The organism is Paenibacillus rhizovicinus (genome assembly GCF_010365285.1).
Classification (GTDB): domain Bacteria; phylum Bacillota; class Bacilli; order Paenibacillales; family Paenibacillaceae; genus Paenibacillus_Z; species Paenibacillus_Z rhizovicinus.
In genome coordinates this window covers 115,343-576,715 of record NZ_CP048286.1, presented here as the reverse complement: position 1 = coordinate 576,715, position 461,373 = coordinate 115,343, and the positions used below count along the sequence as shown (strand labels likewise).

Genomic DNA, 461,373 nt, shown 5'->3' with positions numbered 1-461,373 from the left:
CCTAACGTTCATCTCATCGGGTATGGCATGGGCGGAGGAGTGGCACTTTATTGCGCCTTGAATCATCCCGAGCGAATTGCATCGTTGACTTCGATCGGTCAATGCGGTTTTGTCGCCTCCGCGGGCTCGGAAGAGTTTGAACCGGAACGGCTGCTGCAAACGAACAATGCCGCCTTTATTCAATCCATGGAAGAGCGGCATAGGGATGCGCATCGAGGCGATTGGCAGACGTTCTTAAGAACCAAGCTCAAGGATTGGCGCTCCTACCCTCAGCTTACGGACGATCAGTTAAGAGCCATTCGCTGTCCTTCGCTGTTCATCGCCGGCGAACTGGATGAGCTCGCCCCTGAGGCGGATATGAAACGAGTGACGGCGCTCATTCCCGACTCGCGGTATGTCGTCGTGCCCGGGGGCAGCCATCGCCCTCATATGAATCGCGAACAGCCGGTCTTCGTGAACGATACCATTCTTCAATTTATCGCGGATCACAGTTAAGAAGGGAGAGATTCGATTGCCTCATGTACAAGTAAAGGACCTGGATATGTTTTACGAACAACTCGGGGCAGGCGAGACGGTCATCTTCCTGCACAGCGGCTATTCCCGCGGGATATTGGCCTTCGCGAGTCAAATGCTGGATTTTCAAAAGAAGTATAACTGCTACTTTCCGGACTTCCGCGGGCATGGCCGAACGCGATGCGAGAGCTTGGCATGGTCGACGCCTCAAATTGCGGACGATATTCTGGCCTTCATGGACGAGCAGGATATTCCGACGGCGCACTTGATCGGTTACAGCTTGGGAGCGAACGTCGGGTTATACCTCGCCGTCCTGCATCCGGAACGCGTCACGTCGCTAACGACCATCGGTACGAGCGGCTTCTGCGATCCGGCCGGCGTCGAACAATTCGAACCGGAATGGCTCATTGCCAACGATCAGCAGGATATGATCGATCAAATGACGGAGCGCCATGCGGAAGCGCACCGGGGCGATTGGCAGGCGCATATGCGGGAATCGGCGCAGGATTGGCGGCTGTATCCGCAGCTGACGCCTGACCAGCTCGGCGGCATTTCGTGTCCGGCGTTGTTTATAACCGGGGAGCATGATCCGTTCGCCGGCGAAGAGAGGGTCAAGCATCTGGCTTCGCTCGTCGCAGGGTCCGCGTATCTCGTCGTTCCGAGCGGAAGTCATCGGCCTCATATGGTCAGGGAAAATCCAACGCTGGTGAACGATACGATTCTTCAATTTCTCGCTTCGGCAGTTTCTGGAGTGGATTAACATACGGTTAAGGAGGAACGACGCTATGAGCAACAGCGCTTCGCTTGCCATCCCTATGCTGGCGGTCGATGATGCAAGCAGGGCAATCGAGTTTTACAAAAATACCTTTCATGCCGTGGAGGTAAGCCGCATGACGACGGACGAAGGGAAAATCGAGCATGCTGAAATCAGGGTAGGCGAGGCCCGCATCATGATCGCGGATGAATGGCAAGGCCACAATCGCTCGGCAAAATCGCTCGGCGGGACACCTGTCATTATTTATCTATACGTGAGCAATGTGGACGATGCCGTGAAGCGGGCCGTGAATGAAGGAGCTGTCCTCTTGAGACCCATTCAGGATTTGCCGCACGGAGAGCGCGTAGGTAAAATCGAAGATCCGTTTGGACATGTGTGGATGCTTGCAACTCCGTACAACGTTAACGAATGATGGACATCCGGCTTGAGACGACTGCATCCCGATATCATCGGGAGCGGTCGTTTTTTCTGTTTTTGGGAAATAATACGATCGACAAGCATCCAGAAACGGCAGGTGGGCTGAACGATGAACGGCGTTAAACCGTACGCGATATTCGCTTTGCTTCTTCCTTGCATTCTCGCTTTGGATCTCGTGATGGATTTCCTGCAGCGGCTTCCCGCGGATCAAATCATGCGAAACTTTCTATTCCCTTTCAAAATGCTGGATTCCGTTGAAAAAACGATTTTTGCGATTCTCCTCTTCTTCTTCGTGCGAAAACCGCTCGTTGCCATGCTCCGGCGATTATGGCCGAATACGGGTTCGAGCGAACCGTCAGGAGGAAGCGGCGGAACGCCGTCCGCGCCGCAGCAAACCGATAATCAGCAGCAATAACGGAATCGCGAATTGAAGGGGCAGATGGAGGTAATAGGGCACGATCTTCAGCCCTTCCTGCAAATGCTCCGTCAAGCTTCCCGAAACCGTAAGCGTCGTGATCAAGATGACTAAGCCGACCGGCATAATCAGCGTTGTATGATTGGTTACGCGGAACAAGTCCCGGGCTGCCAATATCGCCGCGAACATGAACGTGCCGATTTTGAAGAAACTGCAGATGATCAGCATGAACAGCACGAGGGCGTCCATGCGCTGCACGATCTCCGCGAGCCGCAGCCGGCTGAGCGAAGTGAAGAGCGGGAACGTCGCCCGGGAAGCGATCTCGATTCCCAGCACGGAGATGTTCACGAACGTCACGACGCACAGTATCAGTGCGCTCAGCGCCATTGCGCCGCTGCCGATCTTCACCGCTTTGAAGGTTTTGCTCAAATACGGCAGGAACATCGTCATCACGATCATTTCGCCGAACGGGAAGGTGAGGTTGGTCGGGAACAGGGCTTTCAAGACCGGGTTCCAGCCATCGCCGAGCACGGGCAGCATCCTGCGGCTGTCCGACATGTCCGAGAATACGACCAGCACGATAATGAACATGAATATCCCGCAGCTGAGCAGAAAGAACAAGAAAGCCGTTCTCCCGAATACCTCGACCCCCAAGTAAATGGTATAGCTGACGGCAATCAGCATGAATACGGCAAGTGCGAACATAGGCGTGGCATCGTAGGCCGCCGCGGACAGCAGATCGATGAAATCGCGGGTATCGCGGCCGGCAATGTAGATGAAATACAGCAGATAAACGAAACCGAGCAGCCACCCCGGCACCGGTCCGATGATTTTACGCGCGTATTCGGTCATGCTGCTGTCCGGATACAGCTTGTACAAGGTCCCGTATACGCCGGCAAACATGGCGATTCCGATTAAACAGCCGATCAATATCACCAGCCACGCATCCTGCTTCGCATCCATGCCGACGGAAATTACGACGGCCGTGCCCAGCTCGAACAAGGTGATCCATGCGAATAAATGCAGCGGGCCAATGACCTCGAGCGGTTTATTCATGCTGCCATGCCTCCTTTTAGTCAAGATTCTTCCAATAACGATTTGCCCCGCATGCCGGACCGCAAGATCTGTCCCCGGAAGGAAATATGGACCTCTGCCTCCGCGAACGTTTCCGCCCAGTTATCCTGGACTTTCCGCCATGCTTTCGGATGGGTGCGCTGCAAGATTTCGCCGAAGCCGAACACGTCCGACTGCTGCGCTTGCGCGCTGCGGATGGCCGCCATCATATTCGCCTTCGTCTTGGTGCTCCAATCCTGCTCCACCTTGTACAGCGCGGAGAGATCCGTCAGCGGAATGCCGCATTTCACTTCCGCGATGTTGCCTTCCGCCGAAACGTCGATGTTCACCATGGCCTTGCCTTCTTTCATGGTGACCGCGGTTTTCGTTTTGCTTTTGACCACCTCGAGCGCGAGACCGTTCTTCATGTCTTCGCAGCCCAAATTCATGATCGTGCTCCTCATTTGATTGATGACGAACATATAGCCTTTCGCTTTGTCATGATCCAGCCATCCGGCAAGCTTGCCTTCGCGGAACATGGCGACGCCGCTGATTTCGAGATGGTAGGGCGGATGCGTCTGCTCCAGGCTCTGCTTCTTGTCGACCGACTCCTCGTCGCCTACGATCCGGAGACCGCTGATCGAGGGCTCCGCGCCCGGATTGACGAGCTTGCGGATCGCTTCATCGATGCCGATAACGGGCGAGCCGGACCAAATCCGTCCCGAGCTTAAGCCGGTCCCGATCAAGGCTTCCGCCTGCAACGGTTCGAGCGGCATGAGGGCGCTGAGCAATTGGCCGGGAGAATTGCCCCTTGCGAGCAGCAGCATCGAGGTCAGCCTCACTTCGTGCGAGCGTTCGAAGAAATCGAAAATGTCTTTGATTCCCGACTTAGCCAGCCTTTCACCGAGAATGACGACTTGGATATGCGAGAAGAACAATTGTCTCGGAACCTGCTTGGATGCCTTGCGAATGCCTTCGAACAGCGTGGAAGCTTGGACGCTATATACGGTGAACGGCGCATAGCCTTTGCTGCTCTTCCCTGAACTGGACAATTCCCCCGGCATGACGACCTGGAAAGCGAGCTCGTATTTATCGGAGTTTGCCGCTTTGTCGATCGAGATTGCCGTTACGATCGCCAATTTATTCAGTTCTCTGCTGTTCCAACAGCCGGACACCAAGAAGGTCGAAGCGAGAACGAACGCAACGAGGATCAGCCTCGATAAGCGATTATGATTCTTCATCCGATAAGAGCCCCTTTACATGTTCGCCAGGACTAGGTCTTCGGTTTCTGCCCCGGAGACATCCGAACGGTTGCTTCCGCCGTATCGTCCGGTCGCTGCAGAATGCTCCAGTGCGGGAGACGCACGAAGACGTCTTTCATTTGCTTATACTTAAGCGGCACGAGCGGAGACAGGAACGATACGCCGAACGACCGCAATGAATTCATGTGCGCGACCATCATGATCAAGCCGAGCATGATGCCGTAGAACCCGAGAAATCCGGCTGCGATCATGAATAGAAAGCGGAGCAGCCTCGCCGTAATTGCCAGATTGTACGCCGGAATCGAGAAATTGGCGATCGCGGTAATGGCCACGACGATGACCATGATCGGAGAGACGATGCCGGCTTGGACGGCCGCTTCGCCCAGAACGAGCGCTCCTACGATCGATACGGCTTGGCCGACCGCCCGCGGCATCCGAATGCCGGCTTCCCTTAGGATTTCAAAGCTCATTTCCATGATGAAGGCCTCGAGAAGCGCCGGAAAGGGCACGCCTTCCCGGGCGCCCGACAAGTTGATCAGGAGCGTCGTCGGAATCATCTCTTGGTGAAACGTCGTCAAGGCGATGTAGAAGGCAGGACCGAACAAAGAGATGATGAAAGCCATATACCGCAGCAAACGGAGAAAGGTCCCGATGTCGTACCGTTGGTAATAGTCCTCGGCTGCGGCAAAAAACTGCGACAGCACGGTGGGGACGACCAAGGCGAAGGGCGTTCCGTCGACCAAGATCGCGATGCGCCCTTCAAGCAAATTCGCGGCGATCACGTCCGGCCGCTCCGTGTTGAACACGGTAGGGAAAGGCGAGCTCCAATTGTCTTCGATGAATTCCTCGATGTACCCGGATTCCAAGATCGCATCCGTATTGATTTTCTCCAGGCGGGCCCGAACCTCTTGCTTGATTTCCTCCTTGGCGATGCCGTCGATATACAGCATGGCGACGGTTGTCTGCGTGACGGAACCGATCTTGATCGAGTCGAAGCCGAACTTCGGGCTCTTTATTCGGCGTCGTACGAGCGTAATGTTCGTTGCTATGGATTCGGAGAAGCTGTCCTTCGGTCCGCGAATGACGACTTGGGTGCTCGCTTCCGATACTTCCCGTTTATCGCCGCCGATGGTGTTGCCGCATATGCATTGGTCCCAACCGTCTACGAGCAGAATGATTTTGCCCGTCAACAGCTCCAGCAGCAGGGAAGTCCAATTATCGATGATTTCGATCTGGGCGACAGCCAGCGCGTTATCGCAGATATAGCGGAACGCGTCCTCGGGCGTCGCTGCTCCTTCCGGTATTTCGGGCAGGAACGGCGACATTAACGAGCGCATGACGATGTCGTTCACCATTGCCTTGTCCGCTAAGGACTCTAGATAGATCGCTGCCACGTGAAGCGCTTGCCCGGTCCGCAGCGTGAACTTGCGCACGATCAGATCGGGACTTGCTACGAGTTCGGATTTTAATCGCGCTAAGTTGACGTCCAAATCCGGATCGAGCTTCCCTGTCGGGAGTTCGAGCTCGTCGCTTCCTTTGCTGGATCCGGCCTTGCCGAATGCTGCCGATCGCGTCTTCATGGCGTTCGCACCTCCGCGTGCATCAAAGTTCAAGACAAGCCGCATTTGGGGTAGTATGCCTTATTTCTCCTTTTTTTACCTACGCGGGCGGCAATTATTCCGAACATTTTCGAACGATTGGATGAATGGAGGTTTACAGGACGAATTCTAATTGTTACACTATTTGCAATATTCAAAACGCGATGAAGAGAAGAGTAGGGGAACAAGTTCTTGCACAGAGAGCTCCGGCAGGTGGGAAGGAGCGAAGGACGTTTCCCGAAACAAGCCTCTGAGCAGCTTGCCGGAACCCGAAGGGGATGGCATGACGGGAGCTCCCGTTACAGAGCTAGAGTATAACCATGGATGACCATGCCGTACTTGAAGAGGTTAATATGGCGACATATTAATGAAGCTGGGGTGGCACCGCGAATTCTTCGTCCCCAAGACAACTGGTCTTGGAGGTGAAGTTTTTTTTGTTTTCGCAGGTACGTCGATCACGTTCATTAGGAGGCGCCGACTATGAGTAACCTTACCAGCAGCGAGCGGCACGCAGATCAGTTCTTATTCAAAACGATAACTGAGGAACTGGAACGGCATCCGTTCGCCAGAGCCATGCGCACGCGATTCCCGCCCGAACCGAATGGCTATCTGCATATTGGCAGCGCCTATGCGATTCAAACGAATCATGCGATGGCGCAGGCTTTTAACGGGCAGTTTCATTTGCGCTTCGACGACACGAATCCGCTGAAGGAAGATATCGCGTACGTGGAAGCGATCATCGAGGATATCCGATGGCTCGGCTTCGATCCGGGCCGGCACATCTACTACGGTTCGGACTACTCGAACGAGATCTATAACGCCGCCGTAACCTTGATCGAACGAGGGAAGGCTTATGTCTGCGATCTCGCGCCGGACGACATGACGGCATACCGGGGAACGCTGACGGAACCGGGCCGAGACAGCCCATATCGCAATCGATCGGTTGAAGAGAATTTGGCGTTGTTCGCGCAAATGAAGAACGGCGATTTCCCCGCTTCCTCGAAAGTCGTTCGCGCCAAAATCGATATGAGCTCGCCGAACATGAATCTACGCGATCCGGTGCTCTATCGCATCCTGCACGCCGAGCACTATCGGACGGGGAAGGACTGGTGCATCTATCCGATGTATGATTTCGCCCATCCGATTCAAGACGCGATCGAAGGGATCACGTACTCCTTATGCTCCATCGAATTCAAGGATCACCGGCCGCTGTACGAATGGGTCTTGACGGAGCTTGAAATCCCGGAGCCGCCGCGGCAACGGGAATTCGGGCGGTTGAGCTTGACGGGCGTCGTAACGAGCAAACGGTTCTTGCGTCAGTTGGTCGAAGGCGGGTATGTCGACGGCTGGGACGATCCCAGGCTCCCGACGCTTCGCGGCTTGAGGCGAAGGGGCTTCACGCCGGAGAGCATACGCCGATTTATTGACGAAATCGGAAGCATCCGAACCTCGAGCACCGTCGACATCTCGCTCTTGGATCATTGCCTCAGGCAAGAATTGAAAGCTGCGGCGCCAAGCGTGATGGCCGTGCTGCATCCGCTGAAAGTGGTCATTGCCAACTATCCGGATGATGGCGCTGAGCTGCTCGGCATCGAGAACAACAGCGAGAACGAAGCACTCGGCATAAGAGAAGTTCCTTTCGCCAAGACGCTCTATATCGAACGGGATGACTTCATGGAGCAGCCTGCCAAGGGATTTCACCGGCTGGTCCCGGGCGGCGAGGTCAGGCTGAAAGGGGCGTATTTCATCAAGTGCGAGGACATCGTCAAGGACCCGGAAACCGGCGAGGTAACGGAGCTGCGCTGCACCTACGACCCGCTAACGAGAAGCGGCACCGGGTTTGCCGGGCGCAAAGTAAAAGGGACGATCCATTGGGTATCGGCTGATCATGCCGTTAGAGCTGATGTCCATCTATACGAGCCGCTGCTGCTTGACCAGGAAATTCCGAAGGACGACGGCGATTGGACGGCTTCGCTGAATCCGAATTCGCTGGTGACGTTGAAGGACGTACTGGTGGAGCCGTCCGTCCGGCATGCGGATCCGGAACAGAAGTACCAATTCCTGCGGCATGGTTACTTCTCCGTGGATCGGATGGCATGCGCCGATGGCCCGCTAGTGTTTCACCGTATCGTACCGTTGAAGGATTCATGGCGGGCGAAGAACGGTTAACTTTGCCTTGGCCTCCGCTTACGACGCTTCATTAAAGCTGTTCCAAGTCCGATTCTAGACTTTACAAGATCCGCTGCTGCGTGTACGCTAGTAGAAACAAACCGCATATCGTTTTTCCGGAGGAGCCTGTCATCGACGGGCTCTTTTTGTCTTTTTTCGGGAAACCTATGCGAGTAGAAGGAAGGGGAGGGCAATAATGGAACAACAAGCGATCTGGGCGATTCTTATTTTTCTGGTTTCGTACGCGCTCCTGATTTCGGAGAAAATCCATCGGACGATCGTCGCCATGCTCGGAGGACTGCTCGTCGTCGTATTCGGCATCGTCGATCAGGATACGGTGCTCCATCACATCGATTTCAATACGTTGGGCCTATTGATCGGCATGATGATCATCGTCTCGATTACGGCCGATACGGGGCTCTTCAAATTCATTGCGATTTGGGCGGCCAAGAAGGCGAAAGGAGAGCCTGTCCGAATCATGATTCTGCTGTCGCTGATCACGGCCGTGGGCTCGGCCTTCTTGGATAACGTTACGACGGTACTGTTGATGGTTCCGGTCACCTTCAGCATCACCAGGCAGCTCCGGGTCACGCCGATTCCATTCCTGATGACCCAGATCCTTGCCTCCAACGTCGGCGGAACGGCGACTCTGATCGGCGACCCGCCGAATATCATGATCGGGAGCGCGGTGAAGGAATTGACGTTCATGGCGTTTATCAGTAATTTGGCGCCGATAGTTATCATCATCATGGCTTCCTACATCCCACTGTTTTTCCTGCTGTTTCGGAAGCAAATTCAAACGACGCCGGATCGGAAGAAGGACATCATGGCGCTCGAACAAAGCGGAATCATCACCGATTCCAGACTGTTGATCCAATGCTTGTCGGTGCTGGGACTGACGATCGCCGCCTTCTTCCTGCACCAGCAGCTTCATGTGGAATCCGCTGCCGTCGCCTTATGCGGCGCTTTCATCCTGCTGCTGTTAACGGGCGAGCACCGGATGGAAGAGGCGTTCAGCAAAGTGGAGTGGATGACCATCTTCTTCTTCATCGGTCTCTTCTCGCTTGTATCCGGCTTGGTCGAAACCGGCGTCATTGCGGATTTGGCTGCCAAAGCAATCGAGCTTACGGGAGGCAATGTCGCCGCAACCTCCATGCTGATTCTGTGGCTGAGCGCGATCGCATCCGCGTTTCTGGATAACATTCCGTTCGTCGCCACGATGATTCCGATGATTCAAGAAATGGGGAACATGGGCGTCAGCAATCTGGAGCCGCTGTGGTGGAGCTTGGCGCTCGGCGCCTGTCTCGGAGGCAACGGTACGTTGATCGGAGCCAGCGCCAATCTCATTGCCGCGGGTCTCTCCGCCAAGGAAGGCTATCCGATTCGTTTCATGGCCTATTTGAAAATCGCATTTCCGCTGATGCTGTTGTCGATTCTATTATCGAGTGCATATATCTATCTTCGTTATTTGATGTAAGCAGAATAGGGAGGCGAGGACAATGCTGGTTTATCGTTATGACAGCAGTCGGATCGAGATTCAAGAAACGAACAACGGGGACGACATCGAGTTTCATATTCAAGTGAAGGATACAGAAACCTTTTTGCCGCGAGTGAAGTCCGTTCGCGCATTCTTTGACGAGGACGACGTCTATACGGATGTTTTGTTCTATGCCTATCCGGATCAACGGTACAGCGTCATCGTTAAGCCGCAGTACTATACCGATTTCATCCTGCAGCTCATGAAGCAGCATGTGCTGCTGCAAGTCGAATGGACTGCTGATTAATGCATGATGCTGCTTTGTCGCAAATTCTTAGTTTGGTGACATCAAGTTGAAGTAAACATTGTCCCTTCGATGTGCTATTGTCGTTCTGTATCCTATAAGAGTCATTATTCATTCAAACACATTCATATGGAAGAAGGATCGAACCATGAGCAAAAAGCTTCGGATCGGAATCATCGGAACCGGGGGCATCGCGAGAGCGCATGTTTCCGCATACAAAAAACTGCCTTACGTCGAAATCGTAGGCGTGGCTGACGTTATTCCGGATAAGGCGTCCGCGTTTGCGGTAGCGGAAGGTTTGACGGAAGCGGCCTCGTTCGACACCCATACGGAGCTGCTCGGCATGGAGCTGGACGGCGTCAGCATTTGCACGCCGAACGTTTCGCATCACGTGACAACCGTCGATGCGCTGCGCGCGGGCAAGAACGTCCTGCTGGAGAAGCCGATGTCCGTCACGCTTCAAGAAGGCATTGAAATGACGCAGGCGGCCAAGGAGAGCGGCAAAATGCTGACGCTGGGCTTCCAGCCGCGTTATGATCCGAACATGAAACTGCTGCAAACGATCGTGCAATCCGGACGTCTCGGCAACGTGTTCTACGTCGAGACAGGCGGCGGACGCCGCCGCGGCATGCCGGGAGGCACGTTCATCAGCAAGAAGCTCGCAGGAGCCGGGGCGATGGCCGATATCGGCTGTTACTCGCTGGATATGGCGCTGAACACGCTTGGCTATCCGCGTCCGCTCACTGTATCTGCATTCACGTCCAACCATTTCGGTACGAATAAGCTGTATCACCCGGAAGCGAGCAAGTTCGAAGTCGAAGATTTCGGCGTGGCGATGGTGCGCTTCGAGAACGATCTCGTCCTGCAGTTCAAAATCTCCTGGGCGATGCACATGGATACGCTTGGCGCGACGATGTTCCTCGGCACGGATGCGGGCTTGAAAGTAACGCCTGCGGGTTCGGGCAACTGGTCGGGCGTATGGGACGGCGCAGTCGGCTCCATCACGATGTTCCACGATGAATTCGGCGGTCAAACGGCAACGCCAATTCCGCTCGTGCAGCATCAATTGAATCTGTTCGATCAGAAAGTGCATGATTTCGCCGAAGCGGTTCGGGACAACAAACCGGCTCCGATTCCGGGCGAGCAAATCCTGATTCAACAAGCCATCATCGACGGCGTGCTTCGTTCCGCGGAAGCCCGCAGAGAAGTGTCGATCGAACTGCCTCGTTAATAGCGAGCGGGCAACAGCTGCTAGCGATGATATGATTTGATAGGACAAGGAATCCGCGAATGCCGCGGATTCTTTTTTTTGAGGCTGGCGCCAGTTTCACATTCGTTTCAGGTTCGTTTGATAGACAAAGACACTATCCTTCTATTTGATGAATAATAATTGAATAACGTAAGTCCAGGTGCACGCCGGAGCAAGACTGGCGCTGCTTAATAGGGAAGTCCGGTGTAAATCCGGCGCGGTCCCGCCACTGTAAATGAAGAGCCGATCTATGATTTACCACTGGCCAGCGAAGCCGGGAAGGTATAGAGGAGCGATGACGCATAGCCAGGAGACCTGCCTTGACTTGTATTCACGGACTCTGCGGATGATGGGGGCAGTGCTTTTTTTTTGCTGTCTCAATCGTAGATTGGCAGCGCCGGCCCTTGATTCGATATGAATCAAGGGCTTTATTTTTTTCCCGAAGCGATTTCGGCCAGAGGAGGCTTCTATGAACAAGTACGGAAAGGTATTCACTTTAACGTTCTCCTATCCGACTTCCGGCAAGATAGCCTTGTTGTTCGCAAGTGATTGGACGGGCAGATCCGAGCGGCGATTGATAACGCAGCCTGGCGAGGTGGCGCGTCGGTGGCGTTTTGTACGAAATATCGTACAACGCAGCGCCCACGGAAGCGCGACGCCGACGTTTTGTACGAAAACTCGTACAAAACAGCGTGCGAGAAAGCCCGACGGCGGCATTTTGTACGAAAACTCGTACAAAGCAGCGTGAGAGTAAGCGCGACGCCGGCATTTTGTACGAAAACTCGTACAAAGCAGCGTGCGAGAAAGCGCGACGCCGGCATTTTGTACGAAAACTCGTACAAAGGAGTGCCTGAGAAAGCCCAACGTCGGCGTTTTGTACGAAAACTCGTACAAAGCAGCGTGCGAGAAAGCCCAACGCCAGGCTTTTGAACGAAAACTCGTACAAAGCAGCGTGCGAGAAAGCCAGACTCTGGAATTTTGTACGAAAACTCGTACAAAGCAGCGTGCGAGGAAGCCCGACGCTGGTATTTTGTACGAAAAATCGTACAAAGCAGCGCCCGAGTAAGTCCAACGCTGGCGTTTTGTACGAAATCTCTTACAACTTAGGTTGCGAGGAGGTGCCAACGCAATGCGGCGCCGCAAACGCCCAAAAAGCTCGTTCGGCTACGACTCGTCCTACCTTTTCGAACAGGAATTCGTGCCCGCTTTATTGACGGAGGAGCATATCGTCCCGTAAAGAATCATAGGTCAGCTATCGCTGCCCGCATATTTAACGAAGAACGTCCTCGGAAGGAAACGTAGTTTTGTTATTATGGCGTCATTTTTCATTTCCGAAAGCGCTTTCGGCTGGTACAATATAGGTGAACGCTTATCCTATGCGAGCCGAAAGGAGTTTGTTGTCAATGCCTGCCGAAGCGGAGAAGTCCGATTGGATATTCGCTGGAACATTGCAAGAAATTCAACAAGAGCGAGCAACTGTCATTAAAGGCGGCATCGCCGTCTTCCATCATGAAGACCAGGTTTACGCCGTGGATAACCGATGTCCACATCTGGGGTTTCCGCTGCATGTCGGAAGCTTATGCGACGGCATTCTGACTTGCCATTGGCATCATGCGCGATTCGATGTATGCAGCGGCGGAACATTTGACCCCTGGGCAGATGATGTCCCCTCGCATGAAGTGCGAATCGAGGAGGACGACGTATGGGTTCACTCGCGTTCCCGGACCGTCCGTGATTCGGACAAGCAGCTGGACCGGTTGAAGAGCGGACTGGAACAGAACATCGGCATCGTCATCGCGAAAGCGATCGTCGGCTTGCTGGAATCCGGCGTCCCGGCCGTCGAGATCGCCCGGATCGGCATTGAGCATGGAACGCGCTTAAGCGGCGGCTGGAATTCGGGACTTACGATTCTGACGGCGATGACGCGCGTCCTGCCGAAGCTCGATAAGATGGGCAAGCTGCTCGCCTTGTACCAAGGGCTGCACCATGCGGCGCGCAGCAGCAGCGGCCGGGCCGAGCGCCCGCTGCTCGGCCAGCTTCCGAGCGGGGAAGTATCCCAGGAGAGGCTGACGGCCTGGTACCGGAATTGCATCGAAGTGAGGGATACGCAGGGAGCAGAGCGAATCTTGCTCACCGCCATCTCGAAGGGCGCTTCCGACGAGGAGCTCGCGGATATGATGTTCACGGCGGTCACGGATCACTTCTATCTGGATGGCGGCCATACGCTGGATTTCCATAATAAAGCGTTCGAGTCGCTGCGCTTTGTTCGTCCGGAGAAGAAAGCGCAGGTGCTCGCTTCGCTGGTTCCCTTGCTCGGCAATCCGACCAGAAGCGAAGAGCTGCATCAATGGCAAGCCCCGATCAATTTGGTCGAGCCGCTTCGCGATGCGTTCCGTCAGCTTCCCGCTCATCTCGAAGAACAACCTGCCTATCCTTCGGTAACCGCGGAAGAAGAAGAGAAGATGGTTGCCGTGCTGCTCGGCGATCAGCCTCTGACGACGATCGACGCGCTGCTGGAATGGATGAAGGACGGGAAAGATCCGGTTCAGCTGGCGCGCCTGGTCGTACTGGCTGCCGGGGAGCGAATCGTACGGTTTCACACGCAAAATGATTTTGGCGATTGGATCGCGGTTCTACATACGTTCACGTATGCCCAAGCCGTTCATGAAACCGCTTCCCGGGGGCGGCGGCCGCAGCCTCGGGCGATATTCTATGGCGCCATCAGCGTCTATCTGGATCGCTTCCTCAACATGCCTCCGGCGGCACGGCCGAAGCCTGCTCCGGCTGACCAGCCTCCGGCGCTGGATGAATTGCTGCAGCTGATGGATCAGAGACAGCAGGTGAACGAGGCGGCGGCTTGGGTCGCTCGTTATTTGCATGCGGGCGGAGACCGCCAGGCGCTGATGAATACGCTTGGTCACGCGCTGCTGAGAGAGGACGCGGAATTCCATACGTTCCAGCTCTATGAAGCGGCCATGACCGCCTACGATAGCTGGAGCGACCGGAATGATCCTTATGCCGAGCAAGCCAAGGAAACGCTGCTGCTCGCCGCGACGCGCTACTTGGCGGCCCATGCGCCGACAGCCCGCGAAACGCCTCACACCGCGAGAATTGCCTGGAGACTTTACCGAGGCGAGAAACTGTTTGAGGAATAAGCAACGAAGCAAGACAGCGGCGTGTTTCGAACAGGAGGATGAGGACGAGAATGGAGCAACCCACACGGAATCGAACGGCGCTTGTCACGGGCGCAAGCATGGGGATCGGAGCGGGCGTTGCGCTGAAGCTGGCATCGCTCGGGTATGATATCGCTTTCGGCCATTTTGCCGAACCGGACAAAGCCGGGGAAGTAGCCGAGCGAATTACGCAAGAATTCGGCCGAGCCTGCCACGTTTTTCAAGGAGATCTGGCCGAACCTCACCTGCCGGGCGAGCTGGCTGCGTTCGCGATCGAAGCGCTCGGGGAAATCGATGTGCTGGTCAACAATGCGGGCTTCACGAGGTTCAAAACGATTACGCAGCTCGACGCCGAGGAAATGGATCGCCTGTACAGCGTCAATTTCCGCGCTCCGATGCTAATCATGAAAGCGATTTCCAACCATATGGTGGAACGGCAGCTGCAGGGCTCGATCATTAACATCACTTCGTCACGCGCCGAGCGGGCTTATCCGGGAGATGCCATTTACGGCGGGTTGAAAGCGGCCTACACGCGCGCTTCGCAATCGATCGCGCTTGATCTGTCCGCGCACGGTATCCGCGTGAACTGCGTCGCCCCGGGAGCCACGCAAGTCCGGGATATTCCGGAATGGAATGCAGGCTACCAGGCGCTAGGGAAGAAAATCCCGCTGGGACGCATGGGTACGCCGGCGGATGTCGCCAACGCCGTCGCATGGCTGGCCTCCGAGGAATCCAGCTACGTGACCGGCATGACGATTCGCGTCGACGGCGGATTGATTTTGCCTGGCATGCCGGAACGAAGCAGCAGTACGGGATGGAACAATTAAGCCGAAATCATACGATTAATTATCTAACTATCCATCTAATTTTCTATCTATTATCTATCTATCTATCTATCTACTCCCAATCATCCAATAATCCAATACTAGGAGCGTGTTTGTGCATGTCTGAGTTAACGATTCGCGATGTGAAAGTAATCTTGACGGCGCCGGAAGGCATCAATCTTGTCGTGGTCAAAATCGAAACTTCCGAGCCCGGCCTGTACGGACTTGGCTGCGCGACCTTCACGCAGCGCTACCTTGCGGTCGCTACGGCGATCGAGCAATACTTGAAACCGTTCCTGATCGGCAAAGATCCGCACCGCATCGAAGATATCTGGCAATCCGCGATGGTCAGCTCCTATTGGCGCAACGGGCCCGTACTGAACAATGCATTGTCCGGGATCGACATGGCGCTATGGGATATTAAAGGGAAAACCGCAGGACTGCCCGTTTACCAGCTGCTGGGCGGCAAATGCCGGGAAGCTGCGGCGGTCTACCGGCATGCCGACGGCCGGGACGAGCGGGAAGTCGAAGACAACGTGCGCAAGTTCATGGAACAGGGACTTCGCTACATTCGCGTTCAGATGGGCGGCTATGGCGGCCGGGGTCATCAGCTTCACCAGCCGGACAATGCGCTGCCAGGCGCGTATTTCGATCCGGGCGCCTATCTTCGCAGCGTACCGCGCATGTTCGAGCACATCCGCAGCGCGGTAGGCCCGGAGATCGAGCTGCTGCATGATATTCACGAACGGCTCGTTCCGATCGAGGCCGTCCGGCTGGCCAGACAGCTCGAGGAGTACCGGCTGTTCTTCCTGGAGGATCCGCTGGCGCCCGAACAGCTGGACTGGTTCGAGACGCTGCGCAGCCAGACATCGACCCCGATCGCCATGGGCGAGCTGTTCACGCATCCGCGGGAATGGACGCCGCTTATCCAGAACAGGCTGATCGACTTCATTCGCTGCCATATCAGCGCGATCGGCGGGCTGACGCCGGCGAAGAAGCTCGCCACCTTATGCGAAGCGTTCAGCGTTCGCACCGCTTGGCATGGCCCTGGCGACGTATCGCCGGTCGGACACGCGGCCAATCTGCATCTCGATGTCAGCTCGATCAACTTCGGCATTCAAGAGTGGTACGGCTTCTCGGAGAAAATCCAAGACGTATTCCCGGGCTGCCCGGAACTCCGGAACGGCTATGCGTACCCGAACGATAAGCCTGGTTTCGGCATCGATATCGATGAGAAGAAGGCAGCCGACTACCCGTGCCACAACCGTCTGCCAGAATGGACGCTGGCCCGTACGCCGGATGGAACTTCCGTTAGACCATAACTTGTTCATGGGAAGGAGCGGCATAACATGCGCGTAAGCACGCAGGACGAAGTTGTTTTACCTCGAAGCCAGCCGGAAACGCAAGGCATCCCCTCGTCGGCCATTTCGGATTTCCTGGAAACGATACGCACGCAAAATCTCGAGCTGCACAGCTTCATGCTGGTCAGGAACGGATTCGTCGTCTCCGAAGGCTGGTGGCGGCCGTATGCGGCCGAACTGCCGCATCTGCTGTTCTCGCTAAGCAAGAGCTTCACGTCCACGGCGATCGGATTCGCCGTATCGGAAGGACTTCTGTCGCTGGACGATCGAGTGGTGTCGTACTACCCGGACGAAACGCCGGGCGATGCGTCGCCGAACTTGCTGCACATGAACATTCGCCATTTATTGATGATGGGCACGGGGCACGCGCAAGATACGACCGATGCGCTCTTCAAGCAAACCAACGGTAATTGGGCGGAAGCATTCCTGGCGAGACCGGTCGAGCATGAGCCGGGAACGCATTTCGTGTATAACAGCGGAGCCACGTATATGCTATCCTCCATCTTGCACAAAGTGACCGGCCAATCTCTTCTCGAGTATTTGCAGCCTCGCCTATTGGATCCGCTCGGGATCTACGGCGCGACATGGGAAACATGCCCGCGAGGCATTGCCTCGGGCGGATGGGGACTCAGTCTGACCACGGAGAGCATCGCCAAGTTCGGACAGCTGTATCTGCAGAAAGGGCTGTGGAACGGAGCACGTATCATTTCCGAGGAGTGGATCGCGGAAGCGACTTCCAAGCAAATCGAGAATGGAGATGGCGGCGAGAGCGATTGGGCGCAAGGGTACGGCTATCAATTCTGGCAATGCCGGCATGAATCGTATCGCGGGGACGGAGCGTTCGGACAATTCTGCATCGTCATGCCGCAGCAACAAGCCGTCTTGGCCATCACTTCCGGAACCAACGACATGCAAGGCGTCATGAACGCCGCATGGACGCATCTGCTGCCAGCCATGGATGCGGCGCCGTTGGCGGAAGATGGGGAAGCGGCAGCCCGGCTAGCCGAGCAGATCCGGCAGCTGGCTATTCCAGCTCCCATACATGCGGCTTCTTCTCCGCGAGAAAGCGATATCGCCGGAAGTTACCGGTTGGACGAAAATATGTTCAAATGGGAGACGTTCGACATTCGCTTCGAAGAGAACGAAGCCGTGATCGAGATGCGCGAACCGGACGGGGATCACCAGTTTCGTTGCGGCCGGGAACTTTGGATCGAACAAGTGTCCCGGATGAACCAAGGCGTAGAACAGCGAATCGCAGCCAGTTTCTCGTGGATCGACGCGGATTCCCTGGAATTAACGATCCGTTATCTGGAGACGCCGTTCTGCCACGCGCTGAATTGCCGATTGGACGGCAGCGACATCGTCTTCGAGGTCAAACCGAATGTTACCTTCGGTCCGTCGAACGGAATGGCGCCTTTCAAAGGCAGCCGAATCTAGCGCAAACGTATCGGACAGGACTCTCCCAACGGGAGGGTCCTGATAATAGAGATAGACATCTCTCTCAAAAGCCGTTATGATTATCAGGAAAATTGAATACTTTCGATCCGTAAAGGTGCAGGTTGTCAGCTGACAAGCCTGCTTAAAAGGGAAGTCCGGTTAAAATCCGGCGCGGTCCCGCCACTGTAATTGAGGAGCGACTCCACACGGTGCCACTGGTTCTTGAAGAACCGGGAAGGCTGGAGAAGCGATGATTCATAAGCCAGGAGACCTGCCTATACGCGAATGTTTCTTAATTCTCCGGGGGGTGGGAATTGGAAATGATCTTGGAAACGCATGCGCCGGAATGGAAGCGGTAGAGCTTTCATTGCCAATGTGGTTCTCTTTGTATTGCATTTATTTGAACCGCCCTATTCAGGGCGGTTTTTTTGTTTGTCGGCGAAGGTTTGCAAACCGTGTGCAAGACTAGCTATATCGAGTAGAGAAGAGGATGGGAATGGGAACTCATGCAACAAATGACCATGCAAGAAAAATAAACGGGCGATGGTTGACCATTATGCTGGCGGCTGTATTATTCATGACTGCCATTGGTCCCGCGTACAAGGTGTATGCCGATGATCCGGAACCCGCGAATGACTCGCTGCTTCAGCAAGTAGAAGCCGCCATCGCTAGCGTCTCGCAAGCGGTGCTGGGTACCGCCAATCTGGATGACTGGCAGGCTGCCGGATTATCTGCCGCCGGCAAGGCGATCCCGAGCAAATACAGCTCTGCGCTCTATAAGAAACTGGCAGCCAATCACGGCACTTTCACGTCGGCCACCGACTACGAGCGTACGGTGATCGGCATGACCGCGGCGCATCAGGATGCGACCAAATTCGCCGGCTACAATTTGGTCGAACAAATTTATTCCTATCCCGCGATCAGCACGTTGAACGGATTGGATTTCGCACTCCTTGCATTAGACAGCGGCCATTACGCGGTACCCGACAATGCGGTATGGACGAGGGAGAAGCTCGTTGAAGCCGTATTGTCCAAAGTAAACCCCGACGGCGGCTTCAACTGGACGCCTAGCGCGAGCGACCCGGACATGACCGGCATGACGTTGACGGCCTTAGCTCCTTATGCCGGGCAAAGTGCCGTTCAACCCGCCAGCCACATTGTCCGCGCCGCTTAAAGATACGGACCTCATATCCGCTTGGGCCAAATCCGACGTGCAGACGATCGCGGCACTGCAATTGATGCGGGGATCGGATAACCTCTTTGCCCCTCGCGAATCCGTTACCCGCGAAATGGCAGTCGTCGTCGCCATGCGGGCGCATGCGTACAAGCAAGACGGCCAGAACAGCGCCAAATAAAGAAGTCTAACGCAAGGTCCGCGTTATTCGCGGGCCTTGCGTCATTGATAGAGAGGCGGAAAAGCTGCTTCGTCCTATCGCTTCCTCGCATCCAATTTCATCCAACCGTCGAGAATGACCTGAAATCTCGAAAATGCTGCGAATGTTATATAACGGGTTAATAGAGAGCGGGCAACGGTTACGGATAGGACGTAAGGGAGGGGGAGCGGCTATGGACCGGCCTATCATTACGGAACAAGAGATGATCAAAGAATCGGAGCTATTTTATCAGATCTTCTCTGTCTTCATTCAGGAGATGGAGCAGATTGAGCGCACGCGCGGCAAGCTGAACGACTTTCAGCTGATGCAGGCCGTATACCACGCGAAAGATACGATGGGGATGATGGGCTGGGAGCGCAGGCAAACCGTCAGTTCCATATTTGAGAAATATATCGAAATCTATCGCGCGCTCGGACGGGCAGAAGCCGATGAATGGGTGACCATTACGTTCGGCTACAACATGAAGCTGCGCAATGAACGGGAACTTGATTCGGCTGCTGCCTTCCCGGATGGAACCGATCATGCGAATGACGATGGGACGAACGGCGGCCGCAACGCTGCAGCGTATCGATTGGAGGAGCTTTCCCGGCTTATTGGGGAGAAAGAGTCCGAGCTGCTGCAGCTCTACCGCGAGTTTTACTTGCTGCAACAATAAGGAAGAGATACCCCTGAGGCGTTCATGCTGCATGACGTTTCAGGGTTTTTTTGTTTTTTTAATGAAAAACGCCAACAGTTGGCCGATGTAAACGTTATTCTAGTTGTAAGCCACTAACGGATGGAGGAATTAGAAATGGAATCGATCACGCAAGGCCAAGGCGTAACCATTGAAAATTTAGGCATGCTCGATCTAACGGGGAAGAAAACGGATGAATTGTCGGGCATCGCGCTCATTCAGAACGTCGGACTTATACTCGTACCGCAGTCGTTGTCGGATGCGCTGATGAAGGTTCCTCAACGAAATGTCGGCCTGACCGTATCGCTGCCCGAACCGACGAACCCCGATGCCAAAATGAAATTGTATACCGGTCAGCTCACGTTAAGCGGCGAGGTCTTCTCCAATGCGGGCGGCTCTCCCGACGATATTCTCGTCATTGCGGGTCAAGTCGTTATTTCGTCTCCGATCGTAAACGTGGGGTACGGAGATATCATTATAGCCGGGCAAATCTTGGCGCCGAAAGGATCCGAAGCGCTGCTTAGCGCCAAACTCACGCGGTTAACCGGCCAAATTATTTATTATAAGTCGGATGCGCCCCGTATCTTCATCGGCAACGACAGCTTCTCCAGATCCTTCTTCGAGCTGATCGACAGTCCGATGTCGATGGCGCTTGTGGGCAATTACGAAATCGAGCAGGACGTTGACATCGCGCTGATGAAACAGAAAGTCAGCGAACTGATCTTGATCGGCAACCTGACGGCGCCGAAACCGCTCGTTCCGCTGCTTCAATTGCTCGCTGAAGTCAAACTCGGCGATATTACCGGGAAAGATGACGCGGACGCGCCAGGTGCCTGATGAACAAGGACTTGTTTCGGGAATTGTATGCCGCGCATTCGAAGGCGATTTACTCCTATCTGTTCGGCCGAACGAACCATAAGGAGCTCGCCGCGGATTTGCTTCAAGACAGCTTCCTCAAAATATGGAACCGCATCGAAATCGTTGCGAAAATCCCTCCGGAGGAGCGGCTCTATTGGATATTCTCGATTGCTTCCAATGGACTCAAGGATCATTATCGGCGCAGCGCGCACCGAAACAAGGTGGGTTTGCAGCTGAAGGCAGCATCCGCCGGAGACGGCGCAAGCGCCGAAGATCTCTCCGGCGTGCTTGCGGGGCGGGAGCGCTTGAGGGATATAGAGACGCATATCAACGGGCTGCCGGAAGAATTGCGCTGCATTCTGCTGATGAAAGTGCTGGGCGAATTAAGCAGCGCGCAAATCGGCATCGTGCTGAACCAGCCGCCCGGAACGATACGGTACAAAATCGCGCAAGCGCGCAGGCTTCTTGCCGAGAAACTGAAGCTGCTTGAATCGGCACCAATCGGCGTAAGGAGGACTTCGAATGAGTGAATGTACGGGTAAGGACGCCTTGGCTTCCGATGCGGACGACATTTTAGACCAACTGTTAGAGGATTGGTCCGAGCAGGTGTGGAATACGTTCAAGACCCAAGAATCCGTCGTGTTGCAGGATGTCATCATCCTAGCGGAGGATCTAGGATACGCCTGGTGGAGCCGGTTCATCGACCATATTCCTTTCCATTCATCCAAGGCGGTATAGAGCGTAAGCGGGCAGGAAACAGCGGCCGTTATTGACTCGTTCATCAGTCAATAACCGCCGCTGTTTCTTGATGTCTCTAAACTTAAGGAGGACGAGCATGGACAATAGCAATGGCATCGTTCAGCTTAGAATTGACATCTATGAGGATTGGCAGCTCGAGGCGGTCGAGAAAGCGGCAAGAAGATTCGAAGAAGCGCATGACGGGGTCCGCGTTGAGGTGCGGCTTCTGCCGGATCGCGAAATTCGCGAAGGGCTGCAAGACGGTACCTCCGGCTCCGATCTGGTGCAATTAGCGAACGGAGATTTTGTTGACTGCAGCCGCAATGGGCGTTTGCTGGATTTAACGGCATGGGCGCATACGCATCAGCTGGAGCTGCTATTTCATCCGGCCCTATGGCGCCTATTGCAAGTGGACGGACGACTAGCCGGATTGCCGATCAGTGCGACGGTGAAGAGTATTTTCTATAACAAGGAATGGTTCCGCAGTGCCGGCATTCCAGATCCGGCGGACGGATGGACGTGGCAGGACTTTATCGCAACCGCCCAGTGGCTGCAAACGGCGAATGCCTGCGAGGGGCAGGACCGTTTCGCCGCGCGGCTTTCGTTCGATTGGGAGTATATCGGACTATTGCTCTTATCCTCAGGGACAAGCTGGCTGTCGCCGGAAGGCAGCAAGGCGTCGGGTTACGCCAACAGCGAAGCTGCCGTGAAGACTGTGAAGATGGCGGCAGCGCTGGTACGCGAGCATAAGCTGAGCCCGGCAACGCAGGATTGGTTCACGCACGGCGACCTGACCGAGGGTAAGACGGGGATGATTCTTGATTATATGATCATGCTGCATGAAATCGAGCCGATACTCGGCCGGCGTCTCGGCATTGCCTCGCTTCCGCGCGATCCGGCAACGGAAAGGACCAACGAGCCGTGGATAAGCGGCTTCGGAATCGCATCCGGAAGCGCCGAGCCGGCATTAGCCTTCCAGCTGCTGACGGAGCTGACCTGCTCGAGCAACGAGCTGACACGGCTCGTGACGGACGGTTTCATCGCTCCGCTTAAATCCGTTTACGAAGAAGCGGGCCATCATCGGCATCCCCTTCGCGAGCGCGTGCTTGCCGAGCTGGCCTTTGCCGGGCCGCTCCCGCATTCCGCATCGAGCGAGGCGGTACGTCTGCTCCGGGAACATGCGAACCCGGCTTTGGCTCGCATACTGCATGACGGAGCCGACGTTAGCGCCGCATTGGACGAGCTTGCCGAGAAGCTGGATCGTGGCTTGGCTTTCTCCATCGACCGGTCGAAACGAACGAGCGTTCCGAAGTAAACAAGAAAGGCAACCCCATTGACGATTCAATGGCAGGCTGCCTTTTCTTGTTTTGCTATTCGCTTAGGTTATTTTAGGTTGCGCTGCGCATGTCCTCAGTCTTCAACTTACAAAATCAACGCGCCGACAATTCCGCTCATTAGGCCCAGAACGACGACCGAAACGAACACGACGGCTACAACGCGACCCGGGAACGAACGGCGAATCATGAGCATCGAAGGGAGACTGATTGCCGGAAGGACAACAAGCAGCGCAGCTGCGGGTCCTGCCGCGAATCCGAGCGATAGAAACGTCTGAATGATCGGAATTTCGGCAGCGGTCGGAATAACGAACAAGGCGCCCGCGATGCAGAAAATGACGAGCATAAGAAATCCGTCCCACGTTCCGCTTCCGAGCGAAGGGAACAACCACGCTCTGACTGCCCCCAGTACCAATACGGAAATGAAGTACGCCGGCACGAGGTGGACGATCATCATCCACATGCTTTGGATCCAGCGTTTCCACATGGGACTTGCTTCTTCATGCTGGGCCGTCTTCTCCAACACTTCTTCCGGTACTTCGACCTTCCCCGCCAGACGACCTGCAAAATAGCTGACGCCGAAAGTGATGATCAGCCCGAAAACGATCCGAATCAGCGTGAATTTCCAGGAGAGCACAACGGTCATGAAGATGAGCGTCGCCGGATTAATGAGCGGATTCCCGAGCCAGAAGGCCAGGCTGGCACCGGCAGAAACATTCTTCTTGCGCAGGCCGACGGCAATCGGTGCTGCGCAGCAGGAACACATCATGCCAGGCACGGCGGCTAATCCGCCGATGACGGTGCTTTTGAACGAGCTTCTGCCAAGCAAGCGGAGAAGCCACCCCGACGGAATGAGCACTTGGACAAGCGAGCCAAGCACAATGCCCAGTACGGCGGCTTTCCAGACTGCCTTGTAGTAGCTGACCGCATAGTCCCAGGCGGCGGACCACGAAGGCGTAGGCGGATTCAGCTCGCCGTTCGTCAGGATGGACGATCCTATGGTATGCGTGTTGATCGCGTTGATTGCTTTATGGTAATAAGGCCACCATTTGACGTAACTTAAGCCGGCAATCGTGATCAAGAGAAATAAAACGACCAGCAAAATCAGCAATCGATTGCTTCTATGCGGGGTAATTGCCGCCCCGTTCTGTCTTGTCATAGCTAACCTCCACGGATGATGATAAACCGTCCACATTATAACATAAGCCTGCCTTTGCTTTCAGGCGATAACGAATTGGAATATACGCAAAACAACTAAAATATATTGTAAAACGATATATTTATGCTATATTCAAAGAATGATTTTCGAAGAAAAGCGAGGTGCATCGTGTGCGTACAGCATGGAAACCCCTTAGTCAGCTTCTGCATTTCGCCTATCAGCAGGGCATGAGCTGCTTATTCCCCGTTGCAATCTTCGGAACGTTAGCGCTGACCAGCATCGTCGCGCCGCCATTCATGTACCGTTACGATTTCGTGCTTCTCGTCCTGCTTCTCGTCCAATATCTGATGTACCGCAGCGGACTGGAGACGATCGACGAGATGAAAGTCATTGGCGTATTCCATATCATTGGTTTGCTTCTCGAAATCTATAAGGTAAGGATGGGATCGTGGTCGTACCCTGAGCCCGGGCTGACGAAATTGTTCGGCGTACCGCTGTACAGCGGGTTTATGTATGCAAGCGTAGCCAGCTACATGTGTCAGGTATGGCGCAGGCTGCGGATGGACATGACCGGATGGCCGGGGATCGTATCGGCGGGATTGCTGGGAGGCGCGATCTATTTGAACTTCTTCACCCATCATTTCATACCGGATTTCCGATGGTGGCTGACGGCGCTGGTGCTTCTCGTCTTCCGGCGGACATGGATCATCTATCGGGTGCGGAGCAGCACGTATCGGATGCCTCTGTCATTGGCTTTCCTGATCGTAGGCTTCTTTATATGGCTGGCCGAGAATATCGCGACGTTCTTCAACGGATGGAGATATCCGGACCAGGATCAGGCCTGGCAGCTGGTTCACGTCAGCAAAATCAGCTCGTGGTTCCTTCTCGTCATTATCAGCGTCATCATCGTTGCCCAGCTCAAGCACGTGAAGGCCGGCCGGGACAAGAGCATTTGAAGTTCGAATGCCAGGCGCAGCACCAGAACCGCAGGCCGCGGCGGCGACGCGTACGGTATCGACACAACCAATCGAGGACGGGCAACGATATTGGCGGGGGAATCCCGCTATTTTGCCGTAATAAACTGATCGGCGGAATTGGTGTCAGCGGCGGAACTAGCGCGCAGGACGTGGAAGTGGCCGACGCTGCCGTGAAGGTTTTGGCTGAATTAGCAGGGCCTGTCGGGTGAGGGTTTCTGTTGGCCAGAAGAAACGTTTCGAATTTGGCTGCTAGGATGCTGGTAGAGCAATGGCTTCGTTTGCTACAATATTCTCGGTGGGAAATCAGGACTCGAATAGGGAGGATCCATTGATGAATAAACGTCCGCTCGGCAGAACGGGTATGGATGTCAGCGAAGTCAGCTTCGGAACTTGGGCGATCGGAGGCTCTTGGGGGCAGACGAATGACGACGAATCGCTTCGTGCGTTGGACAAGGCGATGGAGGAGGGCGTCAACTTCTTCGATACGGCCGATGTCTATGGTGACGGAAGGAGCGAGCGGCTGCTTGCCCGCGCCACGAAAGGCAAGGAAGACAAGATCCGCATCGCGACGAAATTTTGCCGTCAGGGAGATATCCGCGATCCGCAAACCTATTCGGAACAGCAGGTGAGACAGTGGTGCGAGGACAGCTTGCGCCGACTGGAACGCGAGACGATCGACCTGTACCAGATTCACTGCGCGCCGTTTGAAATATTGAAGCAGGGCGCGGTATTCGAAGTGCTGGACAAGCTGCAGCGGGAAGGCAAAATCCGCTCCTATGGCGTAAGCGTGGAAACGGTGGAAGAAGGATTGTTCTGTCTGGAGAAATCCGGCGTGCAGGCGTTGCAGATTATTTTCAATATCTTCCGGCAGAAGCCGATAGCGGAGCTTCTTCCCCGGGCTCGCGAGCGCGGCGTCGGTCTGCTCGTCCGGCTGCCGCTCGCCAGCGGCCTCTTGACCGGCAAATTCGCGGCGAATACGTCCTTCGAAGCGGAAGACCATCGGAATTTCAACCGTGACGGCGCGGCGTTCAATGTCGGCGAAACGTTCGCGGGTCTGCCGTTTGCCAAAGGCGTCGAGCTTGCGTCCCAGCTGGACTGGATCGCGGAAGGCCGGGGCAACATGACGCGCGCAGCGCTTCGCTGGCTGCTGGATTATGAGGAAATCACCTGCGTCATACCGGGATTTAAGAATGTTCGCCAAGTCGAGGATAACCTGGGTGTGAGGTCCGCGAATCCGTTCAGTGCGGAAGAGCACGAGCGGCTGCGCAGATTTTACGCGGAACAGGTTCACGACCACATTCGCGGTGCTTATTAAGCGAGCTAAGGCAGCGAGCAAATGCAATGAAGGGAGCCCCGGAATTACGGGGCTCCCTTCATCATTGGTGAAGCAGCATGATTCAACGGTATACGAATGATTCGCAGTGTCGAGCATCATACTACATATCGTGCAGAGCTATGCGAAACTGCAAAGCACCAGCTGCTACTCGTTATCCTGTTTGATTATCAGAACCGGAGTTCGTTCCTTGTGCATCCCCATTATCTTGCTGATCCGTTGTCGCGGAATCGTCCGGCGTATCGGCCGACTGGTCTTGTTCCGCAATAACGCGGCGCGCGGTTACAAACGAACGGTCCCAAGCGCTGCCGTCGAATTCGGAAATCGTTACGCCGATGCCTACGCGGTAAGTGTGCAGTAATTTGCCGTCGCCGATATAGATGCTGACATGGTTAATAACGCCGTCGTGATTCGTATCCGAGAAGACCAGATCGCCCGGCTGCAGCTGATCCTTGGTTACCGCCTTACCGGTCTTCGCTTGCTCTCTCGACGAACGCGGAAGATCGATCCCGTTCTGTTTGAACACGTACTGGGTGAACGAAGAGCAATCGAACATGTTCGTTCGGCCGGATACCGCGCCGAAATGATACGGAATACCAATGAATTGTTTACCCGTTTCAATGATTTGATCAGCCTTGCTTGTGTTTGTGGTTTCGCTTGTAGTTGCAGTATCGCTTGTAGTTGCAGTATCGCTTGTAGTTGTAGTTTTGCTTGCAGTCGAGGTTGTTTTGGAGCTAGCCGTCGCTGCATGCGTAGTTTGAGGCGTTATGATTAAGCTTCCCGTGAAAGCAATCGTTACGGATAGCGCGATACCTGCGAATGTTTGGCCGACACGACCATTAAGTTTGATGTTGTTCATGTTGTCCTCCCGTAAGCTGGTTTGTGTTCGGCGCTGATCGCCTGAAAACACTATACCACGGATAAAATGCCCAGCATTTACTAGCGATTCGGCTTCATGGCGGAAAGACTCGGTTTAGAACGTTTTATTAGAAAAACATTAGAATCACGGCCCATTTTATACTTGCCAAGCGCAAAAAAGCGATTACATAGGCGGTTGTATTCGAAAACCGTGCAGACATCCCCGTTTCTCGCCGGATCCTGCACGGTTTTTCACGTTACTGTCACTGACTCTTGACTTGGAGTTAACTCCAAGTGCGATAATGGCTTCAGAGGGGGGCGAGACCGCATGAGGATGGCTGAAGTGAGCGCGAATTTCGAGCTGACTCAGGATACGCTTCGCTATTACGAGCGAATCGGACTCATTCCGCCCGTTAACCGCAGCAGCAACGGCATACGGGACTATACCGAAGACAACCTTAAATGGGTGGAATTCATTAAATGCATGCGCGGCGCGTGACTTCCCGTCGAGGCTTTGACCGAATATGTCCGGCTATTCCAGCAGGGCGATGAAACCGTCGAGAATCGAAAAGAGATACTGATCGAGCAGCGGAATGAACTCCTCCTCCGAATGGAAGAGATGAAGACAACGGTGGACCGGCTGAACGATAAGATCGCCAGGTATGAGCAGACCATAGGCAAGAAGGAAAGAAGTTTTACGAGAACCGAGACGACAGTTGAATAGAAACGGAGGACTTGAAATGGAATATACGAAACTCGGAAATACGGGCTTGGACGTTTCTCGACTGTGTCTGGGCTGCATGAGCTTTGGCGAAGCCGAGAGATGGACGCATCCCTGGGTTCTTAATGAGGAGAACAGTCGCCCGATCATTAAGAAGGCGCTCGATCTCGGCATTAATTTCTTCGATACGGCCAATATTTATTCGGTCGGAGCCAGCGAGGAAGTCGTGGGACGAGCATTGAAGGAGTATGCCAATCGCGATGAAATCGTCCTGGCAACGAAAGTGCATTTCCGGATGCAGCCGGGGCCGAATGGCGCCGGTTTATCGCGGAAAGCCATTATGAGCGAAATCGATAAGAGCCTGAAGCGATTAGGCACGGACTATGTAGACCTATACCAGATTCATCGTTGGGATTACAATACGCCGATCGAAGAAACGATGGAAGCCTTGCATGATGTGGTAAAGGCAGGGAAAGCACGATATATCGGTGCCTCCGCGATGTATGCATGGCAGTTTCTGAAGGCGCTGCACGCAGCCGAACGGAATGGATGGACCCGGTTCGTTGCGATGCAGAATCACCTCAACCTCATCTATCGCGAAGAGGAGCGGGAGATGATGCCGCTATGCAAAGCGGAAGAAGTCGGCGTGATTCCCTACAGCCCGCTGGCTTCAGGCAGGCTGGCGCGCGCATGGTCCAGCACGACGCCGCGTTCCGAAACCGATCAAGCGCAGAAGATGAAATACGATGCAACAGCGGATGCCGACCGCCTGATCGCAGACCGGGTAACCGCGATCGCAGCAAGCCGCGGCGTTCCCCGCGTTCAAATCGCGCTGGCCTGGCTGCTGCAGCAAGAACCCGTCGCCGCTCCGATCATCGGCGCTACGTCCATTGCCCAGCTCGAAGAGGCGGCAGGCTCGTTCGCGATTTCCTTAACGGCGGATGAAGTGACGTCGTTGGAAGAGCTGTATGTACCGCATCGGGTAGTCGGCGCGGTGTAAGCCGTGTGCCGGCCATGAAGACATTGAAAAAGCCGATTCACACCTGCCCCTAAGCATGGTATGAATTGGCTCTTTTTGAGTTTCCGTTCAACTGTTTATTCGCTACATTACTCGAAAAAGAGAAAATGAGTCGGTACCGGACGAAGCTGGCCGTCCGACGGATGATTCACGACCCGGCCGTCGAAGACGAGCGTGGACGAGCCTCCGCCGTCCAAATTATAGGCATCGATCGCGCCGTACCGCTGCAGCAGAATCTGCATTTCTTGCAGCGTCGCGCCCGAGCTTCCGTTCTCGCTGCGGCCGTCGATGACGAGAATGAGCAGCTGGTCGTCCTTGTAATTCGCGATCGCCGTACGCGGAGCGCGCGTTGGACTCGTCTGCCACTTAAGCGGTATCGGCTGAAAGGCGCCGTCTTGCAGCAGTACCGGCACGAAGGAGGCGCCGAACCTCGGATTTTCCTGGTTTAGCTGATCCTTGCTCGTATATTTGCCTCCGATCAGCTCAAGCTTGTCGTTCAGCCCGACGAAGAACAAATCCTTATACGACGATTCGAAGCCGTTCAAATAATTGCCGTTCATGACCGTGGTGCTGAGCGGATAGCGTTTGCCTCCGTCGTCCGCGAATCCGCCGGCGTTCACCCCGGCGATCGCATGGTAGCGTTTGGCGGCCGCGAGCGTCGTCTCGGCTCCGCCGTTCTTATCCTGCCCGAGCACCATCTTCATCGCGTCGGGCGACTTCAGCTTCACCTTCAGCGCGTAGCCGTTGAAGTGCTCCGCCTTGATCGCAAACAGCTGCGCGCGGACGATGTCGGACTCGATCTGCTGCGCAGGCGTTCCGATTTTCCGCGTAATGCGGCGGTCATAGATATGATAAGGCCTGTCGGCTTGCGCGATGGCGAGCGAGACGATGGCGTTCATGCTTTTGCCTGTTGCCAAATAGAGCTCGATCGATTTCTTGAGCGACTTGGCGGTTCCAAGCGCCGTCGATTTGGCTTGATCCAAGCCGGCGGTCAGCTTCGTCGTATCCGATGAAACGCTCACCTGCGTCACAGCCAGTTCCGGAAATGCGCTGTCCGGCAGCGTGATCGACAGATCCGCGGCCATCAGCCAGATGACCAGCCCGATGAACGGCGCGCAGGCGATCAGACAGAACCGGTTGATTCGCTTCACGGCGGTCAGCGTCATTTCAACACGTCCAAACTCTTTTGCAGCGCGGCCAGTTCCTTCTTGACCTCGTTGAGCTGCGAGAACAGCTTATTGCTGTTGTCGGTTTTGGAATTGGCGTTATCCTTCGTGAATTGCAGCAGCTCGTTGAGCGCGTCGACCTTGCCCTGCACCGTGGTCAGCTCGCCCGTGAACCGCGTCTGCATTTCTTTGAGCTGCTTATCGTAATTTTGCTGCATCGCCGTAATTTGCTGCGCCGTCTGCACGCTGATGTCTTGAGTCAATTTGGCTTTTACCTGCCCGGTATACCATACGGTGCCGATAACGCCGCCGCCGATCAACAGTACCCAGGCTGCCAGAAACAGCGGAACGGATGACCTAGACCTGCGGGCCGATCTTTCGACAGTACGTGTTGCCGTCGTCTGGATGTTCGTTTCCATGATTTGAATCTCTCCTTACCTTTGTTCGGGGACAATCTGTCTACCTATAACTATAGTCTACCAATTAGAACTTATAGTTTACCACAAATCATAGGGAGGGAAACAGGATCGGAGAGAAATCAAGTGCGAATCGAACCGTTTCCTGCATAGTTGACAAGTGAAATTGAAAACAATATGATAAATCGGACAAGATGTATCGTGTACGATGTATCTTATACGATCTAATCGAAGCGAACATCTTCGCACCACTTTGGACCTAGTATGTTACAAAGGAGGATACCCTAATAGATAGAGCCGACTTTCTGCGCGAATCCATTGATTATTTGCATCGGTTCATGATGAAGAATCTTCAGAAGCATGCCGAGCAGCATGGCGTCACCGTTCCGCAGACGCGAGTCATCGCCGAAGTGCTGTTCCATCAATCCATAAGCATCAAGCAGCTTACGCAAAATCTTAGAATGACGCAGAGCACCGTATCGGATATCGTGGAACGATTAACCGCAAGAGGCTTGCTTATGAAGACGCCTGATCCGAACGACAAGCGTTCCGTTCAAATTTCCCTAACGGATAAAACAATCAAGGATATTCGCGAATTATCGCCGGAGCCGCTGAATCAGTACGTGAGGGATGTCTTGAGCTCGTTGCAGCCTGCCGAGCAGGAGATCGTGGAGCAGGGCATGCTGCTGTTCGTAACGGCCGTGAAGGAGAAATTGAAAGCCGAAGGCGCAGGCAGCGACGACTATTTCGATATTGTGTTTTGGCCGAAAGAAAGCACGACAGATACAGAGACAGAGAAATAACGGTTTTGCATGGAGCAGGAGGAGATTGTCATCGCTAAATATTTATACAGGCTGGGGCTCTGGGCAGCCAAGAGCCGCAAGAAAGTACTGCTCGGCACGTTGGTCGTTCTGATCGCGCTCGGAATCGCCGCTTTAAGTTTAGGGCCTTCCTTCAGCAGCGAACTAACCATCCCGAATACGCCCGCGGATAAGGCGGGCAAAGTGATCGGCGAAGCGTTTGGCGCGGCAGCGAATCCAAGCGCCAAGATCCAAGTCGTATTCAAAGCGCCAGAAGGCAAAACCTTGGAGTCCGCGGAACTGCAGACGGTCATTACCGATACGCTTGACGCCATCGGACAAGATTCCGGCGTCGCCGGCGTGACCAATCCGATGCAGTTGAAGAACTTGAGCGCGGATAAACGGATCGGCTATGGAGAGGTTTCTTTCAAGACCGCCGCCGGCGAAGTTACGGAAGCAACGAAGGAAACGATTAAGCATCAAGTGGACATCGCCAGGAATGCCGGACTCCAAACGGAAACGAGAGGAGACGTCGAGCTTTCGAAAGGGGGCGAGTTTCCGGTTGAAGTCATCGGGATCATTGCCGCTTTCATTATTCTCGCCATCACGTTCGCTTCGTTCCTTGCGGCGGGTTTGCCGATCCTCTCGGCTTTGATCGGACTCGGCGGCGGGATGCTCGGCATCGTGCTTTGCTCGACGTTTATCGAGATTCAGAGCGTTTGCCTCTCCTTGGCGGCCATGCTCGGTTTGGCCGTGGGCATCGATTACGCGCTCTTCATGATCACCCGGTTCAAGCAGCAGCTTGCCAAAGGCTTCTCGGTGCAAGAATCCGTCGCCATCGCGAATGGGACGGCCGGAAGCGCCGTTCTGTTCGCGGGCGTTACCGTTGTCATTGGTCTGCTGGGACTATCGGTTGCCCGGATTCCATTCTTAACGATGATGGGGATTTCCTCTGCGTTCTGCGTCATTACGACCGTTCTGTTGACGATCGTCGTCCTGCCTGCGATTCTGGGCTGGATGGGACATAAGCTGACGCCCGAGCGGGAAAATAAACTGTTCAAGAAGTCGAAAGCCAACAAGCAGAAGGCCTCTTCGAGCAAATGGGGGCTGTTCGTCACCAAACGTCCGCTGTTCGCTTCATTCGCATCCATTATTCTGCTCGCAGTCATCGCCATTCCTTTCTTCCATATCAATTTGGGACTGCCTTCCGACGGAACGACCAAGGCCAAGGATACGACGGAGCGCAAAGCGTACGATTTGCTGACAGAAGGTTACGGCGTAGGCTTTAACGCTTCCTTGATCATCGGTGCGCAAGTAGACAAGCCGGCGGAGGATTCTTCGCAAGCGATTGCCAAGATCCAGGCGGAGATCGGCAAGCTTCCCGGCGTGCAGAGCGTAACGCCGGCTATTCCGGCTCCTTCGGGCAAGCTGTATCTGATGACGGTCATGCCTCAGACTGGACCCGACGATACGAAGACGAAGGATCTGGTCAAGGAGATCCGGAATTTCTCTAACGAGACGGAACAATCCGATCATATTCAGCTGCTCGTCACCGGCACGACGGCGATGAACATCGATATCGCCCAGAAGCTGAACGATGCGCTGCCGGTGTTCGCCGCGCTCATCGTGGTGCTCGCTTATATCATTCTCGTGCTCGTATTCCGTTCGTTATTCATTCCGTTGAAAGCCGTATTGGGCTTCTTGCTTTCATTGGGAGCGACGCTCGGTTTCGTCGTATTCGTTGTCCAAGACGGCCATTTGCTGAACGTATTCGGTTTCCCGGCATCGGGTCCGATCCTGGCGTTCTTGCCCGTCATCTTAATCGGGATTTTGTTCGGACTTGCGATGGACTACGAAATCTTCCTCGTCAGCAAAATGAGGGAAGTGTACGCCCATACCGGCGATCCTCGCAAAGCGATCCTGGACGGCGTGCGGGACAGCGGCAAAGTCGTGACGTCCGCAGGGTTGATCATGATTTCCGTCTTCTTCGGCTTCATGCTCGCTCCCGATGCGATGATCAAGTCCATCGGCCTCGCGCTCGCGTTCGGAGTCTTGTTCGATGCCTTCGTCGTGCGGATGACGCTTGTGCCGGCGGTGATGTCGCTGATGGGTAAATCCGCATGGTATTTGCCGAAATGGCTGGACCGCATCCTGCCTAACATCGATGTCGAGGGCGAGAGCATCATGGAGGAAATCGGGAAGAAGAAGAACAAGAAAATCGCTTAAGAACCTGTTGCAAACGGAAGCCGCAATCCTGCGTGGGATTGCGGTTTTTTGGTGTGTGTGGAGGAGAGGGACATGATCGGATGAAGGGGCTGCGTGCATGAAGTAACGAGTCGAGTCGATAAAATCGGCTCATTCAAGTTGAATTATCGGATTATTAGTAGTAGAGTCGTCTACGAGGATGATAGTTTACGAGACATTGGATGGTGTTGAGAGATGATGCAAGACGATCAGAAGATTTTCTCGAACGAAGTCATGGCTGTTTTGAAAGCGGTTGCCGACCGCTTGGTACCGGAGGACGCTTGGCCGTCGGCAAGCCAAGCGGGCGTATTGACGTACTTAGAACGTTATGCCCAAGAGGATCCTGCTGCTTGGACGACAATCTTAGCTCCCGGACTGCATGCATTGGATGCGGAAGCGACAGCTCGCCACGGGCGATCGTTTGCCGAATTGACGGCGGACGAGCAGGATCTTCTGCTTCGGGATGTCCAGCATGAAATCGTTCGGGACTGGCCCGTTTCGCCGAAGCCGTTCTTCGATCATTTGTTAAGCGCTGTCATCGACGGCTACTATGGAACGCCCGAAGCAGGCGGCAATCGCGGGGCCAAGTCGTGGGAGATGATCGGCTTCCGTCCGGGACCGTTTCCGGATAACCAAGCGCCGATCGAAGAAACCGAATTGCCGCAGCGGTCATTGGACCAGCTGAAGGACCGTTACGATGCGATCGTCATAGGAGCGGGAGCCGGCGGTTCGGTCGCTGCGGCGACGCTCGCCGAATCCGGACTCAGCGTGCTCGTCATCGAACGCGGCAGCTGGCTTCGCTATAACGAGGTTGGCCGCGATCACCTGCGCAATCATCGTTTGAGCAAATACGGTCATAACACCGGGCCATCGCTAACCGGCAACGCCCGGACGATTCTATTGCCAGGCGGGGAAGAGCGAATTACCGCGCCCCATGACGGCGACTATCATAATAACGCCATGACGGTCGGCGGCGGGACTCGCGTGTACGGGGCGCAGGCTTGGCGGTTCCACCCGGAAGACTTCCGCATGGCGACTCGATACGGCATTCCGGACGGGAGCTCGCTTAGCGACTGGCCGATAAGCTATCAGGATCTTGCGCCGTATTACGAGCGGGCCGAATGGGAAGTCGGCGTCTCCGGCGATGGGCATGCTCACCCCGGACGGGGGAAGCGGGATCGTCCTTATCCGATGCCGCCGCTGCTCGGAACGAAGGAATCGGAACGATTGGCTCAAGGTGCGGCGAAGCTGGGATGGGAAGCAGGGCCAGTGCCGCTGCTCATTAATTCCGTCGAGCGCGACGGCCGGCCGGCTTGCGCGCGATGCGGTCAGTGCGTCGGCTTCGCATGTCCGACCAACAGCAAGAATGGCGGCCAGAACACGATGCTCGTAAGAGCGCTTGCTTCCGGCAACTGCGATTTGATCTGCGATGCCATCGTGGAGCGTATCGATACAGAAGGGGGCCGGCATGCCACCGGCGTTCATCTTGTGCAGGAAAGAGACGGAGCGATCCAACGCCGTCAGGTGCGGGCAGGTCATGTGGTGGTTGCCGCCGGAGCGATCGAAAGTGCGCGCTTGCTGCTTAACTCGGCATCCGATGCGGAGCCGAACGGTATCGGTAACCGGTTCGGCCAGGTTGGACGGAATCTGCAGGGCCATGTCTACGCCGGCGCCTACGGCGTCTTCGATGAGCCGATTCATGACAGCAGCGGCCCGGGGGTAAGCATCGCCACATTGCGCTTCGACCATAACAGCGAATCCGGGATTATCGGGGGAGGCTTGCTGGCCAACGATTTCACCAGGCTGCCGCTCGTTCATTGGTATCGCGCGCTTGCGCCGGATGCGGCAAGGTGGGGGAGCGCAGGCAAGGAAACGATGCGCGATTCCTATCTGCGGACAAGCCAAATTCAAGGACCGATCCAAGAGATTCCGAACGCCGATTCCCGGGTACGGCTATCGGCGACGGTCAAGGACCGCTTCGGCATTCCGGTTGCCGCGCTCTCGGGGAACGTGCATCCGGAGTCGCTGCGGTCTTCGGCCCTGTTGGCGGAACAGGCAGAGAAGTGGCTGTGGGCATCGGGAGCGCGCCATGTATGGCGCACTCGCGCAGGCAACGGGCTAAGCGGCGGGCAGCATCAATCGGGTACGCTGCGCATGGGCAACGACCCTGAGACGTCGGTCACCGATCCGACGGGCCGTATTCACGGCTACGACAACCTCTGGGTAAGCGACGGCTCCGTGCATGTAACGAACGGCGGCGTTAACCCGGTGCTGACCATCCTTGCCCTAGCCTTCCGTACAGCGGATAACTTGGTGAAACAAGGGTAAGCCGCACGGCTTCTAACCCCATAAGGATCGAGTTCCTGTCGCAAGCCACGGACAAGAACTTGATCCTGTTTTTCTATTGCAGCGGGAGCTGCTTTAACTGTTCCAGACTTGCAGCTTGATCCGAACGTACAGCTTGTTCCGGATTGGCCCGTTGGATTCCGGGCCTCATGAATGGATACCGCCTTCGCCCAGCTGCGGCAGCAGGTACGCATGAACGATTTCGCCGACCAGCACCATCTTGATCCCGTCGCTTCTCCGCAGCGTGACCGTCCATTGGGTAATCTCCTCAACCATGCCCGTCAGCCAATCCCCGTCATCGGTTTGAATCGTGACGAGCTGGCAGGAGAGCTTCGCTTGCAATAAATAGGATTGCATCGTCATCGGACCTCCACTTGTCACCGCGCATTTGGACCGCGATCAACGGCAACGGCAACAGGTATACCATTCGGACGGAACGCCGCTTAAGGGACGGGCGAGCTATAATTTTACCGCTAGCGGCTATACCAGTTCACGGGCGAATATAATGTTGACAAGACACCGAATAGTGTCATATGATAATCGCGTCACCGAATGGTGTCTGATTAGCAAGTCAACGGAGTAGCGTAGGAGAGAGTGCTGTGACAGAGAACAACCAGCTTAGGGATGTGTTCGACGCGATCGCAGATCCAACCAGGCGCCAATTGATTCGTCTGTTAGCCGAGGCAGAGGAGATACCGCTTCATGAATTGACGGTACAGTTTCCGATGGGCCGTACGGCCGTTTCTAAGCATTTGACCATTCTTAAAGAAGCCGGACTGGTCATGGACCGGAAAGTCGGCAGGGAGACGCGATTCAGGCTGAACGCTTCACCGCTCAGAGAAGTGCAGGATTGGGCGGCCTCTTACAGTAAGTTCTGGCAGTCGAATAGGCTTCGTATAAACCAGTAGCTGGCGGCGGAAGAAGAATGAGCTGATCTGTATCGATGGATCAGCCTGACCAGGCGCTGGCATGACAGAATAGAAATTATGAGGATCGGAAGGATGCTGTGCATGAGCGAATCGAATCAGGAGTATATCGTTATCTCGGGTGCCAGGGAGAACAATCTCAAGAACGTGTCTTTACGCATTCCCAAGCGGAAGATCACGATCTTCACCGGGGTATCCGGATCCGGCAAGTCATCGATCGTCTTCGATACGATCGCTGCCGAATCCCAGCGTTTGCTGAACGAGAATTTCAGCATGTTCGTCCGCACGTTTCTTCCGCGCGTTCCGCAGCCGGAGGCTGATGCGCTCGAGAATTTGAGCATGGCCGTCATCGTGGATCAGAAGCGGCTCGGCGGCGGCTCGCATTCCACGCTGGGCACGATTACCGATATTTCGCCGATTCTCCGACTGCTCTTCTCCCGCGTGGGACAGCCCTATGTCGGAACGGCCAATATGTTCTCGTTCAACGATCCGCTCGGCATGTGTCCGGATTGCAGCGGGATCGGCCGCAGTCTGGGCATCGATATGAGCAAAGCGGTCGATATGTCCAAGTCCTTGAACGAAGGAGCAATCATGCTGCCGGATTACAAGGTGGACAGCATGGACTGGACGATCATCATGCAGGCGGACTCCTTCGATGCCGACAAGAAGCTTTCCGATTATTCGCAAGCGGAATTGGACCAGCTGCTGTATGGCAAAGCGCGGAAGGTCGAGATGCCGTTCGGCGGCAAAGTGATCCATATTACCGTAGAAGGCGTCATCGAGAAGTTCACCAATAAATATATCAAGCGGGACTTGAAGACGATGTCCGAGCGTACGCAGCGCACGGTTGCGCCATATATCTCGGAGGGACCTTGCTTCAGCTGCCATGGCGCGAGGCTCAGTCAGGCCGCGCTCGGCTGCAGAATCAACGGACACAACATTGCGGAGCTGTCCGCCATGGAAGTCGGCCGGCTCATCCGCGTCGTACGTGAAATCGACCATGCCGTCGCGGCACCCGTCATCAAGTCGCTGACCGAACGACTGCAGCATCTGGTCGACATCGGACTGGACTACTTGACGCTGGATCGCGAGACGGATACATTGTCCGGCGGGGAATCGCAGCGCGTGAAGATGGTGAAGCACTTAAGCGGCAGTTTGGTCGATGTCACGTACATCTTCGACGAACCAAGCGTTGGCTTGCATCCCCGTGACGTGCATCGGCTGAACGAACTGCTCCAGAAGCTTCGGGATAAAGGCAATACCGTCATCGTCGTCGAGCATGATTCCGATGTCATCAAAGTGGCGGATCATATCGTCGACGTCGGGCCTCATGCCGGAAGCCGCGGCGGTACCATCGTGTATGAAGGAAGCTTCGAAGGCCTGCTGGAGTCCGGCACGCTGACCGGCAATTATATGAAACGTCCGCTGCAGCTGAAGCAGGCGTGCAGGCAGCCTTCGGGCAAGCTGTCCGTCAAGAACGCCACCTTGCACAACCTGCAGAACGTGAGCGCGGATATTCCGACCGGCGTGCTGACCGTCGTTACGGGCGTTGCCGGCTCGGGCAAGAGCACGCTGATCAACGATATCTTCCTCGGCCAGCATTCGGATGCGATCGTCATCGACCAATCGGCTGTAGGCGTATCCACGCGTTCGAATCCCGCCACCTATACGGGCATTATGGACGATGTCCGCAAGGCGTTTGCTGCCGCGAATAAGGTCAATCAAGGCTTGTTCAGCTTCAACTCCAAGGGAGCCTGCGAGAACTGCCAAGGGTTGGGCGTCGTCTATACGGACCTCGCATTCCTCGACAGCGTGAAGCTGCCATGCGAAGCGTGCGGAGGCAAACGGTTCAAGGAAGAGGTGCTCGCGTACAAGCTGGACGGCAAGACGATCGCGGACGTGCTGGAGATGACGGTCGAGCGGGCATTGGAATTTTTCCAAATCAAAGAAGTGGTCCGCAAGCTTCAGGCGATGAGCGACGTGGGACTGAATTATATTACGCTCGGCCAGCCGCTCAGCACGCTCTCGGGCGGGGAATGCCAGCGCATCAAACTCGCGAGCGAACTGCATAAGAAGGGCAGCATCTATGTCATGGACGAGCCGACGACCGGTCTGCATATGTCGGATATCGGCCACCTGCTCGAGATCATGAACCGCCTCGTGGATGCCGGCAACACGGTCATCGTCATCGAGCATAATCTCGACGTGATCAGCCAGGCGGATTGGATCATCGATATGGGGCCGGACGGAGGCAGCAGAGGCGGCCAAGTCGTGTTCGAAGGCCCGCCATCTCAGATCATCAACGCCGATCGGTCGATCACGGGAAAGTACTTGTCTTAAATCATTACATTGGCGAGAGGAGGAATCTTGGTGACAACGAGCAACAGCAGAACGAATCCGAAGGTTGACGGATTTATGCGGAAAGCCAAGAAGTGGAAGGCGGAATTCGAGCAGCTGAGAGCGATCGTTCTCGATTGCGATCTGACGGAAGAAATCAAGTGGATGCATCCCTGTTACACGTTGGATGACAAGAACATCGTATTGATCCACGGATTCAAAGAATACTGCGCCCTGCTGTTTCACAAAGGCGTCTTGCTGCGCGATCCGCACGGCATTCTGATCCAGCAAACGGAGAACGTGCAAGCGGCGCGCCAGATCCGGTTCACCAGCTTGCAGCAAATCATCGATATGGAAAGCACCTTGAAAGCCTATATCTATGAAGCCATCGAGATCGAGAAGTCCGGCAAGGAAGTTCCTATGAAGAAGCATGAAGAATATCCGATACCGGAAGAATTTCAACAAGTCTGCGCAGAGAACGATGCCTTGAAAGCGGCTTTCGAAGCATTGACGCCGGGCCGCCAGCGCGGCTATCTGCTCTATTTCTCAACGCCCAAACAATCGAAAACCCGAGTGGCGCGCGTAGAGAAATATATACAGCACATTCTCGACGGCAAAGGATTAGACGACTAAGGCGTGCATGCGGCTTTAGTAGCGCAGGTAAATGGTTTCGCGATCAACCTCAAACCATCGTCCGAACTGGACGATGGTTTTTTTGGACGCTTCCAAGGCCGCGGAGCCCGGGAGGTTTGAAAATGCCGAATAGTGAAAAGTAATTTGTTGACAAAACAGGCAGAGACACTTAACATGATCTATGCCGTTTCGCTCCCCCTATAAATTGGGAACGTTACCAAAACTTTATTTTCGAAAGAGCTGATCACGATGCTTTCAGAAGAATTAAAGCATGTATTACGGCAGCGTCACGTATCCGAAGACGAGGTTGTATACAGCATGCTGTGCGACCGTACGACCGACGGCGAGTTGTTGGATACCTATCTGATCTTGACCGGTCAACAGCTCGTCATTGCAACAAGCTTAGAAGAACCTGCGCAAGAGAAAACGTATAAAGGATACGGGGGGCAAGCGGGCTCGACCTCCGCTCGGCCGAAGTCCAGAACCGCGGACAGCTGGTCGGTAGAGGCGATTGATTTGGACAAAATTGAATCCGTTTTCATCGTGAATCTGGTTGCGTCCGGGATGGTCGTCATTAAAGAACGAGAGGAACGCGTCATTGCCGCTTTCACCAACGGGGAGATGGGGAGGGCATCCAAGTTAGCCTCGGCCTTCACGAAGATGAAGAAACAGGAATCGCTAGAAGAGCTGAACTTGAACGAGGATCGCGAGCAGGCGACATGTCCGAAGTGCGGGATGATCTATCCCGAAGAGGGCAGGCAGATCTGCCCGAAGTGCATGAAGAAGCATGCGATCTTCACCCGGCTGCTTTCGTTTGCCGGACAGTACAAGAAGTCGATCATCCTCATTATCGTCTTCATGCTCCTTAATTCGGGAACAGGACTTGTCATCCCTTATTTGCAAGGATCCGTCCTTATTGATCAAGGGCTTGGCGGCAAAGGGACGTTCGCCCATCAAATCGGCTGGATCGTGACGCTCATCATCGGATTCCGGACACTGTCGCTCTTGTTCGGCGTGCTCTATGGCGTCATCAACGCGAAGATGTCGGCGAATATCGCGTTCGATCTGAAGACGAGCGTATTCTCCGCCATGCAGCGGCTGTCCCTCAGCTTCTTCCAGCGCAAGCAGACCGGCCAGCTGATGACCCGGGTAAACAACGACGCGACGGAGCTGCAATATTTCTTCGTGGACGGGATGTCCTACTTCGTCGTCAATGCGATGAACATTATCGGCATCACGGCGATCCTCCTCGTATTGGACTGGAAGCTGACCCTGCTCTGCTTTATTCCGCTGCCGATCGTCGTCGTCCTGGTTCGCAAAGCATTTCCTAGACTGTGGCGGCTGTCATGGCGAAGGCACCGGACGATCAGCCGGATGAACGCGATTATCAGCGACACCATCCGGGGTACCAGGGTCGTCAAGGCGTTCGGCAAAGAACAGAAGGAAATCGACCGTTTCCATACGTCCAACATGGCCTATTCCAATGCGGATCAGTCGTTTAACAAGTTCGGCGGCACGATGTTTCCGGTACTGAATATTTTGACGCAAACCGGCGGCATTCTGATCTGGGCATGCGGCGGATGGATGGTCATGGGCGGGAGTATCTCGTTCGGCAAGGTGCTGACCTTCGTCAGCTATATGCACATGCTCTACGGGCCGATCCAGTTCATGAACAATATCGTGGGCTGGTGGTCGTATTGCATGGCGGCCGCGCAGCGCATCTTCGAAATTCAGGATACGGTGCCGGACGTGACGGAGAAGGCGGATGCCATTCACCTGGACCACATCAAGGGAGACATCGAAGTATCCAACATCGTGTTCGGGTACGAGCCGAATAAAGCCATCCTCAAACAGGTGTCGATGCGCGCGAAGCCCGGCCAAATGATCGGCGTCGTCGGACACTCCGGCGCGGGCAAATCGACGCTGGTCAATATCATCTCGCGCTTGTACGACGTTTCCGAAGGCGAGGTTCGGATCGACGGCATCAATATCAAGGATCTTACTTCGGCATCCTTGCGCAATAACATCGGGATCGTCTCGCAGGATGTCTATGTATTCTCCGGCAGCATCGCCGAGAACATCGCCTATGCGAATCCGGAGTGCAGCGTCGATGACATCATCTATGCCGCGAATATCGCCCATGCGCATGATTTCATCGAGAAGCTTCCGGATGGCTACGACACGATCGTCGGCACCGGCGGGCATAGTCTCTCCGGAGGCGAGAAGCAGCGGCTCTCTATCGCGCGGGCAGTTCTGCACAATCCGCGTATCCTTATCCTGGATGAAGCGACGGCTTCGCTGGATACCGAGACGGAGCTGCAAATTCAAGCGGCGCTCGATTCCCTGATCCGAGGCCGGACGACCATCGCCATCGCGCATCGGCTATCGACGCTCCGCAACGCGGATTATCTCATCGTGATGGACAACGGCAAAGTGGTGGAGAACGGCACGCACGAAGAGCTTATGAACCAAGAAGGCGCGTATTTCAGCCTCGTGAAGAAGCATGACGAGGCGCTCAAAATGAATGAGGTGATCTCAGCGTGACAATCCAGCATGCAGCTTCCTCCGATGCAATGGAGAAACTGACAGATACCGCGAAGCCGACCTCCGATCTGTCGGATGCGGCGAATATCAATTACTTAACGCGTTCCAACGCCGTCTTCGCGAAGACGGCAGGTCAAATGCTCGCCGTCACCGTGGATGGCGCGGAGCATCCGGCCGTATACGTCCATTGCTCATTCCCGCATACGAACAAGCGCATCTATCTGTCGGTGCGAAACATCGAGAACAAGGAAATCGGCATGATCCGCTCGTTGGACGATTTTCCCGAGGAAACGGCGAAGCTCTTGGAGGAACAGGTGCGCATCCGTTATTTTGCTCCCGAGATTACCAAGGTGCTCCGGGTCAAAGAAGAGTTCGGCTATGCGTATTGGGAGACGGAGACGACGGCAGGCTTATGCCGGTTTACGGTTCGCGGAGGCGGCGGCAATACGAAGCTGATCACAGCGACCCGCCTGCTGGTCACGGACGTGGACGGCAATAGATTCGTGATCCCGGACCTCAGCAGCTTAAGCGACAAGGAATACCGGATGGTCGAAATGTGCATGTAAGCAAGGCAGCGCTTGCTAAAAGGGGAGAAGGCTGAAATGAATCTCAATTTCAAGCTTGCCGAGCAGGATCTCATAGCTGCAAAGCAGGCCATCGGGCAAACCGTTCTTTATTGCGTGCCTGCCGATTTGTCGCTGACCGGGCGGAGGATGTCGGGATACCTGGTCATCGGGGAAGAGAAATGGGCCTATATCGAGAACGGCAGCGTCAAGGAACAGCATGACATCGGGGAAGCGACCAACTATAAAATCCTTCCGCTCATCGGCAATGCGGTGCTGGAAGCCGAAGTGAACCAGACCAAACGGATCATCGTCCGCGTTACGATGCAGCATGCGGCGAGGTACGGCTTCATCGCGCAGATTCTGAACGACATGTCGGCCAAGCGGCCGATTCGCATCTTCAATACCGAAGAAGAACGAATCTGCGCCAAGTGCGGCGGCCCGCTCATTCGCGGCACCCGGGTGTGTCCGGTCTGCATGAACAAATCCGCGGCGATCAAGCGGCTCTTCGCGGTATCGCGCGCGCACTGGAAGACGCTCGCGCTCGGTCTCCTCGTATTGTTCGCTACTTCGGGGATTACGCTCGCTGGACCGTACTTCCAGAAGCTGCTGGTCAACTCCGCCCTGCAGCCGATCGACGGGCAGAGCGCGGACAAAGCCATGTTCTTCCTTGGCATTGCAGGCATGCTGGCCGTACTGGTGTTCGGAGAGGTGCTGAACATTTCGAAGAACCGCATCATGGCCGGCGTGAGCTCGGGCATCGCGGCGGATTTGCGGAAGATGGTGTTCGACAAGACGCAGCAGCTGTCGCTCGGATTTCTGACTTCGCAGCGGGCCGGAGATATCATGAACCGGGTGACCTCCGATACCGACCGGATCCGGCAGCTCATTCAAGAGCTGTGCACGACCGCGATATTCCAGCTCATCATGCTGCTGAGCGCCAGTTACTTGCTCTTCCACGCGGATTGGCGTTTAGCGATCGTCGTTCTCATTCCAGCACCTATCGTGGCCTATCTCCATCGCTATATTTGGAAATCGGTGCTGTGGAAACTGTTCCACAAGCAATGGCGCGTATTCGATAAAGCGAATTCGTTCCTGCATGACGTGCTGAGCGGCATTCGAGTCGTGAAGGCGTTCGGGAAAGAAGAACGGGAAATCAAGAAATTCCGGGCGTACAACAGCGAATTTGCCGCAGCCACGGTGAACAGCGAGAAGCTGTTCAGCATTCTGTCGCCGATCACGAATTATCTGATCGAGCTTGGGCAATATTTCGTGTTGTTGATCGCGTGCAACTTAATTCTCGACAAGCAAATGAATATCGGCGAACTCATCCAATTCAGCTCTTATGCAGCTATGATCTTCGGACCGATCGCATGGTTAATGTTCATGCCGAGATGGGTAGCCAACGCCGTCATTTCCATCGATCGCGTCTTCTCGGTCATTGACGAGCAGCCGGAGGTGCTGGATAAGGAGAACAGCGGGAAGCTTACGATCGAGGGTCAGATCTCGTTCCGCAACGTTATCTTCGGTTATAAGACGTATGAACCCGTGCTCAAGGAAGTGAGCTTCGATGTCAAGCAAGGCGAGATGATCGGGCTTGTCGGTCATTCGGGCTCCGGGAAATCAACGCTCATCAATCTGATCTCCCGGTTCTACGACGTGACGGACGGCGAAATCCTGATCGACGACGTCGATATTCGGACGATTAAGCAAGCGGATCTCCGATCGCAAATCGGCGTCGTGCTGCAGGAGACATTCCTGTTCACGGGAACGATCATGGAGAACATCCGTTACGCCAAACCGGACGCGACCTATGAAGAGATCATCCAAGCCGCGCGGGTCGCCAATGCGCATCAGTTCATCATTAATTTCCCGGACGGATACGACACGATGCTCGACGAGAACGGCAACAACTTGTCCGGCGGCGAACGGCAGCGGCTGGCGATCGCGAGGGCGGTCCTGAACAACCCGCGCATTCTCATTCTGGATGAGGCGACGGCTTCGCTCGATATCGATACGGAGACGGCGATCCAAGAAGCGCTGCAGCGGGTAACGAAGAATCGCACGACCATTGCGATCGCCCACCGGCTGTCCACGCTTCGCCACGCCGATCGCCTGATCGTGCTGGAGAAAGGCGAAGTCGCCGAAGTCGGTACGCATATGGAGCTGCTCGAGAAGCAAGGCATTTATTATAACTTGATTCACGCGCAGCGCAATATGGCGAAGAAACAAGATCAGCAGGCTGCAGGGAAGAAGCAGCCTGATTCCGTGGGAATCACGGCATAAGGAACGATCACAAAGGGGACAGCCGACGTCGGCTGTCTCCTTTGTCGATTGAAGAGTCTTAAGGACTAAAGCGGACTGCTATTTCCCGATTAGCCTTTTCTCCTGCCAGCCGGCGGAATGCTTTGCGGATTATGAAACACATTACCCGGATCGTATTTCGCCTTCACTCGCCGCAATCGAGGATAGTTGGCGCCATAGTAGACCGGTCCGGAGTTTTGGATTCCTTGGTCAGGAACGTTAATATAGGAGCCCACAATATAAGGCTGCAGCTTTCGGCGCGTTTCGCGAGCGACGGCGATATTTTTGGCGGCATCGGATTTCTTGACCCAAGAGCTGTTCCACTCGACGTAAAATTTCGCTTTACGCCAGTAGAACGCCGTCGCTTTAGGGGCTACGCGGCTTACGGCTCCGCCCCAGTTGAGGAAGAAGAATCCCGCGAATTGGCCTTCAACCTGTTCTAGAAACTTGCGCATGGACTTAATGGCTTTATCGGGGAACGGATGCCGGCCGAAGCCGCTGGAGAATTGGTTGCTTTCCCTTTGCGTAAGGACAGGATCGGGAGGCAGCAGAAAATCCACGACTTTCGGGTAAGGCAGTAACCGAATGAGCTTGCTTGTCGTCGTTCCGATGCTCGTCATGGGCTTCAACAGGCGGAGGGCCTCCGTCTTCGATCCGAGGAAGAGTCCGTTCATGGTGACATTGCCGCCCTTCTTAGGGCCGATGGATAACTCGCTGCCGAGTCTGTCGTCAACGCAGGGCGCCCATCTCTGCCAAGCTTTCAGCACTTCCGGGAATTGCTCCCACGGCCAGGTGATCCGGTATACCGTTGCCTTCTCCGGAGCGGCATGGACCTTGAATTTGTACCTGGTGTATACGCCGAAGTTGCCGCCGCCGCCTCCTTTGGAAGCCCATAGGAGATCCGAGTTGCGTTTCTTGTTGGCGCGAATGACTCTGCCCTTCGCATCGACCATTTCGAGCGCGATCAGATTATCGCTGACGAGACCGACCGTCCTTTGAAGAGGTCCGATGCCTCCGCCGAGCGTGATGCCGCCGATCCCAACGGACGGGCTGTCGCCAAACGGAGCAATATAACCAAGCGGCGCAAGCGTTTTGGCGATTCTTCCCACCGTATTGCCTGATCCGACAATCGCGGTGCTTCTTTTTTTATTCAGCGTTATTTTCTTCATTTTGCTTACGTCAATGACAATGCCGCCATTGACCTGCGATAGATTGACCTCTAGGGAGTGCCTTCCGCTTCTCGGACGAACAGGGACGTTATTTTCGTTGGCCCAGCGGATGGCATTTGCCACGTCCTGCGTGCATTTCGCAAAAACAAACACTTTGGGGAATCTGTCAGTATGCGGGTCCCAATTCTTACGAGCAACATCGTATCCGGGATCACCTTTGAAAATAACCAGCCCGGTAAGTTTCGTCTTGGATTTCAACAAATCCCAACTCCCTTTGAGCGAGTAATGAAGCCTTCATCCTGCATGTGGAACGTTATATCGTATGAAGGGCTTCAGACTATGGAGTGGGCCATTCATAAAGCTGCAGCAAAAGAATTCGGGATTTTAAGATAATATTCGGCGTAAATGGAAACTTTTCTCAAATTCCTGCGTTAATACAATTGAAATGTCCTATTCAAACAAGGAGGCGGAACGTTGCTAAACGTCATTATCGTTGTCTTGACATTCCTAGTGTCAATGATGGTATCGATCATGATCATGCGGAATAGAGGTAGCAGATGGTCAGGTATGTTAGCGGCTATCGCGATCAACGTACTGGTCTTGGTGATCGCATACGTACAGCTCTACAATCACGATGAGAAATCGAGAAGGTTCGGCATTGACTATGAGAAGCGCTATACATTATTGCTGTCCATCCCGATATTGACGTATATGAATTTTAGTTGGCTTTCTATATCATCCAGAAGGAAAATGATAAACCAAAAGAACCGAGAAGCTTGAACGAGCAAGCTTTCTCGGTTGCTTTGATTGTTAAGCCAATGGCGATAATTGGTCAATGAAAGTAAACTCAGACGGTACGTAACGCTGGTTCGTAACGAGATTCCCGAACTCGTTAATTCCGAATACGGTTATGACCACATTATTGCTTTGTGACACGATGACTTCATATTGAACTTCATATGAAACGTTGCCGGCGATGAAAAAAACCAATGCTTGGTTGCTGTTCGGAGCCAAAATAACGGATTGCGCATAAATTGGGGCAAAACTAGAGCCATCCGGCGAACCAAGTATTTCTAGAATGATCGTTGCTCCATTCGCCTGATCGGCGTTCTTAAGATTGACCACGATGTTCGTTGCGGCGGTGCCGAAATCGCGCGTGTTGGTAATCCATCCTGTAGTAAAGGGCATTCAGATTCACTCCTCCCTATCGTTTCTATTAATCTATGAAATCGGAATGAGGTTGTCCTATGCGTTTACCCGGAGAGTCATTACCTTATTTTGGATTTTTTATGAGGGGTTCGAAGCTTGGCGCAAGAACCGTGCGAGTTCAGTCATGCTGCCATGATGCTTTTGCTGCACAAGAAGGACTTCGTTTTGAATTTTCTTGGCATGTCTGTTGGATCCCATGTCCGCATGAATCCGATAATGAACTAAATCTTCATGGATGTAGTAAAACTCGTAATGCGGCAGTATTCGCAGCCACATATCATAATCGTGCGTATAGCGCAGCGATTCGTCGAACAAGCCTAAGCGTTGGAAGACTTCCATCCCGATCATGACAGAGGAACCGTTGATGATGCAGCCTAACTTTAATGTGTCTACAAGGTGGATTTTCTCCGGGAAATCAAAGCCTTTCAGCGTGTCCGTGATTTGGTTATGATGATCCATGTGGGCATACGACGTATGACAAAAATTACCTTTGTTTTCGAGCAGGAGACCGATTTGCTTCGTGATTTTATCCGGTTGGAAGACATCGTCCGCGCTTAGCCAGACGAAGTAGTCGCCATATGCGTGCGCGATGCCGGTATTCAGCGCGGACGCCGTGCCGCCGTTCCTCTGTCGGATGTATCTGACAGTCCCTTTATAGGGCTCCACGGTTTCTAGGAACCGCGTAGATCCATCGTCGACAAGGATGATTTCAAGATGGGGGTAGGTTTGGTTCAATGCACTTTCGATCGCCTGATCTACATATGCGCAATTATAGAACGGGATAACAACGGATACTAAAGGCTGCATGCACGTTCACGCTCCGTATTCATGATTTTATATTTATATGATTCTCGTTTTGTTTTGTTAGCCTTTTTGATTGATTGGCATCTATATGATTGAGGCCTGGAAAGGAGAGGAGCAAGCAATCGAACGACTTCGCAGCATGGCGAGCATGCTGCAATCCTAATTCATTCGAAGAGGTGGTCCTTATGACGGAGCAGCAAAGCGAGAAATTGGTTGAGCGCATTGATGCGGTATTTTTGCCTGTGCGGGATTTGGGCAAGGCGGTAGATTGGTATTCGGACATATTCGGGCTGGAAACAGCTTGGCGGAATAAGAGATTCGCGGGGCTAATCGTAGGCAGCAACGTAGGTTTCCATCTCGTCGAAGTGAAGGATTACGTGGCGAATCAGAATTATTGCCCGTTTAATTTTGCCGCGGCGGATTTGGATTCCGTACGGGCCAAGCTGGAGGGACGCGGTGTCGTCATGACCGGTTATCGCGAAGGCGAACCGCGGCGATTCGATTTCTTCGATCTCGATGGCAATATACTTACGATTATTCAGATCGAGTAGGCGCGGAAGCGCTTTTTTTTTATAAGCTTCCGGAAGTGTAGATCTCGTTTTATACTCCTGTTTTCCCTATTATTACGGTGGGAGATACCGGTAAGATGGAACATGATTAGCGGCATTTAATGGAGACGAGGGGGCATTCCGCATGCGTGATTGGTTTGAAGGTTCGACAATCGTTGATTTAACGGACGGTTATTCGTTGTCGCAAGCGGATTCAACGGACTGGGGCGTTTATTATTCCGTTTACTATAACATGGCCTATAACGGATTTTTTAAGGATCAAGGTTTGAAGATGAATCATTGGAGGAGAAAGTTTTGGATTCATCAAGGACCTGCGAAAATCGGCGGGGTCGTGATGGCGCCAAACGTGATTTTTGGCTTGTTTTTCATTCCGCCGTTCAATGATGAAATGAAGGTCGTTCAGCTGTTGAAGAAAGCGCTGCTGAACGGATCGGATCGGACGAAAGCTATCCTTGCCTACGAAATTTTGCCGAATCAAATCGACCTTTTCTCGAGAGCCGGCTTCTGGCCGGGTGAATTTAGATGCCGCTGGATGCAGCGGCCTACCGAGACATTCTCAATCGATTGGGATGACGATCTGAGGATTGCCGTACCCGAATTCTGCACGATGGATGACGAGGTTAACCTTAACAACGCTGAAGAAATAAGCGAGCTCTCTTACAGCAGTTACTCCGGCACGTTATCTGGAGTTCGTAGACAGTGGACCTCGCGGGAATTCTTCTCCGCATGGACGAAGCAATTTGCTCAGGAATCCAATGAGAATCTGCGAATCGCATCGAGTCTGATCTATGACAACACTAGCGGTCAATTAGTCGGCGCCTGTCTGGTTTCCTTGCAGGATGGAATGCCAGCCCTATTTAATATTGCGGTTGTGCCTTCCCATAGGGGCAAAGGCATTGCAACCAAGATGATCCAAAGGGCACTGAGCGTGTTAAGGGAGCAAGATTACCCTATTCTTCGCCTCTATGTCATGCAAGGGAATGATGCAGAAGCGGTGTATTACAATCTTGGATTCGCGGCAGGCCCGCTAGAAGTTCAGCATTGTTATATTCCCGCAGTTCAACAGGCATAAGCCCATAACTGTGTAACTTAGAGCTGTTTCAGCCAGCCCGCGTTCAATGAAATTTCAAAGCTCATAGCCCTAAAGAGTCATCTCAGCCTGGATTTCCTTTGTTACACTAGACCAAGTTCATATGGAAACAAAGGAGATTGAGCGATTGAAAATCTACACAGGGATATTCTTCATTCTCGTCGCGCTGCTCATGCTGCCGAACATGGTGTCGGCGCATACCGGCTTGAAGAGCTCGACGCCGGCTAATGGAGACACAGTTACGAAGGCTTTAACAGAGATTGACTTGACGTTCGCGACAACAATCGAGCCGTTGAGCGTCTTGAAGGTTACGGGCGAGGATGGGAAGGAAATCGCGGTAACGAGCATTAACGGGGATAACGATATCAAAGGTGCGTTCAAAGCGCCTTTAACGAATGGCAAGTATAAGGTCGCATGGCGTATCATTGGCGAGGACGGCCACAATATTAGCGGCGAATACTCGTTTACGGTTGCCGTACCTCCTAATCAAGCACAACCTTCAACAGGCAATGATACTGCAGCCCCGACTCCGGCACCGGATCAGCCTGTCAATGATCAGCAGGGTTCAACAGCATCGTCCGCGAACGATGGAGCGGCAAATGCGAATGCCAATGTCGTTGCCGATGCGGGAGCTGCAGAAGGTGCAATCGATGCTGCCGATACTGCCGATGCCGATAGCAGAGGTACTGCCGATACTACTAATGCTGCCGACGCCGCGACGAATAGTCAGGGGATTGCAACGGCTGCGGACCCAGCTGCGGCGGCGTATCCGGCCGTATCAACGGCCAAGAGCAACTTAAGCACCGGATGGATCATCGCGATCGGACTTGGTTGTTTGGCAGTAATGGGGGTCGGCATTCGTATGTTTAGCAAATAAGCACGACCTGAAAAAGCCAGCAGATGATTCTTCTTCTGGCTTTTTGTCATTTCTGTACTCGTCGCATCATCTATACCGTCTATCTTAAGCCGCACCTTGTTCAACGCCAAACAAACTTTCTTGCCTCTGTTGTATCCGGAAGAGGAATGGGAAATGCTACCTTAGTGGAAAAATGACTTCAAGGAGGAAATGACGATGTTGAAGATAGCGATTATTCTTGGAAGCACGCGTCCTGGCCGCAATGGAGAAGCTGTCGCACGCTGGGTAACGGAGATCGCAAACAAACGCAGCGATGCTTCCTTCGAGCTCGTCGATCTGGCGGATTTCAATTTGCCTTTGCTGGACGAGCCGGTTCCGGCATCGATGGGACAATACAGCAAGCCGCATACGATTGCATGGTCCGAGAAGATCGATTCCTTTGACGGCTATGTATTCGTAACGCCAGAGTACAATCACGCCACTTCAGGCGCCCTCAAGAATGCGATTGATTTTCTCTACAAGGAGTGGAAAGACAAAGCGGCCGGCTTCGTTGGCTATGGGGGCAGCGGCGGCTCGCGCGCCATCGAGAATCTCAGGCTCATTGCCGGCGAGCTGCATATCGCAGACGTTCGCGCCCAAGTCGGACTTTCTCTGATGACGGATTTCGAGAACTATAGCGTGTTCAAGCCCGGCGCGCATCAAGAGCAGGCGGTCAACACGATGCTTGACCAGGTTATCGCCTGGAGCGGCGCGTTGAAAACCTTGCGTTAACCCGGTTCAAGTCGATTGACCGATCGTGCGTGTACGTGGAAGTAATCAAGCGGAATCCAACCGGATTCCGCTTTTTTCTCGTTTCGAAGGGGAGGTGCGGCCAAGCAGTTGAAAACACCTCTTGACATGCCAATTTCTTCTATATAACATATGTAATATAACGAGTGTTATTAACACTTATGGAGATGATACATCATGCCCCCGAAGGCAGAAATATCGAAGGAGATCATACTGAACGCCGCTTTTGAAATGGTGCGGGAACAAGGGCTGGACGTATTGTCCGCCAGGAGCATCGCGCAAAGATTGAAATGCTCCACGCAGCCCATTTACAGCGTGTACGGAAATATGGAAGAGGTCAAGGAGGATGTGTTTCGCCGGGCAACCGATTTTGCGCTCGAGAGCATGAAGCAATACCATGATGACAACAATGCGCCCGCCATGAACTGGGCGATCGGATGTCTGCTGTTCGCGCGCAATGAGAAGCAGCTCTTCAGAACCTTATATCTCTCCGATTATAAGGTGGAATTCTTGCGGAGAAACAACGACATCCTCCATGAGGAATTGTACGCCGCGTTCTTGCAGGTGGATAGCCGCCTTCAGGCGATCGAAGCGGGCAAGGCCGAGAAAATGTTTCGAAAAATAATCACCTATTGGCTTGGCATTGGCACGATGATCAACACCAATTCGCTAGAGCTCGACATTGACGACGCGACAGACATGTTAGGAGAGATGTACCAGCTGCTGGCGATGAAAGAAGGAATCGAATAACGAGCCGCGGCGAGCGGTGTGCGGCGCATGGATTCGGACAGACAAATTGCTGGAGGGATAACATGAGTGCATTCGTGTACGACGTGCAGCAGGTCAGTCAATCGTATAAGAAGGGGAAGACCCGGATTCTAGCCAACGAGCACATCACGATGAATATTCGCGAAGGCGAAATCGTCGGCGTACTCGGACCGAACGGCGCGGGGAAGTCGACCTTAATCAAGCAGTTAGTCGGGCATTTGAAACCGACGGAAGGCAGGGTGCTCTTCTGCGGACAGGACGTTCATAAGCAAACGCACACGGTAGCTGGATTAGTGGCATATTTCGCGCAAGAACCGCATGTCCTCTCGTCGTTGCGAGTCATCGATGCGCTCGTGTATACGGGGCAGCTGCGCGGCATGTCTGCATGGGAAGCGAAACGACAGGCGCTCGAGCTGCTTGAACGGTTCGAGATGTCCGATCTTGGCGACAAGCTGATGAAGCGGCTGTCCGGCGGGCAGAAACGGATGATCGGCATCGGGACGACGTTGATCGGAAGATCGCCCGTGTTGATCTTCGACGAACCGACGAACGAGCTGGATCCGAAGAAACGAAGGCTCGTCTGGTCGCTGATCCAAGAACGTAACCGCGAAGGAGCGACGGTCATCCTCGTCACGCACAATGTGCTGGAGGCCGAACAGGTGGTCGACCGCGTGGCGGTAATCAATCATGGAAGGCTGCTGGCGCTGGATCATGTCTCACGGCTCAAGCAGCGCGTCGACCAACGGTTGAAATTCGAATTGACCGCAGCGTACGGCAAGCGAGAAGAAGCGGAGTCCGTGCTGCAGTTGTGGGGCGAAGTTCAGGCGATGAGCGAAAATCGGCTGCGGCTTCTCGTCGAGAAGGAGCAGGCGCATCGGCTGTTCGACTTCATCATGGAGAATCCCGCCTTGCCGATCGAGGATTATACGATTACGCCGCCAAGCCTGGAAGACGTGTATTTTCATATTGATGCCGTGGCTGCGTCTTCCGCAGTCCAAGGCCAGGAGGCGATCGAATGATGAACCGTTTATCGGAAGCGTCGCCTCTTGCGATGACCGTCCAAGATGCTGAACGAATGACTCGATTAAGGGGGTTGCCGCGGATCAGAACGGAGCTGAATATTCTCTTCAAGATTCAGTTCGCGATGATTCGGGACAGCTGGGTGTTCGTCGTTCTGATGGCGACGATGTTCCCGCTGACGAACGTGTTGTTCATGAGCATTTTCGTACCCGACCCTTCGGAGAAAATGATGGTGCAGATTATCGCAGGGAATATGATATTCGGCGTTATCTTCATGGGTCTGAACGGTTTGGCGCAGGACATCTCCTGGCAGAAACACCAAGAGCATTTCACTTTCTATGCGTCGCTGCCGATTTCGAAGCTGAATTTCGTGGCAGCGAATCTGATGCGGGGGTTAATGAATACGCTGCCGTCGTTAGTCATTTTAGGCGTGATCGGCAAGTATTTGTTCCATATCGACCTGCAGCTGACGTGGGGATTGCCGATTGTCATTCTCCTCTCGCTGGCCAGCATCGTCGGCATCGGAACGCTGCTCGGATTCTGGTCTCCGAATCACAATCTAACGAACATTCTCGGGCAAACGGCGATGATGCTGGTCACGTTCTTGACGCCGGTCATGGTGGAGGCCGATCGCTTCCCGCCCGTCATGCAATGGATATCCTATTTGCTTCCGACGACGTATGCAGCCGATGCGATGCGGATCGTGCTGTTCAAAGGATGGACGGGAGCGGTGCTGCTGGATTGCATCGTATTGCTGGGATTTACGCTGGTTACGCTGGTCCTGGTAAACCGCATGGTAAGCTGGCGCGTGAAATAAAACGGCGGTCATTCGCCTTCCCATGGAGGTTCATAGATGATGGTGGAACATATTACGCATTACTTTAGCGCTGTGCCATTCCGAAGCCTGTCTGCGTTAACCAAAGCCGAGGCTTTGAACACGATGTCCGCATTATGTGACGACACGCCATTCTTCGAACGTTTCAAAGAACCGCTCCAATACTGGGAGAGCCGCCTGGAGACGGAGAACTGGCTGAGAGAGGCGTTCATTAAGAAAGGCGGAACGCCGCAGGCGAACTATCCCATCTATTCCGTGCTCGGCACATCCGATTGGATTGAGCAATATTCATTAGCAATGGGAATCGGCATGGAAAAGATTCAAATTCCCTTATCCATCTTTCAAAAAGGAGATGTAAGCTTCACGCTCCCGGACAGCATGGTTTCCTTCTGGATTGCACGAGACAAACCTGAGGCGTATTATGACCCTCGGTATCATGGCCATGTTTTTACGCTTGCAGAAGCTAGGGCTTCAATAACGATCGAATTACTGAACAAGCTGGCGTCCATGCATCCGACAGGCACCATTCCCTATGTGGAAGCGCAAATCTGGAATCATGAAATCGCAATGAAATACTATGAAACGAGTCGCATTTGAAATCGACAATGGCCAATCATAGAAAACCTTGTAACCAATGACTACGTCTAACGTATAGCAACCTAAAGGATTTCGAATTCATTGGAGGGAAAGCAGGCTTTGTCTAATTTATTGGCCATGATGAAAAAAGGAAATACCTCTTCGTTAGCAGCCGCACTCGGAAACGCGGGCGTTGCGATTTTGAAGGGAATAGCAGCGGGAGTGAGCGGAAGCGGCGCGATGTTCGCATCCGCGATGCACTCCGTTGCGGATTCAGTGAACCAGGCTTTTGTCTTTACCGGCAGTATTCTTGCCGAGCGCGAGCCTACGAAACGGTTTCCGACCGGATTCGGGCGCGTCATTAATCTATTTTGCATGGTCGCGGTTATCGTCGTTACCATCATGGCGTATGAAACGATCATAGAAGGATTTCATCTCATCCGGCACCCTGCGCATGCTACGAATTTCTGGTTGAATTTCATCGTTTTGCTCATTTCGATCTCGGTTGACGGCGTCGTCCTCATCAAAGCGATGAAAGAAATCGTCCATGAGACGCGCGACGAAGCGAAAGGCTTCGCTGTCGTTGGCGCCGCCATCCGGAACGTCGGACGCGCGGCCCCGCCTACGCGCCTCGTGTTCTACGAAGATATCGTAGCGACCAGCGGCGCGGCGCTCGCGCTTATCGCGGTTATCATATCCCGATTTACTTCCTTTACGGTCTTCGACGGGATCGCGACGATAATCATTGGTTTATTAATGGTCGGAGTGGCCTTCAAGGTCGGGTACGACAACATGGTCGGTCTGATCGGCGTCGCCGCACCTCGTGTCGTCGAAGATAAAATCGCGCAAATCATTCTTGCCGATGCCTACGTGACCGACATTAACAAGATGCGGGTCATCCAAGAAGGACGTTTCTACCACGTAGAAGGAGCAATCGAACTGCGCAAAGGGATGACGCTTGCGGATGCCGATGATATTAAGTTTCGGATCCGGGACAAGCTCCTCGCCATGCCGGAAATATCCGATGTCACTTTAGGAATCATTGAAGATAATGGCGTCCGCGATTGGAGAAAAGAAGAGCCGCTTGAGCCCGTCCATACCTAGTGCAGTCAAGGACATCGCTCGCAATAGAGAAGTAACGACCGATTACAGCCGCCTCACGAGCGGCTTTTTTTATTTTGCTTCCCAGTATTTGCAACTTGGTTTGGCTTGGTTTCGTTATTAGCTAGAAGATGGGCTGCATTATTTTATTGGTGCGAGAGATAATTTGCAGAGCTTGGTTAGCAATCTAGTACCGACTACAAATTGATAACGGAGGCGATAGACATGTTCTTCGTACAAATGTCCGGATTTCCCGGGTCGGGCAAATCGACGCTTGCCAGGGAAATCGCGAAATTCACGAAAGCCGTCATCATAGATCATGATATCGTGAAAACAGGCTTGGTTGAGGGAATGGAAGTAGCGAAACTAGAAGTGGATCCCAAGCGTGCCGGAGGGATCGCGTATCATATTGAGTGGTCTTTAGTCGATTTCCATCTCTCCCAGGGCTATAACGTTATACTGGATAGTCCTTGTTTGTACGATGAGCTGGTCGAGAAAGGTACGGCTGTGGCTGAGAAGCATCATGCGAAATATAAATATGTAGAGTGCGTATTGAACGATATTGCTGAACTTAATCGCCGGTTGACCAATCGCGTGCGGATGATCACCCAAATCGGGCCAGTCGATATTCCCGAAGAAAGATGGCAGGAGGTAATCAACCGAGCGAAAAAACCATCGCACTTGGAATGTCTGAAAGTAGACACTTCGCAACCCTTGGACGATTACATAGAGAAAGTGCTGTTCTATATTCATAACTAACTTCGCCCCGCAACAGATCCTTGCTAGCTTTATTTCCGGAAGATGAGACAATAGCATCAAGGAGAAGATGAACATGACCATTGGCGAGAAACTTAAATTGAGAAGATTGAAGGCCGGGTTCACGCAGGAACAAATTGCCGCTAAAATGAACATCGCGAGGCAAACGCTGTCCAATTGGGAAGTCGGAAAAAACATGCCTGACATCGACTCGATCATCGTGCTTGCCCGAATCTATAATCTCTCCTTGGACGAATTGCTGTTGAGTAAAATCTTTTTCAAGGGAGTGCTCACGATGTTTCCTAAGCGAACGAAGGATGAAATCCATGCCATGATTCGGAGTCAATTTCCGGAAGCGGCCGATCTGAAAGAGCTAACGGGCGGCCTTGCTTCGCAAACCTTTTCTTTCGATGTGAAAGGGCAACGCTGTGTATTTAAGACGGGGACGCGCATGGAAGTACACGAGAAAGAACAATGGGTCTATAACAAGTATCATCAACTCCTGCCGCTCCGCCGCATGATTGGGAATTCCGAGACATCGCAGCAGCAGCCGTACGCCGTATTCGAATATATCGAAGGCGTGAAGGTATTCGATTTAAGCAGCAAGGAGCTTTTTGATGTCATGGCTTCCATACTCGAACTACTCGCAACCCTCCAGTCCGTCGATGTATCCGATGTTGACGGGTACGGCCGGTTTGACGAGACTGGCAAGGCATCTTATCTGACTTGGAATGACTTCATTGAAGCGATTGATAACGAATCTATTTATGACTGGTCCAGGCTGGATTTGAAGAAGATCGATGCTGAAGTTATTGATGCGGCGATTCACAAATTAAAGCAAGGCGCTCCTCATATCAAGATAAGCAAAAAGCAATTGATTCATGGCGACTTAGGCTCATTCAACTTAATCGCCGACCGGGGAAGAATAACCGGCTTGATCGATTGGAGTTTGTCCATGTACGGGGATCATTTATATGACATCGCGAATTTCATGTTCTGGAACGAAGATAAGCTTCAACCATTGATCGCGCACTTAAGCGTGCAATATATGAATACGGCCGAAGATCGGAGAACGATTAGTTGCTATATGCTTCGAATCGGTCTGGAAGAACTGTACAACACCTTGATCATGAACGAGGCAGGTTATGACGTAGAGTGGGTAGCTAATCGTTTGCAGACCATTACCGACGGTTCGGAGATATAGAACATGAGCAATCAAGCAGTTGAAATCCAAAGCGACGTCCACCTCGTGTTCAGCCTCTCGGATGCGGGGTCCTTGAAAGTAACGTTCAGCGAAATCGGGAAACGTCGAGAGAATTTGGTTCTCGCGTTTAACGATCTGTTCTCGATCGGTCCGATTAAGAATTTGGACAGCAGAGAAGGCCGGCAGATGAGGCAGCGCTGGTTCATGGAGCGATTTGCTGATTATAGCCTCAACCACGTTCTTAACGAGGAACATCAGCTCGAGCATATGCTTGAAACGCTCGCGGGAATTCCCGAAACCAAGCCCATCACGATTTGGTGCGGCGATAACGCCCATGACCAGACAGGCTTGCGATTCGTTTTGCACGTGTTGAAGCAACGAGAGCAGCCGATTAGAATCGCAAACGTGTCTGAGCTATTCAGTGAACTCCGACCGGAAGCGGAAGTTCTGGTGCCGCCGTATGCGCAAGGCTTAATCGAGAAGAACGTGTATCGCGAAATGGTCGAACGATGCAGTCGGCTGAAGCTTCTGGATGCAAGCACAAGGCGGCAATATGAATCAGAATGGTTAGCGTTGTCGGGGCGAGATCATACGCTGCGCTTATGGCTGGAAGGCGAGGTCATTGGCTGCGAGGAAGACAGACTGGACGCTAGCATCTTAAAGGCGGTCACCGAATGTGAAGAAATGTCCGACGAGGACGGCTTCGTCAAAGCGGGGCGCGTCGTAACGAACGTATTCGAGCATATCAACCAACTTGTCGGGGATGCGTTCATCAATTATAGAATCTGGACATTAATTAGCGATGGCTATCTGGGATTCAGAGGTCTCCCGGTTGCATTGCATCAATATGCCATAAAAGTTCTCCCTCGAAATGAAGACTTTGAACGAGGAGTTCAGTCACCAAAACATATCATTTCTGTTTCCGCTTTAGTAAAGAATGCAAAGGGAGAAGTTCTGTTATTGAGGACGCACTGGCGTTCAGATACATGGGAAATGCCAGGCGGAAACGTTGAGCTTGGAGAACCGTTAGATGAGGCGATTCGCAGGGAATTCCTAGAGGAGACCGGCATTGTAATCCGTCCTATCGGCATAACAGGCGTGTATTGCAATGCATCGAAACAGGTTATATCCGTGGTGTTTCATGCAGAGTACGTCAGCGGTGAGATACAAATTCAACCCGAAGAAATTATAGAAGCAAGATATATCCGGTTGGATGAACACAACATTGGCCAATGGATCACCCGTCCACAGCAAAAATCCCGCACGCTTGATGCGATGAAAGCTGAGGAAATGGTTCCGTATGAAACATGGGAAGTCAACCCGACTTATAACTTGTTAGGTAGATTGCATCATCATTCATGAGCGGTTTGAATGACCTTGAAGTTTCACGTCAGTCAGTGACGACGGCGAAAATCGCCGTCGTTTTTTTGTGTGTACACCGAGGTTACCGCGTATCCTGTGTTCGAAAGAAAGGTCTCGCGAACTGAGATTTCATCGTTTAGGACATATGTCCTTTTCGGAATCAGCTGCTCGTCGTTTAATGGGGAGAGCAGAAATGAACGAGGAGGAAGTCAAGGAATGAAAGGGATTATTTTGGCTGTATTGGGCGGCGTATTTCTAACGATGCAAAGTACGGCCAATGCGGCAATCGGCGAACATCTTGGGACTTGGCAGGCTGCAGCGTTAACGCAAGGCACGGGGTTCGTGGCGGCTTTTCTTATTGTATGGATCACAGGGGATCGATCTTGGCGAAAACTGAGGCAGGTGAAGCTGCACTATCGTTTCGGCGGCGCGCTTGCGGCCTTCATCATCTTCAGCAACATCACGGCCTTTCACCACAATGGTGCTGCCGTCACCGTATCGGCGGTCCTGATTGCCCAGATCCTGGCGACATTAGCGATGGAGAAAGCCGGATGGTTCGGCAATCGCACGCTGCGGCTGCGCACGCCGCAATGGATCGGCATTGCGCTTATGATCACGGGAATCTTATGTTTATCCTTCTAAGCGGCTACACTATCCAATAGGAAGGGGATGCTGGAATGAAGGAAATCGCAGCTGCCGATCGGTTAGAAGGCTATCTTGTACAGTATGCGTTAGAAGAAATCTTCCCATCCGCATTGCGACAGCATTTGGTGCTGTACCGATTCGAGCCTGATGAAGCGCTGTGCACGCAGGGCGAAGAACCGCAGCATATTTTCTACCTCGTGCAAGGTAAAGTCAAAATCTATACGACATCGGCAGAAGGGAATACGCTGCTGCTGAATTTCACTTCGCCGCTTGGCGTTCTTGGCGAAATCGAGTGCCTGAGCGAATTGAACAATCTGAATACGGTAACGGCGGTAACGGCCGTGGAAGCGATTGGCGTTCATAAACGCTGGCTGCGGCTCTATCGCGAAGAAGTACCGTTCCTGCAGTTCATGCTGCAAATGATCTCGGAGAAATTTTACTCGAAATCGGTAGCGCTGAGTTTCAATCTGCTGTATCCGGTTGAAATCCGGCTTGCCAGTTATCTGCTCTCCGTGACGAGTCCGGGAGAAGCAAAGGTCAGTACGGCCAATTTGAAAGACATGGCGAACTTGATCGGCACCAGTTATCGGCACTTGAACCGGGTTATTCTCAACTTCTGTCGGATGCAGCTGGTAGAACGAAGTCGCGGCACGCTCATGATCAAAGACCGAGCAGGCCTCGAAGCCGTCGCTGGGCGAAACATATACGAGAATGGTGAACGGAGGGACTTGCGTTGATTACCGGCATTTTATTAGCGCTTCTGGCAGGGATGCTTGTCAGTGTGCAGACCTTATTCAATAACAAAGCGAGCGCTGCGTTACATTCGCATACGACGACTGCCCTCGTGCTGGGTATGGGATTCATCGCGTCGTTCGGCATGGGCATGTTGATGGAGGGCGCGGATTTTCTGAAATGGCAGGCGATGCCGGGTTGGTTCTGGTTCAGCGGACTATTAGGAATCGGCGTCGTCACCAGCGTGGTTAAGGGCGTCCGTCTTCTTGGCCCGAGCGCGGCGACAGCGATCGTCATGGCCTCCCAGCTGTTATGCGCGTTATGGTGGGATTCCGCAGGATGGTTCGGATTGGAGCAGGTTCCGTTCAGTTGGCAGAAAGCTATCGGCATCACGGCGCTTATTGCCGGTCTGGTGTTATTCAAATTCCAGCCGAAGCGTAAAACTGAGCTGTCGGAGAACGCAAACGCCATGCCGACGATGATGAGTAGAACTTAAGTAGGGAATTGGGATTGGTATTGGGAGCGATTGTCATCCGGCATTGGTTAAGGTACGATATCTAGGGGAACTCCTTGGGAATCGGCAGGGACTCAATAGGGACTCGATAGGGAACCTGCAATTCGAATCATAACGATGCAATACCCACATTAGACGGTGAAGGGAAGAAGTACGGATGGGAGATATGTTGGTTAAACTATATCAATTGCCGGAATCCGAATCGCCCAAACAATTTACAGCTCGTACAGGAATTACGGTTCGCAGAGCAATCGGACCTGAGCTGATAACGGTTGCCGAATGGGTCGAGAAACGGTTTAGCAAAGGCTGGCGCAGCGAGTGCGAGGTTGCATTCAGCAGGCAGCCCGTCGCTTGTCTCGTCGCGGTGAAGGATGGCGAGCTGCTCGGATTTGCCTGTTACGACGCGACGTGCAGAGGTTTCTTCGGACCGACGGGGGTAGACGAGCAGACCCGCGGACTAGGAATCGGCAAGCAGCTGCTGTTCGAAGCGCTTCTCGCGATGCGGGATTTCGGTTACGCGTATGCCATTATAGGCGCCGCTGGCCCTGTCGACTTCTACAAACACACCGTCGGCGCACTGGAGATCGAGCAGCCGGAACCGGGCATCTATACAGGTATGCTTAAGTTGGTATAGCCTTCATAGACTATAATGCGGCATCAATGCGAAAGCCTGAGGGAATCAGGCTTTTTATTTATATGGTGGACCTTTTATGCGGGGACAATAGCATGAGGATATGGAGGCGATTCATCCATGACCGATTATACCGCGAGCAACCGAGCGCATTGGAACGCACGTACTGCTGTCAATGCCGCGAGTACAGCCAGATATGATATCGAAGGGTTCAAGGCAGGCAAAACGACCTTGACCCCGATTGACCTTGAGGAATTGAGCGATGTGGCGGGCAAGTCGCTGCTGCATCTCCAATGTCACTTCGGGTTGGATACGCTGTCCTGGGCTCGCCTCGGTGCGGATGTTACCGGTGTAGACTTCTCCGAGGATGCGATCGCGCTCGCCGAACGTTTGCGTGACGAAACCGGGCTGGACGCGCGTTTTCTCTGCACGGATATTTACGAGCTGCCGCAGGTGCTTGATGACAAGTTCGATATCGTCTATACGTCAGGCGGTGTCTTGTTTTGGCTCTCCGATCTCGACCGCTGGGCGAAAATCATTGCGCATTTCCTTAAGCCTGGCGGCATCTTGTACCTGCAGGAGGAGCATCCGTTTCTCAATGTTTTCGATGATGGCGGCGAAGTGACGGATTTGCACACGCGATATCCGTATTTTCACACGGAACAGCCTCTTCAGATCGAGGGTCTGCTGCCGCATTCAGATCCGGCGGCCGATCAACGGGGTGTCGAGTATGTCTGGAGCTACAGTTTCAGCGATATACTGAATGCCTTAATCGGTGCTGGCCTGCGCTTGGATTACCTGCATGAGTTCACCCACGGCAGCAATCAACGTTTTCCGTTCATGGAGCAAGGCGAGGACGGACGATGGCGGTGGAAAGACGCATCCAACGATATCCCGCTGACGTTCTCGCTGCAGGCGACGAAGGTATGAGGAACGTGGCTGGCGGCCCATAGAACATAAAGAACAGCAGGCCATTCGAAATTCGGGATGGTCTGCTTTTTTCATATAGACCGACCGAAGACATGAATGATGCAAAACTTCCATAGGATCTAAACAGGGGCTTTGCATGCAGTACGTAAGCTTGTGAAGGTATTAATATTGTGTGACAGGTGCATAGGAGATGAATGCAAGCTCCCAAGATGCTGACTCGTTTGTAGAGGATGTCCACCAACGCCTTGCCTCCGTCGAGAGGTTTTTTGTGTTGTCTTACTTCGCGTTCCAGAGGAAAGGTACGGTGAAGCCGTTGAAGCGAAAGAGAGCGATACGTCTTTGCGGTGCCTGCCAAATGGCGCTCGATAAATGCTGCTGCAAACCTAACCCAAAGAAGCATTCCCGCAAACATCACCGGAAACATCATCAAAAGCACAAACCCGTGCCTCCGATCAAACCGTCCGGCGTGACAGGTCCGACGGGGCCGACCGGACCGGTCGGACCTGCTGGAATGACAGGGAGCAGGGGGACGCAAGGACCTCAAGGTATGCGCGGCATACCGGGGGTGCAGGGTCCTTTTGGCAATGTGGGGGCGACTGGCGCGACGGGACCGCAAGGCGACCCTGGCATAATGGGCAATACCGGGGCGACGGGACCTTCTGGGGGAGCTGCGGGACCGACCGGTGCTGCTGGAGCAACTGGGGTTAATGGAGAAACCGGAGTGACTGGTGCTACTGGACAGACCGGGGTGACTGGTGCTGCTGGTGTTACTGGGGTGACAGGAGCGACTGGAGTTGCAGGAGATACGGGTGCGACTGGCAATACTGGTGCGACTGGAGTAACAGGAACTGGTGCGACTGGGGTTACAGGAGATACAGGTGCAACTGGAGTGACAGGAGCAACTGGACAGACTGGGGTGACTGGTGCTACAGGTGTTACTGGGGTAACAGGAGCGACTGGAGCCGGTGCAACGGGGGTTACTGGAGCCACTGGCGAAACCGGTGCAGGTGCTACAGGGGTAACCGGAGTTACAGGAGCGACTGGAGCTGGTGCAACGGGGATTACTGGAGCCACTGGCGAAACCGGTGCAGGTGCTACAGGGGTAACCGGAGTTACAGGACCGACTGGTGCAACAGGAGTTGCGGGTTCTACTGGCGAATCCGGAGTTACTGGATACACAGGAGCTACCGGGGTTACTGGAAGCACGGGCGTAACTGGGGCCACAGGAGCCACAGGAGCCACAGGAGCCACAGGAGCCACAGGAGCCACAGGAGCCACAGGTAACACTGGTGCAACTGGAGTTGTCGGAGTCACTGGACCGACTGGTGAGACCGGAGCAATAGGCGCAACAGGAGTAACTGGAGCAACAGGAGTAACTGGAGTCACTGGAGCTTCCGGAGTTGCTGGTGAGACCGGGGCAACTGGTGCCACTGGGGCTACCGGAACGAGTGGAGCTACCGGAGCATCTGGATCCACAGGATTTACAGGCGAGACCGGAACCACCGGAGTAACAGGACCGACTGGGCTTACTGGTCCAACCGGCATTACTGGAAGCACGGGAGCAACTGGGACCACTGGCGTAACTGGTGCAACCGGTGAGATTGGGGCGACTGGAGTTACAGGATTAACTGGCGTATCCGGTGCAACAGGAGCAACTGGCGGGACCGGAACGACTGGAGTGACTGGAATCACTGGAGCGACTGGTGATACAGGAGCAACAGGAGTAACTGGAACCATTGGTATTACTGGCGAGACTGGAACTACCGGAGTAACAGGATCTACTGGGAGTACGGGTGCAACCGGCGTTACTGGAGAGATCGGAGTTACTGGAAGCACGGGCGCAACTGGAGCCACTGGTGCTATTGGAGACACCGGAGTCACTGGCGAAACCGGGGCAATTGGAGCAACAGGAGCAACCGGAACTACCGGAGCGACTGGTGAGATTGGGGTAACTGGAGTCACTGGGGCAACAGGCGAGACTGGTGCGACTGGAGTTACCGGAGCAACAGGAGCGACTGGAGACAACGGAGCAACTGGTGAGACCGGAGCCACAGGCGAAACAGGAGCAACCGGTAATACTGGAGTTACCGGAGCCACAGGTCCGACAGGACCAACAGGGTCAACTGGAGTAACAGGAGCGACCGGAGACATCGGAGCAACAGGAGAAACTGGCGAGACAGGAATTACAGGAGCAACTGGAGTCACTGGAGCTACCGGAGCCACTGGAGAGAGTGGTGCAACTGGAGTCACAGGCATTACTGGTGAGACCGGAGTCACTGGACCAATTGGCATTACCGGAGTAACAGGTGTTACCGGTGTGACTGGAGCTACTGGAGCAATCGGTAACACTGGCGTTACCGGAGTAACAGGTGAGACCGGAGCCACTGGAGATACCGGAGCCACAGGCGGGATCGGGGCGACTGGAGTCACGGGAGTCACTGGAGCTACCGGAATTACCGGAGCAGCTGGTGAGACTGGAGCAACAGGTCCTACAGGTCCGACAGGACCAACAGGGACAACTGGAGTTGCTGGAGCGACCGGAGCCACAGGAGCGACCGGAGCGACTGGAGACACCGGATCAACCGGAGCCACAGGCGAGACTGGAATTACAGGAGTTAATGGGGTGACCGGATCAACAGGATCAACCGGAGCAGCTGGTGAGACCGGGGCAACTGGAGTCACAGGAGCCAATGGCATTACCGGAGCGACTGGAACAACAGGTATTACTGGCGAGATCGGACCGACCGGTCCAACTGGAGAAACTGGAGTTACCGGATTAACTGGTGCAACCGGAGCGACTGGTGTTACCGGAGCGACGGGAGCCACTGGTGTAACCGGAGCGACGGGTCTTTCTGGAGCAACCGGAGCAACCGGCTCCACAGGCCTTACAGGCCCCACCGGTGCAACCGGTGAGACCGGAGCCACTGGCCCCAGCGTACTTGCCGATGGATTTTCTGCTACAAGAACGCCTACTACTTCAACAACGGGTACGCAGCTAACCAACTGGACGGTGACATCTCCGTATTACACGGGTACGGGATTTAACGCCGCGACTGGCACGTATACGGTTCCGATTACCGGCCGCTACGCGATTAAGGCGACACTTACCTACACGACTACAGCTTCACTTTCAGTTCAAATCGGAAGCGGAGTCAATCCGAGCTTCGTCATCCGGCGAACAAGTGCCCCCGTGACCGACTTGATTACCGGGCTATTTCCGATTCTTGACGTAAATATTCTGCTTCTATTGACCCTGCGCGTCATTCTTGGCAGCGCGACCGTAACCCTGACCGGGGATGTCTCGCTTGATGCGGGCGACACCATCGGAATCTTCTACGTCAACAATGGCCTTACCGTCAACATCAATCTGGGCGGAGCAACGGCCTCTGCAAACGTATGGTCCATGCATCGATTAACCTAAGGCGGCGAAGTACTTCATGATGCCCGGAGCTTTGAACAGCATTTTCCCAGCGATGGCTCACGTGACTTCGCCGCACTTCAATCAACAGGCAGTCGTAACAATTCAGAAAGAAATAAGGCTAAAAACAACAAAAAACGGACTCAAATAAACAATATACACATAAATGCTCCGGTGTTATAATTTGCCTGAAAAGATTGGTGTGCAAAATGACGATAATGTAACGTTCGTGAGCGTGCGTGTTTTATCTCCAAAGCAACAACAATCTTTTTTTGAACAGGGTGTGAAAGCGCTTTATTTCGTAATGCAAAATTCATTTATGGGAGGCGTTACAATGGGAAAAGTTCGTTTTCTAATGATTGGTGTTGGCGGAATGGGAAGGGAGCACATCCGCAGACTGTTGAATGTGCCTGAGGCTGAAATCGTCGCGTTGTCCGATCCGTCTGAAGCAGCAATCACCCTCGTGAAGCAAAATTTTCCACAGCTTGCCAACATAGCTGTCTATACAGATTACCAGGAAGCGATTGCCCAATCGGGGGCTGACGCAGCCGTTATTGTTTCGCCGCACAGCATGCATTTCGAACAGGGAATGGCATGCCTTGACGGCGGCCTTCACGTACTCATGGAGAAGCCGTTCGTAAGCGGTTCCGATAATGCAGCGCAAATCATTGCACATGCCGAGAAAGTGAACAAGCATCTGGCTGTCGCGTACCAGCGTCACCTGATGGGCCCGTACATGTATATCCGCGACTTGATCGAGAACGGAGAATTAGGCAACATCAACTACATTTGCGCGTACCAAGCGCAAAGCTGGCTGAAAGGCGCAACCGGCACCTGGAGGCAAAATCTGGCTTTATCCTGCGGCGGACAATTGAACGATTCTGGCAGCCATCTGCTGGATATCGTGCTGTGGGTAACGGGACTCGAGCCGGAGAGCGTATCTGCTATGATCGAGAACCACGGCAGAGAGGTCGACATCGATTCCGCCGTAACGGTCCGATTCCATGGAGGCGCCATCGGGACCTTCAACGTGGTCGGCAGCGCGAGCATCGGCTGGCATGAGGACGTGTCCATCCACGGGGATAAAGGTTCGGTTCTCTACCGCAACAACAAGATTTTGGTCGCCAGGGAAGGGGAAAAGTCCCTTACGGAAGTATCTGAAGCGGATCTTCCTTCTTCGAGCGATCCGGACATCGATTTCGTTAACCTCGTACTTGGCAGGGTGAGCGAGGCAGCCGCACCGTCCAGCACCGGGTTAAGAATCGCACGTTTAACGGAAGCGGCATGGGAGAGCGCTGCTAACGGCAGCAAACTTATATCGTTAGCCTAATAAACGACGGGCTCTTACCGAATGTCACCAATTCTTAGCGTCACTAGTCGTATCATTCCAATGATCGGAGCGTGGATGTTCTACCATGACGAAACGTATTGGTATTGGAGTCGTCGGAGCAGGGGCGATCGGCCTTCGAGGTGCACTAACCCATCTTAGCCAGCCGGATGCACAGGAAAGAGTGAAATTGGCCGCGATCTGCGATCCGGTTCCGGGGCGCGCCAAAGCCGCGGCGGAGAAGTTCGGTGTCGACAAGGCGTACGAGTCTTACGAAGAATTGCTTGCCGATCCTGCGGTCGAGATCGTTACGATCTGCACGCCGATCGGTCTTCATTACGAGCAAGGACTGCAGGCGCTCGAAGCCGGCAAGCATATCCATTTCAACAAAACGATGACGACGAAAGTGTCCGAGGCGACGGATTTGATCGAAAAGGCCGCGGCGCGCAATCTCCAAATCGTCGCTTCGCCCGGCATGATGCTTCACCCGGTCAACCGCCGCATGCGCCGGCTCCTGCTGGACGGTTCGCTCGGCCAGCTTGCCTGGGCCATTACGGGAACCTCGGCAGGCAGCGGAACCTATCACCTGAACGAGGAGTACCGTACTGGCAACGACATTCTGACGACGGTCAATCCGGAGTGGTACTACAAGAAGCCCGGCGGGGGCCCGATGTACGACGTATCCGTGTATGCCCTTCACAATCTCACCGGCATTCTCGGACCGGCTAAGAGGATCACGGCAATGTCCGGTATCGGCATTCCGGAGCATAAGTTCAGGGATCAGACGATCATCAACGAGATGGATGATTCTACGACGATGCTGCTGGATTTCGGCAATAGTTTCCACGTTATCGTATATACGACGATCGCGGGCACGATTACGGACTGGCTGCCTAACGTCTACGGCACAAGCGGCGCGATTATCGGCGCCAAATTCGGAGATGTCGCACTCCGCAATCCAGCGGACCGGCAGCCCCACGTGAATGACCTGCACATCAACTTGGATGAATCCCATGTCTATGAGGACATCATGCAGCTCGTTGATTTGGTCGCGGATGGCAAGCCGACGATCGTAACCGCCGAGCATGCGAGACATGTCATCGACATTATCGAATCCGGCTACCGTGCAGCCGCAACCGGTCAAACGCAGGAGCTTACGACGACTTTCCAACCGTTGACCATCGATGAGCTCGACGTCGCGGTTCAAATCTAAACCGTCCTCGCCCGAGGGCATAAGGAGGAAACGACTGTGCAAAATCTATCGATCGAAGGCTTTTCGTTTCACGGCATGCTGAAGGAAGGGACGATGGATATTTTCCATCAGCTCGAGAGCATACGTTACCGCTACGGTCTTAACGCAGTAGGCATCTGGAATGGATTCCTTACTTCCACGGAAGATACTTATCTCGCCAAAATCAGACAGGCGTTGGACGAGAAGCAGATGACGCTGCCGAGCCTTGCGTGCGACTGGTGCGCTGTCTGGGCGGACGATGAAGCCGAACGGGAGAAACAGTACCGGAATGCGCTGGAAAACTTCAAGGCGGCGAAAATCCTTGGCGCGAAGAGCTTGCGAATCGACTGGGGAATCAGCCGGGAGACCGTGACCGACGAAGAATTCGAGTTCTTGGTCAACCGGTATACCGAATACTGCCGCCTGGCAGAGGAGATCGGGATCGTCGTCGGGCCGGAGAACCATTTTGGCGCGTCGTTGAATCCGGACTTGATGCTTCGATTGATTGAAGCCATCAACCACCCGTCCTTCAAAATTCTGCTTCACGTGCAGCGCTGGTCCACAGGAAAAGATACGGCGGACGAGCGTCTTGCTCCTCACGCCGCTCATGTCCATGTGAATGCAGAGACGCTGACGAGCGCGAAGCTGAAGTCCATGACGGACGCAGGTTACGTTGGAGGCTGGGGCATCGAGCATGGCAAAGGCAGCGAAGAATACCGAGAGACGCAGGAGCAGGTGGATTTAATCAAACAGGTGCTGAGCGTGCCCCCGGCGCTGCAGGTGTAAGCATCCTTGAAGGAGGAGATTACTTGAAGCCTACCCGAATAGGAATTATCGGCGTCGGTCAGATCGGGAAAAGCCATCTAGAGGCTTATGCTAAAATACCTGAAATCGAGGTCGTGGCCGCAGCCGATCTAAATGAAGCGGAATTGAACAGGGTAAGCGACCTGTACGATATTCCGAACCGCTACGCCGATTTCAGAGAACTGCTGAAACGCGACGATATAGAAGCGGTCGATGTCTGCCTGCATAACAATTACCATGCGCCCGTCACGATCGAAGCGCTGCAGGCCGGCAAGCACGTCTATTGCGAGAAGCCGATCGCCGGTTCTTACGCAGACGGGAAAGCGATGCTGGAAGCCGCCGCCGCGAACAAACGCATGCTGCACGTTCAGCTTGCGCAGCTGTACACGGCCGAGACGAAAGCCGCGAAGCTGCTGATCGAAGGAGGCAAGCTGGGCCGCGTCTATCATGCTCGTTCCGCCGGTCACCGCCGCAGAGGCAGACCTTATGTGGATGGGTATGGCAGCCCTACCTTTGTCAAGAAGGAAGAAGCTGCCGGCGGAGCTTTGTTCGACATGGGCGTCTATCATATCTCTCAGCTGCTGTACTTAATGGGCAATCCCAGGGTGGCTCGGGTGAGCGGCAAGACCTATCAGGAGATCGGCATGGACGAAGCGCGCAAGGAGCTAAGCGGCTACAACGTAGAGGAGCTTGGTCTTGGCTTTGTTCGCTTCGAAGACGGACTCACGTTGGATATCATCGAGGCATGGGCGGTTCAACTGGGCTCGTTGGAGGGAAGCAGCATCGTCGGCTCGGAAGGCGGGGTGCGGCTGAATCCGTTCAGTTATCACGCCACGCTTTGCGATCTCGACATGAATGCGACCTTCGATCTCGGGGCGATGAGCTTCCGGCACCATCAGCTGCGCGAGAACGAACATGCGTATGATTCTTCCCAACATCACTGGGCGGCTGTCCTCCAAGGCAGAGTGCCGCTGCTCCCAACGGCAGAGATTGCGCTGCAAACGATGTTGATCAGCGAAGGCATCTATATTTCAGACAGACTCGGACGCGAGGTTACGGCCGAGGAAGTGCTGGCGTTCTCCGAATCGAAAGCGATCCTGCTGTAGACGGTCGCTACGAATAACGACGAGTACGGCTCGCAATCAGGTACGAAAGAGGGCTATCCGCATCGGATAGCCCTCTTTCGTAATCTTAAACGCCATATTTCTCGGCCATCCATTGAATTTGTTTCCTCAACGACTCAATGAACTCAACCGGCTCGGTCACCGTAACTTGGCTGCCATAGCTTAGAACCGTCTGCATGGCGCGTTCTACGGAGGAATAGTGGGCATGGACGGATAATGTACCATCCTCGTGGTTATGAATCTGATCGAAACCGAATTCATCCAGCACCCTCGTTCTTGCAGAGCTGTCAAAATGAAGCTTCACCTTCACCTTGGAGAAATCCGCGCGGTCCATGAACTGCTTCTCCACATCCTGAAGGGTGTAATTCCGCCGAGCGAATGTCTCCGGCAGCATCTGAAGTCGGAGAATGCGGGATAACCGGAAATTGCGCATCTCGGAACGTAATAGGCAGTAGCCATAGAGATACCAAACATAGCCTTTCAGGAAGAGCCCCATCGGTTCAACGGCACGTTCGGATTCTTGGCCTTTATTGTCTAAATAGGCGAACTGGACCACATGCATTTGCTTAATTGCATCATGCAGCGGGGCGAATTTCTGCTTGTCATTCGGCGTAGGCTTAAAGTCGAGATCGATGCGCGAAATATCGGAAGAGGCCGTTCCTGATATACCCGGAATCATCGCGCCGATTTTGTCGAGCAGTTCATGGTCCTCAGACTGGTCCGTCGCGGTTGTGATGCCGCGAAGAGCTGAATAGATCGTCGAGAAATCATCGAGCGTCAATATTTGCTTGTCGATGCGGTAACTGGACATGATTTCATACCCCCCGTCCGCACCGGGGTAGGACACGATGGGGATGCCTGATTGATTGATGGCGTCCATATCCCGGTATATCGTGCGCAGAGAGACTTCAAAACGTTCAGCCAAGGCAGTCGCGCTGACGCGAGATTGATTGAGCAAGGTCATGGTAATCGCCAGCAATCGGTCTAGCTTCAATCGGCATCCTCCTCCGTATTGGGATTCGAATCATGATTCCGGTTATTGACTACTTACCATGATTCTACGAACCGGGTGCGAATGCCTTTATGAAATGGATTTTAAATCTCTGCGACTATGGAAATCTGATAATCTTCCCTGATTTATCAGCGGAAGCGGCGGAAGAAGCTTCTAAGTTCAGCAGCTAGCAGCTTAGGCTCATCATAGGCTGCAAAATGCGTACCGCGTTCAAATTCCGACCAGTGCACGATATTCGTATTATCCCGTCTTGCGAAGAGCTCGATCGACTTGAAATCATTGCCGAATACGGCAACTCCAGTCGGTGAGGTGTTTACTTCCCGAGCGGTTGGATTAGGAAGATGGGCATTCTCGTAGTACAGGCGTGCAGACGACTCAGCTGTATTGGTTAACCAGTAAATCATCGTATTCGTAAGCAGGGACTCCCGCTGAATGAAGTCGACATGATCGCCAAAGCCATTGAACAGCTCGGCGATCCAAGCAAGCTGACCGACCGGAGAATCTGCGAGACCGTAAGACAGCGTCTGCGGACGAGTCGACTGAATGGCGTTGAAACCGGCACGTTCTTGGAAATTAGCCAGGAATTGCAGCCTTTTGCCATCCTCCTCGGTCAACATGGCCATCTCTGCCGGGTCGCCGGAAGGGAAAGAGAAGAGCTGAAGCACATGAATGGCAAGCAGTTTATCCGGCTTCATCATGCCCAGTTCCCTGGAGACGAGCGCGCCGAGGTCGCTGCCGTGGGAACAATAGCAGCCATAACCTAGGCGGTTCATGAGCTCATCCCAGGCTTGCGCGATGCGTGCGATATTCCAGCCTGCTTCAAGGTTAGCACCTGAGAAACCGAAGCCCGGCACGGACGGTATGACGAGATGGAAGGCATCTGCCTGGTTTCCGCCGTGAGCGCGCGGATTGGTCAGCGGATCGATGAGATCGAGGAACTCGGCGATCGAGCTAGGGAATCCATGCGTAAGGATCAGCGGGACGGCATCCGGCTCGGGGGAGAGAATATGCATGAAATGTATGTTCGCTCCGTCAATAGTCGTAACGTATTGCGGGTATTCGTTCAGACGTGCTTCGTGAGTTCGCCAGTCGTAACCTTCCTGCCAATAGCTGAGGACATCCTTCAGATAATCCTTGGAAACGCCGTATTTCCATTCCGAGTCCGAAGTGCCATGGAACCAACGCGTTTGAGCTAATCGCCGCTTCAAATCGTCCAAGTCTGCTTGAGGAATGTGGATGCGGAACGGATGAATGTCGGCATTCATGGAGCTTTCTTGTTTTGCTTGATTTGTCTTTGCGTTACTCATTGTCATTCTAATGGCCTCCTCGAATTTGGGGTTCGTTATCATTCACTTGCTTACATGTCTAAGTTTAGCTCATAGACCCTGACAGCCTTGTGTCAGGGTTATTTCGCGTGAAATAAAAAAATCCAACATGGTTAATGAACGAATGAAGATGTGACGGAAAGTATTGAAAAGTTGAAAATAAGAAAACCAAAGTGAATTTGAATGTGAATACATATTGTAATTCCTTAAAGGGAAAACCAACAACGATTCAACAATATACACGAGGGGTTGACTTCATTGAGGAAATTGAAATATGTATTGGCATGTTCGCTGTTAAGCTGCTTTGCAATACTGTTGGGGACCGGAATATCGAGCGCTGCAGGATCAAATCATGTAAACAACATAACGTCGCCTAACACCATGAATAACTCATCTTATGACAATCGTTCAATGAATAATTATAATGCAACCTCAACCGCGACCGGCGGCAATTATCGGACGAACGCCGTCAACGATGACAATGATTTCGATTGGGGATGGTTGGGGCTGTTAGGTTTAATCGGGCTAGCTGGAATGAGAAGCCGTAATCATGATCGGAATCCTGAACGTACCTGATCAAGAGGGATTTCGATTAAACGAAGAGACCGTGGCAGTCAGTCACGGTCTTTTATATTTTGAATTGCGAATACCGAATTGTGTACGGAACGAATTATAACGCCTTTCCGTTCGGCGATTTGTTCGCACGCAACATTACCGTGAAATTGGGACAAGCACCGGTCATCCATTATATGCCGGAGCTTATCGTCAACTCAAAGAAGGCGTGTTCGATCCGACCGATATCATCAGTCACCGGATCGGTTGGGACGAGACGGAGCACGGGTACAAGATCTTTAGCAAGAAAGAGGACAATGCGATGACAATCATTTTGAAGCCGTAGATCCATTCCATACAGATTCAGACAATCAAGGAGCAGCACAGAAAAAGCAGCGCAGAAAAAGCAGCATAGCATGCCGCTTTTTCGTAATGCTTTTTCTTGCTGCTTTTTTGCTATTCGGACTTTTTCGGCTTGATCGTAAACAGAGCAAGAATGAAGCAAAGCAGCGCACTGCCCGCGAATAAATAGAATAACCATTCTTCGCTTTTCAACATGACGGAGGCAATTAACGGGCCTAAGGCAACGCCAATGAACCGGGCGCTGCTGTACAAGGAAGTGATCGTTCCGCGCTGCTTCTTCTCGATACCTTCCGTAATCAACGCATCGAGACTCGGGAGCACGAGACCGATTCCCGCACCGCTGATGAACATGAGTGAAATCAGGAACCATAAGCTCTTCGTGTTGACAATCCCGCAAGTCAGCATAGCGGCAGTCAGAGCAATCAGCCCGATAACGCCGAACACCTTCATGCGGAGCTTATTCTCGCCAACGATTTTCCCTGTTATAAACGACAATATACAGATCCCGCTTAACGGAATCGCTAATAGTAAGCCTTTCTTAATGCCCTCGATATGATAATGCTGTTCTAATACGGAAGATAAGTAATAGAGAAATCCGAACATAATGAACATGACAAGGCAGCCGATGGCGAAGATCGCATACAGCCAGTGTCCTTTCTGGGACAGCAATACGGCGGTATGATGGACGAATGTACGAAAACGTTTATTCGTGTTTGGATCTAGCGTAGGAGCGCTCTTGCTCGTATCAGGGGACTTCACGAAGAAGATGACAGCCAGGATGGATAAGACCGCGATCAACGGAATAACGGCAAGGGGCAGAAACCACAAAACCAGCGCCAAGGCCGAGCCCAATACCGGACTGAGCACTTTGCCGAACGTATTGGAGGTTTCGATCATGCCCAGAGCGCTGCTTACTTCTTCTTTATCGTCAAACATATCGCCGACCAAGGGGAGCACGATCGGAAAAGCTCCTGCAGCCCCGATCCCTTGGACAAACCGCCCCAGCAAAATGACATCGTATCCGCCATGTGCGTCCATTAGCCATGCCGCCAGTCCAGAGATTAATCCGCCTAACGCCACGACCGCTAAGCCGATGACGATAATCCGCTTCCGGCCAAACCGGTCAGATAAATACCCGGCCAAAGGAATGCACACGATCGATACAGCGGCATACACGGTAATAATCAAGCTTGTTTGCAAATCCGAGATCTTTAGCTCCCGCTGCATTATGGGAAGAATTGGAATGAGCATGGAATTGGCAAGCGTCATAATTAACGGAATGGTCGAGAGTGCGGCCAAATCCAGTTTCTTTTTCTGTTTATGTTTCACGATTGGCGCTCCTTCTTGCATCGGTTCTTCCGCACTTACGACTGACACTAGAGATACTTAAGAGAAAACGGATATAATGTCTCTCGCTTTACTCGGGATTATCCATGCGCGTTCTGGAACAAACTGTCTCCTTTCCTTCGAATAGGTTAATCTTCCGCTGGAAAATGTAAAGACAGGGCCCGGGCATGACAGATTTGCGCGCTGAATAAATGAAACGGAGTGATCGAGATGGATTCCACGAGCGAGTTTGTGCAGAAGTTTAACGATACGCAAGAGAAGCAGCGCAAGAATGCCCAGAAGGGGAAAGGCAAGCCGTCAGCGAAGCTGTCTAATGTACAGCATACGAACAACCCCTAATGCATGCCCTATGATTGCAGTCTTGTGCTCAGACGAAAGTCAGCCGCGTAAATCGCGGCTTTTTTCGCGTTTGAAATCATGAAGTCAACGCTTTTAGCGCAGCGATAGTAAGGCCTTCATCATAATGCCCCTGGAAGAAGAATACATATAAGGAAAGCATGTCTCATTCGTTTCGAAAAGGGGCTGAACCACGATGAAATCCTACGAGGCAACGATCGCGATGCTCGGCATCGGCACGGCTGTACCGGACCATGTGCTCGACCAGGCAGAAACGACGCAGCGATTGTCACATGCCCTAAGCAATACGCCTGACGCCGCCCGTTGGGCGAAACGGATCTTCAAGCAATGCGGCGTGCAAACCCGCTATACATGCGAGCCTGGTTTGCTCGAGCCGGCTGAGAACAACCGTTACTTCGCCCAAAAATCCGGATTGCCGGTACCGACTACGGCAGAACGAATGGCAACTTATAAACAAGCTGCACCGCCGCTGGCGCTTCAGGCGGCTAAGAAGGCTCTCGCGGATGCCGGCGTCGGACCGGAAGCCATTACCCACCTGTTAACGGTTAGTTGTACCGGGCAGTTTCTGCCTGGCCTTGATGCAGTGCTCGTCTGGCAGCTTGGGTTATCCCGTTCGGTCAACCGCATTCCGCTCACGTTTCTCGGCTGCGCGGCAGGGTTGAAAGCAATTGGCATTGCGAGGGATCTCGTCGCTGCGCATCCGGCCGCCGTTACGCTGATTGTCAGCGTCGAATTGTGCACGATTCATATGCAATCGTCACCAGAGCGAGAAGCCTTATTCGGGGCTTCGTTCTTCGGTGACGGTGCTTCAGCATGCGTCATTGGGAGCGCGGAGCAGTCAGACGGCCCCGTCTTCGCGCTGGGAAAGGCACACAGCGGCCTGATGCCGGACTCGGCCGGCGAGATGATATGGGAGGTCGGTAATTACGGTTACGACCTGTTCTTATCCCCTCGCATCTCCCAGTTAATCGGAGACACGATTCCTGGTCATCTTACGCCGCTCTTGCGAGATGGCGGTCCTGATCCGGGAATCTGGGCCATTCATCCCGGAGGGAAAGGCATTATCGACGCGCTCGAAGATACGCTTGGATTGTCCGAGGAGCATACCGGCTTCAGCCGCAATGTGCTCCGCGTCTACGGAAACATGTCTTCCGCGACGATTCTGTTCGTTCTAGCCGACATTCGCGAGTCTCTGAAGCGGGACGGCGCCGAGAGAACGGAGGGCTTCTGCCTGGCTTTCGGACCCGGACTATCCTGCGAAATCGTACCGATCGCCTATCTGCCTAATAAGGAAAGCAAGCAGCAAGTTGGCACCGGTGCAGGGATGATTCCTCATGCGTAGGCTGCTCCGCGAACGTTCTTCTTTGCCCGAGCTCATGGATGACTTGACGCAAGGCGGAGAAGAGTTAAGGGAGGCGCTGCGGCATCTTCGCAGGTTGAACCGTCTATTCGCAGCGGCGGCCCCGACCTTGTACGGCGTTAACCGATTATGGGTACGAGCCGGCAAGCCTCGCCGATTGAGCATGCTCGATATTGGAGCGGGTTCCGGCGACGTCAATGCAGCCTTGCTGCGATGGGCCGATGCGCAGGGAATCGAGCTGACCGTGACGCTGGTCGACCGAACGCAAGAGGCTTGTGCGGAAGCGGCTGCTCTCTTCGCGAACGAACCACGGATCTCGGTCATCTGCCGTGACTTGTCGGAACTGGATGAGCAAGGAGCCGATATCGTGACCGGATCGCAATTCTTGCATCATTTCGAATCCGCCGAACTGCCGGACGCTGCTTCCGCAATGTTGAGGGCTTCCAGGATGGGCATCGTCATTCAGGATATTCACAGGCATTGGCTGGCGTGGGCGGCCGTATGGCTCGCTGCTCGGCTCGTATCGGGCAACCGATACATTCGAAACGATGGTCCGCTATCTGTTGCGAAAGGCTTTCGAAAAGAGGATTGGATGCGATTGAACGAAGCGCTCGGCATACCGGGGATGACCTGCAATTGGCGGCCTTTGTTTCGCTATGTCGTTACCATTCCCGTCAAAACCGGAGTGAGCGCTCATGAGTGATTGCGTAATGATAGACACGGCGATTCTCGGCGGCGGCATAGCTGGCAGCTGTATGGCCATTCTGCTCGCAAGGCGGGGATGGAAGGTCGCGCTCATCGATCGCCGGACGTTTCCGCGTCATAAAGTCTGCGGCGAATTTCTTTCGCCGGAAGCGGTTGATGCGCTGGTCGCCCTCGGTTTAGGAGATCGTCTTCAAGCGCTTCGGCCTGCCGTCGTTCAACGAGCGCGGCTGGTCTTCGAAAGCGGGGCTTCAATACCCGTGCAATTGCCTGGCGCAGCCTGGGGAATAAGCCGATTCAGCCTCGATGAGGCGCTGCACGAAGAAGCTCGGCTAGCAGGCGCCGAGGTGGTGACGGGAACGGCCGTTGCCGCAATTCACACACGGGGCGACAAATATGCCACGGAATATGAGTTGGAGACGAAAAGAGGAGATAAGCAAGCGTGGATACGGTCTCGGGCCGTAATCGGAGCATGGGGAGGAAATGGACATGTTCTGAATTTCCCCGGCGTGCAGCGCAGCCGTCCGGCCCCTTGTCCGTATATTGGCGTCAAGTCGCATCTATCCTGCATCGAGGCAGACGGAGAGCTGGAGCTCTATTTCTTTAAAGGCGGTTATTTGGGGTTGTCTTCTATAGGGGAGGGCATCGTCAACGCCGCGGCACTGCTAGACCAAAGTTCTTTCCGGCCTATACCGGCAGCGGTTAACGATTGGCTGGAAGCGGCCGGGGCTCGTCATCCGCAGTTAGCGCGAAGGATATCCAAAGCCAGGCCTGTAACGGGAACTCAGACCGCCGTCGCGCCCGTGCGGCTCTTCGACGATCCGCTCACTTGGAACGGCATCCCATTGATCGGCGATGCCTGCGTGACGATACCGCCTTTGTGCGGGGACGGCATGTCGATGGCGATCCGTTCCGCCCAACTTTGTGCGGTTTCGGCTGATCGCTATTTGAGGGGCGATACGTCGCTGCAACAATGGAAGTTCGACTATACGAAAGCCATCACTCGGCATTTTCGCGGTCCGCTTCGCTGGGGGAGAGTACTTCAGCGTGCATTGGGCAATCAGCAGATAACAACGCTGGGAACAGTGGCTGCAAGTCGGCTGCCTGGCATCGTCAATCGGTTGATGAAAGCAACCCGGTTACGTAATACAGACATTCTCCCATGGTAATAGACCTCCGCGAAACTCGCATGCCGCCGATCATGGAGCCGCTTGTTCGACTGTCTGTTCGGCATCCGTCCGCTATCGTCTTCCTCTGGCTCGTGTTCATTGCCTTCTTCGGCGGTTTTGCTTCCAAACTGCCGACTGTCGCGCAAGGGCACGGATTAACGCCGAAAGGCGATGCCGAATTCGTTCAACGGCACATAGCCACTGAATATGGCATCCCTCCCAATCCCGTGATCCTCGTGTTCGAATCCGATGACGGGGGCACCATGCCTGCTTTTCGCGCGTTTATTGAGATCGCCTTGGAAAGCGCCCATGCAGTGCCCGGCATCTCCGTCGTCGCTTCGCCGCTGGAACATGCCGACATGATGAAGGAACGCGTCGCATATGCCATGCTCGCCTTGAATGGGAATGCGTCCGCGATTGCTTCCGATATGACGGACAGGCTGAACAGCCGAATGCCCAGAGCGGAGCTTTACCGCATCACGATGACGGGTAAGCCCGTCGTACAAGGGCTCGTGAACGAAGCCAGCCGCGAAGACCTTGCGAAAGCGGAACGTTTCGGCATCCCCGCTGCTTGTCTGCTCCTGTGGCTTGCGTTTGGCGGCTTGCTGCCGGCGCTTATTCCGGTCGTGGCGGGCATCGTTGCGGTAACCGGAACGATGGGCATGCTTTACTTCGCGGGCAAGCTAGAGCCGCTGTCCGTATTCATCCTGGACGTAGTGCCTATGGCGGGCCTTGCGCTATGCCTGGATTTTGCGCTCCTGATCGTCAGCCGATTCAGGGAAGAAGTTGCCGTTCATCCTCCGGACCGGGCGGTATTCAGAACGATGGCGACATCGGGCAGAGCGGTCCTTTACTCCGGCGCCTGCGTCGCAGTTGGTCTTGCGGGCACCTTGTTCATCCCGCTGCCGATGTTCACGAGCCTTGCTCTGGGTGCAATCGCGGTGACGCTCGTCTCGCTGATGATCAATGCGACGCTGCTTCCGGCCATTCTGGTCATAGTCGGACCGCGTCTGCGCCGAAAGCCGAAAAGGCAAGGCAGCCAATTCCCGCATCTTAGCTGGGAGAGGCTGCCGCGCCTCGCAATCAAGCGGCCAATCGGGACAAGCTTGTTCTGCGGCGGCTTGCTGTTGGCGTGTTTACTGCCGCTGGGCGGCATGCGCGTCGCTGTGCCCGACGCGGACTCGCTCCCGCGCGGAGAGGCGGCGAGAGAGGCCTTTCATACCTATCGCGAGCGCTTTTCTTCTGACACGGGAGCGGAAGTCGACCTTTTGGCACGAGCGGCGGACGGACGATGGGACAGAAGAGAGCAGCAAGAACTAAGCGATTTTCTCGCCAACATGAAGAGAGATCCCATGGTTCGTTTCGCGTCCATTGCACAGCTGCCGCTTCCCAATAAGCGGCAAGCGGGGGCGGAACTACAGCAGCATCGAACCTTTAGCACAGCGAGCGGGAGAGGAGACGACGAACGGTTGATTCGTGTGATCCTGGATGGAGATTCTGCTTCCGCGGAAACGAGAAATTGGGTCAGAGATTGGCAGGGCGGCCTGACGCAGGGATCGCTGATCTTGTATGCCGGAGGAGAAGCAACATACGAACAGGAAGTTTACGATGCGGTAGTGCTGCATCTCCCGCTAGCGCTGGGGTTTGTGCTTGTCATCAATTACATACTGTTATTCGCTTCGTTCCGTTCTGTCCTTATTCCTCTTAAGAGCTTACTTATGAATATGATCAGTATTTGCGCTGCATTTGGAGTATTGGCATTGGCTGCACGGCTGGGGTTGTTCGGTATGGAAGGCGGCCGCATAGCTATCATGATTCCAGTCTTTATCTTCGGACTTGTCTTCGGTATCAGCATGGATTATGGGGTATTCCTGATCTCCCGGATTTCCGAGGTTTACAACAGGACGGGGGACAATGCGCTTGCGATCGTGGAGGGAACCAGCCAAAGCGGTAAAATCATTTCCGCTGCCGCCGCAATCATGATCGCGGTCACCTTGCCTTTCGCAGGGGGACGAATCGAAGGCGTTAAACAGCTCGGCATCGGCATTTCCACGGCAATCTTGATCGACGCGACCGTCGTTCGGATGCTTCTCGTACCTTCGCTAATGACCATGATGGGGAGCTGGAATTGGTGGGGACCGGGGAGAAAACGGAGGATTAATGAATAATATCCCATGCCATGCACAACGCTAATCAGGTCGTTTGAGCTTAATGAGCATCGTGACAGTCAGTCTTAATAATAAGGAGAATTCCCTTGACACAGATGCAATTGCCGCAATATCCGGCATCTTATTGGAAATCGTCCCAGCCGGAACGGGCCAGTCACCCGAAGCTTGAACAAGATATCGAAACCGAAGTCGTCGTAGTAGGAGCAGGCATCGCAGGCATTACGACCGCTTATTTATTAATCCAGCAAGGACTTCGCGTCGTGCTCGTGGAAGCAGGTGAAATTCTAAACGGAACGACTGCCCACACCACGGCCAAAATAACCGCTCAGCATGATTTAATCTACGATGAGCTGATTAAGTCTGCAGGATTTGAGAAAGCATTGTTATACTATCAAGCTTCAGCCGCCGCCATCTCGTTCATCAAGCAGACCGTAGAAGAGCATGGAATTTCATGCGGATTTGCTGAACAAGAAGCTTACGTCTACACGAATGACGATACGTATGTACCGAAATTGGAAAATGAAGCAAAAGCCTATGAGAAACTAGGCATTTCCGGAGCCTATGTGGATACGATCCCGTTGTCGCTTCCCATGCTGGCTGCCGTGCAGATGAGCAATCAGGCGCAGTTCCATCCCCTACAATATTTAAGTAAGCTCGTGGACCTGTTCGTGGAAAAAGGCGGGGAAGTCTATGCGCATACGACGGCGGTGGATGTGAGTCCAGGGGACAGACCCGTCGTCATTACAAGCGATGGTCGTAAGTTGATCTGTAAGCACGTTGTTTCCTGCACCCATTTTCCGTTCTATGACGGGCATGGGTTTTACTTCTCCAGAATGCATGCGGATCGTTCGTATGTGCTCGGACTCGAAGCCGAAGAAGCTTATCCCGGCGGCATGTACCTTAGTGCGGAGGACCCGAAACGTTCCATTCGATCTGCCGAAATGTCTAATGGCACCAACCTAATCATTGTCGGCGGCCAAAGCCATAAGACAGGCCAAGGTATCTGCACAATTCATCATTACGAGGAATTGCAAAAGTTTGCCGAGAACCATTTTCGGATGAAGAAGATTTCCTACAGATGGTCCGCTCAGGACCTGGTGACCGGCGATAAAATACCGTTTATCGGCCGCATAACGGCATCCTCGCCAAACGTTTATATCGCGACGGGATTCCGAAAATGGGGAATGACGAATGCAACGGCCGCTGCTTTATTGATAAAAGATCTGATTACGGAAAATCCAAGTTCATACGAAGAGCTGTATGCCCCCTCACGCGCGGTATCGCTCAAAACGATCGGAAGCTTCATCTCCGATAACGTGGACGTCGCCAAACATTTAATCAGCGGTAAATTGGAGCATGTGACCCGGCGTCCCGAACAATTAGAGAACGATGAAGGGGCAGTCGTTCACGTTAATGGAAAACGGGCGGGCGGTTACCGGGATCGGGATGGCCGGCTTTACCTTGTGGATACGACCTGCACGCATATGGGCTGTGAAGTGGAATGGAACAACGGGGACAGGACTTGGGACTGCCCTTGCCATGGATCGCGATTTTCCATTTCGGGGGACGTCATTGAAGGGCCTGCGGAGAAGCCTCTCGTGCAAATTCAGGTTTAACTATTAGGCTGTCGAGATTTTCTCGACAGCCTGAGCCGCGTTCTGCGCGGCCTTTTTGCGTTTATGGAGCAAGGTTGATTCGCGATTCGAGGACGAAACGCATAACGATCCACGCGATCACATCTTAGGAGGAAGCGGCCCATCTGCCGTTAGTCGATACAGACCGATTACGACAGGAATTGTTTGCGCCAATTTGAGGCCTATTAATTCTTTGAGCAATTGATTCATCGATGATAGATCTCCCCATCCTTCGGGAAGCGATTCGGATACTTGAATTGGCGACTGCCATTCCGTAGTTAGCGCTCGCAGCACGGTTTGTTGATCTGAGGTCAAATTCATGCTTTCTTCCTCCTAACCCGACCAAATCGGCAGTCTGATTGATGATCTGGAAGACGAGTTCATTGCGTGGACAAAGGATATTAGGCCCAGATGGTCCTTGATGAATAACCATACGGTGACCATCCATACATTCGCTTCGGCTGAAGCGTTTCTATTCTATTATGCCGATAACAAAGCGATAGACATTCTGCTGCTCGATATCGAAATGGGTGCGATGAACGGCATCGAACTGGCGCATCGTATTCGCCAAGACAATGAGGCGATCCAGATGATCTTCGTTACGGGCTATTCGGACTTCATCGCGCACGGATACGAGGTGTCGGCGCTCCATTATTTGATGAAGCCGCTCGGCGATACGAAATTGTTCGACGTGCTCGACAAGGCGACGCGGTTCGCGAACAAGACAGAGAAGACGATTCTGCTGACGATCGGAGGAGAGAGCATGCGTCTTCCTGCTAAAGACATTCTCTATGTCGAAGCATTTGCGCATACCGTCGTCATCGTGACGCAGTCCGGCCGCATCGACCACGCTCCCGATCGAGAAGCGGGCGATATGCGAGGATGGCGACAACGAATACGAGATTGAGTTTCGACATGTTTCGTTCAAGTATCCGGCCGCCGACGATTATACGCTTCGAAATTTATCGTTGACGTTCCGGGTCGGCGAGCGTCTTGCCGTCGTCGGGATGAACGGAAGCGGGAAGACGACGTTCATCAAGCTGTTATGCCGCCTATACGATCCGACAGAAGGCGAGATTTTACTTAATGGCATTAATATTAAGAAATACGACTATGCCGAGTACATGTCCATCTTCTCGGTCGTCTTCCAGGACTTTAAGTTGTTCTCGTTCAGCTTGGGTCAGAACGTCGCGGCGACCGTCGATTACGATAGGGACAAAGTCGAAGCCGCGGTTGCGGAAGCTGGAATGGAAGAACGATATCGCGAGCTGCCGGACGGAACCGAGACGTATCTTTATAAGGATTTTGAAGAAGGGGGCGTCGAAATTTCGGGAGGCGAAGGGCAGAAACTTGCGCTTGCCCGCGCGCTATACAAGGATGCGCCGTTTATCATCCTCGACGAACCGACGGCAGCGCTCGACCCGATCGCCGAATTCGAAATCTATTCCAAGTTCAACGAAATCGTCGGCAGCAAAACAGCGATCTTCATCTCCCATCGTCTATCGAGCTGCCGGTTCTGCGACAATATCGCCGTCTTTCACGAAGGCACGCTCGTTCAACGCGGAAGCCATGACGAGCTTGTATCGAATCGCGGCGGGATGTACTACGAATTGTGGAATGCGCAGGCGCAGTATTATGTACAATGATTCAGCATGCCCGAACGAGCAGCGAAAAAAGGATTGACTACTTCAAGATCCGGGTTATACTGGAAATAAATAGGCGAATGGTGGGAATGTGCAGTGATGATGATGACGGTGTTTCTGACGGAAGCTCGAGGTTAATTTACCCTCATAGCACATGAGCGTGACCGGGGCACTCTACTGATCTAGGTAGGGATAGCTTGCTGCGTCGTCGTTCATGTACACGTCATGAACCTAATCATCATCACGGCTTCCGTATGGAGAGCTTAAGACAAGGCATGCGCTTGTTTAAGCATTCGTCGGATAAGAGCCGTGGGTGAACGATTGTTCATCCGCGGCTTTTTCCGTTCCATTCCCTATTTTTTTTGCGATTATCGTTCGGCGTTTAATATCATTAACTAAAAATAAAGTTCTAAGGAGAATGATCTATGAAGCCAGTAAACAGTTATACGATTTGGTTCTCGCAGCGGACAGGAAGCACGCTGTTATATAAAGCTCTCGAATCGACGAGGGTAGCAGGCATTCCAAGAGAGTGGCTGACGGAGCCGGATCCTGCAACATTCAGCTTTCAGGATATACAGCAAATGTGGCGCAATGGCACGACGCCAAATGGTATGTTCGGACTCAAGATCTCTCCTTATAAATTGAATGATTGGCTGCAAGCGTTTCAAAGAGAGCTCCAGCTTCCGGCAGGGCTGTCAGGTCCGCAGATTTGGGAAGCGGCTTTTCCGGGCAGCAAACATATCTTCATGACCCGCCGCAATAAAGTACGGCTCGCGGTATCGTGGTGGAGAGCGATCGTTTCCGGAGAATGGCATCGGGAGCATGGTTCGGCACCGCATCGGGAAGAGATCGCGGACAAGTATTCTTTCGATGCAATCAATCATTTGCTTGTGGAGTGCATGTTGCGCGAGGCTGCCATGGAAGCGTTCTTCGCAGAGGAGCGGATCGTGCCCATGACGATCGTCTACGAGGACTTTATCCTCAAGTACGAAGATACGGTCATGGACGTATTGAAGTTTCTGAACCTGCCGACGGAATCTGTTCAAGTAGCGGCTCCGTTCTTCGATCCGATCGCCGACGATGTCGCTGAAAGCTGGGTGCAGCGTTTCCGGTTAGAACGACAAGAGGGCTGGCAGAATATCGCATGGTGAGCAGGGGCTAGCGCGGGCGCGAGAGGACATCTTCCATAACCAAAAAAAGAACCTGATATCCGTATCAGGTTCTTTCGCATTGCATCCATATAGGCACGATGCTATAATCAATTCACGACTAGTGAAATAATGTTTGCATAAGTATTTCATCTTATATGTATATCGTACCATGCCGCTGAAACGTTGTCAAATGTTTTCTCAATTTATAGGTTAGGAGCGATATGGAATGGATGCATGGGTCATCGGTTTTCATGAAATGGAATCAACGCCGCTATCACTCGTTGGCGGCAAAGGATTGAAATTAGGGGAATTATCCAAGCTGGAAGGCATACGCGTACCCGAAGGATTTTGCGTCACAACGGTCGGATATCGCCGGGCCATCGAAGGGAATGAATCGTATCTCGCATTAGTCGATCGCCTATCAAAGCTGCAATCAGAAGATCGCGATCAAATTAGCGGCATCTGCGGCGAGATCCGGCAACTCATTACGGAAGCAGCCATTCCTGCCGACGTCGTGAAGTCGGTTACCCGCTATCTCTCCGAGCTTGGCGTCGAGCATGCTTATGCCGTGCGTTCGAGCGCGACGGCCGAAGATTTGCCCCATGCTTCATTCGCCGGCCAACAAGATACCTATTTGAATATCATCGGCACGGAAGCCATTCTGAAGCATATAAGCAAATGCTGGGCTTCCTTATATACGGATCGCGCGGTTATTTACCGGATGCAAAATGGATATGACCATAGCCTGGTTCATGTCTCCGTTGTCGTGCAAAGGATGGTTTTCCCGCATGCTTCCGGGATTATGTTTACTGCCGACCCGGTAACGTCCAACCGCAAGCTGCTGTCGATCGACGCGAGTTATGGACTCGGGGAAGCACTGGTCTCCGGCTTGGTATCTGCCGATTGCTATCAAGTGCAGGAAGGGGAGATCGTCAATAAGCGGATCGCTGCCAAGAAGATAGCCATCTACGGGCGTAAGGAAGGCGGAACCGAGACCAAGCAGCTCGACCCCGATCAGCAAACGGCGCAGACGCTGACGGAACAGCAAATTTTGCGATTAGCACGCCTCGGAAGACAGATCGAAGCTTATTTCGGCACCCCGCAGGATATCGAATGGTGTCTGGCCGAGGATACCTTTTACATGGTCCAGAGTCGTCCCATCACGACGTTATTTCCTATCCCGGAAGCGAATGACCCGGACAATCACGTCTATATCTCGGTCGGACATCAGCAAATGATGACTGATGCCATGAAGCCGCTGGGCTTGTCCTTCTATCTGTTAACGACGGCTGCGCCTATGCGCACGGCTGGCGGACGGTTGTTCGTGGATATCACGCCGATGCTGGCGTCGCCTGCCGGCAGAGACAGGCTCTTGGCCTTGGGGAAATCCGATCCGCTGATCAAAGGCGCGCTCACGACGATCATCGAGCGGGCGGATTTTATCAAACCGCTGCCTGCCGACGGCGAAGCGCCGAGTCCCCGCAGAAGCCCTGCCGCTGAGCAGCCAGCGCAAGCCGATAACGATCCGGCGATCGTGGCTGCGTTGATGCAACGCAGCCAAACATCGATAGCAGCGACCAAACAAGCCATCGCATCGAAATCGGGATTGGCATTGATGGATTTCATTCAGGAAGATTTTCAAGAATTAAAGAAGATTCTATTCGACCCGAAAAGCACGAGCGTGTTTATGGCAGCCATGAACGCTTCAACTTGGATCAATGAGAAAATGAACGAGTGGTTAGGCGAGATCAACGCAGCGGATACGCTTACGCAATCGGTGTCCAATAATATAACATCGGAAATGGGTTTGGCGCTGTTGGAAGTCGCCGATGTGATTCGACCGTATCACGAAGTCGTCGCTTATTTGCAGCATGTCAAAGACGACCGCTTCTTGGACGAGCTTGTCAAGCTGGAAGGCGGGCAGGAAACGGCGGATGCCATCCATGCTTATCTCCAGCAATACGGAATGCGATGCGCCGGGGAAATCGACGTGACGCGACCGCGCTGGAGCGAGAAACCGCTCACCCTCGTGCCTCTGATCCTGGGGAACGTCAAGAACTTCGAGCCGAATGCCGGCAAACGGAAATTCGAGCAAGGTCTTAAGGAAGCTGTGGACAAAGAACAGGACCTATTAGCTCGTCTGCGACGAATACCGGACGGCGAAAGCAAAGCCGAGGAGACCGAACGGATGATCGGCCTCGTTCGGAATTTCATCGGTTATCGTGAATATCCCAAGTACGGCATGATTAGCCGCTACTTCGTGTATAAGCAAGCCTTGCTGCAAGAAGCCGAACGACTCGTGCTAGCAGGCGTTATTCGCGAACAAGACGATATCTACTATCTCGCGTTCGAAGAACTTCGCGAAGTCGTGCGCACGAATACGCTGGATTACGAAATAATCAACGAACGAAGAGACGCGTACAAGGTATATGACAAATTAACTCCCCCGCGCGTCATGACGTCCGACGGCGAGATAATTGCGGGTACTTACGAACGGGGCAATCTTCCCGCCGATGCTATTCTGGGCCTGCCTGTTTCGGCGGGCGTAATCGAGGGACGCGCACGCGTTATCTTAAACATGGAAGACGCGAATCTTGAAGAGGGGGATATATTAGTTACTTCGTTCACGGATCCCGGCTGGACGCCACTGTTCGTATCGATTAAAGGGCTCGTGACCGAGGTTGGCGGGTTGATGACGCATGGAGCCGTGATCGCGCGCGAGTATGGCTTGCCGGCGGTCGTTGGCGTAGAGCATGCAACCAAGCTGATCCAAGACGGACAGCGTATTCGCGTGCATGGGACGGAAGGATATATCGAAATCTTGTAATGCTCCGGCCTGTCTCCTAGTAGGAGGCAGGTTTCTTCTTATCTTAAATTGTTTAAAGAATGGCAAGCATGTGAACGGAGAGCCGACATTTCTAAAAGATCGAACACCTTGGGCAGAAGAAATAAATCTTTTCCAACCAAAACAACAAGGATTTCTATATTAAATATAGTATTCATTAATACAGATGATTTAAATGCAGCCGGTCAGTCGAAAGGTATAGCAAGCTTACGAGGTGTAGGTGATCATTCTTGCTTCTTATTGATTACATCGAGAATCTCGCAATTTTTTCGCTCTTGGTCAGTATGCCATTAGTCATCCGTTCCTTTGTCAATCTCAGGCCGCTCAAGTATCCGCCGCTGTGGAGCGGTCTCTATGCGGGCGCCGTTTCGATCGTCCTCGTGTTATTAGCCGTGAAGCAGCAAGGCTATGTCTACGATATTCGATATGCGCCCGTCATTTTAACATTTGCTTATCTCGGCCCTGTTTCGGGCATCATCACCGGCATATTTGCCTTATCCATCCGATTGCTTTCAAGCGGAAATTGGTTTCCCGCCATAAGCGGCTGGACGATGATCATGCTGGTCTTTCTCATCCTGCATACGTATTTCTCCCGTCGGAAGCTGCCCCCGTTCAAGAGATGCCTGGCGTTGTCCAGCGCTTATACCGTGATTTACCTGTGCACCGTCGTTACATTCCGAATTCTGCTGAATAATCCGCTCTTTCATCTGCAGTATGTATGTTTCGTTCTATTAGGAGTCTTAATTGGCGGTTTGCTCATCGAATCCCATGAACGTCTGCGCCGAACCATTGTTCAACGAAACGAAATGGAATTGTCATTGAACGCAAGCGAGTATCAGTACAGGCTCATTGCCGAAAATACGTCAGACCTCATCATGGTGCTGGCTCCGGATCATTCGATTCGGTATTCTTCGCCCTCTCACGCCATCGTGCTGGGATACCCCAGTTTGGCGCAGGACTACGCGGAATTGGACCAAATCATAAGCCCCGATGACGCGAAGATGTTCGACCAGACCGTAAGAAGGATCGTGGAGCAGAAGACGTCGCACTCGATGGAAATTCGGTTCCGGCATCGCTTGGGCCATCTGATCCCGTTCGATTCCCTCTGTAAGCCGGTAGAGGGAAAAGGAGGCCGGGTCGAGCATATCGTCATCATCAGCCGCGACATCTCCGAGCGCAAGCAAGCCGAAGAGTTCCTGTTACAGTCCGAGAAGCTCACGATCGTCGGGGAATTGGCGGCGGGCGTCGCCCATGAAATCCGTAATCCGCTGACGACCATCAAAGGATTTCTCCATTTATACAAGTCCGAGAATCCTGCAATAAAATACGGCGATTTGATCCAGGACGAGCTGGAACGGATCGAAATCATTACGAACGAACTGCTTTCGATGGCCAAACCGCAGGCCGTCGCGTATTGCCTCGTGAACGTCAAAGATGTCATCGAACAAACGCTGGAATTTCTCTTGCCTCAAGCGTTGTTACGAAACATCGAATTTGTCCGGAAATTCAAGGGAGACTATTTTCCGGTTACTTGCGCGCAAAATCAATTAAAGCAAGTCTTCCTCAATATTATCAAGAACGCGATCGAAGCCATGCCATGCGGCGGAGAGATTCATATCGGACTGGAGCTGACCGCGGACGGGGAATGCCTCATTGCCATTCAAGATCACGGCGTCGGCATACCGGAGGAGCATCTTCACCGCCTGGGACAGCCCTTCTACAGTCTGAAGGACAAGGGGACTGGACTCGGTCTCATGATCAGTCATAAAATCATTAAACAGTATCATGGCAGCATCGCCTATCAAAGCAAGGTCGACGAAGGCACCCGGATTGAGATCAGGCTGCCCGTTCATGGATAAACCGCGAATTTCGCGGTTTATTTTTATTTGACGCGAAGGAGCGAACAGCATAGTTTATTGAAAAGCGGGCATAATACCTCCTAAAAATTGGGACTGCCAATTCGAAGGAGAAGAGAGCATGCAATGCAAAAGGTTAGTCTTCTTACGCCTGTTCGGCGCTGCCTTGTTCCTAATGGCTTGCGATCCGTCGCCGGCCTTGGCGAAGGAATCGGAACAGCCTTCCGTCGAGCTAATCGTCAAAGCCTCGCCAACCGCAGCTTTAGATTCCGCCATAACGCTCGATTCGAAAGCGTGGATCGATGCGATAGCAGCAGGGGTCGCCCGTCATGATGACTACGCTCCAATTACGGATACGTATTTATCCGTCCTACATAAAACCTATTTGATCGATTCGTCCTACCAGCTGTACGATACGGAGAATGCCATGGCGATTCAGCTTAGCGGAGAGATGAGACAGAAGCTGATCGCCCAAGTTTCCATGCTGAAAGCCAAGCATTACGGCAAGTTGTTATCCTGGCCGGAAGCTAAGGAAATCATTTCCATGAAATCCGTCATGACCGTTGTCGATCTGGAAACCGGCCGGCAATTCGAGGTGCAGCGAAGAGCGGGCAGCACGCATGCCGACGTCCAGCCGTTAACGAAGCGCGACACGGAAATCATGAAGGGGATCTATCAAGGGAAGTGGAGCTGGAAGAGAAGGGCGATCGTCGTCAGGCGGGACGGCCAGTCGATTGCCGCTTCCATGCACGGCATGCCGCACGGGGGAGACGGCATACCGGACAACGATTTCGATGGGCATTTCTGCATCCATTTTCTCGGGAGCAGCACGCATAAGACCGGAAACGTCGATCCGGATCACCAGGCGATGGTGCATAAGGCGGCAGGACGGCTTTCGCAATATGTGCAGCAGGCTTCGCCGAACAGCGTCGTGGAGCTGTATTTTATCGCGATCAATCAGCGGGATCCCGAGATTATGACCGCGATTTTCCCGTATCGCAACCATTCGCAATTAGAGCGGCTGAAGCAGGAGAACGCCGGGATCATTGCCATCCGCAGAGAATCGGCGATCGTGGAGAACGACACTTCCGATCTGCTTGCCGTCGATGTGCCGGCCAGGGCGGTTATTTACCGTGACGGTTCGCGGAAGGCGGAGAAGACGCTCGTCTTTCAATTGCGCAGAAGTTCCGTCTCGCAGGCTTGGAAAATCGATTACGTGGAGCATGCATCATGAAGTGGTTCTGGATGACGGGTATCTTATGGCTGATTCAGCAGGGCGGCAGCAGCGGGCATATCGTCGATTCCATATTCAAGCAAGGAGAAGAGCAACCGAAAGCGCAAGTAGAAGAACAACCGAAAGCGCAAGCGGAAGAGCGGTTATCCGTGACGCTTCGGGGACAGAACGTCGTCGTGATCAACCGTACCGAGTATGCGTCGCCCGGGTTCACGATGGTGGATTTGGACAAATTCGACAAGCTCGTCACGAGCTTGGAGAAGCAGAGCTATGAAGCCCCTCGCAACGCGATCTTAAACGATCAAGGGGGAATCGTCCCCGACGTGGTCGGGCACCGGCTCGATCAGAAGGCGTTCACCGAACAGTTTTTCCAGTACTTCTACGGTACCGGCTCGTCCGTTATCGATGCGCCGCTGATGAACGTCTACCCGCGGGTGGACCGCGAGCTGCTGGCGGACATCAAGGAAAAGCCGATCGGCCAGTATGTCACCTACTACAACGGCCGCAACAAGAACCGCTCGCATAACATCCGGCTGGCGGCCCAAGCGATTAATAATACGGTTATTTTTCCCGGGGAGTCGTTCTCGTTCAATAAGGTCGTCGGCCAGCGCACGAAGGAGAAAGGCTATATGCAAGCGCCGATCATCGTCAGAGGGGAATTGTCGGAGGGAATCGGCGGGGGGATTTGCCAGGTTTCTTCAACGCTGTTCAATGCGAGCGACCGTGCGGGGCTGTATATCGTGAAGCGTTACTCGCACAGCAGGAACGTACCGTACGTGAGGCCGGGGCGCGATGCGACGGTCAGCTGGAACGGTCCCGATTTTGTCTTTCAGAACCGCTACAACCAGCCGATTCTCATCCGTGCGCAAGCAGTCCCCGGCAAAATGTACGTAGCCATCTACTCCTCCGACGTCATCGAATACAAACCGCGGAATGTACCGGGCATGACATTCGGACATCTGCCGGATGAAGTCTCCGTCACGAGCGAAGGCAATGAGCCGATCCATTATTAGGGAGGAAATAAAACATGCAAAAAGCAACGTTTGCAGGCGGATGTTTCTGGTGCATGGTCACGCCGTTCGAAGAATTGCCGGGAATCGAGCGTATCGTATCCGGCTATACCGGAGGCACGAAGGTAAATCCGACGTATGAAGATGTCAAAACAGGAGCGACGGGCCATATCGAAGCGGTTGAAATCACGTTTGACCCTGAGCTTTTCCCATATGAAAGGCTGCTGGAGCTATATTGGCAGCAGATTGACCCGACGGACGAATTCGGGCAATTCCATGATCGCGGAACACAGTATGCGACCGCCATATTCTACCATAATGAACGGCAATTCGAATTGGCGCTTCAATCCAAACAGGCGTTGGAAGCCAGCGGCCGGTTCGACAAACCGATCGTAACGAAAATATTGCCGGCCGCGGCGTTCTATGAAGCGGAAGAGTACCACCAGGACTACCACAAGAAGAATCCTAAGCATTATAAGGAAGACCGCGAGAAGTCCGGCCGTGATCAGTTCGTGAGAGACAACTGGACAAATGACAAATGACAATGACGGGATGCGACGCATGGAAAATTTGATAAACACCATCCAGCTGTTAGCAAAGCCTTACCATAGCCCGGAACACGCTGCAGAAGTAATCAAAGCGGCAAGCTCCGCCAAATTCGTGCTGCTTGGGGAAGCGTCGCACGGCACGTCGGAGTACTATAGAGATCGTGCGGCATTATCCAAACGACTCGTCACGGAGCACGGGTTTCGACTCATAGCGGTAGAGGGAGATTGGCCTTCTTGTTATACGTTGAACCGTTATGTCAAAGGCTATGACGATGCAGGAACCAACGTTCGTGAGGCATTGCGGGATTTTGGAAGATGGCCTTCCTGGATGTGGGCGAACCGCGAAATTATCGAATTTGCGGAATGGCTTCGCCAGTACAACGCTTCGAAACCGGAGGAAGAGAAGGTTGGATTCTATGGCATTGATCTGTACAGCTTGTGGGAATCCATGGATGAAATCATCACGTATCTCGAAGCGAAACCCGGAGCAGAGTCGGACTTAATTGCGGCGAAGCAGGCATTTGAATGTTTCGAGCCGCATGACCGAGATGGACAACGGTACGGCGTCTCCGCTTCTTTGTACGGTGAAGGCTGCACGGACGAGATCGTTGAACTTCTTCGTAAATTGCAACACAAATGGAAGACGCAAGGGCCGCATGTCGATCGGGAGGATGCGCTTAGCCTTGAGATGAACGCCCTTGCCGTAATAGGAGCCGAAGCCTATTACCGCACCATGATCCAGCACGATGCCGAATCTTGGAACGTACGGGACCGGCATATGGTCGAAGCGCTCGAGAAGCTAATGGATTATTATGGCGATGGCTCGCGTGCGGTCGTTTGGGAGCATAACACCCATATCGGAGATGCCCGCTACACGGACATGGCGGAGGACGGGATGGTCAACGTCGGACAATTGCTGCGCGAGAAGTATGGGGTCGACGACGTCTATGCGATCGGGTACGGCACCTATGAAGGCACCGTTATTGCCGGCAGATCATGGGGCAGTCGAGAGCAAGTGATGAAGGTTCCTCCAGCAATTCCGAACAGCTGGGAAGAGCTGCTGCATCGAGCTGGTCCAGAGGATAAATTAATCCTCTTCGACGCAAGTACGGCTATATTGGACGAGATCACGCTCGGTCACCGGGCAATCGGCGTCGTCTACCATCCGGAGCGCGAACGGGGCAACTACGTGCCAAGCGTGATGTCGAAGCGATATGATGCCTTTATTTATTTCGATCGAACGCATGGGCTTTCGCCAATCTCGAACGAGATTGTTTATTCGTAAGACGCAGAGCATGCCGTGAAAACAATCGTAAGCCGCGAAATTGCGGCTTTTTTGCGTTTCCGAAAACGACAAGCAGCTGATTGTTTCTCAAAAGGAAAATGTTTACATGCGAACATATGATCGGTATAATGAAGTCATAATCTTATGTTTTGCGAAGGGGAATAAAGCCTATGCGTAATGAAAAAACGAATGATGCGGACGTGATCGGTTATTGTTGCATGCGCTTTCCAGTTACGGATTTGAAAGTGTCGGTAGCTTTTTATTGCGATGTGCTGGGCTATAAGTTGCTATCCGCGGATTATCAGTTCGGAGAGGCCCATATTGCGTTGAAAAACGGAAACGGTCCGGGAATTTTCTTAATGGAAACCCAACCGGAACAAGTCACGCCTATGCAGTTTGTCTTTCCTCGTTCATTCTTTGTCACTAACAGCACGGGGCATGTAACGATGATCGAGCTGCTGACGAATGATTTGCTCGCCTTGCATGAACGGATCCAACAAGCTGGTGTTCCAATGGATCGAGAGCCTGTATTTACGAGCGATTACGGGTATTTCACCTTTTATGATCCAGACGGGCACTATATCCGGGCGGTTGAAGAAAGGGACTTGTAAGGGAGGATATGTGCGGATGTCATTTATGGTACGCGAGTATCTTGAACCGGATTTAGAAGCAATTCTGAGGATTAGTGAGTCCGTCTATGGTACGAGAATGGGTTCGTACTCATTGGTTTCTAACTTACAAGAGAGCAGCATGCTTAAGAAGTACGTCGTAACGAATGAACAAGATCATGTCATTGGATACGGATTAGTGAAGGAACAACATAATTCACCGCACTTGATCCTCAAAGTGGAAATCATATTTCAACCTGAACAAGAGGCCGTGGAGATGTTATTCAGTAAAATCATCGCTGATATTGAAATTATCGGACCTTATGCGATTCAAGCAAGAACAATTCATGATCAAATTCAATCCCTACAGCTATATGAAAAATACGGATTTCACGAAGACCATAGGATGATGCATGCTTATTTGCCTCTAATTAATAAGGACCTTGCTCCGTTTACTAATACGAAAGACAAGCTGAGCTCAAAAGAAATCGTTCTTTCAACGTTAGCGGAGGAGATGGTTTCCGATGCGAATTATTTCGAGAAATTGCAAGCGCTGCACCACTTAACTTGGGACGATTATCCGCGAGAATCGCTGTTGCCTCCAACGACTCCTAATGATTACATGCTGACGCACGAAGATAATATTCCAGAAGCCTACTTTATTGCGACGATGGGACATTTATATATTGGACATAGTCACTTGATGAGAATACCATCCGATCCCCTGAATTTAATACAAGGGCTAACTGCAACAAGGAAAGAATTTCGAGGGGAAGGGATAGCCACAGCCTTAAAAGTCAAAGGGATCGAATATGCACAAAAGATGGGATATGCAGGTATTTACACTTCCAATCGCAATACGAATGGACCAATGGATACAGTGAATCGAAAATTAGGGTGGCGGCCGACTTATAGCGAAGTGAGACTAGAAAGATCATTGCTGAAGCGAATCGACGAAGATGGATATTAGGTTGGTGAATGAATGCAAACTATATTCCTTGATTAGAATATTCCTTGACAGGAATATTATCTGTTGTGTATATTTGAGTCGTCGGATGAAAGTTATCCTGATTGAAGGAGATGATTAAATAAGGGATCCATCATTGAGGTGAGCAGCATGTCATGAATAATTCCGACATGAACCTGACGACGCTGAGTGCTTTGGCAGAACCCAATCGTATGAAGATCGTTCAACTTCTGCGTGACGGCCCTCTAGCCGTCGGCGAAATCGCCGAGCATCTGGGGCTTCGCCAGCCGCAAGCGTCGAAGCATATGAAGGTGCTTAGCGACAGCGGAATCGTGGAAGTGCGAGTCGATGCGAATCGCCGGATTTACAGTCTTCGGCCTGAACCTTTTCAGGCGATGGATAACTGGTTACAGTCCTTCCGGAACGTGATGGAAGATCGCTTGGATAACTTGGACAATTACTTACATGAATTACAACATAAGCAAGAACCATAATGTAAGAGTGAGAGGGGAAAATAGGAATGTCTAATAATGCAATGGTTTCTAGTGTAGAGAACGATCGGGTGCTGGTATTGGAGCGAGTGTTCAATGCGCCGCGAGATCTCGTATTCCAGATGTTTAAGGAAGCCGAGCATCTCAAGCGTTGGTGGGGACCGAAAGGTTGGGAGATCCCGGTTTGTATCATCGATTTCCGTCCGGGCGGCGTGTGGCATTACTGCATGAAGTGCGTGGATGAGAATCAAGGTCATTTTTTCGGCATGGAATCCTGGGGGAAAGGGATCTACGAGGAAATCGTCGAGCCGGAAACGATTATCTATACCGACTACTTCTCGGATGCCGATGGCACGATCAACGAAGCGATGCCATCGACCTTAATCAAGATCGAGTTCCACGAGCAAGACGGCAAGACCAAGCTGGTTAACCGTTCCGAATATGCGTCGGCAGAAGCGCTGCAAACCGTTATGGACATGGGCATGCTGCAAGGAATCACCGAAACTTGGGATCGCTTGAGCGAGCTGTTGGAATCGATCAAGTAATCGTTCGGCTGCGTAGAATACGTCTTACTTGATACCTAACTAACAACTTAAGAGGAGTGTTTGATGGATGATTAACAAAGTCGGCCAAGTGATGTTGTATGTGAATGACCAAGACGCATCCAAAGATTTTTGGACGGAGAAGCTAGGTTTCGAGGTCATCGCGGAAGTAACCAATGGTCCGATGAGATGGATCGAAGTCGCTCCTAAAGGCGCAGCAACCAGCATTATTCTTCATAATAAAGAGTTCGTTGCCAAAATGAACCCGGGCATGAATCTGGGAACGCCTTCGATTATGTTCCAATCGGATCAGTTCGATGCGCTGAACAGCGACCTCAAGAACAAAGGCGTCAAGGTTGGAGAGATCATGGAGATTCCTACCGGCAGAGTCTTTAACTTCGCTGACCATGAAGATAATTACTTCGCAGTCTCCGAAGTGAAATAACGATCGCTGCTTTGATTTCGACCGCTCCGGCCAGCGCTTGAATTGATGCTGTCCAGTGTTGTATAGTTAGGACACTTCGATATGAATTTGTATAACCTCAATAATATGGTTTGAGGGTCTCTACCAGGAGCCGTAAAATCCTGATTACAAAAATGTGTATTTCTTCTACATGTTTTTGTGATCCGGATTTTTTTTATTTACCTACAGAAATAGGAGTGTGGAAGATGGAACAGAACCATGCCAAGCTGCGTACGCGAATCCGTGTCGCGGCCAAACAGGAGCCCGCGGACCTGGTCATTCGCAATGGCCGCATTGTTAACGTGTTTACAGGCGAAATGTTGACAGGCGATATTGCAATTTCAGGGGGAGTCATCGCCGGAATCGGTTCGTACGAGGGAAAAGAAACCGTCGATGCCCAAGGACGTTATATCGTTCCCGGATTCATCGATGGTCATGTTCACATTGAAAGCTCGCTGCTCACGCCGCCTCAATTCGCGCGCGTGCTTCTTCTGCACGGGGTCACCACGGTCATTACGGATCCGCATGAAATCGCGAACGTCGCAGGCACGACGGGGATTCAATATATGCTCGATGCTGCCGAAGGCCTGCCCATCGACAGCTATGTCATGCTGCCATCGTGCGTACCGGCCACTCCGTTCGAGAGCAATGGCGCGACGCTTGTCGCCGAACAGTTGGCGCCTTTCTATAACCACTCCCGCGTGCTGGGATTAGCCGAGGTCATGGATTATCCATCCGTTGCGAATACGGAGAAGCATATGCTTGATAAGCTTGCGGCGACTCATAAGGCAGATGCCCTCATAGACGGACATGCTGCCGGAATCAGCCGAGACGGGCTGAATGTGTACATGGCTGCAGGCATCCGAACCGATCACGAGAGCGTCAACTTGCAAGAAGCGCAGGACCGGCTCGACATGGGCATGTATTTGATGATCCGCGAAGGGACGGTTGCTAAGGATCTTGATGCGCTGCTGCCTGTCGTCACGGCGCGAAACGCAAGGCGCTGCCTGTTCGTAACGGACGATAAACTGATCGACGAGCTGGTGAACGAAGGCAGCATCGACCATATTCTAAGGCTCGCGATGGCTAAAGGACTCGACCCGATCACGGCAATCCAGATGGCGACGCTCAATGCGGCGGAGTGCTTCCGGCTCCATCGGCATGGCGCAATCGCAGCCGGGTATCAAGCCGACTTGGTACTGCTCGACGACCTGGAGAACGTAAAGATCCATCAAGTGTATAAACGCGGCCGCTGCGTCGTGGATGCCGGCCGCATAGTGGAAGAATCTTTTCCGCCGCCGAATCCTACGATAGACAGCTTAAGAGATCATCTTCCTGGAATACGAGTTCACGATATTCGCTCAGCGGATCTTGCCATTCCGCTGCAAGCGGATCGTTGCCATATCATCGAGGTCATACCGAATTCGCTCGTGACCCATCACCGTATCGAGCAGGTCGAAGTGAACGACGGTATGTTCATGCCATCCGTGCACGACGACTTGCTTAAGCTGGCCGTCGTCGAACGTCATCATGCGACCGGAAACGTCGGCGTGGGCATCGTCAAAGGCTTTGGACTCCAACGAGGAGCGATCGCGACGACCGTCGCGCATGATTCCCACAATATCGTCGTAGTCGGCACTTCCGACGAGGAGATGCTGGCTGCCATCGAGGAAGTCATACGCACGGGCGGCGGTGCCGCGGTCGCAGCCGGCCGCGAAATCCTCGCTTCTCTGCCGCTGCCGATTGCCGGATTAATGTCCGACCGGCCATATGGCGAGGTATGCGAAGGGCTCGAGAAACTGGTGAACGCGATGGCGGAAATCGGTGCCTCGCGGGCGTATAATCCGTTGCTGACCTTGTCCTTTCTGACGCTGCCCGTCATTCCCCACTTGAAGCTGACGGACAAAGGACTGTTCGATTTTGCGTCATATTCGCATATTTCGGTTGAGGCGCGAAACGAGTAGAAGAGGAAGCCGTAACCGGCGGAGCACACGGTGCTTCGCCTTTTTCCGATTTCCGAGCTTTTTCCGATTCACGACTTATTTCCGATTCCCGACCTTGTGCCGATAAACCTCCTTGTTCGATTACCTGCCTTGTTCCATGAACTGGATAAAGTTTTGTGCCGTTTTGGATAAATGGTGATTCTTCAGCCAGATTAATCCGACCGGGGACGTCAATTCAGATGGACCGGAGATTTTGCGCGCTTGAATCGCATAGCCCTTGTGCCTTCTAAGCATCGTTTCCGGAACGATCGACGCACAGAAGTCGGACGACACGAGGTCCATTAACAGCACGACATCGGAACATTCGCCAATCATGTCGGGCTGCAGATGGAAGCGGGAGAATGCCTCCAATATCAAATAGTGCACGCCTAAACCCTGTGTGCTTGGCAATAGCAGGGGAAGGCTCTGAACGTCCTCGAGCGAGACTTCGTTCTCGGGCAGCTGCTGTTTATTGGATGTAATCAAGTAGAACGGTTCGGCATAGAGATGCAGCACCGCAAAATCATCCAGCTCGAGCGGCATTCGAATGAAGGCCAGTTCGATTTCCCGGTCTCGGACTAAACGGCATAGATGCGCAGATTCGTTTTGCTGAATTTTATACGTTACCTTCGGGTACTGCCGTTGAAAGCGAAGAAGGATTTCGGGCAGCTCCGCAACGGAGAACGTATTCACGCCGACCGTCAGTCTGCCGTTCACCCCGTTTCCAACGTCCTTCACTTCCATTTTGGCTTCTTCCATTAACTGATCCAGCTGCAAAGCATATTTATACAACGCTTTTCCCGCTTCCGTCACTTCGAGCCGTTTCCCATGTCGTTCCACTAATTTTGCCCCGAGCTCGTCTTCGATGGCTTTCAACAGCTGGCTGACGGGCGGTTGGGAGAGGTGGAGCTTTCTCGCAGCGGCTGATATGCTTCCTTCCTCCACAATCGCGATAAAATAACGAAGTTGTCGAATGTCCATGCGCGCATGACTCCTTTACCTATATGAAAAACCTTAGTAAAACGAATTTAATATATATTTTTCGTTTCGTTTCATTCATGTTAGCATATTTGTATCACATGTTGCAGATCGCATAATGAACACGTACAGGAAGGTGATGGACGATGCAGGAAACGTATTGGTTGAAGAATGTCCGATTGGAAAACGGGCATATGACCGACAATGGCGCCGTGACGGGGACGACTACGGGGTTATGCGATTTGTTGATCGAGAACGGCAAGATTGCGCAAATCACACCGGTAACGCTGCATCTTGATGGAGCAACGGCAGGTGAAAGAAAGTCGGATGCGCGGCCCGCTCTTGATGCGCGCGGCCTGCTTGCGCTGCCGTCATTCGTGGAGAAGCACTGCCATCTGGACAAGACGCTGCTCGGCGACCGTTGGCGGCCGGTTCGTCCGGCGCCTTCAATCTTCGAACGCTTCGAGATCGAGAAGAACACGCTGCCCAAGCTGGCAACGACGATGAAGGAGCGGGCAGAAACGCTGCTCGGCATCTTGCTGCAGGCTGGTTCGACGCATGTTCGCACGCATGTCGACATTTACCCTGAAGTCGGGCTTCGTCACTTGGAGGCGATCCAGGAAGCCATTGCTGCCTTCGAGGGCAAAATGTCTGTCGAAATCGTCGCTTTTCCGCAGCACGGTCTCATCCGCACGCCATCCGCCGGGTTCATCAGAGAGGCGCTGGCTCGGGGCTGCGCATTAATCGGCGGCGTAGATCCGGCAACCGTGGACGGCGATATGGAAAGATCGCTGCAGCTGATGATGGAGCTAGCCGTGGAAGCGAATGCGGACGTCGATTTGCATCTTCATGACGGCGGGCGTATCGGACTCCGGACGATCAAGCGTTTGGCGGAGCTGACCGAGGAAGCCGGCTGGCAAGGCCGTGTCTCGATCAGCCATGCATTCGCGCTTGGCGATATGGAAGGCACAGAAGCGGATGAAATGGCGCAGCTGTTGGCTGGGCTTGGCATTACGATCATTACGAGCGTGCCGATGGGACGAACGATCCCGCCGGTTCCGTTCCTTCACGCGAAAGGCGTGCCGGTAGCGGTCGGCTGCGATAATATTTTCGATTCGTGGTCCCCTTTCGGCAACGGAGACATTCTTGAGCGCGCAGGCCGCTTGGCGGAACGGTTTGGCTTCAGCACGGAGCAGGCGCTATCCGATTCGCTTCGCTATATAACGGGCGGCCGGACGCCGCTGAGCCAGGACGGGAATCAAGCATGGCCGAAGCCGGGGGCCGAAGCGAGCATCACCTTCGTGGAAGCAAGCTGCTCGGCGGAAGCGGTCGCCAGAAGAGCGAATCGTCCGGCGGTCATGTATCAAGGAACGATCGTTTCCGGATCGCTTGAGAGAGGGCGATACCATGAATAATTCGGCATATTGGCTGGTCAACGTTCGTCTGGAAAGCGGCTACGGCTATGAAGAAGACACGATAATCGGAACCGAAACAGAGCTCTGTCATCTTCGGATAGAGGATGGGAAAATCGCGGCGATCGCGTCTGCCGGCAATTGGCCGAACGATGGCCTTCCCCGTCAGGATGCAGCTGGACTTCTCATGCTGCCCGCGTTCAAGGAAATGCACATTCATATCGACAAAACCTTTTACAGCGGGCCTTGGAGAGCCGTGCGGCCGGTATCCAGCATATTCGAACGCTTCGAAGAAGAACGCGAATTGCTGCCGAAGCTGCTGCCAACGGCTCAGCAGCGGGCGGAGAATATGCTCGGCATGCTGCTGGGGCACGGCTCCACGCATGTCCGGACGCACTGCAACATCGACCCGGTCGTCGGCTTGAAAAATTTGGAGGCCACTATGCAGGCATTCCAGACCTTTGCTGGAAAAATGTCCTATGAGGTCGTTGCCTTTCCCCAGCACGGATTGCTTCGCTCCAACTCGATCGAGCTTGTCCGGAAAGCGATGAGCCATGGGGCTACCCATGTCGGCGGAGTTGACCCGGCATCCGTGGATGCGGATGTCGAGAAGTCGCTGCAGACGATCATGGACATCGCCGTCCAAGCGAATGCAGGCGTCGACATCCATATTCACGACCGAGGAGACTCCGGGTTGACGACGATGCACCGGCTAGCCGACCTTACGGCGCAAGCAGGCTGGCAAGGACGGGTGACGGTCAGCCACGCGTTCGGCTTCGCGGGCGCGATGGAAGCCGCTGCGGAATTGGCGGAGCGTTTTGCCGAATTAGGCATATCCGTCACTTCGACCGTACCGATCGGCAACATGATCATGCCGATCCCAATGCTGAAAGCGAAAGGGGTCAATGTCGAACTAGGCAACGACAGCATAACCGATCATTGGTCGCCGTTCGGTACCGGGGATTGCTTGGAGAAAGCAGGGCGTCTCGCCGAGCTGTACCGAAACGTCGACGAACGTTCGCTAGCCGAGTCGCTCGGTTTCATTACTGGAGGCGTACTACCGCTTGATGCCAAAGGCCAACGGACGTGGCCGGCGGTTGGCGATGCAGCCGACGCAGTCTTCGTACAAGCCAGCTGCTCCTCGGAAGCAGTGGCTCGAAGGGCGAAGCGCGAGGCGGTTTTATTCCAAGGCGCGATCGTATCCGGATCGTTGAACACTGTGCAAGCCTGAGCAATCAGGCTTTTTTTTATTGTATCGATTTCATAGCTGGACAACCAAGCTGCCGGGCAACTGCCCTTCGGCATGGCTGGATTTCCTCACGGCAGGACTGTTGGATAGGACTTTCTCACTGTAATTTGCTGCGTATTATTGCGTTTTTTCGTGGTTTACCTCGCTTTTCCTCGCTTTATTGCAAGAACTTATAGATGTTATAAAATCATCTGTCTTGTTTGACTTGGCATTGCATGATACGTTTAATGTAGTTATATTTAGCAACCGTTTTCATATATACGGCAAAGCACTTAGGCTAAGCGAACGAGGGGTGTAGGATGAATGCTGCAAGTTACGAATAGTCCGTTCCAACAAGAGCAAGTGGAATTACTGAATCTATTGCTGCCCTCGCTGACGGAGGGGCAGAAAATCTGGCTGAGCGGTTATCTGGCCGCGCTCCCGGCCGCGGGAATCGCGGCGGCAGCCGCACCGCAAGGCGCAGGACAACCGGCGCCGATCGCCATAGCTCCGGCGGCTCCCCAAGAAGTAACGGTGCTCTTCGGTTCGCAGACCGGGAACAGCCAGAAGCTCGCGAAGAAGCTGTCCGGCAAACTGCAGGAACAGGGCGTGCAGGTTACGACGTCCGCGATGATCGATTTCAAACCGAACACGTTGAAGAAGATTCAACATTTATTGATCATCGTCAGCACGCACGGCGAAGGGGATCCGCCGGACAATGCGATTTCGTTCTATGAATTCCTCCACAGCAAGCGGGCGCCTCAGCTTGAAGGCATGCCGTTCTCGGTGCTGGCCTTAGGCGACACCTCCTATGAACTGTTCTGCAAGACCGGCCAGGACTTCGATCAGCGCCTGGAAGAGCTCGGCGGCAAGCGGCTTGCTCCGCGCGTCGATTGCGACGTGGATTTCGAAGAGCCGGCCGTTGCTTGGTTTAAAGACGTGCTTGCTTATTTCGGGCAAGCTCAGGCAGCTGCGCAGACGTCCAAAACGCTCGATGTCTCGGCGGCGGCACTGGAGGAGCAAACGTCGGTCTATTCCAGATCGAATCCGTTTCAAGCGGACGTGCTCGAGAACTTGAATTTGAACGGACGCGGATCGGAGCAAGAGACCCGGCACCTCGAGCTTGCGCTCGAGAATAGCGGTTTGAATTACGAGCCCGGCGACAGCCTCGGCATCTACCCGCAGAATCATCCGCGGCTTGTCGACGAATTGATCGAAGCGATGGGCTGGCAGCCGGACGAACTCGTATTTCTCCCTAAGAGCACGGAGGAGCGTCCCTTGAAGGAGGCGCTGACAAGTCATTGCGAGATTACGGTGCTGACGAAACCATTGCTCGAGAAGCTGGCCTTGCTTGAACCCGGCAACGGATTGCATGATTTCCTCCTGTCAAGCGACGAGCAGGAGATTCGAGCCTATATGAAAGGGCGGGACCTGCTCGACCTGGCGCAGGCGTATGATTGGAAAGGCGTCTCGGCGGATACGTTCATACCGCTTCTTCGGAAGATGCCGCCGCGGCTGTATTCGATCGCGAGCAGCATGAAGGCCTTCCCGGAGGAAGTGCATCTCACGATCCGGAACGTGAAATACGAATCGTACGGAAGGGTCCGCTACGGCGTATGCTCGACATTCGTTTCCGAACGGCTAGAATCGGGTCAGACCGTGCCGGTGTTCGTGCAGGAGAATCCGAATTTCAAGCTTCCGTCCAATCCCGATACGCCGATCATCATGATCGGACCGGGTACCGGAGTCGCGCCGTTCCGCGCTTTCCTCGGCGAACGCGAAGAGCTTGGGGCGACCGGTAAGACGTGGCTTTTCTATGGCGATCGGCATTTCTCGTCCGATTTTCTCTATCAAATCGAATGGCAGCGGTGGTTGAAAGAAGGCGTGCTGACGCGCATGGACGTTGCCTTCTCGCGGGATACGGACCGTAAGGTATACGTGCAGCACCGGATGCTGGAGAAGAGCAAAGAATTGTTCGGCTGGCTGGAAGCAGGGGCTGCCGTCTACGTCTGCGGAGACGAGAAGAAGATGGCGCATGATGTCCACGCCGCGTTACTTTCGATCGTGAAGGCTGAAGGCGGCTTCGGCGATGAAGAAGCAGCGGCGTACCTGGCGAGGATGCAGCAGGAGAAGCGTTATCAACGGGATGTTTATTGAGTCGCTGAGGTATAGAAGGACAAGGGGAGGCAAACGTCATGTCTGACAATCATTTGTTATCGCAGAACAGCGCGCCGCACAGCGATGTCGAAGATATTAAGCGCAGAAGCGATTATTTGCGGGGAACGCTCGAGGAAACGCTGAAGGATCAGATTACCGGCTCGATCTCGGAAGACGATAACCGGCTGATGAAATTCCACGGCAGCTATATGCAGGACGATCGCGATGTTCGCAATGAACGAAGCAAGCAGAAGCTCGAGCCGGCTTTTCAGTTCATGGTGCGCGTACGCGCCGCCGGTGGTCTCGTATCGCCGGAACAATGGCTTATGATGGACCGGATCGCGCAGAAGTATGCCAATGACACGATCCGTCTGACGACGCGGCAATCTTTCCAGCTGCACGGGGTCATTAAATGGAATATGAAGCAGCTGATCCAGGAAGTCAACGAAGAGCTGCTCAGCACGCTTGCCGCATGCGGCGACGTGAATCGTAACGTCATGTGCAACCCGAATCCCTATCAGTCGGCCGTGCACGAACAGGTCTATGAATGGGCGCAGAAGGTCAGCCATCATCTCGATCCGCATACCCGGGCTTATCACGAGCTCTGGCTGAACGAAGAGAAGGTCATCGACAGCAGGGACGGAGTGGAGCAAGAGCCGATTTACGGTCCCGTGTACCTGCCGCGCAAATTCAAAATCGGCATCGCCGTTCCTCCGGCCAATGAAGTCGATGTCTTCTCGCAAGATCTCGGATTCATAGCGATTCACGAGAACGGGCGTCTGCTCGGATTTAACGTGGCGGTTGGCGGCGGAATGGGCATGTCGCATGGCGATAACAAAACCTATCCGCAAGTAGCGCGGACGATCGGATTCATCACGCCGGAGCAAATGGTCGACTTGGCGGAGAAAACGGTCATGATCCAACGGGATTACGGTGATCGGGCGGTACGCAAGCACGCGCGATTCAAATACACGATTGACGATCGCGGTATCGAATGGTTCATTAACGAGCTTCAGCAGCGCTTGGGCTGGGAACTGCAAGAAGCCCGTTCCTATCACTTCGACCATAACGGCGACCGCTATGGCTGGGTGAAAGGAAGCAACAACCATTGGCACTATACGTTATTTATCCAGAACGGCCGCGTGAAGGATGACAACGACTGCCAGCTCCTGACAGGACTTCGGGAAATCGCCAAGATCCACACCGGGGATTTCAGGCTTACGCCTAACCAGAATCTGATCATCGGGAACGTCAGCAGCCAGAAGAAGAAGAAGATCGATCAGCTCATTCAGACGTACGGACTTACGGACGGGGCTGCCTTCTCTGCGCTGCGGAGAAATTCCATGGCCTGCGTGGCCTTGCCGACCTGCGGCCTGGCGATGGCGGAGTCCGAGCGTTATATGCCGACGTTGATCGATAAACTGGATTTGATCTTGGATGAGGCGGGTCTGCGGGACAACGAGATCGTCATCCGGATGACCGGCTGTCCGAACGGCTGTGCCCGCCCGGCACTCGCTGAAATCTCCTTCATCGGTAAAGCCCCGGGCAAGTATAACTTATACTTGGGCGGCGGATTTACCGGCAACCGGCTGAACAAGCTGTATCGCGAGAATATCGGCGAAACGGAAATCTTGAACGAGCTGCGGCCGATTCTGAACCGCTATGCGAAGGAACGGCTGGAGAATGAGCATTTCGGAGATTTCTGCATCCGTGCGGAATACGTGAAGGAAGTTCATTCAGGCCTTGATTTCCATGACTGAATAGGATAACGAATAAGCAACCCGTGTCCGGTGCGAAACCGAGCGCGGGTTGCTTATTTTATGTTTCGTTTTATTTATTTTGCGTTTCGTTTTATTTAAGCGTGTTGCGCTATTATTTATCCATATAAGCGTCGATCGTGTTCAAGACCTCGATCAGTTGGCCTTGGCAAATCACGAACGCGTGCTCGCCGACATCCGTATCGTTATGAATCGCATAGTATTTGTTTGTTTGCTGGAAAACCTTAAATCCTCTGTAATCTCCGTAGATCGTTCTCATGCTTCCAACTCCCCTAGTCGTTATGATTTCGCCTTTATGCAAGCTTGCTTAAGGGATTAACAACTTTAATCATCGGAGAATCCCATTTCAATTCCTGCTGCAAGACCGTCAGAAAGTAATGATTCATGCCTTCCGAAAGCACGATAACGGGCTTATCGTACAAAGAAGACTGTGGCAGCCGGTAGACACCGTGCTCAGGTTCGCCATGTTCGAAGGCAGCCTGCCGCGGACTAATGGTTAAGATCATTCGCCCGTGCACCTTGAATTGATGATAGGCATCCGTGAATTCCGCATCCTGCCATTCCAGCAGCTCCACCTGACATACTCGGAATTCGTTCGATTCGCCTTGCTCGTTATACAAGGTTAACCAATCGAGCGGGAGGTTGGACTTATTCAGCTCGTACGCTGCTTTTTCAATCGCTTGCTTCTTCGTTCCTGTGATCACCATACGCGAAATGCGTGCCTCGAAAATCGCCTGCGAATTGGATTCTTTTTTTTTCATCTGAAAGTTTGAATTCTCCTTTTGCGCTTATCGTAATGCATGAATTATTTGGGAATAACTGCATTTTATAAGATTATGGCTAAAAAGTACGTCGAACCACAGGAGGCGGGGCGTCAATTCTTTTGTCGAATTCGTTGTTAATGATGTAAAGGAGATTGCGAATTCAAGGCGAGTGCGCGCTTAATATGGAAAAATACGGCGCCGACGGCAGGGTTGGTGGGGGGTTGTGACGAATTGACAGTTGAATAGCAGCGAATTCATGGCCATCTTCTTATTGGAGGTATCGATGCGATGAACATTGCAGAGGTCTTGGGGACACTGAAGCAGGCAGTCGAGAAGCAGAGCCGAGTCGTTCTCACACTGATGAACGGCAGTCATGTGACCGGGGCCGTTGAAGCTTTGACGGGGGACAATCGCGTGAAAATGCGGCATGAGCAAGGCGTGGACTACGTTCCGATCAAGAACGTGGTGAACGTATCGGTATTGCTGTCACTGACCGATCGCTGGGCAATGGATGAATAAGGGGGAAGCAGGGAAGAAGCGGATAAGTTAAGAGGTTTGTCGGAGATTCCGGCAAACCTCTTCTTGGATTGTGGGAAATATGGGCTACAGCACGCGATGAATCAAGTTGAATATCTATGCGGACCCGCCGTAATATACGGCTTTGTTCCTCGGACGTTCGCCGACCTGCAGCTGTACGTTACGTATCGCGGTCAGAGGAATGATATGCTCGTACATTTGCGTTTTGTATTTGACGAATTTCTCGTCAATTTCGGTAATCGTTCCTTTTGATACATTTTGGCCGCCAATAAAGAAGATAGTGACCTGTTTATTGATGAACTCATTAAGCATCGTACTCGCTCACCTCCTTTAGACAAATGGCAGCCAGTTTTCCAATAAAGCATTAATTTGGCCATCGAGCCATCCATTTATTCTTCGTATTCGCTCTTCCTCTTGCTTCTTGCCATTCCAAATCAACTGATTTCACTCATGTTCTCGTTGATAGATGGTTAGACGTTTGGCTAAATCGGGTACGCTCGAGGCAATTTGTAGATTTACAACGATAGATTTTAGTAACGATCCAAGCTTGTTGCCAGGAATCGGTGAATAGATGTACCAATGAAATCAATGACTCAATTCAAAGTCCGATTCTCCAAATTGCGAGCATTCCCAATCTATTATGCCGGCTAAGCGACCTTCATTGATAATAATGTTTTTAGGGTGTAAATCATTATGCAATCGTTTAGCTCCCGTTTGATAATCCAAAGAGTCAATATGAGTATGGATGTAATCAAATGCCGCCGTAACTGCGTTTTTACTTTCTAACTCCATATTTATTTCAGCCAGGCCGATTCTCAAAAACTCGATGTACTCAAGATGCCCCTCCTTCCATGAACCAGCATGTATTTGTTATCTAATAAGTAATCCGTGATGCGGTCGTTCTTTTGATAAAACGCTACGACATCCGGGAAAATATTCCGGGCTTTTAAGATTTCAAATATTTCGTTGATTTGCAAAGCGGTATCATCTTGGCTCATATACAGCCATCCTTATAAATGTCGGAAATAAAATATCGTTGAAGGCACACTATTAGTAATCTAGTTAAAAGCATGATACGACTGTACAGGATCACTTAAAACCGTTTCAAGGTACAAAACGGTTAAAATAAAAGGTCCCGAATGCGAGTTTCTAGACAAACATGGCAATGGGGTCCATCATTTGGGGTTTCAGGTCGGTGATAGGCGCGACGCGATAATCGGGGAGCTGGAAGAGACGGGCTACGCGTTGAGCACAGTCGGGCATTATCCCGGCAGCAGCTGGACGATCGTCGACAGCGAGGAAGATTTAGGCGTGAACTTGTTTGAATGGCATAAACAGAAATCGCCTCTCTTGTATATCAACATAATCACTTATAATGGAGCTATCCGCCAAACAAAGGAGACGTCACTCATTCATAAGCGAATATTAATCGTCGACGATGATCCATCGATTATTAAAATAACAAAGCTGTATTTGACCAAAAACGGCTACGTAGTAGAAGATGCCAATGATGGTTCAGCTGCATTAGACAAAATCAAATCCAGGCAGTTTGATTTGGCGGTGCTCGACCTGATGCTTCCCAAGCTGGATGGGTGGTCGGTCTGCAGACAACTGAGGGAAGAGAACCTGCTCATTCCCATCATCATGTTGACTGCTCGCAGCGAGACCCATGAACGCATCGAAGGTCTTCGCCTAGGAGCGGACGACTATGTGGTCAAACCTTTTGATCCGAATGAATTGCTTGCTCGCATTGATGCCGTGCTGCGGAGATCGGAATGGAAGCGGGCGGATGTACCTGCGACCCGGATGACCCCGTTAAACATTGGAAACCTTTCGATCCGATTGGATTCCCTTACCGTCGCCATAGACGCGCAACCGATCAACATGACCCGGCGCGAGTTTGAATTGCTTGCCTTCTTGATTCAACGTGCTGGAAAAGTATATTCGCGCGAAGAGCTGATCTCGCAAATCTGGGGATGGGATTACGAGGGCGAGGACCGCGTCGTGGATTTATACATACAGCGTGTACGCCGCAAATTAGGAACGGGGACTGGGTGGAACCTGGCTACCGTATGGGGTGTAGGATATAAATTCGAGGTCATTCCATCATGTTGAATTCCATTTTCCGAAAATGGCTGTTGGCTTCGATTGCCATTACGATTGCCATTCTTCTTGTTCTAAGCATCTCTCTGAATTGGTTCGTGCAACGGGACTTTTATCGTCAGAGCTTCAATCAATTAGATAAACAAGCGAGTTCCGTAGAAGTGCTATACGAACAGCTCTCGCAAGGGAACTTAACGCAACCGGAGTTTCGCAAAGAATTGAAAACGATCGAAAAAGAGCATGAAGTCTCCATAAGCATCCTTGGGAAAAAAACGAACTATTTTAAACAGGATCTCTATGCGGTTGGCGTTCGGCCCGATATCAAGAGCTGGGTGATCTCCGTTAACAATGGCGCGCGCATCGAAAAGATCGCGAAGTTTCGGAAGCAAGATGACGCGAAAATGCTTATTGTCGGCTTCCCGTTGTACAGGAACAATCAGAACGTGGCTTCGGTCTTCGTTTATTCTTCCGTAACGAACGTGAAGGAACTGGCAGCGCCCATCCGAAGAAGCATATGGCTGGTTGCGCTTGCAGCCGTCGGACCGTTAATCGTGCTGCTCTGGCTTGCCACGCGACGGTTCGTAGAACCGATACGTAAGCTGGATAAGGCAGCCCAATCCGTTGCCCAAGGAGATTTCACCGTTCGCGTCCAGACGCAAGGGGAAGATGAAGTGTCGAGGCTAGGCTCGTCATTTAATATGATGGCCGAGCGCATCGAACGCATCGAGGAACAACGAAGACGGTTAATCATGGAAATCGCGCACGAATTGCGAACCCCGCTAACGAGCATCCGGGCTACACTTCAAGCGTTATCGGATGGCCTGCTCTCGGAAGCGGAACAGAAGGAGTTCGGTGATGCAGCTTTGGCGGAATCGCTGCGGCTTGGAACGTTGATCGACAATATCCATGAATTGTCCGCTTTCGAAGAGCATCAGATCAAGTTTGAGTTCACGACGGTCAATCTGACGGAACTTGTTGAACAGACTGTCATGCAATTCAAACCTAATGCAGCATTAACGGACATGGAATTGCTGGTCGATGCCAACCAAGCAAATCCCCTCCTGGTACAGGCGGATCCGCTGCGCATCCGGCAAGTCTTAATCAACTTAATCGGGAATGCAATCAATCATAATGATAAAGGGACTCGCGTCATCATCCGTTTACGAAGCAACAAGGACAAGGTTCGCATGATCGTCCACGACAACGGCAATGGAATCGCGCCCGAGCATCTCCCGCATCTGTTTGAACGGTTATACAAAGCGGAATCCAGCCGTTCCTCCAAAGGATACGGACTGGGACTGACGATTTCCCGATATATCGTTCACGCGCACAGAGGATCAATCGTCGTCCTGTCGGAAGTAGGACAAGGAACGGAGATCCAGGTGAGACTTCCCTTGAAAGCGGAATGACAAACTTTTGATACATTTTCCCGGTAGAGTAGAAGATGTAAGACTATTTTACGAACTGGAGGAAATGAAACATGAACAACAAGAAATGGATCGTAGCCGTATTGGGACTAGCACTTACGGCATCTGCGGCGCAATCTGCTTTTGCAGCCAGCACGGATACGAACAGTCAGGCTGCATCGGCCAAGCAAGCCCAACACGCGGAATGGAAACAACAAACCGCGGTACTGAAGACGCAATTGAATACGCTGAGAGCCGAACAGCAAGCATTGACTGCTCAGATCAAAGCGCTCCATGATGCCAGCAAGGCTGGACGAAACAAGCTGACAAAAGAACAAAAAGCAGCGTTGAAGGCATCCCTAATGAGCGTGGAGAGCCAAATCAAAGCGCAGCATCAATCGATCGTAACGCTTCGCGCGCAGAAGCAAGCGTTATGGTCCCAAGTGAAGGCTGCCAAGAAAGCCGGCAATGCCGACATAGCCGATTTGCAGCAGATTATTGCCCTCAAAGATCAAATCATTCAACTGAAAGAACAAATTCTCGCGCTGCAGCAAAGCCTGCAACCCTCATTAACCGCAATGAACGTATAGTGATGTTAGTCCGGCTTAGCGGCCGGGCTTTTTTTATATTCACCTAATGAGATAGGTAGCGATTCTTCCTTGTGAATGCAGCCAATCGCCAAGATTAATCGACAATATATGTAAACCGATTAAGCCTTTCTTCACATTGCCGTATGCTGCAAATACTGCTAGCTTTTAAGGGAATGGACATCGGGCACTCAGCCATGAAGTACAAATACGGATGTAAGGTCTACATCATAAAGTCTGATATAATCGTAAAGCGAGGGATTCAGCATGGGACAAATCAACAACGGCTTCTCCGAAACAGGTCTGCGCAGACTGCGCGATGTGCTGCTACGGCATGTCGAATCCGGGAAGATTCCCGGGCTGGCCGCACTGGTCAGCCGGAACGGCGAGACGCATGTCGAAGCGCTTGGCACGATGCGCCATGACGGCGGTACGCCGATGCGCCGGGACACCATCTTTCGGATGGCCTCGACGTCCAAGCCGGTTTCGATCGCGGCGGCAATGGTGCTGCTCGACGAGTGCCGGCTGCGGCTGGATGATTTGGTAGAGATATGGCTTCCGGAACTCGCCAACCGGCAGGTGCTGAAGCAAATCGACAGCCCGCTGGACGACACCGTGCCGGCGCGACGACCAATTACCGTAAGGGATCTGTTGACCTCTACCTTCGGGCTTGGCATGGATATGACGTCGCTCGGCACGCCGATCATGGGCGCTATCTTCGAGCAGGGGCTCACGCCTGATCTGCCGGTGCCGATGCCCGAACCGGATGAGTGGATGCGCCGCCTTGGCACGCTGCCGCTGATGTACCAGCCAGGAGAGCGTTGGCAGTACCATATCAGCAACGACCTGCTCGGCGTACTCGTCGCCAGAGTCACGGGCCAATCGTTCGAGTCGTTCTTGCACGATCGTATCTTCCAACCGCTGGGTATGAAGGACACCGGATTCCATTTGTCCGCTGACAAGATCGACCGGCTGCCGCCTCTCTACGCGCCAGACCCGCAGACTGGAGCGTTCCATGTATGGGATCCAGCCGAAGGGGGACGCCACAGCCAGCCTCCGGCATTCCAAGGCGGAGGCGGCGGGCTGGTTTCCACGGTCGATGATTACAACGCCTATTTCCAGATGCTGCTGAATCACGGAATGCATGGAAGCGATCGAATCTTGTCCCGGCCCGCCGTCGAACTGATGACCACCAATCGCCTCACGCCTGAGCAGCAAGCCGTGAGGCACGCCATGGCCACCAACAACGTCCATATTTCATTCGGCCAAGGGCAGCACGGCGGCTGGGGCATGGGGATGGCGGTGCGTACCTACCGCGGTGATTATGCACCAATCGGACAGTTCGGCTGGGATGGAGGAAGCGGCACCTCGACCTACGCCGACCCGCGGAACCAGCTCACTGGAATCCTGCTCACGCAGGTCGGGATGACGACCCCGGATTCGGCGCGGGTGATCCACGACTTTTGGACCACGGTCTACCAGGCAATCGAAGACTAGTACAGCGCTTGCGGCTTGCAGCTTGCGGCGCTTCCATTTCCATGAGGCTCAAGAAGAAGATAACCATGTGAATCCTTCGTTTCCTGTGCACTAACAGACCGAATCTATACTGGATTCGGTCTGTTTTCCATTCTATTGGTTTTATGAAGCAATTGGGTTCAATGATGCGATTTACATAATACCGAGATTCTTCAAGGCATCCAGCGTGATCGTCTTGGCAGTCGTGCCGCTGCTGTCTACGTTAGCGGCGAACACCCAGTCGCGCTTCCCGCGCTCTACGTAGCCTACATACCAGCCGAGGCCCATGTCGGAAAGCCGCGTGCCTGTTTTGCCATGTACAATGTAGTCGTCCTGGTCGTTATCGATCATGATCCGCTTAACGGTCTTCATGGTTTGCTCCTGAAACGGCAATGTCTCGTCAACCAAATCTTCCATGAATCCGATCTGCTCAGCCGCCGATATCTTCAGTGTGCTGTTCAGCCAAAAGGTATCGATGCCGCCGCTAATATCCATATTGCCGTAATGGATGCGTTCCACGTAGTTCTTCATCCGCTCGGACCCGATGTCCCGAGCCATCGCCTGGTAATACCAGATTGCGGATGCCCGCATGGCCGAAGCCAGCGAATGATCCCGGTTCCACACCTCGAACGGCCGGATGACGCCGTCCCAACGCTTCACGTCATATTCGTCCCGCACGGCACCGACCTCGAGACCAATAAGCGCGTTCGCTACCTTGAACGACGACTCCGGGGTGAACCGCTGCCGGCTTCGTTCGGGATTGCAGACGAGAACGCGATTCGTCTTCAGGTCTTTGATGATCAAGGTGCCTTGCACATCATGGAACAGATTCCCGCAAGCGAGCTTCGTCTCTTTCGATGCGGCGTTCACGGGAAGTGAGGCCGTACACGTTGTACCAGCGGCCAGAACGGCGGAGAGTGCGAGGATGATTCGGCTTTTCTTATTCCAGGTAATCAAATGGTATTCCTCCTCGTGTTTCTTCTTAATGGCGTAACAATAAGGCTCGTGTCGACAACACAGAGTATAGAGGAATGTACGGTATGGTTGCATCGCCGTTTGCGGTCATTGTACCCGTACAGTTAATTGAGAGGAGCACGGAGGAAGATGCTGTACGAGGCGATTGTGGAAGAGCTTCTGCAAGAGATGAAGGACGGGAAGCGCCGTCCGGGAGACAAGCTGCCTTCCATTCGAGAAGCGGCAAAAGCGTTCGACTGCAGCCGAAATACGGTGATTCGGGCATATGCGGAGCTCGAACGCAGACATCGAATCTATGCCGTGCCCCAAAGCGGTTACTATGTTGCGCACCGCAGCCCTCGAGGGGAGAATTCTAGAGGGGGAGCGTCGGTTCGGGAAATCATTGATTTCGAGTGGGCTGGTCCGGACCGAAGCGCCATGCCTTACCGGGATTTCCAGCATTGCTTGAACGAGGCCATTGAGCGTTACCGGGAGGATATGTTCACCTATTCGGAAGGTCAGGGTCTAGCTTCACTGCGGCTTCAGCTGGCACGGCATCTGAGGGAATTACAGGTTTTCACGCCTCCTGAACGCATCTATGTGGTGACTGGTTCTCAGCAGGCACTGTGCTTGCTGATAGATTTGGCTTTTCCGAACGGGAGAAGAAACATCGTCGTGGAACAACCGGTACATGCCGGCATGATTGAATTGCTGCGGGGATATGGCGGAGAAGTGTTCGGCATCCCGTACGAGGAAGGCGGCATGGATCTAACGCGGCTGGAAGCGCTGTTCCGAGACAAGGACGTCAAATTCTTCTATACCGTCTCGCGGTTCCATAACCCGACCGGTTATAGCCATACGAACGAAGCGCGCAGGAAGATGGTGGAACTGGCGCAGCGGTATAACGTGTATGTCATCGAGGATGATTACATGGGCGACCTTGACGGCGATCCGAAGAATGATCCTATGTTTGCCTGTGATCCGTCCGGGAGAGTCATCTATGTAAAAAGCTTCTCCAAAGTCATGCTTCCCGGTCTGCGCCTCGGGTTGGCCGTGCTGCCGGAAGAACTGCGGGAAGGGTTTCTGCGAGCGAAGGCTGCAGCCGACGTGCATTCGCCTCTGCTGACGCAAGGGGCGCTCGAAGTATATCTCGAAAGCGGCATGTTCGCTGTCCATATTGGCCGGATGCGGAAGATATACCGCCGTAAGTCGGTGCTGCTGCAGGAAGCATACCGTAAGCATCTGCCGCCAGGCACCTCTTTCACCGGATCGTATTCCGGTTTCTACACTACGATCGTCCTGCCGGCCTCTCTTCAGGCGCAAGCCGCGGCCGACCACCTGCTGCATCGCGGTGTGCGCGTCGGTATTGCCCGGCATTTGTATCTGCCAGAATTTCGGAAGGAAGGCGTGCTCAGGCTGAGCGTCTCGCAGGTTGAGGATAGACTCATAGAGCCCGGCATACGGGCCATCGGCGAGGGGATCCGCGAGATGCTTAGGCAGCGCACGGAAGTGAGGTTTGTAGAGCGGAGCTAGGGGAACAGTTTCAAGACAAGGACCTCTAGAATTAATCCCAGGGACATGGACGTGTAAAAGCCCGCAATCGACTGCAGCAGACAGCGATTGCGGGCTTTTTGCGTAATAACCAATCATGCAAGCAAACGTAATCACAGAGAAATTTGCAGCTCCCCGGCAATACCGGAAATGTACGCCGCTGCCTGACGATACTCTTCGTTGGTCGATAAATGCTCGATGATCAGCGTCGTATCGGGATGCAATTTGTTCAGCTCCGTAAGGAAGGTCCGATAATCCAGATTGCCTTTACCGGGCTGTACCTCGTCCAAATGCACGGTCAAGCTGCCTCTCAGCAGCGTATCCTTGGCATGGCAGTTGCGAATATGCGGGCCGAGCTTGGCGAAGAAGTCGCGTATCATCTCGCCGTTGCGGTAATACTCTCTCGGGCTGCTGATGATGTTCACCGGATCGAAATGAACGCCGAAGCCTTTGCGATCGATGGCTTTGACCAAGGACAGGTAAGATTCCGCGGAATCCGGAAACACCCATGGCATCATCTCCAAGGCGAAGGCGGTACGCTCCGGTTTGACGGCGTCGATAATCTCGCGTGTCGTTTCCACGATGAGCTCGAAGGTGTCGTCACTGAAATTGTCCGGGTCGGGGCCGTCCCATTGTTCGCCGCGGGATCCGGCGATATTGACGCAGCACTGCGCGCCAATCCGTTCAGCCAGCTCCAACCGTTGGATGCAGTAGTTAATGGCTGCCCTTCGCGTCGCCTCGTCCCGGCTGATCGGATTGCTCCAAGCGCCTACTTCCGAGATGAGAATATCATGCTGCCGGGCCGCGGCCAGATAATCGTCAAGCTCGGCGATATCCTTGTCGTCGCCGTTAATGGGGCAGGTCGTTGCTCGAAAACCTGCCTCTACGAGGGCACGGGCCCAATTTTCGGGATTTTTCTGTTCTAGAAATACTTGTCCGCCAAGACGCATGGAATCCCATCCTTTGTATTCAAGGTTAGTTATGCTTATCAAGTCTAGCTACGATTAGCATATCATAAACGCGTGTTCATTCAAGTGGATATTGTTCGAATAAGTTGACAATGCCCGTGAGGCATAGGTATCATTTACTACATAAACACGCGTTTATGACAAAGGGATGGTCACATGAAGAAATCGGACATCAACAGCACGGAGATCGCTCGGCTGGCCGGGGTATCCAGAAGCACGGTAAGCAGGGTCATCAACAATTATTCCAACGTACCCGCCGAGACGCGCGACAAAGTGTTGAAAGTCATTGCAGAGCATAACTATTTTCCGAATGCCTCCGCACAGGTTCTAGCAGGGAAGCGTGCCCGCACGATCGGGCTCTTTCTTATCGAGCAAGGCAGAGTTTCCGGCGATATCCTGACGAATATGCTCATCGTCAGCGTCATTGAACACGCATCCGAACACGGATATTACGTCTTGACGCATATTATTCGCGACGCGAAAGACACCGAGATGATCCAAAATGTCAGGGAAATCTTCTTTCAGCGCAGAATCGACGGCGGCATCTTTATCGGCGCGGATAACCGGGAGCCATTCATTGAACAGTTGGTCGATGAAGGCTTCGTCATCGGCGTCGTCGACCAGGAGCTGCCGGAGCATCCCGAGCCCAATCGAATCGTATCCAATTTCAATAACGATTCCGGCATGAAGCAGACTGTAGCGTATCTATCCGGGCTCGGCCATACGCAGATCGGTGCGATCAACGGGGATATGAACCGGCTCTCGGGTCGGACCAAACACGAGGGGTTCAAGCAGGCGATGGGGATGTGCGGCTTGACGATCAATCCGGACTGGGTGCTGGACGGCGATTTCAACGAAACTAGCGGCTACGAATCCATCCAGGCGCTGCTTGCCCGCAAGATCGGGCTGCCGACGGCAATCGTGGCCGCGAACGACAGCGTGGCCTTCGGCGCCATCCGCGCACTCAAAGAACACGGAATACGCGTCCCCGACGATATCTCCATCATCGGGTTTGACGATCATGCGCTGAGCGAGAAGCATCATCCGGCTTTGACGACGATTCGCGTCGATATGAGCGAGATGCTGAAGCGGATGACGTCATTCCTCATTGCGCTGATCGAGCAGAAGCCGCTGGCGATGAAAGAGATCACGATGGAGTGCAGTCTGGTCGTCAGAGATTCGTGCAGGAGAATCTGAGAACCGGGCGAAATCGATTCCCCTGCAAACGCCATACCGTTCCATTAGACTCGCGGCGATAATTAGCCGCGGGTCTCTTCTTGCTGCTTGAAATCGGATCATGGCAAGGGATAGAACGTTAGTTTAACGCGCGTTTACATAAACGGAATTACGACGTCCTTAGCTAGTAATGCCATATTAGCATATAAACAAACGATTGACAGCGCTTTTACGAGTTGTGTATGATGAGGCCGTGGACACGTGTTCACGAATCTTGAAGCGATTGTACATAGGCGAAATGAGGTGCTTTAGCGATGGAGAACAATGTTGAATTAGACGGATTTATACAGATCGCCATTGTAGTCAAAGACATTCAGAAGGCCGCCGAGACTTGGGCGAAATTTTTCAACGTGCCCGTACCCGAGATCCACAATCATCCACCGTCCCACAATCCCGATTTGACTTATCGCGGCAAGCCCGCTTATTACGGCCTTAAACTCGCCAATATACAGGTTGGCAAATTCATCATCGAGCTGCACGAACCGGACGAGCATGAAAGCACGTTCCGCGAGTTCCTCGACAAGCATGGAAACGGCGTTCATCATCTGGGCTTCCAGGTCGGCGAGAAGCGCGACGCCGTTATCGGCGAGCTGGAGGAAATGGGCTATGTCATGCGAACGATCGGTTACTATCCCGGCAGCAGCTGGACGATCGTGGACAGCGAAGAAGATTTGGGCGTTAATTTGAATATCAAGCCAAGAGCTTAAGTGAAGGAGATACAGCGATGAAGCGATTAATTGAGCCGCGCAAGGCCGAAAGCAGAAACGTAACCAGCGTCCTGGAAACCGTTGACGTCATTAGCGGCGAACGCAGTACGCTGGCCGTATTCGATTATTTGATAGAGGCGCCCAATTGGACGAGCGACGGTAAACGGCTCATCTATAACAGCCAGGGCCGGCTGTACGGCTTCGACCTTGAAACGGGAGACAGCATCGTCATCGAATCGGGCTACGCCAATCAATGCAACAACGATCACGTGCTTTCGCCGGACAATTCGCGCGTGGCGGTCAGTCATCATACTTACGAGGACGGCGAGTCCCGCATCTATACGTTCCCTTTGCAGGGCGGCGAACCTACCCTCGTCACCCCGATGGCGCCAAGCTACTTGCACGGCTGGTCGCCGGACGGAAGTACGCTTGCGTATTGCGCGGAGCGTAACGGCGAATACGATATTTACACCATTCCGGTGAACGGCGGACTGGAAACCCAGCTGACGGACGCAGCCGGGCTTAACGACGGACCCGAATATTCTCCTGACGGCAAGCATATTTGGTTCAACTCGGTTCGGACAGGCCTGATGCAGGTGTGGCGGATGAATGCCGATGGCGGCGATCAGGTCCAAATGACAATCGACGAAAGCAATAATTGGTTCCCTCACGTATCCCCTGATGGCGAATCGGTAGCTTACATTGCTTATCGTAAGGATGATGTCGCTCCGGGAGATCATCCCCCGAATAAGCATGTCGAGATTCGGATCCTGTCCGCATCGGGCGGCAACAGCCGTACGCTTGTAGAACTGTTCGGCGGGCAGGGCACTTTAAACGTCAATTCCTGGTCACCGGACAATAAGCAGCTTGCTTTCGTAAGCTACAGGCTGAAGGATTAATCGAGGCCGGCTATCGGCTGCATACTTTCGTGAAGATGAGAGGAGAAACAACGTGGACAATACGATTCTAGGAACAACCTTCGTTTGCCAGATCGCAATGATCGTTCGTGACGTGGAGAAGGCTACCAACCGATTTGCCGAGCTGCTTGGCGTTCCTGCTCCAACGATCATTATGGCGAATGATGACGGCAGCGACACGGTGACCTATTTGGGGCAGCCTACGCAAGGAAGAGTAAGGCTCTCTTTCTTCCATATGGAGAATACAGTCATTGAGTTCATCGAACCGACGGAGGATCCGTCGACGTGGAAGGAATTCCTGGATACGAAAGGTCCCGGAGTCCATCATATTGCCTTCAAAGCGAAGAACCGCATGATGGAAACGGCGGCCAAGCTTGAAGCCTTCGGTTTCCCGCTCATTCAGAACGGCGATAAATACGCCTATGTGGAAAGTACGGATGATTTGGGCGTTATCCTCGAACTGCTCGATATCGACTAGGAACGATGCGATGGAGCGAATAGGTGCCGACTTACCCGCAGATGCTGATTGTCTGCGGGTTTTTGCGCGGTGTTGAATCCCATACAATATAATTCTACTAACGCAGCATCGTCCTGCAGCAATCGTGGCTGATGTTACCGAGATCAGGGGGATACTACTGTAAAGCCGCTCGGAAGCTTATTGATAACAGATAGGAGCTGGATGAGATGATCACGGGTGTCGGAGGCATATTTTGGCGAACGAAGAATCTGGACGAAATCAAGAAATGGTACGGCGAAGTATTGAAAGTCTAGACGAGACGATGAAGCCTCTTGAACGTCTTGGCGTGCCGCTGGCGAAACAACCGGAGAGCAGTGAATTTGGCGCGTTTATCTGGATAGAAGATCCGGATGGCCGCTTGATCGAGCTCTGGGAGAAATAACGGTACGGGAATGAAGTAACAAGGAACGATCGTGAAAACCAAGGCGATTCGGACGCGTAAAAATGAGCAAAATGCACGAACGGACAAGCTATAGAAAGAGAATAGGTGATGTAAGCGCGGAAAAGCGTAGAAATAGGTGAAACTCGGCATGTGTTACCCATATGTAGTGTAGTATACTTATAAGACACACAATATATAGTTTCCCGAACACATACAATAACAGGTGTGCACGCGATATAAGGGGACATGGGAGGCAGGACCAATCGGATGGCAATGACGCGGAAATTGGAAGGTCTCAGCGAGAAAATATTTTTGGACCGTTACGCTTGGAAGAATGCGGATACGAGCCAAACGGCGATCGGAGACATCGTTCTCGTCCTGACGAAGGACGATCCGAAATTCCCGGCCAAAGAAGTCGGCGAAGTCGTCGGCCGCAACGGTTCGGAAGTAACCGTAAGACTCAGAAGCGGGGATACGGTAACCACAAGCGTGGAGAAACTAACGCTTACGATCGAGAAGACGCCGGAAGAAATGTGGGACCGCCTGGCCGGTGCGATGGCGGGCGCCGAGAAAGGCGAAGACAAGCAGCAGACGTGGACCGAGCGTTTCCGTTACATTCTGGATGACTGGAAACTGGTCCCCGGCGGCCGGATTGCTGCCGGTGCCGGTGCAAGCGAAGAATTAACGTTGTTCAACTGCTACGTTATTCCTTCGCCTAAGGACAGCCGCGGCGGCATTATGACGACTTTAACGGAAATGACGGAGATCATGGCCCGCGGCGGCGGCGTTGGGATTAACTTGTCTTCGCTGCGTCCTCGCCGCGCGATCGTGGCTGGCGTTAACGGCTCTTCGAGCGGCGCGGTGTCCTGGGGCGGCCTGTTCAGCTACACGACCGGCTTGATCGAACAGGGCGGAAGCCGCAGAGGCGCGCTGATGCTCATGATCAACGACTGGCATCCGGATGTGGTCGATTTCATTACGGTGAAGCAGACCATGGGCCAAGTAACCAATGCGAACCTGTCGGTCTGCGTCAGCAACGGTTTCATGAAAGCTGTGAAGGAAGATCTGGACTGGGAGCTGGTGTTCCCGGATACGAAGGATCCGGAATACGATGAACTGTGGACGGGCGATCTTGACGCCTGGAAGAAGCTCGGTAAACGCGTCGTGCCTTACAAAACCGTTCGCGCGCGCGACGTATGGCATACGATTATTGAATCCGCATGGAAATCGGCCGAGCCTGGCGTCGTCTTCATGGAATACTACAATCAAATGTCGAACAGCTGGTATTTCAACCCGATCATCTGTACGAACCCATGCGGTGAGCAGGGGCTGCCGGGCTGGGGCGTCTGCAACCTGTCGGCTATTAATTTGTCCAAGTTCTATGATGAAGGTAAGCATGATGTGGATTGGGAAGAATTGGCGAAAGTAACGCGGTGGTCCGTACGTTTCCTCGACAACGTCATCGATACGACACCTTATCACTTTGAAGAGAACGAGAGGAACCAGAAGCTTGAGCGCCGCGTAGGTCTTGGAACGATGGGTCTCGCCGAACTGATGATCAAACTGCATATTCGTTACGGCAGCCCGGAATCGCTTCTGTTCCTCGATAAAATATATGGTTTCATGGCACGCGAAGCGTATCTTGCATCCTCGGAGATCGCCGAAGAGAAAGGCTCGTTCGAAGCCTTCGATGCGGAGAAATTCCTGCAAAGCGGCTTTATGAAGAACATGATCTCGGAGTTCCCGGAAGTCGGCGAAGCGGCGCTGGCCAAAGGCATTCGCAACGTGACCGTTATTACGCAGGCGCCTACGGGCAGCACGGGTACGATGGTGGGCACTTCGACGGGCATCGAGCCTTACTTTGCTTTCGAATATTTCAGACAAAGCCGGCTTGGCTTCGACAAGCAGCTTGTTCCTATTGCTCAATCCTGGAAGGATGCGCATCCGGGCGAAGAATTGCCCGATTACTTCGTAACGGCGATGGACTTGTCGGCGAAGGATCATATCCGCGCGCAAGCGGCGATCCAACGCTGGGTAGACAGCTCGATCTCGAAGACCGCGAACTGTCCAAGCGACTTTACGGTCGAAGAAACGAAAGAGCTGTATGAACTCGCATTCGACCTGGGCTGCAAAGGCGTAACGATTTACCGCGACGGCAGCCGCGATGTCCAGGTATTGTCGACGAAGAAGGATGACAAGCCGGATTCGGCTGTTGGAGAGGCATCTGTTGGAGAAGCCGCTGCCGGGGAAGCAGCCGCAACGGCTGAAGCGGTCAAAGAGGAAGGCAAGCTCAGCACGCTCAATGCGGCATTGAACACGAAAGTTTCGCCGCAGGCGGAGCAGGACTTCGACAAGCAGTACAGACGCCGTCCGCAAGTACTCCGCGGAGCAACGTATAAGGTGAATACGCCGTTTGGTATGGCATATATTACCATCAATGATATGAACGGCATTCCGGGGGAGATCTTCTTAAATGTAGGCAAAGCGGGCTCCGACGTCTTCGCGATGGCGGAAGCGCTGGGCCGCGTATGCTCCTTGTTCCTTCGTTACGGGGATCATGGCAACAAGGTGAAGCTCCTGATCAAGCATTTGAAAGGCATTGGCGGTACAGGCGCCATCGGCTTTGGCTCGAACCGCGTGGAATCGATCGCCGATGCGGTAGCGAAATCGCTGGAGATTCATATCGAGAGCACCAACGAGCAGGCAGCCGCCTACGAGCCGGTGAAAGCCGCTCCGGCCATTCAAGCTGCATCGCCTTACGCGGCGGATGATTCGCTTCATCACGGCGAAGTCACCTCGCGCGACTTGTGCCCATCCTGCGGATCTGCCTCGCTTCTTAATGTAGAAGGATGTAAACAGTGCAGCAATTGCGGGTTCAGCAAGTGTAATTAATGTTTTTCGGGTCTAGTCCAGCATCGTGAACATGTGAATTTCTATTTAGCATGCGCGCGCGTCAGAAACAAGCGATCTTCGAGCAGGTTAGCCGACCTGTGATCTCGAATGATCGCTTGTTTTTGTTGTCGACTCCCATCTCTATGGGGTCGACGGGTTTTGCTGGCCGTTCGCTCCCGAAGCTTCGGTCTTCGGGTCGCCAGGACCGTCCTGCGCCGGCGCAGCCTGCTTCATCCAGGGCGGATCGCCGATTGCATGCAGCCGTTTATTGACTGTATAGACGAGAAGCGGGAGCGTCGCCGACAAGATCGTGCAAATCAGAATCGAACCCGCAGGAAGAACGCCTGCAATGGATTCCCACACGCTGCTCACCCTCTTTCCGATTCGTCAATGTCGCCGATCCGTCGTATTTTCACATGCGCGCTCACTTCGATCTCCGCTTCGGCGAACAGCTGCCGTCCTTGTTCCCAATCGGGCTCGACCTTCTTCCAGGTACGGTAATGATTCTCGAATAGGTACATTCCCAGTCCCATCGCGTCTTTCTTGTACGTTTGTTGAAGGGTCTTCAAGGTAATGTTCGCGACGCGGACGATTTCGGTTTCGAAGCGTTTCTCCATCGTATTGAACACGGCGGGATCGTTTAAATCCACGTCTTTCGCCGACTTGACGAACGTGCCTTCGGTATTGATCGTAACGGCGAATTTCAATTTGCCGTTATCGTTATTCACCAGCTTGATCTTCCGGGAGGCACGAATGATCTCGAAAGCGATGGATTTGTCTTTGTACGCCGTCTCGACGATTCCGCCTTTGACCTGATCGGTCAGAAAGTTAAGCCCCTGCGTGTTCTCGCCGTTCAGCTCGCCGAGCATGCGATGTTCGTTACCGTCGAACAGCGCCGCTCCCGTCAGCATGATGGCTCCTTGGGTCATGCGGACGTTCTGGATCGTAAAGCTGTTCTTGCGCAGGAGACACTCATGGATGTCGCCGAGCCGGGACGCGTGGAGCATATAATTGGTATTTCCCACGTTGGTAATCGTGGACTCGATGTACGAGATGGGGTAATTCTCGTTCAGCGGTTTGACGTTCAGGACATCGCTTGCCTCGTTCTCGGCAATCAGGACGTGCATGTCGCGTCTCATTTCTTTGCCCCTGAGGAAGAAATCCAGCACGTCCGAGAACTTGGAATCGTCGCGGGCAATATCTTTCGAAATAATGATCAGCTTCAAATGCTCGTAGTAGGGCGAACGGCTCGTTCGGGCGGCCAGCATGGCCGTCAACGCAGCCATGCTGCTTTCCACGACGCCGAGATTGAAATACCCCCGGCCGGCAGCGGCTCCTTGTCCCGTCCCGCCGGAAGACGTTTTAAGCCCGGCCGGCACCACGAATTGGAACGTTCCCCTCATGTTGGTCCCGGGAATCGTGTCCTTCTCTTGGCTTTCTTGCTGCCTGGTTTGGTCAAGAGCCACGCCGACCACGAACCCGCGCTTGTTGATTTCAACGCGGTCCCAGCAGCCGGTCAGCCCGAACGAAAGGAGGGAAGCGATCGCGACGATACGAATGCCCTTGTTTCTCACGACGATTCTCGCTCCCCTCGAATCAACGCATAGGCATACAGAAGGATCGGAATGAGGATGCCGACCGTTATCCCTGTATAACTGATGATCTCGCTAAACTTGCTGAATTGCAAAGCATTCTGCGGCTGCATGCAGATCAAGTAGATGACGGGGCAGATGATGAACAGCCATTTCATGCGGCCGACTTTGGGCAGGACGGAATCAAGCGCATGGATGGACACGTCGAACGCCATGCAGGTCGTATTGAATATGGTCATCACCCAGATGGTGAAGAAGACCGACTCGAACCGTTCGAAGAATTCGCCGGGAATTTGCGCTTCCTTCGCCAATTCTACCGCTGGATACATGATTTCCTTCAACGCGGGCTGCGTGAAAACGCCGATGCAGATGATATAGATCGTTAGATAGAACAGAACCGGAATAACGAGGCCGATGGCGACCGCTTTGGGCAGGGCCTTCGGCTTCTTCATCATGGTGCTGTAGAACAGAATGGCTTCGAATCCGATCATCGAGAAGATGCATTGTTTGGTCCCGGCGGCAAGCCCCTTCCAGTCGGTTACCATAAACGGCTTCAAGTCATGGACGTTGATAATTCCGATGCTGAATATGAGCACGGCCAGCGCAATGACGATGACGAGCGGCAGGAAGAGCAGGTTGAGCCTGATGATGCCTTCGCGCGAGCCGGCGACCCCGTATGCGACCACGAGCAGGAAGGCCAGCGCGATATATTCTACGGGCGTGCGTTCGAATAAGTATTGTTTGGATATATTGGCAATCGCCCTGACCTCGTACGCGGCGTAAAGCATGAAATAGATCGAAATCGCGATCGTCACGAGAGCGGCTGCGGGCGCTGTAATGAGCTTCGCGTTAAAGGCATAGAAACCTTTGACGTGCAGCAAACCGCAGTATTTCGCCAGTACCCAGCCCAGGCCGATCAAAATGAAGCCCGCTACGGCGATGGAAATCCATCCATCGGACGATTGCGTCGTCTCGGCGATCAACCGGGGAAGCGTCAGAATGCCCACGCCGACGATGATCGATGTGATGCTTGCGGCCATCTCCAACGTATCGATTCGGTCATTTCCGTACTCAAAATAGTTCATTGTCGTCTCCATTATTGTTATCGGCTTGTCGAGTTTTGTCTACGGGATCAATGATCGTCGGGCGTTCTTTAAGCATGGTGGCCGGTGCCCGAACGATGACATCGCTCCAATCCTTCGAGTAGAAAGGCGCGAACGGAGCCGAATAAGGAACCCCGAAGCTCTTCAAATTGACGAAATGAATGTTAATGATAATGTAAGCGAGAATAATCCCGTACAGCCCGAATAGGGAAGCTGCCAGCATGATCGCGAAACGGACGAGCCGCAGCGCGATCGCGAACGAATAGGAAGGGAAGGAGAAGGAGGAAATCGCCGTGACCGCCACGACGATAACCATGACCGGGCTGACGATTCCGGCCGATACTGCCGCTTCTCCGATGACTAGGCCCCCGACGATGCCGATCGTCTGGCCAATCGGTTTCGGCAGGCGAATGCCGGCTTCGCGCAGCAGCTCGAGCGTCCCTTCCATCATGAAGGCTTCGATGACGGCGGGAAACGGAACCCCTTCGCGCGAACCGGCAATCGAGAAGGCGAGCGAGGATGGAATCATGCCGTGGTGATATTCGAGCAGCGCGATGTAGATGGCCGGCAAGAAGGTCGCGATGAAAGCGGCCATCATGCGCAGGATGCGCGTGGCCATCGCGATAAACCATTGCTGATAGAAATCCTCCGGCGATTGGATATTCGACGAGAACGTAATCGGGAAGATGATGGCGAACGGATCGCCGTCCACCAAGACCGCGAGCCTCCCTTGGAGCAAGCCTCCCGTTACCTTGTCCGGCCGTTCGCTGGTGATGACGAGCGGGAACGGGGATAGAAAATTGTCGGAGATAAATTGTTCCACCGTCCCGGATCCAGAAATATCGTCAGTGTCGATGCTCTTCAATCTTCTGACCGCTTCTTGGTGAAGCTGCGGATTCACGATTCCGTCCATGGACAGAAGCACGACTTCGCGTTTGGACCGGCGGCCGATCTTAAGCGAATCGAAACGCAGCCGGTTGTCCCGCAACATGCGCCTGACGATCGCGGTATTCGTCCGGAGATTTTCGTTGAAGCCTTCCCTGGAACCGCGAATGATCGATTCGGTCTGCGGCTCCTCGATGGCGCGGGTTTGCCAGCCTTTGCAGTCGATCAGAACCACCTGTGCGCTGCCGTCTACGAACAGGGCGGCATTGCCCGATAAGATCCCGTTGTCGACTTCATCCATGGCGTTCGCGAGCTCTACTTCGGTTACAGATAAAATTTCTTGAATGATCAGGTTCGGCAGTTCTGCCGGTTCCGGCGTTATTTCATCGGCGAAACGCTGGATCAACGGCTTGAGCACTTGCTCGTTGATTAATTGCTTGTCGATCAGTCCGTCAATGCATAGGAGCACGCATGGAAGCTTGCCGGATCCGATCGTGAACGACCGGACGGACAAGTCGGACGGAGAACCGAGCAGTTGCCGAATGACGCTCACATTATTCTCCGCGCTGGCAGATAACGGAGGGAGCGGTTCACTGTCGATAAAGGTCTGTGGTCTTCTGTTCGCAGGGAATGCTTTCATGCAAGTGTTCCTCTTCCATGGGTTAATTTCCCTTATCATTGCCCTGCGCGGCGTTCCTCATTCTGTCCGATCCTCTCCGACGAAAGCAACGCTCAGCGCCTGATGCGAAATCAAGATATCTTCTACCACGCCTTTGTTCGTTTCATTGCAATTGACGACGAGTATCACATCGCTGATATTCGTCTTGAGCTTCTTCCTTCTCGAACGCGTCTTCACGACTTTATCGATGATAAAGCCGATTGCCGTTCCTGCAATCAGTCCGATCAACCCCCATATGATCGGTCCCCAATACAGCGAGTAGCCGTAAATGACGCCCAGCAGCATGATGATCGTCGCCGTGGCCGAGACGAGAAACAGGTTAAGGCCGTCCAAATTGTAAGGATCGAAATAGGTTTTTTCGGACGCCTGCTTCTTCATCGGAACGGCCAAGATTTCCTTGCGCTGAATCCGATGCTGCTCAAGCTCGGAAATAGCCAGTTCAAGTTTCAAGGAATGCTCGAATATCGAGAAAACGTACATACGCTTGTCCTCCTTAGACCGGCATTTTGAAAGCCTTATCCATGTAATGCCCCTCGAGGAAACGCGTTTGCTCGAGCTTGAACAGTTGATTCGCTTCTATAATGCGAAAGTAGACATCGCAGACGGCAAACCCGTATATGGAAGGGAAGAACAAAGCCCACTCCATGTCCAATACCCGCGTCGCTTCCCCAAAGTGTCCGATCGATGTGAAGTAGATGGATTCGAGCAATCGCGATTCGTAGACGACGACGATGAAGCAAATCAGGAAGTAAAGGCCTTGGAACAAGTTGCGCGCGATTAAATGTCCCAGTCCAGGAGCGAATAGCGACCAAACGACGCCTAGCCACGGATTGGTCTTGATTAGATAATTGATTTCAATCGAACTAAGCTTCACGGCCGATAATGGCGCATGCTCCCGGTAGGATAAGACGGCCAATTGATTCACTTCCAAGGTGAGCCGATACGAATCCCAGCACGCGAAGATGAAGACGGTCACATACATGAAGAACCAGCGCAGATCCAAGCAATCCTTCGCCTCTTGGAATCGCCCGAGCATGGAATAACAGATGGATTCATTCAGATGCGACTGAGTATTGATTACGAACTCCCATAGAAACAAGGAGAAACCTTTGATGATTTTGCCGACCATGATATGACCTGCTCCGGGCATGGCGGCAGACCACCACATCGGCATATACGGATTCTGAACCGTTAAGTTGTTGGTGTTCATGGCCGACATCGCAAGTCTCGGCCGTCTTGCTTGCCTAAGTCGGATTTTCGCCCGCTCCTCCCGTTCCCTCGTCATGTCGCTTTACCTCCTGCGCGCTTTCCTGCCTGGGCCATAATCGTCTCTACGAGCCATTTGACGAACAAGGCTTTGGCGATATAGATCGGGAAGGAATAATAATATTCCCAATGATCCAGCTCATAGATATCCATCCAAACGAAGAGAGGTTCTCCGATGAATGCGAATACGGCTCCCATGATCGCATTCCCGATCAAGAAGGGCTTCCAACGCTTGAAGTATTGGAAAATCAGCATATGCACGACGGGCAGGAACGAGAAATCGACCGGGTATAAACGAGGAAGGATGCGGATCAATTGCGTCGGATAGGACCACAAATTGAATACGGTCCCTATTTCATCCATCAGCGAGACTAGGAAGCTCATGAACATGCCGTAGAACAGAATGACCGCAATGCGGTCTTTGTCGACCAGCCTCCACCAGATCAGCCAAGGAAGGATATAAGTAACGAGCAGGATCCACCAGGGCAGCGAAAATAAGTCATGATGAAGCCAATAGTTAACTTTGAGCTTCGTAAGCGCTTGTTCGAGCTGCTTGATTTCGTTAAGGGACGGCTCGTCCGTCAGTAGCGGATCCATAGAATAGATGATGTTCCTTTCATTAATGGATTCGCTTCTCATTATGCGCAGGTTTCGCTATAAAGATGCCGTCGTCCGAACTCGATACGTCATTGATCAGGGTCCGGATATCTTGAATTTCCCCGCAAAGCTCTTAGACCCGCGATACAAATGAAAGATATAAGCAATAAAGCAGCTGCATACGCCGTCGAATACAGCCAAGGCGAAACATAGAGAGAGAGATGCCCCGTACGATAAAGCGCGTATTGTCCGATAAGAATGCACGTAAATCCCATCATGAGATAGCTGCGCTTATTGGTCCAGTATATGGCGTTGACAAGAATGAAAGCGACACAAAAGGCCACGATGACGGTCAGCATGACGTCATCCCGCAGCGGATTCCGATAGAGTCCAAGCTGGAAACGCCGCCAACCGGATAAGAGGAACAGGAAGAATACCGAATCCGCGACGCAAAAGGAATACATCAAGAACGTGATGTACGGAATGAGCGTTTTGCCATGGCGGACGCTGCGGATCCATGTCCGGCACATCCAAAAAAACGCAAGCAGGGTAATCACCGTATAGCTCGATGACCACCAATGATGCGTGTAGATCTGGAGATGGACGAACAGAAGATCGACTCCTCCGAGGGTGAAAGCTCCCGCAAATATCCATTTCCAGCGCAGTTGATAATAAGCGATCAGTAGGGCGAGGGCGGGGACCGTCATGAAATTCGACACCGTCGAACCGATCATGCTGTCCAAATACTTGTCTCGCACGATGCCCGGGCTGTATTCGTAAGCCTGAAACACGACAAGATTAAAGACTTCGAAGATATAGATCATTCCGGCAAAGGACAAGTGAATGACAAGCACATAGAACCTGCGTTCCCGGATCAGGATGCCGGTCAGAATGAAGAGCGAAGCCGCGGCAAGCAGCAAATAAGGCATATAGTTCGGCATGACTCACCTCGATAGTTATTCTTCCTCTAGCTATTCTCAATCCGAGCACAAACCAAACGCGAAGAAGCCGCGATTCTCGCGGCTTCTTGCGGCGAATGGCTTTGTTTGTACAGAGTCCCGATGTTGCGGCAGGCTTCATTAGGGTACATCCAGGGTATATTTTATTAAAATCCGGATGAATGCGAGCGTGATTGTAATGGATTATACATGGATTTCGGTAAAGCTCATCACGGGTTTCTTCGGCTTATGGCTGATGACGAAGCTGCTCGGGAAGAAGGAGATTTCCCATTTGACCCCGTTCGACTTCGTCTCTTCGCTCATGCTAAGCGAGTTGGTCGGCAATACGATTTACGATCGCGATGCGCATTTCTCGCTGCTCATCTACGCGCTCGTGCTTTGGATGGCGCTGTCGATCGCCTTGGAGAAGGCGGTTCAGCTTATGCCGTGGTTATCGGTTCCGCTGAGCGGCAGGCCAGATATCATCATCCGTTACGGCGAGATCGACGTTAGGGCGATGAAGCGGAATCGGCTGGACATGCATCAGATCGGCATGCTGTTGAGGGAGCAGGGCGTCTTCACCGTGCGTGAGGTCGCGTTCGCGATATTCGAACCGAACGGCAACCTGAGCGTGATGAAGAAGCGGGACGAAGAGCCTCGGGCGCAAACGGGACCGCGAGCGAAGGAACCGGAGACCGGACTTCCGCGCATTCTTATCGAGCAGGGCATGCTCCAGCGCGGCGAGCTCCGGGAGATCGGCCGCAGCGAGGAATGGCTGCTTTCGCTGCTCGCGGAGCAAGGCGTCAAGCGCATCCAGGACGTGTATTATGCCGAATGGTCGGAGGACAACGGCCTGCATATGCAGCTGAGAGAGGCTTCGGCCAAAGGCAGCCGTTGGCGTTAAACAAGGCATTCTAGAAAGTTTATTATCATGGATAATTAAGGAAGGAATTGGACTGCGAGGTGCGAATATATGACTTGAATTATAAATCTCGAATGACAAGGAGAATTAGGATTCATGAAACTCACCGAGCAGCAAATCCAATTTTTCAACGTGTTTGGGTTTCTTAAACTTCCAGGTCTGTTGCAAGACGAAATCGAGCCTCATCACGCAAGAATTCGAAAAAGTGCTTCAAGCCTACGAACGCATTTTCGGCGTGCATGACGGCAGCAAAAGAACGATGGTTCCATGCATGGATTCCAGCTACTATCCGTCCAGCCTCCTAGACGATCCTAAGATTAGCGAGGTCGCTGCTTCGCTGCTGGGGGATGATTTCAATTATTGGGGCAGCGACGGAAATTATTACACCGGCGATACGGGGTGGTGCATCTAGTAATGTCATGGGCGAACTGAATACATCGTTGCGCTTCTATGAGGCGGAGGAACGGATACCTGCAGCTTACCTGCCAAGTTACTCCCGGATGCGCTGTAGAAGTGTACGTTCTTGAAATGTGTAAGCGCTTACCGGTGTGTAAACAAGCAGTTTCGGCTTTACCTCTTCAATGCGAGAAGGAGGTGGTGCAGAGAACCCGTATTCGGCTTCGATTTACCGCAACGAGACGTTTGCGAAGCAGAGAACCCATGTAGAGGAGATGCATCGATGTTCAATAGAAAGGTGAAGAAGGTCGTTTATTCCGTCATGGCGTTAACGCTCATGGCCGGCGGTTTGCTTGCAACCGAGAGGAAAACAGACGCGGCACCGATTCCCGAAACGGTAACGTACAGCGCGTTATCCTCCTTCGGAGCATCGCAAGGCATTGGCAACTGGTTCAATATGAAGAAAACGGGGACGGTGTACTCGTATCTCGGTACATATGACGCGACGACTCCCGCCAAATGGAAGGAAGCTTCCGGTTATCCCTACGTGAGGGATTCCTTCTTCCATCCGGAGACGACCAATGACGCCGTGAAGAAGTGGGTTGCTCCGCAGGCAGGGAATGTGACGATTACGGGCAATGTGCTCAAGGTGAACGCCAGCAGCAACGGGGTCATCGCGAAGATTTTCAAGAACACGACGCAGCTTTGGAGCGCGACGGTTACGTCGGCAGCCGACGCGACGCCGAGCGGCGTATCGAATATTCATGTCGAAGCGGGGGACGCGCTTTATTTTGTCATTAACGCCAATGGCGATATGAACTTCGACGAGACCAATTGGTCTCCCGTCGTAACGATGACGACCGCGATCAAGATCGAAGCGGAAAGCTACGATTCGATGTCCGGGGTAAGCGCTGCAGCAACTACGGATACGGGCGGCGGGCAGCAGGTGGGCAGCTTCGATACGAACGATTACCTGGTCTACAACAATGTCAACTTGAGCGGCGGCTACAAGACGCTGGAAGCGCGCGTTGCGGATACCGCGACCGGCGGGAAATTCGAGGTGCGGCTGGATAGCTTGACCGGACCGGTCATCAGCACCTTCACGGTTGCGAACACGGACGGCTGGAACAATTTCGAAACGCAGTCATGGCCGATCACGGGCTCCGCCACGGGTACGCATAATCTGTATGTCAAAGGCGTTGTCGGCGCGGGGATTGCCAATATCAATTGGTTCCGGTTGACGAACAACAACACGCGGGGCGCGACCGTGCCATTCACGACGTATGAAGCGGAGAGCGGCACGCTCGGCGGCGGAGCGACGACGAACAACGATGCGACCGTCAAGAAAGAAGCGTCCTCCGGCAAAAGCTACGTGCACCTCGATGCAACGAACGAGTCCGTGCAGTGGACGAACGTCCGCGACGCGAATCGCATGATTGTTCGCTACAGCATCCCGCAGAATTCGAGCGGCACGCTGGCGCTCTACGTGAACGGCGTGAAGCGCCAGGATCTCTCTCTGACCTCCACGTTCAACTATGATACCGCGCCGGGCAATTCGTATGTCCGCAGCTTCGACGATAAGGACTTTGCGATCGACATCAACGCCGGCGATACGATCATGCTGAAGAAGGACTCCGGAAACAGTCTGGCCTGGTACGGCATCGACCTCATCGATCTGGAAACGGCAGCAGCGCCGATCGCGTTGCCCGCGAACGCCATTTCGGTCAAATCGTCGCCGTACAACGCGGTCGGCAACGGCGTCGCGGACGATACGGCAGCGATTCAAAGCGCGGTTAATGCTGCGGCATCCCTAGGGAAGAACGTCTATTTCCCGCCGGGAACGTATAATCAAAGCGACAAAATCACCGTTCCGTCAGGCGTAAGCGTATATGGAGCAGGAATTTGGTACTCGCATCTGCACAGCACCGTGACCAATAACGTTTGGGGCGGCGAAGTCGGCTTTACATTGAACAACAATACGACGATCTCCGATCTGCGCATCAGCAGCGTGGATACCCAGAGGGATTCGCATTACGGCATCGCGATCCTTTCGAACGCCGGAACAGGCTCGAACAATGTTCTGCAGAATCTATGGGCAGAGCATATGGGATGCTTGGAAGGGTGGACCGATTGGAAGAACTCGACCATTCAGAACGTAAGGCTGTACAACACGTATTTCGACGGCATCCATTGGGGCGACGACGGAAATTCCGGCAACGTAGCCCAAAACAACTTCATGCGGGGGCTTGGCGACGATGGCGTCGCGCAGGTCAATCTCATGAACTTCGCGAACGTCGCTCAGAATAACGTGGCGCAGTTCAACACGATCATCGCCAGCTATTGGGGGCGGGGCATGTCCGATGTGGGCGGCAACTCGTTGACGTACCGGGATAACTACATCGACAGCACCTATCTTGCGGGCATGATTATTACGACGGAGCCGGTCGAGCCGACGAAGCCCTCTTATACGATCAGCGGCCTCAAGTTCCAGCGCAACACGATCAATAAAGCGGGTCACACGGGCCATAACCATGCTTCCATTCAGTTCTGGCTTGACGTCAATCCGATGCAGAACGTTCGCGTCGAGCTCAATACGATTACGAACGGCGAGACGGAAGGCATTCACATCGACAATACCTCTTACGGGGACAGCGGCGGACGAACGCAGTTTAATTTCAACGTGGCTTCCGGCAATGCGCTGTCGAATTATACGAATGCGAACAGCTTGGTGGTGCCGGTCTTGAATGGCAATACAGGGTTTTAAGCTTATCATGGATCGGTAATCCAATCTTCGCGCCAAGCAGAGGGAGCTTCATTGCCCTCTGCTTTTTTATTCTTGTGGCAGGCGCCGCCTATAAGCTTCTTCCCAATAAAGTGCCTACTTGCTTAGCCATATCCTTGGCCGGATAAGGCATGCCATTCTTGATCCACCACTCGATCACGCCTACATAGGCGGTGCCCGAGTATTGCAGCATGACATCGTCGTTTAAATCCGAATTTCTTCCGGAATCCCTGTCGATCTCGCCTTTGAAGCCTTCCATGAACGAAGCGAGAAGCCGGACTCTGAACGATGACGGCGCTTCTTTGCTCGTTAACATGGTGGAATAAAACAAATAATTGCGCTCGAAGAATTCGAAGTAAGGAACGAGCGCATCCTTCCAATCCAGCTCGCAAGCCCATTCGTTCATCGCTCCCAGCTCGTGCAAATGGGCTTCGATGAGTTTATCCAATAAATCGAATTTGTCCTGGTAATGGAGATATATGGTTCCGCGATTTACGTTTGCGCGGTCGGCCAGATCCTGAATGGTGATATCGTCGAAATTTTTCTCCGTCATCAGTTCGAGCATCGCTTTTTTCAACGCTTCCTGCGTTTTAAGAATTCTCCGGTCCACTTTAGCCATCGTTTACCCACCAAACTTTCTAAGATACGCGACATATTTCGCTTATGTGTTGAGTAATGAACAGATCCCGCTGCATTAACCATTGCGGTTACGCGGCTCCTAATATAATAATAGACATGTGTTCATTAATCAATTCGATTTGATTACGCGAACCGAATGCGATAAGGACAAGGAGAGTGGCTTCATGTGTACCACACGCGTATTAAGCGTTTCCGCTGCCAAAGCGGCATTCGAGAAAACGACCATCGAAAGGCGCCGATTACGGCCGGACGATGTTGCGATCGATATTAAGTTCAGCGGCATTTGCCATTCCGATATTCATAGCGCGCACGGAGACTGGGCCGGAGGGATCTTCCCCATGGTGCCCGGTCATGAAATCACCGGGATTGTCACCGCGGTCGGGGATCAGGTTACGAAATTCGCCGTCGGCGATCGGGTCGGCGTAGGCTGTTACGTGGATTCATGAGGAGCGTGCGAATACTGCCTTCGCGGTGAAGAGCAGCATTGTGCGAAAGGTTTCGTCGCTACCTATAACTCGCTGGATTATGAAGGTCAACCCACCTATGGCGGTTATAGCCAAGCCATCGTCGTCACGGAAAGGTTCGTCGTGCACATTCCGGATGGCATGGCGCTGGAGGCGGCCAGTCCGCTATTGTGCGCTGGCATCACCACTTACTCGCCGTTGAAGCGCTGGCATGCATGTCCGGGGAAAAGAGTGGCGATACTCGGGATGGGCGGTCTTGGCCATGTGGCGATCCAGTTCGCGCATGCCATGGGAGCGGAAGTGACCGTCCTAAGCCGGGCGAGCGATAAAGAAACCGAAGCCTTGCGCTTCGGGGCCGATCACTACTATTCCACCCTGGATCCTGAAACGTTTCGCACGCTTGCCGGCCGTTTCGATCTGATTCTGAATACGGTGTCCGCCGCGATCGACGTGGATCAATATTTATCGCTGCTGCGCGTTGACGGCACGCTTGTGAACGTAGGTGCGCCGGCGGAACCAAGCCACTATCAAGTTTTCTCCCTGATCATGAGCCGCCGCAGCATTGCAGGTTCCTTGGTGGGCGGGCTGCCCGAGACGCAGGAGATGCTTGATTTTGCAGCCGAGCACGGCATTGCGCCGCAAATCGAAATCATCCGTGCCGATCAAGTAGACGAAGCGTATGGACGAATCTTGCGCAGTGAGGTACGCTACCGCTGCGTGATCGACATTTCCACGTTGTAGGGCGAAAGACCGTTCATTTTCACGAATTTATTATGTTCATGGAGGTAGTTGAATAATGGAAATCAGAAGAATTGGATCACAGCCATCAGGCAAAGGACCTTTTGATTACTTTACCGGTACGGTTCGCATCGATCCTTTGATTGAAGCAGCTGATCCGGCGCGCGTCGCTGCAGCGGCTGTTACGTTCGAGCCCGGGGCGCGAACAGCATGGCATACGCACCCGCTGGGACAAACGCTGATCGTAACCGCGGGACACGGACGGGTCCAACGGGAAGGCGGCCGAATCGAGGAAATCAATCCCGGCGACGTCGTTTGGTTCCCGCCAGGCGAGAAACATTGGCACGGGGCATCGCCGACCACGGCTATGACCCATATCGCCATTCAAGAACGCTTGGATGGCAAGGCCGTTGAATGGCTGGAGAAAGTGAGCGACGATCAATACTTGTCACGGGATTGATTAGAAATTTACGAAATAGACAACGAAAAGATGAAATAGACGAAAGTCAAGCTGCCGGTTTATACGGCAGCTTAAGAGTGTCGAGAAAGTCCAGCGGACTTTTCGGCACTTCTGTATTTATTCGGCGACTCTGGTACAGTACATGCCCCGGATTTGCCGGTTTTCCGGTAATGTAGTGTACCGGGTACAGTACATGCTCCGGTTTCACTGCTTTTCTGGTATTGTAGTGTATTGGGTGCAGCCGCAGGCTGCCCAGGCCTTAAAGGAGGGCTTCGACGGGTGAATCGCTCTCCGAAGCCCTAATGTTAAACCAGAATTAAATAAGAGAAACCCGCCGTTTTGAAAAAACGTGGGTTTCTCTGCAATCTGAAGCTGCCGGTTAATACGGGCGGCTTTTTTGATTTGCCGGGCTTCTACGGGATGTCTCAGGATGGAAGCCGGACAAGCGCTTGGAAAATAATGATGAATTTCATGTCGGATTCGTTAGGATTGCGTAGGTTCCCGTTATAGTTGTCTACAACATATGGGAACCAACATGACCCGTCCATCCGAGAGACGCAAAGTAACGGGGAAAGGGGATTGCGATGATCGAATTTCAGCAAGTCGAAAAGCATTTTGGCGATTTTCATGTACTGAAAGGCATCGAGCTGCGGATCGCGCAGGGCGAAGTCGTCGTCGTGGTCGGCCCGTCCGGATCGGGGAAGAGCACGCTCCTCCGCTGCATAAACCGGCTAGAGACGATCACGAGCGGCGGACTGTCCGTAAACGGAGTCGACGTCACCGATAAGCAAGCCGATATCAACAAGCTGCGGCGGGAAATCGGCATGGTGTTCCAGCACTTCAATCTCTATCCCCATATGAAAGTGATCGATAATATTACGCTGGCACCGATGAAGGCACTCGGCGTCCCGAAGCCGCAAGCGGCGGAGACGGCCAGAATGTACCTGGAGAAAGTCGGCATCGGGGACAAAGCGGAAGCGTTCCCCTCGCAGCTGTCGGGCGGTCAGCAGCAGCGGGTGGCTATCGCCAGAGCGCTGGCCATGAAGCCGAAGATCATGCTCTTCGACGAACCGACCTCCGCGCTCGACCCGGAAATGGTCGGCGAGGTGCTGGACGTCATGAAGACCTTGGCGCATGAAGGGATGACGATGGTCGTCGTCACGCACGAGATGGGATTCGCGCGGGAAGTGGCGGACCGCGTCGTTTTCATGGATAAAGGACAGATTGTCGAAGTCGCTCCGCCGGAGGAATTCTTCGAGCAGCCGCGGGAAGAAAGGGCACGACTGTTTCTCAATCGCGTGCTGCGCCATTAACGGCTTGCACGCGTGCGCAATTCCAATATGGAGAGGAGTTTGAAATCATGAAGAGAAGAAGCTGGATGACGGTCGGCATCATCATGGCGCTGCTTGCCACGGCCGCACTGGCCGGATGCGGGAGCACGGAGGAAACGAAGTCGGCGCTTGGCGACATACAGAGCCGGGGGAAGCTCGTCGTCGGCGTCAAGTACGATACCAAGCTGTTCGGCCTGAAGGATCCGGCGAGCGGCAGCGTCGAAGGCTTCGACGTCGACATCGCCAAAGCGCTCGCCAAGGACATTCTCGGCGACGAGACCAAGCTCGAGCTTAAGGAGGTCACGTCCAAGACGCGCATTCCGATGCTCAATAATAACGACATCGATATGATCGTCGCCACGATGACGATTACGGACGAGCGCAAGAAGGAAGTCGATTTCTCCGACGTGTACTTCAAGGCGGGGCAGTCTCTCCTCGTGAAGAAAGGGAGCGCGATCAAGAGCATCGACGACATCAAGAAAGGCACGAAAGTGCTGGCCGTCAAAGGCTCGACCTCTGTCGACAATATCAAAGCGAAAGTGCCGGATGCGTCCATCCTGGAGTTCGACAACTATCAGGACGCGTTTAGCGCGCTTAAAGCCGGCCAGGGCGACACGCTGACGACCGACAACGCGATTCTGTACGGCATGGCCGTTCAGGATCCGGGCTACGAGGTTGTCGGCGAACCGTTCACCGACGAGCCATACGGCATCGCGATCAAGAAAGGCGAAACCGATCTGCTGAACAGCGTCAACGAAGGATTGAAGAAGCTGCACGACAATGGCGAGTACGACAAGATTTACGAGAAATGGATCGGCCAATCTCCATCCGGGGATTAGACGCCGGCGTTGCGACAAGTAGGATGGGCGGCCAAGTGCCGCCCATCTTCTGCATATCGGGAACAGCGGGAGGGGATAGCATGCCGGATCTATCGATTTTTACGGATCATTTCGGAATCTACATGAAAGGGTTTGGCAACACGATCTGGGCAAGCGTCATTGCCTTGCTCGGCAGCTTCGCGCTCGGGACGATCATCGCCGTATTCCGCATTTCGTCCGTCAGGCCGCTGCGGTGGCTCGGGACGGCTTACGTCGAGTTCATTCGGAACATACCGCTGCTGCTGGTCGTTTTCGTGTTTTACTTGGGCTTGCCTTCGCTTGGAGTGACGTTAAGCGGATTCGTATGCGGCACGGTCGGGCTAATGGTATATACCGCATCCTTCGTCGCCGAGGCCATTCGGGCGGGCATCATGAGCGTCCCGTCCGGTCAAACCGAGGCGGCCAGGGCGTCGGGATTGTCGTACATGCAGACGATGCGGCATGTCGTGCTGCCGCAAGCGATCCGCATCGTCATTCCGCCGCTCAGCAACCAATTCATCAACCTCGTGAAGAATTCGTCGATTCTCGGCGTGTTTGCCGGATTCGACCTGATGTATTCCGGCGATCAGGTGGCCGGCAAGACGTACGCGACCTTCGACACGTATATCTTCGTCGCGGCGCTGTACCTCGTTCTGACCTTGCCGTTAAGCTTCGCGGCGCTGCGGCTGGAACGAAAATTGGCCAAGAACGGCTACTAACGTATAGGAGGATCGGAGGATGGACATTGCAGGCGCTTTCTCATACCATAATCTCATCTTCATCCTGAAAGGCTTCGGCATCACGCTTTGGGTTGCCTTCGTCGCAATCGTGCTGAGCTTCGCGCTGGGCAGCATCACGGGTACGCTGCGCTATATGAGAATTCCGGTCTTATCCCGCATCCTCGGGGGGCTCGTCGAGCTGATCCGCAATTTGCCGCTGCTGCTGATCTTGTTCTTCACTTATTTCGCGATGCCGGACGTCGGCGTCAAGCTGGGGGTCATGAGCTCGGCCATTATCGGTCTGGCGGTCTTCGAAGCCGCGATGATTTCGGAAATCGTGCGCAGCGGACTGACTTCCATCCCGAGAGGCCAGATCGAAGCTGCCCGTTCGTCCGGATTGACCGCCGCGCAGACCGTGTGGCATATCGTGCTTCCGCAGGGACTGAGGCGCATGGTGCCGCCGATCGTGAGCCAGTTCATCTCCCTGCTCAAGGACACGTCGCTTGCCATCGTCATCTCGCTTCCGGAGCTGATGCACAATGCGAAGATCGTCATCGCGCAAAATTTCAACTATACCCTCCCGATTCTCGCGCTCGTGGCCGTCTTGTATTTCGCGGTCAACTACGCGCTGTCGCTTGCGGCCAAACGCCTCGAAAATAAATGGGTCTAAGCAACGGCGGACATTAGAATACCGACGGGAGTCCTTCCTATAGCCATTCAAAAGTGGTCGAAATCCGAAAGCATGCAAATGACCGTCGTTGCCATCGTCGTCGCCGTTGCCGGGGAGTTCAAGATCAACCCGTTCATCGGCGAGGTCTTTCGCATCGGACTTGGCAGCAGCGCCTTTCTGTTCCTGCTGCTGTTGATGAGCCATTTGCCCTATTGGCGGACGGGAATCGCCGCCGGAGCGACGGTGCTGCTGTTCCGGATATCGTTCGACGGAGCCGCATCGGCGGGGACGTTCGAACTTCTAGGCAGCGTGAAGACGCATTTCTCCGCCATGCTTTATTACGTCGTCTTCGGGGCGGGGATGGCCCTCATTCAACGCAGACTGCATCAATTGAATCCGCTTATTCTCGGCGCTTGCGTGTCGTTGATCGACGTCGTGTCCAACGAAGCCGAGCTGCTGATGCGCAGCGCCGCTTTCGGACTGCCGTATTTTCAGGCCGGTCAATGGCTGCTGATTTCGGTCATCGCCGTGGTGCGCAGCTATTTTACGACCGGCATATACAGCAGCATCGCGGTGCACCAGATGCGAAGCGTTCACGCCGAACAGCAGAAACGGATGGAACAAATGATCAATGTCGGCAGCGGGCTCTACGGCGAGGTCTTCTATTTGCGCAAGTCGATGGATATGATCGAACAGATCACCGCGAAGAGTCACGACCTGTACGGCCGGCTGAACGAAGAAGGGTTGAGCGACTACGGCCGCACCGTCCTCGGGATCACGCAGCAGATTCACGAGGTGAAGAAGGATTCGCAGCGCATCCTGGCAGGACTGATGAAGCTGGTCGATCTGGAGCGCGCTCCGGAAATGACGTTGACGGAGATCGTCGAGCTCGTGAGGAAGTCCAACGGCGAATACAGCCGGATGCTGCGGAAAGAGGTTCGAATCGAGACGGACGTCGGCGTCGATTATCTGACCGTGAATTATATTCCGCTGATCACCGTGCTCAATAACTTGGCGGCCAACTCGGTCGAAGCGATCGAACGGCAGGGAACGATTCGTATCCGCGTACGAGAACGAGAGGGAGAAACCTTGTTTATCGTCAGCGATACGGGTCCGGGGATTGCCGAGCAGGACATAGACATGGTGTTCGAGCCCGGATTTACGACCAAATTCAATCAGGAAGGCGTCGCGGCGACCGGCATCGGCCTCTCGCATGTTCGCGATATCGTCGGCTCGTTCGCCGGAAGATTGCTCTTGGCGGAACCGGGGAGGAATGCCGAGACGACGTTCGCCGCGGCCTTTCCGACCGCGAAGCTGATGAAGGGAGTGTAGGCGCTATGCTGTCGTTTTGTATTGTCGACGATGACGCGGTAAGCAGGCGGATGCTGCAGACGATTATCGAGCAAGGCGGCGTCGGCGAGGTTGTCGGGACGGCGGCGGGAGGCGTTGAAGGGAAAAAGCTCGTACTGGACGAGAACCCCGATGTCGTGCTCATCGATTTGTTGATGCCGGATCAGGACGGAATCGAGACGATCGCTCGTTTGAAGCAAGAAGGGTACGAGGGCAAGTATGTCATGATCTCCCAAATCGAGAACAAAGCGATGATCAGCAAAGCGTATCAAGCGGGCATCGAGTTTTATATCCAGAAGCCGATTAACCGCGTGGAAGTCCAAGCCGTGCTTGGCAAAGTAAGCGAACAGTGGAGAATGGTCCGTTATCTGAAGGAGATCAAACAGTCGATCGCGAAGCTGGACGACCTGAATCCGGAGCCTGCTGGCGCGCTGAAGAAGCCTGGCGCCAAGGCGATCATGCGGGTGATCTTGATGGACATGGGCATTATCGGGGAGAGCGGAAGCCACGATATCATCGAAATGATCGATCAGCTGATCGGGCGCCGGGAGAGAGGGAGCTTCCCGTCGCTGAAGGCGATGTACGAAGCCGGTGCCCGGGCGAGCAAGCCGGACGGCTGCGATATCGAGAAGGAAGGAAAGGCGGTCGAGCAGCGCGTTCGCCGGACCGTCATCGCCGCTTTATCCAACTTGGCGAGCATCGGACTTACGGACTACGGCCATCCGAAGTTCGAACATTACGCGCCGCTGTATTTCGACTTCGAGGACGTGCGTCTTAAGATGCGGGAAATCGACGAGAAATGCCCCCAGGAGAAACGCAAAGTCAATATCAAGAAGTTTCTGCAGGTGCTTTACCTGGAGACGCTGGATAAAATGAAAAATCAGTAACCGTTCGCTCCCTAGAAGGATAGCGGGATTTCACTGTGGAATGTATGACACAGGGTTATCCGGATGGAGGAGAGTCGATGAAGAAGCTGCGCTGGGGTATTATGGGATGCGCTCAAATTGCCACGAAGGCATTTATCCCTGCCGTCCGTGCTTCGGACATGCATGAGATTGTCGCCGTTGCAAGCCGCGAAGAAACAAGAGCCCGGGCGTTCGCGGATGCATACGGCATCCAAGTTGCCTATGGCAGCTATATGGAGCTGCTTGCCGATTCGACCGTCGACGCGGTCTACATTCCACTGCCTAATCATTTGCACCTGGAATGGACGATTCATGCCGCTCGCGCAGGCAAGCATGTGCTTGTCGAGAAGCCGATGTCGATGTCGGAACAGGATGCGGCGCAGATGGCCGAGGCATGCGAGCGCTTCGGCGTTCACTTTCAAGAGAACATGATGTACCGCTGCCATCCTCGTTACGACCGGATCAAGGAGATTATCGCTTCCGGCGAGATTGGCAAGGTTCGAGCCGTTCACGGCGTGTTCACGTCGGACCGCTCCGCCATGGAGCACGATATCCGATTCCGCCAAGAGATGGGCGGCGGCGGCATGTACGATATCGGCTGCTACTTGCTCAGCGCGGCCCGCTATGTGCTGGATTCGGAACCCGTGGCCGCAACGATGCAAGCGTTGTTCTCGCAAGAGCATGGCGGCGTCGATATGATGGCTTCGGGTCTCGTTGAATTTCCGAATGATGCAGCGTTGACGTTTCAATGCGGATTATGGGCGGACTTCGCCAATACGCTGGAAATCCGGGGCACGCAGGGCACGATCCGGCTTCCGTCGGCATTCTCGCTTCGCGCCGATCTGAGCCCCGACATCCAGGTCGCCGTGCGCGGCGAGATGCGGACGGAGCCGTTCGAACGCGGCAATCAGCAGTTATCGTTGATCAACAGGTTCGGGGAGGCGGTGCTTCACGGTAAGCCGGAGCCGATCAGCCCTTGGGACGGCGTGCGCACGATGCGCGTCATCGAGGCATGCCTTGCTTCCGCGCGCGAGAAGAGACGCGTCGCAATCGAGCCTCTTGCAGGACGAGATCATCGTTAAGCTATCGGGGAATGAGAGTTCGGCAATCGGCGGAGAAGCGCGGTTGTAACGCAACGTTTATGTCTTGTAAATTGTCGCTGCCAAGCGTACTATTTAGCTAGAATCCAACAGAACGGGCAGGGAAACGCAATGGCGATACATGATAATATTCTGATCAAGATCCGGGACATGAAAGACAGTCTGACGCCTGTCGAGATATTGGTGGCCGATTACATTCTGGCAAACACCGAGGAAATTCCCCACCTTTCCATTAAAAACTTGGCCTTGCTAAGCAAGACGAGCGACGCTTCGGTGCTCCGCTTCTGCAAAACCATGGGGTACAGCGGCTACCGCGGCTTCATCGTCAGCATTTCGGCATCGCTGGGCAAAATGGAAGAGGACCAGAAGGACCAGTATACCGATATTCAACCGGGTGATGATCTTCCCGTCATTATCGCCAATATTTCCCGCAATAACATCAAATCGATCGAAGATACGATTAGCGTCATCAACTGGAACGAGATCGCCCGAGCGGTAAAAGTGCTCCGGGAAAGCACCCGAATTGTTTTTTTCGGAATCGGCGCCTCCGGACTGGTATGCATGGATGCAGAACAGAAATTCTCGCGCATCAACAAAATGTGCCATGCTTACACGGACGGGCATAGCCAACTGACGGCCTCCACGCTGCTCGATAAGGGCGACGTGGCGTTCTTCGTGTCGAACTCCGGCGATACAGCGGAAATCCTGGACGCGCTCGAAATCGCCCGCAGAAACGGAGCCACGACGATCGCCTTGACGAAATATAACAAAAGCGAACTGGCGGATAAATCGCAAATCGTGCTCAACATCTCTACTCCAGAGATTACGATGCGAAGCGGGGCTATGGGCTCGCGGATCGCCATGCTCACCATCATCGATGTCTTGTTCGCCGGCGTGGCCAGCGCCGAATATCAGAAGGTCCAAAAGTATTTGTCAAAAACGCATAGCATCTTGGCAGGGAAGCGCCGGAAATAGGTGCTTTTCCGGATGAGACGCCGCCATTGAGCGGCGTTTTTTTTATTGGAATAAAAAACACAATATTATATTTTATTTTGAAATATTATTTCAAAATATATTGACGAAGTCGTTCGCGAGACCTTAAGCTTATTTCATATAATTACGGCTAGGTTGGTCAGGAAGATCATCATACGGAAGAAATGATCGACACCAACAAAACAGGGCGGAGAATGCATATGAACGAGTACCTTGCGGGATTGACGACGGAGCAGACAAACCGGGATACCGTGACGATCGACGAAAGTTCTACGGAGCAGATTCTGCGTTTGCTCAGCCAAGAAGATGCCAAGGTTCCGACTGCGGTCGCGGAGGAGATCCCGCAAATCACGGAAGCGGTTGAACTTCTGCATCAAGCGCTCAAAAACGGAGGACGAATGTTCTACGTCGGCGCGGGAACGTCGGGAAGGCTTGGCGTGCTGGACGCCTCGGAATGCCCTCCGACATTCGGGGTCGATCCCGAATTGGTTCAAGGGTACATCGCGGGCGGGGACAATGCGCTTCGGACTGCCGTCGAAGGATTCGAAGACAATGCGGAGGCGGGGGCGGAACTGATCGAACGTTGCGGCGTGACACATCGCGACGTCGTCATCGGCATCTCGGCCAGCGGCGGCGCGGAGTTCGTCATCGCGGCACTGAAGAAAGCAGGAGAGATTGGCGCGGCGACGATTGGCGTAGTGAATAACAAGCGTACCAAGCTGGAAGCTTTCTGTGACATCTGCATCGCCCCCGTCGTCGGTCCTGAGGCGGTCATGGGGTCTACGCGGCTCAAGGCGGGCACCGCCCAGAAGCTGGTCTTGAATATGTTGACGACCGCTACGATGGTGAAACTCGGCAAGGTTTATAATAACTTGATGGTAGACTTGAAGCCCAGCAACCAGAAGCTGGAGGCTCGGTCGATCCGGATTGTGCAAATTGCCACCGGAATCAATGCTGAGGGTGCTGCTGCGGCTTTAGAGAAGGCCTCCATGAATTGCAAGCTCGCGATTATGATGATCGAAACCGGACTTTCAGTTCCGGAAGCGCAAGCGGCGCTTGATCTGAGCGAGGGCAACATCAAAGCCGCGATCCGGGTGCGACGTTCATAGGCTCATTCCGACGAAATACGTAGGTGAGGGGAGATGGATATCATGATGCTTTCGACATGGGAAGACCGGTTTACGCAAGCCGTCCTTTCATTGTGGAATGCGGAAGCGGTCCGGGAAGGTTACAAGGAGTTGACTGACCGGAGCTTCCGGCAGATTTTCCGGGCCAGCCCCTACTTCGATCCGGAAAATACGTTCGTGCTGCTCGATGGCAGCGAAGTGAAAGGGTTCGCAAGCGGCTGTTCGGGGGATGATCTGCCGATCGGGGACGTTGCGGGGTACATCACCTGCATCGTGCTGGCAGCGGAAAGCTCCACGGAAGAGAACTTCGCGGTTATGCTGGAAGCATTGGAGCAGCGTTTTCGGACGCTCGGCAAGAAGCAAGCGGAGGTGCTGTTCTTCAACCCGATGAGGCTGCCCTGGTATATCCCGGATACGCCGAAGCATGAGCACAACAATGCGCCGGGCGTGCCGGTCGACGGCGCGTTGTTTCCGATTCTGCTGGGCCGCGGCTATCATGAACGTGCCCGGCAAGTAGCCATGTATTTACCGCTTGCGGACTTCGTTGTGCCGGAGGAGTGCCAAGCGAAGGAAGTAAAGGCGCTTTCCGAAGGATACGTCGTGGGGCTGCTCGATCCGGACTCCGTTCGCGATGTGTCGGGTATGTTGGATCGATTGAATAATTCCCTGTGGTCTGAAGAAATCCCGCGATGCCTCCGGGACGAGGTGCCAGTCGTGCTTGCGGCTTGCCGGGGGCAAGCCGTTGGATTTGCCGGGCCGGTCATCCGTCAAGAGAACGGTCGAGGGTATTTTACCGGCATGGGCGTTCATCCTGAGCACGAGGGACACGGACTGGGCTCCCTGCTGTTTTACAAGCTCTGTGAAGCGTTCCAGGACATTGGGACGGAATATATGTCATTGTATACTGGTGAAACAAACCCGGCCAAGCTTATTTACGAGAAGGCCGGGTTCCGGAGCGTCAGGAAGTTTGGCGTCATGAGAAGAGTACTTGAACGATGAGCGCCGAAGCCTTCCTGATTCCGGAGGAATCGCCTGGTTCGTTGATCTGAGCTGAAAGCCATCTGCCACAAGGCTGTCCTGAAGCGTGTTCACACTGCTGCCGACAGCCTTTTATCGTGCGGGGGACAAGAGGATGTCCCCGTCATTATTCTGCGAGGAGGTCACGCGCATGGTCATGGTCCGCAACGGAATTGATAATATAGAATCCTCCGCCCATTTGCTGCGGGGCAAACGTCTGGGCTTAATCACGTCTCCGTCGGGATTGACGCAAGATTTCATTTCCTCGATCGAGATATTGCGCAATCGGTTCCATCTCGCCGCCCTATTCTCGCCGGAGCACGGGGTACGGGGCGATCGGGACGCCGGAGAACTGGTAGACACCTACGTAGATTCGGTCACCGGCGTTACGGTTTACAGTCTATACCGCAAAGATTCCAATCGCCTGACGTCCGAGATGCTCGACCAAGTGGACATGGTCTTGTACGATATCCAGGACGTGGGCTCGCGATATTATACCTTTATTTATACGATGCTGTATGCGCTGGAAGATTGCGCGAAAGCCGGCAAGCCTTTCGTTGTGTTCGATCGAGTCAACCCGCTGGATGGCGTGAAGGTGGAGGGCAACGTACAGAAGCCGGGATACCTGTCCTTCGTCGGCAACTATCCGCTTGCGGTGCGTTACGGTCTGACGGCAGGAGAAGTCGCTACGATGGCGAATGAGGAAATGGGCTGGAATGCCGATCTGCACGTCGTGCGCTGCGACGGTTGGGAGCGCGGCATGTTGTTTCCGGACACCGGACGTAAGTGGGTGCATCCATCCATGGGGATTCCGAGGTTCGAGACGGCGCTGCTGTATCCCGGCACCTGTCTGTTCGAGGGAACAAACCTGTCGGAGGGGCGTGGCACGACGTTCCCGTTCGAAATGATCGGGGCTCCCTACGTCGATCCGGAACGATTGGCGGATGCAATGAACCACCATGCGCTGTCAGGCGTTCGCTTCCGGCCGGTTTATTTTAAACCGACGGCCTCGAAGCATCAAGGCGAGCGCTGCGGAGGCGTACAGTTGTACGTGAATGACGTCCGCGCCGTGATGCCCGTCGAGACGGGCGTCACGCTGCTGGACACGATCAGGCAGATGTTCGAAGAGTTCGCGTTCTTGCCTCCGATGAAGGAAGGCGCGCGGCCGTTCATCGACCTGCTGTGCGGCGACCGGCTATATCGGGATGAGTCGCTTGAACTTCCTGCGCTGTTGGAACAATTCCGGGAAGAAAGCCAGGCGTTCGCAGAACGCAAGGGACGCTATCACCTCTATTAATTCCCGTATTCAAGTCGACTCCGACTGGACCAATTACCCTGGCTCCGCTGGGACAAGGATGTGAAGTCCATATGAAATACGCGGCAGGCTTAGACGGAGGCGGCACGAAAACCGCCGTCGTCATCATGGACAAGGAAGGTCGGACGGTTCGCCGGTTCGATTTCGGAGCTATCAATTACAACGGTCAAGACGAGGCTAGCATTCGCGGGACGTTCCGTGAAATTATTGCGGAGCTGGCGAAGGCGTGTGGCGGGCTGGAACACTGCGCGCACGTCGGCATCGGAGCTGCGGGCATCAGCAATCCGTCGGTGCCGGCCCGGATGACCGCCGCGATTCGGGACTGTGGATTTACAGGCGGCCTCACGATCGTAGGGGATCAGGAGACTGCGTTGTATGGAGCGCTGGAGCAGGATAACGGATTGATCGTCATCGCGGGTACCGGATCTATTTGCTATGGAAAAAACGAGTCGGGACTATCCCATCGAACTGGCGGTTTCGGGCATCTGATCGATGACGAAGGCAGCGGCTACAACATCGGTCGGGACCTGCTCGCTGCCGTCGTTCGGGCCTATGACGGCCGGGATCAGGCAACGGTCATTACCCGGATGGTGTTCGATCGGCTCGGCTTGGAGTCGATTGGGGAACTTGTCGGCTTCGTCTATGATCGGAATCGGAACAAGCAAGAAATTGCCGCATTGGCGCCGATCTTATCCGAGGCTTGCGAGCAAGGAGACCCGGCCGCCATGCATATCGCCGTTCGGAGCGCGCAATCGCTGGTCGGGCTTGTTGTCCCGGTCGCGGAGAAGTTGTCCTTGAGAAAAGGGACGCTGGCCATGGCCGGCAGCGTGCTTCTTCATAACCCCCGCGTTCAGGAAACGTTCCGGAGTCATCTTGCCCGGCGTTATCCGGATATGTCTTGCATGCATCCGAAACGGGACGCAGCGGCGGGCGCCGCCATGATGGCGTTAAGCATCATGAATGAAGCCATTCCGCCATTTGTATAGCTTGTCAATTAGCCGAAAGGAAATAAGGAGTTAAAATTTCAAAAAAAATAAAAGGTATTGAAATAAAATTTCATATCGAATATGATTTTAATGTAACCGCTTACGTAATGATTATCATCCATTAGTGCATTGCGTCGACACTTATATCCGGGAGTATATTCTGCCAAGTTTAAGGGGGACGGAGGGAGGATGGCGAGCGCAGACAAGTTTCAGCAGATGGGAATTGATGAAGAGCGCCTTGAAGCAGCCTGGAGATTACTGGACAGTGAAGTCGAACAAGGCAGGATTCCCGGCGGGACCGTGCTTGTACTAAGGCGAGGCATGACGGCTGCTCACGCGGCTGGATACTCGCTGATCGACGGAGAGACGCGAATTTCCGCCACTGCGGATACGGTATACGACTGTGCGTCGCTTACGAAAGTTGTCGTTACGCTGCCGCTCGTTTTGCAGCTGATCGAGCAGGGAATGCTCGCGCTTGGAGACAGGGTATCCGCTTATTTTCCGGCATTCTCCGCCAATGGAAAGGGCGAAGTGACAGTGCGTCAGCTGCTTACTCATACTTCCGGAATGGCGGCGTATCGCGATTTCTATTCACACGGACTTGCGCCTGACGAAATAATGGCTGCGATCTGTGCCGATCCGCTCGTTTGCGAACCGGGTACGAAGGTCGTGTATAGTTGTTTGGGGTATATCGTGCTCGGGCGTCTCGTTTCGCAATTGCTTGGAATGTCGCTGGATCGGGCGGCGGAAAACCTCATATTTCGGCCGCTTGGCATGACTAGCAGCTGTTTCAACCCGCCGGAGTCGTGGAAGCCGCACATTGCCGCGACGGAGTACGATCCGGCGCTCGGAACGTTCAGATGGGGGCGGGTGCATGACGAGAATGCCTATGCGCTTGGAGGTGTCAGCGGCAATGCCGGCCTGTTCTCCACCGCTGCCGATCTGGCACGCTGCGCTGCCGTTTGGCTGGATCGCGGAGGGTTCTTGATTTCCCGTGCTGCGGTAGAGGCGGCCTTGCGCAACGATACGATTCATCTGGCGGGAGCAGCCCGGGGGCTCGGCTGGGTGCTGCATGGCGACCCGAGGGATGCATCGGGCGATTTGTTATCCGCGCGCAGCTATGGGCATACCGGATTTACCGGCACGAGCCTGTGCATAGACCCGGCGCGCGACTTAGCGGTTATCCTGCTCACCAATAAGGTGCATTTCGGCCGAGGCAGGTCGATTGCCGGCTTTGCCGCACGCGTGCATAACGCGATTGCGGCATCGCTGACGGATTAGCCTGTAAGAGAAGTAACGTCATCCGGTTAGATGCGATGCTTGTCATGAAATCAATTCCTCTAAACGAAAGGGGCCGATAATGGTGACGGAACACAAAACGCATATATTGGCAATCGGCGGACATGCGGGGGATATGGACTTGACGGCGGGGGCTGTCATCGCCAAGTATACCCAAGAAGGGCATCGGGCGACTTTCCTGCATTTGACGCCGGGAGAGAAAGGGCACCCGCGGCTGACTCCGGTCGAATACGGGAAGCAGAAGATCGAGGAAGCGCGGCGGTTCGCCGAAATCGTCGGTGCGGACGTTCGTTTCATGTCTTACAAAGACGCCGAACTGCCCGTGCATGACGAAGTGAAATACCAGGTGGCGGACATCATCCGCGAGATAAAACCGGATATGATTATCACGCATTGGAAAGGCAGCATTCACAAGGACCATTCGAATACGTACGACATCGTGAATGATGCTCGCTTCTATGCCGGGCTGAAAACGATCGAGCGCGATCTCCCGGCCCACTGGGTAGGCAAATTATATTACGCGGACAACTGGGAAGATCCGTACGACTTTCATCCGGAAGTGTTCATCGATATTCCCGACGATGCTTACGAAACCTGGGTCAAAGCAATGAAAGTGTACGCTTATGCGCGCGGAGAGACTTACGGGTTCCCGTTCATCGATTATTATAAGGCATTGACGATCGTTCGAGGCGCGCCCGTCAACCTGAAGCGGGCACAGGCGTTCGCTGTACCGCGGGGCGAATTAAATCGGGTCGGGCAGTATTTGTGAATAGGTTGTAGAAATGCAGCGACTATGCGTTTTGAAAACTCGGCTCGCGCTGTTGCAATAAATGGAAAATAGCTTGATTATCGATTGTTGTTCGTATATATTCATTCTTATAACACGATACGTAATGTAACTTAACATGAATGTATCGTGACCTACAAGCGTTTATCTCCCGCACGATCCATCATCATTCTCCTAACGGTTCTCTCTCCCTCCAAGGCTTCATTCAACCAGCAATTTCTGCGCCGACAAATTCCATAACTACGGTTCATCGCTTTGTTTACGGGATCGCATCTCATTCGACTGCGAGGAGGCTGACTTATTTGCGGAAAAAGCGACGGTTTAGCAAAGATGATTCCGAATTAGCACTGCTGGCTTTGCCTACTGCATTATGGTTTCTTGCCTTCTGCTACATACCGATGTTCGGGGTCATTATTGCCTTTAAACAGTACAGGCCCATGGCGGGTCACGGATTTATCGGAAGTTTGCTGAAGAGCAAATTCGTAGGCATCGACAATTTCAAATTTCTCTTTATGACCCCGGATGCCTGGATCATGTTCCGAAATACGATTTTATACAATGTTGTTTTTATTCTATTGGGCACCGTTATCACGGTCGCGTTAGCTATCATGATGACCCAACTGCATTCCAAAAGGATGCGGAAATGGTCACAGACCGCTATGTTTCTTCCGCACTTCCTTTCCTTTGTAGTGGTAAGTTATTTTGTATTTGCTTTCCTAAGCTCCGAAAACGGCCTGGTCAGCAACATAATGGAACACTATGGTAAAGAAGAAATTCAATGGTACATGGAGCCGAAATACTGGCCTTATTTTCTGGTATTCGTCTATCTTTGGAAATCGATAGGGTATGGCATGGTCGTCTATTTAGCCAGCATATCCGGAATCGATGAATCCTTGTACGAAGCCGCTATCATCGATGGCGCCTCGAAAAGGCAACAGGTTAGATTCATCACGTTGCCGATGTTGCAGCCGATCATCATCATCTTGTTTATTCTAGCGATTGGACGTATTTTTTCCAGCGATTTCGGTTTATTCTATCAGGTTCCGCGTAACTCGGGTCCGCTGGTCGATGTCACGCAAACCATTGATGTGTACGTGTACAAAGCGCTTACGGGTCTCAACAATATCGGATTTGCTTCCGCAGCCGGCGTGTTACAGTCGGTGTGCGGCCTGATCGTTATTCTGGCAGCCAACTGGGTCGTGAAGAAAATAAACGCCGAAAATTCGCTATTTTAAGCCGAAAGAAGGGATATGAATGCAAATTAGTCGGAGAGATTTGAGCGCAATGGAGAGATTCAACCGTGTATCCATTCCGACGAACATCATCTTCACTTTAGTGTTTATCGTCCTTGCGTTGATGTGCGTCATTCCACTTCTATTTGTCGCTATTATTTCTCTCTCGTCCAGCGAGTCTATACAGAAAATAGGCTATAGCTTCTTTCCGAAGCAGTGGTCGTTTGATTCATACACCTATTTGTGGCATGAGCGCAGATCCATCGGCAGTGCAATTTTTGTCTCGATCTTTGTTACGGTGGCCGGAACAATTATAGGTCTGTTTCTCAATGCAGCCATGGGTTATGTGTTATCCCGTCCAACCTTTAAATTGAAAAAGTTTTTTACGATTTATATCTTCATTCCTATGTTATTTGGCGGCGGCCTGGTTCCGTCCTATCTGGTCAATACCCAGATGCTGCACCTTACGAACACCTATTGGGCTTTGATTTTGCCTCTTGCCGTATCTTCTTTTTACATCATCATTATCCGGACTTTCTTTCAAACGACGGTCCCTGACTCCGTTATTGAATCTGCCAAGATTGACGGTGCGAGTCAATTGAGAATTTTCTTTAACATTGTCCTGCCCATCTCTCTGCCCGTGCTGGCAACCATAGGATTATTTCTTTCTTTTGGTTATTGGAATGATTGGTTCACCGCGTTGCTGTACATACAGTCCAGCCATCAGGATTTATATCCGTTGCAATATGTACTGATCAGCATAGAGAAAAACATGGAGTTTCTGAGCCGCAGCGCCCAGTACCTGTCAGCGGGCAGCTCGACCGCCGAACTTCCAACCGAATCCATGCGTATGGCGATCGTCATGCTCGTAGTGGTTCCGATTGCCCTTTCCTATCCGTTCTTTCAGAGATATTTTATCTCTGGCTTAACGATTGGAGCAGTGAAGGGATAGGCTTCAGAAGAAGATATACCCGGAATATTCCGGCAAATATAATGAGGAGGGTATCTATGAAAAAGAAAGCATTAGCTCTGTCATTGGCATGCGGTTTGATCGCAGTAGCGGGGTGCGGCAGCAATAATAACGCTGATAATTCTGCTAATTCAGATGGCGGTTCGAAGAATGGGAAAGATCCTGTAGAGTTGATCTGGATTATGGGCGACCCAGGCAAAGTTCCTGTCGATGAGGCCAAAGTCGAAGAAGCGCTCAACAAGATCTCCGTCCCGGCTATCAATGTCAAGGTGAAGACCGTTTACTATGATGATGCCAAGACGAAACTTGCCCTATCGTCCGGCGAGAAGTGGGATATGGTGTTTACTTGCGAATGGTTCAATAACTATGCCGTTCAAGCGCTGGCAGGCTATTTTGCGGACATCACCGACAAAGTGAAGAACTTGACCCCGGCACTTTATGAGACCATGCCTCAAGTGGTATGGGATGGCGCTAAAGTAAACGACAAGATTTATGCCATTCCGGTCAAGAAGGACTATGCCGCGGAAATTTACTGGCGCTTCGATAAGGCTCTGTTCGTAGATGACTTGAAGATGACAGTCAATGATAAAATGGATTTCTTTGATATCGAACCTTTCCTCAAGGCTGCAAAGGATGCGAATACAGCCGGCGATGCAGCTGCAAAAGATGCGGAATATCCGTTGAAGCTGACTAAGGCCGGGTTTGCGGGAATAGCTAGCAGCTTTGACATGATTAATAACGATGCCATGATCGGAATTCCATATTCCGCGATCGGAACAGCCGACGAAAACAAAATCGTGGTCACGTATGAGCATCCTGATCTTACCAACCGTCTTACAGCGCTGCACAAATGGTACGAGGCCGGATACATCAACAAGGATGCAGCTACCGTTGACGATGTAGGCAAATATTCTGCCATCAAGAATGGCCAAGGCTTCTATGGAGCGGATGCGATCTGGTCCGGCGGCGACGGGTACACGCAGTTAATTTCCAAATACAGCGGCCCGTACCTCTCTACCGCTTCCATCCGCGGTTCGATGAATGCGATTAATGCGAACTCCAAGCATATCGACGAAGCGCTCAAGCTTCAAGAATTGATCAACACCAATCAAGAATATCGGGACATTCTCCGTTATGGTATACCGGGCGTACATTGGAATAAGAATGATGAAGGTCTTGCCGTTCGGACGCAAGCTGGCCGTGATAACTATGCGCCATGGGCATTCTCCCAAGGTTCTTACTCTCTGAGCACGGTAGAGGCCGCTGACGGAGTCAAAGTAGACCCCAAAATGTGGAATGTCATTTTCGATAGTTATAAGGATCTGAAAGCTACGAATTCGATCGGCTTTGCTTTCGATATTTCCAAAGTATCTGCACAGGTCGCTGCCGTCAAAGTTGTTGCAGATAAGTACACAGTCGGACTTAATACCGGAACGCTTGATCCCGCGACTACATTGCCGAAGATGATGAAGGAACTGGAAGCGGCGGGCATCAGAGCTGTTCAGAAAGAAGCCCAGACACAGTATGATGCTTACGTTGCGGGTAAAAAGTAAACAGGTCCTCATACGAATACGATAGAACCATGCATTTTGGAGCAGATTGCCGCGGCAATTTGCTCCATTTTTCGTTATGCACACGGGTTGCAGGATAGTTGAATCTCTTGAAGAATATTGTAAATCGGTATAAGCTCGTACATGAGCGGCTGATATCCCCATGTCCGCGGCCGCCGGACGATGTTTCAAATGATGCACGAGGATGAGCCGGTGCTGCTGAAGAGAAGAAGATTGGGTCTATATGGCCAGCGCAATTTATTAACGATAGGAAGGAGTGGGCATGAAATGTCCGTATGTATAATCCGGAATGTCCGTTTGTTGAGTGAAACCGAGCCGGTATGGAGCGATGTCCTCATCCGGGATGGTCAAATAACCGAAATTTGCCATGATCGCGAAGATCGTTTTGCTGCCTGCGAATCGGGAATGGAAGTCGACGGCAAAGGCCAATTGCTCATTCCGGGCATGATCGATGTCCATATTCACGGCGCAGACGGATTCGATATGATGGACGGTACGCTTCAAAGCCTGGAAGCGGTATCCCATGCCTGCGCCAGAACAGGATGCACGTCATTCTTGGCGACTTCCGTATCCTCCTCGATGGATGACCTGATGGGCATGCTGTCCAGCGTTTCCCGGTTCATCGGGAAGGAACAAGGAGCTCGAATCGCAGGCGTACACATCGAAGGCCCTTATCTGAATGCGAAGCGCAAAGGCATGCAGAACGAACGTTACTTGCGACATCCGAATGTGGATGAAATGAAGGCGATTCTTGAGAATGCGGGGCAGTTAATCCGCATGGTGACCTTGGCGCCCGAACTTCCCGGAGGCATGGAGATGGTCTCGTTCTTGAAGGAACAAGGCATCGTCGTCTCCGTGGCCCATTCCGACGCAACGTATGAGGAGGCTCGGCAAGCGTTTCAATGCGGGGCAAGCCATGTGACCCATTGCTTCAACGGCATGCGTCCGATCCATCACCGAGAGCCGGGAGTCGTTGTTGCCGCTTTTGAAGAAGACCATGTGAGCGTTCAAGCCATCGTTGACGGCGTTCATCTTCATCCCGCGATCGTACGCATGCTTTACCGCGAGAAGGGGGCCGATAAGATGGTGCTTATTACCGATGCGCTTCAAGCCATGGGGTTAGGGGATGGCAGCTATCTTTTCGGTGGTCATCGGGTTACGGTTTCGCAAGGCGTCGCTAAGCTTGAAGATGGCACGCTTGCTTCCAGTACGGTAACAATGAATGAAGCTTTGGCCAAAACCGTTCAAGCCGGGATCCCTTTGAAGGACGCTGTCCGAATGGCAACGGAGACACCGGCAACCGTGCTAGGCATGACCCGCAAAGGCAGAATCGCACCAGGAATGGATGCGGATCTTGTACTGATGGATGATTGTTTCAACGTTTTATGGACCATGGTGGATGGGGAAATCGTCTATCGCTGCGTAAGATGACATTTCACGTTGCAGCGGACAAAATAATGACTAAGACCTCTCCTTCAGCGGCAGAAGGAAAGGTCTTTATTTGCATATTCGGGCATGAGCCGGCGTAATTACCGATAACTGCAAACCCGCTGAAACGGAATAAACCGAAACGTTTCGCGTCTATATAAATATTTTACCGTACTTTTACCGTTGGTTTGGTATACTAACCTATTATTTCGCATGTAGGGGCGGTGGGCGTTAAGGTGAATATTTTGCTGGCGGAAGATGATAAGAAGCTCGGCAAGCTTGTCAAATATATGCTGGAGAAGAAAGGCGGCTATCACGTCGATTGGGTGGAGAACGGCGAGGACGCGCTCGATTATGCCCGCGGCTCGGCCTATGACGTGCTCATCCTGGACTGGATGATGCCGCTCATGGACGGCGTAGACATCTGCAAGCGGCTGCGGAGCGACAATTACGGACATGCCATCATCCTCTTGACGGCCAAGGACTCGCTGCAAGATAAAATCTTCGGTCTCGATGCAGGAGCGGACGACTATCTGACGAAGCCTTTCGAGATGGACGAGCTGCTCGCCCGGCTTCGCGTGCTGGCACGGCGGAATTTCGCCCCGAGGCAGTCGGATATCGTGACGTTCCGGCGGTTCAAGCTTAATCGAACCTCGCACCAGCTATCGCGGGACGGCGCGGAGGTTCCGCTTAGCCCAAGGGAATATCAGCTGCTCGATTTCTTCCTGCAGAATACCGGCAACGTGCTGACGAGAGAGGCGATTCTCGATCGCATCTGGGGGATCGGCAGCGATGTCTCCTATAAGAACGTGGATGTTACCGTGAAGATGCTTCGGGACAAGCTGGACGATTCCGGGGAAGAGCCCGTCATTCAGAGCATCAGGGGGGTAGGCTACCGGTTTGAAATGGACGCTTAGAAAAGGGAAGAAACGCGACCTGTTCCAATACACGCAGAGGAAGCTCACGGTTACCTATACGTGGCTCATCATTCTGTTTCTAGCGTTATTCTCGGTCATCGTATCGATTTTCTTCATCTTCATGGGGTACCGGGAGCAGAGCAATTCGCTTCGCGCGACCATGTATGCGACGCAGGACGGCCGTGTCGTCATTCCGGATTTGGAGAACAGCACCAGCGATGATTTGTACTTCTTCTACGTGCTGGATAAGAGCGGTCAAGTGCTGGCTCAAAGCAAGGCAATCCCTGAGCTTGGCGACCGCAATTTGGCGCAGATCGAGAAGTGGCGCCCGGACGGCGATTCATTCCGTTTGCGCTGGCAGCCCGAACAGGAGCAGCGCTATGGGGAGCTTATGATCCGGACCGGCGACCGTCTGCTCTTCATAGGCGCGCATCGGATCATGACGACGAACGGGGCTGCTACGATCTATGCCGCGAAGGATGTCACCTTTTACTGGGATATTCTCCGCAATCTGCTCATCGTGTTCATGATGATCCTGATTGTTTTCATCATCGCAGCCGTGAAGCTCAGCTCCTCGATGTCCAAGAAAGCGATGGTTCCGATACAGCAGTCCTTCAAGCAGCAGCAGCAATTTCTGGCGGATGCTTCCCATGAACTGAGGACGCCGCTCAGCATCATGAACACGTCCCTCGATGTGATCGAGCTGGAGAACGGGGATACCATAACGCCGTATTCGAAGGAAGTCGTAGCGGATATGAAGGAAGAGATTGGCCGGATGACCCGCATGGTACAGCATCTGCTGCTGCTTGCCCGGTCGGACGCAGGCTCGGTCGAGTTCGAGATGGGCGCGTTCGACATTGTGCCGAAGCTCCGCCAATGGGTGCTTGCCTTCGAAGGGGTTGCGCAGAAGAAGGCGATCACGCTGCGGAAGATGCTGCCGGATACGCTGACCGTGAAGGGCGATCCGGAGAAGCTGAAGCAGCTGGTTTATATCCTGCTGGATAACGCGATCAAGTATACGCCCGAAGGAGGCAAGGTTGACGTCGGCCTTGACCCTAACCCGAGGCAATGGCGAATCATTGTCCGGGACAGCGGCATCGGCATTGCCGAAGCGGATCAGCCGCGCATCTTCGACCGTTTCTACCGGGTCGAGAAGCATCGTTCGCGCGAGGAAGGCAGCGCGGGGCTCGGACTCGCGATCGCGAAGCAAATCGTGATCGCCCATCGGGGCTCGGTTGTGCTCGAGAGCATGCCGGGGAAGGGAAGTACCTTCTCGGTCGAGTTTCCGGCGTAGCGGTAGAAGCAGGCGAACGGCCCTTTCTCTCGGGAAGCCGAAGAGGAAGGGATTTTTTGTGCCCGGCGATAAGAACGGATAAGTTTCGCTTTCTTTACCGTACTTTTACCATTCAACATTATAGTTGGTACCGTAGAGACAAGAACACTGATCTGAAAGGATGATTCAAGCGTGAGACGCATTAGACCTTGGGTGAAAAAAACGCTGCTCGTAACCGTCATCGCCGTGGCTGTCGGTGCAGGCTTAAGTCTGGCGGCGGAGAGGCACGACCGTGCGGATTTCAAAGTGGTGAAGGTTAGCCAGGAGTTTCATGGCAGGCCTGCCGGCGACATGAAGGTCGAGATGAGGGGCGGCGAAGGCAAGACCGTGCCGGCTCCAGGCATAGATGCGGCCGTACCGGTTCCGCCGGTGCCGGAACAAGCGCCGTTGCTTAAAGCAGGCGGCATGCACATCGAGCGGGAGCATGAGCATGGCATTGGTCCCGGCGTAGCGGTAGGCGGAGCGATTCTGATCGCCTTGTTATTGGCGATCTGGATGAGCAAGCGAAGCAGACGGCCGAGAGCCGCGGACGGGGCCAACGCGCTTGCCGGCATCCCAAGCGCATCGGACTTCCTGGATCAATGGGAAATGCAGCAAAATCATACGAAGGAGTCGAAGTAAGATGGGTATCTTCAAACGTGTCAAAGATGTGTTTCTGGCCGAAACGAACGGGCTGATCGATAAGTGCGAGAAGCCGCTCAACATGGTCAATCAATATATGCGGGAATTCACCGTCGAGCTGGAGAAGGGGCAGCAGGCGCTGGCGCGCCAACTGTTCATTGAGAAGCGGCAAGCCGCGCTGATCGCGAATGCCGAGTCGGCGGTCGAGAAGCGGGAACGCCAAGCGAAGCTTGCGGTTGCCCAAGGCGAGGACCAGATCGCGAAGCTGGCGCTGCAGGAGAAGCTGCTGCAGGAGAAGAAGCTGGCCGTCTACCGCGAGCAGTACGCCGCGATCCAAGAACAATCGAAGGTGCTCGAGGAGCGCATCGCCCAGCTGCTGGTGCAATCGGAGGAGTACAATCACCGCCGGCTGCTGCTCGAATCCCGGGTTAACGTGGCCAGCTCCCTGAAGGAGCTGAACCAGAGCGTCGTATCGTTTCAGACGGACGGCATCGTCAGAGGGTTTGCCCGCGCGGAGGAGAAGGTGATGATGATCGAGGCGGAGCTTGAGGCCATGAATCATTTCAATGCGCCGGCCAAACGGTCCGCGCCGCAGTATCTCGATCCGACGTTAACGGCGGAAATCGAAGCGTCGCTGGCAGAATTGAAACAGCAGCCGTCAGCAGAATAATAGCGGATCGGGCAGCTTGGCGCATACGCCATAAGTCTAAGCAAGCGTTATCGATGCGCGGTAACAGAAGCGATAGAATTACAAACAAAACCGGCAGCCGTGCTGCCGGTTTTGTTATGTCTGCTTGCCGCGAGGATAAATGATTCATGGCACTTGTCCAATCCAATCGCGTGCAGTTCCATATCATATAGAAACATAGCGATAGGATTGGAGTGAGACGCGAGCATGCCGATTTATAGGCCAAGCAATATGCAAGGCGGCGCGGGATCATCGGGTATTGTTTTATTTAACGGCAATCCGCCGACCATCATCATGGAATGGGGACATTACATTACGGATAGCGTCAGTTTGCTATCTATTCAAGGCGGCGCCCTGGTCGGCAACAGCGCTGTGGAAACGATCGTTGTAACGTTCCGGATCCTGGTCGATCAATCCGTCGTCCAAGAATATTCCGTTCGATTAGCGGCGGGAACGTATACGAGCGCGTTCTTCGGGGCCGAAGTGCTGAATGCCGACGCAGGGCATCGTGTTTGTCGGATCACGGCGCAGCTCACGACGGGAGTATCGGGAGATACGGCATTCATATCCTCGAGGCAAGTTACGTCGATCTCCGGAACGGGCGTTTAATCGTCCGCTAAGGGCTTGATATACCAAGCGTCGCAAGCAAAATGCTCCGAGCCGGCAAGCGGAGCCTCGAGCGGCACGAAGCCGTGTTTGACGTAAAACCGATTCGCCGCGATCATGTTGCTCAATGTCTCGAGGTAGCACTGCTGGTAATGAAGACGCGCAAATGACAATGCGGTGTCTAACAACGTTGCCGCAATTCCCGTTCCTCTGCTGCTTGTCAGCAAGTACATCTTTTGCAGCTCGCATACTTCGGCGGAATCCGCAAAGGGAGAGATGCCGCATCCCCCGACGACCTCTCCGTCCTGTTCAACGACCCAGTACGCTTGTCCTTCGGCGGTATAGAAATCGGCAAGACGGCTTAAACTGTCGTCCTCCCAAGCCAGACCCTCCCTGTTTCCTCCAAATTCAATCAGGCATTCCCGAATAATGCGTTCGATGATCGCGTTGTCCTTGGCTTCTATGGGTCGAATGAGCAATGAAATAACCTCCTCTTCTCTAAGCTTCATCATAAACCAGATGGATGATAAATCTCAAAGCAAAGCGTGCGGCGGATGATCGAAATTCGCAAGACGAACGGGCAGGAGAACGTCATCGCATTGTCAAAGAATACTAGTATTGAAACTAATAGGAGGGTTAGTTTGAACTTCTATGTCGTACGACATTGCAAAGCACTCGGACAATCGCCCGCAGCGAAGCTTACGGACGAAGGGTACAAGCAAGCGGTGAGGCTCGCTGAATGGCTATCGGATAAGAAGATCGAACGTATTATTTCCAGCCCTTATGATCGGGCGATCCAGTCCATGATTCCTCTAGCGAGCCAATTAGCCATAACGGTAGATACGGATTTGCGCTTGGCTGAAAGAGTATTATGCGCGGAAGATCATCCCCGTTGGCGCGAAATGCTACGCAGCTCGTTTCTGGACCTTGACCTGCGTTACGAAGGCGGGGAATCGAGCAGGGCGGCTATGATGCGCGCGGCTGCGGTTGTCGATGAATTAAGAAGCAGCGGACATGCCAACGTCGTCCTCGCTACGCACGGCAACCTAATGACCTTGCTGCTAAAGGTTTACGATCGCGATCGATTCGGTTTTGAACAATGGGCCGCCTTAACGAATCCGGATGTGTTCCATCTTGAATTTCAAGAAGATTTACCGGTGATACGGCGGGAATGGCTGGATTAATTCCATCTACATAGCAGCAACAAAATATTAATCAATTCGAATAGGAGTGAGCGAACATGTTTTTCGTCAATGCCCGTGCGATCGTAGAGCGTATCCGCGAAGGGAAAACCGAGATCATCATTCAGACGCGCAACAAGCCGGGTGAACCGAAGCAACTGGAGCTGCCGGGGGGCCAAATCGAGATGTTCGAGTCGTTAACGGACGCACTGCGCCGCGAAGTGAAGGAAGAAACGGGTCTCGATGTCACTTGGATCGAAGGGGAAGATACGCGTATCGATACGCAAGGGATCAATCCGGAAGTCGTTGTCGAATGCGTGCGGCCCTTTGCCGCATACCAGACGATCAGAGGCGGAATCGATTCGGTCGGTTACTACTTCGTTTGCAGGGCGGAAGGCGAATTGCTCAAAGAAGGCGACTGTGCGCAAAATCCCCGCTGGATCGCAATTGATGAGCTGGCTGAACAACTACATCGAGATCCGCTGCAGTTTCTTAACATCGACTGCGCTGCCATCAAGTTCTACTTGAAACATCGCGCAAATGTCGTACCGGTTGTCGAACTATAATTGCAGCCTGCGGTAATGCAATGGCTTCCGCCGAGCGGCGATGGTCAATCATACAAATCATCATCAGCGTTCATACGGACCTCGCTTACAGTCGCCCCCGCGACCGTAAGCGAGGTCTATTTGCTTGCGCATAAGCAGGTCGACGTCCCGGGAAATCAACGCAAGCCTAGCAATAAACCCGTCACAATTGAGACCTTTGGCTTTTGCCGCAATTTTCAAATATCTCTATGATAGTGGAGACCATGGTTTTCATGCATTCATCAAGTTACTCATGGCCGGACCGTCGTATAAGGAGACGTCCTGCTCGCACGCGGTCGGCCTTCTGAGGAGGCGGCTGAAGTGAATACGATCTGGGCCATTCGAACAGGAATTCGGGATTTCGTCGCGCGCATCGTTGGCACTTACCAAGCGTTGATCATGAAATACCCGATCATTAAAAAGGCGTATATGATTTATTCCTGGTTGTCGCTCATCATGCTAATTGTAAGCTTGTTGTTCGTTGAAGAATCGCGTACCATGCTGGTTCAATATTTATGGTCGTTTTACGTGCTGCTGCAATTTTGGTTTCTGTGCCGAAGCAAGACGATCCCGTGGAAGCAGAGCGTTGTGTTCGTCTTGGCAGGCGTGTTTATTGTCGTTCCGTTGACGACGCTTACGGTTCATGCCTTCCACGCGCTCTTCGGAGGAAGAACATCGGATACGTGGTCCATGGCCTTCATCACGCCTATATTCGAAGAAACGTGGAAGCTTCTTCCGCTCGGGTTATTCCTGTTGTTCTCTCGCCGCGCTTCCGCTTTGAGCTTAAGCGATTATACGCTCATCGGCGCAGCGACCGGCGTCGGCTTTCAATTGATGGAGGAGCTCTCCCGAAGGTGGCTGAATTCCGGCGTTCTTGCGGACAAATATGGCTATAGCTTTACGATGTTAGGCGGAGAAACGATCCATTGGGATTTATTCTCCTTATTTCCAGGTCGTTTCGAACCAAGTCTGTTACCGACGCAAATGTCCGTCAGCCATCCCGTGCATACCGCCATGATAGCGCTTGCCTGCGGCATTGCCTTTCGTCTGCGGCCAAAACTGACGAATTGGGTTTTTCTGTTCCCGGGAGCGCTGCTGCTATGGTCGATCCTAGAGCACGCGGCGTACAACGGTCAATATAAGCTGCCCGAATGGGTGTTGCGGCTTAGTGATTGGACAGGCGATGGATATCGAACGCGGCCGATTTTTCTGACGATGCTGGCCTTATCGCTCGCAGCCGATTACTGGTCGCTGAATAAAGTGCGCCAACGCCTTCCGAAGCTGCCGAACGAGCTGTTTTTCAATCCGATATCCGAGCTATGGAACATGACGGCGGCCCTATTCCTGGACCGCGGGAAATTCGCTTATTGGCTTGGCTTCTACAGGGAACGGCGGGAGCTTGGGTTCAACTTGCTCTACGGAAACGAGGAAGCCGCCGGCATACAGGATCATGTCCGGGAACGGATGAAGCTCCTGTACCAGGTGCTTACCGGGCTTGCCGCGGTTTTGCTGGTTGTGTCCGTGTTCGCAGGCATGGATGCCTACTTCTCGGACGTCCACGCCTCGGGCGGCGATGGCCAAGCTTGTTTTGCCTGCATGTTCGATTCCTTGCAAAATTGGTGGGATCGGCTGTCATGGTACGAGCAAGGCGCGATCATCGTAGGCGCTCTTGCGTTAGCGCTGCTGTTCGTCGAGTTCTGGCCGGCGCTTGGCTTTGCGTTGACCGTGTCGGGGACCGCCGGCAGCGGACATGAGATTGCCGGTTATATCCGCGATCCCAAGAAGCTGTTGACGCCCGAAAATGCGTTCTCCGTAGCCTTAGGAGTTCTGTTAAGTCGAATTCCCTTCGGCAGAGCGCTCAAATGGCTGGGGAAGAAAGGGCGCCGCTACGCCCGGAAGCTCCTCGACAAACTGGGTTCCCGGAAGCCGGATATTGACGTGCCGGTCAAACCTCCCAAGCACGAAGGAAGCGGGCCCGGCAATCACGGGGAAGATCCCAAGAAACCGGATGACGATCCGCCGAACAAGGAGCATGCCGATGAAGAGACGAATCATGCAGCTCCAAGAACGCAGGCTGAATTAGATGAACTGGCAACGGATCCCGCAATCGGCAATCGTATAACGCCGAAGACGATCGCTGAACGCGAAGTCGGGCTTGGCCTTGAATCGAGAGGCGAAGTACAAGGGCTTGTCAGAGACCCGAGCGGAAGAGCCGAGTTTATCGATGCTTCGGGGCAAAAATGGGATGTTAAAGCGTTTCATTCCAAATACGCGCCAAAAGGTTATAATCTATCCGACGCCATGACGAATATAAGAAAGAGTATTTCTAATAACGAAAACGTCATGCTGGATACGCGAAATTTATCGCCTGAACATTTGTCGGAGTTAAAGGATGAATTAGTTCGGACGGGATTAATAAATCAGGTGAAATTATGGCCGTGATTGGAGTTGGTGACTGCGATGCTCATCGATAATAAGATTACGAATCATGCGAAATGGATACATTCGTTAGGCCGACAAGGCGAACAATTATACGTGTCGGCAATGGATTTATCGAAACAGGATTTTTCCGCCATGGATTTAAGCGAAGCCGTCCTGCTGGATTCCAATTTAGACATGGCCAACTTGATGCAAGCCAACTTGAGCAGCTCCAATCTGGGCTATTCAAGTTTGAAGTCGTCGAATTTAACCGGGACTCTTCTCGTTAAAGCAGAAGCGAATCATGCGAACTTCGGCAAAGCGACAATGGTGAATTGCGATGCATTCAGGGCGACATTCATTGCATCCGACTTCGAAGAAGCGGATTTGACGGGTGCTAATCTTGCGAGCGCTTTACTGTCGGAAGCTAATTTGGAGAACGCCATCTTAAGTCAAGGCGATTTATCGTATAGTACCATGAACGGCTGCAGAGTGCGCGGAATCCAGTTAGCCGGCGTGAAAGGAATCGAAACCTTGGCGGTGGATTGGATTGATATCGGTCCGAAGGGACGCGTTGACAAGTTAGTCGGCAAGGATGCAGTCGAGTGGCTGACCCGAAGAGCAAACGGCCAGTAATAAGATGACGTTAACCTCGATGGGCCTCGTGCCTATCGAGGTTTTTTCGTCGCTTTGGCATCCCGTGCAGATTTCGCAGGCTCATTCGCCGAGGGAGTCATATTTCCATGACAGCGCGGCATAAACAGTAGTGTACCTGGGAAAAGAGACTTGCTTATACGGGAGGATGCAAGATGGAAGAAAACAATGGATTGCCCCGCAATCCCGAAGCGTCGAGACACGCAGCTTCATATCATTCGCAGACCGTCGGCGAACGAGGTCCCGTATTGGAACAAGACAGCATGCTGCACGAGACGCTGGAGACGTTCGTACATAGCACGATCCTCGAAAGGCCGGTGCACGTCAAAGGCAACGGCGCTTTCGGCTACTTCGAAACCGTGCATTCCATGGCGGAGCATACGAAGATCTGCTTCCTGCAGCAGCCAGGGCAGCAAGTTCCCGTCACGGTGCGGTTTTCTCTGGCCGTCAGCAACAAGGGCACTCCGGATACGTCCCGCAACGTTCGCGGTTTCGCCACCAAATTTTATACGGATGAAGGCGTGTTCGACTTGATCTTCAATCACATTCCCGTCTTTCTCATCCGTGACGCGATTCGCTTCCCGGAGTCGATTCAAGCCTTCCTGCCTTCGCCGGTCAACAATCTCATGGATCCCGAACGGTTCTGGGGCTTCATCGCCAGAGCTCCCGAAGCGACGCATTTTCTGGTCTGGCTGTATTCGGACGCAGGTACCGTGAAGAGTTACCGCCACATGCCGGGTCACAGCGTGAACACGTACGTCTGGCGGAACGCGCAGGGCGTAAGAAAGTACGTCAAGTACCACTGGGTTCCCGCTGCCGGGCTGCAGTATATCGACAGCCGCGAATCGGCCAAGTTGAGCGGGGAGAATCCGGATTATGCCGGCCAAGACTTATACGATACGCTCGCCGCGGGCAAGACCGTCGACTACGGGCTTTACGTGCAGCTCATGAACCCCGAAGACGCGGCCGTCCTTCCCTATGATCCGCTCGACGATACCAAGGTTTGGGATGAACGGCAGTATCCGCTGGTGCCGGTCGGCCAGCTGGTCTTGAATGGCAATCCGGATAATTACATGGAGCAGGTGGAGAAGCTCGCCTTCTCGCCGTCCAATCTCTTGGAAGGCGCTGAACTGTCGGACGACAAAATGCTGCAAGGACGCGCGAATATCTATACGGATTCGCAGCGCCGTCGGATCGGCCCGGATTTCCGTAAAGTCCCCATCAACCAGCAAGCGGATTGGACGCCTGCTTCCCAGGTCACGAGCGGCGAAGGCCGATTCGTGGAGGGGCAGCTCGTGCGCTCCGACCTGCCGAAGCCCGATAATTTCACGCAAGCCGGCCAGTATTACCGAGCCCTCGATGCCGTGAACCAGGAACATCTGGTGCATAATCTTGCCGCCGATCTGGCGGTTGTATCTCCCGAAACGCAGAATATCGTGTTAAGCTATTTGACCCAAGCGTCGAGCGAGCTGGGAGAACGCGTCGAGCGGCAGATACAGGCGCAAGCCGGCGGTTAAGCAGGTTATACGCATACGCCGAAACCATCGGGCAGGACACCATTGACAGGAAGCAAGTCCGCCAGCGACAATGATAGAGATAGGAACAAATACCCAAATGGAAACGAGTGGGTCGCGATGAGGCATTGGCGAAAGCCGAATACGGGACAATCGCATAGCCCTTGTACGATAAGGGACCGCGTGGAAGCGAATCACTTCCGCGCGGTCCCTTTCTTATGGTAAAGCAAGAAAGGAAATTTCTCATAACAAGCTTTCTCATAACAAGCTTTCTCATAACAAGCTTTCTCATAACCAGCTTTCTCATAGCTAACGGTGTCTATATCAAGAGAGGGGGGTTAACATGACGCCGATCATCCTGGATGGACGGCAGCTCACGCCGGAAGCAGTCATGGAAGCAGCCTTTGAACATCGCGAGGTCATGCTGAGCGGCGAAGCCGGTACGCGCGTAGAACGGTGCCGCGAGCTGGTGGAGGATCTGGTGGCCGCCGGCAAAGTCGTGTACGGGGTAAACACCGGATTCGGGAAATTCAGCGACGTCCATATCTCGCCGCAAGATACCGCGAAGCTCCAAATCAATTTGATCCGCAGCCATGCCTGCGCCGTAGGCCGCGCCCTGCCGGCGGAGACCGTGCGGGCGCTTATGCTGCTTCGCGCGAACGCGCTTGCCAAAGGGTATTCCGGCATTCGTCCGGCAACGCTTCGGCTGCTGATCGACTGTCTGAATCATAACGTGCACCCGGTCGTGCCGGAGCAAGGCTCGCTCGGCGCGAGCGGCGACCTGGCGCCGTTGTCCCATCTTGCGCTCGTGCTAATGGGCGAAGGCGAGGCCTATTATTCGGGCGAACGGCTTCCGGGCGCGGAAGCGCTGTCGCGGGCGGGACTGCGGCCGATCGCCCTGCAGGCCAAGGAGGGGCTCGCGCTCATCAACGGCACCCAAATCATGACGGCGATCGGGACGTTGACCTTCATGAAAGCGCAGCGGCTCGCGCGAATCGCCGATGCGATCGCATCGCTCACCTTGGAAAGCCTGCGCGGGATTCCGGAGGCGTTCGCGGAGGAAGTACAGTTCGCGCGGCCGTATCCCGAGCAGATCGGCGTGGCGAGCAATCTTCGCGCGCTGCTGCAGGGAAGCCGCTTGACTACCCGGCAAGGGGAGATACGGGTTCAAGATGCCTATTCGCTCCGCTGCCTGCCCCAAGTGCACGGCGCTACCCGTCAGGTGCTGGCTTACGTGCGGGATAAGCTCGCGATCGAGATCAATTCCGCGACGGACAATCCGCTCTTGTTCCTCGATGCGGGGCGGGTCGTCTCGGGCGGGAATTTCCACGGGCAGCCGATCGCGTTCGCGATGGACTTCTTGAAGATCGGCATGAGCGAGCTCGCGAATATTGCCGAACGCCGCACCGAGCGTCTGGTGAATCCGGCGTTGTCCGGCGGGCTGCCGCCCTTCCTCAGTCATGCGCCTGGCCTTGCGTCCGGCTTGATGATCACGCAGTATGTCAGCGCCTCGCTCGTCTCCGAGAACAAGGTGCTGGCGCATCCCGCGAGCGTGGATTCGATTCCGTCGTCGGCCAATCAGGAGGACCATGTATCCATGGGAACGACAGCCGCAAGGCATGCGGCGCAGGTCGTCGAGAACGCGGCCAAAGTGCTGGCCATCGAGCTGATCTGCGCGGCGGAAGCAGCCGATTTCGTCGGGACGGACGGCTTGGCGCCGGCGACTCGCGCGCTCTACGATCGACTGCGCGCGCTCGTTCGGCCAGTCGTCGACGACCGTGCCTTGTCCGAAGAGATCGAGCTTACGGCAGCCGCTTTGTTGTCCGGCGAATGGCTGGACGCGGTAGAAGCCGTTGCCGGCTCGTTGTATTAATCAGTCGCAAGCCATGGGAGGTTCAAGCTATGACGACGAATCAGCCGAACGATCCAAGACGCAGCATCCGCGCTCCTCGCGGTACGGCGTTATCTTGCAAGGGATGGGGGCAAGAAGCGGCTCTCCGCATGCTGATGAATAACCTTGATCCTGACGTCGCGGAGCGCCCCGAAGAGCTGGTCGTCTACGGCGGCATCGGCAAAGCGGCGCGCAGCTGGCCCGCTTATGACGCCATCGTGCGCGAGCTGAGGCGGCTTGAGAACGACGAGACGCTGCTCGTGCAGTCCGGTAAGCCCGTCGGCGTCTTCCGGACGCATGAACGTGCGCCCCGGGTGCTGCTGTCGAATTCCGTGCTCGTGCCGAAATGGGCGACATGGGAGCATTTCCGCGAGCTGGAACGCAAAGGGCTGATGATGTACGGCCAAATGACGGCAGGCAGCTGGATCTACATCGGGACGCAGGGCATCCTGCAGGGGACGTATGAAACTTTCGCCGAAGCGGCTCGCCAGCATGCGGGCGGAACGCTGGCAGGCACGCTGACCTTGACGGCGGGCCTTGGCGGCATGGGCGGCGCGCAGCCGCTGGCGGTTACGATGAACGGGGGCGTCGTCATCGCCGTCGAAGCCGATCGCAGCCGAATCGAACGGCGCATCCGGACACGGTACTGCGACGTGCTGGCCGAAACGCTGGAGGAAGCGCTGGCCTTGGCCGATCGAGCGCTTGCCGAACGGCGGGCGCTCGCGATCGGACTCGCCGGGAACGCGGCGGACGTATATCCGGCGTTCGTCCGGCGCGGGATCAAGCCGGACTTCGTGACGGACCAGACCTCCGCGCACGACCCGCTCGTCGGTTATATCCCGGCAAGCTTCTCCCTCGACGAAGCGGCAGCCTTGCGGGCGGCCGATCCCGCTCGCTATGTCCGGCTGGCCAAGGCAAGCATGGCGATCCACGTTCAAGCGATGCTCGACCTGCGGCGAGCGGGTTCCGTCGTGTTCGATTACGGGAACAACATTCGTCAAGCGGCATTCGACGAAGGAATAACGGACGCCTTCGATATCCCCGGCTTCGTGCCGGCCTATATCCGACCGTTGTTCTGCGAAGGCAAAGGTCCGTTCCGATGGGCCGCGCTCTCCGGGGATCCGGAAGACATCCGCAAGACGGATGAACTCGTGCTCCGCCTGTTCCCGGATAACGAGCGTCTGTGCCGCTGGATCGAGATGGCTCGCGACCGCGTGGCGTTCCAGGGACTTCCGGCGCGCATCTGCTGGCTCGGCTTCGGCGAACGGAAGAAGTTCGGCCTTGCGCTGAACGACATGGTTCGCGCGGGCGAGCTGAAAGCGCCGATCGTCATCGGCCGCGACCACCTGGACTGCGGCTCGGTGGCATCGCCGAACCGGGAGACGGAGGCGATGAAGGACGGCTCGGACGCGGTTGGCGATTGGGCGATTCTGAACGCGCTCATCAACGCGTCGGCCGGCGCTTCCTGGGTGTCCCTGCATCACGGAGGCGGCGTCGGCATGGGGTACTCCTTGCACGCCGGCATGGTCGTCGTGGCGGACGGCACCGACGAAGCGGCGGAACGGCTGCGCTGCGTGCTGACGACCGACCCGGGCATGGGCGTGATCCGTCATGTGGACGCGGGTTACGACGAAGCGGTCGAGACGGCGGAGAAACACGGCATTCGCATTCCGATGCGCGAATAAGCTTGTTAGGCCGATTCTCCATTTCGCAATAGCGGCATGAGGGTCGAGTGTCGCAATTAACGTAAGAAGGTGATGATCATCGATCGAATCGATCTGCTGCTGACGGGTATTGGCTGCTTGGTTACCCCTGTCGGGAACGCGCCGCATCGCGGGCAAGCGATGAGCGAGCTGCGGGAGATTCCGCAGGCTGCAATCGCCATGCGGGACGGTCTGATTGCGCTTGCCGGTCCGGAGTCCGACGTGCTGAACGGCTTGGGCGGCGCCGCAGTCGCCGAAACGCTCGACGCGGGCGGCTGTCTGGCCGCACCCGGGCTCGTCGATCCGCATACGCATCTGGTGCACGCCGGTTCGCGCGAGCACGAGCTTGCGCTCAAGCGCGCGGGCATGCCGTATCTGGACATTCTGGCGCAGGGCGGCGGCATCCTGAGCACCGTTCGGGCTACCCGCGGGGCGAGTGCGAGGGAGCTGTACGAGAAGGCGTACCGCAGCCTCGATATCATGCTGCTGCAAGGGGTCACGACCGTGGAAGCCAAGAGCGGCTACGGGCTCTCCTTGGAAACCGAGCGGAAACAATTGCGCGCGGCGAAGCTGTTGAACGACGCGCATCCGCTCGACATTGCATCGACGTTCATGGGCGCGCATGCGGTACCTGCCGAGTACAAAGGACGGACGGACGAGTACGCGGACCTCGTGTGCGAAATGCTCCCGCGGATCGCGGAAGAAGGGCTGGCGGAATTTTGCGATGTCTTCTGCGAGCACGGCGTCTTCACGGTGGAGCAATCCCGCCGGATCTTGCTTGCAGGGCGGCGCTGCGGCCTGCATTCCAAGATTCATGCCGACGAGATCGAATCGCTCGGCGGCGCCGAATTAGCGGGGGAGCTGGGCGCGGTATCCGCCGATCACCTGCTGGCCGCTTCCGACGAAGGCTTGCGCATGCTGGCGGCCAATGGCGTAATTCCGGTGCTGCTGCCCGGCACGTCGTTCAATCTGGGACTGAACAGACACGCCCGGGCGCGCGATATGATCGACAAGTTCAACCTGCCGGTTTCCTTGGCAACGGATTATAATCCCGGTTCTTGTCCGACCGAATCCATACAGCTCGTGATCATGTTGGCATCGCTGAACTTGAAGATGACGCCGGAAGAAATCCTGACGGCCTGCACGATCAATGCGGCCTGCGCGATCGGGCGCGGCCATCGGATCGGAACGATCGAGGCCGGGAAACAAGCGGATATCGTGTTGTTCGATGCTCCGAATTTGGCTTATCTGCCGTACCATTTCGGCGTCAACCACGCGTACGGCGTAATCAAGAACGGGCAGGCCGCCGTATGGAACCGGCAAATCGTCAAGCCCCGTTCAAACTCGGGGGAAGGGACGCCATGAGCCGGGAGATTCCTTATTTGAAAGCTCCGGACGAAGCGGGATTTCGAGACCGTTTCGAGACGAAGGTCGCGCATTGGATTCGCCGCTGGGACGGCGCGGAGCAGCTGCTTGCGGGGATCGTCGGCGTGCCGTTGTCGAAGTCCTCGATATCGGTATCCGGCGCTTCGACCGCGCCTGCGGCGATTCGCGCCGCGTTCAACTCATTTACTACGTATTCCATGGAGTACGGGGTCGACTTGCAGGCGTTCGCCGTCCGCGATCTGGGCGACATCCGAATGCATGCAACGGACATCGCCGAATGCCATCGGCGGATCGAAGCAAGCATGCACGCGTTGTACGAAGCGCTGCCGACACTCGTTCCGATCGTCATCGGCGGCGATCATTCGATCAGCTTCCCGTCGGTCAAAGCGTTCGCAGGGCGTTACCCCGGCCGGAAAATCGGAATCGTTCACTTTGACGCGCATCATGACGTGCGCAATTACGAAGACGGCGGGGCGACCAACGGGACGCCGTTTCGCGGTATCTTGGAATCAGGTCTAGTAGAGGGGCGCCATATCGTGCAAATCGGAATACGAGGATTCATGAATGCGAAGCCGTATCATGATTATGTCGTGGGCAAGGGGGTTCGCGTCTTCTCCTCGCGAGACGTTCGGCGCATGGGAATCGATCCGATTCTCGATCAGGCGCTCGCGCTGGCGGGCGAGGGGACGGAGGCCATCTATGTCAGCTTCGATGTCGACGTGATCGATCAAAGCTTCGCTCCCGGCTGTCCGGCCATCGGAACAGGGGGGATGAATCCGTGGGATGCGCTCGATGCGCTCTACCGGCTTGGCGCGCTGCCGCAGGTGAAGGGGATCGATTTCGTGTGCATCGACCCGTCGGCGGACGTGCGCAACATCACCTCGCGGCTTGCGGTGCAATTCATGCTCGGTTTCTTGGCGGGCATGGCAAGCCGGCCGGGTTAAGTCCGGCATGTACCATAGTGGATTGGCTTCCGTATTCGCATTCGCATTCGCATCCGTATTCGTTTTCGCATGAGTATCCGTACACGTATCCGCATTCGTTCAAATACACTCATGCGCCTCAACAAAGGCACGTGAGTGTATTTGCATTGCGTTAGTCGGGCAACATCTTCAATAGAACCGTTGCATTTAACTTTCGCTACATACGACTGCTGCCGGCAAAAAAATCACGCGTCTCTTGGCGCTGCTTCGGCGCCAGCACGCGATCAAGCTCTTCGTTCAGCCACAGCAAAGTCTTGCCGCGCAGCGTATTTCGCATGCTTTCTTCGGCCTCGAGCATCGTTAAGTTAATGAGGCAGGGAGCGGCTCGCGTGCATGCAGCAACTTCTTCGTCGCGGCAGAGGTAGCTGTTATTTTTAATGTTTTTGCATTGAAAGATCCGGCTGGTGCCTTCAACGGCCTGAACGACATCCCAGAACGAAATTTCTGCGGCAGGCTTGGCTAATTTATAACCGCCTTTGACCCCGGGAACGGAGCTGACGATGCCCTCCTTCGCCAATTTGCCGAAAATCTTCGATAAGTAGGTTTCCGAAATCCCTTGGAAGGCGGACAGCTCCTTGATGCCGATAGTCGCGTCAGCCTGAATATCGATCAGATAAACTAAGCAGTGCAGTGCATATTCAACGCCTATACTATATTGCATGCAGACACCTGCTTTCTATGCGCACAAGTTGATAATCAACATATTAGGTCGATTGTTTGCCTTTTGTCAAATGGCGGATTGCTGGGGATATTGCAGACAAAATGCCGTTTAATGGTTGGTTGACAACCTGCAGCGGAAGGGTTATATTGTAGACGTAGTTAATCGTCGACAACATTAATCGACGATACATTTTATCGACGTCGTATTCATTCACGGATGATTCCTGAATGATGTACCGTGCAGCAGGTGATACTCAGTTCGTATGTTTGAAGTTGTGTATCGGCCTAATTTATAATTTGAAGGAGTGTATCGACGAATGGAAATGAGATTGGATTATATGAAAGTGCGCCCGGAATCTCTGCAAGCGTTGTTGAAAATGGAAGGCTTCGTGAAGAAGAGCGGCCTTGATTCGACGCTGCTGGAATTGGTTAAAACTCGCGCTTCGCAGATCAATGGCTGTGCCTTCTGCCTCGATATGCATACGAAAGATGCACGTGCAATGGGGGAGACGGAACAACGCCTTTACCTGTTGAACGCATGGCGCGAAGCGCCGTTCTATACGGATGCGGAGCGGGCTGCGCTGGCGTTGACCGAAGCAGTGACCAAAATTTCCGAAGGCGGCGTATCAGCGGCGCTCTATGAAGAAGTGCGCAAACATTTTGACGAAGGGCAGTACGTTGATCTGCTGATGGCGATCAATACCATCAACGCTTGGAATCGCATGGCGATCTCGACTAATATGGTACCAGGCGCTTATCAGCCGGCTGTTCAAAAATAATCATCGCCTGAAAAATAAAACCGTTCGAAAATAAACCGTTCGTTGACGACAAACTCCCCGTGCCGTGTGCGCGGGGATTCTTCGTACATCCAAGATTGGAGGCAGCATGACCTACAGCATCCTTCTATTCGATCTCGACGATACGCTGCTGGATTTCGGCAAAAAAGAGACGGAATCGTTAACTGACTTGTTCCAACATTACGGCTATACGTATTCGGATGATGTTCTTCAACACTATAAGTCCGTCAACAAACAATTATGGACCGACTACGAGAATGGCAGCATTCCGCTCGATGTTGTGCTGAACACGAGGTTTTCGGCTACGCTGTCGAGGCTCGGGCAGGACGTGGACGGGCTTGAATGGGAGAATCGGTACCGTGATTTATTGGGCGGCGGAACCCATATCTTGATCGATGGCGCCATGGAAGTCTGTCAACGGCTGTCCGTCACCCATCGGCTGTTCGTGATCACGAATGGCATCACCCGCACGCAGATCAATCGATTGCAGCTGACGGGCCTGCATGATTATTTCGAAGCGATTTTCGATTCGCAGCGTATTGGCCATCAGAAGCCGTCGACGGCTTTCTTCGATTATGTGAGGCATCACATTCCGGGATTCGAACGTGAGAAAGCGCTGGTCATCGGCGATTCGTTGCATACGGATATCAAGGGCGGCCTGCAGTCGGGCATCGATACCTGTTGGTTCAACCGGACGTCGCAGCTGAATCCGCCTTCCATTCCGAGCACGTACACCATCTCGAATTTAAGCGAGCTTATCGGAATTTGCGGGTCAGGTTCGGGTTCAGGCGACTATTGAAGATCCCGGATATTTCCAATGCGGCAGCAACACAAGATATCTAAACGAAAATTGAAGGGGAGGTGCCGCCAAGGCGGATCTCCCTTTTTTCTGTTATAATAATTCGACATCTTGTATGAGAGGAGATAACATATTTGATATGAACCATTCACAGTTATCGTTATTCGTGAAAATCGCCGAGTCCGGCAGCTTTACGAAAGCCGGACAGGAATTACATATGACGCAGCCGGCCGTGAGCCGGGCCATCTCGACGCTCGAAGCCGAACTGGACGTTAATCTCCTGATTCGGGACCGCAAGAACGGCGTCCTGCTGACGGATATCGGGAAACGTCTGCTCGTGGTGTTCCGTGATATTCTGAACGGCTACGAGAAGGTGGATCAGGAAATCAAGGCGGAGAAGGGCTTTGAAGTAGGGACGATTCGCATCGGGGCTTTTCCGGCGGTATCCGCGAGGTTTCTGCCAAGCATTCTGCGGGTGCTCGGGGGCAAATATCCGGGCTTGAAGTTCATTCTGCACGAAGGCACGATCGACGAAATCCGGGGCTGGCTCGCTTCCAGGTACATCGACGTCGGATGGATTATTCCCCCGAGCGAAGAGCTGGAAACCGTTCCCTTTCTGCGCGATCAATTGTCGCTGCTGCTGAGGGACGATGATCCGCTCCAGGAGAAAGACGTCATTTCCATTCAAGATTTGGAGCAGGCCCCTCTGATTCTCTGCCGCGGCGGATTCGATACGCCGATTATTGAGTGGTTTCATAACAACGATGTCGCGCTGAGAATGGAATTCGCGGTTCAAAACGTCAGTACGGCGCTCAGCATGGTTCAAGAGGGACTTGGCCTAGCGATCCTCTCCGATACGGCGATGACCTTCTCCGTCCTGCCGCCCAATGTGCGGATACGCAAAATCGAGCCGCAGCCTTTCCGGGACATTTGCCTGGCCGTGCCTTCCATGAAGGAAGCTTCCTTGGCAGTCAGGCTGTTTATCCAAACCGCGCTTGAGCTGAACCGGACCGACGGCGAGCTATAGCGGTGCGCACCGTAGTCGCGTTCGCCATTCAAGCGGAAATTCATCGGCGCTCCGTTCAATAAATTGCCAAAGTCTGCAAGCGCGCGGTGTTGCTGGCATGGATACAATAGGACTGTAAAGCATTTCCTGCATTCAAACCTGAAGAGGCGGTGAGTGACATGGGATTATGGTTCAGAAAGAATCATGCACGACGACAAGATTCGGAGACTGTGCCGGCAACATCTGCAACGCCCGAGACAAGCGAGACAGCTGACGATACGAATGCGGAAGAGAAGAATACGGCCGAAACCGCGGTATCCTCCAGGCAGTATTGGAACTCCGATCTGTCTGCGCAGGATTGGATGAGCGAGATGTATCGGGAACAGGAACGGCGAGGGGCTTTCGAGCATTTGGCAGGCAAAGGGAAGCAGCTCAACGTCCCGTCAGGAGATGTTACGAACAGTATCCTCAAGGAAGCGAACTTCTTGCCGGCCTGGCTAATCTTGCAGCATGAGATTCGGGATCAGCTGCAGGGGCTGCTCGAAACGGGCTCTTCGGTTAGTCTGGAGTCCGCGCTCGAAGATCTGAACAAGAAGATTGCCAAGTACAACCAGATGGTGCCGAATCCGATGCTGCAGAAGTGGAAACTGAACGGGGAGAACATGCGGCAGCAATTCGAGCGTTGGAAGTAGAACCGCTTGCTGGTAATGGCGGGGTTCGTTGAATAGAGCGATGTTTGGAACGCTTGCAGACAGAAGACACGGAGGATTGTCCCCTTGTGTGCCGCTAAATTAAAGCGCTATCATTAATTGTGGCCAGTCAGGTACAAGCTGGTTGTTTCTAGTAATTGCTTTCAACGCATCGACTAGGAGGGGATACATGATACCGCAAACGAAAATGCAAGTGCCGTTATTCGCCGGTGATGGACGTATCGATTGGACGACCAGAGAGGTGCCGAAGCCGGGGGCGGGGCAGCTGCTTATGCTCATCGAGGCGAACGCGCTTTGCGGTTCGGATCGCGGGCAGTTTTACCGCGGATCGGAGGTTACGCCGGGCCACGAGGCGGTCGGCGTCGTGGTCGAAGCCGGTCCGGATACGTCGGCTGCCGCGGGAACCCGCGGCGTTATTTATGCCAAGGATTATTGCGGCGCGTGCAGGTTCTGCCGGATGAACATGACGAACCAATGCGCGGCAAGCCGCGGCGTGATCGGGTTCAGCGAACATGGCGGATACGATCCGTACGTGCTGATCCACGAACGGATGCTGTTTCCGATCGGCAGCGACATCCCGGCTGGGGAAGCGACCTTGCTGCTCGATATCATGGGCACCGGCAGCCGCGCCATCAACCGCGCCCGGGCGCTTCATTCCGATATCCGGTCGGTGCTCGTATGCGGGGCAGGGCCGATTGGTCTTGGCCTTCTGGCCATGGCCAAGCTGCTGCTCGGCGATGACGTGCCGGTCGCCGTATCGGACTTCGTGCCGTACCGGCTGGAGCTGGTCAAGCAATTGAAAGGCATTCCGATCGCGCTGCAGGAGACGACGCTTGGAGAAGGGATCGCGGCGGCCGGCATGAACGGGGTCGACGTCGTCCTGGACGCCAGCGGCAAGGAAAGCGCGCGCCGTGCCGGGCTCGCCTTGCTCCGTCCAGGCGGGGTGCTCGTCTGCGTCGGCCACGGGGAAGGCCTGTCGTTCCGCGCGGCGGAGGAGTTGATCAACGTCGAGAAGGCCGTGATCGGCAGCGATTATTTCAGCTACGGCGATTTGGAGCGGAATTTGGCGCTATACCGCGCGCACCGCGATTATCTGGCGCGGATCATCACGCACCGCTTCCCGGCCGACCGCCTGCAAGAGGCGTACAAGCTGTTCTTCGAATCCGGGCAGACGGGGAAAGTCGTCGTCGAGCATGCATACGAAATTCGCGGGCAGGCCTAATCGAGACTCGCATGGAGCAGCTGCTTCGGATCGGCAGCGTATTCCGATTCGCGAACGCTAATTCTCCTTGTCATTTCCAATATCATGCGCTATAGTGAAACTAATTTAATAGACTACGGGTGCTGGATGAAATCCGGCTGAGATAGGGAATGTTCTTTCCCTGACCGTTAATCTGAACCAGGTAATGCTGGCGTAGAGAACGTATCGAATTCAAACCATTCGTTTATTCTCGAATGGTTTTTTTCTATTGTTCATGCCCGCAGCCTTAAGCGAAGGAGTATAGACGATGGAGACTTTGATTGCACGCTTGCAGCAGCAAGCGGAGGAGAGACAGGATGAGTTATTCGCTCTCCTGGCCCAGCTGGTCGCTTATCCGACGGTCAGCCCGCCAGCGCGGAATACGTTGGAGGCGCAGCGGTTTCTGGAGCGGCAGCTCCGAGAGAGCGGCTTCGAGACGGAGCTGTGGGAGGTGTATCCCGGCGATCCGAACGTGACCGCCGTGAAACGCGGCACGCAGGGAGATAAGTATCGAAGCCTGCTGCTGAACGGCCATATGGACGTCGCCGAAGTCGGGGACGCGCGGGAGTGGCGGTACGATCCGTTCGCTTTGACGTTGAAGGACGGCCGGGCTTACGGCAGAGGCACGGCGGATATGAAAGGCGGGCTGGCCGCGCTGCTGTTCGCGGCGAAATTGCTGGAGGAGTCGGGTATCCGGCTCAAGGGGGATCTGCTGTTGCATTCGGTCATCGGCGAAGAAGCCGGCGAAGCGGGCACCAGGGCTTGCATGGAGCGGGGGTATCAAGCGGATCTTGCCGTGGTGGCGGATACGAGCGGGCTGGCCATTCAAGGACAAGGCGGCGTCATCACCGGCTGGGTAACCGTTCAAAGTCCGGTGACTTACCATGACGGGATGCGATCGCGCATGATTCATGCGGGCGGCGGCGTTCAAGGCGCCAGCGCGATCGAGAAGATGGCCAAGCTGATCGCCGGCCTTCAGGAATTGGAGCGGCATTGGGCCGTGACCAAGTCCTATCCGGGCTTCCCGGCGGGATCGAACACGATCAACCCCGCCGTTATCGAGGGAGGCCGTCATGCGGCGTTCATCGCGGACCGGTGCGCCCTCTGGATTACGGTGCACTTCTATCCGAACGAGGATTACGAGTCGGTGGCCGCCGAGATCGAGCAGCATCTGCTCGGCGTCGCCCAAGGCGATCCATGGCTGAGGAATCATCCGCCTGAATTCCGCTGGGGAGGCCGGTCGATGATCGAGGAGCGGGGCGAAGTCTTCCCGTCCCTGGAGCTGGATCCGGATGGCGATGGGCTCGTGAGCTTAGCCGGCATTCACCGGCAAGTGCGGGGCTCGGCGCCGAGCGTCGGCATGAGCCCGTCCGTTACGGATGCGGGCTGGATCGGGCGAGCGGGGATACCGACGCTGATCTATGGTCCGGGCGAGCTGGCCAATGCGCATGCCGTAGACGAAAGCGCCGATATGAGAGAACTGGTCGACTACGCGAAGATCATGATCGCCTTCATTGCCGACTGGTGCAACCGGATGAAACCGGAGTTCGAAGAAGAAGAGATCGCAACCATGAAGGGGAGGGAAACCCATTGAATCCATTCAGTGACAGGTTATATCGTTCCGCGCAGGAACTATGGGCGAAGAGCCATGAGCATCCTTTCTTGACGGAATTACGAGACGGGACGCTGGATCCCGAACGATTCATCTATTATCTCAAGCAGGACTATGTTTATCTGATCGATTACGCCAAGGTATTCGCCATGGGCAGCTTGAAGGCCAGAGACTTGGAAACCATGGCCAAGTTCGCCGAGCTGCTTCATTCCACGCTGAACGTGGAAATGGAGCTTCACCGGCAATATGCGGCGCGTTTCGGCATCTCGCGCGATGAGCTGGAGCAAACGCTCGCTTCGCCGACCACGGTCGCGTACACCAAGTATTTGCTGGATACCGCTGCGCAAGGATCGCTGCCCGAGGTGGCGGCCGTCCTGCTTCCGTGCATGTGGAGCTATCGGGAGATCGGGACAGCTTGCATGAAGGTTCCGGGCGCCTTGGACCATCCGCTCTACCGGGAGTGGATCTTGATGTACGGCTCCGAGGAGTTCGGCGCGCTTACCGACTGGTGCATCGCGCTGATGGATCGACTCGCGGAAGGGCTGCCCGAACGGGAGCTCGCGCAGCTTGAGGAACGCTTCATGGTCGCTTCCAAACTGGAATACATGTTCTGGGATATGGCTTATCGCTTGGAGGCTTGGCCGGTATGAACATAGCGATTCAACGATGGAAGAAAGGCGCATGGCTGGCTGCGGTTCTGGCCTTGGCCATCCTCGCAGCCGTCGGCTGCGGCTCCGAGTCAGGCAAGCAGGCGGAGGGCGGCGAAACCGAACTGACCGTGCTGCTGGACTGGTATCCGAATGCGGTGCATACCTTCTTGTATGCCGCCGAGGAGCAGGGGTATTTCAAGGCTGCGGGCTTGAAGGTCAAGCTGCAGACGCCCGCGGACACGAACGACGCGCTGAAGCTGGTCGCCGCCGGCAAGGCCGATCTGGCGCTCAGCTATCAAATGCAGGTCGCGATTTCGCGCGCCGAAGACATTCCGATCGTATCGGTCGGCGCCATCGTTCGCCATCCGCTCAATCAATTATTGGTGCTGGAGTCGCCGGACATTCATAGTCCGAAGGATTTGGCCGGGAAGAAAATCGGTTACCCGTCTATTCCGCTCGACCAGGCGATCGTCGATACGATGGTGAAATCGGACGGCGGAGATCCTTCGAAGCTCTCCCACGTGGACGTCGGCTGGGACTTGATCCCGGCGATGAGCACCAAGAAGGTGGACGCGATCATCGGGGGCTACGTGAACCACGAGAAACTGCTGCTCGAGAAGGAAGGCAAGAAGCTCGCCGCGTTCGATCCTTCCGATTATGGCGTGCCGGATTATTACGAGCTTGTTCTGACGGCCAGCGAGGACGGCTTGAAGAACAACGGAGCCGCGATCAAGAAGTTCATGGAGGCAGCCGCCAAAGGACAAGCGTATACCGCGAGCCATCCGGACGAAGCGCTGCAGCTGCTGCTGGATCGGCAAGACGAGGAATCTCCGCTCGACGCCGATGTCGAGAAGCAGAGCTTGGCGATTCTGCTTCCGTTGATGGACGCGGGGACGGAGCCCTTCGGCAGCCAAACCGAGCAGTCCTGGCGTTCGATCATCGACTGGCTGAAGGAACACGGGCAATTGAGCAAGGACGTCAATCCGTCGGACGCCTTCCGTAATCTCTAAGCGAAGCGTCGCGATTATTATTGATCCTGCACGCTAACTCAAGAATATACCGTAGACGGAACTCCCTGACGGGAAGGAAAACGCAACTTTCCAAGTCGCGGAAGCGTAAAGGGGATGAGAACAAAATAGAATTTCGGTTCGTTGAGGAGAGCGCATATGAACGGATACCCGGGCGACCCAGGATTTTTTGGAGCTTTAAAGGAACTGCCTCTTCTCTTCAAACTGTTCGGAGGGTTTGTATTCATCGTCGTCGTTGGCGGGTTCTTGTACGTCATCCTTCGCGGTACATGGCGATGGACGGCGAACAACGCCTCCGAAGTTATTACGAGTCCCGTGACCGTAGTGGATAAACGAACCGAGGTATGGGGCGGTTCAGGGAACTCGAGCGCAAGTACCGATTATTACGTGACTTTTGAATTCGATAACGGTTCGCGCATCGAATTGCAGGTCAGAGGCGATAAATACGGTTTGATTGTCGTAGGCGATCATGGACCGCTCACGTATCAAGGCACGCGTTTTAAAGAATTTCACAGATAAGACATGACGCGAAAGAACAAAGCAGCACGACGAACTGTGGAGCAAATTGCCAATGGCATTTGCTCCATTTGTGCGTGAGAATGGCATTTGTTATAGCGAAGATCGTGACTAATGGTCCTATCCATCAAGGAATTGGAAAAACGTATATATGTATAAATAACTAATACTGTTATAATGCCTTATTAAGGCTATTCAAATTTTATTTGCATTAAAATGGAGGATTCGATGTTATCTCATATCAATGACGATAGTCTTTTTTTGCACGCATTCGAGAAATCTCCAATCGGAATGGCTTTATTATCTTGTAATGGAAGTTTTTTGAAGGTGAATTCGTCGTATTGCAACATGTTAGGATACAGCGAAGGCGAACTCGTCACGATCGGTTTCTCGATTGTCACCCATCCTGAAGATTTGGAAGCTGACCTGAAATTATGGGGCAAATTGGTGCAGGGTGAAATGGACGGTTATCAAATAGAAAAAAGATATGTGCATAAATCAGGGTCCGTACTATGGGGGCTTCTCAATGTGACAGTAGGAAGGAACCTGCAGGGGATACAAGGAAAAGACATCTTCATCGCGCAAATCGTGGATATCACGGAGCAAAAAGCGAAGGAAGAAGAGCTGAAGCGGATCGAAGAACTGCACAAGCTGATTTCCGAACATTCGCAGGACGTGATTTTGCGGTTAACGCCCGAAGGCATTATCTCCTATGTCTCGCCGGCTATCCGTAACCAACTCGGATACGAGCCGGAAGAACTCATCGGGAAATATGCGTATGAGTACTGGCATCCGGAGGATATGAACGGCGGCTGGTTAAGGCGGGGCAACGCGGATCAAGAGGATAGCAGGATTTATGTGTATCGGCTTAGGCATAAGAAGGGCCATTATATCTGGCAAGAAGCGCATTCCAAAAAAATCAGGAATGCTGCGGGAGAAATTCTGCATGCGATCAGCATGGGGCGGGATATCACCGAACGAATCCATTCCGAAGACATCATCCGCAGATCCGAGAAACTAACCTTGGTCGGCGAGCTGGCAGCAGGAATTGCGCACGAAATCAGAAATCCGTTGACCAGCCTGCGGGGATTTATGCAGATGTATATGAAAGAAGATATCGAGGGTACCAGGAAGCTGCGCAACGATGTCATGATTTCGGAAATCGATCGCATCAATGAAATCGTAAGCGAGCTGTTAGTATTGGCTAAACCTACGAACGAGGTTTTCGAATTAAGGGACATGGCGCATATTTTCAATCATGTGACGAGACTGTTAGAAGGACAAGCCAACCTGTATAACGTTCAAATCAAGGGCGCCTTAGATGCCCGTTTACCGCTCGTTCAATGTCAAAGCAGTATCAAGCAAGTCTTTATCAACATATTGAAGAATGCCATCGAATCCATGCCGAACGGCGGAGAAGTGGTCATTCAAGCCAAACAAATGAACGAGAACGTCTATATCCGCATCCATGACGAAGGGCACGGAATCCCCCAGGAAGAGATCGCCAAGATCGGCAATCCTTTTTTCACGACGAAAGAAACAGGCACGGGGTTGGGATTAATGGTTTCCATGCGTATCATACAAAACCATAGAGGGACGATGCGCATCGAAAGCGAAGTCGGGAAAGGGACGATGGTGGAAGTTATTTTGCCCATTCACGAATCGCGAACGGCCTCCGAAAGGTAAGACCCAGTCATCCTCTCATGCAGTTGAATAGATTACTAGAGTAGTACAAGTGCAGTCGAGAGGGAGGAATAACGCATGGCTGTCAGCAAGCAACAGATATCCAAATATTACGGCAAGAAAATCTATGCGGTAAAGAAGGACGGATCCATCGTTACAGGGACATTGACGCAAATTCAAGGTAATCGTGTCGTTCTTACGCAGTTTAAACAGGAAAAAGGGAAAGCCGTAAAAACGAAATTTCTGCTTCCGTTGCTGCTCTTCGATTTACTCGCTATTGGCCTCTTTGCCGGATTTGGCGGATTTGGAGGATTCGGCGGGTTTGATGGAGATTTCTTCTTCTGACCCGGGTGACATAAGCTCGTTTTCCGTGCTCGCCGCGGATAAACGGGCTTTTTTTCGTGCTTTTTCCGTACTATTTTCCGCATTCAGACCATTCGCCAATAGTAGTGTTTTTTCGCCAAAGGAGATGACAGGATACTTGTGGAAGAGAGTAACTATGTTGTAAACAATTTGTAAGTTTGGTGAAGGAAGAAGGTGAAGTCCCCGAATAAGAATGCCGATTCAGCATTAGATTCAGCAGTAGATTCAGCATTAAAGGAAGCGCTTTCGATCTGCATGCGAACACCGAAGTGTAATCAGAAAACCCCAGCGCCAGGAACGCAGAGGCGGATGATCAATCACCGGCGAACGTACACATGCCGGACATTTAACAGGAGGTTCAATCCATGAAGCGTATTTATGCCATTCTGCTTACCGTTGCACTGGTTCTCTCGATGAGTGCCGTGCCGGCTTTCGCGGCTCAAGTCGCGGAAACGCTTACAGTAACGCTCTCGACAGATAACGGGAATATGAACGACGGTCAGGTCGTCGTCACTGCAGTGAGCGGCGAAACAGGGGAGTTGTATTATACGATTTCCGAAGGACAGCCCGCGACGCCGCCGAACGACACGACTGACACGGTAGAGTCGCTTGGCGCGCAGCCGTTAACATTGAATGCGCCGATCGGCAGCAAGCAAATGCAGGGCGATTACCTGAATGTATATGATGTTAGCGGCGATGGTCATATTGCCGGTTATGCCGAGGTTCCGCTGATGTGGGCGAATATCGGCAAACTGCTCTACAAGCAGACGGAATCGTCCACCAGCATCGATTTTAACGCAGCAGGGGCGGCATGGAGTTCCAAGAAAACCCCTATGCTCGGCGACAGCAGCTGGACCGACTACGCTTGGGATCTCGACTTCACTCCGACAACTTGGACGAATGGCAATATTCAGTTCCAAGTGCGTAATGCCGACGGTCACTATTACTACCTGCTGCTTGGACAACCGGATGCCAAATTTGCCGGCTTGCAACTTGGCCCGGCTGGAACTTGGGTAAACGGCGGCAGCGTTGGCGCAACGCCTCTTAACGTATCCACGCACGTACAAGTCAAAGCGGATGGTCCCGTTATTTCTTTGACTGTGGGCGGCACGACCTTTAAGATGGACACTTCCACTGCCGGAGCCACGGTTCCCGTGTACTTAAAAGGCGGCGTCACGCTCGCGTTATGCGACGGCGGAGGCGGTAACAGCGTGATGGCGGCTGCGATCTCGAATTCGGTCGTTCATGTCGTTCGCGACGAAACCGTGACTAGGCAGCCTGACACCCATACGGTTTCGTTCAACACGCCTCTCGATGCAACTGCAGTCGCAGCGGTATCAGGGGTATTAAACGGCGGTCTGCTCGCTCAACCAGCCGACCCGACCCGTTCGGGCTATACGTTCGGCGGATGGTATACGGACTCCGCGCTTTCGACGCCGTGGAACTTCGCTTCCGATACCGTGACTGCGGACATCACGCTGTACAGCAAGTGGAATCCGGAGCTTGCGGAAGGAATAAACGCGCTGACCGCCACGCTCGTATCCGACCCGGCAATTATCTCGACGTTGCCGAACGGCACGCTCGAAGCGACGGCAGTTGCCGGAGGCTCGGCGGGCGGAACCTACTACTACGTGATTTCCTCCACGCAGCAAGCGGCTCCGGGCGCCGATACGAATATCGGCGCCATTAACCGGGCCGTACCGTTTACGGCAGGCACGCCTTTCGGCACGAATGTCTCCCCGAATAAATGGCTGCTTGTTTACCAGACCGATTCCGATGGCATAATCACGGGATACGGCACGACAATAATTCCTTATCACGTTATCGGAACATTAGTCTCTTCGGTCTCGAGCGCTACGGTTCTCCCCGGCAAAGATGCGAGCAACCCGACGCATTTCGGCGACTCTTCGCTGACCGACTATGAATGGAATTTCGATCTTACGCCGGTCACCGGCGAGCATGGCGGCATCCAATTCTGGGTGAGGGACAACGGCGCGCTTCACTACTATATCCTTCTGGGCATGGACACCTCGTGGATGGCCATGTCGGACAACCAGACCTGGCAGAACGTCGGCCCGGGCGGATCGGGAATTACGCCTAAGATCGGCCAAAAAGTTCATTACCGGATCGTGGCCGACGGCAACACCATCTCGCTTTATAATAGACTGCCCGGCGCAGCGGAATCGCTTGTGTTCACGAACACGCTGTCGTCGAACGGCGGCCACCCGGTATTGTTGGGCGGCAATGCGGCTGTCTATTCCGATCCGAATTACACGCTCGATAACTGGGCGACCTTGAATACGGATGGCAATTACAAATTGAATGTCGCGAATTCGACCGTCAACGCCATTCATCATCCGAGCGACACCGGCAATAAGAACGTGATGCCGGCAGCGAATTTCTTGCATATCCCGGTACCGGTGGCAGGCAAGTATCCGATCGGCCGGTATAAATATCCGGATTCGTCCCATACTTCCTCTACAACCATCGAATGGAGCCCGGAAATCACTTCGACTTTCGACAAGAACACGGTCTATACCGCCAAAGTCACGCTTGCGCCGATGATTGCCTCGTCTACTTACGACGGCATTAACCCGGCGAACATAACCGGCGTTCCGGCTATTAACGGGACGACCGTGACAGGCGCGACGACCGCAGTGGACGGCGATAACCTTGTCGAGACGATCACCTTCGCGCCGACGGGCAGCACGATCGCCCCGTTCGGGGAAGACGCCTTGGTATTCAACGACGATTTTAACGGAACGAGCGTCGATACGAGCAAGTGGACCGTATCGCCGACGCAGCCCCGACAGGGCCGCAGCGTATGGCTGCCTAACGAGGTATCGGTCGATGGCAGCGGCAATTTGGCCATTCATATCGAGAAAGATCCGAACGGCGGCACGGCTTACTATTCCGGCTTATCCGCATCGGATCAAGCCAACTTCATAGACACGGGCGCGGTCACGCAGAAAGACGATTCGATCAACGATTACGGCTATTACGAGTCTCGGATCAAGTTCCCGGTCGTATCCGGAACCTGGGGAGCCTTCTGGAAGTACGCTTCGGTCGTGCTGAACGTGGGAGACCAAGGCGTTGACGGCACCGAGAACGATATCGTAGAATCGATCCGCAACGATATCGGCGATATCGACAGCGCCATTCACTGGGACGGATATGGATCGGATCACAAGTCGATGGGCATCACGACGAACTATCCGAGCGTGTACGACGGCAATTTCCATACCTTCGCGATGGATTGGTCGCCGTATGAGTACATTTACTACGTGGATGACGTGGAAGTCGCCCGCATAGACCGCAACACCAAGGACGGAAGCGGAAATACGCCCGGCATCTGCCAGAATCCGACGAACATCATCCTGTCGGTCGAAGGCGCGAGCTGGGCGGGGGTGCTGCCTCAAGGATTCGATGGCGCGCAAATGCTGGTGGACTACGTGAAGGTTTACAATCAACCGAAGCATATTCAAATTCCGCCGGATCAACGATTCAACCTTACGGACTACGTCAAACTCGACTTGAGCACGGAATATGACAAGTCCGCATCGAAATGGCAGGTTGCGGCGACGCTAACCAATGTGGCCGCTTCGGGCAATCCGCAGTCCGGTGAATTGACTTTCCTGGGAAATACGCAGCCCTACACGGTTAACGCAGGGACGCCGGTTAAGTTCTATTATGACGTCACGCCTTCAACGACGGAGGTGAGCACGAAGTATACCGCTTCGTACACCGATACCACCGTGCAAGGAACCGGAATCGGCACGGCCAGCACGACGCTTGGCGTTGTGAACGCCACGACGAATAATCCGCCGGTGACGGTTGACGGACTGTTGAACGACGCGGCATGGGCAAATGCCAAACCGATCGATCTGAATAAAGGTACTGCTTCCGGCATGGATCCGGCCGTTACTGCGACCGGGAAACTGGCCTGGGATAACCAGAACTTGTATCTTGGCGTTACGGTCGACACGCCGTCATTCAATCAAACCAATAGCGGCGGTAATATATGGATGGGCGACGGTATGCAGGTTGCGCTGAGAGGGCCTGCCGGATATCGTGAATTGGGCTTCGCATTGAACAGCGGCGATGCGAGCATCACGCAATGGAACTGGGGCGCGGACGGTTCGTTAACGGGCGCGAACAGCGCGATACCGGCTTCCTCTGCAACGACCGCGATCGTCCGGGATGCCGCGGCGGGCACGACTACCTACGAAATCGCGATCAATTGGGCGTACCTTGGGGTGGACGGCGATACGGTCGCTGCAGGCGATGCGTATAATATCGCCTTGGTAGTCAACGATTCGGCTGCCGGCGCCAGAGGATACTTGGCATACTTCGACGGTATCGCGTCCGGCGCAAAAGGCGTGGGCATGGGACAATTGCTGTTGGAGGGATCGCAGCAGCAGCTCTCTAATGATGCGACGCTGAAGAGTTTGACTGTCGATGCGGCAGCATTGACGCCAGTCTTTGACCCGGCGAGCACCGCATACTCGGCAGATGTGGCCAACGCTGCCGATTCCATCCTGATCGCCGCGGCGCCTAACGACGCCAATGCAGCGGTGACTGGAGACGGCGCTCATGCGCTGGCCGTAGGGGCGAACGTGATCACCGTCACTGTCACGGCTCAGGACGGCACGGTCAAGAGCTACACGGTCACGGTCAATCGGGCACCGGCGGCACCGGCGGACATCGTGAACATCAGCGGCGTTCCGGTACACTTCACGGTGCAGAGCGGCACTACGATACTGGATCTGAGCGACAAGTCGGTGGTGCAGGACATCTTGATCAACTCGGGGAACACGATCGTCATCGACCTTTCCGGCGGCAATACCGCTTCGGCGAAGGTGACGATCGACGTCAGCCTGTTCAAGAAAATCGGCAAGACCGTTACGATCGTCACGAAGGATGGCAGCTACTCGGTTACCACTCAGCAGTTGTGGAACAATTCAGGCAAGCCGAGGGTAATCACCATCAAGAATGGCAAGCTGGAATTCAAGAATGGTTAATGGTTAGCGCAGCATGCATACCTGAGTAAGAAAACCGCTCGCCGTACGCACGGCGGGCGGTTGTTGCTTTATTGCCATCGAAAATATTGACATAATTTCGAACGGGCCGGATGATTGAACTTTTCGGTTTAAATAAATACAATGTTCATATTGGATTGCTAATAATATTGTATGGTATCATGGTATAAAACAGCTACGCTTATGCTATTTGGAGGGGTTACGCATTAATAACGACGTCCTAATTGATGCAATGACGATGTTGAAACAAACGAGCCGCACTTTTTATATTCCGATAAGCAGTTTGGAATCAGGGTTGAAGGAAGCCGTATCGGCTGCCTATCTGTGCATGCGGGCCATCGATGAAATAGAGGATCACGAAGAACTCAACGACGAGTTAAAAGTGCAGCTATTGCTCGGCATTCACGATGCCTTCCAAAGCACGGAAATCATTGAAAGCATACAAAACGTATTATCCCCCTACCGGACGGCATTACCGGCAGTTACGATGCGTCTTGACGAGTGGGTGGCGCTTTGTCCTTCCACCGCGCGGACGATCGTGAATCGGTACATCGCGAAGATGGCTTTGCAAATGTCCGACTGGGTACAGAGCGGCTGGAATATCCACACGGAAGAGGATCTGGATCGTTATACGTATAGCGTGGCCGGTATGGTCGGCGAGATGCTCTCCGAACTTTGGCTTTGGTACGACGGCACGGAATCCGACTTAACGAAAGCCGTTGCTTTCGGAAGAGGCTTGCAGGCCGTTAATATTCTTCGCAATCGCAACGAGGATATGAAACGCGGCGTGGACTTCTTCCCTGATGGCTGGGGCTTTAAGGAGATGCAGCAGTATACCCGCCGTAATTTGGAAGTGGCCGACTCTTATGTCGCAGACCTGAAGGACGGTCCGGCGTTGAAGTTCTGCAAGGTGCCGCTAGCGCTGGCTCATGCCACGGTTAAACTCATTTCCGTCGGCGGCAGCAAACTGACACGGGATACGGTTCTCAAAATCGTGAGTCGCGTGACCGGTTAATTGGGTTGCATGCAAGTAAACAAAAGAAGCCGTTCGTATCTAACGGCTTCTTTTTGCTGTGCAATGGTTTGAAAATATAGTTGCAATTAATGGCCTAAAGGCCTAAAGAATGGACTTGATGGCGTCCATTAACAGTAACGAAGCTTTGCCCAGGAAATCTTTATCTTTGTATACGATGCCTAACGAAATGGTAGGATTCCGATCGGCGAACGGTTTGATGACCAGCGATCCTTCGAGCTCCAGACCTCCGTAAAACGGTACGATTCCTACGCTGCTTGCGGCTTTGACCATTTGCTGAATGACGTGAATACTTCCGACCTCATGGCGGGAGAACGCATGCATGCCGATTTGCGACGACGTTTGCTCCCATAACTCGCGATAGACGCAAGCGGGTTCCTTGACCAAAATCGTTAACCCCGCCAGGTCGCCCGCCGTAATCTCCATATGATTCGCCAACGGATGGTCCACGCTCATCATCACGCCTAATCGCTCTTCCGCCAGCGGTTCGAATTGCAGCATGAGCGCAGGCGATGGAGTGGAGCATATGCCAAAATCCAATTCCCCGGCCCGAACCCTCTCCGCGATCGATTTGCTCCCGCTCACTTCCATGGCTAATTGAACTTTCGGGCGATTCGTGCAAAAGTCGGCTACGACGGACGCAAGTCTCTGGCTCGCAATGGGCTCGATGGCGGCGAAGCGGACGGTTCCGCCGTCCCCTGCAGCAATATCCGAGACGGTCTGCCTAATGGATCCGACAGCGTTCAGCAGCGCTGAAGCTTCATGATGAAGCCATCGGCCGGCTTCGGACACGATCGCGCGTTTGCCGTCTCGCACGAATAAAGAAACGCCTAGATCGGCTTCGAGGCGCTGAATTTGAAGCGTTACCGTAGAGGGAGCATATTGAAGTTCCTCGGCGGCTTTCTGAAAATGACCCAGACGTACGCAGGCTTCAAAGGTTTTTAAGGCTCGTAGATCCATCGATATCCCCGCCAATTAATTCGGAATTTATGAATCATTTATTCATATAGTTCAATTTTACAAAACAATCCTGCAATTGTACACTTAAAGCATCAAATCTTGGATTGAGGAAAATGAGCTATGAGCACAAAATCGGCATTGAGCTGGATCACGTTATGGGCATCGCTATTATTCGTTGTTATTCTCGGTTTTTCACGGCTTTCTTACGGTATATTCTTGCCCGGCATTCAAAGGGATATCGGGGGGAGCTACAGTCAATTGGGCATGCTGGGCACGGTTAATTTTATCGGGTATTTGATCGGAACGCTCAGTCTTCCTCCGCTGATCGCCCGGTTTCCGGGACGCAAGCCCATGTTCAATCGATGGTCATGTCTGCTGCTCGGACTGGCGATGATCGGTTCGGCTTTCAGCCAGCAGGTTATTCAACTCGCGTTATGGCGCTTCGCAATCGGATTGTTCTCGGCGTTCGCGACGGTGCTGGTTCTGTCTATTGCGATGGAAGCCGTTCGACCGAAGGAACGCGGTGCGGCATCCGGCTTAATCTGGCTGGGCGGCTCCGCGGGCATTCTGTTAACGGGATTAATTGCTCCGCTTGCCATAGACCCTTCTTACTTACGAGGGTGGAGGTATGCTTGGGCTGCAATGGGCGCATTCGGCATCGTTGCGGCATGCGGTTTCGAGTGGGTGCATGGAAGGCAGCGATCTGGAAGAACGCTTTCGCCGGCGGAATCCGTATCACGGGATCAGGAGCATGTGAATGTCTACCGTCTTCTATTAAACCCGAAGAAGCTCTTGTTCTTAATCGGATCCTATTTCTTCTTTGGCTGGGGCTATATTATCTACTTCACGTATTTGATTCCTTACTTGGTGAGCAAAGGCATTCCGTCTCTCGATGTCGGCTTCATTTGGTCCGCGATCGGGCTCGCCGGTTTGTTTAATGGTTGGATCGGAGGCAGAGCGATCGACCGCTGGCCAAGCGGATATACGCTTGCGATCGGAATAACTTTAGGGACGCTCGGAGTGAGTGGCGTAACGAGCAATAATCTGGTTGTTACGGCATTGGGCGCGGCCATTATCGGCCTGGTTTCTTTTATTACCCCGCCGCTGATGATCACTGCGCTTCTTCGCAGACATGTGCCCGATCATGCCTATGCGACCAGCCTTAGCTTGGCTACTGCCTTTTTTGCCTCGGGGCAGATTATTGGCCCGATTATCGGCGGCGTATGGGTGGAACGATTCGGGCTGCAATTCGGCGTGGCGTCCAGTGCAGTCTTCATGGCGATAGCCGCTGCGCTGGCCGGTTGGTACGGGCGCCAACAACGAAAACAGGTTGAGGCGGTATCAGGAGCAAGCAGAATGAAGGGAAAAGGAGCAGAAGTCGATGACGAATTCGGGTTATAAGGGCTCAGCGATCAGGAAGTATTTTCACTCTGGGGATGTGCGGCTCTCTTATGTTGATTATGGCGGCGATAGCCAGCGAGTGCTCGTCATGCTGCACGGGTATATGGCGAATGCGAGATCATTCTCGGAGCTTGCCGTGCGCTTCAACGATTGGCGAGTAATTGCTCTGGATCAACGCGGGCACGGTTGGAGCGAGCATCCGCCGGGGAATGAATATGCCAGGAACAACTACGTGGAAGATATTGCGAATCTGATTCGATCGGAGCTTGGGGGACAACCCGTTACGATTCTGGGGCATTCCTTGGGCGGGTTGAATGCGTATCAATTCGCGGCCCGTTATCCCGAACTGGCGAAAGCCGTTATCGTGGAGGATATCGGCGCTGAAATCAAGGCTGATTTCTCCTTTGCAAGCAAGCTTCCGTATCGATCGGCTTCTCTAAGGGAGCTTAGACAATCGCTTGCAGACGTCGGGCTCCGGGCTATCGATTATTTTGCCGAAAGCGTGATGGAGGATGAACGCGGTTGGGGATTTCGTACGGATCTGAAGTGGCTGCAAGTATCCGTTCCCCAATCCAATGGCGTCTGGTGGGAAGACTGGTTGGGGTCGAGCTGCCCGATCCTGCTGATTCACGGCGGGAAGAGCTTCATCCTCGATACCGAACAAGCGAGAAGGATGGCAGCAAGCCGGCCCAATACCAAGCTGGCCGTGTTCGAACAATGCGGTCATGGTGTCCATTACGACGATATCGACGGTTATTTTAACGCGGTGAAGGATTTCCTCATGCATCAATCATAAGGGAACTGCAATTCGGATCGTTAAAGTTTAATTTGTTCACTAGAAGCGGCGGTTAAAGCTATGCTATATTCTCTCTGAGCAGTTAAATCGAATCGATAGGTTTACGGGAATTGGAAGTAATCATGGTATGGTATTTTTCAGATAAACGGGATTGCTCTCACCGGGCGATCCCGTTATTTTTAGGTCGTCGTACTAGCCAATAACTAGAATAGCGAACAGGAGATTCGGATATGACGGTTATTTCCCGGCTTGGTTTACGTTTACCAGGGCGCAGATTTACTATTTTTCCGAAAATAATCATTGCACTGCTGGTTGTCATCGTCCCGATGGATATTCTGAATCTCCTCATGAACCAATCCGGCGTAAGGACGGTCCGCCAAGAAATCTTGCAATCCAGCGCATCCAGCGTTCACTTCTATCTGAGTTCGCTTGAAACCGAAATGAATAAATCGTGATGTTCGCGAACGGGATCTTTCTCCTTATCCATTTGCCGATGAGAAGGTTAATCAATTCGTTGTACCAAGTCGGCAAAGGGAAACTTGAGGCAGTAGAATGCAGCTTCTGTATCCCAAGACGTATAGGCGGATATTCCCTTGATATGATAATGTTGGTTGTGTGATGGGGCTGGTTTTACGGTTTGCTATGACGGACATCGGCTGGGCATCAACACAGTCTGAAAGCGAAAGGGGCAGCCGGGGAATGAAGAGGTATCAAATCGTTTTGGTCGGCGCCATTGTCTTACTGATCGGACAAATAATTGTATTGCTTCTGCCTTTACGTCCGCAAACGGGACCCGTCGGGGAACCTCATGGATTGGACTGGCAGGGATTTTTTCGAGGCCTGTCCGTTATTTTGCCACTTGTTGTCTTTGGGTTGGCCGGGTGGAAGAATGAGAAGCGGAAATAGAAAAAGATGAAACGGCAGCCGGCAAATGGCTGCCGTTTTCGCATGCTCCGATAGACATGAACGCGCGGACCTGCTCGTACACTGTAATGATGAGCTTGTTCGATGACCTAACGTCGCGGAGGGATAACGATGAAAATAACGTCCGGCGGATTCGAAGCCGTATATCACGGCCGCGTACTTGCCTACGGCATGAACCCGATCGAAATCGTGTTGTCGGAAGAGAACGACCCGCTGACATTCGTGTTCTGCATCGAATACGAAGCGGAACGAGACGATTTTATGACGGATATCCGGCTGGTCCGATACAATGAAGTCCGCATCGCCTGCGTGAATTTTCCGCGGGGCAAGCCGATCGGCAATCAAGATATGATCCAACTCGGCGTGTTGAACAACCGCAAATTGTCGTTGCGCTACGAAGTAACCATTAATTCCGATGCGACGTCTTGGGCGCTGGCCTTCACGTTCTTCGCGGGCGAGGGGGTCGGTCCGGCATGAACAAGCTCGAGATTCAGGATCCGCGGGTAGCCAGCAAGATCATCGCGGCGAACGCGGAGAATGATAAGCGCAAAGCGGAGCTCGGCTTCCTCGGCAAATTCTTCGGATCGGGCGAGAACGTGCGCCTGTATATCGTCGGCACGATCACGCTCGGCGTTCTTCTCATCGCGCTGGTGTATACGCTGATTCCCGACCAATATCGTTCGCCCGATTTCGGCTTGAAGGAAATGTGGACGCTCGTGGTGCTTCCGGTCGAATCGACGATTATCGGTTACTTGATCGGATCGAAATCGAAGGAAGCAGGAGGCTAATCGCCGCTGCCGCGCATATAAAAAGGAGGCGGAATTCCGCCTCCTTTTTAACCGATTTATTTCGAATCGTAAGCCGCTCTGTCTTCTTCGCTAAGCGTGTAGAACTTACTTGAGTTACGGAAGATGGTTGTACCGTCCATGATCCGCACGGAATGATCATTGTAAGACTTAATCGTAGTAATGGGTCTAAGCCGCATACGATCTTGGAATGCCTCGATGGGTTCTTTATGCATCATCGCCATCTCAAAATCGTGATCTGTTTTTAATTCTTGTTTCGGACTGAAAATTGCTTTTTCTTTTGCCACGATTTAGTCGTCCTCCATAAGTATCATTTAGATGCTTAATCATACCTCAAATGCAAGGAACAAAGCAAATAATGAGTTAGGCGGGTCGAGCCTGGCAAGGCATGAATACCGTCGGGTGACAAGGGCGATAAAAATATAGTATGATTAAATGCCGCTATCAAAGCGGCATTTGTGTTTTATGCAGCATTTCTTCATGAATTTAAGAAATCGTTTAAGTTTTACGCGGGTTTTTTTTAACTTGTTTGGATTAAGCTTAGGCTCAGATCGAGCTTGGAGGAAGTAATTGATGAAGACACTGTTGTGCGTACTGGCGGCGCTGCTGCTAATAACGGGTTGCGAGAGCCAGACACGAAACGATACACCGAATAATACGGCTGATAGTGCCGATCAAGACAATACGGCTGGAAGCGCCAATCAAGACAATACGGCTGGAAGCGCCGATCAAGACAATGCGGAAGCTCCGGTGCCAGAACCGGAAGAAACCGGCTTGTCGATTCATGTGAAGAAGGAGCAAATTCACGAAGGCAGCTTGCTTCTTATTGACCGGGAACACGCCGTTCCTCCGGGCGGTGAAGGAGAGCCGGCCGTGAATCTGTACGAGCACAAGGAGCTTAGGAAAGGCTTCGGTTTGCTCGATAACACCGTTCGGTTGTCGCCGGACTTGACCGAGAAATTCGCGAAAATGGTGGTTGACGCGGCTAAAGTCGGGATCGATCATTTTCTGATCAGCAGCGGCTACCGGGACGAAGCCGAACAAAACAAGCTGCACAAGGAAATGGGCGACGATCGCGCAATGCCGGCCGGTCACAGCGAGCATAATCTGGGCTTGTCCCTCGATATCGGATCGTCGCTGGAGGAGATGAGCGAAGCGCCGGAAGGCAAATGGCTGGCCGAGAACGCTTGGAAATACGGGTTCATTCAGCGCTATCCGGAGGACAAGACCGCGATTACGGGGATCATGTACGAGCCTTGGCATTTCCGTTACGTCGGATTGCCGCACAGCGCCGTCATGAAGGAGCAAGACTTGACGTTGGAACAATATCTAGCCGAGTTGAAAGAACATTCGATCTCGACGACGAGCGGCGGCCGCGCATACGAAATCTATTATTATCCGATCTCCGCGGACGGGAATATCCAGGTGCCTGTTACCGGAAGCTGCGAGATCGACGGCAACAACGAGGACGGCGTCATCGTCACCGTCGATACCGGCCCGGAAGGAGGGGCGAAATGAACAAGGGGGGTAAAATGAGTAAACGAGAGCGAATAGAAACCGTTATTTTATATGGGATATTCGCGTTTTACATGATGCTGATCATTAAAATTTTGTTCCTATCCAGAGTTTCTCATCTGGAGCATCGATCGATCAATCTCATTCCATTCGAAAGCATAGCGGCATTTGTATCCGGCAGCACCGCGAATCTCAAAACATTTGCTTTTGGCAACGTGGCGGGCAATATCCTTATTTTTGTTCCCCTTGGCGTCTATTTGCCCTTGTTCAAACAGGATAAACGAATGAAAACAAACTTGTCGTTTATATTAATCACGAGTTTGGTTGTCGAAATCATTCAAGGACTAGTAGGCATTGGAACATCCGACATCGATGATATCATTCTCAATGGTTTGGGCGGATGCATTGGTATTCTAGGGTATAAGCTATTGTTGATTCTATTTCGGAATGAAAAGAGAGTACATACGGCAGTCACGATACTTTCCGTTCTCGGGTTGCCTGCAATTTTGTTTTATTTATTCATGGTGAAGATGAGATTTTAAAATCTTTCCTGCATATTTTGAAAAGTGCGATCATAACGGTTTATAATGGAAAATACAGGTCATGCACTTATTTAAACGCAAGGGGATGATTGATCCATGATTCATCAGCGTGAATGTCCAGTCGAAACAGTCATTCAGGTACTAGGCGGCAAATGGAAGCCGATGATTCTGTGGCAGTTGATTGCATCCAAGCAAAGATTCAACGATTTGGAAAAGCTTATACCCGATGTTTCACAAAAGATGCTTTCGCAGCATCTTCGCGATTTGGAACGAGAGGGCATCGTCGATCGAACGGTCTACCCTTCTGTCCCTCCTAAAGTAGAATATTCGCTTAGCGAATACGGCAAAACATTGATTCCCGTAGCAGAGGTCATGTGTGCTTGGGGTGCAGCGCATAATAAGCAGAAGAATGAAGAGAAGGAAGAGTCAGCGTCATAGGATTCGTTCAATAAAGCTGCTCGGGATACCGGGCAGCTTTTGTTATGTCTACCGCTGTCTACCGCCGCAAACTCCGGATCCCAATCTGTCTAGCTTACTTTGAAGTAAGTACCCTACTTTAAAGTGCGTTCTTAACAACCTCTTGAAGCGATGCTAAGCTTGAGTCAGCCAAAAATTGGATTCCATGAAGAGGAGGAAAAACAATGAAAATTATTGTTTTTGGAGCGACGGGGAATACAGGGAAGAGAGTATTGGCGCAAGGGTTGAAAATGGGGCACGAAATGACCGCTTATGTGCGAAATGCAGCGAAGCTTCATGATCAATTAGGCGAGCATTCCGCAAAGAACGTGAAGGTCGTCGTGAACGATATGTTGGACCCGTCGAGCGTCGGCGAAGCGCTCGCGCATCAAGATGCCGCTATTATAGCTGCCGGCCATGCTGGCCAGGGAGAAGAGTTTGTTCGCATCGTCGACAACATTATCAGCCAATGCGAATCCCAGCCTTATTTCGCTGGCCGGGTATGGATGATGGGAGGGGCCGGCCTGCTCGATATTCCTTATGCAAATACGATCGGCAACAACTTACCCGGCTTCCCGCCAGAGTATAGTACACACAACCGGAATTTCGATAGATTACAACAGACGGAACTCGACTGGTCCGTCATGTGTCCGGGAGCGATGATCGAATCGAGCGAGCTTCCAGGCTCGGTTCATCTACATGTAACGACGGAAATCTTACCGATTCCGATTCCGGAAACGATCAAGGAATTTTCCGAGGCAGCTATAGCCGGTCACCTATTCAGCCGGTTTCAAGAGCTCAATGTGGCCTATGATGATGTCGCCCAATGGATGTTGGACCATCTTGAGCTCGGAGGCGCGTTTAAACGGAAAAGGGTCGGTCTAGCCTATCAGAGTCATACGGAGAACTGATGATAACTTACCACTCCTTTGCCAGGAGTGGTTTCTTTTTGCGCGTTTGGGCTCATATGGAAACTATTACTGCTTTATCAATAAGTGACATGCATTGTAAACTGGTTGAGCACTGTTTTTTCAATGGTTGAATGGTTGATAGAGAAAAGGGGAAGAGGATTAACAATGAAACGGTTGATTGGACTTGGTTTAACGATTGTATTGACGCTGTCGCTGTTTGCCGGAACGGCATCCGCGGCAACCGCGACTGCGGCGGTGAAAGTGAAATTGAACGGCGAGTGGGTGATTTTCCCGTCGCCGCCGGTTATCGTGAACGGCAAGACGTTCGTGGAGTTTCGTACGTTGTTTAACGAGCTCGGGTACGACATTAATTACGATAACGCGACCAAGAAGATAAAAGCGAGTTCGCAGCTTCACGACATCCAAATGACGCCTACGGGCACAACCGCGCTTGTAGACGGCGCGAAAGTGCCGGTGAACGGCGAGATGGTCTTGATGAAAGGCCGCACGATGGTCGGCGTCCGATTCATCTCGACGCTCTCGGACAAGGACGTGTCGTGGGACAGCGTGAAGAAGATTGTCTCGATTACGGACAAGCGCCCGACTGCTGCGCAGCAAGCGGAGCTGTTCGCCGTCTTCACGAAGCTCGGAGCTGCGGAAGATAAAGGCGATGTCGACGCGATGGTGGCATTGTTCCATTCCGATTCTCCGATCAAGGAAGATGCAAGCACGCAAATCCATGAACAATTCGCCAAGATGCGCACGCATACGGAATACATGGAACTGTCCGTCGAGTCCTTCTCGTCGAAGGAAGCATTCATCTATTCGCATGAACGTTCGAATAAAGTGAGCGGGGAAGGATTCTTCCCTGGAGCAACGAACGAAATCTATTACACGCTGCGCAAGGAAGCGAACGGCCAATGGGCAATCTACGGTATGATCGTCGCAAGCTCCGAGGTGGTCGACGAGAATAGTTTGTGGGCGCAGGAAGTTTCCGTGGCCGATGCGGATAAAGAGGCGTTGATCAAAGCGGTTCAGACGCAGCTCGATGCCGTTAATGCGAAGGATTTGAACGCCTACCAATCCACGCTGGACGCGAATGATTTCAGCTTCGCGGTTGACGTTCTGAGCATGAAGTCTCTCTTCGATGACAAGGACCTCATGCTGAAAGAAACGCTCGAACGCAGCGCGGTCGTTGAGTATCACGAAGATAGCGCGATACTGCTCGCTTCCGTTCATTACGACGTTAATCCGGGATCCGGAGAAGAACCGAGTACTTACCGGTCCGTCGAGCAGTTCGACTTGGTGAAGAAGAACGGCAAATGGTTAATCGCCGCATTCTCCAACCAGCATGAACTGTTTGGCGAGGAGCTTGATGCGGCATAAAGCGGCATTAGCACATTTTACAAGGCGTACGCAAGAGAACACCTCAATGACTCCAGTAGTCATTGAGGTGTCTTTTTTCATTCGCTATAGTTCGTCCGTGCCGATCACGCCTCGAACGGATATACAAGTCCCCATTGGGCTCTGAGTTGATCCAACGTTTCGGCGATCGCTATCGACTCGTCGTGCGTCATCAAGGCATTTTCCTTCCGGCCAGCCCGCAGGTCTTCTTGTACGGCCTCGAATTCAAATCTGAATCCTTCTCCGACCCGAGCATCCTTGCATTCATCCGCCAGTTGGTTTCCTACGAATAATCTCGCTTCTGTCGGAGACCAGAAACGCGGAACTTCGATATGTCCTTTGGTTCCGATGATCCGAACTTCTTGAGGGGTCGAAGTCGAGATGGAAGAGAAGAGGGAAGCCATTTGCCCGTTCTCGTATTCAAGCAAACAGGCCATTCGAGAATCGACTCCGGTGGAAGCGGAGCGGGAGCGGCTGAGCACCTCGACCGGCTTGGAACCGAAAATCATCGAGGCGTAAGAGACGGCATAGACGCCTACGTCGAGCAGACTGCCTCCGGCCGTAGCCGGATTGAACAGACGCGATTCCGGGTTCTCCGAAGCCGAGAATCCGAAATCAGCCGTCAGATAATGCACATCGCCAATGGCGCCTTCCGAAACCCATTGCATGACTTTGCGTGTCACCGGGAAGAATCGGGTCCACATCGCTTCCATGAGGTAAGTGCCGGTCTCGCGCGACTTCTCGACCATCGCCCGCACTTGCGCGGCGTTCGGAGCCAGCGGTTTCTCGCATAACACGGGCTTGCCTAATGTCAACGCCAAACAAGCGTGTTCCATGTGAAGATGGTGAGGCGTGGCGACATAGATCGCGTCCACTTCCGGATCGCGGATCATCATTTCGCAGTCGGTGTAAGCCTTTGCACCGTAAGGCGTCGCCAGTTGTTCCGCATTGGCGCCCGTACGGGAATATACGGCGGCTAATCTGCCGTCCTTCATTTCTTTCAAATCGTTTATGACCCGCTTCGTAATTCCGCCTGCTCCGATAAAACCCCATCCGATAACAGAATTCATGAGCTCACTCCGGTCTCCGCATGATTTGCCGAACCTCGATGTTCGACATCTTTTCTAATTTACCATGTTCCTAGCGAAGTGGCGAGGAGGAAACCGAAGAAGGCTGTCGTTTATGCGCGCAGCTGCACCTATATGGCAGGGAAATAATGGATGACTATCGAATTTGAAAACGTAATCATTCATGTTCAACTAGGGGAGGCCGACGGTATGCCCGTTCAACTGTGCCATACGAACCATCCGGTCCATATCGCTTGGGAAGCACTGATCGATCTGGACGTTCTTCGACTATGCCGAAGTTTCTTTCCGGAACAATCCGCGTCGCTCGAAGCGAAAGATAAAGAAATCGAAGCCTTCTTGAAAACCTACCTCACCAGCGATGCCATTGAAATCAGGCGCAGGAGCGAGATCATCGGCAGTTTACGAGAGAACGCCGAGAGCCGGAATCTACTTACACAATTAAACAAAGCGCATAAGCGCCTGTCGTTCAGCTTGGCGGAAGTTGACCGCGCCAAACATCCGCTGAAGATGTATACCTACATGCGGCAAGCTTTGGAGGCCTATACCGCTTCGGTAGACGCTGCCATAAGCTTGTTTGCGCCGACACGTACTCCGCACACTCCCCATACGCCTCCGATGGAGGAGCTAGCCGCCGTTATTCGAGCACAGAGGGAATCCTCGACGTATCTCGATGCTCAGAAGTGCCTGCGTCAAGTCGGCACGATCATAGAACCGCTTGATAACATCAAGTTTGCGGTAAATCTATCGGATTCGGGGCAAGCGGTACAAATCAGCGTTACGGACATTAACAAGGGTGCCGCCAGATTGGCTGGACTGTTCGGCAGCGAAAGGGACGATGCCAACAGCTTATGCGACGCCGCGCCTGTCAAGAACAGAGGACATCTCGCGCACTTGGAGGCGTATATCATCGCTCAAGTGGAGAAACAATGGGCGGCACCTCTTAAAGCCGCGTTGCGTGAATTGAAAACGATCGACCTTGACCGGCTGCGGGCGTGGAGTGAATGGCTCAAGCCCATGGAGTTGTACCAGAAAGGGCTGCTATTGACAGCGAAGCTTAAGAAAGCCGGCTTCGACGCCTGCCGTCCCGAGCCGAACGCCGACAGCATGGCCGCGGAGGATCTGCTGTATCCGCACATGGTTTTGACCGAACGAGCTCCCGTGCCGCAGGCATTTCGCGTATCGCTTGGAGACACCGTGATGATTACGGGCGCGAACAGCTCGGGGAAATCCTCGATCTTGAAAGCGCTGGCGCAGAATTGCATCCTCGCGCAGCTTGGTTTCTGGATCCCCGCCAAGTCGCTGCGATTCATTCCGTTTAAGCAATACTATACGGTTTTCGCCGCCGGGGAAGACCGTCAATTGAACGCATCCAGATATCAGCTGGAAGTAAGGAAAATGCACCAAGCCATCCGGATGGCCGCGCCGGATACGCTGCTGCTGTTCAATGAACCCTTTACCTCGACGAATCCCGTGGAAGCAACTGAGCTTTTGCGCGACATTACCGAGCAGTTGAGCCGGGCCGGAACGACATTGATGATGGTGACGCATATGCATAACGTGTACGATTTGCTTCGCCGGAAGGGCGTTAAATTGCGCAGCTATATCATGGGGTCCATGACGGACGCGGAGAAGATCGTACACACCTATGCGGTGGAGGAGAAAGAGCCTGACGGTCTGAGCCATGCCAGATTATTGGCGATCGAATACGGCTTTCGTATCGCGAATTTGGTGGAGGACCGAGGCAAAGCGGCCGTATTAGAAGAATTCCTTAAGAAGAGAGGCGGTTATCTTGCTTAGGCTGTTTCGTATCGCGCTGCATAACGATGTGCCTTTTCCGATGTCCAAGACGCTGTTAGACGACGTGGAACTTACTGCATACTTGGGGCGGTATTTCGTCAATCCGAGTCAGTACATCACGAGCGATCCCGAGAGTATCCGGGAACGGAATGCGGTTTGCGAAGCATTGACGGACAACGATGCCTTAACCGCCTCCTTGCATCGCTTGCACAACGCTTCCTTGCCGCTGCTTGAAACGGCATCCTCCGTAGAGAGCGAGCCTATCCATATGATCGGCAATATGATCGGGGTACGCCAATTTCGGGACGCGGCGCAAGCAGTCATACAGACGATTGGGACATGCGGACAATTGCCCGCTTCATTAGCAGAATTGCCAGCAAAGTTAACGATTCTGCTAGAGGAAAGTTACCCGCATAACTTTGACGAGGCATGGAACAAGTACGCGAGCGGCGTTGGAAAAACGGGCAGTTTGGCTTATCGCATTCATTTCTCGGATGACCTCACGATCTACGCCATTGCCCTGCACGACGTGAACAGGAAGAGGTATGTATCCAGTACCTTGCTCAATCGTTTGATCAACACCGAGAATCCCATGCGAGTGGACGAACTCTTGCCTCTCGCCTACCAGCTAGGTAAACGTTTCTCTCACGTTGAAGCAACAGCGTTGGAACGATTCAGCCATTCCGTTCAGCAAATGCTTATTGCGCAGACTGCAATTGCAAGAAACCAGTTGAACGTCGTAGAACGGAGCATTGCCGACGAGATTCGGGTTTTTGTAGAGGAGCTGCAGTTTGCGCTCGGAATGGTTCAATATGCGAAAGCGAGCGCGAAGCATGCCCCTTGCACCTGTTATGCGGAAATCAGAGGAGCCGAGGAACGATCGCTAATCATCCGTAAAATGGTACATCCGCTGCTTGCCGAGCAGGCAGACGTCATCGCCAATGATATCGCCATCCAAGACGGGCGAGAATTCGTCTTGCTCGGCGGCGTCAACAGGGGAGGGAAAACGACTTTTCTGCGAACCGCCGGCGCGATTCAGCTTCTGTTCCAGATGGGGCTGCCGATTCCTGCCGCCAGCGCGCAGATCAGCCCGGCATCGGGAATGTACAGCGTATTCTCCCGTGAAGAAAACACCGAATTGTCGCAGGGGACGCTGGGACGAGAACTGTGCGAAATGCGCGATGTCATTGCCGCCCTGGACGAGAATTGTTTGTTTCTAGGAAACGAACCGATATCCGGCACTTCGCCGATGGAGAGTTACTTGTTGAGCCGGGAAACGCTGTGCATGTTGAAAGCGAAGCAGGCGCGCGGCATATGGGTGACGCATCTGTACGAATTGTTTGACGACATCGGACAACTGAACGGCATTCCGTTCGGAAGCAAGTTTGATTGCATGCATACGGAAGCGGTGGATGGAGATCGCAGTTATTCCATTCGGCCTGGAATTCCCCGGAAATACAGCGGTGCCAGAGAGGTTTTCTCATCGTACTCCTTCATCTAGATGGCGCGAACATCAACGGGGAAGAGCAGCAACAGAGCGTCAAATTGGCGAATCAAAAAAATTTAATCAAGCTTAATATGATTTTTTTTCTTGGATAGGATATACTTGTCATAAGTCCGCTTTTGCGGACATCATATTCAACTTTGGAGGTTTACAATTTAATGGAAACAGGTACAGTGAAATGGTTTAATGCGGAAAAAGGATTCGGCTTCATTCAAAGGGAAAACGGCGATGACGTATTCGTTCATTTTTCTGCCATCCAAGGAGATGGGTACAAATCATTGGACGAAGGTCAACGCGTTGAATTTAATGTTGTGAAGGGCCAACGCGGTCCTCAAGCAGAGAATGTCGTAAAACTGTAATTCGAATCCGTGCCTGCTCTTGACGTACTGTCAAGGGCAGGTTTTTTTATTGCGATTCGTGGCATGTACGCGAGTCTTCATGTGAATTTATGCGGGGAAGTTTTATTTTCGCTCATTGTGAGTAAAGTTAATAATAGGCAGTCAATATAAACGCAAGGGAGACTTGTCCATATGCCGCAAGGCAAGTGGTTTCGCATTGGTTACGGCATCATCGTCGTCTTATTGATCGCGTATTTGGCGTCGAAGGTCAACTTCATCTTCTACCCCATCAGCAAGGTAATAGCCGCATTGTTCGTGCCGCTGCTGATCTCGGGCATGTTCTACTATCTATTCCGGCCGTTCGTGAGGGTACTCTCGAACAAGCTGCCGAAGGCGATCGCCATCCTGTTCGTCTACCTTGGCGCGCTCGGCGTCTGTTACTTGTTCTTCTGGATGATCTGGCCCCCGATCCGAACCCAGTCCATTAACTTAGTGGACAACTTTCCGCAAATTGTCGACTCCGTTCGAAGCTGGCTCGAGTCCGTGCAGCAGCACGAGTGGCTCAAGGAGATCGGGCAGAAGGACGCGCTGTCCTCGGAGAATCTGACGAACAAGCTGACCGGATCGCTGGATGAGGTGCTCAATTCCGTAATCGGCAGCGTGCGCAATATTTTTAATCTGATGATGAATTTCTTCTTCCTGCTCGGTCTCGTTCCGTTCATGATCTATTATTTGCTGAGCGAGGGAGATAAGTTTCCCGGCCATGTCCTGCGAATTCTGCCGGACCGGTATCATCGCGAGGTAAGCGGGGCGCTCAAGGAGATCGATGCGTCGATCGGCTCGTTCATCCTGAGCAAAGTGCTGACGTCTATGCTGATCGGCGTGCTGACTTTCATCGGATACCTGTTGATACATATGCCTTATCCGCTGTTGCTCGGTTTGATCGCCGCCGTCACGAACTTCATTCCGTACATCGGACCGTTGATCGCCTTCATTCCGACGGCCGTCGTGGCGCTTACCGTCTCTCCTATGACGGTGCTGCTGGTCGGCGTCGTGCTCGTCGTCTCGAACCAGATCGAAGCGAACCTGATCGGCCCGCGCATCATCGGCAAGCAAATGAACGTTCATCCGTTCACCGTCATGCTGCTCGTCATTGGCGCGAGCGCGATTATCGGCCCTTTCGGGATGATCATTGTCGTTCCCGTCTATGCGATCATCAAGATCATCGCGATCCGGACGTATGATTACCTGAAGCACAACCGCATACCGCCGAAGGACCCGCTTGCGGAGGTCAACAAACGTCTCGAGTAGATAGACGTTAGACCCTGACTATTTCTTCGCGCGGCCAATAAATGCGAACGAGAGCAGGCTGCCGCCGAACAAAGCAACGGTTATAACCACGAGCGCCAGCTGCATGCCGGCAATAAAAGATTCGTGTTCGCGCAGAATCGTGCCGAGAATGGCAACGCCAAGCGTCGCGCCAAGCTGCCGGCTTGCATTCAGCGCGCCTGAAGCGGCGCCGGCCTGTTCCTGCGGGACGGAGGAGATAACGGCTGCCATCAACGCCGGAATCGCAAAGGAGATTCCGAAACCGATCAGCAGCAAACCGGTCAGTAGAAGTACATCATTCGAATTCCCTTCCAAGCCTGCTAGCAGCAGCGTACCTATAGCCCCAAGGCTAAACCCGATCGTCATCGGTATCCTTGCTCCGATTCGTGCTGCGATGCGACCGGTGAAGATCGGATTGAATGCCATCGGAATCATCATGGGCAGGAGCGCGAGTCCGGCTAGATGGGCCGATAACCCGCGTACCTGTTGAAAGTATAATGGCAGCAGGAACAGAATACCCGACAACCCGACGTTAATCGTCATCCCGGCAAGCATGCCTGCCGATACGGTGGCATGCCTGAATATTCGCAGCGGAAGCAGCGGCGTCTTGCCTGTCGCTTCCGCCCATAAGAATGAGACGGCACAGAGCAGCGCCAGACTAAACGCCCCTATTATAAGCGCGGAGTCCCATCCGAATGTTTCCCCTTCCATGAGGGCGAAGGACAATGCCGCAATGGCTGCAATGGCCGTGATTTGGCCAGCAAGGTCGAAGCCTTGCAGCGGCTTGCGTGTGGACTCATTGACGTACGCCGAAGTCATGACCAAACTAATGATGCCAAGCGGTACGTTAAGCGCGAAAATACTGCGCCAACCGAGGGAATCGACCAAGAGCCCGCCGACGAGCGGTCCCGCAGCCATCGCAACTCCCGTAACCGCCGCCCATATGCCAAGCGCACGAGCGCGTTGGGACGGTACCGGGAAAGCATGGGCGAAGAGAGCGAGCGACGATGGCAGCAGGGCTGCGCCGCCTACGCCAAGTATCGCCCGCATGGCGATGAGGGCTGCGAGCGACGGAACAACTGCCGAAACGGCCGATGCGGCAAGAAATAATGCCAGACCGGCAAGATAAACCCGTTTGGCCCCCAACTTGTCGGCCATCGCGCCCATCGACAGCAGCAAGCCTGCGAAAACGATCGTATAAGCGTTGACCACCCATTGCAGACCGGAAATCCCGCCGCCCAAATCCGCGCGAATCGCAGGCAATGCGACGCTTACCACGGTCATATCGAGAAGCACCATGAAATATCCGAGCGAAAGTCCGAGTAAGATTAACGCGTGGCCCCGCTTGCTAGAACTGTTGGACTGCATTTGCATCGTCTTTTCCACCATTCATTCTCCTATCCATGCTATTGGAATGATTCACTTGACCTTCCCGGTAAGTTTATAATAGAACCTGTTCCAGAACGATAGGATGGCTTATCATAGGAGTAATTGTCCTTACTTAAGAATCCGTCAAGGAAGCAGGTGCGGGAAATGGTTCAATCGGCCAATGAGCGGCTGCGGGAGCTGGCACGGTTTTTGCAGACGCGGCGTGCGCGTATAACGCCCGAGCAAGCCGGGTTGCCTAACGAAGGCCGGCGGCGAACGCCAGGACTCCGGCGCGGGGAAGTGGCGCAGCTCACGGGGATCAGCGTAGACTGGTATACATGGCTGGAGCAAGCGCGGGACATTCAGGTATCCGCTCAAGTGCTGGAGAGTATCGTGCGGGTGCTCCGGCTGGATTCGAATGAGCGGAAACATTTATATTTGCTGGCCCTGCAGCAGCTGCCTGCCGATCCGACTCCGGACGAAAGCAGCATTAGCCCGAAACTGCAGGACTTTCTAGACCGGCAGGGGACGAGCCCGGCAATCGTCACGGATCAGCGCATGAATATCGTTGCATGGAACAAGATCGCAAGCCTGATTTACGGGAATTATGAGCGGATGCCGGCGCGCGAGCGCAACGCCGTGTGGCAGACGTTCACGTCGCCGTATATCCGGCGATTGCTCAAGGGAAATTGGGAGAATCATGCCCGGCATCGGCTGGCCCAGTTTCGTGCAAACTACGGGAATTTCGCGGGTCATCCATGGTGGATGGCGTTTATTGACGAGTTGAACCGGGCAAGCGAGGCATTCAGGACATGGTGGCCGCAGCATGATGTTCTGAGCGGTCCGGAAGGACAGAAAATCAATGATCATCCGTCGGCGGGGATAATCGTATTCGATCAAATTTCATTTCTAGTATCGGATGCTCCCCATCTTACGGTCACGATCAATTTATGTTCAACCGAAGAGGATACGTCGTCCAAGCTTGCTAAGCTGCTCGATGGCCCGGCGGCCTTATGATTCGAACGGGAAGTAAGTAAACGAGGCGAAGCACGGCATTAGAGAGGGATGGAAGGTAACCATGCTAGAGGCTTTGGTCAAACAAGCTGCAAGAATTGCAGGCGATTATCTGAAGGAACAAGTAGTAGCTTCCTATCCGATTACGGGAAAAGGCATATCCAATCAGGTGTGCGTCGTTGAAACTGAGCTGCATAAAGTTGTTGTCCGCATGAACGATAAAGATGCATTTTCAAGCTACGGCAAAGAAAAATGGTGTATGGAGCAAGCAGCTGCAGTCGGCGTTCGGGGACCTGAGGTGTTGTCCATTGGGATCGACGATGAAACCGCATATATGATTCAAGCCTTTGTCGAGGGAGACAACGGGGCAGACAGTACGATACCCAAGACTTTGATTTGGAGGAAGCTGGGCGAATATGCCAAGCTCATTCATTCTATTCAAGTGAAAGGGTATGGCGAAAATTTGATTGATCCCATCCATGGCGAGTTTCAGTCGCCGCCCCATGCCGGGTCAGACGGAAGCTGGCTAGGATATGTGCAGCATAATATTAATAAATTGACCGAACGGGATCGCTTGATCGAGCTTGGAGTACTCACTCTGATGGAATCGCAGAGCATAAAGCAACGATTTGAAAACATCAAGCGCGCTCCGTTCCGGTTCGGCTTGAACCATGGAGACATTTCTTTAAAGAATACGATCGTCGATGAGGCAAACCAGGTGATATTGCTGGATTGGAATGCGGCGGTAAGCGTGGTACCGCATGCAACTGTTGCGCAATTGATGCATTACCGGATCCTGGGGCTGGAAGAAAGTGCGAATGATGAGGAATTCAAAGCGTTTATAGACGGCTATGGGATAAGCGACAGAGACATTTCCGATGTCATGGATTTTCTGTTGTTGAAGGCTTTCGATAACCTCAGATGGGCAATAGACCGAAGGCCTGATCTGATTGAACCCTTTGCCGCTTTCGCGAAACAAGTAGTCAACCTAGTTCTTGCGCCTCAAACTAGCCAAGGGTGAAGGAGGAAACCCCTAATGATTCAGTCCATTGTTCACATCGCTTTGGTCGTAAATGATTACGATGAAGCGATAGCATTTTACACGAAGAAATTGCATTTCACATTAGTCGAAGATACCTATCAGCCAGAGCAAGATAAACGTTGGGTGGTGGTCGCTCCTCCCGGTTCTGTCGGAACTACGATTTTACTTGCCAGAGCATCGAACCCCGAACAAGAGCCGTTCATCGGCAACCAAACCGGCGGTCGGGTATTTCTGTTCCTGAACACCGACGACTTCTGGCGAGATTATAACGAAATGGTCTCCAAGGGGATCGAATTCGTTAGAGCACCGCAAGAACAAGCATACGGAATGGTTGCCGTATTTAAAGATTTGTACGGGAATTTGTGGGATTTGTTGGAATTGAATGCGAGTCATCCGATTGCCAAACGAATAGAGGGGCGGGGCTAGATATGAAAATCGTGTTTGAACGCGTTCAAGACGTGCTGGATAATTACAAGTCTTCCGTTTACGAACAAGATGCGGCGAAATTCGCGGCTGCCTACGCTGCGGACATCCATGTGTTCGATTGCTGGCAGAACTGGTCGAGCGACGGGATCGCCGATTGGAGCACAATGGCAACCGAGTGGTTTCATGGATTGAAGCAGGAAGGGGTTCGCCTGCACGTCGCGTTTGACGATGTCGCAACGGAAGAGAGTGACAAGCTCGCTTTCGTTCGCTGCGCCGTGACGTTCAAGGCTTGCGACGAAGCGGGCGAGGTCGTTCGTCAAATCACGAACCGGTTCACGTTCGGATTAAGAAAAGAGCACGGCTCCTGGCTTATCGCTCATGAACATTCCTCCTTGCCCATCGATATGGGCACGGGCAAAGGGATCTTCAACTTGAAATAATGCTCCGGCACAGCCCAAAAAAGGAACAGGCGCCTCGGCGCCTGTTCCTTTTTTGATAGCTGCTGGAATTACATGTTCGTTCTTGAAAATCGTTCTTGTTAGAGCTCAAGTTTACGGGTACCAAGCCATTTCACCATTTTGCGTTAGGTGCGTTGAATCGGAAAATATCCAACCACATGCTCATGATCGGCGGCTGTATCATCGCTATGATTTATTTCTTGATTCTTTGGCGTATCCAGCCATTCCTCTAGACCTCGCCAAGCCGCAAGTTTGGTCGAGGCCCGATAGATCAATAAGCACGAAGAAAGGCAGCCGATAATGGCTGCCTTTCTTGCATGAAGAATCGTGATAGGGAAGATGAGGACGCCGCATTAAGCAAATCGATTCGCTTCCGGGTCGTCCATATCATAGCCGAAGGCTTCGAGCGCCGGCCACAGTTCAGGGGCAATCGGGTAATTCGCGAGTTCCACCGTTTGGGCGATCCGTTCCGGCTTGCTCATGCCAACGACCGTGCTGGTAATCCGCGGGTCGCGAAGCGAGAATTGAAGCGCCGCGGCAGCCAACGGCACGTTGAATTCCTGGCATGTTTTGGCAAACGAACGCGCTCTTTCCAATACGATCGGCGGGGCTTCGCTGTAAGCATAACGAGCATAGGCGTCCGGACCTTTGGCCAAGATGCCGCTGCCGTAAGGAGCGCCGTTGATCACCGCGACGCCCATGCGGCTCGAGATATCGATCAATGGCTCGGCAGACCGATTGAGCAGCGTATAGCGATTGTGGGTTTCCACGGCGCTGAATGCTCCCGTCTCCACATAGCGGATGAGCAAATCGATCGGTCCGCCGGAAATGCCGATGTGATCGATAATGCCTTCATTTTGAAGCTTCTGCAGTACGGCTAACGGTCCGCCGGGACTCATGACATTCTCGAAGGTGGTATGCTCAGGGTCGTGGATATACACGTATTGCAGACGATCAAGGCCCAAGCGCTCGAGGCTTTCTTCGACGGAACGCTTGATCTGTTCGCCGCTGAAGTCGCCGGTCGTGTAGTCGCGGTCGGCTTTGGTAGCCAGCACGAAGCCCTCCGGCAATCCGCCGTTCGCCCGAATGGCCTTGCCGATCCGCCGTTCGCTCTCGCCTAGGCCGTAAGAGGCAGCCGTATCCACGAAGTTAATCGCGCTTTCAAAGGCGGTGCGCAGCGTGACCAAGGCTTGTTCTTCCGGCGTGCCATATTGGAAGGTTTCCGGCATATCCCCGAGCGGGGCGGCTCCGAGGCATAGCGGCGTAACGAATAGGCCGGTATTGCCGAGCGGTCGTTTGGATAATAGTGAGTTCGACATCGTGTGATCCTCGCCTTCATGAATGTGTGTTACAACGAAACGCCTAGGAAGCCCCTCGTCAATTGGAAATCGATATTGCCTTGCTGATGGAGACGCGGCGTATACGTATGTTCCAGAACTTGCTTGCTGCGCTCGAGAATTTGATTCGTCCATGAGGCCGGATCGCCCGAGAGGATCAAATCGATATCCTGTTGGTGCTTCGGCAGCATGGACTGCTCGGACGCGATTTGCAGCATCGGGACGAAAGGATGCGTCTGCATCGGACGACTGCCGACCAGCGCGATCACGAGCTCCACCCCTGTCGCCGCGAGTCCGGTGACCGTCTCCACCCAATGGGTTGTCGGCGTCTCCATAATGTGGAATCCGTTGCTGCGGACATGTTCGCCATAAGCGATGGACGGCTGAACGTGAACTTGGGACGCCGTGAATAAATGTTGCCTGAATGCAGCCGCAGCCAGCAGCCCGCTATTCTCCGGAACGACGACCAAGCCTCCGGCACTGACGATCATCTTGGTCAGCGCGGCCAGCTGCTCGCCGGCATCTTCGCCAATGGTACCGTCGCTTAAGATCCCGATGCGCAGTCCTTCCAGTCCGACGGCCACTTTCTCCGCAGGCTGGGCCGCCGCCAATCGATCGGCGAACCAAGCTTCGACTTTCTCGCTCACCTTGGCGATTCCGCCGTCGAGCTGAATGCTCGCATAGCCGAGCCGGCTCGCATCGATGCCATGCACGTCCATCTGATGGCGCATGTAATCGTTATGCGTCTTCTCGCAGCCATGCTCCAGCAGCAAACAATGCTCCACCATCGGGTGGGTGATATAGCCGAGCATCGTGCGCGCGAAGAGCGATTCGGCAGGCCCCCCGGAGGTGCCGCAGCCCTCGGTGTGAGCCAATGCGACGAAGCCGGAGAGGGCGGATTGCCCGGCTGCCTGTTCGTTCAGCCGCTTCGTGATCATGCCCGCTACCTGTCCGGCGCAAAGGCTGGTCGGCACAATCAAGCCGATATTGTCGCTGGACTGCCGATCGCGCTGCCGGGTAAAGGTGAATTGGATCGGATTTGCCGTGGCTGCCGCTGCTGCATCGCCTTGAATCTCCGCACCTTGAATTTCAATCGGCTCTCCTGCCGGAACGGGAGCATGGAGGAGGGTCTCCAGCCGGCTCGTGTCGTTCTGCTGCCAGTTGCGCCAAATTTGTACCTGGGCATGACCCGCTTTCTCGCCGACGCTTCGCTGGCCGGAGGCGATTTGGATCGCCAATTCGAATACCTCTTGCCCCAGCTCATCCATCGCTTTGCCTTCCAGATATTGCCCCGCGTTGACATCCATATCGTTCGACAGTAACTGGAAGCGGCGAGTGGTCGTGACCACCTTGACCGTCGGCACATAAGGGAAATTGGTGATCGAACCATTGCCCGTCGTAAAGAAGATCATGTTGCAGCCAGCAGCCACTTGTCCGGCGATGCTCTCAAGATCGTTGCCGGGGCTATCCATGAAGTAGTAGCCGCCATCCTTCATGAGCTCCCCGTACTCGGTTGCATAATCGATCCGCGTGACGGGGTCTTTCTTCATTGCGGCTCCGATGGATTTAAGATAGATGTTATATAGGCCGCGATACATGTTACCGCCGGACGGATTGCCTTCCGCGCTGGTGCCGTGCCAAGACGTACGCTCCTTGAAGCGATTCACGAGCTCGAGAAATTTGCGCGCCGTTTCCACATTGCGGACTTTCGACAGGACATAAGGCTCCGCGCCGATCAATTCATCGGTTTCGGCCAGGCTGGCCGCGCCGCCGTAACGCACCAATTCTTCCGAAATCCAGCCGAGCAGGGGATTAGCGGATACGCCGGAGAAGGCGTCCGAACCGCCGCATTGCAAGCCGATTCTCAGGTGGGAGATCGATTCGGGCGTCCGCTGCATCGCATTGACCGTCGGCAGCCATTCCCGCACTAACGCTTCGCCTTTGACCAGTTCCTCTTCAAAGCTGTCCGCGAGCGATACGAACTTATGTAAGACATCATCGATCGTGTAGCCGTGCTTGCGCGCATAAGCTTCGACCATCTCGTTCGTAACCGATTCATTGCCATAATCGGCAAGCAATACCGCGCCGACGTTCGGGTTGACCATAAAGCCGGCGAGCGTCCGCAGCAACAGGTCCACGTTGTTCGGTTTGTCCGTGCCGCCTTCCGTATGAGCGACGGGGACGATCCCGTCGATATTCGGATAGTTCTTGCACTCGTCCTGCAGGCGGGCGGCAAGCTTCTTCACATAACTGCCCGTTTGCGAGGTCGTGCCAAGCAGGACGACGTAGTTGCGCGTGCCGACCCCGCGATCCTCATGGCGGCGATACCCCATAAAGATGCGCGTATCCGCATAAGCTGGCGAGGCCGGAGCCGGCTGGAAGTTCTCCTCGTCAAGAACATAAGGATGGGCTTGATCCGCGAAATTAGGCACGGGCGGCAGCGCGAACGACAACTTGCGCACGCTGAGCGCTTCCAGTACGGTTTCGTTGATCACATAGTGGCCGGGAAGAATCGGCTGAACCGCCACGCCGAACGGCAGCTGCCACGAAAGCAGTTCCTCTCCGGGAGCGATCGCTTTGACCGCGAATCGATGGCCTTCCATGACCGTGTAATCCAAGACGATGGATTGGCTCTCGTACTGAATGACGGAACCGGAGTTCAATTGGCGAATCGCCACGGCGCAGTTATCCCCGGGAAGAGGAAGTCTGGCTGCTTCTTCAAATTGGTAAACGACGTCCATCGATGATCGACTCCCTTGACGTAAAATATTCCGCGAAATGAAAATGTTTACTTGAAGACGCTTTCATAACTTCTATTTCTATACCTCCTGCTAGCATAACCATCTACGATTATATCACGAGAGCCGCGATTCGGTTATTGCCGTCAATAGGAATCGTAAAATAATGAGGCGATATTGTGAAACGCCGGCGATGATAGAATGCGGGCTAGCGAATATTCGATCCAGATCGAGGGAAGTCTGGAGTTGGACAGGGGATCATTCATTTGATCGATCATCATGATAGAAAAGCCGGCATTGATCTCCGATCGGCGATACCCTAGTATGAGCTTACGGAATAATTAAGGGGGCGATAAGCAATGTCAATGTCAATCGCGGATATCAAGATACCCGACAGCAAGCTGGCCGTTGAAGCGGCTGAGCTTTTACGCGATCAGGGCGACGAGCTGCTGTGGAACCATTCGAACCGGGTATTTCTGTTCGCGGCGCTGAAAGGCAACCTGCAGCAGGTGAAGTATGATTCGGAATTGCTGTATATCAGTTCCCTGTTTCACGATTTAGGCCTGACGCCCGCATACCGCAGTCCGGACAAGCGTTTCGAAGTCGACGGAGCGAACGCCGCCCGCGATTTTCTGAGGAGCCGCGGCGTTCCGGAAGAATCGATCAAATTGGTATGGGATGCCGTAGCCCTGCATACGTCGACCGGCATCGTCGAATATAAGGAAGCCGAAGCGGCTCTGATGAATTTTGGCGTCGGTTACGACGTCGTGGGGAAGAACTTCGATCTGTTCTCCGAAGAAATTCGCCGGCAAGTCGTAGAGGCGTTCCCGCGCAATCAGTTCAAGCAGAACATCCTGCACGCCTTCTTGGAAGGGTTCAAGCATAAACCGGAAACGACTTACGGCACGATTAACGCGGATGTCTGCGAACTGCTGCTGCCGGGCTATACGCGCCCTAACTTCTGTAACCATGTGCTTCACTCCAGATGGGAAGAGTAGTCGCGCGAGGGTGAACGGGTTCAAACCTGGGCTGCCGGGCACCGATAATTCAGCGTAACTTGGAGCAGCTTGCCGCCGGCAGGCTGCTTTTTCTACGTAATTGTTCCGTTCGATCGTACTCGCTTGGATTTGACATTCCGAAGGAGTTGCATCAATATATGCTATAGCATATAAATGCTGAAGCCTGCTTGAACATACATGAGGGAGGGATAGACGACTATGGATTTATTTGATCTAACCGGATTCTTGATGCATCGAACAGACATGAAATTAACCAATTTCTTCGTCAAGAAACTGAAACAATACGAAGTCACGCCGGAACAGTGGGGAATCATCAGCGTTCTTGACGGCGATCGAGCAATGACGCAGAAAGAAATTGCCGAAGCTATAGACAGGGATCAAAGCACGGTGGTCAGGATGATTGCGTCGCTCGAGAAGAAAGGAATCGTGAAGAGACTGCAAAACAACGACGACAAACGATCCCACAACCTGTTTCTTAGCGCGAAAGGCATGCAGCTGAAGACAAGACTCATACCCGTGGTCCAAGAAGCACATGATGATTTGACCCGGAATATCGAACCGGATGAGCTTGCGCAGCTTCACGAAACGCTTCATAAACTTTATCTGAACGTAAAGGAGGATTAGATCATTTCATCAGATACATGCTATAGCATTTATTTTTGTCTCAGGTCCAATTTTAGAAAGAAGAGAGTGATTAGAATGGCACGACGATCATATCCGGGAAAATGGCAAAGGAGTTCGAAAAGCTCGGCCTTCCGTCTTTTTTTAATTTCTTGACCGGTTCGTTCGAAATTGCAGGGTCCATTGGTATGATTGCCGGATTTTGGTACCAGAAGGCTGCCTCACTAGCTGGCTTGATGCTCGGTTCGACAATGCTGGTTGCCGCCTTCATGCTTATCGTCATTGCGAGAGATCCGCTTAAGAAGGCGCTTCCGGCAATCGTATTGAGTTTATTGTCGTTTGCCATTGCGCTATATATGATATAGCATATATAATCGCTGACTGGAGGTAGCTTGCCGCAAGGGATCCCGCGTGGTTGTGCATACGGGCAATCATTTGTATGATATAGGTATACGCGGAAGCGGGAAGCGGGTGATTGCAATCTTTTATTGGATAGCGCTGTTTATGACGATTGTGGATCAAATCACGAAACTGATCGTGCGGTTGAATATGAAGGTTGGAGATACGCATCCGTTTCGGGAAGGCATGCTGCAGTTTACCTATTATCAGAACTCCGGTGCAGCCCGCAGTTCGTTTCAAGGCTACGGACGAATGTTCGGCGTGCTCGCCGTGGTTTTCATCGTGATGGTCATCTACTATCGGAATAAACAAGCCGTGAAGCACCGTTGGATGGATGTCGGCTTAGCGTTCCTCGTGGCGGGAGCGGCCGGAAATGGCGTGGAGCGGTTAATGTTCGGCAAAGTGACGGACTTCCTGCAATTCGGATCCGGCCAAGGTATTATGAATATCGCCGATTTGTCCATTAACGTTGGTATACTCGTGATCGTCGTTCATCAGATCTTATTATCCATACGGACGCGCAGGAAAGCTTCGATTAAAGTCGGATGATGGGCTCATCGTAACATGAAGCGTGAACAGACAAGAGCATAGTGACATTTAAATCCGCTATTTAAGCGGGTTTTTTTGCGTGATCAGCCTCTCGCTTATTCGGTTTTGACCATTTTGCCTTTCACGGAAGTCACGATCCATAGACATAACGGAATGGCGATTGCGCATACCGGAATAACGATGGTTTCCCACAGCTTCTGAAGCAGAAGAATGCTTGCTTCATTGGGAATAACCATGGCAATGATGAAGATGACCGGAGCGCTGAACCACATCAGCCGTTTCCAAGACTTGACATGGAGCCAATGAGCCATCTCGTAGCTGGTGATGAACAGATACAGCGAGATTTTGGCGAATACGCCGAAGATCCAAATAAAGATGACCAGGATATCCAGATTCTGAACGAAGTTCAAGATGTCGATCGACCGAACCAGCATAAAGTAGGGGAACCTGAAATCTTGGGTCACCAACGGACCGAATACCAGCAGCACCATAACCGTGGTTACCGCCAATACGATTCCCGTAAACAGAACGCTTGTTAAAGACTTGCGCATGACATGCTTGGGGCTCGATACGAACGAGAGCAGGACCAGCAGCATGAACGATTCTGCCAAGAACGAGGCCGGGGCTAAGGAGGCCCTCGAAATTTCCGAGAGACTCGCATCGCCGAATAACGGCAGTATATTACTCCGTTTCACATTGCCTGCATTAAGCAGGAAGCTGAGCAGCAGCGTGAGTATCGTCACGGGTCCCGCAATTTCGCAGAAGCGCCCGATTCCCGTAATGCCGCTCGTTCCCGTTAAATAGATGGCAGCGCCCAAGAGCAGCGTTATCAGCAACCATACCGGCGTCTTGTCCAGCAGGATCAGATGGATGAAGTCGGCGAAGGAGCGGAGCACGTCTCCCGATAAAATAAACCATGCCGTGAAATAGGGCAGGAGCACGATTTTGCCGAGCCAAGATCCTAGGATCTCTTGGCTGAATTGAGCCAAGGTCTTGCCGGGATGCTTCATTCCGACTTTGACGACCAGATAGGTAATGAACACGCCTATGATGCATGCTATAAGCATCGATACCCAAGCGTCTTGTTTGGCCATTTCCACGTCAGGGGAGATTCGCAGCCAGACAGCCATCACAATCTCTGCGGTCGCAACGATCCAGAATAATTGCCAGCCCGATAGTTTCATTTCTCCCTTCCTTTCTCGCTTCCATCAAGAAGCTCGCGTCATATCGCAGCATTCGTCTGTCCCGGATCCTGGTAGCGAATCCGCACCTCTGACGTAATCGGAAGCGTGATGAATGTATCGTTCCAGTTCTTCTGCAACGACTTCCATTCGCGCGGATACTTGCGGTGCACAAGCTCGCCGATGCCGAGAAAATCCACCTTATACTGCTTCTGGGCTAGATCGATCAGTTTGGCGACCCGTTGTTCGGCTTCCTTGCTTAATCGGTTTTGAATGGTTTGGAGATCCTTGGCGCTAGACGGGTCGAGCAAAGTATTGTTCTCTACAATGTCTCCGGAGCCTCGTAATCGGATATGCACGCGAATGCCTTGCGGGCCCTTGTCAATGTCGATGCGGTTCCTAAGCGGCTTCACCCTTATGCTGATGCTGCTGCCGCCCTGACTTTGAAGCGCAGTGATGGTAAACATTTTCTGCCTTCCCGTAATCCAATTCGCATAGTACGATTCGACGGGCTTTAAAAATCCGCTTAGCCGAAGTCCGTTTTCCTTATTCAGCACCGCCGCTCCCGAATAGTTGAATTTCGTGCCGGAGGAATTGCCGCTGACGGCCGGCAACAGGACAGCGCCTCCGTTTTTCAACGCATCCCCTAGAAATTCTCTGAAGTAATACGGCTTCATTCCGAGGGACATCTGAATGCTGCTCAAGGCCGTGCTGATTAACGGATCAAAGGTCGGCTTCGTTGCCAAGATATCCTTTGCCTCTCCGCCCTTCACGACCCAAATGACGGATCGGATTTCCGACTTGGGATTGCGAACGATCATGTCCAGATACCTGCGAATGCCTTGTTTCGCCAATCCCTGTTCCGCCATTCGCTGGCCGATCAGAATCGTCTGGCGGTGGGCATAGAACAAGGAGCGGGAGAGCTGCGTCTGCAGATTCTGGCCCGCGTCCATGAAATCCTTGCCAAGGGCGCTCACGACCACGAAGCTTCGATTGTTGCTGGCCCCGGTACTCTGGCTGTTCAAACCGGCAGGGATCGCGATCTGCGAGCTGACTACCAGTCTTCCATCCTTGTTCGCGTCCAGCCCGCCTGCGATAACGATCGCAAGCTGGTTGGGCTCCTTAAGGTTCCAGCAGCCGCCGGTCACAGTAGACAGCAGCGATAAACACAGGAGAATCATTGCTTTCTTCATCCATTAACCACCTTACCATTCAGGCGCTTCCGTTAGCTCGTCCGCTTCCTAGGTCTTCGTATCAGAACATTCAGCAGCTTGTTCTCCTTCGCTGGGGCAATCGGCTCCAGATAAGGCGAACCCAGCGGAGTCAATTGAATCAAGTGAGCGAGAATCAAGATTAATCCAAGAGCGACGCCGAACAGGCCGAAGCACCCGGACAGGAGCAGCAGCGGGAATCTCAACATTCTGAACGGATAGCCGAACCGGTAACGCGGAATGACGAAGGATGATATACCGGCCGCCGACACGACAATCACGATGGGCGCCGATATAATTCCGGCTTGCACGGCCGCTTGACCGATGACCAAGGCGCCCACGATGCTGACGAGCGGACCGATTTGCTGCGGAAGGCGTATGCCGGCTTCCCTTAATCCTTCAAACATGAATTCCATGATGAATACCTCGATGACCGTCGGGAAAGGGGATTGCTCCCTGAGGGCCGTAATGCTGAGCATCAGTTTCGGCGGCACCATCTCCGGATGATAAGTGATCAGCGCGATATAGATCGAAGGAAACAGAATGGAGAAGAGTGCGAACAAATACCGGATCCAACGGTTCATGGTTACGTACAGGAAGCGTTCGTAGTAATCGTCCGGAGCTTGAAGCCCGTCCCAGAAGGTCATCGGCACGACAAGGACGATCGGGGAGCCGCTAACGAAGACGGCTAATCTCCCTTCCAGCAATCCTGCGGACACGACATCGGCCCGTTCGGTGCTCTGCGTTTGCGGAAACGGCGAATAGTTGGTGTCTTCGATATATTCTTCGATATAGCCGGATTCCAAGACGCTCTGGATATCGATAGCCTCGATTCTTGTCCTCACTTGATCGATCAAGGAGGGGGAGGCAACCCCGTCGATATAGGAGAGAACGACTTCTGTTTTCGTCAATTTGCCGATTTGAAACGATTCCATCTTCAGCCCCGGCGTCACGATAATCCGCCTTAGCATCGTCGTATTCGTCCGCAGCTCCTCGGTAAAGCTTTCGCGGGTTCCGCGAAGCGCGGCTTCCGTCGAAGGCTCTTCGATCGCACGGGATTCGAATTGCGATACATCGGCCAGGAGGATGGAGGATTCGCCTTCCGCGAGGAAGGCTACGCTGCCTTTCAATATCAGATCCGCAACCTCATCGAATACGGATATTCGCTTGGTCTGCAGGGCCGCAACAAGCTGCAGGTTGCACATTTGGGCCAAGCTGTCCAATGTTCGCAGCCCTTGGGGAAGTCCGTCATACATCAAGGGCTTCAAGATACTGGACTGCACGAGCTCTTTATCGATCATGCCGTCGACGTATACAAGCAGCAGTTTGGCGTTATCTTGCAAGGCCACGCTGCGAAAAACCACATCCGAACAATGCTCGAATAGGGCTCTGAGCGTTTGTTCGTTGTACTGAAGGTCCGAACTGGCTATGCGAATGGCATTTTCTCGCGTGGCGAAGCTATCCGTTGACGGCATGGAAATCATGTCACCTACCACTGGAGGAATTCGGGATTTCTTGATACTATGCCCAAATGTCCGGCTCGCTACACTTGATGGCGGCAGGATTCGATCAGCCGGTTGAAACCTATTGCCTGTTGGAAGCGTCTAAACGGAAAAAGGAAAAGGGTGGATGGACTTGAAAAGATCCTCATTTTCAATCATTGCCGGACTGTTCCTCTTGGTTGCATTTAGCGGCGCTGCGAGCGCTGCCAATCCTCTTCGGCTGAATGTAAACGGAAATTTGTTGACGGATTCGCCTTCGCCTTTGATTAGCAACCAGATGAGTTATGTTCCGATTCGTACGGTGGAATCATTAGGGAATCAAGTGATTTGGGAGGGGCAACCAAAACGGTCTTCATCCTAAACCGGTCAACGAAGGATCGTTTATCTCTGACGGTCGGCAGTACGATTGCGGTCAAAATAAAGAAAAACTGAAATTAGCCGCGCCCCTTGTCGTCAAAGGGAATACCATTTACGTGCTGCTTCGCTTTATCGGCGAGCAGTTCGGAGCCGTTGTGGATTGGGATGCGAAGAACAACGGACTGGTTGTCGTTACTCCGGATCCAACTGTACAAGGGCAGATAAGAAGCGGAGACTTAGCGCAAGCAAGGTTAGCCGTCGTTCGTATGCCTAAAATCAGCTTTTATAGTTCTCCCGAACATCCCGAAGGCCATGCGAACAGCTACATATTTCCGGAAAACGATTATTCCAAGTACTATTTCCAATTGAACGGCAGCATCTTCTATTACGAGTTAAAGAACGGCTATATGAGCCTTGTCTGGGAAGGCAAGCTGACGGTTCCAAGCTAGGGCAATTCCTCGAGTACGCTGGCCAAGTATTTAAATGCCGGCCTAGAGACGGTTTGGGGCGAACAGCCGAAAGTGACGAAACCGTTGACCTTCTTTAATGATCATATTTTCGTCAGGGATTCCGGGGACTACGGGATTATCGATACGAATGGATCGGTGACCTTGAGTTTCCGCCCTTTCATCGAGGAAGTGCAAGCAAGAGCGGCGAAATTCGGCGTGGAGTTCCTTGTCCCGCAAACGGAAGAAGCCATTCGCGCGAGAAATGCGCAACCTTCATTCCCGTCATGATATACCATCCAGGGAGGAACAGCTTGCCTATGCAGCTGTTCCTTTTTTCGTTCGCAGAAGGAGATTATATGAAATAACGGTGCAATAAGTTTCACTTTTTGGAAATGATCGCCTTTATTATGATATGGAGGAGGTTACAATAGGAGGTATAGCAATGATTGAAAGAATGATATTGATTTCGTCGCTTACGCTGATCATTCACGCAGCGGAGACGCTCTCTTATGCGGTACGAATGGCCGGTATTCGAACGGGGAAATTAGCTATCGCGCTCTCGTTAACGGGCATGATTGTACTGGTTTCAAGAACGTCCAATATCGCGCAAGGTACAATGACGGGGAAGATCGTGGATCTTGCCAGGCAACAGGCCGGAATACACCTCATAGATAGTTTCCGTATCATTCTGTTGGCCGCATCGATCGGCACGCTGATCGCAATCGCCTTATACCCATCGGTCGTAGCGCTCTCCGGTCGCATGGTTGCTCATTTAGAACAAGCGGGTTCAATTCCAAGGATGGCAAAGAAATTACTGGGATCCAGACGGATCTTGAACTTCTTCTATTATTTGCGCATGCCGAAATGGGAAATGGCGAGAAGGATCTTGGATAACGGGCTGCCAAAGCGATTCATGCTTATGAACTGCGGCGTGACGGCCATCTACACGGTCGGCGTCCTGGCCGCGTTGTATGCTTCTTATTTGCCTGGCCATTATAGTACGGGAGCCTCGCAAGCATCCGGTTTAATAAACGGCTTGGCTACCATCATGTTGACGCTATTGATTGACCCGCACGTGGCATTATTGACGGATAAAGTGCTTCGACGAGAGGCGAAATTGACGTCGATTAACGGCGTTTTTGGCGCATTGATGCTATCACGGCTTGGCGGGACGCTATTGGCACAACTTATCCTGCTGCCTGCGGCATACTGGATTAAATCGATTGTTCCATTTTTATAATAGGGACAGCGTGGATTCTACATAGGGAAGGAAGCAGCGGGATGGAGCTATTGCGGAAACAATACGATTATGTGCGACGTACGCGTGAGATACTGTTCAGCTATTGCGAGCAAATGACGGACGATGCTTATATATCGGAAGTGGAGCAGTATGGCCGCGGGTCGATACGCGGGATGCATTTCCATGTTGCGGAATGCTATGCTTATTGGATCGGAGAATTCGGTCTGGGGCGGACGTTCAATTGGCATTTGGAAACGATTATGAACGTGGCCGCGATGCGCGGTATATTCGCGGAAGCGGATCAATTGGTTTGCGAATTTTTGGATCGCTATGCAGGGATGACCGAGACGCGAATCGAAGGACAGTATAGCGGAGACAAGTACGCAGCTACGCCGCTGTGGCTCTTCACGCACGCGGTGACGCACGAGTTTCATCACAAGGGGCAGATTGCCGCCATGGGACGGATGAAAGGATATATTCCGCCGGATCTGGATCTGATCATGACGGATGGAGCAGCGGGAAACTGAACTTATCATGGAGAAGGAGGCGCTGAAGTTCAATGACATCCATAGAAACAGGGTTAAAACTATTCGTGTTTATAATCGCTATTTCGCTAGGCTTTACTTTGGTAAGGTTCCTCGTCAAAACGTTCTGGAGCGACTTCTTTCAGGGTTTCGCTAAAGTATTAAAATTAGGTCGTTCGATGAAAGGAAATTCCGGGAAAACAGGCTGAATCTGTGACGATTAAGCCAAACGATTCACGATAATTCAACTAAACGGCAGCGGGCCCAGAACTTGATTTCTCGTTCATGGCTATTGCTGTTTTTAATTCATTTTAAGGACAAACATAAATGTAGTTTACACTTAATTAAGTGTATGCTACATTATTAGTATGATAGATAAAGTACTTCATGCTCTGGCCGAACCTCGTCGCAGAGACATCCTGTCTCTCATTCAGAACGGGGAGCTCCCATCGAGCGACATCGCATCTCATTTTAACATCACCGCCCCGGCAATTTCCCAGCATCTCAAAGTTCTTGAAGAATCCGGACTCGTCTTGATCCGGAAAGCGGGAACGAAACGGTACTATCGAATGAGGAGGGAGGGCTTCTCCGATTTAAAGCAGTACATCGACCGTTATTGGGATGACAGTCTGCTGCGCTTGAAGCAAGCGGCGGAAGAAGAAGAGAGGAGAAATCGAATATCCGATGAACACGCAGGCCAATGATAAACTCGTAAAGGAAATATTTATCGAATGCCGACCGGAGACATTGTTTTCTTTTTTTACGGATGCCGACAAAATGAAGCGCTGGATGGGCCAGCATGTTTTGCTGGAGCCTAAACTGAACGGCAAGTTCCGAATCGACCTCAACGGGAATGACATCGCAATGGGGGAATACTTGGAGATCATCCCTAATGAGAAAGTCGTCTTGTCATGGGGCTGGGAGAAGTCCAAGCTCGTACCTCCGGGATCAAGCAAGCTTGAATTCCGATTGCACGCTCAGGATCATGGCACGCTCTTGATCTTGACCCATTACGATTTGCCTTCGGAAGAGGTCGAATCGCATGTGAAAGGCTGGACCCACTTTATGAAACGGCTGCAAGCTGCTGCCGGAGATCCCAATCCGCAATCGGTCTGAGATGCAAGTGAGCGTATTCAGAAAGGTGGAATCGCCTAATGAACGGAACGAATTTCACGGTTATGAACGCGGGACCCTTCGATGGTCTCCTACAAGCACCGGAAGGGCCGCCAGGAAAATGCTACCTCAAGGACAGGCTTGGGCTGACAGGCATGGAGGTTTCTCTTAACCAATTGCCGAGCGGAGGAGCAGTCCCGTTCTACCACAAGCACCGTGAAAATGAGGAGCTATACGTCTTCACGGGCGGACGGGGCCAATTTCAGGTGGATGGGCGAATTTTTGAAGTAAGGGAAGGCACTGCGGTTCGGGTGGGTCCCGAAGGAGAACGCGCGCTTCGTAATAGCGGTACCGAAGATTTGTATTTCATTGTCGTTCAAGTGCAAGCAAACAGCCTCAAACAGTGGGAAATGGCGGATGCTATCCTATCGGATAATCCGGTGGACTGGCCGGTTGCCTAAAAATAAGCGTTAATTACACGACGAAGAGCATCTCTCTCCCGTTCAGGGCGATAGATGCTCTTCGTCATTTCATTGGTGCAGCATCGTTCACGTTGCGGCGGCGGCGAGCTGACTGTCGATCAGGGCATTGGCGGCATCGGAGAACAAGGCCGGTTTGAATTCCGCTTTGTTGATATAGGCGACCATGGCGGCGCCGCTCCATAGCATGCGCAGCTGTTCCGCCAGTTCCCGGGGCTTGGGCAATCCGGCTTCATTGGCCATTTCCTCGACATGGTCCCAGACATCGTTCCGGCTTAGGAGCGCCTTCATATGGCTGGGATGATCGGTCTCGGGGAACTCCACGGCCGTGTTCATGAACGCGCAGCCTCTGTAGGCGGGGCGCAGCATGCGCTGCCCGATATATTCCACAAGGTAGCGGAGCTGCGCAAGAACGGAATCCGGATATTGCTGCCTGGCATGCTCGATGTGTCCCATCATCCGTTCGCGATGAAGTTCTAGATACGCCACGACCAAATCGTCTTTGGTCGCGAAGTTCCGATAGAAGCTGGCTTTGGCCACGCCGGATTCCTGGATGATCCGGTCGATGCCGACCGCCCGCACGCCCTCGCGGTAAAACAACTCGTCCGCTACCCGCAGAATGCGTTCTTTCGCGGTTTCTTTCTTTTCCATAAGCGAGTCACCTGCCCGTTGCGAATATTTTTATTTTGAAAATGGCACATGAACCGATTGACATGAGACAGATCTGTCTGTATCATCCTCATTAGGAATGAGACAGATCTGTCTCTCTCATTTTAAACAAGGCTCCGTTTGCTGTCAATCGGCGGCCATTATCCGAAAGAGGTGTAAAGCATGAATCAACCCGGCAATGTCGGACCCGTGCTCGATGCTAGAAGGTGGCTGTCGCTCTCCATCGTCATCTTGGCTACGTTCATGGTGGTGTTGGATACGTTTATCGTCAATGTCGCGCTGCCGTCGATCGAAGAGGGGCTGCATGCGGATTTTGCCAAATTGCAGCTCGTTGTTGCCGCTTATGTGTTAGGTTATGCCGTGCTGCTGGTCACGGGAGGAAGGATGGGCGATCTCTTCGGCCGGAAAGCGATGTTTCTGTCCGGCGTTGCGGGATTCGTCGCCGCATCTGCCTGGTGCGGTTTCTCCGGATCGGCGGAAATGCTCATCGCCGCTCGGATCGCGCAGGGCATATCCGCCGCGGCGATGGTGCCGCAAGTGCTCTCGATCATTCAAGTCATGTTCCCTGCTGAAGAGAAGGGCAAAGCGCTCGGCATTTACGGAGGCGTGCTCGGGCTTGGCGCCATCGCGGGCCAAATTGCGGGGGGACTGCTGCTGAAGGCGGATTGGTGGGGGCTGGGCTGGCGGCTCGTGTTTCTCGTGAACATCCCGGTCGGCATCCTCGCGTTCGTCGCTGCCGTGCTGCTGCTTCAAGAATCGCGGGCTTCCGAACGGAAGCGGATCGATCTCGTCGGCGTCGGGCTGCTGACGATCGGACTTGGTTTGTTTATCTATCCGCTCGTCGTTGGACGGGAGGAAGGCTGGCCCTTGTGGACGTTTATTAGCCTTGTCGTCGCATTGCCCGTTATTGCAGGCTTCGTCCGTTACGAGAACGGGCTGCTCCGTCGCGGTGCTTCGCCGCTGCTGCCGATGACGCTGTTCCGGGACCGTTCTTTCCGGATCGGCATGGTCATCGCGCTCGCCTTCTATAGCGGCAATGCCGCGCTCTATCTGATTCTGTCGATCTTCATGCAAATGGGACGCGGCGCGGAACCGCTGCAGTCGGCTTATGCTTTCATCCCGATGGGCATCGGGTACTTCACGGCATCCTTGCTCGGACCGATGCTGAAGAAACGCTGGGGCAACAAGGTGCTGCTGGTCGGCGCGCTTCTGATGGCCATCGGCTATCTGCTTGTGATAGCGGTCCTTGGCGGACTTACCGGACTCGGCATCGGCGAATTGTTCGTGCCGCTTCTGATCGCGGGGCTCGGCCAGGGCGCCGTGGCGTCGCCGCTCATTCATACCGTGCTCGCAGGCGTTCAAGGCCCGCATGCCGGTGCGGCATCGGGCGTGCTCAGCACGTTCACGCAAGTCGCGCAGGCGATCGGCATCGCGGTCATCGGTACGCTATACCAATCGCTCCAAGAACATTTCGCAAGAGGAGGCGCTGCGCCGGGCGACGCAAGCGTCGAGACCATGCGATGGTCGCTCGCCGTTATTATCGCGCTGGCTGCGCTGACATTCCTGCTGCTGGCTGCGCTCGGCCGCCAGCGCCGGGCGGCGGAAGGGCGCGCGGGAACCGTTCGAGCGGACTTATTTCTTCGATCTGCGTGGCCAAAACGTATAACTGAAGCTGATCAGAAAATCGATTACAAGGATCAGCGACCATAAGCGGATGACCTGTAAGAGGATAGCCGTGCAGAGCTCCTTTTATGGTCAGCTGTTTGATTAAGATTATACGCGGATCCAAATGTTTCCTGTACGTAATGCAGAGGGGAAATTCAGGCTTTGATAAATTTGCAGGTTATCTTTGTGAAAATGGGGTATATAAGGGTAGCAGTCCGCTCATCCGACTATAAGAACCATTTACGAGGAGGTAACCCATGTTTCAAGCGCAAGCAAGCCGATATCGCAAAGGACGATTAAAACTAGTCGCGTCTCTCATGTTCGCCATTTGCATGTTTGGCATGTCCGTATTGCCCGCATTCGCGGCTTCTCCGGGGAGAACGGCGAACGCTTCGGCAACGCTCGCTTACAATCTCAAAGGTCTTAAGCACAATGCGGCCGTACAGAAAGCTTACATCGCATCCAAGTATGTCTACGTCACGCAGCGGAGCGGGGGGAAGTGTTATCTTTCCAGATTGCTCATGAACGGTAAGAACGCCACCTACGTGGATGAAATGACGATCACCAATTCCGGGCACTGCCAAACCTTGGATATGTACACGTACAAAGGCATCGATTATTTCTATATGAGCTCGAAAGCGGATCCGTCCACCAAGTATAACTGGTCGCTGCAGGTAGCAAGACTTCGGTACGCGTCCGGCAAAACCGTGGATTATACGGATCTCCATCGCATCACGTATATGAACTATGCCGACAAAACCGGAACGAGATTAGGCACGACCTACCGCGTCGACGGCGGCGGCAACAGCGTCTATACGATCTTCCGCGTGCAAACGTCCGAAGGCACCGTCGCTTGGTCCATCTATAACACCGCGGCGCTGAACAAGCTCCTGGACGGCAGCGAACAGGTACGCCTGGACAGCAAGGCGGCGAAAAGCGCCTGCGTGGCCAGCTTTAAGCAGTCGGGCAGCGCGATCATCAGGCCGAACGGATCTTTCCAGGGTCTCGATTTGCTCGGTAAAACGGAAATCTATACGTCGGGCGGCGCGGAAGGCCAGACGCCGCAGATTGCGATGATGTCCAACACGGGCGCCTACAAAACGCTTGTGAAAATTACGAATGTCGGAAAACATGAAATCGAGGGCGTCCAGACCAAGAACGGCAACGTTTATTTCACGGTCGTTTCGGACCCGGTCAACAAACAAAATACGCAGAAAATTTACTACGTATCGGATTCGAAATTTTAACGATCTCGTTCTACAATAATTCGCGGAAGGCAGCCGATATTCGGTTGCCTTTTTTGCTGCTTACGGCGAACAAAAAAGACCCGTATCATGCGAGCATGATGGGTCTTTCGGTTAGTCCGTTATGTTCCTCGTATAGTATTCGATGATATCTTTACGGCGAATGATACCCAGGAAGACGCGTTCGTCGTCCACGACCGGAACGAAGTTCTGATCGGCCGCAAGGGCCAGCATATCGTCCAGTTCGGCACCGATCGCGACGCATTCGACTTTCATTCGTTTCTTGATGGAGACAATGGGAATTTCGTGCATCGTATCGAAGTCGAGACCCGGCGTGGCCCGCATCTTCCATAGCAGATCGCCTTCGGACAGCGTTCCGTAATATAAGCCGTCTTCGTCAAGGATCGGAATGGCGGTATAATGGCAACCTTCAAGTTTATCTAAGGCGTCCTTCATCGTGGCTGACGTCGTGAGATACGAAACTTCGTGTTTAGGGAAGAGAAACGACTGGATGTCCACAGTTATCACGCTCCTTTGGTCTATTAAAACATATTTTTCAGAGGAATGCATGCTGGTAGATATTACGGGGAGGATGAAGTATCCATTAATACCAGCATGTGGTACCATTTTTAGGTAACGCAGATTGAAGGTTTGGGAGGGTATTCGATGACGGCTGCGATTGAAATCGCGAGGAAGTCTCAATGGGTGAATCGGATCCGGGAGTATACGATCTTGCTCAACGACGTAAGGGTGGGGGCAATCAAGGACGGAGAGAATGTACGGATCGACATAGAGCCGGGTCAGCATGAGCTGCAGCTTACCATCGACTGGTGCGGGAGCGCCCGGTTGCCTTTTACGATTGCCGAGGGGGAGAAGCTGCTGTTTCGAACCGGCTGCCGGATTGGCGGATTCGACTACTTTCATCCATTCACGATGCTTTATTATGTTCTCTACAAGAAGAATGAATACTTGTATGTGAAACAAGAGGAGATCCGGCCGGCCGGGTCGATTGAAATTTACATAGGCGGGCAACCGTATGAACCTTGAGAACTTGCAGTTTTTATTTAAGGACCCAATCATTCAACAGTCGGAATTAAGTCCTGGATATGAGGATCATGCAAGCGATGTGTGGTTGGTACAAACAGAGAACGAAGAGGTTGTTGTACGAACAACAAAAATGGTAGAGCGACCTAATAACGACTTTTGGCACGGATGTAATAAATTGTTCGGAGTTGACCCCAGAAATGTTCATGAGATGGAGTACATTAATAACACCTTGAGGGAATTCAGCTTACTTCCTGTTCCAAGAGTAATTAGGAAAGGAAGCAGGGACGATAAACAATATATCGTTGTAGAGAAACTAGACGGGGTGGTTTGCCGTTCTTTCGTAGATCAGCCAGAAACATTAGTTGAAAGTTTAGGTCGGGGAATAGCAAGTATTCATGCATTCAAATCTGATTTCGTAGGGACTGCTTCCGGAAGTTTCAGATCTTCCATACAAAATTTCCATCATGCGTTGAGTGATACGATGAGCGAGATCGTTGGCTTATTCTATAAAGATGACATTCAAGCGCAACAATTACTGCCTCAAATGATTGCCATACTCAAGGACATACCTGCTCCAACTCATGCATCATTCATTTTGGTCGATATGGACGCCTCGCAATTTATAACGAATCGTGAGGTAATTACAGGTCTTGTAGATACTGAAGTTTATGTATTAGGTCCAAGGGAGCTCGATTTCATTGGTCTGGAATATATTATGAATAAGGATTCCGCGGATGTATTTAAAAATGCGTATCAGAAACAGTTATCGCTGCCTGACTTGGAGTTGTGTAGAATTCCATATCGATTCTTTTATCGCTTACTACGAGTTCAAGGAAGAGTAGATTGGGAGAAGTGGTTAAATTATCCTGCACTATTTTAAATGAGGGGCGTCGGAAAGGATTTTTTGACAAAGCAGACTTAGAGCAGTTATTTGACGCATGGGCGATCGAGGTTTTGACGGAAACGGACATGCATCGCTATGGGAAGCCGAAAATCTGCTGGGAGCTGGCGGCATGTGTTCGTGGGTAATCTAAATGGCTGGGAGAGCAGCGATATGATTCGGGGAATAATTATCGAAGGGATGTCAACCGTAGGAAAAACATCATTATTTTTTGCAATAAAGAGATTGCAAAGTCAGACGGAGCATTGTGAAAAAACGATCATTGCACTGAGCGAACACTATTCGCAGGTTCTGCATTCATACCAGGGTGTCTTAAGATCCATGGATAAGGATGAACATCTTTCGCTTCTGAGTCGTCATGTTGATTATCTGGAACGGCAATACGATTGGATTCATTCACTAGGGCATTCAAAACCATCGAACGGTATACTCTTTCTTTTCGAGAGGTTTCATGCCAATCATAGGGCCGCGTTTGAAGTTTCCCCGGAAATCGAGTCGCTGGAAAAACGTCTATTCAAGATGAATGCACGCTGCGTGCTCTTAACCTTGTCCCAAGATGCCGTTGCGCCTAGGTTTATTGAAAGTCGCGGCGAAGCTTGGAAGTCCTATGTGATGGGGAATCACACTACAGTAAGTGAAGCATGTCATAACTTCTTAGAAGGACAGGACAAACTTCGAACCTGTACGAAACAGTCGATAATTCCAACGATCGAGATAAACACGGATGAAGCCGACTGGGAGTCATATGCGAAACGAATTCTTATGGGTTCAGCTGCCGGGGAAAGATAGTTCAAACAAATATAAAGAAAATGGCAACTGACTTAGTGGCTGCCATTTTCTGAATGGTTAGTTTTATTGAATTAATAAATCATTAAGAAGCAGCCTAAGCGGAGGAGAAACAATGACTTGTCGCCTAGCGTTCTTAAATGCAGTATGGGAATCGGAAATCAGAAGGTTTACTTTGGACGAATTACAAGTGGGTTTTGTTTTCTTGCCCAGTAAAGCCCTTGATTTCTTCCAAGATAAAAATGGTTTTCCTGTTGTCATACTTATCGAGGATGAACCCGTTGGTTTCTTGGTCTTGCATTATAGCTGCGAAATCATTGATTTCTCCGAAAACGATAACGCACTTTTTCTGCGGGCATTCTCCATTGACAGGAAACATCAAGGTAAAGGCTATGCAAAATCAGCCATGAATCTCTTACCGCTCCCGCTAGGAAAAAACAAGCTGGGTAGAAGCGGGATTGAGCTGGGGATGCATTATTCTCTAGCAAGTTGTTAAACATTCGCACTTATACGGGCACGATAGCCAAGAAGAAAAGGCAGCCATAGCGGCTGCCATTTCTTCTGATTAGGCTGTTTGCCAATGCTTATTCCGCCTGCTGCAGCTTCTCGATTTCAGCCTTGTACAGCTCGAGGAGCTTGGACAGCGCCTGTTTGATCGCTTCGGCGTCTTTGGATTCCGCCGCTTTGCTCAATTCGATTTGGCCGTTGAAGAGCGGGTTGTCGATGGGGCTCGCTTGGATCGCGATCGTTGCGGATTTGACAGGCGTTCCGGACTTGCTGGCGGCATCCTTGAAATCACCGTCGAAATGGACGTCAACGCCGGAAACTGGAATCGCTTGGGCGGTTGTCATGCTGGCTGCTTTGAAATCCGGAGCGAGATCGGCCGCCTTCTGCAGCCGGCCGTCGACGATCTTGGTAATCGTAACGCTCTGCGGCGACGATGCGAGCGTTGCTTGCGTCATCGCGGCGCCGCTTACCGACGCGCTAGTCCACGCGCCGGTTACTTGGACCGCTTGTCCAGTCGCGTAAACTTCCCCGTGAAGAGGGCCGGAAGTTGTTGTAAACGTGACGTCGGACTTAACGAGCTTGTCGAATGCGGCGAGCGTCTTCTTCCACTCCGCTTCCGTATCCGGAGCATATTGTTTCGCAAGCTCCAGTGGATCGGCCAATGCGACGGCTTTGGTCGCGGCAAGGGTGCCCGTGACCGGAAGCGCGACGCCTTCGCCGGCTTCGGTCAGCGCAGTGGCATAGATGTTCGACAGCGGGACGGTTGCGGCATTCGCGACGATCGGGCTGGCTACGGCCGTTAGCATAAGGGCGATGGCGGCGATTTTAGTGACGGTACGTTTGTTTTGCATGATTCACACACTCCTAAAGGATTATTGGTTCTTGCAGTTCTAATCCTATCGAACAAGTGTGGCAGCCCATTGGTGAAAATGTGGAAAAACGATGGCACAGGGCTTACGGGGGAATCGGAGTTGATATAATGGATGAAGATTCGGTAAGCGGGAGGTATCACCTTGAACGAGTATACGATCGCCGTCGTGGACGACGACGCGAATATTAGAGGCCTTGTGGAGGCTTATTTGCATAAAGAACGATTTCAAACGGTCGGGCTTGGCACCGCGGAGGAAGCTTTGGAGCTATGGCGGAACGATCCGCCGGATCTGTGGGTGCTGGACATCATGCTGCCCGGCATGGACGGATACGAGCTGTGCCGGCGCATCCGAAACGAAGCGGAGGTGCCTATTATTATGATTTCCGCCAAAGATAACGAAGTCGACAAAATCCTCGGTCTGGAACTGGGCAGCGACGATTATCTCGTCAAGCCGTTCAGTCCGCGCGAACTCGTCGCCCGCGTGAAACGCCAGCTGCAGCGGTGGTACAAGCTGCGTCCGGCCGAGGAGCAGGCGGCAGCGGCAATGGCAGCATTGAACGTCGTTGACGTCGGCGCGCTGCGCATGCTGCCGGACGAGCGGCGTGCTTTGCTAGGGAAGGAAGAGCTGGATTTGACGTTCAAGGAATTCGACCTGCTGCGGGTGTTCGCGGAGCATCCGAATCGCGCGTTCACGAGGGAGGAACTGCTTGTCCGGGTATGGGGCGACGATTATTTCGGCAGCGACCGCGCTGTGGATCACCTCATTAAGCGGCTGCGCAAGAAGGCCGACCAACTGCCGATCGAGGCGGTCTGGGGACATGGGTACCGATTACGTTCCGGCGGAGGGGAAGAAGCATGAAGCTGCTGCATCAAATTAACCTGGCCTTCGCCTTGCTGCTAGTCGTCGTTCTAGGCGTTACGGCGGTATCGATTCATTACGTGCTCATGGACCATTTCATCTCGACGGAGAAGCAGGAGCTTCGATCGGCTGGTACGTCGATGGCCTCATCGCTGGCCGTTCAGGCCGGACAATTGACGGCTCAGGGGCCAATTGCCGTCACTGCGCAGGCAGCGCCCGCGAACGTTACGCTCGCAGCCCCGATCGGCGTCGAAGCCTACCTGGCAGACGAGACGGGCACGGTGCTGCAGAACAACAATACCTTCCGGTTATCCACGACCACGAGTGTCGCACGAGGAGCCACGATGCCCAGCGGACAGCTGACCGCCGCGAACGTGAAGACGATTATGAAAGCAGCCGAGGCCAAAGATTACATCGTTAACGTAAGCGCGGTTCCGCAAGGCACGTTGACCTTGATGACGCCGCTCAGCAAGGTCAGGGCCGTCGAGCAGGACCTGCTCCGAAGGCTGCTGATCGTGCTCGGCATCGGCGGTTCGCTCGCGCTGCTTCTCAGCGTGTTGATCACGCGCAAGCTCATTCGACCGCTTATGAAGCTGCGGGAAGAACTAAGCAAGGTCCGGAAACGGCAGTTCGGCGAAGTCGGACTCGTGAAAGCCGGAGGGGAGATCGGAGCCGTGGCGCGGACCGTGTACGAACTGGCCGCCGAACTGGAGCGGCATAACCGCGCGCAGAAGCAATTCTTTCAAAATGCTTCCCACGAGCTGAAGACGCCGCTCATGTCGATCGCCGGCTACGCGGAAGGCATCCGGGACGGCGTCTTCGAAGGCGAGAGCTCGCGCAAAGGACTCGATATCATCTTAAGCGAGAGCGGCAGGCTCAAGAAAATCGTGACGGAGATGACCCTGCTGGCGAAGCTCGACAGCGAGGAGGATATTTTCCAGACGTCATCCGTGGGCGTCCGGGAGATCGTGACGGAGACCATCGAACGCATCAATCCGCTGCTGTCGGCCAAAGGGCAAGAGCTTCGAACCGTGTACAAGGAAGAGGGGCATGAGCAGTGGCTGACGGTTAGCGCCGACCGTGACAAGCTGCTGCAGGCGCTCCTGAATATCGTATCGAACGCGGCGCGTTACGCGAAGCGCGTCATCGTCATCGAAGTCGGGATTGAAGAGGGACGGGTTACCCTCGAGGTCGCGGACGACGGCAAAGGGTTCCCGGAAAATCTGCTCCCGCATTTGTTTCACCGCTTCGTGAAAGGCAAGGACGGAGAGACAGGGCTCGGACTCGCGATATCGCGCGCGATCGTCGAACGGTGCGGCGGCCGAATCGCGGCCAGCAACAGGGCCGAGGGCGGGGCAGTCATTTCGCTGAACTTCCCTGCGGTTCGCTCAAGCGGAGCCTGACGGCGATGTTAATGCAATGAAGATCAAGAAAAAACGTTGCCGTGCAGTGCAACGTTTTTTTATTTTGCTTTCGGTTAGCTGTTCATTCGGAGACGCAATTCCTCCATCATAACTTCTGCTTGCTGCGGATCTTCATTCAGTAGTTTCCTGTACGTAAGCATCCAATTCAGCGTGACCAGCATTTGATCGTATTCGTCCTTCTTGCGATCGATCTCATTGATCTTCTGAAGGATCCATTCAATAACCTCTTGGTTCGAGCGTGCATTCGTATCGTGGTCCTGCAAAATCGTCTTCAGCTCGGCTAACGAACAGCCGATGCCTTGGAATTTCTTGATCAGCTTCAACCGCCCGATTGCTTCGTCCGCGTAGTTGCGGTAATTATTCTTCTCTCGCTGAATATGCCTGCCGTCGAGCAGGCCTTCCTTCTCGTAGAAACGAATGGTGTGGGGGGTTAAACCCATCAAGTCTGCTAATTCTTGAATTTTCATATGAATTTCTGCCTCCGAACGCTTGCCTTAGAGTTTACTTCATAGTTTAGACTGGAGTCCTAGCTTCGTCAAATGCTAAGGAGGCGTATTAAATGCGTATATTCGTTACAGGTGCAGCAGGTTATATCGGTACAGCCATGGTTCGCGAACTTATCGGCGCGGGCCATCAGGTTATGGGGCTGACCCGTTCGGAGAGCGGGGCTCGCGTATTAGAAAGCCTAGGTGCCGAAGCGGTTCGCGGCGTTATCGATGATCTGGAATTGCTGCGCGGCAGCGCAGCCGCTTCGGACGGCGTGATTCATCTGGCATTCAACCACGATTTTTCGAATTTCGCCGCATCGCTGGCAGCTGATCTTCGCGCCGTCGAAGCGATGGGAGAAGGGCTCGCGGGCTCCGGTAAACCGCTTGTCATCACTGCTCACGCGAACGGCAAAGCATCGGAGGATGCAGCGCTTTCGTTTTCGGAACAAGGCGTGAGAGCATCGATCGTCTCGCTTGCGCCGTCCGTTCATGGCGAAGGAGATAAAGGCTTCGTGCCGCAATTAATCCGCATCGCCAAGGAAAGAGGCGCTTCGGCGTATATCGGAGACGGCTCCAACCGCTGGCCGGCGATTCATCGTTTGGATGCGGCGGTTCTGTACCGTCTCGCCGTAGAATCCGCGCCTGCGGGCTCGCGGCTGGATGGCGTGGACGACGAAGGCATTCCGTTCAGCGAGATCGCCGGCGTCATCGGCCGTCATGCGAATGTGCCGGTTGCCAGCATTTCGCCTGAGGAAGCACAGGCGGTCTTTGGTTTTCTAGGCATGGTCGCGTCGCTTGACCTAGCAAGATCAAGCGAAGGGACGAAGAAGCTGCTCGGCTGGAAGCCTGTCCAGCACGGGCTTCTCGCAGATCTGGAGCAAGGGCATTATTTTACGAAATAACGTTCGATGACCTGCAATCGTTCCACCAGTTTGAAGCTGCCGAAGCACGACCGGCAGCTTTTTCGTTATTTTGGAAGGCTGCGGGAACAACGTTGCACCTCGTTCAAAAGTTGCATATTCAGAAGACGTGGAGGAGTTCGCGGTTAAAATCAGAATATATTTAAAATATTTAATATTCGATCTACAAGGAGGTAATCCGATGAAGATAACCGACATGACCACGTTCCTATTCCCTTGGGGCAGTCTGTTCATCAAATTGGAGACTGACGAAGGGATTAGCGGATGGGGCGAGTGCTCGCCTATGGGCGGGCATGTTCTTCAAGCCATGGCCGTTCATGCATTGAAGCCGCATGTGATCGGGGGCAATCCGTTCGATGTTGAAGTGCTGTGGCAGAAGATGCTGCTGGCACCTTATAAGCTCGGTCCGTCCGGCGCGCAGCTGGAAGCGATATCGGGCATTGATCTGGCCATGTGGGACATTATCGGCAAAACGACGAACAAACCGATTTATCAGCTGCAAGGCGGACGATTCCGGGATCGGGTGAACATTTATTACAGCTACGGATGGGATGGAAGAGCAACGGTCGATGAGGTTGCCCGCATCATGAGCGAGCAGGTGGACAATGGGTTTACGGTGCTTAAATTACGCATGAATTATGGGCCGTTAAAGGGTGAGATCGCGAACGATCCCGCTATTCCGATGATGAAAGCGATCCGCGCCGCGGTAGGCGACGAGGTGAAAATCGGCTTCGATGCGAACAACGGCTATACTGCGCATAAAGCCATTCAGATCGGACGCTATCTGGAAGAGCATGTCGGTCTTGCATGGTTCGAGGAGCCGACGCCCCAATACGATTATTTGACCATGGCGCAGGTCGCGGACGCGCTTGATACGCCGGTCAGCGCGGGGGAGCATGAGTACACGCTATGGCAATTCCGCGACCTTATCCTGCATGGCAAAGCGGATATCATTCAGCCTGATTTGGTCAAATGCGGCGGAATCACGGAAGCCAAGAAAATTGCCGCCTTATGCGAAGCGTGGAGCAAACCCATCGTCGTCCATAACACCCAGCCGACGATCGGAACGGCCGCAAGCTTGCACTTTTGCGCTAGCGTATCCAATGCCATGTATCATCAAGAGTTTACCGGACATAACGAGAAGCTGTCGGCGTTATTCCACAATCAATTGGAATTTAAAGACGGTTATCTGTTCGTGCCCGACGGTCCGGGACTCGGCTTGGAGGTCAATGAACGGAAAGTGAGAGAAACAGCCATTTCAATCATGTAACGGAGGCGAACGGAAGGATGGAGCAGCAGCAGGAAGCAACAATCGAACCCAAGAAGGCGCGGACGGGAATCATTGACTGCGACGTGCATCCCTACCCTAGGAATACGGAGGAAATCCGTTCCTACATGAAGCAGCCTTGGAGGGAGCGCTATAACGGAGGCGGCCGCGGTTTCTACGGCAATCCCGTCCATGGAGACCGCCTCGACGCAAGGCCTCCGCAGGGCGGACCGTCGGGCTCCGAACCGGAGCTCCTTCGCAGGCAGCTTGTCGACGAGTACGGATATGCGCATGCGATTCTGATGCCGCGCGCATTTTGCAACTTGCACCCCGATCCCGATTTCGGAAACGCCATCGCGGCGGCCTACAATGATTGGCTCGCGGATACGTGGCTCAGCAAATATAATGCGGATGGCGTGTTCAAAGGATCCATTACGGTGAATACGCAGGATCCGCAAGCTGCCGCCCGCGAAATCGAACGGTGGGCTGGACATCCGCACTTCGTTCAAGTCATGACCGATTCCGGCGCCCGTGCCCCGTTCGGACAGCGGCAATTCTATCCGATCTACGAGGCTTGCGAGAAATTCGGACTGCCGTTCGCCATTCACCCCGGTACCGACGGGATGGGGATCAACGTGCAGCCGTCTCCCGGATTCCCGACGCATTACATCGAGTGGCATACTTGTCTGTCTCTCGGCTTCCAGGCTCATCTGGTCAGCTTCCTTACGGAAGGCGTATTCGAGCGATTTCCGCGCTTTAAGATCGTCCTCGTCGAAGGCGGAGTTTCGTGGCTGGCGCCTCTGATGTGGCGGCTGGACGCGGAATACAAAGCGCTGCGGTACGAGGTGCCTTGGCTGAAACGCAAGCCTAGCGAATACTTGCGCGACCATGTCCGGATTACGTCGCAACCGCTGGAAAGACCGGACAACGATGCTTATTTGCTGCAGATGTTCGAAATGATGGACGCGGAGCATGTCCTCATGTTTTCCAGCGATTATCCGCATTGGGATTTCGATTCCCCGACCCGCGCTTTTCCGAAGCTGCCGGAAGCGCTGCACCGCCGGATTTTTTCGGAGAATGCGATCGAATTTTATAACCTTTGATGAAGGAGGCGATCGACATCGCAAGGCATGTGGTTGGGAAAGTCGCTGAAATTCCGGCGGGGACGAGAAGAATGGTGGTAGTTGAAGGCCGTCCGATCGGCGTATTCAACGTGAACGGTACGTATTACGCGCTCAAGAACAGCTGTCCGCATCAAGGAGCGCCGCTCTGCCTCGGTACCGTAACCGGCATGACCCTGCCGTCGGCGCCCGGTGAATATAACTACGGCCGGGAAGGCGAAATCGTGCGCTGCCCATGGCACGGCTGGGAATTTGACATTGCCACGGGCAAGTCGATATTCGATCCGCACAAATGCCTGGTCAAGACGTATGACGTGACGGTCGAAGCCGGGGAGGTCCCGGAGGTGGAAACCTATCCCGTCTTCGTGGAATCCGGGTCGGTCGTCGTGCATGTGTAGCGAATCAGTCCAGGCATCCATTCGCAACAAAGCCACCTTGTCGCCAAGGCGGCTTTGTTGCCGCTTCAAGGAGCGGCGAGGCGTTCCGCGAGCAGCTTGCGGAATTTCATGTACGATGCGATTCGCCAGGGAACCGCATAGCCGACGGCCACGACGACGAACAGCGCGGCTTCCGTTTCGGGACCGACGAACTTGAAATAGTCCCGCAGGATAAAGCGGACGAGGAAGATCGCCAAGAACGAGAATATGAAGCTTTTGTTCTTGGCGGCGTAAATCATCCCGTCGTCGCGCCGCTCGTACTTCGTGGTCCAGATAAGCGGAATCGAGAGCACGGCGCCGACAAGGAAGGCCACGACGAATTCCCAGGCGGCCGCATCGACATTGGGGCCAGTCGAAACGGGGATGCAAGCAACCGCAAGGTAAGCCGCGGGCAACAGCAATCGAAGGCCGTTGCCTGGAATCGGACGGTACATCGATCTCGTCCGGCGCCATAAGATCAACGCCGCAATCAGCACGGCAATGAGATAGAAGGAAGATCCTTGCATGGGTACCTCGGCCTCCTTTCATAGGATGTCCATTCATTATATGGAATTTAAAGTAAGTTGAAAAGTCTCGAAACCAATAAGGAAAACCACAATTTAAATGATTGCGAGGCTACCATTCATGCCCGATACCCTGAACATCCTTGCCGTATCCGGCAGCTTACGAGAGAAATCATCCAACACGGCGCTCATGCATGCCATCATCGGATTAGCCCCGGAGGAAATGCGTTTCGAAGTCTATCGCGGACTTGGCGATCTGCCGCATTTCAATCCCGACCTCGACACGGAAGCGGGGCCAGCCGCGGTAACGGAACTGCGCAGCAGGCTGGCGGCTGCCGACGCCGTGCTCATCTGCACCCCTGAATACGGCAACGGCGTGCCGGGCTCGCTTAAGAATGCCTTGGATTGGATCGTGTCGTCGGGCGAATTCGTGAACAAGCCGACGGCCGTCATCACCGCGTCCCCGACACCGATGGGCGGCGATAAGGCGCATGCTTCGCTGCTGTTGACCCTCGGCATGATCAATGCGGTCGTCGACGATGGCGCGACGCTTATGATTCCGCATATTTCGCTCAAGCTGGATAGGGAAGGCCGGATCAAGGACGACGCGCTGGTACGCGATATCGAAGCGATGCTTGCCGCGCTCTTGTCGGCTTGCCGCGCGCAGCCAAGCAAGTAAACAACTAAGCATCGGCCAGCGGATTTCTTGTCGGGTCTGTTCGCGAAAAAACCGGGTGAGCCGCTCACCCGGTTTTTCTCATGTCGTCTAAAGCGCATCTAAAGCGCATCTAAAGCGCATCTAATGCGGTAACTTACGTCGAGCCGTTCGCTCGATGCCATCCGCGACTTGGCCGTACAGCTGAGAAGGCAGGTCGTGTCCCACGCCGTCGATCAACATGAGCTCGGCGCCAGGGATGGCAGAAGCCGTGTCCTCGCCGCACGCCGGGACGAATAGGGGATCGTCCATGCCATGAATGACAAGCGCCGGCGCTTGAATTGTCGCCAGCCGCGGACGACGATCGCCGGAGACGGCGATCGCGGCAATTTGCCGTCCGACGCTGCCGGGATCGTAGGCGCGCCGGACTTCCTCGAGAATGAGCGCCCGATAAGCGTCCTCATCAAACGGATAACCGGTCCCGGCTATTCGTTTGGCGAAATTGAGGCTGTGCGCCAAGAATCCTGCTTCATCTTCAAAGGGATTCGGCGCCGGCGTCGTCATCGTTGCCATGACATCCGGCGAAGTTTGGGGAAGGGCGGGATTGCCGGAACTGGACATGATGGAGGTGAGCGATCGAACCCGTTCAGGATACGTGCTGGATGCAAGCTGCGCAATCATGCCGCCCATCGACCTGCCGACGAAATGCGCCCGGTCAATGGAAAGGGCGTCGAGCAGTCCGATAGCGTCGCTCGCCATATCATCGAGCGTGTAAGGGACGTCCGGCCGCTGTCCCGACATGAGAGCAGCAGCCAGAGCGCCGAAATCCAACGCCTGATAATGGTCAAAGTGCGCCGAGCAGCCGGCGTCGCGATTATCGAAGCGAATCACGCGAAAGCCCCGCGCCGCTAATAGCCGACAAAACGGATCCGTCCATCGGATCATTTGCGTTCCAAGCCCGGCAATTAGGATAATAGCCTCGTCATTCTCGTTTCCGAAGCTGTCATAAGCCAAATCGATGCCGTTAACGTTCAAGATGTTCATCATCATACACTCCTTCATTTATTTCGGCATTGGTGTACATGCTTTCATTCATAAGTTCTCTCAAGCGAATGCATCGGCGGCTAACCGTTCGATATAGTTGCGGATATCGGGTGCCCAGTCGTCGATGCAGCGGCGAAAACGATCCGAATCACCTGCATACAGCGCCCGCAGAGCTTCTTCGTAGCAAGGGAAGTTTCCGGCCATAGCAGTCATAAAGTGATAGGCTGCTTCTTGAGACGCTCGTATTCGGCTCTGAATTCCTCCTGCGAGGCGAGCCTCGTCAATGAGTTTGCGCAAGGTTACCGACGCTCCTCCGGGTTGACTCTTCAGCCACTCCCAGTGACGCGGCAATAACGTGACTTCGCCGGATACGACCCCGAGTTTGGGGCGGCCGACCCGCCGGGCAGGCTGTTGATTCGCTTCCGTAACGGGCAAGTCGCCAAGCGGTTCTCCCCATCGTCGGAGCACATCGTCTGTCTTCCCGCGAAAATCAACATCGATTGGCTTCCCCGTGGAATCGTCAAATAGAAGCAGCTGTGCGAGGTCTCTGTCATCCAGCGCATCCTTCACTGCAGTAATTACATGCTGTAACGAACCGCTGGCGACGATTGTCACTCCAGAAAATGCCGTGCAGCAAATGCTCGGCAGCTCAATACTCATCCTGAATACGCCTCCTCTGAATAACACGTTAATTATACCCGGGTAATAATGAAATATCAATTCTACCCGGGTAAATTTCCTACGGCGCTTCCATTAACGGTTCCATTACGATCAAGTTCTACGCGCCAGGCATGCAGAACGTATGGGCAAGATCCTGGCATCAGCCGGATACGGCGAATCCGAACACGAACGGCTACGATTCTTGGTTCGCGCGCGTGACGCCGGATTCGAATGGGTACGGAGAAGTGACGTTCCCGGCCAATCAATTCCCGCACGGACCGATTACGGTCATATTGAGCGCATGGGACACACCGGACGGCAAACTGAATTACGCGCACTCGGACAACTGTTACCTGCAGCTCTACAATGAAGGCGGCGTCAAGTGGAAGCAGGGCATACCGTCGGCGCCAACGCAAGCTTCGGGCATGAGCGTACTGTTGCAAGACGATTTTACGGGCACGCTGTCGGCTAACGCACCGGAGCGGGAGCTGCGTACGCAACAGCGAAGCCCGACTCGCCGGGAGGCACCGAATTCGGCGACAACGGCGGTGCGAACAATCCATTCGCCATCCTCGGCAGCAACTACTTGCGCATTCGCGCCAGCAAAGCGCCGGCCGGAACCGTCGATCCAATGGGCTGGAACCGCCAATATATCGGCGGGATGCTGTCTTCGGTGCGCACGGACGGAACGGGTGTCGCTGCGACTTACGGCTACTTCGAAGCACGGATCCTGATGCCTGCGGGCAAAGGAACATGGCCGGCGTTCTGGCTCATGTCGCAGAACAGCATTTCGCAAGGCGTGCCGTCGACAGCGGAGCTTGATACCGTGGAGGCTTACGGCCAAGACCCGAACGGCGCTTGCCAGTCGAAGCACTGGTGGGCAGGGAGTCCGGAAGTGCACGATTCCCATTGCTCGTCTTCGAATTTCACGTTCGGCGACAACGCATCCACCTGGCATATTTATGGCACCAAAGTAACGCCGACCGATACGATCTACTACATCGACAATGTTGAGGTGTGGCGCCATGCGACGTTCGATCAAGCAAAGACCCCGTTGTACTTCATGATTAACCTTGCGCTTGGCGGCGGATGGCCGATCGATCTTGAGCGATACAACAATCATGTCGATATGTTTGTCGATTACGTTCGCGTATTCCAATGACGAAATCGAAGGGAAGAAAGCCGCCGGTGCCCGAGCGCCGGCGGCTTTCATTTTTAGGTCAACTAGCCGGCTCAAGTATCGTACCGTTTTCACGCATGAGGTGCAGGAATCATTCGATCTCCTCCAATGGAAACTTTTTCAGATCCATGACGTCAGATAGTAATGAGCAATGGACGGAAGGTCAAATGAATCGTGAAGTCCGGAAGAAAGGAAGAATTCATGAAAGCAAAGCATAAATTGTCAATTCTGGTTCTGCTCTTGGTCATATTAATTCTTTACATCGTCGTGTACCTGCATAACAAATCCATAAATTCGACAATTCGCGGAGTGAACTTTCGATTGGGAACTGAACCTATCCATAACGTACAGCCAGAAACAGTACGAATTACAGGTACTGTGTCCAAAAATTTGAAGGGCCTACGAACGTTCAAAGGCACCGTTACTTTTGAACATGAATCGATTCCCGTTCCGAAGGAAAGTCGCGATGTAACCATCCACTTTGACAAAAACGGATATGGTCCGATCGTTTATGGATATATCGAGAACGCAGGGACAGAAGATGCCCGACCGAAAACATTTTCAGACGGTGTTTTATTTGCGAACGCGGATTTTAGCTCTATTACTTACCTATCGCGCGATGGATGGGATAGTGAAGATGGCAAAATGTTTGCGGCTCCAGCTGCGACCAGGGAAGAAGCTCTTATTCTTTCGAACAAACTCATGAAAAATTTCTTGAAAAGAGACCATACAGGCGAGGGTTCCTTCGTACTAAACTAAACAGCCACACTGAAAGGAAGGACAAGACGATGAATGATCCTATGCATGACGAACTGGTGATGTTAACAGAGTGGACCGATGATGAGACTAAGGCGGTCTGCGAGGGATTGATAGCCTATAACAGAAGAAGTTCCCGGCCTTTAGACGAACAATGGAGCGATACGATCAACCTTATTCTGAAAACGAAGGAGGGTCGGGTCGCAGGCGGAATTATGTGCAATATGTTCATGTATTCCCTGTACATCGATGTATTATGGGTGGACGAGAAATACCGGGGTCAAAATTATGGTTCGAAACTTATTGCGGGCGTGGAGCAAATCGCAAAGGAAAAGGGATGCCTGTTAGTTGATACCTGTACATACAGCTATCAAGCCCCGGACTTTTATGTGAAATGCGGCTATGAGATCTATGGCATCTTGGAAGGATTTCCGGAAGGAATCAAGAAATATCAGTTGAAAAAGCAGCTTGTTTGAATATACGTCACGCATCTTAAAAAATATATCTTTTCTTCTCTCAACAAATTGATACATAATGTTTCATGTATTGCAGAGATAATAGATTTGAAACCCCTTCGCAAAAGGGGTTTTTTGTTGTCCACGCCAGTAATTATACAGGGAATTGCAAGCTTCGACAGACGGCTTAATAGATTTTGTCAGCGCAACATTATGTAGCTCCCCGTCGTCTAACTTAGCAGCATTTCAACACAGCGGGTCTTCCTGACTCGCGGAGAAGGAGGTTAGGACATGATCCTTGTACGGAAATTGCTGACCGCATGGCTGCTGTTGGCACTGGCCATTCCGGCTTTCGCTGCAAGCGCGGAGTCGCTTTCAACGCAAGATAAGTTCAATGTCTTGAAGGACAAAGGGATCTTCACGGGACTTGGGGACGGAAGCGCGGGACTTGATCAATCGATGACGAGGGAACAATTCGCCGCCGTGCTGTACCGGCTGTGGGAGCTGCCGGACATCAATCCGGCAAATCCAAGCTTTAACGACGTTTTGAAGCCGAGATGGTCCTATCATGAAGTGGAGGCCGTGAACCATGCAGGCCTTATGACGGGAACCGCTGAGCGCAAGTTCTCTCCCGCCGTCAGCGTAACGGTGGAGCAGTTGGCTGTCGTACTGGCTAGGGCCTATGGCTACACGAACGGCAGTTCTCCGGTGACGGGCCTCGTGTCGCCTTGGGCAAGGAACGCGGTCAGTGCCGCGCTTGATCACGGTTATATCACCTATCAGGGTACTTACAAAGCAGCCGCTACCCGCGGTCAGCTCGTCGATGCCGCTTATGCCGTCTATCAACAGCAGCACCAGCAAAAGCTTCAGGCGAGCACCGTTCTGCCGCTGGCGAACAATATTCTGCAAGTCACCTTGAAAGAAGCCGTCACCAAGGTTGATCCGTCCAGTTTCTCGCTCAAGGACGATCAGGGGACGGTTATCGCGATCCGGGCAGCGACGCTATCCTCGGACGGCAAGACCGTTACGGTATTGACTGGGCCTCAGGAAGCCTATGTCTATTACACGCTTACGGTGGACGGAACGGGCTTGCGTTATTACGCGATTTCCAATAACAACGGCGGCCCGGTCGTCCCGAGCGATACGACTCGTCCTACCGTCACCAAGCTCGAGAACTTGGGAAATCGGACGATCCGGCTGACGTTCTCCGAGCCGGTTAGCCGCTCCACGGCAGAGGATCCGAACCATTACGACATCGTTTCCGGCGGTCTCGGTATCAGCAACTTTAAGCTATCCAGCGATGGCCGCACGGTGACGATCACGACAAGCACGCAAGAGGACGGTTACCGTTACCGTCTATCCGTATCCGGCGTGAAGGATCTGGTCGGCAACACGATGACTTCCCGGAGCGACTTGTACTTCAACGGCATCTATGACCTCGACGGTTCGAAGCCGACCGTGGTGTCTGTCACCGGGCAGAACAATTCGACCATCCGGGTTGTGTTCAGCGAGAAAGTCGACGCCGGCGACGTTCGCAACGTGAACAATTACAGCATCAATAACGATTTGTACGTTACTCGGGCGTCCCTCGCCAGCGACGGCATAACGGCAACGCTGTACACCAACGATCAAGAGAACGGCAAGGATTACAAGATGACGATTCGCAATATCGCCGATGTGGCCGGTAACGTCATGAACACGCGGAGCGATATTGTATTCAAAGCCACGAACGATCACGATAATCCCCGTGTCCAATCCGTAACCGTGCTGAGCAATTCGACCGTCGAAGTGCAGTTCAGCGAACGGGTCAACGCGGATCAGGCGAAGAAAGCGTCGAATTACACGATCAATAACGATCTGAGGGTAACCAACGTCATTCTCGACAGCGACGGAAGCACGGTTACGCTCACGACTTCGAAGCAGACGGACGCCGTGCTGTATACCGTGACGATTCAAGGGATCTCCGACCTGGCGGGCAACGTCATGGATAAGGTGACGAACCTGTATTTTGGCGGTCTCGTCGACCACACGCCTCCGACCGTTGTCGGTATTCAAGCGGCTGCGCGCCAAACGGTCTTGACGTTCAGCGAGCGTCTGGATGCGAGTACGGCGACCGGCACGGGCAATTACAAGCTCGACGGCAATCTCGGCGCGGTCAAGAACGCGGTGTACGACGACGCGAAGAAGACGGTCACGCTGACGACCAACGCCCAGACGCCGGGCGGGGTTTATTCCGTTACCATTAATCAAGTCAAGGACCTGAGCGGTAATGCGATCGCCAAGGATACGCGGATTCAATTCGTCGGCAGCGATCGCGAAACGATCGGTTCGATAACGTTACAGAAGCTCGAAGTCGTCAATCAGAACACGGTTCAAGCAACGTTCAGCCGCGCGCTGTCCGACTCCGAGGTCGCCTCCCTTGACCTGACGATTCTCAAGGACAACAACCGGGACGTCGACGTGAACGGATGGAGCGAATACGTTGTCCGCAAGTCAGGCACGGATAACGCGGTTGTGATTCAGCTGCGGACGAAGCAATCGGGCAACCCTTCGCTGTTCGTCGCGGGGCATGTCTACGCGGGCCGCATCTCTGATTTGCCTAGTTTGGTCACCAAGGACGGGGCGGATCAGAAGGTATTCCCGGGCACAGAGAAGAAAAACGACGAACCTTATGTAACGCAAGCGTCGGCTTCGAACAGCAGGGCGATCAAGGTCACTTTCAGCGAGCCCGTTCGCAATGTCAGTCCGTCCGGTTTCGATGTTCTGCGCGACGACAATTCGAAGATCGGCATCGCGGGGGACAGCCTGAACGACACGAACAGAATCGTGACCGAAGTGACGCTCTATCTAGACGACGACGTGGCGTCCGGCAAAACGTACCGCTTGCGCTTCAAGGACAGCATCAAGGATGCGGCGGGTTGGAACGCCATCCGCACGCAAGACGATTCCAATCCATACCTAGTCGTGTTCGCGGGAACGGCAACGTCCAATCAGCAGCCTGAGGTCACGAAGATCGTATCGACGGACCGTTATACGTTCGAAATTCAATTCAGCGAGCCGGTTAGGCTTGATGATGCGGGAGGCTTATTCCTGTACGCTGCGTCCGGCGACGACGAAGTCGACATTCAATCCGGCGGCAACGCGAGCTACGTGCTGTCTCCGGACCGCAAGTCGATCAAGGTTTATCTGAACGCGGACCGGCTGGACCCGCTGAAGTCGAATCAGCGCTACAGATTGGAATACGATGCTAACCGCGGGCGGATCGTGGACGATCAAGGGGCTGCGCTCGAGGATTCGGCCGACAGCGGCGTCTATAACTTCACCGCATCAAGCGCGAATAATGCCATTCCTTCTATTGCGAACGTAGACGCGCAAGGAACGGCGATCAAGATTACGTTCAGCGAGCCGATCAAGGGCTATACGGATGAAACGAATTTCTTCAACATCGTAATAGACGGCAAACCAGTCATTCCGACGGAAGGCCAACTGGACGGTAAAACGATGATTATATTGAAAGTACCGTCAATCGCTTCCGGAAAGATCGGAACGATCACGTATACCAGAGATGGCGCCGACTCGATCCGCGATTACAACAGCTTCTCGCCGGACGAGGATGCCGTAGTTACTTTCGGCGTACAGTAATTTCCCTTACCGAATGCATAGGATGCCATGCAGAAGGAGGAACCTTGCGTTCCTCCTTTTTCGATGTTCCCGAACCGTTTCCGCCGGACCAGGCCGCGCGGCCGCCCAATACGAAAATAACACTATATGAAAAATTCACAGTTCAAAACCGAATAAGGCAGGCATGCGAGCGCCGATGTCTCGGACGGCAGACAAATGATACGAAAATAGCACTATGTGAAAATTTCACAGTCCCTAACTGAATAAGGCAAGCATGTCAGCGCCGATGTCCCGAACGACAGCTCGCCTCGGAAAGGTTTGTTTTGACTTTACACATGAAAAGAACACTATATGAAAAATTCACAGTGCCAACCCCGAACAAGGCGCGCTCTTGATCCTACTCGATTAGCATTACTTGACAGCGCACTTAGATTCTGCGAGAATCACTGGTAAAAGTAGGAACATTCGTTCTAAATGAGAGGTTTCAGATTGAGCTAATCGATAGGAGGGCAAAGGGATGGGATTTCTAATCGCGCAGCGAGCATACCTCAAGCTGTACATGATCACGCTCGTAGAGAAGCACCGCGGGTACGGGTATCAAATGCTCGAGGAGTTGAAGAGAGATTTCAAGGAGCTAGGATACGAGCCGCCTCAATCGGAAATCTATCGATCGCTGCACGATCTTGTGGAAGATGGTATCCTGTACCGCGCGCGTCACCGTAAAGACGATGCCGAGTACCAGGAAGTCATCATGTACTATTTCACTGATCATGGCATGGAGAAAGCTTCATTATATCGGAAGCAAGTCATAGAAGACCTGGAACGATCCCAAGCCCTAATTCACAAAGCGATTAAAGATAATTCCATCTAGGCGTGACCGCGGCACCGCTTCCATGCCGGCAGCAAACACATTTATCCAACAGCCATGCCATATAACCTTTATATACGAGTTTGGATATAAGGGAGGCAGAAGTTTATGGCAAAGCGAAAACCGGCGCTCAAAAAAACAAGGCGAGGAAAGCCCGCTGTCATTCCTCTTGTTCATATTTCAGATCATACGAATGAAAGCAGTCCCGCCACCGCTGCGGGTCCTGGAGAAGGGGCCTCCGGTTCTTATAGTAACAGTGCAATCGCAATGCTCCCGCCGGGATTTCCTGTCCCGACATCCAAGCATGAACAGGCCCTCGGAGTCAAGATAGCGAGGGCGATGTTGTCCGGCCCCCGGAACATTACGAACGATGCAACCGTTGCGGAAATGGATGAAGACGGCAATCTGGTCATCCTGCGGAGAGGAACCAACAATTGGGTCTGTTTCCCCGGTGACGAGAATCAGATCGGCAATCCGCCCATGTGCGCGGATCCGATGGGCTTGCAATGGATCATGGATTATTACGTCAAGAAGCCGGAGCCTACGAATAGGGCTCCGGGCATCATCTATTTGCTTTGCGGTGCCGCGCAGCACAGTAACACCGATCCTTTCGACAGAACGAGCCCCGCAATCCCGATCGGTCCTCACTGGATGATCGCATGGCCTTTCCATGCCAAGCAAAGCGGACTGCCGAATACGGTTAGAGACGCAGGTGCCTGGGTGATGTTCGACGGTACGCCATACGCCTATCTGCACATCTGCGGCACGCCTTGGACGGGCAATGTCTACAACGATGGTCTGGATCCCGTCTGGACGATGGCCTATGGCCCGCGAGCAGAGTGTTGATCATAAGAAATCCGCTCCCGGATCGTACCGGGGCGGATTTCTTGCATGTCCACAACCTTCCAGCCGCAGGCCGAATAGGGTAAACTTAAGAGCAGTAAAGGGGTGATGCCGGCATGAAAATCAAAGTGTTGATCGCGGACGACAACTCGTTCATCCGCGAAGGCATGCGGATTATATTGACTACGTTCGAAGAGTTCGAGGTGCTGGAAGCCGTGGAGGACGGGCAGCAGGCCGTCGATTATTGCCAGGCGCACGACGTCGATGTCGCGCTCCTGGATGTGCGGATGCCGAATATGAACGGGGTGGAGGCGACGCGACTCATCGCGGAGCGCACGAAGACGAAACCGCTCATCCTGACGACCTTCGACGACGATGCGTACATTCTGGAGGCGATCCGGTGCGGAGCGAAGGGCTATCTGCTCAAGAACAACGATCCTGAACGGATCCGCGATGCGATCAAGAGCGTCTACCACGGCAATAACGTGCTGCAGGATATCATTCTCGATAAGCTGAAGAGTTCGATCGGCGCGCAGCCGGCGAATGCGGATGTAACGATAACGAAGCCGGCGCATCCGGCTCAAGGCGCGGACGTATCGGGAGCGGCACCAACGGCAGCGCCGATGCCAACGCCGACGCCGAAGAGCCCCATCGATCTCAGTCCGTTCACGGAACGGGAGACCGAGGTCATGGCGCTGATCGCGAAGGGATACTCCAACAAGGAAATTTCCCGCGAATTGTTTATCTCCGAAGGTACGACGGCCAACTATATCACGTCGATTTTGAACAAAACGGCACTGGAGCACCGCACGCAAATCGCCATCTACTACTTGACTGGCCGAACCCGCTAGCGCACCCGAAGGAGGCTCGTCCGCCGTGGAATTGTGGACTCTCGGCAACAAGACGATCGTATGGCTCTACGTCATCGCATTGACGTATTTTGCGCATCCGGCAGCCAAGCGTCTGTTGGTCTTGTATTTTCTGCTCTATTTCGCTTTCAATTTGCTCATTCTTATCGCCAAGCCCGCGCGGGCGAAGCAAGGGCTGATCGCGCTGGTCATCGGCTATCTGATCCTCTGCGGGTCGTTCGTTAAGCCGGAGTTTCTGCTTTTGCTTCCTTTTGCCTGCTTTGAATTCGCCTCCTACCACATTCGCGACCGGCGCGCCGTATTCGTTCTCGTCCTTGCGCCGATGCTGTTTCTGCCGACGTCGCTGCTCGTTCACTACGGCTTCATCGCCATATTCGTCTATTTCAACTTCGTCATCGTGATGCGCTTCATGGAGAGGGTTCATCTGCAAGAGGACGAGCTGGAGCGCGCGCGCCGGCGCTTGCAGCTGCTCGGCAGGCAGTTGAACGATAACGCGGAGTATGCGCGGGCAAGCGAATATCTCGTGAAGCTGGAGGAACGCAACCGGGTGGCGCAGGAGATCCACGACGGCATCGGACATGCCATCACGGGCGGTCTGATCCAAATGGAGGCGGCGCGGTTGACGCTTCACAGGGACGCGGATGCGGCCGAAGCACTGCTAAGAAATGCAATTGCCATCTCGAAGGACGGAATCGAGCAAATTAGGCGGACGCTGAAGGACATGAAGCCGCCCGTCGAGCAGCTCGGTCTGGGCAGGCTGCGGACGGCGGTCGAGACGTTCGGCAGCCAATCGGATCTGCTGACGACGATCGTCCATGAGGGCGATATCGAGGCGATCACGCCGATCCAATGGAAGATCATTCACGAGAACGTGATGGAGGCGCTCACGAACGCGGCCAAATACGCCTGCGCATCGGCCGTTCACGTGGAAATCCGGGTACTGAACCGGTTCATCAAGGCGGTCGTCGAAGATAACGGCCAAGGCGCGGGCATGATCGTCAAGGGCATGGGGCTGATCGGCATGGAAGAGCGAACGGCCGCGCTGAACGGGACGGTGACGGCGGACGGCGAGCGCGGCTTCGTCGTGACGACGCTGCTTCCGCGCAGCGGAGAGTAGGAGTAGGAGTAGGAGTAGGAGTAGGAGTAGGAGTAGGAGTAGGAGTAGGAGTAGGAGTAGGAGTAGGAGTAGGAGTAGGAGTAGGAGTAGGAGTAGGAGTAGGAGTAGGAGTAGGAGTGGGAGAATGCATGGCTGCTGTCCGGCGCATGAACTATCTCATGCGAGGAGAGGCGAGCGCGGAACCATATATGTGAATCAGATGATTCAGCGCACTTACGAATATGAGATTTCCCATGGGGAAGGGATGAACTTATGCACTGACATAAGAGCATCCCTTTTTCCTATAATGAGACTATCTTAAGAACGGGAAAGCGAGTGTGCGGATATGAACGTGCTGGAAATACGGGGCTTGACGAAGAAGTTCGGCGATTTCGTCGCGGTGGACAATATATCGCTTAAAGTCAGGGAGGGTGAAATATTCGGATTCTTGGGCGCGAACGGGGCCGGGAAGAGCACCACGATCAACATGATATGTTCCCTGCTTCAGCCGACGGACGGCGATATCCGAATCATGGAGCATGACATCAAGCTGCAGAGCCGCTTCGCCAAACAAAGCCTCGGCATCGTGCCGCAGGACTTGGCGATCTACGAGGATTTGTCCGCTTACGAGAACGTCAGCTTCTTCGCCGGCCTATATGGACTGCGAGGCGCGCTGCTGAAGCAGCGGACCCAAGAGGCGCTCGAGTTCGTCGGCCTAGGCGACAAGGCGAAGAGCTTCCCCAAGAACTTCTCCGGCGGGATGAAACGCCGGCTCAACATCGCCTGCGCCATCGCGCATAAGCCGAAGCTGATCATTATGGATGAGCCGACCGTCGGCATCGATCCGCAGTCGCGCAACTATATCTTGTCCTCCGTGCGGGAGCTGAACGAGTCGGGCTGCACGATCATTTACACGAGCCATTACATGGAAGAGGTCGAAGAAATCTGTTCGCGCATCGCGATCGTGGATCATGGCAAAATCATCGCGGAAGGCACCAAGGAACAGCTCACCGCGAGCATTACGGATACGAAGGATATCGTAATCGAGCTGAAGAACGCGGTCGGCAGCGAGAGCGACATGTTAACGGGGCTCGCCGGCGTACGCAAAGTCAGCCAAGAGGAAAACGTCATCCGCATCCACAGCGACGCCTCGGTCGACAATTTAAACCGGATTTTGAAGCAGCTTATGGCCGCAGAGTTGGAAATTCGCACGGTCGAGGAACGGGAACCGAATTTGGAGACGGTGTTCTTGACGCTGACGGGCCGTAATTTAAGAGATTAAGCACGCAGGAAAGGAGGGGTACGCATGATAGCTTGGTTGATAACGGTCAAAGAAGTGAAGCAGCATTTTCGCGATTACCGAACGCTCTTCTTCCTGCTCGCATTTCCGATCGTACTTATGCTCATTCTGGGGATTACGCTGACCAACGCGTTCGCGACCGAGGTGAAATTGGATGGCATTAATGTGCTGGTGAGCGATACGAGCACCGGCGAGCTGTCGCAATCGTTCGCGGCGTTCGAAGGGCAATTAAGCCAATCGGGTATCGCATTCGAGAAGCAGAAGCCGGGCGTCGACGGCCGCGAAGAGATCGGCAGCGATCATTACACCGCCTATGTCCAAGTAAGTGATTCGGGCATGTCGCTGTACAGCAGCAGCAGCACGACGGTGGAGAGCATCATCGTTCAAGGCATGCTGAGCGCGTTCACGGACAAATACAACGCCGCGGCGGCCGTGTCGCAAGAGGCCGGTTCGGACGCGGCGCAATCCGTCTTCGCAGGCGGCGGAGGCGATTACGGGAAAGACGAATCCGTCGTCGCGGACCGCAAGCCCGGCTCCATGGACTATTACGCGATATCGATGACGGTCATGGTCGGTTTGTGGGGCGCCATGTCCGCTGGCGGATTAATCAGATCCGAAGTCGTTCGCGGGACGGGAGTCAGACTGTTCGCGGCGCCGATCCGGCGAAGCGATATCTTCATCGGCAAAGTAATGGGCAACGTCGTGGCCAACACGCTTTGCATTCTGATCATCTTGTTCTTCAGCAAATGGGTGTTCAAGGCGTATTGGGGCGCTCATCTGACATCGGTTATCGCCGTCCTCATTTGCGAAGTTATCATGGCGACCGCCTTCGGAATCGCATCGAATTCATGGATCAAGAACGGCGGGGGCCGCGGATTGGTCATGCTCATCGTGCAGCTGTCCTCGTTCATCGGCGGCGCGTACTTCCCCGTTGCCAATTCCGGCGTTATGGGAACGGTCGCTTGGCTGTCTCCGCTTCGATGGGCCAATCACGCGCTGACGTCGATTATTTATAACGACGACGCGGCGGCCGCTTGGCCGGCGATGGGATTTTTTCTAGGCGCGGCATTGCTGCTGCTTGTATCAACGGTAGATTTCCGTCGAAATAGGGAGGTCGTGTAGCCATGTGGCAGGAATTATGGTTTCTCGTCGTATCGACGCTGCGGCGTACGTTCCGCAACCGCTCCAATCTCGTCATTAATTTCGGATTGCCGATCGTCGGCATCCTATTGGCGACCGTGATCTACGGCTCATCCGGTCAGCCGGATCTTCGAATCGGCGTCGTGAACGGCGACGGCAGCGCCAAGATCGCGGCGGACACCGTGCAATTCATGGGGAAAATGAATCATATGAAGCTGATGGACGTCACGGAAGGCGAGCTCAAGAAGCAGCTGGCAGAGGGATCGCTCGACGGCGGGCTTGTGCTGTCGGAAGGCTACTCCGACAGCGTGATGGCGGGACAACCGGATCATATCGCGCTGCGAACCGTCAAAGGCGCTGCAGGGACGGCCTACTTCCAAGCGATGCTGAACAGCTACGTCGACAACGTCAGCGCGATGGCGCGGCTGTCCGCGGGGGATTCCGCGAAATTCGAACGTCTGTACGACCATTACAGCGCGTCGAATTACAAGCTGACGATATCGACGGTCAACGACTCGTCGAGCACGAAGCAGATGTCGTCGCAGTCAATCGGTTTCCTGCTTATGTTCATGCTGACTTCGTCCGGGAGCTTGTCGGAGCTGATCTTGAAAAACCGGGAAAACCGGACCTACTTCCGGATTCTCTCTTCTCCGATTTCGGCTAAGGTGTACGTCCTCTCGAACATTATCGTCAATCTCATCGTCATGATGGCGCAGATCGTCGTTGCATTATTCTTCATGCGTGCCGTCTTCCATCTGAGCGCCGGCGTTTCGTTCGGCTCGCTGGGTTTGCTGCTTGCGGTATACGCGCTTGTCTCGGTCAGCCTCTCGCTGGCTGTCGTATCGTTCGCGAAGAGCTCGGGGGCGGCGAGCGCCATGCAAAATCTGATCGTGACGCCAAGCTGCCTGATCGCGGGCTGTTTCTTCCCGATCTCGGTCATGCCGGAGACGATGCAGCGCATCGCGGATTTCCTGCCGCAGCGCTGGGTGCTGCAAGCGATCGAGAAGCTGCAATCCGGCAGCGGTTTACGGGATATCGGCTTGAACTTCTCGATCTTACTCGTTTTCGCGGCCGTCTTCTTCTTGATTGCCGTGTACAAATTCGGACGCAGCGACGATACGCGCAATTTCGTGTAAACGGAAGCAGAAGCAGGTTGAGACCAATATTGATAACGTCATAAGCAAATAGGGGGAGGACAGAAATGTCCTCCCCCTATTTGGTTGTTCCTTTGATTACCCTAACGATCGGGCGGAAAGCTTCTTGACGCGTTGGATGAAAGATTGCAATTCGTCTATAAATCTTGTGGCAGCTTGCCCCATATATTTGTCCTTGCGATACAGGATGCAAATATCCTGGCTCGGTGTAGGATTGATCAGCGTAACCGCAGCGATGTGATCGCGATTCAAGTAATCAAGCAGCAGCCGAGGAAGAATTGCCGCTCCAATTCCTTGTTCGACGAGGGAGAGAAGCGTTGATAACGTCGAGGTTTCAATCGAATTGCTGACTGCAATTCCTTTATCTTGACAGCAGGATTGGATGACCTTCGCAATCTGATGCTCCGGACCGAACGTGACCAGCTTAAGCTGCTGTAATTGTTCGAAGGGGATCGCCTTCGACTTTGCAACCGGGTGATCCGATCGAATAGCCAAAGCAAACTCCTCATGGAACAAAGGAATGATTACGATGCGATCATCCGGTTTGGCGGGTACGGTCGTAACTCCGAGGTCCCTGGTGCCGTTGACCACCTGTTCATACACATCCGTGGATTCCGTGACGCCGATCGATAGCTTGGGATAGGCCCGATGGAAGTCGACAAGCAGCGCATCAAACAGCAAATCCCCATCGCCCGGGAGAATCCCGATGTCCAGTTTACCGCCTTCGATCGATTTGAGATCTGCAATCGCCCCGCGAATATAATCGGTCCGTTCAAAGATGAGCCGGCTTTGCTCCAACAATATCCGTCCCGCTTCCGTTAATGCAATCTTCTTGCCGATGCGATCGAATAGAGGAAGGCCCAGCTCGTTCTCCAAAAACTTGATCTGCTGGCTAAGATTCGACTGCGTCGTGCATAGATTCTCGGCAGCCCTGGAGAAATGCATCTCTTTGCATACGGCTGCAAAATATTCCAGCTGTCTAAGCTCCATTCGCGGCATAGCCTCCTCTCCGAATTGAAATGACCTCCGTTTCATTATATCGGCAGCATGCAGCGGATTCCAATTTCCCCCTGAAGGCTGATCATTAGCGAAAGCGATTATTACCATCGGAATTACGTGATTGTTGGGTGAGGCAGACGGGAGCTACACTTGGATTACGGAAAGAGTAACCTATTCATCCCATTTAGGAGGCGTTATTAATTATGACACAAGCGATCATTCACACAGGCAAAGTACTGCGTCAAGTCGTGATCGGGCAGCTTCAAGGGATTACGGAAGAACAGTTCGACATTCAACCAAGCGGATTCAATAATACAATCCGATGGAATGCCGGTCACATCGTTTATTGGATGGATAAGTATGCCACCCTTTGTTTCGGATCCCCGTCGGTCATTCCGGTTAAGTATGAAACGTTGTTTAACTCCGGAACAAAGCCAGCGGATTGGACAATGGCTCCTCCGTCGAAGGAAGAGCTGATCCAAATGCTAGTCGAGCAGCTTTCCGATCTATCCGAACGGACACCCGAAATGCTGAACGAGAAGCTGCAACCGACTTATGAATTCGGACCCTTCCGATTCAACAATGCCGGCGAGTTGTTTAACTTCGCGCTGATCCATGAAGCCATACACCTTGGTGTCATTTCGAGCCAGCTTAAAACTATGCCATAAGGAGATCGGTTCGCTATGAAACCGGATCAAGTGAGAGTGTGTGATAACGTAATAACGCAGTTGTAGGATGACTACAACATATATGCTTTAGAAGCCGCGTGGTTGCGGCTTTTTTTTATTGTTCAGCAGAGGCTCATTATTTATTTTTTTGTAAGCGAATTAGAGTCAGCCCTTTAATCTTGACAAAAAACTGACCATTTGGACTAATATATAATCAGGAGGTCAAATTTATATGAAGAAGTCGTTTACGCGCACCCAAAAAGCCCGACGTGAAGACATCGTTAGTGCGGCGATCGCCGTCATCAATCGTGAAGGTTACGCGGCTGCATCAGTCGATAAAATCGCCCAGGAAGCAGAGACGAGCAAGAGCACCGTTCTGTATCATTTTAAGACAAAGGAAGCGATTTATGACGAGGTGGTCGTCACGCTTTATCAGACAGGCGCTGCCATTATGACCGAACGAATCATGGCAGTCGAGACTTGTCGCGATAAACTCTGCGCCTATTTGTCCTCGAACCTGAGCTTCATCGCCGAACATGCCGCTCATGTCAACGCTGTACACCGGATCATAGAGAATGGAGCACTCAAGAGCGACGTTCCCGATGCGGTCACGCCGCTGGCAACGCTGCTATCATCTGGCCAGAAAGCGGGCGATTTCGGATCCTTCGATCCATTAGTGACAGCGCTCGCCATTCGTGCCGTGGTCGATGGAGCATCCTTCTACTTCGCCAATCATCCTGATTTGGACTTCGAGCACTACATCAACGAGACCATACAGCTTTTCGACAAAGCTACGGCGCTTTCATAGCGCGGAAAGGAATGTTATATTGGACAAAAACGTGACTGCCAACTCTACGAACTCGCAGAAAGTGTCATCGGCTTTCCGTCTCGTCAGATGGCTGATTGGCGCCTATCTGGTGATAAGTTGGTCTACCGTCGTGGCGATTATCATCTTATCGAACGTCGCTCCAAACCAAGTTAACCCGGAGGCCTGGGTACGCGGTATTATTGTTGCGCTTACTTCCGTTCTGACGTTCGTCTTCGCCAAACGGGCGTCCACGGGAAAACCGCGAGCTTTGCTGCGATTGCGCATCGTTGTGATCGTATTGCTCATCGCGTTCACCGCCGTGCTTTTCTCCCTGCAATTGCCGATTTGGATGAAAGTCGAACAAGTTATTTGCAGTGTAGTGCTCCTGTTGGCTGCCATTTACATCTTTCGACCTGTCATCAAGAGCTACAGAGAGGAAGGGCCGGTCTGAGTCCACGTGACAATGAGGACGAAATCGATCATGAACTTTCACAAAATCACATTGACCGTTCCATTTACAAGGAACGGTTTTTCAATATTATTGGCACTTCGTTTTTATAGCCTTGTATGATTATCGTGACTGTCGGAGATGATAAACGCTCGAATGACGAGCACCTAAAATTATCGATCGTGGAGAGGCTGGAATCCGAGCATGGATAACGCAATCGCTATCGTAACTAAAATAACGAACAGTCAGAAACGGAAGTCGCTTTTTCATTTTACAAGGGTCCGCAATTTGCCCTCGATCGCGCATGTCGATGCGCTGTACTCGAGCATCGAGGCCGATCCGGCATTCGCGAATGAAGGTCGGGCCACCCGTAAAGAAATTCAGCTTCATGGCAGGAGTTTCGTGGCGAATGCCCATCTGAGAATCGCCGCGCAAGCGATGGATCCGAATACGACCGCGCAGCAATTTTTTCAGTATCTGGACCGGCATGTGTTTCTCTGGCCGACGAGAAGGAGCTGCTTGAAGATGCTTGAGATGTATGCCAGAAGGGAACCCGGGGAAGCTTTTGCCGTGCTTCAACTGGATGCGCGATCGCTGCTGCTTGACTTCTACGACCGCATTAAGCTGTCCAAGTACGATTCCGGAAGCTCGCCTCGATTCCCGGGGCGCACGACATATAAAAAAAGCTTGGCTATGTTCTTGCCGCTGGAGCGATTCGAGACAGTGCAACAATTTCAGGTGCCTTCTAAACCTTCGGAAATCCTTGAAGTCCTCGTAGAGAACAAAGTAACGCACCTGTCCCGCTACTTGCAAGCGGTCTATTGTGAGCAAGTCGCGGACATTCCTGGAGACTGGCGGGAATTTGGCCTTCCGCTGCAGCAATTCATGGAACAGTAATGGATGCGAATCTCTTATAAATGATAGTCCCTGTCTATCGTTTTCATTGAAACGGCGATATTGATCTATCATTTTGAATTCCTTAGAATAAGGCATCGGGACATTTCCGAACTGAATGAAGGAGGGCGATTCCATGCAAACCATGGCTGCCGTACAGAAGCAACGCAGCATCGGATCTATTCAATTCTTACCCGTCAATCTATTCGCGGCGGTAATGGGCATTTCGGGTTTGTCCCTCGCCTGGAGACAAGCAAGCAAGGCGTTCGGCATTTCGACCGCGATCGCGGATAGCTGCGGAATGATAGCCGTTCTTATCTTTATCGTATTAGGCGTCGGTTATTTAACCAAATGGTTCCTATATCCGCAACGGGTCAAGGCTGAATTCAACCATCCCATCACGGGTAATTTCTTCGGCACGATTCCGATTGCCATTCTCTTGCTCTCCACGGTAATCGGGATGTACAGCGAGCGTTCGGGGCAAGCGCTTTGGGTAACCGGAACGACATTGGCGTTAATCCTCTGCGTTGTTTTTGTTTCGCGCTTGTTGAACGGCAATCTCGAACCGGTTCACAAAGTTCCAGCAACGCTGGTGCCCGTGGTAGGCACCCTTGATATCCCGGTTGCGGGTGGGACGATGCCGTTTCCTTGGGCGCATGAAATCAATTTGATGTCCCTGGCTATCGGAGGCATCGTGGCTTTGGTATACATCACCTTGATCTTCTCCAGACTGGCACATCACGCTCCTATGCCGCCAGGGCTAACGCCATCCCTGATTATCATGATCGCGCCGTTCGAGGTCGGGTTTCTTGGCTATACGAATTTCGAGCAGCGTATCGATCCGTTCGCATCACTGTTGTATTACTTCGGGTTGTTCTTATTCATCGTCTTGTTCTTCAAAGTCTTCCGCAAGTCGATTCCGTTCAGCGCATCTTGGTGGGGGATCAGCTTCCCGATCGCGGCCCTCACCAATGCGGCCTTGAAATACGGAATGTACGTGGATTCCTGGCCGCTAATCGCCGTTTCGGTCCTTCTTCTGGCATTGCTGAGCATCGTCATCGTCGTGCTGTTCGTTCGCACCGTGAGCATGCTGGTTAACGGGAGCTTGCTTAAAGGATAACGCGAGAAAATACGACTACAAAGGAGAATTTCTATGATGGACCGGAATTTCCTAACGTCCTATCGTTTGGCGGCAGCGTGCCTATTGACTTTGGTTATGCTCGTTAGCTCGGTCGTGTCCGGCCAAAGGGATATCCTCTTCCCCGAAATTGCCGGCATGGCGATGGGGGTCATGGTGTTCTCCGTGCCGCATTGGGTCAGGAGACCCGTTCACCTGTGGCTTTCGCCGAGTTTAGCCGCGTTCCTGGGGACGTCGTTAAACGAGCTCAGCCTCTCGCCGCTGCTGAAGCTGTGGATCGGCTTCGTCGTTATCGTCCTGCTCATGCACGTGTTCCGGGTCAACTTCGGCCCGACCATACCCGCTGGATTGCTGCCCCTCTTCCTGGGCTTGCATGATTATGTATTTGCGATTTCGACAACGGCGTTCACGTGCGTGATTATGTTGGCGGCGTTTATGGCAAGGAAGCGGCAAAAGCTGCCAAACGGTCCGCTGAATCACCGTAACCTGACGGATACGGCTATCATTAGCGTTATTCTATGCCTGTGGATCGGATTCGCCTTCATGACAGGGATTGAGGTCATCGTGGTCCCGCCGGTGTTCGCCCTTATTTTCGAAGTGTTTCATGCCGAGAAATTCCCTTGGCGGCCGATCCCGGCACGCGTAGCCGTGTTAACGGCGGCGGCTGCGGTCGCAGTCGTCATGCACCACTTGCTGCCAGATTCGATCGTAGCGGTGGGCATCGTGAACGTGTTGATTACGTTCCTGCTCTGTAAATGGTTTAAAACGCCGGTTCCCGTTGCATTCGGCGTCTCCTTGATGCCGCTCATCTATCCGGCTTGGGGAACAGGGTGGTTCCCGCTTGGCGTCCTGACGACGACAGGAATATTGATGTGCATCGCCGCGGCTTACCGGCAATATAGAATCAGACATGCCGTGCGAGTCGAAACATCGAACGCAGCTTGAAAACGCGATAGGAAGGACCCTGCGAAGCCGTGTTAATCACGGCTTTTTTTGCATGCCCGCGAAGCTCCTCCGGAATAAAGTTCAAGCGTCATGGGAAAAATTACGTATCCAGGATGAACGGGGGAATGGGATGAGACGGTTGCGAAAATGGGGACGCATGCTGCCAAGGCAATTAAGCCTGCCCGAGGAGCAGCCGACCGCCGCGGACGAAACGGCGATGGTCTCGCCGGAGCTGGAGGCCAACGAACGTTATCTGCGGGACGTATTCCAAGACTGCTCGGATCTCGTATATCGCAGCGTCCGTCTGAAGGCGGGCTCGGAGCTGCTCGTCGTCTTCGTTTCCAGCCTTGTGAACGAGCAGATCATCGACGATCACGTTCTGAAGCCGATGCTATCCCTTGCGACGGATGTACCGGCCACGGTCGATGATTGCGCGGATGCGCTTCTCACGGCAGGAACGATCGAACGGACGCCGAGCATGACAACGCTGATCCGTAAGCTGCTGGACGGGTATGCGATCGTATTGGTGCCCGCCGGACATAACGCCATCACGGTCAAAGCCAGCGGCATCAAACAGCGAAGCTTGGAGGAGCCGTCTTCCGAGCCGGTCATACGTGGACCGCGGGACGGGTTCATCGAGAATATCGCCGTGAATATGGGTCTGCTTCGCAACAGGCTCAAGACGTCCCGGCTCAAAACCGAATCGTTCATGCTGGGCGAGCTGACGCAAACCCAGGTCATCGTCGTTTATCTCTCGGGCATCGTATCTCCGGCCTTGTTGGAAGAAGTCAAAACGAGAGTGAAGGGCATCCGCGTCGACGGCATTATCGATTCAGGTTATGTGGAAGAGTTCATCGAAGACCTCCCGTATTCGCCCTTTCCGCAAGTGCACAGCACGGAACGGCCCGATGCGGTCGCCGCGGAATTGCTCGAAGGGAGGATCGCGATCCTCGTCGATAACACGCCCTTCGTATTGGTGCTTCCGATGACGCTGTGGACGGGCCTTCAAGCGAGCGAAGATTACTATATTCGCTGGCCGATCGCCACCTTCGTCCGCTGGATCCGATTCCTGTTCATCTTCATCGCGATCTTCGCTCCGCCGCTGTATGTTGCCGTAACGACCTTCCATCAGGAAATGATCCCGACGAACCTCGTGCTCAGCATTGCTTCGTCCCGCGAAGCCGTGCCGTTCCCGGCGTTAATCGAAGCGCTGCTCATGGAAATCATCTTCGAGGCATTGCGGGAGGCAGGCATCAGGCTGCCGAAGCAAATCGGCCAAGCCGTCAGCATCGTCGGCGCGCTCGTTATCGGGCAAGCGGCCGTACAGGCGGGTATCATATCGGCGCCGGTCGTCATTATCGTCTCCATTACGGGGATCGCCGCGTTCACGATTCCGAGGTACAGTTTCGCGAACGGCGTTCGCTTATTGCGCTTCCCGATGCTCTTCCTGGCCGGCACGCTCGGCCTGTACGGAATCGTGCTCGGCTTCCTTGGCATTCTCTTGCATCTAGCGTCGCTTCGTTCGTTCGGCATTCCTTATTTCACGCCTGTCTCCTTCGGCAGCTTGAAGGATATCCTGATCCGATCGCCGATATGGGCAAGAACGACAAGATCGCTTCCGTACGAACGATCCGGCAAGGATCAATGAAGCGCTCGAACAAGAAGGGATCCGCCTCATGAAACCACCTATGAAACCACCTATGAAACCACCTATGAAACCATTGCTTTGCCTCTGCATGCTCGGAAGCCTGCTGATCTTGAGCGGCTGCTGGGACCGCACGGAAATCAACGATTTGGCATTTATTACGGGCTCTGCCTTTGATCGGACCAAGGACGGCAAGTATCTATTGTCGGTGCAGATCGCCATTCCCCAAGGCGGACAATCAACAGGAGGAAGCGGCGGCCCGCCTGGCAAATTCTTCGTCCTGTCGGCGACGGGAGTGAATGCGAGCGAAGCATTCGAGTTGATTCAGAAGCAGAGCTCCCGGCGGTTATTCACCGCGCACCGAAGCGTTATCTTCATCGGCGAATCGCTGGGACGGCATGGCATCAACGACGTGCTCGACGTCTTCGCCCACGATCCGCGGCAGCGGCTCAAAACCTATATGTTGGTCGTGAAAGGGGAAACGGGGATGAGAATGCTGGAGACGAAATACCCGTTCGAGCAGGTGCCAGTCGAAGCGGTCAAGGAACTGGAACGGCAGCGAACCGAAATGGCCGTCACGCTCCGGGATTATTTCATTGCCGCCTCCAGCCAAGGGATTAGTCCCGTATTAGGCGCTATCGAATCGGAGCGAGCTTCGAGCGACGGGAAAGACGGGGCCGGCAATCTGTTCAAGCTTGCCGGCACGGCGATTTTCAATGGCCCCCGCATCGTCGGGTTCTTGGACGCTAATGAAACCAGCGGATTCTTATGGGCGACCGACCATATGAAGAACAGTCGGATATTCGCCAATTTGTCCGGCGGCAAGGGTAACGTCGGCATACAGATGCACAGGGCGAAGCGGCGCATCTTCACGCATATGAGAGGGGATAAGGTACAAGTGAATATTCAATTGGAAGGGGTGGCCAGCCTCGTCGAAAATAACACGAAGCTTGACGTCAGCAGGCCCGACAATCTTGCGATTGTCCGGAAGGCGCTAGAGGATGCGATCGAGGAACGGGTCAGGCATGTCGTGAACAAGCTCCAGAAGCAGTATAAGACGGACAGCCTCGGGATCGGGCAGGAGATTTATCGGGGTCATCCGAACCAGTGGAAGCGGCTGAAGAACGATTGGCAAGCGAAATACCCCGAAGCGAATGTATCGGTCTCGGTCAAGCTGTCGCTCCTCGGCGCCGGAATGGCAGGACCTCCGCTGCAATTGTATGACAAGGAGATCGTCAAATGATCGCGCAAATTGGAGCCTATGTACTGATATTCGCCGGTTGGACGATCTTCAAGGTGCGTTCCTTCGCTAGGGAAGGGAACTATAGAACGGCAGTCGTATACGGAGGCTTAATGGGTTTTGCCATCGTAATAGGAGCGCTGCAGCTCGCGAAGGTCGAGCTGCAGAGCTTCACACTGCCGTTCAAACTGCTGTTCGAGCCGATCGGCCATCGGTTATTAGGTTCGTGACGGCGTGAATCGCCTTCGAACCGTATCGATGACAAGCAGAAGGATAGGAATGAACGTTTGGTTCAAGAGTGCCAGGAGCGGAAACGTGAAAACCAAGTAATCCAACAGTTCCGAACCGTTCTTGAAGATCCATATCGAACCGACTACGGTGAGCAGGATGACGGGGACCATCAGGTCGCGATGATTCTGGATGCCGAACACCTGTCCAACGGTGAGACACAGAATGAACAAGGCGATGGAGACCTTCACGAAATACCCCATGACCCAAATCGAGACCGCGATCGCTTCCAGGCGTTCAAACGACCCCTCGACACCGACGTATTGAATGACGCTCAAGAAGGAATACGTCAATTTGCCGGTCAGCGGGCCGAGGACCATGATGGACAGCATCACGATGAAGAAAACCGTGCCCGTAATACCCGCCAGGGCGAATAGCGAAGCTTTGCGGTCTTCTTTCTGGTGATTCAAATAAGGAAGCAGCCAGCCAAGAATGTACAATTGATTCATGTAGGCGCTTGCCGGCATGTAAGCCCCTTTTAAGACAGGCTTCAAACCGTCTCCCAATACGGGCTGGAGAAATGCGGGATTGGCGTCCTTGATGGTCAGCATGAAGATCGGAAGGATGGCGACAATGAGCAGCGGCGTAAGAAACTGATTGCATCGTCCGATTACTTCGATGCCTGCAGTCGCGGTCATGGCGCATAGGACGAGCAGGGTCGTGCAGCCGACGATGGACGGGCTGTTCGGCAGCAGCAAGGTGCTGATGAACGCCGTATGCTGGAACGTGATCGTCGAGATCGAGACGTACCAATAGTAGATGAAGTTCAGCCCCAGAAGCGTGCCGAACCATTTGCCCAGAATCTTCGATCCGTATTCAACGATCGTCAATCCCGGATAACGGCGAGACAATGTCGTCATCACCCAAACGGTCAGCAGACCGAGCAGTGCCGCCGGCAGCACGGACAGCCATGCATCGTGTTTGGCGTACATCACCATTTCGCCGGGAACGGTCAAGTTGATCGTGGAGACGACGAACGTGAACAAGATCAAGCCGAGCTGGGTTCCCGATATTTTCTCGATAGGCGGTATCTTCATGAATGCTCCTTGCTTGCGAAATATTTCCAAGTATGGACAGAAGTATGTGCGGAACGAAAGCCGTTTATACGCAAGGCGGCGCTAGGACAAGACTTCGCCGGCTGCGACTGGCCGAGGAATGGGCATGAATTGGATACGATTCCCTGAGCTTGGAAATACTAGGCCAAACGACCGACGAGGGATGTCTGGCCTTATGAAACGATTCGATCTGCAAGGCGCTGTATCCGGCTTGGCGCATTCCGGCGATCTCGTAAGCAGGGAGCTGCGCGTCGAACAGGAATCCGCGCAGCTGATGTACTTATCGTCGCTGTGCGACAAGAACGGCATACAAACGACGATCATGCAGGCTTTCGCCGCTTCAGGCGACTTATCGGAATTCGAAGCGAAATTATCGCTGCTGCCCGGCTTTGAACGGCTCACTGCCAAGCCGCAGGCGTCCGACAAGCTGCTGCGCGGGTGTGCGCTTATCGTGTTTCGCGATTCAATCTGTGCGGTGGAAATGAAGAAGCCGTCCCTATCCAAGCCTATGGAAACCTGTCAGGAAAGCATCCTTCAAGGACCGCAGAACTCCTTCTCGGAAGATATCGATACCAACGTGCAAATTATGCGAACCCGTTACCCTTCGAAGGATCTGCGCGTGGAGTACTCGGAAATAGGCACGGAGAGCCGTACGCAGCTCGCTATTGTGTTCGATGCGTCCAAAGTGGATCCGGCTCTCTTGCTTGAACTGGATAAACGCTTAACGGAAATCGATGCAGCGGTCATTCAAGCCTCGAATCAGCTGCAGATGCTGCTTTCGAACCGATACGAATTCTTCCCGACCTTATTCGTGACGGACAGGCCGGACCGAAGCGTGCTCAGTCTGAGCAAAGGGAAAGTCGTCTTGCTGCTGAACGGCACGCCATTCTCGATCATTCTTCCGGCGGTCTTCTACGATTTCATCACGTCCATGGACGATGTCTATCAATACCCATGGATTACCAGGCCGCTGCAAGTGCTGCGGTATTTGTCGGTATTCATAACAACGACGCTCCCGGCATTGTACGTCGCCGCCGTTTCGTACAATCCGGAGTTCTTCCGCGCTCAGCTCGCGCTCGAGATCGCCGGCAGCCGCGCGGCCGTGCCTTATGCGTCCTTCTATGAAGTCTTCTTCATGCTGTTCTTGACCGAAGCGCTCACCGAAGCCAGCATTCGGCTGCCCAAACACATCGGGTCGACCGCTACGACCGTAGGCGGACTGATATTGGGCGAAGCTGCGCAGGAAGCAGGACTGGTGAGCAGCATCATGATTATTATCGCTTCCTCCGTCGCCATCTCGAATTTCGTCATTCCGATCAATACGATGAGCTATGCGATGCGGGTGATCAAATTCCCGCTGATCATCTGCGCCATGTACTTCGGCTTGGTGGGCGTAGTGACGGGAATATTCGGGTTTATTGTTTATGCAGCGAGCTTGCGGAGCTTTGGGCGGCCGTACTTGAAGCTGTTTGCGGGGGAAGCCAAAAAAAGCAGGTGATCGGGTTGTCTCGTTACTATTTCTACGTCATGTGCATGTCCATGATGATCCATACGATCCTGTTCATTCCGCGCGTGAACGTGGATGAACGCTATGACGGAGCGGTCATGTCGCTCTTCGTCGGTCCTCTGATCGGCAGTATACTGATGATTATTTTCACCCGGGCTATGATGAAGTTCGACGGGAAAGGGCTGCCGGAAATTGCCGCCTACTTCTTGCCGCAGGCATTCCGGATCCCGCTCATGCTGCTCTTCGGCTTGGCTTCGCTGACCGCAGGCGGCTTGATATGGATTCATTGCGCGTTCATCATGGAGAAATATTTGAACCCGGACATGGCTCTGCCCGTGCTGCTGACGCTATTCGTGATCATGACATGCCTGAGCGCCGTGCAATCGTCGAAAACGGTGTTATTCGGCACGGAAATCATCTTCGTGCTCGCCGTCCCGCTGCTTGTCCTCGTATTAATTCATGGCGTCTTCAGCCAGAACATGAATTACGACTCGGTCCAAGCGATGCTCGATTACGCTTGGATCGCTCCTTCCTGGAATAGCATCTCGGCATCTTCGTACACGTTTGCCGGCTATATGGGACTCGCCATCTTCAATCGCGAGTTTAAAAACATGAAGGGCGTCAAGTACTTATGGTTCCTCCCGATGATCGGGTTCGGTCTAGTGACTGCCTCGTTCTTCATACCGATCGGTTACCTGGGAACGGACGGGATCGACGATTACATATACACGTGGATATCGACGATCGACGCCATCCGCATGAAATACGTGTTCATCGAACGGGTGATTACGATCTATTTGCTCATTCTTCTCGTCATGACGTACGTATTCACGATGATTACCTGGCATGTGGGATCGCAGGCGATCAGCAGTTGTTTCCAGGCATACAATCCGAAGCTTGTCTCGTGGCGCTCCAAACTGCCGAGCCTCGTCATCTGCGTCCTGCTTGCCATCGCGACGGTGATCGCCGGGTCGCGCTTCAATGAGATGCAGCTGTTCAAAGTATCGGGGTATTGGATGCGAATCCATTTGCCGTTCGATATGCTGGTCGTGTTGATCGTATTCATATGGAGCAAACGAGGGATGAAGACGTGAAACGGTCATGGATCTGGAAAGGAATGCTGATCTGTTCGCTGATCTGGCTGCCTGGATGCGGGTTCAAAGATATAGACCGGCGATTCTTCGTGATGGCGATCGGCATCGATAAATCCGAACATGCGGCTAAACCGTATCGTGTGTCGCTGAAGCTGGCTATTCCGTTCTCGAAAATCCAACCCGGCCAAACGAACGACTTTCAGCTCATCAGCGATGATGCGGGCTCGATAGCGGAAGCCGTTCGCCATATGAAATCCAAGGTAGACAAAGAACTCGATTTCTCGCAAGCCAAAATCATCGTCATCGGCAAGCCGATGAGCGCGGAGATCCTGCGGAAGGGGACGCTGGATTGGTTTTTGCGCCGCAGGGATATTCAAGGATCTGCGTTCATGGCACTCGGAGATCCGACAGCCGAGGACATCCTCAACGTGAAAACCAGCTCCGAACGCTTTCCCGGCGACAGCCTCTTCCTCAGCTTCGATCAAGACGGCACGGAATCTTCGTATATCCTCACCGAATATTTATACGATTTTCACCGCAGGGCAACCGAGAAGGGGATCGATCCCTATCTGCCGGTCATTCGGCCGAGAGACAATGGTTTTCTGATCGATCGCGTCGCCGTCTTCGACAAGAAGGAGCTGAAAGCCGTACTGAGTCCGGGCGAATCCCGGGTGTTCAATGAATTAACGAAGCATTTTCAGAAGTTTGATCTCGAGACGAAGAACGATGCTGTCCAATTCGCGATCAATGTTCACAAAGCAACGTATCGTTACCGTATCGATGCGTCCAAGCCAGCCATGCCGAAGCTGACGATGAACATTCGTATGATCGGCCAATCCGAAGAGTCAACCGAATCGCTGTATAAGAAACCATGGTCGTATTATGAGCGGCTCGCCGAGCAACAAGCGCAAGCGCGCTATACGAAATTGCTAGAAAAGATGCAGTCGCTGGAAGTCGATCCCGTAGGATTCGGACTGTACTATCGCGCGACGCGCAACCGGCGCGACCAAGATTGGACGTCGTGGCAAGCGATTTATCCGAATCTATCGTTCCAGACGAATGTCAAGATCGTCATCAAGAGTTCCGGCGGGGTCAAGTAATGCGTCTAATGCCGGATATACGTCCGTGCACCGATGCTCGCGCGCACCGCGTTCGGGTTTGGCCGTCCGGCATTCGTGCAGTCCGGGCGCATGTCGGCCGGGGCGTGTTGAGACAAAGCGTCGAAGGCGGGATAGATAAACTGGTCCATCAGGAAGGCGGGTTCCGTTGCTCCCGTTACGCGGTGCTTGTTCAGTGACGTTATGATGCCTTCTGCGCTTCTGATGCCGATTCCGTGTCCGAAATAGAGATCGTCGCTTAGTTTAATGACGTTCTCGCCTTGCCACTCCATTTTCTCCGGATTGACTTCCGGGTTCTTGAAGTACAACACGTCCCCGGGCTGCGCGGAAGCGCCGGGAGCTTCTTCCGTCGTTAGTCCAAGGTCGCTGTCATACTCCCACGAGTACAGGTACAGGTTCGGAAACAGCTGGTTGAAACGGTCCGCTCCAAGCGAATCCAGAACGCCTTTGTACAAAATGATGATGACGGCCGTCGCGCACTCGAAGCCGTACTTCTTCCCGTTCGAGAAAATGTCCCCGATGCCGTCTGCCGGCGTCGCGCTATCCCTCAACTGAAAACCTCCTTTATTCGTCAGTATCCAGTAGTCTAGATTGCAAAACGACTTCCGAAACGTCGCGAATTTCACTCCGTTACTGTTCAAGTCCTTGGCTGCCGCAATAATATTCGACCGAAGCGTCGCTTCGAAATGCATATCGGTTTCGCCCTCCTCGCAATATCTCATGCCTATGCCCATTGTATGAGCAAAAGATAATGCCTGTGCGTTAGGCGATTGCGAGTTGACATCCGTTTCGGCAAGGTGTTATATTGTGAATGCACGATATACACAATTTTACGAGGAGGCTCGATATGCTGGCCTTGGATATCCGAAACTTAACTAAGGTTTATCCCAATTTTCAGTTAAAGGACGTATCGTTTCAGCTAGAACAGGGATACATCATGGGCTTTATCGGCGCAAACGGAGCGGGGAAGACCACCACCATTAAGTCGATGATGAACATGGTACGGACCGATAGCGGAGAGGTCCACATCTTGGGCAAGAACATGGCGGATCACGAAATCGAGTTGAAGCAAGAGATCGGATGCGCGTTCGGCGACATCGAATTCTATACGCGCAACAAGCTGAAGACGTTAACGGACGTGATCAAGCGGTTTTATAAGAACTGGGACGAATCCGTCTATTCCGGTTATCTGAGACGTTTCGGGCTCGACGAGAATAAGAAAGTCGCCGAGCTGTCGACGGGCATGAAGGTCAAATTCAGTCTAGCGCTTGCCTTGTCCCACGGCGCCAAGCTGCTCATTCTCGACGAACCGACGAGCGGGCTAGATCCCGCGGCCAGGGACGATCTGCTGGATCTGTTCCAAGAGCTTGTCTCGGACGGCGAAATCAGCATTCTATTCTCGACCCATATCACGTCCGACTTGGAGAAATGCGCGGATTTCATTACGTTTATCGTCGATGGGCGAATCGTGAACAGCGCCGAGAAAGAGGAGTTCAAGGCGTCCTATCGCTTGCTGCACGGCGACAAAAGCAAGCTGAGCGAGGTGGAAGACAGGATGATTTCCTACAAAGTCAATTCGTTCGGCTTCACGGGGTTAATCCGCTCGAGCGACTTCGACATGGTCTTCGATACCGTGTCGGGCATAAAGGCCGCCACGCCGAGCCTGGAGGAAATCATGATTTACTTCACGAGGAAGGAGGCCGATCATGTATAACTTGGTGATGAAAGATTTGAAATTGGGCATTCAACCGATCTTTTTCTTCATGCCCGTCATGCTCGGCATGTTAATGCTTATTCCGAGCTGGATCTATTTTATCGTTCCGATGTATTTCTTCTGGATATCGGTCCCCGGCATATTCGGAAATTTCAAAGCGCAGCACGACTTGATGTTCACGACGATGATGCCCGTAACCAAGCAGGACATGGTCAAAGCAAGAATTCTCGTCATTGTCATCCTTGAGCTGTTGCATATCGGCTTCGCAGTTATCTTCGGCCTGATCCATGATCTATTGTACGCTTACATCAATTTGGACATTATGTACTACTTCTTCGCTCCGACGATGGGGTTCTGGGGACTGTGCATGGTTATCATGGCGATATTCAACATTTTCTTCATCACGATCTACTATAAGACGGCTTATAAATTCGGCGGGGCATTAGCCACAGGAGTTATCGCCGCCATGCTTTTTGCGGGTATCGCGCAATGGCTGGGCATCCAGCTGACATCCGTGTCCGACGTCTTCAATGCGCATATCGCCGACCATATCGGTTTGCACGCATCCATTCTGGTTGCGGGAATCGCGATTTACGCGGCTTTCACCTTCGTGGCTTACCGAATCGCGGCTAAGCGATTCCTTGAAGTCGAACTTCTATGAACGTCTCGATCTCGAACACGTCGGAGAAACCGATCTACCAGCAGCTCATCGAACAGATCAGCGCGCAGATTCTAAGCGGCGAACTGCCAAGCGGCTATGTCTTGCCGCCGATACGCCAGGCAGCCCAGGAGCTTCGCGTGAGCGTGATCACGGTCAAGAAAGCCTGGGAGGAACTCGAACGATCGGGCCTGATCGACACCGTCACCGGCAAGGGCTGCTTCGTCGCCGAGTTCTCGCCCGAGAAGATGCGGGAAATCCGCGATGACATGATCTTGAAGCAAATGGCAATCGACGCAGCCTATTATAAAACCTTCGGCCTCTCCTTGGATGAAGTGGTCGAACTGTTGAAACGGATCTATTGAAACGAAGCAAGAGCGCAAACCGAGTCCCTTGAGGACTCCCGGTTTGCGCTCTTGCTGTTTATCTCTTCTCAGAGGTGTTCCAGATCCTGCCGTTAGTTGACGATCGGCTGCAACGAAACGCTTCAGCCCGTCAAGATCGGCTTGTCGGATCGGAGCTGCGCCGGAGGATGAGCGCTTAGCTGGGAGCCGCCGTTTTTTATCCGGGCCACCTCCGTTTCCGGAGGATTGATCCTTCGAATGGCGAATAGAGATACTTGTGGCAGACGTTCAGAGTTTAGTTTGAAAGCGGTTGCAAATCCGCTTCGTGAAGTCGAAGCACGGTGCCTTCGTACGGTTATTGGGTTCAAATCGAGCGCAAAGGAGGACGATGCAATGGAACCGATCGACTTTCAATCGATCATCAAGCCCGAATTCCCGAAGCGGATGGATTACCGCATCGGCTGCATCGGCTCGGGCTTTATTATGCGGGACTGCCATCTGGCCGCCTATCGCGATGCCGGCTTTCATCCGGTCGCGATCGCGTCCCGTACTTACGAGAACGCGAAGGCCGTCGCCGAACTGCGCGGCATTCCGAAGGTCCACCGCACGTGGGAGGAGCTCGTCCGGGATCCCGCGATCGAGATTCTGGACATTGCCTTTCCGCCGGATCGCCAGCTGGAAGTCGTGAGGGAAGCGGTCAAGCAGCCGCATATCCGCGGAATTCTGTGCCAGAAGCCGCTGGCGATGAATGCGCGCGAGGCGCGCGAGATCGTCGAGCTGTGCGAAGCGGCGGGCGTCAAGCTCGCGGTCAATTCCAACATGCGGTACGACCAGTCCGTCCGAGCGCTCAAAACGGTTCTTGACCGCGGTATCCTCGGCGAGCCGGTGCTGGCAACGATCGAGATGCGGGCCATCCCGCACTGGCAGCCCTTCCTGGAGCAGTACGAACGCCTCGAACTCTTGAACATGGGCATTCACCATATCGACGCGTTCCGTTATCTATTCGGCGATCCGGAGAAGATCACGGCCGTGTCGAGGAAGGATCCGCGCACGAAATTTCCGCATTCGGACGGCATTACGCAATACACGTTCCAGTATGCGAACGAGCTCATGGCGACGAGCCTGGACGACGTATGGGCATGGCCGGGCGAAGGCACGGAGAAGGACATCTATATCAAATGGCGCGTCGAAGGACTGGACGGCATGGCTTCGGGGACGATCGGCTGGCCGTCCTATCCGGAGCGGTCCCCGAGCACGTTCGCGATGACGACGCGCCGGGCGCCGAACGAATGGATCCGGCCGCAGTGGGACGCGGTGTGGTTTCCGGACGCCTTCCAAGGCACGATGGCGCAGCTGCTTCGGGCGGTCGAGACGGATACCGAGCCGGAGATCGGCGGTCGGGATAATTTACGCACGATGGCGGCGGTAGACGCTTGCTACAGGTCGATCGCCGAAGGCAGAACGGTTCGGTTTATGGACGTCGTTAACGAACAATAAACGCGATCGGGAGGTTATACCCATGCTTTCAGTCGGTATTTTCAACGCCTATTATCCGTATTCGCTTCAGGAATCCATCGCGCGCATCAAGAAGGACGGCTTCTCCTGCGTGCAGCTGGATTTGGCTTTCAAGGACATGGACTTGTCCCCGGAATCGCTCACGCGCGAGCAATGCCATCGCATCCGCGACGCGTTCCGCGACGCCAATCTGCCGATCGTTTGCATCTCCGGCTATACGAATCTCATGCATCCGGATCCGGGCAAACGCGCGCGGAACGTGCAGGACTTGAAATCCATTCTCGCCTTCGCCCGCGATCTCGGCAGCCCGTACGTCGTCAGCGAGACGGGGACGTACAACGCGGAGAGCGACTGGGTATGGGATCCGAAGAACGGCAGCGAGGAAGCGTACGAGGAGACGTGCAGGCAGATCGAAGAGTTGGCCAAATTCGCCTACGACCACGGCTCCGTGTTCCTGGTCGAGAATTACGTGAACAACGTCATCGGCTCCGTCGACCAGGTCGCCCGCCTGTTCTCGGACGTGAACCATCCGGGTCTCGGACTGCTGGTGGATCCGACGAATTATTTTACGGACGGCAATATCGATCATATCGACGATACGCTGAACCGCATCTTCAACGCGTTCGGCGACAAAATCAAAATCGCGCACGCCAAGGACTGCAAGCGGGCCGAAGACACCCTCGAGAAGCATGCCGACATCGACGCATCGGAATCCCACTCGTTCCGCGGCGCCGGCGCGGTCGAGCTTCCGGCCCCGGGGCTAGGCGTGCTGAACTACGATCTGTACTTGCAGCGCCTGGCGAAACAGCATCCGAACATTCCGATCATTATCGAACACCTCGACGAGGCGGACATTCCGCGCGCGAAGGCGTTCCTCGACGGCAAGCTCAAGAAGGTTGGGGTATAGCGGAATTGCCGGCGTTTCATTCCTGATTGATCGTCAGGCGTACATTTCAGATATGATTTCGATCTGAATTACTGGGGGCATATGCTGAATCAATTTAGCTGCGACTATATTAACGACCGCCTGCAATACGATGAGCCAATTGCCTATCAATCGCGCGATAACAAACTTAACTATGTGAAAATACTCAATATTTACGAATTGGGAGTATGAATGAGAATTGATGAGGGACACATTCCGCCTAAATATCTGATGAAGGGAAGCCTGAGCAATCAGGCTTTTTTGGCATCCAATTATTTCAAACAGAACAAACCGAAACGTTTCGCGTCTAAATAATATCTCTGTTGGAAAGGGTGTCCAATGCATGCAACAACGAAAATCAGCATACGCAACGCTCGCATTGCTCGTCTTGACGATCGCGGCAGTCCCGGGCGTACGCGCGCACGCGGAGTCCGAACAGCCGCCTTCGCTGCTGTTGGACGGTCGTCCGCTGGCGTTTCCAGCGCCGCCGGTCATCGAGAACGGGGTCAGCTATGTTCCCGTTCGTCCGATTTTCGAGTCGGAAGGGGCCAAAGTGAGCTGGGATGATCGGACGCAATCGGTTACGGCGACGACGGACAGTCTCGTCATTACCTATCGGCTCGGCGAAAGCTCGGCCTATAGAAACGGGGAAGAACTGGCGCTGCCCGACCCCGGCAAATTAATAAACGGCTTCTCCATGGTACCTCTGCGGTTCGTCAGCGAAATGATGGGCAATGTTGTCCAATGGCATGCCTACGCCCGTTCGATCAGCATATCGTCCGCTCATACGTTCGAAACTGAAATTACATACGGCGTTAACTTGAGAAGCGAGCCGCGTTCGGAAGAGGATGCCACGCTCGTTCGGATGCTTTCCAAAGGCCAGCACGTACATGTGATCCGCGCGGTCGATGCGAATTGGCTCGAAGTGCAGACGGAGGACGGGAAGATCGGGTTCATGTCGGCCAAGCCCAAGTATTCGGACTTTACGAGCCCGGAACTGGAGATGAAGCAAGCGAACGAGCTTATTGCCTTCGGATCGACGTTCTTCGGAACGCATTACGAATTCGGCGCGGATCCCAGCCAGACCGATACCTTCGATTGTTCATCCTTCGTCAAGCACGTGTTTGGCGAAGTGCTCGGAATCGATCTTCCGCGCGTATCGTACGATCAGGCGAAAGTAGGACGGGAAGTGACGATCGCGGAGCTGCGAAAGGGAGATTTGCTGTTCTTCAGCGCAAGGGGTCTGGATATCGGACATGTGGGCATTTATGCCGGGGACGGCAAAATCCTGCATACCTATTCGGATAAGCTCGGGGTCCATATCGAGGATTTCGACGGGCAGTGGAAGGACCGCTTCGTCACCGCCAGGAGGGTATTCTGAAGCGGCATGTTGGCCTCGACGAATGAAGCATGATCGCGAACGAGAAAAGAAGCCTGCAGCTTGCTTGCTAAAAGCGGAAGCTGCGGGCTTCTTCTCGTGTTGCTTGTTGTATGGCTGCCCTGTTTACGAAAATGAAATTTGCTTAAGCGCTGATTTTCCCTGCGCCGGCTTTTTTGTGCGCTGCCCGGGAAGTGGCGCCGACGCGGAAATAACCGAAGGCCGCGGCCGACATGAGCCCAGCGACGGCGACGCCGCCGGCGCCGATCCAGGTGATGGCGGTCAGCGATGCGCCTTCCACGACGACGCCGCCGATGCCCGCGCCGGCAGCCATGGCCAGCTGTATGACGGAGCTGTTCAAGCTAAGCATGATGCTGGTCGCTTCGGGAGCGAGCGAGATCAGATGGTATTGCTGCGTCGGGCCGGAAGACCAGGCGGAGAAGGACCACAGCATGAGCAGAGGGAACATCAAGCCCGGCGAATGGGCGGCGAACGAAATCGCGATCAGCCAGGAAGAGTGGAGAAGCATGCCGGTTACAAGCGTACGCTTGAACCCCCAGCGATCGGTGCCGTATCCGCCGAGCTTGGAGCCGATCAGACTGGCGATGCCGAACGCGAGCAGCGCGATGCTGACGAATTTCTCGCTCATGCCCGTAATATCGAGCAGGAAGGGGGAAATATACGTGTAGGTGATGGAATAACCGCCGAGCCAGAAGAAAGTAATGCCGAGCGCGACGACGATCTTAGGATTCTTGAGCAGCTTCAGCTGATCGCGCAGCGGTACCGGCTGCTCGCCGTCCGTCTTCGGAATCCCGAAGGCGATGAGCAGCATCGCCAGCAGTCCGAGCAGCCCGATGCCCCCGAATACCACTTTCCAGTCATAAGCGGAAGCGACTAGCCGGCCAAGCGGAACGCCGACGATCAGCGCCGTGCTGAAACCCATGACGAGCGTGGCAATCGCGCTGCCCTGTTTCTCCGCCGGCGCAAGCTTCGCGGCGACCGTGAGCGCCGTGACGACGAAGACGCCGCTGCTTAACGCAACGATAATGCGGGACACGATGAGGGCGCCAAAGCCGGAGAACCAATAAGCGGCGATGTTGCCGACGATGAATACCGAGAGCGAATACAGCATCAATTTTTTGCGGTCGACTTTGGCGGCGGCCGCCATCAGGAAAGGCGTCCCGAACCCGTAAGCAAGGGAGAAAACGGTGATCAGCTGGCCGGCCGCTGCGACGGAGACGCCTATATCGTCGGAAACTTTATCCAGAATGCCGGCAATGATGAATTCGGACGTGCCGACGAGAAAGCTGACTAAAGCCAGCATATAAATTTTCAAATTGTACGACAAAGGTTCCAGCTCCTTATCCGTGTCTCTCTATTTTATATTTTTATATTTCTAAAATTATCGAAATATTGAACGAAAAAAAACGGCTATCCCAATAAATAAGGGACGTATTTGCGCGCGACTTCTTTATTGACGCTGTAATAAATGTACGTGCCGTCTTTGCGCATCGTGAGCAGGCCGCATTCCGTAAGCTGCTTCAAGTGGTGAGACAGCGTGGAACCGGCGATGGACTCGAGCTTGCTTGAAATGTCGGAGCAGCACAGATTCATTTCTTCCACAAGAAGCATCGCTATTTTGATCCGGGTCGGCTCTCCGAGTGCTTTGTAGACTTTCACTGCCTGTTTGATCTCCTCGTTGTCCTCGACCATGGAATCTCACCGCCTTTCGCTAGTATTTCGAAAACTATGGAAACAAGAATAACACAACCTTACTGCCGTTGTAAATGGGTGAATCGAGATGTCATTCCCGTTAACGTTGACAGAATCGCTTTGCAAGCGCCTACAAATGGGTTAAAGTATACTTATCTGATGGGTAAAGGGGAGTTAAGCATGACGGAACAACGCATCGTGAAATGGGGAATCATGGGACCGGGAGGCATCTCGGACAACTTCGCTACGGAGCTGCCGCACGCGCCAGGCGCGGAGCTCGTCGCCGTCGCGGGACGCTCGCTCGACAAGGCACAGGCGTTCGCCGGAAAATTCGGCATCCCTCGCGCATATGGCAGCTGCGAGGAACTCGCGGCCGATCCGGACGTCGAAATCGTCTACATCGGCACGCTGCATCCGATTCACCTGGAGAACGCGCTGACATTGCTGCGCGGCGGCAAGTCCGTGCTTTGCGAGAAGCCGTTCACGATCAACGCTGCCGAGGCTAAGGAAATCGCGGACCTCGCCCGCGAGAAAGGCCTGTTCCTGTTGGAAGCGATGTGGACGCGGTACCTGCCCGCGATCGTCAAAGTGCGGGAGTGGCTGAGCAGCGGCGCGATCGGCGACGTGCGGATCCTGAAGGCCGAATTCGGCTTCGACGCGGGCTGGAATCCCGAAGGCCGCCTGCTGAACAAGGAGAAAGGCGGCGGCACGCTGCTCGACGCCGGCATTTACCCGGTGTCCTTCGCGTCGATGGTGTACGGCGGAGAGCAGCCTTCCAAGATCGCGAGCTCCGTTCTGATCGGCGAGACAGGCGTGGACGAGCAGTTCTCGCTGCTGTTCGAATACGGCGGCGGCCGCACCGCCTCCCTGCACGGCTCGGTGCGTTTGTCCATGACCAACGAGGCTGTCATCTACGGCACGAAAGGGCGGATCGAAATTCCGGGATTCCTGGGTGCCAAGGCCGCTACATTGCACGTGTACGGAGAGGAACCGGTCACCTTCAAGCACGAGCTCGAACCGTCCGGCCACTTCTTTCAGGCGATAGAAGCAATGGAGTGCCTGCGCGCGGGCCGCACGGAGAGCGAAGCCTTGACCGTCGAAGAGACCGTGCAAATCATGGACACGCTGGACCGGATCCGGGAGCCGTGGGGACTTAAATATCCGAGCGAAGCGTGATAGGCAGAACCGAGTAGGAATAGGAAGGACGACGAGAGAGGCCTGCCTCGCTTGCCGTCCTTTTCTTCGCGTTAACTCGTTTGTTCGACTATCGCCGCAGTGGGAATTGAACAAGCATAGGGGGGAAAGGTGAAACTAACCGATCATAAGGGTTATATGCGTTTTTGGATAGCCTCGACGACATCGGATTTCGGCACTTATATCACCACGCTCGCTCTCCAAGTTCTGGTGGTGACGAACATGCATGGCAGCTCGGTCGATGTGGGATGGATTAATGCGGCGTTATGGATTGCGATTCTCGGATTGGCTGTTGTCGGTGCGTGGTTCGCTCTCTCCCCGATGCGCGACGCTCGAATTGACGAACAGGCTGCTCCGCGATGAGGATTGAAACTCATTCATGCATGACAAAAAAGCAACTTCCTTTATTCCGGAAGCTGCTTTTTGTTGTTTGCGGCGTCAGTAGACTTTTCGAGTACTGTAATTCTCCTTCAGCATTTCGACGGCTTCGCGAAACCGCTGGCCGTGCACGATTTCCCGCTCGCGCAGGAATTTGAGTCCGTCGTTGAGATCCGGATCGTCGCTGAGATCGATAATGTATTGATAGGTCGCGCGCGCTTTCTCTTCTGCCGCGATATCCTCGTACAGATCGGCGATCGGATCTCCCTTGCCGGCGATATAGGAGGCGTTAAACGGAATTCCGCCTGCATTCTCGTAATATAGCGAACTGCCATGATTGACGTAATGGGGTTCAAGCCCGGCTTCGCGGATCTGATCGGGCGTGGCATCCTTGGTCAATTTAAATACCATGGTGGCGATCATCTCCAGATGCGAGAATTCTTCCATGGCGATGTCCGTCAATAAGCCGATTACCTTGTCCGGAATCGTGTAGCGCTGATTCAGGTAGCGAAGCGCCGCAGCCAATTCGCCATCGGATCCGCCGTATTGTTCGATTAAGTATTTGGCAAGTTTCGGGTTGCAAGAACTTACTTTAACGGGGTAGAGAAGCTTTTTCTCGTATACGAACATGTTAGAACGCCTCCTCCAAGATTACGCTGTTAAAGCTGCCACGGCCACAGACCTTCGCCCCAGCCCGGATTCCGTCCGGCATGAAAAGGTTCATACGGAGCGAGGGAACCGAATTCTTCCTCGACGCTTTCTTTCAAAGGAATCCGTTGTTCCCCGAGTTCGTTAAACTGTGCCAATGCTTCTTCGTCGTCCGGATGCGTATGCAGGTAAAGTCTCAATTCGGTCAGCGCAAAGTCGAGGCTCTGCAATTCTTCAAGCAGGCGGAGTGCTTTTAAAGTGGGCTGCTTCATCGCGCATCCTCCTTCTTAGCGGATCGGGCTGATTGATACGGCGAATCGTACGGACCGAATAACGCAGGCCACAACGTACCTTTGCGAAGAGCCTCGGCAGGCTTGAATTGCTCAAGTCCAGGCTCCTGGACGCCTAAGTAGAGATTAGGAGGAGTCTCGTATGTTTTGGTTTCCAGCGGGGGGCAAGGATCGTTTTTTCCAGCAACGGGTTTCCAGCTTTTGCGATGTTCATTCATGCAGGTTAGCCTCCTTTACCGAACGTACGAGTTAATACACGAACGGGCTTAAGTTTGAATCTTGTCCTAAATCCCGGCTACGGATGATCGCAGGGACTATGTATAGGAATTGACGGAAATACATTATATTCCATGATTAATATCTTCTTGACGTGGTAATAACAAGCTATAAATAGAGAAAACGAGCCTAGACGAACGAGATTGAAGAACGAGAATAGAGGAACTACAAAGGAGGCTTCAACTATGCTATGGGGCGTATTCGTAATTCTGATTGTGCTATGGCTGCTGGGCTTTAGCTTTCACATCGCTGGCGGATTAATCCACATCCTTCTTGTCATCGCGCTCATCGCACTGATCTATAATCTGGTTGCGGGCAGAAGAAGCCGTTAACCGCACTGGTTGTGTAAATGTACATCATGAACCTATATCCGTTAATAGATATAACGGAAGCCGCAGAAATTGCGGCTTTTTTTTGTCGCATATTCGTAAGGATAATGAACATTTTCAACCAACCTGTTGATTGATTAACAAATCGCGTTCTTTTGCTCATTGAACAATCGTCGTTGACCTTTATACTAATGAACATACGTTGATTAAACGATTGGAATTGTATATTTTCTTGTCGCTTGCTTTCTCTAATCATGCGGAAATAGCCAAAAGGTGCATTGAAATCGAACGGAGGTACGACAATATGAATGCCGCGGATATCTTTGAACGCGACAAATCCGGTGAACTTATTTCACTGGATGACCGGACTATCACAAAATCCGAGCGGTCATAAACGAAGCGCAGCGAATCGTCTTTGAATTAAACAACGCGCCTTATGAACGATCGAAGATCATGTATTGATTGGACCGAAAGTGAACTTGATTACGATTAACCACCCGCAGGATCCAGCGCAAAGGCATTGTACATTGTACGATCTCCAAGCCTATCGTCGTCAAACAGAACGCATGGATCGGGATTGGCGCCACGGTCCTGCCTGGCGTTACGATTGGAGAAAACGCGATCGTGGCCGCCGGGCCGTGGTGACAAAAGATGTCCCGGCCAATGCCGTAGTGGCAGGCATCCCGGCAAGGATAATCCGGACGATCGATGCAAGCTGAGCATGAAAGCATGAAAGGTTACATCAATAAGCAAGAAAGGGATTACGTGCCTCCAGCAATGGAGAGACTCGTAATCCCTTTTTCGTTTCGCAGGTGTATCTGTGAATGCGCATCGCTTATTGGACGATAATTTGCCCCACCATGTTGTCGTGGCCTTGTCCGCACTGGATGTTGCAATGAAACTCGTACGTTCCGGCTTTATCCAGTTTGACCGTCGCCGTTTCGCCATCCTTCAGATCCACGCCAAGATCCTCGCTCTGCAGCCCGTGAACGCCTTTTTCGTTATGCAAGGTAATCTTGAGCGTATCCCCTACATTAGCTTTGATCTCGGGTTCGCTGTACGACCAGTCGACGGCATTCACGGTGATTTCCTTCGTGGCTCCTCCGGCTGCCGGTGTTTGGTTCGAAGGTGCGTTGTTGTTCGTATTGTTGCTCGATTTGCCGCATGCGCTAAGACCGAGCAGGGCGATTAACGCGAATAGACACAGCTTGGCAATTGTCAGTTTCATGGTCGTTGATTCCTCCTAAGAGTTTTTCGTAACAATTATGCCCGTTGCTTGTCAGAATTATCCGAAGGGGCAAAGCCTCTGAATACACGGCATATTTTCGCTTGTCCTCGACATAAGATGCGTGTAAGGGGATTAATACCTGCTCAGGATAGGACTTTATGCATGCTTGTTAGATAGAACGTACTCAAAAGGAGGGCTTGCGCATGGCAAGTTTGAATTCGCGCGTGAAAGGCGCAGTGATGGGGGCCTCTATGACCGGAGGCTGGCTTCTGGCAGATCTCTTGCTTCCGGAGCCATGGGGAGACGTCGTGTTATATGCGGCGATGGCCGTCGTAAATGTTGGAATCGGCTGGAGACTAGGGAAGTTTTACGACAAACAGAGCGACAAGGAAACAGCCGCCGATTTCGATGCCAAAAAAGCAGCCAATTACGAGCTTCCTTCCTAAGCCGCGCCTTATGCGATAAAGGGCTCCGGATACAAGATAAAGTTCCAACAAAGGTCTCTCCAATACGGAGAGGCCTATTTGCTGTTTCACCTTAACAATCTGGATTGATGAATTCCGACCCTTTACATAATTTACTTCAATTAGGAAATACCATATTCAATGAAGATTGCGTGAAAAGGGATCTTCCCATGAATCACGAAATCGCATATTCGCATAAACTGGAGGTTACGACCTTGAAAAAAACGCATGCAAAAAGCGGCGCGGCGGTGGCGTTATTGTTGGTTCTTACCGCTTGTTCCGGACAGAACAATAACAACAATAATACGACTCCCGAGACGACGCCGAACGAGACCGGTTCGAATGCGCCTGCCAACAACAACACCACCACCGGGGCGACCGGCAAGACCTTTGAAAATTGGGGCTCCTACGGGTATTCGCTGGACAATAACCGCCATGTCCCTTTCAAAGAGATCACCGCGGATAACGTCAAGGATTTAGGCGTCATTTGGTCCGCGGACCTGAAGACGCTCGACCCGGACGTCAAGAACGGCAACCAATCGTATCCCGTCGTCGTCGACGGCGTTGTCTACATAACGACGGCCGGCAATCAGGTGTTCGCGTTAGATGCCGTGACCGGGAAGACCATATGGCATTGGAAACCTACAGCCGAGCAAGCAGCAGGGTTCTCTAAAGCGGGGATCATCTCGAATCGCGGCGTTGCCGTAGGCGAAGGCAAAGTATTCATGCTTGCGGTCGATAACTCGCTGGTCTCACTGGATCAGAAGACCGGCGAATTGGTGAAAATGATCAAGCTTTCCGACCATATCGATGGGGTTACGATCGAGAACGGGTACTACGAGACGACGGCTCCCCAATATTACAAGGGCAACGTCTATATCGGCAGCAGCGGAAGCGACAACGGCATTCGGGGCTTCGTGGCCGCGTTCAAGGCTAGCGATTTGACGCCGGCATGGGATTCTCCGTTCTGGACCGTGCCGCCGAAGGGACAAGATTGGCTGGCGAACAGCAAGTTCCAAGGAGGAGGGGCGGTATGGGATCCCGTTGCGATCGACGAAGCAACCGACATGATGTACTTCGCGACGGGTAATCCGGCCCCGGATTTCTATGGCGCTAATCGCCCGGGAGATAATCCGAATACCGACTCGGTCGTGGCCGTCAACGCGATGACCGGCAAGCTCGCATGGGCCAAGCAAGAGGTCAGCCATGACATGTGGGATTATGACGCGGCGGCTTCGCCGATGATCATCAACGCGAAGGTTAAAGGCGCGACGAAGAAACTGGTCGTGCAAGGCGGCAAGTCCGGCTTATGGTTCGCCTGGGATGCCGCTACCGGTGCTGATGTCTGGAACGGCGTTCCGTTCACCAAGATCGATAAGAAAGAAGTCACGCCCGAAGGAACGATCAGCTATCCGGGCGTACTCGGCGGAGAGAATTATGCGCCGGAAACCTACGATCCCGCGTCGAATTACGTCTTGATTCCGGCCATCGAACAGCCTTCGCTCTATAAATCGGCGAAGTCCGAAGCGGAAGCCGGAACCCCGGACTTCCCCGGCGCTGCAGCATTCGGCACCGGATATTCGGAGGTGCCGAACGTGACGGGATACGGTACGGTTACCGCGATCAACGTGGATACCGGCAAGCAAGCGTACCAGATCAAGACGAAGGATACGCAGCGCGGCGGCTTGACGAGCACGGATACGGGACTTGCCTTCTTCGGCGAGTTGGACGGCAAGATCAACGCGCTTGATATTAAGGGCGGCAAAGTGATTTGGACGTTCCAAACCTCCGGCGATAACATTCAAGCCGCTCCGTCGATCTTCACGGTCGATAACAAAGAATACATGGTCTTCACCACGGGCGGATCGAAGCCGAAAGTGCATGTATTCGGACTCGGCGGCGACAAGACGCAAGGTCAGGCCGGCAAAGCCGAAACTGGCGGAGGCCATGAAGCGCAATAACCGAGATTACAATATGGCGGTCAAGTCAGGATGCACAGCGTCATGGCTTGACCGCCTTCTCAATAGGAGACCACTATGATGACAAGAATAATCAAAGCGGGATTGTTCGTGCTCCTTTCCTTGGTCGCGGCGTTCTCGCCAGATTCACGTTCATATGCGAACGCGCAAGCTGAAGAACATCAAGCTACAGAACATCAAGCTACAGAACATCAAGCCAAACAACATCAAGCTAAACAACATCAAGCTAAACAACATCAAGCCCATCTCGTGCTTGAACAGACGGCATTTGTCGTCAAGGCATGGAGAAACGACGGCTCCCACCTGGTTACAGTCAGGGGCAAGCTGACTTGGAGCGGGCGGCCAGTCGCGAATGCTCTCCTGCAAACCGGCACGCAAGGAAGGAACATCCGCACCGGAGAGGACGGCTCCTTCGAGCTGCTCGTGGACCGTAGTCTGATCGCCTGCAAACTCGTTCGGGTGACGTCGCTCCATGAGGCGAGGGTCGATGGCAAGCCTGTCGGCCAAGAAGCGGTTGATGCAATCCTGTCTGCCTCCTCGACGATTAGCGTCTATCATCCGATTATCGTGACAGAGGTAGAGCCATCGGACAAGAATGCGGACAAGATCAAGGTACACGCCAGCATCGCGAGCGAGACCGGCGACAAGATTTCTTTCTTCCAGGCTGACAAATATCGGATCGCAGGTGAAGTGGGGGATGCTGACGGCAATCCAATAAAGGACGCATTCGTGTGGATTGACCGGGAAAGCGGGGAGGGCTTTGCCAAATCGACGCCTACCGATAAGCAGGGGAGATACGAAATGTATTACTGGCCGGAAGAGGAAGGCGCGAATCTTACCGTATTCGTCGGCACCCGCCGATATGCGCTGCCTGCGGGCAAGGTGTTGATGCTTCCGCGGAATACAAGCGTAAACATTCGGATTCGCTTGCCCAAGGAAGGCTTGGTGATCGACGACCGGCCTCCGATGCTTGTCTGCACGACAGCAATGGGAGCGACGTATACCGGCCTGCTGGCCGGACTAGACGTGCCCCCCGGGACTTCATATTCCTTGACGATACCCGATCAGAACGGCCGATTCGTGCTGACGGTGCCTAAAGCGATATGGGATAAGCACCCGCGGTTCTTCGAGACGCGACTGACGAAATTCGTCGGTCAGGAGAAGATACTGAAGGCGGGGGACATGCTGCCCGTCGATTTTGTGCAGCCGAGCCAGACAGACCCGAGAATAGTAGCGTCGAGATCCTAAATAGAATCAGTTCCGGAGCGGAAGAAGCTATTCCTCCGGCAAGTGGTCCATATAGAATCGGTGCCAGTTGCCGAATACGAAGAGCTTCACATCGTCCTCCCGGTAATGTTTCAACAGCAGATTCACGAGCTTGTCGTAATGTCCCGCGTGCTCCAAGCCGACGATCCATTCTTGAATGCCGTCGAAATCGGAACCGAAACCGATATGGCGCTTCCCGCCCAATGCGCACACATGATCGATATGCAGCAGAATGCGATCGATGGAAACCGGTTGTACGTCGCTCACGAACGGAGGAACGAACGTGATGCCCATGACGCCGCCGGTTTGTACGATGGAGCCAATCTGGGCATCCGACAAATTCCTTAGACGGGGGCTAATCGCACTTGCGTTGGAGTGGGAAGCGATGACGGGCTTCCGGGTCGCTTCGGCGAGTTCCCAGAAGCCTTTCTCGGAGAGATGGGAGACGTCCATAATCAAGCCCAGCCGGTTGCATTCCTTGATCAAGTCCGTTCCCGCCGCGGTAAAGCCGCCTTTTCTCGGTTCCAGGACGCCGTCCGCCGCCCAATTGGCGCGGTTCCAAGTGATGCCGACAGTCCTTACGCCGAGATGATAAAGAATACGAAGATACGCCAAGTTTCCATGAAGCGAATCCACGCCTTCCAGGGAAAGCAGTGCTCCGATCCGGTCTCCGTTCGTTACGCGCGCCAGATCGGATTTCGTGCGAATAAACTGCATTTGCGGAAGGGAGAGGATACGTTCATGGAACAAGTCGATGCTATCCAGCACATACCTAAACTCGTTAGACCAACGCTGCGGCAAATACACGGCAAAATTTTGTACACCGATGCCCGATGACAGCATTCGTTCGAGCGTAACGTCCAGTCCTTCGGGACCGTGGACAAAATCGAGTTCGGGACGTTCCAGCAGCTTGCTGAGCACGTCGCAATGCGCGTCAAATATCCTCAACCGCGATCACCCGCCACGATAAGCATAATTAGGAGTCCGAGATTCGCCGGCCTCGATGGATTTGATCCGATCCGTAATCACCCTCCGATGCGGAGACAGCGTGCAAACGGGATCCGCGGCATTCGCATCGCCTGTCAACAGAAAGGCCTGGCAGCGGCAGCCTCCGTAATCCTGCTCGCGCCGCTCGCAGCTTCGGCATGGCTCCGCCATCCAATCATAGCCTCGATAGGCGTTAAAAGAAGGCGAATCATGCCAAATCCAGGCCAGTTCCCGCTGCTTTACATTTTCGAAAGACAGGCTCCGTATTTCCGATGACACCGTGCAGGGCAGTACCCGTCCGTCCGGAGCAACCGTTAACGAAAGTTTGCCCCATCCGCCCATGCAGGGCTTCGGGAAATCCTCGTAATAATCAGGTAAGATCCATATAAGTTCAAGTTGTTGGCCAAAGCGCTCGCTTGCCCGGACGTAGTCGGCTTCAGCTTGCTTAAGCTGCTCGCTTCGCGGAAGAAGTTCATTAACGTTGCGTAATGCCCAGCCATAATACTGGGTATTCGCCAACTCAAGGCGCTGAGCCCCCCATGATGCGCAAAGCTCGATTATATCTTCGAGCTGGTGGAGATTACCCCGGTGAAGCACGACGTTCATATTAAGCGCAAGCCCGGCTTCTCGAATCCTTCGGGCGGCTTGTCGTTTCAGTTCATGGGCCTTGAATCCGGCAATGGAATCGGCAAGTTCCGCGGACGCGGCCTGCAGGCTAAGCTGAATGCTGTCGATTCCGGCATCGGAGAGCTTTCGGACTCGTTCTTCCGTCAAACCGACGCCGCTCGTGATGAGATTGACGAAGAGACCTAAGTCCCTGGCGCGGCGGACGATGAGTTCCAAATCCGGGCGCAGAAGCGGTTCTCCGCCCGTGAAATGAACCTGCACGACCCCAAGCTCGCAAGCTTGCTCCAAGACGCTCAGCCACTCGTCGGTCGACAGCTCGTTCTCTCTCTTCTGGAGTTCGGTCGGATTCGAGCAGTAAGGGCAGCGGAGGGGGCAGCGATGCGTGAGTTCGGCGGTCAAGGCGTAAGGCAAGCTTACTTGCATAGCTCCAGCCATCCTTTCTCGGCAGCCGCATCGAAGAATTCGACAATATCATCCCGGAGACCCGTCTGATTGTATTTCGCCTCCAGCTCCCCGATGATCTGCTCGATCGTTCGCTGCCCGTCGCAGTGCCGGAGAATCGCTCCCGCCGCCTCGTTAAGCTCGACGATTCTTTCCGGCAAGAGCAAGAGTTCCATTTGACGGACCTTATCGTACTTGATGCGACCCGGACTGCGGAGTTTCGGCCGTTCCGAAAGCGGCCGCTGACTCATCGTAGGTTGTCTCCGTCGGGATATGCCAAGCTTAACGCATCCAGGAGAGCCCAGAGGACATTGCATTTAAAGCGCAATGCGCTAATCGCCTGTTCCTGGTCGCTGCGATCCCTGCATTCGCGCAGGACGATGCTTAGTCCATGATCCGCATCCCGCGGAGCTTGGTGAAGACGATTTTGGAAGTAGGCGAGCCCCTCGGGACGGATCCACGGATACAATTGCTCGAACACGCCAATCCGCTTGGAGACGAGAGTCGGCGCGAATAGTTCCGTCAGCGAGGATGCGACGGCGATGGGCCACGGTTCCAGCCTGCAGAAGTTCACGTAAGCGTCGACGGCGAAACGGACAGCGGGAAGCACATGACGTTCATCGAGCATTTCATCTCGCGGTATATCCGCGGCTTCGCCGAGGCGAATCCATGCTTCGATGCCGCCTTCGCCGTTTGCCCGGCCGTCATGGTCGATAATCCGTTGAATCCATTCGCGGCGATCTTCCCTGGATGGCAGCTTGGACAGGATGATCGCGTCCTTGATCGGGATATTCTTCTGATAGTAGAAACGGTTCGCGATCCACGCCCGAAGTTGAGCGGGGGACAGCTTCCCCTCGTGCATGGCAATGTGATAGGGGTGCTTATCGTGGTAGTGGTTCTCTCCAATCTGTCGCAAACGCGAGATGAACTGTTCGTCCGACAGCAAATACGATTCTGACATCAAACCTCCAACTCCATTCCGTCAAACCCGACTTCGATTCCTAGCGCTGTCAAACTTCGTCGTTCGGGCGAATGTTCGACCAACATCGGGTTCGTATTATTGATGTGAATATAGATTTTGCGACGTGCCGGCAAACGCGCCAGCAGCCCGGCGCTTCCGTTCGTTCCGGATACCGGGAGATGGCCCATATCGTACGCGTCCAGCTCGGATACGCCCAGCGCGCGAAGCTCGTCGGCCTGCCAGAAGGTTCCGTCCAGCAAGAGGCAATCGGCGTCCGCCAGATGCCGTTCCAGCGTTGGCGACCATGACTCGATCCCTGGCGCGTAGACGGCGACGCCTCCGGTCTCCCGATCCGAAATGCGGTAACCGATTACCCAAGGTTCCCGTTCTCGTTCACGTTCAGGATCCCAAGGCAGAGGTGCCCTTATGTAGCGAGGCGGCTTGTCGCTCAAATAAAACGGGCATACCGATAATTGTCCCCCAAAAAGTGGGAAAGATTCCTCCGGTATCGTTTCTCGCCACCGAAAGCTCGCGAAAGGTTCTAGAATCCGGCGAACCGGAAAGTCGTCCGCTAGCGCGAAGAGAACGGGAGGGGGAGCGTATACTTCAATGGATGAACCTTGTCTGAGTTGGAGAAGTCCGGTCGTATGGTCCAATTCCGAGTCGGTCAGGAGTACGGTTTGAATGGGGGAACCGCGCAAGGAAGGACCTGGATGAAGAGAGGAGGCGGCATCCGATTGAAGGCAAATATCCGGGCTTGCGTTCAGCAGCGCCCAACGAATGCCGTCCGGGCTTATGGCCAGCGAATCATTCGTCCGGGCACTAACGGAAGGGTCTCCGGCCCTTAATCGCGTACAGTTCGGACAAGCGCAATTCCATTGCGGGAAGCCTCCTCCCGCAGCGGATCCTAATACTTTAATGATCATCGCTAATCCCCCTCTATAGAAGAGATGCCGGATTTCTCCGGCATGACGGGTTATGCATGATAAGTTATTTCCGATACGAATATGCCGTCACTTCAGCGCAAATCTCGATAATCTTGAATTCGGGCTTCACCCACATCGCGGATACCTCCCTTCGGCGGATAGCGGCAGGCAACTTAATGTAGTATATGTCGGATTCGGGATGTCCAAGAATCAAAAAAAACGATACGGGAACCCCCTCCGGCACCGGGAAGGGTAGTCGTATCGTTCGTTCGGTTGTTACATGGCGTCCCTGATTAATTATGGCGTTCCGGGTTACGGTTGCGATTGCCGAATAGCCCAACCAGCCCAAGCAAACCGAGCCAGCCCCAATTCCCCCAATTTTTACCATTATCGGTCGTTGCCGACATGGCGCGATACCCGTCGTTCGATGCGACCGATTGGGTGCGGTACATATGATCGCGGTTCGCCGTGCCGATCGGGTTCCCGTTTACGTCCCAGAATTGGCTGCCTGTCCCCGTTCCATAGACGCTGACTTCTTTGTTGGCGTTCGCGTTCGTTCTTGGCGTTTCGTCCGGTAAGCCGTACATTTTCAAATTGTAGCTTTTTGCGGACATACCTTCATTGGCGCCGTGCGTACCCGTGCCCATTCCGCTCCCGAGTCCGCCGTTTCCGCCGTTTGCCGTCCCCGAATAGGCAGAGGCAGAAGTAGCAAGCATCAACGTCACAATCGCCATACTCAATCCGCACAAAATCTTGGTTATCATCATAAGCACCAGCCTTTAATGGATGTTTTTAAATCTTTTCGTTAGGTTCTCACGACGGCGGCGATCTTATTCCGCGCTTGTACTATGAAGATATCCTGTCGAATAAATTGAGGAATAAGGAACGGAAGAAGGAGAATGCGATGATGGAAACGTTATTCGTCTGGGCCTTGACCTTGTCGCTCGGTTTCGACGCGCTAATCGTATCGGCTTCGTTGGGCTTAAGGAAAGAACCGCGCGACAGGATGAAGATCGCGCTGCTATTCGCTGCGACCGAAGCCCTCATGCCGATTGCCGGAATGATTATCGGAGGAGCGCTCGGACATTTTTTCGATGGTGCGATATCCGCGATTGGCGCGTTATTGTTAATCGGCGTGGCGATCTATTTTCTGCTGTTCGACGGGGACGAGGACGAAAGCAAAGCACTTGATCAGCCGCTGGCCAGATGGGCGTTATTATCGGTGGCTATCGGCATTAGCCTGGACGAGCTTGCGGTTGGTTTTACCGCCGGATTGATGCAATTGCCGATCGTGCTTACGATCCTGCTGATCGCGGCCCAATCCTTCGCGTTCTCCATGATCGGCATAACATTCGGCGCCAAAATAAAACGTTTCCTCGGAGAGTGGGCAGAGAAAATATCAGGCATCGTACTGGGACTCCTGGGCGTGTGGATGCTTATCGAGAGCATTGCCCTCTAAATTCGTCCACTTCCGGCACGGAACCATTAACGACAACGCCTACTTTATACGGCGATATCGGACTTCGAACGGTTAACGCGTTAGGGACTCCGAACGTAAACGATATTCGAATCCAACTCTGGGGCATGGTAGGGGTCTTTAGAAGCCAAGCAAATACAGTCGACATCTTTATTGAACGAGGGGGCACCGGCGTCTTCGGTACAGGAATTTTCATCTTCTCGTCGAATATTGAATGATCTGCTGGCACGTCTTAACTAGCAGCGATGGAATTAAACGTGCTGCCGGAACGCAGAGCGTAACAGAGATAGGCAAAGGAGTGCGCCGAGACATGAACGAATTTGCGAGATCCGACATCCTGGCGGGCCTGGATGCGGAGCGCCGTGCGACGGGCGCGCTGTCTGCCGGCGGCGACGCAGTCGTCGAGCGTTCCGAGAACGGATCGGACTGCAGGATCGTGATCGCCAATTGCCCACCGGAGGAAATCGATGGACTGATCTGCCGGGAACGAGATTCCGCTGCAGCCGGCGGTTATACCCTTGAGTGGAAGCACTACGGCCACGATGCTCCCGAAGACCTGCCAGAGCGGCTCGTCGCCGCAGGGTTCGTGCCCGCCGACGAGGAGGAAGTGCTGGTTCTGGCGCTGGACGAGGCATCGCTTGCCGCCTTCGATGACGCCGGAAGGCACGAGATCAAGATCGTTCGGGACGAAGGCAGCCTAGCGGACTACGCCGAGATTTCCCGCGAGATTGGCAGGAGAAACGCGGAGGAAGAGCGGCTCGCGCTGGCTCTGCAAGTACAAGCGGGCACGGACGAGATGAGCATCCACATCGCTTACGCGGACGGCGAGCCCGTCGCCTGCGGGCGGGTTTATTTCCGAGACGGCGGCACGTACGCCGAATTATCCGGGGGCCGCACCAAGACCGCCCACCGGCGGCAAGGCCACTTCACTTCGCTGGTCGCATCGAGGCTGCGGGAATCCCGCGATCGTGGCCGGACGCATGCATTCGTCGATGCGCTGCCAACATCCGCGCCGATTCTGCGCAAGCTCGGCTTCCAGTTCGTGACACGGACGCGGCCGTTCGTGTTCGTTTCGGATTCGCATGGAATTGACGGATGACAGGAACATATCTGCTTAGATAGCCGTCATAAGTCAGAGACATTTCGGCTGCCATTTTCCAGATAACGAATTTTTCGGCAGTAATACGAGCTGATTTACAATTTTTTCACAATACTCCCGTAACTGAAGGTGTTACGATACCTTTATCTCTGGTGCACACGATGGAAGAATAGAAGGGAGAACAAGCTTGAATATGGATCGCACAAACGCACGGAATCCGTACCTATCGAAAGCGAATCTACGGACGTTGCTGGAAGTAGGGATGGTCTCGACGAAGTTAGGGCTGACTTCTTTCGGAGGCCCTATTGCTCACCTTGTTTATTTTCAGAACGAATATATTAAGAAGAGGAAGTGGATGGACGAACGAGCCTATGCGGAACTCGTGGCGCTATGTCAGTTTTTGCCCGGACCTTCAAGCAGTCAAGTAGGAATGGGGATCGGAATTATTCGAGCCGGTATAACCGGCGGAGCGATCGCTTGGCTCGGGTTTACCCTTCCCTCCGTTATTGCGCTCCTTCTATTTGCTTTGTTATTACAAGGGTTTGATATTGGTAATGCAGGCTGGGTGCACGGATTGAAGATTGTGGCCGTCTCCATCGTGGCCCAAGGCGTCTACGGCATGGGGAAAACGTTAACGCCGGATCGAAACAGAGCGAGTATAGCCATTGGTACGATGGTCTTAACCTTGCTGCTGCCTGCGGCGTTAAGTCAGGTCATGCTGATCGTATTCGCAGCTTTAATCGGCATCTTGCTCTATCGTCATAAAGAAGCGCCTGCAGCATCGGAGTTGGTTATTCCAGTGAATAAAGGGGTAGCCGCCGGTTGTTTGATTCTGTTTCTCGGCCTATTAGCCGGTCTGCCATTGTTGAATCGATTGACCGATAATCCTTGGCTTGCAATTGCCGATAGCTTTTATCGGTCGGGTGCACTCGTATTCGGAGGCGGGCATGTGGTGCTGCCACTACTTGAGAAGGAAGTCGTTCCTGCAGGCTGGATCAGTAAACAAGACTTTCTAGCCGGTTATGGCGCGGCACAAGCCGTACCCGGCCCATTATTTACATTCGCAACATACCTTGGGGCTATGATTCGGGGAGTTTGGGGCGCCGTGCTCGCTACGATCGCTATATTTCTGCCGGCGTTTCTTCTCATTGTCGGAGCATTGCCTTTCTGGAATCGCATACGTGGGAGCGCTAATATGCGAGGTGCGCTGACAGGCGTCAATGCAGCGGTCGTGGGTATTCTGCTAGCGGCGTTGTATAACCCGATTTGGACTTCGGCGATCCTTTCGACAGAAGACTTTGTGCTTGCCGTCGTTTTATTCGGCATGTTGGTGTTTTGGAAGCTGCCTCCATGGCTGATCGTAATCGCAGGGATCGTAGGAGGGAGTCTAATTTCGTATATTCAGTAGGCTATGTGAAAAATTAATGTTGTTTTAACCAAAAGAAAAACCGCCCCGTTAAAGGGCGGTTTTTCCTTGGTTATTATTGTGCCAATATCCATTCTGCGATATCCGTTAACACAGTCCCGTCCACGGTTTGTGGAATGTTATATTCATTCCAAATGTCTTTTAACGTACCAAACGCGGCTTTCATAAAGAGATGGTTCAAACCGGGATAAAGCTTGAATGTGACATCGGGATGGTCGTTCAACAGCTCCCGGTAGCGATTGAAATCTTTTTCAACCGATACCTGTACATCCTTATCGCCCTGTGCGATAAAAATCGGTTTTTTGTTTTGAGCTATATAATTCTTAAGGGGATGTTGATTCATTTCCTTGAAATACCAAGCATAAACGGAGCCAAACAAAATGGTCTGCTGCGCAACCTCGACCGTCATTTCAGGTATAGCATCGAACTTGGTTTGCAAATCTTTTACCTGCGCCAAGGCTATTTGTTGCTGGGACGCATCCAGCTGTTTGATTGCATCTTCATTTTGGTTGAGGATAACTTCATCCAGCGTTCGCGGTGTGCCGGCTAGGATGATGAATCCTGCCACGTCTTCGCCTTCCGCATCCATTCTTGGCGCAAGTGCCCCGCCTAAACTGTGTCCGATAATGAAAATTCGGTTTGCATCTACCCGGGGATCGTTTTTTAGCAACTTGACAGCTGCAACCGCGTCCTCTAAGACCTCTTCTTTGACCGAAAGTTTGCCGCCGAGTTCTTGAACCATCTGCTTGCCATAAGCGAAGGTGCGCTTGTCGTATCGAATCGAAGCAATCCCTCGCTTTGCAAGTCCATCCGCAAGGTCTCGAAAAACCTTGTTTGCGCCAATGGTTTCATCTTTATCCAAAGTGCCGGAACCGTGTACCAACACAACTGCTGGAGCTTTTTCAATCTGAGAATCAGGCAGCGTTAGAATTCCTTCCAAGGGATAGGCGGGGTTGGCCGCAACCGTAATCTGTTCTATCATTTTTTAACCTCCAATTGAACTGAATGGCACGGATTTAACAAAGCCATTCCGTTTACTTTCTAGGTAAAAACAGCTCTACGCTGGTGCCTAGGTTTACAGTCGAGTCGATTCGGATCATCCCGCCATGCGCATTTACGATCCATTTTGCGATGGACAGACCTAGCCCTGTTCCTCCTTCGGCTCTGGATCGGGCTTTGTCCCCGCGATAAAACCGGTCGAATACATAAGGGAGATCCGCCTCTGCTATGCCGCAGCCATTGTCTTTAACGCAAATATATACGAAATCGGAGCGATATCGCCCGATGATTTCGATATGCCCATACGGAGGCGTGAATTTAAGCGCATTATCCAACAGGATGATCAGGAGCTGGCGAATCCGCCCTTCGTCCCCGACCAAGGACAGGGGAGTTTGAAGATCGCTGCCGATATCGATTTCTTTCGTAACGGACAATAACCGGAAATGTTCGATCAATTCTTGTAATACAACATCCAAGGCGATGACAGACCGTTGAAGTTGTAACTGGTTAGAGTCGGTACGGGCAAGAGTCAACAAGTCGCTCAGAAGTCTGTTCATCCGTTTGCTTTCTTTTAATATGACTGCAATATGCGGGCTTTCCTGTTCGATCGAATGAGAGGGATGGCGAAGAAGAAGCTCAGTCTGGGCAAGAATGACAGCGGTCGGCGTACGTAGTTCATGAGAAGCATCCGCAACGAATCGCTGTTGATTTTCCCAGGAATTTCGAATCGGGACTAGCGCCCGACCGGCTAGAAATATCCCGCTGAAGATGGAAATGACCACGCCTGCGATGATGGCTAACGAGATATCCCACATCAAGGAATGGAGCGTGCTCTTGGCATCTTCGAGGCTCCTTACGATTCCGATGGAGACAATGGTCTCCTGCTTTTGCATGGCCGGAAATTGTAAGACCCTATAGGTTCGTTTGTCTGCATTCACCGTTCGCAGCTCCGACGTAGTCGATGAAAGTTTAAAATGATATGTAATATCCGGAGAGAAGGATTGCACAGGTAATTGCCCAATCAGGTTGCCCTCCGCATTCCAGAATAAGTACGTTGTCGTTTCGTCTTGATTAGGATCCGACCGGCCAGTTCGGAGCATTTCCGGGAGGTTCTGAAAGGATTGGACTCGTCTTTCCGCCATTTTCAAGATTTCGTCAGTATCATGGTATAACCGATAGTGCATATGAAAATAAATGAGTGAGCTTAGCATCGTGAGTGCTAGCAGGATCACCGCGGCATTAAGAACGACTAATCGTCTGCGAACGTTATTGAACATCGGTGTCTCCTTTAACAAGATAACCAATCCCTCGCACTGTCTGAAGGATGTTGCCGGCGCCGACTGCGCTGAGCTTCTTGCGTAAAAGGTGCACGTATACATCGACTGCCGTCGTGGCTGATCCCGAATCGAACCCCCAAATGCGATCGAAGATCTGTTCACGGGTTAGAATCTGATTCTTATGGCCCAGGAAAAACTCAAGCAGTTTATACTCCGTGGCTGTCAGGAGCAGCGGGGTATCTCCGTTAAACGCCTCTCGGGCAGAAGGAACGATTCGAATAACTCCGCATGTCATCTCCCCTTCAAGACCGATGGTGCCTTTCCTTCTTAGAACAGCTCGTGCCCGCGCCAACAATTCCGATACAGCGAACGGCTTTGTTAGATAGTCATCGGCTCCCGCGTCCAAGCCCGCAACGCGATCATTAATGGCGTCTCTGGCCGTCAATAAAATAATCGGGACGCGTATCGATTTGGCTCTTAATTTACTTATGATTTCAAGGCCGCTCATCCCGGGCAGCATCACATCCAGAACGATCAAATCATGAATCGCTTGTTCAGCCAAGAAATAACCCTCGTCACCAGTCTCCGCACCGTCCGTCAAAAAAGATTCACCTTCGAAAACGTCACGGATAATCCGGAGGAGCGTAGCATCGTCTTCGACTACGAGCATGCGCATATCGTTCACTGCCTTTCGCCTGGATGTACATGTATGAACCATGATCGATTTAAAGCGAATTTTAATATTCCTCCATTATACTGTTGTCTGAAACGGAGTCAAAGCCATTCCTGGATGAACCGTCATTCCACAAGCCATGAACCTCAAAAAACGTTACGGGAGATTATTATGAGCAAAAGCAAAAAGGTTTGGATTCCAGCATTTATAGCGGTTGTAACAGCTCTGATTCTTGTCGTTATCTATTCCAATGTTGAACTCTCGCACCGAGGAGAAGCGCTTCACGCTCGTCCGCATGGCGTAGATCAAGGAGCGTTGCGTGAAAGTACGCATCGTCCTGCTGAAGGCGAAGGTCGATATGGCGGTTATTTTTCGACGTTAGGCACAGTCGCCCTGTATTCGGGGGCTGCCGGCTTTTCGTGGATTTGGTTCAAGAGGAAGCAGAAGTCGCCATTAATATGGATCCGGAAAGTCGGAAAGCTGCTTCATGCCATGCATAAATCGTTAGGTTGGTTTACCCTCATCATCATAGCCATTCATGGGATCTATTTTCTGTTTACGAAGATTCATGACAACAAGATTTATTCCGGTTTGGCTAGTTTTACAATTTTGCTTGCGTTAGCCGGGTATGGTTATTTTATCAATAAGGTCAGGAACAAATGGATGCGCGTCGTGCATCGTTCGCTCGGGATGATCTGGGTTCCGGTCCTGTTCCTGCATGCGGGAGGATCTACAATTATTGCTGTCGTCTCGAGCCTGGCCGTAGGAGGACTCGTCTGGGTCTTCGAAAGATCTGCAGGAAAAGATAAAAAGCCGGTTCCAGGGGATCGCTGATGGGGGATAGATTATGCAGAAGATATCGGTTCAAATCTTTTGTCCTTTATGTAAACAGATTAAATGGATCACGGCTTTCCCTGGCCAATTTAAAAATGCGGGTTCAGAGAAGTTCACCGTGAAAGTTTGTTTCGATTGTGAAGAGGAGATCATCCAGAGTATGGAAGGGAATAACAAAAATGAATGAAATCATTCAAACGGCATTTTTTGTTCTTCTTTGATAAACAGATCGTCCGATATTCTTAAATTTATAATTATTAAGCAAAAGTCCAGTTTTAAAACGAGTAAGCTGAATAAATTGTTGCAGGAATTCAGTCACCTAATATCAAGTCAGGGGCATGACATGTTATAGAATAGGAGATGAGAAATGTCACGACACGTATATAGTAAGTGGGTTAAAACAGAGGCAATACGCAAATATGCAGCAATCGAAGATCATGTGCCCGATACGCGCAGAATGACTAAGTCGTCGTTATTCAATAAGTTGAAACGCTATAATATGGTATATGTTAAGCCCGAAATTGGAACGTTCGGAAATGGTGTTATGCGGGTTGAGTGCAGGTCAGGTGGTTATAAGTTTCAAAAAGGGGCAAAGATCCATACATTCGTAAGCTACGATGCTATGTATAAATCCATTTTACGTCACACTGGCGGAAAGCGGTACTTGGTGCAGAAGGGCATTCATCTGCTCAAGCATCAAGGGGGGAGATTTGACCTTCGTGTCATGGTTCAATATTCTCCAGATCGAAGGTGGAAGACAACGGGGATTATTGGCAGGGTTGCAGCCAAAAACAAAATCGTGACTAATTTCCATAATGGCGGAAGGTTAGTCCAGGCAAACCGGTTATTGACTCCGCATACGAGTAAACCAAAAAGCTTGTTGAAATCTCTCTCGAAACTAGGCGTTCGAGTCGGGAGAGCGATGAAATCTGCATTTCCGGGCGTTTACGTTATCGGGCTTGATGTGGCGCTGGATAAAACCTTGCATCCCTGGATACTTGAAGTGAATACGAGTCCTGATCCGTATATCTTCAAGAAACACGAGGATCCAAAAGTGTTTAAGACGATCATGAGATATGCACGATCCTATCCAAAGAGGTAAGGGAGTCCTTTCCATTCAGGTAGTGGCTATAAAAGAAGCCCGGCGATTTGAGATCGTCCGGGCTTTTGTACGAGGCGGATAGGTGTGAGCGACGATGACCGAGTTTATGACTTTCTCATCGCGTAGTGTTGACTAAAAAGCAAAAGTTTATTATATTATTGTCATACCTATACGGGTATGTGTATAAAACGAAAAGGAGGTATTCAAAGTCTTTGATCGAAATCCGGAAATTTTTTTTGCTTAAAATCATACCCCGTGGGGTATGCAAGGTGCGAGCATTTTAAATTTAGAAAGGCAGGAGCCCCATGGATTTGGCGTGGATTATGACGATATTCGTTATTGGCTTCTTGGGCTCATTCATTTCCGGTATGGTGGGGATCGGCGGTTCAATTATTAACTACCCGATGCTGCTCTTTATTCCATCAGCTCTCGGATTTACGGCTTTTACCGTGCAGGAAGTAACAGCAATCAGCGCAGTTCAAGTTTTCTTCGCAAGTTTCATGGGAATGCTCGTCTTCCGAAAGGGAGGGCTTGTCAATAAAACCTTAGTTCTTTACATGGGCATTGCCATAATCACTGGAAGCTTCTTAGGAAGCTTTGTCTCTAATACACTACCAAGTTCCGTAATCAATATCGTATATGCCATTTTAGCTCTGATTGCGGCTGTTATGATGTTTCTGCCGAAAAAAGGGATTGACGCACAAGATGTAAACCAATTGACATTTAAAAAACCTCTAGCCATTACGTTAGCTTTAATAATCGGTACGGCTTCTGGAATCGTAGGGGCTGCTGGCGCATTCATAACGGTCCCTGTCATGCTTGTCGTACTTAAAATCCCGACAAGGGTTGCAATTGCTTCTTCGCTCGCAATTACATTTGTTTCTTCAATTGGATCAACGACGGGAAAACTAATGGGTGGACATATGTTATTGTTACCATCTTTAGTCCTGATTATTGCCAGCACTATTGCGTCACCAATTGGAGCGAAAATAAGTAAAAATATCAACACCAAGATTCTTCAATGGATCTTGGCCGGATTAATCACAGCTACCGTCATGAAAATTTGGATTTCAATCTTATTTTAATTTGAGGAGGACAACTGAATGCCTACTTTGAAAGTCGACCGAACATTGGAATGCGAAGGTCTGGCATGTCCGCTGCCGGTGGTTCGTACTAAGCAAGCGATGGAAGAGATGAAAACAGGTGAAGTGTTAGAAGTACGCGCAACTGACAGCGGTTCTGTAGCTGATCTGCAAAGCTGGACAAAGCGCACCGGCCAGCAATATATCGGATTGAAGGAAGATAACGGCGTTTTCCGACATTACATCCGTAAATCGGATCCAACAGAAACCAAGGAAGAACGTAAATTTCCGCATACGATTTACAATGAGGAACTCCGAAAAAAACTTTCAGAGGGTAAAGCGTTAAACATTATAGATGTGCGTGAGCCAGCTGAGTATGCTTTCTGTCGGATACCTGGAGCTATGTCTGTCCCATTGGGAGACCTTGAAGGGCGGATCGATGAGCTTGATCCAAGTCAGGAATATGTTCTAGTTTGCCGCAGCGGTAACCGCAGTGATATTGCTTGCCACTATTTAATGGAGAATGGCTTTATGCAAGTGATAAATGCTGTTCAAGGGATGAATGAATGGACAGGAGAAATCGAAAAGGACTAGGGGGATGGAAATGACAGCTATGGAGACCCAGAAAGTATCCGCAAAAGTTCTTACAAAAATGATTCTTAACAAAGAAGATTTGTTTATCCTGGATGTTCGAAACGAGTCGGATTTTAGTGATTGGAAAATTGATGGCATCAACGTAGAGATCGTCAATATTCCTTACTTTGATTTATTGGATGATATTACTCCTGCATTGGATAAAATCCCAGCCGGTAAGCCGGTTGTAGTGGTATGTGCTAAAGAGGGCTCGTCCATTTTTGTTGCTGAACAACTCGCTGAAGCTGGTTTAAACCGCGTTTCCTATCTTGAAGGCGGTATGAAATCGTGGAGCGAATACCTAGAGCCTGTTAAGGTAGCTGATCTGTCCGGTGGAGGCGAGCTTTATCAATTTGTGCGTATCGGAAAAGGCTGCTTGTCTTATATGGTGCTCTCGAACGGGGAAGCAGCACTTATCGATACTAGCCGCATGATTGATCAATATGAGCGATTTATGCAAGAAAATAGCGTAAAGCTCGTTCACGCGATCGATACTCATCTTCACGCTGATCACATCTCTGGAGGTAGAGCACTGGCTCAGATGTACGCGGCTTCTTATCATTTGCCGCCAAAAGATGCAAAGGAAGTAACGTTTGAGTATGAAGAACTGGCGGAGGGCAAAGACATTACGGTCGGTCAAGAAACCATTAAGGTACAGCCTATCTATACACCGGGACACACCATAGGATCGACATCCTTCATTATAGATAATAAGTATATCTTGACTGGAGATATTCTCTTCATCGAGTCGATTGGCCGTCCCGATTTGGCAGGACTTGCGGAAGATTGGGCAGGAGATCTTCGTGATACCCTGTACAGCCGCTATAAAGAACTTTCTGAAGAATTGATTGTACTTCCTGCTCATTTCGGAAAAGTAACCGAACTTGGCAAAGGCGGACTTGTATCCGGTCGCTTAGGTACCCTATATAGCGAAAATCCAGGACTGAATATAGAAGATGAGAGCGAATTCCGCCGAACAGTATCTGAAAACTTGCCGCCTCAACCGAATTCATACCAAGAGATTCGTAAAGCCAATATGGGAAAAATAGCTCCAACTGTAGAAGAACAGCGTGAAATGGAAATTGGCCCGAACCGCTGTGCAGTTCACGATAAATAAGGAGGAAAAACAATGAACAGCGATAAAGTGTTGGACGCTAAAGGCATGGCTTGTCCATTGCCGATTGTAAGAACAAAAAAGTCGATTGACGGACTTCAATCAGGTCAAGTATTAGAAGTGCATGCGACGGATAAAGGTGCTAAAAACGATCTCGCGGCTTGGGCTAAAAGTACAGGACATGAATTATTAAGTGCTACAGAGGAAAACGGAGTATACAAGTTTTGGATTAAAAAAGCCTGAGTGCAATTTTTTTTGAACATATTGAATACCCATACTCGTATATGTAAAATGAAGAAGGGACGATAAACTCTTGACGGAAAACAAAGAAAAAACGACGATAGTTCTGTTTAGCGGAGAACTAGATAAAGCTATTGCAGCATTCATTATCGCTAACGGTGCGGCAGCATATGACCAAGAAGTAACCATTTTCTTCACATTCTGGGGACTGAACGCGCTTCGCAATGATGAACAAGCAGTAGTCAAAAAAGGGTTCCTGGAAACCATGTTTGCGAAAATGATGCCTCGCGGGCCCAATAAACTGGGTTTATCGAAAATGAATTTTGGCGGAATGGGACCTAAAATGATCAAGCATGTCATGAAGAAGCATAATGCGCTGTCACTCCCGGAACTTATTGAATTGGCGAAAGAGCAGGGAGTTAAATTAGTGGCGTGCACCATGACAATGGACTTGCTCGGTTTGCAGAAGGAAGAACTAATGGAAGGCATCGAATACGCAGGCGTCGCTGCATATTTGGGAGATGCCACGGATGCAAAAGTGAATTTATTTATTTAATGTGATCAATGATATAATACTCGCACCTTATTCGGATTCGGAGGTAATCCAATGCAATACGATGATGATGTAAAACGAAGATTAAAGCGAGTTGAAGGGCAGATACGCGGCGTTTTGAAAATGATGGAGGAAGAACAACACTGCAAGGATGTCGTAGCCCAGTTATCCGCCGTCAGAAGCGCAGCGGATAAAGCGATCGCTTACATCGTTGCAGTAAACCTGGAGCAGTGTATTACTGAGGAAAAAGAAGCTGGTGGAGATACTGGCAAACTGGTCAAACAAGCGGTGGAGTTATTGGTCAAAAGCCGCTAAATTCGTTCGAGATATTAAAAAATCATTAGCCTATCGGCTAATGATTTTTTTAATTCAAGTATTATTGGTGTTTAATTTTAATTACTTTATTGGAGCCTTGTAGTGCTCGACATATCCCTCTAATGCAGGAATAAATTCTTTTTCGTAATGTTCATTCGGACAGGACTTTACGATATGAGAAATAAACGAGTTAGATTTATCAGCGGAGAGGGTCTCGCCGCAGATCGGGCATTTTTCTTGAATTAATTTGCTTAAGAGTGACATAAACTCAAAACCTTTCAAATCCGACTTGTATACTGTGTATTATAATATGAGAATTGTTCTATAGTAAATAAACGTTTAAGGGACAGACAACTGAAAGTGCATGACCGCATCATTCAATCCGAACAAAACCCGGTTATTACGCCGGGTTTTGTTACGGCTCTGATATCTTAGTAGGACCACGTACCATGATTGAACCGGGTGTTTAAATTACGCAAAAGCAAATTGTTATACTTAGCAGCATGCTTCTGTTCATCAAGGATGATGCCGTACAAGGTATCCTTATAGATACCGTTCGGGAGTCCAAACCAGATCTTTCTATATTTCTCAACTGCGGCCAATTCGCCATCGAACGCTTTCTGCAAGCCGTCCATGTACGAGTTCACGATCGGATTTTCTTCGTTCAATGTCCCTGTGACTTCATAGCCGGTTAAATCTTTGTACATTTGCCTAAACATGCGATTATGACCCCGTTCATCGTCTCTTATCGAGGCGATGATGGCAGCTTGCTGCGCATTCGGAGCCATCTTGATCAACTGATCATAAAACAGTTCGTCACTTCGTTCTCCTTGTACAGACTCCTTAATCAGTTCAGCTGCTTGCTGGGGGGTGATGAGCCAGATGGGAACAAGAGACGGAGCTCTCCAATAAGGATTCACATAATTCATAACTTTCCTCCAAGGTCGGCAGATAGTAGGCACATGTCATCCTATTCACCACGCCTCAAAAGGTGAGAATAAACGATTAGGGCCGGCGTGCAATGAGCCGAACTAGCTCCAGCAACAGTATTGGCAACGATACCGATCGTGGATAGGCAAGATAACGCGGCTCCCAGACCGGATAGAACTTTTCTTTATATTTCCGAAGCCCCCTGAATCCATACCAGTAACCACCATGCTTAAAGACAGCATGCGCAATCTTTTCTTCCCGAATGGCCGCCTGAGCTTGTCCAACGCTGGAGAGAGGAGCCATCCCCAAGTTAAAGGTTTCAAACCCCTCGGTTTTAGCCCACTCCAACAAACAAACGAATAATTGATCCATCGTTCCGTTCGGCGTAGTCGGAAGATGACGCATGAGGTCGACTGATATACTTCTGTCATTGTCATAGCTAGGTGCTAGCGTTGCAAAAGCGATCATCTCCCCAGCGGGATCGGTCAAGCGAGCTACAGGAGACAACTGCAAGTAGGACTCGTCGAACCAACCAAGCGAGAAGCTCTTCTCTTTTTTTCCACTCAGCCATTTCTGTGAAATCGGGCGAAGCTTCTCCAGCAATTGATTGTCGTGAGGCGGCATGGACACTTCAAAATAAAAGCCTTCACGGTCAAATCTGTTCTTGACCGTTCGTAAGTTGGTCATCCGCTTTCCGCTAAGGGTAAATGCACCTAATGGAACCAATGCCTCTTCACCCAATTTGAAAAAACGATATCCGTTTTCATGATAAATGGGAAGGTAACTCGGAGAAACCTGATAAAAGACAACCGATAAATCGTACAGATCCGCAAAACGCTGACATTCTTGGATGGCCTCGCTAATCCGTTCTTTTGGTCCGATGGGGTCGCCGAGGACGACGAGTTTATTTCTAATAATGGAATAAGGAATCAACACACGTTCGTTGCATGCCCAGAAGAAATTCTTGTCACCGGCAAATAATACGTGCGTCAATAAGTTTCCTTGCTCGTGTTCCAGGAATAATCGCAATTTCTCTTGTTCTTCTCCGGAGGCTCCCTTGTTCACCAGGCGACTTGGCCGTAGCAGCAGAATGAGCGAAAGCAATAACCAAGCGAACACAATTCCGGTGATTGCTACAAGTCCGTTAAGCTTCGGGTTAATTAACCACGTTAATTTAGCTTCCGAAGTCGCCGGATGTGGCAGAGCAGGGTGGATTCCCGAAGCGATGAGATCGTAGACATAACCGAATACAAGCGTAAGCACCCCCCACAATGCTGCCCTTTTCCTACTGAAACTTGCGGATATTCTGTAAAACCGGTCCCGGGATATCCAAAGTAACAAGGCCACAATAAGCAAGAAGAGGGCTTCTTCGATATCGAATGCCTTGCTGAATGTAAATAAGGCACCAGCGCACAAAAGGACGAGCGTCAATTGATACGCGCGTTTTACCCGGTGAGAGATCCCCCAGGAAAGTACGATCAACAAGAGTCCGATGATGACGCTTAAGTGATGAGACAATCTCATAAGCGGAGCGGATAAGAGCTCGTCTGTAAGATGTAACCGATATAACAGGCCGGGCAAAGCTGCGGAGAGAAGCAGAACGAATCCGCTTGCGAAGACTAATTTGCCTAACGACCATACGCCAAGTTCTCCCACCAATTTAAACTGGTTAGGAAAGTGCCAAATTCGTTGCCAACTGTTCAAGCCGCTCTCGAAATTCTCGTCATCCGGATCGATCGTTTTATCGCGGTACATGGCGACGTCGGTTGCGGCGACAATAAGACCGATCATCCAGGGAAACAGATAATAGAGCAAACGGAAGAGAACGAGGACGGCAGCAGTCTTGTCGGCAGGATAACCAAGCTGTTGCAGCCCGAGCAGTGCGGTCAGATCGAAGCCGCCTATGCCGCCAGGAGCCATCGTGAGCAAGCCGGTAATCGCCGATACGGTATAGATTCCGAGCGCATCTGCCGGTGAGAGACCGGGAAGCAGACAAGTTCCAATAAGCCAGAAGCAGATTCCTGCGCACGCCCATTCCAGTAAGGACGCGCTGATCGAGGCCGTGATTGTAGCCCCGTTCATCCGCGGCAAATTTCGATTCAGCCATTTCGCATAGAACGCCGTGCGTTGCAGAACTACATAGGCAGGCAGATACAAAGCGGTTCCCCATACAGCGAATATCGTCCACGGATGGACGCGAATTACCATCTGCATGGGTAATATATCGAAAATGCCCGCCCAGGAGAGTAGGGAGAGACCGGTAATTGTAATAGTGGAGAGGAAAGCGATCGAAGCCGTAATCGTCTGCATCGGAACTTTGCGTTTTCGATAGAAGAACGTCCGGAATGCCGCTCCTGCGATTCCGGAGAATCCGATTACGCTATTGGACGTATTTGCGATCCATGCATAACGAAATGTGTCCCAGAGACTGATGGGGATTCGGAAATGACGCCGAAGCACAAAATCATAAACACTGACCGCAGCGACCGCAATCAGGGCAGTCCCGAACAGGAAAAGCACGGTCGCAGGTTGCATATGGTGAAGCGTGTGAAGGGTACCGGCCCAATCGATTCGTTGGAATTCGTTTTTACCCTCCCAGTAAATAAACGCAATCACGGCTGCCGGGATCAAGATTTGCAAGAGCTTGTAACGGTGAAGTATCGAGAATATCGGGCCGATCTTTGTGCGGTGAAGAACTCCTTGAAGACGATTCATTCTTAATTCAGAACTCCTTTATACAATATAAATCTACTCGAGACGATTGCAGGTCAACTCAAGACAGTATTCCCAGAATTTATTTTTTACTGTCGATGAACAATATAGCCCGGATCGAAGTCTTTCCCTATATAGACAGGAGAGGAGACTTCAATCATGAAACGAATGATCGAATCAGTCATGCAACGTTCGACCATTATTTTAGTTTGCGTCGTGCTTATATTAGGATGGGGGGCAGTCTCGGCTTTGCAAATGCAGAGAGACTACCTGCCTGGCATCAATAACACCACATTAATGGTGTCGCTACGTGCATCATCTTACCAGGCGGATCAAGTGAAGAAGGATATAACTGCACCTCTCGAGGATGCCATCCGTCAGACCAACGGAATAACCAACTTAGAGACAACCTCGTATGACGGCGGGGTATTGATGAATATCTACTACCCCATGGATTACGATATGAACAAAGCGGAGAACGCGCTCAAGCAGGCATTGAATGATGCCGTATTGCCCGACGGGGTCAATAAACCTGCCGTAACCCGATTAACGTCGAGCACGTTTCCGGTATTGAGCTACAGCCTGACAGCCAATAAAGGCAAAGTAGACGATCTAACGTTGCAATCCACCTTGCAAACCGACATCGTCAACCAATTGAAATCCGTTCCCGGCGTCTCGGATGTCCAAACCGTCGGCGGTGCAAATCGAGGCTATGTCGTCGTCCTGCGCATGAAAGATCTTGTGACGAATAACTTGACGCTCGACGATTTCAATAAATCCATCACGGCAGACGTACCGAGCCTGCAAGGGAACATTGCCAATGTGAAAGCTTCGTTCCCGATCCGAGTTGAAGGATGGAATCTCACGGAGCAGCAGCTGAACAATCTTTCGATTAAGAACAAAGACGGCAACAGTATCCCATTATCGGCGGTTGCTTCGGTTTCTCAATCCCTTACCGATGTGAAAACCGTCTCCAGAACGAATGGCAAAGCAAGCGTGATGATCAATGTGATCAAGACGCCTACGGCAACGATCACGGATGTCGCCAAACATGTGAAAGAACGCGTAGCCGGCATTTCGGCCGTTCAAAGCGGCGATGTCGCGATGACGCTTCAAACCGACCGCGCGCAGGATCTGAATGGTTCGCTAATGGGTCTGGTTCGTGAAGGGCTGCTGGGCTGCCTGTTCTCCATGCTCTGCGTATTGTTCTTCTTCAGAAATGTACGCTCTACGCTATTGATTGCAATTACGCTGCCAATTTCGCTGTTGGCTACGACTGCGATCTTGAAGTCGATGGGGGTTACGCTGAACATCTTGACCGTCTCTGGACTTATCGTTGCCATGGGACGAATCGTCGATGACGCGATCGTGATTTTGGACAACATGTATAGACGGGTACAGGAAAACAAAGACAAGCCGGTTCTGAGCGTGTTGTCCTCGTCGGTGGTCGAGATGCTTCCGGCCATCTTTGCTTCCACCGCTACCACGGTAGCCGTATATGTACCGATTGCCTTGGTCGGCGGAATCATCGGTGCGTCATACTCCGGCTTTGCCTGGTCGGTCGTTATTGCGCTAGGGGTTTCCTTCCTTGTCGCCATGCTGGTGATACCTGCATTCGCATATATGGGATGGAGAGAAGCGAAGGCGGAAGCGGTCACGCTCGAGCCGCTCATGAAACCTCTTCTTCAATCCGCATTGAAGCACAAACGAACCGTGATCGGCATCTCGCTGTTTCTGTTTATTGCCGCGGGGATATTCGCAACGCAGCTGCCGTTCAGCCTGCTGCCAAGCACGGCAAGCGGACAAATCGCCGTCAAAGTGGAACTTCCGAAAGGATCGCCGCTGTCCGAAGTGGACAAGGAAGTCAAGCGTGTAGAGGGCGTCTTACAGAACAATGCTAAGATCGCTTCGTATTCCGCTACGTTCGGTTCGACCTTCGCGCCAACGGCAGACGATGTGTTCGACCAAGGCGGAGGTTTCATTCAACAGCCGAACGTTGCGAATCTGTCCATCCTGTTGAACAACAAAAAGGATGTCACTGCCGTCATACCTGCATTGCAAACCGATTTGAATCAAGTGGCTGGTACCGCGGCGATTACGGTAACGAATCAGAACATCGCCGGCGATGATTCCACGATCAATATCATGTTAACCGGCGCCGATCAGCCTACGCTGGAAAACACGGCTCAGCAAGTCCGCGCCAAGCTGGTAACGATTCAAGGTTTGAGCGTGACCGGGAAGACGGATCTGACGAATGGAATACCGAAATATGCGATCACGATTGATAAAGATAAGGCGCTGCAAGACGGCATTCATCCCGACGATATCAATAAACTGTTGGCGCGTTATACGTCCAAAGCGAAAGACTTCGACATTTCAACGTCTACGGGCACGATTCCGGTCGACGTGTATATCGATTCCGTTAAATCAGGTGTTGCAAACGATCGTACGGTACCCGTGTATACCCCTGAACAAGTATTGGCCTCCATGGCGGCCGAAACTGTGACCGGAAGTAACGGGCAAACTTATCGTATGGACCAATTTGCATCGATTCAGAAAAGCAATGCGGTATCTTCCATTCAAGAACGCGACGGTCAACCGTTCTCCGTCGTGCAAGTTCAAATCACTTCCAGCGACATGAGCAAAGTGTCAAAAGAAGTCTCTAAGTCCTTGAAAGACATGAAGCTCCCGAATGGAGTCACGTATTCGCTTGGCGGCATCACTCAACAAGTGACGCAAATGATCATTGAAATTACGATCGCCGTCATTATTTCCATTCTGCTAGTGTTGCTCATCACCAGTTTTGTTTTCAAAGGCTGGAAAGCGCCGTTGGCCGTACTGATCAGCATTCCGCTGGCATTGTCAGGGGTCGTGCTTGCATTGTACGCCATTCATGGCCAATGGAATCTCGCCGCATTCATCGGCGTACTGATGCTTACGGGAATCGTCGTAACGAACGGAATCGTCCTTATCGATAAAATCGAACGCAATCGCAAGGAAGGCATGGGACTTCGGGAAGCCGTCATGCAAGGCAGCCTGTCCAGGGTTCGTCCGATATTCATGACAGCGGGCACGACTGTCCTGACTTTGATTCCGCTGGCGTTATCGCATAGCTCGGATACCGTCATCTCGCAAGTGCTTGGCATTGTGGTCATCGGCGGCATGATTACGTCCACGCTCAACAGTTTTGTCGTGATTCCGATTCTATACGAATGGATGCAAGGCAAGGCGGTACGTAACGCGGATGCAGCAAACCGGATGAACTAATCCGTTTGGGTGAAAACTACAGGAAGAGGAGGGGTTTCTATGTGGGATTGGACGACATGGCTCGAACAGTATGGATACGGACTCATTAGTTTGGCTGTATTCCTTGAAATACTCGCTTTACCTCTTCCTGGCGATATGATGTTGAGTTATACCGGACTCTATGTGTATGAGGGAAAAATGAACTGGATCATTAGTATCCTATCAGCGGGTGCTGGCGCAGCAGCCAGCATCTCGCTGTCTTATTGGATCGGATATCGTCTGGGCAAACCGTTCATCGTTAAGTATGGCCATCGCATCCACTTGGGTGAAGAACAGATGTCACGGATAACGGTCTGGTTCGAGAAATACGGTGCAAAGTTATTGTTCATCGCTTATTTCATTCCGGGATTAAAGCATATTACCGGTTATTTCTGTGGAGTAACAAGAATGCCGTTTCGCCGCTATGCCGTCTTTGCTTATACCGGCGGGTTATTCTGGGTCAGTTTATTTATCTCGCTCGGCCGCGTGTTAGGACCGAAATGGGAAGCCTATCATTCAACGGTTAATCGTTATATGATAATCTTTGGAATTGGCTCAGCATTGTTGGCGCTGACATTTTATTTTTATCGGAAATATAAACGACGCGTGCTGGCTTCATTAATGGATTTGCTGATGAAAGGAATTCGTCATTTCAATTCGCTTGGCAAAGTTCGTTTCCTGGTGCTGGCTTCATTCGCGTTATTGGCGCTGTTCGTCTCGTTGATGCTGGGGATGATTCAGGATTTCCTTGCGCATGAATTTAGCCAATTCGATGAAGTGACCTCTTATATCGTCCTCGCGGTATTCGGTTCGGAGTGGCAAGATCAAATGCGGCTCTTCGCTCAGCTGGGAACCATTTACCTCTACGGACCGCTTATCGTACTGACATCCGTTTGGATTATGCTCAGAGGTCGAAACAAGCGCTTAGAGTTATTATTTCTGCTGTGGGTCGTGCTTGGCGGGGAAGTGCTTGATGACGGATTGCGCATGCTCTTTCACCGTCCTGGGCCGGTGGCGTCCGGAATCCAGCTCATCAATACATTTCCTAGTAAAGAGACCCTTACTTCCATCACGGTTTGCGGTTTCTCCGCTTTCTTATTGCTAAGGCATTATTCCCAGAGCTTGATCCGGATTGTTGTCTTCCTATTTGTAATTCTTGTGTGCTTGCTGGTCGGTATTAGCCGTATCTACTATAACGTGCAGTTTCCAAGCGACGTAGCGGCCGGATACGTTTTCGGCGGCGTATGGGTAACTATGAACGTCATTCTGCTTGAAGTACTGAGGAAGCTTCAAGATAATGATGCAACGATCGTAGCGAATTGACGTGAATTCTCCTGGTTCCGTTCCGGTAGGAGTTGAGTAAGCGAGTGGTGGATGAGGAACTGAAGCATATCATTCATCGGGCCAAACATGGCGATCGGGAAGCTTTTGCGAATCTAGTCCAACGTTTTAAAGGCCATGTTTATCGATATGCGGCGGGGATGCTGGGCGATCGAATGGATGCAGAAGACGTCTCGCAAGAGACATTTATTAAAGCGTATTATTCCTTATCAAGCTTGGATAACGAGTATGCCTTTTCTTCTTGGATCCTGCGAATTGCGGGCAATCTCTGCAAAGACAGATTAAAGAAACGCGCCAATACGCCCATGCAAGACATGGATGAAGAACAGAACGAACGGATAGCGGACCGGCATGCAGCGGATCCGTTGGAGAAGCTGTCCATGGAAGAAGGGCTTGGCAGACTCTCGGTGGGTCACCGGGAAGTTCTATTGTTGCATGAGATCCAAGGCTATAATTATGAAGAAATCGCGGAAATGATCGGCGTTCCTCTTGGGACGGTGAAGTCAAGGCTGTTTGCGGCCAGGATGAACTTACGGAATGAATTAAGAAGGGAGGACTGACTGGGAATGACCAAACATCCGGAGGAACAATTGTCGGCCTACCTCGATGACGAGCTGACGCAAGATGAAAGAAAGGAAATCGAAGCGCATCTGGAGACGTGCGAGTCCTGTCAGGAGCTGCTGGAAGCAATGGCGGTCAACAACGATGACCTCGTGCAGACTTTCAGCCTGATCGAAGCGCCTATGGATCTCGAAGTACGGGTCATGCAATCCATCGCATCGGAAGAAGGACGACAATTCGCGGGCAACGGGCGGATCTTGGCGCTTCTATTGGGTTTGTTGACACTGGGTCTATTCTATCTGTTAACGGGAGCGATTATCGGTAAACTCATACATGGATGGTCTAAATTGGCGATCACGCTGATCTATGCAAGTTCGCATTTCATTCTCAGTGTACCCGCCTTAACCGGGGGAACGATTGTCCTCTCCTTATTCATCCTTGTGACCTCTTTCATTTCACTCAGACGGTTGCTTCAAACCTCAGCGAGTTGAAAGGGAGGATCGGATTGAGAAAACTAACCTTAACGTTTCGTTTCTTCCTGTTATTCTTGCTGTGCATGCTGCTTATTCCTAATCTGGCATCGGCGAAGAGTATATTCGAACATCAGAATACCACTGTACCTGCAGGCCAGAGCGTTGACGATGTGTATGTCGTCGGCGCCGATGCCGATATTCAAGGTCAAGTGCAGGGCATCGTTGTCGTCATTAACGGCAATCTGCATCTGAGCAGCACGGCCAAGATTACAGGTGTAATCGTCGTGATCGGAGGGAAGGTTGACCAAGATCCAGGCGCTGCTTTGGGGGACGATATCTATGACATTTCGCTGGATAACGCTACGCAAAACAGTTTTCTGATCGGCGGCGGGCTGGTGATGAGCCTGTGGGTGCTGCAGCTGGCCGGAAACTTGCTTATGGTTCTTGTGCCCGTCCTGGTCAGGGTCCTCGGCAAGAAAAAAATAATCGCCTTTACCGACCGATATCAACAAGAATCCTTAGGCAGGCTCTTATATGCCGGTTTTCTAAGCGGCTTGGTTTTGGCGGCGTTGAGCGCATTGCTGCTCGTAACCGTGATCGGCATTCCGATTCTCGCTCTGATTGTACTGGCGCTGCTCGTCGCATTGGCTATGGGCATAACCGTTATCAGTTATCGGATCGGCGATAGGATCAAAGGTTCTGAACGCATGCCGGATTGGTTGAAAGTGCTTATCGGCGCCGGCATTTTGACTGCATTTTCGAGTATCCCTCTGATTGGGTGGCTGCTATTGTTCGTCACCGGATTAGTCTCTTTGGGCATATGCACCCAGTGGATTGCGGGGAAGCGCAAGCACAGTAAGAAGGACTAAATTGTGCGAGTTCGAGTTGATTAATTGTTGACCCTTACGTAACGTAATGATATATAGTGAACTTAAGGGCAGGACGAACACGGGCTCGCTTCCAATAAGTTAATCCATTACATTTCGAAACCGAAGGAGAGGCAAACATGAGAAAACTCGTATTATTCATGCATGTGTCGCTGGACGGGTATGCATCGGATTCAAACGGAGGTCTGGGTTGGATTCCGTATAACGAGGAATTAGAGAAATACGCCGCGGAGGTCGTAGCCGAAGTCGGCATTCCCGTATATGGACGCACGACGTACCGGATGATGGAGAGCTACTGGCCGACCATGCTGGATGATCCGGATGCATCGAAACACGAAACGGAGCATGCCAAATGGCTGCAAGATGTTAAGAAGGTCGTCATTTCCGGCTCGATGGACAAGGCCGAATGGAACAATACGCAGCTGATCAAGGACAATATCGCCGAGGAAATCAAAACGCTCAAAGCGCAGCCCGGCAAAAATCTCGTGATCTTCGGCAGTCCGGGCGCGGCGAAAACGCTGCTCGAGCTTGGCCTGATCGACGAGTTCTTGCTGACGATTTGCCCGGTCATCCTTGGCGACGGGAAATCGGTATTCCACGGCGACGGCAACGGCGAGAAAACCAAGCTCAAGCTGCTGTCCAGCCGAACGCTCGATTCCGGCATTATCGCAGCCCGCTACGAGTTGGAGAAATAACCGTTCCGTACAGCCGGATAGAAGCGATCGGCAGTTGGAAGCTGGAAGCTGGTAAAGCAGTAACGGATCCGGGCATTTCGGAGAAATAAGAAACAGGTCAGCCAGAAAACGGCTGGCCTGTTTCCGTTTACCAAAGTTTAACGATTGAAGCCAAAGTCGATACCGGCGCGACAAGCTAATCAAGCTTGCTCCCGTAAAGCCTATGCCTGCCGCGGCATGGGCTTTTTCTTATGTGCGCTTTCTCTTGCGTGCAATTTATGATGCGATGTATTGGCTTGGAAAGCGTCGACCACTTTCGGCAAATGGTTTCGTGCCAAGTAGACCGGTTTTAACAACATGGATCATTAAACCAGATTGAAATCAATCATCGTCTGTGTTAAAGTGGATTTTAATTTTCATGTGGTTGTATCGTTTACCACCGGGGGCATGCATCAAGCTTGTTTATTGAGGAGGGTTAACATGAGCACAGACACGGTCATTACGCATGATTTGCTCCGTATAAGTCGTTAGTATCCATTGCGCTTATACGGAGTAACCGAAGAGAGATGGGTACGAACCGACTTTTTATACAGAAGGAACTGCGTTATAAAAAGGAGGAACCTGCCATGTCCATGATTCACGTACAAAACCTGACGTTTTCATATCCGAGCAGCTTCGACGCTATTTTTGAAGATGTCAGCTTTCAAATCGATACGGATTGGAAGCTTGGGTTTATTGGCCGCAACGGTCGAGGCAAGACAACGTTTTTCAATCTGTTATTAGGGAAATACGAATACGGCGGAACGATTATTTCTTCGGTAGCCTTTAATTATTTTCCGTATCCGGTCTCGGATAAAAGCAGATTCACGCATGAAATATTGGAAGAGATCTGTCCTCAGGCAGAGGATTGGGAATTACTGCGGGAAATCTCGTATTTGGACGTCGATGCCGAACGGATGTACCGGCCATTCGAAACCTTATCCAATGGCGAACAAACGAAGGTTTTGCTTGCTGCGCTTTTTCTGAACGAAGGGCAATTTTTATTGATCGATGAGCCGACCAACCACCTGGATAACCATGCTCGAAAGATCGTTTCTAATTATTTGCGCAAGAAAAAAGGATTTATCCTGATTTCGCATGACAGAAACTTTTTGGATGGCTGCGTTGACCACATCTTGTCGATAAACAGAGCCAATATCGAAGTTCAAAACGGTAATTATTCGTCTTGGAAGTTGAATTTCGATCGGCAGCAGGAACATGAGGAGAAAACAAACGAGCGTCTGCAAAAAGACATCGGAAGGCTGCAGCAATCCTCGAAACGTTCGGCCAATTGGTCCAATCAAGTAGAGGCTTCCAAAATCGGCACCACGAATTCCGGTTCCAAATTGGACAAAGGGTACGTAGGACATAAAGCCGCCAAAATGATGAAACGCGCAAAGAACCTGGAATCCAGGCAAAATAAAGCGATCGAAGAAAAGTCAACGTTGTTAAAGAACGTTGAAAAATCGGAATCCTTACAATTGGAGCCGCTCGCGTACAAGTCCAAAGAGCTCGTTCGGTTAACGGATGTGTCCGTGAGGTATGACGGGGATTTCGTTCATGCGCCAATAAGTTTTAAAGTCGAAGCAGGAGACCGAGTCGTCCTTGACGGGAAGAACGGCAGCGGCAAAAGCAGTATTTTAAAACTAATCCTAGGGATGCCCATCCCGCATACAGGAACGTTGAACGTGAGTTCGGGCCTTGTCATTTCTTATGTACAACAGGATACGTCTCATTTGAAGGGCAAGCTGTCCGACTTCATCGAAGAACATCGGATTGACGAACCGATCTTTAAATCCATCCTGCGCAAAATGGATTTCGACCGGATCCAGTTCGAAAAAGATATCTCCCACTACTCCGGCGGGCAAAAGAAGAAGCTGCTGATCGCGAAAAGCCTATGCGAGAAAGCCCATTTGTATATTTGGGATGAACCGCTAAACTTCATCGATGTTTATTCGCGCATGCAAATCGAAGCGCTTATTCAAACCTTCCAACCCACGATGATTTTCGTTGAGCATGACCAGACCTTCCAAGATGAAGTCGCTACGAAAAAGGTTACTTTGTAGGAACGCGTTGTATTGGAACGCGTTGTAGTTGCTTCGCCAAAGCGAGAACACGCGAGCTCCATTGAAACAATAAGACAGCTGCCGACACTGGATCGGCAGCTGTTTTTTTGATGAGGCGAATGAACGTAAAGGAAGGTTCATGCAACCTAAATCCTCTTTCATGCGTTTTAGCAATAACAGGAATTTACGAAACCAGTTCAGGTTTGTAAGGAAAGGCGGTTTTGTATAATGGCAGTGAAGATATGCGCCGATTGTGGGGAATCTAACGCCGAGGGCTCATCAATATGTATCGTTTGCGGCAGTTCGCTTAAAGATGCACGGCTGGAAGGCACTCCTGACGCTGCAAAAGATTATTCGGGAAACGCTGCCCCTTCAGCATGCCCGCACTGCAAGGAACGGTTGGCGCAAGGAGCATTGACATGCAGATATTGCGGCACCGTTGTAACGAAGACCGTAAAAGGTTCTCGCTATTACAGCGCTCCCGCTTCCCAGGCGGAAAGCGGAGGATCCACGCCCATGGAGACGTTTGGAAGAGGCTGCCTATGGCTGATTCTTGGAACATTAGGATTGCTGCTGATCGCTTTCCTTACCCGGAGTTCGATCAATATCCCGTGGTTCGTATTCATCCCGATCGTGATTCTCGTCTTCTGGATTGCTTCACAGAAAGGGAAATAAGCCGCGCGTTGCGAGGTCGGCAGGATAGTTCGAGCATTGCAAAGAATATATTTACGGTCGAATTGATTTTATTTGGAGCAAGGGATAGCAATCGTTATGATGTAGATCAGCTATTCAATATGCATACATAAGGAGATAAAACGATGGAGAATAACAAATTACTGCGAATGGACAACGTTGGCATCGTTGTAGAATCCCTTGAAGACGCGATTTCTTTCTTCGAGGAGATTGGCTTGAAGCTTGAAGGACGAGCTACCATCGAAGGTGAATGGGCTGGCCGCGTGACCGGATTGGGGAATCAATGCGTAGAGATCGCGATGATGGCTACCCCGGACGGCCATAGCCGGATTGAACTTTCGCGGTTTATCACCCCGTCTCCCATATCGGATCACCGATCGGCTCCGGTAAATGCCCTCGGTTATCTGCGCGTCATGTTCGCCGTTGAAGGCATCGACGATCTGGTATCGAGACTGATCACGAAGCATGGCGCTCAGCTCGTTGGCGAAGTGGCCCAGTACCAGAACTCGTACCGGCTATGCTACATTCGCGGAAATGACGGACTTCTGATCGGTTTGGCGGAACAACTCGCGAGGCAATAGAGCCGAGAAACGTGAACGGGCAGGAGGAATATCCAATGGTCAATAAATCCGCCGAACTACCGCTTCTATTCGTTGCCGACCAACCATCGTTCCAGGAATGGCTTGCGAATAATCACGACGCTTCACCAGGAATTCGGCTGCAGATCGCGAAGAAGAATACCGGCGTGGTTTCCGTATCCTACGACGAAGCACTCGAATGCGCCTTATGTTATGGATGGGTGGACAGCCAGAAAGAGAAATATGATGATCGGATGTGGGTTCAACGCTTTACGCCGCGCAGAGCCAAGAGCATCTGGTCGAAAGTGAACAAAGATAAAGCAGAGCTGTTGATCGCGAACGGAAGAATGAAACCATCCGGATTCGCAGCGATCGAAGCAGCCAAAACTAACGGACAATGGGATAAGGCTTATGAATCGCAAAGTATCGCAACTTTGCCCGACGATTTCGCGGCCGAGCTGGAGCGTAATAGCCAGGCGAAGGCATTTTATGAAACGTTGGACAGACAAAACAAGTATGCGATGCTCTTCAGAATTCAAAATGTCAAGAAGCCGGAGACAAGAGCGAAACGAATTCAACAGTTCGTCACCATGCTTGAGAAGGGCGAAAAAATCTATCCGTAATCCGTTGTCCATGGACGGAAGACGGCAAAAACGGCAGCCAATATAATGGCTGCCGTTTGCTATGACTGGGCGTCGCCAAACCGAAACCGATCCATGGATGCCCGGCTGCACGATCGTCATCCCTTTTCAAGCGATGGACGATTTGCGCGTGCGCCTTGGAGACGTCGCGATAACAGAAAGGCAAATACCAGGAACGCGACAACGACAAAACCGTACATCAAGCCGTAGCCGCCGATTCGGTAAAATAAGCTGCCGACGATCGGACTGAAGGCCATTCCCATGTAGCGGGAGAAATTATAGGCGCCAACGGCGGTCGCGCGGTTTCTCGTGAAAGCTCCCGTAAGGAGCGTCGTCTGCACGGGAAGGGAGAGGCCGAGGAATAGTCCGAAAGCGATAATTCCAACGAGCAGCCAAGCTAACGAAATCGAATAGAAGACGAGGAAAAACAATGCGGATACCGCATTCAGATACGTCGTCAGAACGACCACTTTCTCTCCGTCGATCCGCGCTTGGAGTTTACCGCCTAAAAAGCTGCCGACCACGATGCTAAGCGACATCGGCAGAAAGACGAGTCCTTTTTGCTCCGCGGATAAGCCGTAACGATCGCTTAATATATTCGGCAGGAAGACAAGGAAATCGTAAAACGCATAGTACTGGATAAAACCGAGATAAATGATGGACGAACCCATTCGATTCTGAAGAATCGTTGCGAAATCCCGCAATTGAAAGCGGCCTGTTTCCACGTTATCAGGTTTCGTTTCCTTCAAATAGAGGTAGTTGAATAGGAACACAAGCATCCCCGTTGCCGCCAGAGCGAGAAACACGGAGTGGAAATTGAACAATCCGCTGAGGAAGCCGCCGATGACCGGTCCGAGCACGGGCCCTAACATAACCAGCATTTGAAAGGTTCCCATCGCTTGGCCCCGTTCTTTTCCCTCGAACAAGTCGCTGATCACTGTAACGGCTACGACCGATCCCGAAGCGATTCCGATCGCCTGCAAGGCCCGGAAGAAGATCAGCAGCTCTATCGTACCGGAGAAATAGCACCCTACCGAAGCGATAACATACAGCGATATGCCGAACAGCATGATGCTGCGGCGTCCCTTCGAGTCGGTAAGCGGACCATAGATCATTTGCATGATGGCAAGAAACAAGGTAAACACGGAGATCGTCAAGTTAACGACGAACGAGGTAGAGTGGAGTTGACTGGCAACCTCGGGTAACACCGGCGTGTAAATGGTTTGCGTGAACGGTCCAAGAAATGCAGCGAACGCAACCAGATAAACAATGAATTTACGATTCATGGGGGTCAATCCTTTCTATGAAAGCTTGTTGTTATCGTACTTGAGATCTGTTATTTATTCCAACGCATTTCATGCTATAATCTCATTCATCAGAAGGAATGAATGGAGTGTGCGGAATTGGAACTGCTTCAACTGCGTTATTTTCTCGAAGTAGCTCGCTCGGAACACGTAACCGCAGCTGCTCGGAATCTGCACGTTACGCAATCGTCCTTAAGCAAAACGATTCAACGCCTGGAGGAAGATCTGGGCGTGCCGTTATTCGATCGGATAGGCAGGAAGCTTCAGTTAAACGAGTACGGAAGAAGATTTCTTCGACGGGCTCAAAGGGCGCTGTTCGAGCTGGAACAAGGTAAGCAGGAGCTTAGCGATTTATCCAGCCCCGATCATGGCACGCTTGAATTGGCCGTGACCAGCGCAAGCGTATTGCCCGATATTCTTCGGCAATATCGAAAGGATCGGCCCCATATACAATTTCATGTTCAAATGCTTACCATGAAGGAAATGATCATGCTGCTGGAGAGAGGCGCGGTTGATTATTGTTTGTCCTCGCCGCCCATTCAACGGGACGACATCGAATGTCAAATCATTTATAAGGATCCCATCCTCGTCGCCGTCCCCAACGGGCATCGGCTCGCGGCTCGAAGCAGCGTATCCTTGACCGAACTGAGAAACGAATGGTTTGTCGGGGTGAAGGTCGGCTATGGTACGCGCGATTTGATGGACGCCGTATGCAGATCGGTCGGATTCGAGCCTCATTACGTTTACGAGGGAGATGAACCGGCAAGGTTGAACAATCTGGTGGAAGCTGAAATCGGCATCGCCTTCATCCCCAGCACGGCAAGGCATGAACGGGCGCACATCCAATATCTCGAAATCGAGACTCGCGAAGCGGTGCGGGAAATCGCATTATTGTGGCACAAGAGCCGCTATTTTTCGCCGGCTGCGCTGGACTTTCGCAAAATCGTCGTCGAATACTTCGAGGCGAAAACAAGGCAAACCCGAAATTAAAGGCTCCAGTTGAAAGGCAATTCGAACGACAAATCGAAAGGCAGATCGCTCCATGGAACGGTCTGCCTTATTTGTTCGCGGCGATGGCGGCAAGGGGCGATTTGGAGACATTTTGTTGACATCTCGTAGACGCAGCCGTGACATTCCGCGGCTATGATGGTGTAGTACTTACTACGACTGCCATAGGCCGGGAGGACACCATGAACAAATCGGGAAGAGCAAGGCATATGGCCGGCTTTATCTTATCATGCTGCTTATTAATCGTGATTGCCTGCGCGCTGTTAGCGCAATACAACCGTCATCCGAGCGGTTCCGAGCCGCTCGCCGGCCATAACGCCGGGGCAGGCTCCGGCTCGGGTCTCTCGCCGGACAAGCCTTACAAGATCATGATCGATCCGGGCCACGGCGGCAAAGATCCGGGGTCGGAAGGCAGCGATGGCGCGTGGGAGAAGGATATCAATCTTGCTCTCGCACAGAAGTTGTACGATCTGTTGAAACAAGATCCGGCGTTCGAGCCCCGGCTTACGCGCGCCGACGATACCTTCGTCGAACTCGCGGACAGGGCTGCCATGGCCAACGATTGGCATGCGGATGTGCTTGTTTCGATTCACGGGAACGCGTTCGAAGACAAGTCCGTTGCCGGAACGGAAACCTATTACCGGTATGCAAACGGTCATCCGCTGGCGACGATCATCCATAATCAATTGCTCGGCGCGCTTGATTTTCAAGACCGGGGAGTGAAGGAAGAATCGCTTAAAGTGCTGTCGCTCAGTGCGATGCCGGCGATCTTGATCGAACCGGGCTATGTTACGAATCCCGCGGAGGAAGCCGTTATGCAGAGCGACGACGGACAATCGCGCGCGGCGCAGGCAATCGCTGACGGCCTGAAGCAATATTTCGCGGAACGTTGACGGGGCCGGAGGCCGTTAGCCGTCGCGGCCGTTGTATTCCGGACGGCGAACTATGCTACTATGAGCTAAAAGGCGATGCGCCAATCAAGCGAAACAGAACAAGCCATGCGAAACAGAACAAGCGATGCGGAACAGAACAAGATAGGAGCCAAACATGGACAGAACGAAAATTCTCATCATCGAAGACGAGGAAGCGATCGCCGATTTGCTGGCCTACGGCTTGGAGCGGGAAGGCTTCCTTGCGCGGACCGCTTCGAACGGCGCGGACGGCCTCCGGGAGCTGGAGCGGTTCCGGCCGGATCTGCTGCTGCTGGACTGGATGCTTCCGGACCAGAGCGGCTTGGAGATCTGCAAGAAGGTGACCGCGAACTATAATTTGCCGATCCTCATGATCACGGCAAGGTCCGATATCACGGATAAAATTCTCGGCCTCGAGTTCGGCGCCGACGACTATATTACGAAGCCGTTCGACCTTCGCGAGGTCGTCGCGCGAATCCGCACGATTCTAAGGCGGATCGCGCAGGCTAATCAGAACACGGAAGTCGAGGCCGGCGACAAGGTCATACGGTTACGGCATATCGCCGTCACGCCGGAAGAGCGGCTGGTCACGAAGGACGGCGAGCCTGTCGAGCTGACGCCGAAGGAATTCGATTTGCTCCTGAAGCTGCTGGGGCACCGGGGCAAGATTTTCACGCGGACGGAGCTTCTTGATAGCGTCTGGGGCTACGATTTCCCGGGCGACACGCGCACCGTCGATACGCATATCCAGCGTCTGCGCAAGAAGCTCGACGCGGGGGATCTGATCACGACCGTGTTCGGGATCGGCTACAAATGCGAGAAAAGGGCGGATTGACGGCATGTTCCGGACGATTCGGGGCAAATTCGTCGTCGGCTTCTTCGTGATATTCGGTCTGTCCTTCGTCGTGCTGAACGTCACCTTGAAGGAAGTCATCCGGACAAGCAACCAGAAGATCATCACCTCCGACCTGATCGGACTCAAGAACAACGGCAACGTCTACGTCCGTCAGGCGTTCCTGATTAATCATTTCACGAATAATAACCTGTACTTCGGGCAGATGGCCGAGGAGATGGTGGACGATCTGCACCGCGCCACCTCTAGCGAGGTCGCCGCGTATACGGTCGACGGCATCCTGTTGTACGCCTCGGACGAAGAGGCGTTCGCGGGGCGCGCCGCCGACGATCTGAAGCAGGCGTTGCTCGGCAAGACGGCGTATACGATCACGTACAAAGGCAGCACGGGATCCGTCTACTTCGCCTATCCGGTCGTCGTCGACGGCGTGAAGGTAGGCATCCTGCGCTACGCGGAGGACTTCTCTCCGTTGTACGCCCAGAGCGGACGCATCTTGAATGTCGTCTTCGAGGTCGCGCTGGCGATATTCGCGGCGGCCTTCCTGTTCTCGTATTTGCTGTCCCGGCATATCACGATTCCGCTGACCAAGCTGACGCGCGCATCCACGGAAGTCATCGGCGGCAACCTGAACGTTCGCAGCGGCATTCGGCGCAAGGACGAAATCGGGCGGCTGGCAGCCAACTTTAACGAGATGATCGGCCGGATCAGCAGTCAGATCGCCACGATCGGGCATGACCGCGACCGGCTGAAGCAGCTGAACGAGCAGGAGAAACGGTTCTTCGACAACGTAACGCATGAGCTGAAGACGCCGCTGACGTCGATCCTGGGCTACGCCGAGATGATTCGGGAGAACGGGACGAGCGATCCCGCGTTCTTCGATAAAGGCATGAACCATATCGTGGACGAAAGCAGGCGGCTGCACGGCATGGTGCTCAATCTGCTCGAGGTCTCGCGGCGCAAGGCCGACCAAGGGGAGCTCGAAATCGTCGAGGCCGGCGCCATTCTGCGCGATGTCTGCGACGCCATGGACATTCGGGCAAAACGCTATAAGAAGCGGATCGTCCTCGCCGCGGCGGACGGGCTATTCGTGCTCGGCCAAGGGGACAGGCTCCGGCAGCTCTTCATTAATCTGCTCGACAACGCGATCAAGTACAGTTCACCGCGATCTGAAATCGCGGTCTTGGCGGCAGCGGACCCGGCGGCGGGCATCGTGCGATTCGAATTCGCCAATCCGGGCGAAACGCTGCGTCCCGATGAGCTTGCTGCCGTATTCGAGCCCTTCTATTCGGGGGACCGCCGGTATAAGGAAGAAGGCAGCGTCGGGCTTGGGCTCAGCATCGTGAAATCGATCGTGGACGACCACGGCGGATCGATCCGCATCGATGCCGAAGCACAGCGGACGATCGTTCGCGTGGAATTGCCCAGCGAAGGAAGGGAGGCAGGCAGCGTATGAGAAAGAAGAAGTACGCCCCTTTGGCCGTATTAACGGCGATTTCCCTGCTCCTGCTAACATCGAGCTGTATGGGCAATCCCCGTTCGGAAACGATTATCATTCCTGCTGCGGATGAGGATCAAACGAACGAGGGCGATAATGCTCAGTCCTTCCAAGTGCAGACGATCTACCGATTGCCGGCATTGGCCGCGACGGACATTAGTCTGCTGGGATGGACGAGCAATGCCGACCTCGTCGGACTGGATGCGGAGAGCCGGGCATCGATGACGACCGGGCTTCGCCTGCAGCGGCTCGGCAAGCCTTACGAGCAATTCAAGCCGCTCGACAGCTTGATTCCCGGAGCCAATTGGTTCGGTTTATCGCCGAACGGGCGGCAAATCGCCTACATTGCGAAATCAACGACAGGCACCGCCTTGACGCTATTGTCGCTGACGGATGGGAAGGCGGTACAATCGGCCGCGCCGCCGAACTCGGAATGGCAGCTGCAGTCGAGAACGTTGAACTGGTCCGGCAACAGCCGGTTTCTCTCCTATCTCGTCTCCGGCGAGGACAGGACGGAGCAGCGAATCGTCGTTTGCGATTCGGCGGACGGGCAGGTGAAGCTGTACCCGCTGACGGGCCTGCAAGATTTCGGGGAAATCGTCAAGGTCGTGCTGTCGGACGACGGCAGCGGAGCATTGATCGAAACGGGGAAGACGGTCGCGTTTGCCAAGCGCAGCGGGAGCGGATATGCCGTTCAGTATGATCATCCTTCGGGAAACGGCGAGAGCGAATGGGTCAATGACAGTCAGTTCGCGTTCCTGGGCTTCGACGGCACGCTCTTTCAGTATGACAGCCGCAACGGGGAGCTATCCGTGCTGCTGGAGAAGGTCGACAGCTTCCGGTTGTCGCCGGACCGTAAGCTGATTGCTTATACGCTGAACGATCAGGATACGATCTTCGCGGGCAGGCTGCAAGGCAATAACGTCCTGTACAAGGGATCGGTCTATCAAGGCGTCTACCCGTTCCAAATGACGTGGAGCCCCGACGGCGGCGCGCTTCTCGTCGACGGGAGCAAACGGTACGCGCGGTCAGCGGCGCAAATCCAGCCTTCGTCCGAGGCGAAGCCCGCCGTGGATCTGCTTCCGTTCATTATTCAGTTTCGATAGCAATACCAGCACAACGTCTTGTCGGCGCGCGATTGCGCCGGTGAATTGTGCGCATATAGCGGCAAGTTGGACGGAATTTCGTCCGGCTTGCCTTTTTTGTTTGCGATTCGGAGACATTTTGTTTACAGGAGGTCGAAGTTTCCGAGACATCTCTCCGTTAAGCTGTGGATGAGCCTGTCATTGCGGGCGAAATCGATTCAGAACGCGAAGGAGATCAGAGAGATGATGAGATCATACGGCGGAAGCCTAATGGCGGGCTGTTTGCTTGCGTTCGCCTTGACGGCATGCGGCAGCGGAGACGGAACAAACGGAAAATCCTCGGCCAGTAATACGGCGTCCAGCAATGCGGCGGCCGGGAATACGAACGACGGGAAGGGCGGAGCGGACGGAAATACTGTTCCCGGGAACGACGCGCAAGGCGATTCCGCAGCGGGAAGCGACGATGCGGGTTCGGGCGGCGGCAAGAAGACGATCGCGTTCTCGACCTTCTGGCAAGACGACAAATTCGAGGAAGCGAAGAAGAAATACGAAGCGCTGCATCCCGATATCGAGATCAAGCTGGAGCATGCGGACTATTCGGATGCGACGCTGGAATCCGACATCGAGAAGTACGTGACATCGACGAACGCGGCGATGCTGGCGGGCAAAGGTCCCGACTTGCTCCAGTTGGACTTGCTGCCCGCCGACAATTACGTCAAGCATAAGCTGCTGGCGGATATGAGCCCGATGATGTCGGGGGATTCCGGCTTTCATAAGGACGACTATTTCGACAATATCCTGGACAATGTCCGGACGGGGCAATCGTTGTACGAAATGCCGCTCACCTTCTTCCTGATGGGCTTCGCGGGAGACGCGGACGCGATCGCGAAGTCCGGCGCGAAGTTCGACGATCTGAATTGGTCATGGAGTGATTTTACGAAGACGGCGGGGGAGATGGTTGCGAACGGGCCGCTTCCTTCCGCGCTGTCGTATCTTGGCCCCGAGTATTTGCTGGGCGAAATGGTGAGCGACAATTACAGCTTGTTCATGGATGCCGAAGCGCGCAAAGCGCATTTCGATTCGGCTTCGTTCACCGGACTCATGAAGCAGGTGAAAACCCTGTTCGACGATGGCGTCGTCTCCAAAATGGGCCGCGGCGTGAATGCGTATTTCCAAAGCGTCCAAATCAATTCGCCCAAAGATTATTTGGAATCGATGCAGGGCATCTCCCTCGGCGTGAAGCTGACCCATAAGGAGCTCGGCAACCATATGAAGCTGTATGCGAAGCCCCATGCCCAGGATAATGCTGCAGGCGGCTACTTCCAGACGTACCGGAGCGTAGCCATAGGCGCGAATTCCAAAGTGAAGCCGGAGGCTTGGGATTTCGTCGAGTTCTTGATGTCGGAGGAGATACAGTCGCCTTCGAACGCGACCGGTTTTCCGATCAACAAAGCGGCTTTCGCCAAGCAGATCCAGGACATGAAGGCACTAGGATCGTTCAAATCCATACCGGAAGGGCCGCTGCAGGGGAAGGACGTCAAGGTGGACGATGCGATGCTTGACGGTTTGAACGCATACGTGAACGGAGCGGTTCATCCGGTTGCCGCAACCAAATCCGACAAGGTATGGGAGATTGTCGTCGAGGAAGCCAAAGCTTTCTACGCCGGGCAGAAGTCCGCGGAGGATGTCGCGAACCTCGTTCAGAACAAAGTGACGACTTACCTCAATGAATAGGAGCGCGGCGTTTGCATGGCTGCGAAGGGACGGATTCCAAGCGCTTTGGTTTCTGCTTCCGAGTTCGGCCGGCTTCGCGCTCTTCTATTTCATTCCGTTCCTGCTCGGGATCTACGAATCGTTCACGGACGGCGCGCTGGGCGGGCGCTTCGTCGGCTTCGGGAATTACTTGGCGCTGCTGAGAAGCGAATCTTTTCGCAAGGCGGCGGCGAACACGATGATTTTCACAGGTATCGGCGTTCCGCTGTTGATCGCGTTGTCGCTGCTGCTCGCGCTGCTGTTGAACCGGCCGCTCTATGCGAGAGGCTGGCTTCGAACGTCGATCATGCTTCCGCTCGTCGTGCCCGTCGCTTCGGTCGTCCTGATCTGGCAGATTGTTTTCGACTGGAACGGGACGTTGAACGCGTGGATGCATCATTTCGGGATGGAACGAATCGATTGGCTGCAATCGAATTGGTCGATGAGTATCATCGTCGCCATGTTCATCTGGAAGAACATCGGCTATAACATGGTGTTGTTCCTGGCCGGTCTGCAATCGATCCCGAAGGATTACTATGAGACGGCTTCCATCGAGGGCGCGGGACGCTGGCGTCAATTTCGAACGATCACGATCGTATACTTAACGCCGACGATGTTCTTCGTGCTGCTCATCTCGATCGTCAACTCGTTCAAGGTGTTTCGCGAGACGTATTTGCTTGCCGGCGACTACCCGTTCGACCGTCTGTACATGTTGCAGCATTACATGAACAACATGTTCTTCGCGCTCGATGTGCAGAAGCTGACGGCTGCGGCATCGCTCATGGTCGGCTGCATCGTCCTGCTTGCCTTGGGACTGCTCCGCATCGAACGCCGATTCAGAGAAAACACGGAGTAAGGAGGAGAGCGAGTATGAATCGAACGCATCGACTGGCGCGGCTTGTGCTTTCTCTTCTGATTGGCGCGATTGCGGCGATCATGTTGATTCCGGTATTGCTGACGTTCACGAATTCATGGATGACCGAAGCGGAAATCGGCCGGAATTACGACCTGCTCGGACAAATGGTCGATACCGCGCATGGCGGCAAGGAGGCGTTCGTCAATTTGAAGCTGCTGCCCGATTGGTTTACATTCGAGCAGTACGCGCAAGTGCTCGTTCTAAGCCCGAAGTATCTGGGCATGTTCTGGCATTCGGTCATGCTAGTCGCGCCGATCGTTGCCGGTCAGGCGGCCGTCGCTTCGCTTGCGGCCTACGCGTTCGCCAAATTGCGCTTCTTCGGGCGCGACAAGCTGTTCGCAGTCTATCTGATGACGATGCTGATGCCGTTTCAGGTCACGCTCGTGCCGAACTATCTGGTGATCGACAAGCTCGGTTTGATGAATACGGCATCCGCAATCATTCTGCCAGGCATCTTCGGCGCCTTCGGCGTCTTCATGATGCGTCAGTTCATGGCGCATATTCCCATGGCTTATGTCGAAGCGGCCAAAATCGACGGCGCCGGACATTGGACGATCTTCGGGCGCATCGTTCTTCCGCTGGCGAAGCCGGGACTGGCCGCGTTGGCGGTCTTGCTGTTCATCGATTATTGGAACATGATCGAACAGCCGCTTATCTTCTTGCAGGATAAGGCGAAGCAGCCGTTGTCGCTGTATTTGGCGCAGATCAACGCGTCGGCCCGGGGCGTCGGATTCGCCGCCTCGGTGCTGTATATGGCCCCGACGGTGCTGCTCTTCCTATATGCGGAATCCTATTTCGTGGAAGGGATCCAACAGTCGGGCATCAAAGGATAATCAGGAGTGATTGCAATGGAGGAACGGACGTTCCAAGCCAGGAAAAAAAAGCTTCGCCTCGTCGCCGGTCTGTTCGTCGTCCTGCTCGCCGCGTTCGCGCTGGCGGGCAACACGCTGCGGTCGTTATCCTTGCCGAAGGTCTATACGGCGATGGCGGCAGAAGGGAAGGTGACGCATGATTTCGCAGGCACGGCAACGGTTCAGCCGGGGGAGACGAGAGCGCTCGCGAATCCGGCAGGATGGAAGGCGGCCGCCGTACGGGTCAAGCAAGGCGACCATGTGCACCGCGGCCAGACGCTGGTCGAATATGACGGCGGCGATGCATTGCAGCAGCTCGCGGATTCGAAAGCGGGCTTGAAGAAGCTCGAACTGTCGCTGAACCAGCTGCACGCCGATTACATTGCAGCGGCGAACGGAGGGGACGATAGCGCGAAGCTCGGCGCGGGCAGCGCGATCGAAACGGCGAAGCTGGATATCGCGACGCAGCAGCAGCACATAGCCAATTTGCAAAAGAATATCAACGAGAGCATTCGTCTAACCGCCCCGTTCGATGGTATCGTCACGCAGGTCCATGCATCGGCGGGGCTCCTTCCGGACGGGATGCCGGATGTCGTCTTGTCTGATTCGGCCAAGGGCTATCGGATACAACTGCTTGTTCCCGGCGGTACGGCCGACTTGCTCCATATCGGCGACACGCTGGACGGCATTACGCTCGACGAGCCGAACGGCAAGCCGATTGCGGGAACGATCTCGTCCATCGACGAGGAACTCGACTCCGGCAGTTCGAAGCTGTCAGCAGGCGATGATGCTTCGGCTGGAAACGCGGGACAGGCCGGAGCAAGTTTGGTTACGATGACGCTCAAGGACGATACGCTTCGCGGCGGCGAGCGGGTAAGCGTGAAACTAACCGCGTCCAAAGACGAGCAAGCGATCACCGTTCCGAACAAGGCCGTACATGTGGATGAACGCGGGGCTTACGTCTATACGCTGAGGGAGGACGACGGGCCGCTCGGCAATGCGTATTATGCGGTAGAGACGCCGATTCGAATCGTCGACGCCAACGATTACGTTACGGCCGTGAAGGAGTTGTTCGCGGATCAGGAGGTTATCGTTGACAGCACGGGCTACTTGATGGACGGCGTTCGCGTCCGAAGGTGACGAGATCGGCAGAGAAGCGGGAATGAATAACAGGATAATTACACGAACACCTATGAGTTAGAAGTCCCGCGGTTGCGGCTCTTTTATATTCCACGATACAACCATACAAAAAACCAGCATTAGTCCAGGACGTCACGGTCCTGGATTAATGCTGGTTGCAGGATTTGAATCTAGCTCACACTTGAACCTAGCTCACACTTCGTCTTACAGAGATTTGTCGTCCACGCCATCCAGCCACGCCTCGATGGTGCCGATGACGGAGGCGACGCAGCCGTCCTGGAATGGCGAGATCAGGCCGGCCGCGCTTGCGAGCTCCGTGAAGGAAAGGCTGCCGCCCAGACGGCATAGGCCCAAGTAATCGTTCCATGCGGCTTCGCGGTCTTCGCGGGACTTCTTCCAGAACTGAAACGCGCAAATCTGCGCCAGCGTGTAATCGATGTAGTAGAACGGCGAGTTGAAGATATGCCCCTGCTTGTGCCAGAAGGCGCCTGCCGCCAAATACGAGTTGTTCGCGTAATCGCGATGAGGGAGATATTGCTGCTCGATCTCGCGCCACGCTTGCTTCCGTTCGGTCGGCGTCGCTTCCGGTTTCGCGTACACGTAATGCTGAAATTCGTCCACCGTCACGCCGTAAGGAATGAAGATCAACGAACTGGCGAGGTGCTGGAACCGGTATTTGTCCGCGTCTTCCTTGAAGAACAGCTCCATCCAAGACCAAGTTAGAAACTCCATGCTCATGGAATGGATCTCGCAGGCTTCATAGGTAGGGAAAGCATATTCGGGCACCGCGTAGCCACGGCTCTCGTACACCTGGAACGCATGCCCCGCCTCGTGTGTCAGCACGTCGATATCGCCGGAGGTGCCGTTGAAGTTGGAGAAGATATACGGCGCTTGGTGCTCGCTGATATACGTGCAGTAACCGCCGCCTTGCTTGCCTTTCATGGCGACGAGGTTCATCAGCTCGTTCTCTTGCATGAACCGGAAGAAAGCGTCCGTCTCCGGCGACAGCTCGGCGTACATCTTCGCGCCTCCGGCTATGATCCAGTCCGGGTCGCCTTTCGGCGTCGCGTTGCCGGACAGGAAGGCGAGATTCTCGTCATAATAGAGCAGCTTGTCGACCCCGATACGGTTCCGTTGACGTTCCTTAAGATTCGTCGCCGCCGGCACGATATGGTCCCGTACCTGCTTGCGGAAGTTGGCGACCATGTCGGCGTCGTAGTCCGTCCGGCTCATGCGGGCGTAGCCGAGCTCGACGAAGTTGGCGAAACCGAGTTTCTTCGCGATCCGCGTGCGGACCTTGACCAAATCATCGTAGATGCGGTCAAGAGTCGCTTCATTCTCCGCCATGAAGCCGGAGGATGCTTCGGCTGCGCGTCTGCGCATATCGCGGTCGGTCGATTGCTGGAACGGACCGAGCTGCGCGAGCGTGCGCTCTTCGCCTTCGAACGGGATTTTCGCGGAAGCCATAAGCTTCGTGTATTCCGTCGTTAATTTATTCTCCTGCTGGAGATCCTCGATAACCTCCGGGCTAAACGTTTTCAAGGACAGCTCGGCGAGCCGGAACAGCTGCCGTCCCCACTTGGCTTCCAACTCCGGACGGAACTTAGAGCCGACCAGCGCCTGGTAATAATCCGTCACGAACTCCTGGACGACGGGGCTCTTCTCGTCGAAGAAGTCCTGCTCGGCTTTGTAAAATTCGTCGTTCGTATCGATGGAGTGGCGAATGCTCGCGATCGTCTGCATCGTGTCGAACTCGCTGCGGAGCTTGTTTACGTCTGCCATCGCGGAGTCCTGCTCCTCGAAGCTTCCAGCCGCGGCGAATACGCCAAGCAGCGCTTTGAATTTCACTTCGAATGCCTTCACGTCCGGTCTCTCGTATGTATATTCGCTAAATGTCATGTACCTTGCACCGCCTTCCGATTAGTAAGATGAAGCGCCAACGCCCAGGCTAGGCTGTTCGACCCGCTTATCGCATCCCATCCAGCAGACCCCTCGCCGAGCGGGCATTGGCACAACCTCATTCCATTATACTCCATTCCTGTAGCCAGGTTAACAAACAAACGCTGTACGGCCATTCGTATAGTTATATAGGCGAGCAGAAGAATTCCGCTCGGAAAAGGGGGTCAGGGTAAAAGGGAAGAATAGGTTAGAGGCAAGATTTTGGCTTTGATTCGGTTATCAGAGAACGAGGAGGCTTCCTTTGAGTGCTATTCTTAAGGTAATAGACAAGTTAAAGTTGAACGTCTCCAATATTGAAGATGTTCCAGAGTCGTTTAGCTCCGATGTATACAAACTCACGCTTGCCCGTGGAGAAAACGTTTTTGTGAAAATCCCATTCAACAAGGATAAGTTATTCCGTGAATTTCAGATGCTTGAAACATTGAAGGAGGTACTGCCTGTCCCTAATGTTTTGGACATTTGGTACGGAGACGAAGATACGACTGGAGCATTGCTTCTTTCGGCCATTCAAGGTATGCCTTGTACGGGGGCCATCGACGAGAAGCTCTCCTATCAAATTGGCATGTATCATGCGATGCTCCATGAGGTTGCGGCTCCCGGGTATGGTTACCATGTGACCGGTGGCTATAGATTGCTTGACCACAATGATTGGAGATTCTATATCCAACATAATTTCGCAAAGTGGAAAGAGCCAAGCTCAGAGATTCTCGACGCTAAATTGCATGAAAGATGCCTGCTTCGCTTTGAAGAACTTTTCTCTGCATTGCCGGATCCTGACGGGCCATGCATGGTTCACATGGATTTTAGACCAGGCAATATCTTAACGAATGGCAACGAGGTTGCCGGCATTATCGATTTCGAGAGTGCCCGCGGCGGATCGTCGGAAATTGATTTCACTAAAGTCAATCGATACATATGGGAAGCCGATCCGAGAACAAAGCAGCCGTTTATTGAAGGCTATCGATCGATTCGACCGATGTTGAATCTGGAAAACGTGCTGCCGTTCTATAATTTGTACGATGCATTCAGCGCAGTTGTCTGGTGTAAAAACAGAGGAATCGAGAAAAACCAAGCGTTCCTTCAGGAGAATCTTATAACCTTGAAAAATGCGGTGGGTAATTGAGCTGTTGTACAATGACATGGATGATTAAGTAAACGGAGGTGATTATCGTGGAAGAATTACTTTCAAACATGAAGCATAAACACGGAAGGATAATTGACGGAAGACGGCATTTCTGGGACGTGGAGAAACTGTGGGCGTTATCTAAGGACTTACCTGTGCATAAAATCCAGATTGATTCCATAAAGGAACTTGATCAAGATTGTTGGTTCGCGGATAGCAGGAGCCGACCAATTCCAACGATACGCAACGTTGCGTTTCATTGTCAGCGGATTATCCATGCCAACATGTCTTACCCCATATTGTTATGCTCGGATGGTCAATTAATCGATGGGGGACATAGAATCGCAAGAGCATTAATAGATGAGAAGAGTGAGATTGATGCGGTCTACATTACATTGCCGACAGCGGATGTGATTCAATAGACAATCATGAAACATAGTGGCACCACCGGAGGTCGGATACTGCGATGAGAATTCGGGATTGGGACCGCAATTTAAAACTTCGCTTAGGCGTTGAGTTTGCATTTAAAGTCGCCTATTGAAATTCTATATGGGGGGGAACTTATTTGAAGAATAACTGTCGTCACCATTTGGTTTGCAGCGCGGTTGCCAATGGAGATATTGAATATGTGAGTTTATCACTCTCAGGTGGAGCCGATCCGAATGCCATATGTGAAAACGGTCGACAATCCTTGCTAATTATAGCTGTAGAAAATGAACAGAACGAAATGATTCACTTGCTGCTCCTAAAAGGAGCGGATATAAACGCTAAAAGCTACGGGGGATGGACGCCTCTGCATGCAGCAGTAGATACTTCAATTGATGGAACAATTCAAACTGGTGGCAATCCTGGAGATGAGCCCACAGAGATAATTAGATATTTACTAGAGAATGGTGCGGATAGAAGCATATTGAATAATGATGGTCAAACCCCACTGGATATTGCAAAAGATTATAAATCAATGAAGATAATCGATTATTTGGAGACGAACTAAACCAGAGCTTGCAAGTAGATGTAGTGATGATTAAAAGGAGTGAGAATGATGAACGTGCCCAACACCATTGCGAATTGTGTAGACAGCTTAAAACAAGTGAGAGGGATAAGTGCTATCGTTCTTGGCGGTTCAAGAGCCAGGGGAACGGCAAGCCCGACCTCCGATATCGATATCGGCATCTATTACGATCCCGCAATCGGGCTGGACATTGCCGGGCTTCGCCGGGTTGCATCTGCCATTGATGACGAGCATCGCGATAACCTCGTAACGGAAATAGGCGGCTGGGGACCATGGATTAACGGCGGCGGCTGGTTGACGGTCGATCGCATGCCGGTCGATTTCTTATATCGGGATCTCAATCAAGTATCCCAAGTCATAGCAGACTGCGTCACGGGAACGATCACGATCGATTATCAGCCGGGCCATCCTCATGGATTCGTCAACGCGATTTATATGGCGGAGATCGCGTTGTGCAACGTGCTCTGGGACCCGACGGGCGTTGTCGGAGAGCTGAAAGGCAGAACCCGGCCATATCCGCCTGGTTTGCAGAAAGCAACCATAGGTAAATTTTTTTGGGAAGCAACCTTTGCGATCGATAACGGATATAAAGCAATTTACAAGAACGATTTGGCTTATGTCGCCGGATCATGTTTCAGGGCAGTCGCTTCCTTGAATCAGGCGTTGTTTGCAATGAACGAATCCTACCTGATGAATGAAAAAGGGGCTGCGGCCATTGCCGATTCCTTTCGCATCGTGCCTGAGCGATACTTCCAGAGAACCAATGCGATCTTCGCGAGCATCTCGGAGGATGAGGGGAATTTAAAGACTGCGATTCAAATGCTGCGCGAGCTTATTCAAGAAACAGACGCGCTCATACAATCCAAATCGTACTTGAACTCCTAAAGGGGAACGATAGTTAGCGTATTTACGAGCAGTTTGCCTCTGGCAGCTGCTTTTTTTGCTTTTATGCAGCTCCTTACATCTCTTTCACGTACTTAACGCGGCAATAAGCGCCATACCCGTGGATAAACAGATAGGAAGCAACCAAGATCCATAACGTTTCTTTGTCGATGTCCATCAAGGAAAAGGCTAAAATCAAGGCCCCGAACAATAAAATCGTCATGTCGTACGTTTTCGCTTTTGCCCGATTAGCGATTGCCAGATTACGCTCGTCTTTCTTGTCGATTTCCATCTTCTTGGCTGCGGCAGGATTACCCTTCATAAGGGATCGGGTGATGATGTCTCCCATGCCGTGCCCGAAAATACTGCAGCCAAGTCCGAAAGAGAGATAAGGCAACGTTCTCAATATACCGTGGGAATCTTCGATCGTTTTGATGAAGTACACTCCAACTGCCAATAGCGCAAAGCCCGCGACGGTAAGTAAATTAGGCGAAATGCGTCTCTTCATGCATGTTCATCCTCCTCATAAATAAAGATATCTTCGATACGCATATCGAAGAAGCGAGCGATCTTGAACGCCAGAAGGATGGAGGGGTTATAACGTCCGTTTTCCAGCGAACCGATCGTCTGCCTGGACACTTCTAGTGCCGCAGCTAATTCTTCTTGCTTAATTCCGCGTTGCTTGCGAATTTCTTCCAATCGGTTGTTCATGCGTTCATCCTCCACATGGAAAGCTAGCTTTCCGTGAGGTGAGTATATCATGAAGCGTAAATGATGTAAAGCACACTTTCCATTTTGTGAAAAGGACCTTCCCGTATCGTGAGGAGGCATACGAGATACAATCGGCGGCCTGTTCCGCTGGGCAGAATAACGCGCAACAAATGCATAGTATTCTGCGTATAGGATGCATCTGGAAATTGGAGGAAGGAGTGATTGCTATTCAACAAAAGACGCTCGTCGCTCTGGCGTTGACACTTACCGTTATTGGTTTCGTTGTCCTATGGATCTTGGAGGGCGGGAAAACGGTCAAGAGCTTCGAGGATAACATTGAAACGATACAGAATCACGAATTCATAGTGAACTGCTCGGACGAAGTCAACCGTGGCAAACATGGAAGCAACGACGATGTCGGTTACTTATGCAACATCAACGTAACGAACGAGACCAATCTTGCGGACGTCGACGGTAAGCAGCTTAGATTCGAGGATTTCGCTCTTGGGGATCCGATTCGGATTACGTTCGCTAAGGGTAAAAACATCTCCAAAAAGAATAGGGCATTCGACGCGTCCGAGGTCATCCGATTGCAAACGACTAGTCCCTTACCCGATCGAAAGTGACTTATTTCATAAGCCGTACGCCTGGGCAAAGTATTTGATCTTAGATCAGATGCTTTTTTTTGTTTCGTGTGCCCAGAGGCACGCATCTTCTAGCCGATGAAAGTCCGGTCGCGGGAGCTTCTCGACAAGACAAGATCCAAGCAAGGATTCACGTACGAATTTCATAGACATCGGCTTGGATAATATGTAAATTTAGATATATATTCTATTCATTTATTGGGGGAATCGCTCAGTGAATTCAGAAGATCAACAGGCACAGATTCGGTTTTGGCCGATCATGATCGCCATATTCGTAGGCTCTTTCGTCTGCGTTCTGGCGTCCAGCACGATCAACGTGGCACTGCCGGTGCTGCAAAAGCATTTTGATACGACGCTTGGTTCCATTCAATGGACATTGACTGGTTTCATGCTGGCGATGGGCACGATCGCGCCGATCGTCGGTTACCTGGGGGAAAGGTTCAGTTACAAACGGTTGTTCCTCGTTTCGCTGATCGGCTTCACGTTGTCGTCCGCCCTCTGCGCGGCTGCGTGGGACGAATACTCCTTGATCGCTTTCCGGATCCTGCAAGGCATATTCAGCGGTCTTATTCTGCCGACAACGATGGCTATCATCTACCAGGTCGTACCGCGGGAAAGACAGCCGATGGCAATCGCGCTATGGGCGCTGTCCTCGATGCTTGCTCCGGCATTCGGCCCGACGTTCGCCGGCTGGCTGCTGCAGGAATTCGACTGGCAGTGGCTGTTCCTCATTAACATTCCGGTCGGCATCATCGGCGCCGTTCTCGTTGCCGCGTTCATTCCTTATTATCGCTTGAGCGTGCCGAAGAATTTCGACGGCCTCGGCTTCGTTACCGTTATCGTCGGCAGCTCGTCGTTGCTGCTTGCGCTCGGTGAAGGGCAGAAGTGGGGCTGGAGCTCTGCCAAAATCATTTCGCTGCTCGTCCTCGGCATCGTAGCCATCTTCGCGTTCGTCTGGCGGGAGCTAACCGCGAAATCGCCGCTACTTAACCTTCGGGTATTCGCGAACGGACGGTATACGTTGAATACGATCATTGTGATTATATTGACGATCAGCCTCTACTCGGGTACGTTCCTGACGCCTGTGTTCTTGCAGCAAATCCAGCAAGTGTCCACGATGGATACAGGGCTGATCCTGCTGCCGGCATCGCTCGTCATGGCGCTGATCATGCCGATCATCGGCAAGCTTTACTCCTCCATCGGTCCGCGCGTGCTCATGTGCATCGGAATCGTCCTGCTCGCAGTAGGCACGTTCATGCTGAGCTCGCTCAGCATCGACGTCAGTCACAGCTATATCGTTTGGTGGATGCTCGTTCGTAACCTCGGCATTTCTTTCGTTATGATGCCGGCGAGCAACGCGTCGATGGAGACGGTTCCGCGCGACCTGTCCGGTCACGCATCTTCGATCTCGAACTGGACGCGCAACGTGTTCGGCTCGTTCGCGATCGCGATCTTCACGGCGATGCTCTCGTCGCGCGGCGCCCATCACGGCAAAGCGCTGGCACTGGCCGGAGACACGGACGCGAACCACATTCAGATGCAGGCGTTCACGATGAGCGTCAACGACGTCTATTTGCTCGCGACATTCGTAGTCGCGGTCGCATTACCGCTTGCGCTATTCGTCAACACGGTCAAGCGATCGAAGCAAGCGGAACAAGCAAGCCCAACGACGTCTGCGACCCAATCCACGTAACTGCCGAAAACCAAAACCTCGATCCATACCGCGACCGCTTGCCTGTGTCTAACAGGCGAGCGGTCGTTTTTTTTTGCGTCGGCGCTAGACAACGAGACCGAGCAAATCAATTAGTAGTCGAACAGTAGTCGAATAGTAGTCGAACAATCTAATAACCTTTCAATCGTCCCGTGCTCGTTACGAAGACGCTGACGTTGACGTTGCGCAAGGATTTCGCTTCCAGGAAATAGGGATCCCCGGAGGATAGGCGTTTGAAGACGGCAGGGTGCTTGCGGTACAGCGCCTCCTCCAATTGGAACGGATCGCTTCGCTTGGCGAGCCCGTTTCGGAACGTCGCGCGGATTTCGTTCTCGATAACGGCCGCAGCCTTGTTTTCCAGCTCGCGGATTGCAATCTCTCTCGTTTGCTCGTAGACGATGCCGCTGACCTTGACGGCAAGATCGAAATACGCGCCGCTTTTGTCCACGACCGGTTTTATCGACATGTGCGGATGCTTCATCATGATGACGGCGTTCAAAGTGCCGCCGATCGGGACTTGAAGCGGCGTTTGTGCCAACTTGCTTTTCGACCACCGGATGCCTTTCAGTTCCTTCAGGGACATCCAGCTTTTGACGCGATCCTGCTGGAAGAAATAGGCCCCGGACAAATCGAACATGCTCTTGCTCTTCTTGTCTTCATGCCAGTTGTTCCGGGCCAGCGCAATGGACGGTATGTAGCCGGGACTTCCCGGCTCGTTCAGATTCGCCACGGTATGGTTTCCGTTGACGGGCAGCAAGTAGGCTTTCTGGCTGCTGAGCTGCGCGCCCGTGAACATGATCGTATCGAGCGGAGACAAGTTGAACATGGACGTCTGCGTCAGAATGTCCATCATCTTCTCTTTGGTGCCGTAGACGAGGGTATTATACCGAACCTCGCGGTAACGGCTGAGGGTATTACAAATTTCCCGGACACCGTGTTTCAGCAGGTTCTCCGTCACGATCACTACCTTGAGATGCCCCCAGAACAACGGAAGCTGCGAGGTCGTGTTAATGTCCGTAAGCGATCCCGCGAACGTTTGCCCGTCGCCGACGCCTATCCAGATGGGCACGGGCGTACCAAGCTGCGCGTTCTCGGAATGGGCGATGTTCGAGAAATTCAACACTTGCACGTACGAGACGTATTTCCCGTTCTTGTAATCGGCTCCGATCGCCGTCACGTAGGCCAAATTCTGAATATCCCGCGCGCTTCCGCATCCAGGGAGGCAGAGGAGGGCGGCTATCAAGCTGCAAGCTCCGATCATGCGCAGGGTCCTCATTACGCTTCACTCCCTTACCGGTCTTCATCTCGGGGATTCAAACTCCCGGGCCGCTTCTTCATCATAAAAAAGGGGATGCGCAGAAACGAGGCGGCGACATCCCGGAAGCGCAGCGGCGATAACGGAGCGAGGTAGTTGACGCCGAACGATTTCTGGCTCGACATATAACCGATGAACAGAACGATCCCTAGAATGACGCCATACATGCCGAGGTAACAAGATAAAATGTAGAAAAACAGCCTCAGGATGCTGACGATCGAGCTCAGCGACTGATTGACCAGCGTCACGCTCGATACGGCGGTGATGGCGCCGATGACGACGACCGAGGGAGAGACGAGCCCCGCCCGAATGGCCGCATCTCCGATGATCAAGCCGCCGATGGACGTCAGCGTCTGTCCGATCGCGGTGGGCAGGCGCACGCCGGCTTCCCGGAAGATCTCGAGCAGCATGAGCAGAATGAACATCTCGATCTGCGAAGAGAACGGCAAGCCCAGACGCGATACGGAGATGGTGGCCATAATCCGGAACGGGATTTGGTCTTGGTGAAACGCCATGAGCGCCACCCATATCCCTGGCAGGAAGATGGACAGGAACAAGCTGAACACGCGGATCATGCGGGCGAACGAGACATACATGTAGTTGAAATGAATGTCTTCCGGCGATTTCAACAGCAAGCTTAGGCCTGCGGGACCTATGAGGACGAGCGGATTGCCGTCCACGATGATGAGAAACCGTCCCGACAGCAGGGAATTGACGCAATAATCGGGGCGGCCCGTGTAATCGAGCAGCGGCAGCAGCTTAAGCCTGGATCCGGTCAACGCTTCTTCCAATTGATTGATGCTGTAGATGCCGTCCGTGTCGATCGCCTTCAGGCGGTTACGAACATCCTCGAGAATTTTGGGATTGAGGATATCGGCGAAATAGAGCAGCGCTAGCTTGGTCTTCGTGCGCCTGCCTAGCGTGAACTCCTGCACGTGCAGCGAGTGGCTGCGGATGCGCTTCCGAATCAAGGCCACGTTCGTGTGAAGATCTTCAATGAAGCCGTCCTTCGGCCCTTTGATCGAAATTTCCGTATTGGATTCGTCGGGCGTGCGCTGCGGCCGATTCGAGATGCCCATGCTGCAGAAGCGCTCGTCTTCCATGAAGTAGAGCAGCAAATCGCCTTTGAAGATATACTCGTCCAACACGTCGACCGTTACCGGCCCTTGAAGGGGAACCAGGGAGAGTTCGGAGATTAACCGTTCGTTCGGAGTCAGGTCCGAATGCGGGTAGCCTTGCCGGTTGAGTACGGGCAGCACGACTTTATGAATAAGGTCGGAGTCGCATAAACCGACGACATAAATCAGCATGGCGGACGCCGTGCCATCGTCGTCGAATCGGCAGGGCACGATCATCACGTCCGAAGATTCGCCGTAATATTCGGTGAATCGGTTCAGCGTCCAGGCGTCATTGCGTTCCGACGCGGTCATCGGGCGTCATCCTTCCTTCGGCAATGGTTTGGCGAACATGGCGATACCCATCCAGAGGATCGATAGCGTAAACAGGATGAAGAAGGCGATCGGCATGTAATCGTGGTACATCCAGCGGTAAAACGAGTAGTCGTTGATTGGTACGAGCGAAATCGCGATATAGCTGAGCAGAAGGACGGCAATGGCCCACTGCCGGTGCAGCTTCTTCCGGAGAGGAAGCACGTCGACAAGCAAATAAACGGCGATGCTTATGCGTATGCAGGCACCCGATAGCCATTGGAAAATAGAGAAGAAATCGACATGCTCGACATACTCGCCGATCTTCACGAGCCGCCATTGTTCATATGGCGACGTCATCTGGTTGGCAGCCTCGCCCGGACCGAACTCCGTGATCGCGCCGATGACGGGACCGAGCATGAGCATGATGGTGAACAAGCTGTAGAGCATCAATTGCCACCATTTCACGCTTCGCGTCAGTCGATGCTGGAGAAGCACGAGCAGCGCAGCTTCCGCGAAGCCGCTTGCGGCATAGAGAATTCCGTTCGCCACCGGCGCCCACCCCGTCTCCAGTACGGGAAATAGAAGGCGATGGTCTTTCTGCGGGACGTTGAAGACGCTCACGAAGACGCCGAGCACGCATACCAGCGGCAGCAGAATGCCCGCCGTGATCGCGATGGTCCGCAGTCCCCACAACGCCAGAATGAGGCAAATGGTCGCCAGCGCGAGGACGAGAACCATGCCCGACGTAGCGGGCAGATAATTGGTCGCGTTCCATTTAACGGTGTTGACGACGGTCGTGGCGCCGATTCCGTACAGGACAATGACGACCGGTATCGTCAGAAGCCAGGACAAGGCGGGATGCGTCTGCTTCGCGACCAAACGCTGCCAGGGCTGCCGGCCGAATCTTCGCATGATCCAATAAAGCAGCGAGCTCCAGACGACGAATAGGCTTCCGGTGACGATGACCGTGATCCATGCATCCCTGCCCGAAGCATCGAGCAGCATCGGATTGACGACGACATGATCCACGAGCCCGTTCATTAAGGCGAAGATCATGAATAACTGCGCGATGTTGATTTTACCTTTCGATTCGTTCACGGATCGGACATCCTTTGGTGGTCATATATAAGTTCGCCGTTTTATTCATGCCATCTATTGGGATGAATTATGCGCGATCGCGGATGTTAGCCGTTGCGAATGCCGGATAAGTCTTCGTACGAGGAGACACTCGGCTTCCGTTTGCAAAATTCGGCAAGACAAAAGAGGGATTATTTTCCTTTTACCGAATTGTTGTAGTCTGAGGATTTCATAGCCCTACTGTCCGGCGGCGAGGCGCAGAAGGTGGCGATCGCTCGGGTGCTGTACAAGAATTGCCGGATCATCGTGCTGGACGAACCATCCAGCGCCTTGGACCCGATCAGCGAGTACAACATGAACGAGGCGATCCTGAAGGAAGCCGGCAACAAGACCGTGGTCTTCATCTCCCACCGGCTGTCCACCACGCGCATGGCCGATACCATCTACATGATCGAGGATGGACGGATCATCGAACAGGGAAGCCACAAGGATTTAATGGAACTGAATGGCAAGTATGCGTATATGTTCAATTTGCAGGCTGAACGGTACCGCAGCCCCAAAACAGCGCAAGCAGGGGCTTGAAGCGATGCGAAGATGACAATGAAGAGCAATCATGCCGCCAATCGAACAAGGAATGCTGGTATCAATCAACGCTAAAGGAGCAGGTATTCATGAACGGTTCTGCATCGGAAGTCCGTTTGATCCCGAGAGAAATCCTATTCGGCAATACGGACAAAACGCAAACTCAGCTATCTCCGGATGGCGCGTATATTTCGTATCTGGCTCCGGTTGAAGGCGTCCAAAACATCTGGATCTGGCCTATCGGAGGGCATGCGCGAGAGCCGGTTACCTATGACCGCGAACGAGGCATCCGTTGGTATTTCTGGGGTTACGACAGCAAGCATCTCCTCTACCTGCAAGATGCCGGAGGCAACGAAAATTGGCGGCTCTATTCCGTGAATTTGGAGGGAAAGGAAACAATCGACCTGACGCCGTTCGAGAACGTGCAAGCGCACGTCATCCATACGAGCAAGCATCATCCCGACGAGCTAATCATCTTGCTGAATAAGGAAAACGAGGCCGCTCACGACGTTTATCGCCTTGCGATATCAACCGGAGCATTAACGCTTATCGCCGAAAACCCCGGCAACATTCTCGGCTGGGTGGTAGATGCCGATTTGCAAGTGCGTGGGGCGTGCGCCGCCGCGCCGGAAGGCGGAATAGACCTGTTAGTCCGCGATGACGAGCGCTCCGATTGGAGAACAATCGTGTCGTGGGACAGCGAGGACGCCCTGTCGAGCGGACCGATCGGCTTCGCCAAAGACGGCGGAGAGCTGTACGTCATCGATTCGAGAAATTCGAATTCGGGCCGTCTGGTACGCATGAATACGCGGGACGGGTCATATCGCGTACTGGCGGAGGACCCGCAATACGACGTTGGAGAAGTGATGATCGATCCCGATACTTACGAGGTTCAGGCAGTTTCGTACTTCAGGGAACGCAAACAATGGACCGTGCTGGCTGCGGAGGTTGAAGAGGATTTTGCGGCGATTCGCAATCTGCATGATGGAGATTTCCAGTTAAGCAGCTGGGATCTTGAGAACCGCATGTGGCTGATTACATTCCAATCCGACAAGGAGTCGTCCGTTTACTACACCTACGACAGGCAGTCCCGAACGGGAACGTTCCTGTTTCATGCCGATCCGGTCCTGGCGGAGTTCGAACTGGCGCCGATGGAACCGATATCCTTTACATCGCGGGACGGACTAACGATTCACGGCTACATCACGTTTCCGCCAAGACGGCGCGAGGGCGTCCCGATGGTTCTGAACGTGCACGGCGGACCGTGGGGGAGGGACCGCTGGGGTTTTCAATCGGAACATCAGTGGCTGGCAAACCGAGGCTACGCCTGCCTATCGGTCAACTTCAGGGGCTCGACGGGATACGGTAAAGCCTTTCTCAACGCAGGCAATAAAGAATGGGCAGGCGCCATGCATAACGATCTCGTGGATGCCGTCGAATGGGCCGTGCGGATGGGATACGCGAATCCGGATCGCGTGGCCATCTACGGTACATCTTATGGCGGATATGCGGCACTGGTCGGGGCGACGTTCACGCCGGAACTTTTCTGCTGCGCAGTGGACGTGGTCGGCCCGAGCAGCCTGGTCACGTTCATTCGCTCCGTTCCGCCGTATTGGGCGCCGATGCTTGCCATTCTTCACGAAAGGGTGGGAAACCCCGATCTGGAGGAAGCGTTCCTCCGATCCAGGTCTCCGTTATTTAAAACCGATCAGATCCGAATTCCGCTGCTGATCGCCCAAGGCGGCAATGACCCGAGAGTGAAGCAAAGCGAATCGGAACAAATCGTCGACGCGCTAAGGGCGAGGGGACTGGATCATGAATATTTGCTCTTCCCGGACGAAGGTCACGGTTTCGTCAAACCGCAGAACCGATTGAGGTTCTATGAAGCGGCCGAGAGATTTCTCGCCAGGCACTTGGGTGACGCGAATGAGGTCTAGTTAGGTTGACGCAGCTGACAAAGGAGAGAGAAACGATGAAAAAGTACATCCTCTTCGATCATGATGGCGTGCTTGTCGATACGGAATACTGGTATTACAAAGCAGGCGAAAGAGCTCTGGCTGACATTGGATTTACATTGGATAAAAATCAATATCTCCGCGACATGACTCAGTCATTGGGCACGTGGTCACAAGCCAAGGCGGCAGGAATTGATGAACAGACCATCAGCAAGCAGCGCGAGGTTCGCAACGCCTATTATCAGGAATATCTAAGAACGGAAGCCATCGAAATCGAAGGCGTAGTCGAAACGCTGGCCGAATTGTCAAAGCACGTCCGCATGGCCATCGTGACGACTGCAAAACGCGCGGATTTTGAACTTATTCATCAAGAGCGCCAGATTAGACGATTCATGGAATTCGTCCTTGTTCGCGAAGACTACGAGCGTTCCAAGCCTCACCCGGAGCCATACTTGACCGGCCTGCGGCGATTCGGAGCTGCCAAAGAAGAGACCCTGGTCGTAGAGGATTCCAACAGAGGGTTGAATTCGGCCGTGGCGGCCGGTATTGACTGTGCCATTGTCCATAACGACTTTACTCAAACGCATGATTTCTCGCAGGCCAGCTATCGAATCAAGACGCTGATCGAACTGAAGGACATTATCCTGAATGTCACCTGACGCGATATCGGCGGATGATTCATTCAAGAAACAAAAAATCCTAAGGATGACTTTGATCAAAGTCGTACTTAGGATTTTTGCGGTGCATCATCATCTGCAATTTTACTCTTTATCGATTGCTGTGATCGTGTCTTCTTTGTACTGATATTTTACTTTCGTGCCTTTTTCCCATTGAGATACCTTGTCGGCAAGCTCCGCGCTGACCTTGTAAGTAAGAGGACCTACGCCGGTTTCGATTTCGACGGTCTTGTCCGCATTGATGGCGTTGAATACAGCTTCTACCTCGGTAGGAGCGTTGTCTTCCGACACCGCTTCGTTGGCCGACGACCCGTTGTTTGCCGCAGCCGAGTTATCACCTGTGTTGTCTCCGGCGGCGTTGGTCGATGCGTTCACCGCAGAATTATCAACGCTATTGCTGTTGCTGCTGCCGCACGCCGTTCCAAGAATAGCTAATGAGAGTACAATAGCAGCAAGGGACAGGTTCTTGACGAATTTATTTTTCATGATTTCACCTCCAGCGAGGTTAAACGCCACGCAGTAGGAAAAGTTTCGTAAATCATTTGTAAATAATTTGTAAATCTAACGTGAAAGTAAGGAAGAGAACTGAGAAATGAAGTTTCATTGGCGAGGTTGTTGGAGAAGAAAGGGCATTAGTCCCGCAAATCGGAATAATATAAAGCGAGAAAGAACGAGAGCGGAAGGAGGTCATTAGATATGCAACAACCTCAAATATGGCACTATGGCCTTGTCGCGCGGGCGCATGCCGAATTGTGGACGGAAGTAGGTCCAGAAGCAGCGTACTACAAGGCACTGATCGAGACGTCCGGACAACCTGCACTTGATCTGGGCTGCGGCAGTGGACGCTTGCTGCTCAACTTATTGCAGGCTGGTCTGGATGTGGATGGCTGCGACTATTCGGAGGATATGCTTGCAGTCTGCCAAGAGCGAGCAGCAATGCAAGGCCTTTCGCCCAGGCTATATGCGCAGGCTATGCACGAGCTGGATCTGCCCCGCCGCTACAGGACGATATTTGCCAACGGAGTGATCGGACTCGGCGGAGAGCATCGTCTGACGATGCAGGCCATGCAGTGCTGTCATGAGCATCTCCGTCCAGGCGGCACGTTCGCGTTTAATTATTCGGCGCGATGGAACGATTCGCCCGCTTGGCTGGCGAGGTTGGCCGAGTACAGGCGGGCTGAACCCGAGGCATGGCCTGCATCCAGTGAGCGGCACCTTCTGGCTGACGGCACGGAGCTGGAAATAGCTGCCCGGTCACTTGAGACAGATCCCTTGGAGAACGTTGCCACCCGTCAGATGCGACTTCGGCTGTGGCATGAAGGAAAGCTTATCAAAGAGGAAGTTCAAACGCAAAGATTGGATGACTATACGAAGAACGAGCTGGTATTGATGCTTGAGCGCGCAGGCTTCAGCGACATACAAATCTTCGGTGATTTCAGCGACGAACCAGCTGCCGCAGACCACCATGAACTGATCTTTATCTGCCGAAAATAGCGCCAATTTTGATTTGTTGTACACATCGCAGAGACGTACACCTATAAAGAGCTTGCCATTGTTCAATGGTTAAGCTCTTTTTTTGCGCATTCATTTCAATTTGGCCATTGAAGCCGGTTCGTTCAAGGAAGCTAAATTATTACTCTAAAAGTTAAATCTCCCTTATTATTGTCACGCCGCCTTTACGATACCATGAATTCAAGCAAGCCGTAGAAGAGTAAACGCGAAAGGTGAGGTTTCGGTGGGAAGAATTATGTTCAACCACGTCTTCAAGAGATACAAGGGCGAGTCCCGCCCGGCTGTGAACGATTTTCACCTGTCCATTGAAGAAGGAGAATTTCTCGTGCTGGTCGGGCCTTCCGGCTGCGGCAAGTCGACGACGCTGCGCATGCTGGCAGGCCTCGAAGAGATCAGCAGCGGAGAGCTGTATATCGACGATAAGTATGTCAATTACGTCTCTCCCAAGGATCGGGATATCGCGATGGTGTTTCAGAATTACGCTTTGTACCCGAACATGACGGTATTCGAGAATATCGCGCTCGGCCTCAAACTGCGCAAGACAGCCAAATACGAAATCGACCTGAGGGTCAACCGAGTCACCAAGATCTTGGAAATCTCGCATCTGCTCGACCGCAATCCGAGCCAATTATCCGGCGGACAGAAGCAGCGGGTCGCCTTGGGACGCGCGATCGCCCGAGAACCGCAAGTGTTCCTGATGGACGAACCGTTATCCAATTTGGATGCCAAGCTGAGAGCGCAAACAAGGGCGGAGATCATCAAGCTGCAAAGCGATTTGAAGCGGACGACGGTCTACGTTACCCACGATCAAGTAGAAGCGATGACGATGGGAACGCGGATCGTCGTCATGAAGGACGGGGTTATCCAGCAGGTGGCGCCGCCGTGGCAATTGTATAACGAGCCCGCCAACCTGTTCGTCGCCGGTTTCATCGGCTCGCCGCAAATGAACTTTATCCCGGGTAACGTGATTCGGGATGAAGGCCGCTTCTACTTTACGAACCGGCGGATGAAGCTGCTGCTTCCGGAGAAGTTCGATGTCCGCTTCGAGCGAATGACGAGACAAGTGCGAAACGTCGTGCTCGGCGTGAGGCCCGAGCATGTCGTGCTGCGGCAGGAACTGCCGGCGGAAGGCGAAGAGGGCTTCGTTCCCTCGATCGTGCTCATGACAGAAGTGACGGGCGCCGATTCCTACGTTCATGCCGCGTTCGGAGAGACCAAGATCATCGCGCGTACCGATCCGGAGGTCATCTACAGAACCGACGATTCGGTGGTCGTCGGCTTCAATCCCGACAAGCTCCACTTCTTCGACGAGAATACGGGCGCGGCGGTCGGAGGAGATGAGGGATGAGCTTTTATCGTCTCTATCGCGGCTCCAAGTCCGCTCGAATCGGGTTCCGGCTCGTTCTGATCCTTGCGCTCTTATTCGGCGCTATTCATTGGCTATCCAGCAAGGACACCGTCATCTACGCTTCGAATGCCGACGCTTCTGCATTATTGAATTTCAAAGAGAAGAGCGCCGAGCCGTCTTATGCCATGGCGATGCTCGATCATCCCGAAGCAGCAGCGGAGGCAGCGAAAGCGAAGCCGATCCCGATCATTCCGGCCGATTACGCGCAGGCTGATCCGATCGCAGAGCTGGAGACGGGCCAAGCGGATGGCGAATTGGATTGGAACAGCGAATCCGGCTGGGTGGAATGGAAATTCGAAGCTCCGCAAGCCGGCTGGTACGAGCTTCATCTGGAATACAAGCCGCTTCCGGGCGGCAAGGTTTCCATTGTCCGGGGGGTTCAGATCGACGGGAGCTATCCTTACCTCGAATCGGAGCATCTGGAGCTGGAGCGGCAATGGAAGGACGCCAAATATCCGTACGACCGCAACGAGATCGGCATGCAGGTGCGTCCGCAGCAGACCGAGCTAAGCGGATGGGCGGACAAAGCGCTGAGTGATTATTCGGTCTCGTCCAGACCGTTGTTGTACCGTCTGGAGCAAGGAGAACATACGCTGCGGCTTGTCGGCGAGAGAGAACCGGTCGCGCTGCGCGCCATTTCGTTCCAACCGCAGGCGCCGATCGCCTCCTACGAGGAATACGCGGCATCCCAGCCGGCCGCCGCCTCCGAAGCCAGCTGGTACGCGATGACCGAAGCGGAGCAGTTTCAGCGCAAATCGAGTCTGACCATCCAGACGGACCATTGGGCGGAGCCCTACATCTCGCCGGATCCAGAAGGCCGGGTCACGTACAACGTGCTTGGAGGGAACCAATGGAAAAATCCGGGCGAATGGGTCGAGTGGCAGATGGCGGTGCCGAGCGACGGCTGGTACGAGCTTGATCTGAAAAACTTCCAAAATTACCGTCCGGGCTTCAAAGCCTACCGCACCATCGAGATCGACGGCCAAACGCCGTTCAAGGAATTGCTTCATTACGGTTTCGATTACCATAAGGAATTCGAGATCACGACGCTGGCGGATTCGCAAGGCAAGCCTTATCGGTTCTATCTGCGGAAGGGGACGCACGCGATCCGCATGACCGCGGATTCCTCGGTACTGGAGCCGATTAACCTGGCTTTGCAGGATACGCTCTCGCAGCTGGCCGACTATGACCGGCATATCCGCCTCATCACGGGCAACTACAGCAAGTCGGCTTTCGATGCGAACATCGATTCCACGCGCACTTGGGATATGGTCAAGTACGATCCCGACGTAGCCGCGAAGCTTCAAGGCTTCATTCGAAGACTGACCGACATTCGGGATTACATCAACGGCGTGAACGGCCGGAGCTCCGATTTGTCGCAGGCAATCGAGACGTCGATCGACATGCTGAACGATATGTTAACGGACGTGAACGAGGTTCCGAACAAGATCAACGACTTCTCGACCATTCAGAGCAATATCGGCACCTGGATGTCTACGTTGACGCAAGAACCGCTGCTATTCGACTTTGCAGTCGTCCGTACGCCAGGTACGAAGACCGGATTGAAGGTGCCGACGGCACTGGCGAGAATTCCCTATGCGCTCAAGGACTTCGGACGCTCCTTCTTCATGGATTACGATCTAAGCAAGGACAACGAGGACGGCGCTCTGACGATTTGGATTCAGCGGGGTCGCGATTATGCCGATCTGCTGCGCGAGCTGGTCGATCAGGACTTCACGCCGAAGACCGGCATTAAGGTCAACATCAACCTGATGCCGAATCCGAACATGCTCGTGCTGGGCAACGCGGCCGGCGACGTTCCGGACGTCGCGCTCGGCATCGGCGAGTCGACGCCGGCCGATTATGCGATGCGCAGCGCGGTGGAGGATCTCTCCAAGTATCCCGGATTCGACGACGTTTCGAAACGGTTCATCCCCGGCGTCGAGCGGGCTCTGTCGTATAACGGCGGAACGTACGGGCTTCCGGAAGTGCAGAACTTCCAGATGCTGTTCTACCGGACGGACGTCCTGGACAACTTGCACCTGAAGGTTCCCGATACGTGGGACGACGTCTTCGATATTCTGCCGACGCTGCAGGAGAACGGAATGACGATCAATTTCCCGAAAGCCGACTTCTCGACCTTGTTCTTCGAGAACGGCGCCGAGCCGTATTCGCCGGACGGATTGCGGGCCACCTTGACCAGCGAGGCCGGGTTGAAGTCGTTCAAGCAATGGACGGACCTGTATACGAAGTACAACTTGCCGATCGACATTCCGGCGTTCTTCCAACATTTCCGCGACGGGGATATTCCGATCGGGGTCGCCGACTTCAACACGTACGTGCAATTGCTGGTCGCCGCCCCGGAGATTACCGGACATTGGAAAATCGCGCCGCTTCCGGGCGTCCCGCAAGCAGACGGAGAGGTGGCCCGTTGGTCGCAGCAAGGACTGTCCGCCGCGATGATCATGAAGAAGAGCGAGCACAAGGACCAAGCATGGCAGTTCCTCCAATGGTGGACCTCGGCCGGCGTCCAAGCCCAGTACGCCAATGACATCGAATCGTTCTACGGGATGGAATTCCGATGGAACACGGCGAACGTCGAGGCGATGAAATCGCTGAGCTGGCCGAGCGACGACCTGAAGGCGATCCGGGAGCAGGCCCGCTGGGCGAAAAACATGCCGGTCGTGCCGGGCTATTACTTCCTTGGCCGGGAAATGGATTTCGCCTGGAACCGTACGGTGTTCGACAACATGCCTGCCGAGGAATCGCTGGAGGAAGCAGAACTGTCGCTCCAGCGCGAGATGAACCTCCGTCAGAACGACTTCGGCATCAAGAGCAACGCGGACTTGCGCGTGCCGCAAATCGTGAAACCTTTTCAATGGGAGGAGGCAAGTAGATGAGAACAGAGCTGTCTCCCGAGTTGAGGACGAGACGATCAAGTAACGTACTGTTGAAATTGAACCGCTTCCTGGCGGATATCCGGCGCGACGCGTTCTGTTATCTCTTCCTGGCGCCGTTCCTGATTTGCTTCATCGTCTTTATCGTCGTCCCGGTGGTCATGGCCGCAACGCTCGGCTTCACTTCCTACAACGGCTTCGGATCGCTGCATTTCATCGGCTTCGATAACTACATCGCGCTGTTCACGCAGGATATCATCTTCCTGACGAAAGCCTTGCCGAATACGTTCCTGTTCGCGCTGATCGTCGGACCTGGAGGCTATGCGCTCTCGTTCCTGTTCGCTTGGCTGATCCATCAGCTGCCGATCAAAATCCGGGATTATTACACGTTAGCCTTCTACGCGCCTTCGATGGCCGGCGCCGTGGCGCTATCCGTCGTGTGGATCGCCGCCTTCAGCGGCGACCGCGTAGGCTACGTCAATCATCTGCTGCTCTCGATGGGCTGGATCGACGGGCCGGTCGTTTGGCTGCAGGACCCGAAATATCTGATGAAAATCATGATCGGGGTCTCCTTATGGGTGAGCTTCAGCGTCGGCTTCCTCGCCATGCTGGCAGGACTGCAGACGGTCAATAGGGAGCTGTACGAGGCCGGTCGCATCGACGGCATCTCGAACCGGCTGCAAGAGGTATTCTATATTACCATTCCATCGATGAAGCCGCAGATGCTGTTCAGCGCCGTCATGACGATCGTCTCCACGCTGAAGGCCGGCAGCATCTCGACGCAATTGACAGGGATGGCGATCACTCCCCAATATGCGGGGCATCTCATTATCAACCACATCGACGATTACGCGTTTATTCGCTTCGAGCTGGGCTACGCTTCATCGATCGCGGTCATGCTGCTGATCGTCAGCTACTTTGCCATGCGGTTCGCCTATCGGCTGTTCGATTCAAAGGAGGAGCTGTAGAACGATGATTCGCAGACTTCGCAGAACGTCGCCGTTTCAAATCATTCTTATCGTCGTCTTTACCGCGCTTGCGGCTTTTATGTCGCTGCCGATCGTTTTCATTCTGAATCATGCCTTCAAACCGCAAAACGAGCTGTTCTTGTTCCCGCCGCGATTCTTCGTGCAGCATCCGACGTTCGCTAATTTCGAGGCGCTCTTCCTGCATGCGGCGAACGCGACGGTTCCGTTCACGCGCTACCTCTTCAACAGCTTGGTCGTGGCGGCGATGACGCTGACCAGCGTGATCGTTGTCAGCACGATGGCGGCATACGTGATCGCCAAACGCAGCTTTCATTTCAAGCATCTGATCATGGCCATGATTACGTTGTCGCTCATGTTCGCGCCGGAGACGGTTTCGATCCCGCGTTATCTGATCATCAGCGGAATCGGTCTGAACAACACCTATTTCGGGCATGTGCTGCCCGCCCTGGCCTCGCCGGTCGCGGTGTTCATGCTCGTCGGGTTCATCGCGCAAATTCCGAACGACTTGATCGAAGCGGCCAAAATCGACGGTTCGAGCCATTTCGGCATTTTCATCCGGTTGGTGCTGCCCCTGTCCGTGCCCGCTATTGCGACAATCGCCATTTTCACGTTCCAGGGGGTGTGGGGAGATGTGGAGACATCCACCTTGTTCATGCAGAAGGAGACGATGAGAACGCTCGCCTTCTATGTGAACAGCTTGCTCAGCGGTCTGCAGAACAACGTGGCCGGCCAGAATATGGCGGCAGCCGCGGGCTTGCTGATGTTCATTCCGAACCTGATCATCTTTCTGCTCTTCCAGCGGAAAGTGCTTGAGACGATGGTCCATTCCGGAATCAAGTAATTTCATCTGTAAAGGAAGTCGGAACGATGAAGAAATGGATTACGTTACTGCTGGCGTTCGCGGCGTTCATGCTTGCCGCTCCCGGTACGATGTACGCGCAGCTCCCCTATACGACGACTTATTATGACAGCAATCAAGCGGATTGGTTCCGCATCCAGCCGATCTACACGCCGGCGGATGCGTATACCGCGCACTTCGGAGAGCCGGTCGACCTGCAAGTAGGCCCGGATGATCGGGTTTACGTCGCGGATAAAGAACGGAATCAAATCGTCGTGCTGAACAATGACGGCACGCTGCTGCGAACGATCGGCGACGAGAAGGGGCTTGGACAGCTCGATTCGCCGGAAGGCGTCTTCGTTACGCCGGACGGCAGCGTGTACGTGGCCGATTCCGGCAATCAGCGAATCGCCGTATTCGACACGAACGGGAAGTTTGCCCGCGAATACAAGAAGCCGGATACGAACTTGCTGGCGACCGAGCAATTCGTGCCGAACAAGCTTGTCGTCGATCGCCGCGGCGTCATGTATATCGCGTTGAACGCCTCCTATCAGGGGCTTGTGCGTTTGAACGAACAAGGGGAATTCATGGGTTACTTCGGCGCCAACAAGGCGGAGCAGACGCTGCTGAACTGGTTGAAGAAGCACATGCTAAACAAGGAGCAATTGGCGAAGGAGAAAGCGAGTTTGCCGCGGCCGATCACGAATGTGTCCATGGATAAGGATGGGTTTATCTATACGGCGACGGCGGGCGACTTCGGCCAAGGAGCCGTCCGCAAGTTGAACGCCGGAGGCGTGGACGCCTTCAAGAACAAAACGCTGGAGCATGGCCACGGGATCGTGGACGTCGCGATCGACGCGGACGGCTTCCTGTACAACGTCGATCTGGAATCCATGCGAATCAATTTGTACGACCGGACCGGCAAAGCGTTGTTCTCGTTCGGTTTAGTCGACAAAGACACGCAGCAATACGGCGTTCTCGGCTTTCCGACCGGAGTCGGCGTGGATTCGCATAATTCCATCTGGATCTCCGACAGCCGCACCAAGACCTTGCACAAGTACGTTCGAACCGCGTTCGGCAGCGACGTGCTCCAAGCGCTGGTACTCTACGCGGACGGCAAATACGAAGAGAGCAAGACGTACTGGGAACGGGTTTATTCCCGCAACGATATGTACAACGGGACCTTCCAAGGCTTGGGGAAAGTGTATCTGCACGAGAACGATAACAAGACGGCGCTGAAGTTTATGAAGATGGCTTACGACACTGAAGACTATTCCAAGGCGTTCTGGCAGATTCGTCTGGAGTGGCTTCAGAACCACTTCGTCGCGCTGGCCCTTTGGCTGGCGGGGCTGTGGGCCTTCGTCCATTTCGGCTGGAAGGGCGTACGCAAACTGCTGAAGAGGCGGCCTCTGCCATTGACCTGGAATAAGCCGCTGATGGATTTAAGGAGTTTCGGTTACACCATGCTTCATCCGTACCAGGGCTTTTATCGCTTGAAGGAAGCGAGAGTCGCGCCATGGATCACGATCACGCTCCTGGCGGCGATCGTCGCAACCAAGCTGGCGTCCTTGTACGGGACCGGATTTCTGTTCCATCCGGTCAATCTGGCCACGATCAACCTGCGCAACGAGCTCGGACTGTTCGTCCTTCCGTGGGTGACCTGGATTATCGCGAATTATCTGGTATGCAGCGTCAAGGATGGCGAAGGCAGGCTGAGAGAAGTCATCCAGGGCAGCACGTACGCGCTCGCGCCTTACTTGTTCTTCAGCATCCCTATGATCCTGCTGTCCAATATCGTCACGTTGGAAGAGAAGGTGATCCTCGGTTCTCTGCACTCGGTGATGGTGCTGTGGCTCGTCGTCATGTTCTTCGTCATGACGCAGGTCATTCATAATTTCGATTTCGTGGAGACGATCAAGAACTCGGCCATTACCGTGTTCGCGATCGGAACGATCTGGCTGTTCGGATTCCTTATCTTCGGACTGACCTATAACCTATACGACTTTTTCTATCAGTTTTACAAAGAGGTGAGTTTCTATCATTAACGTTATCCGGCGCTTATCCCTTCGCGTAAAGCTGATTGCCGCCTTCGTCGCGGTCGTGTTCCTTCTGCTGTTGATCGTGCTGTCCCGAGGCGGCCAGCCGACCGCCGCGCAGACGTTCGCCGAAGCCGGCATCGATGCGGCGGAGCCCGTTCATGCGCCATTGTATTCCGGCGAACGGTGGAAACCTGCCCCGGACGCGGCAGGATACGCGCTTGTCGCCGCGAACGATAAGTTCCGCTTGTTCGTTCGCCCGGACAATTTGCAAATCGCCGTAGACGAGATCGGTTCCGGCTACCGGTGGACCAGCAATCCGATCGGGGAGCAATTAGCCAAGGAGACCGTCAAGGGACAGCTGCTGTCCAATCTGAAGTCGCCGTTCACGCTCACCTACGTCAAGACGGGCGGAACGGATCAGACCGTCCGCGGGGTACTGAACGGAGAGAGTCCCGGGACCGAGACGGTCATGACCCAATCCGCCGACGGCCTGCAGGTCGTTTATAGCTTCCCGGAGCAGAAGCTCGGCTTCGCGATCCAATACGAACTGACGGAAGGCGGACTGAAGGTCCGCGTGCCGGCGAACGGCATTCGGGAAGAGGGAGACTATTCGTTCTTCTCCCTCGACATTCTGCCTTACTTCGGCGCCGCCGCGGCGAACGAGGACGGGTATCTGTTCGTGCCGGACGGTCCGGGCGGGCTCATTAACTTCAACGTCGCCCATGCGGACATCTCGCGAGGTTATATCCATCAGGTCTATGGGACGGAGGTATCCAATTCGAGCAACTGGATGCGCTCGGGAGAGCGGCGGGAAGATATCGCGTATCCCGTGTTCGGCATGAAGCGAGGGGAGCACGCATACCTCGCGATTCTGACCGAGGGCGATGATTCCGCCAATATCGCCGCGATGGCGCCGGGTGCCAAATCCTCCTTCTTCAACATTTATTCCAGCCAGATCTACCGCGAGGAATATCTGTACCAGATGAGCCGGCTGGCTGCGCCGACCAAGGCGATTCAGAAGCAGCGTCTGGATCGGGACCGCGAGCTGGAATATCGCTTTCTGAGCGGGAAGGATGCCGGCTACGTCGGAATGGCCGACGCCTATCGCGATTATTTGACGGAAGCAGGACAGCTGAAGTCGCCATTGAAACCCGTCGATCATGTTCCGCTGTATCTGAAGATCATGGGCGGCAACTTCGAGAAAGCCTACGGACGGGTGAAATACGTAGCCGCTACGACATTCCCGCAAGCGACGGATATCGTGGAGCGCTTGCGGGGTCAGGGCGTCGCGAACGCCAAAGTCATCTACTACGGCTGGCAGAATCAAGGGGATTACGATATGGAGAAGCGCTTCCCGATAGAATCGGCGCTTGGCGGCGAGTCCGCGGCGAAGAAGTTCGTGGCGAAGATGAAGGAGGAAGGCACGGACGTGCTCTTCCAGGACGACTTCCTGTGGGTCGACGAACATTCGGCCACCTCGGGCAAAAACTATGCCATCCGCTCGATCGCCGGAACCGCCTTCATCGATGAAGGCTGGTATCTCTCAAAGCCGGTGCTGACCGTGTCGAACGCCGTCAAGACGATCGACAAGCTGAAGAGCATCGGCGTGTCCGGAATCCATTACAGCGGAATCGGCGAGATGCTGTTCAACGACTACGAGCCTTCGGGCATCGTAACCCGCCAATATACCAAGGAAGTCTATGATGGCCTGCTGGCTTATACGAGGCAGGCGCTCGGTTCGGCCGGCGTCTACAGGGGCAACGCCTACTCAGTCGGGGATACGGATTATATCGATGCCTTACCCGACGATTCGAGCCATGATTTCATGGTCGACGAGACCGTTCCGTTCTACCCGATCGTGCTGCATGGCTATGTTCCTTATTCCTTTACCGAAGGCAATCTGCGGGACGATATGGAGACCGAATTTCTCCGCGGCATCGAATACGGGGCCGTTCCTTCGTTCTTCGTCACCCATGACGACTCCCGCAAGCTGCTCGAAACGGAATCCAACTTCCTGTACAGCAGCCAGTTCGGGAAATGGGAGAGCCGGATCGTGGACGAATACGGCAAGTTCGACGCGCTCGCCGGCGTATTCGCGCAAGAGATCGTCGATCACGAGAAGCTGTCCGCGAATCGGTATGCAACGACCTACGAGGACGGAACGAAAGTGATCGTCGATTACGGAACCAAATCGTTCGAGGTTACGAAGGGAGGAGGCGCATGAGCAAGTTGAACGCGTACAAGAGGCAGGCGCGCCTCTATCACTCGCAGCGCTACGGGATCGGCATGCTGTTCATGCTGCCGTGGCTGATCGGCTTCGGCGTGTTCGTCGCCATCCCGGTCGGCTGGTCGCTGTTCATGTCCTTCCATAAGGTTTCCGTCGTTCCGGGCGGATTCAAATACGTCTGGCTGGGCTGGCAAAATTATCGCGATGCCTTCGTGAAGGATAATGTATTCCCGATCGAGCTGATTACGTATTTCGAGCAGATGCTGCTGATGGTTCCCATCATCGTTATTTTCGCCTTGCTCATCTCGCTCATGTTGAATCAGCGGTTCCCCGGCAGATTCCTGTATCGCGCGCTGTTCTTCCTGCCCGTTATCTTCGCGACCGGCCAGGTGCTGACCGAGTTGTTCAATCAAGGGGCGGGGGACATCCCGTTCCTCGATCAGTATAACTTGGAGCCGATCGTCCGGGAGTATATCGGAGCCGAATTCGCCAAGACCGTCATGAACGTGCTAGGCATCGTCATTCTCATCCTGTGGTACTCCGGCGTACAGATTCTTATCTTCATCGCGGGTTTTCAAACGATATCGGCTTCGATCTACGAGGCGGTCCGGATCGACGGGGCGTCGCCTTGGGACAGCTTCTGGAAAATCACGCTTCCGGCCTGCGTGCCGTTCATCAGCCTGAACATGCTGTACACGATTATCGATCTGTTCACGTTCCCGCTCAATCCGGTGCTGAAGCACGTCAAGGACAACATGTTCAAGATCGATACCGGTTATGGCTACGCCAGCGCGCTGGCATGGATTTACTTCGCATTCATCTTCGTGCTGATCGCTCTTGTCCTATGGTTGTTCGAACGGAGCATGAAGACTAGGAGGGCTCGAACATGAGCAACGGATTATGGACAGAGAAGGCAAGAGCCCAGTTAAGAGGGCTGCTCTGGAGCCGCGAAACCCAGAAGGTGAAGCATGTGGTGCTGGGCCGCAACCTGTCGGACGGCTTGCTCGCGAAGCTGATTCTCTATTTCTTGCTATCGATCGTCGCTTATCTGTATTTGCAGCCCTTGCTCTACATGATCAGCACGATGTTCAAAAACATGAGCGATTTGCTTGATCCGACCGTCAAATGGATTCCCCGTCAGATCACCTGGGAGAATTTATCCAAGGCATACGAGGGGCTGCGGTATCCTGCGGCGCTGCGCAACACGGCGATGATCGCCGTAAGCTGCTCGGTTGCGCAGGTGATGATCTGCGCGATGACGGGCTACGCGCTGGCCCGTCTGGCCGTGCCGTTCAAAGGTCTCATCACGGCGTTCGTCATTCTGACGTTCCTCATTCCGCCGCAGATCATCATCATTCCGCTTTACGTCATCTTCAGCAAGCTCAGCCTGCTCAATACGATCTTCGTCTTCCTCGTTCCGGCGATCTTCGGACAGGGATTGAAGGGGGCGCTGTTCATTCTGATTTTCAGGCAGTTCTTCAATGCCCAGCCGCAAAGCCTGGAGGAGGCGGCGAAGCTCGACGGCGCTTCAACGTTCCGGCTGTTCTTCGGCATCATGCTGCCGCTCGCGCGTTCCGCCTGCCTGGTCGTGTTCCTGTTCTCGTTCATCTGGTATTGGAACATGTACTACGAACCGTCGATGTTTCTCGCCAAAGGGTTCACGCCGTTGTCGATCCGCCTGGACAATCTCGAGGACGTGCTTAATCCGTCGCTGCTCGGCCATACCGATTCCGTCCGCAATCCGGTCACGGAAAGCACGAAGATGGCCGGAGCGTTTCTGATTATTCTGCCGCCCATTCTGATCTTCATGTTCTTGCAGCGTTGGTTCGTAACCGGCATCGAGCGGACCGGGGTCGTGGAATAAGAAGAGCGAATCGCAATGAAGGGAGTGATGCCCGGACAGAGAAGGGCTGCATGCTTGGGAAGCGCATTGGCTTGGACACGAATTGCGGGAAGGCAAACAAATCAGGGGAGGAAACACCGAATGAAAACCAAACGCATGAGTACGTTGGCGCTGAGCAGCGTCCTGGCATTATCCTTCATGCTGACCGCTTGCGGCAGCGAAAGCAACAACAACAACACTAGCAGTAACACGAACGGCAGCACGAACACGAACAAGGGCAACGGAAATGCAGCGGCTGCGGGCGGCGAGAACAAGAACGCCGATGACGCCGCGAACGCCGCGGCCAACCAGCCGTCAACTGCCGAGAATGATCCCGTTACCTTGAAGTTCATCTCGTGGAAGAACGGAGCCTATAATCAGCTGTACGATATGTTCCATAAGAAGTATCCTTGGATCACGATCGAGGAAGTCCCCGTTAACGGCCAGCCGGTCATGCAGGTCATCGCCGCTCTCGAGGCTGCCGGAACGCCGGCGGACGTAACGGAGATCGATACCGACTTGATCTCGTTCGACCAAGGAGGCTTGGTCGAGGACTTGACGCCTTACATCGATTCGAGCCCGATATTCCAAGAGACGACGCTCCCGCAAGGCTTCTTCGATACGATGACGTATAAGAACAAGAAGCTCGCCGTTCCGATGGTCGACGTGCCGATGTGGGTGCTGGTCAACAAGGACCTGCTGGCCAAGCATGGCGTGGATATGCCGGGCAACGACTGGACCTACGACGATTTCCGCGACATCGCGAAGCAAATTACCGACCCGGACGCCGGAGAATATGGCGTAACGACCCAACCCGAGATTCAAATGCGGCTGCTGAGCACCAAAGCCATTGCCGACGGACACGCGTCCAACCTGCAGTATATGAACGAGGATCTTACGCAAAGCGTCATGTCCACGCCGGGCGTGATGGACGATATCAAATGGCTGCACGAGTTCGTGACGAAGGACGGCTCGATGCAAAGCAACGCGGCCGCCGAGGCTTCCGGCAACGTCACGAAAGACTTCCTCAACGGCAAGACGGGCTTCGCGATCGGCGGCGACTGGGTGCTGCCGGACTTGAAGAAGAAGGCGCAATTCAACTGGGACGTTCTTCCGTTCCCGAAAGGCACGTCCAGCCAGCCGGGCTACTCGATCTACGGGCCGCTCTCGCTGCTTGCCGGTTCGAAGCACAAGAACGAAGCGTTCCTGTGGCTCAGCTTCCAATTTACGAAGGAAGCGCAGAAGTGGAAGATCGATCAAGGCGCGAACGCATCCGTTATCGATCCGGAGTTGACCGCGTACTACGATCAAGCTCCGATCTGGCAGGGCAAGAACATCGAAGCGGTCAAAATCGCGCAGAAGAATGCGAAGATTCAACCGGGCGTTACCGTTCCTGCCTGGGGCGATTACAACTGGAACAATATTTTGAACGACGTGATCTTCGGCGACCGCAACATCAACGACGTCATTCCGGAGACGGAAGCTTGGAACAAGAAGACCAAAGAATTGCAAGCATCGACAGGCGCGGCTCAATAAACACACCATCGGCGGAGACTGTCCGGGACGAATTGTCCCGGCGGTCTCTTTTGTCATTCGCTTGGCATCCCGCGTTTGCAAGCCGCAGAAAAAGGAAAAAAATCCCGATTGTACAAAAATGTCTGGTTTTGTTTTGGATCGTCTCATTGTTCGCCGGCGATGGCGGCGATAAGATAAAGGCGCAGTTGCGAGTGCGGACCTTCACGCAGGCGAATCTTCAGTTCGCCCCTATTCATTATTGAAAGCGCATACGTCTATCGACCCTGTCAGGATGGGCGTTATTTTGTATATTATCAATACGAAAAGGAGGGAAAAGGATGGCCGGAAAATATTTCGGGATCGCGAAGGCGATCCCCATCGTACTGATGCTGCAGTTCGGGCTCTCGGCGTGCAACGGCGACCGGAACATCGGAACCGTCGATATGGCGGCCGAGCCCGATGTGTCGCCTGCGTCAACATCGGCGGAACGGAATCCGCAAGAGCAAGAAGTGACGCTCAGCTTTTATTTTGGCGGGGACAAGAAGTCAGCGACGGACGAGGTCTGGTCCAACGTGAGCGAATACGTTAAATCCAGAGGCTTGAACGTCAATTTCGCGATTCATTACATTCCATGGCCCGACTATTCTGGCAAGCTGCTTGCCATGGCGGCCTCTGGAGATAACTGGGATTTGAACTTCGATTCGGACAATTCGTTCCAGCAAATGGCGGCCAGGGGATCCTACTTAGCGCTTAACGATTTGCTTCCCAAGTACGCGCCGCATCTGTATGCCATGTACCGGGATAAGAACACGCTTGCCTCGGCGACGGTAGACGGAGCGATCGTCGGCATGCCGTGGAATGTCAAGATGAACCAGCGGGTATATGCCGGATGGCGCGAGGATTTGGCCGACGAAGCGGGCATCGTTCGCGCTCCGGGTTCGGTCCGGACAATCGGGGACGTCGATGCCTTGCTGCATGATCTGAAGAAAGCGTATCCGAACGCCAAGCTTAGCCGCACGTCGGCGCTTCCGCTCTATGTGGTGCGGGACGAGTGGGTGGACTTGGGCTTCCACGGGCTCGGCTTCTATATGAACGATCCGAATCTAACGGTCCGGGCAATCGAGCAGCAGCCCTTCTATGAAGAAGCGGCCGTGATGAGCAAGCGATGGTACGACGATCAAATCTTGAACCGGGATGTCCTGCTGGACACGGAGAGCGCGGCCGATCAATGGCGAAACGGCAAAATGCTGTTCACGATCACGTCCCATGAATGGGCGTACGCCGCCGATCCCGGATTCGTCGATGCTTCGTACAAGCAGCAGATGTCGTTGATTTATCCCGACAAGAAGTTCGTCAACCGCTCGTCCATCGCTAACGTGCTGGCGATCAACCGGAATTCCGATCACGCCGACCGCGTATTGCGGTTTCTCGACATGCTTGAAACGGACCGCAGGCTGTACGATCTCGTGATCTACGGCATCGAGGGCAAAACTTACGTGCTGAACGGCAATACTGCGCTCTATCCGGGGGACATGCGGTTCTCCACGAGCAATTATATGGATTGGGGAGGACAGTGGGCATTCTGGAATTTGGCCTACATGCGGCCCACGGAGACATATCCCGCGGGATTCTGGGCGGAAGAGAGCAATTTCGCCGAGCTTCCGACGAACGTGCCGTCCCCGGTGGACGGCATCTTCCTGTCCGACAGCGCCATCGTGGACGACTTGGCCAAGCGGGATCAAATTTACGAGGATGTCGGCAAACCGATCGAATACGGAACCGTGCCGGATATCGACCCGTCGATCGCCGCGTACATTCAGAAGCAGAAGGCAGGAGGGCTGGATTCGATCATAGCCAACGTCCAGAAACAGGTCGATCAATACATAGCTGCGCGCATTCGCGAATGAGCGGCAGCGTTGTCCATGAATAGCTTAAGGGAAGGTGAATGAATTGATCAGCGTACTAATCGTGGACGATGAATACGAGATTCGGGAAGGGTTGTTGAAACGGATTCCGTGGAGCGAATACGGGATCGAGAAAGTGCTCGTCGCGGATGACGGAGATACGGCGTTAGAGATCGCAGAACGGATGAGGCCCGAACTGATCGTCACCGATATCAAGATGAGCCGAATGTCCGGGCTTGAATTTCTGGGGGAACTGCAGCGGATGGACGATTACGGTTATAAGGCGATCCTCATCAGCGGTTACGACGACTTCGAACTGGTCAAGCATGCGATGCAGCTTGGCGCCATCGACTATATATTGAAGCCGATCAATACGAGCGAGCTGGAAAGCATCGTGCTTAAAGCCGTCGAATTGATCATGCGAGAGAGTCTCGACAAGCACCATCATGCGCAGATGATCCAGGAGGTGCATTTCGCCACGCCCAAGCTGCAGGAGGAATTGCTGCGCGAGATCGTCGAGCATGAGTACGATCCCTATCGCGAGACGAGAGTCTCGCATCGGCTGCAGGCGCTCAAGCTGGAGTGGATGCAGTCGGCTCCGCTCCTGCTGATGGTCGTGGAAGCCGACGATCTGAAGGCGATCGTTAACCAGAAGGGCAGCCCGAGCGAGCGAGAGCTGGTCTTGTTCGGCATCGGCAACGTGGTCAGACAAACGCTGACCGAAGTATGTCTCTCCCCGACCGCGCTGTTCAGCGATTCGCGCCAGAAGTGGGTTGCGGTGTTCGACTGTTCGCGATTCGAATCGGTCGAACACTACTATTCGATCTCGCAAATCTGCCTTCAGCGGATTAACGAATTCGTCAAGGTCAAAGCGAGCATCGGCCTGAGCTCCGCGCCGAAGGAGCTCAGCCATCTTCATCGCCTGTACGGCGAATGCTGCCAGCTATTGGACCGTAAAGCGGTGTACGGCGGCAATCGGGTGTTTACCGAAACGGAATGCGAGACGGATTGCGAGCGGACCGAGCTGTCGATCCGGGAAACGAGCGAAGTGCTCGATCTGGTCAGGTACGGATCGGACGAGGAGATCGCCGCATCCATGAACGGATTCGACGAGATGGTCAAGTCCTGGGAGCTCTGCAGTTTAAAGGACATCCAACAGAGCATTTTCAAATGGCTGATGGGCATTTACCGCGGGGCTTCGGCGGCGGGATGGCCGGATCGGACATGGGAACGCAATCCGATCGCGCTCTGGGAGCAGCTGGAACAGTACGATAATCTCCAATCGTTGAAGGAACAAGCACAGGAATGTCTGATGGCCATGGCTGCCGACCACCGCAAGCTGACGTCGATGTCGAGCCAGATCGTGCAGGAAGCGGAGAAGATCATTCGGACGAGATTTGCGGATAACATCTCCTTGCAGACCGTAACGGAAGAAGTGCATGTCACCTCGGTATGGCTGAGCAAGCTGTTCAAGAAGGAGAAAGGGAAGACGTTCCTTGAGTATCTGACGGAAGTTCGGATCATGCAGGCCAAAGCGATGCTCGGCGACGTCAAGCACAAGATCTATCAAATCTCCTATCAAGTCGGATACAAGGATCCGGTGTATTTCTCGAAAGTGTTCAAAAAGCAATTGGGCTTCACGCCGAAAGAATATCGGAAACAACTGGGGATCGCGGATGAATAAAGCGTCCTTGATGTTGTTCTCGTCCCTGCGCAACAAAATGATTCTGTTGTTCTTGGCGATCACGGTCTTTCCGTTCATCGTATTCTCGTCGTATGCGCACACGAAGTCGGTCGAAGGGATCAAATATGCCAATACGACCTTCTCCTTAAGTTACTTGGAACAGGCGAAAATCAACGTGGAGACGTATCTGGACCAATTGAACGGCCAAATCAATGATCTGATCGGCGACAAGTCGCTCCAGCAGCTGTTGGTGCGCCCGCCGCAGAGCGCGCAAGAAGAAGGGGCTTTCGCGGTGAACATGCTCAGCATCGTTTATCAGAAAAAAGTCCAATTCGATGCGATGCAGCTGCACGTCTATCCGCTCGATCCGTCCCTCTACCCCACCTATATGCGAACATTGGGAGAGTCGACGAAAATCGGCGGGGAAGCGTGGTTCCGGGAAGCGAAGGACAGCGTCGTGCCATCGTGGCATCTGACGGAGAATCAGGGGAAGAACGCCAGTCCCCTCCTTTCGTACGTCAAGACGTTTACGGGGCTGCACGATCGCGCGCCACGGGGCATCGTGGTCATCGATTTGGCCGAAGACCATCTCAGGCGGTTCTTCACCCCGTCCGACCGGATGCAGGGCCAGCGGTTTCTGATCGTCGACCGGCAAGGCTTGATCTTGTTCGATTCGTCCCAGAATGAATGGACGGGCCAAGCCCTGCCTTCGCGGGAGCTGTTGGATCTGCGCGATAGGGAACCGGAAGGTACGGAGACGTTAGCCGTTCATGGCAAGAATCAGTTGACGACGTTCGTTCGCATGGACAGCAAGCCGTGGACGATCGTCAGTTTGACCCCGATGAGCGCGCTCACGCATCCGGTCTCGGAGATGAACCGGGTGATGTTCTTGTTTCTGGTCGTCTACGTGATTTGCTCCATCGGACTCGTCATCCATATCACGCTGCATTTTACGCAGCCTGTCTTCCGGCTTGTCCGCCTGATGCGGAAGCTGGAGGACGGAGACTTCGATCTGACGATTCCGCACCAAACCCGCAAAGACGAGATCGGCTTGCTGTATAGCGGATTCGGCAGAATCGTGCGGACCATCGAAAGCTTGATCGCGCAGTCCACGCAAGCGGAACGCAACAAGAAGGAACTGGAGTTTCAAGTGCTCAGCCATCAGATCAATCCGCATTTTCTGTACAATACGCTGGAGTCGATCCGGTGGAAGGCGGAGAATCACGGACGTTCCGACATCGGGGAGATGGTATCCACGCTCGGGAATTTACTGCGCCTAAGCTTGAACCAAGGCAAGGACATCACGACGGTCGGACGCGAAGTCGAACAGGTGAAGGCTTACGTGCAGATCGAACAAGCCCGGATCGGGAGACCGCTGCGGGTGATGTATTTCTTCGATGACGAGGTGCTCGGGATGCCGTTCATGCGGCTGCTTCTGCAACCGCTCGTGGAGAATGCGATTCAGCACAGCATTCGCGGCAACTTCGATAAGGGCAAAGTGATTCTATCCGGCTACGTGGAGGAGCAGGATATCGTCATCGAAGTCACGGATAACGGCAAAGGAATTCCGGCAGCGGTCTTGCAGCAGCTGGATGCGGAGCCGGCCGATAAGAAGACGGCGGGGCGCAATGGCGTCGGCTTGCGCAATGTGAACGAGCGGCTGAAAATTTACTTCGGCAACGACTACAAGCTGCGAATCGACACCGGCGAAGGCAAAGGGACGAAGATTACGATTCGACACCCCGTCCGGGATAGCCCGGAGGATAGCTCGGAGGATGTCCCGGAGACTGTCTCGAAAACTGTCTCGAAAACTGTCTCGAAAACTGTCTCGAAGGCAGCGAAAGCACAATAATACGCGGCGTCAAACAGATGAGGGTTCGGAAGGTTGGATAGAACGGATCTTCAACGACTTCCATCCAGCCGAGCTTTCGAATGCTTCGCGGAATGAAGGCAATATACGCCTGTAAAGGATAAGACTGCCTCATAGGAAATGATTTCCGCTACTCGTATAATAAGTTCAGTCCACCATATATACACGGCATTGTTCTAGGAAAGAAGAATGTGGAGAGCTTTTTTTCTTTTTGAAAACGCTAACATTTTGTCGAATGTGGTCGGATAGTTCTTTGCCAGGCTGGACCAATGGAACCGCAGAGGAGGTGCGACAGCGAGTGTGAACGGACCGATCGTTACCGTATTTCGTTGCGATCCGATGCAATTGTCCTTTCTCTAAGTCATTACGATACGGGAGGAAAGTATGTTGATAAAAAGACGTCGATTATTAGCATCATTACTTGTGTCAGCAATGTTGCTTGCGTTGTTTACTCCGAGCAGGTTCATCCGAGCGGAAAGCGCGGATATCCCGGACGTATTTTCATTGACCGTAAACGCGGGCGCGGACGGCAATACGGCGACCTACGCCGATACGCCGGACGGACAGAAAGCGTGGAGCTTGAACACCGGAACCTCCAAGAACGGAGGACCCTGGGATAACCTCTTTACGCCGAGCGTGGCGACTTCCGGCAACTTATCAGATTATAGAAACGGCTACTTCGCTTTCGAGATGTACGTGCCCAATGCGAGCTTCAAACTCATGCAAGGGAATAACTGGCTCGTCGTCGTAAGCGACAGTAATCCCGCCGGCGACAAGTTCAACACCGATTCCCGTCTCCAGCTGGATGTAAGCGGGGTCGCGAATGCCGCCGTGGGCACATGGGCAACGGTCTATGCGAAATTATCGTCGTCCAGCGCCGTGGCCGGGAACTTCAATGACGCCTGGCTGGACCAAGTAACCAGACTGGCGATGCATCTGCAATGGGATACGAGCGTCCCTAAGACCGACGTGCTCATCAAGAACCCGCGTTTTCAAAAAAGCGCGTTAGGCACGAACTTGTCTTCGTCGACGGTTCCCGCGCTTGACGTAAGCACAAGGACTGTAACGGCGAATGCGCCGGCTAACGGGCAAGCCGTGGAATTCGCAATAAGCGAAGGCGGGACCGCTCCCGAATCCGGTTGGGTGGACGGCGTTCAAGGTCAAGACGGTAACGGATATTCGTATTCATATGCCGAATTGCCCGCAGCAGACACCTACTATGTATTCGCGCGCGCGAAAGCGGACGGTACCTATAACTTCAGCGGTGCGTCTGCAAGAACTACCGTTACGTCCATTGACGAGCAAACATTGGTGGACGGGGCTGCGGCATCTCTGACATGGGATACCATTAAAGGGAATAACGCTTCGGAAAACGACGTGAAATCGCAGCTTAGTCTTCCGGCCTCGATCGGCACGACTAACGTAGCCTGGTCTTCGGACAACGCGGCAATTAGCAACAGCGGCAGCGTAAATACGTTATCTAATAGCGGCGTAGACAAAACCGTCGTACTCACGGCGACAATCACGAAGGGAGCTGCAAGCGCTGCGAAAACCTTTACGTTGACGGTAAAAGCCGTGAACGCGGAGGTCAACGCAAAGGCTGCGACGTATTTCCCTAATGCGAACGAGGGGACGAACGCTACGGCGCCGGACGGAAATACGGCATTCAAGCTGGGCGCCGGACGGATCGGCGCAGGCGCTGAACGGATGTGGGATGGCCGCTTCATCAATAGCAGCGGCGACCAGAATTTACTGGCATACGCGAATCAGTTTTTTGTATTCGATATGTATGTCACGAGTGCCGATCTCTTGAACTTAAACGGCAATAACTGGATTGCGATGGCCGCTGGCGGCAACAATGTGGACACCAATTCGCGTCTTAATCTGAATGTGAATGAAATCAAGAATGGCTCCGTTAACGGATGGACGACTGTATACGCGCAGTTATCGGCAGCCAATTCTCCGAATGGCTTCAATCCCGTAAACTTGGACACGGTACAGGCAGCGAGATTGCAAATGCAATGGCCGGCCGTTCCCCAAGGCGACATCTATATTAAGAACCCGCGCTTCCAGAGCACCGCGGAATCGCCAAGGCCGATTCCCGCAGCGGTCGAGACGACCGACGACATAACGGTATCGTCAGCAGCGCCGGCGAACGGCCAAGCCGTGCAGTTCGCGATCAACGCCACCGGCAGCACGCCTGCAGACGGCGACTGGAAGACGGGTACGCTCGATGCGGGCGTTTATGCCGCGACGTTTGCGAAACCTGCGGGCAGCACCTATTATGCGTTCGCGCGCACGGCTCAAGATACGCAATATCCGTTCGCAGGAACGCATACGAGAGTCAAATTGGAGCATCTCACCGACTCCCAAGCCATTGCGGACGCTGCAGCCCGCCTGACATGGGATACGATCAAGAATGCGAATACGAACCAATCCGAAGTCAGAACGGCGTTGACGCTTCCGGCAACGGGCGCGAACGGTACGGCTATCGCATGGTCGGCTGCACCGGCAGGCATCATTGATCCCGCAACGGGCAGCGTCACTCGCGATCCCGACGAGGACAAAGCCGTAACGCTTACGGCGACGATAACCAAGGGCAGCGAAACACCGGTTCAAGTCCCTTTCAGCTTGACCGTGGCCAATTCATCGAAAGAGCTTGCCGAAGTGTTCGTCGACTTCAACGATCCCGACACGTTCGCGCTATCCGGCGACAATGCCAAACTGGTAGGCGACGGTCTGGACGTCAGCCTGAGCGGCGACAGCAGTCCGGTGCAGAGCGTGACTCAGAACGGTACCGGCGCCGTGAAGGTCGGCGACTTCATGTACGTCATTGTAAACGACCCTCGACTTAAGCACGTTAACAAGGTCGAATTAGCGGTCGAATACTGGCGGCCTAGCGCAGCCGGCGGTATTGCCTTGCACTATAACACGATCTATCCCGGCACCTTCTCCGGGTACGACGCCTATCGGTCGGCCAGCCTCCCGGCGGCAGGGAGCGGGAACAATTGGGTGACCTCGAAGGTTGTGCTGAACGGAGCTAATTTCGCGATCGGCGCGCAAAATCAAGGCGCGCACTTCCGATTCGCCACAGCCGGAGCCATCATTAAGAGCATCCGAATCACCGAAGTGCCTCCGACGGATGCGGAAGCCGTTCAGCTTGCTGCGGACGCACTGACTTGGGACGCGATCAAGGGCGCGAATACCAGGCAAGATCTGGTTGAAACCGACTTGACGCTCGCGAAGACAGGTTCGACGGGAACCGGCATCGCCTGGACATCTTCCAATGACGCGGTCATCGATCACGACACCGGCGCAGTCGTGCGTCCGGCAGCCAACGCGACCGTGACGCTCACGGCGACCATAAGCAGGGCGGCGGCTGCGCCGGTCGTGAAACCATTTACGATCGTCGTTCGCGGAACGGGTGCCGGTACCGACGAGGATGCCGTAAATAACATGATTACCAAACTGACATGGGATTCGATCAAAGGCGTCAACGTTTCCGCGGACAATGTGTCGACGAACTTAGTTCTTCCGTCGATGGGCGAGAACATGACGGACATTGCATGGAAGACATCCAACGGGGCCCTCATTAACGCTGCTGGCCTGATCCCGACCAACCGTCCGGACGACGGCGGTCCTGTCACGCTTACGGCAACGGTAACTAGAGGCCCGGCTGCCGCTCCCGTAACCCGGACGAAAACCTTTGAGCTGACCGTTCCGGACAGATACGATTACGAAAGCTACACGAGAACGGCGATCGTTCAGGCGAACGACGCGAAGGATTGGGCAATCTCCGACTTTAACGTACTGGCTTACGGCGCGAAATCGGAAGCGACGGCCAAAGCGGAAGGCTTGGATGCATTCGATAACCGAGAAGCTTTCCAAGCGGCGATCAACGCGGCGTACAATGACGGCGGAGGCGTCGTCTATGTTCCGGCGGGAACGTATGCGTTCCGTACCGAAACCACCGGCACCGTAAGCGTTAAGAGCACGACCGGCAATACGAACTACGACTATAAACAAGTTTTGAATTTGCGGGCAGGCGTACAGCTCCGCGGCGAATGGGATAACCCGGATGCGGCCGGTTACGATGGTAAAATCGACGGAACCATTCTCGCCGTGTATGCCGGCAAGGGCAGCGCCAATTACGACACGTACGTGGACTCCGACGAGAGAGAGAATCAGACGGGCGGCAAGAAAGTCGCCAACGTGTCCGATCGGTTCATCGACATGGAGCAGGGCACGGGCGTATCCAACCTTTCCGTCTGGTATCCCGAGCAGGATCTTACTGCCGAGACCGAAGTGGAAGTGAGGAACGAAGACGGCCAGAAGACAGGGGAAACGGAAACCATCAAGGGCATTCCGTATCCATGGACGTTCTTCCAGCGAACAGGAAACAGCGCAACGCTCGATAACGTTACGCTGGTGAATGCTTGGGCGGGCTTCATTTCCCTGCCGAGCGAAATGCATTACGTGCTGAACAGCAAGATGACGGCGCTCTACAAGGGCATCGTGGTGCACACCTGCACGGATATCGGACGGATCGAGAACGTGGACATGGACCCGAAATACTGGGCGAATTCCGGACTTGACGGCGCCCCTTCCCTTGCGGATACGAGAGCATACACGAGAGCGAACGCGATCGGATTCATGATGCACCGTTCAGACTGGGAATACGTATCCGGGCTCAACGTTACCGGGTATAAGACGGGGATGTGGGTCGGAAGGGAACCGGGCGGCGACGAATCTCCGAATGCCCAGTTCTACGGATTGAATATCAAAGACAGTCAAACCGGGCTCTATATCGATAACGCCAACGGTTTTGGCTTGCTGATCTCGAATTCGGAATTCGGAGGCGACACGGCCGTTTATTTCAACGAGCGGTTCGAAACTTCCGTTCAATTCAACGGCGTTGACTTCAAAGGCCCGATCGTAAGCAACGCCAGAGGCGGAGTCATCTCCTTCGAGGACAGCACGTTCGACCAATATGGCAATTACGCGCTGAACTTCCTGAACCGAGGCACTGCCTTGGTCAGCCAGAGCAACTTCAAACAAGCTGACAAACATGCGGCTCTCGGAGCTAATTTCGGAACGTTCAAATCGGTAAACTCCGGTTATAACCTTGACATCAAGAGCGCCAACCTTGCCGATCACATCAAGAACCTTAAGCTTGACGTTAAGGCTGACAGTACCAAAACCGCGGTGCAAATCGTAAACGATGCGGGTTATCTGTTCGAACCGATTCCGAAGAACGTCAAAACGGATATTGAGGTACAACCGAGGCCGGCATCAAACGCAGTGCTTAGAGTCGACCTCCCGCGCTCGTTAACGGCCGACGCGCCGACCGTGGACATCTCCGCTGAATTGCAGGACGCGCTTAACGAGGTGAAAGCCAAGCATGACGGCGGCACTGTATATTTGCCTGGGGGAAGATATCGGCTGGATCATCCGGTCATCGTTCCCGAAGGCGTTGAACTGCGAGGAACATGGGATGTTCAGCACCATACGGCAGGCGGCGGCACGGCGATATTCACAACCTACGCCGGCGGCGATCAGGGAGAGAACGGCCCCTCGCTGATTCAGCTTAAGGCACATGCAGGTCTTAGAGGAATTAACATTACGCAGGCGAATCTAACCAGCGTTAGCCTGGATAACCCTGATCAAACGCTAAAAACGCCGTTCTTGGTGCAGGGACAGGGAGCAGGCGTATATGCAATCAACTTAACGATTCCGATCGGGGATAAAGGCATCGATCTCGCTTCTTATAAAACCGACGGGCATTACGTGGATTATTTAGGCGGTACGCTCTTGAGAGCCGGCATCTGGGTCGGCGGAGGCTCGGAAGGCGGATTCATCCGAAACATGCAGCTTAATCCGCATTATTCCTTGAGACTTCCAGGAGGTCAAGGCTATACGGCGCCTTCCGGCGACGTGTACGGATTCGTGCAAAGATACCTCAGCGCGCTCAAGTTCTCCGATGTGGAAGACGAGACGATCTTCAACAACTTCGTGTACGGTTCGGTATACGGCATACACTTCCTGAAGAGAGACTTGGGGAACGGCCAATTCGCCTATCCTGGCAAACTGACGATCATCGGCCACGGCTCGGACGGATGCGCGTACTCGTTGTACGTCGAAGACGCGGACGAGAACACCAAAATCATCGCGATCAATTCGGAATTGGTGAATACGAACATCGCGACGGAGCCGGACAGAGCGTATGTCAAAATGGGCGATGCGGCGAATACCGCCAAAATCGACCCTAAAGCGGAGCTGGTCCTTTACAACAGCGCGTTCTGGGGAAGCCCGAGCCTTGCGGGAGCACTGGTCAATAACGGGATCGTACGCTTCCAGCAAGCCAACTTCACGCAGCTTCCCGGCAACAATCCGGGTATCGACGTATTCGGCGGTCAAGCGCATGTATATTCCTCTTACTTCCAGCCGACCAAGAACGGCCAGAACAATAATGTGTATGCCAAGCTTCGAGAAGGCGGCACGTCGATCGAGCTTAGCAACAATTATTACGCATCCGGTTTGAGGAACAGCACCCCGGCCAGCAACCCGTACGGCATTTACGGATCGGATTTGTTGGCGGAACCGTTCGTATTCGGACTTAAACAGGATGGTACCGGACAGCAATTCAGCTTTAAGTATAATGTCGGAGGAAAAACTTCCTCGCCTGGGTATCTGACGCTTGTTGCTCCTACGGCTTACGCGGAGGGGTTCACTCCGATCAAGTTTAACTCGCTTGCGGCCGGTGAAGCGGTAACCGTGGATATACCGGATTATGTCGCAGGCTTGCTCGCCTTCGAGCTTCGTCTTGACGATGGCCATGTCTACACCTATACTGCTAATTTGGATGAAGCGTATGCGGAGAAAGCAAGCTCGGCGGGTGCGGATAATCCGGCCAAGAGCGCTGTAACTCCGACGTTCGAGATGGATTCCAAAACCAATGTGACGATGGGATCTTGGGACGGCCCGCAAGACCTCAGCGCAGCATCGCGTTTCGCTTGGGACGACAGCAACTTATATGCGTACATTGTTGTCACCGACGACGTGCACTTCAACAGCCAAACCGGCGGCAACATATGGAAAGAAGATAATTTGCAGCTGGGCATTGATTTAAACAATCCTGCATCCGACAGTTCGACTCGCAACGAGCTTGGATTCGCTCTCAACAATGACGGCGACGAGATCACCTATGCGTGGAGTCGTCCATCGGGAGCCAATGCGCCGACGGCTCCGATAACGGATATCGCGGCCCATATTACGCGGGACGAAGCGTCCAAAACGACGATTTACGATTTGAAAATCCCGTTTAACACGCTGCTCAAAGATCCTGCTTCGAAGCTCGCGAACGGAAGAATCGGCGTAGCGGTCATGCTTAACGAATCGGACGGCTCGAATGAATCCGACGGCGGCAGAGGCACGTTCGAAGTCGAGAGCGGGCAATTAAAGAACTCAACGTTATTTACGGATTTGTATCTGTTCGGCGCTGGCGGATACAATGAATTGCTTGAAGCCTCGGCAAGAACTTCCGTTGCGAAAGCGGTCGCGTCTAAGTCCGCGGCGGATATCGCTATGGCCCGCAACTTTGTCACTATTATGGCAGACGGCGAGGCGAAGACGGAGCTGTTGAGCAGTATCGATGATATCTCCGTCGCGTCGTATACCGTCACGTTCAAGGACTGGGATGGAACGATCCTGAAGTCGGAAACGGTGAAGCGCGGGGAGCATGCAACCGCGCCGACGCAGCCGACGCGGAAAGGATACAAATTCGCGGGATGGAGCGAAGACTTCACGAATGTAACGTCGGATATGACCGTTACGGCGAAGTATACTGCCGTGCCCGTAACGCCGAGCAATCCAGGGAACGTTTCGTTGCCGCCAACTACGACAACAGATGTAGATAGCGATGGAAACGTCACGGTGAGCTCGACGCCTACGTTGAAAGGTTCTTCCAATCTTGCGCAAACCGCCTTGTCCCAGACCGAGCTTGACGATGCTTTTGCATTGGCGGCTGGCAAGTCTGCGCGGATCAAAGTAAGCGTAGCCGGTATTGAACATGCGCAAGGCTATGCATTAGGTATTCCTGCCTCTTGGTTCAAAGGGGACGCAAGCAGATCGATCGTGATCGAAACGCCGTTAGGCTCGGTTGTCGTGTCGAGCGCGATGCTGAACGAGGCTCAATTGCAGGGCGCCGGACAGACGATAACCATCGTCGTGCGCCAAGCGGATAAGAGCGGATGGAGTCAACGGCTTATCGACGAGATCGGCAATCATCCGGCATTGGATCTGTCGGTCATGATGGACGACAAGGTAATCGCTTGGAACAACAGCGAAGCGCCGGTTACGATCAGCGTGCCGTATACGCCGACAGACTCGGAGAAGCAGCATGCCGAACAGCTTGTAGTCTGGTACGTCGACGGTAATGGCAGCGCAACGCCGGTTGCTAACGGCAGATATGACAGCGCAACGGGGCAGCTCGTGTTCCAAGCCTCGCACTTTAGCCAGTATGCGGTCGTATACGCAGCGCCAAAGTTCAGCGACTTGAACTATGTAGCGTGGGCAGCCAAGGAAATCGAAGCGTTGGCAGCCAGAGGCATCGTGGAGGGGACGTCGGCAACGGCCTTCAATCCGAAGACTGCCATCAGCAGAGGAGAATTCCTCGCCCAGTTGATCAGGCTTCTTGAGCTGGATGCCGCATTCAAGGACAGCTTCGCCGACGTGCCGACAAGCTCGCCTTATTACCAAGAGCTTGGCATCGCCCGCGCGCTTGGCATCGTTGAAGGCGTCGGCGGGAATAAGTTCTTGCCGGAAACGCAGATCAGCAGAGAAGATATGGCCGTCATTCTGAAGCGTGCACTTGATCGTATCCCTGGCAAGCTGCCGCTCGTGCAGGCCAAGGCAATCGACGCATTCAAGGACGGTGCGAAGATAGCCGCTTATGCAAGAGATGGCGTGGCCTATATGCTTAGCGTCGGTTTGCTTCAAGGAAACGGGGACGACACCTTGAATCCGAAGGGCAGCCTGACTCGCGCGGAAGCAGCGACGATCTTGTATCGCATTTATACGCAATTACCTTAAGGAACACGAAAAGGAACACCTTAAGGAAGACATTAAGGAAGACATTAAGGAAGACATTAAGGAAGACATTAAGGAAGACATTAAGGAACACTTGAAGAACACGAAGAAATGCAAGAAGAAGCCAGGGGGCTGCCCCTGGCTTCTTCTTGCATATGGAATGAATTGGAGCTGCTACTTGCGGATTGATCCTGCCCGTCGTCGTACTGATCGGCTGGCAAATCGCCGGGAATCTGGATCTGATCTCGAAGAACCTGCTGCCGACGCCGTGTGCCATCGGATCAACGTTCGTGGATTTGGCGAAGTCCGGCGATCTGTTGTAGCATCTATCAGCCTCCATACGGCCACCGATTCGTTCGTGCGATTATTGGAGAAGAGGCTTCTCCGATGGCGGGATAGTTTCAAAGGTTGAATGCCGCAGATCCAAGTTTGCGATATTGTCATACAGTCCGGAATTTATAATTGACCTATAAGACTGCCGATCAATCGGCGGCCTTTCCTTGCGAATGGGGAGGATAGTCCGCTGCATCCGACGAATTACGTTCAAGTAGTCTTCAATTCGCGCCTTGGAGGTGGAGCCATCGGACGATTATGAAACTGGATCCTTGGGTGAAGAGCGAAAGCACGAATATTTAAGGAGGTTAACAGTTGAAATGAAGATGAAAAAGGTTAAATTGAAAGCGTTATCAACGATTGTCGCGATTCTGACGATGTTGTTCGGCTCCGCGACAGGCGTTTTCGCCGACGACAATGTAATGGCCGACAGTCCGGCGGCTACTGCCGGAACAGCCAGCGGCGGGACAGTACTGGCCGGTCCGACCGACTTTAACGTAAACGCATGGGATACGCATTCATATGGCGATGCCAGCTGGGCGGACTACAAGGTAGAGTTTGATATCGCTGATTTCGCAGATACTTCCGGCGACTGGCATGATTTCAAACTGCAGTTCAGAAACAATGATGATAATTATTATTGGGCTTACATCGCGAACTGGGGGATGAATCTGTATGGCAACGGTTCCGTAAAATACAACAACGGCAGCCCCATTACCGCTGTCAGTCCTCAACCGGTCTATGCGGATACGCCCATCCACTATGAGTTCGACGTGATCGGCAGCACGATCACCGGTCATGCGAACGGTACGCAGATATTCTCCTACACGGACGACAGCGCAGGAGCATTGTTATCCGGCGGCGTTAGCTGGACGGCAGAGAATATCGCGCTTACCCTTCGCAATTTCACCATCACCAGCTTGGATTCCGAAGGCGCCGTAACCGTCGGTCCGACCGATTATTCGGTGGCGAACGGACAGTCGGCTTCCTATGGCGATTCCACCTGGATGGACTACAAAGTAGCATTCGATATTTCGGATTTCGACTTGATTCCGGCGGGCTGGAACGATTTCAAATTGCAATTCAGGAATAGCAGCCCGGATGCTAATCGCAATCCGAAAGATTATTACTGGGCTTATATCGCCAACTGGGGAATGAACCTTTATGGCAACGGTGCTGTTCGATATAATGACGGCGGCGCCTTAACCGGCATTAATCCGCAGCCGGCGTATACGGATACCCCGATTCACTATGAATTTGATGTGATCGGCAGCACCATCACCGGATATGCAGACGGTACTCGGATCTTCTCTTACACCGATACCAACAATACAAAGCTGCTCTCCGGAGGCGTGAGCTGGAAAGCGGAAAATCTCAACGTCAAGCTAGAGAATTTCACGATCACGCTCTTGAAGACAGGCGATGGCGGTACAGGCGGCAGCGGCGGCAAGAAGCCGATCACCGATCAAGTTACCGTCGGAGCGATCAAAGTTCCGCAAGCCGGCGTCTTCCCGACCAGCCGCTATCACTACCTCTACAACAACGGCGTCTCGGATGCATGGGCGTATAGAGACGGCGGCAAAGGCGTAGCTGCGGAAACCATCACTTGGGATCCGCTTATTACTAGTACGTTCAATACGAATACGGTTTATACAGCCACCGTTACCTTGCAGCCCATCCAGCCCAATACGACATTCGCTGGCTTCGATACGGCTAATCTCTTAGGCCTGCCTACAGTTGGCGTGACAAACACCGACATCGGCGAAGATGGCGACAATTTAGTGGTCAAGATCACCTATGCGTCTACGGGCAGCATGGCAGCGACATTTAACGAGAATCAAGGTTTATTGTTCGACGACGAATTCGACGGTACTTCGCTGGATACGGCCAAGTGGGTGCCAAGCGTCGAAGAAGTGCGCGCAGGAGGAAGCGCTTGGGATAACAGCCTGATTAAAGTCGAAGACGGCCATCTGGCATTGGGCATGAAGCGCGATCCGCAGCAGGGGACCGAATATGGCTTAGCTGCCGATCCCAACTTTCTCTCGGCCGGCGCGGTACAGACCGCTCTGGATGATCGCAGCGTCGTCAATTTCGAGAATGCCTACGGTTACTACGAATCCAGCGTTAAATTCCCGCAGGTTGCCAATACTTGGGGCGCGTTCTGGCTGTATGAACCGTCGGTACTGATCGAACAAAACGATGGCTTGGACGGCACGGAAATCGATATTCTTGAAACGATCGGCAATGCGGACGGCGTCTCCGACAGCTCGTTGCACTGGAACGGTTATGGCGGCGCCCACGCGGCAGCCGGCACGAACTTCTCGTATAAGGACTACGTTTCCAATATTTATGACGGCAACTTCCATAAACTCGGTTTGCAATGGACGCCTTCCGGCTATACCTTCTACATTGACGGCAAAGCCATGTGGAAAGTAGACGGCGGCTTGCTCGACCAAGGATACGGCACGGGCAGCTTCAGCGGCATCAATCAGAACCCGCTGCATCTCATGCTCTCGATCGAGAAAGCCGGCGGCGCGCTGCCAGCCGATTTCACTTATGACGAAATGCAAGTCGATTATGTCAGGGTATACGATCGTCCTAAGTACACGGTGGACCTGAGCCTCGCGCCGGTGTACGATGCAGCCGGCAGCCAATGGCAAATTCAAGCCACGTTGACGAATACGGCCTCTTCCGGAGAGGCCCAAACGGGCACCGTCACTTTGGCAGGAACGACAAAACAGTATACCGTTGCCCCAGGAAATCAACAAGTATTGACCTTTGCGGTAGATGCGGCTGCTGTCGCGGGAATCGGCTCCACCTTCACGGCCGATTTCACGACCGGCGATGGCGGATCCGGATCAGCCAGCGTCAAATTAGGCGCGCTTACCGCCGTTCAGGCGACAACGCCGGTAACGATCGACGGCAATTTGGAGGATGATCCTGTTTGGGGAGCCGCTCAACCGATCTCCTTCAATGATGGCACTTCCAGCGGCATGAGGCCTTCCGTTGCCGTTTCAGGCCAACTGGCCTGGGACAAGGACAATCTGTATCTTGCCGTAACGGCCAAGACGCCTGACTTGAATCAGAATCAAACGGGCGGCAACATCTGGCAAGGCGATGGCGTTCAGCTTGCGGTCAGAGGTTCGGCAGGCTATCGCGAGATGGGCTTCGCGCTCAATCCTGCCCAAGGCGTCCAGCAATGGAATTGGGGTGCCGACGGCACGTTGACGGGCAATAGCGCCATTCCTGCGGATATGGCGACGACGCAGATCGTAAGGGACGATAGCGCAGGAACCACCACCTACGAGATCGCCATCAAGTGGGCTTATCTCGGACTAGACAGCAGTACGATCGATGCAAGCAGCCTGTACGACATCGCGCTGGTACTCAACGATTCGGACGGCAGCAACAGAGGCTATCTCGCAGTCTACGACGGTATCGCCACAGGCTCGAAGGGCGTGGGCATGGGCAAGCTGGTCTTGGCAGCAGCCCCGCCAATCACGCCGCCGGACGTGGTGGACATTAGCGGCGTTCCCGTGCACTTCACCGCGAACAAAGGCGCAGTCTCCGTGGATTTGCGTGACCAGTCGCTTGTACAGTCCATCTTGAACGGCTCGGGGAGTGACATTGTCATGGATTTCACCGGTACCGGAGCCTCATCCGTCGAAGTGACGATCGACGTCAGTCTGTTCAAGAAATTGAATAAGACCGTTGTCATCATGACCAAAGACGCTTCCTACGCGGTCACCACCCAGAAGCTGTGGAACAACGCTGGCAAGCCGAGAATCATTACCGTCAAGAACGGAAAACTCGATTTCAAGAATGGCTGACGGCCATGGGCCATCGTGCACGGAAGGAGCGGTCATAAATTCGCCTGCCGGAACATATCTATGAAACCATCGCTAGTTTCGTAGTCTTAGGAGGCGGTCGAAGTGACCTATGAGCCCTTATTTACCGTGGAAGAAGTCGCGATTATGTTAAATAAAGAGAAACGCATCATTTACCAGTGGCTGGCAGCGGGCACTTTGCAAGGGAAGCGCAAGAACAAGGGAAGAAGAAGCAGGTGGGAGATCCCGGCTTCGACCGTAAAACCTCTCATCCCCGGCAGGTTAAGCGAACACGAGAAGGCTGTTTTGGACATCACCGCTAAATTGCTTGCGTGCAGAGAAGAGGCGGCCAGCGAATCCAGCCTGGTTCTTCTGGACGACTTATTGCTCCACTTCCTCAGTCTCCAAGACGAACATTACGAAATCGAGGCAGCACGAGAGGAAGAGCGAAAGCATCGGTGCCGAAACGCCGGGATCGCGGCAAACGATTGCGTCGGGTGGGATAAGCTAGCCCTGCATCAATTAATTAGCAAGAATCAGCATGGCGCCGTAAGCGATGCCGAGTTAAGCGACATCTTAATCTCGAACGAGTGGGTAGCCGCCTACGAATACCTGACGAACGAAATCGTTTTGGTGAGAGAAGCGGAATAGTCAGCTTGTGCCTGTAAATACCCTTGGACTGACAATTGCAGCCGAGCCAGCCATTATTCTCTGAAAGCCGCTTAAATTGCGGCTTTTTTTTATTGCGAACAGCCACGTCGAAGCCCTAACTCTAAAGGAGAAGACATCTCGGCGGACAAGCCATAGCAGGTACTTGAGCGGCTTAAAGATAAAGTAAAACAAACGAAGAAGGGAATATGTTACTATCTTCTATATAGTAGGCGAAGGAGGGAACCTAGGATGTCGGATAATGATGAACTGTCGGAGAGAAGAAGGAATAAGTTGAAGCTGATGCAATTCGATAAGGATGATCATTCCTTAGTCGAATCTGACAAGCCTAAGGAGACTTTCGAAGATGTCGGCGGGCTGGAAGACGTGAAGAAGAAGATTCGAATGAATTTCATCATGCCGCTCAAGCAGCCGGAAATCTTCAAGGCTTACGGCAAAGAAGCCGGCGGAAGCCTTCTCTTGTTCGGACCTCCCGGATGCGGCAAAACGTTCCTGGCCCGTGCGGTAGCCGGCGAAATCGATGCGAATTTCATTCATATCGAGCTGCAGGCGATTCTGTCGATGTACGTCGGGCAAAGCGAGCATAACCTGCATGACGTGTTCCGGAAAGCGCGGGAAAATAAGCCATGCGTCATCTTTATCGATGAACTGGACGCGATGGGCGGAAGCCGCCACCAGATGAGACAGCATCATGAGCGGATGCTCGTTAACCAGCTCCTGACCGAGCTCGACGGGCTGCAGTCCGGCAATGACCAGGTGTTCGTGATCGGCGCGACCAACACGCCGTGGTATCTGGATTCCGCCTTGCGCCGTCCCGGCCGGTTCAACCATCTCGTATTCGTGCCGCCTCCGGAGGAGGAAGAACGTTCGACCATCTTGCGGCTGAAGCTTGCGGGCAAACCCGCAGGCAATCTCAACCTTGGCAAGCTGGCCGCAGAGACGAAGCTGTTCTCTGGTGCCGACCTGGAGCAGGTCGTTAACGATGCCGTTACATCGGCGATGGAGAGGACCTTCGAGACTGGCGAAATTCAGCCGATTACGCAGGATGATCTGCGAAAATCATTGAAGGAACGCAAGGCGACAACGGTCGAATGGTTTGCGACAGCCAGGAATTATGCGACCTTCAGCGATGTGAACGGCGATTACAAGATTGTGTTGGATTATGCGAAGCGGCATGGGATTAAATAGTCGATTCGGCAGGAGGATTGTTTTGTGGAAGGGATATTGACGCCATCCTCTAGTACAAGCTACAGCGCGGTCTATCAGCTGATCTCATGGAAGAAATATAAGGAAGCGTTGGCCAAAACGGAAGAGCTGCTGCGGGAAGATCCCCATAATCCGCATCCATACGCCTTATATGCGCAGATATGCGTGTTAACCGAAGAATACGAGAAAGCCCAGCATTGGGTAGAAGAAGCGTTAAGGCGGGACCCCGAGCATCAATTAGGCTGGTATGTCCGCGTGTCGATCTTTTACGAGACCGGCAATGTGGCCGCCTTTGACGAGGCGATCCGGGAAGCGCTTCGAATTGATCCTTACGAGGCCCATTACTATTACTTGCAAGCGAATCAATGGCTCAAGAAGGGCAAATTCGCGGAAGCGAAGGAACAAATCGAAGCGGCGCTCGAGCTGGAGCCCGAGAAAGCCCAATATTTATCCATCCTAAGCTATACGGAAGCGCTGCTTGGAAATGACGGCGTGTCCAGGGAATTGGAACGCGAAGCGCTCCGATACGGCGCGGAAGAAGCGGTTGTCTTGATGTACCTGGCTTGGGCTGCGGCAAGACGCGGCGATTATAAGCTGCACGAGACGTATATGCGCGGCGCGGTGCGACTCAAACCCGACGAAAAGCAGTACCAGGACGAATACCTGGAGTCGCTCCGCAATCAATATCTTCTCTATCGGATCTGTTTATGGCCGAATAAATTATTGCGCAAAATGAAGCCTTGGCAAATTTTCGTGCTGTGGGCGGTCTGCTGGTTGTTGTTCAAGCCGCTGGTAATTGTCTTTATTCTTCTTCATCTGATTGCCCATTGGTCGACCCGGGCTATCGTCCATGTGAAGATCTTCGGCTGGCGCAGACGGCGGACGTAACTGCAACCGGAAACATTCTAGCTAGAGGTCGGCCGGAACGTGCCGGTGACTTCCTACGAAAACCGGAGGGATAAGGAATGAAAGTTGGATTTGTCGGATTGGGCAATATGGGATTTCCAATGGCGCTTAACTTAATGAAGGCGGGCTTCGAAGTGTACGGCAAGAACCGCAGTCAGGGCAAAGAGCAGGAGTTCGAAGCCAAGGGAGGCCGTACGGGATTGTCGCTGGCCGAGTTGGCTCTTCAGATGGACGTCATCCTGACCTGCCTCCCGCTGCCGTCGGACGTCGAAAGCGTTTACTCCGGCGCCGAAGGACTGATCGCGAACGCTCGCAAAGGACTTGTGCTGATCGACTGCAGCACCGTATCGCCGACGCTGAGCCGCGAGCTGCACGCGCAGGCCTCGGAGGCCGGCATCGATTTCCTCGATGCGCCGGTCAGCGGCGGCACGACCGGTGCCGAAGCCGGAACGCTCAGCGTCATGGTCGGCGGCCGCGAGGACGTATTCAACCGCGTGCACAATGTGCTATCGGCGTTCGGCAAGTCGATCAGCTTCGTCGGCGATGCTGGGAGCGGCTCCGCGGTCAAGCTGATTAACCAGCTGATGGTCGGCATTCATACGCTCGCGGTAGGCGAAGCGTACGCGCTGGCGCAGCAGGCGGGACTGGATTCCGACACGTTGTTCGGCATCTTGAACAACAGCTTTGCCCAAAGCAAAATTATGGAACGCCATTATACGCAATTTATCGCGAAGGAGTCCTACCAGCCGGGCTTCGCCCTGAAGCTGCTGGCCAAGGATATGAATCTGGCGGCGGATATGGGAGCCGAATCCCAGGTGAGGTTACATGCCGGGAAGCGGGCACAGGCGCTGATCAATCAGGCGGTGCTCGAAGGTTACGGCGACACGGATATGTCCGGCATGTACAAGTATCAGCTGACGGAGGACCGGAATCGCAGAGAGTCGGGCGAACGCAAGCACTTCGCCGTGTTCCTCCCGATGATCGATATGGAGAAGAGCGTCCAATACCGAGCAGAGCATCTGCAATTCCTGGCCGATAATCGCGCGGCGGGCAGACTTCACGCCAACGGCCGCTTCGTCGACGGCGCCGGCGGCCTGGTCATTTATCGCGGCGCCTCCCTCGAAGAGGTGGAGAGCCTGGTCAAGCAGGATCCGTACGTCAAGTTCGGCGCCCGCGGCTACGAAATTCACGAATGGGAAATCGTGGTGGCGGATAACTAATTCGCTGCAAGAATAATAGATCAGCGGCACTGCCTATGATTTCTCCAAACGCGAGCTGAATAACTGCATCGTCAATAGGGCGGTGCAGTTTATTCTTGCATGCGGCTTGCTAGAATCGGCCTTCCGGCCGCAAGTCTATCGATTTATCGATCGCCTTATTGCCTATAACTTGTTTATAATGAATGGAAGAAATGCAGTTCATCACTTGGCGGAGGATCACAGGCATGAACATGTTACGTTTTTTGGGGAAATACAAGGTTGCAGCGAGCATGGCGGTCGTGATGATGTTGGTTGAACTGGCAGTGGAGCTGATTCAGCCTTATCTCATTTCGGTCATTATCGATGAAGGTATTTCGCAAAAGGATTCGTCGGTCGTGCTGCTGTGGGGCGGCATATTGCTTGGCGGCTCGGTAACCGCATTCATCGCTGGTATTATGAGCTCGTTTTTTGCCTCGCATGCCAGTCAGGGATTTGCGTTCGATGTCCGGGAAGCGCTTTACGCCAAGGTGCAGCGATTCGCTTATCCGGTCTTTAATCGTTTCGCCACTTCATCCCTCATCACCCGGTTAACGAACGATGTGACGCAGCTGCAGGATACGGTATTCATGGGACTGCGGTTTATGCTGCGCATGCCGCTTGTCGTCATCGGGAGCATCATTATGGCGCTTGTCGTCCATGTGCAGCTCGGTTTCCTGCTTGCCCTGACCGTTCCCGCGCTGCTCGTATTCGTCATTTGGATCATGAAGAGAGCTTCCGTTTTATTCAAAAGGGTTCAAATGAAACTGGATACGCTGAACCGCGTCATGCAGGAGAATCTGACCGGCATGCGGCTGATCCGCGTGTTTGTCCGGCGCATGGAAGAAGCGGGCCGGTTTGCGCGGCTGAGCCAGGAATTAATGAAGAGCACGGTCTCTGCTTTGCGTCTGACGGAGATTACGATGCCGTTCATCCTGCTGATCATGAACGCTGGAATTATTGCCGTCCTTTGGTTCGGGCATAAGCAAATATCCACGGGAACCGCGACTGCGGGCGAGGTGGTGGCGGTCGTGAATTATTCGCTCCGAACGGCAGGCGCCTTGTCGGCCTTCTCCATGATCGTGGCGGCTTTCTCCAGAGCCCGCGCGTCCGCCCAGCGGGTCGATGAGGCGCTGGAAACGGACGACGAAGCTCCGGTCAGGTCGGGCCGGAGTCCCGAAGGGCTGTGTGAAGGGAGCATCGCATTCGAGAATGTTTCCTTCCGCTATCCGAACTCGGATGCCCGCGTGCTCGTGGATATTAGTTTCAAAGTCCGTGCGGGCGAAACGGTGGCGATCTTGGGAGCTACCGGCTCGGGTAAATCCTCGCTGATGCAGCTCGTTCTGCGCCTTTACGAGGAAACCGCCGGAGTCGTGCGCATCGACGGACGGAATGCCCGCGAGCTTGATTTGGATTACTTGCACCGCTCCATCGGCTATGTATCCCAGGAGGTGCTGCTATTCTCGGGCACCATACGCGATAATATCGCTTGGGGCTTGGAGGACGCGAGCATGGAGCAGGTGATGGAAGCGGCCAGGCTGGCGCAAATTCACGAGACGATCGAGAAGCTGCCCGAACAGTACGATACCCTTCTCGGACAGCGGGGCATCAATCTCTCCGGGGGGCAGAAACAAAGGCTGTCCATCGCCCGCGCCTTGATCCGCAAGCCGGCTATTCTGCTTCTGGATGACAGCACCAGCGCGCTGGACGTACGAACGGAAGCGGCATTGTTGCAAGCGCTTAAAGGCATGTCGTGCACGACGCTTCTGATTACGCAGAAGATCAGCTCCACGATCGGAGCGGATATGATTCTGCTGCTGGACGAGGGCAGTCTTATTGCGCAGGGAACGCATGAGCAGCTGATGACCGGCGACGACTTGTACCGGCGTATTTACGAATCCCAATTCGGGAAGGAGGGAGCGGCATATGTGGGAAGCATTAAGTGAGCCGTTCCGATATCCCCGGCCGCCCGCGAAGGATGCCGTTCCCGGCGCATCTTCAGCGGGCAAGCGGGCCAAAAGTCAGGCGAAGGACTGGCAGGGAACGCTCAGACGAATATGGCATTATCTGTCTCGCCGGAAAGGCAGGCTGTCGCTGGTCATGCTGCTCGTTATCGGAAGCTGCGGGCTCACGCTGCTCGGTCCGTATCTGATCGGAATGGCGATTGACGATTATCTGGAGGGACCGGGCGGCAGGCCATGGCTGCTGTTTCTGCTCGGATTGACCAGCGTTTACGTGCTCCAGTCCATCGTCGGCTGGCTGCAAAATATATGGATGATTCAGATCGCCCAGGAAACCGTCCTGCGGATGCGCACCGATCTCTTCGCGCAGCTGCATCGCCTGCCGATCCCGTTCTTCGGGAAAAACCGGCAGGGCGATCTCATGAGCCGCATGACCAACGATATCGACAGCGTGAGCTCTACGCTCAACAGCTCGGCGATCCAGCTGTTATCCAGCGTGCTGATGCTGGCGGGCACGGTCGTCGTCATGCTGCTGCTCAGTCCGCTGCTAACGCTGCTTACCTTCTTGGTGGTCCCGCTGATGGCGTTCGGCATGCGGTGGATCACGCGGCGGACTGGCGCGCTATTCAAAGAGCGTCAGCGGAATTTGGGAGAATTGAACGGGTTCGTGGAAGAAACGTTGTCCGGTCAGCGGATTATCAAAGCGTTCTCCCAGGAAGAAAGGGTTATTGGGGCGTTCCATGAACGCAATGTTGCCATCAAGCATTCGGGATTCTGGGCGCAGACCATATCGGGCTTCATTCCCAAGCTAATGAACGGTCTCAACAATCTAAGCTTTGCGATTATTGCCTGCGTCGGCGGAATATTGGCCATCCGGGGGGCGATAACCGTCGGGGTCATTATTGTCTTCGTCGAGTATGCCCGGCAGTTCACCAGACCGCTTAACGATCTGGCCAACCAGTGGAATACGCTCTTATCCGCCATCGCTGGAGCGGAACGGGTATTCGAAATCGTGGATGAAGAGGAAGAAGACGCGGACGAGCATTCCGCAGTCGCGCTTGACGACGTGGCAGGCGCAATCGTCTTCCATGAGGTATCCTTCGCTTACGAGACCGGACGAAATACGCTTAAGGAGATCAGTTTCGAGGCGAAGCCCGGCGAAACGATAGCGATCATCGGTCCTACCGGGGCCGGCAAGACGTCGCTCATTCAGTTGCTCTCCCGTTTCTATGATACCCATGCGGGCAAGATCACGCTGGACGGGCAGGATCTTCGGACGATCCGGAGGGAAAGTCTCCGCTCCCATATGGCGTTCGTGCTGCAGGATTCCTTTCTGTTCGAAGGAACGATCCGCGACAATATCCGGTACGGCAAGCTGGATGCCACCGACAGCCAGGTGGAAGAAGCCGCCAAGCTCGCCAATGCCCATACCTTCATTATGCGGCTGGCCGGCGGATATGACCGGGTGCTGGTTGCCGACGGCAGCGGCATCAGCCAGGGACAGCGGCAGCTGCTTGCCATCGCGCGCGCGATTCTGGCCGATCCGGCCATTCTCGTACTGGACGAGGCGACGAGCAGCATCGACACCGTTTCCGAGATCAAAATCCAGGAGGGCTTGAAGCGGTTGATGAAGGGGCGAACGAGCTTCGTGATCGCACACAGGCTGAACACGATCCGCGAGGCCGACCGCATACTGGTGCTTAAGGAAGGTTGTCTGGTGGAACAGGGGTCTCATGACGAGTTATTGGGCAAGCAGGGGTTGTACAGCGATCTGTATCATGGTCAACTGGAGCAAGGCGGAGGCAATCATTAGCATACAACATAAGGAGGCTTCATTATGCAAAAAGAAAACGGTTCCACGAACTCTGCGAATCAGGCATTCCGGTTAAATCATGCATCCGGCTATTTTCAAAGACAAGGCGTGGATGTGATGGCCTTCGACGATATTTATCCGGAAGGGCATCAATCCGGCGTAAGTATCATTATGCACGGCAATCGCGTTGCCACCAACGGCGATATCCGTTTTGAACAGACGCCCGGACAGTGGCAGCCGGTGCCCAAACAAGGGAAGCGCGAACTGGACGAAGCCGCGAATACGATCACCACGTCGCTGAGTTTTCCGGACACATCGAGGCACCTAAAGGGCTTTAATCCGATGATCTATCCGGATTTCCGGTTCGATTACAAGGTAAGCGTCCAAGGTGAAGGCAAGGCGGTCCTTGTTACCGTTGATTTGGATAGACCGATTCCGGAGCAATTCGTTGGGAAAATCTGCTTCAACCTGGAGCTGTTTCCCGGCGCGCTGTTCGGAAAGCCTTGGATCATGGATAAGAAGCACGGGATTTTTCCCGAACAGCCTAACGGCCCTGTGATGTCGCTGCCGCCCAATTATTCGCATACTGGTAACTTCAGTGAACACGATGCGAAAGCAGATCCGAAACTTCTGTCCGGCGACAACAACGGATACAATCCGATCATTGCCGATGACCTTATTGCCGAGCCGTATGCCGTCGGCAGACGTTTTACGGTGCGGCCCGACGACCCTTACAATCGTTTCACGATCGAAAGCAAGGGGACGGAGCTTAAGTTATACGACGGACGCATGAACCACAACAACGGCTGGTTCGTAATCAGCAGCGAAGTACCTGCCGGAGCCGCCGATCATGCGATTCAATGGGTCATCACACCTAATGTCGTCGAAGACTGGCTCTCTCCGGCCGTTGTTCAAACCTCGCAGGTAGGGTATCATCCCAAGCAATCGAAGACGGCAATCATTGAACTTGACAAGCGCGAAAGCCAACGCGATAAACCGGTTCTTGTCCAAATCACGGAGACGGGCGACAAACAGGTTTTCTCGGCCGGCGGCCAGGAATGGGGACAATTCCTCCGCTATAACTATTTGAAATTCGATTTTACGGACATCAAGGAAGAGGGACTGTACAAAGTTCGTTACGGTTCGTCGGAGTCGTCCATCTTCCGCATCGCCAGCGACGTGTACGACCGAGGCGTCTGGCAGCCGGTACTGGAGTATTTCCTTCCCGTGCAAATGTGCCATATGCGGGTAAGCGAAAAATACCGCGTCTGGCATGGCGATTGTCATCATAACGACGCCCGGATGGCTCCGGTAAATCTGAACCACATCGACGGCTATGAGCAAGGACCTTCCACGCTGACCGACTATCAACCAGGCGACCATGTTCCGGGGCTGAATGTTGGAGGCTGGCACGACGCTGGCGATTTTGACCTGCGCGTCGAGTCGCAGTCCGGCGAGTTCTATACTTTGGCCCTGGCGTACGAAGCCTTTAATGTCCATTACGATGCGACCACCATCGACCAAGTCAACCGCATCGTTGAGATCCATCAGCCAGACGGCAAGAACGACATCCTGCAGCAGATTGAGCACGGCGTCTTGTCCGTCGTAGGCGCTTATCGCGCATTAGGGCGGTTATATCGGGGGATTATCGAAAGCGATCTTCGCGATTACGTGCACCTTGGCGACAGCGCGAGCATGTTTGACGAGCGCTGGGTGTTTACCGAGGACAATCCGCCGCGCGAATTGTTAACTGCCGCTCATCTGGCAGCGGCCGCCCGCACGTTAAAAGCGTTCAACCCTGTTTTAAGCGAACAGTCCTTGCAAGCGGCCAGCGAGATTTACAAGGTTACGGATGGGACCGGCAAGGCTAGAATGGCCAAAATTCATGCCGCCGCAGAATTATTCCTGAGTACCGGCGAACAAGCGTATAGGGACTTCTTGCTGTCGGCAGCCGACGATATCGTCGAATCGATCGACAAAGCGGGTTGGTTTGTCGCGCGAGCCGAGATCGCGATGAATGACGCCGGGTTCTCATCGAAGTTTCGCGCAGCCTTGCCGGCTCTGAAAGAACAGTTTACGCTGCAGAGCGCCGAAACGCCTTACGGGATACCGTATCGCCCGCATATCTGGGGAGCAGGGTGGGGGATCCAGAAACTGGGCTACGAATACTATTTCCTCCATGCGGCTTATCCTGACATTTTCGATGCCGAGATGATTTTCAATGCGCTGAACTTCGTTTTGGGCTGTCATCCAGGTTCCAATACGATGTCTTTCGCATCGGGAGTGGGGGCCAATTCGGCAACTGTAGGGTATGGACTCAATCGCGCCGACTGGTCGTATATTCCCGGCGGCGTCATATCGGGGACTGCGCTGATCCGTCCCGACTTCCCGGAACTATTGGTGTTCCCTTATTTGTGGCAGCAAGTGGAGTATGTACTGGGAGGCGGCTCAACCCATTTCATGTTTATCGCATTAGCCGCGCAGCAACTTTCAAATCGTTAAATCAGCAGAGCAACGAGAAGGAGATTTGGAATGAATACGATTGACCGCACTACGGAATTGCCGCATTTTCAAAGTTGGCAGAAGATGATCGAACATGAACTGAAGGATAACATTCTCGACTATTGGTTGACGCATGTAATGGATTGGGAACAAGGAGGCTTTCACGGCGAGATCGACGATAACAACGCCGTGCATGCCGAGGCCGACCGAAGCTTGGTGTTGAATACGCGATTGATTTGGACATTCGCGACGGCCTATCGTTTCTATCGGGACGAGAAGTACCTTCGGGCAGCCAATCATGTTTATTCCTATCTTGTCGAGCGTTTCTTGGATCGCGAATGCGGTGGATACGGTTGGATGGTTACGTATAACGGGGAGCTTGCGGATGCGAAGAAACAAGTCTACGGTCAGGCGTTCGTCATCTACGCGTTGTCCGAATTGTATCGCGCTACTGGCAATGAACGAGCGCTCGAACAAGCCATCGCCTTGTTCCGTTTGGTAGAAAAGCACGCGTTTGATCCCGATCACGGCGGGTATCTGGAAGCCTTCGCCGAGGATTGGAAGCTGCTTGACGATTATAGTTTGAGCGATAGCAGCATCAGAGCCGATAAGACCATGAATACTCATCTGCATATGCTCGAAGCGTATACGGGCCTGTACCGGGTATGGCCGGACAGCGAGCTCAAGGCAAAGCTAGAGGAACTCGTCACGCTCACCTCCGAGCGAATCGTCAATTCGCAGACGAACCATTTTCATTTGTATTTCGACCGCTGCTGGAACTCGCTGTCCTCTCATATCTCCTATGGGCACGACATCGAGGGAAGCTGGCTGCTTGCTGAAGCGGTAACCGTTCTTGGCGACGAAGCATTGCGATCGCAGAGCATGGATACCGTGCTGAAAATGGCGGAAGCCGTGCTGGAACAAGGTATGGACGCGGACGGAGGCTTGTGGAATGAGTCTGACGGAACGATCCTGAGCGACCGGCTCAAGGATTGGTGGCCGCAGGCCGAAGCTATGGTCGGTTTCTTCAATGGTTATCAACACAGCGGGCAGAGTCGCTACCTTGCAGCCGCTTACCGTTCTTGGACATTTATCGACACGTATCTCGTTGACCGAGACGGCGGTGAATGGCATCAAAGTATCGGAGAGGACCACGCTCCTTCCCCAGGTCCAAAGGTTAGTGCATGGAAATGCCCGTATCACAACGGCCGCGCATGCTTTGAAATGATTGAGCGTTTAGCGGAGCGTGCCGAAAACGTGAACGAAAATGATGACGCGAGGTGAATGAGCTTGAAAATCAGCAAAGAAGAATTGGAATCGCTGCAGCTGCACGACGAGACCGTCGAGCTTGCGGCGAACCTCATCAAAGTGAATGGATATGTGATTCTTGAAGGCGTTCTGCCGCAAGAGAAGGTGGCCGAGCTTTGGGAAGCATTCAAAGCTAGCATGGACTGGTTTATCGATAAGCACGGGGAAGAAATCTATCTGAACAAGAAAGGGTTTAACGAAGGCACCAACCACTTGGGAATTTTCCTTCCTTTTGCGCCGCCTTTCAACGATCCGCTCGTGATCGAGCATCCGTTCGCGCTGGCGATTATCGACCGCATTCTCGGAATGGATTACGCCGTTACGCTATTCTCGTCCAACACGTCTCTCCCTGGCGGCAAGAAGGCGCAGCCGGTTCACCCGGATTACGGCACCAGATTCGGCGATTTGTGCAAGGTATCGCTGCCGATCACGGATTTAGTCTTTAATATCCCGCTTGTGGACGTCCATGACGGGAACGGTCCGATGGAGATCTGGCCGGGCGGAACGCATCTGCTGCCGGACTATTATTACGGCCCGAACGGTCCGAATCCGGAAGAATTGGCGCCGCATATGCATTCGATCAAGGTGCATATGCCGGCAGGCTCGATCCTGATCCGCGACGTGCGCATGTGGCATCGCGGAACGCCGAACCGCAGCGACGAAATCCGTCCTAATCTGGCCTTGATTTACAGCGCCTCCCACCGGGATAATACGGTTCAAATTCCGCAGGAAACGTACGACAACTTGTCCGAACGCGCCAAGCATCTGTTCCGCTGGCAAAAAATCGGCTACCCCGTTATCGAACCGACGCACGAGTAGAGGAACGGATAGCTCAAATAATGATATGTCGTCTGCACAAATAAGAGATACCGAAGGGAGCACTGATGCAAGATGAAAATAGGATTAAGTTCATATAGTTTACACCGTGCTATCGCATCGAATGAAATGACGGTTCTGGATGCCATACAATGGATTGCCGATCATGGCGGACAGCACATGGAAGTCGTGCCGATCGGCTTCGATCTTACGGGCAATCCCGAACTTATTGACGCTATCCGGCACAAAGCTTCCGATGCGGGCATCGAATTGTCTAATTACGCGATTGGCGCCGATTTCCTGAAAGCAGGAGACGGAGCGTTCGAACAGGAAATCGAGCGCGTCAAGCGCCAAGTAGATATCGCCGACAGCCTCGGCCTTAAGCTCATGCGGCATGACGTGGCCTGGTCCTCCGACAATTCGATTAAACATTTCAACGAATCGCTGGAGCGAATGGCTTCGGCCTGCATGCAAATCGCGGACTACGCATCGAAGTATGGGATTACGACCAGCGTAGAAAATCACGGCTATTTCGTTCAGGCCAGCGATCGCGTGCAGGCTCTGATTCATGCCGTAAACCGTCCGAATTTCAAAACGACAATGGATGTCGGCAATTTCATGTGCGCAGACGAGAGTTCGGTATCCGCCGTGAAGAAAAATATCGCGTTCGCATCGATGGTCCATATTAAAGACTTCTACCTCCGGCCATCGGATCAGAACCCTGGCGAAGGCTATTTCAAGACAGCGGGCGGAGATTATTTGCGCGGCGCCATTATCGGTCAAGGCGACATTAATATGCGGGAGGTACTGCGCATCATTAAGCAATCCGGCTATGACGGGTATCTCTCGGTTGAATTCGAAGGCATGGAAGACTGCCTGCTTGGCTCCAAGATCAGCATGGACAATTTGCAACGGCTGTGGTCGGAAGTATAGGGCAACGCTGCAATAAAGCCGAAGGGTCGTTGAATATGCGAATGGATACTCACACAGCCAACTACCGAGTACCGCTGTTTTGTGCAGTTACGCTGTTATTCTGGTTCTCGATGTATACCTGCGTTCCGATTCTGACCGCCTATGTAGAAAGCATGGGGGCATCGAATAAAATGGCAGGACTAATCGTGGGGATGTACGGGCTGAGTCAGATGCTGCTGCGTATTCCCGTTGGCATTCTCAGTGATCGGATGCACAAGCGCAAGCTGTTCATCGTGATTGGTTTTTTATTTTCGGTTCTATCCGGCGCAGGTATCTTGCTGACGCATGATTTAAACTGGATCCTCTTCCTGCGAGTCGCCGCGGGGATCGCGGCAGCGACATGGGTGGATTTTACGATCCTTTTTGCCAGCTACTACGCCAACGAAGATACGACGAGCGCCATGGGCACGATTGCCGTCTATAATTCTTTGGGACAGATGCTGGGGATATTGTGCGGGGGATGGTTTGCGGATCAATATGGCTGGGAATCGGCTTTTCTCGTTGGAGCCGCGGTCGGATTGATCGGGATGGCGGGTTCGTTCTTCATCGTGGAGAAATTCGAAGACCAGAAGACGCCAATAACCGTGCAAAGCATCCAAGAGGTGGCCAGCGACCGCACGCTGCTGACCGTCTCGTTTCTCTCGATATTATTTCAAGTGCTGACGTTCGCAACCGTGTTCGGGTTTACGCCCGTGTTTGCCCAGTCGCTCGGGGCTACCAAGCTGGATATGGGGCTGCTTACATTCTGTTCTACGTTGCCTACCGCGCTAGCTTCTTGGATCGGCGGCAGGCATTTGGCCCGTAAGCTTGGGGAGCGGAGGGTCATCATTCTCGGTTTCATTCTGAGCGGCTTGTTTACGGTTTGCATTCCTTTCACCAGCACGTTGTGGATTCTAATTGTTACCCAATCGCTTGCGGGCTTTGGCCGAGGATTTACGTCTCCCGTTCTGATGTCGCTCAGCATCAAGCATATGGCGCCGGAGAAACGAGCTACGGCCATGGGTTTCTATCAAGCGATCTATGGGCTGGGCATGTTCGCGGGTCCTTTGTTCATGGGGGCTGCGGGGGATTGGTTAACCTTGCGGGAGGGCTTCGTGATCGTTGGACTGCTAGGGTGCGCGACTGCCGTACTGGGTCAAGTGATGCTGCGTCGAGTGCTTGGCAGTGGCCGATTAACGAATATGGCATCTGCTGCTTCTTCAAAACACGTTTAAGCGTATAGCGGTTTGATTGATCGGGTCGGAAGTTTTCCAATACCGGAAGCAAGTAAAAAGCAAGCGGCCGTAGTGGCCGCTTGCTTTTTTGGCTTGTCTATCAACGCTAACGAATCCTTACATTTGCTTCGTCTTGAACAGCGTATTGATGGATCCGCCGTTATTAATAATTCTGAGCGCGGTTGCGAGCAGCTCCTCCATCGGAAGAACGACGAACTTATCCGAATGGTTCGGGTCAATTGCGATGGTATCCGTAATAACGACTTTTCTTATGTAGGGATGCGACAGCTTCTCGAGCGCATCATCCGAGAACAGCCCATGCGTTGCGCAAATGTAGGCGTCATTCGCGCCTCTCTTGTGCAGCGCCTCAACAACATTCACGATCGTTCCGCCCGTATCGATTAAATCCTCGATGATAATCGGCGTCATGCCTTCGACTTCGCCGATGATATGCGTGATTTTCGTCTTATTGTGTGCAGGGCGGTTCTTAATCATAATGGCGAACGGGCAGTCCATATAATTCGCAAGCTTCTCGGCGGTCGTTGCCCGACCGGCGTCAGGCGAGACGACGACCGGGTTCTTGATGTCCATGGCTTTCAAGTAATCCGTAATGAGATCCAACGCGGTAATATGATCGACTGGGATGTCGAAGAAGCCTTGAATCGCATCGGCATGAAGATCAACCGTAATAATGCGGTCAGCGCCTACGGTCGTCAGCACGTCGGCTACGAGCTTCGCGGAAATGGGTTCGCGCGGGGCGGATTTCCGTTCCTGGCGAGCATAGCCGTAATAAGGCATCACGATATTAATCGTTTTGGCTGAAGCGCGTTTTGCGGCATCAATCATAATCATGAGTTCGACTAAATGCTCATTTACGGGATGAGACAAGGATTGAACGATGTAGACATGGGCGGAGCGAATGGATTCGGTATAACGCAAGCTGATTTCTCCGCTTGGCAGCTTGGAAATTTCAATGTCTCCAAGCGGTACATTAAGCTGCCGGCATAGCCCTTCCGCGAGCGGGCGGTTTGATGAACCGGAAAAAATTTTCACATTTTTCATCCGCTTGACTCCTCCTGAAAGAATTGCCACGCAATTTTCGCATCGCAAGCCTAGTCTCTGATTCGACATACAATTAGTCCCATTATATCCTTTCCCTTTGCAAATTCAAAATTAATCGTACCTCTCTGTCACAAATGATCCCGAAATGCAGTTATAGATGAAGTAAGGAGTAATCCGATCCTAAACGTACGATCGCCTCATACATAATTTTCGACAAAACAGTCGAAAGAGGGAGTGTTAGGTCGATGGTTTTAAAAGACGAGGTATTGAAAAAAGCAAACGTACTGAAGCAGTTTGAAGTTTATGGATACCAAGTAGCTTACTACTTACTTGAAGATGAGACTTTAGCCGAGCAAGCGGCCGTCCGTGCTTTATGCGAACTGTTCAGAGATCATGATTTCTTCTGTAAATCACCGCATATTCAGAAGCAAAAAACAAAACAAGTCTTTATCAAATATTCCTTATTGGCCAAAGAATCCGTGGGTTAAAAAATAATCGGCACAACGTGTCGAATGGCTGTCGAACAAGATTCGACAGCCTTTGCTTTATTCTGCTATTTCATCGCGACACCGCGTTAATAAGCCATATGAAATTCGTTCCCAATCGTCGCAACAGTAACTCATAAAACGGAGAATGCATGAAACGCGGCTATCCGGCAATCAGATATGAAAGTGCTATGAATGGCAGAATATTGATATTTAATCCTATTTTCGTGCTCTTATAATTAAGTTGTTACAGCATGGCTTACTCTACAACTTACATGTGGGAGGATGAGCAATGAGAAGAGGAATGTCAGGAATGAAGTGTTTACCGCTTGTCAGCATTCTGTTGAGTCTGTTGATGGCAACGCAAGTCTTCGCAGCCAGCAGCAATGTTGTAAGCGGTTCCGGAGGAGCATCGCCACCGTCCTTTCGGAGCGCGGCAGCCGGTTCCGGCTATGACGGGCACTGGGCAGCCAACGCGTTGAACAGATGGGCCAATGCCGGGTATTTCAACATTTTGGCAAACTCCGTAACGAACCCGAACAAACCGATTACAAGGGCGGAATGGGCTGCGCTCATCGGCCAAATGTTCGGCTACAAGGCAACCGGTACAGCGAACTACAAAGACGTGACCGCTGATGATTGGTTCTACGAATCCGTCATGCTGGCCTCGTCGGCCAACATTCTCACCGGATTCAACGATTACTTCCGCCCCAACGATCCGGTAACCCGGGAAGAGGCGGCCGTATCCATTCTGAGAACGCTTGGACTTGCAAACGCTTCCTCCGACAAGGCGAAGTCCTATCCGGATTATCGCGACATGTCGAACTGGAGCAGGAACGCCATCGGCGTCAGCAAGGACAAGGGTCTCTTGAACGGCACGGCCGCGGGCGATTTCCAGCCGCGTCGATCCATGAGCATCGCGGAGGCGGTCACGCTGTTGGATCGGATTGCAGCCGTGATCGTGAATGAACCCGTCGGCGGCAAGAAAGGGGACACGCTCACCTACTCGCAGGACGTGACAGGAAATCTGTTCGTCAATGCCTCCAACGTCAAGCTGAGCCATATGAAAATCTCGGGCGATTTGTATATCGCGCAGAACAGCCCCGACGCGGAAATCCAATTGGAAGACGTGCAGGTGTCGGGCCACATTTACGTGACCGGCGCCGCCAATGTGGCCGTGGACGGAAATGTTTCCGAGAACCAGATGTACATTTACGACGCGGCGGGCCAGGTTTCGGTTCAAGGGCCCGAGCCGACGGCATACACGGCACAGTCTCCTTCCAACGTCAAATTCGTTCTGACCGAGGACGATACGTCCGATGATACGGCCGACGATACGACGGGGACGCCTGGGTCGGTCAATACGCCGCCGTCCACTTCGACGCCGCCGCCTACTCAGACGCCGGACGAGGATGACAAGTCCGTTCTGATTCATGTAACCAGCAGAATGCTCGACGGGGAAGATTACGCTGCGGACAAGAGCAAACTGTTCGACGAATACGACAAGGTATTGGCAGCGCCGCCGACTTCGGCTAATCCTTATATACCGCCGATCGATACCGCGGCATCGTCGAATGCGAATACGTGGCGGACTCCCGGCTCCAGCCAGTGGGTCGATGCGTCCGTAACGAATCTGAATTTGAATTTGCTGCGCGATTACAAATTGACCGAAATCTATCTCTATGACGGCGAGAAATACGCACCGTCGACTTATACGGCCGACGGCAGCAGTCCTTATGAAGTCATGGGCGGCACGATCGAAGTGTACGCCGGAGACAAGAAGATCATTTCCTATCCGCTCACCAACGAGGGCAAATGGGTGAAGTTCGATTTGGGCGAAGAAGGCGTCACGGCGAATACGCTCAGATTCCATAAGATTCCGATTAACGAGAAATATTCGTGGTGGGCCGGAAGCGGAGATCCGTATTCCAAGCAGTTCACGTGCGATGTGAACATCGTCGAAGCCGCAATGTACGGCGTTCCGCTCGGCGATGAGCCCCCGGCGGAAGAAGAGTGGCATCTGAGTCCTCAGGAAGGCGTGCAGCCTTTCGATTCGTCGAAGCTCAATTTTGGCAATTTCGTCGGAACCAACAGCTTCTTCGACGTAACGCAAAGCTCCAATCAAGCCATCGGTTTCGTCCGGGAGTACCATACTTGGAACTGGACCGAATATTCGGCCAACGGACAGCCGGCAGGCGGCCAGCTCAACAACTCGGCCACGTCCCCTAATCCCGTGGCGCAATACAACAACACCTGGGGAGTCTTCGACAGCTATTATCAATCGCTGAAGGATATGGGCGTCGGCGTCGACATTACCTTCCAAGGCGGCGTAGCCGATTCGGGCAGGGACAATCCGCGGCCGAACTGGCAAGGAGATCAGGATCCGAAGAAAGCCAGCTCCTACCTGGCACATGGCAAGAGCTTGTTCCAGCACGCGGCGCGCTACGGAAGTAATAAAGACCTCGATCCCGATCTCGTCAAGGTCGCACCCGGAACGGATAAGAAGATCGGCATGGGCTTGGTCGATTACTACGAGAACTGGAACGAGGAAGATTTGGCGGGTTATTTCACCGGCGCGCAATTCGCGGCGATGACCAGCGCCGATTATGACGGGCATATGGGAACAATGGGACCGGATGTCGGCATCAAGCAGGCGGACCCCAATGCGAAGCTCGTGCTGGGCGGACTGGCCGGTATCTTCTATAACGGCGAGTCGGCGGGGCAAGGGCAATCGACTCGGCAATTTTTCGAAGATATGATGAAGTGGTTCGACCAGAACCGGACGGAAGCTCAATGGAAGGCGGCGCATAACGGCTCTTTGGAAGGCTATGTCCGTTATCCGTTCGATGTCATTAACGGCCATTATTATGCAGGCGAAGGCGTGCAGCATGCGGACGCCGAGAATCACCTGACGGGCATGTCCCCAGAAGAGGATCATATCTATGACCGCATGACCGACTTCGTGAAGCTGCGCGACGATTATTTGGCCGACAAGGAAATCTGGCTGTCCGAATTCGGATGGGATGTCGCCCAGGGAACGCAGTCCAGCGCGACGATCGAATACCAGAAGAACGGCGTAACCTACAATCCGGGGATCAATACGGGCCTCGATGCCGAAGAGGTTCAAGCACGCTGGATCGTCCGCGAGTATCTGATGCTGTCCGCGGCCGGAATCGACCGCGCCGAGCAATACATGATGCCCGATGCGGGTGCGGCCGGAAGCCGCGATACGCGATTCAATACGAGCGGATTGATTCGGGCCGACGGCGACAATACGCATCAGACGACGCAGAAGCGGCCGTCCTGGTATTATGTCGGCACGATGAAGAATTATCTGAACACGACCCGCTTCGATTCGATCGTCGAGAAGGGCGGGGAAAGCGGGCTGGATGGTCCATGGGTGCTTAAATTCAAGGAAACCGCCAGCGACGAAGGCGTTTACGCCTTGTGGCTGCCGACCTCGCTCGGCGACGAAGGCGGCGCCAACAAGCAGGATTATACGCTGAACATTCCGGAAGGCATGGGTCATGCTTACCTTGTGACGCTTGAAGACGGGGTGCAATGGGGCCAACAAACGGAGCTCAACATCGCGGACGGCAAAGTGACCGTTCCCGTCACCGAGAAACCGGTATTCGTCGTCGTGAGCCACGACGATTATTACAAGCCGATCCCGAAGGCGATTCATCCGGTTGCCGTCAATAAACTGACGCCAAGCAACTCCGAGCCTAAGCTGATGTTCGATATGCGTCTGGAGGAGCCGCAAAGCATGACGCAAGACCAAGCCAACGCAGCCGGCACCTACTGGGATCCAGGACAGGGCGATCGCTATGCCCTGATCGATCTCGGATCGGAATTCGATCTGAGCAGCGTTCAGCTGTTCGACGGCCCCGGTTCGCTGATCCATGGCAGAGTGGCTGCCGTCTATGCCGCGGACTCCATCGGAGACTGGTCGCCGAATTACGGCAACGAGACGGCGGCCAGCGTGAAGACGCAGCTTGCGAACGGCGATTGGAAGAATATTATGAATTACGGTTATTTGGGTTACCTCACCTGGGCAACCGGCAAGACAGACGTGAAGGCGCGGTATTTGATCGTCGGTTTCGAGGACGGTGTCAACGATACGCCGACCGCGCCCTATGAGACCGATTCCGTTCCGGTGCCGGAAATGATCGTAAACGGCGCTCTGGCGAAAGGGGCCGTGCCGCCCGTGCCGTTCGTCCGCACCTTCGGTCCGAAGCCTTCGGCAGCGGATGTCGACTTTTACCACGACAACGAATTCGACGGATTGACATCCGGCAAGCTGGACGCAAGCGAGGCGGCGGCCGAAGGCTTCTCCGTTTACGGCGCGAATGCGACGGTAGAGGATGGGAAGAACGGGAACGGCGAGACGGACGGGAAGGTGCTGAACGTTCAAGGCACGCTCCAAGCGCCGCAGTTTAGCTTTGCGCTTCCTGATCTGGCGAGCGGAAGCTACGATCCCGATGTCTGGTATACCATCGATTACAAGTTCAAGACGGAAGATCGCTTCTCCGTGCCCGCGCTGTACTTGACGGACAGGGCGGCGGGCTGGACGCCGCTCGTGACCCGTGAGGGAGATGCCGCGTTCAAGCCGATTTGGGGCGGCAGCGCTCAGGTGACTCACGTCGCCGCGGACGAATGGCATCGCATGCAGGCCAAGTTCAAAATCGATTCCGGCACTTCGAACTTGACCTACGAGATTTATTACGACGATGCGCTGCTGCAGCGAGCCGAGACCACGCTCACCGACGCGATCACGCATACGAAGCCGGTGATCACCATCGACGCCGGCGCAGGCCACAACGGCTCGGCCGATCTGGACGACGTATGGGTGTACCGGACGAAACCGACGAACAACCTTGTTTCCTTGGATTTCAACCGTGACGATAACGGACCGCTCGCCGGCGATAGCTACACGGTTGTAAACCCGGACAGTCATGCAACGATTATTCAACCCGCGGAAGGCGAACCGGGCTACGATAACGGCAATAAAGTGCTGATGGCCGACTCGGGCAAACCGATCTTCACGTTCGGCGACCCCGACCTGCTTGCGTACATTAAGAATCATGGCGAATTCGTCGTGGACTACAAGTTCCGCAAGGACAGCATGGACGCCGTGCCGAATTTAATGCTGCGCGACAGCAGTTGGCGCGTGTTCGGCCTGATGCGGGAGCACGAGTATGCGGGAGGACATGCGTATTTGCCTTATGTCGAAGACGACACGCTAAAGGATCATACGATTACGCCTACCGCGAACGAATGGCATCGTTTCGTGATGAAAGTTCACTATACGGACGACAATACGTTGGTATACTCGGCGTATATGGACGATATGGCGGTACCTGTAGTCGACTCGGCCGTCATTACGACGGCGAACGGGCTGGCGTCGCTTCCGCTGCTCAACATGGAGCTCGGTTCGGTTAGCGGCACGGGTTCGGTCTATCTGTCCGACGTATCGATCTACAAGGGAACCGACATTATGAATCCGTAACCTGAGAAATGCCATAGCAGGAGCCGGATGCCGCGTTGGAAGCGGCTTCCGGCCCAGAGCAACGGTCTTGCTTCACGGCCGGACAAATACCGTTCATCGAGAAACAACCGACGACTCTTGCGAGCCGTCGGTTGTTTGCTGTCTGGCAGACGAATTGCTGCGTACTCGGCTGCCGTTTAATTGAAGCAATGGGCGGAATCGTCCAATCAGATAAACCCTTGCGTAAATAAGATAGTACAGCTATTGCAGCGACAAGATTTTCTTGCCAAAGCTTGTTTATGAAAGGGGAGCATGCATCATTCGTAAATATACGACCGGACCTCTGAATAACCTGACGGAGAAAGATCAAACGGTATCCAAAGATATCGTTGTCAACTCGTTAAACCAGCATCAACGCGAGAATGCCAAAGTAAGAATCAAAGTGTATGCATTGAACGGCAAGAAGAAATTGATTCATAACGTTGCGTTTACCGTGAAACCGAACGCATCCTCGTATAATAGTTTTTTCGTGGGTAAGACAAAGCAGTACGAAGTCCAATTGATTACCAATCAAAGGAAGGTGCAATTCGCATCGTTCGGGATTAGTCCGAAAGATCGTTTTGTTGCGGCGCATCGCGTCATCAACAGCGAATTGACAAGACTTGCATAAGTGAATCCGCATGATTGCGGATTTTTTTTTGTCGGTTTATCGGTTGCAATCCTGCGAAGTACATAGACGAGCGTGCAGGATGGTACAAATACTTCGCGAATAAATAGAGATATCCTCAAGAGGAGGCTAGCGAAAATGTCATTCATCGCGGGAAAGCTCGTCACCGGGACGTTCGAGTACGACGGCGGCCGGCAAGTTACGGCGTATGTCCCTCCGGACCCGCCTCAGGCATTCGTGTTTGCCGGTGACGGTCAGTTGATTTCGCAGTGGGGCGGAGCGCTCGAGGAGGCCGGTACGCCGCCCACGATGATCATCGGCGTGCACCGGCAGACAGATGAAACGATGCGGCTTCATGAATATTCACCGGGCTTCAGCCCGGAACGGTTCGCAGCTCACGAGAAATTCTTCGTCGAGGACGTTTACCGCTGGGTCCAGTCACGTTTCGCAGTTGCGTTAACCGCCGATAACACTGCGGTGCTCGGTGTCTCCGCGGGTGGCGAGCTATCGCTTGCCATAGGCCTGCGGCATCCGGAAATTTTCGGTACGATCTTATGCGCCTCGCCGGGCGGAGGTTATCGGCCGCCTGAAAGGATGCCGCGATCGATTCCGCGCACGTATCTAGTCGCCGGTACGCTGGAGCCGTTCTTCCTCGAAAATGCGGCTCGATGGGCGGCTGCGCTGCGCGAGGCAGGTGCGGATGTGGAACTGATGGAGCGGGTCGCGTCACATGACGACGCGATGTGGCGAGCAGAGTTCCCGCTTATGGTGGCATGGGCGTTTGGGAGAACGCCGCAGATATAAGTCTGAGAATGGAAAAGGGGGAGAACGATGAAGGTTACCGTCGGCGTACAAGCTGTTATTTTAAAAGACGATAAGATTCTGATTATTGAAAAAAGGGATGATGACGGTGACGCGACTTACGTCCTCCCAGGCGGCAAGCAAGAGTTCGGTGAAACAATAGAGCAAGCGATTCATCGAGAAGTATTCGAAGAGGTCGGTATACCCATAAACGTTGAAGAACTATTGTTTCTTCGAGAATTTATAGGATCCAATCATGATAACGCCGAAGCGAATCATAACCTTCACATCGTCAGTCCGATTTTTTTATGCAGCATGCTGGCCGATACCGAACTTCCTCTAACGCCTCCGAATCCAGATCCGGACCAAATCGGAGCAGCCTGGATTACGGTTGATGAGTTGGAAAGCCTGCGGTTTTATCCCAAACAGCTAGTGCCCCGATTAATGGAACTGGCTAGAGGAAATAAGCCGAGATTCAGCTATGTTGGCGATTTGAACTAATGGAATTTCATGAAGCCGACGGAGAACGTTCGTTCATTCGTTGATACCATGCACAAGGAAGGCTCCGCCGCGGCGGAGCCTTCTGTTTCTGTGCGATTCATTTTTTGTGCGAATCATTAATTACTCCGATCAACCCGTATAGACGGAAGCCGGTCAATTGAACGCGGATAATACCCGGAGTTGCTGTTGGAATGTTCAGGCCTACCTGTCCGACAATGACAGGCGTATCCAATGGAAACGTATCAAACGAATCGAGCACGACGGTAATATTGCTCGACGTGCGTGCATCTATCAGTTGCCCCATCGAATGGCATGCTCCTTTTCTACTAATCTATGCAACCGTGCGCCGATGTAAGGCTTAATAAATGATTAACATTTATTATGTTGCACATATGACGACTTTTGTATAAGATCACTTATATAATGTTGCATATCGACTTACAAATACGCATAACCCAAAAGAGGTGATCGGGATCTATGTTTCAGGAAGAACGCATCACTATGATCATGGAACAATTGAACCGGAACAAGCGGATCGATATCAAGGACATATGCCAACAGTTCGACGTTTCCCGTGATACGGCGCGCCGGGACCTGTTAAAGATGGAAGAGATCGGACTCGTTCTTCGCACGCATGGGGGAGCGGTCCTGCCGCAGAAGCCGAAGGAGATATTCGAATACAAGGACCGGCTTGTCAAGGAATCCAGCGTGAAACGGGATATCGGACGACTGGCGGCATCGCTTGTGAACGATGGCGATTTCATCATGATGGATGCTTCGACGACCGTGCAGTTCGCGGCCGAGCATCTTGCGGCAGAACACGTCGTTTCGGTTACGAATTCGATCGATATCGCAGACGTATTGTCACGCAAGAAGGCGGTACGAACCTATCTATTGGGAGGAGAGTTGAATCTGCAGCATCGTTTCCTATTCGGGCAGGCAGCGATAGACAGTTTGGCTAATTATCAAGTCGACAAATTATTCCTTGGCGCATGCGGGATTACGTCGAATGGATTGTCATACCCGGATGTGGAAGACGGCGTGGTGAAACGCGAAATGATCAAGAAAGCGAAACAGGTGATCGTATTGGCAGACCATACGAAATTCGGCGATCAAATGTTCTACAGAATCGCAGGTCTGGACGCCATCGATCTGTTGATTACCGACCAGCAGCCAGCCCCCCCGTTCATGGAGAAGCTTGCGGAGCATCATGTTGAATTACTCGTAGTATCGGAGGATGAGCTCGATGATAAAACTGATTGTAAGTGACTTGGATGGGACGTTGCTGGATCATGGGAAGCGCATTAACGAACGGGATTTGCAGGCCCTCGCGAAAGCTTTCGACCATGGGTTGAACCTGTGCATCGCATCTGGGCGGATGAACTCGGAGATTCAAATTCTCTTGCGTCCTTTTGGAAATCGGTATTATACGGTCGGACAGAATGGGGCGACCATACATCTGCACGATCAGCGCTTGCTGGCATCGGCGGAGTTTGCTCCGGAGCTGTCGACGCTGCTGCTACAAGTCACCGGCCGAGATGAATACATTCATTTCATCCATTGCACGAATGATTCGTACTACGTGCGCGATTGGAATGAGGCCGTTTTGCCTTACGAAGCACGGATTATGACCGCGATCTCCGCCCATGCCGACTTGGAAGGAGCCATTGCGGCAGACCGCATGCGATGCAGCAAGCTATCTTACTTCGGAGAGCTGCATGAGCTGATTCAGCTGGAAGCGCAGTTCAACGATAAGTTCGCCGGTCAGATCGAAACCTTCATCAGCGATAAAGATTGCCTGGACGTGATGCCGTGCAACGTCTCCAAGGGGGACGCATTAAAGCTGCTCATCCAGGAGCTGGGGATCGCGCCGGACGAGATCGCATGCATCGGCGACTCGTTCAACGATCTATCGATGTTCGCCTTGACGCCCCACAGCTTCGCGATGAGCGAGAGCCGTGACGAGATCCGCAGCAGTGCGAGCGCAGTCGTTCATTCCGTTGCCGAAGCCATCGACCGCATTATTGCCTACAATTATATGTCCAGTACGAAATAGGAGCCGCGCCCCGACAGGCAGGAATAGCATGACAACTTTCCGTTATAATAGCTGGTAGTAAGAGTGCCATGAGGCATGTTTCTATGAAGGGGGACAACTGTCGTGGATACGCAGTTTCTAGATTTACTGGCCCAGCGGTACGATACGGAAGAGAAAGTCGTAACGGAAATCATCAACCTTGAAGCCATCTGCAATCTTCCCAAGGGCACCGAGCATTTCGTCAGCGATCTGCATGGGGAGTTCCAGGCTTTTCAACATGTGCTGAGAAACGGTTCAGGTACCGTGAAAGAGAAAATCAGAGCCTTATTCCGCGAGGTCTGGACGGATGAGGAAATCAATGACTTTACTGCATTGGTTTATTACCCGGAAGAAAAAATACAGCTGGTTAAAGAGGATCTGTGCAATAAACAAAACTTGAATCAATGGTACAGACAAACGATTGAACATCTGCTTACGCTCATTTCGTTTGCCTCCTCCAAGTATACGCGCGCGAAGTTGCGGAAAGCGCTGCCGGAGCAGTTTGTATATATTGTGGAAGAACTTCTGTACAAGACGGATTCGACCAACAATAAGGCCCCTTATTACGAGGAGATCTATCGGCAAATTATTTCCTTGGGCCAGGCGGACAAGCTCATTACCGGCCTTGCCTACACGACCCAGCGCCTTGTGGTTGACCATCTTCATGTAGTCGGAGATATCTACGACCGCGGTCCGGACCCCGATAAAATCATGGACACGCTGATCAACTACCATTCGGTAGACATCCAGTGGGGGAACCATGATGTCCTCTGGCTAGGCGCCTATGCGGGTTCCTTGGTCTGCCTCGCGAATATTATCCGGATTTGCGCCAGATACGACAATCTGAATATCATTGAAGATGTATATGGCATTAATCTTCGCCCGCTGTTGAACTTGGCGGAGAAATACTATACGGACAACCCTGCTTTCAGACCGAAGCTGCAGACCGACCATAACGGTTCGGAGCAGGAAATCCTGCAGATTACCAAAATTCATCAAGCCATCGCGATGATCCAGTTTAAGCTTGAAATCCCGATTATCAAGCGGCGCCCTTTCTTTAATATGTCTGCAAGGCTGTTGCTCGAACGGACCGATTTCGACCAATCAGTCATCGAGCTGGGCGGACAAACGTACCCGCTGGTAAACACGTGCTTCGCAACCGTTAATCCGCAGCAGCCCGAGCAATTGCTGGAGGAAGAACAACAGGTGATGGAGAAGCTGCTTTTCTCCGTTCAGCATTCCGAGAAGCTCGTCAGACATATGAATTTCATTATGAAAAAGGGCAGCCTTTATTTGAAATACAACGGAAATTTGCTGTTTCACGGCTGCATTCCCTTGGATGAACAAGGAAACATGCAAGAAATGCAGATCGTCGACAAAACGTATTCGGGCCGCCAGCTGCTCGATGTGTTTGAATACTACATACGGTACGCCTTCGCGCATCCTGAAGAGACGGATGATCTGGCAACGGATATGATATGGTACATCTGGACAGGGGAGTGTTCCTCGCTCTTCGGAAAAAGAGAAATGACCACCTTTGAACGGTATTTTATCCAAGACAAAGAAACCTACAAGGAAAGAAAGAACCCTTATTACCACTTGCGCGAGAACGAGGAGATCTGCCGGAAAATCCTGCTCGAATTCGACATGAATCCGGATCATGGCCATATCATTAACGGCCACACGCCGGTAAAAGAAATTCGCGGAGAGAGCCCCATTAAAGCAAACGGGAAAATGATTGTCATTGACGGCGGTTTCTCCAAAGCTTATCAATCCACGACGGGCATCGCCGGATATACCTTGCTGTACAATTCCTTTGGCATGCAGCTTGCTGCCCATCAGAAATTCAATTCGAAAGAAGATGTGTTATGCAACGGAACGGACGTATTGTCTGTAAAAAGGCTGGTGGACAAAGAATTGGAGCGAAAGCTGGTGAGGGAAACGAATGTCGGGGATAAGCTGCTGCAGAAAATCTCCAATCTGAAGAAGCTCCTCGAGGATCGCTACATGAAATGAAAAACGCTGCACCCCGATTGTTAGACACCGTCTATCGATCGGGGTGCAGTTCGTTTTCAAGGCCGATTGCCTTGCCTTTGCATGTTTCTTGCTGCCATTCGCCGGCCAAGGTTTATGCCGTAATACCGGACAACCATTGCCGCTTGTAGCACAACTATAATACGAATCGTCCCCATGGATGAAATACATAGTTTTCGGAGGGGCAATAGACGTGGTATATGCCCTGAATCATAGTTCACAGGTGTATGATAAGACCGGTATGAGCATCCACCCATAGACAGCATCTATGACGACTGTTAAATATGTTAATTACATCTATGCTCCGAATTGTATTATAGTGAAGGTACGAACTAGCAACTCGAGTTTTACAAGTTAAAGGAGACGATTTCCGTGACGATTAGATTCAATTATTCGAATGCACTGCCTTTTATGAACCAGCATGAAGTGGACAATTTGGCGCCGTTCGTTGCTGCGGCACATCAGATGCTTCACGAGAAGAAAGGCCCCGGCTCTGATTTCCTCGGATGGGTCGATCTGCCGCTGAACTACGACAAGGATGAATTCGGCAGAATCAAGTCGGCCGCCGAACGCATCCGCTCCAACTCTGACGCCTTGATCGTGATCGGCATCGGCGGGTCCTACCTGGGCGCCCGTTCCGCAATCGAAGCGTTGTCCCATACCTTCCACAACCAAATGAGCGGCAAGACGCAAGTATATTTTGCCGGCCAGAACATCAGCTCGACGTATCTAACGGACCTGCTTGAACTGCTTGAAGGCAAGGATATCTCGCTGAACGTTATTTCCAAATCGGGTACGACGACAGAACCTGCGATCGCCTTCCGCGTGCTGCGCGAATACATGGAGAACAAGTATGGAAAAGAAGAAGCCCGCAAACGCATCTTCGCAACGACCGATGCTACCAAAGGCGCTCTAAAGACGCTCGCCGACGAAGAAGGCTACGAAACATTCGTTATTCCGGACGATGTGGGCGGCCGTTATTCTGTTCTGACGGCGGTCGGCCTGCTTCCGATCGCGACGGCCGGGCTCGATATCGATCAGATGATGGCGGGTGCGGAAGCAGCGAGAATCAAATACAATCATCCGGATCTTGCGACCAACGAGAGCTACCAATACGCAGCAGTCCGCAATGCCTTGTACCGCAAAGGAAAATCCATCGAGCTGCTGGCGAACTTCGAGCCTTCCCTGCACTACGTATCCGAGTGGTGGAAGCAGCTGTTCGGAGAAAGCGAAGGCAAAGACCAGAAAGGCTTATATCCTGCTTCCGTCGATTTCTCGACCGATCTGCACTCGATGGGACAATACGTACAAGAAGGCCGCCGGGATCTAATCGAAACGGTGTTATCCGTCAAGAAACCTCGTGTGGAGCTTACGATTCAGAAGGACTCCGGCAATCTTGACGGTTTGAACTTCCTTGCCGGCATGACGATGGACGAGGTGAACCGGAATGCGGCCGAAGGCACTCGTCTGGCGCACGTCGATGGGGGAGTACCGAATTTGATCGTCGAGTTGGACGCGCTGAACGAATACGCATACGGCGAAATGGTGTATTTCTTCGAGAAAGCTTGCGGTATCAGCGGCTTACTGCTCGGCGTTAACCCGTTTGACCAGCCAGGCGTCGAGGCGTACAAGATCAACATGTTCGCGCTGCTCGGAAAACCGGGCTTCGAAGCGCATCGGGCAGAACTCGTCAGCCGCTTGGAACAGGGAACGGAACAGAACTAACGGAGTCCATGCGATGACCAAGCGATAAAAGGGGAATAGCGACAGCCAAAAGGCGTCTTAATCATTTCAGTGATTAAGACGCCTTTTTATTTTTATATAAGTCATCGGATAGACGTTTTTATTTTTTGCCGCGAAGAAGGGACAGGACTACGCCTGCGACACTCACTGCAAATAGCACAACAAAAGCAATACGATAGCTGGTAACGATGCGGCTCAGGTCATCGAACGATAGACGGGAAGCGGAGCCGACATAGATCACATCTTTCAGACGATCGGGAAGGAATATCTTCACGATCATCAACCCGACAGCGGTACTGAGTACTTGCCCCAGGCTGTTCAGCATGGACCTTAATCCGTTGGCGATTCCCCGGCGATTCTCCGGTACGCTTGCCATGATAGACGCCGTATTCGGTGTCATAAACAAGCCGCAGCCAAGTCCGACTAGAAACATTCCGAGACCCAAGACCACGTACGGAACATGCGGCGACATCGTAATGATAAGCATAAGAAGACCGATTGCCGAGGTAAATAACCCTGCCGTTGCTAGAAAACGAGCTTCGAATTTAGTTATTAACGCACCGGCAACGGGGGAAATGATCAACATGCCCAAGGTGACAGGCAATATTTTGAGCCCGGCCTGGGTTGCGCTTTCTTGGTATGCGGCTTGATAGTACAAAGCGATGAGCAGCGTAAGCGCGGTGACGGAGAAAAAGTTGATGAACGTCGCTATATTGGCGATTGTAAACTGTCGATTACGAAACAAGCTCAGATCGATCAAGGGCGACGAAACGCGTTTTTCTATGAGAATAAAGACAGGCATCAGTACGACAAACAATAGGAAGCCCAACAAAACCAGCCAATTGCCCCAACCCAAAGCGCTTCCTTCGGACAAGGAAATAATGAATCCGCCCAGACAGAGGCAGATCACGATTCCGCCCCATACGTCCGCCTTTCCACTGGCATCCCTATGTTCCGTCGAACGCAATACGAACATTCCCCAAAAGAGACCGATCAAACCAAAGGGCACATTGAACCAAAATACCCATCTCCAACCAAGCGCCGAAGCCATCACCCCTCCAAGAACAGGGCCCAATAATTGGGCAGCCGCCGCAACCAGCACATTGATGCCGAGTCCTTTTCCTAATGAATGCTTCGGAAATGCATCCGTAATCAATGCTGTCGTATTGGTGATCACCAAAGCTCCGCCTGCCGCTTGAATACACCGGAAGACAATAAGAATCCAGACATTCGGCGATAAGCCGATCAGCAGGCTGGAAATCGTGAACGTTGCCATGCCGATCATGTATAGCTTCTTACGGCCATAAATATCCGATAATTGTCCGAAGACGAGTATTAATATCGTATTGACAATCAAATAGGATAACACGATCCAGTCTGCGAAACTTGCACCGACATGAAAATGCCGGCTTACAACAGGCAATGCTACGTTTAACGTCCCGACATTTAGAAGCACTAATAGAACACCTAAGCTCGTAACGGAGAGCACGAACCAAGGATATAAATGGTCTGCTTTCCCAGAAGAATGCAACAACCATCACTCCTTCTCCAATCGACATCATGATGCAATAACGGCTAATGTATATCACTGTGACCCGAGCGGTCATAATAGTGAACTGCGAGTCCAATCACGAGTTTTCATTATACGCCCGGACAAAGAAATGTCAAGCGAGTTCAATTATTGACTAATAGGTCACAGGATGCCAATATGATTCATAACGAAAGCTCTATGAACGAGGAGGGATAGCCGTGAATATCAAGGAACATATTATGAAAACAGCGTTAAACCTCTTTTCTAAAAACGGATATAACGCAACGTCCATGCAAGAAATCGCAGAGCAATGCGGGATTGCCAAGGGAAGCATTTACAAGTTTTTCTTATCGAAAGAGGATTTGTTTATCGGGATCTTCGATATGTGTTATCAGGAGCTGTTTGAACAAGCGGAACGCTTCGTTGCAGATCAAGGACGATCGCCAAGAGAGCATTTTATCCAGCTTGTCGAGTTCCAAATCCAATATTTCATTAAAAACGAGTTCATCATGATGGACTTTACGCATAGAGAATTGCCGATTCAGAGGAGCGACAAATTCGAGGAAGTCAGGAATAGAAACCGGATCAAAAAGATGAACTGGCACAAAGAGTTGATCGTTGCTGCCTACGGAACGGAAATCGAACCGTATGTGTGGGATTTAATCGTAATCTTCAGGGGCTTTCTTACCCAATACTTGTACTACATCATTTATGAGAACAGGCCGCTATCCATAAATAAAGTCTCCCTGTTTATCGTGGAGCGTCTGAGTGCCATCGTTCAAGATTTGCTCCATGATCGGCCGGACCCGCTTTTGGACAAGTCGATTTTACGCACTTCGGATGACCTTTCCTTAACCGCAGATAACCATGCGAAGTCGATACGCGAGTCATTAAATGCCATTGCACGTGCAATAAACGACCTAAAAACGTCGGATACCGTTCGTCATGAACTTAATGACACCTTGAAATTATTAACCGATGAAATTTGGCTAAAAGAACCCAGGGAGTTTTTGATTCACGCGCTTATGGGACACCTGGCACGAAATAACGAAATTCAAGGTTACCTGAAGCAATTAGAGTTTATCCTCATCCAAACTGCTGCTGATCACGCATAATTCTGATCGCATTATAAAGGCCAAGCTCCTGTCCTCGGACAGGTGCTTGGCCTTTCGTAATTACGCGGTCAACGCGGCGAATTGATGCTGGACGTCACCCTGAACAAGTCCGCCATGGAAGCAAATGACGTTCTCGATGTCAAAATCGGCAAATTTCCGCAGCGAACGAAGCGCTTCCGGCAGATCCGGCGTAAACGCTCGATTCGGACTTTTCATTACGCCGTTCTCGGCAATCGTCGAATCGCCGGCGCACTTGCTCCGGCAGAGACTGTAGAAGTCCGGCCATATTCTCCTTCGGCAATTTGAGCAAGGGCTCCTTACCGTCGATTGCGTCCCGATCGGCTTCATGGGCGAATACGTTCAACGACTCTCCTTCAGTTGCGAGAAATTGCGGCAGGCCGCCAATGTGGTCGATGTCCTGATGGGTCGGTACGATCGTCTTCAGCGGCAAATTGCCCGGATTGCAAGAAAGAAGTTGGGGCGCCTGTAGACGCTTTATTTGATGTATTATCTGACTATCTATTTTCTGGTACAATATGGGTGTTGTTCAGTGGTGGTGAATGCTTTGTTTGTTGCTGAAGATAACCGAGATCAATTGGTATGCCTGATTGCCATGTTCTTGTTAGATATCGAGCAGGATCTAAGAAACCACACTATTATCACTTCAGGAAAACGTGTGAAAACCGTTGCTGGATTCAGCATTTCATCCATTCGAATGAGGAACCTAGAACGTGTAAAAAAGTTTAAGATGACTGCGAATAAATCGTAGGAGGTTCTATTATGCTTAATGTATATTTTATAGGCGGATCGCCATGCAGCGGAAAAAGTACTGTAGCCGAAACTATAGCAAAACATTATAATTTCCATTATTTCAAAGTAGATGATTTTCTGGATAAGTATACGGCAAGAGGGGCAAAGCAGAACAAACCTAATTGTATCAAGCAAACACAAATGACACCGGAACAGATTTGGATGAGGAATCCAGAAGAACAAAACGCAGAAGAATTACAATTTTATGAAGAAGTATTTGAATTTTTATTCCAAGATATCCAGGCTATTTCTTCGGAAAATAAAATTATAACCGAAGGGGCAGCATTACTTCCGAGGTTAATGAAACAGACAGGGATTAAGCAGAAACACTATGTTAGTATTACACCGACGAAAAAATTTCAAATCACGCATTATAAAGAGAGACCATGGGTTTATAACGCACTTGAAGGTTGCAGTGACAAAGAACAAGCATTTAAGAATTGGATGGACAGAGATATATTATTTGCGAATGAAATAAGACAACAATGCGTAGAGACCGGATATACGTCATTCGTAAATGATGGAACGATTCTTATTGATGATTTAGTAAAAAGAGTATGTTTGAGCTTTGGTCTATAGATATATCATCGGTAGGGAAGACGATTAAACGTGACGCATGCCAGGATGTGGAAGAAGAGACCCGGACCGCCTCAGGGACATGCGATGAATGTACATCTAGGGATTCCGGTTATCGCCGAGCGGGTAAAGACAACTATTGTCAATCGGTTTGATAACTCCGCAAGGGAAGGAATGAAGGATGATGCAAGAAGCATTCGGAAAACCCGGACTGGCGTCTACATGGTCAACCGGAGCCAAGTCGGGGGTAGGCACGGCGATGGACGACCGTTCGCTTGTCTGGTTTACGCTCGCTCAAGGCATGCTGAACGAAGTCTACTATCCTCGCATCGACACGGCCAATATCAAAGAGTCGCAGCTGCTTGTTGCGGCCGACGATTTCTTCTCGGAGGAGCGAAAGGGCACCTCGCACATGATCGAGCGGCTCGATGCCTGGGCGCCCGCTTTTCGAATCGTCAATACATGCCTGCAGAACCGTTACCGGATCACGAAACGGTTCGCGGCAGACCCGGAACGCCAGGTGCTGCTGCAGCATATCCGGTTTGAAGCGCTTGCCGGGGAGATCGGCGATTATGCCGTATTCGCGCTCGTCACCCCGCATATGGCGAACAAGGGATCCGGCAACGATGCCTGGACGGGCGAACATAAGGGACGGCCGGTCCTGTTCGCGGCTCGGGACGGTGTCTATATGGCCGTCATGGCTGCTGCCCCATTCTTCAAGTCGTCTGTCGGGTACGCAGGGCAATCGGACGGCTGGACGGACATTTCCCGGCACGGCGCGATGACTTGGGAGCATTCGTCGGCCCCCGATGGGAACGTGCTGCTGACCGGGCAGCTGTCGCTTGGCGGCGAGGGGACGGCTACGATCGCTTTCGGCTTCGGCGCTTCAGCGGAAGAAGCGGCCTCGGAGGCAGCGGAAAGTTTAGACCGGGGTTTCGACGTTTGTCTGAAAGACTACGTCCGGGGGTGGAGGAAACGAACCGCGGCTCTTCGCGATTTGTCGGCGAGCAGCGGAGACGGCGGAGAGCTGTTCCGTTCCAGCGTTCAGGTGTTCCTCAGTCACGAGGATAAACGCCGGCGCGGGGCAATGGTCGCGTCGCTGGCCGTCCCATGGGGATCGGCCAGACCCGCGGACGGGAGCGTGGGCGGCTATCATCTCGTCTGGCCGCGAGACCTGGTGGAGACGGCGACGGCTCGGCTCGCCCTGGACGATTACGACGGCGCTCGGGAAACGCTGATTTATTTGGCGGGCATTCAGCAGGAGGAAGGCGGCTGGCATCAGAATAACTGGATCGACGGCGACCCTTACTGGACCGGCATACAGCTTGACGAGACGGGGTTTCCAATTATTCTCGCCTGGCGGCTTCACGATGCGGGCGCGTTGGGCGAATTCGATCCCTGGCCGATGGTGAAGCGGGCAGCGGCGTATCTGGTTCGTACCGGACCGGTAACCCAGCAGGAGCGCTGGGAGGAGAACGGCGGTTATTCGCCGTCGACGCTGGCGACGATTATCACCGCCTTGTTGTGCGCGGCCGACCTGGCCGTAATTCGGGAAGAGCGCGAGCTGGCCGAGTACTTGAATAGCGTGGCCGATTGGTGGGCGAGCAACATGGATGCGTGGACGTTCACGACGAATAGCCAGCTGGATCCCGACATTCCCGCTCATTACGAGCGTCTCGGCACGATCGTCATGACGCGTCCGGACGTAAGCGATCCGAATCTCGGGAAACTGCCCGTCCGCAATCTGGCGCCGGACGAGCCCAGCGAATTCCCTGCGCGGGACGTGGTCGATGCGGGATTCCTGCAGCTTGTTCACTTCGGTCTTCGGTCCGCGGACGATCGTCATATCGTCGATTCCGTGCAAGTGGTGGACAACGTGCTGAAGGTCGAGCTTCCGGAAGGTCCGAGCTGGCGCCGGTATAACCATGACGGCTACGGCGAGCACCCGAACGGCGACGCGTTCCAGGGCTGGGGCGTCGGGCAGGCATGGCCGCTTCTCACGGGCGAACGCGGTAATTATGAGCTCGCCGCGGGCCGCAAATTGCAAGCGCAGCGTCTCGCTCGGACGATGGAGCGATTCGCCGGCGATGCGAAGCTGCTGCCCGAGCAGTTGTGGGCCATGCCGGACATTCCCGCTAAGGGGCTCTATCGGGGGAAACCGAGCGAGTCCGCCATGCCGCTCGTCTGGGCTCACGCGGAATACGTCAGGCTGCTGCGCAGCCTGGCGGACGAAAGACCGTTTGGCAGGGTCAGCATCGCCGAGACCCGTTATGCGGAAGGACCTCCGAAGCTTCGTAACGTGTGGCGGTTCAATCATAAGGTAAGCACGACGAACATCGGCGAGGCGCTGCGGATCGAGACGCTTGCCCCGGCCGTCCTGCATTGGAGTTACGACAATTGGGCGACCGTGCGCGACAGCGATACGATCCCGAGCGGCGTCGGCACGCATTACATCGACATTCCCGAGTCGGTACTCGCGACGTCGGCCGTCCTTATGTTCACTTTCTACTGGCCCGAAGCGCACAAGTGGGAAGGAAGGGATTTTGTCGTGCAGGTCCTCGGCGACAGGAATGGTTGAATAGGACGACGACAAAGAGCCTGGCGTTAATCCGCCAGGCTCTTTGCTGTCCAGGTGAAGGAACGAATGGATGCAACGCTATCATAAGCGCCATTGATGATATAAAGCGTGAGTTAATCATTTTTATATAATAAATTATTCTATTAATCATTATATCTTATGAACTAATACTTTTTTACTAGATAACCGATAAATTAGTAAGCATAACTTCCAAATAGTAGCTATTAATTTGACTATAACAGCTGGAACTATGCAAATACATGATGAATAAGAGGTTATGCAATTGTCTAAAACGTACAAGAAACGGCACAAAATCGTAGCAGCCGCTACAGCCGTGGCAACAAGCTCGTTGTTGATCCTTTCCCCCGGCGCTAGCGCGGCGCAATCCGGTTTCAAGGATGTATCGCCAAGCGATTACTTTTACGATGCCGTGTTGAGTCTCCAGGCCAGAAATGTCATCGAAGGCAACGCGGACGGAACATTCAAGCCGTACGATAAGCTGACCCGTGGGCAAGCCGCCAAGATCATCGCATCCGCACTCGGATTGGATACCGCGAATGTCACCGATCCGGGCTTCAAGGACGTATCGAAGGGGAACTTCTATTATAAGTACATCAGCGCATTAGCCAATCAAGGAATCATTGAAGGCTTCGGCAATAAATTCAGCCCGAATGACACCCTGACCCGTGCGCAAATGGCGAAAATCATTACCTTGGCTTATAAGCTCCAGCAGTCCGGTCAGCAGCAACCGCCATTCGCTGACGTGAAGCAGGGCGACTGGTTTGCGGCATACGTTGGCGCATTGACAGAGAATGAGATCACGACCGGTACTACTCCGACAACCTTCTCTCCGAACGACAGCATTACGCGCGGACAGATGGCGGCGCTCGTCTTCCGCAGCGAAGGGACAACGGAGGCCCGCACGGCTACCATTTCGACGATTACGAAGGATGCCCTTGTGACCTCCGAAGGCACCTACGCATTGACGGATGAACTGAAGCAATGGATCAATCCAAGCAACCTTGCGGCTTTGCAAGGAGCGGCGATACTCGTATCCGCTAGCGGGAATCGGATCGCTAAGATCGACCGGATCGAATTAAAGGCCCAAGGCTCGGCGAGCACGGATGCTTCTAATCCGTATGCGAATCATGTGGTCGTTGACGGGCACGGTGCAGCCGTAGAAGCCAATATCACGGTGAACGGTGATTACGTTACATTGAAGAACATGACGATTGCCGGCGATCTCCACGTCGGGAAGAGCGTGGTACACTCCTTCTTCTCGGAATCGATGAAGGTAGAAGGAAACACGACGATCGATGATGCCTTGCCAAGCACGGATACGACACGTCAGGCTTATCGAGCCTATGCCTACAAGGCTACAGGTACTGCTTATTTGCAAGCGGACGCCAATCCGGAATCGGCGCGGGGAAGAGTCGTATTCAGCAAATTCCAATTGGGCCATGTGATTATCGATAAGGAAGCCGATGTGATTTTCTTGTCGGATTTAACAGGCGGCTCACAAGTAGGCACCTTGCAAATTACGAATGCAGGCGTCAAAATCACGCTCGGCGACGGAATTAAGATCGGCGATTTGGTCCTTCCGGCCGGAACGAAGCCGTCCGATGTCATCGTGAACTACGAGGCGGTCAAAGCAAACATCGAACTTATTAACGGTTCCAAAATCGTGGATACGACGCCGGTTACGAATAACGACGGGTCGAACGTGCCTCAGGCTCCATCGGCCCCAACGGGCGTGCAAGGCGTTACGCCAACGTTAACGACGACGGCCGATGGACAAATCACGGGCTTGGACGCAGCGAAAGTCTACCAGTACAAGCTCGCGACAGCTGCAACTTGGACAGACGTGCCTGCCGAATCGACAGCCATTACGAGTCTGACGCCAGGAAGCTATGAGGTGCGCATCGCTCCGAAAGGGAACAGACCGGCCAGTGCAGCAACAGCGGTAACCGTAGCAGCCAGCCATCTGGTCGAAGCGGTCATGCTGGATGGCAAGGACGGGGTAAGTTCCACGGACGGCAAGGTCGAAACCGTTCGCCTGAAATTCGATGCCAATATCGTTGACGCTACCATCTCGAACGATTCCTTCAGCGTCGAGGGATTCGATGTCGCCTCGATCAAAGTAACGGACAAGAACGGAAGAACGGCTCCCGATCCGCTCAATACCGTAGGCGAGCAGCAGTATATTACGATCCGCGTGACGCCGAAGGACGGCACGGCCTATGCTCCGATGGTTCAACAGAGCAGAAGCTCCATTATCCGCGATAACAGCGGCATTGAGATTTCGGGGATTCATGTTCAAGCCAAGGATCAAGCGGCGCCTACGATTATCGATGCCGAATACGTGGATACGGATCAGAATGGCGCGGATCCTGGAGACCAGATCGTCATCAAGTTCTCCGAAACGGTCGTGCTTCCAGGCGGAAGCGAAGCATCGGACTTGGTGGACGATTTCACGTTAAGCAGAGCGGGGAGCGCGGATACTTCGTTTTCGAGCGATGACGCTTTTGCCGTTACGGGAAATACGGTGACGGTCACCTTGGGCGCGGCTACGAGCATCAAGGCCGGCATGGCGATTACGATAAGCAATTCGGGCGTTACGCTGGAGGATGTGAACGGGAACAAGGCGAAGCCTCAAAAGGCGTTTGTCAATCCAACCGTATATTCGGATCCGAAACCCGTCGACATCCGAGGAATTACGACGGGCATTGGCAAACTGGTCGAAGCGGTCATGCTGGACGGCAAGGACGGGGTGAGCTCCACGGACGGCAGGGTCGAAACCGTTCGTCTGAAGTTCGATGCCAATATCAACGACGCTACCGTCACGAACGATTCCTTCAGCGTCGAGGGATTCGATGTCGCCTCGATCAAAGTAACGGACAAGAACGGAAGAACGGCTCCCGATCCGCTCAATACCGTAGGCGAGCAGCAGTATATTACGATCCGGGTGACGCCGAAGGACGGCACGGACTACGCTCCGATGGTTCAACAGAGCAGAAGCTCCATTATCCGCGATAGCAGCGGCGTTGAGATTTCGGGGATTCATGTGCAAGCCAAGGATCAAGCGGCGCCTACGATTATCGATGCCGAATACGTGGCCGTTAATCAGAATAGACCGAGTGTCGGAGATAAAATCGTTATTCAATTCTCCGAAGTCGTCGTGCTTCCGGAAGGCCTTGCTGCATCGGATGTGTTGGATGATTTCACGTTGATTAATGGATCACCGATTTCGTTTAATAGCGATGATACTGTCGAGGTTTCAGGAAATACGGTGACGATCACCTTAGGCGCTGTGACAAGCATCGTGCCTAACATGACGATTACGATCAGCGATAACGGCGTCAAGCTGCAGGATGAGAGCGGGAACAAGGCGAAGCCTCAAAAGGCTTTTGTCAATGAAACCGTCTATTCGAATCCGAACCCCATCGCGATTAGAAATATTCCTATGATTCCTTAACCAAATGACGAAGTAGACTTCCCAAAAAGTCTATTTCGTCTTTTTTTATGCACAGTGGCGCAAATTAACAGTTTATAGGCGGCGTCCAGCCGAGCGTATCCTCCAGCTGACCCTTCTGAATACCGGTTACCATGTCATAGATCTTGCCGGTTAACTCGCCGATTTCGCCGCCGCTTAGCGTGATGCGTTCGCCTTGCCAGCTCAAGCAACCGATCGACGAAATCACCGCCGCCGTACCTGTACCGAACGCTTCTTGCAGCTTGCCGTTCTTGTGCGCCTCGTACACTTCTGCCATCGAGATCAGACGCTGTTCGACCGGAACGTTCCAAGATTCCAGCAGCTGAATAACGGACATGCGGGTAATCCCGCTCAGGATGCTGCCGTTCAAGGCAGGGGTAACCACCTTGCCATCGATCACGAAGAACACGTTCATGTTGCCGACTTCCTCGATGTACTTGTGCTGAATGCCGTCCAGCCACAGCACTTGGGAGTAGCCTTGCGCACTTGCTTCTCTCTGCGCGCGAAGTCCCGTTGCATAGTTAGCACCGGTCTTCGCGCTGCCCACGCCGCCCTTCACAGCACGAACATAGTCGGACTCCACATGGATGCTGACCGGCTTAAGGCCTTCCGAATAGTAATCGCCCACCGGCGACATGATGCAGATGAACTGGTACTGTGTCGAGGGCGCAACGCCCAGCGCCTAGCGCCGATTCCGTAGCAATGATGAACGGACGGATGTAGAGGGACGCGCCTTCCTTCGCAGGAATCCAGTCTTCATCGACAAGCACGAGCTGCTTCAACGCTTCGATGGCGACTTGCTCGTCCAAATGAGGGATGCACAGGCGTTCATTGGATTGGTTGAGACGTTGGAAGTTTTTCTCTGGACGGAACAAGAGTACTTTGCCTTCGGCTGTTTTATACGCTTTCAAGCCTTCAAATACCGTTTGGCCATAATGAAATACCTTCGCTGCAGGATCCAGCGTGATCGGCTGGTAAGGCACAATGCGCGGTCGATGCCAGCCCAATTCCGTCGTGTAGTCCAAGATGAACATGTGGTCCGTGTAATACTTACCGAAGCCGAGCGCGTTCTGGTCTGGTTTTGCCTTCTTGATCGTCGTTCTCGTGACCTCAATCGCTAGCATAGCAGCACCGCCTAACGTGAGTGTTTAAGTATGAGTTGAATGGTAACATTTCCCTGAGTAGATTTGAAATATCTGCTTTATCGGATAATTATACCTTTTAGGTATGGATGGGGAGTGGCAGCTGCTCCGAAAATGAAAGAAGGAGCAGGTTGCCGAGGCAACCTGCTCCCTAACTTTATTCTAAGCTATAGGAGACTTCACGGCAGGACTTAACCGCCGAACTGCGCTTCGTGCAGCCTGGCGTAAACGCCGCGCCGTGCAAGTAGCTCGTCGTGGCTTCCTTCCTCGGAGATCCCGTCCTCCGTTACGACGACGATGCGGTCGGCATGGCGGATGGTAGCCAGCCGGTGGGCGATGATCAATGTCGTCCGGCTTCGCGAAAGCTCCTCAAGCGACCGCTGTATGATTTGCTCCGTCTCGGTGTCAAGTGCTGACGTCGCCTCGTCGAGAATGAGGATCGGCGGGTTCTTCAAGAACATGCGCGCTATCGCCAGGCGTTGACGCTGGCCTCCCGACAGTTTGAGTCCGCGCTCTCCAATAACGGTTTCGAGTCCTTCCGGAAGCGCCTCTAGGAATGCTTCCAAATGCGCGTGCCGCGCAGATTCTAAAATATCGGCTTCGGAAGCATCGAGTCGCCCGTAGGCAATATTCTCGCGTATCGTCCCATGGAACAGAAACACGTCCTGCTGCACGAAGCCGATCTGGCTGCGCAGCGACCGTTGCGTCATGCGGCGAATGTCCAGCCCGTCGATCAGGAGCTCACCGGCTTCGATCTCGTAGAAGCGCGGTATGAGCGAGCATAGCGTTGACTTGCCGGCGCCCGAGGGACCGACGATCGCAATCTTTTCCCCGGCACGCACTTGCAAGTCGACATGATGAAGGACCTTCGTATGACCTTCGTAGCCGAACGTCACATTGCGAAATTCGATATCCCCGCGCAATCTCCGTACATCGACAGCCATCGGATCATCGCTAACGTCCGGCTCCGTGTCGAGCAGCTCGCACGCGCGCTTGAACCCGGCCATCCCTTTCGGGTACATGTCCATCAAGGCGTTGATTCGTTCGATCGGCTTCAAGAAGATATTGACGTACAGAAGGAACCCGATAAGCTCTCCGTAGCTGATTTTGCCCTCATAAGCAAACCATGCACCTATTAGGAGTGCAAGCAAGGAAATAAGCCGCGTCATCAGATACATGCCCGATGAATAATACGACATCGCCATATTCGAGCGCAGCTTTGCAAGCCGTAAGCGTTTATTGTTATCGCGGAATGTTTCGACCTCGTACGCTTCGTTGCCGAACGCTTTGACGACGCGAATGCCGGAGACGCTGTCCTCGACGCGGGCGCTAATGTCGGCGATACGGGAATTCACGCTCCCGGCGACATCGTGCAGCTTCTTGCTGAAATAAACGATGAACCAGATGAGAATCGGCACGGTAATGATCGTGATGAGCGCAAGCTCCCAATTAACCGTCATCATAATGCCTAACGCCCCGGCGAACGTTATAAGCACGATAAACAGTTCTTCCGGTCCGTGATGCGCCAGTTCCCCGATTTCCCACAAATCGTTCGTCAGCCGTGAAAGAAGGGAGCCCGTTTTCGAATTATCGAAAAAGCGGAATGACAGCTTCTGCACATGCTCGAACATACGCTGCCTCATGTCGGTTTCGATGTTGATGCCCAGTTTATGCCCGAAGTAGCCGACAATAAAACTCAGCCCCGTCGTGATCAAGTACAAGCAGAGCAAGCCCATGCAGATCAGCACGATCATCGGCCAGTTGCGACCGGGCAGCTGCGTATCGACCATCCATTGCACTGCGAGCGGGAATGCGAGCTCGAGCAGCGCGGCGACTACGGCGCATATGAAATCCATATAGAATAACCGTTTATACGGCGAATAATAGGCAAAAAAACGGCGAATCATTGACCTCACCTCCTAATGACTTTCAGGAACCATACCGACGTCGTATAGACAAACGCACACCTAAAGAAACCTGCCTTAACGGACAAGTTTACCTCTATCGTGTACAAACGCTATCCAGACACTTCGGTTTAGTTGAGAGTGAGGAGCAACATTCTGCAGATTCCCCTTTTTAACCCGATTCTTACTTATTTATGGTATCACCAAGGATTTGTCCGTGTGAATAGACGTTGAGAAAGTAAAATCCGCAACTTGTGAATGGAGGAGGAGTCGTGTACGCAGAACCATCATGGTTTAGATTAGGATTTTCCGAAGTACCCGGTCAATCCGCGGGGCAAGGTATTGGTATCATTATCATCGACGATATTTGCCCGCATCCGACTTTGAACCACCTCGCGGATAGAATTAAGCATGTGGTTGTAGCTAACGATAATGCAATTACTTGTTCCGACATTGTGAATGAAGGCTTTAATCCTAGTAATTTAGATAATGGCATACATGGTTTGATGACTGTTCTTACGTTAGCACATGAGCCTTTTACCGTTGACGGATTCTGCCATGCAGGTATAGCACCAGCAGGCAATTTCGTTGTCCTGTCTCATGGCGCCTTTAAAGATGGAGAAGGGGAACGCCTCAAATTAGGAATCGACTGGATCCTTAGCAATCTACCTGATTTGAATATTCGGATTATTTTAAGCTTGGGATGGCATGCTCAAGATAACACGGTTTTATTGGAAAGAACAAAATCCAATTCTACTGTGCAAAGCTTGGCGGCAGCCGTTGAACGAGGAGTATTGGTAATATGCGCGAATGGCAACAGCGACATTGGCAACATATTACCGCCCCTTGATTACTTGGCCGTTGGCGGGTTCGATGATCGGGGAAAGGCTGACCGAATCTATCATACTCCTTACCCAGGTGAACCTCATGGATTTAATGGCGACGGACATTATCGGCCAGACATTCGTGCACCACGTACGCGAGTCATTGTTCCTTATTGCGAAGGGGAACCGAGAGCGGGGCAATTATCGGTGTACACAGGAACCTCGGCGGCATCGACGCTGGTTGCCGGGGTATGCATGTACTTGTTATCTAGTTTCCCATTCATCAACAACTATACGCTGAGGAACGCCTTGGTTAGGTTTGGAGATAAATTGGTTGAAGACAAGAACTATTCGCCATGCGTTAATGTAAAGAAAACAATAGAAGCCTTATTGCAAGGGTATATAAGTGAGCAGAAGATAGAAAGCCAGCTTGTCGATGATACGGGCATTGCAGCACGTGCCGTCAATCTGAGCAGAGCGATCAGGAAAAAAGAATACACGCGAGGCGAGCTGTGGGAGTACTCCAACGATCCAAATTCACTTATTCGAAAGATTGCAGTTCACTCGCTGGGGTGGCCGGTCGACCGTATAGAACGTGAAATTTATTGGGATAGATTCGATATGGAACCTGAGGATGGCGTTCGTACTTGGTATTTGTACGGGTTGTTGCAGCATGCTGAAAAAGAAGAATTAACTCGATGGATTCCATTAGCAGCTAGTCCCCATTGGTCAATTAGATGGTGCGTAGGAGAATTTCTTGGTAAATTCTCTGATTTGCCTCAATTCGTTAAAACACATGAACCCGAACTGGTACCACAATATGCACACTCTCTATTTGAGTCATTGGAATAAATTATCTATCATGCGAAAGACCAAAAATGATTCTCCATAGAGGGAGTTATCTTCAAATCCAATGTATGGTACGATTTGGTTGGCGTTATTTTGGTAGGGTGGATACCAAAAGAATAGCAAACCCCATACCTTGCCAGGAGATGCCGAAATTATACGATACGATCCTAATCGGGAGGAAGGCAGTCAATGGGTGCGACAGAAACGAATAAGCTCAATCATGAAATCGTGGATCATATCCCGCTTATCTGGGAAGAGCCGTATGGAGAACGGAACGGGCACCTCGTCATCTGGCTTCCGGGACTGACAGGCGACAAGGATGGACTACGCAAGCATCTGCGGATGTTCGCCGACGCGGGCTTCGTAGCCGTATCGTACGATCCGTATGAGCACGGGGAGCGGATGAGAGAGAGCCGCGATCAGTTTATCGGTAAATTAAAGCGTAACAAGCGCCGTTATTTCTGGCCGATGATCGCAATGACGGCGGAGGAATATCCGCGCGTGATCGACTGGGCGCTGGAACGATTCGGATTGACCGGCGGCGTGATGGCGGGAGGCATCTCGATGGGTGGCGACATCGCCTTGGTCGCTGCAGGACTGGACAGACGAATCACCGCAGTAGCAGCCTGCATCTCGACGCCGGATTGGCTGCGTCCGGGCACGGATGAAGAAGAGAGCCGCCCCGATACGTATGCCTGGAATTGTTATCACCGCTGCAATCCGCTTACGAACGCGAACAAATATGAGCATGCTCCAGCGATTCGCTTCCTGAACGGGGCGAAAGATGGCCATGTCCCTCCCGACGGGGCTCACAGGTTCAGGGCGGCGTGCGCGGACCATTATGCGGCGTGTCCAGAACGTTTCGAGATTACCGAGTTCGACGTCGCTCACCAATTTACCGATGGCATGCTGAACGGGGCTCTGGACTGGTTCAGCCAACATGCTGCAAGCTCCGGTTCCGAAAAAGGATAAATCAATCCTATTGTTGAGCCGCAGTGTCGGGCTCCAATAACATACGCTCTTTTATGGCCGCGTATATCGCGGCTTTTTTAGCGGCTGTTAACTTAAGGGTAGTTATTCATTTACAATACCTTAATTTTTGCGGAGTCGTCTTGCTGTAACCTTTTTTAGGCCATGCTCGTCTTCCTTAATTGTACAAACAAAATCGACTAAAAGAGGTGCACAGGATGAAAAAGACATTCAAGATGATGACAATGACAGCAACGGCAGCGTTGATGTTAACTTTTGCGGGGCAGAGCTTTGCGGCGACTCCGGGTTTTACGGATTTGGACAATAATGCAGCCAAAGATAAAATCGTTTCCTTGCAGCAGAGGGGCTTACTCCAAGGCGTTTCGGCCAATCACTTCGCGCCGCGCGCCATCTTGACAGAAGCACAAGGCGTACAATTAATCGTGAGCGCGTTGAATCTCAACCTGGATTTGGTTCGATTCTTCAAAGAGCCGAAAGCATCGGATTACTTCCCGAACGCGCAAGATGATGCTTGGTACGCGAACGCGCTAATTATCGCGTCGGTCAACGGACTCGATCTTCCGAAAGATCTGAATCCGAATCAATTGTTGACTCGGGAAGCGTTCACGCATGAGTTAATCCATGCGATCGAAGTGACAGGCAAGCTGCCCATGATCAAGCCGGTTGCCGTTGAAATCGCTGATCAAGACCAAATCAACGTGGAATACTCCGGATCGATCGTACGCGCATTGAACTACGGCGTCATTCAACTGGGGGAGGACGGCAAAGTGAATCCCAAAATGACCATCTCCCGTTCGGAAGCAGCCGAAGAAATCTATAATGCGCTCGAGTATTTGAAGGCACATGCCCCATCGACTGACGAGAACGGCAAATTATCCTTCTCAGAGGGCATTCAATTGATCACCGATGCCACAGGCGTGACGCCGTCCCTGGATCAGGAAGCAGACCCTAACGCCGCATTGACTCGTGAAACGTTTACGACAATGCTCGTTCAAGCCGTAGAGGAAGCCGGCAAGCTGCCGATGATCAACGTCATCCCGGCCGACATTAAAGACGCGGACCAAATCGACATTCTTGACTCAGGCGTCATTCAGCGCGCACTTAAATACGGCATTGTGAAATTGAACGCCGATGGTAACTTCGAGCCGAATGCCGAAATGACGCAAGCGCAAGGCAAGGAAGCCGTGGATAATGCCGTCGCTTACCTGAAGGCACATCTTGCGCCAGTAACTGCGAACCCTGTACAGTAGATAGTTTGACAGGCAACGAACGATACACATTAATACCGTTTACTGGAATCTTAACGAGGTAATGAACGAAGTTATGTATTCCGCGAACTTCATGAAACGACGAATAGCCCAGGGAGAGTATCCCCGGGCTATTTGTGAACTATTCATAAGCATAAAAGTTCGAGCGCGGCCACCCACTTCGCGCATAAGAAAAAGCGGCCGCTACGGGCCGCTTTTTTGAATAACCAACTCGTTATTTAATGGATTTATTAACGAGGTTAATATGATCCAGATCCAAACCGCTTGTATTGTTGAAGATGAACTCCAGCTGGTATTTGCCGCGGACATAGGTGAGTTTCTTTTGCACGGTTTTGCCTGACTTGATCAAAGCGGACTGATTTGGGGCTCCCCAGTGCTGGATCACCATGCGGGCGGAGATGCCGCCAAGATTCGTTTGACGCTCGACGTTCGTGCCGAAGTAGCGCATTTCCCGTATTTTATCGAGCTTGTAGTTGAGTGCGTAGCCCGGATGGCCCATTTCGGCATGATAGACGTCGAAGCCGTCGGCATCCTTGGCCGGAGATTCGGCTTTGCCGATGGCCTTGATGACCGTTTCATGCGAGGTCAAGCCGACCGTGAAGCCGTGGAAATTCGGGAACTGGCCTTGAAGAGCCGGTTTGTAGAAGCTCATCAGCGTTTGGAAAGCTTTCATATGATCGTCCACGGGAGCAGCGGCAGGAGCTGTCGTATTGGCCGCGGCGTAGGAAGGGACGGCTCCGGCGACCGATAGGATCAGCGTGCCCGCAGTCACCGTTGCAATTGCCGTTTTTTTGGCAGATGTAAATACGTTCATTAGTATTTCCTCCTCGAGTGACGGAATCGTGTCCGCTCTATGAATGTGTTCCACCCTTATCGACGAAATCGGTTGCGATATGTTGCAGTTAGTTTCTTTACAATATTTAGTTACTGTAGGAAAGGGCGCTCCGCTTCTTATAGCGACACAGGCTTAAAAGCATCTACGTCTTCCACCTATACCGTACAGGCCAAAGACGCGGCCGGCAATTTGTCTGCTCTGAGCACGGCAGCCAAAGCTACAACTAAGAAAAGCGGAAGCAGCAACCAATAGTAATAGAGCGTTTCAATTAGAGACCAATTAGGTCTCTTTTTCGTTATCGGACAGGAATATCTGGAATAAAAAGGATTTTGAATTTTATAATCGAAATCTTCATGGATCCCGATCGGAATCCAATCATGATCGTAGATCGACAGGAGGAATAGATGTGAGTAACCTGCGGCAAGGTCTTGTGGGCGAATATCTGTTTAACGGCAATGCGGAAGATACGAGCGGCTTCGGTCGTCATGGGAAGGTAGAAGGCGCGACATTGACAGAAGATCGTTTTGGCGCAGCCAATAGCGCCTATGCGTTTTCCGGCCAGAATGATTTCATTGCGTTGGAACCATTTTCGATGCTTCACACGGCGTCCTCTTTCTCCTTGTCTATCTGGGCCAAATACGATCAGGAAGCGGCGCTCAAAGGCTGGAACAACGCTATCGTTTCGCAAGACGATCATGGCCGTGCACTCGATCAATCTCATCGTGTATTTCAATTAAGCACCAAAGGGGAATATGTCACCTGGCATCGAATGAGACAGTCGGCGGACGCGGTAGGGAAACACCCTTTACGACGGGGCGCATGGTATCATATTGTCGCGACTTATGACGGAGCGGAGCATAGGCTCTACGTGAATGGCGTGCTTCAGGATATACAAACCGGTTCATTCGTGCATAACTTCGAAGAGCCGATCTTTATAGGCAAAAAGAATTCCGACGAGAAGCGATTCTGTTTTCACGGGACATTGGACGATCTTCGGATTTACGCAAGATCATTAACGGACTACGAGGTTCTGGAGCTCTATGCCGAACAAGGATATATCGGAGATACCGATTGGATGCTCCCGGCGCCGCATCCCGTTCGCAAGACGACAGCCGCCAAGAAGTGGGTCAACAAACCGATTCGCGTAAGCAAGACGTTGGAATTCCGTAAAATCGAATGGAACGACTGTTACAATTCGTTTGCTCTTGCCCTATATGGCGTCCTGACGTATTCGAATCGACAGATTAGTTGGCTGCAAGCGTTGATTTATACGGGGCAAGGTTTCGTCATCAACACCGATCGGACTGTGCGGCCGATGGATGTACTCGGAGACGGAAGCCTGCTCCGAGAAGCGATGCTTAATTTGGGCTTCGACATGGAGATTCTGGCGGCGAACATTTACGGCGGAGATTGGGAGGAAGATACGGTCGAAAGAGCGTTATACATGGTGCGAGAGAGTATCCAGCGGGGATATCCTGTCGTGGGATGGAACCTGGATAACTATGAACATGGACTCATTTACGGCTACGACGATAAACGCAAAGTATTGTACATTCAAGATATTAATGCCAGGAACGGCGCTGAACTGTCTTATGATGATTTTGGCCGGCGTCCCCTCCAGGATAACCCCATCGATCCGGAAATGTTCATACTGGTGCTGCGGGAGAGGAACGAGACGCCGCCTGCGCAACTGAACGTGACTCGGTACACGGAGCAAGAAGACCTGAATTACCGAATGACGTTGAACAAAGCGCTCTCGCTTGCCGTGCGTCATGCAGAAGGGGACGGACTCACGGGAGATGACGGCCGAATGAACGGGATCGGCGCCATTGACGAGTGGATTGCGGCTTTCGAGTCCGAGTCGGCGCATCGTTTCTTCACAAGCTACAACCTCTTATGGCTTACGTCTACAAGGCAATACTTGATTCCATTCTTCGCGCAATCGGCAATTACGCATTGTATGGCGATTCAAGACCTTACGCTGCAGCATCTGATGCTCAAGGCTGCTGAGGTGTATCTGTCAAGCTATCGGGCATGGGTGCATTTGCGCGAGATGTTCCCTTTCCCTCATGGGGCAGATACGACCGATCCAAGATTGAAATTGGACGCGATCCGACTGCTCAAGGAGGCACGGCAGGCGGAGTCTGCCGGGCTATCGGTGTTACGCGACATCGTTGACCGGCTCTCTAATCGTGGCATGGAAGCTTCCTTGCAGATTAATGAAAGCACGTTTGGATGAGTTATGCTGCACCGTAACTTAGCGGCTGTGGACGGGGAAAGCGGCGATGGCAGGAATTTTAACGGACACGATATCGCTATAAACGGGAGCCGATCAAACGATCGGCTCCCGTTTATATAGGCACTGTTCCGCCCCATTGACAAATGAAGGAATGATTCATATAATTTAATTAAATGAATGGTTCATTCAATTTATGAGGAGGGTATTATATGAACGAACCTCAACAAGCGAGCAGTCACAATGTAACTGGAAAATACGCGATAATTACCGGGGCGACGAGCGGGATTGGATTGGCGGCCGCACAAGCTCTGGCTGCTAGAGGAGCGAACTTGGGTATCGTCGCGCGAAACGCGGCCAAAGCAAATGAAGTGGCGGATAGGATCCGGACTTCATTCGGCAATCGGATCACAGTGGACGTTTTCCTTGCTGACATGTCGTCCCAGCAGTCGATTCGACGAGCGGCGAACGAAATATTGGCAAAATGCCAGAGGATCGATATGCTAATCAATAATGCAGGTGCCATGTTCGTTAATCATAAGCTGACGGAAGATGGGCTCGAAATGACTCTGGCGGTCAACCACATCGCGCCTTTCTTGTTCACGAAGCTGCTGCTAAACCGACTGATGATGAGTGAACATGCCCGCGTGATTACGACGTCGTCTCACGGCCATAAGATGGCTATGAAAGGCATCGATTTCGATGACTTGAGCGGTAAGCGTTATTTTGGGTTTCTGGGGAAACTGAAAGGCGGTCCTAATTTTCGGTACGGCGAGACGAAGCTGGCGAACATTTTGTTTACCGCGGAACTGGCACAGCGATTGAAAGGCACGAATGTGACCGCGTATTGTTTTGATCCCGGACTCGTCGCTACGAATTTCAATCGGGACAACGGATTCATGGCCCGCATGACGACGGCCGTCATGATGAAATTTGCACGAACCCCTGAGCAAGGTGCGGAGACACTTCTCTGGCTTGCGGATACCGACGGCAAGAACCTGGAAAACGGTCGTTATTACGCCGATAAGCAGATTGGAAAGCTGTCGGCACAAGCAGGGAACTTGGAAGCAGCGAAAAAGCTCTGGGAAGTCAGTGAATTGCAAATACGCGCATCGGAGGCATAATCGTCGAGGCGACTCACACAATGGAAGAAGGATGACCATGCCAAGAATAGCGCTATCCGAACAAGCGCTCGATGAACGCAAAGATCAGATCAAAAGCGCCGCATTAAAAGTATTCGCAGAGAAAGGGCTTACCGGAACGAAGATGAGCATGATCGCCGAGGAAGCCGGCATCAGTCAAGGGTTATCGTATAAATATTTCGAATCCAAAGACGAAATCTTCGCGCTTCTTGTGGAAGAGGCAATCGAGGAAGCCCAGAAAGCGATCCGGAATATCGGTCAATTATCAGGTTCGCCTATTGATCAACTGAGGGCGTTCACGCTTCGAATGCTGGACGAGAACCACAAGCATTATTTCCTGCTCATTCAGCAAGCGCAAAAGTCAGAAGGCGTTCCGCACAAGGCAAAGGAAGCCATCAAGCGGTATTCCCCCGGGGATACAATCGATTTAATGATTCCGATCGTCGTCCGGGGACAAGAGGAAGGACAACTCGCGGAGGGGGATCCCTACAAGAGGTTGCTTCTGTTTCTCTCGGTCGTGACCGGTCTTATGCTTCAAGATACGAAGGCACTGGGAATCGACTTGGCACTGGAAGTCGACTATCTGTTGGGCATTTTGACGAAATAAGAGGAGGCCGTCATATGAGTAAAGCTTATTGGGGACTTAAGTCTTTAACATTTTGGCTTGTTGGTGTTGTTACGCTGTTAATGTTGTATTTGGGCGTAAGAGGGTTTGTCCAGCCAATAGGTGCAATACGAGACTACGGTTTACCACTTCATGACACCGCGGATAACAATCTTGTTTACATCAAAGCCAATCGCGACCTGTTTATCGGTATCTTCCTGCTAGCCCTGATGATACTTCGTATGAGAAAAGCATTGCTTGTTGCGATGTTTACTTCCATACTAATGCCCGCAATTGATGCCATATTGGTCATTTCGCATGCAGCAGATACAACGCCTTCTTGGATCCATATTGCTTCAGCTGTATATGGAGTTGTTATTGGTTGTATGTTGTATCGAGAAGAACAGCGAGCTAGTACTTGAAGAAACTCATGATCTTAAACTTTGATTCGCCGCTGACAATCGCATTTACGATTACCATCGGGCGCCCTTCGGCGCTCCTTTTTTTACTTGGTTTGATTTAGAGGTAATCAAAAATCCACATGAATCCTAGCGTAAAAGATGATATGACAAGAACAGCAAAATCATAGCCCCTTGAACGACAAAGATTATCATCAAGTCGTTGAGAAAAATCATGAAAATTCATTTTATAAAAACTGAAGGGGCATGATCATTGAATAAATATTGGAATGTAGCGATCAAAGTATTTACGCCCGCAACATTTCTCTACTGTTAGGCGTACTGGTTTATGAGATGGAAAAAAGATGTAAATAACTGAATAAGGAGTGTTTCATTGATGAAAAAAATTGTCCTGTCTTGTTCACTTTCTTTATTACTTGCTTTTTCGTTTGTTAGTATTGCAATGGCAGCAGCATCAACAGAATCCATAACACTTAATGTAAATGGTTTAAAGATCCCGAATGAGACCGTAATCATTAATCAAACAACGATGGTACCAATTAGAGATGTATCTCTTATCCCCATATTTAGTGTGAATTGGGAGAATAAATCAAAGAAGGTCTCCGTTACCAATAAGAAGACTAATGAGTCACTCTTGCTCACTATGAATAATAAAGTAGGTTATAAAGGAAAAACTAAAGTAACACTATCTGTGGCACCACAAAATATTAATGGTTCTATCTATGTTCCTTTAAGATTCATTGGTGAAAATCTAGATGCTTATGTCTACTGGGATTCAAAAACGAAAACAGCTGTTATTTACAATTCACCTGTTGGAGGAGCAGATGAAAGCCTTAATATTGTTAAGGGTAGAAATGCCGTATTGTTATTAACCCGAATTAATCTACAGGACCATTTTGTGACGAATTCTGAAAGCCATATTACTGAGTATTTTTTTCCTTTAAATAAAACACAGCAATTTTTTATCGTCGATGGGGATATTGCTAAATATTATGAAGTGAGAAATCATGCTGCTTGGGAAGTTTGGGAGGGAGTGACTTCTGATGGGGTAAAGGGAGATAAAGACGTCATTCCTAATATTGTACATGCAGTAAGTAAAGAATGGGGACAAAGGCCATCTTTCAATGGCGAATTTGCTTATTTCATAGATCAATGGATGGCCAACATTGTAAACTTCGGTACTATTGATGAGACAGGAACAAGAAATGAGTCCGGGAGCTTTACCAGAACAGATAATTCTAAACCGTTTATTGTCGCAATTGAAGGAGAAAACAGAACAAATTGAAGTTTATTCAAAGCCGCATAAATTGCGGTTTTTTCTTTTATGTTCTCAAGCGTTATTGTCACCATGAAATGACAAGAGCTATTCGTTTGAAGCAATTCCCCAAAGGTTCGGGGGCATTTATGGTATTTATTACCACTTTCTGGAGAACAATATTACAACTGATGCCAACAGGTCTGGAGGTAGGGATTGAATTTGAGAATTCTAGCTGTTATCTGTTCGATTTTAATGCCCGGTTTCGGGCAGCTCTTTAATCGACAATACGCTAAAGCGCTGATTCTGCTTTTACTCGAATTAGGATTGAATAGCACCATTCATCTGAATCATGCGATTAGAATGGACCTTATCGGACACGATGAAATGATATTTCGTTCGACAAACTTAGAAATAGCTCATTTCTATCCAGGTTTTTATGTTATGAATACATGGGATGCCTTTTCATCCGCAAAGGTTGGCCAGCCCGATCCCCGCTCAGTTATTTTCTTCATAGCTGCCGGCTTCATAGGTACCTTAAGTGTTGTTTTTTCAGCATCAATACCTAATCCCGTGGTTACGTCTGGTCTTGTCATGATTGGAGCAATCTTATTAGGTTCTATTATTTTCAACAGATCAAGTTTGGTAACCTCTTGATGAAAATACCTGCGCCGTCGTCGATGGCGTATCAAGTGTGGTGAGCCTCAGCTAGGATTCCTCACGGAGATCATGGAGTATCCCGTCAAAAGTTAATCGATGCACTATATCTGTCTTTATACGTAGGCTGCCCCTGACGGCGGCCTTTTTTAGTCCCAATGCAAAATTAAGGCGACTGGAAGAACTTCAATACAGAGCCGTATTAGGACAAGAACTTCTATGCATGGCCGACGGCAAGTTAAACAAGCGAGTCAATAGACTAAAGGGGCAGGAGAGTAGCGCCTGCATCGAGGACTGCCGTTTCCGACAATTGCGTCATCTAAGCCTTCGGTAACGAAGCGTATGAAGTCAAACGTAATGATTCATATGCCATGGTTTTCAAATCTGTCGGGAGACCATGGCCGTTGACGATCGACCCTGCTACAACAGCGGTTATAGTAGTGGACATACCTTGGGTATAACTCAATTTTCCTTCTCCAAAGATCTAGCTCTGACTTTGGGAGCCTTTTTAACGTTAATTACGGGGATTGACTCAATCTTTGATTTTAACAAGGAGAAAGCGAGGGATTTTCAATTCTTTAACGATCTAGTCTTATTATATACAGTTAACTTATTTTCTTGTGGAAGATCACACACGTGAAGAGGTTGATACAAAACTAGATGAGGTTTTTAGTAAGTATGAAGAGCTAACACACGCTCTGGGTGAGGAAATAAAGAAGAGCAACTACCAAGAACAACATCAAAAATCTACAAACGCTTCATTGTAACGAGCGCTCGATGTGTCGGAGGACATGTCGAGCGATAGCAAACGCCATCAGGCTGCAGTCGCAAACGGCAGCCATTTCAGTCAACCTTACATAATGGCGTTATTAATTGCTGCCGACAGATTTTTCGGTATTCCGACTAACGACTTCTGCTAGTATGTGAGATGAGAAATATCGAATGAAAATATACGGAGGCGGATCGCATGAATGAAAAAGAAAAATACTTATTTGACTTACAAGGTTTTCTAGTCATTCCAAATGTCTTGACTGCGGAGCAGCTAACTAAACTGAACAAGGCGATTGACGAGAATGCTGACATTGCGCCAGAAGAACGCAAAAGCTTCATGTTTTGGGCTGAACAAACGTTCCGCGATCTGATTGACGATCCCAAAACAGAGCCGTATCTTACTGAAATTCTGGGTGAGGAATATCGTCTGGATCATGAATATTCGATTATTCATCAGAAAGGATCGCCTCCGCTTGGACTTCACGGGGGAGGCGTTCCGTATGACCCGGGCCAATATTATACGTTCCAAAACGGGAAAATGTACAGCGGACTTACGGTCGTCTCCTATGCCCTTACGGATATTGGCCCGGAGGACGGAGGTTTTTGTTGTATCCCCGGCAGTCATAAATCGAATTACAGAACACCAACGGACTATAAGAACTATTCGGAAATCGGGCCTGTTGTCCATATTCCGCAACGGGCTGGAGACGTGCTCATTTTCTCGGAAGCGTTAACGCACGGTACGTTTGCCTGGCAAGCAGCGCATGAACGGAGATCCTTGCTCTATAAATATTCACCGGCGATGATTTCATGGGCACCGTTCAACAGGTCTCAAGAACTTCTGGACATGCTTACGGACAGGCAGAAAGTGATCGTTCAGACGCCGGCCTCATTAGGGTACAGATATTTTGGACAAAGCAAAAAGAAGTAATAGGAACAGAACGGGGCCGGCCCCAGCCGGCCCTTTTGGCGCATACAGCCGGTTCGCGCCGTTTCGTTTGATACGGCTAACCTTACGGTAAATACACATGGTTGGTGAGCGTGGCATATACATAAGAAAACTTCGAAGGGGTGACAGCCATGAGATATACGGTTCAATATATCCCCCTTAGCAAGATCAAACCCGGATTTACGATTCAATTATCGAATCGAATCAAGGAACTCAAACGGACCGCGCAGGATTGCATGCAACTCATGATTGTCCGCAAGAGCAGGAAAGACGGCGGTTACGTCCTGGTGAGCGGCAGCAGCCATTATGACTTCCTGAAGAAGCATACGAGAAAAACAGCAGCACCTTGCCTTGTAGATGAATCCAAAGCGTCAGCCAAACTGAATTCGTTCATTCACCGCATACGGAAGCGGGATTTACCCTACGAGGTGCCGCACATCAAGCGGGAAAAGACCCCGGCAAGCAGTTGGACCATCATCCGGCAGTTCTTGAAGCAGGAGCCTCGGTTCAACAGCCTGTCTCGCCGGGAGCAATTGCAAGTGCTTCGGCTGGGAATTCAATATAAGAGAACAACCGTGTCAGCCATGAAAGCCATGGTTCACAAGCAAGTAAACAATAAGAAGCAATAAGAAGCAATAAGAAGAAGATGCGGAACCCGCTTGACAAATTGAAATTCCACTGTATAGTATTGGATAATTAGGAAATGAAAAATGAAAACGATGAATGAACAAAATATGCTGCATTTCGTTCAGAGAGGGATGTATTGGTGCGAAATCCCACGAAACTTAGTATATTGCCGGTTCAGGAGTGCGGTTAATACCCGCCGGTTTGACTCGTTATCGTCAACAAGAGCTGATTGTTTCGCTATACGCGAGGACAATAACTTGGGTGGTACCGCGATAATAATCGTCCCAATATTTGGGGCGATTTTTTTGTTGCAAAAAATCGGGATGAAGCGGGGTAATAGGGATGAAATTGTATACATCCGATGAAATTAGAACGAAGTTTATTCGGTTTTTTCAAACTAAGGGTCATGCCGTCATTTCAAGTGCTTCCGTGATCCCCGATAACGATCCGACAGTTTTGTTTACGACAGCCGGCATGCACCCCCTGATACCGTATTTGCTTGGAGAGAAGCATCCTTCCGGAACGAGGCTGACTAATATTCAGAAATGCATACGTACGGTTGACATCGACGAAGTCGGCGATGATACCCATTGCACCTTTTTTGAAATGATGGGCAACTGGTCACTGGGCGATTATTTTAACCAAGAATCGATTGCGTGGAGCTGGGAGTTCGTCACAGCCCCCGAATGGCTCGCGATTCCCAAGCACAAAATTGCGGTTACCGTGTTCGAAGGGGATGCTGATTCTCCTCGCGATCAGGAGTCGTATGACATTTGGCGTGAATTAGGTCAAGATGAGCAAGAAATTTTCTTCCTGCCCAAAACCGAAAATTGGTGGGGCCCGGCAGGTCAAACAGGTCCTTGCGGTCCTGATACAGAAATCTTCATCATTTCGGATAAAGAACGTTGTGGTCCTTCCTGTTCACCAGCCTGCGGTTGTGGGCGTTATATCGAATTCTGGAACAATGTCTTCATGCAATACAACAAAAGGGCAGATGGCCGGTTTGAGCCGCTTGATCAAAGAAACATCGATACGGGAATGGGCTTAGAGAGAATATTAATCGCATTGAATGGCGGAACGGTCTACGATAGTGATCTATTTACTTCGATATTCGCTCAAATTGCAGCATTGTCGGAGGCGACCTATGCAGATCAGCCCAAAGCGTATCGAATCGTTGCGGATCACACCCGGACGGCTGTATTTATCCTTGGCGATACGTATGGCGTTACCCCGTCTAATGTCGACCAAGGATACGTACTGCGCAGATTGATCCGCCGGGCTCTTCGATTCGCAATGGAATTGGGTATTCAGGAAGGCCATTTGGCAAATGTCGCTAACGCAGTCATCGAGAAATACGAGCTCATCTATCCGGAGTTGCACAGGAACCGCGATAAGATTATTAGGGAGTTCCAAGCGGAAGAAGCGCGTTTTCAGAAAACACTCTCGCAGGGACTTCGTGAGTTCGAGAAGCTTACGATTTCGTTGGAGAATAAGCAACTTGACGGCAGAGCGGCATTCAAACTTTACGATACGTACGGGTTCCCCATCGAACTGACGATGGAACTGGCCAAAGAGCGTTCTATCGTCATCGATCTGGAAGGATTTCATGAACATTTTCAGCAGCATAGAGAATTATCCCAAGCCGGAGCAGCCCAGAAGTTTAAAGGCGGCTTAGCGGATCATTCTACGCATACCGCTAATTTGCATACGGCAACTCATCTTCTACATGCTGCATTACGAAGCGTGCTCGGCGAAGAGGTAGCGCAAAAGGGCAGCAATATAACGGCTGAAAGGCTGCGTTTTGATTTTTCTTTCCATCGCAAAATGACGGTAGAGGAAATCGCGGCAACCGAGAGGCTTGTCAACGAAGCGATTGCCGAAGGCGTAGAAATTATCTCCGAAGAGATGACACTGGAAGAAGCGCAGAACACAGGGGCAATTGGGTTATTCGAGAGTAAGTATGGTCAAAAGGTAAAGGTATATTCGATGGGGAAATTCTCTAAAGAGATCTGCGGCGGTCCTCATGCTGCGAATACGGCTGACCTCGGTGCTTTTAAAATCGTTAAGGAAGAGAGCTCGTCGTCCAGCGTTAGGAGGATAAAAGGGGTACTTGAACGAGAGATAGGATCGTAAAAAAGGTGTTGACCTGGAGTCGGCTCCAGCCAATAGAATAAAAATATGAAGAAGCAGGGAGGAGTGGTGGTCACATGTATTCGATAGGCCAAGCGGCGGAGTTGGCGGGTTTCAGTATCGATACGCTTAGGTATTACGAGAAAATCGGCTTGACCAAGCCGCCAATGAGAAATCCAGGGGGCCTGAGGTTGTATAGCGAGGACGATGTGCGGCTGCTGTCTTCTCTGCACTGCCTCAAAAAGACGGGGTTGACGCTAGCAGAAATGAAGGCGTTTCTGCAGGAAGGACGATGCTTCGCGAATCCTGCTTTCCCACTGAGCGACGAAGACAGGGAGGCCATCGCAGGCAGAACACAAATTCTTTCGGAACATCTGGCCAGAATGGAGGAGCAGTACCTAGCGTTATCGGACATAATCGGACAGACGAGAGAAAAGTTGGATTTCTACGATAAGCTTTTGGAAAAGGAGGCAACGATGAAATGAAGATCGCTTCGATTGGTTCAGGAAATATGGGCGGAACACTGGGGAAAAGATGGGCAACTCTTGGGCATCGCGTGATGTTCGGCTCACGGAACCCGCATAGCGAGAAGATAACGCTATTGCTGCAGGATGCGGGCGCTAACGCGCAGGCCGGGACGATCAAGGAAGCGGTGGCGTTCGGCGAGATAATCCTGCTAGCCGTGCTGCCCGATGATGTGGAGCACGTGTTGACCGAGGCGGGGGATCTGGATGGGAAGATCCTCATCAATTGCACTAACCGGTACGACGATAAGTCCGCTGATGCGGAGGTCCGGCGCCTGGCTCAGAATGGGCGCGTCGTCCGCGCCTTCCACACGCTGCCGTGGGAAGTGCTTGCAAACCCACGGTACGAAGCGGGCATCGCGACGGCTTTCTTGAGCGGGGATGATCCCGAAGCTGTAGCGGCTGTTGCCAAGTTGACAACCCAGATGGGGCTGGATCCGGTAGATGTCGGCGGTCCTGACGGAATGGCGAAGGTGGAGACGGCGATCGGGACGATCTGGAGCATACTCGCTCCCAAGTTCGGGCGGGAATACAGCCTTAGCGTGCTCAGACGTTAAGGGCATGAAGCTAATTCCTTAAGATAAACGACGTTATTATACGCAGTATCTAGATCACGCTTCATTCTAGGCTTGCTATGCTAAACGGGAGACGATAAACGATCCAGAAGAAGCTGCCGGCGCGAATCGGCAGCTTCTTTACGTTAACGGGAAGCATTCCTATTACGAAGAAATACGAGGTCTATTCCTTTCGACACGAACGCCATTATGACCATATAGCGGGAATCCGGGATCTTCGAGCTAGGCCAACATAAGAAAAAACGCATTGAATTCGCACGAAACTATATGTTATGTTAGTTGACATCATAGGGGAGGAGATGGGCACCATGGAACGAAACGAATCGGCGATCGGAACCGAGACAATGGTCGTCAGTCCGCATGCGCTTGCTTCGGCGGCGGGCGCTCGCATCTTGGAGCGGGGCGGCAACGCGTTCGACGCGGCGGTGGCCGTCAGCGCCTGTTTGGCCGTTGTTTATCCGCACATGACGGGGCTTGGCGGGGATTCCTTCTGGCTGACCTACGAGGCGGGGGAAAGCCTGGTTCGCGGTTATAACGGGAGCGGGCGGGCGGGTGCCGCCGCGATGTTGGAGACGTTCGCGGACTGTGCGGCGATTCCGACCCGCGGCGTTCGCAGCGCGGTTACGGTGCCGGGGATGGCCGACGCCTGGGCGGCGGTGCATGGCGCGTACGGACGTCTCGGCTTCGCCGAGGTGCTGGAGCCGGCGATCAAATACGCGGAAGGCGGCTTCCCGCTGTCCGCCGACCAATACGCGAACTCTCGGGCGCATGCGGACATGCTCGCGGCGGCGCCGGAGACAGCCGCGATTTATTTGTCTCGCGGAGAAGCGCCGGCAGCGGGTTCGCGTTTCAAGCAGCGGCAGCTGGCCCGCACCTTGCGGGAGTTGGCGGCGCGCGGGCAAGATGCGTTCTACCGCGGCAGCATAGCGGTCGAGATCGCCGGCTTCCTGCGGGACAGGGGCGGACTGCTGACGACCGAGGACTTCGCGAACCATAGCGGCGATTGGATCAATCCGCTTGTCGGTACATATCGTGGTACGGAAATCGTGCAGATGCCGCCGAATTCGCAGGGGTTCGTCGGCCTGATGGCGCTTAATATTCTGGAGAACTTCGATCTCCGCGGTCTTGGACACGGTACAAGCGGCTATTACCATTTGCTCGTCGAAGCGCTCAAGCTGAGCTTCCGCGACCGGAACGAGGTGCTGACCGATCCGGCGTTCCACGATATTCCGCTGGAGCGTCTGCTGTCGAAGGACTACGCTGCCGCGCTGGCCGCAACGATCCAAGCGGAACGCGCATTCGAAGTCAATGCCGAGCCGATGGGCAGCGATACGGCGTTCGCGGCGGTCGTCGACAAGGACGGGAACGCCGTATCGTTCATTCAGAGCCTCTATTTCGAGTTCGGCTCGGGCGTCGTCGCCGGCGATACGGGCATTCTGCTGCAGAACCGCGGTTCGTTCTTCTCGCTCGATCCGGCGCACATCAACTGTTTGCACCCGGGCAAGCGGACGTTCCATACGCTCATGCCAGCGATGGCGCTTCGGGACGGCAAGCCGTTTCTGCTATACGGCACGCAGGGCGGAGAGGGCCAGCCGCAGACGCAGACGGCGCTCGTTACGCGCATGCTCGATTATGGCATGGACCCGCAGCGCGCGGTAAGCGAGCCGCGCTGGGTATGGGGAAGGACATGGGGCGAGCCGACGCGCGAGCTGAAGCTGGAATCGCGCATCGATTCCGCAGTCGCGGCCGCTCTTGCCGCATCCGGCCATTTGGTTCGCATCGTCGGCGCGTTCGACGGCATCATGGGCCATGCCCACGCGATCAAGATCGATGACGACGGTTTTCGGCAGGGCGGCGCCGACCCTCGCAGCGACGGGGCCGCGATCGGCTGGTAGGAAGCGGGAATTTATCAACGACAGAACGGGCCTGCAGGATATTTCCTGCAGGCCCGTTTGGCATGCCGTTGTCCTTCTTTCGGACGGAGAGGATGGAGATATGAGTGCGGGATTAAGGCTTCAGCGTATGCTTGAACAGCATGACGAGCTTCAGCTTCAACAGATCGGAGAATGATTTGAAATCGACCTGCAGCAGCTCGCCGATCTTGTCGAGCCGGTAAGCGGCCGTATTGCGGTGGATGTATAGCTGCTTGGCCGTCTCGTTCACCTGTCCGTTGTTCGCGATGTACAGCTCCAGCGTCCGCAGCAGATCCTGCGCGGAGTCCGGCGCTTTGTCAATAATCGGGGACAGCGTCATATCGAGGAACCGGCGCATTTTCTCGGGCGGAACGGACTCGAACAGGTAGGCCATCTCCACGTTCTCGAATTCGATGACGAAATCGGCAATCGACAGGCGCTCGGCCGTTTCCCGGGCGTCGTAGCATTCGCGGTAGGCCTGCTCAAGCTGCTCGGGCTTATGCTTCGTATGGCTGATCGTGATGCGCAGGCCGCTGCCGGGCTCGGCCGCGATGTCCGCGAACACCTTGGCCAGCAGATGGGCCGGGTTGCCGGCGCCGGGCAGGATGGTCAAAATCGCGTCGTCAACGTGAAAATGCAGACTCGAGTAATCTTTCAACAGCGGATGATACTGCAGCTCCTGGCGGATCGTGCGGAACAACCGGTCCCGCTTCGGCTCGCTGATCGCCGAGATGGTGAACAGCGCGCACAGATAAGGGGCGCCTCCGAACGGAATGCCGTGGCGGGCGGCGCATTCGAGTAACGTGTCGATGGAAATGCGGCGCTTTAAATAACTTTTGAGCAGCGAGGCGAATTCATTCTGCGTCGACTGCTCCATGTAGCTCCGTTCGATCGCGTTCATATGATGCGAGATGATTTCGGCAGCCTGGTGGTAGAGGCCCTCTTCCTCCTTGAGCGGCGTCCCCTTCGGGATTTGAAAAACGGCGCTGCGGATCGCGTCCTGGCCGGTCTCCGCGCTCTTCAGCGGAATGCAAAGCAGGTTCCAGTTCTCCGTACGGATCCAATGCATGGATGGTTTCTGCGGATGCTTGCCGAGCAATTCCAGCTCTGCGGGCGGCAAGCTGCTGTACAGAATTTGCCCGCGCAGGCCGACGACGGCGAGCGGTACGCCGAGAATGGAACCGATTCGCTTGAACAGCTCGCCGACGCCGTCAGGCGCCAGCGCGAACCGGATCAGCTCTTTCTGCTTGTCGAGCACGCCGTGCAGCATGCGCGTGCTGCGCTGGAGCTCGGAGTTGAACAGCCCTTTCATTTGGTCGGAGAAGGTAAACGGGAACGGCAACTCGATGAGCGGGAAGCCGAGCCGGTCCGCCTCGGCGACCATATCGTCGGGCACGCTCGACCAGAACCGTCCGAGCTTGATGCCGATGCCGGCGGCGCTCTTCTGCGCCAGCTTGCGGATCAGCGTCACGCCCGCCGCCGGATCATCCTTCATCAAGTAAGCGGTCGTGAACAGGATATCGCCCTCGCGCACCCAATCGGAAATATCCGGAGCATCCATAACGTTGACGGATTTGACGATCCGGCCGATGCCTTTGCGGCCTGCGGTCAGCTTCCCTTCGGATAACGGGTAAATTTTAAGCGCGTCTTCCACCGTTAAATACATGGTTATTCATCCCCTTTTCGTCCCAAACAAGGTGTGTGTTGCAAGTGACAACGCATTGGAGGCGAACCAATGAAAATCCTCATGTAATAATATATTACATTGATTATGGCATAACTAGTCGTTTTTCACAATAACACTTCAATTTCATTGTGCGCGAATACAAATGGTGCAGTGATTGCTTGTCGAAACAAAATATTGTGTTATAAAATCTAACACATAAATTAGTGAAGTCATTCGCGCGATCAACGGGAGGGATGAATATGGAATTCGCAAACGTCTCGATTCTCCGCAAAGTACCTTGCTTGCTGCGGGACGGCATCACGCTGTACGCCGATATTTACAGGCCGCCGGGCGGGGGAGACTGCCCGGTACTGCTATTGCGCCAGCCTTATGGACGCGCGATCGCGTCGACCGTGAGCCACGCGCATCCGGTCTGGTACGCTTCGCGAGGCTATATGGTCGTCGTTCAGGACGTCCGTGGAAGGGGAGATTCCGAAGGCGAGTTTACGCCGTTCGTACACGAAGCGGAGGATGGGTACGACGCCGTCGAATGGGCGGCTTCGCTGCCAGGCTCGAACGGCAAGGTCGGCATGTACGGCTTCTCTTACCAGGGTGCGGCTCAGTGGGCGGCGGCTTCGCTGCATCCGCCTCATCTGGTGACGATCGTACCAAGCATGACGGCGGCGGATCTGTATCACGGTTGGCTGTATCCGTACGGCAGCTTCGATGCGCAGAACAGCCTGCCATGGGCGTATCAGTTGGCGCGCGACGGAGCTCGGCGAGCGGGCGACGCGGAGGCGGAGAAGCTATGTACGCAGGTCATGCAGGACCCGGCCTCGAGCGTTCGCCGATTGCCGCTGAACGACGGCCATCCGCTGCTTGAGACCTATATGCCCGCATATTTCGATTGGGCGGGCCATCCGGAGTACGACGAATATTGGGCAAGGTTGAACTGGCTGGAGGCGTTCCGAAGCAAGCCGATTCCGGCGCTTCATATCGGAGGGTGGTACGACTTTCTGCTGCAGGGCACGATTCAATCGTTCGCGGAGCTTCAGCGGGATGGCGGCCGGTCTCCGGAGCTGTTCCATCGGCTCGAAATAGGGCCATGGACGCATATTCCGTGGGGGCGCAAGGCGGGCGGGCTCGACCACGGCCCGGAAGCGGACGGCGGCATGCACTTGAAGCAGGCACGCTGGTTCGATTATTGGTTGAAGGGCGAGCGGGACAACGGCGTGTACGAGGAAGCGCCGGTCCGGTACTTCGAGCCGTTCGGCAAACGGTGGGAAGAAGCGGACGCCTGGCCGGACGCCGCCTCCGTCCCGGCTGGTGCGTCGGGACGGATATTCCTGTCAGGTTCGGAGCTGCCGGCGAACGGCGCGCTTGGCGGCGGCAGGCTGAAGGACCGCGAGGAGGAGATCGACGGGGAGGCGGCGCCGGATGTGTTCGTCTACGACGCGCGGCTGCCGATGCCGCTTGCCACGGTGCTTCCCGCCGACCGCAGCCAGCTGCAGGACCGCTATGAAATTCTGGTCTATACCGGCGAGCCTCTGCGGAAGGAGCTGCACGTGTTCGGCTCGCCGATGGTGCATGCCGTTTGCCAGACGCTGGACGGGCCGACAGACCTCGTCGCCGTGCTGACGCTGCTCCATCCGGGGGGCGAGGCGACGTTTCTGTCGGTCGGCAGGACGGAAATCGGCGGAGCCGGTACTGTGCGCGAGAACGGCTGGGAGACGGCGGTTATCGCGCTTCGTCCGCTCGCCGTTCGCTGTCCGGCCGGCTCATCGATCCGGCTGGAGTTGACGGGCAGCGCGTTTCCGCTGCTGCTGCGGCATCCGAACGGGATGCCCGTCGGCGCCGCGGCCGGCGCCGGGCCGGGCGAGTTGAACATCGCGACGGTAGCGGTCGCGTGCGGGAACGGCGTCAAGTCGCGCATCGAACTGCCGCTGGCCGCCCGATCAGAGTGATGCGCCAGCAGGACATTACGGTCGCCCCCGGCTGCGACTCAGGGGACGGCTTCGATTCGATATTAAGCGAGGAGGGCGCCGTATGAAATCCGTATTGAAAATCGTGAACGCCGCGCTGCCGCTGCGGGATGAATCCGCCCTGTTCACGCTGTCCGCCGAAGATGGCATCTGGACGGCGGTCGAGCGGCAGGCGGGTGCGGTTGAACCGTCGCCCGCAACGATGACGATCGACGGCTGGAACGGCGCAATGCCGGCAGAGGGGGGCGCGCTGCTGCTGGATGCCGGTGCTCTTGCGACGCTGCCTGCCTTCATCGATGCCCATATGCATCTGGACAAAGCGTTCTCGCTGCCTAAAGTCGGCAATGTTACGGGGACGCTCGAGGAGGCCGTGCGCAATTATTCGGCCCTCGTGCCGGGTTTTACGAAAGACGAGCTGAAGGCGAGAATGATGCGCGCGGCGCTCCAGGCGATCTCGTTCGGCAGCACGACGCTGCGGACGCATCTCGATTTTCACGTCAGGCACGGCAAGGAGGTTGCGCTGCGGACGATCGAGGCCGCCTTGGAGGTGAGAGAGGCTCTGGCGCCTTATGCGACGATTCAATTATTCCCGATGCTGCCGTATTACGACTTGACCGAGGAGGCGCTGGACACGGCGGCCGAAGCGCTGCGCATGGGCGTGACGGGACTGGGCGGCGCGCCGCATCTGTCGCCGGAGCCGAAGCCGGATATCGACCGGGTGTTCGAGCTGGCGGAGAAGCATGACTGTCCGATCGACCTGCATGCGGACGAAAGCGATAATCCGAACATTCGGACGGCCGCTTACATTGCGCGAAAGACGCTCGATTACGGCTGGTCCGGCAGGGTGACGGCCGGCCATCTGTGCTCGCTGGCGGCAATGGCGGACGAAGACGCGCGTCCGATCATCTCCCTTCTCGCGGAGGCGGGCGTCGGCGCGGTAACCTTGCCGGGCGCGAACCTCTATTTGCAGGGGCGGCACGACCGCTTCCCGGTCCGGCGCGGCGTCACGCGGGTCAAGGAGCTGCTTGCGGCTGGCGTGCCTGTGGCGGCCGCCTCGGACAATATCCATGATCCGTTTCATCCGTTCGGCCGAGGGGACCTGCTGTTGATCGGCCTCGTAACCGCGTATGCCGCCCATATGGGAAGTCCGGCGGACATCCGCGAAGCGCTGCGGATGATTACCGATTATCCGGCCGCCGTCGTCGGCGTCCGCAGCGGCATTGAACCGGGGCTCGCCGCCGATTTCGTCGTGCTGGACGCGGCGACGCCGGAGGAGCTGCTGACGATGCTGCCGGAGCGGCGCTGGGTGTGGCGCAGGGGGCGATGTCTCCGGGCGGCCGCGCCGCGCGCGGAATGGAACGGCGGCGCGCTGCAGTCCTATTGGGAAGACGCGTGCGAGCGAGTTTCGTTCCGACAAGGGAGGGACTGACGAATGAGCCGGGTACTGGTTGTCTATTACAGCGCTTACGGGCATGTGTACGATATGGCGATGGCGGCGGCCGACGGTGCGGCGCTGTTCGGAAGCGAGGTGCGGCTGCGCCGCATTCCGGAGATGGAGGCCGAGTCGAACCGGACGCCTTATCAGGACAAATTCAAGAAGCGCGAGAGCGAATCGAAGCTGGGCAATCATTTCCAGACGGTCGGGCGTTTCGAGAAATACGAGCGACAGCTTGAGCTGCAGAAGGACGTGCCGTTAGCGTCGAACGATGATCTGCGCTGGGCAGACGGCATCGTGTGGGGATTCCCGACCTACTACGGTTTCATGCCGTCTCAGGTGAAGCTGTTTCTCGAATTCGCCTCGGACCTGTGCGCGGACGGCAGTCTGGAGGGAAAGCCGGCCGGCCTCATCACGAGCTCCGGCTCCATTCATACCGGACAGGAGGCGGCGATTCTGACCTCGATGGTGCCGTTGTTCCATTTCGGCATGATCATGGTCGGGCTTCCTTATTCCGAAAATCCGGAATACTTGACGGCCGACGGCATCGGCTGCTCGCCTTACGGCGCGTCGACGGTGGCGGGGCCGGACAGCTCGCGGACGCCCGACGAGCGCGAATTGGTCATGGCGGGCCGGCTCGGGCGCCGGGTGGCCGCCGTCGCTTCGGCGCTGGCGGCGAGCGGATTTCTGAATAAATAGCGCAGCGGGGAGACGGAAGCCCGCCTGTATGCCGGTAGTCGGCAACGGGCGGGCTTTTGGCATACAGCGGACTCGGGCCTGCGTCTTATGGCGTCTGAGAGGGAGATCGCACTCGCTCAAGCACTCGCTCAAGCTTTCACTCGCACACCTCATTCACTCATTTACTTATTCACACACACGCAGACCATTCACCTTCGGCTTTGCCGGTTCGCAGCTTAGGAGGATCGCAATGCTGGAGGTCCGAACGGACGGGATTCGCCTGTGGACATGAAGGCAAGAGAAGATGCCGCGAAGAAGGAGAGACACGTTACTAGTGAAATAATTGTGTTACGTATATGTTATATATAGGAGCGATTTGTTCAGTTCCATCGTAATCCATACCAAATGATTTACCCTTTCATTGTGTTCGGCGCCCATATTTCGACCGAATTCATTGATGACCGTGAATATGCGTCATATAATCTAACATATAGAACGTGAGGAGGGATCGCGAATGAGCTCGACTTTAACGGCAAGAACGGACCTGCGCGCGATAAGCGGACGCGAGACGGGCTCGGATTATCTGGTCAGCATGGAAGATATCGGCAAAGTTTACCCGAACGGGACGGTGGCCGTACAGAATGTCAATTTGCATGCCGGCGAAGGCGAGTTCCTCAGTTTCGTCGGTCCGTCCGGATGCGGCAAATCGACCATTTTCAATATGATCGCCGGCTTGACTGCCCATACTTCGGGCCAACTGTCCGTGCTCGGAACGTCGCCGAAGGAAGCGCGCAAGCAGAACGAAATCGCGTTCGTCTTCCAAGAGCATACGTTGCTGCCGTGGGAGAAGCTGATCGACAACGTCACGCTGCCGCTTACGCTGCGCGGTGTTTCGAAGAAGGAGCGGATCCGGGAAGGGGAGCGCGTGCTGGAGCTCGTCGGCTTGAAGGATCATATGAAAGTGCTGCCGCGCCAACTGTCGGGCGGCATGAAGATGCGGGTGTCGATCGCCCGGGCGCTCATCTCGCGGCCGAAGCTGCTGCTGATGGATGAACCTTTCGGCGCGCTGGACGAAATCACCCGCCAGTCGCTGCAGGACGAATTGCTGAACATCTGGCAGCAGGAGCGGAAAATGACGGTTCTCTTCATTACCCATAACGTTTTCGAGGCGGTTTTCCTCTCGACGCGAGTCGTCGTCATGACGCCGCGGCCGGGCAAAATATCCGAGATTATCGATATTCCCATTCCTTATCCGCGTTCGGAAGATTATCGGTCGATGCCGGAATTCGGCAGCAACGTGCACAAAGTATCGGAAGCCATCAAGCATTAAGCGAGGCGCGATTCGCGCACCGAAAGGAGAAAGAGCATGGAAAAGTTGGTTGTAAGTGCAAATGTCGCGCCGGATACGGTCGGCAGCGTCTCGTCGCCCTCGTCATCCGCGGCGCCCGCCGTTCCCGCAAAGCCGTATAAGGCTCCGCGATCCGAGTCGAGACTGAGGAAGCTCGCCGGACGGGTTCTCCCTCCGCTGATCGTCTTCGTCCTGGTCGTCGCCTTCTGGGAGATCGCCATTCGGGCAAGCGGGGTGAAGCCGTACCTGTTCCCGAAGCCTTCGGACATCGTGCGAGCGGTGGGAGAGAACTGGCATAACCTGCTGATCTCCGTTCGGACGACGGTGGCCGAATCGGTGCTCGGCTTCGTGCTCAGCGTCGTTCTCGGCGTCGCTATCGCGATCGGGCTCGCATTGTCGAAGACGGTGGAGCGCAGCGTCTATCCGTACGCGATCATTTTGCAGACGATCCCCATCGTCGCGGTCGCGCCGATCATCGTCATCTGGTGCGGAGCCGGCATGAACGCGATCGTCGTCATCGCCTTCCTGATCGCGTTCTTCCCGATTCTGTCGAACACGCTGATCGGTCTCAACTCGACCGAAGCGAACATGAAGAACCTGTTTTACCTGTATAACGCAACGAAATGGCAGACGATCTGGAAGCTTCGCCTTCCGGCGGCGCTGCCGTACATTATGGCCGGCATGAAAATCTCCTGTTCGCTGTCGGTCGTCGGCGCGATCGTCGGCGAATACGTGGCGGGCATCGGCGGCCTGCAGGGCGGGCTCGGCTACGCGATCACGGTCGCGTCGACGCGGCTCCAGACGGCTTATCTGTTCGCCTGCGGCTTGACCGCCGCCGTCATGGGCATCGTGTTCTTCCTGCTGATCAACGCCCTGTCGAACCGACTGCTTCGTTCCTGGCACGATTCGGCGATCAACAATTAATCCAAAAAAACAAAGAGGTGCTGAACATGAAACGAAACCGATCGCTGATGAATGTCGGCATCGCCGCCATGCTGCTGCTGGCTGCCGGCTGCTCGGCGGCCCGAAACGAGCCGGCTTCCTCCGGGGCCGCCGATAACGCCGCGCAATCAGGCAATCAAGACGCGGACGCCGCAAATGAAAGCGGAACGAAGGAACTGCAGAAGGCGCATCTGGTCGAAGGCTGGTACGCCAAAGGCGAGGACGGCGGATATTTCGCGGCGCTCCAGCAGAACTACTACAAGGACGCCGGCATCGATATGACGATTCAGCCCGGCGGACCGCAAGTGTCCGGCTTGCAGCTCGTCGCTTCCGGACAGGCGGATTTCGGCATCTCCTACGCCGACGATATTTTGCGGGCGCGCGAGCAGGGCATTCCGGTCGTCGGCCTGCTGGCCGGCTTCCAATACACGCCTCAGGTTCTCATTTACCACGCGGACGACAAGCTCGGGGGCTTCGAGGAATTGAAGGGCCGAACCGTCTTCATCCAGCCCGGTGTCCTGTACTGGGAATTCATCAAGCATAAATACAAGTTGACGGACGTCAACGAATTGAACTATAACGGCCAGTTGGTCAATTTTCTGAAAACGAAGGGTTCGCTCAACCAAGGCTACATCACGAACGAACCGTACGCGCTCGGCGAGCAGGGCGTCAAGGTGAACGTGCTGAAGATCGCCGATTCCGGCTACGCCAACTACTGCGACGTGCTGTTCACGACCGAAGACTATCTCAAGAAGCATCCGGACATCGTGAAAGCGGTCGTGCAGGCGAGCCAAGCGGGATGGGCGTATTACCTCGATAATTACAAGTCGGTCAATCCGTTCATTCAGACGTACAACAAGGACATGGCGGTCGAGGCGATGGACTACGAAGCGGAACAGGAGAAGCCGTTCATTCTGAACGACGAGACGCAAGCACACGGCATCGGCTATATGAAGGCCGACCGCTGGAGCCTGGTCCAGGACCAGTTGATGGAAATCGGCGCCCTGAAGGCGAAGCAGGACGTGTCCAAAGCGTTCGATGCCTCGTATTTGAAAGACGCCGGCTAAGGTTGGACAAGGGCGGAGCGGTTCTGACCCGTGTCGGGGCTCGATTACGCAGACCACGAAAGCAGAGTACGAATGTAGAACGCGATCGCAGAACGTGAACGCAGATTGCGATCACAGGCTTCGATGGCAGAAACCGGACGCAGAACGTGAACGCAGAGGGCCGAACGGTCGTTTGACCTGGCGTGACTTATCGTGACCTGCGGCCGGAACCGCAGGTCACGCGATAACGGCGGCGCTCCGCCGAACTTGTTCCGAAGGGAGAAGACAGCATGAAGCACCTTGGCCATCCTCGCAACTATTGGCGCGTGTCGCCGGATAGCGCCGATCTTTGCCGCGGCGCGCATCCGCCGCGGCCGGTATCCTTCGGTGCCGAGCCTCAGCGGCTGACGATCGATCTCGCCCGCAGCGCGATCGTGGTCGTCGACATGCAGAACGATTTCTGCTCGCCGGACGGCTGGCTGGCGTCGATCGGCGTTGATACGTCGCCGCTTCTCGAGCCTGTCGCGCCGCTTCGGCGGCTGCTTCCGGCGCTTCGCCAGGCAGGCCTGCCGGTCGTCTGGCTCAATTGGGGCAATCGCGAGGATCGGATGAATCTGAATCCGTCCGTGCTGCATGTGTACGATCCGGACGGCGCCGGAACGGGCATCGGCAGCCCGCTGCCTGGCAGCGGATCGCGCGTGCTTGAGAAAGGCAGCTGGGGCGCTGCGCTCGTCGAAGGTCTGGAAGCCGAACCGGGGGACGTCCTTGTCGACAAATACCGGATGAGCGGTTTCTGGGACACGCCGCTCGACAGCATATTACGCAATCTCGGAGCGCAGACGCTGCTGTTCGCCGGCGTCAATCTCGACCAGTGCGTCATGCATACGCTGCAGGACGCCGTCTGCCTCGGCTACGACGCGGTACTGCTCGCGGATTGCTGCGCGACCAGCTCGCCCGCTTATTGCACGGAAGCGGCCTTATACAACATAAAACAATGCTACGGCTTCGTCGCCGGCTCGGAAGCTTTGCTGGACGAGATGGCGGCGACTGCCGGAAAGGGTGAAGAACAATGAAGATGCCGGGTCTGGTGCTGGGTCATTTCGAGCAATGTCAGGTTAAGAAAATAGCTGCCAACGATACGAACAAATTCGTGCTGCTGTGCGACGGGACGCAAGTGCCGTTCGTGTCGGTGGTGGAGATTTTCGATGAAGGCGGACAAACGCCTCCGAACGAACACGCGGAAGCGTTCGAATATTTCTATGTGCTGGAGGGGGAGGGGACGGCCATCGTCGGTGAAGCGGAGACGGACATTCGCAAAGGTTCGTTCTTCGTCGTCCCTCCGGGCAATAACCATCAGGTTCGCAATACGGGCGCAGGCCGGCTGTACGTGCTGACGACGATGGTCCCCGACGAGAAGTTCTCGGACTTGATCAAATCCGGACCGGACGCGAGTCTGGACGAGGAGGATCTTCGCGTGCTGAGCGGCGTCCGTTCGGCTGGAGCCGGAGCGATCGCATAGAGAGGAGGACGTCTTATGCAGCAGGGTTTCAACGCATATATCAACGAGCATGCCGTCGTCGAACCGACCGGGGAGGGACCGCTCTCCGGCATGGATTTCGCGGTCAAGGACGTGTTTGCGCTCGCCGGTCATGCGAGCTCGGCAGGAAATCCGGACTGGCTGCGCACCCACGGACCGGCGGAGGCGCATGCCGAAGCCGTCGCTCGGCTTCTGGCAAGCGGCGGAAGGCTCAAGGGAACGACGATTACCGACGAGCTCATGTTCAGCCTGAACGGGGAAAACATCCATTACGGCACGCCGGTCAATCCGAAGGCGCCCGGCTCGATTCCGGGCGGCTCTTCCAGCGGCTCGGCTGTCGCGGCGGCTGCCGGCCTCGCGGATTTCGCGCTTGGCACCGACACCGGCGGTTCGATCCGCATTCCTTCTTCTTACTGCGGCCTGTACGGCATCCGGCCGACGCACGGACTCGTTTCGCTGGACGGCGTCATTCCGCTCGCCGCCAGTTTCGACACCGTCGGCTGGATGGCGCGCGACGCCGCGACGATGCAGCGAGTAGGCGAGGTACTGATCGGCGGCGCGGGCGAGTCGGCGGGCGGCGCATTCAAGCGGCTGGTCTTCGCGACCGACGCCTGGGACGTGGCCGAGGCGGATTGCCGCCGGGCGCTGGCCGATACGGCAGCCGCGCTGGAAGGCGCGCTAGACGTCCGCAAGCTTGCCATAGCTCCGCAGGGATTAGAGGCTTGGTTCGCGACGTTCCGGACGATGCAGGGCTACGAAATCTGGTCCGCCCACGGCGCGTGGATTGCGGAGCGCCGGCCGAAATTCGGGCCGGGCATCGCGGAACGATTCGCCTGGTCGGCCACGCTTACCCGGGACGATTACGAGCGGGCGCTTCCCATGCGGCAGCGCATCCGCGAATCGCTGGCGGAGCTGCTCGGCGACGACAGCCTGCTCGTCATTCCGACGGCGCCGTGCTCCGCGCCGCGGATCGGCCTGACGGGCGCGCAGGTCGAGCGAACCCGCATGCGGGCGATGCAGCTTTCGTGCATCGCGGGCCTTGGCGGCCTGCCGCAGGCAACGATACCGCTGCAGGGCGAGGACGGCCGGCCGGTCGGCCTGTCGTTCATCGCCGGACCGCGACAGGACGCGAAGCTGCTGCGCTGGATTCGAGACACGGCGTCGCGCGCGCTGCCGCCGCAATCCGTCGTCTGAGCTTGATGCGATCGTGCGCCAAGTATACGGCGCGCAAGATAAGCCTTTGATAGAACTACAACGTCCGACGTCCAAGATATGAACGTCCAAAATCCAACGCAAAGGAACATGCCTATGTTTATGCGATATGAAGGAGCGGCCTGGGAAGAGCGTTTCCTGCCGCGGCTGACGAGCAAGCAGGTGAAGGAGCTGCCGAAGGAGGATGCGCTCGTCGTACTGCCGATCGGCGCGATCGAGCAGCACGGGCCGCATTTGCCGGTCATGACCGACGCGCTGATCGGGGAGGCGACGTTGACGCAGGCGCTGGCGAAGCTGCCGTCCGAAGCGAACATATGGCTGCTGCCTCCGATTTCTTACGGCAAAAGCAACGAGCACCTCGGACTCCCGGGTACGATCTCGCTTTCCGCGGCGACGCTTCAGGGCATCGTCATGGATATCGCGGAGAGCTTGAAGCTGAGCGGCTTCGGCAAGCTGCTGCTGTTCAACACGCACGGAGGCAACGTCGATCTGCTGAACGTCGTTTCCAGGGAAATCAGAATCCGGCACGGGATGACCGTGTTCTACCTGGCGCCGTCCAGCCTCGGCGGAGCCGAGGATCTGATCGAGCCGGAGGAGCTGGAATACGGCATTCACGGCGGCGATTACGAGACGTCGATCGTCAAAGCGATCAAGCCGGGCTGGGTGCAGGACGATTTTCTTGTCAGGGAGATGCCGAACGTCGGGGACAAACGGTTTCTGACGCTCGAAGGGCGAATCCGGTTCGCCTGGCGGATGGCGGATATTTCGGCGAGCGGCATATGCGGTGACGCCACGAAGGCGACGGCGGCCAAGGGCGAAATCATTCAGGAGCGAGTAACCGATACGCTGGCCGAGGCGCTCGTCGAGCTGTGCGCGTTCGACGTCGCCGACGTCAGGCGCGGCGCGGAGGAGAAGGCGAAGAAGGAGTTGAAGTCATGAGGCTGGCGACGATCGTGTCCGGCGGCCGAGAGGAGGCGGCGATCGTAACCGGGGCGGGACTCGTTCCGCTCCGGCTCGTCAACGAAGCGGCGGGTACCGGCTGGAGCGAGGAGCTGCTCGGGCTGTTGAGTCGCGGCGAACTGGACGCGCTGGAAAGCTGGAGCCGCGGCGAAGGCGCGCCGCTGCTGCGCCGGCTCGAGGCGATTCCCGCCTCGGAAGCCGTATATGCGCCGCCGTATCGCCATCCTCGCAAAATTTGGGGAATCGGCGCTAATTACCGGGCGAAGGCAGCGGACATGAAGGTGACGCCGCCGGACGCCGAGCCGATCTGCTTCCTGAAGCCGGATACGAGCCTGATCGGTCCCGGCGACGCCATCGTCGTTCCGGCCGGGAGCGGACGGGTGACCGCGGAGGCGGAGCTCGGCATCGTGATCGGGCGGACCTGCAAGAACGTGCCGGAAGCGGAGGCGGAGCGTTTCGTCGCGGGCTTCGTGGCGACGCTCGACATGACGGATCAGGACATTCATGCGCGCAATCCGCGTTTTCTCGGCCGCTCCAAAAGCTTCGATACCTTCTTCAGCTTCGGACCGGAGCTGGTCACGCTGCAGGACGTTCGGGATTCGGAGTCGCTTCGGGTGGAAACCGTCTTGAACGGACAGGTCGTCCACGGCGCCTTCGTTGCGGATATGATTTACCCGCTGCGGCAGGTCGTCGCGTATTTCTCCCGCATGGCAACGCTGCTTCCGGGCGACGTCATTATGACGGGAACGCCGGGTTCGGTCGAAATCCGCGAAGGCGACTTGGCGGAATGCCGAATCGGCGGCTTCGCCGGTCTCGCCAATCCGGTCGTGCGGGAGCCGGAGGACGCGCTTCTAGCCGCGTTATCATAACGATTGAACATAGAGGAAAGCAGGTGGCGGATATGTCTCTCGCATGGAGGATCAAAGCGGAAACGGACCTGGGCGATATCGCGGTCTACACGGACGAGTCGACGGTCGAGAAGCTGTCGAAAGATTTCTATTGGTATTCCCCGGTGCTTGAAGTCAGGCTGAGGGAGAAAAAGGCTGATGCGGTCTTTGCGCCGCAGAACGAGGGCGAGGTGGAGGCGGCGCTCGCGTTCGCGTTCCGCCACCGGATTCCCGTCACGGTTCGCGGTGCGGGAACGGGCAACTACGGCCAAGCGGTTCCGCTGGAGGGCGGCATCGTGCTGGACGTGAGCGGGCTGGACGCCATCGCGGAAATCGGCGACGGCTTCGCGCGCGTCCAATGCGGCGTCAAGCTCGGCGCGCTGGAGAAGAAGGCGCGGGAAGCGGGGCAGGAACTGCGCATCTACCCGAGCACGTTCGCAAAGGCGACCGTCGGCGGATTCGTGAGCGGCGGCTCCGGCGGCGTGGGTTCGATTGCGTGGGGCAATCTGTGGGACGGCAACGTGCTGTCCGCCGTCGTGTACACGATGGAGGAGCGGCCGCGCCGCCTCGAGATCGAAGGGCGGGAGCTGTACGACTATATCCACAATTACGGCACGACCGGCATTATGACGGAGGTCGTCATTCCGCTCGCGAAGAAGACCGACTGGACGCAGGTCGTCGCCGAGTTCGACGATTTCGAGGACGCACTCCTCTTCGGCGAAGCGCTGGCGCGCGACGGCGGCATTCCGAAACGGCTCGTGACGCCGATCGAATGGCCCTTGCCGTCCTTCTTCAAGCCGCTCGAGAAGGTCCTTACCCCCGGCAAATCGGTCGTGTTCGCCGAGACGGCGGACGGTACGCTGCCGCGTCTCGCCGTCCTCGCAGCCTCTCATCGCGGCGGTATCGGCCATGTCATACCGCCGGAGAAATACCGCAAGACGATCGGCCTGTCCGATTTTACGTGGAACCATACGACGCTGTGGGCGCTTAAAGCAGACCCGGCCTATACGTATTTGCAGGCGGGCTTCGACCCGGACCGCTACCTGGAGCAGCTGCGCGAGCTGAAAAGCTTGTTCGGCGACGAGCTGCTGATGCATTTCGAATGGGTGCTCGCCGGCGGACGGCTGCTTCCGAACGCGCTGCCTGTCGTGCGGTTCGCGTCGGAGGAGCGTCTCTACCATATCATCGCGACCTGCCGGAGCATCGGCGTCGAAATTTACGACCCGCACACATGGATGCTCGACAATGGCGGCCGCGGCGCGGTGACCGGGATGCAGCTTCGCAAAAAGCTGAATGATCCGCTCGGCCTGCTCAATCCGGGCAAGATCGGATAAAACGGACGACGGCTAAGCCGCCTGTAGCGGCGCTGCAAGAGCGGGCGAGAAAGGAAGAGGACAATATGGGAACGCTGCTCGTCAAAAACGCCAAATCGATCGTCACCATGGACGGCGAACGCCGCGTCATCGAAGGCGGCAGCCTGTACGCGGACGGTCAGGAGATCGTCGCGATCGGGACCGACATTCCTTACGCGGAGGCCGACACGGTCGTCGACGCGACAGGCATGATCGTCTATCCGGGACTGATCAACACACACCACCATCTGTTTCAGACGCTGACCCGCAACATTCCGCTCGCCCAGGACTGCGAGCTGTTCGAATGGCTTGGCACGCTGTTCGATATCTGGCGGCATTTGCGGCCCGAGGATATTTACAACGGCGCGGTCGTCGGTCTCGGCGAGCTGCTGAAGACCGGCTGCACGACGGCCTCCGACCATTTCTACTGTTTCCCGAAAGGAATATCCGGCGAGCTGATGGACGAGGAGATTCGCGCGGCCGCGGAGCTTGGCATCCGCTTCTATCCGACGCGCGGTTCGATGAGCCTCGGCCGCTCGGAGGGCGGGCTTCCGCCGGACGCCGTCTGCCAGACCGACAACGAAATCATCAAGGACACGATCCGTGTCATCGAACGGTACCACGGTTCCGACCGTTTCGCGATGGTGCGCGTCGGCGTGGCGCCTTGCGCGCCTTTCAGCGTGACGTCCGATCTGCTTCGCGAATCGGCGGCGCTGGCAAGGAGCTACGGCGTCCGAATGCATACCCATCTGGCGGAAACCCTCGACGAGGAGCGGTACTGCCTGGATCGGTTCGGCGTCCGTCCGCTCGAATATATGGAGCGGCACGGCTGGGTCGGCGACGATGTCTGGTACGCGCACGGCATTCATTTCGACGACGACGAAATACGCCTGATGGGCCGCCATGGCTGCGGCGTGGCGCATTGCCCGACCAGCAACATGAAACTGTCCTCGGGCGTGTTCAAGCTGCTGCGCATGCAAGAGGCCGGCGTTCGCGTCGGTCTTGGCGTGGACGGCTCGGCATCGAATGACGGCGGAAGCATGATCGGAGAAGCGAGAATGAGCTATTTGCTGCACAAGCTTGCGCACGGTTCTTCGTCGCTGGACGCGGCCGGCGCGCTCGGGCTCGCCACGCGCGGCTCGGCGTCGGTGCTCGGCTGGAACGACGCGATCGGCTCGCTCGAGGCGGGCAAGGCGGCGGACATGTTCATGATCGACACACGCCGGCTCGAATTCGCCGGGGCGCTGTTCGACGATGCCGCGCTGCCGATCGTGACCGGCATGTCGCGGCCGGTCGACATGACGATCGTCGGCGGCAAAATCGTCGTGAAGGACGGAAGGCTGACGGGGATCGAGGAGGAGCGGGCGGCCGAGGCGGCGCAGGCTTCGGCGCTTCGGTTATTCAACGAGGCGTCGCTGCGTACGGGGATCGATTATCGGCGATCGCGGCTGCATGCACTTAAGTGAGGCGGCATCGGCGTTCGAATTCGCCGCTGCGGCTTAATGACGGCGGACCGCACGCTGACGGCGAAACCGCTCGCGCGACAGACTACTATCGGCATCGGAGAGGGGATATCGGATGGGGACGACGCTGATCCGCAACGCCGTCATCGTCACGATGAACGCGCGCGGCGAGGTGCTACGGGGCGACGTTTGGATCGAAAACAACCGAATCGTCCGAATCGGCGCGAACTTGCAGGAGAACGCCGATCGGGTCATCGAAGCCGGGGGCAAGACATTGCTGCCCGGCTTCGTCCAAACGCATATTCATTTGTGCCAGACGCTGTTTCGCGGCAGAGCCGACGATATGGAGCTGATCGACTGGCTCCGGCGGCGCATTTGGCCGATGGAAGCGGCGCATGACGAAGAGTCGGTCTATTATTCGGCGCTGCTCGGGCTCGGGGAATTGATTCGGAGCGGCACGACGACGATCCTCGACATGGAGACGGTGAATCATACGGAGGCCGCCTTCCGCGCGATCGAGGAAAGCGGCATGCGGGCCTTCTCGGGCAAAGTCATGATGGATTGCGGCGACGAGGTGCCGGAGGGGCTTCGGGAGACGACGGCGGACTCGATCCGCCGGAGCGTCGAGCTGCTGGAAGCGTGGAACGGCGCGGCCGGCGGCCGCATCCGTTACGCGTTCTGTCCGCGCTTCGTCGTCTCTTGCACGGAAGGGCTGCTGACCGAGGTTCGCGATTTGGCGGCGCATTACGGCGTGCCTGTTCACACCCACGCTTCGGAGAACCGCGGCGAGATTGCGCTCGTCGAGGCGGAGCGCGGCATGCGCAACGTCGTCTATCTCGATCGCATCGGCTTGGCGCGGCCGAATTTGATTCTGGCGCACAGCATCTGGCTCGACGACGAGGAGAAACGGATCATCCGCGAGCGAGGCGTTAAGGTGACCCATTGTCCGGGCTCGAACTTGAAGCTGGCGTCCGGCATTGCTGAAATTCCGGCGCTGCTCGAAGCCGGGGTGAAGGTCGGGCTCGGGGCGGACGGCGCGCCTTGCAACAACAACCTGGATATGTTCCAGGAGATGCGCCTGTCCGCGTACATCCAGAAGGTGAAGTACGGACCGACGGTCATGAACGCCGCTTCCGTGCTCCGGATGGCGACGATGGGCGGCGCGGAGGTGCTCGGCATGGAGAAGGAGATCGGCAGCATCGAGGTCGGCAAGCTGGCCGATCTGCAGCTGCTCGATTTGGAGGATTTTCACGTCTATCCGTCATTCGATGCCGATTGGGCGTCGCGTATCGTCTACGCGGCCACGCGCGGCGACGTCGACACGGTCATGATCGACGGCGAGATCGTCATGGAAGGCAAAGTCGTGCGGACGATCGACAAATCCCGGGTGCTCCCGGCTTCGAACGCTGCATTGCGGCGCTTGCTTGATAGGCTATAGAATCGGGCGCCGATGACGAACGGGGGAAGCTTGACAACGGTTCTTATTCCCGGACGGCCCGTCTGTTCCGGTCGTTCGCGCAGGGTTCACGATACCGAGCGAAGGGGAGATGCCCATGGAATCAGAACGGATTTCGGCTTTTGCAGACAAGGATTCCGCCGCCGCGGTGCTTGCGACCATTATCCAAGTGCGAGGGCATTCCTATCGCAAGGAGGGGGCGTCCATGCTTCTGACGGAAGACGGCAGGCGTATCGGGAGCATCAGCCCGGGCTGCCTGGAAGCGGATCTGCATGCCCGGGTCGCGGCCATTCTCGAAGCGGGCGTTCACGAAGTGGCAAACTATAATATGCGGCCCGAAGAGGACGTCGTGTGGGGCGAGGAGATCGGCTGCGGCGGCGAAATTCGTATTCTCTTGGAGCCGCTGACGGGGACGCTGCGCGGGCTTCTGCGGGAAATCGGCCGCCGAGTGCGCTGCGGCGAGCGCGTCAAGCTCGTTCGTCGCGAAGCCGGGGGCATTCTCCGTTATTGGCTTGAGCCGGCGGGGGCGCGCTCCGAAAGCGCCGCCGATTCGGCGGGAGCGGTTGCCGAACGGATGTCCCGTCATGGCGAAGAGAGCCGTGCGGAGACAGAAGGGGCAGCCGCTGTAACGGCTTCGGGGCACGGGGCAGAGGAGCTGGAGGCGGACGGCGCCTTGCCGTTCTTCGTTCCGGCTTCGGGACGCGAAGTTAAGGAACGGGAGACGGAAGGAGCCTTGCTGTTCGCGACCGTATTCGCGCCTCGCGACCGGCTCGTTATTTTCGGAGCCCGCGACGAGGCGGTTGCGGTCGGCGAGCTGGCCCGCGGCATCGGCTTCGAGACGGTCGTCGCCGACTGGCGTCCGGAGCTTTGCCGTCCGGGAAGGTTCCCGCATGCGGCGACGTTCGTCGGCGAACCGGAGCGGATCGTAGCCGAGCTGCAGATCGGCGAGCGGGATTTCGTCATGATCGGCAGCCATCATTTGCGCCGGGACCGCGAGATGGCGGCGCTCGTCATGCCGCTCAGGCCGGCCTATCTCGGCATCGTCGGCTCCGCGAGGCGGATAAAGCTCGTGCTGGACGGGATGGCGCCCGAGCCGTTCGTCAAAGCGCCGATCGGCCTCGCGATCGGCGCCGAAGGGGCGGAGGAGATCGCCGTCAGCGTCGCCGCCGAGCTGATCGGCTGGCGAAAGCGACTGCGGTCATCCGCATTTGAAAGGAGAAACGCATGACGATCGCAGGCGTTTATTTGGCGGCCGGGGCGGGCAGCCGCATGGGCGGCTGCAAACCGGCCGCGGAGTTGCTTCCCGGCGTCAGTCTCGGCGGCATGGGGCTGCTCGCGCTGCTCGCTTCCGGTCTCGATGCGGTCTACGTGGTCGTCAGGCCCGGCGATCCGTTGGGCTGGCTGCCGGAGGACGCCGTGTTGGAATCGAAGCCATACATCGTCGTCTGCGAGGAGGCCGCTCTCGGAATGGCGCATTCGCTTCGCCGCGGCATCGCTTGCGCCGCCGCTGCCGGACACGAGGCGGCCATCGTCGCGCTGGCCGATCAACCGTTCGTGACGCCGGCGCTTCTGCGCGGGCTGACGAACGGCTGGCGAAGCGAGCCAGGGCTTGATTACATCGCTTGCGGGTTGGAGGAATCGACGATGCCTCCCGTTCTACTGGCGCGAAGCCTGTTCGGGAGCGTCAACGGATTATCGGGCGACCAAGGCGCGAAGCGGCTGCTGGCGGAGCCGGGGGTCACAGGTGGAATTATGCCGATTCGGGAGCCGACGCTCGTATTCGACGTGGATACGCCGGACGAATTGGAGGCTGCGAAGGGCATCGCCTGGTCGTATGCGCGAATTCGTAATATACAGGAAGTCGCAATCTACCGTGAAATATCGAAATAGACGTAAGATCCAGAAATAAATGATCGATTGCGCGTTATGCGTTAGGAAATATAACATAAATTTAAAAACGTTGTGCATGGAGCACAACGTTTTTTGTTTTCCACTAGTTAATCGCCCAACTTTATGTCAGGTTAGTTTACTTATAAATAACGCGTGCGTATAGTTGAACTAGATCACTTCACTTTGTTGTAATCTTCGACTGATTCGATGTCCGAAGTCATTCGCGGAAGGAGCTGCTGGCGATGAGCATGAACGGCGAACGAGAAGCGGGCTATCCGGCCGTATGGCGTCCGAAAGACGCGCAGGAGGCTGTTCGCCTGAAGAAGCAGTTCGGGCGGGAAGCCGATTACGTAGCCGGAGGAACGCTGCTGCGCACGCAATGGGAGGCCGGACTGAAGCAGATGCCGGCGCACTTGATCGACTTGAGCGGCATTGTGACCCTATCGGGCTTCGTTCTCTCCGAAGATTGCATGTCCATCGGTTCGTTTACGATGCTTGCGGCAATCAGGCGAAGCGCGGAGCTGACGGCGGGTTTTCCGCTTATCGCGCTGGCGGCGCGCGGTATAGCCGCCCCTTCCATCCGCAATGCGGCGACCATCGGCGGGAACGTCATCTCGGTCGTCGGCGACGCGCTTCCAGCTCTGCTCGCGTACGAGGCGGAGCTGGATTGGGAAGAAGGCGGGACGAAAAGAAGCGAGACGCTCGCCGGCTGGCTGGCACGGGCGGATACCGGAACGTACGATTCCGCCCTGCTGCTCCGCATCCGGCTTCCGTTGCGACAGGAAGGCAAGGCTGCGCCGAGCGAACCGCCGGTTTCCCGCAGCTTCGCGTTCTATGACAAAATCGGCCGCCGCGAAGCATTCACGCCGTCCGTCGTAACGTCTGCGCTTATCGGCGGCATCGGCGCAGACGGCCGTCTGCGCAATCTGCGCCTCGCGGCCGGCGGCGGCCGAACGGTTCCGAAGCGGCTGACGCTCGCGGAGACGGAGCTCGAAGGAGCGGCGGCGGACGATCGCGCCGTCGCCCGTCTGTATAATCTCGTGATGGAGGAATACCGACCGGAGCCCGACTCGTTCGCTTCGGCGGAGTACCGGAGGCGAACGGCCGCGAACGTTCTTTCGGCGCAGCTCTGGCAGGCCGTTCGCGGCTTCGAAGGTTAAGGAAGGGGGAACGCCAATGCGGTTGAATCGGCAAAACAGCGGGACCAGGTGGCGTGTCAGGCCCGACGGCCCGGAGAAAGTAAGCGGCGCGCTGACGTACTTGACCGACATGACCGCGCCCGGCATGCTGTACGGCACGGTGCTCCGAAGTCCGCATCCCCATGCGGCGATCCGGACGATCCGCAAGGATGCCGCTCTGCGGGCGGATGGCGTCGCTGCGGTGCTGACCTGCCATGACGTGCCGGGGCTGAACCGCTTCGGTATCGCCCGCCAGGATCAGCCGGTGTTCTGCGAGGAGCGCGTTCGGTACGTCGGAGACGCGGTGGCGGCCGTGGCGGCGGAGACGCGGGAGCTGGCGGAGCTGGCGCTCGCGCTGATCGAGGTGGAGTACGAGCTGCTGCCGGTGCTGGATGATCCCGAGCGGTCGCTTGCGCCGGAAGCGCCGGCACTGCATCCGGAAGGCAACGTGCTGCACGAAGCCGCGTTCGCGGATGGCGACATCGAAGCGGCTTTTGCCGGCTGCGCGCATATTGTCGAGGAGACGTACAGGACCCCGCGCCAAATGCATGCCTACATGGAAACGGAAGGCGGCCTGTTCGTGCCGGAGCCGGACGGGCGGCTGACGGTCTACGCGCCGACGCAGCACGGCTTGATGGACCGGCTGCAGCTCTCGCGAATTCTGGCGCTTCCGGAGGAGCGAATCCGGGTCGTGTCTAGCCCGATCGGCGGCTCGTTCGGCGGCAAGGACGAACTGAACGTCCAGCCTTACGGCGCGCTCCTCGCGCTCGCAACGGGCCGTCCGGTGAAAATCCACAATTCCCGCCGGGAATCCGTCCGATCCGGACTAAAGCGCCATCCGATGGTCCTCCGCATGAAAACTGGCATCGGCCAAGACGGACGAATCGCCGCCCATCAAGTCCGAATCACCGCCGATACGGGACCGTACGCGACGCTCGGGGCTGAGGTGCTGAACTTCGCGACCGAGCACGTGATCGGCACGTATGCTTTCGGCGCGGTCGACGTGGCGAGCCGGTCGGTCTTCACGAACAACGGCATGTCCGGCGAGTTTCG

The 461,373-nt window shown here is 53.5% G+C and carries 415 protein-coding genes, 8 pseudogenes, 4 riboswitches and 1 other annotated feature (2 of these 428 only partly in view); of the genes and pseudogenes, 336 read left to right on the top strand and 87 right to left on the bottom strand.

From position 1 onward, the window contains the following. From GZH47_RS02630 to GZH47_RS02615, 4 genes are all read left to right on the top strand, one after another. Positions 1 to 495: the 3' portion of an alpha/beta fold hydrolase gene (locus GZH47_RS02630; protein ID WP_162638405.1), read on the top strand. 255 nt of this gene lie to the left of the window's left edge; 495 of the gene's 750 nt are visible here — the last part of the coding sequence; its start codon lies beyond the left edge, outside the window; the stop codon is at positions 493 to 495. 16 nt (positions 496 to 511) lie between these two features. Beyond that, positions 512 to 1,273: an alpha/beta fold hydrolase gene (locus tag GZH47_RS02625; RefSeq protein WP_225446342.1), complete on the top strand. Its 762-nt coding sequence runs from the start codon at positions 512 to 514 to the stop codon at positions 1,271 to 1,273. Positions 1,274 to 1,298: 25 nt separating this feature from the next. Further along, positions 1,299 to 1,700, top strand: a complete 402-nt coding sequence (locus GZH47_RS02620; RefSeq protein ID WP_192043575.1) for a VOC family protein — start codon at positions 1,299 to 1,301, stop codon at positions 1,698 to 1,700. Between the two features lie 114 nt (positions 1,701 to 1,814). Beyond that, positions 1,815 to 2,120 carry a YczF family membrane protein gene (locus tag GZH47_RS02615; protein WP_162638404.1) on the top strand — a complete coding sequence of 102 codons (306 nt, stop codon included), beginning with the start codon at positions 1,815 to 1,817 and terminating at the stop codon, positions 2,118 to 2,120. Here GZH47_RS02615 and GZH47_RS02610 read toward each other — a convergent pair. Genes GZH47_RS02610 through GZH47_RS02600 form a run of 3 tightly spaced genes read right to left on the bottom strand, consistent with a single transcriptional unit; the run spans position 2,061 to position 6,015 of the window. Then, positions 2,061 to 3,176 (bottom strand): GerAB/ArcD/ProY family transporter, encoded by a 1,116-nt coding sequence (locus tag GZH47_RS02610; protein WP_162638403.1) that lies wholly within the window; start codon positions 3,174 to 3,176, stop codon positions 2,061 to 2,063. The genes GZH47_RS02615 and GZH47_RS02610 overlap by 60 nt on opposite strands. Positions 3,177 to 3,196: 20 nt before the next feature. After that, positions 3,197 to 4,414 (bottom strand): Ger(x)C family spore germination protein, encoded by a 1,218-nt coding sequence (locus GZH47_RS02605; protein WP_162638402.1) that lies wholly within the window; start codon positions 4,412 to 4,414, stop codon positions 3,197 to 3,199. Between the two features lie 32 nt (positions 4,415 to 4,446). Further along, the gene (locus GZH47_RS02600) at positions 4,447 to 6,015 is read right to left on the bottom strand and encodes a spore germination protein (protein WP_225446341.1); all 1,569 of its coding nucleotides are present in this window, start codon (positions 6,013 to 6,015) and stop codon (positions 4,447 to 4,449) included. A 173-nt stretch (positions 6,016 to 6,188) separates the two neighbouring features. Then, positions 6,189 to 6,439: a binding site (T-box leader), on the top strand. 74 nt (positions 6,440 to 6,513) lie between these two features. On the opposite strand from GZH47_RS02600, the gene GZH47_RS02595 reads away from it, so the two are divergent. The 15 genes from GZH47_RS02595 to GZH47_RS02525 all read left to right on the top strand — a co-directional run bounded on the left by GZH47_RS02595 (position 6,514) and on the right by GZH47_RS02525 (position 23,005). Beyond that, on the top strand, positions 6,514 to 8,202 hold the full coding sequence (locus GZH47_RS02595) for a glutamine--tRNA ligase/YqeY domain fusion protein (RefSeq protein WP_162638400.1): 1,689 nt from the start codon (positions 6,514 to 6,516) through the stop codon (positions 8,200 to 8,202). Between the two features lie 196 nt (positions 8,203 to 8,398). Continuing rightward, entirely contained in the window at positions 8,399 to 9,679 is a 1,281-nt protein-coding gene (locus tag GZH47_RS02590; RefSeq protein ID WP_162638399.1) for an ArsB/NhaD family transporter, read from the top strand. A gap of 22 nt (positions 9,680 to 9,701) precedes the next feature. Then, a complete protein-coding gene (locus GZH47_RS02585; RefSeq protein ID WP_162638398.1) occupies positions 9,702 to 9,986 on the top strand; it encodes a hypothetical protein in 285 nt (94 codons plus the stop codon). A 145-nt stretch (positions 9,987 to 10,131) separates the two neighbouring features. Then, positions 10,132 to 11,214: a Gfo/Idh/MocA family protein gene (locus GZH47_RS02580; RefSeq protein WP_162638397.1), complete on the top strand. Its 1,083-nt coding sequence runs from the start codon at positions 10,132 to 10,134 to the stop codon at positions 11,212 to 11,214. Positions 11,215 to 11,373: 159 nt separating this feature from the next. Continuing rightward, a riboswitch (cobalamin riboswitch) is annotated at positions 11,374 to 11,569 on the top strand. A 1,066-nt stretch (positions 11,570 to 12,635) separates the two neighbouring features. Continuing rightward, complete coding sequence (locus tag GZH47_RS02575; protein ID WP_162638396.1) at positions 12,636 to 14,387, top strand: Rieske (2Fe-2S) protein; 1,752 nt, start codon at positions 12,636 to 12,638, stop codon at positions 14,385 to 14,387. Positions 14,388 to 14,437: 50 nt separating this feature from the next. Then, entirely contained in the window at positions 14,438 to 15,232 is a 795-nt protein-coding gene (locus GZH47_RS02570; protein WP_225446340.1) for an SDR family NAD(P)-dependent oxidoreductase, read from the top strand. A 116-nt stretch (positions 15,233 to 15,348) separates the two neighbouring features. Then, the gene (locus tag GZH47_RS02565) at positions 15,349 to 16,551 is read left to right on the top strand and encodes an enolase C-terminal domain-like protein (protein ID WP_162638394.1); all 1,203 of its coding nucleotides are present in this window, start codon (positions 15,349 to 15,351) and stop codon (positions 16,549 to 16,551) included. 27 nt (positions 16,552 to 16,578) lie between these two features. Further along, entirely contained in the window at positions 16,579 to 18,027 is a 1,449-nt protein-coding gene (locus GZH47_RS02560) for a serine hydrolase domain-containing protein (RefSeq protein WP_162638393.1), read from the top strand. A 96-nt stretch (positions 18,028 to 18,123) separates the two neighbouring features. Further along, a riboswitch (cobalamin riboswitch) is annotated at positions 18,124 to 18,320 on the top strand. Between the two features lie 284 nt (positions 18,321 to 18,604). Continuing rightward, positions 18,605 to 19,201 carry a hypothetical protein gene (locus tag GZH47_RS02555; protein ID WP_162638392.1) on the top strand — a complete coding sequence of 199 codons (597 nt, stop codon included), beginning with the start codon at positions 18,605 to 18,607 and terminating at the stop codon, positions 19,199 to 19,201. After that, positions 19,149 to 19,382: an S-layer homology domain-containing protein gene (locus GZH47_RS02550; protein ID WP_162638391.1), complete on the top strand. Its 234-nt coding sequence runs from the start codon at positions 19,149 to 19,151 to the stop codon at positions 19,380 to 19,382. Before GZH47_RS02555 ends, GZH47_RS02550 begins: the two co-directional genes overlap by 53 nt. Before the next feature lie 211 nt (positions 19,383 to 19,593). Further along, a complete protein-coding gene (locus GZH47_RS02545) occupies positions 19,594 to 20,076 on the top strand; it encodes a hypothetical protein (RefSeq protein WP_162638390.1) in 483 nt (160 codons plus the stop codon). Between the two features lie 135 nt (positions 20,077 to 20,211). Next, positions 20,212 to 20,931, top strand: coding sequence for a hypothetical protein (locus GZH47_RS02540; RefSeq protein ID WP_162638389.1), 720 nt, complete (start codon positions 20,212 to 20,214; stop codon positions 20,929 to 20,931). Beyond that, the gene (locus GZH47_RS02535) at positions 20,931 to 21,482 is read left to right on the top strand and encodes an RNA polymerase sigma factor (protein ID WP_162638388.1); all 552 of its coding nucleotides are present in this window, start codon (positions 20,931 to 20,933) and stop codon (positions 21,480 to 21,482) included. The genes GZH47_RS02540 and GZH47_RS02535 overlap by 1 nt, the downstream gene beginning before the upstream one ends. Beyond that, entirely contained in the window at positions 21,475 to 21,690 is a 216-nt protein-coding gene (locus tag GZH47_RS02530) for a hypothetical protein (RefSeq protein WP_162638387.1), read from the top strand. Before GZH47_RS02535 ends, GZH47_RS02530 begins: the two co-directional genes overlap by 8 nt. Positions 21,691 to 21,787: 97 nt before the next feature. After that, a complete protein-coding gene (locus tag GZH47_RS02525) occupies positions 21,788 to 23,005 on the top strand; it encodes an extracellular solute-binding protein (RefSeq protein WP_162638386.1) in 1,218 nt (405 codons plus the stop codon). Positions 23,006 to 23,112: 107 nt separating this feature from the next. On the opposite strand, the gene GZH47_RS02520 is transcribed toward GZH47_RS02525, so the two are convergent. Continuing rightward, entirely contained in the window at positions 23,113 to 24,183 is a 1,071-nt protein-coding gene (locus GZH47_RS02520) for a permease (RefSeq protein WP_162638385.1), read from the bottom strand. 170 nt (positions 24,184 to 24,353) lie between these two features. Between GZH47_RS02520 and GZH47_RS02515 the strand changes: the two genes are divergently transcribed. From GZH47_RS02515 to GZH47_RS02505, 3 genes are all read left to right on the top strand, one after another. Next, positions 24,354 to 25,139 (top strand): DUF817 domain-containing protein, encoded by a 786-nt coding sequence (locus GZH47_RS02515; RefSeq protein ID WP_225446339.1) that lies wholly within the window; start codon positions 24,354 to 24,356, stop codon positions 25,137 to 25,139. Then, positions 25,058 to 25,369: a heme-binding protein gene (locus GZH47_RS34005; RefSeq protein ID WP_225446338.1), complete on the top strand. Its 312-nt coding sequence runs from the start codon at positions 25,058 to 25,060 to the stop codon at positions 25,367 to 25,369. The genes GZH47_RS02515 and GZH47_RS34005 overlap by 82 nt, the downstream gene beginning before the upstream one ends. Positions 25,370 to 25,491: 122 nt before the next feature. Then, positions 25,492 to 26,475 carry an aldo/keto reductase gene (locus GZH47_RS02505; RefSeq protein WP_162638384.1) on the top strand — a complete coding sequence of 328 codons (984 nt, stop codon included), beginning with the start codon at positions 25,492 to 25,494 and terminating at the stop codon, positions 26,473 to 26,475. 172 nt (positions 26,476 to 26,647) lie between these two features. Here GZH47_RS02505 and GZH47_RS02500 read toward each other — a convergent pair whose 3' ends face one another. Further along, the gene (locus tag GZH47_RS02500) at positions 26,648 to 27,352 is read right to left on the bottom strand and encodes a C40 family peptidase (RefSeq protein ID WP_162638383.1); all 705 of its coding nucleotides are present in this window, start codon (positions 27,350 to 27,352) and stop codon (positions 26,648 to 26,650) included. A 327-nt stretch (positions 27,353 to 27,679) separates the two neighbouring features. Here GZH47_RS02500 and GZH47_RS02495 point away from each other — a divergent pair. Together GZH47_RS02495 and GZH47_RS02490 are read left to right on the top strand one after the other, a co-directional pair. Then, positions 27,680 to 28,075 (top strand): annotated as a pseudogene (locus tag GZH47_RS02495) (MerR family transcriptional regulator). A gap of 16 nt (positions 28,076 to 28,091) precedes the next feature. Beyond that, positions 28,092 to 29,072 carry an aldo/keto reductase gene (locus tag GZH47_RS02490; RefSeq protein ID WP_162638382.1) on the top strand — a complete coding sequence of 327 codons (981 nt, stop codon included), beginning with the start codon at positions 28,092 to 28,094 and terminating at the stop codon, positions 29,070 to 29,072. Between the two features lie 107 nt (positions 29,073 to 29,179). On the opposite strand, the gene GZH47_RS02485 is transcribed toward GZH47_RS02490, so the two are convergent. Both GZH47_RS02485 and GZH47_RS02480 read right to left on the bottom strand, forming a co-directional pair. Continuing rightward, positions 29,180 to 30,256 (bottom strand): phosphodiester glycosidase family protein, encoded by a 1,077-nt coding sequence (locus tag GZH47_RS02485; protein WP_162638381.1) that lies wholly within the window; start codon positions 30,254 to 30,256, stop codon positions 29,180 to 29,182. Then, on the bottom strand, positions 30,253 to 30,675 hold the full coding sequence (locus GZH47_RS02480; RefSeq protein WP_162638380.1) for a hypothetical protein: 423 nt from the start codon (positions 30,673 to 30,675) through the stop codon (positions 30,253 to 30,255). The genes GZH47_RS02485 and GZH47_RS02480 overlap by 4 nt, the downstream gene beginning before the upstream one ends. Before the next feature lie 335 nt (positions 30,676 to 31,010). Between GZH47_RS02480 and GZH47_RS02475 the strand changes: the two genes are divergently transcribed. The 3 genes from GZH47_RS02475 (at position 31,011) to GZH47_RS02465 (ending at position 36,044) form a co-directional block, all read left to right on the top strand. Next, positions 31,011 to 31,475 (top strand): MarR family winged helix-turn-helix transcriptional regulator, encoded by a 465-nt coding sequence (locus tag GZH47_RS02475; protein ID WP_162638379.1) that lies wholly within the window; start codon positions 31,011 to 31,013, stop codon positions 31,473 to 31,475. A gap of 9 nt (positions 31,476 to 31,484) precedes the next feature. Then, positions 31,485 to 33,698 carry an MMPL family transporter gene (locus tag GZH47_RS02470; RefSeq protein ID WP_404823740.1) on the top strand — a complete coding sequence of 738 codons (2,214 nt, stop codon included), beginning with the start codon at positions 31,485 to 31,487 and terminating at the stop codon, positions 33,696 to 33,698. Positions 33,699 to 33,911: 213 nt separating this feature from the next. Further along, positions 33,912 to 36,044: a GMC family oxidoreductase gene (locus GZH47_RS02465; RefSeq protein WP_225446337.1), complete on the top strand. Its 2,133-nt coding sequence runs from the start codon at positions 33,912 to 33,914 to the stop codon at positions 36,042 to 36,044. A gap of 165 nt (positions 36,045 to 36,209) precedes the next feature. Here the strand turns inward: GZH47_RS02465 and GZH47_RS02460 are convergent, their stop codons facing one another. Further along, on the bottom strand, positions 36,210 to 36,419 hold the full coding sequence (locus GZH47_RS02460; protein WP_162638378.1) for a hypothetical protein: 210 nt from the start codon (positions 36,417 to 36,419) through the stop codon (positions 36,210 to 36,212). A gap of 242 nt (positions 36,420 to 36,661) precedes the next feature. Between GZH47_RS02460 and GZH47_RS02455 the strand changes: the two genes are divergently transcribed. From GZH47_RS02455 to GZH47_RS02430, 6 genes are all read left to right on the top strand, one after another. Next, positions 36,662 to 36,970, top strand: a complete 309-nt coding sequence (locus GZH47_RS02455; RefSeq protein WP_162638377.1) for an ArsR/SmtB family transcription factor — start codon at positions 36,662 to 36,664, stop codon at positions 36,968 to 36,970. A gap of 102 nt (positions 36,971 to 37,072) precedes the next feature. Next, the gene (locus GZH47_RS02450; RefSeq protein WP_162638376.1) at positions 37,073 to 39,328 is read left to right on the top strand and encodes an ATP-binding cassette domain-containing protein; all 2,256 of its coding nucleotides are present in this window, start codon (positions 37,073 to 37,075) and stop codon (positions 39,326 to 39,328) included. Positions 39,329 to 39,403: 75 nt separating this feature from the next. Then, positions 39,404 to 39,958 carry a YdeI/OmpD-associated family protein gene (locus tag GZH47_RS02445; protein WP_162645035.1) on the top strand — a complete coding sequence of 185 codons (555 nt, stop codon included), beginning with the start codon at positions 39,404 to 39,406 and terminating at the stop codon, positions 39,956 to 39,958. A 249-nt stretch (positions 39,959 to 40,207) separates the two neighbouring features. Next, positions 40,208 to 42,502 (top strand): ABC transporter ATP-binding protein, encoded by a 2,295-nt coding sequence (locus tag GZH47_RS02440; protein ID WP_162638375.1) that lies wholly within the window; start codon positions 40,208 to 40,210, stop codon positions 42,500 to 42,502. Next, positions 42,499 to 43,068, top strand: coding sequence for a DUF1854 domain-containing protein (locus tag GZH47_RS02435; RefSeq protein WP_225446336.1), 570 nt, complete (start codon positions 42,499 to 42,501; stop codon positions 43,066 to 43,068). Before GZH47_RS02440 ends, GZH47_RS02435 begins: the two co-directional genes overlap by 4 nt. Positions 43,069 to 43,104: 36 nt before the next feature. Next, positions 43,105 to 45,351 (top strand): ABC transporter ATP-binding protein, encoded by a 2,247-nt coding sequence (locus GZH47_RS02430; protein ID WP_162638374.1) that lies wholly within the window; start codon positions 43,105 to 43,107, stop codon positions 45,349 to 45,351. An 89-nt stretch (positions 45,352 to 45,440) separates the two neighbouring features. On the opposite strand, the gene GZH47_RS02425 is transcribed toward GZH47_RS02430, so the two are convergent. Next, a complete protein-coding gene (locus GZH47_RS02425; RefSeq protein WP_162638373.1) occupies positions 45,441 to 46,796 on the bottom strand; it encodes an FAD-binding oxidoreductase in 1,356 nt (451 codons plus the stop codon). 216 nt (positions 46,797 to 47,012) lie between these two features. On the opposite strand from GZH47_RS02425, the gene GZH47_RS34580 reads away from it, so the two are divergent. Beyond that, on the top strand, positions 47,013 to 47,318 hold the full coding sequence (locus tag GZH47_RS34580) for a DUF4231 domain-containing protein (RefSeq protein ID WP_404823739.1): 306 nt from the start codon (positions 47,013 to 47,015) through the stop codon (positions 47,316 to 47,318). Positions 47,319 to 47,348: 30 nt separating this feature from the next. On the opposite strand, the gene GZH47_RS02420 is transcribed toward GZH47_RS34580, so the two are convergent. Both GZH47_RS02420 and GZH47_RS02415 read right to left on the bottom strand, forming a co-directional pair. Continuing rightward, complete coding sequence (locus tag GZH47_RS02420; RefSeq protein WP_162638372.1) at positions 47,349 to 47,726, bottom strand: hypothetical protein; 378 nt, start codon at positions 47,724 to 47,726, stop codon at positions 47,349 to 47,351. 99 nt (positions 47,727 to 47,825) lie between these two features. After that, complete coding sequence (locus tag GZH47_RS02415) at positions 47,826 to 48,554, bottom strand: glycosyltransferase family 2 protein (protein ID WP_162638371.1); 729 nt, start codon at positions 48,552 to 48,554, stop codon at positions 47,826 to 47,828. 182 nt (positions 48,555 to 48,736) lie between these two features. On the opposite strand from GZH47_RS02415, the gene GZH47_RS02410 reads away from it, so the two are divergent. The 23 genes and pseudogenes from GZH47_RS02410 to GZH47_RS02305 all read left to right on the top strand — a co-directional run bounded on the left by GZH47_RS02410 (position 48,737) and on the right by GZH47_RS02305 (position 70,815). Further along, positions 48,737 to 49,102 carry a VOC family protein gene (locus tag GZH47_RS02410; protein ID WP_162638370.1) on the top strand — a complete coding sequence of 122 codons (366 nt, stop codon included), beginning with the start codon at positions 48,737 to 48,739 and terminating at the stop codon, positions 49,100 to 49,102. 196 nt (positions 49,103 to 49,298) lie between these two features. Further along, entirely contained in the window at positions 49,299 to 50,192 is an 894-nt protein-coding gene (locus GZH47_RS02405) for a GNAT family N-acetyltransferase (protein ID WP_225446335.1), read from the top strand. A 145-nt stretch (positions 50,193 to 50,337) separates the two neighbouring features. Then, on the top strand, positions 50,338 to 51,087 hold the full coding sequence (locus tag GZH47_RS02400; protein WP_162638368.1) for a copper resistance CopC family protein: 750 nt from the start codon (positions 50,338 to 50,340) through the stop codon (positions 51,085 to 51,087). A gap of 195 nt (positions 51,088 to 51,282) precedes the next feature. After that, entirely contained in the window at positions 51,283 to 51,837 is a 555-nt protein-coding gene (locus tag GZH47_RS02395) for an NADPH-dependent FMN reductase (RefSeq protein WP_162638367.1), read from the top strand. A gap of 195 nt (positions 51,838 to 52,032) precedes the next feature. Then, positions 52,033 to 52,605 (top strand): TetR/AcrR family transcriptional regulator, encoded by a 573-nt coding sequence (locus GZH47_RS02390; protein WP_162638366.1) that lies wholly within the window; start codon positions 52,033 to 52,035, stop codon positions 52,603 to 52,605. 62 nt (positions 52,606 to 52,667) lie between these two features. Next, a complete protein-coding gene (locus GZH47_RS02385) occupies positions 52,668 to 53,642 on the top strand; it encodes an ABC transporter ATP-binding protein (RefSeq protein WP_162638365.1) in 975 nt (324 codons plus the stop codon). Further along, positions 53,639 to 54,460 carry an ABC transporter permease gene (locus GZH47_RS02380; protein WP_225446334.1) on the top strand — a complete coding sequence of 274 codons (822 nt, stop codon included), beginning with the start codon at positions 53,639 to 53,641 and terminating at the stop codon, positions 54,458 to 54,460. The genes GZH47_RS02385 and GZH47_RS02380 overlap by 4 nt, the downstream gene beginning before the upstream one ends. 36 nt (positions 54,461 to 54,496) lie before the next feature. Beyond that, complete coding sequence (locus GZH47_RS02375; protein WP_162638364.1) at positions 54,497 to 55,075, top strand: hypothetical protein; 579 nt, start codon at positions 54,497 to 54,499, stop codon at positions 55,073 to 55,075. A gap of 117 nt (positions 55,076 to 55,192) precedes the next feature. Then, on the top strand, positions 55,193 to 56,158 hold the full coding sequence (locus tag GZH47_RS02370; RefSeq protein WP_404823801.1) for a cation diffusion facilitator family transporter: 966 nt from the start codon (positions 55,193 to 55,195) through the stop codon (positions 56,156 to 56,158). Between the two features lie 222 nt (positions 56,159 to 56,380). After that, on the top strand, positions 56,381 to 56,914 hold the full coding sequence (locus tag GZH47_RS02365) for a P-loop nucleotide/nucleoside kinase family protein (protein WP_162638362.1): 534 nt from the start codon (positions 56,381 to 56,383) through the stop codon (positions 56,912 to 56,914). 73 nt (positions 56,915 to 56,987) lie between these two features. After that, on the top strand, positions 56,988 to 58,115 hold the full coding sequence (locus GZH47_RS02360) for a phosphotransferase (protein ID WP_162638361.1): 1,128 nt from the start codon (positions 56,988 to 56,990) through the stop codon (positions 58,113 to 58,115). Positions 58,116 to 58,118: 3 nt separating this feature from the next. After that, positions 58,119 to 58,946 (top strand): annotated as a pseudogene (locus GZH47_RS34575) (DUF1835 domain-containing protein); the annotation flags it as partial. A 21-nt stretch (positions 58,947 to 58,967) separates the two neighbouring features. Beyond that, the gene (locus GZH47_RS34570; RefSeq protein ID WP_404823800.1) at positions 58,968 to 59,477 is read left to right on the top strand and encodes an NUDIX hydrolase; all 510 of its coding nucleotides are present in this window, start codon (positions 58,968 to 58,970) and stop codon (positions 59,475 to 59,477) included. A 216-nt stretch (positions 59,478 to 59,693) separates the two neighbouring features. Then, positions 59,694 to 60,119 carry a DMT family transporter gene (locus GZH47_RS02350; protein ID WP_162638359.1) on the top strand — a complete coding sequence of 142 codons (426 nt, stop codon included), beginning with the start codon at positions 59,694 to 59,696 and terminating at the stop codon, positions 60,117 to 60,119. 35 nt (positions 60,120 to 60,154) lie between these two features. Then, positions 60,155 to 60,859, top strand: coding sequence for a Crp/Fnr family transcriptional regulator (locus tag GZH47_RS02345; RefSeq protein ID WP_162638358.1), 705 nt, complete (start codon positions 60,155 to 60,157; stop codon positions 60,857 to 60,859). Continuing rightward, positions 60,856 to 61,350 (top strand): DMT family transporter, encoded by a 495-nt coding sequence (locus tag GZH47_RS02340; protein ID WP_162638357.1) that lies wholly within the window; start codon positions 60,856 to 60,858, stop codon positions 61,348 to 61,350. The genes GZH47_RS02345 and GZH47_RS02340 overlap by 4 nt, the downstream gene beginning before the upstream one ends. Positions 61,351 to 61,534: 184 nt before the next feature. Further along, positions 61,535 to 62,002 (top strand): GNAT family N-acetyltransferase, encoded by a 468-nt coding sequence (locus GZH47_RS02335; protein ID WP_318653408.1) that lies wholly within the window; start codon positions 61,535 to 61,537, stop codon positions 62,000 to 62,002. Positions 62,003 to 62,119: 117 nt separating this feature from the next. Next, positions 62,120 to 62,929, top strand: a complete 810-nt coding sequence (locus GZH47_RS02330; RefSeq protein ID WP_162638355.1) for a class I SAM-dependent methyltransferase — start codon at positions 62,120 to 62,122, stop codon at positions 62,927 to 62,929. A 547-nt stretch (positions 62,930 to 63,476) separates the two neighbouring features. After that, positions 63,477 to 66,350, top strand: coding sequence for a beta strand repeat-containing protein (locus GZH47_RS02325; RefSeq protein ID WP_450091451.1), 2,874 nt, complete (start codon positions 63,477 to 63,479; stop codon positions 66,348 to 66,350). Between the two features lie 331 nt (positions 66,351 to 66,681). After that, on the top strand, positions 66,682 to 67,677 hold the full coding sequence (locus tag GZH47_RS02320) for a Gfo/Idh/MocA family protein (protein ID WP_162638354.1): 996 nt from the start codon (positions 66,682 to 66,684) through the stop codon (positions 67,675 to 67,677). Positions 67,678 to 67,762: 85 nt separating this feature from the next. Further along, complete coding sequence (locus GZH47_RS02315) at positions 67,763 to 68,887, top strand: Gfo/Idh/MocA family protein (RefSeq protein ID WP_162638353.1); 1,125 nt, start codon at positions 67,763 to 67,765, stop codon at positions 68,885 to 68,887. Positions 68,888 to 68,923: 36 nt separating this feature from the next. Beyond that, positions 68,924 to 69,691, top strand: a complete 768-nt coding sequence (locus GZH47_RS02310) for a sugar phosphate isomerase/epimerase family protein (RefSeq protein WP_162638352.1) — start codon at positions 68,924 to 68,926, stop codon at positions 69,689 to 69,691. A gap of 23 nt (positions 69,692 to 69,714) precedes the next feature. Next, complete coding sequence (locus GZH47_RS02305; RefSeq protein ID WP_162638351.1) at positions 69,715 to 70,815, top strand: Gfo/Idh/MocA family protein; 1,101 nt, start codon at positions 69,715 to 69,717, stop codon at positions 70,813 to 70,815. An 85-nt stretch (positions 70,816 to 70,900) separates the two neighbouring features. Here the strand turns inward: GZH47_RS02305 and GZH47_RS02300 are convergent, their stop codons facing one another. Beyond that, the gene (locus GZH47_RS02300) at positions 70,901 to 71,827 is read right to left on the bottom strand and encodes a helix-turn-helix transcriptional regulator (protein WP_162638350.1); all 927 of its coding nucleotides are present in this window, start codon (positions 71,825 to 71,827) and stop codon (positions 70,901 to 70,903) included. A 146-nt stretch (positions 71,828 to 71,973) separates the two neighbouring features. Then, a complete protein-coding gene (locus GZH47_RS02295) occupies positions 71,974 to 73,158 on the bottom strand; it encodes an epoxide hydrolase family protein (RefSeq protein ID WP_225446332.1) in 1,185 nt (394 codons plus the stop codon). 261 nt (positions 73,159 to 73,419) lie between these two features. On the opposite strand from GZH47_RS02295, the gene GZH47_RS34490 reads away from it, so the two are divergent. Further along, positions 73,420 to 73,746, top strand: coding sequence for a WGxxGxxG family protein (locus tag GZH47_RS34490; protein WP_318653407.1), 327 nt, complete (start codon positions 73,420 to 73,422; stop codon positions 73,744 to 73,746). 432 nt (positions 73,747 to 74,178) lie between these two features. Here the strand turns inward: GZH47_RS34490 and GZH47_RS02285 are convergent, their stop codons facing one another. After that, the gene (locus GZH47_RS02285) at positions 74,179 to 75,414 is read right to left on the bottom strand and encodes an MFS transporter (RefSeq protein WP_225446331.1); all 1,236 of its coding nucleotides are present in this window, start codon (positions 75,412 to 75,414) and stop codon (positions 74,179 to 74,181) included. 228 nt (positions 75,415 to 75,642) lie between these two features. On the opposite strand from GZH47_RS02285, the gene GZH47_RS02280 reads away from it, so the two are divergent. The 6 genes from GZH47_RS02280 to GZH47_RS02255 all read left to right on the top strand — a co-directional run bounded on the left by GZH47_RS02280 (position 75,643) and on the right by GZH47_RS02255 (position 82,804). After that, positions 75,643 to 75,771, top strand: coding sequence for a DUF4023 family protein (locus GZH47_RS02280; protein ID WP_162638348.1), 129 nt, complete (start codon positions 75,643 to 75,645; stop codon positions 75,769 to 75,771). Positions 75,772 to 75,964: 193 nt separating this feature from the next. Then, positions 75,965 to 77,131, top strand: a complete 1,167-nt coding sequence (locus GZH47_RS02275; protein ID WP_162638347.1) for a type III polyketide synthase — start codon at positions 75,965 to 75,967, stop codon at positions 77,129 to 77,131. Continuing rightward, entirely contained in the window at positions 77,124 to 77,852 is a 729-nt protein-coding gene (locus tag GZH47_RS02270) for a methyltransferase domain-containing protein (RefSeq protein WP_162638346.1), read from the top strand. Before GZH47_RS02275 ends, GZH47_RS02270 begins: the two co-directional genes overlap by 8 nt. Continuing rightward, positions 77,845 to 79,020 carry an NAD(P)/FAD-dependent oxidoreductase gene (locus GZH47_RS02265; RefSeq protein ID WP_225446330.1) on the top strand — a complete coding sequence of 392 codons (1,176 nt, stop codon included), beginning with the start codon at positions 77,845 to 77,847 and terminating at the stop codon, positions 79,018 to 79,020. The genes GZH47_RS02270 and GZH47_RS02265 overlap by 8 nt, the downstream gene beginning before the upstream one ends. A gap of 32 nt (positions 79,021 to 79,052) precedes the next feature. After that, positions 79,053 to 81,188 carry an MMPL family transporter gene (locus GZH47_RS02260; protein ID WP_162638345.1) on the top strand — a complete coding sequence of 712 codons (2,136 nt, stop codon included), beginning with the start codon at positions 79,053 to 79,055 and terminating at the stop codon, positions 81,186 to 81,188. A gap of 95 nt (positions 81,189 to 81,283) precedes the next feature. Beyond that, positions 81,284 to 82,804 (top strand): FAD-dependent oxidoreductase, encoded by a 1,521-nt coding sequence (locus GZH47_RS02255; protein WP_162645028.1) that lies wholly within the window; start codon positions 81,284 to 81,286, stop codon positions 82,802 to 82,804. 117 nt (positions 82,805 to 82,921) lie between these two features. Here GZH47_RS02255 and GZH47_RS02250 read toward each other — a convergent pair whose 3' ends face one another. Further along, positions 82,922 to 83,143, bottom strand: a complete 222-nt coding sequence (locus GZH47_RS02250; RefSeq protein ID WP_162638344.1) for a hypothetical protein — start codon at positions 83,141 to 83,143, stop codon at positions 82,922 to 82,924. A 100-nt stretch (positions 83,144 to 83,243) separates the two neighbouring features. Here GZH47_RS02250 and GZH47_RS02245 point away from each other — a divergent pair, with 100 nt between their 5' ends. The 15 genes from GZH47_RS02245 to ade all read left to right on the top strand — a co-directional run bounded on the left by GZH47_RS02245 (position 83,244) and on the right by ade (position 99,429). After that, positions 83,244 to 83,729 (top strand): LytR/AlgR family response regulator transcription factor, encoded by a 486-nt coding sequence (locus tag GZH47_RS02245; RefSeq protein WP_162638343.1) that lies wholly within the window; start codon positions 83,244 to 83,246, stop codon positions 83,727 to 83,729. Beyond that, complete coding sequence (locus GZH47_RS02240; RefSeq protein WP_162645027.1) at positions 83,680 to 84,468, top strand: ABC transporter ATP-binding protein; 789 nt, start codon at positions 83,680 to 83,682, stop codon at positions 84,466 to 84,468. Before GZH47_RS02245 ends, GZH47_RS02240 begins: the two co-directional genes overlap by 50 nt. Before the next feature lie 422 nt (positions 84,469 to 84,890). Next, positions 84,891 to 85,616, top strand: a complete 726-nt coding sequence (locus tag GZH47_RS02235; protein ID WP_162638342.1) for a Stf0 family sulfotransferase — start codon at positions 84,891 to 84,893, stop codon at positions 85,614 to 85,616. A 226-nt stretch (positions 85,617 to 85,842) separates the two neighbouring features. Continuing rightward, entirely contained in the window at positions 85,843 to 88,443 is a 2,601-nt protein-coding gene (ppsA, locus tag GZH47_RS02230; RefSeq protein WP_162638341.1) for a phosphoenolpyruvate synthase, read from the top strand. A 248-nt stretch (positions 88,444 to 88,691) separates the two neighbouring features. Continuing rightward, positions 88,692 to 90,320 (top strand): ATP-binding protein, encoded by a 1,629-nt coding sequence (locus GZH47_RS02225; protein ID WP_162638340.1) that lies wholly within the window; start codon positions 88,692 to 88,694, stop codon positions 90,318 to 90,320. A 118-nt stretch (positions 90,321 to 90,438) separates the two neighbouring features. Continuing rightward, positions 90,439 to 91,551, top strand: a complete 1,113-nt coding sequence (locus GZH47_RS02220; RefSeq protein ID WP_162638339.1) for a hypothetical protein — start codon at positions 90,439 to 90,441, stop codon at positions 91,549 to 91,551. Next, the gene (locus GZH47_RS02215; protein WP_225446328.1) at positions 91,548 to 92,564 is read left to right on the top strand and encodes a VanW family protein; all 1,017 of its coding nucleotides are present in this window, start codon (positions 91,548 to 91,550) and stop codon (positions 92,562 to 92,564) included. Before GZH47_RS02220 ends, GZH47_RS02215 begins: the two co-directional genes overlap by 4 nt. Positions 92,565 to 92,578: 14 nt before the next feature. After that, positions 92,579 to 93,103: a peptide-methionine (S)-S-oxide reductase MsrA gene (gene msrA / locus GZH47_RS02210; protein ID WP_162638338.1), complete on the top strand. Its 525-nt coding sequence runs from the start codon at positions 92,579 to 92,581 to the stop codon at positions 93,101 to 93,103. 10 nt (positions 93,104 to 93,113) lie between these two features. Then, on the top strand, positions 93,114 to 94,394 hold the full coding sequence (locus GZH47_RS02205; protein ID WP_404823799.1) for an erythromycin esterase family protein: 1,281 nt from the start codon (positions 93,114 to 93,116) through the stop codon (positions 94,392 to 94,394). Between the two features lie 170 nt (positions 94,395 to 94,564). Continuing rightward, positions 94,565 to 95,005, top strand: a complete 441-nt coding sequence (locus tag GZH47_RS02200) for a VOC family protein (RefSeq protein WP_162638336.1) — start codon at positions 94,565 to 94,567, stop codon at positions 95,003 to 95,005. Positions 95,006 to 95,021: 16 nt separating this feature from the next. Then, positions 95,022 to 95,972 carry a GNAT family protein gene (locus tag GZH47_RS02195; protein ID WP_162638335.1) on the top strand — a complete coding sequence of 317 codons (951 nt, stop codon included), beginning with the start codon at positions 95,022 to 95,024 and terminating at the stop codon, positions 95,970 to 95,972. 152 nt (positions 95,973 to 96,124) lie between these two features. Next, on the top strand, positions 96,125 to 96,463 hold the full coding sequence (locus GZH47_RS02190; protein WP_162638334.1) for an ArsR/SmtB family transcription factor: 339 nt from the start codon (positions 96,125 to 96,127) through the stop codon (positions 96,461 to 96,463). Positions 96,464 to 96,489: 26 nt separating this feature from the next. Continuing rightward, positions 96,490 to 97,005, top strand: coding sequence for an SRPBCC domain-containing protein (locus GZH47_RS02185; protein WP_162638333.1), 516 nt, complete (start codon positions 96,490 to 96,492; stop codon positions 97,003 to 97,005). Positions 97,006 to 97,072: 67 nt separating this feature from the next. Next, on the top strand, positions 97,073 to 97,447 hold the full coding sequence (locus GZH47_RS02180) for a VOC family protein (RefSeq protein ID WP_162638332.1): 375 nt from the start codon (positions 97,073 to 97,075) through the stop codon (positions 97,445 to 97,447). Positions 97,448 to 97,514: 67 nt separating this feature from the next. After that, positions 97,515 to 97,614: riboswitch (purine riboswitch) on the top strand. A 57-nt stretch (positions 97,615 to 97,671) separates the two neighbouring features. Next, entirely contained in the window at positions 97,672 to 99,429 is a 1,758-nt protein-coding gene (gene ade, locus GZH47_RS02175) for an adenine deaminase (protein WP_162638331.1), read from the top strand. A gap of 120 nt (positions 99,430 to 99,549) precedes the next feature. On the opposite strand, the gene GZH47_RS02170 is transcribed toward ade, so the two are convergent. Then, on the bottom strand, positions 99,550 to 100,428 hold the full coding sequence (locus GZH47_RS02170) for a LysR family transcriptional regulator (RefSeq protein WP_162638330.1): 879 nt from the start codon (positions 100,426 to 100,428) through the stop codon (positions 99,550 to 99,552). Positions 100,429 to 100,571: 143 nt separating this feature from the next. Here GZH47_RS02170 and GZH47_RS02165 point away from each other — a divergent pair, with 143 nt between their 5' ends. The 4 genes from GZH47_RS02165 to cysI all read left to right on the top strand — a co-directional run bounded on the left by GZH47_RS02165 (position 100,572) and on the right by cysI (position 106,982). Beyond that, positions 100,572 to 101,840, top strand: coding sequence for an amidohydrolase (locus GZH47_RS02165; RefSeq protein ID WP_162638329.1), 1,269 nt, complete (start codon positions 100,572 to 100,574; stop codon positions 101,838 to 101,840). Then, entirely contained in the window at positions 101,833 to 103,068 is a 1,236-nt protein-coding gene (locus GZH47_RS02160; RefSeq protein WP_162638328.1) for an amidohydrolase, read from the top strand. Before GZH47_RS02165 ends, GZH47_RS02160 begins: the two co-directional genes overlap by 8 nt. Before the next feature lie 321 nt (positions 103,069 to 103,389). After that, positions 103,390 to 105,222 (top strand): assimilatory sulfite reductase (NADPH) flavoprotein subunit, encoded by a 1,833-nt coding sequence (locus GZH47_RS02155; RefSeq protein ID WP_162638327.1) that lies wholly within the window; start codon positions 103,390 to 103,392, stop codon positions 105,220 to 105,222. A 38-nt stretch (positions 105,223 to 105,260) separates the two neighbouring features. After that, positions 105,261 to 106,982 (top strand): assimilatory sulfite reductase (NADPH) hemoprotein subunit, encoded by a 1,722-nt coding sequence (gene cysI / locus GZH47_RS02150; protein WP_162638326.1) that lies wholly within the window; start codon positions 105,261 to 105,263, stop codon positions 106,980 to 106,982. A 112-nt stretch (positions 106,983 to 107,094) separates the two neighbouring features. On the opposite strand, the gene GZH47_RS02145 is transcribed toward cysI, so the two are convergent. Both GZH47_RS02145 and GZH47_RS02140 read right to left on the bottom strand, forming a co-directional pair. Beyond that, complete coding sequence (locus GZH47_RS02145) at positions 107,095 to 107,259, bottom strand: hypothetical protein (RefSeq protein ID WP_162638325.1); 165 nt, start codon at positions 107,257 to 107,259, stop codon at positions 107,095 to 107,097. 34 nt (positions 107,260 to 107,293) lie between these two features. Next, on the bottom strand, positions 107,294 to 107,761 hold the full coding sequence (locus GZH47_RS02140; protein ID WP_162638324.1) for a hypothetical protein: 468 nt from the start codon (positions 107,759 to 107,761) through the stop codon (positions 107,294 to 107,296). Between the two features lie 291 nt (positions 107,762 to 108,052). Between GZH47_RS02140 and GZH47_RS02135 the strand changes: the two genes are divergently transcribed. After that, entirely contained in the window at positions 108,053 to 108,283 is a 231-nt protein-coding gene (locus GZH47_RS02135) for a hypothetical protein (protein WP_162638323.1), read from the top strand. 114 nt (positions 108,284 to 108,397) lie between these two features. On the opposite strand, the gene GZH47_RS02130 is transcribed toward GZH47_RS02135, so the two are convergent. The 3 genes from GZH47_RS02130 to GZH47_RS02120 all read right to left on the bottom strand — a co-directional run bounded on the left by GZH47_RS02130 (position 108,398) and on the right by GZH47_RS02120 (position 109,299). Beyond that, on the bottom strand, positions 108,398 to 108,613 hold the full coding sequence (locus tag GZH47_RS02130) for a hypothetical protein (protein WP_162638322.1): 216 nt from the start codon (positions 108,611 to 108,613) through the stop codon (positions 108,398 to 108,400). Positions 108,614 to 108,886: 273 nt separating this feature from the next. After that, positions 108,887 to 109,120 (bottom strand): phosphotransferase, encoded by a 234-nt coding sequence (locus GZH47_RS02125; protein ID WP_162638321.1) that lies wholly within the window; start codon positions 109,118 to 109,120, stop codon positions 108,887 to 108,889. Further along, positions 109,117 to 109,299 (bottom strand): hypothetical protein, encoded by a 183-nt coding sequence (locus tag GZH47_RS02120; protein ID WP_162638320.1) that lies wholly within the window; start codon positions 109,297 to 109,299, stop codon positions 109,117 to 109,119. Before GZH47_RS02120 ends, GZH47_RS02125 begins: the two co-directional genes overlap by 4 nt. A gap of 181 nt (positions 109,300 to 109,480) precedes the next feature. Here GZH47_RS02120 and GZH47_RS02115 point away from each other — a divergent pair, with 181 nt between their 5' ends. The 4 genes from GZH47_RS02115 to GZH47_RS02100 all read left to right on the top strand — a co-directional run bounded on the left by GZH47_RS02115 (position 109,481) and on the right by GZH47_RS02100 (position 113,894). After that, positions 109,481 to 110,416 carry a response regulator transcription factor gene (locus GZH47_RS02115; RefSeq protein WP_225446327.1) on the top strand — a complete coding sequence of 312 codons (936 nt, stop codon included), beginning with the start codon at positions 109,481 to 109,483 and terminating at the stop codon, positions 110,414 to 110,416. Then, positions 110,410 to 111,813, top strand: a complete 1,404-nt coding sequence (locus GZH47_RS02110; protein WP_162638319.1) for a sensor histidine kinase — start codon at positions 110,410 to 110,412, stop codon at positions 111,811 to 111,813. The genes GZH47_RS02115 and GZH47_RS02110 overlap by 7 nt, the downstream gene beginning before the upstream one ends. Positions 111,814 to 111,884: 71 nt before the next feature. Next, a complete protein-coding gene (locus GZH47_RS02105) occupies positions 111,885 to 112,400 on the top strand; it encodes a hypothetical protein (protein WP_162638318.1) in 516 nt (171 codons plus the stop codon). Positions 112,401 to 112,664: 264 nt separating this feature from the next. Continuing rightward, the gene (locus GZH47_RS02100; RefSeq protein ID WP_162638317.1) at positions 112,665 to 113,894 is read left to right on the top strand and encodes a serine hydrolase domain-containing protein; all 1,230 of its coding nucleotides are present in this window, start codon (positions 112,665 to 112,667) and stop codon (positions 113,892 to 113,894) included. A gap of 171 nt (positions 113,895 to 114,065) precedes the next feature. On the opposite strand, the gene blaOXA is transcribed toward GZH47_RS02100, so the two are convergent. Beyond that, entirely contained in the window at positions 114,066 to 114,866 is an 801-nt protein-coding gene (blaOXA, locus tag GZH47_RS02095) for a class D beta-lactamase (protein WP_225446507.1), read from the bottom strand. Positions 114,867 to 115,016: 150 nt separating this feature from the next. Here blaOXA and GZH47_RS02090 point away from each other — a divergent pair, with 150 nt between their 5' ends. Further along, a complete protein-coding gene (locus tag GZH47_RS02090) occupies positions 115,017 to 116,399 on the top strand; it encodes an aminotransferase-like domain-containing protein (RefSeq protein ID WP_162638315.1) in 1,383 nt (460 codons plus the stop codon). 131 nt (positions 116,400 to 116,530) lie between these two features. On the opposite strand, the gene GZH47_RS02085 is transcribed toward GZH47_RS02090, so the two are convergent. Continuing rightward, a complete protein-coding gene (locus GZH47_RS02085) occupies positions 116,531 to 117,367 on the bottom strand; it encodes a sugar phosphate isomerase/epimerase family protein (RefSeq protein WP_162638314.1) in 837 nt (278 codons plus the stop codon). 174 nt (positions 117,368 to 117,541) lie between these two features. Between GZH47_RS02085 and GZH47_RS02080 the strand changes: the two genes are divergently transcribed. From GZH47_RS02080 to GZH47_RS02055, 6 genes and pseudogenes are all read left to right on the top strand, one after another. Beyond that, positions 117,542 to 118,582 (top strand): LacI family DNA-binding transcriptional regulator, encoded by a 1,041-nt coding sequence (locus GZH47_RS02080; protein WP_162638313.1) that lies wholly within the window; start codon positions 117,542 to 117,544, stop codon positions 118,580 to 118,582. Between the two features lie 293 nt (positions 118,583 to 118,875). After that, entirely contained in the window at positions 118,876 to 119,328 is a 453-nt protein-coding gene (locus tag GZH47_RS02075) for a VOC family protein (protein WP_162638312.1), read from the top strand. A gap of 17 nt (positions 119,329 to 119,345) precedes the next feature. Continuing rightward, positions 119,346 to 120,227, top strand: coding sequence for a TolB family protein (locus GZH47_RS02070; protein ID WP_162638311.1), 882 nt, complete (start codon positions 119,346 to 119,348; stop codon positions 120,225 to 120,227). Positions 120,228 to 120,279: 52 nt separating this feature from the next. Next, on the top strand, positions 120,280 to 120,723 hold the full coding sequence (locus GZH47_RS02065) for a VOC family protein (protein WP_162638310.1): 444 nt from the start codon (positions 120,280 to 120,282) through the stop codon (positions 120,721 to 120,723). Positions 120,724 to 120,929: 206 nt separating this feature from the next. After that, positions 120,930 to 121,144: pseudogene (locus GZH47_RS02060) on the top strand (hypothetical protein). 267 nt (positions 121,145 to 121,411) lie between these two features. Continuing rightward, the gene (locus GZH47_RS02055) at positions 121,412 to 124,036 is read left to right on the top strand and encodes an adenosylcobalamin-dependent ribonucleoside-diphosphate reductase (protein WP_162638309.1); all 2,625 of its coding nucleotides are present in this window, start codon (positions 121,412 to 121,414) and stop codon (positions 124,034 to 124,036) included. Between the two features lie 141 nt (positions 124,037 to 124,177). Here GZH47_RS02055 and GZH47_RS02050 read toward each other — a convergent pair whose 3' ends face one another. The 8 genes from GZH47_RS02050 to GZH47_RS02015 all read right to left on the bottom strand — a co-directional run bounded on the left by GZH47_RS02050 (position 124,178) and on the right by GZH47_RS02015 (position 131,099). Continuing rightward, positions 124,178 to 124,399 (bottom strand): hypothetical protein, encoded by a 222-nt coding sequence (locus GZH47_RS02050; RefSeq protein WP_162637930.1) that lies wholly within the window; start codon positions 124,397 to 124,399, stop codon positions 124,178 to 124,180. 5 nt (positions 124,400 to 124,404) lie between these two features. After that, positions 124,405 to 125,610: a Ger(x)C family spore germination protein gene (locus GZH47_RS02045; RefSeq protein WP_162638308.1), complete on the bottom strand. Its 1,206-nt coding sequence runs from the start codon at positions 125,608 to 125,610 to the stop codon at positions 124,405 to 124,407. Next, positions 125,607 to 126,713, bottom strand: a complete 1,107-nt coding sequence (locus tag GZH47_RS02040) for a GerAB/ArcD/ProY family transporter (protein ID WP_162638307.1) — start codon at positions 126,711 to 126,713, stop codon at positions 125,607 to 125,609. The genes GZH47_RS02045 and GZH47_RS02040 overlap by 4 nt, the downstream gene beginning before the upstream one ends. Beyond that, positions 126,700 to 128,256, bottom strand: coding sequence for a spore germination protein (locus GZH47_RS02035; protein WP_162638306.1), 1,557 nt, complete (start codon positions 128,254 to 128,256; stop codon positions 126,700 to 126,702). The genes GZH47_RS02040 and GZH47_RS02035 overlap by 14 nt, the downstream gene beginning before the upstream one ends. 57 nt (positions 128,257 to 128,313) lie before the next feature. Beyond that, positions 128,314 to 128,775: a hypothetical protein gene (locus GZH47_RS02030; protein WP_162638305.1), complete on the bottom strand. Its 462-nt coding sequence runs from the start codon at positions 128,773 to 128,775 to the stop codon at positions 128,314 to 128,316. 13 nt (positions 128,776 to 128,788) lie between these two features. Beyond that, positions 128,789 to 129,580 carry a hypothetical protein gene (locus GZH47_RS02025; RefSeq protein ID WP_162638304.1) on the bottom strand — a complete coding sequence of 264 codons (792 nt, stop codon included), beginning with the start codon at positions 129,578 to 129,580 and terminating at the stop codon, positions 128,789 to 128,791. Next, entirely contained in the window at positions 129,577 to 130,158 is a 582-nt protein-coding gene (locus GZH47_RS02020; protein WP_162638303.1) for a CBO0543 family protein, read from the bottom strand. Before GZH47_RS02020 ends, GZH47_RS02025 begins: the two co-directional genes overlap by 4 nt. Positions 130,159 to 130,247: 89 nt before the next feature. Next, complete coding sequence (locus GZH47_RS02015) at positions 130,248 to 131,099, bottom strand: hypothetical protein (RefSeq protein WP_162638302.1); 852 nt, start codon at positions 131,097 to 131,099, stop codon at positions 130,248 to 130,250. 196 nt (positions 131,100 to 131,295) lie between these two features. On the opposite strand from GZH47_RS02015, the gene GZH47_RS02010 reads away from it, so the two are divergent. The 3 genes from GZH47_RS02010 (at position 131,296) to GZH47_RS34485 (ending at position 135,178) form a co-directional block, all read left to right on the top strand. Next, on the top strand, positions 131,296 to 132,000 hold the full coding sequence (locus GZH47_RS02010) for a YetF domain-containing protein (protein WP_162638301.1): 705 nt from the start codon (positions 131,296 to 131,298) through the stop codon (positions 131,998 to 132,000). A gap of 223 nt (positions 132,001 to 132,223) precedes the next feature. After that, entirely contained in the window at positions 132,224 to 132,430 is a 207-nt protein-coding gene (locus GZH47_RS02005; protein WP_162638300.1) for a hypothetical protein, read from the top strand. 267 nt (positions 132,431 to 132,697) lie between these two features. Continuing rightward, positions 132,698 to 135,178 carry a carbohydrate-binding protein gene (locus GZH47_RS34485; protein ID WP_162638299.1) on the top strand — a complete coding sequence of 827 codons (2,481 nt, stop codon included), beginning with the start codon at positions 132,698 to 132,700 and terminating at the stop codon, positions 135,176 to 135,178. Positions 135,179 to 135,266: 88 nt separating this feature from the next. Here GZH47_RS34485 and GZH47_RS01995 read toward each other — a convergent pair whose 3' ends face one another. Next, positions 135,267 to 135,815, bottom strand: a complete 549-nt coding sequence (locus GZH47_RS01995; RefSeq protein WP_162638298.1) for a TetR/AcrR family transcriptional regulator — start codon at positions 135,813 to 135,815, stop codon at positions 135,267 to 135,269. A gap of 184 nt (positions 135,816 to 135,999) precedes the next feature. On the opposite strand from GZH47_RS01995, the pseudogene GZH47_RS01990 reads away from it, so the two are divergent. From GZH47_RS01990 to GZH47_RS01870, 25 genes and pseudogenes are all read left to right on the top strand, one after another. Then, a pseudogene (locus GZH47_RS01990) lies at positions 136,000 to 137,040 on the top strand (NAD(P)-dependent alcohol dehydrogenase). 55 nt (positions 137,041 to 137,095) lie between these two features. After that, the gene (locus tag GZH47_RS01985) at positions 137,096 to 137,497 is read left to right on the top strand and encodes a (R)-mandelonitrile lyase (RefSeq protein WP_162638297.1); all 402 of its coding nucleotides are present in this window, start codon (positions 137,096 to 137,098) and stop codon (positions 137,495 to 137,497) included. Positions 137,498 to 138,081: 584 nt separating this feature from the next. Further along, the gene (locus GZH47_RS01980) at positions 138,082 to 138,810 is read left to right on the top strand and encodes an amino acid ABC transporter ATP-binding protein (protein ID WP_162638296.1); all 729 of its coding nucleotides are present in this window, start codon (positions 138,082 to 138,084) and stop codon (positions 138,808 to 138,810) included. Between the two features lie 44 nt (positions 138,811 to 138,854). Beyond that, entirely contained in the window at positions 138,855 to 139,667 is an 813-nt protein-coding gene (locus GZH47_RS01975; protein ID WP_404823798.1) for a transporter substrate-binding domain-containing protein, read from the top strand. An 80-nt stretch (positions 139,668 to 139,747) separates the two neighbouring features. Beyond that, positions 139,748 to 140,404, top strand: coding sequence for an amino acid ABC transporter permease (locus GZH47_RS01970; protein WP_162638294.1), 657 nt, complete (start codon positions 139,748 to 139,750; stop codon positions 140,402 to 140,404). Between the two features lie 19 nt (positions 140,405 to 140,423). Further along, the gene (locus tag GZH47_RS01965; RefSeq protein WP_162638293.1) at positions 140,424 to 141,074 is read left to right on the top strand and encodes an amino acid ABC transporter permease; all 651 of its coding nucleotides are present in this window, start codon (positions 140,424 to 140,426) and stop codon (positions 141,072 to 141,074) included. 78 nt (positions 141,075 to 141,152) lie between these two features. Then, positions 141,153 to 142,406: an ATP-binding protein gene (locus GZH47_RS01960; protein WP_225446326.1), complete on the top strand. Its 1,254-nt coding sequence runs from the start codon at positions 141,153 to 141,155 to the stop codon at positions 142,404 to 142,406. A gap of 5 nt (positions 142,407 to 142,411) precedes the next feature. Next, entirely contained in the window at positions 142,412 to 143,311 is a 900-nt protein-coding gene (locus GZH47_RS01955; protein ID WP_162638291.1) for a response regulator, read from the top strand. A 77-nt stretch (positions 143,312 to 143,388) separates the two neighbouring features. Continuing rightward, positions 143,389 to 144,411, top strand: a complete 1,023-nt coding sequence (locus GZH47_RS01950) for a Gfo/Idh/MocA family protein (protein WP_225446325.1) — start codon at positions 143,389 to 143,391, stop codon at positions 144,409 to 144,411. A gap of 129 nt (positions 144,412 to 144,540) precedes the next feature. Next, positions 144,541 to 145,404 carry a MurR/RpiR family transcriptional regulator gene (locus GZH47_RS01945; protein ID WP_162638290.1) on the top strand — a complete coding sequence of 288 codons (864 nt, stop codon included), beginning with the start codon at positions 144,541 to 144,543 and terminating at the stop codon, positions 145,402 to 145,404. Between the two features lie 218 nt (positions 145,405 to 145,622). Beyond that, positions 145,623 to 146,531 (top strand): N-acetylmuramic acid 6-phosphate etherase, encoded by a 909-nt coding sequence (murQ, locus tag GZH47_RS01940; RefSeq protein ID WP_162638289.1) that lies wholly within the window; start codon positions 145,623 to 145,625, stop codon positions 146,529 to 146,531. Positions 146,532 to 146,573: 42 nt separating this feature from the next. Beyond that, on the top strand, positions 146,574 to 147,548 hold the full coding sequence (locus GZH47_RS01935) for a GNAT family N-acetyltransferase (RefSeq protein ID WP_318653406.1): 975 nt from the start codon (positions 146,574 to 146,576) through the stop codon (positions 147,546 to 147,548). A gap of 175 nt (positions 147,549 to 147,723) precedes the next feature. Further along, positions 147,724 to 148,863, top strand: a complete 1,140-nt coding sequence (locus GZH47_RS01930) for an exo-beta-N-acetylmuramidase NamZ family protein (RefSeq protein ID WP_162645022.1) — start codon at positions 147,724 to 147,726, stop codon at positions 148,861 to 148,863. 71 nt (positions 148,864 to 148,934) lie between these two features. Next, complete coding sequence (locus GZH47_RS01925) at positions 148,935 to 149,867, top strand: N-acetylglucosamine kinase (RefSeq protein WP_162638288.1); 933 nt, start codon at positions 148,935 to 148,937, stop codon at positions 149,865 to 149,867. A gap of 189 nt (positions 149,868 to 150,056) precedes the next feature. Then, positions 150,057 to 151,148, top strand: coding sequence for a serine hydrolase domain-containing protein (locus GZH47_RS01920; protein WP_225446324.1), 1,092 nt, complete (start codon positions 150,057 to 150,059; stop codon positions 151,146 to 151,148). A gap of 79 nt (positions 151,149 to 151,227) precedes the next feature. Next, positions 151,228 to 151,935, top strand: coding sequence for a PIG-L deacetylase family protein (locus tag GZH47_RS01915; protein WP_162638287.1), 708 nt, complete (start codon positions 151,228 to 151,230; stop codon positions 151,933 to 151,935). A 320-nt stretch (positions 151,936 to 152,255) separates the two neighbouring features. After that, positions 152,256 to 153,188 (top strand): ABC transporter permease, encoded by a 933-nt coding sequence (locus tag GZH47_RS01910; RefSeq protein WP_225446323.1) that lies wholly within the window; start codon positions 152,256 to 152,258, stop codon positions 153,186 to 153,188. A gap of 49 nt (positions 153,189 to 153,237) precedes the next feature. Next, positions 153,238 to 154,137, top strand: a complete 900-nt coding sequence (locus GZH47_RS01905) for a carbohydrate ABC transporter permease (protein WP_225446322.1) — start codon at positions 153,238 to 153,240, stop codon at positions 154,135 to 154,137. A gap of 56 nt (positions 154,138 to 154,193) precedes the next feature. After that, positions 154,194 to 155,708: an ABC transporter substrate-binding protein gene (locus tag GZH47_RS01900; protein ID WP_162638284.1), complete on the top strand. Its 1,515-nt coding sequence runs from the start codon at positions 154,194 to 154,196 to the stop codon at positions 155,706 to 155,708. A 285-nt stretch (positions 155,709 to 155,993) separates the two neighbouring features. Continuing rightward, a complete protein-coding gene (nagA, locus tag GZH47_RS01895; RefSeq protein ID WP_162638283.1) occupies positions 155,994 to 157,157 on the top strand; it encodes an N-acetylglucosamine-6-phosphate deacetylase in 1,164 nt (387 codons plus the stop codon). Between the two features lie 233 nt (positions 157,158 to 157,390). Further along, positions 157,391 to 158,071, top strand: coding sequence for a response regulator transcription factor (locus tag GZH47_RS01890; protein WP_162638282.1), 681 nt, complete (start codon positions 157,391 to 157,393; stop codon positions 158,069 to 158,071). Next, positions 158,055 to 159,365, top strand: a complete 1,311-nt coding sequence (locus tag GZH47_RS01885; RefSeq protein WP_162638281.1) for a sensor histidine kinase — start codon at positions 158,055 to 158,057, stop codon at positions 159,363 to 159,365. Before GZH47_RS01890 ends, GZH47_RS01885 begins: the two co-directional genes overlap by 17 nt. Positions 159,366 to 159,536: 171 nt before the next feature. Continuing rightward, positions 159,537 to 160,025, top strand: a complete 489-nt coding sequence (locus tag GZH47_RS01880; RefSeq protein ID WP_162638280.1) for a hypothetical protein — start codon at positions 159,537 to 159,539, stop codon at positions 160,023 to 160,025. A gap of 1 nt (position 160,026) precedes the next feature. Continuing rightward, positions 160,027 to 160,695 (top strand): PspA/IM30 family protein, encoded by a 669-nt coding sequence (locus GZH47_RS01875; protein ID WP_162638279.1) that lies wholly within the window; start codon positions 160,027 to 160,029, stop codon positions 160,693 to 160,695. Between the two features lie 225 nt (positions 160,696 to 160,920). Continuing rightward, on the top strand, positions 160,921 to 161,322 hold the full coding sequence (locus tag GZH47_RS01870) for a hypothetical protein (RefSeq protein ID WP_162638278.1): 402 nt from the start codon (positions 160,921 to 160,923) through the stop codon (positions 161,320 to 161,322). Here GZH47_RS01870 and GZH47_RS01865 read toward each other — a convergent pair. Beyond that, positions 161,319 to 161,798 (bottom strand): GNAT family N-acetyltransferase, encoded by a 480-nt coding sequence (locus GZH47_RS01865; RefSeq protein WP_162638277.1) that lies wholly within the window; start codon positions 161,796 to 161,798, stop codon positions 161,319 to 161,321. The two genes, GZH47_RS01870 and GZH47_RS01865, sit on opposite strands and share 4 nt — an antisense overlap. A gap of 75 nt (positions 161,799 to 161,873) precedes the next feature. Here GZH47_RS01865 and GZH47_RS01860 point away from each other — a divergent pair, with 75 nt between their 5' ends. The 9 genes from GZH47_RS01860 to hutG all read left to right on the top strand — a co-directional run bounded on the left by GZH47_RS01860 (position 161,874) and on the right by hutG (position 173,594). After that, a complete protein-coding gene (locus GZH47_RS01860) occupies positions 161,874 to 162,503 on the top strand; it encodes a histidine phosphatase family protein (RefSeq protein ID WP_162638276.1) in 630 nt (209 codons plus the stop codon). A gap of 56 nt (positions 162,504 to 162,559) precedes the next feature. Further along, positions 162,560 to 163,066: an NUDIX hydrolase gene (locus GZH47_RS01855; RefSeq protein WP_162638275.1), complete on the top strand. Its 507-nt coding sequence runs from the start codon at positions 162,560 to 162,562 to the stop codon at positions 163,064 to 163,066. Positions 163,067 to 163,405: 339 nt separating this feature from the next. Beyond that, positions 163,406 to 165,526 (top strand): PrsW family glutamic-type intramembrane protease, encoded by a 2,121-nt coding sequence (locus GZH47_RS01850; RefSeq protein ID WP_162638274.1) that lies wholly within the window; start codon positions 163,406 to 163,408, stop codon positions 165,524 to 165,526. A gap of 18 nt (positions 165,527 to 165,544) precedes the next feature. Beyond that, positions 165,545 to 166,138, top strand: a complete 594-nt coding sequence (locus tag GZH47_RS01845) for a pentapeptide repeat-containing protein (RefSeq protein WP_318653405.1) — start codon at positions 165,545 to 165,547, stop codon at positions 166,136 to 166,138. Positions 166,139 to 166,311: 173 nt separating this feature from the next. Next, a complete protein-coding gene (locus tag GZH47_RS01840) occupies positions 166,312 to 167,673 on the top strand; it encodes a catalase (RefSeq protein ID WP_162638272.1) in 1,362 nt (453 codons plus the stop codon). A 340-nt stretch (positions 167,674 to 168,013) separates the two neighbouring features. Beyond that, a complete protein-coding gene (gene hutH, locus GZH47_RS01835) occupies positions 168,014 to 169,543 on the top strand; it encodes a histidine ammonia-lyase (RefSeq protein ID WP_162638271.1) in 1,530 nt (509 codons plus the stop codon). Between the two features lie 29 nt (positions 169,544 to 169,572). Continuing rightward, entirely contained in the window at positions 169,573 to 171,246 is a 1,674-nt protein-coding gene (hutU, locus tag GZH47_RS01830; RefSeq protein WP_162638270.1) for a urocanate hydratase, read from the top strand. Positions 171,247 to 171,321: 75 nt separating this feature from the next. Then, positions 171,322 to 172,629, top strand: coding sequence for an imidazolonepropionase (hutI, locus tag GZH47_RS01825; protein ID WP_192043613.1), 1,308 nt, complete (start codon positions 171,322 to 171,324; stop codon positions 172,627 to 172,629). Further along, positions 172,626 to 173,594 carry a formimidoylglutamase gene (hutG, locus tag GZH47_RS01820; protein WP_162638269.1) on the top strand — a complete coding sequence of 323 codons (969 nt, stop codon included), beginning with the start codon at positions 172,626 to 172,628 and terminating at the stop codon, positions 173,592 to 173,594. The genes hutI and hutG overlap by 4 nt, the downstream gene beginning before the upstream one ends. Before the next feature lie 196 nt (positions 173,595 to 173,790). Here the strand turns inward: hutG and GZH47_RS01815 are convergent, their stop codons facing one another. Continuing rightward, positions 173,791 to 174,294 (bottom strand): Rrf2 family transcriptional regulator, encoded by a 504-nt coding sequence (locus tag GZH47_RS01815; RefSeq protein WP_162638268.1) that lies wholly within the window; start codon positions 174,292 to 174,294, stop codon positions 173,791 to 173,793. Positions 174,295 to 174,610: 316 nt separating this feature from the next. Between GZH47_RS01815 and GZH47_RS01810 the strand changes: the two genes are divergently transcribed. The 13 genes from GZH47_RS01810 to GZH47_RS01750 all read left to right on the top strand — a co-directional run bounded on the left by GZH47_RS01810 (position 174,611) and on the right by GZH47_RS01750 (position 190,751). After that, positions 174,611 to 175,072, top strand: a complete 462-nt coding sequence (locus GZH47_RS01810) for a carboxymuconolactone decarboxylase family protein (protein WP_162638267.1) — start codon at positions 174,611 to 174,613, stop codon at positions 175,070 to 175,072. A gap of 106 nt (positions 175,073 to 175,178) precedes the next feature. After that, positions 175,179 to 175,889, top strand: a complete 711-nt coding sequence (locus GZH47_RS01805; protein WP_162638266.1) for a YjjG family noncanonical pyrimidine nucleotidase — start codon at positions 175,179 to 175,181, stop codon at positions 175,887 to 175,889. Positions 175,890 to 176,028: 139 nt separating this feature from the next. Continuing rightward, positions 176,029 to 176,916 carry a LysR family transcriptional regulator gene (locus GZH47_RS01800; protein ID WP_162638265.1) on the top strand — a complete coding sequence of 296 codons (888 nt, stop codon included), beginning with the start codon at positions 176,029 to 176,031 and terminating at the stop codon, positions 176,914 to 176,916. Positions 176,917 to 177,074: 158 nt separating this feature from the next. Beyond that, positions 177,075 to 177,587, top strand: a complete 513-nt coding sequence (locus GZH47_RS01795) for a DnaJ family domain-containing protein (protein WP_162638264.1) — start codon at positions 177,075 to 177,077, stop codon at positions 177,585 to 177,587. A gap of 187 nt (positions 177,588 to 177,774) precedes the next feature. After that, on the top strand, positions 177,775 to 178,827 hold the full coding sequence (locus GZH47_RS01790; protein WP_162638263.1) for an alcohol dehydrogenase catalytic domain-containing protein: 1,053 nt from the start codon (positions 177,775 to 177,777) through the stop codon (positions 178,825 to 178,827). Between the two features lie 105 nt (positions 178,828 to 178,932). Then, a riboswitch (TPP riboswitch) is annotated at positions 178,933 to 179,044 on the top strand. Between the two features lie 69 nt (positions 179,045 to 179,113). After that, positions 179,114 to 180,439 (top strand): acetylornithine deacetylase, encoded by a 1,326-nt coding sequence (locus tag GZH47_RS01785; protein WP_162638262.1) that lies wholly within the window; start codon positions 179,114 to 179,116, stop codon positions 180,437 to 180,439. Next, positions 180,436 to 181,107 carry a thiaminase II gene (tenA, locus tag GZH47_RS01780; protein ID WP_162638261.1) on the top strand — a complete coding sequence of 224 codons (672 nt, stop codon included), beginning with the start codon at positions 180,436 to 180,438 and terminating at the stop codon, positions 181,105 to 181,107. Before GZH47_RS01785 ends, tenA begins: the two co-directional genes overlap by 4 nt. Beyond that, on the top strand, positions 181,104 to 182,117 hold the full coding sequence (locus GZH47_RS01775; RefSeq protein WP_162638260.1) for an ABC transporter substrate-binding protein: 1,014 nt from the start codon (positions 181,104 to 181,106) through the stop codon (positions 182,115 to 182,117). Before tenA ends, GZH47_RS01775 begins: the two co-directional genes overlap by 4 nt. A 156-nt stretch (positions 182,118 to 182,273) precedes the next feature. Continuing rightward, positions 182,274 to 182,654, top strand: a complete 381-nt coding sequence (locus GZH47_RS01770) for a DUF2500 domain-containing protein (protein WP_162638259.1) — start codon at positions 182,274 to 182,276, stop codon at positions 182,652 to 182,654. A 213-nt stretch (positions 182,655 to 182,867) separates the two neighbouring features. Next, complete coding sequence (locus tag GZH47_RS01765; protein ID WP_318653404.1) at positions 182,868 to 184,337, top strand: PAS domain S-box protein; 1,470 nt, start codon at positions 182,868 to 182,870, stop codon at positions 184,335 to 184,337. A gap of 75 nt (positions 184,338 to 184,412) precedes the next feature. Next, positions 184,413 to 184,679, top strand: a complete 267-nt coding sequence (locus GZH47_RS01760) for a 50S ribosomal protein L33 (protein WP_162638257.1) — start codon at positions 184,413 to 184,415, stop codon at positions 184,677 to 184,679. Between the two features lie 383 nt (positions 184,680 to 185,062). After that, a complete protein-coding gene (locus GZH47_RS01755; protein ID WP_162638256.1) occupies positions 185,063 to 189,718 on the top strand; it encodes an InlB B-repeat-containing protein in 4,656 nt (1,551 codons plus the stop codon). 250 nt (positions 189,719 to 189,968) lie between these two features. Continuing rightward, the gene (locus GZH47_RS01750) at positions 189,969 to 190,751 is read left to right on the top strand and encodes a squalene/phytoene synthase family protein (protein ID WP_192043574.1); all 783 of its coding nucleotides are present in this window, start codon (positions 189,969 to 189,971) and stop codon (positions 190,749 to 190,751) included. A 102-nt stretch (positions 190,752 to 190,853) separates the two neighbouring features. Here the strand turns inward: GZH47_RS01750 and GZH47_RS01745 are convergent, their stop codons facing one another. After that, a complete protein-coding gene (locus GZH47_RS01745; protein ID WP_162638254.1) occupies positions 190,854 to 191,729 on the bottom strand; it encodes a LysR family transcriptional regulator in 876 nt (291 codons plus the stop codon). 120 nt (positions 191,730 to 191,849) lie between these two features. Here GZH47_RS01745 and GZH47_RS01740 point away from each other — a divergent pair, with 120 nt between their 5' ends. The 5 genes from GZH47_RS01740 (at position 191,850) to GZH47_RS01720 (ending at position 195,638) form a co-directional block, all read left to right on the top strand. Further along, on the top strand, positions 191,850 to 193,130 hold the full coding sequence (locus GZH47_RS01740; RefSeq protein WP_162638253.1) for an MFS transporter: 1,281 nt from the start codon (positions 191,850 to 191,852) through the stop codon (positions 193,128 to 193,130). Then, the gene (locus tag GZH47_RS01735) at positions 193,111 to 193,926 is read left to right on the top strand and encodes an alpha/beta fold hydrolase (RefSeq protein ID WP_162638252.1); all 816 of its coding nucleotides are present in this window, start codon (positions 193,111 to 193,113) and stop codon (positions 193,924 to 193,926) included. Before GZH47_RS01740 ends, GZH47_RS01735 begins: the two co-directional genes overlap by 20 nt. A 230-nt stretch (positions 193,927 to 194,156) precedes the next feature. After that, positions 194,157 to 194,381, top strand: coding sequence for a hypothetical protein (locus GZH47_RS01730; protein WP_162638251.1), 225 nt, complete (start codon positions 194,157 to 194,159; stop codon positions 194,379 to 194,381). Between the two features lie 580 nt (positions 194,382 to 194,961). Further along, positions 194,962 to 195,327: a DUF6864 domain-containing function gene (locus tag GZH47_RS01725; RefSeq protein WP_162638250.1), complete on the top strand. Its 366-nt coding sequence runs from the start codon at positions 194,962 to 194,964 to the stop codon at positions 195,325 to 195,327. Continuing rightward, entirely contained in the window at positions 195,324 to 195,638 is a 315-nt protein-coding gene (locus GZH47_RS01720) for a hypothetical protein (RefSeq protein WP_162638249.1), read from the top strand. Before GZH47_RS01725 ends, GZH47_RS01720 begins: the two co-directional genes overlap by 4 nt. A gap of 56 nt (positions 195,639 to 195,694) precedes the next feature. Here GZH47_RS01720 and GZH47_RS01715 read toward each other — a convergent pair whose 3' ends face one another. Further along, a complete protein-coding gene (locus GZH47_RS01715; protein WP_162638248.1) occupies positions 195,695 to 195,943 on the bottom strand; it encodes a hypothetical protein in 249 nt (82 codons plus the stop codon). Between the two features lie 286 nt (positions 195,944 to 196,229). On the opposite strand from GZH47_RS01715, the gene GZH47_RS01710 reads away from it, so the two are divergent. The 5 genes from GZH47_RS01710 (at position 196,230) to GZH47_RS01690 (ending at position 200,466) form a co-directional block, all read left to right on the top strand. Then, complete coding sequence (locus GZH47_RS01710) at positions 196,230 to 197,174, top strand: M15 family metallopeptidase (protein ID WP_162638247.1); 945 nt, start codon at positions 196,230 to 196,232, stop codon at positions 197,172 to 197,174. Further along, complete coding sequence (locus tag GZH47_RS01705; RefSeq protein ID WP_225446320.1) at positions 197,171 to 197,713, top strand: VanZ family protein; 543 nt, start codon at positions 197,171 to 197,173, stop codon at positions 197,711 to 197,713. Before GZH47_RS01710 ends, GZH47_RS01705 begins: the two co-directional genes overlap by 4 nt. 96 nt (positions 197,714 to 197,809) lie before the next feature. Next, entirely contained in the window at positions 197,810 to 198,151 is a 342-nt protein-coding gene (locus GZH47_RS01700) for a winged helix-turn-helix transcriptional regulator (RefSeq protein WP_162638246.1), read from the top strand. 203 nt (positions 198,152 to 198,354) lie between these two features. Next, positions 198,355 to 199,080, top strand: a complete 726-nt coding sequence (locus GZH47_RS01695; RefSeq protein ID WP_162638245.1) for an NAD(P)-dependent oxidoreductase — start codon at positions 198,355 to 198,357, stop codon at positions 199,078 to 199,080. Between the two features lie 165 nt (positions 199,081 to 199,245). After that, positions 199,246 to 200,466: a copper amine oxidase N-terminal domain-containing protein gene (locus GZH47_RS01690; protein ID WP_162638244.1), complete on the top strand. Its 1,221-nt coding sequence runs from the start codon at positions 199,246 to 199,248 to the stop codon at positions 200,464 to 200,466. 104 nt (positions 200,467 to 200,570) lie between these two features. Here GZH47_RS01690 and GZH47_RS01685 read toward each other — a convergent pair whose 3' ends face one another. Then, complete coding sequence (locus tag GZH47_RS01685; RefSeq protein WP_162638243.1) at positions 200,571 to 201,554, bottom strand: Gfo/Idh/MocA family protein; 984 nt, start codon at positions 201,552 to 201,554, stop codon at positions 200,571 to 200,573. A 207-nt stretch (positions 201,555 to 201,761) separates the two neighbouring features. On the opposite strand from GZH47_RS01685, the gene GZH47_RS01680 reads away from it, so the two are divergent. The 4 genes from GZH47_RS01680 to GZH47_RS01665 all read left to right on the top strand — a co-directional run bounded on the left by GZH47_RS01680 (position 201,762) and on the right by GZH47_RS01665 (position 206,522). After that, complete coding sequence (locus tag GZH47_RS01680) at positions 201,762 to 203,369, top strand: MutS-related protein (RefSeq protein WP_162638242.1); 1,608 nt, start codon at positions 201,762 to 201,764, stop codon at positions 203,367 to 203,369. Continuing rightward, a complete protein-coding gene (locus tag GZH47_RS01675) occupies positions 203,362 to 204,870 on the top strand; it encodes a MutS-related protein (RefSeq protein WP_162638241.1) in 1,509 nt (502 codons plus the stop codon). Before GZH47_RS01680 ends, GZH47_RS01675 begins: the two co-directional genes overlap by 8 nt. A gap of 161 nt (positions 204,871 to 205,031) precedes the next feature. Beyond that, complete coding sequence (locus GZH47_RS01670; protein WP_126017131.1) at positions 205,032 to 205,232, top strand: cold-shock protein; 201 nt, start codon at positions 205,032 to 205,034, stop codon at positions 205,230 to 205,232. 171 nt (positions 205,233 to 205,403) lie between these two features. Then, positions 205,404 to 206,522 carry an AI-2E family transporter gene (locus GZH47_RS01665; RefSeq protein ID WP_162638240.1) on the top strand — a complete coding sequence of 373 codons (1,119 nt, stop codon included), beginning with the start codon at positions 205,404 to 205,406 and terminating at the stop codon, positions 206,520 to 206,522. A gap of 18 nt (positions 206,523 to 206,540) precedes the next feature. Here the strand turns inward: GZH47_RS01665 and GZH47_RS01660 are convergent, their stop codons facing one another. Continuing rightward, positions 206,541 to 207,929, bottom strand: coding sequence for an MFS transporter (locus tag GZH47_RS01660; RefSeq protein WP_162638239.1), 1,389 nt, complete (start codon positions 207,927 to 207,929; stop codon positions 206,541 to 206,543). 144 nt (positions 207,930 to 208,073) lie between these two features. Between GZH47_RS01660 and GZH47_RS01655 the strand changes: the two genes are divergently transcribed. From GZH47_RS01655 to GZH47_RS01640, 4 genes are all read left to right on the top strand, one after another. Next, positions 208,074 to 208,925, top strand: coding sequence for a helix-turn-helix transcriptional regulator (locus GZH47_RS01655; RefSeq protein ID WP_162638238.1), 852 nt, complete (start codon positions 208,074 to 208,076; stop codon positions 208,923 to 208,925). Positions 208,926 to 208,986: 61 nt separating this feature from the next. Further along, positions 208,987 to 209,943, top strand: coding sequence for a phosphotransferase family protein (locus tag GZH47_RS01650; protein WP_162638237.1), 957 nt, complete (start codon positions 208,987 to 208,989; stop codon positions 209,941 to 209,943). A 15-nt stretch (positions 209,944 to 209,958) separates the two neighbouring features. Next, positions 209,959 to 210,390, top strand: a complete 432-nt coding sequence (locus tag GZH47_RS01645; RefSeq protein ID WP_162638236.1) for a VOC family protein — start codon at positions 209,959 to 209,961, stop codon at positions 210,388 to 210,390. A gap of 2 nt (positions 210,391 to 210,392) precedes the next feature. Beyond that, positions 210,393 to 210,830 (top strand): YybH family protein, encoded by a 438-nt coding sequence (locus GZH47_RS01640; RefSeq protein ID WP_162638235.1) that lies wholly within the window; start codon positions 210,393 to 210,395, stop codon positions 210,828 to 210,830. Positions 210,831 to 211,201: 371 nt separating this feature from the next. Here GZH47_RS01640 and GZH47_RS01635 read toward each other — a convergent pair whose 3' ends face one another. Together GZH47_RS01635 and GZH47_RS01630 are read right to left on the bottom strand one after the other, a co-directional pair. Then, complete coding sequence (locus GZH47_RS01635; RefSeq protein WP_162638234.1) at positions 211,202 to 212,167, bottom strand: aldo/keto reductase; 966 nt, start codon at positions 212,165 to 212,167, stop codon at positions 211,202 to 211,204. A 29-nt stretch (positions 212,168 to 212,196) separates the two neighbouring features. Further along, entirely contained in the window at positions 212,197 to 214,926 is a 2,730-nt protein-coding gene (locus tag GZH47_RS01630) for a UxaA family hydrolase (RefSeq protein ID WP_162638233.1), read from the bottom strand. A 356-nt stretch (positions 214,927 to 215,282) separates the two neighbouring features. Between GZH47_RS01630 and GZH47_RS01625 the strand changes: the two genes are divergently transcribed. The 4 genes from GZH47_RS01625 (at position 215,283) to lspA (ending at position 217,511) form a co-directional block, all read left to right on the top strand. Further along, positions 215,283 to 215,921, top strand: a complete 639-nt coding sequence (locus tag GZH47_RS01625; RefSeq protein WP_162638232.1) for an HD domain-containing protein — start codon at positions 215,283 to 215,285, stop codon at positions 215,919 to 215,921. 219 nt (positions 215,922 to 216,140) lie between these two features. Continuing rightward, a complete protein-coding gene (locus tag GZH47_RS01620; RefSeq protein ID WP_162638231.1) occupies positions 216,141 to 216,566 on the top strand; it encodes a MarR family winged helix-turn-helix transcriptional regulator in 426 nt (141 codons plus the stop codon). 101 nt (positions 216,567 to 216,667) lie between these two features. After that, entirely contained in the window at positions 216,668 to 216,928 is a 261-nt protein-coding gene (locus tag GZH47_RS01615) for a DoxX family protein (protein WP_162638230.1), read from the top strand. A gap of 46 nt (positions 216,929 to 216,974) precedes the next feature. Further along, positions 216,975 to 217,511 (top strand): signal peptidase II, encoded by a 537-nt coding sequence (lspA, locus tag GZH47_RS01610; RefSeq protein WP_318653403.1) that lies wholly within the window; start codon positions 216,975 to 216,977, stop codon positions 217,509 to 217,511. Positions 217,512 to 217,606: 95 nt separating this feature from the next. Here lspA and GZH47_RS01605 read toward each other — a convergent pair whose 3' ends face one another. The 3 genes from GZH47_RS01605 to GZH47_RS01595 are packed head-to-tail and all read right to left on the bottom strand — an operon-like array spanning position 217,607 to position 221,378. After that, the gene (locus GZH47_RS01605) at positions 217,607 to 218,695 is read right to left on the bottom strand and encodes a GerAB/ArcD/ProY family transporter (RefSeq protein WP_162638228.1); all 1,089 of its coding nucleotides are present in this window, start codon (positions 218,693 to 218,695) and stop codon (positions 217,607 to 217,609) included. Between the two features lie 38 nt (positions 218,696 to 218,733). Next, positions 218,734 to 219,885 (bottom strand): Ger(x)C family spore germination protein, encoded by a 1,152-nt coding sequence (locus GZH47_RS01600; protein WP_162638227.1) that lies wholly within the window; start codon positions 219,883 to 219,885, stop codon positions 218,734 to 218,736. A gap of 32 nt (positions 219,886 to 219,917) precedes the next feature. Then, entirely contained in the window at positions 219,918 to 221,378 is a 1,461-nt protein-coding gene (locus GZH47_RS01595) for a spore germination protein (protein ID WP_162638226.1), read from the bottom strand. Between the two features lie 410 nt (positions 221,379 to 221,788). Between GZH47_RS01595 and GZH47_RS33980 the strand changes: the two genes are divergently transcribed. From GZH47_RS33980 to GZH47_RS01565, 7 genes are all read left to right on the top strand, one after another. Next, a complete protein-coding gene (locus GZH47_RS33980) occupies positions 221,789 to 222,211 on the top strand; it encodes a stalk domain-containing protein (protein WP_225446618.1) in 423 nt (140 codons plus the stop codon). Between the two features lie 72 nt (positions 222,212 to 222,283). After that, positions 222,284 to 222,499 (top strand): hypothetical protein, encoded by a 216-nt coding sequence (locus GZH47_RS33975; protein WP_225446318.1) that lies wholly within the window; start codon positions 222,284 to 222,286, stop codon positions 222,497 to 222,499. A gap of 154 nt (positions 222,500 to 222,653) precedes the next feature. Next, positions 222,654 to 223,451, top strand: a complete 798-nt coding sequence (locus GZH47_RS01585; RefSeq protein WP_162638225.1) for a lipid II flippase Amj family protein — start codon at positions 222,654 to 222,656, stop codon at positions 223,449 to 223,451. 41 nt (positions 223,452 to 223,492) lie between these two features. Then, positions 223,493 to 223,978, top strand: a complete 486-nt coding sequence (locus tag GZH47_RS01580; RefSeq protein ID WP_162638224.1) for a DinB family protein — start codon at positions 223,493 to 223,495, stop codon at positions 223,976 to 223,978. Positions 223,979 to 224,343: 365 nt separating this feature from the next. Beyond that, entirely contained in the window at positions 224,344 to 224,679 is a 336-nt protein-coding gene (locus GZH47_RS34565) for an ArsR/SmtB family transcription factor (protein ID WP_162638223.1), read from the top strand. Further along, complete coding sequence (locus GZH47_RS01570; protein WP_162638222.1) at positions 224,660 to 225,091, top strand: SRPBCC family protein; 432 nt, start codon at positions 224,660 to 224,662, stop codon at positions 225,089 to 225,091. The genes GZH47_RS34565 and GZH47_RS01570 overlap by 20 nt, the downstream gene beginning before the upstream one ends. Positions 225,092 to 225,129: 38 nt before the next feature. Beyond that, positions 225,130 to 225,549, top strand: a complete 420-nt coding sequence (locus GZH47_RS01565) for a cupin domain-containing protein (RefSeq protein WP_162638221.1) — start codon at positions 225,130 to 225,132, stop codon at positions 225,547 to 225,549. Positions 225,550 to 225,636: 87 nt separating this feature from the next. Here the strand turns inward: GZH47_RS01565 and GZH47_RS01560 are convergent, their stop codons facing one another. Beyond that, a complete protein-coding gene (locus GZH47_RS01560; protein ID WP_162638220.1) occupies positions 225,637 to 226,218 on the bottom strand; it encodes a TetR/AcrR family transcriptional regulator in 582 nt (193 codons plus the stop codon). Between the two features lie 180 nt (positions 226,219 to 226,398). Between GZH47_RS01560 and GZH47_RS01555 the strand changes: the two genes are divergently transcribed. Together GZH47_RS01555 and GZH47_RS01550 are read left to right on the top strand one after the other, a co-directional pair. After that, entirely contained in the window at positions 226,399 to 227,946 is a 1,548-nt protein-coding gene (locus GZH47_RS01555; RefSeq protein ID WP_162638219.1) for an MFS transporter, read from the top strand. 272 nt (positions 227,947 to 228,218) lie between these two features. Further along, positions 228,219 to 229,148 (top strand): hypothetical protein, encoded by a 930-nt coding sequence (locus GZH47_RS01550; RefSeq protein ID WP_404823828.1) that lies wholly within the window; start codon positions 228,219 to 228,221, stop codon positions 229,146 to 229,148. A gap of 111 nt (positions 229,149 to 229,259) precedes the next feature. Here GZH47_RS01550 and GZH47_RS01545 read toward each other — a convergent pair whose 3' ends face one another. Further along, positions 229,260 to 229,664 (bottom strand): CBS domain-containing protein, encoded by a 405-nt coding sequence (locus GZH47_RS01545; RefSeq protein ID WP_162638217.1) that lies wholly within the window; start codon positions 229,662 to 229,664, stop codon positions 229,260 to 229,262. A gap of 147 nt (positions 229,665 to 229,811) precedes the next feature. Here GZH47_RS01545 and GZH47_RS01540 point away from each other — a divergent pair, with 147 nt between their 5' ends. From GZH47_RS01540 to GZH47_RS01525, 4 genes are all read left to right on the top strand, one after another. Next, positions 229,812 to 230,192 carry a hypothetical protein gene (locus GZH47_RS01540; RefSeq protein WP_162638216.1) on the top strand — a complete coding sequence of 127 codons (381 nt, stop codon included), beginning with the start codon at positions 229,812 to 229,814 and terminating at the stop codon, positions 230,190 to 230,192. Beyond that, entirely contained in the window at positions 230,182 to 231,072 is an 891-nt protein-coding gene (locus GZH47_RS01535) for a phosphotransferase (protein ID WP_162638215.1), read from the top strand. The genes GZH47_RS01540 and GZH47_RS01535 overlap by 11 nt, the downstream gene beginning before the upstream one ends. Positions 231,073 to 231,246: 174 nt before the next feature. Further along, positions 231,247 to 231,882 carry a hypothetical protein gene (locus GZH47_RS01530; RefSeq protein ID WP_162638214.1) on the top strand — a complete coding sequence of 212 codons (636 nt, stop codon included), beginning with the start codon at positions 231,247 to 231,249 and terminating at the stop codon, positions 231,880 to 231,882. A 172-nt stretch (positions 231,883 to 232,054) separates the two neighbouring features. Continuing rightward, the gene (locus tag GZH47_RS01525; RefSeq protein ID WP_162638213.1) at positions 232,055 to 232,375 is read left to right on the top strand and encodes a GNAT family N-acetyltransferase; all 321 of its coding nucleotides are present in this window, start codon (positions 232,055 to 232,057) and stop codon (positions 232,373 to 232,375) included. An 88-nt stretch (positions 232,376 to 232,463) separates the two neighbouring features. On the opposite strand, the gene GZH47_RS01520 is transcribed toward GZH47_RS01525, so the two are convergent. Continuing rightward, complete coding sequence (locus GZH47_RS01520) at positions 232,464 to 233,237, bottom strand: hypothetical protein (RefSeq protein WP_162638212.1); 774 nt, start codon at positions 233,235 to 233,237, stop codon at positions 232,464 to 232,466. Positions 233,238 to 233,399: 162 nt separating this feature from the next. Here GZH47_RS01520 and GZH47_RS01515 point away from each other — a divergent pair, with 162 nt between their 5' ends. Then, entirely contained in the window at positions 233,400 to 234,116 is a 717-nt protein-coding gene (locus GZH47_RS01515; protein ID WP_162638211.1) for a response regulator transcription factor, read from the top strand. Further along, positions 234,113 to 235,519, top strand: coding sequence for a sensor histidine kinase (locus GZH47_RS01510; RefSeq protein ID WP_162638210.1), 1,407 nt, complete (start codon positions 234,113 to 234,115; stop codon positions 235,517 to 235,519). The genes GZH47_RS01515 and GZH47_RS01510 overlap by 4 nt, the downstream gene beginning before the upstream one ends. Positions 235,520 to 235,593: 74 nt before the next feature. Here GZH47_RS01510 and GZH47_RS01505 read toward each other — a convergent pair whose 3' ends face one another. Then, positions 235,594 to 236,007: a MerR family transcriptional regulator gene (locus tag GZH47_RS01505; protein ID WP_162638209.1), complete on the bottom strand. Its 414-nt coding sequence runs from the start codon at positions 236,005 to 236,007 to the stop codon at positions 235,594 to 235,596. A 92-nt stretch (positions 236,008 to 236,099) separates the two neighbouring features. Between GZH47_RS01505 and GZH47_RS01500 the strand changes: the two genes are divergently transcribed. The 4 genes from GZH47_RS01500 (at position 236,100) to GZH47_RS01485 (ending at position 239,734) form a co-directional block, all read left to right on the top strand. Further along, on the top strand, positions 236,100 to 236,930 hold the full coding sequence (locus GZH47_RS01500; protein WP_162638208.1) for an SDR family oxidoreductase: 831 nt from the start codon (positions 236,100 to 236,102) through the stop codon (positions 236,928 to 236,930). Between the two features lie 199 nt (positions 236,931 to 237,129). Continuing rightward, a complete protein-coding gene (locus tag GZH47_RS01495; protein WP_162638207.1) occupies positions 237,130 to 238,218 on the top strand; it encodes a mandelate racemase/muconate lactonizing enzyme family protein in 1,089 nt (362 codons plus the stop codon). A 17-nt stretch (positions 238,219 to 238,235) separates the two neighbouring features. Beyond that, a complete protein-coding gene (locus GZH47_RS01490) occupies positions 238,236 to 239,318 on the top strand; it encodes an amidohydrolase family protein (RefSeq protein ID WP_162638206.1) in 1,083 nt (360 codons plus the stop codon). Continuing rightward, the gene (locus tag GZH47_RS01485) at positions 239,318 to 239,734 is read left to right on the top strand and encodes a Rieske (2Fe-2S) protein (protein ID WP_225446617.1); all 417 of its coding nucleotides are present in this window, start codon (positions 239,318 to 239,320) and stop codon (positions 239,732 to 239,734) included. Before GZH47_RS01490 ends, GZH47_RS01485 begins: the two co-directional genes overlap by 1 nt. Before the next feature lie 65 nt (positions 239,735 to 239,799). On the opposite strand, the gene GZH47_RS01480 is transcribed toward GZH47_RS01485, so the two are convergent. Continuing rightward, positions 239,800 to 240,279 carry a CcdC family protein gene (locus GZH47_RS01480; RefSeq protein WP_162638205.1) on the bottom strand — a complete coding sequence of 160 codons (480 nt, stop codon included), beginning with the start codon at positions 240,277 to 240,279 and terminating at the stop codon, positions 239,800 to 239,802. A 118-nt stretch (positions 240,280 to 240,397) separates the two neighbouring features. Between GZH47_RS01480 and GZH47_RS01475 the strand changes: the two genes are divergently transcribed. After that, on the top strand, positions 240,398 to 240,955 hold the full coding sequence (locus GZH47_RS01475; RefSeq protein ID WP_162638204.1) for an NADPH-dependent FMN reductase: 558 nt from the start codon (positions 240,398 to 240,400) through the stop codon (positions 240,953 to 240,955). Positions 240,956 to 241,075: 120 nt separating this feature from the next. Here the strand turns inward: GZH47_RS01475 and GZH47_RS01470 are convergent, their stop codons facing one another. Next, positions 241,076 to 241,975, bottom strand: coding sequence for an alpha/beta fold hydrolase (locus GZH47_RS01470; protein WP_162645017.1), 900 nt, complete (start codon positions 241,973 to 241,975; stop codon positions 241,076 to 241,078). A gap of 60 nt (positions 241,976 to 242,035) precedes the next feature. Further along, positions 242,036 to 242,635: a DUF2239 family protein gene (locus GZH47_RS01465; protein ID WP_162638203.1), complete on the bottom strand. Its 600-nt coding sequence runs from the start codon at positions 242,633 to 242,635 to the stop codon at positions 242,036 to 242,038. Between the two features lie 131 nt (positions 242,636 to 242,766). Between GZH47_RS01465 and GZH47_RS01460 the strand changes: the two genes are divergently transcribed. From GZH47_RS01460 to GZH47_RS01405, 12 genes are all read left to right on the top strand, one after another. Further along, positions 242,767 to 243,369, top strand: coding sequence for a hypothetical protein (locus tag GZH47_RS01460; protein ID WP_162638202.1), 603 nt, complete (start codon positions 242,767 to 242,769; stop codon positions 243,367 to 243,369). After that, positions 243,309 to 243,797 carry a glycoside hydrolase family 16 protein gene (locus GZH47_RS01455; RefSeq protein WP_162638201.1) on the top strand — a complete coding sequence of 163 codons (489 nt, stop codon included), beginning with the start codon at positions 243,309 to 243,311 and terminating at the stop codon, positions 243,795 to 243,797. The genes GZH47_RS01460 and GZH47_RS01455 overlap by 61 nt, the downstream gene beginning before the upstream one ends. Positions 243,798 to 244,016: 219 nt before the next feature. Continuing rightward, entirely contained in the window at positions 244,017 to 244,574 is a 558-nt protein-coding gene (locus GZH47_RS01450) for a hypothetical protein (protein WP_162638200.1), read from the top strand. A gap of 29 nt (positions 244,575 to 244,603) precedes the next feature. Further along, positions 244,604 to 245,047, top strand: coding sequence for a GNAT family N-acetyltransferase (locus GZH47_RS01445; RefSeq protein ID WP_162638199.1), 444 nt, complete (start codon positions 244,604 to 244,606; stop codon positions 245,045 to 245,047). Positions 245,048 to 245,317: 270 nt separating this feature from the next. Continuing rightward, complete coding sequence (locus GZH47_RS01440; RefSeq protein ID WP_162638198.1) at positions 245,318 to 248,668, top strand: Ig-like domain-containing domain; 3,351 nt, start codon at positions 245,318 to 245,320, stop codon at positions 248,666 to 248,668. A 496-nt stretch (positions 248,669 to 249,164) separates the two neighbouring features. Beyond that, positions 249,165 to 249,518: a helix-turn-helix transcriptional regulator gene (locus GZH47_RS01435; RefSeq protein WP_162638197.1), complete on the top strand. Its 354-nt coding sequence runs from the start codon at positions 249,165 to 249,167 to the stop codon at positions 249,516 to 249,518. 336 nt (positions 249,519 to 249,854) lie between these two features. Continuing rightward, positions 249,855 to 250,361, top strand: a complete 507-nt coding sequence (locus tag GZH47_RS01430) for a hypothetical protein (RefSeq protein WP_162638196.1) — start codon at positions 249,855 to 249,857, stop codon at positions 250,359 to 250,361. 113 nt (positions 250,362 to 250,474) lie between these two features. Further along, positions 250,475 to 251,209: a response regulator transcription factor gene (locus GZH47_RS01425; RefSeq protein ID WP_162638195.1), complete on the top strand. Its 735-nt coding sequence runs from the start codon at positions 250,475 to 250,477 to the stop codon at positions 251,207 to 251,209. Positions 251,210 to 251,234: 25 nt separating this feature from the next. Further along, positions 251,235 to 252,344 (top strand): sensor histidine kinase, encoded by a 1,110-nt coding sequence (locus GZH47_RS01420; RefSeq protein WP_162638194.1) that lies wholly within the window; start codon positions 251,235 to 251,237, stop codon positions 252,342 to 252,344. A 325-nt stretch (positions 252,345 to 252,669) separates the two neighbouring features. After that, positions 252,670 to 253,605 (top strand): ABC transporter ATP-binding protein, encoded by a 936-nt coding sequence (locus GZH47_RS01415; RefSeq protein ID WP_162638193.1) that lies wholly within the window; start codon positions 252,670 to 252,672, stop codon positions 253,603 to 253,605. Positions 253,606 to 253,629: 24 nt separating this feature from the next. Continuing rightward, positions 253,630 to 254,745 (top strand): ABC transporter permease, encoded by a 1,116-nt coding sequence (locus GZH47_RS01410; RefSeq protein ID WP_162638192.1) that lies wholly within the window; start codon positions 253,630 to 253,632, stop codon positions 254,743 to 254,745. A 2-nt stretch (positions 254,746 to 254,747) separates the two neighbouring features. Beyond that, the gene (locus GZH47_RS01405; RefSeq protein ID WP_162638191.1) at positions 254,748 to 255,899 is read left to right on the top strand and encodes an ABC transporter permease; all 1,152 of its coding nucleotides are present in this window, start codon (positions 254,748 to 254,750) and stop codon (positions 255,897 to 255,899) included. Between the two features lie 96 nt (positions 255,900 to 255,995). On the opposite strand, the gene GZH47_RS01400 is transcribed toward GZH47_RS01405, so the two are convergent. Then, a complete protein-coding gene (locus GZH47_RS01400; RefSeq protein ID WP_162638190.1) occupies positions 255,996 to 256,907 on the bottom strand; it encodes a LysR family transcriptional regulator in 912 nt (303 codons plus the stop codon). A gap of 212 nt (positions 256,908 to 257,119) precedes the next feature. Here GZH47_RS01400 and GZH47_RS01395 point away from each other — a divergent pair, with 212 nt between their 5' ends. From GZH47_RS01395 to GZH47_RS01355, 9 genes are all read left to right on the top strand, one after another. Continuing rightward, positions 257,120 to 257,584, top strand: coding sequence for a DinB family protein (locus GZH47_RS01395; RefSeq protein WP_162638189.1), 465 nt, complete (start codon positions 257,120 to 257,122; stop codon positions 257,582 to 257,584). A 232-nt stretch (positions 257,585 to 257,816) separates the two neighbouring features. Beyond that, the gene (locus GZH47_RS01390) at positions 257,817 to 258,392 is read left to right on the top strand and encodes a TetR/AcrR family transcriptional regulator (protein ID WP_162638188.1); all 576 of its coding nucleotides are present in this window, start codon (positions 257,817 to 257,819) and stop codon (positions 258,390 to 258,392) included. A 19-nt stretch (positions 258,393 to 258,411) separates the two neighbouring features. Further along, the gene (locus GZH47_RS01385; protein WP_192043573.1) at positions 258,412 to 258,843 is read left to right on the top strand and encodes a hypothetical protein; all 432 of its coding nucleotides are present in this window, start codon (positions 258,412 to 258,414) and stop codon (positions 258,841 to 258,843) included. Between the two features lie 201 nt (positions 258,844 to 259,044). Continuing rightward, complete coding sequence (locus tag GZH47_RS01380; protein ID WP_162638187.1) at positions 259,045 to 259,737, top strand: DUF7002 family protein; 693 nt, start codon at positions 259,045 to 259,047, stop codon at positions 259,735 to 259,737. 133 nt (positions 259,738 to 259,870) lie between these two features. Further along, positions 259,871 to 260,854: an SLAC1 anion channel family protein gene (locus GZH47_RS01375; RefSeq protein ID WP_162638186.1), complete on the top strand. Its 984-nt coding sequence runs from the start codon at positions 259,871 to 259,873 to the stop codon at positions 260,852 to 260,854. A gap of 33 nt (positions 260,855 to 260,887) precedes the next feature. Next, positions 260,888 to 261,817: a hypothetical protein gene (locus GZH47_RS01370; protein ID WP_162638185.1), complete on the top strand. Its 930-nt coding sequence runs from the start codon at positions 260,888 to 260,890 to the stop codon at positions 261,815 to 261,817. Positions 261,818 to 261,947: 130 nt separating this feature from the next. Beyond that, positions 261,948 to 263,465 (top strand): spore germination protein, encoded by a 1,518-nt coding sequence (locus tag GZH47_RS01365; protein ID WP_162638184.1) that lies wholly within the window; start codon positions 261,948 to 261,950, stop codon positions 263,463 to 263,465. A gap of 28 nt (positions 263,466 to 263,493) precedes the next feature. Then, on the top strand, positions 263,494 to 264,705 hold the full coding sequence (locus GZH47_RS01360) for a Ger(x)C family spore germination protein (protein ID WP_162638183.1): 1,212 nt from the start codon (positions 263,494 to 263,496) through the stop codon (positions 264,703 to 264,705). Continuing rightward, a complete protein-coding gene (locus tag GZH47_RS01355) occupies positions 264,702 to 264,932 on the top strand; it encodes a hypothetical protein (RefSeq protein ID WP_162638182.1) in 231 nt (76 codons plus the stop codon). Before GZH47_RS01360 ends, GZH47_RS01355 begins: the two co-directional genes overlap by 4 nt. On the opposite strand, the gene GZH47_RS01350 is transcribed toward GZH47_RS01355, so the two are convergent. Further along, complete coding sequence (locus tag GZH47_RS01350) at positions 264,921 to 266,027, bottom strand: GerAB/ArcD/ProY family transporter (protein ID WP_162638181.1); 1,107 nt, start codon at positions 266,025 to 266,027, stop codon at positions 264,921 to 264,923. The two genes, GZH47_RS01355 and GZH47_RS01350, sit on opposite strands and share 12 nt — an antisense overlap. A gap of 193 nt (positions 266,028 to 266,220) precedes the next feature. Here GZH47_RS01350 and GZH47_RS01345 point away from each other — a divergent pair, with 193 nt between their 5' ends. Genes GZH47_RS01345 through GZH47_RS01335 form a run of 3 tightly spaced genes read left to right on the top strand, consistent with a single transcriptional unit; the run spans position 266,221 to position 269,746 of the window. Further along, complete coding sequence (locus GZH47_RS01345; protein WP_162638180.1) at positions 266,221 to 267,543, top strand: spore germination protein; 1,323 nt, start codon at positions 266,221 to 266,223, stop codon at positions 267,541 to 267,543. A 5-nt stretch (positions 267,544 to 267,548) separates the two neighbouring features. Continuing rightward, entirely contained in the window at positions 267,549 to 268,646 is a 1,098-nt protein-coding gene (locus GZH47_RS01340) for a GerAB/ArcD/ProY family transporter (protein WP_162638179.1), read from the top strand. After that, positions 268,643 to 269,746, top strand: a complete 1,104-nt coding sequence (locus GZH47_RS01335) for a Ger(x)C family spore germination protein (RefSeq protein WP_162638178.1) — start codon at positions 268,643 to 268,645, stop codon at positions 269,744 to 269,746. The genes GZH47_RS01340 and GZH47_RS01335 overlap by 4 nt, the downstream gene beginning before the upstream one ends. A 5-nt stretch (positions 269,747 to 269,751) precedes the next feature. Here GZH47_RS01335 and GZH47_RS01330 read toward each other — a convergent pair whose 3' ends face one another. Continuing rightward, entirely contained in the window at positions 269,752 to 270,456 is a 705-nt protein-coding gene (locus GZH47_RS01330; RefSeq protein ID WP_162638177.1) for a protein-glutamine gamma-glutamyltransferase, read from the bottom strand. A gap of 155 nt (positions 270,457 to 270,611) precedes the next feature. Here GZH47_RS01330 and GZH47_RS01325 point away from each other — a divergent pair, with 155 nt between their 5' ends. From GZH47_RS01325 to GZH47_RS01300, 6 genes are all read left to right on the top strand, one after another. Next, positions 270,612 to 271,478 carry an ABC transporter ATP-binding protein gene (locus GZH47_RS01325; protein WP_162638176.1) on the top strand — a complete coding sequence of 289 codons (867 nt, stop codon included), beginning with the start codon at positions 270,612 to 270,614 and terminating at the stop codon, positions 271,476 to 271,478. Further along, positions 271,471 to 272,139: an ABC-2 transporter permease gene (locus GZH47_RS01320; RefSeq protein ID WP_162638175.1), complete on the top strand. Its 669-nt coding sequence runs from the start codon at positions 271,471 to 271,473 to the stop codon at positions 272,137 to 272,139. The genes GZH47_RS01325 and GZH47_RS01320 overlap by 8 nt, the downstream gene beginning before the upstream one ends. Beyond that, positions 272,136 to 272,501 (top strand): GntR family transcriptional regulator, encoded by a 366-nt coding sequence (locus tag GZH47_RS01315; RefSeq protein WP_162638174.1) that lies wholly within the window; start codon positions 272,136 to 272,138, stop codon positions 272,499 to 272,501. Before GZH47_RS01320 ends, GZH47_RS01315 begins: the two co-directional genes overlap by 4 nt. Positions 272,502 to 272,873: 372 nt before the next feature. Continuing rightward, a complete protein-coding gene (locus tag GZH47_RS01310; protein WP_162638173.1) occupies positions 272,874 to 273,977 on the top strand; it encodes a Gfo/Idh/MocA family protein in 1,104 nt (367 codons plus the stop codon). Positions 273,978 to 273,999: 22 nt separating this feature from the next. After that, positions 274,000 to 274,902: a sugar phosphate isomerase/epimerase family protein gene (locus GZH47_RS01305; RefSeq protein WP_162638172.1), complete on the top strand. Its 903-nt coding sequence runs from the start codon at positions 274,000 to 274,002 to the stop codon at positions 274,900 to 274,902. A 361-nt stretch (positions 274,903 to 275,263) separates the two neighbouring features. Beyond that, entirely contained in the window at positions 275,264 to 276,301 is a 1,038-nt protein-coding gene (locus GZH47_RS01300; protein WP_162638171.1) for a stalk domain-containing protein, read from the top strand. A 142-nt stretch (positions 276,302 to 276,443) separates the two neighbouring features. Here the strand turns inward: GZH47_RS01300 and GZH47_RS01295 are convergent, their stop codons facing one another. Both GZH47_RS01295 and GZH47_RS01290 read right to left on the bottom strand, forming a co-directional pair. Then, complete coding sequence (locus GZH47_RS01295; protein WP_162638170.1) at positions 276,444 to 277,646, bottom strand: MFS transporter; 1,203 nt, start codon at positions 277,644 to 277,646, stop codon at positions 276,444 to 276,446. An 83-nt stretch (positions 277,647 to 277,729) separates the two neighbouring features. Continuing rightward, a complete protein-coding gene (locus GZH47_RS01290; RefSeq protein ID WP_162638169.1) occupies positions 277,730 to 278,011 on the bottom strand; it encodes an ArsR/SmtB family transcription factor in 282 nt (93 codons plus the stop codon). Positions 278,012 to 278,191: 180 nt separating this feature from the next. Between GZH47_RS01290 and GZH47_RS01285 the strand changes: the two genes are divergently transcribed. Continuing rightward, positions 278,192 to 279,187: a Gfo/Idh/MocA family protein gene (locus tag GZH47_RS01285; protein WP_162638168.1), complete on the top strand. Its 996-nt coding sequence runs from the start codon at positions 278,192 to 278,194 to the stop codon at positions 279,185 to 279,187. Between the two features lie 129 nt (positions 279,188 to 279,316). Next, positions 279,317 to 279,568: a hypothetical protein gene (locus GZH47_RS33970; RefSeq protein WP_225446314.1), complete on the top strand. Its 252-nt coding sequence runs from the start codon at positions 279,317 to 279,319 to the stop codon at positions 279,566 to 279,568. Between the two features lie 75 nt (positions 279,569 to 279,643). Here the strand turns inward: GZH47_RS33970 and GZH47_RS01275 are convergent, their stop codons facing one another. The 3 genes from GZH47_RS01275 to GZH47_RS01265 are packed head-to-tail and all read right to left on the bottom strand — an operon-like array spanning position 279,644 to position 280,739. Then, positions 279,644 to 280,213: a manganese catalase family protein gene (locus tag GZH47_RS01275; RefSeq protein WP_162638167.1), complete on the bottom strand. Its 570-nt coding sequence runs from the start codon at positions 280,211 to 280,213 to the stop codon at positions 279,644 to 279,646. A 29-nt stretch (positions 280,214 to 280,242) separates the two neighbouring features. Continuing rightward, positions 280,243 to 280,503, bottom strand: coding sequence for a spore coat protein CotJB (locus GZH47_RS01270; protein ID WP_162638166.1), 261 nt, complete (start codon positions 280,501 to 280,503; stop codon positions 280,243 to 280,245). Beyond that, positions 280,500 to 280,739, bottom strand: coding sequence for a spore coat associated protein CotJA (locus GZH47_RS01265; protein ID WP_162638165.1), 240 nt, complete (start codon positions 280,737 to 280,739; stop codon positions 280,500 to 280,502). The genes GZH47_RS01270 and GZH47_RS01265 overlap by 4 nt, the downstream gene beginning before the upstream one ends. Before the next feature lie 243 nt (positions 280,740 to 280,982). Between GZH47_RS01265 and GZH47_RS01260 the strand changes: the two genes are divergently transcribed. Together GZH47_RS01260 and GZH47_RS34560 are read left to right on the top strand one after the other, a co-directional pair. Further along, the gene (locus tag GZH47_RS01260) at positions 280,983 to 281,129 is read left to right on the top strand and encodes a lmo0937 family membrane protein (RefSeq protein ID WP_162638164.1); all 147 of its coding nucleotides are present in this window, start codon (positions 280,983 to 280,985) and stop codon (positions 281,127 to 281,129) included. Positions 281,130 to 281,566: 437 nt separating this feature from the next. Then, positions 281,567 to 281,845: pseudogene (locus tag GZH47_RS34560) on the top strand (DapH/DapD/GlmU-related protein); the annotation flags it as partial. A 116-nt stretch (positions 281,846 to 281,961) separates the two neighbouring features. On the opposite strand, the gene GZH47_RS01250 reads toward GZH47_RS34560, so the two are convergent. Then, positions 281,962 to 282,354 carry a cupredoxin domain-containing protein gene (locus GZH47_RS01250; RefSeq protein ID WP_162638163.1) on the bottom strand — a complete coding sequence of 131 codons (393 nt, stop codon included), beginning with the start codon at positions 282,352 to 282,354 and terminating at the stop codon, positions 281,962 to 281,964. 203 nt (positions 282,355 to 282,557) lie between these two features. Between GZH47_RS01250 and GZH47_RS01245 the strand changes: the two genes are divergently transcribed. From GZH47_RS01245 to GZH47_RS01235, 3 genes are all read left to right on the top strand, one after another. Then, positions 282,558 to 282,800, top strand: a complete 243-nt coding sequence (locus GZH47_RS01245) for a hypothetical protein (protein ID WP_162638162.1) — start codon at positions 282,558 to 282,560, stop codon at positions 282,798 to 282,800. Positions 282,801 to 283,033: 233 nt separating this feature from the next. Then, positions 283,034 to 284,779: a pyrroloquinoline quinone-dependent dehydrogenase gene (locus GZH47_RS01240; protein WP_162638161.1), complete on the top strand. Its 1,746-nt coding sequence runs from the start codon at positions 283,034 to 283,036 to the stop codon at positions 284,777 to 284,779. A 75-nt stretch (positions 284,780 to 284,854) separates the two neighbouring features. Beyond that, positions 284,855 to 286,045 (top strand): carboxypeptidase-like regulatory domain-containing protein, encoded by a 1,191-nt coding sequence (locus tag GZH47_RS01235; protein ID WP_162638160.1) that lies wholly within the window; start codon positions 284,855 to 284,857, stop codon positions 286,043 to 286,045. 27 nt (positions 286,046 to 286,072) lie between these two features. Here GZH47_RS01235 and GZH47_RS01230 read toward each other — a convergent pair whose 3' ends face one another. The 6 genes from GZH47_RS01230 to GZH47_RS01205 all read right to left on the bottom strand — a co-directional run bounded on the left by GZH47_RS01230 (position 286,073) and on the right by GZH47_RS01205 (position 290,769). Continuing rightward, complete coding sequence (locus tag GZH47_RS01230) at positions 286,073 to 287,011, bottom strand: dipeptidase (protein WP_162638159.1); 939 nt, start codon at positions 287,009 to 287,011, stop codon at positions 286,073 to 286,075. Positions 287,012 to 287,017: 6 nt separating this feature from the next. After that, positions 287,018 to 288,100, bottom strand: coding sequence for a pyrroloquinoline quinone biosynthesis protein PqqE (pqqE, locus tag GZH47_RS01225; RefSeq protein ID WP_162638158.1), 1,083 nt, complete (start codon positions 288,098 to 288,100; stop codon positions 287,018 to 287,020). After that, positions 288,091 to 288,369 (bottom strand): pyrroloquinoline quinone biosynthesis peptide chaperone PqqD, encoded by a 279-nt coding sequence (gene pqqD / locus GZH47_RS01220; protein ID WP_162638157.1) that lies wholly within the window; start codon positions 288,367 to 288,369, stop codon positions 288,091 to 288,093. The genes pqqE and pqqD overlap by 10 nt, the downstream gene beginning before the upstream one ends. Next, positions 288,366 to 289,079 (bottom strand): pyrroloquinoline-quinone synthase PqqC, encoded by a 714-nt coding sequence (gene pqqC / locus GZH47_RS01215; protein ID WP_162638156.1) that lies wholly within the window; start codon positions 289,077 to 289,079, stop codon positions 288,366 to 288,368. The genes pqqD and pqqC overlap by 4 nt, the downstream gene beginning before the upstream one ends. Further along, positions 289,079 to 290,005 (bottom strand): pyrroloquinoline quinone biosynthesis protein PqqB, encoded by a 927-nt coding sequence (pqqB, locus tag GZH47_RS01210; protein WP_162638155.1) that lies wholly within the window; start codon positions 290,003 to 290,005, stop codon positions 289,079 to 289,081. Before pqqB ends, pqqC begins: the two co-directional genes overlap by 1 nt. Before the next feature lie 293 nt (positions 290,006 to 290,298). Then, positions 290,299 to 290,769, bottom strand: coding sequence for a WGxxGxxG family protein (locus tag GZH47_RS01205; protein ID WP_318653434.1), 471 nt, complete (start codon positions 290,767 to 290,769; stop codon positions 290,299 to 290,301). Between the two features lie 140 nt (positions 290,770 to 290,909). On the opposite strand from GZH47_RS01205, the gene GZH47_RS01200 reads away from it, so the two are divergent. The 3 genes from GZH47_RS01200 (at position 290,910) to GZH47_RS01190 (ending at position 293,989) form a co-directional block, all read left to right on the top strand. Continuing rightward, positions 290,910 to 291,464: a manganese efflux pump MntP gene (locus tag GZH47_RS01200; protein ID WP_162638153.1), complete on the top strand. Its 555-nt coding sequence runs from the start codon at positions 290,910 to 290,912 to the stop codon at positions 291,462 to 291,464. Positions 291,465 to 291,792: 328 nt separating this feature from the next. Further along, complete coding sequence (locus GZH47_RS01195) at positions 291,793 to 292,581, top strand: GNAT family N-acetyltransferase (RefSeq protein WP_225446313.1); 789 nt, start codon at positions 291,793 to 291,795, stop codon at positions 292,579 to 292,581. A 193-nt stretch (positions 292,582 to 292,774) separates the two neighbouring features. Further along, positions 292,775 to 293,989 carry a chromate transporter gene (locus GZH47_RS01190; RefSeq protein WP_162645015.1) on the top strand — a complete coding sequence of 405 codons (1,215 nt, stop codon included), beginning with the start codon at positions 292,775 to 292,777 and terminating at the stop codon, positions 293,987 to 293,989. Between the two features lie 73 nt (positions 293,990 to 294,062). Here GZH47_RS01190 and GZH47_RS01185 read toward each other — a convergent pair whose 3' ends face one another. The 3 genes from GZH47_RS01185 to GZH47_RS01175 are packed head-to-tail and all read right to left on the bottom strand — an operon-like array spanning position 294,063 to position 296,959. Then, a complete protein-coding gene (locus GZH47_RS01185) occupies positions 294,063 to 294,989 on the bottom strand; it encodes an alpha/beta hydrolase family protein (RefSeq protein WP_162638152.1) in 927 nt (308 codons plus the stop codon). A gap of 52 nt (positions 294,990 to 295,041) precedes the next feature. Beyond that, positions 295,042 to 296,283, bottom strand: a complete 1,242-nt coding sequence (locus tag GZH47_RS01180) for a sensor histidine kinase (protein ID WP_162638151.1) — start codon at positions 296,281 to 296,283, stop codon at positions 295,042 to 295,044. Then, a complete protein-coding gene (locus GZH47_RS01175) occupies positions 296,273 to 296,959 on the bottom strand; it encodes a response regulator transcription factor (RefSeq protein WP_162645014.1) in 687 nt (228 codons plus the stop codon). Before GZH47_RS01175 ends, GZH47_RS01180 begins: the two co-directional genes overlap by 11 nt. 168 nt (positions 296,960 to 297,127) lie before the next feature. Here GZH47_RS01175 and GZH47_RS01170 point away from each other — a divergent pair, with 168 nt between their 5' ends. The 8 genes from GZH47_RS01170 (at position 297,128) to GZH47_RS01135 (ending at position 302,829) form a co-directional block, all read left to right on the top strand. Beyond that, positions 297,128 to 297,790 (top strand): hypothetical protein, encoded by a 663-nt coding sequence (locus GZH47_RS01170; protein ID WP_162638150.1) that lies wholly within the window; start codon positions 297,128 to 297,130, stop codon positions 297,788 to 297,790. A gap of 367 nt (positions 297,791 to 298,157) precedes the next feature. After that, entirely contained in the window at positions 298,158 to 298,892 is a 735-nt protein-coding gene (locus GZH47_RS01165) for a YheC/YheD family protein (protein ID WP_162638149.1), read from the top strand. A 305-nt stretch (positions 298,893 to 299,197) separates the two neighbouring features. Next, the gene (locus GZH47_RS01160) at positions 299,198 to 299,977 is read left to right on the top strand and encodes a sulfite exporter TauE/SafE family protein (protein ID WP_162638148.1); all 780 of its coding nucleotides are present in this window, start codon (positions 299,198 to 299,200) and stop codon (positions 299,975 to 299,977) included. An 18-nt stretch (positions 299,978 to 299,995) separates the two neighbouring features. Then, a complete protein-coding gene (locus GZH47_RS01155; protein ID WP_162638147.1) occupies positions 299,996 to 300,568 on the top strand; it encodes a sulfurtransferase TusA family protein in 573 nt (190 codons plus the stop codon). A 19-nt stretch (positions 300,569 to 300,587) separates the two neighbouring features. Further along, positions 300,588 to 301,724, top strand: a complete 1,137-nt coding sequence (locus tag GZH47_RS01150) for an MBL fold metallo-hydrolase (protein ID WP_225446614.1) — start codon at positions 300,588 to 300,590, stop codon at positions 301,722 to 301,724. Positions 301,725 to 301,736: 12 nt separating this feature from the next. Continuing rightward, positions 301,737 to 301,964: a sulfurtransferase TusA family protein gene (locus tag GZH47_RS01145; protein ID WP_162638145.1), complete on the top strand. Its 228-nt coding sequence runs from the start codon at positions 301,737 to 301,739 to the stop codon at positions 301,962 to 301,964. 70 nt (positions 301,965 to 302,034) lie between these two features. Then, positions 302,035 to 302,517, top strand: coding sequence for a DsrE/DsrF/DrsH-like family protein (locus GZH47_RS01140; RefSeq protein WP_162638144.1), 483 nt, complete (start codon positions 302,035 to 302,037; stop codon positions 302,515 to 302,517). Between the two features lie 51 nt (positions 302,518 to 302,568). Beyond that, complete coding sequence (locus GZH47_RS01135) at positions 302,569 to 302,829, top strand: metal-sensitive transcriptional regulator (RefSeq protein ID WP_162638143.1); 261 nt, start codon at positions 302,569 to 302,571, stop codon at positions 302,827 to 302,829. A gap of 431 nt (positions 302,830 to 303,260) precedes the next feature. Here the strand turns inward: GZH47_RS01135 and GZH47_RS01130 are convergent, their stop codons facing one another. Next, a complete protein-coding gene (locus GZH47_RS01130) occupies positions 303,261 to 303,758 on the bottom strand; it encodes a ferritin family protein (RefSeq protein ID WP_162638142.1) in 498 nt (165 codons plus the stop codon). Positions 303,759 to 303,834: 76 nt separating this feature from the next. After that, positions 303,835 to 306,474 carry a bifunctional lysylphosphatidylglycerol flippase/synthetase MprF gene (gene mprF / locus GZH47_RS01125; protein ID WP_162638141.1) on the bottom strand — a complete coding sequence of 880 codons (2,640 nt, stop codon included), beginning with the start codon at positions 306,472 to 306,474 and terminating at the stop codon, positions 303,835 to 303,837. Between the two features lie 156 nt (positions 306,475 to 306,630). Here mprF and GZH47_RS01120 point away from each other — a divergent pair, with 156 nt between their 5' ends. From GZH47_RS01120 to GZH47_RS01075, 10 genes and pseudogenes are all read left to right on the top strand, one after another. Beyond that, positions 306,631 to 309,738, top strand: coding sequence for an efflux RND transporter permease subunit (locus tag GZH47_RS01120; RefSeq protein ID WP_162638140.1), 3,108 nt, complete (start codon positions 306,631 to 306,633; stop codon positions 309,736 to 309,738). A gap of 39 nt (positions 309,739 to 309,777) precedes the next feature. Next, positions 309,778 to 311,079, top strand: a complete 1,302-nt coding sequence (locus GZH47_RS01115) for a VTT domain-containing protein (RefSeq protein WP_162638139.1) — start codon at positions 309,778 to 309,780, stop codon at positions 311,077 to 311,079. 44 nt (positions 311,080 to 311,123) lie between these two features. Next, complete coding sequence (locus GZH47_RS01110; RefSeq protein WP_225446312.1) at positions 311,124 to 311,657, top strand: RNA polymerase sigma factor; 534 nt, start codon at positions 311,124 to 311,126, stop codon at positions 311,655 to 311,657. A gap of 6 nt (positions 311,658 to 311,663) precedes the next feature. Beyond that, entirely contained in the window at positions 311,664 to 312,149 is a 486-nt protein-coding gene (locus GZH47_RS01105) for an anti-sigma factor family protein (protein WP_162638137.1), read from the top strand. 14 nt (positions 312,150 to 312,163) lie between these two features. Then, positions 312,164 to 313,000, top strand: a complete 837-nt coding sequence (locus GZH47_RS01100; protein WP_162638136.1) for a hypothetical protein — start codon at positions 312,164 to 312,166, stop codon at positions 312,998 to 313,000. A gap of 137 nt (positions 313,001 to 313,137) precedes the next feature. Further along, positions 313,138 to 313,713, top strand: coding sequence for a dihydrofolate reductase family protein (locus GZH47_RS01095; protein ID WP_162638135.1), 576 nt, complete (start codon positions 313,138 to 313,140; stop codon positions 313,711 to 313,713). A 605-nt stretch (positions 313,714 to 314,318) separates the two neighbouring features. Beyond that, entirely contained in the window at positions 314,319 to 315,797 is a 1,479-nt protein-coding gene (locus GZH47_RS01090) for an Lsa family ABC-F type ribosomal protection protein (protein WP_162638134.1), read from the top strand. A gap of 228 nt (positions 315,798 to 316,025) precedes the next feature. Then, a pseudogene (locus GZH47_RS33960) lies at positions 316,026 to 316,220 on the top strand (double zinc ribbon domain-containing protein); the annotation flags it as partial. A 395-nt stretch (positions 316,221 to 316,615) separates the two neighbouring features. Further along, entirely contained in the window at positions 316,616 to 317,071 is a 456-nt protein-coding gene (locus GZH47_RS01080) for a VOC family protein (protein WP_162638132.1), read from the top strand. Between the two features lie 35 nt (positions 317,072 to 317,106). Next, positions 317,107 to 317,691, top strand: coding sequence for a YdeI/OmpD-associated family protein (locus GZH47_RS01075; RefSeq protein WP_162638131.1), 585 nt, complete (start codon positions 317,107 to 317,109; stop codon positions 317,689 to 317,691). A 116-nt stretch (positions 317,692 to 317,807) separates the two neighbouring features. Here GZH47_RS01075 and GZH47_RS01070 read toward each other — a convergent pair whose 3' ends face one another. After that, complete coding sequence (locus GZH47_RS01070; protein ID WP_162638130.1) at positions 317,808 to 318,995, bottom strand: MFS transporter; 1,188 nt, start codon at positions 318,993 to 318,995, stop codon at positions 317,808 to 317,810. 117 nt (positions 318,996 to 319,112) lie between these two features. Between GZH47_RS01070 and GZH47_RS01065 the strand changes: the two genes are divergently transcribed. From GZH47_RS01065 to GZH47_RS01025, 9 genes are all read left to right on the top strand, one after another. Then, positions 319,113 to 320,003: a LysR family transcriptional regulator gene (locus GZH47_RS01065; RefSeq protein ID WP_162638129.1), complete on the top strand. Its 891-nt coding sequence runs from the start codon at positions 319,113 to 319,115 to the stop codon at positions 320,001 to 320,003. A gap of 200 nt (positions 320,004 to 320,203) precedes the next feature. Further along, positions 320,204 to 320,914 (top strand): N-acetylmuramoyl-L-alanine amidase family protein, encoded by a 711-nt coding sequence (locus GZH47_RS01060; protein ID WP_162638128.1) that lies wholly within the window; start codon positions 320,204 to 320,206, stop codon positions 320,912 to 320,914. Between the two features lie 154 nt (positions 320,915 to 321,068). Beyond that, positions 321,069 to 321,767 carry a response regulator transcription factor gene (locus GZH47_RS01055; RefSeq protein WP_162638127.1) on the top strand — a complete coding sequence of 233 codons (699 nt, stop codon included), beginning with the start codon at positions 321,069 to 321,071 and terminating at the stop codon, positions 321,765 to 321,767. A 4-nt stretch (positions 321,768 to 321,771) separates the two neighbouring features. Next, positions 321,772 to 323,238 (top strand): sensor histidine kinase, encoded by a 1,467-nt coding sequence (locus tag GZH47_RS01050; RefSeq protein ID WP_162638126.1) that lies wholly within the window; start codon positions 321,772 to 321,774, stop codon positions 323,236 to 323,238. Then, positions 323,235 to 324,386: a WD40 repeat domain-containing protein gene (locus GZH47_RS01045; RefSeq protein WP_162638125.1), complete on the top strand. Its 1,152-nt coding sequence runs from the start codon at positions 323,235 to 323,237 to the stop codon at positions 324,384 to 324,386. The genes GZH47_RS01050 and GZH47_RS01045 overlap by 4 nt, the downstream gene beginning before the upstream one ends. A 222-nt stretch (positions 324,387 to 324,608) precedes the next feature. Then, positions 324,609 to 326,099, top strand: a complete 1,491-nt coding sequence (locus GZH47_RS01040) for an ABC transporter substrate-binding protein (protein WP_162638124.1) — start codon at positions 324,609 to 324,611, stop codon at positions 326,097 to 326,099. Beyond that, positions 326,092 to 326,973: a carbohydrate ABC transporter permease gene (locus GZH47_RS01035; RefSeq protein ID WP_162638123.1), complete on the top strand. Its 882-nt coding sequence runs from the start codon at positions 326,092 to 326,094 to the stop codon at positions 326,971 to 326,973. Before GZH47_RS01040 ends, GZH47_RS01035 begins: the two co-directional genes overlap by 8 nt. Positions 326,974 to 326,987: 14 nt before the next feature. Further along, positions 326,988 to 327,866 carry a carbohydrate ABC transporter permease gene (locus GZH47_RS01030; RefSeq protein WP_162638122.1) on the top strand — a complete coding sequence of 293 codons (879 nt, stop codon included), beginning with the start codon at positions 326,988 to 326,990 and terminating at the stop codon, positions 327,864 to 327,866. Positions 327,867 to 327,881: 15 nt separating this feature from the next. Next, the gene (locus GZH47_RS01025; RefSeq protein ID WP_162638121.1) at positions 327,882 to 329,024 is read left to right on the top strand and encodes an efflux RND transporter periplasmic adaptor subunit; all 1,143 of its coding nucleotides are present in this window, start codon (positions 327,882 to 327,884) and stop codon (positions 329,022 to 329,024) included. Positions 329,025 to 329,228: 204 nt separating this feature from the next. Here the strand turns inward: GZH47_RS01025 and GZH47_RS01020 are convergent, their stop codons facing one another. Then, positions 329,229 to 330,923, bottom strand: a complete 1,695-nt coding sequence (locus tag GZH47_RS01020; RefSeq protein ID WP_162638120.1) for a M3 family oligoendopeptidase — start codon at positions 330,921 to 330,923, stop codon at positions 329,229 to 329,231. A 301-nt stretch (positions 330,924 to 331,224) separates the two neighbouring features. Here GZH47_RS01020 and GZH47_RS01015 point away from each other — a divergent pair, with 301 nt between their 5' ends. From GZH47_RS01015 to GZH47_RS01000, 4 genes are all read left to right on the top strand, one after another. Then, positions 331,225 to 332,106 (top strand): phosphotransferase family protein, encoded by an 882-nt coding sequence (locus GZH47_RS01015; RefSeq protein ID WP_162638119.1) that lies wholly within the window; start codon positions 331,225 to 331,227, stop codon positions 332,104 to 332,106. Between the two features lie 47 nt (positions 332,107 to 332,153). Continuing rightward, positions 332,154 to 332,528, top strand: coding sequence for a chromosome partitioning protein ParB (locus tag GZH47_RS01010; protein WP_162638118.1), 375 nt, complete (start codon positions 332,154 to 332,156; stop codon positions 332,526 to 332,528). 143 nt (positions 332,529 to 332,671) lie between these two features. After that, positions 332,672 to 333,100: an ankyrin repeat domain-containing protein gene (locus GZH47_RS01005; protein WP_162638117.1), complete on the top strand. Its 429-nt coding sequence runs from the start codon at positions 332,672 to 332,674 to the stop codon at positions 333,098 to 333,100. 48 nt (positions 333,101 to 333,148) lie between these two features. After that, positions 333,149 to 334,003: a nucleotidyltransferase family protein gene (locus GZH47_RS01000; RefSeq protein WP_162638116.1), complete on the top strand. Its 855-nt coding sequence runs from the start codon at positions 333,149 to 333,151 to the stop codon at positions 334,001 to 334,003. Positions 334,004 to 334,076: 73 nt separating this feature from the next. Here the strand turns inward: GZH47_RS01000 and GZH47_RS00995 are convergent, their stop codons facing one another. Next, positions 334,077 to 334,508: a hypothetical protein gene (locus GZH47_RS00995; RefSeq protein ID WP_162638115.1), complete on the bottom strand. Its 432-nt coding sequence runs from the start codon at positions 334,506 to 334,508 to the stop codon at positions 334,077 to 334,079. Next, positions 334,505 to 334,711 (bottom strand): helix-turn-helix transcriptional regulator, encoded by a 207-nt coding sequence (locus tag GZH47_RS00990; protein WP_162638114.1) that lies wholly within the window; start codon positions 334,709 to 334,711, stop codon positions 334,505 to 334,507. The genes GZH47_RS00995 and GZH47_RS00990 overlap by 4 nt, the downstream gene beginning before the upstream one ends. 218 nt (positions 334,712 to 334,929) lie before the next feature. Between GZH47_RS00990 and GZH47_RS00985 the strand changes: the two genes are divergently transcribed. Together GZH47_RS00985 and GZH47_RS00980 are read left to right on the top strand one after the other, a co-directional pair. Next, entirely contained in the window at positions 334,930 to 335,337 is a 408-nt protein-coding gene (locus GZH47_RS00985) for a hypothetical protein (RefSeq protein WP_162638113.1), read from the top strand. Positions 335,338 to 335,614: 277 nt separating this feature from the next. Beyond that, entirely contained in the window at positions 335,615 to 337,048 is a 1,434-nt protein-coding gene (locus tag GZH47_RS00980) for a DHA2 family efflux MFS transporter permease subunit (RefSeq protein ID WP_162645013.1), read from the top strand. Positions 337,049 to 337,196: 148 nt separating this feature from the next. On the opposite strand, the gene GZH47_RS00975 is transcribed toward GZH47_RS00980, so the two are convergent. Genes GZH47_RS00975 through GZH47_RS00965 form a run of 3 tightly spaced genes read right to left on the bottom strand, consistent with a single transcriptional unit; the run spans position 337,197 to position 340,909 of the window. After that, positions 337,197 to 338,342, bottom strand: a complete 1,146-nt coding sequence (locus GZH47_RS00975; RefSeq protein ID WP_162638112.1) for a Ger(x)C family spore germination protein — start codon at positions 338,340 to 338,342, stop codon at positions 337,197 to 337,199. A gap of 14 nt (positions 338,343 to 338,356) precedes the next feature. Then, entirely contained in the window at positions 338,357 to 339,811 is a 1,455-nt protein-coding gene (locus GZH47_RS00970) for a spore germination protein (protein ID WP_162638111.1), read from the bottom strand. Between the two features lie 6 nt (positions 339,812 to 339,817). Next, the gene (locus tag GZH47_RS00965; RefSeq protein WP_162638110.1) at positions 339,818 to 340,909 is read right to left on the bottom strand and encodes a GerAB/ArcD/ProY family transporter; all 1,092 of its coding nucleotides are present in this window, start codon (positions 340,907 to 340,909) and stop codon (positions 339,818 to 339,820) included. A gap of 210 nt (positions 340,910 to 341,119) precedes the next feature. On the opposite strand from GZH47_RS00965, the gene GZH47_RS00960 reads away from it, so the two are divergent. The 3 genes from GZH47_RS00960 to GZH47_RS00950 all read left to right on the top strand — a co-directional run bounded on the left by GZH47_RS00960 (position 341,120) and on the right by GZH47_RS00950 (position 344,084). Beyond that, positions 341,120 to 341,470 carry an ATP-binding cassette domain-containing protein gene (locus GZH47_RS00960; RefSeq protein ID WP_162645012.1) on the top strand — a complete coding sequence of 117 codons (351 nt, stop codon included), beginning with the start codon at positions 341,120 to 341,122 and terminating at the stop codon, positions 341,468 to 341,470. A gap of 89 nt (positions 341,471 to 341,559) precedes the next feature. Next, a complete protein-coding gene (locus GZH47_RS00955) occupies positions 341,560 to 343,407 on the top strand; it encodes a S9 family peptidase (protein WP_162638109.1) in 1,848 nt (615 codons plus the stop codon). A gap of 35 nt (positions 343,408 to 343,442) precedes the next feature. After that, positions 343,443 to 344,084, top strand: a complete 642-nt coding sequence (locus GZH47_RS00950) for an HAD family hydrolase (RefSeq protein WP_162638108.1) — start codon at positions 343,443 to 343,445, stop codon at positions 344,082 to 344,084. 102 nt (positions 344,085 to 344,186) lie between these two features. Here GZH47_RS00950 and GZH47_RS00945 read toward each other — a convergent pair whose 3' ends face one another. After that, the gene (locus GZH47_RS00945; RefSeq protein WP_162638107.1) at positions 344,187 to 344,588 is read right to left on the bottom strand and encodes a hypothetical protein; all 402 of its coding nucleotides are present in this window, start codon (positions 344,586 to 344,588) and stop codon (positions 344,187 to 344,189) included. 210 nt (positions 344,589 to 344,798) lie between these two features. Here GZH47_RS00945 and GZH47_RS00940 point away from each other — a divergent pair, with 210 nt between their 5' ends. From GZH47_RS00940 to GZH47_RS00810, 27 genes are all read left to right on the top strand, one after another. After that, the gene (locus tag GZH47_RS00940; protein WP_162638106.1) at positions 344,799 to 345,596 is read left to right on the top strand and encodes a class I SAM-dependent DNA methyltransferase; all 798 of its coding nucleotides are present in this window, start codon (positions 344,799 to 344,801) and stop codon (positions 345,594 to 345,596) included. A 241-nt stretch (positions 345,597 to 345,837) separates the two neighbouring features. Beyond that, the gene (locus GZH47_RS00935) at positions 345,838 to 346,962 is read left to right on the top strand and encodes an ABC transporter ATP-binding protein (protein WP_192043572.1); all 1,125 of its coding nucleotides are present in this window, start codon (positions 345,838 to 345,840) and stop codon (positions 346,960 to 346,962) included. Further along, entirely contained in the window at positions 346,959 to 349,922 is a 2,964-nt protein-coding gene (locus GZH47_RS00930; protein ID WP_162638105.1) for an extracellular solute-binding protein, read from the top strand. The genes GZH47_RS00935 and GZH47_RS00930 overlap by 4 nt, the downstream gene beginning before the upstream one ends. Continuing rightward, on the top strand, positions 349,919 to 350,887 hold the full coding sequence (locus GZH47_RS00925; protein WP_225446310.1) for a carbohydrate ABC transporter permease: 969 nt from the start codon (positions 349,919 to 349,921) through the stop codon (positions 350,885 to 350,887). The genes GZH47_RS00930 and GZH47_RS00925 overlap by 4 nt, the downstream gene beginning before the upstream one ends. A 4-nt stretch (positions 350,888 to 350,891) precedes the next feature. After that, complete coding sequence (locus tag GZH47_RS00920) at positions 350,892 to 351,749, top strand: carbohydrate ABC transporter permease (protein WP_162638104.1); 858 nt, start codon at positions 350,892 to 350,894, stop codon at positions 351,747 to 351,749. 26 nt (positions 351,750 to 351,775) lie between these two features. Then, positions 351,776 to 353,791: a YIP1 family protein gene (locus GZH47_RS00915; RefSeq protein ID WP_162638103.1), complete on the top strand. Its 2,016-nt coding sequence runs from the start codon at positions 351,776 to 351,778 to the stop codon at positions 353,789 to 353,791. Positions 353,792 to 353,846: 55 nt separating this feature from the next. Then, complete coding sequence (locus GZH47_RS00910) at positions 353,847 to 356,009, top strand: DUF5696 domain-containing protein (protein ID WP_162638102.1); 2,163 nt, start codon at positions 353,847 to 353,849, stop codon at positions 356,007 to 356,009. Continuing rightward, a complete protein-coding gene (locus GZH47_RS00905; RefSeq protein ID WP_225446309.1) occupies positions 356,006 to 356,902 on the top strand; it encodes a carbohydrate ABC transporter permease in 897 nt (298 codons plus the stop codon). The genes GZH47_RS00910 and GZH47_RS00905 overlap by 4 nt, the downstream gene beginning before the upstream one ends. Beyond that, entirely contained in the window at positions 356,899 to 357,876 is a 978-nt protein-coding gene (locus GZH47_RS00900) for a carbohydrate ABC transporter permease (protein ID WP_162638101.1), read from the top strand. Before GZH47_RS00905 ends, GZH47_RS00900 begins: the two co-directional genes overlap by 4 nt. Positions 357,877 to 357,996: 120 nt before the next feature. After that, on the top strand, positions 357,997 to 359,430 hold the full coding sequence (locus GZH47_RS00895; protein WP_162638100.1) for an ABC transporter substrate-binding protein: 1,434 nt from the start codon (positions 357,997 to 357,999) through the stop codon (positions 359,428 to 359,430). Between the two features lie 317 nt (positions 359,431 to 359,747). After that, entirely contained in the window at positions 359,748 to 361,316 is a 1,569-nt protein-coding gene (locus tag GZH47_RS00890) for an extracellular solute-binding protein (protein WP_225446308.1), read from the top strand. 43 nt (positions 361,317 to 361,359) lie between these two features. Continuing rightward, the gene (locus tag GZH47_RS00885) at positions 361,360 to 362,997 is read left to right on the top strand and encodes a response regulator transcription factor (protein WP_162638099.1); all 1,638 of its coding nucleotides are present in this window, start codon (positions 361,360 to 361,362) and stop codon (positions 362,995 to 362,997) included. Continuing rightward, positions 362,990 to 364,849 (top strand): cache domain-containing sensor histidine kinase, encoded by a 1,860-nt coding sequence (locus tag GZH47_RS00880; protein WP_162638098.1) that lies wholly within the window; start codon positions 362,990 to 362,992, stop codon positions 364,847 to 364,849. Before GZH47_RS00885 ends, GZH47_RS00880 begins: the two co-directional genes overlap by 8 nt. Before the next feature lie 522 nt (positions 364,850 to 365,371). Further along, positions 365,372 to 373,957: an immunoglobulin-like domain-containing protein gene (locus tag GZH47_RS00875; protein ID WP_162638097.1), complete on the top strand. Its 8,586-nt coding sequence runs from the start codon at positions 365,372 to 365,374 to the stop codon at positions 373,955 to 373,957. A gap of 182 nt (positions 373,958 to 374,139) precedes the next feature. Further along, a complete protein-coding gene (locus GZH47_RS00870) occupies positions 374,140 to 374,277 on the top strand; it encodes a hypothetical protein (protein WP_162638096.1) in 138 nt (45 codons plus the stop codon). Positions 374,278 to 374,607: 330 nt separating this feature from the next. Continuing rightward, the gene (locus GZH47_RS00865) at positions 374,608 to 378,117 is read left to right on the top strand and encodes a family 16 glycosylhydrolase (RefSeq protein ID WP_162638095.1); all 3,510 of its coding nucleotides are present in this window, start codon (positions 374,608 to 374,610) and stop codon (positions 378,115 to 378,117) included. Positions 378,118 to 378,219: 102 nt separating this feature from the next. Beyond that, positions 378,220 to 378,765 carry a hypothetical protein gene (locus GZH47_RS00860; protein ID WP_162638094.1) on the top strand — a complete coding sequence of 182 codons (546 nt, stop codon included), beginning with the start codon at positions 378,220 to 378,222 and terminating at the stop codon, positions 378,763 to 378,765. Positions 378,766 to 379,014: 249 nt separating this feature from the next. Further along, the gene (locus GZH47_RS00855) at positions 379,015 to 379,971 is read left to right on the top strand and encodes an ATP-binding protein (RefSeq protein WP_162638093.1); all 957 of its coding nucleotides are present in this window, start codon (positions 379,015 to 379,017) and stop codon (positions 379,969 to 379,971) included. Between the two features lie 24 nt (positions 379,972 to 379,995). Continuing rightward, on the top strand, positions 379,996 to 380,877 hold the full coding sequence (locus GZH47_RS00850) for a tetratricopeptide repeat protein (RefSeq protein ID WP_162638092.1): 882 nt from the start codon (positions 379,996 to 379,998) through the stop codon (positions 380,875 to 380,877). Between the two features lie 77 nt (positions 380,878 to 380,954). Further along, the gene (locus GZH47_RS00845) at positions 380,955 to 382,115 is read left to right on the top strand and encodes an NAD(P)-binding domain-containing protein (protein WP_162638091.1); all 1,161 of its coding nucleotides are present in this window, start codon (positions 380,955 to 380,957) and stop codon (positions 382,113 to 382,115) included. Positions 382,116 to 382,345: 230 nt separating this feature from the next. Then, positions 382,346 to 384,076, top strand: a complete 1,731-nt coding sequence (locus tag GZH47_RS00840; RefSeq protein WP_404823827.1) for an ABC transporter ATP-binding protein — start codon at positions 382,346 to 382,348, stop codon at positions 384,074 to 384,076. Next, positions 384,057 to 385,904 (top strand): ABC transporter ATP-binding protein, encoded by a 1,848-nt coding sequence (locus tag GZH47_RS00835; RefSeq protein ID WP_162638090.1) that lies wholly within the window; start codon positions 384,057 to 384,059, stop codon positions 385,902 to 385,904. The genes GZH47_RS00840 and GZH47_RS00835 overlap by 20 nt, the downstream gene beginning before the upstream one ends. A 24-nt stretch (positions 385,905 to 385,928) precedes the next feature. Then, positions 385,929 to 388,406 carry a glycoside hydrolase family 9 protein gene (locus GZH47_RS00830; protein ID WP_162638089.1) on the top strand — a complete coding sequence of 826 codons (2,478 nt, stop codon included), beginning with the start codon at positions 385,929 to 385,931 and terminating at the stop codon, positions 388,404 to 388,406. Between the two features lie 30 nt (positions 388,407 to 388,436). Then, positions 388,437 to 389,690, top strand: coding sequence for an AGE family epimerase/isomerase (locus GZH47_RS00825; protein WP_192043571.1), 1,254 nt, complete (start codon positions 388,437 to 388,439; stop codon positions 389,688 to 389,690). Between the two features lie 6 nt (positions 389,691 to 389,696). Continuing rightward, positions 389,697 to 390,533: a phytanoyl-CoA dioxygenase family protein gene (locus GZH47_RS00820; protein ID WP_162638088.1), complete on the top strand. Its 837-nt coding sequence runs from the start codon at positions 389,697 to 389,699 to the stop codon at positions 390,531 to 390,533. 72 nt (positions 390,534 to 390,605) lie between these two features. Continuing rightward, positions 390,606 to 391,463 carry a sugar phosphate isomerase/epimerase family protein gene (locus GZH47_RS00815; RefSeq protein WP_162638087.1) on the top strand — a complete coding sequence of 286 codons (858 nt, stop codon included), beginning with the start codon at positions 390,606 to 390,608 and terminating at the stop codon, positions 391,461 to 391,463. 35 nt (positions 391,464 to 391,498) lie between these two features. Continuing rightward, positions 391,499 to 392,716 (top strand): MFS transporter, encoded by a 1,218-nt coding sequence (locus tag GZH47_RS00810; RefSeq protein ID WP_318653402.1) that lies wholly within the window; start codon positions 391,499 to 391,501, stop codon positions 392,714 to 392,716. Positions 392,717 to 392,833: 117 nt separating this feature from the next. On the opposite strand, the gene GZH47_RS00805 is transcribed toward GZH47_RS00810, so the two are convergent. Further along, the gene (locus tag GZH47_RS00805; RefSeq protein WP_162638085.1) at positions 392,834 to 393,778 is read right to left on the bottom strand and encodes a ribose-phosphate diphosphokinase; all 945 of its coding nucleotides are present in this window, start codon (positions 393,776 to 393,778) and stop codon (positions 392,834 to 392,836) included. Positions 393,779 to 394,023: 245 nt separating this feature from the next. On the opposite strand from GZH47_RS00805, the gene GZH47_RS00800 reads away from it, so the two are divergent. The 5 genes from GZH47_RS00800 to GZH47_RS00780 all read left to right on the top strand — a co-directional run bounded on the left by GZH47_RS00800 (position 394,024) and on the right by GZH47_RS00780 (position 401,720). After that, the gene (locus tag GZH47_RS00800; protein WP_162638084.1) at positions 394,024 to 394,266 is read left to right on the top strand and encodes a hypothetical protein; all 243 of its coding nucleotides are present in this window, start codon (positions 394,024 to 394,026) and stop codon (positions 394,264 to 394,266) included. 310 nt (positions 394,267 to 394,576) lie between these two features. After that, positions 394,577 to 399,772, top strand: a complete 5,196-nt coding sequence (locus tag GZH47_RS00795; protein WP_162638083.1) for an S-layer homology domain-containing protein — start codon at positions 394,577 to 394,579, stop codon at positions 399,770 to 399,772. Positions 399,773 to 400,034: 262 nt separating this feature from the next. Next, positions 400,035 to 400,421, top strand: coding sequence for a hypothetical protein (locus GZH47_RS00790; protein WP_162638082.1), 387 nt, complete (start codon positions 400,035 to 400,037; stop codon positions 400,419 to 400,421). A 135-nt stretch (positions 400,422 to 400,556) separates the two neighbouring features. Next, positions 400,557 to 401,222 carry an alpha/beta hydrolase gene (locus tag GZH47_RS00785; protein WP_162638081.1) on the top strand — a complete coding sequence of 222 codons (666 nt, stop codon included), beginning with the start codon at positions 400,557 to 400,559 and terminating at the stop codon, positions 401,220 to 401,222. 27 nt (positions 401,223 to 401,249) lie between these two features. Beyond that, on the top strand, positions 401,250 to 401,720 hold the full coding sequence (locus GZH47_RS00780) for an NUDIX domain-containing protein (RefSeq protein ID WP_162638080.1): 471 nt from the start codon (positions 401,250 to 401,252) through the stop codon (positions 401,718 to 401,720). 97 nt (positions 401,721 to 401,817) lie between these two features. Here GZH47_RS00780 and GZH47_RS00775 read toward each other — a convergent pair whose 3' ends face one another. Continuing rightward, a complete protein-coding gene (locus GZH47_RS00775; protein WP_162638079.1) occupies positions 401,818 to 402,024 on the bottom strand; it encodes a hypothetical protein in 207 nt (68 codons plus the stop codon). 173 nt (positions 402,025 to 402,197) lie between these two features. Between GZH47_RS00775 and GZH47_RS00770 the strand changes: the two genes are divergently transcribed. The 4 genes from GZH47_RS00770 (at position 402,198) to GZH47_RS00755 (ending at position 407,553) form a co-directional block, all read left to right on the top strand. Beyond that, positions 402,198 to 402,989, top strand: a complete 792-nt coding sequence (locus tag GZH47_RS00770) for a DeoR/GlpR family DNA-binding transcription regulator (RefSeq protein ID WP_162638078.1) — start codon at positions 402,198 to 402,200, stop codon at positions 402,987 to 402,989. Further along, positions 402,967 to 403,776, top strand: coding sequence for a Cof-type HAD-IIB family hydrolase (locus tag GZH47_RS00765; protein WP_162638077.1), 810 nt, complete (start codon positions 402,967 to 402,969; stop codon positions 403,774 to 403,776). Before GZH47_RS00770 ends, GZH47_RS00765 begins: the two co-directional genes overlap by 23 nt. Before the next feature lie 102 nt (positions 403,777 to 403,878). Then, a complete protein-coding gene (locus GZH47_RS00760) occupies positions 403,879 to 405,810 on the top strand; it encodes a fructose-1,6-bisphosphatase (protein WP_162638076.1) in 1,932 nt (643 codons plus the stop codon). Between the two features lie 390 nt (positions 405,811 to 406,200). Continuing rightward, entirely contained in the window at positions 406,201 to 407,553 is a 1,353-nt protein-coding gene (locus GZH47_RS00755) for a glucose-6-phosphate isomerase (protein ID WP_192043570.1), read from the top strand. Positions 407,554 to 407,671: 118 nt separating this feature from the next. Here the strand turns inward: GZH47_RS00755 and GZH47_RS00750 are convergent, their stop codons facing one another. Continuing rightward, positions 407,672 to 409,102: an MFS transporter gene (locus GZH47_RS00750; RefSeq protein WP_162645004.1), complete on the bottom strand. Its 1,431-nt coding sequence runs from the start codon at positions 409,100 to 409,102 to the stop codon at positions 407,672 to 407,674. 218 nt (positions 409,103 to 409,320) lie between these two features. Here GZH47_RS00750 and GZH47_RS00745 point away from each other — a divergent pair, with 218 nt between their 5' ends. After that, positions 409,321 to 410,217: a TetR/AcrR family transcriptional regulator gene (locus GZH47_RS00745; protein WP_162638075.1), complete on the top strand. Its 897-nt coding sequence runs from the start codon at positions 409,321 to 409,323 to the stop codon at positions 410,215 to 410,217. Between the two features lie 60 nt (positions 410,218 to 410,277). Here GZH47_RS00745 and GZH47_RS00740 read toward each other — a convergent pair whose 3' ends face one another. Then, the gene (locus GZH47_RS00740) at positions 410,278 to 410,433 is read right to left on the bottom strand and encodes a hypothetical protein (protein WP_162638074.1); all 156 of its coding nucleotides are present in this window, start codon (positions 410,431 to 410,433) and stop codon (positions 410,278 to 410,280) included. A gap of 169 nt (positions 410,434 to 410,602) precedes the next feature. Further along, positions 410,603 to 410,668 (bottom strand): annotated as a pseudogene (locus tag GZH47_RS34555) (MBL fold metallo-hydrolase); the annotation flags it as partial. A gap of 329 nt (positions 410,669 to 410,997) precedes the next feature. On the opposite strand from GZH47_RS34555, the gene GZH47_RS00735 reads away from it, so the two are divergent. The 3 genes from GZH47_RS00735 (at position 410,998) to GZH47_RS00725 (ending at position 417,656) form a co-directional block, all read left to right on the top strand. Next, positions 410,998 to 411,606: a nucleoside/nucleotide kinase family protein gene (locus GZH47_RS00735; protein ID WP_162638073.1), complete on the top strand. Its 609-nt coding sequence runs from the start codon at positions 410,998 to 411,000 to the stop codon at positions 411,604 to 411,606. Positions 411,607 to 411,784: 178 nt separating this feature from the next. Next, positions 411,785 to 414,181: a glycoside hydrolase family 15 protein gene (locus tag GZH47_RS00730; RefSeq protein ID WP_162638072.1), complete on the top strand. Its 2,397-nt coding sequence runs from the start codon at positions 411,785 to 411,787 to the stop codon at positions 414,179 to 414,181. Positions 414,182 to 414,464: 283 nt separating this feature from the next. Continuing rightward, positions 414,465 to 417,656 (top strand): S-layer homology domain-containing protein, encoded by a 3,192-nt coding sequence (locus GZH47_RS00725; RefSeq protein WP_162638071.1) that lies wholly within the window; start codon positions 414,465 to 414,467, stop codon positions 417,654 to 417,656. 64 nt (positions 417,657 to 417,720) lie between these two features. On the opposite strand, the pseudogene GZH47_RS00720 reads toward GZH47_RS00725, so the two are convergent. Together GZH47_RS00720 and GZH47_RS00715 are read right to left on the bottom strand one after the other, a co-directional pair. Further along, positions 417,721 to 418,798: pseudogene (locus GZH47_RS00720) on the bottom strand (branched-chain amino acid aminotransferase). 209 nt (positions 418,799 to 419,007) lie between these two features. Beyond that, positions 419,008 to 420,723 carry an ABC transporter ATP-binding protein gene (locus tag GZH47_RS00715; RefSeq protein WP_162638070.1) on the bottom strand — a complete coding sequence of 572 codons (1,716 nt, stop codon included), beginning with the start codon at positions 420,721 to 420,723 and terminating at the stop codon, positions 419,008 to 419,010. Positions 420,724 to 420,992: 269 nt separating this feature from the next. Between GZH47_RS00715 and GZH47_RS00710 the strand changes: the two genes are divergently transcribed. The 3 genes from GZH47_RS00710 to GZH47_RS00700 all read left to right on the top strand — a co-directional run bounded on the left by GZH47_RS00710 (position 420,993) and on the right by GZH47_RS00700 (position 424,633). Next, entirely contained in the window at positions 420,993 to 422,396 is a 1,404-nt protein-coding gene (locus GZH47_RS00710; protein WP_162638069.1) for a S8 family serine peptidase, read from the top strand. A 186-nt stretch (positions 422,397 to 422,582) separates the two neighbouring features. Beyond that, complete coding sequence (locus tag GZH47_RS00705; protein ID WP_162638068.1) at positions 422,583 to 423,365, top strand: alpha/beta hydrolase family protein; 783 nt, start codon at positions 422,583 to 422,585, stop codon at positions 423,363 to 423,365. Between the two features lie 215 nt (positions 423,366 to 423,580). After that, complete coding sequence (locus tag GZH47_RS00700; protein ID WP_162638067.1) at positions 423,581 to 424,633, top strand: S-layer homology domain-containing protein; 1,053 nt, start codon at positions 423,581 to 423,583, stop codon at positions 424,631 to 424,633. 232 nt (positions 424,634 to 424,865) lie between these two features. Here GZH47_RS00700 and GZH47_RS00695 read toward each other — a convergent pair whose 3' ends face one another. After that, positions 424,866 to 425,465 (bottom strand): YjgB family protein, encoded by a 600-nt coding sequence (locus GZH47_RS00695; RefSeq protein ID WP_162638066.1) that lies wholly within the window; start codon positions 425,463 to 425,465, stop codon positions 424,866 to 424,868. A gap of 427 nt (positions 425,466 to 425,892) precedes the next feature. Between GZH47_RS00695 and GZH47_RS00690 the strand changes: the two genes are divergently transcribed. From GZH47_RS00690 to ggt, 12 genes are all read left to right on the top strand, one after another. After that, positions 425,893 to 427,725, top strand: a complete 1,833-nt coding sequence (locus tag GZH47_RS00690) for a LamG-like jellyroll fold domain-containing protein (protein ID WP_162638065.1) — start codon at positions 425,893 to 425,895, stop codon at positions 427,723 to 427,725. 209 nt (positions 427,726 to 427,934) lie between these two features. Continuing rightward, positions 427,935 to 428,846 carry an SDR family NAD(P)-dependent oxidoreductase gene (locus tag GZH47_RS00685; protein ID WP_162638064.1) on the top strand — a complete coding sequence of 304 codons (912 nt, stop codon included), beginning with the start codon at positions 427,935 to 427,937 and terminating at the stop codon, positions 428,844 to 428,846. A gap of 37 nt (positions 428,847 to 428,883) precedes the next feature. After that, positions 428,884 to 429,471: a TetR/AcrR family transcriptional regulator gene (locus tag GZH47_RS00680; protein ID WP_162638063.1), complete on the top strand. Its 588-nt coding sequence runs from the start codon at positions 428,884 to 428,886 to the stop codon at positions 429,469 to 429,471. A 14-nt stretch (positions 429,472 to 429,485) separates the two neighbouring features. After that, positions 429,486 to 429,890 (top strand): DUF4267 domain-containing protein, encoded by a 405-nt coding sequence (locus GZH47_RS00675; protein ID WP_162638062.1) that lies wholly within the window; start codon positions 429,486 to 429,488, stop codon positions 429,888 to 429,890. Positions 429,891 to 430,263: 373 nt separating this feature from the next. Beyond that, on the top strand, positions 430,264 to 431,172 hold the full coding sequence (locus GZH47_RS00670; protein WP_162638061.1) for a copper amine oxidase N-terminal domain-containing protein: 909 nt from the start codon (positions 430,264 to 430,266) through the stop codon (positions 431,170 to 431,172). Between the two features lie 186 nt (positions 431,173 to 431,358). After that, positions 431,359 to 431,799, top strand: a complete 441-nt coding sequence (locus tag GZH47_RS00665; protein WP_162638060.1) for a hypothetical protein — start codon at positions 431,359 to 431,361, stop codon at positions 431,797 to 431,799. A 967-nt stretch (positions 431,800 to 432,766) separates the two neighbouring features. After that, positions 432,767 to 433,501: a phytanoyl-CoA dioxygenase family protein gene (locus GZH47_RS00660; RefSeq protein ID WP_162638059.1), complete on the top strand. Its 735-nt coding sequence runs from the start codon at positions 432,767 to 432,769 to the stop codon at positions 433,499 to 433,501. A 149-nt stretch (positions 433,502 to 433,650) separates the two neighbouring features. Then, positions 433,651 to 434,148, top strand: coding sequence for a hypothetical protein (locus tag GZH47_RS00655; protein WP_162638058.1), 498 nt, complete (start codon positions 433,651 to 433,653; stop codon positions 434,146 to 434,148). Between the two features lie 340 nt (positions 434,149 to 434,488). Then, complete coding sequence (locus tag GZH47_RS00650) at positions 434,489 to 436,279, top strand: alanine--tRNA ligase (RefSeq protein ID WP_162638057.1); 1,791 nt, start codon at positions 434,489 to 434,491, stop codon at positions 436,277 to 436,279. Between the two features lie 74 nt (positions 436,280 to 436,353). Then, entirely contained in the window at positions 436,354 to 436,761 is a 408-nt protein-coding gene (locus tag GZH47_RS00645) for a MerR family transcriptional regulator (protein WP_162638056.1), read from the top strand. Next, entirely contained in the window at positions 436,758 to 437,357 is a 600-nt protein-coding gene (locus tag GZH47_RS00640; RefSeq protein WP_162638055.1) for an NADPH-dependent F420 reductase, read from the top strand. Before GZH47_RS00645 ends, GZH47_RS00640 begins: the two co-directional genes overlap by 4 nt. Before the next feature lie 326 nt (positions 437,358 to 437,683). After that, complete coding sequence (gene ggt / locus GZH47_RS00635) at positions 437,684 to 439,270, top strand: gamma-glutamyltransferase (protein WP_162638054.1); 1,587 nt, start codon at positions 437,684 to 437,686, stop codon at positions 439,268 to 439,270. A gap of 112 nt (positions 439,271 to 439,382) precedes the next feature. On the opposite strand, the gene GZH47_RS00630 is transcribed toward ggt, so the two are convergent. After that, positions 439,383 to 440,954 carry a PucR family transcriptional regulator gene (locus GZH47_RS00630; protein WP_162638053.1) on the bottom strand — a complete coding sequence of 524 codons (1,572 nt, stop codon included), beginning with the start codon at positions 440,952 to 440,954 and terminating at the stop codon, positions 439,383 to 439,385. A 260-nt stretch (positions 440,955 to 441,214) separates the two neighbouring features. Here GZH47_RS00630 and GZH47_RS00625 point away from each other — a divergent pair, with 260 nt between their 5' ends. The 18 genes from GZH47_RS00625 to pucD all read left to right on the top strand — a co-directional run. Continuing rightward, entirely contained in the window at positions 441,215 to 442,918 is a 1,704-nt protein-coding gene (locus tag GZH47_RS00625; protein ID WP_162638052.1) for a CocE/NonD family hydrolase, read from the top strand. 82 nt (positions 442,919 to 443,000) lie between these two features. Further along, positions 443,001 to 444,365: an amidohydrolase family protein gene (locus tag GZH47_RS00620; protein WP_162638051.1), complete on the top strand. Its 1,365-nt coding sequence runs from the start codon at positions 443,001 to 443,003 to the stop codon at positions 444,363 to 444,365. A 3-nt stretch (positions 444,366 to 444,368) separates the two neighbouring features. Continuing rightward, on the top strand, positions 444,369 to 445,070 hold the full coding sequence (locus GZH47_RS00615; RefSeq protein ID WP_162638050.1) for an NAD(P)H-dependent oxidoreductase: 702 nt from the start codon (positions 444,369 to 444,371) through the stop codon (positions 445,068 to 445,070). 493 nt (positions 445,071 to 445,563) lie between these two features. Next, complete coding sequence (locus tag GZH47_RS00610; RefSeq protein WP_162638049.1) at positions 445,564 to 446,379, top strand: ABC transporter ATP-binding protein; 816 nt, start codon at positions 445,564 to 445,566, stop codon at positions 446,377 to 446,379. A 36-nt stretch (positions 446,380 to 446,415) separates the two neighbouring features. After that, positions 446,416 to 447,321, top strand: a complete 906-nt coding sequence (locus tag GZH47_RS00605) for an ABC transporter permease (RefSeq protein ID WP_162638048.1) — start codon at positions 446,416 to 446,418, stop codon at positions 447,319 to 447,321. Positions 447,322 to 447,347: 26 nt separating this feature from the next. Continuing rightward, the gene (locus GZH47_RS00600) at positions 447,348 to 448,406 is read left to right on the top strand and encodes an ABC transporter substrate-binding protein (protein ID WP_162638047.1); all 1,059 of its coding nucleotides are present in this window, start codon (positions 447,348 to 447,350) and stop codon (positions 448,404 to 448,406) included. Positions 448,407 to 448,675: 269 nt separating this feature from the next. Next, complete coding sequence (locus tag GZH47_RS00595) at positions 448,676 to 449,458, top strand: cysteine hydrolase family protein (RefSeq protein ID WP_162638046.1); 783 nt, start codon at positions 448,676 to 448,678, stop codon at positions 449,456 to 449,458. Next, entirely contained in the window at positions 449,455 to 449,904 is a 450-nt protein-coding gene (locus GZH47_RS00590) for a cupin domain-containing protein (protein ID WP_162638045.1), read from the top strand. The genes GZH47_RS00595 and GZH47_RS00590 overlap by 4 nt, the downstream gene beginning before the upstream one ends. A 15-nt stretch (positions 449,905 to 449,919) precedes the next feature. Beyond that, a complete protein-coding gene (locus tag GZH47_RS00585) occupies positions 449,920 to 451,116 on the top strand; it encodes an amidase (protein WP_162638044.1) in 1,197 nt (398 codons plus the stop codon). A 114-nt stretch (positions 451,117 to 451,230) separates the two neighbouring features. After that, on the top strand, positions 451,231 to 452,073 hold the full coding sequence (locus GZH47_RS00580; protein WP_162638043.1) for a creatininase family protein: 843 nt from the start codon (positions 451,231 to 451,233) through the stop codon (positions 452,071 to 452,073). Beyond that, on the top strand, positions 452,070 to 452,963 hold the full coding sequence (locus GZH47_RS00575; RefSeq protein ID WP_162638042.1) for a fumarylacetoacetate hydrolase family protein: 894 nt from the start codon (positions 452,070 to 452,072) through the stop codon (positions 452,961 to 452,963). The genes GZH47_RS00580 and GZH47_RS00575 overlap by 4 nt, the downstream gene beginning before the upstream one ends. Before the next feature lie 32 nt (positions 452,964 to 452,995). After that, a complete protein-coding gene (locus GZH47_RS00570) occupies positions 452,996 to 454,315 on the top strand; it encodes an FAD-binding oxidoreductase (protein WP_162638041.1) in 1,320 nt (439 codons plus the stop codon). A 65-nt stretch (positions 454,316 to 454,380) separates the two neighbouring features. Beyond that, positions 454,381 to 455,799 carry an 8-oxoguanine deaminase gene (locus GZH47_RS00565; protein ID WP_162638040.1) on the top strand — a complete coding sequence of 473 codons (1,419 nt, stop codon included), beginning with the start codon at positions 454,381 to 454,383 and terminating at the stop codon, positions 455,797 to 455,799. A 112-nt stretch (positions 455,800 to 455,911) separates the two neighbouring features. After that, positions 455,912 to 457,234 (top strand): 5'-deoxyadenosine deaminase, encoded by a 1,323-nt coding sequence (locus GZH47_RS00560; protein ID WP_162638039.1) that lies wholly within the window; start codon positions 455,912 to 455,914, stop codon positions 457,232 to 457,234. 115 nt (positions 457,235 to 457,349) lie between these two features. After that, complete coding sequence (locus GZH47_RS00555) at positions 457,350 to 458,480, top strand: XdhC family protein (RefSeq protein ID WP_162638038.1); 1,131 nt, start codon at positions 457,350 to 457,352, stop codon at positions 458,478 to 458,480. Then, entirely contained in the window at positions 458,477 to 459,142 is a 666-nt protein-coding gene (locus GZH47_RS00550) for a nucleotidyltransferase family protein (protein ID WP_162638037.1), read from the top strand. Before GZH47_RS00555 ends, GZH47_RS00550 begins: the two co-directional genes overlap by 4 nt. 242 nt (positions 459,143 to 459,384) lie before the next feature. Further along, a complete protein-coding gene (locus GZH47_RS00545) occupies positions 459,385 to 460,302 on the top strand; it encodes an FAD binding domain-containing protein (protein ID WP_162638036.1) in 918 nt (305 codons plus the stop codon). A gap of 16 nt (positions 460,303 to 460,318) precedes the next feature. Continuing rightward, positions 460,319 to 461,373 carry the 5' end (the start) of a xanthine dehydrogenase subunit D gene (gene pucD / locus GZH47_RS00540; protein ID WP_162638035.1) on the top strand. The gene runs 1,264 nt beyond the window's last position, so 1,055 of the gene's 2,319 nt are visible here — the first part of the coding sequence; the start codon lies at positions 460,319 to 460,321; the stop codon falls past the right edge of the window.

What these genes read in the sequence shown, in the direction of transcription:
- GZH47_RS02620 (WP_192043575.1), top strand. Translation starts at nt 1,299, where the DNA reads ATGAGCAACAGCGCTTCGCTTGCCATCCCTATGCTGGCGGTCGATGAT.
- GZH47_RS02615 (WP_162638404.1), top strand. Translation starts at nt 1,815, where the DNA reads ATGAACGGCGTTAAACCGTACGCGATATTCGCTTTGCTTCTTCCTTGC.
- GZH47_RS02610 (WP_162638403.1), bottom strand. Translation starts at nt 3,176, where the DNA reads ATGAATAAACCGCTCGAGGTCATTGGCCCGCTGCATTTATTCGCATGG.
- GZH47_RS02605 (WP_162638402.1), bottom strand. Translation starts at nt 4,414, where the DNA reads ATGAAGAATCATAATCGCTTATCGAGGCTGATCCTCGTTGCGTTCGTT.
- GZH47_RS02600 (WP_225446341.1), bottom strand. Translation starts at nt 6,015, where the DNA reads ATGAAGACGCGATCGGCAGCATTCGGCAAGGCCGGATCCAGCAAAGGA.
- GZH47_RS02595 (WP_162638400.1), top strand. Translation starts at nt 6,514, where the DNA reads ATGAGTAACCTTACCAGCAGCGAGCGGCACGCAGATCAGTTCTTATTC.
- GZH47_RS02590 (WP_162638399.1), top strand. Translation starts at nt 8,399, where the DNA reads ATGGAACAACAAGCGATCTGGGCGATTCTTATTTTTCTGGTTTCGTAC.
- GZH47_RS02585 (WP_162638398.1), top strand. Translation starts at nt 9,702, where the DNA reads ATGCTGGTTTATCGTTATGACAGCAGTCGGATCGAGATTCAAGAAACG.
- GZH47_RS02580 (WP_162638397.1), top strand. Translation starts at nt 10,132, where the DNA reads ATGAGCAAAAAGCTTCGGATCGGAATCATCGGAACCGGGGGCATCGCG.
- GZH47_RS02575 (WP_162638396.1), top strand. Translation starts at nt 12,636, where the DNA reads ATGCCTGCCGAAGCGGAGAAGTCCGATTGGATATTCGCTGGAACATTG.
- GZH47_RS02570 (WP_225446340.1), top strand. Translation starts at nt 14,438, where the DNA reads ATGGAGCAACCCACACGGAATCGAACGGCGCTTGTCACGGGCGCAAGC.
- GZH47_RS02565 (WP_162638394.1), top strand. Translation starts at nt 15,349, where the DNA reads ATGTCTGAGTTAACGATTCGCGATGTGAAAGTAATCTTGACGGCGCCG.
- GZH47_RS02560 (WP_162638393.1), top strand. Translation starts at nt 16,579, where the DNA reads ATGCGCGTAAGCACGCAGGACGAAGTTGTTTTACCTCGAAGCCAGCCG.
- GZH47_RS02555 (WP_162638392.1), top strand. Translation starts at nt 18,605, where the DNA reads ATGACTGCCATTGGTCCCGCGTACAAGGTGTATGCCGATGATCCGGAA.
- GZH47_RS02550 (WP_162638391.1), top strand. Translation starts at nt 19,149, where the DNA reads ATGCCGGGCAAAGTGCCGTTCAACCCGCCAGCCACATTGTCCGCGCCG.
- GZH47_RS02545 (WP_162638390.1), top strand. Translation starts at nt 19,594, where the DNA reads ATGGACCGGCCTATCATTACGGAACAAGAGATGATCAAAGAATCGGAG.
- GZH47_RS02540 (WP_162638389.1), top strand. Translation starts at nt 20,212, where the DNA reads ATGGAATCGATCACGCAAGGCCAAGGCGTAACCATTGAAAATTTAGGC.
- GZH47_RS02535 (WP_162638388.1), top strand. Translation starts at nt 20,931, where the DNA reads ATGAACAAGGACTTGTTTCGGGAATTGTATGCCGCGCATTCGAAGGCG.
- GZH47_RS02530 (WP_162638387.1), top strand. Translation starts at nt 21,475, where the DNA reads ATGAGTGAATGTACGGGTAAGGACGCCTTGGCTTCCGATGCGGACGAC.
- GZH47_RS02525 (WP_162638386.1), top strand. Translation starts at nt 21,788, where the DNA reads ATGGACAATAGCAATGGCATCGTTCAGCTTAGAATTGACATCTATGAG.
- GZH47_RS02520 (WP_162638385.1), bottom strand. Translation starts at nt 24,183, where the DNA reads ATGACAAGACAGAACGGGGCGGCAATTACCCCGCATAGAAGCAATCGA.
- GZH47_RS02505 (WP_162638384.1), top strand. Translation starts at nt 25,492, where the DNA reads ATGAATAAACGTCCGCTCGGCAGAACGGGTATGGATGTCAGCGAAGTC.
- GZH47_RS02500 (WP_162638383.1), bottom strand. Translation starts at nt 27,352, where the DNA reads ATGAACAACATCAAACTTAATGGTCGTGTCGGCCAAACATTCGCAGGT.
- GZH47_RS02490 (WP_162638382.1), top strand. Translation starts at nt 28,092, where the DNA reads ATGGAATATACGAAACTCGGAAATACGGGCTTGGACGTTTCTCGACTG.
- GZH47_RS02485 (WP_162638381.1), bottom strand. Translation starts at nt 30,256, where the DNA reads ATGACGCTGACCGCCGTGAAGCGAATCAACCGGTTCTGTCTGATCGCC.
- GZH47_RS02480 (WP_162638380.1), bottom strand. Translation starts at nt 30,675, where the DNA reads ATGGAAACGAACATCCAGACGACGGCAACACGTACTGTCGAAAGATCG.
- GZH47_RS02475 (WP_162638379.1), top strand. Translation starts at nt 31,011, where the DNA reads ATGATGAAGAATCTTCAGAAGCATGCCGAGCAGCATGGCGTCACCGTT.
- GZH47_RS02470 (WP_404823740.1), top strand. Translation starts at nt 31,485, where the DNA reads ATGGAGCAGGAGGAGATTGTCATCGCTAAATATTTATACAGGCTGGGG.
- GZH47_RS02465 (WP_225446337.1), top strand. Translation starts at nt 33,912, where the DNA reads ATGATGCAAGACGATCAGAAGATTTTCTCGAACGAAGTCATGGCTGTT.
- GZH47_RS02460 (WP_162638378.1), bottom strand. Translation starts at nt 36,419, where the DNA reads ATGCAATCCTATTTATTGCAAGCGAAGCTCTCCTGCCAGCTCGTCACG.
- GZH47_RS02450 (WP_162638376.1), top strand. Translation starts at nt 37,073, where the DNA reads ATGAGCGAATCGAATCAGGAGTATATCGTTATCTCGGGTGCCAGGGAG.
- GZH47_RS02445 (WP_162645035.1), top strand. Translation starts at nt 39,404, where the DNA reads ATGCGGAAAGCCAAGAAGTGGAAGGCGGAATTCGAGCAGCTGAGAGCG.
- GZH47_RS02440 (WP_162638375.1), top strand. Translation starts at nt 40,208, where the DNA reads ATGCTTTCAGAAGAATTAAAGCATGTATTACGGCAGCGTCACGTATCC.
- GZH47_RS02430 (WP_162638374.1), top strand. Translation starts at nt 43,105, where the DNA reads ATGAATCTCAATTTCAAGCTTGCCGAGCAGGATCTCATAGCTGCAAAG.
- GZH47_RS02420 (WP_162638372.1), bottom strand. Translation starts at nt 47,726, where the DNA reads ATGCCCTTTACTACAGGATGGATTACCAACACGCGCGATTTCGGCACC.
- GZH47_RS02415 (WP_162638371.1), bottom strand. Translation starts at nt 48,554, where the DNA reads ATGCAGCCTTTAGTATCCGTTGTTATCCCGTTCTATAATTGCGCATAT.
- GZH47_RS02410 (WP_162638370.1), top strand. Translation starts at nt 48,737, where the DNA reads ATGACGGAGCAGCAAAGCGAGAAATTGGTTGAGCGCATTGATGCGGTA.
- GZH47_RS02395 (WP_162638367.1), top strand. Translation starts at nt 51,283, where the DNA reads ATGTTGAAGATAGCGATTATTCTTGGAAGCACGCGTCCTGGCCGCAAT.
- GZH47_RS02390 (WP_162638366.1), top strand. Translation starts at nt 52,033, where the DNA reads ATGCCCCCGAAGGCAGAAATATCGAAGGAGATCATACTGAACGCCGCT.
- GZH47_RS02385 (WP_162638365.1), top strand. Translation starts at nt 52,668, where the DNA reads ATGAGTGCATTCGTGTACGACGTGCAGCAGGTCAGTCAATCGTATAAG.
- GZH47_RS02380 (WP_225446334.1), top strand. Translation starts at nt 53,639, where the DNA reads ATGATGAACCGTTTATCGGAAGCGTCGCCTCTTGCGATGACCGTCCAA.
- GZH47_RS02375 (WP_162638364.1), top strand. Translation starts at nt 54,497, where the DNA reads ATGATGGTGGAACATATTACGCATTACTTTAGCGCTGTGCCATTCCGA.
- GZH47_RS02370 (WP_404823801.1), top strand. Translation starts at nt 55,193, where the DNA reads ATGATGAAAAAAGGAAATACCTCTTCGTTAGCAGCCGCACTCGGAAAC.
- GZH47_RS02365 (WP_162638362.1), top strand. Translation starts at nt 56,381, where the DNA reads ATGTTCTTCGTACAAATGTCCGGATTTCCCGGGTCGGGCAAATCGACG.
- GZH47_RS02360 (WP_162638361.1), top strand. Translation starts at nt 56,988, where the DNA reads ATGACCATTGGCGAGAAACTTAAATTGAGAAGATTGAAGGCCGGGTTC.
- GZH47_RS02350 (WP_162638359.1), top strand. Translation starts at nt 59,694, where the DNA reads ATGAAAGGGATTATTTTGGCTGTATTGGGCGGCGTATTTCTAACGATG.
- GZH47_RS02345 (WP_162638358.1), top strand. Translation starts at nt 60,155, where the DNA reads ATGAAGGAAATCGCAGCTGCCGATCGGTTAGAAGGCTATCTTGTACAG.
- GZH47_RS02335 (WP_318653408.1), top strand. Translation starts at nt 61,535, where the DNA reads ATGTTGGTTAAACTATATCAATTGCCGGAATCCGAATCGCCCAAACAA.
- GZH47_RS02330 (WP_162638355.1), top strand. Translation starts at nt 62,120, where the DNA reads ATGACCGATTATACCGCGAGCAACCGAGCGCATTGGAACGCACGTACT.
- GZH47_RS02325 (WP_450091451.1), top strand. Translation starts at nt 63,477, where the DNA reads ATGCGCGGCATACCGGGGGTGCAGGGTCCTTTTGGCAATGTGGGGGCG.
- GZH47_RS02320 (WP_162638354.1), top strand. Translation starts at nt 66,682, where the DNA reads ATGGGAAAAGTTCGTTTTCTAATGATTGGTGTTGGCGGAATGGGAAGG.
- GZH47_RS02315 (WP_162638353.1), top strand. Translation starts at nt 67,763, where the DNA reads ATGACGAAACGTATTGGTATTGGAGTCGTCGGAGCAGGGGCGATCGGC.
- GZH47_RS02295 (WP_225446332.1), bottom strand. Translation starts at nt 73,158, where the DNA reads ATGACAATGAGTAACGCAAAGACAAATCAAGCAAAACAAGAAAGCTCC.
- GZH47_RS02280 (WP_162638348.1), top strand. Translation starts at nt 75,643, where the DNA reads ATGGATTCCACGAGCGAGTTTGTGCAGAAGTTTAACGATACGCAAGAG.
- GZH47_RS02275 (WP_162638347.1), top strand. Translation starts at nt 75,965, where the DNA reads ATGAAATCCTACGAGGCAACGATCGCGATGCTCGGCATCGGCACGGCT.
- GZH47_RS02270 (WP_162638346.1), top strand. Translation starts at nt 77,124, where the DNA reads ATGCGTAGGCTGCTCCGCGAACGTTCTTCTTTGCCCGAGCTCATGGAT.
- GZH47_RS02265 (WP_225446330.1), top strand. Translation starts at nt 77,845, where the DNA reads ATGAGTGATTGCGTAATGATAGACACGGCGATTCTCGGCGGCGGCATA.
- GZH47_RS02260 (WP_162638345.1), top strand. Translation starts at nt 79,053, where the DNA reads ATGGAGCCGCTTGTTCGACTGTCTGTTCGGCATCCGTCCGCTATCGTC.
- GZH47_RS02255 (WP_162645028.1), top strand. Translation starts at nt 81,284, where the DNA reads ATGCAATTGCCGCAATATCCGGCATCTTATTGGAAATCGTCCCAGCCG.
- GZH47_RS02250 (WP_162638344.1), bottom strand. Translation starts at nt 83,143, where the DNA reads ATGAATTTGACCTCAGATCAACAAACCGTGCTGCGAGCGCTAACTACG.
- GZH47_RS02245 (WP_162638343.1), top strand. Translation starts at nt 83,244, where the DNA reads ATGAATAACCATACGGTGACCATCCATACATTCGCTTCGGCTGAAGCG.
- GZH47_RS02235 (WP_162638342.1), top strand. Translation starts at nt 84,891, where the DNA reads ATGAAGCCAGTAAACAGTTATACGATTTGGTTCTCGCAGCGGACAGGA.
- ppsA (WP_162638341.1), top strand. Translation starts at nt 85,843, where the DNA reads ATGGATGCATGGGTCATCGGTTTTCATGAAATGGAATCAACGCCGCTA.
- GZH47_RS02220 (WP_162638339.1), top strand. Translation starts at nt 90,439, where the DNA reads ATGCAATGCAAAAGGTTAGTCTTCTTACGCCTGTTCGGCGCTGCCTTG.
- GZH47_RS02215 (WP_225446328.1), top strand. Translation starts at nt 91,548, where the DNA reads ATGAAGTGGTTCTGGATGACGGGTATCTTATGGCTGATTCAGCAGGGC.
- msrA (WP_162638338.1), top strand. Translation starts at nt 92,579, where the DNA reads ATGCAAAAAGCAACGTTTGCAGGCGGATGTTTCTGGTGCATGGTCACG.
- GZH47_RS02205 (WP_404823799.1), top strand. Translation starts at nt 93,114, where the DNA reads ATGCGACGCATGGAAAATTTGATAAACACCATCCAGCTGTTAGCAAAG.
- GZH47_RS02200 (WP_162638336.1), top strand. Translation starts at nt 94,565, where the DNA reads ATGCGTAATGAAAAAACGAATGATGCGGACGTGATCGGTTATTGTTGC.
- GZH47_RS02195 (WP_162638335.1), top strand. Translation starts at nt 95,022, where the DNA reads ATGTCATTTATGGTACGCGAGTATCTTGAACCGGATTTAGAAGCAATT.
- GZH47_RS02190 (WP_162638334.1), top strand. Translation starts at nt 96,125, where the DNA reads ATGAATAATTCCGACATGAACCTGACGACGCTGAGTGCTTTGGCAGAA.
- GZH47_RS02185 (WP_162638333.1), top strand. Translation starts at nt 96,490, where the DNA reads ATGTCTAATAATGCAATGGTTTCTAGTGTAGAGAACGATCGGGTGCTG.
- GZH47_RS02180 (WP_162638332.1), top strand. Translation starts at nt 97,073, where the DNA reads ATGATTAACAAAGTCGGCCAAGTGATGTTGTATGTGAATGACCAAGAC.
- ade (WP_162638331.1), top strand. Translation starts at nt 97,672, where the DNA reads ATGGAACAGAACCATGCCAAGCTGCGTACGCGAATCCGTGTCGCGGCC.
- GZH47_RS02170 (WP_162638330.1), bottom strand. Translation starts at nt 100,428, where the DNA reads ATGGACATTCGACAACTTCGTTATTTTATCGCGATTGTGGAGGAAGGA.
- GZH47_RS02165 (WP_162638329.1), top strand. Translation starts at nt 100,572, where the DNA reads ATGCAGGAAACGTATTGGTTGAAGAATGTCCGATTGGAAAACGGGCAT.
- GZH47_RS02160 (WP_162638328.1), top strand. Translation starts at nt 101,833, where the DNA reads ATGAATAATTCGGCATATTGGCTGGTCAACGTTCGTCTGGAAAGCGGC.
- GZH47_RS02155 (WP_162638327.1), top strand. Translation starts at nt 103,390, where the DNA reads ATGCTGCAAGTTACGAATAGTCCGTTCCAACAAGAGCAAGTGGAATTA.
- cysI (WP_162638326.1), top strand. Translation starts at nt 105,261, where the DNA reads ATGTCTGACAATCATTTGTTATCGCAGAACAGCGCGCCGCACAGCGAT.
- GZH47_RS02145 (WP_162638325.1), bottom strand. Translation starts at nt 107,259, where the DNA reads ATGAGAACGATCTACGGAGATTACAGAGGATTTAAGGTTTTCCAGCAA.
- GZH47_RS02140 (WP_162638324.1), bottom strand. Translation starts at nt 107,761, where the DNA reads ATGAAAAAAAAAGAATCCAATTCGCAGGCGATTTTCGAGGCACGCATT.
- GZH47_RS02135 (WP_162638323.1), top strand. Translation starts at nt 108,053, where the DNA reads ATGAACATTGCAGAGGTCTTGGGGACACTGAAGCAGGCAGTCGAGAAG.
- GZH47_RS02130 (WP_162638322.1), bottom strand. Translation starts at nt 108,613, where the DNA reads ATGCTTAATGAGTTCATCAATAAACAGGTCACTATCTTCTTTATTGGC.
- GZH47_RS02120 (WP_162638320.1), bottom strand. Translation starts at nt 109,299, where the DNA reads ATGAGCCAAGATGATACCGCTTTGCAAATCAACGAAATATTTGAAATC.
- GZH47_RS02110 (WP_162638319.1), top strand. Translation starts at nt 110,410, where the DNA reads ATGTTGAATTCCATTTTCCGAAAATGGCTGTTGGCTTCGATTGCCATT.
- GZH47_RS02105 (WP_162638318.1), top strand. Translation starts at nt 111,885, where the DNA reads ATGAACAACAAGAAATGGATCGTAGCCGTATTGGGACTAGCACTTACG.
- GZH47_RS02100 (WP_162638317.1), top strand. Translation starts at nt 112,665, where the DNA reads ATGGGACAAATCAACAACGGCTTCTCCGAAACAGGTCTGCGCAGACTG.
- GZH47_RS02090 (WP_162638315.1), top strand. Translation starts at nt 115,017, where the DNA reads ATGCTGTACGAGGCGATTGTGGAAGAGCTTCTGCAAGAGATGAAGGAC.
- GZH47_RS02085 (WP_162638314.1), bottom strand. Translation starts at nt 117,367, where the DNA reads ATGCGTCTTGGCGGACAAGTATTTCTAGAACAGAAAAATCCCGAAAAT.
- GZH47_RS02080 (WP_162638313.1), top strand. Translation starts at nt 117,542, where the DNA reads ATGAAGAAATCGGACATCAACAGCACGGAGATCGCTCGGCTGGCCGGG.
- GZH47_RS02075 (WP_162638312.1), top strand. Translation starts at nt 118,876, where the DNA reads ATGGAGAACAATGTTGAATTAGACGGATTTATACAGATCGCCATTGTA.
- GZH47_RS02070 (WP_162638311.1), top strand. Translation starts at nt 119,346, where the DNA reads ATGAAGCGATTAATTGAGCCGCGCAAGGCCGAAAGCAGAAACGTAACC.
- GZH47_RS02055 (WP_162638309.1), top strand. Translation starts at nt 121,412, where the DNA reads ATGGCAATGACGCGGAAATTGGAAGGTCTCAGCGAGAAAATATTTTTG.
- GZH47_RS02040 (WP_162638307.1), bottom strand. Translation starts at nt 126,713, where the DNA reads ATGAACTATTTTGAGTACGGAAATGACCGAATCGATACGTTGGAGATG.
- GZH47_RS02035 (WP_162638306.1), bottom strand. Translation starts at nt 128,256, where the DNA reads ATGAAAGCATTCCCTGCGAACAGAAGACCACAGACCTTTATCGACAGT.
- GZH47_RS02030 (WP_162638305.1), bottom strand. Translation starts at nt 128,775, where the DNA reads ATGTACGTTTTCTCGATATTCGAGCATTCCTTGAAACTTGAACTGGCT.
- GZH47_RS02025 (WP_162638304.1), bottom strand. Translation starts at nt 129,580, where the DNA reads ATGACGAGGGAACGGGAGGAGCGGGCGAAAATCCGACTTAGGCAAGCA.
- GZH47_RS02020 (WP_162638303.1), bottom strand. Translation starts at nt 130,158, where the DNA reads ATGGATCCGCTACTGACGGACGAGCCGTCCCTTAACGAAATCAAGCAG.
- GZH47_RS02015 (WP_162638302.1), bottom strand. Translation starts at nt 131,099, where the DNA reads ATGCCGAACTATATGCCTTATTTGCTGCTTGCCGCGGCTTCGCTCTTC.
- GZH47_RS02010 (WP_162638301.1), top strand. Translation starts at nt 131,296, where the DNA reads ATGGATTATACATGGATTTCGGTAAAGCTCATCACGGGTTTCTTCGGC.
- GZH47_RS34485 (WP_162638299.1), top strand. Translation starts at nt 132,698, where the DNA reads ATGTTCAATAGAAAGGTGAAGAAGGTCGTTTATTCCGTCATGGCGTTA.
- GZH47_RS01995 (WP_162638298.1), bottom strand. Translation starts at nt 135,815, where the DNA reads ATGGCTAAAGTGGACCGGAGAATTCTTAAAACGCAGGAAGCGTTGAAA.
- GZH47_RS01985 (WP_162638297.1), top strand. Translation starts at nt 137,096, where the DNA reads ATGGAAATCAGAAGAATTGGATCACAGCCATCAGGCAAAGGACCTTTT.
- GZH47_RS01980 (WP_162638296.1), top strand. Translation starts at nt 138,082, where the DNA reads ATGATCGAATTTCAGCAAGTCGAAAAGCATTTTGGCGATTTTCATGTA.
- GZH47_RS01970 (WP_162638294.1), top strand. Translation starts at nt 139,748, where the DNA reads ATGCCGGATCTATCGATTTTTACGGATCATTTCGGAATCTACATGAAA.
- GZH47_RS01965 (WP_162638293.1), top strand. Translation starts at nt 140,424, where the DNA reads ATGGACATTGCAGGCGCTTTCTCATACCATAATCTCATCTTCATCCTG.
- GZH47_RS01960 (WP_225446326.1), top strand. Translation starts at nt 141,153, where the DNA reads ATGACCGTCGTTGCCATCGTCGTCGCCGTTGCCGGGGAGTTCAAGATC.
- GZH47_RS01955 (WP_162638291.1), top strand. Translation starts at nt 142,412, where the DNA reads ATGCTGTCGTTTTGTATTGTCGACGATGACGCGGTAAGCAGGCGGATG.
- GZH47_RS01950 (WP_225446325.1), top strand. Translation starts at nt 143,389, where the DNA reads ATGAAGAAGCTGCGCTGGGGTATTATGGGATGCGCTCAAATTGCCACG.
- GZH47_RS01945 (WP_162638290.1), top strand. Translation starts at nt 144,541, where the DNA reads ATGGCGATACATGATAATATTCTGATCAAGATCCGGGACATGAAAGAC.
- murQ (WP_162638289.1), top strand. Translation starts at nt 145,623, where the DNA reads ATGAACGAGTACCTTGCGGGATTGACGACGGAGCAGACAAACCGGGAT.
- GZH47_RS01935 (WP_318653406.1), top strand. Translation starts at nt 146,574, where the DNA reads ATGATGCTTTCGACATGGGAAGACCGGTTTACGCAAGCCGTCCTTTCA.
- GZH47_RS01930 (WP_162645022.1), top strand. Translation starts at nt 147,724, where the DNA reads ATGGTCCGCAACGGAATTGATAATATAGAATCCTCCGCCCATTTGCTG.
- GZH47_RS01925 (WP_162638288.1), top strand. Translation starts at nt 148,935, where the DNA reads ATGAAATACGCGGCAGGCTTAGACGGAGGCGGCACGAAAACCGCCGTC.
- GZH47_RS01920 (WP_225446324.1), top strand. Translation starts at nt 150,057, where the DNA reads ATGGCGAGCGCAGACAAGTTTCAGCAGATGGGAATTGATGAAGAGCGC.
- GZH47_RS01915 (WP_162638287.1), top strand. Translation starts at nt 151,228, where the DNA reads ATGGTGACGGAACACAAAACGCATATATTGGCAATCGGCGGACATGCG.
- GZH47_RS01905 (WP_225446322.1), top strand. Translation starts at nt 153,238, where the DNA reads ATGGAGAGATTCAACCGTGTATCCATTCCGACGAACATCATCTTCACT.
- GZH47_RS01900 (WP_162638284.1), top strand. Translation starts at nt 154,194, where the DNA reads ATGAAAAAGAAAGCATTAGCTCTGTCATTGGCATGCGGTTTGATCGCA.
- nagA (WP_162638283.1), top strand. Translation starts at nt 155,994, where the DNA reads ATGTCCGTATGTATAATCCGGAATGTCCGTTTGTTGAGTGAAACCGAG.
- GZH47_RS01875 (WP_162638279.1), top strand. Translation starts at nt 160,027, where the DNA reads ATGGGTATCTTCAAACGTGTCAAAGATGTGTTTCTGGCCGAAACGAAC.
- GZH47_RS01870 (WP_162638278.1), top strand. Translation starts at nt 160,921, where the DNA reads ATGCCGATTTATAGGCCAAGCAATATGCAAGGCGGCGCGGGATCATCG.
- GZH47_RS01860 (WP_162638276.1), top strand. Translation starts at nt 161,874, where the DNA reads ATGATCGAAATTCGCAAGACGAACGGGCAGGAGAACGTCATCGCATTG.
- GZH47_RS01855 (WP_162638275.1), top strand. Translation starts at nt 162,560, where the DNA reads ATGTTTTTCGTCAATGCCCGTGCGATCGTAGAGCGTATCCGCGAAGGG.
- GZH47_RS01845 (WP_318653405.1), top strand. Translation starts at nt 165,545, where the DNA reads ATGCTCATCGATAATAAGATTACGAATCATGCGAAATGGATACATTCG.
- GZH47_RS01840 (WP_162638272.1), top strand. Translation starts at nt 166,312, where the DNA reads ATGGAAGAAAACAATGGATTGCCCCGCAATCCCGAAGCGTCGAGACAC.
- hutH (WP_162638271.1), top strand. Translation starts at nt 168,014, where the DNA reads ATGACGCCGATCATCCTGGATGGACGGCAGCTCACGCCGGAAGCAGTC.
- hutU (WP_162638270.1), top strand. Translation starts at nt 169,573, where the DNA reads ATGACGACGAATCAGCCGAACGATCCAAGACGCAGCATCCGCGCTCCT.
- hutG (WP_162638269.1), top strand. Translation starts at nt 172,626, where the DNA reads ATGAGCCGGGAGATTCCTTATTTGAAAGCTCCGGACGAAGCGGGATTT.
- GZH47_RS01815 (WP_162638268.1), bottom strand. Translation starts at nt 174,294, where the DNA reads ATGCAATATAGTATAGGCGTTGAATATGCACTGCACTGCTTAGTTTAT.
- GZH47_RS01810 (WP_162638267.1), top strand. Translation starts at nt 174,611, where the DNA reads ATGGAAATGAGATTGGATTATATGAAAGTGCGCCCGGAATCTCTGCAA.
- GZH47_RS01805 (WP_162638266.1), top strand. Translation starts at nt 175,179, where the DNA reads ATGACCTACAGCATCCTTCTATTCGATCTCGACGATACGCTGCTGGAT.
- GZH47_RS01800 (WP_162638265.1), top strand. Translation starts at nt 176,029, where the DNA reads ATGAACCATTCACAGTTATCGTTATTCGTGAAAATCGCCGAGTCCGGC.
- GZH47_RS01795 (WP_162638264.1), top strand. Translation starts at nt 177,075, where the DNA reads ATGGGATTATGGTTCAGAAAGAATCATGCACGACGACAAGATTCGGAG.
- GZH47_RS01790 (WP_162638263.1), top strand. Translation starts at nt 177,775, where the DNA reads ATGATACCGCAAACGAAAATGCAAGTGCCGTTATTCGCCGGTGATGGA.
- GZH47_RS01785 (WP_162638262.1), top strand. Translation starts at nt 179,114, where the DNA reads ATGGAGACTTTGATTGCACGCTTGCAGCAGCAAGCGGAGGAGAGACAG.
- GZH47_RS01775 (WP_162638260.1), top strand. Translation starts at nt 181,104, where the DNA reads ATGAACATAGCGATTCAACGATGGAAGAAAGGCGCATGGCTGGCTGCG.
- GZH47_RS01770 (WP_162638259.1), top strand. Translation starts at nt 182,274, where the DNA reads ATGAACGGATACCCGGGCGACCCAGGATTTTTTGGAGCTTTAAAGGAA.
- GZH47_RS01765 (WP_318653404.1), top strand. Translation starts at nt 182,868, where the DNA reads ATGGAGGATTCGATGTTATCTCATATCAATGACGATAGTCTTTTTTTG.
- GZH47_RS01760 (WP_162638257.1), top strand. Translation starts at nt 184,413, where the DNA reads ATGGCTGTCAGCAAGCAACAGATATCCAAATATTACGGCAAGAAAATC.
- GZH47_RS01755 (WP_162638256.1), top strand. Translation starts at nt 185,063, where the DNA reads ATGAAGCGTATTTATGCCATTCTGCTTACCGTTGCACTGGTTCTCTCG.
- GZH47_RS01750 (WP_192043574.1), top strand. Translation starts at nt 189,969, where the DNA reads ATGACGATGTTGAAACAAACGAGCCGCACTTTTTATATTCCGATAAGC.
- GZH47_RS01745 (WP_162638254.1), bottom strand. Translation starts at nt 191,729, where the DNA reads ATGGATCTACGAGCCTTAAAAACCTTTGAAGCCTGCGTACGTCTGGGT.
- GZH47_RS01740 (WP_162638253.1), top strand. Translation starts at nt 191,850, where the DNA reads ATGAGCACAAAATCGGCATTGAGCTGGATCACGTTATGGGCATCGCTA.
- GZH47_RS01735 (WP_162638252.1), top strand. Translation starts at nt 193,111, where the DNA reads ATGACGAATTCGGGTTATAAGGGCTCAGCGATCAGGAAGTATTTTCAC.
- GZH47_RS01730 (WP_162638251.1), top strand. Translation starts at nt 194,157, where the DNA reads ATGACGGTTATTTCCCGGCTTGGTTTACGTTTACCAGGGCGCAGATTT.
- GZH47_RS01725 (WP_162638250.1), top strand. Translation starts at nt 194,962, where the DNA reads ATGAAAATAACGTCCGGCGGATTCGAAGCCGTATATCACGGCCGCGTA.
- GZH47_RS01720 (WP_162638249.1), top strand. Translation starts at nt 195,324, where the DNA reads ATGAACAAGCTCGAGATTCAGGATCCGCGGGTAGCCAGCAAGATCATC.
- GZH47_RS01710 (WP_162638247.1), top strand. Translation starts at nt 196,230, where the DNA reads ATGAAGACACTGTTGTGCGTACTGGCGGCGCTGCTGCTAATAACGGGT.
- GZH47_RS01705 (WP_225446320.1), top strand. Translation starts at nt 197,171, where the DNA reads ATGAACAAGGGGGGTAAAATGAGTAAACGAGAGCGAATAGAAACCGTT.
- GZH47_RS01700 (WP_162638246.1), top strand. Translation starts at nt 197,810, where the DNA reads ATGATTCATCAGCGTGAATGTCCAGTCGAAACAGTCATTCAGGTACTA.
- GZH47_RS01695 (WP_162638245.1), top strand. Translation starts at nt 198,355, where the DNA reads ATGAAAATTATTGTTTTTGGAGCGACGGGGAATACAGGGAAGAGAGTA.
- GZH47_RS01690 (WP_162638244.1), top strand. Translation starts at nt 199,246, where the DNA reads ATGAAACGGTTGATTGGACTTGGTTTAACGATTGTATTGACGCTGTCG.
- GZH47_RS01685 (WP_162638243.1), bottom strand. Translation starts at nt 201,554, where the DNA reads ATGAATTCTGTTATCGGATGGGGTTTTATCGGAGCAGGCGGAATTACG.
- GZH47_RS01680 (WP_162638242.1), top strand. Translation starts at nt 201,762, where the DNA reads ATGCCCGTTCAACTGTGCCATACGAACCATCCGGTCCATATCGCTTGG.
- GZH47_RS01670 (WP_126017131.1), top strand. Translation starts at nt 205,032, where the DNA reads ATGGAAACAGGTACAGTGAAATGGTTTAATGCGGAAAAAGGATTCGGC.
- GZH47_RS01665 (WP_162638240.1), top strand. Translation starts at nt 205,404, where the DNA reads ATGCCGCAAGGCAAGTGGTTTCGCATTGGTTACGGCATCATCGTCGTC.
- GZH47_RS01660 (WP_162638239.1), bottom strand. Translation starts at nt 207,929, where the DNA reads ATGGTGGAAAAGACGATGCAAATGCAGTCCAACAGTTCTAGCAAGCGG.
- GZH47_RS01655 (WP_162638238.1), top strand. Translation starts at nt 208,074, where the DNA reads ATGGTTCAATCGGCCAATGAGCGGCTGCGGGAGCTGGCACGGTTTTTG.
- GZH47_RS01650 (WP_162638237.1), top strand. Translation starts at nt 208,987, where the DNA reads ATGCTAGAGGCTTTGGTCAAACAAGCTGCAAGAATTGCAGGCGATTAT.
- GZH47_RS01645 (WP_162638236.1), top strand. Translation starts at nt 209,959, where the DNA reads ATGATTCAGTCCATTGTTCACATCGCTTTGGTCGTAAATGATTACGAT.
- GZH47_RS01640 (WP_162638235.1), top strand. Translation starts at nt 210,393, where the DNA reads ATGAAAATCGTGTTTGAACGCGTTCAAGACGTGCTGGATAATTACAAG.
- GZH47_RS01635 (WP_162638234.1), bottom strand. Translation starts at nt 212,167, where the DNA reads ATGTCGAACTCACTATTATCCAAACGACCGCTCGGCAATACCGGCCTA.
- GZH47_RS01630 (WP_162638233.1), bottom strand. Translation starts at nt 214,926, where the DNA reads ATGGACGTCGTTTACCAATTTGAAGAAGCAGCCAGACTTCCTCTTCCC.
- GZH47_RS01625 (WP_162638232.1), top strand. Translation starts at nt 215,283, where the DNA reads ATGTCAATGTCAATCGCGGATATCAAGATACCCGACAGCAAGCTGGCC.
- GZH47_RS01620 (WP_162638231.1), top strand. Translation starts at nt 216,141, where the DNA reads ATGGATTTATTTGATCTAACCGGATTCTTGATGCATCGAACAGACATG.
- GZH47_RS01615 (WP_162638230.1), top strand. Translation starts at nt 216,668, where the DNA reads ATGGCAAAGGAGTTCGAAAAGCTCGGCCTTCCGTCTTTTTTTAATTTC.
- GZH47_RS01605 (WP_162638228.1), bottom strand. Translation starts at nt 218,695, where the DNA reads ATGAAACTATCGGGCTGGCAATTATTCTGGATCGTTGCGACCGCAGAG.
- GZH47_RS01600 (WP_162638227.1), bottom strand. Translation starts at nt 219,885, where the DNA reads ATGAAGAAAGCAATGATTCTCCTGTGTTTATCGCTGCTGTCTACTGTG.
- GZH47_RS01595 (WP_162638226.1), bottom strand. Translation starts at nt 221,378, where the DNA reads ATGCCGTCAACGGATAGCTTCGCCACGCGAGAAAATGCCATTCGCATA.
- GZH47_RS01585 (WP_162638225.1), top strand. Translation starts at nt 222,654, where the DNA reads ATGATTGAAAGAATGATATTGATTTCGTCGCTTACGCTGATCATTCAC.
- GZH47_RS01580 (WP_162638224.1), top strand. Translation starts at nt 223,493, where the DNA reads ATGGAGCTATTGCGGAAACAATACGATTATGTGCGACGTACGCGTGAG.
- GZH47_RS34565 (WP_162638223.1), top strand. Translation starts at nt 224,344, where the DNA reads ATGATAGATAAAGTACTTCATGCTCTGGCCGAACCTCGTCGCAGAGAC.
- GZH47_RS01570 (WP_162638222.1), top strand. Translation starts at nt 224,660, where the DNA reads ATGAACACGCAGGCCAATGATAAACTCGTAAAGGAAATATTTATCGAA.
- GZH47_RS01565 (WP_162638221.1), top strand. Translation starts at nt 225,130, where the DNA reads ATGAACGGAACGAATTTCACGGTTATGAACGCGGGACCCTTCGATGGT.
- GZH47_RS01560 (WP_162638220.1), bottom strand. Translation starts at nt 226,218, where the DNA reads ATGGAAAAGAAAGAAACCGCGAAAGAACGCATTCTGCGGGTAGCGGAC.
- GZH47_RS01555 (WP_162638219.1), top strand. Translation starts at nt 226,399, where the DNA reads ATGAATCAACCCGGCAATGTCGGACCCGTGCTCGATGCTAGAAGGTGG.
- GZH47_RS01550 (WP_404823828.1), top strand. Translation starts at nt 228,219, where the DNA reads ATGTTCGCCATTTGCATGTTTGGCATGTCCGTATTGCCCGCATTCGCG.
- GZH47_RS01540 (WP_162638216.1), top strand. Translation starts at nt 229,812, where the DNA reads ATGACGGCTGCGATTGAAATCGCGAGGAAGTCTCAATGGGTGAATCGG.
- GZH47_RS01535 (WP_162638215.1), top strand. Translation starts at nt 230,182, where the DNA reads ATGAACCTTGAGAACTTGCAGTTTTTATTTAAGGACCCAATCATTCAA.
- GZH47_RS01530 (WP_162638214.1), top strand. Translation starts at nt 231,247, where the DNA reads ATGATTCGGGGAATAATTATCGAAGGGATGTCAACCGTAGGAAAAACA.
- GZH47_RS01520 (WP_162638212.1), bottom strand. Translation starts at nt 233,237, where the DNA reads ATGCAAAACAAACGTACCGTCACTAAAATCGCCGCCATCGCCCTTATG.
- GZH47_RS01510 (WP_162638210.1), top strand. Translation starts at nt 234,113, where the DNA reads ATGAAGCTGCTGCATCAAATTAACCTGGCCTTCGCCTTGCTGCTAGTC.
- GZH47_RS01505 (WP_162638209.1), bottom strand. Translation starts at nt 236,007, where the DNA reads ATGAAAATTCAAGAATTAGCAGACTTGATGGGTTTAACCCCCCACACC.
- GZH47_RS01500 (WP_162638208.1), top strand. Translation starts at nt 236,100, where the DNA reads ATGCGTATATTCGTTACAGGTGCAGCAGGTTATATCGGTACAGCCATG.
- GZH47_RS01495 (WP_162638207.1), top strand. Translation starts at nt 237,130, where the DNA reads ATGAAGATAACCGACATGACCACGTTCCTATTCCCTTGGGGCAGTCTG.
- GZH47_RS01490 (WP_162638206.1), top strand. Translation starts at nt 238,236, where the DNA reads ATGGAGCAGCAGCAGGAAGCAACAATCGAACCCAAGAAGGCGCGGACG.
- GZH47_RS01485 (WP_225446617.1), top strand. Translation starts at nt 239,318, where the DNA reads ATGAAGGAGGCGATCGACATCGCAAGGCATGTGGTTGGGAAAGTCGCT.
- GZH47_RS01480 (WP_162638205.1), bottom strand. Translation starts at nt 240,279, where the DNA reads ATGCAAGGATCTTCCTTCTATCTCATTGCCGTGCTGATTGCGGCGTTG.
- GZH47_RS01475 (WP_162638204.1), top strand. Translation starts at nt 240,398, where the DNA reads ATGCCCGATACCCTGAACATCCTTGCCGTATCCGGCAGCTTACGAGAG.
- GZH47_RS01470 (WP_162645017.1), bottom strand. Translation starts at nt 241,975, where the DNA reads ATGAACATCTTGAACGTTAACGGCATCGATTTGGCTTATGACAGCTTC.
- GZH47_RS01465 (WP_162638203.1), bottom strand. Translation starts at nt 242,635, where the DNA reads ATGAGTATTGAGCTGCCGAGCATTTGCTGCACGGCATTTTCTGGAGTG.
- GZH47_RS01460 (WP_162638202.1), top strand. Translation starts at nt 242,767, where the DNA reads ATGCAGAACGTATGGGCAAGATCCTGGCATCAGCCGGATACGGCGAAT.
- GZH47_RS01450 (WP_162638200.1), top strand. Translation starts at nt 244,017, where the DNA reads ATGAAAGCAAAGCATAAATTGTCAATTCTGGTTCTGCTCTTGGTCATA.
- GZH47_RS01445 (WP_162638199.1), top strand. Translation starts at nt 244,604, where the DNA reads ATGAATGATCCTATGCATGACGAACTGGTGATGTTAACAGAGTGGACC.
- GZH47_RS01440 (WP_162638198.1), top strand. Translation starts at nt 245,318, where the DNA reads ATGATCCTTGTACGGAAATTGCTGACCGCATGGCTGCTGTTGGCACTG.
- GZH47_RS01435 (WP_162638197.1), top strand. Translation starts at nt 249,165, where the DNA reads ATGGGATTTCTAATCGCGCAGCGAGCATACCTCAAGCTGTACATGATC.
- GZH47_RS01430 (WP_162638196.1), top strand. Translation starts at nt 249,855, where the DNA reads ATGTTGTCCGGCCCCCGGAACATTACGAACGATGCAACCGTTGCGGAA.
- GZH47_RS01425 (WP_162638195.1), top strand. Translation starts at nt 250,475, where the DNA reads ATGAAAATCAAAGTGTTGATCGCGGACGACAACTCGTTCATCCGCGAA.
- GZH47_RS01415 (WP_162638193.1), top strand. Translation starts at nt 252,670, where the DNA reads ATGAACGTGCTGGAAATACGGGGCTTGACGAAGAAGTTCGGCGATTTC.
- GZH47_RS01410 (WP_162638192.1), top strand. Translation starts at nt 253,630, where the DNA reads ATGATAGCTTGGTTGATAACGGTCAAAGAAGTGAAGCAGCATTTTCGC.
- GZH47_RS01405 (WP_162638191.1), top strand. Translation starts at nt 254,748, where the DNA reads ATGTGGCAGGAATTATGGTTTCTCGTCGTATCGACGCTGCGGCGTACG.
- GZH47_RS01400 (WP_162638190.1), bottom strand. Translation starts at nt 256,907, where the DNA reads ATGGAGCTTAGACAGCTGGAATATTTTGCAGCCGTATGCAAAGAGATG.
- GZH47_RS01395 (WP_162638189.1), top strand. Translation starts at nt 257,120, where the DNA reads ATGACACAAGCGATCATTCACACAGGCAAAGTACTGCGTCAAGTCGTG.
- GZH47_RS01390 (WP_162638188.1), top strand. Translation starts at nt 257,817, where the DNA reads ATGAAGAAGTCGTTTACGCGCACCCAAAAAGCCCGACGTGAAGACATC.
- GZH47_RS01380 (WP_162638187.1), top strand. Translation starts at nt 259,045, where the DNA reads ATGGATAACGCAATCGCTATCGTAACTAAAATAACGAACAGTCAGAAA.
- GZH47_RS01375 (WP_162638186.1), top strand. Translation starts at nt 259,871, where the DNA reads ATGCAAACCATGGCTGCCGTACAGAAGCAACGCAGCATCGGATCTATT.
- GZH47_RS01370 (WP_162638185.1), top strand. Translation starts at nt 260,888, where the DNA reads ATGATGGACCGGAATTTCCTAACGTCCTATCGTTTGGCGGCAGCGTGC.
- GZH47_RS01365 (WP_162638184.1), top strand. Translation starts at nt 261,948, where the DNA reads ATGAGACGGTTGCGAAAATGGGGACGCATGCTGCCAAGGCAATTAAGC.
- GZH47_RS01360 (WP_162638183.1), top strand. Translation starts at nt 263,494, where the DNA reads ATGAAACCACCTATGAAACCACCTATGAAACCACCTATGAAACCATTG.
- GZH47_RS01355 (WP_162638182.1), top strand. Translation starts at nt 264,702, where the DNA reads ATGATCGCGCAAATTGGAGCCTATGTACTGATATTCGCCGGTTGGACG.
- GZH47_RS01350 (WP_162638181.1), bottom strand. Translation starts at nt 266,027, where the DNA reads ATGAAGATACCGCCTATCGAGAAAATATCGGGAACCCAGCTCGGCTTG.
- GZH47_RS01345 (WP_162638180.1), top strand. Translation starts at nt 266,221, where the DNA reads ATGAAACGATTCGATCTGCAAGGCGCTGTATCCGGCTTGGCGCATTCC.
- GZH47_RS01330 (WP_162638177.1), bottom strand. Translation starts at nt 270,456, where the DNA reads ATGCATTTCGAAGCGACGCTTCGGTCGAATATTATTGCGGCAGCCAAG.
- GZH47_RS01325 (WP_162638176.1), top strand. Translation starts at nt 270,612, where the DNA reads ATGCTGGCCTTGGATATCCGAAACTTAACTAAGGTTTATCCCAATTTT.
- GZH47_RS01320 (WP_162638175.1), top strand. Translation starts at nt 271,471, where the DNA reads ATGTATAACTTGGTGATGAAAGATTTGAAATTGGGCATTCAACCGATC.
- GZH47_RS01315 (WP_162638174.1), top strand. Translation starts at nt 272,136, where the DNA reads ATGAACGTCTCGATCTCGAACACGTCGGAGAAACCGATCTACCAGCAG.
- GZH47_RS01310 (WP_162638173.1), top strand. Translation starts at nt 272,874, where the DNA reads ATGGAACCGATCGACTTTCAATCGATCATCAAGCCCGAATTCCCGAAG.
- GZH47_RS01305 (WP_162638172.1), top strand. Translation starts at nt 274,000, where the DNA reads ATGCTTTCAGTCGGTATTTTCAACGCCTATTATCCGTATTCGCTTCAG.
- GZH47_RS01300 (WP_162638171.1), top strand. Translation starts at nt 275,264, where the DNA reads ATGCAACAACGAAAATCAGCATACGCAACGCTCGCATTGCTCGTCTTG.
- GZH47_RS01290 (WP_162638169.1), bottom strand. Translation starts at nt 278,011, where the DNA reads ATGGTCGAGGACAACGAGGAGATCAAACAGGCAGTGAAAGTCTACAAA.
- GZH47_RS01285 (WP_162638168.1), top strand. Translation starts at nt 278,192, where the DNA reads ATGACGGAACAACGCATCGTGAAATGGGGAATCATGGGACCGGGAGGC.
- GZH47_RS01275 (WP_162638167.1), bottom strand. Translation starts at nt 280,213, where the DNA reads ATGTTCGTATACGAGAAAAAGCTTCTCTACCCCGTTAAAGTAAGTTCT.
- GZH47_RS01270 (WP_162638166.1), bottom strand. Translation starts at nt 280,503, where the DNA reads ATGAAGCAGCCCACTTTAAAAGCACTCCGCCTGCTTGAAGAATTGCAG.
- GZH47_RS01265 (WP_162638165.1), bottom strand. Translation starts at nt 280,739, where the DNA reads ATGAATGAACATCGCAAAAGCTGGAAACCCGTTGCTGGAAAAAACGAT.
- GZH47_RS01260 (WP_162638164.1), top strand. Translation starts at nt 280,983, where the DNA reads ATGCTATGGGGCGTATTCGTAATTCTGATTGTGCTATGGCTGCTGGGC.
- GZH47_RS01250 (WP_162638163.1), bottom strand. Translation starts at nt 282,354, where the DNA reads ATGAAACTGACAATTGCCAAGCTGTGTCTATTCGCGTTAATCGCCCTG.
- GZH47_RS01245 (WP_162638162.1), top strand. Translation starts at nt 282,558, where the DNA reads ATGGCAAGTTTGAATTCGCGCGTGAAAGGCGCAGTGATGGGGGCCTCT.
- GZH47_RS01235 (WP_162638160.1), top strand. Translation starts at nt 284,855, where the DNA reads ATGATGACAAGAATAATCAAAGCGGGATTGTTCGTGCTCCTTTCCTTG.
- pqqE (WP_162638158.1), bottom strand. Translation starts at nt 288,100, where the DNA reads ATGCAAGTAAGCTTGCCTTACGCCTTGACCGCCGAACTCACGCATCGC.
- pqqD (WP_162638157.1), bottom strand. Translation starts at nt 288,369, where the DNA reads ATGAGTCAGCGGCCGCTTTCGGAACGGCCGAAACTCCGCAGTCCGGGT.
- pqqC (WP_162638156.1), bottom strand. Translation starts at nt 289,079, where the DNA reads ATGTCAGAATCGTATTTGCTGTCGGACGAACAGTTCATCTCGCGTTTG.
- pqqB (WP_162638155.1), bottom strand. Translation starts at nt 290,005, where the DNA reads ATGATCATTAAAGTATTAGGATCCGCTGCGGGAGGAGGCTTCCCGCAA.
- GZH47_RS01205 (WP_318653434.1), bottom strand. Translation starts at nt 290,769, where the DNA reads ATGATAACCAAGATTTTGTGCGGATTGAGTATGGCGATTGTGACGTTG.
- GZH47_RS01200 (WP_162638153.1), top strand. Translation starts at nt 290,910, where the DNA reads ATGATGGAAACGTTATTCGTCTGGGCCTTGACCTTGTCGCTCGGTTTC.
- GZH47_RS01195 (WP_225446313.1), top strand. Translation starts at nt 291,793, where the DNA reads ATGAACGAATTTGCGAGATCCGACATCCTGGCGGGCCTGGATGCGGAG.
- GZH47_RS01190 (WP_162645015.1), top strand. Translation starts at nt 292,775, where the DNA reads ATGGATCGCACAAACGCACGGAATCCGTACCTATCGAAAGCGAATCTA.
- GZH47_RS01185 (WP_162638152.1), bottom strand. Translation starts at nt 294,989, where the DNA reads ATGATAGAACAGATTACGGTTGCGGCCAACCCCGCCTATCCCTTGGAA.
- GZH47_RS01180 (WP_162638151.1), bottom strand. Translation starts at nt 296,283, where the DNA reads ATGTTCAATAACGTTCGCAGACGATTAGTCGTTCTTAATGCCGCGGTG.
- GZH47_RS01175 (WP_162645014.1), bottom strand. Translation starts at nt 296,959, where the DNA reads ATGCGCATGCTCGTAGTCGAAGACGATGCTACGCTCCTCCGGATTATC.
- GZH47_RS01170 (WP_162638150.1), top strand. Translation starts at nt 297,128, where the DNA reads ATGAGCAAAAGCAAAAAGGTTTGGATTCCAGCATTTATAGCGGTTGTA.
- GZH47_RS01165 (WP_162638149.1), top strand. Translation starts at nt 298,158, where the DNA reads ATGTCACGACACGTATATAGTAAGTGGGTTAAAACAGAGGCAATACGC.
- GZH47_RS01160 (WP_162638148.1), top strand. Translation starts at nt 299,198, where the DNA reads ATGGATTTGGCGTGGATTATGACGATATTCGTTATTGGCTTCTTGGGC.
- GZH47_RS01155 (WP_162638147.1), top strand. Translation starts at nt 299,996, where the DNA reads ATGCCTACTTTGAAAGTCGACCGAACATTGGAATGCGAAGGTCTGGCA.
- GZH47_RS01150 (WP_225446614.1), top strand. Translation starts at nt 300,588, where the DNA reads ATGGAGACCCAGAAAGTATCCGCAAAAGTTCTTACAAAAATGATTCTT.
- GZH47_RS01145 (WP_162638145.1), top strand. Translation starts at nt 301,737, where the DNA reads ATGAACAGCGATAAAGTGTTGGACGCTAAAGGCATGGCTTGTCCATTG.
- GZH47_RS01135 (WP_162638143.1), top strand. Translation starts at nt 302,569, where the DNA reads ATGCAATACGATGATGATGTAAAACGAAGATTAAAGCGAGTTGAAGGG.
- GZH47_RS01130 (WP_162638142.1), bottom strand. Translation starts at nt 303,758, where the DNA reads ATGAATTATGTGAATCCTTATTGGAGAGCTCCGTCTCTTGTTCCCATC.
- mprF (WP_162638141.1), bottom strand. Translation starts at nt 306,474, where the DNA reads ATGAATCGTCTTCAAGGAGTTCTTCACCGCACAAAGATCGGCCCGATA.
- GZH47_RS01120 (WP_162638140.1), top strand. Translation starts at nt 306,631, where the DNA reads ATGAAACGAATGATCGAATCAGTCATGCAACGTTCGACCATTATTTTA.
- GZH47_RS01115 (WP_162638139.1), top strand. Translation starts at nt 309,778, where the DNA reads ATGTGGGATTGGACGACATGGCTCGAACAGTATGGATACGGACTCATT.
- GZH47_RS01105 (WP_162638137.1), top strand. Translation starts at nt 311,664, where the DNA reads ATGACCAAACATCCGGAGGAACAATTGTCGGCCTACCTCGATGACGAG.
- GZH47_RS01095 (WP_162638135.1), top strand. Translation starts at nt 313,138, where the DNA reads ATGAGAAAACTCGTATTATTCATGCATGTGTCGCTGGACGGGTATGCA.
- GZH47_RS01090 (WP_162638134.1), top strand. Translation starts at nt 314,319, where the DNA reads ATGTCCATGATTCACGTACAAAACCTGACGTTTTCATATCCGAGCAGC.
- GZH47_RS01080 (WP_162638132.1), top strand. Translation starts at nt 316,616, where the DNA reads ATGGAGAATAACAAATTACTGCGAATGGACAACGTTGGCATCGTTGTA.
- GZH47_RS01075 (WP_162638131.1), top strand. Translation starts at nt 317,107, where the DNA reads ATGGTCAATAAATCCGCCGAACTACCGCTTCTATTCGTTGCCGACCAA.
- GZH47_RS01070 (WP_162638130.1), bottom strand. Translation starts at nt 318,995, where the DNA reads ATGAATCGTAAATTCATTGTTTATCTGGTTGCGTTCGCTGCATTTCTT.
- GZH47_RS01060 (WP_162638128.1), top strand. Translation starts at nt 320,204, where the DNA reads ATGAACAAATCGGGAAGAGCAAGGCATATGGCCGGCTTTATCTTATCA.
- GZH47_RS01055 (WP_162638127.1), top strand. Translation starts at nt 321,069, where the DNA reads ATGGACAGAACGAAAATTCTCATCATCGAAGACGAGGAAGCGATCGCC.
- GZH47_RS01050 (WP_162638126.1), top strand. Translation starts at nt 321,772, where the DNA reads ATGTTCCGGACGATTCGGGGCAAATTCGTCGTCGGCTTCTTCGTGATA.
- GZH47_RS01045 (WP_162638125.1), top strand. Translation starts at nt 323,235, where the DNA reads ATGAGAAAGAAGAAGTACGCCCCTTTGGCCGTATTAACGGCGATTTCC.
- GZH47_RS01040 (WP_162638124.1), top strand. Translation starts at nt 324,609, where the DNA reads ATGATGAGATCATACGGCGGAAGCCTAATGGCGGGCTGTTTGCTTGCG.
- GZH47_RS01035 (WP_162638123.1), top strand. Translation starts at nt 326,092, where the DNA reads ATGAATAGGAGCGCGGCGTTTGCATGGCTGCGAAGGGACGGATTCCAA.
- GZH47_RS01030 (WP_162638122.1), top strand. Translation starts at nt 326,988, where the DNA reads ATGAATCGAACGCATCGACTGGCGCGGCTTGTGCTTTCTCTTCTGATT.
- GZH47_RS01025 (WP_162638121.1), top strand. Translation starts at nt 327,882, where the DNA reads ATGGAGGAACGGACGTTCCAAGCCAGGAAAAAAAAGCTTCGCCTCGTC.
- GZH47_RS01020 (WP_162638120.1), bottom strand. Translation starts at nt 330,923, where the DNA reads ATGACATTTAGCGAATATACATACGAGAGACCGGACGTGAAGGCATTC.
- GZH47_RS01000 (WP_162638116.1), top strand. Translation starts at nt 333,149, where the DNA reads ATGAACGTGCCCAACACCATTGCGAATTGTGTAGACAGCTTAAAACAA.
- GZH47_RS00995 (WP_162638115.1), bottom strand. Translation starts at nt 334,508, where the DNA reads ATGAAGAGACGCATTTCGCCTAATTTACTTACCGTCGCGGGCTTTGCG.
- GZH47_RS00990 (WP_162638114.1), bottom strand. Translation starts at nt 334,711, where the DNA reads ATGAACAACCGATTGGAAGAAATTCGCAAGCAACGCGGAATTAAGCAA.
- GZH47_RS00980 (WP_162645013.1), top strand. Translation starts at nt 335,615, where the DNA reads ATGATCGCCATATTCGTAGGCTCTTTCGTCTGCGTTCTGGCGTCCAGC.
- GZH47_RS00975 (WP_162638112.1), bottom strand. Translation starts at nt 338,342, where the DNA reads ATGAGGACCCTGCGCATGATCGGAGCTTGCAGCTTGATAGCCGCCCTC.
- GZH47_RS00970 (WP_162638111.1), bottom strand. Translation starts at nt 339,811, where the DNA reads ATGACCGCGTCGGAACGCAATGACGCCTGGACGCTGAACCGATTCACC.
- GZH47_RS00955 (WP_162638109.1), top strand. Translation starts at nt 341,560, where the DNA reads ATGAACGGTTCTGCATCGGAAGTCCGTTTGATCCCGAGAGAAATCCTA.
- GZH47_RS00950 (WP_162638108.1), top strand. Translation starts at nt 343,443, where the DNA reads ATGAAAAAGTACATCCTCTTCGATCATGATGGCGTGCTTGTCGATACG.
- GZH47_RS00945 (WP_162638107.1), bottom strand. Translation starts at nt 344,588, where the DNA reads ATGAAAAATAAATTCGTCAAGAACCTGTCCCTTGCTGCTATTGTACTC.
- GZH47_RS00940 (WP_162638106.1), top strand. Translation starts at nt 344,799, where the DNA reads ATGCAACAACCTCAAATATGGCACTATGGCCTTGTCGCGCGGGCGCAT.
- GZH47_RS00930 (WP_162638105.1), top strand. Translation starts at nt 346,959, where the DNA reads ATGAGCTTTTATCGTCTCTATCGCGGCTCCAAGTCCGCTCGAATCGGG.
- GZH47_RS00925 (WP_225446310.1), top strand. Translation starts at nt 349,919, where the DNA reads ATGAGAACAGAGCTGTCTCCCGAGTTGAGGACGAGACGATCAAGTAAC.
- GZH47_RS00920 (WP_162638104.1), top strand. Translation starts at nt 350,892, where the DNA reads ATGATTCGCAGACTTCGCAGAACGTCGCCGTTTCAAATCATTCTTATC.
- GZH47_RS00915 (WP_162638103.1), top strand. Translation starts at nt 351,776, where the DNA reads ATGAAGAAATGGATTACGTTACTGCTGGCGTTCGCGGCGTTCATGCTT.
- GZH47_RS00905 (WP_225446309.1), top strand. Translation starts at nt 356,006, where the DNA reads ATGAGCAAGTTGAACGCGTACAAGAGGCAGGCGCGCCTCTATCACTCG.
- GZH47_RS00900 (WP_162638101.1), top strand. Translation starts at nt 356,899, where the DNA reads ATGAGCAACGGATTATGGACAGAGAAGGCAAGAGCCCAGTTAAGAGGG.
- GZH47_RS00895 (WP_162638100.1), top strand. Translation starts at nt 357,997, where the DNA reads ATGAAAACCAAACGCATGAGTACGTTGGCGCTGAGCAGCGTCCTGGCA.
- GZH47_RS00890 (WP_225446308.1), top strand. Translation starts at nt 359,748, where the DNA reads ATGGCCGGAAAATATTTCGGGATCGCGAAGGCGATCCCCATCGTACTG.
- GZH47_RS00880 (WP_162638098.1), top strand. Translation starts at nt 362,990, where the DNA reads ATGAATAAAGCGTCCTTGATGTTGTTCTCGTCCCTGCGCAACAAAATG.
- GZH47_RS00865 (WP_162638095.1), top strand. Translation starts at nt 374,608, where the DNA reads ATGAAGATGAAAAAGGTTAAATTGAAAGCGTTATCAACGATTGTCGCG.
- GZH47_RS00855 (WP_162638093.1), top strand. Translation starts at nt 379,015, where the DNA reads ATGTCGGATAATGATGAACTGTCGGAGAGAAGAAGGAATAAGTTGAAG.
- GZH47_RS00845 (WP_162638091.1), top strand. Translation starts at nt 380,955, where the DNA reads ATGAAAGTTGGATTTGTCGGATTGGGCAATATGGGATTTCCAATGGCG.
- GZH47_RS00840 (WP_404823827.1), top strand. Translation starts at nt 382,346, where the DNA reads ATGTTACGTTTTTTGGGGAAATACAAGGTTGCAGCGAGCATGGCGGTC.
- GZH47_RS00835 (WP_162638090.1), top strand. Translation starts at nt 384,057, where the DNA reads ATGTGGGAAGCATTAAGTGAGCCGTTCCGATATCCCCGGCCGCCCGCG.
- GZH47_RS00830 (WP_162638089.1), top strand. Translation starts at nt 385,929, where the DNA reads ATGCAAAAAGAAAACGGTTCCACGAACTCTGCGAATCAGGCATTCCGG.
- GZH47_RS00825 (WP_192043571.1), top strand. Translation starts at nt 388,437, where the DNA reads ATGAATACGATTGACCGCACTACGGAATTGCCGCATTTTCAAAGTTGG.
- GZH47_RS00815 (WP_162638087.1), top strand. Translation starts at nt 390,606, where the DNA reads ATGAAAATAGGATTAAGTTCATATAGTTTACACCGTGCTATCGCATCG.
- GZH47_RS00810 (WP_318653402.1), top strand. Translation starts at nt 391,499, where the DNA reads ATGCGAATGGATACTCACACAGCCAACTACCGAGTACCGCTGTTTTGT.
- GZH47_RS00805 (WP_162638085.1), bottom strand. Translation starts at nt 393,778, where the DNA reads ATGAAAAATGTGAAAATTTTTTCCGGTTCATCAAACCGCCCGCTCGCG.
- GZH47_RS00800 (WP_162638084.1), top strand. Translation starts at nt 394,024, where the DNA reads ATGGTTTTAAAAGACGAGGTATTGAAAAAAGCAAACGTACTGAAGCAG.
- GZH47_RS00795 (WP_162638083.1), top strand. Translation starts at nt 394,577, where the DNA reads ATGAAGTGTTTACCGCTTGTCAGCATTCTGTTGAGTCTGTTGATGGCA.
- GZH47_RS00785 (WP_162638081.1), top strand. Translation starts at nt 400,557, where the DNA reads ATGTCATTCATCGCGGGAAAGCTCGTCACCGGGACGTTCGAGTACGAC.
- GZH47_RS00780 (WP_162638080.1), top strand. Translation starts at nt 401,250, where the DNA reads ATGAAGGTTACCGTCGGCGTACAAGCTGTTATTTTAAAAGACGATAAG.
- GZH47_RS00775 (WP_162638079.1), bottom strand. Translation starts at nt 402,024, where the DNA reads ATGGGGCAACTGATAGATGCACGCACGTCGAGCAATATTACCGTCGTG.
- GZH47_RS00770 (WP_162638078.1), top strand. Translation starts at nt 402,198, where the DNA reads ATGTTTCAGGAAGAACGCATCACTATGATCATGGAACAATTGAACCGG.
- GZH47_RS00765 (WP_162638077.1), top strand. Translation starts at nt 402,967, where the DNA reads ATGATAAAACTGATTGTAAGTGACTTGGATGGGACGTTGCTGGATCAT.
- GZH47_RS00740 (WP_162638074.1), bottom strand. Translation starts at nt 410,433, where the DNA reads ATGAAAAGTCCGAATCGAGCGTTTACGCCGGATCTGCCGGAAGCGCTT.
- GZH47_RS00735 (WP_162638073.1), top strand. Translation starts at nt 410,998, where the DNA reads ATGCTTAATGTATATTTTATAGGCGGATCGCCATGCAGCGGAAAAAGT.
- GZH47_RS00730 (WP_162638072.1), top strand. Translation starts at nt 411,785, where the DNA reads ATGATGCAAGAAGCATTCGGAAAACCCGGACTGGCGTCTACATGGTCA.
- GZH47_RS00715 (WP_162638070.1), bottom strand. Translation starts at nt 420,723, where the DNA reads ATGATTCGCCGTTTTTTTGCCTATTATTCGCCGTATAAACGGTTATTC.
- GZH47_RS00705 (WP_162638068.1), top strand. Translation starts at nt 422,583, where the DNA reads ATGGGTGCGACAGAAACGAATAAGCTCAATCATGAAATCGTGGATCAT.
- GZH47_RS00700 (WP_162638067.1), top strand. Translation starts at nt 423,581, where the DNA reads ATGAAAAAGACATTCAAGATGATGACAATGACAGCAACGGCAGCGTTG.
- GZH47_RS00695 (WP_162638066.1), bottom strand. Translation starts at nt 425,465, where the DNA reads ATGAACGTATTTACATCTGCCAAAAAAACGGCAATTGCAACGGTGACT.
- GZH47_RS00685 (WP_162638064.1), top strand. Translation starts at nt 427,935, where the DNA reads ATGAACGAACCTCAACAAGCGAGCAGTCACAATGTAACTGGAAAATAC.
- GZH47_RS00680 (WP_162638063.1), top strand. Translation starts at nt 428,884, where the DNA reads ATGCCAAGAATAGCGCTATCCGAACAAGCGCTCGATGAACGCAAAGAT.
- GZH47_RS00675 (WP_162638062.1), top strand. Translation starts at nt 429,486, where the DNA reads ATGAGTAAAGCTTATTGGGGACTTAAGTCTTTAACATTTTGGCTTGTT.
- GZH47_RS00670 (WP_162638061.1), top strand. Translation starts at nt 430,264, where the DNA reads ATGAAAAAAATTGTCCTGTCTTGTTCACTTTCTTTATTACTTGCTTTT.
- GZH47_RS00660 (WP_162638059.1), top strand. Translation starts at nt 432,767, where the DNA reads ATGAATGAAAAAGAAAAATACTTATTTGACTTACAAGGTTTTCTAGTC.
- GZH47_RS00655 (WP_162638058.1), top strand. Translation starts at nt 433,651, where the DNA reads ATGAGATATACGGTTCAATATATCCCCCTTAGCAAGATCAAACCCGGA.
- GZH47_RS00650 (WP_162638057.1), top strand. Translation starts at nt 434,489, where the DNA reads ATGAAATTGTATACATCCGATGAAATTAGAACGAAGTTTATTCGGTTT.
- GZH47_RS00645 (WP_162638056.1), top strand. Translation starts at nt 436,354, where the DNA reads ATGTATTCGATAGGCCAAGCGGCGGAGTTGGCGGGTTTCAGTATCGAT.
- GZH47_RS00640 (WP_162638055.1), top strand. Translation starts at nt 436,758, where the DNA reads ATGAAGATCGCTTCGATTGGTTCAGGAAATATGGGCGGAACACTGGGG.
- ggt (WP_162638054.1), top strand. Translation starts at nt 437,684, where the DNA reads ATGGAACGAAACGAATCGGCGATCGGAACCGAGACAATGGTCGTCAGT.
- GZH47_RS00630 (WP_162638053.1), bottom strand. Translation starts at nt 440,954, where the DNA reads ATGTATTTAACGGTGGAAGACGCGCTTAAAATTTACCCGTTATCCGAA.
- GZH47_RS00625 (WP_162638052.1), top strand. Translation starts at nt 441,215, where the DNA reads ATGGAATTCGCAAACGTCTCGATTCTCCGCAAAGTACCTTGCTTGCTG.
- GZH47_RS00620 (WP_162638051.1), top strand. Translation starts at nt 443,001, where the DNA reads ATGAAATCCGTATTGAAAATCGTGAACGCCGCGCTGCCGCTGCGGGAT.
- GZH47_RS00615 (WP_162638050.1), top strand. Translation starts at nt 444,369, where the DNA reads ATGAGCCGGGTACTGGTTGTCTATTACAGCGCTTACGGGCATGTGTAC.
- GZH47_RS00610 (WP_162638049.1), top strand. Translation starts at nt 445,564, where the DNA reads ATGAGCTCGACTTTAACGGCAAGAACGGACCTGCGCGCGATAAGCGGA.
- GZH47_RS00605 (WP_162638048.1), top strand. Translation starts at nt 446,416, where the DNA reads ATGGAAAAGTTGGTTGTAAGTGCAAATGTCGCGCCGGATACGGTCGGC.
- GZH47_RS00600 (WP_162638047.1), top strand. Translation starts at nt 447,348, where the DNA reads ATGAAACGAAACCGATCGCTGATGAATGTCGGCATCGCCGCCATGCTG.
- GZH47_RS00595 (WP_162638046.1), top strand. Translation starts at nt 448,676, where the DNA reads ATGAAGCACCTTGGCCATCCTCGCAACTATTGGCGCGTGTCGCCGGAT.
- GZH47_RS00590 (WP_162638045.1), top strand. Translation starts at nt 449,455, where the DNA reads ATGAAGATGCCGGGTCTGGTGCTGGGTCATTTCGAGCAATGTCAGGTT.
- GZH47_RS00585 (WP_162638044.1), top strand. Translation starts at nt 449,920, where the DNA reads ATGCAGCAGGGTTTCAACGCATATATCAACGAGCATGCCGTCGTCGAA.
- GZH47_RS00580 (WP_162638043.1), top strand. Translation starts at nt 451,231, where the DNA reads ATGTTTATGCGATATGAAGGAGCGGCCTGGGAAGAGCGTTTCCTGCCG.
- GZH47_RS00575 (WP_162638042.1), top strand. Translation starts at nt 452,070, where the DNA reads ATGAGGCTGGCGACGATCGTGTCCGGCGGCCGAGAGGAGGCGGCGATC.
- GZH47_RS00570 (WP_162638041.1), top strand. Translation starts at nt 452,996, where the DNA reads ATGTCTCTCGCATGGAGGATCAAAGCGGAAACGGACCTGGGCGATATC.
- GZH47_RS00565 (WP_162638040.1), top strand. Translation starts at nt 454,381, where the DNA reads ATGGGAACGCTGCTCGTCAAAAACGCCAAATCGATCGTCACCATGGAC.
- GZH47_RS00560 (WP_162638039.1), top strand. Translation starts at nt 455,912, where the DNA reads ATGGGGACGACGCTGATCCGCAACGCCGTCATCGTCACGATGAACGCG.
- GZH47_RS00555 (WP_162638038.1), top strand. Translation starts at nt 457,350, where the DNA reads ATGGAATCAGAACGGATTTCGGCTTTTGCAGACAAGGATTCCGCCGCC.
- GZH47_RS00550 (WP_162638037.1), top strand. Translation starts at nt 458,477, where the DNA reads ATGACGATCGCAGGCGTTTATTTGGCGGCCGGGGCGGGCAGCCGCATG.
- GZH47_RS00545 (WP_162638036.1), top strand. Translation starts at nt 459,385, where the DNA reads ATGAGCATGAACGGCGAACGAGAAGCGGGCTATCCGGCCGTATGGCGT.